The sequence below is a fragment of the Flavobacterium alkalisoli genome (genome assembly GCF_008000935.1).
Classification (GTDB): domain Bacteria; phylum Bacteroidota; class Bacteroidia; order Flavobacteriales; family Flavobacteriaceae; genus Flavobacterium; species Flavobacterium alkalisoli.
In genome coordinates this window covers 230,686-692,058 of sequence record NZ_CP042831.1, presented here as the reverse complement: position 1 = coordinate 692,058, position 461,373 = coordinate 230,686, and the positions used below count along the sequence as shown (strand labels likewise).

At 38.2% G+C, this 461,373-nt stretch carries 410 protein-coding genes, 8 tRNA genes and 2 pseudogenes (2 of these 420 cut by a window edge); 214 read left to right on the top strand and 206 right to left on the bottom strand.

Translation table 11 applies throughout. The annotated features are described in order from the left end of the window. On the bottom strand, positions 1-279 hold the 5' portion of the coding sequence (panD, locus tag FUA48_RS02930; RefSeq protein ID WP_129750368.1) for an aspartate 1-decarboxylase. Its footprint begins 72 nt before the window's first position; the window shows 279 of its 351 coding nt (coding positions 1-279); it begins with the start codon at positions 277-279; the stop codon falls past the left edge of the window. A 13-nt stretch (positions 280-292) separates the two neighbouring features. Continuing rightward, complete coding sequence (gene panC / locus FUA48_RS02925; protein WP_147582034.1) at positions 293-1,138, bottom strand: pantoate--beta-alanine ligase; 846 nt, start codon at positions 1,136-1,138, stop codon at positions 293-295. Positions 1,139-1,247: 109 nt separating this feature from the next. On the opposite strand from panC, the gene FUA48_RS02920 reads away from it, so the two are divergent. From FUA48_RS02920 to FUA48_RS02885, 8 genes are all read left to right on the top strand, one after another. After that, complete coding sequence (locus FUA48_RS02920) at positions 1,248-2,054, top strand: glycogen/starch synthase (RefSeq protein WP_147582033.1); 807 nt, start codon at positions 1,248-1,250, stop codon at positions 2,052-2,054. 22 nt (positions 2,055-2,076) lie between these two features. After that, entirely contained in the window at positions 2,077-3,687 is a 1,611-nt protein-coding gene (locus FUA48_RS02915; RefSeq protein ID WP_168196930.1) for a DUF4270 domain-containing protein, read from the top strand. Positions 3,688-3,708: 21 nt separating this feature from the next. Continuing rightward, positions 3,709-5,556: a glutamine--fructose-6-phosphate transaminase (isomerizing) gene (gene glmS / locus FUA48_RS02910; protein WP_147582031.1), complete on the top strand. Its 1,848-nt coding sequence runs from the start codon at positions 3,709-3,711 to the stop codon at positions 5,554-5,556. A 91-nt stretch (positions 5,557-5,647) separates the two neighbouring features. Next, complete coding sequence (locus FUA48_RS02905) at positions 5,648-5,980, top strand: hypothetical protein (protein WP_147582030.1); 333 nt, start codon at positions 5,648-5,650, stop codon at positions 5,978-5,980. Next, the gene (locus FUA48_RS02900) at positions 5,977-6,321 is read left to right on the top strand and encodes a hypothetical protein (protein WP_147582029.1); all 345 of its coding nucleotides are present in this window, start codon (positions 5,977-5,979) and stop codon (positions 6,319-6,321) included. The genes FUA48_RS02905 and FUA48_RS02900 overlap by 4 nt, the downstream gene beginning before the upstream one ends. 226 nt (positions 6,322-6,547) lie before the next feature. Next, positions 6,548-8,059: a F0F1 ATP synthase subunit beta gene (atpD, locus tag FUA48_RS02895; RefSeq protein WP_147582028.1), complete on the top strand. Its 1,512-nt coding sequence runs from the start codon at positions 6,548-6,550 to the stop codon at positions 8,057-8,059. A gap of 70 nt (positions 8,060-8,129) precedes the next feature. After that, entirely contained in the window at positions 8,130-8,414 is a 285-nt protein-coding gene (locus FUA48_RS02890) for a F0F1 ATP synthase subunit epsilon (protein WP_129750361.1), read from the top strand. A 65-nt stretch (positions 8,415-8,479) separates the two neighbouring features. Beyond that, positions 8,480-9,007, top strand: coding sequence for a hypothetical protein (locus FUA48_RS02885; RefSeq protein WP_147582027.1), 528 nt, complete (start codon positions 8,480-8,482; stop codon positions 9,005-9,007). Between the two features lie 319 nt (positions 9,008-9,326). On the opposite strand, the gene FUA48_RS02880 is transcribed toward FUA48_RS02885, so the two are convergent. The 4 genes from FUA48_RS02880 to FUA48_RS02865 are packed head-to-tail and all read right to left on the bottom strand — an operon-like array spanning position 9,327 to position 11,087. Next, a complete protein-coding gene (locus FUA48_RS02880) occupies positions 9,327-9,551 on the bottom strand; it encodes a helix-turn-helix domain-containing protein (RefSeq protein WP_147582026.1) in 225 nt (74 codons plus the stop codon). Positions 9,552-9,555: 4 nt separating this feature from the next. Next, entirely contained in the window at positions 9,556-10,098 is a 543-nt protein-coding gene (locus tag FUA48_RS02875) for a hypothetical protein (protein WP_147582025.1), read from the bottom strand. Positions 10,099-10,105: 7 nt separating this feature from the next. Next, positions 10,106-10,606, bottom strand: a complete 501-nt coding sequence (locus tag FUA48_RS02870; protein ID WP_147582024.1) for a DUF2975 domain-containing protein — start codon at positions 10,604-10,606, stop codon at positions 10,106-10,108. A gap of 4 nt (positions 10,607-10,610) precedes the next feature. Continuing rightward, positions 10,611-11,087, bottom strand: coding sequence for a DUF2975 domain-containing protein (locus tag FUA48_RS02865; protein WP_147582023.1), 477 nt, complete (start codon positions 11,085-11,087; stop codon positions 10,611-10,613). Between the two features lie 126 nt (positions 11,088-11,213). Between FUA48_RS02865 and FUA48_RS02860 the strand changes: the two genes are divergently transcribed. Further along, positions 11,214-12,365 (top strand): aminotransferase class I/II-fold pyridoxal phosphate-dependent enzyme, encoded by a 1,152-nt coding sequence (locus FUA48_RS02860; protein ID WP_147582022.1) that lies wholly within the window; start codon positions 11,214-11,216, stop codon positions 12,363-12,365. Here the strand turns inward: FUA48_RS02860 and FUA48_RS02855 are convergent. Then, positions 12,331-13,455, bottom strand: coding sequence for an AI-2E family transporter (locus FUA48_RS02855; RefSeq protein ID WP_147582021.1), 1,125 nt, complete (start codon positions 13,453-13,455; stop codon positions 12,331-12,333). The genes FUA48_RS02860 and FUA48_RS02855 overlap by 35 nt on opposite strands. 163 nt (positions 13,456-13,618) lie before the next feature. On the opposite strand from FUA48_RS02855, the gene FUA48_RS02850 reads away from it, so the two are divergent. The 5 genes from FUA48_RS02850 to FUA48_RS02830 are packed head-to-tail and all read left to right on the top strand — an operon-like array spanning position 13,619 to position 17,786. Further along, complete coding sequence (locus tag FUA48_RS02850) at positions 13,619-14,032, top strand: putative signal transducing protein (RefSeq protein ID WP_147582020.1); 414 nt, start codon at positions 13,619-13,621, stop codon at positions 14,030-14,032. Continuing rightward, a complete protein-coding gene (bioD, locus tag FUA48_RS02845) occupies positions 14,029-14,646 on the top strand; it encodes a dethiobiotin synthase (protein WP_147582019.1) in 618 nt (205 codons plus the stop codon). Before FUA48_RS02850 ends, bioD begins: the two co-directional genes overlap by 4 nt. Position 14,647: 1 nt before the next feature. Beyond that, a complete protein-coding gene (gene bioA / locus FUA48_RS02840; protein WP_147582018.1) occupies positions 14,648-15,940 on the top strand; it encodes an adenosylmethionine--8-amino-7-oxononanoate transaminase in 1,293 nt (430 codons plus the stop codon). Between the two features lie 30 nt (positions 15,941-15,970). After that, positions 15,971-16,573: an SET domain-containing protein gene (locus FUA48_RS02835; RefSeq protein ID WP_147582017.1), complete on the top strand. Its 603-nt coding sequence runs from the start codon at positions 15,971-15,973 to the stop codon at positions 16,571-16,573. A 52-nt stretch (positions 16,574-16,625) separates the two neighbouring features. Beyond that, on the top strand, positions 16,626-17,786 hold the full coding sequence (locus tag FUA48_RS02830; protein WP_147582016.1) for a beta-ketoacyl synthase N-terminal-like domain-containing protein: 1,161 nt from the start codon (positions 16,626-16,628) through the stop codon (positions 17,784-17,786). A gap of 797 nt (positions 17,787-18,583) precedes the next feature. On the opposite strand, the gene FUA48_RS02825 is transcribed toward FUA48_RS02830, so the two are convergent. The 10 genes from FUA48_RS02825 to FUA48_RS02780 all read right to left on the bottom strand — a co-directional run bounded on the left by FUA48_RS02825 (position 18,584) and on the right by FUA48_RS02780 (position 30,997). Beyond that, a complete protein-coding gene (locus tag FUA48_RS02825; protein ID WP_147582015.1) occupies positions 18,584-20,425 on the bottom strand; it encodes a LuxR C-terminal-related transcriptional regulator in 1,842 nt (613 codons plus the stop codon). 95 nt (positions 20,426-20,520) lie between these two features. Then, positions 20,521-20,988 (bottom strand): regulatory protein RecX, encoded by a 468-nt coding sequence (locus FUA48_RS02820; protein WP_147582014.1) that lies wholly within the window; start codon positions 20,986-20,988, stop codon positions 20,521-20,523. A gap of 59 nt (positions 20,989-21,047) precedes the next feature. Beyond that, positions 21,048-21,920: a cupin-like domain-containing protein gene (locus FUA48_RS02815; protein WP_147582013.1), complete on the bottom strand. Its 873-nt coding sequence runs from the start codon at positions 21,918-21,920 to the stop codon at positions 21,048-21,050. Positions 21,921-22,071: 151 nt separating this feature from the next. After that, positions 22,072-23,934, bottom strand: a complete 1,863-nt coding sequence (locus FUA48_RS02810; RefSeq protein WP_147582012.1) for an OmpA family protein — start codon at positions 23,932-23,934, stop codon at positions 22,072-22,074. 20 nt (positions 23,935-23,954) lie between these two features. Then, entirely contained in the window at positions 23,955-24,890 is a 936-nt protein-coding gene (locus tag FUA48_RS02805; RefSeq protein WP_147582011.1) for a PorP/SprF family type IX secretion system membrane protein, read from the bottom strand. Between the two features lie 267 nt (positions 24,891-25,157). Next, the gene (locus tag FUA48_RS02800; RefSeq protein WP_147582010.1) at positions 25,158-26,693 is read right to left on the bottom strand and encodes a tetratricopeptide repeat protein; all 1,536 of its coding nucleotides are present in this window, start codon (positions 26,691-26,693) and stop codon (positions 25,158-25,160) included. A 228-nt stretch (positions 26,694-26,921) separates the two neighbouring features. Next, positions 26,922-28,004, bottom strand: a complete 1,083-nt coding sequence (gene bioB / locus FUA48_RS02795) for a biotin synthase BioB (RefSeq protein ID WP_147582009.1) — start codon at positions 28,002-28,004, stop codon at positions 26,922-26,924. A gap of 72 nt (positions 28,005-28,076) precedes the next feature. Continuing rightward, complete coding sequence (locus tag FUA48_RS02790; protein WP_147582008.1) at positions 28,077-28,541, bottom strand: hypothetical protein; 465 nt, start codon at positions 28,539-28,541, stop codon at positions 28,077-28,079. 186 nt (positions 28,542-28,727) lie between these two features. After that, entirely contained in the window at positions 28,728-30,065 is a 1,338-nt protein-coding gene (locus tag FUA48_RS02785; protein WP_147582007.1) for an HTTM domain-containing protein, read from the bottom strand. Beyond that, positions 30,062-30,997, bottom strand: coding sequence for a bifunctional riboflavin kinase/FAD synthetase (locus FUA48_RS02780; RefSeq protein ID WP_147582006.1), 936 nt, complete (start codon positions 30,995-30,997; stop codon positions 30,062-30,064). The genes FUA48_RS02785 and FUA48_RS02780 overlap by 4 nt, the downstream gene beginning before the upstream one ends. A gap of 193 nt (positions 30,998-31,190) precedes the next feature. Here FUA48_RS02780 and FUA48_RS02775 point away from each other — a divergent pair, with 193 nt between their 5' ends. Beyond that, a complete protein-coding gene (locus FUA48_RS02775) occupies positions 31,191-33,452 on the top strand; it encodes a zinc-dependent metalloprotease (protein WP_147582005.1) in 2,262 nt (753 codons plus the stop codon). A gap of 44 nt (positions 33,453-33,496) precedes the next feature. Here the strand turns inward: FUA48_RS02775 and FUA48_RS02770 are convergent, their stop codons facing one another. From FUA48_RS02770 to FUA48_RS02755, 4 genes are all read right to left on the bottom strand, one after another. Continuing rightward, a complete protein-coding gene (locus FUA48_RS02770) occupies positions 33,497-33,991 on the bottom strand; it encodes a hypothetical protein (RefSeq protein WP_147582004.1) in 495 nt (164 codons plus the stop codon). Positions 33,992-34,068: 77 nt separating this feature from the next. After that, a complete protein-coding gene (gene pth / locus FUA48_RS02765) occupies positions 34,069-34,692 on the bottom strand; it encodes an aminoacyl-tRNA hydrolase (protein ID WP_147582003.1) in 624 nt (207 codons plus the stop codon). A 78-nt stretch (positions 34,693-34,770) separates the two neighbouring features. Continuing rightward, positions 34,771-35,376: a 50S ribosomal protein L25/general stress protein Ctc gene (locus FUA48_RS02760; protein WP_129752235.1), complete on the bottom strand. Its 606-nt coding sequence runs from the start codon at positions 35,374-35,376 to the stop codon at positions 34,771-34,773. A 26-nt stretch (positions 35,377-35,402) separates the two neighbouring features. Further along, positions 35,403-36,344: a ribose-phosphate pyrophosphokinase gene (locus FUA48_RS02755; RefSeq protein ID WP_147582002.1), complete on the bottom strand. Its 942-nt coding sequence runs from the start codon at positions 36,342-36,344 to the stop codon at positions 35,403-35,405. A 154-nt stretch (positions 36,345-36,498) separates the two neighbouring features. Between FUA48_RS02755 and FUA48_RS02750 the strand changes: the two genes are divergently transcribed. Beyond that, positions 36,499-36,578: transfer RNA gene (locus FUA48_RS02750), tRNA-Leu, on the top strand. A 298-nt stretch (positions 36,579-36,876) separates the two neighbouring features. Here the strand turns inward: FUA48_RS02750 and FUA48_RS02740 are convergent. The 4 genes from FUA48_RS02740 to FUA48_RS02725 all read right to left on the bottom strand — a co-directional run bounded on the left by FUA48_RS02740 (position 36,877) and on the right by FUA48_RS02725 (position 40,145). Beyond that, on the bottom strand, positions 36,877-37,503 hold the full coding sequence (locus FUA48_RS02740; protein WP_147582001.1) for a hypothetical protein: 627 nt from the start codon (positions 37,501-37,503) through the stop codon (positions 36,877-36,879). Positions 37,504-37,649: 146 nt separating this feature from the next. Beyond that, positions 37,650-38,105, bottom strand: coding sequence for a DUF4279 domain-containing protein (locus FUA48_RS02735; protein ID WP_147582000.1), 456 nt, complete (start codon positions 38,103-38,105; stop codon positions 37,650-37,652). Between the two features lie 329 nt (positions 38,106-38,434). Further along, positions 38,435-38,884, bottom strand: a complete 450-nt coding sequence (locus tag FUA48_RS02730) for a LexA family protein (protein ID WP_147581999.1) — start codon at positions 38,882-38,884, stop codon at positions 38,435-38,437. Next, positions 38,865-40,145 carry a Y-family DNA polymerase gene (locus FUA48_RS02725; protein WP_147581998.1) on the bottom strand — a complete coding sequence of 427 codons (1,281 nt, stop codon included), beginning with the start codon at positions 40,143-40,145 and terminating at the stop codon, positions 38,865-38,867. The genes FUA48_RS02730 and FUA48_RS02725 overlap by 20 nt, the downstream gene beginning before the upstream one ends. 143 nt (positions 40,146-40,288) lie before the next feature. On the opposite strand from FUA48_RS02725, the gene FUA48_RS02720 reads away from it, so the two are divergent. Further along, the gene (locus FUA48_RS02720; protein ID WP_147581997.1) at positions 40,289-41,041 is read left to right on the top strand and encodes an SDR family NAD(P)-dependent oxidoreductase; all 753 of its coding nucleotides are present in this window, start codon (positions 40,289-40,291) and stop codon (positions 41,039-41,041) included. A gap of 61 nt (positions 41,042-41,102) precedes the next feature. Here the strand turns inward: FUA48_RS02720 and FUA48_RS02715 are convergent, their stop codons facing one another. The 17 genes from FUA48_RS02715 to aspS form a co-directional block, all read right to left on the bottom strand. Beyond that, positions 41,103-42,473, bottom strand: coding sequence for an NADH-quinone oxidoreductase subunit N (locus tag FUA48_RS02715; protein ID WP_147581996.1), 1,371 nt, complete (start codon positions 42,471-42,473; stop codon positions 41,103-41,105). 12 nt (positions 42,474-42,485) lie between these two features. Beyond that, on the bottom strand, positions 42,486-43,928 hold the full coding sequence (locus tag FUA48_RS02710) for a complex I subunit 4 family protein (protein ID WP_147581995.1): 1,443 nt from the start codon (positions 43,926-43,928) through the stop codon (positions 42,486-42,488). Between the two features lie 10 nt (positions 43,929-43,938). Then, on the bottom strand, positions 43,939-45,822 hold the full coding sequence (gene nuoL / locus FUA48_RS02705) for an NADH-quinone oxidoreductase subunit L (RefSeq protein WP_147581994.1): 1,884 nt from the start codon (positions 45,820-45,822) through the stop codon (positions 43,939-43,941). Positions 45,823-45,828: 6 nt separating this feature from the next. After that, positions 45,829-46,149, bottom strand: coding sequence for an NADH-quinone oxidoreductase subunit NuoK (gene nuoK, locus FUA48_RS02700; RefSeq protein WP_129752227.1), 321 nt, complete (start codon positions 46,147-46,149; stop codon positions 45,829-45,831). A 1-nt stretch (position 46,150) separates the two neighbouring features. Continuing rightward, positions 46,151-46,657 (bottom strand): NADH-quinone oxidoreductase subunit J family protein, encoded by a 507-nt coding sequence (locus FUA48_RS02695; RefSeq protein ID WP_165357705.1) that lies wholly within the window; start codon positions 46,655-46,657, stop codon positions 46,151-46,153. Between the two features lies 1 nt (position 46,658). Then, complete coding sequence (locus FUA48_RS02690; protein ID WP_147581993.1) at positions 46,659-47,204, bottom strand: NuoI/complex I 23 kDa subunit family protein; 546 nt, start codon at positions 47,202-47,204, stop codon at positions 46,659-46,661. Positions 47,205-47,262: 58 nt separating this feature from the next. Beyond that, on the bottom strand, positions 47,263-48,294 hold the full coding sequence (gene nuoH, locus FUA48_RS02685; protein WP_129752224.1) for an NADH-quinone oxidoreductase subunit NuoH: 1,032 nt from the start codon (positions 48,292-48,294) through the stop codon (positions 47,263-47,265). A 2-nt stretch (positions 48,295-48,296) separates the two neighbouring features. Further along, positions 48,297-49,340 (bottom strand): 2Fe-2S iron-sulfur cluster-binding protein, encoded by a 1,044-nt coding sequence (locus tag FUA48_RS02680; protein WP_129752223.1) that lies wholly within the window; start codon positions 49,338-49,340, stop codon positions 48,297-48,299. Between the two features lie 98 nt (positions 49,341-49,438). Further along, positions 49,439-50,806, bottom strand: a complete 1,368-nt coding sequence (nuoF, locus tag FUA48_RS02675) for an NADH-quinone oxidoreductase subunit NuoF (RefSeq protein WP_147581992.1) — start codon at positions 50,804-50,806, stop codon at positions 49,439-49,441. 24 nt (positions 50,807-50,830) lie between these two features. Then, positions 50,831-51,355 carry an NADH-quinone oxidoreductase subunit NuoE family protein gene (locus FUA48_RS02670; RefSeq protein ID WP_129752221.1) on the bottom strand — a complete coding sequence of 175 codons (525 nt, stop codon included), beginning with the start codon at positions 51,353-51,355 and terminating at the stop codon, positions 50,831-50,833. A gap of 5 nt (positions 51,356-51,360) precedes the next feature. Next, the gene (locus tag FUA48_RS02665; RefSeq protein WP_147581991.1) at positions 51,361-52,596 is read right to left on the bottom strand and encodes an NADH-quinone oxidoreductase subunit D; all 1,236 of its coding nucleotides are present in this window, start codon (positions 52,594-52,596) and stop codon (positions 51,361-51,363) included. Positions 52,597-52,609: 13 nt separating this feature from the next. Then, positions 52,610-53,146 carry an NADH-quinone oxidoreductase subunit C gene (locus FUA48_RS02660; RefSeq protein WP_129752219.1) on the bottom strand — a complete coding sequence of 179 codons (537 nt, stop codon included), beginning with the start codon at positions 53,144-53,146 and terminating at the stop codon, positions 52,610-52,612. Positions 53,147-53,150: 4 nt separating this feature from the next. Beyond that, positions 53,151-53,702, bottom strand: coding sequence for an NADH-quinone oxidoreductase subunit B (locus FUA48_RS02655; RefSeq protein ID WP_129752218.1), 552 nt, complete (start codon positions 53,700-53,702; stop codon positions 53,151-53,153). A gap of 53 nt (positions 53,703-53,755) precedes the next feature. Beyond that, on the bottom strand, positions 53,756-54,121 hold the full coding sequence (locus tag FUA48_RS02650; protein WP_147581990.1) for an NADH-quinone oxidoreductase subunit A: 366 nt from the start codon (positions 54,119-54,121) through the stop codon (positions 53,756-53,758). Positions 54,122-54,410: 289 nt separating this feature from the next. Continuing rightward, positions 54,411-54,608 (bottom strand): cold-shock protein, encoded by a 198-nt coding sequence (locus FUA48_RS02645; protein ID WP_129752216.1) that lies wholly within the window; start codon positions 54,606-54,608, stop codon positions 54,411-54,413. Between the two features lie 124 nt (positions 54,609-54,732). Next, positions 54,733-55,416 (bottom strand): porin family protein, encoded by a 684-nt coding sequence (locus FUA48_RS02640; RefSeq protein WP_147581989.1) that lies wholly within the window; start codon positions 55,414-55,416, stop codon positions 54,733-54,735. Between the two features lie 2 nt (positions 55,417-55,418). After that, positions 55,419-57,164 carry an aspartate--tRNA ligase gene (aspS, locus tag FUA48_RS02635; RefSeq protein ID WP_147581988.1) on the bottom strand — a complete coding sequence of 582 codons (1,746 nt, stop codon included), beginning with the start codon at positions 57,162-57,164 and terminating at the stop codon, positions 55,419-55,421. Positions 57,165-57,542: 378 nt separating this feature from the next. On the opposite strand from aspS, the gene FUA48_RS02630 reads away from it, so the two are divergent. Beyond that, positions 57,543-57,896: a toxin-antitoxin system YwqK family antitoxin gene (locus FUA48_RS02630; RefSeq protein ID WP_147581987.1), complete on the top strand. Its 354-nt coding sequence runs from the start codon at positions 57,543-57,545 to the stop codon at positions 57,894-57,896. A 125-nt stretch (positions 57,897-58,021) separates the two neighbouring features. Here FUA48_RS02630 and FUA48_RS02625 read toward each other — a convergent pair whose 3' ends face one another. From FUA48_RS02625 to FUA48_RS02585, 10 genes are all read right to left on the bottom strand, one after another. Continuing rightward, the gene (locus FUA48_RS02625; protein WP_147581986.1) at positions 58,022-59,215 is read right to left on the bottom strand and encodes a PepSY-associated TM helix domain-containing protein; all 1,194 of its coding nucleotides are present in this window, start codon (positions 59,213-59,215) and stop codon (positions 58,022-58,024) included. A gap of 6 nt (positions 59,216-59,221) precedes the next feature. After that, positions 59,222-59,602 (bottom strand): DUF4198 domain-containing protein, encoded by a 381-nt coding sequence (locus FUA48_RS18625; RefSeq protein ID WP_317130702.1) that lies wholly within the window; start codon positions 59,600-59,602, stop codon positions 59,222-59,224. After that, positions 59,550-59,954 carry a hypothetical protein gene (locus tag FUA48_RS18620; RefSeq protein ID WP_317130701.1) on the bottom strand — a complete coding sequence of 135 codons (405 nt, stop codon included), beginning with the start codon at positions 59,952-59,954 and terminating at the stop codon, positions 59,550-59,552. Before FUA48_RS18620 ends, FUA48_RS18625 begins: the two co-directional genes overlap by 53 nt. Before the next feature lie 71 nt (positions 59,955-60,025). Continuing rightward, positions 60,026-62,473: a TonB-dependent receptor gene (locus tag FUA48_RS02615; RefSeq protein ID WP_205729428.1), complete on the bottom strand. Its 2,448-nt coding sequence runs from the start codon at positions 62,471-62,473 to the stop codon at positions 60,026-60,028. 2 nt (positions 62,474-62,475) lie between these two features. Continuing rightward, positions 62,476-62,706, bottom strand: coding sequence for a hypothetical protein (locus tag FUA48_RS02610; RefSeq protein ID WP_147581985.1), 231 nt, complete (start codon positions 62,704-62,706; stop codon positions 62,476-62,478). A gap of 37 nt (positions 62,707-62,743) precedes the next feature. After that, positions 62,744-66,193 carry an efflux RND transporter permease subunit gene (locus FUA48_RS02605; protein ID WP_147581984.1) on the bottom strand — a complete coding sequence of 1,150 codons (3,450 nt, stop codon included), beginning with the start codon at positions 66,191-66,193 and terminating at the stop codon, positions 62,744-62,746. Between the two features lie 23 nt (positions 66,194-66,216). Beyond that, the gene (locus FUA48_RS02600; protein ID WP_147581983.1) at positions 66,217-67,374 is read right to left on the bottom strand and encodes an efflux RND transporter periplasmic adaptor subunit; all 1,158 of its coding nucleotides are present in this window, start codon (positions 67,372-67,374) and stop codon (positions 66,217-66,219) included. Between the two features lie 21 nt (positions 67,375-67,395). Continuing rightward, positions 67,396-68,769, bottom strand: a complete 1,374-nt coding sequence (locus tag FUA48_RS02595; protein ID WP_240732530.1) for a TolC family protein — start codon at positions 68,767-68,769, stop codon at positions 67,396-67,398. Positions 68,770-68,798: 29 nt separating this feature from the next. After that, a complete protein-coding gene (locus FUA48_RS02590; RefSeq protein WP_147581982.1) occupies positions 68,799-69,392 on the bottom strand; it encodes a TetR/AcrR family transcriptional regulator in 594 nt (197 codons plus the stop codon). Positions 69,393-69,472: 80 nt separating this feature from the next. Beyond that, positions 69,473-70,072, bottom strand: coding sequence for a TetR/AcrR family transcriptional regulator (locus FUA48_RS02585; protein ID WP_147581981.1), 600 nt, complete (start codon positions 70,070-70,072; stop codon positions 69,473-69,475). Positions 70,073-70,215: 143 nt separating this feature from the next. On the opposite strand from FUA48_RS02585, the gene FUA48_RS02580 reads away from it, so the two are divergent. Beyond that, on the top strand, positions 70,216-71,190 hold the full coding sequence (locus tag FUA48_RS02580) for a polyprenyl synthetase family protein (RefSeq protein WP_147581980.1): 975 nt from the start codon (positions 70,216-70,218) through the stop codon (positions 71,188-71,190). After that, entirely contained in the window at positions 71,190-71,540 is a 351-nt protein-coding gene (locus FUA48_RS02575; RefSeq protein ID WP_129752206.1) for a hypothetical protein, read from the top strand. The genes FUA48_RS02580 and FUA48_RS02575 overlap by 1 nt, the downstream gene beginning before the upstream one ends. Before the next feature lie 25 nt (positions 71,541-71,565). Here FUA48_RS02575 and FUA48_RS02570 read toward each other — a convergent pair whose 3' ends face one another. Then, positions 71,566-71,904: a hypothetical protein gene (locus FUA48_RS02570; RefSeq protein ID WP_147581979.1), complete on the bottom strand. Its 339-nt coding sequence runs from the start codon at positions 71,902-71,904 to the stop codon at positions 71,566-71,568. Between the two features lie 37 nt (positions 71,905-71,941). Continuing rightward, positions 71,942-72,481, bottom strand: a complete 540-nt coding sequence (locus FUA48_RS02565) for a hypothetical protein (protein WP_147581978.1) — start codon at positions 72,479-72,481, stop codon at positions 71,942-71,944. 118 nt (positions 72,482-72,599) lie between these two features. On the opposite strand from FUA48_RS02565, the gene FUA48_RS02560 reads away from it, so the two are divergent. Further along, complete coding sequence (locus FUA48_RS02560) at positions 72,600-75,377, top strand: 2-oxoglutarate dehydrogenase E1 component (RefSeq protein WP_147581977.1); 2,778 nt, start codon at positions 72,600-72,602, stop codon at positions 75,375-75,377. A gap of 55 nt (positions 75,378-75,432) precedes the next feature. Next, positions 75,433-76,674: a 2-oxoglutarate dehydrogenase complex dihydrolipoyllysine-residue succinyltransferase gene (gene odhB, locus FUA48_RS02555; RefSeq protein ID WP_147581976.1), complete on the top strand. Its 1,242-nt coding sequence runs from the start codon at positions 75,433-75,435 to the stop codon at positions 76,672-76,674. A 68-nt stretch (positions 76,675-76,742) separates the two neighbouring features. Here odhB and FUA48_RS02550 read toward each other — a convergent pair whose 3' ends face one another. The 5 genes from FUA48_RS02550 to FUA48_RS02530 form a co-directional block, all read right to left on the bottom strand. Continuing rightward, positions 76,743-77,192, bottom strand: coding sequence for a hypothetical protein (locus FUA48_RS02550; RefSeq protein WP_147581975.1), 450 nt, complete (start codon positions 77,190-77,192; stop codon positions 76,743-76,745). A gap of 261 nt (positions 77,193-77,453) precedes the next feature. Further along, complete coding sequence (locus FUA48_RS02545) at positions 77,454-79,718, bottom strand: choice-of-anchor L domain-containing protein (RefSeq protein ID WP_168196929.1); 2,265 nt, start codon at positions 79,716-79,718, stop codon at positions 77,454-77,456. Positions 79,719-79,818: 100 nt separating this feature from the next. Further along, positions 79,819-81,138, bottom strand: coding sequence for a T9SS type A sorting domain-containing protein (locus FUA48_RS02540; protein ID WP_147581973.1), 1,320 nt, complete (start codon positions 81,136-81,138; stop codon positions 79,819-79,821). A gap of 278 nt (positions 81,139-81,416) precedes the next feature. After that, the gene (locus FUA48_RS02535) at positions 81,417-83,915 is read right to left on the bottom strand and encodes a choice-of-anchor L domain-containing protein (protein ID WP_147581972.1); all 2,499 of its coding nucleotides are present in this window, start codon (positions 83,913-83,915) and stop codon (positions 81,417-81,419) included. A gap of 121 nt (positions 83,916-84,036) precedes the next feature. After that, the gene (locus FUA48_RS02530; RefSeq protein ID WP_147581971.1) at positions 84,037-84,480 is read right to left on the bottom strand and encodes a retropepsin-like aspartic protease; all 444 of its coding nucleotides are present in this window, start codon (positions 84,478-84,480) and stop codon (positions 84,037-84,039) included. Positions 84,481-84,575: 95 nt separating this feature from the next. On the opposite strand from FUA48_RS02530, the gene FUA48_RS02525 reads away from it, so the two are divergent. From FUA48_RS02525 to FUA48_RS02510, 4 genes are all read left to right on the top strand, one after another. After that, on the top strand, positions 84,576-85,343 hold the full coding sequence (locus tag FUA48_RS02525; protein ID WP_147584945.1) for a TatD family hydrolase: 768 nt from the start codon (positions 84,576-84,578) through the stop codon (positions 85,341-85,343). 68 nt (positions 85,344-85,411) lie between these two features. Continuing rightward, positions 85,412-86,548: a 1-acyl-sn-glycerol-3-phosphate acyltransferase gene (locus FUA48_RS02520; protein WP_147581970.1), complete on the top strand. Its 1,137-nt coding sequence runs from the start codon at positions 85,412-85,414 to the stop codon at positions 86,546-86,548. Next, positions 86,538-87,569, top strand: coding sequence for an asparaginase (locus FUA48_RS02515; RefSeq protein ID WP_147581969.1), 1,032 nt, complete (start codon positions 86,538-86,540; stop codon positions 87,567-87,569). Before FUA48_RS02520 ends, FUA48_RS02515 begins: the two co-directional genes overlap by 11 nt. Positions 87,570-87,616: 47 nt before the next feature. After that, positions 87,617-87,704, top strand: a tRNA-Ser gene (locus FUA48_RS02510). 334 nt (positions 87,705-88,038) lie between these two features. Here FUA48_RS02510 and FUA48_RS02505 read toward each other — a convergent pair. Then, positions 88,039-88,401: a winged helix-turn-helix transcriptional regulator gene (locus tag FUA48_RS02505; protein ID WP_147581968.1), complete on the bottom strand. Its 363-nt coding sequence runs from the start codon at positions 88,399-88,401 to the stop codon at positions 88,039-88,041. A gap of 115 nt (positions 88,402-88,516) precedes the next feature. Here FUA48_RS02505 and FUA48_RS02500 point away from each other — a divergent pair, with 115 nt between their 5' ends. The 14 genes and pseudogenes from FUA48_RS02500 (at position 88,517) to FUA48_RS02440 (ending at position 96,934) form a co-directional block, all read left to right on the top strand. After that, positions 88,517-89,266: an SDR family oxidoreductase gene (locus FUA48_RS02500; protein ID WP_147581967.1), complete on the top strand. Its 750-nt coding sequence runs from the start codon at positions 88,517-88,519 to the stop codon at positions 89,264-89,266. Between the two features lie 287 nt (positions 89,267-89,553). Next, positions 89,554-90,216, top strand: coding sequence for a peroxiredoxin-like family protein (locus FUA48_RS02495; RefSeq protein WP_147581966.1), 663 nt, complete (start codon positions 89,554-89,556; stop codon positions 90,214-90,216). Positions 90,217-90,338: 122 nt separating this feature from the next. Beyond that, positions 90,339-90,431: pseudogene (locus FUA48_RS18685) on the top strand (DUF7737 domain-containing protein); the annotation flags it as partial. Between the two features lie 2 nt (positions 90,432-90,433). Next, positions 90,434-91,144, top strand: a complete 711-nt coding sequence (locus FUA48_RS02490) for a HesA/MoeB/ThiF family protein (protein WP_147581965.1) — start codon at positions 90,434-90,436, stop codon at positions 91,142-91,144. A gap of 214 nt (positions 91,145-91,358) precedes the next feature. Next, the gene (locus FUA48_RS02485) at positions 91,359-92,174 is read left to right on the top strand and encodes a sigma-70 family RNA polymerase sigma factor (protein ID WP_168196928.1); all 816 of its coding nucleotides are present in this window, start codon (positions 91,359-91,361) and stop codon (positions 92,172-92,174) included. A 62-nt stretch (positions 92,175-92,236) separates the two neighbouring features. Continuing rightward, positions 92,237-92,599: a hypothetical protein gene (locus tag FUA48_RS02480; RefSeq protein ID WP_147581963.1), complete on the top strand. Its 363-nt coding sequence runs from the start codon at positions 92,237-92,239 to the stop codon at positions 92,597-92,599. Between the two features lie 51 nt (positions 92,600-92,650). Further along, entirely contained in the window at positions 92,651-93,010 is a 360-nt protein-coding gene (locus tag FUA48_RS02475) for a nuclear transport factor 2 family protein (protein ID WP_147581962.1), read from the top strand. Positions 93,011-93,020: 10 nt separating this feature from the next. Next, positions 93,021-93,695, top strand: coding sequence for a hypothetical protein (locus FUA48_RS02470; RefSeq protein ID WP_240732528.1), 675 nt, complete (start codon positions 93,021-93,023; stop codon positions 93,693-93,695). Between the two features lie 21 nt (positions 93,696-93,716). Next, positions 93,717-93,944 carry a DUF2798 domain-containing protein gene (locus tag FUA48_RS18660; RefSeq protein ID WP_147581961.1) on the top strand — a complete coding sequence of 76 codons (228 nt, stop codon included), beginning with the start codon at positions 93,717-93,719 and terminating at the stop codon, positions 93,942-93,944. A gap of 79 nt (positions 93,945-94,023) precedes the next feature. Continuing rightward, positions 94,024-94,623 (top strand): hypothetical protein, encoded by a 600-nt coding sequence (locus FUA48_RS02460; RefSeq protein WP_147581960.1) that lies wholly within the window; start codon positions 94,024-94,026, stop codon positions 94,621-94,623. A 12-nt stretch (positions 94,624-94,635) separates the two neighbouring features. Next, entirely contained in the window at positions 94,636-95,016 is a 381-nt protein-coding gene (locus FUA48_RS02455) for a nuclear transport factor 2 family protein (protein ID WP_147581959.1), read from the top strand. 146 nt (positions 95,017-95,162) lie between these two features. Next, positions 95,163-95,789, top strand: a complete 627-nt coding sequence (locus tag FUA48_RS02450) for an FMN-dependent NADH-azoreductase (RefSeq protein ID WP_147581958.1) — start codon at positions 95,163-95,165, stop codon at positions 95,787-95,789. Positions 95,790-95,903: 114 nt separating this feature from the next. Next, entirely contained in the window at positions 95,904-96,278 is a 375-nt protein-coding gene (locus tag FUA48_RS02445) for an SRPBCC family protein (protein WP_205729427.1), read from the top strand. Between the two features lie 23 nt (positions 96,279-96,301). Then, positions 96,302-96,934, top strand: coding sequence for a LysE family translocator (locus tag FUA48_RS02440; RefSeq protein ID WP_147581956.1), 633 nt, complete (start codon positions 96,302-96,304; stop codon positions 96,932-96,934). A 219-nt stretch (positions 96,935-97,153) separates the two neighbouring features. Here FUA48_RS02440 and FUA48_RS02435 read toward each other — a convergent pair whose 3' ends face one another. Continuing rightward, positions 97,154-97,360, bottom strand: a complete 207-nt coding sequence (locus FUA48_RS02435) for a hypothetical protein (protein WP_147581955.1) — start codon at positions 97,358-97,360, stop codon at positions 97,154-97,156. Between the two features lie 466 nt (positions 97,361-97,826). Between FUA48_RS02435 and FUA48_RS02430 the strand changes: the two genes are divergently transcribed. The 4 genes from FUA48_RS02430 to FUA48_RS02415 all read left to right on the top strand — a co-directional run bounded on the left by FUA48_RS02430 (position 97,827) and on the right by FUA48_RS02415 (position 106,959). Continuing rightward, entirely contained in the window at positions 97,827-99,437 is a 1,611-nt protein-coding gene (locus tag FUA48_RS02430; RefSeq protein ID WP_147581954.1) for a T9SS type A sorting domain-containing protein, read from the top strand. Positions 99,438-99,442: 5 nt separating this feature from the next. Next, entirely contained in the window at positions 99,443-102,901 is a 3,459-nt protein-coding gene (locus FUA48_RS02425) for an RHS repeat domain-containing protein (protein WP_147581953.1), read from the top strand. A gap of 23 nt (positions 102,902-102,924) precedes the next feature. Beyond that, positions 102,925-106,365, top strand: a complete 3,441-nt coding sequence (locus FUA48_RS02420) for a DUF6443 domain-containing protein (RefSeq protein ID WP_147581952.1) — start codon at positions 102,925-102,927, stop codon at positions 106,363-106,365. A 114-nt stretch (positions 106,366-106,479) separates the two neighbouring features. Beyond that, positions 106,480-106,959: a hypothetical protein gene (locus FUA48_RS02415; RefSeq protein WP_147581951.1), complete on the top strand. Its 480-nt coding sequence runs from the start codon at positions 106,480-106,482 to the stop codon at positions 106,957-106,959. A 726-nt stretch (positions 106,960-107,685) separates the two neighbouring features. Here FUA48_RS02415 and FUA48_RS02410 read toward each other — a convergent pair. The 3 genes from FUA48_RS02410 to FUA48_RS02400 form a co-directional block, all read right to left on the bottom strand. After that, the gene (locus tag FUA48_RS02410) at positions 107,686-108,603 is read right to left on the bottom strand and encodes a helix-turn-helix domain-containing protein (RefSeq protein WP_147581950.1); all 918 of its coding nucleotides are present in this window, start codon (positions 108,601-108,603) and stop codon (positions 107,686-107,688) included. A gap of 20 nt (positions 108,604-108,623) precedes the next feature. Beyond that, positions 108,624-109,382, bottom strand: coding sequence for an SDR family oxidoreductase (locus tag FUA48_RS02405; protein ID WP_147581949.1), 759 nt, complete (start codon positions 109,380-109,382; stop codon positions 108,624-108,626). Between the two features lie 156 nt (positions 109,383-109,538). Beyond that, positions 109,539-110,486 carry a S41 family peptidase gene (locus FUA48_RS02400; RefSeq protein WP_147581948.1) on the bottom strand — a complete coding sequence of 316 codons (948 nt, stop codon included), beginning with the start codon at positions 110,484-110,486 and terminating at the stop codon, positions 109,539-109,541. 297 nt (positions 110,487-110,783) lie between these two features. On the opposite strand from FUA48_RS02400, the gene FUA48_RS02395 reads away from it, so the two are divergent. From FUA48_RS02395 to FUA48_RS02365, 7 genes are all read left to right on the top strand, one after another. Then, a complete protein-coding gene (locus FUA48_RS02395) occupies positions 110,784-110,987 on the top strand; it encodes a hypothetical protein (protein WP_147581947.1) in 204 nt (67 codons plus the stop codon). 48 nt (positions 110,988-111,035) lie between these two features. Continuing rightward, entirely contained in the window at positions 111,036-111,896 is an 861-nt protein-coding gene (locus tag FUA48_RS02390) for a TraB/GumN family protein (protein ID WP_147581946.1), read from the top strand. A gap of 7 nt (positions 111,897-111,903) precedes the next feature. Continuing rightward, on the top strand, positions 111,904-112,407 hold the full coding sequence (locus tag FUA48_RS02385) for an RNA polymerase sigma factor (protein WP_147581945.1): 504 nt from the start codon (positions 111,904-111,906) through the stop codon (positions 112,405-112,407). After that, positions 112,397-113,011 carry a hypothetical protein gene (locus FUA48_RS02380; protein WP_147581944.1) on the top strand — a complete coding sequence of 205 codons (615 nt, stop codon included), beginning with the start codon at positions 112,397-112,399 and terminating at the stop codon, positions 113,009-113,011. The genes FUA48_RS02385 and FUA48_RS02380 overlap by 11 nt, the downstream gene beginning before the upstream one ends. 112 nt (positions 113,012-113,123) lie before the next feature. Continuing rightward, positions 113,124-113,840, top strand: coding sequence for a YoaK family protein (locus tag FUA48_RS02375; RefSeq protein ID WP_147581943.1), 717 nt, complete (start codon positions 113,124-113,126; stop codon positions 113,838-113,840). A gap of 117 nt (positions 113,841-113,957) precedes the next feature. Continuing rightward, positions 113,958-114,797: an alpha/beta fold hydrolase gene (locus FUA48_RS02370; protein WP_147581942.1), complete on the top strand. Its 840-nt coding sequence runs from the start codon at positions 113,958-113,960 to the stop codon at positions 114,795-114,797. Positions 114,798-114,804: 7 nt separating this feature from the next. Then, positions 114,805-115,956 (top strand): alpha/beta hydrolase-fold protein, encoded by a 1,152-nt coding sequence (locus FUA48_RS02365; protein WP_147581941.1) that lies wholly within the window; start codon positions 114,805-114,807, stop codon positions 115,954-115,956. Between the two features lie 54 nt (positions 115,957-116,010). On the opposite strand, the gene FUA48_RS02360 is transcribed toward FUA48_RS02365, so the two are convergent. Then, entirely contained in the window at positions 116,011-118,155 is a 2,145-nt protein-coding gene (locus tag FUA48_RS02360) for a glycoside hydrolase family 97 protein (RefSeq protein ID WP_147581940.1), read from the bottom strand. A gap of 88 nt (positions 118,156-118,243) precedes the next feature. Next, positions 118,244-118,465: a YqaE/Pmp3 family membrane protein gene (locus FUA48_RS02355; protein ID WP_317125781.1), complete on the bottom strand. Its 222-nt coding sequence runs from the start codon at positions 118,463-118,465 to the stop codon at positions 118,244-118,246. Positions 118,466-118,579: 114 nt separating this feature from the next. On the opposite strand from FUA48_RS02355, the gene FUA48_RS02350 reads away from it, so the two are divergent. Further along, positions 118,580-119,461: a 3-keto-disaccharide hydrolase gene (locus FUA48_RS02350; RefSeq protein WP_147581939.1), complete on the top strand. Its 882-nt coding sequence runs from the start codon at positions 118,580-118,582 to the stop codon at positions 119,459-119,461. Here FUA48_RS02350 and FUA48_RS02345 read toward each other — a convergent pair. The 4 genes from FUA48_RS02345 to FUA48_RS02330 all read right to left on the bottom strand — a co-directional run bounded on the left by FUA48_RS02345 (position 119,449) and on the right by FUA48_RS02330 (position 123,938). Continuing rightward, positions 119,449-120,426 carry a sugar phosphate isomerase/epimerase family protein gene (locus FUA48_RS02345; protein ID WP_147581938.1) on the bottom strand — a complete coding sequence of 326 codons (978 nt, stop codon included), beginning with the start codon at positions 120,424-120,426 and terminating at the stop codon, positions 119,449-119,451. The two genes, FUA48_RS02350 and FUA48_RS02345, sit on opposite strands and share 13 nt — an antisense overlap. Positions 120,427-120,484: 58 nt before the next feature. Then, entirely contained in the window at positions 120,485-121,543 is a 1,059-nt protein-coding gene (locus tag FUA48_RS02340; RefSeq protein ID WP_147581937.1) for an Omp28-related outer membrane protein, read from the bottom strand. Positions 121,544-121,573: 30 nt separating this feature from the next. Then, positions 121,574-122,329, bottom strand: coding sequence for a T9SS type A sorting domain-containing protein (locus FUA48_RS02335; protein WP_147581936.1), 756 nt, complete (start codon positions 122,327-122,329; stop codon positions 121,574-121,576). Positions 122,330-122,432: 103 nt separating this feature from the next. Beyond that, a complete protein-coding gene (locus tag FUA48_RS02330) occupies positions 122,433-123,938 on the bottom strand; it encodes a T9SS type A sorting domain-containing protein (protein WP_147581935.1) in 1,506 nt (501 codons plus the stop codon). A gap of 312 nt (positions 123,939-124,250) precedes the next feature. Here FUA48_RS02330 and FUA48_RS02325 point away from each other — a divergent pair, with 312 nt between their 5' ends. Further along, positions 124,251-124,727 carry a TlpA family protein disulfide reductase gene (locus FUA48_RS02325; RefSeq protein ID WP_147581934.1) on the top strand — a complete coding sequence of 159 codons (477 nt, stop codon included), beginning with the start codon at positions 124,251-124,253 and terminating at the stop codon, positions 124,725-124,727. A 4-nt stretch (positions 124,728-124,731) separates the two neighbouring features. Further along, positions 124,732-126,435 carry a DUF6029 family protein gene (locus FUA48_RS02320; RefSeq protein WP_147581933.1) on the top strand — a complete coding sequence of 568 codons (1,704 nt, stop codon included), beginning with the start codon at positions 124,732-124,734 and terminating at the stop codon, positions 126,433-126,435. A 90-nt stretch (positions 126,436-126,525) separates the two neighbouring features. Here FUA48_RS02320 and FUA48_RS02315 read toward each other — a convergent pair whose 3' ends face one another. Further along, positions 126,526-126,840 (bottom strand): HPF/RaiA family ribosome-associated protein, encoded by a 315-nt coding sequence (locus FUA48_RS02315; RefSeq protein ID WP_147581932.1) that lies wholly within the window; start codon positions 126,838-126,840, stop codon positions 126,526-126,528. A 175-nt stretch (positions 126,841-127,015) separates the two neighbouring features. On the opposite strand from FUA48_RS02315, the gene FUA48_RS02310 reads away from it, so the two are divergent. From FUA48_RS02310 to FUA48_RS02285, 6 genes are all read left to right on the top strand, one after another. Next, positions 127,016-127,609: a TetR/AcrR family transcriptional regulator gene (locus FUA48_RS02310; protein ID WP_240732527.1), complete on the top strand. Its 594-nt coding sequence runs from the start codon at positions 127,016-127,018 to the stop codon at positions 127,607-127,609. Between the two features lie 49 nt (positions 127,610-127,658). Beyond that, complete coding sequence (locus tag FUA48_RS02305; protein ID WP_147581931.1) at positions 127,659-128,822, top strand: acetyl-CoA C-acyltransferase; 1,164 nt, start codon at positions 127,659-127,661, stop codon at positions 128,820-128,822. Position 128,823: 1 nt separating this feature from the next. After that, a complete protein-coding gene (locus FUA48_RS02300) occupies positions 128,824-129,255 on the top strand; it encodes a PaaI family thioesterase (RefSeq protein WP_147581930.1) in 432 nt (143 codons plus the stop codon). Between the two features lie 4 nt (positions 129,256-129,259). Then, on the top strand, positions 129,260-130,504 hold the full coding sequence (gene fabF / locus FUA48_RS02295; RefSeq protein ID WP_147581929.1) for a beta-ketoacyl-ACP synthase II: 1,245 nt from the start codon (positions 129,260-129,262) through the stop codon (positions 130,502-130,504). Positions 130,505-130,529: 25 nt separating this feature from the next. Then, complete coding sequence (locus FUA48_RS02290) at positions 130,530-131,267, top strand: SDR family oxidoreductase (RefSeq protein ID WP_147581928.1); 738 nt, start codon at positions 130,530-130,532, stop codon at positions 131,265-131,267. A gap of 149 nt (positions 131,268-131,416) precedes the next feature. After that, positions 131,417-132,487: a mechanosensitive ion channel family protein gene (locus FUA48_RS02285; RefSeq protein ID WP_147581927.1), complete on the top strand. Its 1,071-nt coding sequence runs from the start codon at positions 131,417-131,419 to the stop codon at positions 132,485-132,487. 28 nt (positions 132,488-132,515) lie between these two features. Here the strand turns inward: FUA48_RS02285 and FUA48_RS02280 are convergent, their stop codons facing one another. Beyond that, the gene (locus FUA48_RS02280) at positions 132,516-133,775 is read right to left on the bottom strand and encodes an aspartate kinase (protein ID WP_147581926.1); all 1,260 of its coding nucleotides are present in this window, start codon (positions 133,773-133,775) and stop codon (positions 132,516-132,518) included. Further along, a complete protein-coding gene (locus FUA48_RS02275; protein ID WP_147581925.1) occupies positions 133,772-134,245 on the bottom strand; it encodes a GNAT family N-acetyltransferase in 474 nt (157 codons plus the stop codon). The genes FUA48_RS02280 and FUA48_RS02275 overlap by 4 nt, the downstream gene beginning before the upstream one ends. Before the next feature lie 112 nt (positions 134,246-134,357). Between FUA48_RS02275 and fbp the strand changes: the two genes are divergently transcribed. Continuing rightward, positions 134,358-135,365, top strand: coding sequence for a class 1 fructose-bisphosphatase (gene fbp / locus FUA48_RS02270; protein ID WP_147581924.1), 1,008 nt, complete (start codon positions 134,358-134,360; stop codon positions 135,363-135,365). Between the two features lie 29 nt (positions 135,366-135,394). On the opposite strand, the gene FUA48_RS02265 is transcribed toward fbp, so the two are convergent. Beyond that, the gene (locus FUA48_RS02265) at positions 135,395-135,826 is read right to left on the bottom strand and encodes a tellurite resistance TerB family protein (protein WP_129752165.1); all 432 of its coding nucleotides are present in this window, start codon (positions 135,824-135,826) and stop codon (positions 135,395-135,397) included. 165 nt (positions 135,827-135,991) lie between these two features. Between FUA48_RS02265 and FUA48_RS02260 the strand changes: the two genes are divergently transcribed. Genes FUA48_RS02260 through FUA48_RS02250 form a run of 3 tightly spaced genes read left to right on the top strand, consistent with a single transcriptional unit; the run spans position 135,992 to position 138,697 of the window. Further along, positions 135,992-136,579, top strand: a complete 588-nt coding sequence (locus FUA48_RS02260) for a HupE/UreJ family protein (protein WP_147581923.1) — start codon at positions 135,992-135,994, stop codon at positions 136,577-136,579. 56 nt (positions 136,580-136,635) lie between these two features. Further along, a complete protein-coding gene (locus FUA48_RS02255) occupies positions 136,636-137,067 on the top strand; it encodes a deoxycytidylate deaminase (RefSeq protein ID WP_129752163.1) in 432 nt (143 codons plus the stop codon). 4 nt (positions 137,068-137,071) lie between these two features. Next, positions 137,072-138,697: a S41 family peptidase gene (locus tag FUA48_RS02250; protein WP_394349203.1), complete on the top strand. Its 1,626-nt coding sequence runs from the start codon at positions 137,072-137,074 to the stop codon at positions 138,695-138,697. Between the two features lie 48 nt (positions 138,698-138,745). On the opposite strand, the gene FUA48_RS02245 is transcribed toward FUA48_RS02250, so the two are convergent. From FUA48_RS02245 to FUA48_RS02235, 3 genes are all read right to left on the bottom strand, one after another. After that, positions 138,746-139,360, bottom strand: a complete 615-nt coding sequence (locus FUA48_RS02245; RefSeq protein WP_147581922.1) for an FAD-dependent oxidoreductase — start codon at positions 139,358-139,360, stop codon at positions 138,746-138,748. A 10-nt stretch (positions 139,361-139,370) separates the two neighbouring features. Continuing rightward, the gene (locus FUA48_RS02240; protein WP_147581921.1) at positions 139,371-139,568 is read right to left on the bottom strand and encodes a hypothetical protein; all 198 of its coding nucleotides are present in this window, start codon (positions 139,566-139,568) and stop codon (positions 139,371-139,373) included. 71 nt (positions 139,569-139,639) lie between these two features. Continuing rightward, positions 139,640-140,215: a MarC family protein gene (locus tag FUA48_RS02235; protein ID WP_147581920.1), complete on the bottom strand. Its 576-nt coding sequence runs from the start codon at positions 140,213-140,215 to the stop codon at positions 139,640-139,642. A 116-nt stretch (positions 140,216-140,331) separates the two neighbouring features. Here FUA48_RS02235 and FUA48_RS02230 point away from each other — a divergent pair, with 116 nt between their 5' ends. The 6 genes from FUA48_RS02230 (at position 140,332) to FUA48_RS02205 (ending at position 146,838) form a co-directional block, all read left to right on the top strand. Further along, on the top strand, positions 140,332-140,919 hold the full coding sequence (locus FUA48_RS02230; RefSeq protein WP_147581919.1) for a DUF3109 family protein: 588 nt from the start codon (positions 140,332-140,334) through the stop codon (positions 140,917-140,919). Positions 140,920-141,164: 245 nt separating this feature from the next. Beyond that, positions 141,165-142,145, top strand: a complete 981-nt coding sequence (locus tag FUA48_RS02225) for a ribonucleotide-diphosphate reductase subunit beta (protein ID WP_147581918.1) — start codon at positions 141,165-141,167, stop codon at positions 142,143-142,145. Positions 142,146-142,208: 63 nt separating this feature from the next. Continuing rightward, on the top strand, positions 142,209-144,611 hold the full coding sequence (locus FUA48_RS02220; protein WP_147581917.1) for a ribonucleoside-diphosphate reductase subunit alpha: 2,403 nt from the start codon (positions 142,209-142,211) through the stop codon (positions 144,609-144,611). Positions 144,612-144,696: 85 nt separating this feature from the next. Further along, positions 144,697-145,200 (top strand): RDD family protein, encoded by a 504-nt coding sequence (locus tag FUA48_RS02215; RefSeq protein ID WP_147581916.1) that lies wholly within the window; start codon positions 144,697-144,699, stop codon positions 145,198-145,200. A 30-nt stretch (positions 145,201-145,230) separates the two neighbouring features. Beyond that, entirely contained in the window at positions 145,231-145,455 is a 225-nt protein-coding gene (locus FUA48_RS02210) for a hypothetical protein (RefSeq protein ID WP_147581915.1), read from the top strand. 36 nt (positions 145,456-145,491) lie between these two features. Then, positions 145,492-146,838, top strand: coding sequence for a deoxyguanosinetriphosphate triphosphohydrolase (locus tag FUA48_RS02205; RefSeq protein WP_147584941.1), 1,347 nt, complete (start codon positions 145,492-145,494; stop codon positions 146,836-146,838). Here FUA48_RS02205 and FUA48_RS02200 read toward each other — a convergent pair whose 3' ends face one another. Continuing rightward, positions 146,839-147,786 (bottom strand): DUF3078 domain-containing protein, encoded by a 948-nt coding sequence (locus FUA48_RS02200; protein WP_147581914.1) that lies wholly within the window; start codon positions 147,784-147,786, stop codon positions 146,839-146,841. It abuts the gene before it with no gap. A 47-nt stretch (positions 147,787-147,833) separates the two neighbouring features. After that, positions 147,834-149,603, bottom strand: a complete 1,770-nt coding sequence (locus FUA48_RS02195) for a 1-deoxy-D-xylulose-5-phosphate synthase (RefSeq protein WP_147581913.1) — start codon at positions 149,601-149,603, stop codon at positions 147,834-147,836. Positions 149,604-149,681: 78 nt separating this feature from the next. Between FUA48_RS02195 and FUA48_RS02190 the strand changes: the two genes are divergently transcribed. From FUA48_RS02190 to pbpC, 3 genes are all read left to right on the top strand, one after another. After that, positions 149,682-150,125 (top strand): nucleoside deaminase, encoded by a 444-nt coding sequence (locus tag FUA48_RS02190; protein WP_147581912.1) that lies wholly within the window; start codon positions 149,682-149,684, stop codon positions 150,123-150,125. Between the two features lie 117 nt (positions 150,126-150,242). After that, positions 150,243-155,762: an alpha-2-macroglobulin family protein gene (locus FUA48_RS02185; protein ID WP_147581911.1), complete on the top strand. Its 5,520-nt coding sequence runs from the start codon at positions 150,243-150,245 to the stop codon at positions 155,760-155,762. After that, a complete protein-coding gene (pbpC, locus tag FUA48_RS02180; protein ID WP_147581910.1) occupies positions 155,735-158,101 on the top strand; it encodes a penicillin-binding protein 1C in 2,367 nt (788 codons plus the stop codon). Before FUA48_RS02185 ends, pbpC begins: the two co-directional genes overlap by 28 nt. 352 nt (positions 158,102-158,453) lie before the next feature. Here the strand turns inward: pbpC and FUA48_RS02175 are convergent, their stop codons facing one another. Next, complete coding sequence (locus FUA48_RS02175) at positions 158,454-159,038, bottom strand: hypothetical protein (protein WP_147581909.1); 585 nt, start codon at positions 159,036-159,038, stop codon at positions 158,454-158,456. Between the two features lie 185 nt (positions 159,039-159,223). On the opposite strand from FUA48_RS02175, the gene FUA48_RS02170 reads away from it, so the two are divergent. Beyond that, positions 159,224-160,096, top strand: coding sequence for an AraC family transcriptional regulator (locus FUA48_RS02170; RefSeq protein ID WP_147581908.1), 873 nt, complete (start codon positions 159,224-159,226; stop codon positions 160,094-160,096). Positions 160,097-160,155: 59 nt separating this feature from the next. Beyond that, positions 160,156-160,611 (top strand): gliding motility lipoprotein GldH family protein, encoded by a 456-nt coding sequence (locus tag FUA48_RS02165; protein WP_147581907.1) that lies wholly within the window; start codon positions 160,156-160,158, stop codon positions 160,609-160,611. Here FUA48_RS02165 and FUA48_RS02160 read toward each other — a convergent pair whose 3' ends face one another. The 6 genes from FUA48_RS02160 to FUA48_RS02135 all read right to left on the bottom strand — a co-directional run bounded on the left by FUA48_RS02160 (position 160,612) and on the right by FUA48_RS02135 (position 166,442). Continuing rightward, positions 160,612-161,166 (bottom strand): dihydrofolate reductase family protein, encoded by a 555-nt coding sequence (locus FUA48_RS02160; protein ID WP_147581906.1) that lies wholly within the window; start codon positions 161,164-161,166, stop codon positions 160,612-160,614. Between the two features lie 132 nt (positions 161,167-161,298). Then, positions 161,299-162,195: a helix-turn-helix domain-containing protein gene (locus FUA48_RS02155; protein WP_147581905.1), complete on the bottom strand. Its 897-nt coding sequence runs from the start codon at positions 162,193-162,195 to the stop codon at positions 161,299-161,301. A 69-nt stretch (positions 162,196-162,264) separates the two neighbouring features. Further along, on the bottom strand, positions 162,265-163,086 hold the full coding sequence (locus tag FUA48_RS02150) for an SDR family NAD(P)-dependent oxidoreductase (RefSeq protein ID WP_147581904.1): 822 nt from the start codon (positions 163,084-163,086) through the stop codon (positions 162,265-162,267). Positions 163,087-163,182: 96 nt separating this feature from the next. Further along, positions 163,183-164,112: a hypothetical protein gene (locus FUA48_RS02145; protein ID WP_147581903.1), complete on the bottom strand. Its 930-nt coding sequence runs from the start codon at positions 164,110-164,112 to the stop codon at positions 163,183-163,185. 96 nt (positions 164,113-164,208) lie between these two features. Further along, the gene (locus FUA48_RS02140) at positions 164,209-165,765 is read right to left on the bottom strand and encodes an Rne/Rng family ribonuclease (protein WP_240732526.1); all 1,557 of its coding nucleotides are present in this window, start codon (positions 165,763-165,765) and stop codon (positions 164,209-164,211) included. Between the two features lie 380 nt (positions 165,766-166,145). After that, positions 166,146-166,442 carry an HU family DNA-binding protein gene (locus tag FUA48_RS02135; protein ID WP_129752140.1) on the bottom strand — a complete coding sequence of 99 codons (297 nt, stop codon included), beginning with the start codon at positions 166,440-166,442 and terminating at the stop codon, positions 166,146-166,148. 147 nt (positions 166,443-166,589) lie between these two features. Here FUA48_RS02135 and mutY point away from each other — a divergent pair, with 147 nt between their 5' ends. From mutY to gldD, 4 genes are read left to right on the top strand one after another with little or no spacing between them, the layout of a single operon-like run. Beyond that, positions 166,590-167,627: an A/G-specific adenine glycosylase gene (mutY, locus tag FUA48_RS02130; protein WP_147584940.1), complete on the top strand. Its 1,038-nt coding sequence runs from the start codon at positions 166,590-166,592 to the stop codon at positions 167,625-167,627. 40 nt (positions 167,628-167,667) lie between these two features. Continuing rightward, entirely contained in the window at positions 167,668-168,141 is a 474-nt protein-coding gene (locus FUA48_RS02125; protein ID WP_147581901.1) for a single-stranded DNA-binding protein, read from the top strand. A gap of 23 nt (positions 168,142-168,164) precedes the next feature. Continuing rightward, positions 168,165-169,454, top strand: a complete 1,290-nt coding sequence (gene gldE / locus FUA48_RS02120) for a gliding motility-associated protein GldE (protein ID WP_147581900.1) — start codon at positions 168,165-168,167, stop codon at positions 169,452-169,454. A gap of 36 nt (positions 169,455-169,490) precedes the next feature. Continuing rightward, the gene (gene gldD, locus FUA48_RS02115) at positions 169,491-170,024 is read left to right on the top strand and encodes a gliding motility lipoprotein GldD (protein WP_394349206.1); all 534 of its coding nucleotides are present in this window, start codon (positions 169,491-169,493) and stop codon (positions 170,022-170,024) included. A gap of 46 nt (positions 170,025-170,070) precedes the next feature. Here the strand turns inward: gldD and FUA48_RS02110 are convergent, their stop codons facing one another. Continuing rightward, complete coding sequence (locus tag FUA48_RS02110) at positions 170,071-170,613, bottom strand: heavy-metal-associated domain-containing protein (RefSeq protein ID WP_147581898.1); 543 nt, start codon at positions 170,611-170,613, stop codon at positions 170,071-170,073. Positions 170,614-170,727: 114 nt separating this feature from the next. On the opposite strand from FUA48_RS02110, the gene FUA48_RS02105 reads away from it, so the two are divergent. After that, entirely contained in the window at positions 170,728-171,594 is an 867-nt protein-coding gene (locus FUA48_RS02105; protein ID WP_147581897.1) for a DMT family transporter, read from the top strand. Positions 171,595-171,658: 64 nt separating this feature from the next. Here FUA48_RS02105 and FUA48_RS02100 read toward each other — a convergent pair whose 3' ends face one another. Together FUA48_RS02100 and FUA48_RS02095 are read right to left on the bottom strand one after the other, a co-directional pair. Next, a complete protein-coding gene (locus FUA48_RS02100) occupies positions 171,659-173,701 on the bottom strand; it encodes an insulinase family protein (protein ID WP_147581896.1) in 2,043 nt (680 codons plus the stop codon). 14 nt (positions 173,702-173,715) lie between these two features. Beyond that, complete coding sequence (locus FUA48_RS02095; RefSeq protein WP_147581895.1) at positions 173,716-175,041, bottom strand: M16 family metallopeptidase; 1,326 nt, start codon at positions 175,039-175,041, stop codon at positions 173,716-173,718. 190 nt (positions 175,042-175,231) lie between these two features. Between FUA48_RS02095 and rplU the strand changes: the two genes are divergently transcribed. Further along, positions 175,232-175,591, top strand: a complete 360-nt coding sequence (gene rplU, locus FUA48_RS02090; RefSeq protein ID WP_035135157.1) for a 50S ribosomal protein L21 — start codon at positions 175,232-175,234, stop codon at positions 175,589-175,591. Between the two features lie 23 nt (positions 175,592-175,614). After that, positions 175,615-175,875 (top strand): 50S ribosomal protein L27, encoded by a 261-nt coding sequence (rpmA, locus tag FUA48_RS02085; protein ID WP_129752131.1) that lies wholly within the window; start codon positions 175,615-175,617, stop codon positions 175,873-175,875. A 49-nt stretch (positions 175,876-175,924) separates the two neighbouring features. Here the strand turns inward: rpmA and FUA48_RS02080 are convergent, their stop codons facing one another. The 4 genes from FUA48_RS02080 to FUA48_RS02065 form a co-directional block, all read right to left on the bottom strand. Then, a complete protein-coding gene (locus tag FUA48_RS02080; RefSeq protein ID WP_147581894.1) occupies positions 175,925-176,389 on the bottom strand; it encodes a hypothetical protein in 465 nt (154 codons plus the stop codon). A 101-nt stretch (positions 176,390-176,490) separates the two neighbouring features. Beyond that, complete coding sequence (locus tag FUA48_RS02075) at positions 176,491-176,844, bottom strand: hypothetical protein (protein WP_147581893.1); 354 nt, start codon at positions 176,842-176,844, stop codon at positions 176,491-176,493. A 39-nt stretch (positions 176,845-176,883) separates the two neighbouring features. Then, a complete protein-coding gene (aat, locus tag FUA48_RS02070; RefSeq protein WP_147581892.1) occupies positions 176,884-177,519 on the bottom strand; it encodes a leucyl/phenylalanyl-tRNA--protein transferase in 636 nt (211 codons plus the stop codon). A gap of 89 nt (positions 177,520-177,608) precedes the next feature. After that, a complete protein-coding gene (locus tag FUA48_RS02065; protein WP_147581891.1) occupies positions 177,609-179,321 on the bottom strand; it encodes a helix-turn-helix domain-containing protein in 1,713 nt (570 codons plus the stop codon). A 285-nt stretch (positions 179,322-179,606) separates the two neighbouring features. On the opposite strand from FUA48_RS02065, the gene FUA48_RS02060 reads away from it, so the two are divergent. Next, the gene (locus FUA48_RS02060) at positions 179,607-180,266 is read left to right on the top strand and encodes a hypothetical protein (protein WP_147581890.1); all 660 of its coding nucleotides are present in this window, start codon (positions 179,607-179,609) and stop codon (positions 180,264-180,266) included. Between the two features lie 265 nt (positions 180,267-180,531). Here FUA48_RS02060 and FUA48_RS02055 read toward each other — a convergent pair whose 3' ends face one another. Further along, on the bottom strand, positions 180,532-180,918 hold the full coding sequence (locus FUA48_RS02055) for a DUF3127 domain-containing protein (RefSeq protein ID WP_129752125.1): 387 nt from the start codon (positions 180,916-180,918) through the stop codon (positions 180,532-180,534). Between the two features lie 51 nt (positions 180,919-180,969). Beyond that, a complete protein-coding gene (locus FUA48_RS02050; RefSeq protein WP_147581889.1) occupies positions 180,970-181,848 on the bottom strand; it encodes a flavin reductase family protein in 879 nt (292 codons plus the stop codon). A 158-nt stretch (positions 181,849-182,006) separates the two neighbouring features. Here FUA48_RS02050 and FUA48_RS02045 point away from each other — a divergent pair, with 158 nt between their 5' ends. Continuing rightward, on the top strand, positions 182,007-183,158 hold the full coding sequence (locus FUA48_RS02045) for a sensor histidine kinase (RefSeq protein WP_147581888.1): 1,152 nt from the start codon (positions 182,007-182,009) through the stop codon (positions 183,156-183,158). A gap of 31 nt (positions 183,159-183,189) precedes the next feature. Here the strand turns inward: FUA48_RS02045 and FUA48_RS02040 are convergent, their stop codons facing one another. Both FUA48_RS02040 and greA read right to left on the bottom strand, forming a co-directional pair. Then, on the bottom strand, positions 183,190-183,579 hold the full coding sequence (locus tag FUA48_RS02040) for an HIT family protein (protein WP_147581887.1): 390 nt from the start codon (positions 183,577-183,579) through the stop codon (positions 183,190-183,192). Between the two features lie 18 nt (positions 183,580-183,597). Beyond that, positions 183,598-184,074: a transcription elongation factor GreA gene (gene greA / locus FUA48_RS02035; RefSeq protein ID WP_129752121.1), complete on the bottom strand. Its 477-nt coding sequence runs from the start codon at positions 184,072-184,074 to the stop codon at positions 183,598-183,600. A gap of 166 nt (positions 184,075-184,240) precedes the next feature. Between greA and FUA48_RS02030 the strand changes: the two genes are divergently transcribed. After that, positions 184,241-184,672 carry a Rieske (2Fe-2S) protein gene (locus FUA48_RS02030; RefSeq protein WP_147581886.1) on the top strand — a complete coding sequence of 144 codons (432 nt, stop codon included), beginning with the start codon at positions 184,241-184,243 and terminating at the stop codon, positions 184,670-184,672. After that, the gene (locus FUA48_RS02025) at positions 184,672-185,151 is read left to right on the top strand and encodes an SRPBCC family protein (protein WP_147581885.1); all 480 of its coding nucleotides are present in this window, start codon (positions 184,672-184,674) and stop codon (positions 185,149-185,151) included. The genes FUA48_RS02030 and FUA48_RS02025 overlap by 1 nt, the downstream gene beginning before the upstream one ends. Before the next feature lie 37 nt (positions 185,152-185,188). Here the strand turns inward: FUA48_RS02025 and FUA48_RS02020 are convergent, their stop codons facing one another. The 5 genes from FUA48_RS02020 to FUA48_RS02000 form a co-directional block, all read right to left on the bottom strand. After that, the gene (locus FUA48_RS02020; protein WP_147581884.1) at positions 185,189-187,396 is read right to left on the bottom strand and encodes a TonB-dependent receptor; all 2,208 of its coding nucleotides are present in this window, start codon (positions 187,394-187,396) and stop codon (positions 185,189-185,191) included. A 259-nt stretch (positions 187,397-187,655) separates the two neighbouring features. After that, positions 187,656-188,057: an alternative ribosome rescue aminoacyl-tRNA hydrolase ArfB gene (gene arfB, locus FUA48_RS02015; protein ID WP_147581883.1), complete on the bottom strand. Its 402-nt coding sequence runs from the start codon at positions 188,055-188,057 to the stop codon at positions 187,656-187,658. 2 nt (positions 188,058-188,059) lie between these two features. Continuing rightward, entirely contained in the window at positions 188,060-189,919 is a 1,860-nt protein-coding gene (locus tag FUA48_RS02010) for a DUF4301 family protein (RefSeq protein WP_147581882.1), read from the bottom strand. Then, positions 189,880-190,515 (bottom strand): nicotinamide riboside transporter PnuC, encoded by a 636-nt coding sequence (gene pnuC, locus FUA48_RS02005; RefSeq protein WP_147581881.1) that lies wholly within the window; start codon positions 190,513-190,515, stop codon positions 189,880-189,882. The genes FUA48_RS02010 and pnuC overlap by 40 nt, the downstream gene beginning before the upstream one ends. A gap of 2 nt (positions 190,516-190,517) precedes the next feature. Then, positions 190,518-191,153, bottom strand: coding sequence for a 4'-phosphopantetheinyl transferase family protein (locus tag FUA48_RS02000; RefSeq protein WP_147581880.1), 636 nt, complete (start codon positions 191,151-191,153; stop codon positions 190,518-190,520). Between the two features lie 155 nt (positions 191,154-191,308). Here FUA48_RS02000 and ahcY point away from each other — a divergent pair, with 155 nt between their 5' ends. Further along, positions 191,309-192,625, top strand: coding sequence for an adenosylhomocysteinase (ahcY, locus tag FUA48_RS01995; RefSeq protein WP_147581879.1), 1,317 nt, complete (start codon positions 191,309-191,311; stop codon positions 192,623-192,625). A gap of 89 nt (positions 192,626-192,714) precedes the next feature. Here ahcY and FUA48_RS01990 read toward each other — a convergent pair whose 3' ends face one another. From FUA48_RS01990 to FUA48_RS01980, 3 genes are all read right to left on the bottom strand, one after another. After that, a complete protein-coding gene (locus FUA48_RS01990) occupies positions 192,715-193,275 on the bottom strand; it encodes a DNA-3-methyladenine glycosylase I (protein WP_147581878.1) in 561 nt (186 codons plus the stop codon). A gap of 7 nt (positions 193,276-193,282) precedes the next feature. After that, positions 193,283-196,975, bottom strand: a complete 3,693-nt coding sequence (locus FUA48_RS01985; RefSeq protein ID WP_147581877.1) for a TraB/GumN family protein — start codon at positions 196,973-196,975, stop codon at positions 193,283-193,285. Positions 196,976-197,072: 97 nt separating this feature from the next. Beyond that, the gene (locus tag FUA48_RS01980) at positions 197,073-197,726 is read right to left on the bottom strand and encodes a queuosine precursor transporter (protein ID WP_147581876.1); all 654 of its coding nucleotides are present in this window, start codon (positions 197,724-197,726) and stop codon (positions 197,073-197,075) included. Positions 197,727-197,915: 189 nt separating this feature from the next. On the opposite strand from FUA48_RS01980, the gene ald reads away from it, so the two are divergent. Both ald and FUA48_RS01970 read left to right on the top strand, forming a co-directional pair. Next, on the top strand, positions 197,916-199,010 hold the full coding sequence (ald, locus tag FUA48_RS01975; protein WP_147581875.1) for an alanine dehydrogenase: 1,095 nt from the start codon (positions 197,916-197,918) through the stop codon (positions 199,008-199,010). 69 nt (positions 199,011-199,079) lie between these two features. Continuing rightward, positions 199,080-199,655 (top strand): hypothetical protein, encoded by a 576-nt coding sequence (locus tag FUA48_RS01970; protein ID WP_147581874.1) that lies wholly within the window; start codon positions 199,080-199,082, stop codon positions 199,653-199,655. A gap of 53 nt (positions 199,656-199,708) precedes the next feature. Here the strand turns inward: FUA48_RS01970 and FUA48_RS01965 are convergent, their stop codons facing one another. From FUA48_RS01965 to FUA48_RS01915, 11 genes are all read right to left on the bottom strand, one after another. Further along, the gene (locus FUA48_RS01965; RefSeq protein ID WP_147581873.1) at positions 199,709-200,302 is read right to left on the bottom strand and encodes a hypothetical protein; all 594 of its coding nucleotides are present in this window, start codon (positions 200,300-200,302) and stop codon (positions 199,709-199,711) included. A gap of 99 nt (positions 200,303-200,401) precedes the next feature. Further along, complete coding sequence (gene tsf, locus FUA48_RS01960; RefSeq protein WP_147581872.1) at positions 200,402-201,226, bottom strand: translation elongation factor Ts; 825 nt, start codon at positions 201,224-201,226, stop codon at positions 200,402-200,404. Positions 201,227-201,326: 100 nt separating this feature from the next. Continuing rightward, the gene (gene rpsB / locus FUA48_RS01955) at positions 201,327-202,085 is read right to left on the bottom strand and encodes a 30S ribosomal protein S2 (RefSeq protein WP_147581871.1); all 759 of its coding nucleotides are present in this window, start codon (positions 202,083-202,085) and stop codon (positions 201,327-201,329) included. Positions 202,086-202,250: 165 nt separating this feature from the next. Continuing rightward, positions 202,251-202,637: a 30S ribosomal protein S9 gene (rpsI, locus tag FUA48_RS01950; RefSeq protein WP_129752104.1), complete on the bottom strand. Its 387-nt coding sequence runs from the start codon at positions 202,635-202,637 to the stop codon at positions 202,251-202,253. Beyond that, positions 202,638-203,093: a 50S ribosomal protein L13 gene (gene rplM, locus FUA48_RS01945; RefSeq protein ID WP_147581870.1), complete on the bottom strand. Its 456-nt coding sequence runs from the start codon at positions 203,091-203,093 to the stop codon at positions 202,638-202,640. Positions 203,094-203,307: 214 nt separating this feature from the next. After that, the gene (locus FUA48_RS01940; protein ID WP_147581869.1) at positions 203,308-203,685 is read right to left on the bottom strand and encodes a hypothetical protein; all 378 of its coding nucleotides are present in this window, start codon (positions 203,683-203,685) and stop codon (positions 203,308-203,310) included. A gap of 32 nt (positions 203,686-203,717) precedes the next feature. After that, a complete protein-coding gene (locus FUA48_RS01935; protein ID WP_147581868.1) occupies positions 203,718-204,275 on the bottom strand; it encodes a hypothetical protein in 558 nt (185 codons plus the stop codon). A 134-nt stretch (positions 204,276-204,409) separates the two neighbouring features. Then, a complete protein-coding gene (locus FUA48_RS01930) occupies positions 204,410-207,277 on the bottom strand; it encodes an alpha-amylase family glycosyl hydrolase (protein WP_147581867.1) in 2,868 nt (955 codons plus the stop codon). A gap of 53 nt (positions 207,278-207,330) precedes the next feature. After that, positions 207,331-208,437 (bottom strand): SusE domain-containing protein, encoded by a 1,107-nt coding sequence (locus FUA48_RS01925; RefSeq protein WP_147581866.1) that lies wholly within the window; start codon positions 208,435-208,437, stop codon positions 207,331-207,333. 16 nt (positions 208,438-208,453) lie between these two features. Continuing rightward, a complete protein-coding gene (locus FUA48_RS01920) occupies positions 208,454-210,001 on the bottom strand; it encodes a RagB/SusD family nutrient uptake outer membrane protein (protein WP_147581865.1) in 1,548 nt (515 codons plus the stop codon). Positions 210,002-210,017: 16 nt separating this feature from the next. Beyond that, a complete protein-coding gene (locus FUA48_RS01915; RefSeq protein ID WP_168196927.1) occupies positions 210,018-213,095 on the bottom strand; it encodes a SusC/RagA family TonB-linked outer membrane protein in 3,078 nt (1,025 codons plus the stop codon). A gap of 227 nt (positions 213,096-213,322) precedes the next feature. Here FUA48_RS01915 and FUA48_RS01910 point away from each other — a divergent pair, with 227 nt between their 5' ends. The 9 genes from FUA48_RS01910 to FUA48_RS01870 all read left to right on the top strand — a co-directional run bounded on the left by FUA48_RS01910 (position 213,323) and on the right by FUA48_RS01870 (position 224,864). Then, positions 213,323-214,345 carry a LacI family DNA-binding transcriptional regulator gene (locus FUA48_RS01910; RefSeq protein ID WP_147581864.1) on the top strand — a complete coding sequence of 341 codons (1,023 nt, stop codon included), beginning with the start codon at positions 213,323-213,325 and terminating at the stop codon, positions 214,343-214,345. Between the two features lie 203 nt (positions 214,346-214,548). Further along, a complete protein-coding gene (locus FUA48_RS01905; RefSeq protein WP_147581863.1) occupies positions 214,549-215,901 on the top strand; it encodes an MFS transporter in 1,353 nt (450 codons plus the stop codon). Between the two features lie 12 nt (positions 215,902-215,913). Then, entirely contained in the window at positions 215,914-216,570 is a 657-nt protein-coding gene (gene pgmB / locus FUA48_RS01900) for a beta-phosphoglucomutase (protein WP_147581862.1), read from the top strand. 1 nt (position 216,571) lies between these two features. Further along, positions 216,572-218,881 carry a glycoside hydrolase family 65 protein gene (locus tag FUA48_RS01895; RefSeq protein ID WP_147581861.1) on the top strand — a complete coding sequence of 770 codons (2,310 nt, stop codon included), beginning with the start codon at positions 216,572-216,574 and terminating at the stop codon, positions 218,879-218,881. A 69-nt stretch (positions 218,882-218,950) separates the two neighbouring features. After that, positions 218,951-220,786 carry a glycoside hydrolase family 13 protein gene (locus tag FUA48_RS01890; protein WP_147581860.1) on the top strand — a complete coding sequence of 612 codons (1,836 nt, stop codon included), beginning with the start codon at positions 218,951-218,953 and terminating at the stop codon, positions 220,784-220,786. 5 nt (positions 220,787-220,791) lie between these two features. Next, positions 220,792-222,222 (top strand): alpha-amylase family glycosyl hydrolase, encoded by a 1,431-nt coding sequence (locus FUA48_RS01885; protein WP_147581859.1) that lies wholly within the window; start codon positions 220,792-220,794, stop codon positions 222,220-222,222. A gap of 89 nt (positions 222,223-222,311) precedes the next feature. Beyond that, entirely contained in the window at positions 222,312-222,998 is a 687-nt protein-coding gene (locus FUA48_RS01880) for a glycerophosphodiester phosphodiesterase (RefSeq protein WP_147581858.1), read from the top strand. After that, entirely contained in the window at positions 222,995-224,215 is a 1,221-nt protein-coding gene (locus FUA48_RS01875; protein WP_147581857.1) for a BaiN/RdsA family NAD(P)/FAD-dependent oxidoreductase, read from the top strand. The genes FUA48_RS01880 and FUA48_RS01875 overlap by 4 nt, the downstream gene beginning before the upstream one ends. Positions 224,216-224,276: 61 nt before the next feature. Beyond that, positions 224,277-224,864, top strand: coding sequence for a hypothetical protein (locus FUA48_RS01870; RefSeq protein ID WP_147581856.1), 588 nt, complete (start codon positions 224,277-224,279; stop codon positions 224,862-224,864). 84 nt (positions 224,865-224,948) lie between these two features. Here the strand turns inward: FUA48_RS01870 and FUA48_RS01865 are convergent, their stop codons facing one another. Then, positions 224,949-225,638 (bottom strand): DUF4397 domain-containing protein, encoded by a 690-nt coding sequence (locus FUA48_RS01865; protein ID WP_147581855.1) that lies wholly within the window; start codon positions 225,636-225,638, stop codon positions 224,949-224,951. A gap of 144 nt (positions 225,639-225,782) precedes the next feature. On the opposite strand from FUA48_RS01865, the gene FUA48_RS01860 reads away from it, so the two are divergent. From FUA48_RS01860 to FUA48_RS01850, 3 genes are all read left to right on the top strand, one after another. Next, a complete protein-coding gene (locus FUA48_RS01860; protein ID WP_394349199.1) occupies positions 225,783-226,469 on the top strand; it encodes an NUDIX hydrolase in 687 nt (228 codons plus the stop codon). A 66-nt stretch (positions 226,470-226,535) separates the two neighbouring features. After that, the gene (gene prs / locus FUA48_RS01855; protein WP_147581854.1) at positions 226,536-227,363 is read left to right on the top strand and encodes a ribose-phosphate diphosphokinase; all 828 of its coding nucleotides are present in this window, start codon (positions 226,536-226,538) and stop codon (positions 227,361-227,363) included. After that, a complete protein-coding gene (locus FUA48_RS01850) occupies positions 227,360-228,832 on the top strand; it encodes a nicotinate phosphoribosyltransferase (protein ID WP_147581853.1) in 1,473 nt (490 codons plus the stop codon). The genes prs and FUA48_RS01850 overlap by 4 nt, the downstream gene beginning before the upstream one ends. A 28-nt stretch (positions 228,833-228,860) precedes the next feature. On the opposite strand, the gene FUA48_RS01845 is transcribed toward FUA48_RS01850, so the two are convergent. After that, positions 228,861-229,337, bottom strand: coding sequence for a TspO/MBR family protein (locus tag FUA48_RS01845; RefSeq protein ID WP_147581852.1), 477 nt, complete (start codon positions 229,335-229,337; stop codon positions 228,861-228,863). 91 nt (positions 229,338-229,428) lie between these two features. Here FUA48_RS01845 and mvaD point away from each other — a divergent pair, with 91 nt between their 5' ends. From mvaD to FUA48_RS01820, 5 genes are all read left to right on the top strand, one after another. Further along, positions 229,429-230,514, top strand: a complete 1,086-nt coding sequence (gene mvaD / locus FUA48_RS01840; protein WP_147581851.1) for a diphosphomevalonate decarboxylase — start codon at positions 229,429-229,431, stop codon at positions 230,512-230,514. A 57-nt stretch (positions 230,515-230,571) separates the two neighbouring features. After that, positions 230,572-231,510: a mevalonate kinase family protein gene (locus FUA48_RS01835; RefSeq protein ID WP_147581850.1), complete on the top strand. Its 939-nt coding sequence runs from the start codon at positions 230,572-230,574 to the stop codon at positions 231,508-231,510. A gap of 562 nt (positions 231,511-232,072) precedes the next feature. Then, the gene (locus FUA48_RS01830; protein ID WP_147581849.1) at positions 232,073-232,993 is read left to right on the top strand and encodes a geranylgeranylglycerol-phosphate geranylgeranyltransferase; all 921 of its coding nucleotides are present in this window, start codon (positions 232,073-232,075) and stop codon (positions 232,991-232,993) included. 25 nt (positions 232,994-233,018) lie between these two features. Beyond that, the gene (locus FUA48_RS01825; RefSeq protein ID WP_147581848.1) at positions 233,019-233,930 is read left to right on the top strand and encodes a pseudouridine synthase; all 912 of its coding nucleotides are present in this window, start codon (positions 233,019-233,021) and stop codon (positions 233,928-233,930) included. 43 nt (positions 233,931-233,973) lie between these two features. Further along, positions 233,974-234,336, top strand: a complete 363-nt coding sequence (locus FUA48_RS01820; protein ID WP_147581847.1) for a nuclear transport factor 2 family protein — start codon at positions 233,974-233,976, stop codon at positions 234,334-234,336. Positions 234,337-234,380: 44 nt separating this feature from the next. Here the strand turns inward: FUA48_RS01820 and FUA48_RS01815 are convergent, their stop codons facing one another. Continuing rightward, positions 234,381-236,501 (bottom strand): M3 family metallopeptidase, encoded by a 2,121-nt coding sequence (locus FUA48_RS01815; protein WP_240732525.1) that lies wholly within the window; start codon positions 236,499-236,501, stop codon positions 234,381-234,383. Between the two features lie 207 nt (positions 236,502-236,708). Between FUA48_RS01815 and FUA48_RS01810 the strand changes: the two genes are divergently transcribed. Beyond that, positions 236,709-239,594 (top strand): AsmA family protein, encoded by a 2,886-nt coding sequence (locus FUA48_RS01810; RefSeq protein WP_147581845.1) that lies wholly within the window; start codon positions 236,709-236,711, stop codon positions 239,592-239,594. A gap of 31 nt (positions 239,595-239,625) precedes the next feature. Here FUA48_RS01810 and FUA48_RS01805 read toward each other — a convergent pair whose 3' ends face one another. Then, positions 239,626-240,525, bottom strand: coding sequence for a NifU family protein (locus tag FUA48_RS01805; RefSeq protein WP_147581844.1), 900 nt, complete (start codon positions 240,523-240,525; stop codon positions 239,626-239,628). Positions 240,526-240,808: 283 nt separating this feature from the next. Between FUA48_RS01805 and FUA48_RS01800 the strand changes: the two genes are divergently transcribed. The 10 genes from FUA48_RS01800 to FUA48_RS01755 all read left to right on the top strand — a co-directional run bounded on the left by FUA48_RS01800 (position 240,809) and on the right by FUA48_RS01755 (position 258,530). Next, on the top strand, positions 240,809-246,820 hold the full coding sequence (locus tag FUA48_RS01800; protein ID WP_147581843.1) for a choice-of-anchor L domain-containing protein: 6,012 nt from the start codon (positions 240,809-240,811) through the stop codon (positions 246,818-246,820). Beyond that, the gene (locus FUA48_RS01795) at positions 246,769-248,274 is read left to right on the top strand and encodes a hypothetical protein (protein WP_147581842.1); all 1,506 of its coding nucleotides are present in this window, start codon (positions 246,769-246,771) and stop codon (positions 248,272-248,274) included. Before FUA48_RS01800 ends, FUA48_RS01795 begins: the two co-directional genes overlap by 52 nt. Then, positions 248,268-248,999, top strand: coding sequence for a T9SS type B sorting domain-containing protein (locus FUA48_RS01790; RefSeq protein WP_147581841.1), 732 nt, complete (start codon positions 248,268-248,270; stop codon positions 248,997-248,999). The genes FUA48_RS01795 and FUA48_RS01790 overlap by 7 nt, the downstream gene beginning before the upstream one ends. A 180-nt stretch (positions 249,000-249,179) precedes the next feature. Further along, positions 249,180-250,400 (top strand): DUF4856 domain-containing protein, encoded by a 1,221-nt coding sequence (locus FUA48_RS01785; protein WP_147581840.1) that lies wholly within the window; start codon positions 249,180-249,182, stop codon positions 250,398-250,400. Between the two features lie 218 nt (positions 250,401-250,618). Then, entirely contained in the window at positions 250,619-253,087 is a 2,469-nt protein-coding gene (locus tag FUA48_RS01780; protein ID WP_147581839.1) for a hypothetical protein, read from the top strand. A 304-nt stretch (positions 253,088-253,391) separates the two neighbouring features. Continuing rightward, positions 253,392-254,006, top strand: a complete 615-nt coding sequence (locus FUA48_RS01775; RefSeq protein ID WP_147581838.1) for a hypothetical protein — start codon at positions 253,392-253,394, stop codon at positions 254,004-254,006. 110 nt (positions 254,007-254,116) lie between these two features. Next, positions 254,117-254,761 (top strand): hypothetical protein, encoded by a 645-nt coding sequence (locus FUA48_RS01770; RefSeq protein ID WP_147581837.1) that lies wholly within the window; start codon positions 254,117-254,119, stop codon positions 254,759-254,761. A gap of 47 nt (positions 254,762-254,808) precedes the next feature. Next, positions 254,809-256,740, top strand: coding sequence for a T9SS type B sorting domain-containing protein (locus FUA48_RS01765; protein ID WP_147581836.1), 1,932 nt, complete (start codon positions 254,809-254,811; stop codon positions 256,738-256,740). 209 nt (positions 256,741-256,949) lie between these two features. Continuing rightward, on the top strand, positions 256,950-257,945 hold the full coding sequence (locus tag FUA48_RS01760; RefSeq protein WP_147581835.1) for a PorP/SprF family type IX secretion system membrane protein: 996 nt from the start codon (positions 256,950-256,952) through the stop codon (positions 257,943-257,945). Positions 257,946-258,005: 60 nt separating this feature from the next. Then, a complete protein-coding gene (locus FUA48_RS01755) occupies positions 258,006-258,530 on the top strand; it encodes a gamma carbonic anhydrase family protein (RefSeq protein ID WP_147581834.1) in 525 nt (174 codons plus the stop codon). 2 nt (positions 258,531-258,532) lie between these two features. Here the strand turns inward: FUA48_RS01755 and murI are convergent, their stop codons facing one another. The 8 genes from murI to FUA48_RS01715 form a co-directional block, all read right to left on the bottom strand. Then, complete coding sequence (gene murI / locus FUA48_RS01750) at positions 258,533-259,315, bottom strand: glutamate racemase (protein WP_147581833.1); 783 nt, start codon at positions 259,313-259,315, stop codon at positions 258,533-258,535. Positions 259,316-259,380: 65 nt separating this feature from the next. Further along, entirely contained in the window at positions 259,381-259,890 is a 510-nt protein-coding gene (locus tag FUA48_RS01745) for an OmpH family outer membrane protein (RefSeq protein ID WP_147584937.1), read from the bottom strand. Positions 259,891-259,930: 40 nt separating this feature from the next. Next, complete coding sequence (locus FUA48_RS01740; RefSeq protein ID WP_147581832.1) at positions 259,931-260,998, bottom strand: OmpH family outer membrane protein; 1,068 nt, start codon at positions 260,996-260,998, stop codon at positions 259,931-259,933. 37 nt (positions 260,999-261,035) lie between these two features. Beyond that, positions 261,036-263,639, bottom strand: a complete 2,604-nt coding sequence (gene bamA / locus FUA48_RS01735) for an outer membrane protein assembly factor BamA (protein ID WP_147584936.1) — start codon at positions 263,637-263,639, stop codon at positions 261,036-261,038. Between the two features lie 7 nt (positions 263,640-263,646). Beyond that, entirely contained in the window at positions 263,647-264,387 is a 741-nt protein-coding gene (locus tag FUA48_RS01730) for an isoprenyl transferase (RefSeq protein WP_147581831.1), read from the bottom strand. A gap of 4 nt (positions 264,388-264,391) precedes the next feature. Continuing rightward, positions 264,392-265,075, bottom strand: coding sequence for a type IX secretion system protein PorG (gene porG / locus FUA48_RS01725; RefSeq protein WP_147581830.1), 684 nt, complete (start codon positions 265,073-265,075; stop codon positions 264,392-264,394). Positions 265,076-265,231: 156 nt separating this feature from the next. Next, complete coding sequence (locus FUA48_RS01720) at positions 265,232-266,113, bottom strand: NAD kinase (RefSeq protein ID WP_147581829.1); 882 nt, start codon at positions 266,111-266,113, stop codon at positions 265,232-265,234. 14 nt (positions 266,114-266,127) lie between these two features. Then, entirely contained in the window at positions 266,128-266,787 is a 660-nt protein-coding gene (locus tag FUA48_RS01715; protein WP_147581828.1) for a CBS domain-containing protein, read from the bottom strand. Positions 266,788-266,891: 104 nt separating this feature from the next. Between FUA48_RS01715 and FUA48_RS01710 the strand changes: the two genes are divergently transcribed. Next, positions 266,892-267,605, top strand: coding sequence for a pyridoxine 5'-phosphate synthase (locus FUA48_RS01710; RefSeq protein WP_147581827.1), 714 nt, complete (start codon positions 266,892-266,894; stop codon positions 267,603-267,605). Between the two features lie 2 nt (positions 267,606-267,607). Then, positions 267,608-268,375 carry an alpha/beta fold hydrolase gene (locus tag FUA48_RS01705; RefSeq protein WP_147581826.1) on the top strand — a complete coding sequence of 256 codons (768 nt, stop codon included), beginning with the start codon at positions 267,608-267,610 and terminating at the stop codon, positions 268,373-268,375. Positions 268,376-268,411: 36 nt separating this feature from the next. Here FUA48_RS01705 and FUA48_RS01700 read toward each other — a convergent pair whose 3' ends face one another. Further along, positions 268,412-269,974 carry an AsmA family protein gene (locus FUA48_RS01700; RefSeq protein WP_147581825.1) on the bottom strand — a complete coding sequence of 521 codons (1,563 nt, stop codon included), beginning with the start codon at positions 269,972-269,974 and terminating at the stop codon, positions 268,412-268,414. A 314-nt stretch (positions 269,975-270,288) separates the two neighbouring features. Here FUA48_RS01700 and FUA48_RS01695 point away from each other — a divergent pair, with 314 nt between their 5' ends. The 6 genes from FUA48_RS01695 to clpX all read left to right on the top strand — a co-directional run bounded on the left by FUA48_RS01695 (position 270,289) and on the right by clpX (position 277,071). Then, positions 270,289-271,533: an OmpP1/FadL family transporter gene (locus FUA48_RS01695; RefSeq protein WP_147581824.1), complete on the top strand. Its 1,245-nt coding sequence runs from the start codon at positions 270,289-270,291 to the stop codon at positions 271,531-271,533. An 11-nt stretch (positions 271,534-271,544) separates the two neighbouring features. Next, positions 271,545-273,116: a G-D-S-L family lipolytic protein gene (locus tag FUA48_RS01690; RefSeq protein WP_147581823.1), complete on the top strand. Its 1,572-nt coding sequence runs from the start codon at positions 271,545-271,547 to the stop codon at positions 273,114-273,116. Positions 273,117-273,201: 85 nt separating this feature from the next. Next, entirely contained in the window at positions 273,202-273,549 is a 348-nt protein-coding gene (locus FUA48_RS01685) for a phage holin family protein (protein WP_147581822.1), read from the top strand. A gap of 122 nt (positions 273,550-273,671) precedes the next feature. After that, complete coding sequence (gene tig, locus FUA48_RS01680) at positions 273,672-274,997, top strand: trigger factor (protein WP_147581821.1); 1,326 nt, start codon at positions 273,672-273,674, stop codon at positions 274,995-274,997. A gap of 89 nt (positions 274,998-275,086) precedes the next feature. Next, a complete protein-coding gene (clpP, locus tag FUA48_RS01675; protein ID WP_129752338.1) occupies positions 275,087-275,761 on the top strand; it encodes an ATP-dependent Clp endopeptidase proteolytic subunit ClpP in 675 nt (224 codons plus the stop codon). Positions 275,762-275,838: 77 nt separating this feature from the next. Then, positions 275,839-277,071 (top strand): ATP-dependent Clp protease ATP-binding subunit ClpX, encoded by a 1,233-nt coding sequence (gene clpX / locus FUA48_RS01670; protein ID WP_129752337.1) that lies wholly within the window; start codon positions 275,839-275,841, stop codon positions 277,069-277,071. Between the two features lie 43 nt (positions 277,072-277,114). Here clpX and FUA48_RS18315 read toward each other — a convergent pair whose 3' ends face one another. Then, positions 277,115-277,255, bottom strand: coding sequence for a hypothetical protein (locus FUA48_RS18315; protein WP_168196926.1), 141 nt, complete (start codon positions 277,253-277,255; stop codon positions 277,115-277,117). A 64-nt stretch (positions 277,256-277,319) separates the two neighbouring features. Then, positions 277,320-278,849, bottom strand: a complete 1,530-nt coding sequence (locus tag FUA48_RS01665) for a GH3 auxin-responsive promoter family protein (protein WP_147581820.1) — start codon at positions 278,847-278,849, stop codon at positions 277,320-277,322. A gap of 50 nt (positions 278,850-278,899) precedes the next feature. On the opposite strand from FUA48_RS01665, the gene FUA48_RS01660 reads away from it, so the two are divergent. After that, positions 278,900-279,694 carry a DUF2797 domain-containing protein gene (locus FUA48_RS01660; RefSeq protein WP_129752335.1) on the top strand — a complete coding sequence of 265 codons (795 nt, stop codon included), beginning with the start codon at positions 278,900-278,902 and terminating at the stop codon, positions 279,692-279,694. Positions 279,695-279,743: 49 nt separating this feature from the next. Here FUA48_RS01660 and FUA48_RS01655 read toward each other — a convergent pair whose 3' ends face one another. Continuing rightward, positions 279,744-282,431, bottom strand: a complete 2,688-nt coding sequence (locus FUA48_RS01655; protein ID WP_147581819.1) for an AsmA-like C-terminal region-containing protein — start codon at positions 282,429-282,431, stop codon at positions 279,744-279,746. Positions 282,432-282,482: 51 nt separating this feature from the next. Next, a complete protein-coding gene (sppA, locus tag FUA48_RS01650) occupies positions 282,483-284,255 on the bottom strand; it encodes a signal peptide peptidase SppA (RefSeq protein WP_147581818.1) in 1,773 nt (590 codons plus the stop codon). 166 nt (positions 284,256-284,421) lie between these two features. Here sppA and folK point away from each other — a divergent pair, with 166 nt between their 5' ends. Continuing rightward, positions 284,422-285,561 (top strand): 2-amino-4-hydroxy-6-hydroxymethyldihydropteridine diphosphokinase, encoded by a 1,140-nt coding sequence (gene folK / locus FUA48_RS01645; protein ID WP_147581817.1) that lies wholly within the window; start codon positions 284,422-284,424, stop codon positions 285,559-285,561. Here folK and FUA48_RS01640 read toward each other — a convergent pair. Beyond that, a complete protein-coding gene (locus FUA48_RS01640; RefSeq protein ID WP_147581816.1) occupies positions 285,550-287,631 on the bottom strand; it encodes an Ig-like domain-containing protein in 2,082 nt (693 codons plus the stop codon). The two genes, folK and FUA48_RS01640, sit on opposite strands and share 12 nt — an antisense overlap. Before the next feature lie 34 nt (positions 287,632-287,665). Further along, the gene (locus FUA48_RS01635) at positions 287,666-288,196 is read right to left on the bottom strand and encodes an RNA methyltransferase (protein WP_147581815.1); all 531 of its coding nucleotides are present in this window, start codon (positions 288,194-288,196) and stop codon (positions 287,666-287,668) included. A 138-nt stretch (positions 288,197-288,334) separates the two neighbouring features. On the opposite strand from FUA48_RS01635, the gene mutS reads away from it, so the two are divergent. The 6 genes from mutS to FUA48_RS01605 all read left to right on the top strand — a co-directional run bounded on the left by mutS (position 288,335) and on the right by FUA48_RS01605 (position 293,896). Continuing rightward, positions 288,335-290,941 carry a DNA mismatch repair protein MutS gene (mutS, locus tag FUA48_RS01630; protein WP_147581814.1) on the top strand — a complete coding sequence of 869 codons (2,607 nt, stop codon included), beginning with the start codon at positions 288,335-288,337 and terminating at the stop codon, positions 290,939-290,941. Between the two features lie 147 nt (positions 290,942-291,088). Continuing rightward, positions 291,089-291,161, top strand: a tRNA-Gly gene (locus FUA48_RS01625). A gap of 16 nt (positions 291,162-291,177) precedes the next feature. Then, positions 291,178-291,263 (top strand) — tRNA-Leu (locus FUA48_RS01620). Positions 291,264-291,409: 146 nt separating this feature from the next. Beyond that, a complete protein-coding gene (locus FUA48_RS01615) occupies positions 291,410-292,219 on the top strand; it encodes a hypothetical protein (protein ID WP_147581813.1) in 810 nt (269 codons plus the stop codon). Positions 292,220-292,245: 26 nt separating this feature from the next. Beyond that, a complete protein-coding gene (locus FUA48_RS01610; RefSeq protein WP_147581812.1) occupies positions 292,246-292,749 on the top strand; it encodes a TlpA family protein disulfide reductase in 504 nt (167 codons plus the stop codon). 232 nt (positions 292,750-292,981) lie between these two features. Further along, positions 292,982-293,896 (top strand): NPP1 family protein, encoded by a 915-nt coding sequence (locus FUA48_RS01605; RefSeq protein ID WP_147581811.1) that lies wholly within the window; start codon positions 292,982-292,984, stop codon positions 293,894-293,896. A 453-nt stretch (positions 293,897-294,349) separates the two neighbouring features. Here FUA48_RS01605 and FUA48_RS01600 read toward each other — a convergent pair whose 3' ends face one another. Both FUA48_RS01600 and FUA48_RS01595 read right to left on the bottom strand, forming a co-directional pair. Next, a complete protein-coding gene (locus FUA48_RS01600; RefSeq protein ID WP_147581810.1) occupies positions 294,350-294,556 on the bottom strand; it encodes a PG1828 family lipoprotein in 207 nt (68 codons plus the stop codon). A 230-nt stretch (positions 294,557-294,786) separates the two neighbouring features. Beyond that, positions 294,787-296,931 carry a S46 family peptidase gene (locus FUA48_RS01595; RefSeq protein WP_147581809.1) on the bottom strand — a complete coding sequence of 715 codons (2,145 nt, stop codon included), beginning with the start codon at positions 296,929-296,931 and terminating at the stop codon, positions 294,787-294,789. 117 nt (positions 296,932-297,048) lie between these two features. On the opposite strand from FUA48_RS01595, the gene FUA48_RS01590 reads away from it, so the two are divergent. Both FUA48_RS01590 and FUA48_RS01585 read left to right on the top strand, forming a co-directional pair. Continuing rightward, complete coding sequence (locus FUA48_RS01590) at positions 297,049-297,621, top strand: Crp/Fnr family transcriptional regulator (protein WP_147581808.1); 573 nt, start codon at positions 297,049-297,051, stop codon at positions 297,619-297,621. An 80-nt stretch (positions 297,622-297,701) separates the two neighbouring features. Beyond that, entirely contained in the window at positions 297,702-298,136 is a 435-nt protein-coding gene (locus FUA48_RS01585) for a carboxymuconolactone decarboxylase family protein (protein ID WP_147581807.1), read from the top strand. A gap of 105 nt (positions 298,137-298,241) precedes the next feature. Here the strand turns inward: FUA48_RS01585 and FUA48_RS01580 are convergent, their stop codons facing one another. Together FUA48_RS01580 and FUA48_RS01575 are read right to left on the bottom strand one after the other, a co-directional pair. Then, positions 298,242-298,694, bottom strand: a complete 453-nt coding sequence (locus FUA48_RS01580) for a GNAT family N-acetyltransferase (RefSeq protein ID WP_240732524.1) — start codon at positions 298,692-298,694, stop codon at positions 298,242-298,244. Further along, positions 298,694-299,923 carry a 3-deoxy-D-manno-octulosonic acid transferase gene (locus FUA48_RS01575; RefSeq protein WP_147581806.1) on the bottom strand — a complete coding sequence of 410 codons (1,230 nt, stop codon included), beginning with the start codon at positions 299,921-299,923 and terminating at the stop codon, positions 298,694-298,696. The genes FUA48_RS01580 and FUA48_RS01575 overlap by 1 nt, the downstream gene beginning before the upstream one ends. Before the next feature lie 100 nt (positions 299,924-300,023). Here FUA48_RS01575 and FUA48_RS01570 point away from each other — a divergent pair, with 100 nt between their 5' ends. After that, positions 300,024-301,154: a DegT/DnrJ/EryC1/StrS family aminotransferase gene (locus tag FUA48_RS01570; protein ID WP_147581805.1), complete on the top strand. Its 1,131-nt coding sequence runs from the start codon at positions 300,024-300,026 to the stop codon at positions 301,152-301,154. A 16-nt stretch (positions 301,155-301,170) separates the two neighbouring features. Next, positions 301,171-302,187, top strand: a complete 1,017-nt coding sequence (gene galE / locus FUA48_RS01565) for a UDP-glucose 4-epimerase GalE (RefSeq protein WP_147581804.1) — start codon at positions 301,171-301,173, stop codon at positions 302,185-302,187. A gap of 4 nt (positions 302,188-302,191) precedes the next feature. Here galE and FUA48_RS01560 read toward each other — a convergent pair whose 3' ends face one another. From FUA48_RS01560 to FUA48_RS01520, 8 genes are all read right to left on the bottom strand, one after another. Further along, positions 302,192-303,142, bottom strand: a complete 951-nt coding sequence (locus FUA48_RS01560) for a hypothetical protein (RefSeq protein ID WP_147581803.1) — start codon at positions 303,140-303,142, stop codon at positions 302,192-302,194. A 72-nt stretch (positions 303,143-303,214) separates the two neighbouring features. Further along, complete coding sequence (locus FUA48_RS01555) at positions 303,215-305,953, bottom strand: DEAD/DEAH box helicase family protein (RefSeq protein ID WP_147581802.1); 2,739 nt, start codon at positions 305,951-305,953, stop codon at positions 303,215-303,217. Beyond that, a complete protein-coding gene (locus tag FUA48_RS01550; protein WP_147581801.1) occupies positions 305,950-306,381 on the bottom strand; it encodes a PH domain-containing protein in 432 nt (143 codons plus the stop codon). Before FUA48_RS01550 ends, FUA48_RS01555 begins: the two co-directional genes overlap by 4 nt. Before the next feature lie 56 nt (positions 306,382-306,437). Beyond that, the gene (gene fabD / locus FUA48_RS01545) at positions 306,438-307,313 is read right to left on the bottom strand and encodes an ACP S-malonyltransferase (protein WP_147581800.1); all 876 of its coding nucleotides are present in this window, start codon (positions 307,311-307,313) and stop codon (positions 306,438-306,440) included. A 124-nt stretch (positions 307,314-307,437) separates the two neighbouring features. Next, positions 307,438-308,388, bottom strand: coding sequence for a bestrophin family protein (locus tag FUA48_RS01540; protein ID WP_147581799.1), 951 nt, complete (start codon positions 308,386-308,388; stop codon positions 307,438-307,440). 11 nt (positions 308,389-308,399) lie between these two features. Beyond that, positions 308,400-309,119 (bottom strand): hypothetical protein, encoded by a 720-nt coding sequence (locus tag FUA48_RS01535; RefSeq protein ID WP_240732523.1) that lies wholly within the window; start codon positions 309,117-309,119, stop codon positions 308,400-308,402. Positions 309,120-309,198: 79 nt separating this feature from the next. After that, on the bottom strand, positions 309,199-310,593 hold the full coding sequence (locus FUA48_RS01525) for a sensor histidine kinase (protein WP_147581796.1): 1,395 nt from the start codon (positions 310,591-310,593) through the stop codon (positions 309,199-309,201). Between the two features lie 4 nt (positions 310,594-310,597). Next, a complete protein-coding gene (locus FUA48_RS01520) occupies positions 310,598-311,272 on the bottom strand; it encodes a response regulator transcription factor (protein WP_147581795.1) in 675 nt (224 codons plus the stop codon). A gap of 189 nt (positions 311,273-311,461) precedes the next feature. On the opposite strand from FUA48_RS01520, the gene FUA48_RS01515 reads away from it, so the two are divergent. Then, positions 311,462-313,093, top strand: coding sequence for a hypothetical protein (locus FUA48_RS01515; protein ID WP_147581794.1), 1,632 nt, complete (start codon positions 311,462-311,464; stop codon positions 313,091-313,093). A 43-nt stretch (positions 313,094-313,136) separates the two neighbouring features. On the opposite strand, the gene purT is transcribed toward FUA48_RS01515, so the two are convergent. From purT to FUA48_RS01500, 3 genes are read right to left on the bottom strand one after another with little or no spacing between them, the layout of a single operon-like run. Further along, positions 313,137-314,303, bottom strand: coding sequence for a formate-dependent phosphoribosylglycinamide formyltransferase (gene purT / locus FUA48_RS01510; protein ID WP_147581793.1), 1,167 nt, complete (start codon positions 314,301-314,303; stop codon positions 313,137-313,139). 60 nt (positions 314,304-314,363) lie between these two features. Beyond that, entirely contained in the window at positions 314,364-315,548 is a 1,185-nt protein-coding gene (locus FUA48_RS01505; RefSeq protein WP_147581792.1) for a pyridoxal phosphate-dependent aminotransferase, read from the bottom strand. 30 nt (positions 315,549-315,578) lie between these two features. Then, on the bottom strand, positions 315,579-316,673 hold the full coding sequence (locus FUA48_RS01500) for a fatty acid desaturase family protein (RefSeq protein ID WP_147581791.1): 1,095 nt from the start codon (positions 316,671-316,673) through the stop codon (positions 315,579-315,581). A gap of 116 nt (positions 316,674-316,789) precedes the next feature. Between FUA48_RS01500 and rsmG the strand changes: the two genes are divergently transcribed. After that, positions 316,790-317,419 (top strand): 16S rRNA (guanine(527)-N(7))-methyltransferase RsmG, encoded by a 630-nt coding sequence (gene rsmG, locus FUA48_RS01495; protein ID WP_147581790.1) that lies wholly within the window; start codon positions 316,790-316,792, stop codon positions 317,417-317,419. Between the two features lie 40 nt (positions 317,420-317,459). On the opposite strand, the gene pruA is transcribed toward rsmG, so the two are convergent. The 3 genes from pruA to FUA48_RS01480 form a co-directional block, all read right to left on the bottom strand. Further along, positions 317,460-319,091: an L-glutamate gamma-semialdehyde dehydrogenase gene (pruA, locus tag FUA48_RS01490; protein ID WP_147581789.1), complete on the bottom strand. Its 1,632-nt coding sequence runs from the start codon at positions 319,089-319,091 to the stop codon at positions 317,460-317,462. A 112-nt stretch (positions 319,092-319,203) separates the two neighbouring features. Continuing rightward, complete coding sequence (gene apaG / locus FUA48_RS01485) at positions 319,204-319,590, bottom strand: Co2+/Mg2+ efflux protein ApaG (protein WP_129752305.1); 387 nt, start codon at positions 319,588-319,590, stop codon at positions 319,204-319,206. Positions 319,591-319,693: 103 nt separating this feature from the next. Beyond that, positions 319,694-320,965, bottom strand: a complete 1,272-nt coding sequence (locus tag FUA48_RS01480; protein WP_147581788.1) for a type IX secretion system plug protein — start codon at positions 320,963-320,965, stop codon at positions 319,694-319,696. Positions 320,966-321,142: 177 nt separating this feature from the next. Between FUA48_RS01480 and FUA48_RS01475 the strand changes: the two genes are divergently transcribed. Continuing rightward, positions 321,143-323,959, top strand: a complete 2,817-nt coding sequence (locus tag FUA48_RS01475) for a M16 family metallopeptidase (protein WP_147581787.1) — start codon at positions 321,143-321,145, stop codon at positions 323,957-323,959. Here FUA48_RS01475 and FUA48_RS01470 read toward each other — a convergent pair. Further along, the gene (locus FUA48_RS01470; RefSeq protein WP_147581786.1) at positions 323,956-324,723 is read right to left on the bottom strand and encodes a class I SAM-dependent methyltransferase; all 768 of its coding nucleotides are present in this window, start codon (positions 324,721-324,723) and stop codon (positions 323,956-323,958) included. The two genes, FUA48_RS01475 and FUA48_RS01470, sit on opposite strands and share 4 nt — an antisense overlap. After that, the gene (gene map / locus FUA48_RS01465; protein ID WP_147581785.1) at positions 324,723-325,541 is read right to left on the bottom strand and encodes a type I methionyl aminopeptidase; all 819 of its coding nucleotides are present in this window, start codon (positions 325,539-325,541) and stop codon (positions 324,723-324,725) included. Before map ends, FUA48_RS01470 begins: the two co-directional genes overlap by 1 nt. A gap of 128 nt (positions 325,542-325,669) precedes the next feature. On the opposite strand from map, the gene FUA48_RS01460 reads away from it, so the two are divergent. After that, positions 325,670-326,944, top strand: a complete 1,275-nt coding sequence (locus FUA48_RS01460) for an acetyl-CoA hydrolase/transferase family protein (RefSeq protein WP_147581784.1) — start codon at positions 325,670-325,672, stop codon at positions 326,942-326,944. 32 nt (positions 326,945-326,976) lie between these two features. On the opposite strand, the gene gpmI is transcribed toward FUA48_RS01460, so the two are convergent. Continuing rightward, complete coding sequence (gpmI, locus tag FUA48_RS01455; protein ID WP_147581783.1) at positions 326,977-328,497, bottom strand: 2,3-bisphosphoglycerate-independent phosphoglycerate mutase; 1,521 nt, start codon at positions 328,495-328,497, stop codon at positions 326,977-326,979. A 365-nt stretch (positions 328,498-328,862) separates the two neighbouring features. Between gpmI and FUA48_RS01450 the strand changes: the two genes are divergently transcribed. Continuing rightward, positions 328,863-329,582 carry a murein L,D-transpeptidase catalytic domain family protein gene (locus tag FUA48_RS01450; RefSeq protein WP_129752298.1) on the top strand — a complete coding sequence of 240 codons (720 nt, stop codon included), beginning with the start codon at positions 328,863-328,865 and terminating at the stop codon, positions 329,580-329,582. Here the strand turns inward: FUA48_RS01450 and FUA48_RS01445 are convergent. Next, positions 329,571-331,085 carry a L,D-transpeptidase family protein gene (locus tag FUA48_RS01445; protein ID WP_168196925.1) on the bottom strand — a complete coding sequence of 505 codons (1,515 nt, stop codon included), beginning with the start codon at positions 331,083-331,085 and terminating at the stop codon, positions 329,571-329,573. The two genes, FUA48_RS01450 and FUA48_RS01445, sit on opposite strands and share 12 nt — an antisense overlap. Positions 331,086-331,252: 167 nt before the next feature. Beyond that, on the bottom strand, positions 331,253-331,690 hold the full coding sequence (locus FUA48_RS01440) for a GNAT family N-acetyltransferase (protein WP_147581781.1): 438 nt from the start codon (positions 331,688-331,690) through the stop codon (positions 331,253-331,255). A gap of 128 nt (positions 331,691-331,818) precedes the next feature. On the opposite strand from FUA48_RS01440, the gene FUA48_RS01435 reads away from it, so the two are divergent. Then, positions 331,819-331,891: transfer RNA gene (locus FUA48_RS01435), tRNA-Gly, on the top strand. 43 nt (positions 331,892-331,934) lie between these two features. Here FUA48_RS01435 and pepE read toward each other — a convergent pair. Continuing rightward, on the bottom strand, positions 331,935-332,642 hold the full coding sequence (gene pepE / locus FUA48_RS01430; protein WP_147581780.1) for a dipeptidase PepE: 708 nt from the start codon (positions 332,640-332,642) through the stop codon (positions 331,935-331,937). Between the two features lie 110 nt (positions 332,643-332,752). On the opposite strand from pepE, the gene FUA48_RS01425 reads away from it, so the two are divergent. The 7 genes from FUA48_RS01425 to FUA48_RS01395 all read left to right on the top strand — a co-directional run bounded on the left by FUA48_RS01425 (position 332,753) and on the right by FUA48_RS01395 (position 338,944). Next, positions 332,753-333,565, top strand: coding sequence for a peptidase associated/transthyretin-like domain-containing protein (locus FUA48_RS01425; RefSeq protein WP_147581779.1), 813 nt, complete (start codon positions 332,753-332,755; stop codon positions 333,563-333,565). Next, positions 333,555-334,307 (top strand): hypothetical protein, encoded by a 753-nt coding sequence (locus tag FUA48_RS01420; protein ID WP_147581778.1) that lies wholly within the window; start codon positions 333,555-333,557, stop codon positions 334,305-334,307. Before FUA48_RS01425 ends, FUA48_RS01420 begins: the two co-directional genes overlap by 11 nt. A gap of 79 nt (positions 334,308-334,386) precedes the next feature. Then, positions 334,387-335,157 carry a peptidase associated/transthyretin-like domain-containing protein gene (locus tag FUA48_RS01415; RefSeq protein ID WP_147581777.1) on the top strand — a complete coding sequence of 257 codons (771 nt, stop codon included), beginning with the start codon at positions 334,387-334,389 and terminating at the stop codon, positions 335,155-335,157. 57 nt (positions 335,158-335,214) lie between these two features. Further along, a complete protein-coding gene (locus FUA48_RS01410; RefSeq protein WP_147581776.1) occupies positions 335,215-335,685 on the top strand; it encodes a DUF6702 family protein in 471 nt (156 codons plus the stop codon). A gap of 8 nt (positions 335,686-335,693) precedes the next feature. Then, positions 335,694-337,925, top strand: coding sequence for a M1 family metallopeptidase (locus tag FUA48_RS01405; RefSeq protein WP_147581775.1), 2,232 nt, complete (start codon positions 335,694-335,696; stop codon positions 337,923-337,925). 92 nt (positions 337,926-338,017) lie between these two features. Continuing rightward, a complete protein-coding gene (locus FUA48_RS01400; protein WP_147581774.1) occupies positions 338,018-338,329 on the top strand; it encodes a Sec-independent protein translocase subunit TatA/TatB in 312 nt (103 codons plus the stop codon). Beyond that, complete coding sequence (locus FUA48_RS01395) at positions 338,330-338,944, top strand: phosphatase PAP2 family protein (RefSeq protein ID WP_147581773.1); 615 nt, start codon at positions 338,330-338,332, stop codon at positions 338,942-338,944. Here the strand turns inward: FUA48_RS01395 and FUA48_RS01390 are convergent. Further along, positions 338,903-339,544: an O-methyltransferase gene (locus tag FUA48_RS01390; RefSeq protein WP_147581772.1), complete on the bottom strand. Its 642-nt coding sequence runs from the start codon at positions 339,542-339,544 to the stop codon at positions 338,903-338,905. The genes FUA48_RS01395 and FUA48_RS01390 overlap by 42 nt on opposite strands. Before the next feature lie 173 nt (positions 339,545-339,717). Between FUA48_RS01390 and FUA48_RS01385 the strand changes: the two genes are divergently transcribed. The 13 genes from FUA48_RS01385 (at position 339,718) to dnaG (ending at position 353,494) form a co-directional block, all read left to right on the top strand. Continuing rightward, a complete protein-coding gene (locus tag FUA48_RS01385) occupies positions 339,718-341,382 on the top strand; it encodes a T9SS type A sorting domain-containing protein (protein WP_147581771.1) in 1,665 nt (554 codons plus the stop codon). Positions 341,383-341,468: 86 nt separating this feature from the next. Further along, positions 341,469-342,521: a 23S rRNA (adenine(2503)-C(2))-methyltransferase RlmN gene (gene rlmN, locus FUA48_RS01380; protein ID WP_129752285.1), complete on the top strand. Its 1,053-nt coding sequence runs from the start codon at positions 341,469-341,471 to the stop codon at positions 342,519-342,521. Positions 342,522-342,611: 90 nt separating this feature from the next. Beyond that, positions 342,612-343,589, top strand: a complete 978-nt coding sequence (locus FUA48_RS01375) for a polyprenyl synthetase family protein (protein WP_147581770.1) — start codon at positions 342,612-342,614, stop codon at positions 343,587-343,589. A 148-nt stretch (positions 343,590-343,737) separates the two neighbouring features. After that, positions 343,738-344,298 (top strand): RNA polymerase sigma factor, encoded by a 561-nt coding sequence (locus FUA48_RS01370; RefSeq protein ID WP_147581769.1) that lies wholly within the window; start codon positions 343,738-343,740, stop codon positions 344,296-344,298. Continuing rightward, the gene (locus tag FUA48_RS01365) at positions 344,285-344,977 is read left to right on the top strand and encodes a hypothetical protein (protein WP_147581768.1); all 693 of its coding nucleotides are present in this window, start codon (positions 344,285-344,287) and stop codon (positions 344,975-344,977) included. Before FUA48_RS01370 ends, FUA48_RS01365 begins: the two co-directional genes overlap by 14 nt. Positions 344,978-345,009: 32 nt before the next feature. Beyond that, positions 345,010-346,047 carry a hypothetical protein gene (locus FUA48_RS01360; protein ID WP_147581767.1) on the top strand — a complete coding sequence of 346 codons (1,038 nt, stop codon included), beginning with the start codon at positions 345,010-345,012 and terminating at the stop codon, positions 346,045-346,047. A 192-nt stretch (positions 346,048-346,239) separates the two neighbouring features. Next, on the top strand, positions 346,240-346,554 hold the full coding sequence (locus tag FUA48_RS01355) for a hypothetical protein (RefSeq protein ID WP_147581766.1): 315 nt from the start codon (positions 346,240-346,242) through the stop codon (positions 346,552-346,554). A 662-nt stretch (positions 346,555-347,216) separates the two neighbouring features. After that, a complete protein-coding gene (locus FUA48_RS01350) occupies positions 347,217-347,870 on the top strand; it encodes a hypothetical protein (protein ID WP_147581765.1) in 654 nt (217 codons plus the stop codon). A gap of 86 nt (positions 347,871-347,956) precedes the next feature. Continuing rightward, the gene (locus FUA48_RS01345) at positions 347,957-348,727 is read left to right on the top strand and encodes a sensor histidine kinase (RefSeq protein ID WP_147581764.1); all 771 of its coding nucleotides are present in this window, start codon (positions 347,957-347,959) and stop codon (positions 348,725-348,727) included. Beyond that, positions 348,720-349,382 (top strand): response regulator, encoded by a 663-nt coding sequence (locus FUA48_RS01340; protein ID WP_147581763.1) that lies wholly within the window; start codon positions 348,720-348,722, stop codon positions 349,380-349,382. The genes FUA48_RS01345 and FUA48_RS01340 overlap by 8 nt, the downstream gene beginning before the upstream one ends. A 43-nt stretch (positions 349,383-349,425) precedes the next feature. Further along, the gene (locus tag FUA48_RS01335) at positions 349,426-349,923 is read left to right on the top strand and encodes a hypothetical protein (protein ID WP_147581762.1); all 498 of its coding nucleotides are present in this window, start codon (positions 349,426-349,428) and stop codon (positions 349,921-349,923) included. A gap of 95 nt (positions 349,924-350,018) precedes the next feature. Further along, complete coding sequence (locus tag FUA48_RS01330; protein ID WP_147581761.1) at positions 350,019-351,440, top strand: SDR family oxidoreductase; 1,422 nt, start codon at positions 350,019-350,021, stop codon at positions 351,438-351,440. Positions 351,441-351,514: 74 nt separating this feature from the next. Continuing rightward, positions 351,515-353,494, top strand: a complete 1,980-nt coding sequence (gene dnaG / locus FUA48_RS01325) for a DNA primase (RefSeq protein WP_147581760.1) — start codon at positions 351,515-351,517, stop codon at positions 353,492-353,494. Positions 353,495-353,610: 116 nt separating this feature from the next. Here the strand turns inward: dnaG and FUA48_RS01320 are convergent, their stop codons facing one another. Further along, positions 353,611-354,240: a response regulator transcription factor gene (locus FUA48_RS01320; protein ID WP_147581759.1), complete on the bottom strand. Its 630-nt coding sequence runs from the start codon at positions 354,238-354,240 to the stop codon at positions 353,611-353,613. Positions 354,241-354,326: 86 nt separating this feature from the next. Continuing rightward, on the bottom strand, positions 354,327-355,130 hold the full coding sequence (gene nadE / locus FUA48_RS01315) for an NAD(+) synthase (protein WP_147581758.1): 804 nt from the start codon (positions 355,128-355,130) through the stop codon (positions 354,327-354,329). Positions 355,131-355,226: 96 nt separating this feature from the next. Here nadE and gldB point away from each other — a divergent pair, with 96 nt between their 5' ends. The 3 genes from gldB to FUA48_RS01300 are packed head-to-tail and all read left to right on the top strand — an operon-like array spanning position 355,227 to position 357,027. After that, on the top strand, positions 355,227-356,189 hold the full coding sequence (gldB, locus tag FUA48_RS01310) for a gliding motility lipoprotein GldB (protein ID WP_147581757.1): 963 nt from the start codon (positions 355,227-355,229) through the stop codon (positions 356,187-356,189). Continuing rightward, on the top strand, positions 356,189-356,530 hold the full coding sequence (gldC, locus tag FUA48_RS01305) for a gliding motility protein GldC (protein ID WP_147581756.1): 342 nt from the start codon (positions 356,189-356,191) through the stop codon (positions 356,528-356,530). Before gldB ends, gldC begins: the two co-directional genes overlap by 1 nt. 32 nt (positions 356,531-356,562) lie before the next feature. After that, a complete protein-coding gene (locus tag FUA48_RS01300; RefSeq protein WP_147581755.1) occupies positions 356,563-357,027 on the top strand; it encodes a GNAT family N-acetyltransferase in 465 nt (154 codons plus the stop codon). Here FUA48_RS01300 and yihA read toward each other — a convergent pair whose 3' ends face one another. Together yihA and FUA48_RS01290 are read right to left on the bottom strand one after the other, a co-directional pair. Continuing rightward, complete coding sequence (yihA, locus tag FUA48_RS01295) at positions 357,028-357,648, bottom strand: ribosome biogenesis GTP-binding protein YihA/YsxC (RefSeq protein WP_147581754.1); 621 nt, start codon at positions 357,646-357,648, stop codon at positions 357,028-357,030. Positions 357,649-357,767: 119 nt separating this feature from the next. Continuing rightward, positions 357,768-358,529 carry an alpha/beta fold hydrolase gene (locus FUA48_RS01290; protein WP_147581753.1) on the bottom strand — a complete coding sequence of 254 codons (762 nt, stop codon included), beginning with the start codon at positions 358,527-358,529 and terminating at the stop codon, positions 357,768-357,770. Between the two features lie 405 nt (positions 358,530-358,934). Between FUA48_RS01290 and mraZ the strand changes: the two genes are divergently transcribed. The 19 genes and pseudogenes from mraZ to FUA48_RS01195 all read left to right on the top strand — a co-directional run bounded on the left by mraZ (position 358,935) and on the right by FUA48_RS01195 (position 384,978). Continuing rightward, positions 358,935-359,408: a division/cell wall cluster transcriptional repressor MraZ gene (mraZ, locus tag FUA48_RS01285; protein WP_147581752.1), complete on the top strand. Its 474-nt coding sequence runs from the start codon at positions 358,935-358,937 to the stop codon at positions 359,406-359,408. After that, positions 359,383-360,290, top strand: a pseudogene (gene rsmH, locus FUA48_RS01280) (16S rRNA (cytosine(1402)-N(4))-methyltransferase RsmH). Before mraZ ends, rsmH begins: the two are co-directional and overlap by 26 nt. A 3-nt stretch (positions 360,291-360,293) precedes the next feature. Then, positions 360,294-360,614, top strand: coding sequence for an FtsL-like putative cell division protein (locus FUA48_RS01275; protein WP_147581751.1), 321 nt, complete (start codon positions 360,294-360,296; stop codon positions 360,612-360,614). A gap of 16 nt (positions 360,615-360,630) precedes the next feature. Then, positions 360,631-362,640, top strand: a complete 2,010-nt coding sequence (locus tag FUA48_RS01270; protein WP_147581750.1) for a penicillin-binding protein — start codon at positions 360,631-360,633, stop codon at positions 362,638-362,640. Further along, the gene (locus FUA48_RS01265; RefSeq protein ID WP_168196924.1) at positions 362,637-364,100 is read left to right on the top strand and encodes a UDP-N-acetylmuramoyl-L-alanyl-D-glutamate--2,6-diaminopimelate ligase; all 1,464 of its coding nucleotides are present in this window, start codon (positions 362,637-362,639) and stop codon (positions 364,098-364,100) included. Before FUA48_RS01270 ends, FUA48_RS01265 begins: the two co-directional genes overlap by 4 nt. Positions 364,101-364,109: 9 nt before the next feature. After that, positions 364,110-365,336 carry a phospho-N-acetylmuramoyl-pentapeptide-transferase gene (gene mraY, locus FUA48_RS01260; RefSeq protein ID WP_147581748.1) on the top strand — a complete coding sequence of 409 codons (1,227 nt, stop codon included), beginning with the start codon at positions 364,110-364,112 and terminating at the stop codon, positions 365,334-365,336. 2 nt (positions 365,337-365,338) lie between these two features. Next, positions 365,339-366,670, top strand: a complete 1,332-nt coding sequence (gene murD / locus FUA48_RS01255; protein WP_147581747.1) for a UDP-N-acetylmuramoyl-L-alanine--D-glutamate ligase — start codon at positions 365,339-365,341, stop codon at positions 366,668-366,670. Between the two features lie 34 nt (positions 366,671-366,704). Continuing rightward, the gene (locus FUA48_RS01250) at positions 366,705-368,015 is read left to right on the top strand and encodes an FtsW/RodA/SpoVE family cell cycle protein (RefSeq protein WP_147581746.1); all 1,311 of its coding nucleotides are present in this window, start codon (positions 366,705-366,707) and stop codon (positions 368,013-368,015) included. A 34-nt stretch (positions 368,016-368,049) separates the two neighbouring features. After that, a complete protein-coding gene (gene murG / locus FUA48_RS01245; protein WP_147581745.1) occupies positions 368,050-369,141 on the top strand; it encodes an undecaprenyldiphospho-muramoylpentapeptide beta-N-acetylglucosaminyltransferase in 1,092 nt (363 codons plus the stop codon). A gap of 13 nt (positions 369,142-369,154) precedes the next feature. Next, positions 369,155-370,507: a UDP-N-acetylmuramate--L-alanine ligase gene (gene murC, locus FUA48_RS01240; RefSeq protein ID WP_147581744.1), complete on the top strand. Its 1,353-nt coding sequence runs from the start codon at positions 369,155-369,157 to the stop codon at positions 370,505-370,507. After that, positions 370,494-371,216 (top strand): cell division protein FtsQ/DivIB, encoded by a 723-nt coding sequence (locus FUA48_RS01235; protein ID WP_147581743.1) that lies wholly within the window; start codon positions 370,494-370,496, stop codon positions 371,214-371,216. The genes murC and FUA48_RS01235 overlap by 14 nt, the downstream gene beginning before the upstream one ends. A 3-nt stretch (positions 371,217-371,219) precedes the next feature. Continuing rightward, positions 371,220-372,602, top strand: a complete 1,383-nt coding sequence (gene ftsA / locus FUA48_RS01230; RefSeq protein ID WP_147581742.1) for a cell division protein FtsA — start codon at positions 371,220-371,222, stop codon at positions 372,600-372,602. A gap of 13 nt (positions 372,603-372,615) precedes the next feature. Then, positions 372,616-374,601 (top strand): cell division protein FtsZ, encoded by a 1,986-nt coding sequence (ftsZ, locus tag FUA48_RS01225; protein ID WP_147581741.1) that lies wholly within the window; start codon positions 372,616-372,618, stop codon positions 374,599-374,601. Between the two features lie 93 nt (positions 374,602-374,694). Further along, positions 374,695-375,144 (top strand): GatB/YqeY domain-containing protein, encoded by a 450-nt coding sequence (locus FUA48_RS01220; protein WP_147581740.1) that lies wholly within the window; start codon positions 374,695-374,697, stop codon positions 375,142-375,144. Positions 375,145-375,192: 48 nt separating this feature from the next. After that, a tRNA-Arg gene (locus tag FUA48_RS01215) sits at positions 375,193-375,266 on the top strand. Positions 375,267-375,685: 419 nt separating this feature from the next. Next, positions 375,686-381,100, top strand: a complete 5,415-nt coding sequence (locus FUA48_RS01210) for a choice-of-anchor L domain-containing protein (protein WP_147581739.1) — start codon at positions 375,686-375,688, stop codon at positions 381,098-381,100. Between the two features lie 88 nt (positions 381,101-381,188). Further along, positions 381,189-382,124: a PorP/SprF family type IX secretion system membrane protein gene (locus FUA48_RS01205; protein ID WP_147581738.1), complete on the top strand. Its 936-nt coding sequence runs from the start codon at positions 381,189-381,191 to the stop codon at positions 382,122-382,124. 20 nt (positions 382,125-382,144) lie between these two features. Then, the gene (locus FUA48_RS01200; RefSeq protein WP_147581737.1) at positions 382,145-384,022 is read left to right on the top strand and encodes an OmpA family protein; all 1,878 of its coding nucleotides are present in this window, start codon (positions 382,145-382,147) and stop codon (positions 384,020-384,022) included. 152 nt (positions 384,023-384,174) lie between these two features. Beyond that, on the top strand, positions 384,175-384,978 hold the full coding sequence (locus FUA48_RS01195; RefSeq protein WP_147581736.1) for a zinc-dependent peptidase: 804 nt from the start codon (positions 384,175-384,177) through the stop codon (positions 384,976-384,978). On the opposite strand, the gene FUA48_RS01190 is transcribed toward FUA48_RS01195, so the two are convergent. The 7 genes from FUA48_RS01190 to FUA48_RS01160 are packed head-to-tail and all read right to left on the bottom strand — an operon-like array spanning position 384,975 to position 388,477. Then, positions 384,975-385,475, bottom strand: a complete 501-nt coding sequence (locus FUA48_RS01190; protein WP_147581735.1) for a DinB family protein — start codon at positions 385,473-385,475, stop codon at positions 384,975-384,977. The two genes, FUA48_RS01195 and FUA48_RS01190, sit on opposite strands and share 4 nt — an antisense overlap. 11 nt (positions 385,476-385,486) lie before the next feature. Continuing rightward, a complete protein-coding gene (locus FUA48_RS01185) occupies positions 385,487-385,864 on the bottom strand; it encodes a VOC family protein (protein ID WP_147581734.1) in 378 nt (125 codons plus the stop codon). 48 nt (positions 385,865-385,912) lie between these two features. Further along, on the bottom strand, positions 385,913-386,335 hold the full coding sequence (locus FUA48_RS01180; RefSeq protein ID WP_147581733.1) for a VOC family protein: 423 nt from the start codon (positions 386,333-386,335) through the stop codon (positions 385,913-385,915). A 31-nt stretch (positions 386,336-386,366) separates the two neighbouring features. Next, positions 386,367-386,891, bottom strand: coding sequence for an SRPBCC family protein (locus tag FUA48_RS01175; protein WP_147581732.1), 525 nt, complete (start codon positions 386,889-386,891; stop codon positions 386,367-386,369). A 4-nt stretch (positions 386,892-386,895) separates the two neighbouring features. Beyond that, on the bottom strand, positions 386,896-387,426 hold the full coding sequence (locus FUA48_RS01170; protein WP_147581731.1) for an SRPBCC family protein: 531 nt from the start codon (positions 387,424-387,426) through the stop codon (positions 386,896-386,898). A gap of 28 nt (positions 387,427-387,454) precedes the next feature. Continuing rightward, entirely contained in the window at positions 387,455-388,009 is a 555-nt protein-coding gene (locus tag FUA48_RS01165) for a dihydrofolate reductase family protein (RefSeq protein WP_147581730.1), read from the bottom strand. Positions 388,010-388,051: 42 nt separating this feature from the next. Further along, on the bottom strand, positions 388,052-388,477 hold the full coding sequence (locus tag FUA48_RS01160) for a DoxX family protein (protein WP_147581729.1): 426 nt from the start codon (positions 388,475-388,477) through the stop codon (positions 388,052-388,054). A gap of 228 nt (positions 388,478-388,705) precedes the next feature. Here FUA48_RS01160 and FUA48_RS01155 point away from each other — a divergent pair, with 228 nt between their 5' ends. After that, complete coding sequence (locus FUA48_RS01155; protein ID WP_147581728.1) at positions 388,706-389,668, top strand: GlxA family transcriptional regulator; 963 nt, start codon at positions 388,706-388,708, stop codon at positions 389,666-389,668. 50 nt (positions 389,669-389,718) lie between these two features. On the opposite strand, the gene FUA48_RS01150 is transcribed toward FUA48_RS01155, so the two are convergent. The 6 genes from FUA48_RS01150 to FUA48_RS01125 form a co-directional block, all read right to left on the bottom strand. After that, the gene (locus FUA48_RS01150; RefSeq protein ID WP_147581727.1) at positions 389,719-391,161 is read right to left on the bottom strand and encodes a glycoside hydrolase family 30 protein; all 1,443 of its coding nucleotides are present in this window, start codon (positions 391,159-391,161) and stop codon (positions 389,719-389,721) included. Between the two features lie 29 nt (positions 391,162-391,190). Next, positions 391,191-391,853, bottom strand: coding sequence for a ribulose-phosphate 3-epimerase (rpe, locus tag FUA48_RS01145; protein ID WP_147581726.1), 663 nt, complete (start codon positions 391,851-391,853; stop codon positions 391,191-391,193). Positions 391,854-392,155: 302 nt separating this feature from the next. Continuing rightward, positions 392,156-393,019 carry a sigma-70 family RNA polymerase sigma factor gene (locus FUA48_RS01140; protein WP_020212501.1) on the bottom strand — a complete coding sequence of 288 codons (864 nt, stop codon included), beginning with the start codon at positions 393,017-393,019 and terminating at the stop codon, positions 392,156-392,158. Between the two features lie 76 nt (positions 393,020-393,095). Further along, positions 393,096-393,797: a hypothetical protein gene (locus FUA48_RS01135; protein WP_147581725.1), complete on the bottom strand. Its 702-nt coding sequence runs from the start codon at positions 393,795-393,797 to the stop codon at positions 393,096-393,098. 9 nt (positions 393,798-393,806) lie between these two features. Further along, a complete protein-coding gene (locus FUA48_RS01130; RefSeq protein ID WP_147581724.1) occupies positions 393,807-395,339 on the bottom strand; it encodes a helicase HerA-like domain-containing protein in 1,533 nt (510 codons plus the stop codon). A gap of 71 nt (positions 395,340-395,410) precedes the next feature. Then, a complete protein-coding gene (locus FUA48_RS01125; protein ID WP_147581723.1) occupies positions 395,411-396,367 on the bottom strand; it encodes a hypothetical protein in 957 nt (318 codons plus the stop codon). Between the two features lie 100 nt (positions 396,368-396,467). Between FUA48_RS01125 and FUA48_RS01120 the strand changes: the two genes are divergently transcribed. After that, positions 396,468-397,070, top strand: coding sequence for a CDP-alcohol phosphatidyltransferase family protein (locus FUA48_RS01120; RefSeq protein WP_147581722.1), 603 nt, complete (start codon positions 396,468-396,470; stop codon positions 397,068-397,070). A 176-nt stretch (positions 397,071-397,246) separates the two neighbouring features. On the opposite strand, the gene FUA48_RS01115 is transcribed toward FUA48_RS01120, so the two are convergent. Both FUA48_RS01115 and FUA48_RS01110 read right to left on the bottom strand, forming a co-directional pair. Further along, positions 397,247-397,645: a hypothetical protein gene (locus tag FUA48_RS01115; RefSeq protein WP_147581721.1), complete on the bottom strand. Its 399-nt coding sequence runs from the start codon at positions 397,643-397,645 to the stop codon at positions 397,247-397,249. A gap of 312 nt (positions 397,646-397,957) precedes the next feature. After that, positions 397,958-398,095, bottom strand: a complete 138-nt coding sequence (locus FUA48_RS01110; protein ID WP_147584934.1) for a DUF3817 domain-containing protein — start codon at positions 398,093-398,095, stop codon at positions 397,958-397,960. Between the two features lie 200 nt (positions 398,096-398,295). Here FUA48_RS01110 and FUA48_RS01105 point away from each other — a divergent pair, with 200 nt between their 5' ends. Next, complete coding sequence (locus FUA48_RS01105) at positions 398,296-399,015, top strand: hypothetical protein (protein ID WP_147581720.1); 720 nt, start codon at positions 398,296-398,298, stop codon at positions 399,013-399,015. A gap of 426 nt (positions 399,016-399,441) precedes the next feature. Here FUA48_RS01105 and FUA48_RS01100 read toward each other — a convergent pair whose 3' ends face one another. From FUA48_RS01100 to FUA48_RS01090, 3 genes are all read right to left on the bottom strand, one after another. Then, on the bottom strand, positions 399,442-401,682 hold the full coding sequence (locus tag FUA48_RS01100) for a polyribonucleotide nucleotidyltransferase (protein ID WP_147581719.1): 2,241 nt from the start codon (positions 401,680-401,682) through the stop codon (positions 399,442-399,444). Between the two features lie 148 nt (positions 401,683-401,830). Continuing rightward, the gene (gene rpsO, locus FUA48_RS01095) at positions 401,831-402,100 is read right to left on the bottom strand and encodes a 30S ribosomal protein S15 (protein ID WP_147581718.1); all 270 of its coding nucleotides are present in this window, start codon (positions 402,098-402,100) and stop codon (positions 401,831-401,833) included. Positions 402,101-402,231: 131 nt separating this feature from the next. Next, entirely contained in the window at positions 402,232-402,687 is a 456-nt protein-coding gene (locus tag FUA48_RS01090) for a GAF domain-containing protein (protein ID WP_147581717.1), read from the bottom strand. A 146-nt stretch (positions 402,688-402,833) separates the two neighbouring features. On the opposite strand from FUA48_RS01090, the gene FUA48_RS01085 reads away from it, so the two are divergent. The 4 genes from FUA48_RS01085 (at position 402,834) to FUA48_RS01070 (ending at position 407,361) form a co-directional block, all read left to right on the top strand. Then, positions 402,834-403,256, top strand: coding sequence for an HYC_CC_PP family protein (locus tag FUA48_RS01085; RefSeq protein WP_147581716.1), 423 nt, complete (start codon positions 402,834-402,836; stop codon positions 403,254-403,256). A 63-nt stretch (positions 403,257-403,319) separates the two neighbouring features. Next, positions 403,320-405,557 (top strand): TonB-dependent receptor, encoded by a 2,238-nt coding sequence (locus tag FUA48_RS01080; protein WP_147581715.1) that lies wholly within the window; start codon positions 403,320-403,322, stop codon positions 405,555-405,557. Positions 405,558-405,595: 38 nt separating this feature from the next. Further along, positions 405,596-405,946, top strand: coding sequence for a heavy-metal-associated domain-containing protein (locus FUA48_RS01075; protein ID WP_147581714.1), 351 nt, complete (start codon positions 405,596-405,598; stop codon positions 405,944-405,946). Between the two features lie 116 nt (positions 405,947-406,062). After that, entirely contained in the window at positions 406,063-407,361 is a 1,299-nt protein-coding gene (locus FUA48_RS01070; RefSeq protein ID WP_147581713.1) for a hypothetical protein, read from the top strand. Positions 407,362-407,399: 38 nt separating this feature from the next. On the opposite strand, the gene FUA48_RS01065 is transcribed toward FUA48_RS01070, so the two are convergent. The 10 genes from FUA48_RS01065 to FUA48_RS01020 all read right to left on the bottom strand — a co-directional run bounded on the left by FUA48_RS01065 (position 407,400) and on the right by FUA48_RS01020 (position 419,916). Beyond that, entirely contained in the window at positions 407,400-409,748 is a 2,349-nt protein-coding gene (locus FUA48_RS01065; RefSeq protein WP_147581712.1) for a hypothetical protein, read from the bottom strand. 44 nt (positions 409,749-409,792) lie between these two features. Next, a complete protein-coding gene (locus FUA48_RS01060; RefSeq protein ID WP_147581711.1) occupies positions 409,793-412,168 on the bottom strand; it encodes a hypothetical protein in 2,376 nt (791 codons plus the stop codon). 127 nt (positions 412,169-412,295) lie between these two features. Beyond that, positions 412,296-413,927, bottom strand: a complete 1,632-nt coding sequence (gene groL, locus FUA48_RS01055; RefSeq protein WP_147581710.1) for a chaperonin GroEL — start codon at positions 413,925-413,927, stop codon at positions 412,296-412,298. Between the two features lie 42 nt (positions 413,928-413,969). Then, entirely contained in the window at positions 413,970-414,245 is a 276-nt protein-coding gene (locus FUA48_RS01050) for a co-chaperone GroES (RefSeq protein WP_035135923.1), read from the bottom strand. A 147-nt stretch (positions 414,246-414,392) separates the two neighbouring features. Further along, positions 414,393-414,767: a preprotein translocase subunit SecG gene (secG, locus tag FUA48_RS01045; protein ID WP_147581709.1), complete on the bottom strand. Its 375-nt coding sequence runs from the start codon at positions 414,765-414,767 to the stop codon at positions 414,393-414,395. Beyond that, on the bottom strand, positions 414,760-415,782 hold the full coding sequence (locus tag FUA48_RS01040; protein WP_147581708.1) for a tetratricopeptide repeat protein: 1,023 nt from the start codon (positions 415,780-415,782) through the stop codon (positions 414,760-414,762). Before FUA48_RS01040 ends, secG begins: the two co-directional genes overlap by 8 nt. Before the next feature lie 22 nt (positions 415,783-415,804). Further along, a complete protein-coding gene (locus tag FUA48_RS01035) occupies positions 415,805-416,311 on the bottom strand; it encodes an LptE family protein (protein WP_147581707.1) in 507 nt (168 codons plus the stop codon). Between the two features lie 13 nt (positions 416,312-416,324). Next, entirely contained in the window at positions 416,325-417,611 is a 1,287-nt protein-coding gene (locus FUA48_RS01030; RefSeq protein ID WP_147581706.1) for a sigma-54 interaction domain-containing protein, read from the bottom strand. Positions 417,612-417,682: 71 nt separating this feature from the next. Beyond that, a complete protein-coding gene (gene miaB / locus FUA48_RS01025; protein ID WP_147581705.1) occupies positions 417,683-419,131 on the bottom strand; it encodes a tRNA (N6-isopentenyl adenosine(37)-C2)-methylthiotransferase MiaB in 1,449 nt (482 codons plus the stop codon). Positions 419,132-419,205: 74 nt separating this feature from the next. Next, positions 419,206-419,916: a hypothetical protein gene (locus FUA48_RS01020; RefSeq protein ID WP_147581704.1), complete on the bottom strand. Its 711-nt coding sequence runs from the start codon at positions 419,914-419,916 to the stop codon at positions 419,206-419,208. Between the two features lie 228 nt (positions 419,917-420,144). Here FUA48_RS01020 and topA point away from each other — a divergent pair, with 228 nt between their 5' ends. From topA to FUA48_RS00985, 7 genes are all read left to right on the top strand, one after another. After that, on the top strand, positions 420,145-422,640 hold the full coding sequence (gene topA / locus FUA48_RS01015) for a type I DNA topoisomerase (RefSeq protein ID WP_147581703.1): 2,496 nt from the start codon (positions 420,145-420,147) through the stop codon (positions 422,638-422,640). A 3-nt stretch (positions 422,641-422,643) separates the two neighbouring features. After that, a complete protein-coding gene (locus FUA48_RS01010) occupies positions 422,644-423,795 on the top strand; it encodes a formimidoylglutamase (protein WP_147581702.1) in 1,152 nt (383 codons plus the stop codon). Positions 423,796-423,957: 162 nt separating this feature from the next. Beyond that, entirely contained in the window at positions 423,958-425,337 is a 1,380-nt protein-coding gene (porK, locus tag FUA48_RS01005; RefSeq protein ID WP_147581701.1) for a T9SS ring complex lipoprotein PorK/GldK, read from the top strand. Between the two features lie 62 nt (positions 425,338-425,399). Further along, a complete protein-coding gene (gene porL, locus FUA48_RS01000) occupies positions 425,400-426,032 on the top strand; it encodes a type IX secretion system motor protein PorL/GldL (RefSeq protein WP_147581700.1) in 633 nt (210 codons plus the stop codon). Between the two features lie 59 nt (positions 426,033-426,091). Further along, positions 426,092-427,654, top strand: coding sequence for a type IX secretion system motor protein PorM/GldM (porM, locus tag FUA48_RS00995; protein WP_129751518.1), 1,563 nt, complete (start codon positions 426,092-426,094; stop codon positions 427,652-427,654). Between the two features lie 44 nt (positions 427,655-427,698). Continuing rightward, on the top strand, positions 427,699-428,625 hold the full coding sequence (gene porN / locus FUA48_RS00990; protein WP_129751519.1) for a type IX secretion system ring subunit PorN/GldN: 927 nt from the start codon (positions 427,699-427,701) through the stop codon (positions 428,623-428,625). 67 nt (positions 428,626-428,692) lie between these two features. Continuing rightward, on the top strand, positions 428,693-429,733 hold the full coding sequence (locus FUA48_RS00985) for an NAD(P)/FAD-dependent oxidoreductase (RefSeq protein ID WP_147581699.1): 1,041 nt from the start codon (positions 428,693-428,695) through the stop codon (positions 429,731-429,733). On the opposite strand, the gene FUA48_RS00980 is transcribed toward FUA48_RS00985, so the two are convergent. Continuing rightward, positions 429,723-430,115 (bottom strand): DUF983 domain-containing protein, encoded by a 393-nt coding sequence (locus FUA48_RS00980; RefSeq protein WP_147581698.1) that lies wholly within the window; start codon positions 430,113-430,115, stop codon positions 429,723-429,725. The two genes, FUA48_RS00985 and FUA48_RS00980, sit on opposite strands and share 11 nt — an antisense overlap. A 49-nt stretch (positions 430,116-430,164) precedes the next feature. Between FUA48_RS00980 and FUA48_RS00975 the strand changes: the two genes are divergently transcribed. Next, positions 430,165-432,075 carry an ABC-F family ATP-binding cassette domain-containing protein gene (locus FUA48_RS00975; RefSeq protein ID WP_147581697.1) on the top strand — a complete coding sequence of 637 codons (1,911 nt, stop codon included), beginning with the start codon at positions 430,165-430,167 and terminating at the stop codon, positions 432,073-432,075. 30 nt (positions 432,076-432,105) lie between these two features. Here FUA48_RS00975 and FUA48_RS00970 read toward each other — a convergent pair whose 3' ends face one another. Continuing rightward, positions 432,106-432,387, bottom strand: coding sequence for a hypothetical protein (locus FUA48_RS00970; RefSeq protein WP_147581696.1), 282 nt, complete (start codon positions 432,385-432,387; stop codon positions 432,106-432,108). Positions 432,388-432,466: 79 nt separating this feature from the next. Continuing rightward, on the bottom strand, positions 432,467-433,435 hold the full coding sequence (locus tag FUA48_RS00965; RefSeq protein ID WP_147581695.1) for an App1 family protein: 969 nt from the start codon (positions 433,433-433,435) through the stop codon (positions 432,467-432,469). A gap of 53 nt (positions 433,436-433,488) precedes the next feature. Here FUA48_RS00965 and FUA48_RS00960 point away from each other — a divergent pair, with 53 nt between their 5' ends. Then, the gene (locus FUA48_RS00960; RefSeq protein ID WP_240732521.1) at positions 433,489-434,391 is read left to right on the top strand and encodes a diacylglycerol/lipid kinase family protein; all 903 of its coding nucleotides are present in this window, start codon (positions 433,489-433,491) and stop codon (positions 434,389-434,391) included. Here FUA48_RS00960 and FUA48_RS00955 read toward each other — a convergent pair. The 3 genes from FUA48_RS00955 to FUA48_RS00945 all read right to left on the bottom strand — a co-directional run bounded on the left by FUA48_RS00955 (position 434,384) and on the right by FUA48_RS00945 (position 436,487). Beyond that, positions 434,384-435,529 carry a GNAT family N-acetyltransferase gene (locus FUA48_RS00955; RefSeq protein WP_147581694.1) on the bottom strand — a complete coding sequence of 382 codons (1,146 nt, stop codon included), beginning with the start codon at positions 435,527-435,529 and terminating at the stop codon, positions 434,384-434,386. The genes FUA48_RS00960 and FUA48_RS00955 overlap by 8 nt on opposite strands. 61 nt (positions 435,530-435,590) lie before the next feature. Next, positions 435,591-436,082, bottom strand: coding sequence for a DUF1761 domain-containing protein (locus FUA48_RS00950; RefSeq protein WP_147581693.1), 492 nt, complete (start codon positions 436,080-436,082; stop codon positions 435,591-435,593). An 81-nt stretch (positions 436,083-436,163) separates the two neighbouring features. After that, positions 436,164-436,487, bottom strand: coding sequence for a hypothetical protein (locus FUA48_RS00945; protein WP_147584932.1), 324 nt, complete (start codon positions 436,485-436,487; stop codon positions 436,164-436,166). A gap of 31 nt (positions 436,488-436,518) precedes the next feature. Between FUA48_RS00945 and FUA48_RS18310 the strand changes: the two genes are divergently transcribed. The 3 genes from FUA48_RS18310 to FUA48_RS00935 all read left to right on the top strand — a co-directional run bounded on the left by FUA48_RS18310 (position 436,519) and on the right by FUA48_RS00935 (position 439,394). Continuing rightward, complete coding sequence (locus FUA48_RS18310; RefSeq protein WP_168196923.1) at positions 436,519-436,695, top strand: DUF5522 domain-containing protein; 177 nt, start codon at positions 436,519-436,521, stop codon at positions 436,693-436,695. A 95-nt stretch (positions 436,696-436,790) separates the two neighbouring features. Further along, positions 436,791-438,779: a urocanate hydratase gene (locus tag FUA48_RS00940; RefSeq protein WP_147581692.1), complete on the top strand. Its 1,989-nt coding sequence runs from the start codon at positions 436,791-436,793 to the stop codon at positions 438,777-438,779. A gap of 54 nt (positions 438,780-438,833) precedes the next feature. Beyond that, positions 438,834-439,394, top strand: coding sequence for a DUF4136 domain-containing protein (locus FUA48_RS00935; protein WP_147581691.1), 561 nt, complete (start codon positions 438,834-438,836; stop codon positions 439,392-439,394). Positions 439,395-439,428: 34 nt separating this feature from the next. Here FUA48_RS00935 and FUA48_RS00930 read toward each other — a convergent pair whose 3' ends face one another. Continuing rightward, positions 439,429-440,541, bottom strand: coding sequence for a hypothetical protein (locus tag FUA48_RS00930; protein ID WP_147581690.1), 1,113 nt, complete (start codon positions 440,539-440,541; stop codon positions 439,429-439,431). A gap of 120 nt (positions 440,542-440,661) precedes the next feature. After that, positions 440,662-441,582, bottom strand: coding sequence for a hypothetical protein (locus FUA48_RS00925; protein ID WP_147581689.1), 921 nt, complete (start codon positions 441,580-441,582; stop codon positions 440,662-440,664). A 222-nt stretch (positions 441,583-441,804) separates the two neighbouring features. Here FUA48_RS00925 and FUA48_RS00920 point away from each other — a divergent pair, with 222 nt between their 5' ends. After that, positions 441,805-443,565 carry an aromatic amino acid hydroxylase gene (locus tag FUA48_RS00920; RefSeq protein ID WP_147581688.1) on the top strand — a complete coding sequence of 587 codons (1,761 nt, stop codon included), beginning with the start codon at positions 441,805-441,807 and terminating at the stop codon, positions 443,563-443,565. 29 nt (positions 443,566-443,594) lie between these two features. Here the strand turns inward: FUA48_RS00920 and FUA48_RS00915 are convergent, their stop codons facing one another. Both FUA48_RS00915 and alaS read right to left on the bottom strand, forming a co-directional pair. Beyond that, positions 443,595-444,548: a GSCFA domain-containing protein gene (locus FUA48_RS00915; protein WP_147581687.1), complete on the bottom strand. Its 954-nt coding sequence runs from the start codon at positions 444,546-444,548 to the stop codon at positions 443,595-443,597. Positions 444,549-444,554: 6 nt separating this feature from the next. Continuing rightward, positions 444,555-447,182, bottom strand: a complete 2,628-nt coding sequence (gene alaS / locus FUA48_RS00910) for an alanine--tRNA ligase (RefSeq protein ID WP_147581686.1) — start codon at positions 447,180-447,182, stop codon at positions 444,555-444,557. Positions 447,183-447,340: 158 nt separating this feature from the next. On the opposite strand from alaS, the gene FUA48_RS00905 reads away from it, so the two are divergent. The 5 genes from FUA48_RS00905 to FUA48_RS00885 are packed head-to-tail and all read left to right on the top strand — an operon-like array spanning position 447,341 to position 450,489. Further along, entirely contained in the window at positions 447,341-448,318 is a 978-nt protein-coding gene (locus tag FUA48_RS00905; RefSeq protein WP_147581685.1) for a peptidoglycan DD-metalloendopeptidase family protein, read from the top strand. Beyond that, positions 448,318-448,647 (top strand): MerR family transcriptional regulator, encoded by a 330-nt coding sequence (locus FUA48_RS00900; RefSeq protein ID WP_129751535.1) that lies wholly within the window; start codon positions 448,318-448,320, stop codon positions 448,645-448,647. The genes FUA48_RS00905 and FUA48_RS00900 overlap by 1 nt, the downstream gene beginning before the upstream one ends. A gap of 11 nt (positions 448,648-448,658) precedes the next feature. Next, a complete protein-coding gene (locus tag FUA48_RS00895; RefSeq protein WP_147581684.1) occupies positions 448,659-449,246 on the top strand; it encodes a LemA family protein in 588 nt (195 codons plus the stop codon). Between the two features lie 13 nt (positions 449,247-449,259). Beyond that, on the top strand, positions 449,260-449,697 hold the full coding sequence (locus FUA48_RS00890) for a TPM domain-containing protein (protein ID WP_147581683.1): 438 nt from the start codon (positions 449,260-449,262) through the stop codon (positions 449,695-449,697). Continuing rightward, on the top strand, positions 449,698-450,489 hold the full coding sequence (locus FUA48_RS00885; protein WP_240732519.1) for a TPM domain-containing protein: 792 nt from the start codon (positions 449,698-449,700) through the stop codon (positions 450,487-450,489). Between the two features lie 53 nt (positions 450,490-450,542). Here FUA48_RS00885 and FUA48_RS00880 read toward each other — a convergent pair whose 3' ends face one another. The 3 genes from FUA48_RS00880 to era all read right to left on the bottom strand — a co-directional run bounded on the left by FUA48_RS00880 (position 450,543) and on the right by era (position 455,759). Further along, entirely contained in the window at positions 450,543-453,368 is a 2,826-nt protein-coding gene (locus FUA48_RS00880) for an outer membrane beta-barrel protein (RefSeq protein WP_147581682.1), read from the bottom strand. Between the two features lie 88 nt (positions 453,369-453,456). Next, a complete protein-coding gene (gene der, locus FUA48_RS00875) occupies positions 453,457-454,767 on the bottom strand; it encodes a ribosome biogenesis GTPase Der (RefSeq protein WP_147581681.1) in 1,311 nt (436 codons plus the stop codon). A 107-nt stretch (positions 454,768-454,874) separates the two neighbouring features. Then, positions 454,875-455,759, bottom strand: a complete 885-nt coding sequence (gene era / locus FUA48_RS00870) for a GTPase Era (protein ID WP_147581680.1) — start codon at positions 455,757-455,759, stop codon at positions 454,875-454,877. A gap of 116 nt (positions 455,760-455,875) precedes the next feature. Between era and FUA48_RS00865 the strand changes: the two genes are divergently transcribed. After that, positions 455,876-455,948: transfer RNA gene (locus tag FUA48_RS00865), tRNA-Met, on the top strand. A gap of 133 nt (positions 455,949-456,081) precedes the next feature. Further along, positions 456,082-456,154: transfer RNA gene (locus FUA48_RS00860), tRNA-Met, on the top strand. Positions 456,155-456,251: 97 nt separating this feature from the next. Here FUA48_RS00860 and FUA48_RS00855 read toward each other — a convergent pair. Further along, entirely contained in the window at positions 456,252-456,680 is a 429-nt protein-coding gene (locus FUA48_RS00855) for a hypothetical protein (RefSeq protein WP_147581679.1), read from the bottom strand. Positions 456,681-456,934: 254 nt separating this feature from the next. Here FUA48_RS00855 and FUA48_RS00850 point away from each other — a divergent pair, with 254 nt between their 5' ends. Together FUA48_RS00850 and FUA48_RS00845 are read left to right on the top strand one after the other, a co-directional pair. Beyond that, positions 456,935-457,261 (top strand): YegP family protein, encoded by a 327-nt coding sequence (locus FUA48_RS00850; RefSeq protein WP_147581678.1) that lies wholly within the window; start codon positions 456,935-456,937, stop codon positions 457,259-457,261. A gap of 366 nt (positions 457,262-457,627) precedes the next feature. Next, positions 457,628-461,373: the 5' portion of a T9SS type B sorting domain-containing protein gene (locus FUA48_RS00845; RefSeq protein ID WP_205729426.1), read on the top strand. 2,245 nt of this gene lie beyond the right edge of the window; 3,746 of the gene's 5,991 nt are visible here — the first part of the coding sequence; the start codon lies at positions 457,628-457,630; its stop codon lies beyond the right edge, outside the window.

Here is a 461,373-nt window from a genome sequence, read left to right as displayed (position 1 = left end):
CATTATACCATACGATATGATGATAATGATATCACCTCTTTGTACTTTTCTGGCAGCAGGACCGTTAAGGGTAATTTCCCCACTGTTCCTGTTTCCTTTAATTACATAAGTTTCCAGTCTTTCGCCATTGTTTATGTTAACGATAGAAACTTTTTCTCCTTCAATAATATTAGCAGCTTCCATTAATGCTTCATCAACGGTTATGCTGCCTATGTAATTTAAATCGGCTCCTGTCACCGTAACACGGTGAATCTTGGATTTTACAACTTGAATTTGCATGGCGCAAAGGTAATCAATTTAATGAAATATTGTCTATCAGGCGAATATTACTTAAAAAAACAGCTATAAAGGCACGATATTTTTTATTTTCTTTAATGTTTGTGGGTATAAGGGTAGCTTCGTCCGCTATCTCAAAATACTCCAAATCAAACTCCGGATGTGCTTTAAAAATGCTTTTTACATATTCGGTTACGTAGTCAACGGTGTGTTTTTCAAATAATTGCCTTGCCTCGGTTAAGGTTTTGTAAATTAAGGCAGCTTTATTTTTGTCATCGTCGCTAAGGCGTTCGTTGCGAGAACTCATAGCCAGTCCGCTGGTTTCCCTTAAAATCGGGCAGCCCACAACATTAACCGGCATGGAATTTTTCTCTACCATTTTCTTTACTATCTGCAATTGCTGAAAGTCCTTTTCGCCAAAGTAAGCATTGTCAGGCTCTACAATTTCAAACAGTTTTTTTACAATGGTGCCTACCCCGTCAAAATGGCCCGGCCTGTGCTGGCCTTCCATTTGGTTTTCAAGTCCGTCAAAAGAAAAATGAGCAGAGGTTACCTCGTTATCATACATTTCTTTAACGGTTGGGGCAAATACTATTATGTTATCATTTACCGTTTTAATCTTATCAACATCGGCTTCCAATGTACGCGGATATTTTTCAAGATCTTCGGTATTGTTAAACTGGGTAGGGTTAACAAAAATACTGATAACAGTATAGTCGTTATTTTTTACAGACTCTTCCAATAACGAAAGATGGCCTTTGTGTAGGGCTCCCATTGTGGGTACAAAACCTATGGTGCTGTTAGTTTCCTTATGCTTTGCTAACAGTGCTTTTATATCGGTTTTGTTGTTGAAAATGAGCATTAATTTATAATTAAAGTTGGAAGCAAAATTAATATTTTAGTGATAAAATGCATAAAATTGTTTAATTTTGCGTGTTTTTTATACCCAATTTTAAAATTTAATATTTACGATGGAGGATAAGAGGATATTGTATGTATCATCTGAAGTAGTACCTTATTTGGCTGAGAATGAAGTTTCTTTAATGTCGTATGATGTGCCAAAAATGATAAATGACCAAGGCGGACAAATCAGGATTTTCATGCCTCGTTATGGTAACATAAACGAAAGAAGGCACCAGTTACATGAAGTAATCCGCTTATCAGGAATGAATCTTGTGGTTAATGATATGGATATGCCGCTAATTATTAAGGTGGCTTCTATACCAAAAGAGAGAATTCAGGTTTATTTTATAGATAACGATGAGTATTTTAAAAGAAAAGCAACCTTTGCTGATGAAGACGGAACATTGTATCCTGATAACGACGAAAGGTCTATTTTCTTTGCAAAAGGAGTGGTTGAGACCGTTAAAAAGCTTAACTGGGTTCCGGATATTATACACGTGCATGGCTGGATGGCAGCTATGCTGCCTGTGTATATGAAGCACTTCTATAAAGACGAAGCCCTTTTTGCCGATACTAAGATAGTTACTTCGGTTTACGGTCAGTCTTTTGACGGTACTCTTGATATGGAAATGATTAAAAAAGTGGCTTTTGACGATATTCCTGAAAGTGATATAGCATCTCTTGCAGAGCCTAATTATGAAAATATACTTAAAGTTGCCATAGCACATTCTGATGCTGTGATTGTTGCTTCTGAGAACGTTTCTGATGAAATGGTTAAATTTATTGAGGCGTCCGGAAAACCATTCCTTCCGTATGTGGAAAAAGATAAATTTGCAGAAACGTATACTAATTTCTATAAAAATCAGGTTTTATAGGAAACCTTATTAAAAAATGACTATGAAAAGCCGGATACTAAACAAATTTATTGTTGCTTTAAGTGCTGTTACCCTTATAACAATTGTTGCCTGTGATTATGATTATAATGAAATAGGCTCTGACCTGGTTCAGGGAGATATTCATCATAATGGTATAGAAAAATATACAGGCCATGCAATAGCTTATGATAAAGCCACGGGGCCGGTACAAACAAATAATATGCCTTTAAATACTTTAGGGGTATATAATAATCCTGCTTTTGGCAAGACAATATCACACTTTGTAAGTCAGGTACAACTGGCGAGTGTAAACCCAACACTTTCAACACCCGTTATAGATACGGTTTATCTTTATATTCCTTATTTCAGTGATTTGGAAGATACCGATAGTGATGGTGAGAGTACTTATACTTTAGATTCCATTTTTGGAAATGCTAATGCTAAAATTAAGCTTAGTGTTTATGAAAATGGTTTTTATTTAAGATCCAGCGACCCGGGTTCTGATGATAATGTGCAGAAGTACTATTCTAATGACAGGGCAATGGTGGAAGCTAATAAAGGAACAGTTCTTTTAAACAATAGTACTGATGTGTCTGAGAATGCAGAGTTTAAATTTAGTGCTGCAGAGATAGACCGTAAAGTAGATTTAGGCGGAGGTAACGTAAAAACAGTTGAGCGTAAGGCTCCGGGTATTTATCTTCAGTTAAATAAAGAATTCTTTCAGCAAAAATTATTCAGTGCGCCGGCAGGTAGTCTTGTAAACAATAATGTGTTTACAGATTATTTTAGAGGTTTGTATTTTAATGTTGAACAGATAGGTAACGATGGTGCTATGGCTATGCTTGACTTTAGCCAGGGTAAGATTGAGGTGTTTTATAATGATGATGAGCTTGATATTGATGGAGAGCCAACAGAAGACAGGATTGATAAGACAATGACACTTAATCTTACCGGTAATACCATTAACTTTTTTGATAACACGTACAACGATACGTTCCTTAATGCTATAAATACATCGGATGAAGTAGAAGGTGATGAACGTTTGTATGTAAAAGGAGGTGAAGGATCGTTAGCTTTTATTAATATCTTAGATCAGGCCGATCTTGACTTTTTAAAAGCAGATCCTGTTACAGGAGAGAGAGTTCTTATAAACGAGGCAAATCTTACTTTTTATATTGATAAAACTGCCATGACCGGTTCGGATGAGCCTTTAAGGCTTTATCTTTATGATGTGAAAAACAGAAGGCCTGTGTATGATTATTATATTGACCAGACTACAAATGCTGCTAATAATAAGTATAACAGGTATGTTTATGATGGTATCATTTCTTATGATGAAGATGACAGGGGCTTAAAATATAAAGTTCGTATTACACAGCATATTAATAATATAGTAAATAAAGATTCAACAAATTTTGTACTTGGATTAGCTGTTACCGAAAGTATCAACCAAATATCCAATGCAGCATTAAAAACACCTTTCACTTCAGGTACTACCGATGTTAAGTCGGCTCCTGTAGCTTCAGTAATCAGTACTTCGGGAACTGTTCTTTACGGAAGTAAGTCGGGGACAAATGTTCCTGAGGATAAAAGGCTTAAGCTGGAGATTTATTATACTAAGCCAACCCCATAATTAACAAAAAAATAAAATCTTATGTGTGGAATTGTAGGTTACATAGGGCACAAAGAAGCTTATCCTATTATTATTAAAGGTCTTAAAAGACTTGAATACAGAGGATATGATAGTGCAGGAGTTGTTCTGTATGACGGGAACGACCTGAAACTTTCTAAAACAAAAGGTAAAGTTTCAGATTTAGAAGAGAGAGCAAAGCAGGAAGGTACTTCTGTAGGAACGATAGGTATGGGGCATACACGTTGGGCTACTCACGGGGTGCCTAATGATGTGAATTCACATCCGCATTTTTCAAATTCGGGAGATCTTGTAATAATACATAACGGTATTATAGAGAACTATGAACCACTTAAAAAAGAACTTATAAAAAGAGGTTATATCTTTAAATCGGATACTGATACCGAAGTTTTGGTTAACCTTATTGAAGATGTGCAAAAACAGGATAACTTAAAGCTTGGTAAGGCGGTACAGGTGGCATTAAATCAGGTTGTAGGTGCTTATGCTATTGTGGTTTTTGATAAGAAAAAACCAAATGAGCTTGTTGCTGCACGATTAGGTAGCCCATTGGCTATAGGTGTGGGTAAAGATGAGTTCTTTATAGCATCAGATGCCTCTCCGTTTATTGAGTATACATCAAATGCCATTTATCTGGAAGATGAAGAAATGGCAATTGTAAGGTTGGACAAAGAGCTTAAGATAAGAAAAATAAAAGACGACTCTTTAGTAGATCCTTATATTCAGGAATTGCAAATGAACCTTGAGCAGATAGAGAAAAATGGTTATGACCATTTTATGCTTAAAGAAATTTATGAGCAGCCTAATGTAATTAAAGATACATACAGGGGTAGGCTTCATACGGATACAGGCCTTATTAAAATGGCAGGTATTGAAGATAATCTTCAGAAGTTTTTAAATGCCGACAGGATTCTTATTGTTGCTTGTGGTACTTCATGGCACGCGGGTCTTGTAGCAGAGTATATTTTTGAAGAATTTACCCGTATACCTGTAGAGGTGGAGTATGCGTCTGAATTTAGATACAGAAACCCTATTATCAATAAAAATGATGTGGTTATTGCCATATCGCAGTCGGGTGAAACAGCCGATACTTTAGCTGCTATTAAGCTAGCTAAGGAAAACGGAGCGTTTGTATTTGGTGTTTGTAATGTGGTAGGTTCGTCTATTTCGCGTGAAACCAATGCAGGTGCTTACACACACGCCGGCCCTGAAATTGGTGTGGCTTCTACAAAAGCATTTACTACACAAATTACGGTGTTAACGTTAATTGCTTTACGTTTGGCAAATGCTAAGGGCACATTAACTAAAACAGATTATTTCAGATACCTTCAGGAGATGGAGCTTATTCCTCAAAAAGTGGAAGAGGCACTTCAGACTAATGATGTAGCTAAAATGATAGCTTCTAAATATAAAGATGCTCCTAACTGTCTTTATTTAGGCAGGGGGTATAATTTCCCGGTAGCATTAGAAGGGGCTTTAAAGCTTAAAGAGATATCTTATATACATGCAGAGGGTTATCCTGCAGCAGAAATGAAACACGGGCCTATTGCGCTTATAGACGAGCAAATGCCGGTTGTTATTATTGCGCCTAAACAGGAGCACTACGATAAGATTGTAAGTAACATACAGGAGATTAAATCGCGTAGCGGTAAAATTATTGCTGTAGTTACTAAAGGAGATACTCAGGTAAAAGATCTGGCAGACTATGTTATAGAGATACCTGAAGTTTCTGATGCGCTTTCGCCACTGGTAACTACTATCCCGTTACAGTTGCTGTCATACCATATTGCGGTATTGAGAGAGTGTAACGTAGACCAGCCAAGAAATCTTGCAAAATCGGTTACGGTAGAGTAATCTTAAAAATAAATGAATTAATTTAGAGCCGCTGAGATTTCTTAGCGGCTTTTTTAGTATATAACTGTTTAACACCTTACTATCATTAAGTATGAAAAAATTTAATTTAATTATTATTTTACTGTTTGTTTCTTTTGTAGGCTTTGCCCAAAGTAAATTCATTGAAGTTGTTGTTAACGATACGGTGTCATTAGAGCCTGTTCGTTTTCAGGTCAATGTTGTTGCTGTTGAATACGATACTGTAGCATTTAGCGAAGATTACGATCCCCTTGTTCAGCAAGAGAACAATAAAAATATACTTCAGGGGATTAAAGCCAAGCTTGAAAAAATAAATATAAAGTTACTCCGCTGGACAATTCGAAGGCAAATATTTTTAGTGATAATTTCTGGAGCTCCGGTAAACAAGGGTGGACAGTTTTTGTGAATGGAAAAGAAGAACTGGATGCACTAAAGGAGGTATTCGACTCTGAAGAGCAGGTGGCTACAGATGTTGTTGTTTTAAGTTATGCTGATGAAGAGAAAGCAGAAGAGCACCTGATTAAAAAACTTATAGATAAAGCTAAGAAAAGAGCAAATGTAATAGCTTATAATTCTCAGTTAAAAGTAGGTTCTATAATTGAAGTTAGAGAAGAAGCCAATGGTTATTTTGGAGAGATGAATATAGGTGATGTCTACCTTCAGCTTGCAAGAAACAAGATGGGTATAGGTACAGATTATACAGGAAGTATAAATAAAACCTTTATTGTAAAATTTTCCATACAATAGTTTATAAGATTCTTTGTAATAAAAATACTTCTGATTAGGCTAAGAATTCAGCAACGGAACTTATGTTTAAAGGGGTTAAAGAGGTGTATTTTTAATAAACAGCTTTTTTATTGCAAAAAATGCAAAAAATAAATTGGATAATTTGTTTGGAAAAAACTATCTTTGCGCTCGGAAAAAAGAGGTTTTTTTACGAAACGTAAATAGCTGTTAAATAAATATATAAGCAATGTCTAAAGGAACAGGAAAAGTTGCACAGATTATCGGGCCGGTAGTAGATGTAGTGTTTAACACTCAAAATGCTGAGCTTCCAAAAATTTATGATTCATTAGAAATCACTAAAAAAGATGGTTCAAAATTAGTACTTGAGGTACAGTCTCACGTAGGTGAAGATACTGTTCGTACTATTTCTATGGACTCTACTGACGGATTAAGCAGAGGCCAGGAAGTTGTTGCAACAGGTAGCCCTATCCAGATGCCGATAGGCGGAGACATATATGGCCGTTTATTTAATGTTATTGGAGATGCTATTGATGGTCTTGGTAATTTACCAAAAGAAGGTGAAAATGGTTTACCTATTCACCGTCAGGCTCCAAAATTTGAAGATCTTTCAACTTCATCAGAAGTTTTATTTACAGGTATCAAAGTAATCGACCTTATCGAACCTTATGCAAAAGGTGGTAAAATTGGTCTTTTCGGTGGTGCGGGTGTAGGTAAAACGGTACTTATCCAGGAGTTGATTAACAATATTGCAAAAGGTCACGGTGGTCTTTCTGTATTCGCAGGAGTAGGTGAAAGAACACGTGAGGGTAACGACCTTCTTCGTGAGATGCTTGAGTCTGGTATTATTAAATACGGTGACGATTTCATGCACTCTATGGAGAACGGAGGTTGGGACCTTTCTAAAGTTGATAAAGCAGGTATGAGACAGTCTAAGGCTACATTTGTATTCGGACAGATGAATGAGCCACCTGGAGCACGTGCACGTGTTGCGCTTTCAGGTCTTACGATTGCTGAATACTTCCGTGATGGTGCGGGTGACGGACAAGGAAAAGATGTACTTTTCTTCGTAGATAACATCTTCCGTTTTACTCAGGCAGGTTCTGAGGTGTCTGCACTACTTGGTCGTATGCCATCTGCAGTAGGTTACCAGCCAACTCTTGCAACAGAGATGGGTGCTATGCAGGAGCGTATTACTTCAACTAAAAAAGGATCTATTACTTCAGTACAGGCGGTATATGTACCTGCGGATGACTTAACTGACCCGGCGCCGGCTACAACATTTGCCCACCTTGATGCTACAACAGTACTTTCACGTAAAATTGCTGAGCTTGGTATCTACCCAGCGGTAGATCCTCTTGATTCAACTTCAAGAATCCTTACTCCGCTAATCTTAGGTGATGAGCATTACAACTGTGCACAAAGAGTAAAAGAAATTCTACAGAAATACAAACAACTTCAGGACATCATCGCTATCCTTGGTATGGAAGAGCTTAGCGAGGAAGATAAACTATCAGTATCACGCGCTCGTCGTGTTCAGCGTTTCCTTTCTCAGCCATTCCACGTTGCTGAGCAGTTTACAGGTATCCCTGGGGTATTAGTAGATATTAAAGATACAATTAAAGGCTTTAACATGATTATTGATGGTGAGCTTGACCACTTACCGGAAGCTGCTTTCAACCTTAAAGGTACTATCGAAGACGTAATCGAGGCAGGTCAGAAAATGTTAAGCGAAGCATAATAAAAGTTAAGGGTTTCGGGTTTCACCTTATAAAAGGAAACACGCAGCCCTAAACTCAAAACTTTAAACTATGTTATTAGAAATAGTATCACCGGAAGGTCACTTATTTAAAGGCGAGGTTACTTCGGTAACTGTTCCCGGCATAAATGGTGAGTTCCAGATGTTAAACCACCACGCTAATATCGTTTCGATACTTGCTGCCGGTGACATAAAAATAGAAGTTCCTGATTTTAAGAGTAACAGCTCTTTTGGCGGGAAATTCGTAAAGTCTGATAAAGACCAGAAGTTTCTTTTACCTATCACTTCCGGCACACTGGAAATGAAAGACAATAAAGTGACTATCTTAGTAGACTAATTTAGTTTTAGATATAAAATAAAAGCCCTGTCATATCACAGGGCTTTTTTTATTATTATTGGTGTATGAATAGACCTGATGTTTTAATAATAGACAAAGAAGTTTTAAGAACAAGGCATAAAATCATTGCATTGATTTTTATGCTGACTACGGTCTTTTTTGCTGTTTACGGAACTATTGAGTATAATAAAGGGGAAGCTTTCAGGCAGTATTTTTCGTCCTATGCTTTTGCGTTTGTTGCCCTGTTTTTTGTGGTAGCGTTTTTAAGTACCATGTGTTTTAAAATAGATTTAAGGAAGAACAGGTTCAAGGAAGAGTATGCATTTGGTCCATTCAAATGGGGTAGGTGGAAATCATTTCCAAAAGGCGAACTTGATTATGTGTCGTTATTTAAGCAATTATACAGAGATGAAGAGGGTGATGGAAGTGTTAGTTACCACATAAATTTATGGTATAAAGACGAGACCTATTTTAATTTATATGTTTCTGACTATGACGTTTGTTTAGCACTTGCTACCTCTCTTGCTAAAAAGCTAAATATTTCCTTATATGACGCTACAGATCCTCAGGATAAGAAATGGGTTGAGTTATAGTTTTAAGAAAACACTGCGATAGCATGTATGACAAGTAAGACAAGGCCTATTATATGAGTCCACATCATTTTTCTATTTTCCTTAAGCCAACCAAAAAAGATAAATAAGGTGTGTATTACAAAATAAAACGGACCTGTTAGCATGGTCAACATAAATATATTAAAACCTTTCCATCCGGCTTTTCCGGTATAGAGAAAATATTCATCAATCCAGAGATGTCCATAAAACACATACATACTAATAAATATAGTGATGTATAAAGGGAATCGCTTTGGGAACAGGGCAGTTGCTAATATGGGTATGAGAAAAAGCAGATAGATCATAAATTATCCTGATTATCGTCTTCCACAAACTCCATAATATCTCCCGGCTGGCAGTCAAGTTCTTTGCAGATAGCTTCCAATGTGCTGAAACGAATAGCCTTTGCCTTTCCTGTTTTAAGTATGGAAAGGTTAGCGGTAGTTATGCCAACCTTATCTGCCAGTTCGTTAGAACGCATTTTCCGTTTGGCAAGCATAACGTCTAAATTAATGATAATAGGCATAGGCTTATATGGTTAATTCGTTTTCTTCCTGGATAAATTCTCCTTTTTCGGCCATATATGCCATTAAGTAAAGTAGTTTTCCGGCCAGGTAAATGCCTAAAAAGGGAAGTATCTGTTTAAAAAACATAGTGATATCGAAAAACACTACCACGCCTGTACAGCAATACAGTAAGTACTTTGTTTTGGCAAAAATAATGATTGATGCTCCGGCTTTTCTAAAATCTTCACCTTGGTCATTATAAAACATTTTGCCTGCTTTTATCTTAACAAGGCACCTGTAAAAATGTTTAATACCATAAATAAGGTAAATCAATAGGGCTCCGTACAGTACACCAAAAGTCGCCGCTACTCCTACTTCTTCATTTATTGTAAAATCGGGTACCTTAAAAGTTTGGGCTAAAAAAGATCTGGCAATGCCGTGGTCGTTTTTTATAAGTGCGAATAACCCCATTCCAATATTAAGTACAGCCATTATTGCTGCTACTGTTATTAAGATTCTTAGGGCGATAATAATAACGTTGATATGATGTATTATATATTTTTTCATGATGTGGTTATATAGTTAAATCATTTTCTTCTTTCTGTTTTTTAGCCATAAGGAAAACATCGCTAAGCACGATAAAAAAGAATCCCAGTCCGAGTGTAAAAAGTGAATCGCTAAACCCAATGCTTATTTTTATTGAACCGTCAACCAGGTTATAGTATAGCGAAGGCAAAATCCCTATAGTCCAGCTTAATAACAGGGCTTTACCCATTTGGTTAAAAGACAGTATCACTACTTCATCAAAAAAGCGTTTCTTTTTAAAAGACTCTAAAACCTTTTTAAAGAGATAAAGGGCATATACCGCTAAAGCATAACTTAAGTAAATAACAAGAAGTGAGATAATCAGTTCTGCGCCGTTAATAGTAGCAAACTCGTCTCCGTTTAGTTTAAACGGAATTCTTTCGGGCATTATAGCTGCCATTAATATAAATGGAAGTCCGAATATTGCCGGAATAACCGCAAGTACAAATAAGATATCGGTAATAGTCTTTAGAGTTGATAATCGTTTCATGCTGTTATATAGTTAAGTCGTTTTCATGTTTAATGGTAACTCCCGATTTGATAATGTCGGCTACAATAAAAATCCCTATTGCCACAATCAATGTAACGATATGGCCGCTGTTATTGTTAAGATAATCTAATAAATCATAATTAGCCTTAAAGGCATTATTGATTGTAGCAATTGTTATATCAGTCAATCCGAACAGAGCTAAAAAGATTGCTCCCAGTTTTAAATAGCCGGAACTTTTAGTGTTAAAAAAGCCTTGTTTAATAAATAAGTTTACCGAAAGCTGTAGGTATATCATGGCTGCAAAAAACAGTGCCCCGCTTAAGATTGTCGTGTAAGGTAAATAAGCAGGGAAGACTTTAGAATAATCAATTGTGGGAGTGTTATATAGTGAAATAAAAATATATACAGAAAAGCAAGTTGTTAAAAAGGCAAGAAGAATTAAACTTCTTAAAATCCAGTTTAATATTTGAATTTTTTTCATTGCAGGTAAAGTTGATTGGTTTGTTTGATGCAAATATAAATAAATTATCGAAAAACAATAATTAATTTTTGAAAAACAATGTTTTTATAAAATTGCTATAAGCATGGAGTTATGTATTTTTGGGATATGAAAAGCTTACCGAAATCCCTTATAGCCAAATTACAACAGCGTACTGAAGCAAATGCCTTGCGTAGTTTGCCTGTTGCTAACGGGTTGGTTGATTTTTCATCAAACGATTATTTAGGGTTCTCTCAGTCGGCAGAAATTTTTCAGCAGGCACACCAATATCTACTTGATGCTAATATTATTAGCAACGGTTCTACCGGATCGAGGCTAATAACAGGAAACCATAACCTTTATCAGGTGACTGAAGATTTTGTAGCACATTTTCATAACAGCCCATCGGCGCTTATATTTAATTCGGGGTATGATGCTAATGTGGGCTTTTTCTCCTGTGTACCACAAAAGGAAGATATAGTACTGTATGATGAGTACATACATGCTTCCATACGTGACGGGCTGCGTCTCAGCAATGCCAAAACCTTTAAGTTTCGACATAACGACCTTAGCCATTTAGAAAACCTTTTAAAAAGATATTCAGCAATAAAGGGAGAAGTATATGTTGTTACCGAATCGGTGTTCTCTATGGATGGCGACACTCCGGATTTGGTTAAATTGGTTGCTGTAGCTGAGGAATATAATAGCAGATTAGTAATTGATGAAGCGCATGCTTTAGGCGTATTTGGTAATAAAGGCGAAGGTTTAATACAGGAACTTAACCTACAGGACAGGGTTTTTGCCCGTATAATGACCTTTGGTAAGGGGTTGGGGGGCCATGGAGCCGCTGTTTTAGGAGCTGAAGAGCTAAGAACCTATCTGGTAAATTTTGCCCGAAGCTTTATTTATACCACGGCACTGCCGCCTCATTCGCTTGCGGTAATTCTCACATCTTATAAGCATCTGGAAAGTAACATTCAGGCAAAAAAGCAGCTTAGGGATATTATTACTTTTTTTAATGAGGAACTAGAGAGGCTGGCTTTTACTAACGTTTTTATTTTTAGTGAATCTGCCATACATTGTGCAATTATACCCGGTAACGACAGGGTAAAACAGATAGCCGAATATTTACAGCAAAACGGTTTTAATGTAAAGCCCATACTTTCTCCTACAGTACCTCATGGTCAGGAAAGGCTGCGTTTTTGCCTGCATAGCTTTACCACCCGAGAAAGCATTACCCGTTTCCTTAATCTGCTTCAGGAACATCTGGCTCAGTTTTAGCCTTTTTGTTCTTACGCGGACGTTTTTTGAACCAGTTGTTGTCTTCTTCTCCAAAAAGATAAGCATAGGGCTGGGTATCCGGACTCATTTCAAACAGTTTTTTAAGTATGGCAATGGTTGGTATTATAATAATCATACCTACAATGCCCCATATTGCCCCTCCTATAAGCAATCCTAAAAATGTAATCAATGCATTTAGGTTTACATTGCTTCCTGTAATTTTTGGCGTTAAAAAGGCGCCTTCCAGCATTTGAATAAAAGTAAAGGATACTATAACAGCTATAGGATAAAAAAGGCTGTCTTTAGTAATTAGGGCAAAAACAAATGGTAGGGTAGCACCTATCCACGGGCCCAGATAAGGGATAATATTAAGTATGCCGGCCAAAACTCCAAAAAATATAGCGTGTTCTATTCCCAGCGCAAAAAGCACTGCCGTATTTACCACAGCCAATATAAGCATTACTTTGCCGGCACCGGATATGTAGGCATACACAACTTTTCTTATGGAAGTCAGTTTATCTAATATTTCATCATTGTTCGATCTGCTGAAAACTTTAGCCACGAAAACAGCAAGGTGATCTCTGTAAATAAGTAGGAAAAATATATAAACCGGCAGCAGTATAATATCACCTATCATGGCTATGGTAGACCATAGTATTTGGGTAGGCGGAGCTTCCTCTGTCTGTACCATCTCAACGGCTTTTTTTATTTCAAAGCCATAGCGCATACCCAGGTCAAACCCAAAATGTTCTTCTGTCCATTTGTTGGCTTCAATTACAAAAGCATTTACCTCATTTTTAAGGCTTCCGCCCAAATCATCCATGAATCCCCTAACCTGAAGGTATATAAATAAAAGGAGTCCGGAAATTGTTATTATGAATAGCAACAGGCATATGGCCGCACTTACCGATCGCGGAATTTTACGTCTTTCCAGCCTGTTACAGGAAGATGTTAGCAACATGGCTATATAACCGGAAATAAGCAGCGGTACTAATATCTGCTTGGCAATTATCATAAAGAATACTATGATAATTATAAGCAGGAATATATATACTGCTTTTACATAGTTAGGCAATTTTGCGGTCGTCATATAAGTAAAGTCATGTTAAACTAATGAGGTAATTGTCAAAATTAACTAATATAATAGCTCTATATTGGTAATGTTTTATTAAAATTACTGTTGTATTTTAGTTAAAACCCTTAAAAAAAAGGACTGCTTCGACAGTGGACTGCTTATTTAATAAATTTGTGATATGGAAAACACTTTTGTAAAAGTTGCATCGTTTCAATATTCATCTGAAGCGATGATTATAAAAGGAAGGCTGGAAGCCGAAGGTATTGAGGTTTTCATGAAAGACAATAATACTATTGATACCGATCCATTGGTTAGTAATGCAATTGGTGGGGTAAAACTGTTAGTGCATCTTGATGATAAAGACAGGGCGACAGAGGTTTTACAGGATGTTAGCCGATATTCGCTTGATGATGAAGGTAAGCCTTTAACCTGTACAAAGTGTAACAGTCATGAAATTGAGCTGGGTACTACCATTAAGGATATAAAATCGCTTTTTGCATTCCTTTTCACTTTTATATCGGTAGTGCTTCCATTTTACACAAAATATAAATACCGCTGTAATAACTGCGGAAATGAATTTAATCTAGAATGAAACTATTTATTACAGGAATAGGAACTGATGTTGGTAAGACGATTGCATCGGCCATAGTGACGGAATCTATTAAAGCAGACTACTGGAAGCCTGTGCAGGCCGGAGATCTTGATAATTCCGACAGCCATAAGATTGAACGTTATATAACCAATAATAAAACAGTTATCCACCCTAACAGTTATAAGTTAAACACGCCGGCTAGTCCTCATCTGGCAGCGCAGTTAGATGATGTAACTATAGATCTTAAAAAAATAAAAGAACCGAAAACAAAAAACCACTTGGTAATAGAAGGGGCGGGAGGACTTTTGGTTCCTTTGAATGATACCGATTCCATAATCGATTTGATACAGCCGGATTATAAAGTAGTTGTAGTGTCAAGGCATTATCTGGGCAGTATAAACCATACACTGCTTTCTCTTGAAGTTTTAAAACAAAGAGGTATAGAAGTAGCAGGCATCATATTTAACGGTCCTGAAGTGCCTTCTACCGAAGAGGTGATTTTAAAACGTACCGGAATTAAAATGATAGGCCGTATAGAGGAGGAGCCTTATTTTGACAAAAATGTGGTGCTGCAGTATGCAGACGACTTTAGGGACAACCTGAATAATCTATAACATGAGTACAGTAAATATACCGGGACTTACCGAGAGGGACAGCAAACATCTTTGGCACCCCTATACACAACATAAAACAGCAGCAAAGCCTATTGGTATAGTAAAAGGAGAAGGAGCTTTGCTATGGGATGAAAACGGAAAACAATATATAGATGCCATCGCTTCGTGGTGGGTTAATCCTTACGGGCACAGCAATAAGTTTGTTGCCGATGCCATATACAGGCAGCTTACCTCTTTAGAGCATGTACTTTTTGGAGGATTTACACATGAGCCTGTAGTGTCGTTGTCAGAAAAACTTGTAGCCATATTACCGGACAACCAAAAGAAGCTGTTTTTTTCTGATAACGGTTCTACCGCTGTAGAAATAGCTGTTAAGGTAGCGCTGCAATACTATTATAATAAAGGGGAAAAGCGTACTAAGATGCTGGCTTTTGAGAACGCCTTTCATGGTGATACGTTTGCTGCAATGGCAGCGAGTGGTATTTCTTTCTTTACAGAGGCATTTAAAGGCTCTCTTATCGAGGTGGTACGCATTCCTGTACCAACTGCAGGTAATGAGGAAGAAAGCTTAAGGCAGCTAACCGAAATGGCGGCTACAGGAGAGTATGCCGGATTTATATTTGAACCATTAGTGCAGGGGGCTGCCGGAATGGTGATGTATGAGCCTGAAGCACTTGATAAGCTTATCAGTGTATGTAAAAAGTATGGTGTTTTTACCATTGCGGACGAAGTGATGACAGGATTTGGTAAAACAGGTAAGTATTTTGCCTGCGATTACCTTAACGAAAAGCCGGATATGATGTGCCTTTCAAAAGCATTAACGGCAGGTGCAATACCTATGGCAATAACCACCTTTACTCAGGAGCTTTTTGACGGTTTTTATGATGATGATGTAAATAAGGCTTTGTTTCACGGGCATACCTTTACGGCTAATCCTACAGGTTGTGCAGCAGCATTAGCCGGATTAGAATTGCTTCAGTCGGATGAAATGCAGGAGAACCTGGTAAGGATAAACAGAATGCACCATGCCTTTAAGGATGAGATTGAAAATCATCCAAGGGTTGCAAATGTTCGTGTGCTGGGGGTTATAGTAGCCTTTGAGATTAAGCGTGAAGGAAATGAAGATTATTACGGCGATTTTAGGAACAAGCTGTATGATTTCTTTATAGAGAACGGGGTGATACTTAGGCCTGTAGGTAATATTATTTACATACTTCCGCCTTATGTTATCAGCAATGAGTTGTTAGTAAATATTTATGATACCGTTAAGTTGGCGATTGAGAAAATAGCGTAAATTAGTTTAACTATTTAGCGCTATCTTTTTATGATACATCCTGATACCGAACTGCGCTTTATCAACAACATAGTGGGCTATGGGGTTGTAGCGAAAAAATTTATTCCAAAGGGTACTATAACATGGGTTCAGGATGACCTGGACAGTGTTTACACCACTGATGATATACAACGGATAAATCCTTTAATGCATAATTTTATCGAAACCTACTGCTTTGTTAACGGAAGGGGGGAGAAAGTGCTGTGTTGGGATATTGCCAAGTATGTAAACCACAGCTTTAATCCAAGTTGTATGTCTACTGCTTATGATTTTGAGATTGCCATAAGGGATATATATCCCGGAGAGCAACTTACGGATGATTATGGTTACCTTAACGTATCTGAACCCTTTGAGGCAGAAGATGAAGGTACTGTCAGAAAAGTGGTTTATCCCGATGATATTTTAAAATATCATGAACAATGGGACAAACAGATTTTAGATAATCTGCCGCATATTGGTTTGGTAGACCAGCCTTTACAAAAGTTTGTTTCACAACCCAATTGGGAAGAATTCAGTAAGGTGATAACAGGACAAAGCCTGCTTAGGTCGATAAAGACATGTTATTATACGCAAAACATATTAAACCGGGGCTAATCCTCGGTTTTTTTTATTGTTTGCCGTATTTTTGCTGGCAAATTCTAATATTTTGGCAATACCCGTTTCCATAACTTCCATAGCTTCTTTTTCTCCTTTGGGAAATACACCTCAAGAGGTATGGACAAGTTATCTTAAACCTGAAACTAAAATAAGTTTTAAATACTTAGGCAATAAAAATGTACCTGTAGCTGCACTTAATAATCAGTTGGAAAAACTGGTAGGTGAGTTGGCAGATTCCGATGCAAAATATCGTTATCTGGATAAATCTGTACTATATGCCATTTTAGCTTCAAGAAATGCCGCAAAGGCAGCCGGATGGAAAGAAGGTGATGTGTTTGGTATTAACATCGGGTCTTCCCGTGGTGCTACAGAGCTTTTTGAGAATCATTACAGTGAGTTTATCAATACCGGTAAAACAAGTGTACAGGCATCGCCCTCTACAACACTGGGTAATATATCTTCCTGGATAGCCCATGACCTTAAAAGTACCGGACCCGAAATATCACATTCCATAACCTGTTCAACGGCTTTACATGCACTTTTAAATGGTATAGCATGGTTAAGGGGTGGTATGTCTGATAAGTTTATGGTTGGTGGCAGCGAAGCGCCCTTAACACCGTTTACCATTGCGCAGATGCAGGCCATGAAGATTTATTCTTCCCAAAAGGTACAATATCCTTGTCGTTCATTGGATATGGATAAAGGGGTAAATACTATGGTGCTTGGCGAAGGTGCAGCCATAGCGTGCCTTGAACCCGGAAGAAAGCCTGATGCTTTAGCTTATATAGAAGGTATAGGGTATTCTACAGAGGTCTTAAAACATAGTGTTTCTATTTCTACTGATGCAGACTGTCTTCAAAAATCCATGCTTATGGCTTTGGAAGGTATAGATGTATCTGAGATTGATGCTGTAGTTATGCATGCTCCGGGGACCATTAAAGGAGATCTTTCAGAATATAATGCCATTAAAAAAGTATTTGGTAATCATTCACTCTTATTAACCAGTAACAAATGGAAGATAGGGCATACTTTTGGAGCTTCAGGATTACTTAGTCTTGAAATGGCAATCATGATGCTTAATCATGAAAAGTTTATAGGCGTTCCTTTTGTAGATAAAGAAAACTTTATACAGGATAAAAAACTTTCCAAAATTCTTGTAAATGCAGTAGGTTTTGGCGGTAATGCAGTTAGTATACTGATAACTAGATAAAATAAGAAACCCCTTACGAGAGTAGGGGGTTCCTTGCATCCAACTAAAAAATTACTAAACATTACGGGAACTAAAACCCATAATATGCTTGTTAAAATCAGCCAATCACTATTTAGCTGACTTGTGTTTTTTATAACCTAATTTGTAATTAAATTTTAAATGAAAATCAATATTTTAGATATTTATTAACATTTAAAATCGGGGCAAATATACTGATATATAATTATTTATGTATATGATGCTGAATTTTTGCTTAAATTTTAATTAACAAGTAGTTTATTTATAATGTAAATACTATTATTTGTGAATTGTTGTATTTTAAGCAGAAAATAGCCCAAAATGTAACAGAATAAACAGTGTAGTTTTTGTGGTTTAGGAAGTTTCGGTAGGTATTTTCGTCATAAAACAGCGGGGAATTTGATATTAAACGATTTTTCGTATGATTTTCTTTATTAAAACACCGATGATTTAGGGGGCTTTAAACCACCGGTGTTTATGCTTAATATAAAATGCGGGGGCATTACATTTTATAATGGGCAAATAGCACAAAGCATATTTAGTAATAAAGCAGGAAATGCAAATGGTTGAACGTATAAGCCAATTTACCGTTTGTCGGATTTAACAAATGTTTTGTCGACTTTGCTTTTACAAATCTAGTACATTCAATTCGATATTTTAACAAAATTTTAATAGACAAATTATAGACAAACTGTATTTTTTAAATATTTAAACGGTTGTTTTTTAGTAATTTATGTTATGTCTATGTTTTTAGGTTCAGGATTTATTAAGAATTCAGACTAAATTTCCATGATAAGCTTATCAAACTCCACATCTTCCTGAATATTCATCTTTTTCTTAATTCTGTACTTCTTGGTAATGACACTTTCGTGTGAAATCTGAAGCAATGAAGCAATTTCCTTATTTGACAGATTAAGTTTTAAAAGCGAACAAAATTCAAGGTCGTTTTTGGTGAGGTTTTCAAATTTGTCTGCTAAAATAGTATTGAACTCAGGGTGTACCTTATTAAATCGCGTTTCAAACTGTTTCCAGTAGTCTTTTTGTTTAACCAGGTGCTGGAGTTCTTTTCTTACTTCATTAACGGATGTAAGCGAATTGTTTTTGCATTTATCTATGATATTATTAATACTGTCCTGAATGTTTGCCATTCTTAATGCAGACGAGGTAAGCTCGCGTTGTTTTTCTTTTATGCGTTCTCTTTGGGCATCAAAAAATTCTTTATCATGTTGGGCCTGTTGCTCCAAAAGGTTTTTTTCTGCAGCTATTGTTTTCAGTTCCTCATTTTGTAGTTGGCTTTTAAGTCGTACAGCCCTTAATATAAATAGGATTAATGCAATTATGGCAAGACTTATTATAATACTAGCCCAAAATATAATCCTGTTTTTCTTGGCATTTTGTTCCAGTGCTTCATTTCGGTTTTCAAGGGCTATGTTCTTTTCACGCTGAAGTTCGTTTTGCAGTCTTCCCTGTACTTCATTTAAAGCGCTTTCTTTATCCATTATAGCTATGGAGTCTTTAAGTTTTACGGTTTCTACATAGTTTTCTGCAGCTTTTTTATAGTTCCCGGTTAAATTATAGGTGTCTGCCATTGCCTGAAGGAAATACATTTTATCTTCAATATTGGCATTTTTATAGGAATCTGTAGCAGTAACCTGTTCGACTATTTTAAGTGATTTATTTTTTTGTCCGTATCGGTTAAGGTGGTTAATATATTCCATTCCAATTCGGGTAACATAAGGAGAATTGACCAATAAAAGGTTATCTATGGCGTGCTGATAATCCTCCATTGCCTGTTTCTCATTTCCTTCACGTACTTCAATATGTCCTATTTTAGAATAGGCAACACCCATAACAGCGATATCATTATAGGTTTTAAGACCTTCAAGGCTTATTCTTAAATCATTTTTTGCTTCACTAAGTCTGTCAAGCTGTATAAGGCATTCTGCTCTGTTTAATAGAGTATAGTAATAATTTTTGAGGTCGCCACTTTTTTTGAACCCTTCTATACATTCGTTATAAAGGTCAAGGCCAAAGTTATAATTTCCTTTTGTAAGATAAATATTAGCAAGTTTTTGTTTAACAGGGTAAATTTCCACATCATTTTTAAGCCTTTTAAGAACTTCTATGGCTTTAAGGAGATACTTTATCGCGGTGTCATTGTCAAATTTTAAAGCATAATTTGATGCCATTTCACCATATATAATTGCCTTTGTTTTGTCTGACTGGTCGCCGGTTTTCAGCAAAACATTTAACTGTTTTATAGATTCATCATAATCGCCTTTGTTCCTTATGCATAAGGCGATATTAATAAGAGGTTTGGTCTGTCTTTTTTTGAAATCTTTTGAATAATCGGCAGATTTTTGAAAATAATGAATTGCCGAGTCAAAATCGGTCAGCATTATTTCACGGATGCCATAAAGATTATAAAGATCACTTATAATAGTATCGTGAACTTTTTTTCTTTTTGCTTCACGAAGGCCCTGCTTAATATAAGCTACAGCACTATCGGGTTTTGCAAAAACCAGCTGTCTGCCTGTTGTGTTAATTTCATTAAAGTTAAACTCTTGTCCGTAGCAAAAGGCCGTAAGTAGCAAGGTGGCCAAAAGAAGTTTTATTCTCATAGCACTAGGGGATTTTTACGTTATTTTATATTCGTGGGGACTGCTAAAATACTAAAAATATTTAACATTTATTTAAGAAAATGGGTAATCAGTTATTATTTACATAATTCTGATATTTTGTTATAAATAATATTGCTTTCAAAACCTTTTCTCATTAAAAAATCAAATATTTTTTTCTTTTTCTTCTGAATATCAGACTCCCTGATATTTTTCCATTGCTTTTCAGCTAGCTCATCGAAAGCTGAAAAATACTCATCATCGGGAATTTCCTTTAATGCGGCATCCAGATTATATCTAGAAATATTACGAAGTTTAAGCTCGTTTTTAATACGGATACGCCCCCATTTTTTAATGCGGAATTTACCTCTTGCAAAACTTTTGGCAAAACGTTCTTCGTTTAGGAAGTTATGTTCTATAAGATGGGCAATAATTACATCGCTCGCCTGCTGTATCATGTTCATGCCTTTTAGTTTCTGCTCAACTTCATCATGGCAGCGATCCTGATATGAACAGTAATGTTCCAGTTTTCGTTTTGCTTCTTCTACGGTATATGTTTTGTGCATAGGGCGTACTCTTTTATTAAAGGTATAAAAAATCCCATTCTTTCGAACAGGACTGTTTATTATTGGGTTATATTAAGTTTTTTATGGGTTCGCTTAACGGCTTCTTCATTTTTATAGTCAATCCATGCCTGGCCTTTATAGCGTCTCATTATATTATCAAAATGCCTCATTATAAAAATATTATAGACAGCTTTTGACAGGTTGCTGAATTTTCTTGGCAACGCCCTTAAGCTCATAGAGAATCCTGGCGTTATATATTTCATATAATGCCAATAGCCTTCGGGCATATAAAGCATTTCACCATGTTCTAAATTGGCCACCAGGCCTTCTGCGTGTTTTAATGCAGGCCATCTGTCAAGGTCCGGATTGTCAAAATCAATATCTTCTCTTGATATTAACGCGTGCGGAACCTTATATAGGTAAGGGGTTTGGTTTGGCGCAAAAAGAATGCATCTTTTTTTGCCGTGAAAATGGAAATGAAGAATATTAGAGTAATCTATATCATAGTGGATAAATACTTTTGAGTTTTCCCCTCCAAAAAACAGCATGGGTAGTTGCTTTATTAGCCTGATGCCTAAATCAGGCCATTTAAAGTCATTTTGGAGTGAAGGGACTTCCTTCATTAGGTTATATAGAAATATCCGATAGTTTGTAGGTTTAGATTGCATCAGGTCTATATAATCGGCCATTTTCATTTCGGCATGTGCCTGGTTAAATCCGTCTTTGTGGGATACCGGGCGATCGTCATATAGGGGTACAGTCTTATCTCCTGCAATATCTTTAATATAATTTAGCTTCCATTTTTCGTAGGCAGGCCAGTCCTGAGTTAGCTGCTCTATAACAAGTGGTTTTTGCTTTTTTACATAATTATTGTAAAAATCTTCTTTCGAGATGGTTTTTACACGTTCTATTTCTGTTAGGTGTAAAGGCATAGATAAAGGCGAAAGTTAATTCGTTACAAAATTACTAAAGCGTTACCAAACTGTAAAATTCGGTTACGTAAATTCGTTATAAAAAAAGGTTAAATAAATGCAAAAGCAGCCTCGAAGGGCTGCTTTTATATTGGTTGTTATATTAATCGTTTTACTTCTTAATTATAACAAATTCATTACGTCTGTTTATTGCGTGCTGTTCTTCTGTACAGTTGTCACCACAATTTACTTTTGGTTGCGATTCGCCATAACCTTTTCCTGAAATTCTTGCTCTTGAGATTCCCTGCGAAGCAACATATTGTACTACAGCCTTAGCTCTTTCGTCAGAAAGTTTTAGGTTGTACTCGTCGCTACCTCTGCTGTCAGTGTGTGCCTGAGCCTCAATAACCATATTAGGGTAAGATTTCATAACATCTACCAGTTTGTTAAGCTCTGAAGCTGCTTCCTGAGTAATATTGCTCTTGTCGTATTCAAAGTAAATTTCGTTTAATACTACCCTGTCGCCTACAATAAGATCCTGTAGCGGCTCAAGATCGGCCATTACATTAACTTTTCCTCCTTTTGTTTTACCAACAGGGAAGTTTTCTGTTTTATAGCCCTCGGCAGATGCCTGTATAGTGTATGGTGTATCACAATCTACTTCATAGCTTACAGTACCGTTGTCATCAGCAGTTCTTGTTTCAATTACATTGTTTCTGTCGTCAAGTATTGCAACTTTTCCTGCCGGTATAACTTTTCCTGTTTTAGAATCTCTAACCGTTACAATAGCCTGTACTCCGCAAATAGGGATAGCCATATACAAGTTGTCTGAACCTAAACGGTTACTGGCAAAGAAACCAACATTTTGAGCTGTATTAAAACTGAATGAAAAGTCGTCTTTAGCTGTATTGATAGGTTCACCAAGGTTAATAGCTTCGCCGTTATTAGCAAGGTCTATCATGTAAACATCATAACCTCCAAATCCTTTTCTTCCTTCAGAAGCAAAGAATAATTTATTGTCGGCAGTTATGTATGGGAAACTTTCCCTTCCTTCTGTATTAACTTTTGGTCCCAGATTTTCTGGTTTACCATAAGAGTTATCACCTTTAATCTCTACTTTCCAGATATCGGTTTCACCTAATGACCCCTGTCTGTTTGATGAGAAATATAAAGTTTTACCGTCTGCAGAGATAGATGGGTTAGCCGAAGACCAACGCTTATCGTTTACTGGTAATGCCTGAACATTACCCCATTTCCCGTTTTCTTTAGTGGCTTTAAACAGGTATAATAATCCTGTTTGCTGTCCTTTGTCTTTCTCAAACTTACCTTCTTTAAAGCTTTCGCTGGCAAAGTACATGGTGTTACCATCTGCTGTTACTGCTGCCGGGCCATCATGCCATTTACTGTTTATTTCACTTACAGGTGTAGGTTTGCTGAATTTTCCGTCACCCTGATAAGTAGCTACATACAGGTCAAGATAAGGTTCCTCGTTCCTTCCATAAGTCCTGCGCTCTGTATTTCGGGTACTTGTAAAGTAAAATGTGTTGTCGTCGTTTAATACAGCGCCAAAGTCGGTGTATTTTTTATCACTTATATCCAGATACTTCTCGTCAAAAAGCTTGGTTTGGCTTTTTAGTTTTGGTAAGTAATCAGGATCTTTCATGAAAATAATTGCCCTTTGATCATTAGGAACCATTTTAGAAAAGGTCATCATCTGCGCGTTGGCTTCCTCATACCTGCCTTCGGCCTTAAGCATCTGGGCATAGTGGTAATAAATCTCAGCATCCTGTTTGCTTTTAACAGCCTTTTCATACCATTTAATAGCTTCTTTACTATTAAACATGTTGTAGTAGCTCTCGGCAAGCTGTCTGTAAACATAAGGGTCTTTTTTACCCGAAAGTTTTAGATATTCCTGAGCCGCGTCTATGTATTCAAAACGGCTGTATAATTTATCTGCTTTTTCTGTCTCCTTATTTTGTGCCATGGCAAACTGTGCTGCCAGCATAAAACTTAAACTGATATATAGGTTCTTCATTTTTCTTGGTCGCTTTTAGGTTAGAAATAACGTGGTGAACGTGATACTTTCTTAGGGAAGTTCAGGTCGAATAACAGCATTACCTCATGCGAGGCTGGGGTAGTGATGTTAAGGTCGGAAACAATATGGTCATAGGCATAACCCAGCCTAAGGTTAGGGGTAATCCTGTAGTTGACCATACCACCAAAAGAGTCATCAAGCCTGTAGGTGGCCCCGATCTCAAAGCGCTCAAAGAACAGCGCATTCAGTGAACCGTCTATAGAAGGCGATACGTTGAAGGCTGATTTTAACATGAAAGAGGGTTTTAGCTTTACGTTATCCGATAACTGGAATACGTAACCCCCCGTTAGGAAGTAGTGCTGAACTTCCGATCCGAACTGAAGGTCAGTTCCGCTTTGGGTAAGGTCAAGGTGCTTGCTCTTAAGCATGTTCGGTACCGAGAAGGCCACATAGTACTTCTGGGTGTAGTAGAAGAATCCTGCACCTATGTTGAAATAGGTGTTGTTAACGTTCTCACTGAAGGCAGGGTCGCCCGGCGCCGGTACATATCCGTTACCGATATCACTGTAAAGCCCCACATCGTGGAACGTTGCTCCGGCCTTAAGGCCAAGGGCAAGGCGGTGCTCTCCCCCTAAGTTAAGGGTGTAGGAGAAGTCCGCATAGGTGTTGGTCTCCTTTACAGGACCAATCTGGTCGTTGATAACCGATAGGCCCAATCCCACATTCTTACCAACAGGACTGTGCCCTGAGAAGGTTGCCGTGGTTGGGGAATCCTGGATGTCAACCCACTGTTTGCGGTACAATAACCCAAAGGACAAGTTCTCCTTCGAGCCCGCATAGGCAGGGTTGATCACGTTCATGTTATACATGTACTGCGTATAGTGCGGGTCCTGCTGTGCAGAAACATCGGCAAGGCCACACAATGCCACAAGGGCAGCCAAGTAGATTTTCTTCATAAAAAATAGGTTTCTATGGTTATGTAATGGGGGGTTAACCCGAGTTAGTTCTATTTGGTATTTGAAATCTTAGCTTAAATCTGCCTGCCTTCACTTAAGCAAATGATAGCCTAAATTTGCTTTCAAACGCGTTAAAGATAGACATTTTTGCGATATTCGTACAGTATTGGCTATAAATATCAACATTTTAACAGCTTACATTGTTTAAGGTGTTATTTATTTAACAAAACGACTAAATTTTGTTGTGATGATTGGCTTAAAATGCTGTTATATAGTATATAAGTAGTCATAAAGCTGAGAGCTGTCAGAAAGTTCCAGCTTGGTTGCAATCCTTTCTTTTCTTTTTCTGCAGGCCTCAAGAGTAATGTTTAGCATAGATGCTATTTCTTTTGAGGTAAGGTTCATGTATAGATAGCAAATAAACCTTATGTCGTTTGAAGTTAGTGAGGGGTGTACTGTTTTAAGACGTGTTATATATCCCTGATTTACTTCCTCAAAATGGGTAATGAAATTTTCCCATTCATCATCTGACTTAAGGTGTTCCCTAAGCGTTTTTATGTGTTTAGTAAGCGAACTGTTTTTTGATAGTTCGGGTATTTTAGACAGGCTGGTAAGAATATCTTCTATAAGCACATTTCTGCCGGATAAATAAAGAGCCTTAGCCGTAAGCTTTCTGTTGCGCGATTCAATTTCATTTTTAAGACGCTCCTGTTCCAGTTTGGCCTTATTTTCTTTTTCCCTTATCTGTTTTTCCAGTACAAGGTTTTCATTTTTTTCCTTTTCCAGTTCCAGGGCAATAGCCTGTTCCTTTTGTTCGGCAATCAGTTTTTTCTGTTTTAGCTTAACCGACAGGTTGCGTAATAGTAATATTATTATGGTTACTACTGCCATTATCGCAGCTATAATGGTATAGAAAGTTTTTCTTTCGGTTTTTAGTTTTTCTTCATTTATGGCAATTTCATTCCTGTAGTTCTGTATCTCAAATTTTACCTTGTTGGTTTCTAAAAGCTTTCCGTTTTTTATATCGTTAAGTTCTGTTTCTGCCGATAAAACAGAGTCTTTATACTGTAATGCCTTATCGTAAAGCTTTAGCTTAGAGTAAATTTTTGATAGAAGCTCATAGGTTGTTTTTTTTGTCTCGGTATTAGGATTTTCTGCCAATATATTTTTCCCCGAAACGGCAGCCTCGTCATACTTCCCTTCTGCCAGGTAGCTTTTTGTGATTATGAACAAAAGTGAAATACCTATGTCGTTAAAGTCAAGGTTTTTTGAGGTAGCATACAGATTAAGGGCTTTCTCCCTTGCCTGCGTTGTATGGCCTGTTAGCAAATCATTCTCTGCCATTGTTATCTGGGCTAATACATAAAGGTTTGGATCGGCTTTCAGTAAAGGGATTGCTTCTATAATGTATTTTTTTGCTTCTTCGGGCCTGTTTGTTTCATTGGCTACACCACCCAAATTCATGGCATAAAGTCCAATCTTTATCTTGTCCTTGTTTTCTATGGCTATTTCATAGGCTTTTTTAAAGTATTCCTCTGCCTTTTCAAAGTTATTCTCTTTAGTGTATATAATGGCGATGTTGTTTAAAACAACCATTTCATGCTGTGGGTCCAGTTCCTTTACTGCAATGGTATAACTTTCCAGATAATAATTAAGGGCCTCGCCATAGTCCAACATGGTAAAGTAATTAGCGCCAATGTTATTTGTGGCTAAAAAAGCCTGCTCATACCAGTGGTTCTTTTCGGCAAGGTTTCTTGCCTGTGTAAGTAGTTCGAGTGACTTTACATGTTCTTTCTTCCACATATATTCCACACCTTTTTTGATAAGTGAATCACAATGTTGTATAGTATTTGCCCTTGCGGTTGATATAAAAAACAACGCAATTAAAAAGGAGAATACTATTTGAAGGCTTTTTTTGTGCACGGAAGAAAAGGGATGGATTTAATCAATCCAAATATAAACTATAATTTAATGCAAATAAAAAAGCTTTTCCCAATTTGAGAAAAGCTTTACTATATGTAGTTGTATTTTTTAAGCTTTACCTGAAGCTTTAAGGTTACGTTCAATTGAGTGACCAGGGCGCGTCCATTTTGGTTTTTCGCCAAGAGGGGCATATTCTGAATCGTGAGCTTCCACAGTTTGAGGCTGTGATTTTTTAGTGAAAGGCTTTTGCGGGATAAGTCCAAGCATTTCAAACATCTTCATGTCTTCGTTTACATCCGGGTTAGGGGTTGTAAGCAGTTTGTCTCCTGCAAAGATTGAGTTAGCTCCTGCAAAGAAACACATGGCCTGTCCTTCTCTCGACATTTGGGTTCTACCGGCAGAAAGTCTTACCTGAGTTTGTGGCATAACGATTCTGGTAGTAGCTACCATTCTTATCATTTCCCATATCTCTACAGGTTTTTCATTCTCCATTGGTGTACCTTCTACAGCTACAAGTGCGTTGATTGGAACTGATTCAGGTTGCGGACTTAATGAAGCAAGTGCTACAAGCATACCAGCCCTGTCTTCTACGCTTTCGCCCATTCCTATAATACCGCCACTACAAACAGTAACGTTAGTTTTTCTAACATTGTCTATTGTTTGTAGCCTGTCTTCATAACCACGTGTGGAAATTACTTCTTTGTAATATTCTTCGGATGTGTCAAGGTTGTGGTTGTAAGCATATAAACCGGCTTCGGCAAGGCGCTTAGCCTGATTTTCGGTAATCATACCCAGTGTACAACAAACTTCCATATCAAGTTTGTTTATGGTTCTTACCATTTCCAGTACCTGATCAAATTCAGGTCCGTCTTTTACGTTTCTCCATGCAGCACCCATACATACTCTTGAAGATCCGCTTGATTTAGCGCGCAGTGCCTGTGCTTTTACCTGCTGTACACTCATTAGGTCGTTGCCTTCTATATCAGTATGGTAACGGGCAGCCTGAGGGCAATATCCGCAGTCTTCAGGGCATCCTCCTGTTTTAATGGAAAGCAGGGTAGATACCTGTACTATATTAGGGTCATGGTATTGTCTGTGAACTGACGCTGCTTCATAAAGCAGGTCCATAAGCGGTTTATTATATAATGCTATTATTTCTTCCTTAGTCCAGTCGTGTCTCATTGTATTCATAACGGAATTTTAAAGTTGGCTCAAAAGTAGCAAATTCCGTTTTAACAACCGAAAAAACACTTTAAACTTTGCTTAGTTATGATTAAGGTCGTCTACCTTATTGATTTTTTCAACCTTATCTTTCCAAAACTGCATTAATGTGAATGATACTATAGCACTAGCCGCAAGACCTTCTATAAACAAGCCCATACAAAACTGGTAAAGCGATGGTGTACCTCCAAAAATATAGTTTTCTGCAAAGGTATGTATGTACTCTTCACCTCCTTTATATTCTGCATACGCAATAAAAGCAAATATGCTTATTACAAGACTGGTAAATGCCGTGAAGAAGGCAGAACTTAAGTTAGTAAAATATCCGTCAATATGATCGGCATAATCCTGCTTAATAGTTCGGTTTACACCATATATTACAAATACAAAATTTACAAGCCTTAGGTAAATCTTATCTCCTAAGCCAAACATTTCCATTAAAAGGAAAAATAGTGCAATACCGATAAAAATAATGATTCCGTTAATTATTATCCTCGAAACTTTCATAGCTGCTGTGTTTTATTCGTTAATAAATTATGTTACAGTTTTTTTGGCTGTTATTACTCCTTTTTGAGGGAAGTATGCTAGTCAAAGTCTATTGCGATTTATTCCGAAATTTAGCTATAAAAAGGCAAAAAAGTAAGAGAATTAATAAAATTTTAATACAAGAAGTATGACTCTTATAATTGAGGATTAAGGTTGTTTTTGAACGGATTCCATGTCTTCATAGAGTATTATCCATGGTGAATGGGAGAAATAATGCCACTCTGCCTCGCCCAAATCTACTGTAGAGTTGATAAGTTTTTTGAGAGGAGCTCCGTTTACTGCAGCTTCAGTTTGTGCATAAATAGCTACGTCAATCCCTTTTTGTGCCTGTTCTTTTTTAATACGTTGGGCAAATTGCCATATCATATCAGGTTTAGTGCACATACTGTTATATTGCTTACGGGTCATTTTTGTATGTACATTGTAAGGTATAGGTTTACCTGTTTTTTTGTCAACTACCTTGTAGGTTGTATATCCGTTACGGGTGCGAAGCATCATTCGCCAGCTAAGGCGGTGGCCCTCTTCAGTCCAAAATACATCGCCTTTTATCAAATGATGCCTTAGCGGTAAAGCTAGCTGTACTATTAAATAAGGTATAAAAAAATAATACAGTGTTGTTTTATAAGGACTGCCTTTTAGTGCGATTTCCTCAGTAATAACAGGTTTCTTTTTAAAGAAAATGCTTCTTATTTTTTCCGGAGGATAAAAGAATACTACAAAACTTAAGGCAAAAAACGGAAATATCCCTATTTGTAATGTTATGGAGTTGAAAAGGTGGAATATTAGTGAAGCGATAAAAGCCCAGGTCCTGGTTTTTTTAAACAGGAGCAATGGCACTACAAGCAAATCGAATGCTATACCTGCATAGGCAATAAAAAGGTAGAACCATTTTTGGGTAAAAATATCATGTAGTACAGGAATTGTAACCGAACGATCCAGCAGGTTTTTAGTAAACGTTCCGTCAAGCCATCCGGGGTAGAATTTTGCTATAGTAGCAAAAAAGTATACTATGGTTACCTGAGTTATCATAACCCACGAACACCATGCTGGCATTGTAAGGCTTTTGACAGAAGATTTTTGTTTAGCGTCTAGCGAGGCATAAGTATTGGCCGGCAAAAACCACATTATTATACAAACCAGTAAAAGAAGGTAGTAATGGTTGTTGTAAGATGTTTTTTGCATAAAATACACACCGGCCCAAAGTAGGGTGTAGGCACCTAATGTCCATCTGTATTTATAGCCTGCCATAACCAATAGGCCTAAAACACCCATAAGGCAAAAGTAAAAATACATTCCTATTCCCGGCAGAGGCTGTAACCAGTCAAGCCCAATATGTGAAAATGTAAATTCTACATCTATAAAATTTTCTTTTACCCATCCGGTTAAGATAGCACCAAAGGTTTCGCAGGCGAGCAGGAACCCGAAGAATATCCTGAAAACAATAAGAGGGGCATTGTCTATTTGCCGGAAAAGGTAATTTTTCATGACAGTTTTTGAGAAATATATTCCAGTGATATTTTCTGGTCTTCCATAAGCTGATCTTTCAGGTGGTTTACACTGGGGAATTTGATTTCGTCACGTATCCTGTAGTGTATGTTGACCCTTATTTCAGAATCATATATATCAGCATTAAAATTAAAGAAGTGTACTTCTATAGACTCTGCAACGCCTCCTACGGTAGGATTATTGCCTATATTCATCATCCCGAAAACTTTTTGTCCTTTAATTTCAGAAGAAACAACATAAACACCTTTTATGGGTATAAGCTTATAACTTTCGGTTATATGTATGTTTGCTGTTGGGAAACCTATGGTTCTGCCAAGTTGTTTACCTTTTACTACAGTTCCCGTTAAAAAGTAAGGATACCCTAAATACCTGTTTGCAGTTTCCAGATAACCGGCATTTAAGGCATTTCTTATTTTGGTTGAACTTACCGATACTTCGTTTATCTCAAGAGCCGATATTTGTTCTACCTCAAAATTGTAGTCTTTTCCAAAAATAATAAGATCATCTATATTGGCAGTCCTGTTACGTCCAAATCTATGATCATAGCCAATTATTATCTTTTGCACTTTAAGTTTATCAACCAGGATGACTTTTACAAATTCTTCGGCAGTTAGGCGTGAAAAAGAATGGTCAAACGGGTGGATAATCAGATTATCTATACCATACTCTTCCAGTAACATTGCCTTTTCTTTTATGGTGTTTAGTAACTTGATATCAGTGTTTTGCTGAAGCACCATACGCGGGTGAGGAAAAAATGTGAGTAATACATTTTCGCATCCCGCTTTTTTACTGCTCGAGGTTATTTTTTCCAGGATGCTTTTATGACCCTTATGCACACCGTCAAAAGTGCCCAGTGTTACAATGGTTCGTACATCGGTATTAAATTCCTGTATTGAATTGAAGATTTTCAAAGGCTAATAGAGTTATGATAAAGCAAATTTAATAAGAAGAGGGTATATTATAATAATGATGAAGATTTTATTTTAAAATATAGTTTTTTAGCGATGAAAATAAGAAATTAACATTTTTCTGAGGCTAAAAGTCTAATTTTTAGTAACATTAATCAGTATATTTGTCAGCTATGATAAATATACTACTATTACAATGACAAAAAAGCTATTAATTATTTTGATAGTTATCATGCAGTCTGCATGGGGCTATTCTCAATCAAATCTATGGAGTGAAACATCAGAAGAGCGTTTAGTATCTTATGAAAAAACAGATCGTGCTGATATGCCGGTTGAATATCAGTTGTACCATCTGAATTTTGAAGCGATGAAAAACGTACTTTCGTCTGCTCCGTCAAGAAAGAATTTTTCAGGTGAATCTCAGGTAATTGTCTCTTTTCCTAATCTTGAAGGGCAACTGGAAAGATTCAGGATTTATGAGGCATCAGTAATGCATCCTGATCTTGCTTCAAATCATCCTGAAATACAATCTTATGTTGGTAAAGGAATTGATAACCCTACATCTACAATTCGTTTCAGCACCACTATTTTTGGTTTACATACAATTACCTTTTCAACAAAGGGAACTTATTATATAGATACTTATACTAAGGATCTTCAAAATTATATCTTATATAAAAAATCTAGCCTTACAGGCGGAAGGTCTTTTGACTGTGAAACAGCTGAAGCGGATGATGCAGTTGAGTTTGGTCAGAAATTTAATGTAAAAAATACTCAGTCTAACGATGGTGTTTTAAGAACTTACAGGCTGGCAATGGCTTGTACTTACACTTATGCACAATACCACTTTACTGCGGCGGGAGCTGCCAGCGGTACAACAGCTGAGAAAAAGGCTGCTGTTTTAGCGGCTATGAATGTTACCATGACAAGAGTTAATGGTATTTATGAAAAAGATTTTGCCATAACTATGGAAATTATACCTAATAATGAGAGTGTAATTTTTGTTACTTCAGGTTCTAATCCTTTTTCTAACGAAAATGGAAGTACTTTGTTAAGTGAGGTGCAAAGTGTTATTGATGGGAATATTGGTTTTTCAAATTATGATATTGGCCACGTAGTAAGTACCGGTGGTGGAGGTATAGCACAATTAGGTTGTGTTTGCAGTAACAGTAAAGCGAGAGGTGTAACCGGTAGCTCTAATCCTGTAGGAGATTCTTATGATGTAGATTATGTTTGCCACGAAATGGGTCACCAGTTTTCGGCAAGACATACTTTTAATGCAAGTGGAGGAAATTCGGGTTCTTGTAACGGAAACCGTAGTGCTCAAACAGCAGTAGAGCCAGGTAGTGGTACTACTATTATGGGTTATGCCGGTATTTGTGCAAATGCCGACGTACAGGAAAATTCTGATGCATATTTTCATGCAGTAAGTATAGGAGAAGTATTTTCTTTTATAAGCTCAATAAACTGTGCAGAAGAGACAGATAATAATAATGCTGCTCCTGAAATAGGTTTTCAGGGGGGTACATATATACCTAGGGCAACAGCATTTGTTTTGACGGCTACTGCTACTGATGCTGATGGTGATGCACTTACCTACTGTTGGGAAGAGACCGATGCAAATGGTTCTATTGTGGTTGGGTCTCCATCGCCTTTATCCAATGATGCTCCAATGTTCAGGTCTTTAAGCCCGGTTGATGTTCCGGAAAGATATTTCCCTCCTCTTGAAGATGTTTTAGATAATAATCTTTCTCCTCAATGGCAGGTTATCCCTATCGTGGGAAGAACGCTTAACTTTGCTCTTACTGTAAGGGATAATGCGGTTCCAAATGGTGGACAAACAGCGAGGATTAATAAACAGATTGTTGTTTTAGGTGACATAGGGCCTTTTGCTGTAACTTCTCAGCATGGATTTACTGAGGTTTGGCAAACTAATACAACTGAAACAATAACATGGGATGTTGCAGGAACTGACCAGACTCCTATGTTTACTACAAATGTTGATATACTTCTTTCTACTGATGGTGGACAGACATTTGAGATGTTTATTGAAAATACACCAAATGACGGTATTGAAACTTTTACGGTACCAACTACTCTTCCTGAGTCTCAAAACTGCAGGGTAATGGTTAGAGCTGTAGACAATGTGTATTATGCTGTTAATAGTATTCCTTTTGCTATTGAATTGTTAGATAATGAAGAGTTTGGTCTTAATGGCTTTGCTTTATATCCTAATCCTAACAATGGTAACTTTACCATATCATTCACTTCTGCTACAGCAAATGATATTAATGTAGCTGTGTATGATATGAGAGGAAGACAGATTTTGTCAAACAACTATGCAAATACAGGAACTTTCTCTAGTGATATAAATTTACAGGGAGTACAATCCGGAATTTATCTTGTTTCTGTTCAGGATGGCAGCAGAAAAGAAGTTAAGAAGATAGTGGTTCAGTAATAATCACGATAAATAAAAGAGGCGCCTTATAAAGCGCCTCTTTTTTATTTTATATCTGCTATTATTGTCTTTGTCTTTTGGTTTTGGATAACGTCAGGTAGTGTTATAATAACTTTTCCGTCTTTATATTCTGCATAACCGTCTTTAACCTCACGGTAACCTGCGATATCTTTGCAGTAGCAAAATACCCCGAAAAGCATTTTAATTTCACTATCCCTGTTTAAAGAAGCTACATCACTTGTTGTTTCAATAATTACTTCTTCTCTGTAAAAATCATCCTGAGCCTGTTGGTTAGGTGTTTTGGTGTAGGTGTACTTTAAAATACTTTTGCCTTCCTGTGCCTGAGATTCATAATACAGTTTACCTGCCCCGTTTTGTTTGTACACAAGACTACTGTCTTTAAGCACTTCAAACAAACATGTTCCCTGAGTAGGGCAGTTGCTTTCAAGATTGTAGTTTCCTGATTTTAAAACCGTATTCTGGCTCCCGCAAGATGCTAATGCTGTTACAAATGCTATTGATAGGATAATTTTTTTCATACTGTGTTTTTTAATTGTAAAAACAAACTTTAAGCCAAATTACATATTAAAGATTAAAGCGGTAGCCTGTTTATAATTTATTTACCATTAAAAGTATTCATGGTATTGTTTAGTCCTGCCAAAGCAAATGACTTAATAGCTTCTGATGCCATGTCAAGTCTTTCCGGAAGTTTAGCTTTTTCTTCCTCGCTCCATTCGCCTAAAACATAGTCTACCTGCTGGCCTTTTTTAAACTCATCGCTTATGCCGAAACGAAAGCGTGCATACTCGTTAGAGTTAAGTAGCAGTTGAGTGTTTTTAAGTCCGTTATGGCCTCCGTCACTTCCTTTTGCCTTAATCCTTATGGTGCCAAAAGCAAGGTTTAGGTCATCGGTAACCACAAGCAGGTTTTCCTTCGGTATGTTCTCTTTTTCCAGCCAGTATTTTATGGCTTTACCGCTCAGGTTCATGTAGGTGTTAGGCTTTAAAAGGATAAGTGTCCTTCCTTTTATTTTTACTTCGGCAATAGCACCCAGTTTTGCTGTTTCAAATTGTACACCTTCCTGTTGTGCCAGTCGGTCTACTACTTTAAAGCCAATGTTGTGGCGTGTATTTACATATTCGGCACCTATATTGCCCAGGCCTGCTATAAGATATTTTTTCATGGGGTCGATACTCTCAGCTGTCTTGTTTTGTTTAAAGAGATTTGTAAGCCATTTCATGCTTCAAAAATAGGCAACTTTGCCTTAAATAAAAAAAGCGTCCCGTAAAGGACGCTTTCTGTATAATTGAAAAAGAAATTATTTTTTCTTCTTTCCTGCATCTTTTGCAGCTTTTGCAGCTTCCTGAGCAGCTTTCATAGCAGCACGTGAAATTCTTACCTGTGCAACAACAGTGTTGTCCGGGTGAAGTAATTTGAAGTTGTCTGCAGGTACCTCAGTAACATAAAGTTTGTTACCCATTTCAAGGTTTGTAATGTTAGCCTCAACAAAGTCAGGAAGGTTAGCAGGTAAAGCTCTAACTTTAAGTTTACGTTGGTTAAGACGTAAAACACCACCAGCCATAACACCTTTAGAGTTACCAACAACTTTTACAGGAACTTCCATAGTGATTTCTTTCTCAGCATTTAACTGATAGAAGTCAATGTGTAAAATTTTGTCAGATACCGGGTGAAACTGTATATCCTGTAGGATAGCGTTGTAAGTTTTACCGGCAAGTTCAATTACCACAGTGTGTACGTTTGGAGTGTAAACCAGGTTTTTAAATCCTTTTTCGTCTGCAGTAAAGTGTACTGGCTGATCTCCTCCGTATAACACGCAAGGAACCATTCCAGCATTACGTGCCGTACGCGTTGCCGCTTTACCCACGCTTTCTCTTTCAGATCCTTTGATCGTAATTGATTTCATTTTGAAATATATTAATTAATAAAAAATTACATTAAAAATTTACCGCTTATAGAGTTGTTGCTGTGTACTTTGTGCATTACATCAGCAAACAGGTCAGCACATGTTACTACACGTATTTTGCTGCTCTCTTTTTTAAGCGGAATACTATCTGTAACAATCAGCTCAAGAAGCTGAGAGTTTTCGATTTTCTCATAAGCATTACCCGATAGTATAGCGTGTGTACATATAGCTCTTACGCTTAATGCACCTCTTTCCATCATCATGTCGGCAGCTTTTGTAAGTGTACCTCCTGTGTCAACCATGTCGTCAACAAGGATAATGTTACGTCCTCTAACATCACCAATAACCTCCATAGTTTCGATAACGTTAGCCTCTTTTCTCTGTTTGTAGCAGATAACTACGTCAGATCCTAAGAATTTAGAGTATGCGTAAGCCCTTTTAGATCCACCCATGTCCGGAGACGCAATTGTTAGGTTTTCAAGGTTAAGACTCTTAACGTATGGTAAGAATATTGTAGAAGCAAACAGGTGGTCTACCGGTTTTTCGAAAAAGCCCTGAATCTGGTCTGCATGAAGATCCATGGTCATAATTCTTGTAGCACCTGCCGATTCAAGAAGCTTAGCAACAAGCTTAGCTCCTATGGGAACCCTTGGTTTGTCTTTTCTGTCCTGTCTTGCCCATCCAAAATAAGGTATTACTGCTGTAATGTGTCTTGCAGAAGCTCTTTTTGCAGCATCAATCATTAGCAATAATTCCATTAAGTTGTCTGAACTTGGGAATGTAGAGCATACAAGGAAAACGCGAAGTCCTCTTATAGACTCTTCGAATGATGGCTGAAACTCACCGTCACTGTATTGTGAAAAAGTAATTTTTCCTAATTCAGTTCCATAACTTTTAGCGATTTTTTCTGCCAGGTATTCACTGTTAGAACATGAAAATATCTTAGCTTCCGGCTCTACGTATGACATCTTAAATACTTGTTTTGTAGTTATTTAGTGTGTTGTTTCTCTAAACGAGGTGCAAATTTAGGAATTTAATTGAACTCTGGAAGTTTTTTTGGGTTATTTTTATCTTACATTGGAATAATTTTTTACATTTGCACCCACATTTACTGAGGAAAATGCCTGGATGGCGGAATTGGTAGACGCGCACGACTCAAACTCGTGTACTACGGTGTGTGGGTTCGATTCCCACTCCAGGTACAAAACCCATTAGCTTTTGCTGGTGGGTTTTTTATTTTTATACTGAAAATTTCTTCTTTTGCAGCTTATTAACCAAATCCTATTATTGTTTTCTAGTATAAGTTGTTTACAGGAGATAGCAAATACTTAGGCTACTTTCTTTATAACATAGGTCACTATGCCCCATACTATAAACTGATTGTTTTCGGTAATTTTTATGGGGGTATAGGCTTTATTTTTGGGAATCACCTGGAGTCAGTTAGTATCTGTTACCAGGTAGCCGCCTTACTCAAACCCATGTTGTAGTTCGGTTTGTTTTTTATTCGTCAAGATCATATTCATTTATGTCAAGTGAAACCGTACGCAATTCAGTTAAGATTTTGTCTAAAATTAATAACCTGTCCAAAAGTAAATTTTCATTTTCAAGATCTTGCTCTGTAAGGTTTATAAGTTGTCCCACTAGTAAATCTTCCCTAAAATTATATTCCTTTTTCAGTATTACTTTCAGGTTTTCATTTTTTGTAAAGTCAATTAATGGAATAATTTCAACTTTAAATTTTTTTAGGTCAGGGTCAATGATATTCAGTCTGTAGTAGTATTTGTCAACTTTACCCAAAAGGAATGTTTCAAGTTCATTTACGATACTTCCCATACCACAAAGTCGCCCATAAAAGTCAAGTTTTTTGAAAGCTGGTTTGTCAAATATTCTTTTTCTGTCAACAAGGTTATTGTAATTATGAAGCACCGAAGCAATTACCACTATTAATGAAAAACCAAAAGCATAAAGTGACGAGTATGGAACTCTTTGAATAATTGGCTGTAGAGCCCAGCCGTTATTAATAATTGTTGGTAAGAACGTGAATGGAAAAATAAGTAAAAAAGATATTGTTAGTCCACGTAGAAGAGTCTGTCTTTCGGCAATTATTATGTTTAGCAGGTCTTTCATTAAGATGATTCACAACAATCCCGTCGCTTGGTGAGATTAAGGGAGCTAGAGGTAGAGTATTTTCAGTTATTATTAAAGTTCATTAGAAGCTTAAATTCCAAATCCGAAGGTTAATCCGCTTGGAGTAAAACACGTGTTATATGGAGTTATTCTTCATCCATCTTATCCAAAAGTCCAATCGTATCTGTCTTATAAAGATCAAAGTCAACTTCTGTTCCTGTCTTTCCCAGAAAGTCAATTGTTCTTTTATTCAGTCCAAAGTATGGTGTTGATGAATCTGGATTTATGTCTATGTATATTACGAACTGAATTCTTGTTGATAACTGCAGTTTTTCCTTGAGTCGGTTAATTGCATCCACCTTACATTCGAAAATGCCAACAAGTTGTTCTAATGGAGTTTCTAAATCTATCTCGCTTCCTACCTCTATTTGATATTTCCATGAAGTGGATATTGGCACAGGATGTTTTTTTATCTTCACCGAGGTCGGTTCTATGCCCAATTCCGTAGTCACGAGATTTGTGTCAAAGACTTCCGCATAAAAGGAAAAATACAAGTAGTTGTTGCATTCTGTCCCAGCATATGTTAGTTTCTGGTATGCCATTTAATATATAAGTTATTATACAATAAGTTTTTTTTTGAGGGTTAGCCTGAACTTTTCGATTAAGCAATTTGCTCCTATTACGCTTATACTGTGTTGTCAATATTTTTTTCAATGTCTGATATTTCAGCATTGTTAAACCAAGTATTATTTTTTCACGAAACTATTCATTTTTATTTCGTGAAAGAACACCTGTAACCACATTTCGTTAAATTACGTCTAATATATTATTTTCGTATAAGTTAGATGCTACAAAAGTAAAGATTAATGGATTATGAAAGGATTATAAAAGCATTATCAGAAAGGTTTGTTTATGTAAGCTATGCAAATGGCTAAGCTACTTTCTTTATCACATAGGTCACTATGCCCCATACTACAAACTGATTGTTTTCGGTAATTTTTATTGGGGTATAAGCTTTATTTTCAGGCATTAGATACAGGCAATCAGTATCTGTTACCAGTCTTTTAACGGTGAATTCGCCATCTACCAGGCAAACGGCTATTTTTCCGTTTGAAGGCTCCATGCTGCGGTCTACAACCAGTATGTCGGCATTGTTTATGCCTGCATCTATCATAGAGTTACCCGATACCCTGATGTAAAAGGTACTTAACGGATTTTTACTGAGCTCCCTGTTAAGATCAATCTTGGTTTCCATAAAATCCTGTGCAGGAGACGGAAATCCCGCCGAAACTCCGTGTGATATATAGGGTAGGGGGCTTTTGCTTTCCATATCGGGAGCATATATATTAAGCGCCCTGTATTTATTGCTTGCTATCAACATTTATCTGTAGTATTTCATTAAAGTTTGTGGTATATCGGGGAGAGAGCATTTCCTGTTTCATATCCCAGGTTTTTTTTGCCTGCGATGCCAGTCTCAGTATCCTGTCGCCCATTTTGGTATTTATGTTGTCCATGGCTTTCATAAGCGCCATGTGTCTTGGGTTTTCGTCAATAAACAAATTAAATTGTCGTGTATTTTCCGGTATAAGGTCGGTTACTATAACCCCTGCCTTTTTAAATATTACCGATTCTGTTTCTGCCAGCATACTTTTTAAAAGTGTTACCGCCGCATTACTTATTGTAATACCAGATTGCGAAGCAAATGGCAGTAAGGCTGCCCTGCTGTAATAGTATTTTGGGTTATTCAGTTTGTGTTTATCGGCTACCAGTGTAACGATTATGGTATGACAACAGCTTTGCTGTTTTCTAAGCTTTTCGGCGGTAACCATTGCAAAAGTTGTAATGCGTTCCCGTAAAAGGTCAAAGTCCGATATCTGTTTCGGGAAAGTTCGTGTTGTAGCTATGCTCCTTCTCACTTCAGGAACCTGTCCGTCGCCTATAGCGGGTTTGCCCTCCAGTTCATATTTAATGCGTAGCCCGGTCACTCCCATTTCTTTTCTTATCCATGCCTCCAGATGAGGTTCGGTAAAGTCTAAGGCAGTATTTACTTTTTTTGCCTTTAGCTTTTTTACGGTTCGGTAGCCAATTCCCCATACATCTTCAATCTTTAGCCACTTTAACGCCTTAATTCGTTTTTCGTCGGTATCTATAACATAAACCCCTCCCGTTTTATCCTGAAATTTTTTGGCTATCCTTTTTGCGGCTTTAGACAGTGTTTTTGTAGGGGCAAACCCTACACAAATGGGCAAGCCAATCCATTTGGCTACGGTTTCGCGAATTTGCTGCCCGTAGTTGTTGTGGTTTTCAATAGTAATACCGTTAAAATCAAGAAAGGCCTCATCAATACTATACACTTCTACATTAGGGGTAAAAAGTTCCATTATTTTCATTACCCTTTCGCTAAGGTCTCCATATAAGGGATAGTTAGACGAAAACACCTTTACATTATGTTCCCTGAGTAAATCGCGTACTTTAAACTCGGGAGCTGCCATTGGTACACCCATTGCTTTTGCCTCTTCACTGCGCGATATAATACAGCCGTCGTTATTGGAAAGTACAACAACCGGCCTGTCCTGATACTTAGGCTGAAAGGCCCTTTCGCAGGATACATAAAAGTTATTACAGTCTATAAGGGCATACATAAAGCAAATGTATGAAAATAATCTTATATAAGAAAATAATCTTATAGTTTGAGTTGATGTTAAAGAAAGGATAAACTGCCCGTATAGTGGTGCTTTCCAGTGATTTGCTTCGTAAATTTATTGGACAATTAAAACATTATAATATGTCATTATTAAATAACAAAGTGGCTGTTGTTTCCGGAGGTGGATCCGGAATAGGACGAGCCATAGCAGAGACGTATGCACAGGAAGGTGCTAAAGTGGTAATAGCCGATATTAATGAGGCGCATGGAGAAGAAACTGTAAACCATATTAAGAAAGCCGGGGGAGAGGCTTTTTTTATTAAGGCCGATTCCTCTAAAGCTGAGGATAACAAGAAACTTGTTGAAGCAATAGTATCTAAATACGGCAGACTGGATATTGCATGCAATAATGCGGGTATAGGTGGTCCTGCTGCACCAACGGGAGAGTATGATATTGATGCCTGGGATAAGGTTATTGGCCTAAATCTTAGCGGTGTATTTTATGCCTGCCGTTATCAGATTGAACAGATGATGAAAAACGGAGGAGGAAGTATAGTCAATATTGCTTCTATTCACGGTACTGTAGCAGCACCAAACAGTCCTGCCTATACTGCTTCTAAGCACGGTGTTGTGGGGCTTACAAAAAATATCGCAGCAGAATACGGACAGAAAAATATACGTTGTAATGCCGTTGGCCCCGGATATATAGAAACGCCGTTACTTACTGACCATCTTAATAAGGAAATGATGGAAGCGGTTGCTGCAAAAAGTACGATGAACAGATTAGGAACACCACAGGAGATTGCCGATTTGGTTACTTTTCTTAGTTCTGATAAATCGTCATTCACTACCGGAAGCTATATAATTGCCGATGGAGGTTATACTGCAATATAAAATCAACGCATAAAACAAAAAAGCCCTTCAGTATGAAGGGCTTTTTTGTTGTTTTATTTTATTATAGATATTTTAAAACCAAATCAGGGTATATGCCCAGTGCAATGTTTAATAAAATAGCAATTACTGCTACCACACTGTAAGCAAAAGGTACAGTCTGTTTTTCTTCTGTACTGTCTTTTGTATACATTGCCAGTATTAGTTTAAAGTAGTAACCTACACTTATAATAGAGTTTACCACTGCAATTATTACGATTGCTACCTGTCCTGCTCTTAGCACTTCACCAAATAGGAAGAATTTTGCAAAGAATCCTGAGAAAATAGGGATACCAGCCATTGATAGAAGCGAACACGTTAATACGGCAGCCATTAATGGGTGGGTTTTTCCTAATCCGTTAAAATTGTATATTTCTTCGTTTCCTTTATTTCCGCAAACACTTAATACTACAGCAAAGGCAGCTATACCTGCCAGGCCGTAAGCGGCAGCGTAGTAAAACAGTACACCTGTGGTTGTAGGAGGGCTCAGGAAAACCATTAGCATAAAACCGGCATGTGAAATACCTGAAAACGCAAGCATACGTTTAACATTACTTTGTTTTAATGCCATAAGGTTACCTACAAACATAGATAGTGCCGATACAATTATGATAATAGTTACATAAGTACCCGGTACTTCGTGGTTAAGGCCTTTCATTAGCTTGAAAAATGCAGCCATTGCCGCTACTTTTGCAAGTGTACTCATGGTAGCTGTTGTAAGAGCAGGAGATCCTTCATATACATCCGGTGCCCAAAAATGGAAAGGTACAGCGGCTATTTTAAATAGTAAACCTATAGTAAGTAAAACGATACCGATAAAGAACCATCCGGGAATATTACCAGCGCTTACTGTATTGTAAATTGTATCTACATCAAAAGACCCTGTTGCACCATATATTAATGCAATTCCAAAAAGAATAACACCAGAAGCAAACGATCCCATAAGGAAGTATTTCATACCCGCCTCATTACTGCTTACATTTCTAGGCTCACTTGCAGCAAGTACATACAGGGAAATAGATAGGATTTCTATTCCAAGGAAGAACATGGCAAGGTTACCAAACGATACCATAGCAACAGCACCTGCAAGAAGGAATAGTTTTATGGCAACAAAATCTGATATTTTAGTTTTATGATTTTTATGAAATTCCGGGCTAAGGGCAACCAGGAAAGTAGTAAGCACGATAAACAGGGCAGAAAATATTCTTGAATAGTTATTCTCTACAATCATGTTATTGTAGTAAGTGTTTCCTACCAGGTTTAATTCTGTTACGTTAAGGCCCAATATAGCAAGCAATCCGATGATACTTACCGGGACAATGGCTTTTCTCAGATTGAAAATTTCAGCTATAAGGCATATAATCCCTAATCCTGCAATAGCTATTAATGTAGTCATTTCTTATCGGGCTTAATTAGATGTTTTTATATGTAATATTATATTCTCAAGTACAGGCGATACAAAGTTTACAATTGGTTTAGGGTATAAACCAAAGAACAACAGCACACCTATTATCAGCACAAATACAAAGCCTTCGCCAAAAGTTACATCGGCAAATACTTTTGTGTTTTGCTCTCCAAGCATAACCTGCTGGAACATTTTAAGCATGTAAAATGCACCTAGTATGATGGTAGTACCCCCCAGTATAGCAAACCATATATTAGTTTGCGCAAGGCTGTAAAGTACTTCAAACTCACCAACAAAGTTAAAGGTAGACGGTAGCGCTACAGAAGCAAGTACCAGTATCATGAACATAGAGGTAAATCGTGGGGTTTGTACCCTTATACCACCCATTTCACTTATTTCGGTTGTATTATATCTTCTTTGAATTATTTCTGCAGCATAAAAAAGTCCTACCACTACAAAACCGTGAGCTACCATTTGCAATACTGCACCTCTAAGACCATCAATTGTAAGTGTGTAAACACCGGCCGCAATAAGTCCAACGTGTGCAAGGGATGAATAGGCAAGAAGCTTTTTAAGATCCTGTTGTTTTAAAGCCAGTATAGAGCCATATATAACACCAGCAATACATAATGCGATTAGCGGATACATATATTCTTTTGCCGGAGCCGGAGCTATTGGCAACTGCCATCTTATAATACTGTAAATTGCCATTTTAAGCATAATACCCGATAAAAGCATAGTACCTGCTGTAGGTGCTTTTTGGTATACGTTTGCCTGCCATGTATGGAATGGTATAATAGGAATCTTAATAGCATAAGCAATAAAGAATGCAAAGAAGATCCAAAACTGCTCAGTACCGTTAAGTTGTAATCTTAAGAAAGTATAGTTTAGGAAAGATCCTGTTTTTTGGTACAGGTATACAAATGCCACAAGCATGAACAGTGAACCTGCAAAAGTGTAGATAAAGAATTTAACCACATCCTTTTTTCTTGCTTCGGCTTCACCACCACCCCATATAAGGGCAATAAAGTAAATTGGGATTAATGAAAGTTCCCAGAAAATATAGTATAAAAGTCCGTCACCGCTTAAAAAAGTTCCTGCCATAGCAAAAACCATAAGCATTATAAGACCGTAGAAAGACTTCGCCTTATTTTGTACTTTTTTAAATGTTGAAAGTATTATTATCGGAGCCAATGCTGTGGTAAGCAATACCATAGTAAGCGACAGCCCATCGGCCAGAAAGCTAAACTGGATGTTAGGTACTCTTATCCATGGGCGTGTATATCCCACTTCTACACCATTGCTTTGTAAGTAGCTTATGTATAATGTTAATCCGAAAGCTGCTAAGCTAAAAAATGCGGCAACTTTTGAAGCCAGTTTATCGCCTGCAAAATAAGTTGCTGCAGCTCCAATAAGTAAAGTGATAAGTATAATTAATACGTCCATCAGGTATGAATTATTTAGCTAAAAAAATATAAACGATTATTGAACATATACCCAGTACAAAAGCAAACAGGTAAAAACCAATGCTTCCGTTCTGTAGTGTTTTGCCTTCTGCACCTAATACGTTGGCAAGTTTTCCAAGACCAAAAATAAATCCTGAAATGGCCACTTCGGTAACATTCTTAAAGAAGCTGCCCAGTGCATAAATAGGTTTAACTATTAATGCAGTGTATATCTCGTCAACATAAAATTTATTGTAAAGTACTTTGGCAAAACCTGTAATCTCGCTGTCCTGACCCGGTACAGCAGACTGTTTGATATATTTAGCGTATGCTAATCCTATACCTATTAATGCACCTACTATAGCTACTGCCATTAGCATATACTCTGTAGTACCCATGTGGTGATGCTCAGCATGTCTTGTAATTACAGGAGCAAGGTATTCGTTTAACCAACTGTTACCCGGTAGACTTATTGCCCCACCTACAGCTGCTAATACAGCAAGCACGATAAGAGGGAAAGTTATAAGTCCCGGAGACTCGTGTAAGTGTTTCTTTTGCTCTTCAGTTCCCCTAAAGTCTTTGTAGAAAGTAAGGTATAACAAACGGAACATATAGAATGCTGTCATTATTGATGCTACAGACCCAATAACCCATAACGGTTTATTGTGGTGGAAAGCTGTCATCAAAATCTCATCTTTCGAGAAGAATCCTGCAAATGGAGGTAAACCTGAAATAGCAAGGGTAGAGATAAGGAAAGTAATAAAAGTAACTTTCATAACCTTACGAAGGCCACCCATGTAACGCATATCCTGCTCGCCGTGCATAGCGTGAATTACAGAACCTGAACCAAGGAATAAACATGCTTTAAAGAATGCGTGTGTTATTACGTGGAAAACAGCAATCTCATAAGCACCTAATCCTAAAGCAAGGAACATTAAACCAAGCTGAGATACGGTAGAGTAGGCAAGTACCTTCTTAATATCGTTTTGTACAAGTCCTATAGAAGCTGCAATAAGTGATGTTACAGCACCTACAATTGCAATAATGTTTTGTATTTCGGGAGCAAGATCAAATACATAGTTTAATCTTGTAATCATAAAGATACCTGCTGTTACCATCGTTGCAGCGTGGATAAGTGCCGAAACAGGTGTAGGTCCCGCCATCGCATCCGGTAACCATGTGTAAAGAGGAATTTGTGCACTCTTACCACAAGCACCTATAAATAAACAAAGTGCAGCAATTGATAACCATGTTGGGTCTATATGATGAGAACCTGTTTCTATAACAGTTCTGATATCTGTATAATCCAGTGAGTGGAATAAATAACCAATAATAAATATACCTATAAGGAAACCAAGGTCACCTATACGGTTCATGATAAATGCCTTTTTAGCCGCATCGTTGTAATCCTGATTTTTGTACCAGAAACCGATAAGCAGGTAAGAGCATAAACCAACACCTTCCCAACCAATAAACATAATCAGTAGGTTGTTACCCATTACAAGGGTAATCATAAAGAATACGAAAAGGTTTAGGTAAGCAAAGAATTTGTGGATGTTCTCGTCATCATGCATGTAGCTGATAGAGTATACGTGGATAAGTGTACCGATACCGGTAACAAACATTAGCCAAAGTAAAGAAAGCTGATCCAACTGAAATGCAAAGTGTACATCAAAGTTTGCCAGCTTCATCCATTGAAACAGGTCTACCATAACAGCCTCTTTTGTGCTGCTTACCTGTAAAAAGAAATAAAGCGTTACGGCAAATGATATAGCCACAGCAACTGTACCCCGTATGCCCGGCAGGTTACCGCTTGATTTTTTCCCTAGAAATATGTTAATCAAAAACCCAATAAAAGGGGCGAAAAGTAGTAGTAATGCCAACTTAGTATCCATTAGGCGTTATCCTTTTAATTTTTTTAAACTATCGATATCAATATTGTTCAGGTTCCTGTAAATAGCTACAAGAATAGCTAGTCCTACGGCAACCTCTGCTGCGGCAACGGCCATAGAGAAAAATACAAATACCTGTCCGGCAGCATCCTGATGGTAAGTAGAAAAAGCAACTAATAGCAGGTTAACTGCATTAAGCATAATTTCTATAGACATGAACATCACGATTGCATTCCTTCTGTAAAGAACCCCAAATGCCCCCACACAAAATAGCAGTGTAGAAAGATAAATGTAGTTCTCAATACCTATCTGTTGTAAAATATTTTCCATACTAGCTGTTTATGTGTTCTTTTTTAGACAATAATACGGCTCCAATCATAGATACAAGAAGTAATACCGAAGCAAACTCAAACGGAACCATGTACTCGTTTAATAATACCTGACCCAGTACTTTAATAGACTGGTAATCCTGTCCTGAAACCTTATACTCGTTTATTACCGGCTGTGCCTTAACAAAAGTTGCTAAAAGTACGAACGCCACAAGGCAGAAAGACAATACGGCTGCTATTCGCGTGAGTGCCGACTTGTTCTGTTCATCTTCCTTATTGAGGTTCATGAGCATTATGGTAAAGAGCATTAATATCATAATAGCTCCGGAGTAAACGATAATATGTACAATAGCTAAGAACTGCGCATTAAACATTAAGTAATGCCCTGCTATAGAGAAAAAGCAAAGTACAAGGTAAATAGCACTGTGAATAGGGTTTTTGCTAAGAATAGTCAAAAACGCTGTTGCTAGTGTAATGGCCGATAAAATATAAAATAATGTTGTTAACATATTAATTAGCCGTTTTCATTTGAGTGTTCTTAATAGCCATGTCAAGAGGCATAACCAGTTTATCTTTTCCGTAGATGAATTCTTCCCTGTCGCTGTCAGGTTTTACCATAACTCTCGACTTAGTAAGGTAAATAGCCTGTTTAGGGCACGCCTCTTCACACAGTCCGCAAAAAATACATCTAAGCATATTAATTTCATAGATAGATGCATATTTCTCTTCTCTGTAAAGGTGCATTTCATCCGGTTTCCTTTCTTCAGCTTTCATAGTGATAGCCTCTGCAGGACATGAAAGCGCACAAAGACCACAAGCTGTACAACGCTCTCTTCCTTCCTCATCACGCATAAGCATGTGCTGACCCCTGTATACCGGACTAAGCTCCCTGGTTTGTTCAGGGTACTTAATGGTTACTTTTCTTTTAAATAAATGTCGGATGGTGATAAATAATCCTTTTACTATCGCCACAAGATAAAGGCTTTCCCAAAAAGTCATCTTTTTGTTGGAAACCTCTTTTTTTCTACCCGATAATGATATGGTTTCTATTGACATTTTATATTTTTTTAATCCGTCCTTTACAGGAGGCATTCATTTAGATACTTTTCAAGGCTTACTGAGTAAGCAAAATAACAATCCCTGTAATTATAATATTAGCTATGGCAAGCGGAATAAGCATTTGCCATCCTAAACGCATTAACTGGTCATAACGGAATCTTGGTATTGTCCAACGCACCCACATATAGAAGAATATGAAGAAGCATATTTTAGCAAACAGTACCCCTATGCCTATTATGTTAGCAGCGTTTACACCCCAATTCTCTGTAGCCCATTCTATACCAGGGTAGTTGTAGCCACCAAAATAAAGTACGGCAAGAATAGTAGAGGAAATAAACATACTCGCATATTCTGCAAACAGGTAAAAGCCCATTTTCATTGACGAATATTCAGTATGGTAACCACCTATAAGCTCGGCCTCACACTCAGCAAGGTCAAACGGCGTACGGTTAGTTTCTGCAAACGAACATACTAGGAATATAAGGAAACCTACCGGTTGGTAGAATACGTTCCAGTTCATACCGGCCTGTTGAGCCGAAATCTCTCTCAAGCTAAGAGTTCCTGTCATCATGATAAGAGCGATGATAGCAAGACCCATGGCAACCTCATAAGAAATCATTTGGGAAGAAGCACGCATGGCACTCATTAGTGAGAATTTGTTGTTAGAAGCCCATCCTCCAATCATAATACCATAAACACCTACAGAAAGTACCCCGAAGATGTAAAGCATGGCAACATTGATATCGGTAGCCTGAAGGATAATGTCACGACCAAATAAATGAAGCTTATCTCCCCAAGGGATAACAGCACTCGTCATTAAAGCCGTACTCATTGAAATGGCAGGACCCGCAACGAATAGGAACTTGTTTGGTGTGTTAGGGAAAAACTCTTCTTTGGCAAATAGTTTTAAACCATCGGCCAAGGGTTGTAGTATACCACCTTTACCGGCACGGTTAGGGCCTATACGGTCCTGTAACCATGCAGCAACTTTCCTTTCGGCCAGTGTGGCATACATTGCCATAAGCATGGTAATGGCAAATATTACAACAATAAAAATGCTTTTTTCAATTATTATTGACTGTTCCATATCTATACGTTACCTTCTTTAAAAACCTTTACTTCGCCTTCTTTAAGAGGCACTGCCGGCATACTGATTTTCTTTCTGTCCTGATCCCTTCCTAGCAGTATGTTTTTCTCTGTATCAATCTTAACAGGCTCAATGTTTCTTGTGTAGTTGTTCTGGTTGATAACAGAATCTTTTTCAAACTTCCTAGGCCCTTCAATTACCCAGTCGTTTACATCTTTATGGTCAAAACGGCACTCGTTACAGATAAATTCTTCCACTTCGTGGTATTCATCTTTACGTGCAGTAACCCTTTGTATTTCGTTACCAAACATCCATAGGGTAGTTTTACCACAGCATTTATCACAGTTTCTGTGTGCATTGAACGGTTTGTTAAACCATACCCTTTGCTTAAAACGGAAAGTTTTATCAGTAAGTGCTCCTACAGGACAAACATCTATCATGTTTCCTGAGAACTCATTGTCTATAGCTTTTGAGATACAGGTAGAGATTTGAGAATGATCTCCTCGGTTTACCACACCGTGAACCCTGTTATCTGTAAGTTGGTCGGCAGTCATTACACAACGGTAGCAAAGTATACAACGGTTCATGTGAAGCTGTATCTTGTCACCAATGTTTTCCGGTTCAAACCTTCTTCTGTCTTCTATATAGCGTGTTTTAGCAGATCCGTGCTTAAAGCTAAGGTTCTGTAAATCACATTCACCTGCCTGGTCGCAAATAGGGCAGTCAAGCGGGTGGTTTATTAATAGGAATTCGGTAACCGATTTTCTGGCATCAAGCACTCTTTCAGATGAGATACTTTTTACCTCCATACCATCCATAACACCTGTTACACACGATGCCATTAGTTTTGGCATTGGTCTTGGGTCGGCTTCACTACCTTTAGAAACCTCTACTAAACAGCAACGGCATTTACCACCGCTACCTTTTAGTTTAGAGTAGTAGCACATTGCCGGCGGTACAGATTCGCCGCCTATCATTCTTGCAGCCTGCAGGATGGTGGTCCCCGGTTCTACATTTATTTCCTGACCGTCTATTGTTACTTTCATAATTATTAAGCCCCCTAAACCCCCAACGGGGGAACTCGGGTAATTAAATTTTACTTACGTTGTGCCTCTCTCCTCCCTTTGGGGAGGCCGGGAGGGGCCTATATTTCCTGCTTTGCTACCAGGTGTCTTACCTTATCAAAAGGCTCGGCAACAAAGTGATCTCTGTTCTTAACTTTTTCTGGGAAACGAACGTGATATTCAAACTCCTCCCTAAAGTGGCGTATAGCTGCCGCTACCGGCCATGCTGCTGCATCTCCAAGAGGGCAAATGGTATTGCCTTCAATTTTTCTCTGGATATCCCATAGCAGTTCAATATCTTCTTCACGGCCGTGGCCTGTTTCAATTCTGTGAAGTACTTTCTCCATCCATCCTGTACCTTCACGGCAAGGCGAACACTGTCCGCAGCTTTCGTGGTGGTAAAAACGGGAGAAGTTCCATGTGTTGCGAACGATACAGGTAGTGTCGTTATAAACGATAAAACCACCTGAACCAAGCATAGAGCCAGACTGGAATCCACCTTCGCTTAATGACTCATAAGACATTAAACGGTCACCTCCTTCTGCATTCTTATAAATAAGGTGAGCAGGAAGAATTGGCACTGATGAACCTCCCGGCACTAATGCTTTTAACGGCCTGTCGTCCATCATACCTCCAAGGTATTCGTCCGAGTTCATAAACTCATCTACGCTAAGGCCAAGTTCTATTTCGTATACACCAGGGTTTTTAATGTGACCTGAAGCAGAGATTAGTTTTGTTCCTGTAGATCTGCCAATACCTATTTTAGCATATTCTTCTCCGGTATTGTTTACAATCCAGGGTACTGCTGCAATAGATTCAACATTGTTTACCACTGTAGGGTTTGCCCATAAACCACTTACCGCAGGGAACGGTGGCTTAATTCTCGGGTTACCTCTTTTACCTTCAAGCGATTCTATAAGGGCAGTTTCCTCACCACATATATATGCTCCGGCACCACAGTGTACGTGCAGGTCAAGGTCGTAACCAGAACCTAATATATTTTTACCCAGCCATCCTGCAGCATAGGCTTCTTTAATTGCGTTTTCCAATATGCGGTACACCCACATATATTCTCCACGAATGTAGATGTAAGAAAGGTTACAGCCCAGTGCATAACTTGAAGTGATCATACCTTCAATAAGCAGGTGAGGGATATACTCCATAAGGAAACGGTCTTTAAAAGTTCCCGGCTCCGACTCATCCGCATTGCACACAAGGTGTCTTGGCTTTCCTGATTTTTTGTCAATAAAACTCCATTTCATACCGGTAGGGAAACCTGCCCCTCCGCGTCCTCTAAGTCCTGAAGTTTTAACTTCTTCCACAACTTCATCCGGAGTCATGCTTTTTATAGCTTTCTCTACAGAGCGGTACCCCCCGTTTTGGCGATACACTTCGTAGGTTTTAATACCCGGTATGTTTGCGTGTTCTAATAATATTTTTCTAGCCATTGTTACTTGGTATAATGGTCCTTATTAGTGTAAATTAACTTTGCCGTTCCTGCAATCCTCTATAATCTCATCTACTTTTTCTTTAGTAAGATGTTCTTTATAGTAATCTCCCAGCTGCATCATTGGTGCATAACCACAAGCGCCAAGGCACTCAACACCCACTACGGTAAACATACCGTCCGGAGTTGTTTCGCCCTCCTTAATGCCTAACTTTTCACAAGTGTAGTCCATAAGGTTTTCGGCACCGCGAATTGCACAGCAGGATGTTCTGCAAAATTCAAACATGTACTTGCCTATAGGCTTTTGATTAAACATGGTGTAAAACGAAACCACCTCATAAACCTCGATAGGTTTAATTTCCAGTATTTCGGCAACCTTGTCCTGAAGCTCTATGCTCAGCCAGTTATCGTGAGCATCCTGTACCTCGTGAAGTACCGGAAGCAAAGCCGATTTTTTCTTATCGGCAGGGTAGTGGCTTAATAATTCGTTGATGCGCTCCGTTAGTTTCGCATCTATATTTATAACCTGTTTTGCGTTTGAAATCTCCATAGTCATTAAGCGTCTAATTCGCCTGCAATTACATTGAGGCTTGATAGTGTTGCGATTGCATCAGAAAGCATTTGTCCTCTAACCATATCATTAAAGGCCTGGTAATATATAAAGCACGGCCTTCTGAAATGTAATCTGTATGGTGTACGGCTTCCGTCGGTAATAAGGTAGAAACCAAGTTCTCCGTTACCGCCTTCCACTGCGTGGTATACTTCAGTTTTTGGTACAGGCACTTCACCCATAACAATCTTAAAGTGGTATATAAGTGCCTCCATGTTGTTGTAAACATCTTCTTTAGGAGGCAGGTAGTAATCCGGTACATTAGCATGGTAAGGGCCTTCCGGAAGCTTCTCTAAAGCCTGACGGATAATGCTCAAACTTTCCCAGACTTCTGCATTACGCACACAGAACCTGTCGTATGTATCTCCTGATTTACCTACCGGTACATTAAATTCGAAATCTTCATAAGAGCTGTATGGTGTCATAACACGAACATCATAGTCAATGCCCGCAGCCCTTAGGTTAGGGCCTGTAAAACCATAGCTCATTGCTTTTTCTGCAGAAATAGGGCCTACATTAATGGTACGGTCCATAAAAATCCTGTTACGGGTAAGCAGGTTTTCAAATTCTGTCCAGATAGCAGGGAATTCCTCAAGGAATTCGTTTATCTTTCTGAAAGCGGCAGGACTCCAGTCTCTTTCAAATCCACCTATACGACCCATATTGGTTGTAAGGCGGGCACCGCAAATCTCTTCGTATATCTCGTATATTTTTTCCCTGTACTGGAAAACGTATAAGAAACCTGTAAGCGCACCGGTATCTACACCAAGTACCGAGTTACATATAATGTGGTCTGCAATACGTGCCAGCTCCATTATAATTACCCTAAGGTACTGTACTCTTTTAGGAACTTCTATATCAAGAGCCTTTTCCAGCGTCATCCACCATCCCATATTATTAATAGGAGCAGAGCAGTAGTTCATCCTGTCTGTTAGCGGAGTGATTTGGTAAAACGGCCTGTTTTCTGCAATTTTTTCAAATGCACGGTGAATGTACCCTACAGTACCTTCGCCATCCAGTATCCTTTCGCCATCCATTAACAGGATGTTTTGGAAAATACCGTGGGTAGCAGGGTGCGTAGGCCCAAGGTTAAGCACAGATAGTTCGCTGCCATCTTCATTGCGCCTTTCCTCAATCTGTTTGGCGTAGCGGTGTTCTGGTGGTAATAACAGGTCTGACATTTTATATCAAAAATTATTTCAGGTTATTATTAGCATTATCCGGAGTCCTACCAAAGAAACGGTCGTCCTTATCGGTACGGCCACCATCTTCAAGAGGGAACTCTTTTCTCATTGGGAACGATTCCATTTCGTCCATATTAAGTATCCTTTTAAGCTGCGGATGACCTTTAAATATAATGCCGTAAAAATCATACGTTTCACGCTCCTGCCAGTTAGCGCCTAAAAACAGGTTGGTAGCTGTTTCTATCTCAGGGTTGTCGCCGTTTAAGAAGCATTTAAACCTGATGCGCACGTTATCCATCCAGTTGTGCATGTGGTATACCACAGCAAACTGCCTCTCTTTTTCAGAGTCAGGGTAGTGCACGCCGCAAATGTCGGTTAGGAAGTTGAAGCGTAAAACGTCGTCTTCTTTTAGAAAACGCATTACCTCGTTCATGGAATCAGAGGCAACTTCAAAGGAAAATATATCTTTTTGCTGGATAAATCCGGTTACATTGTCACCAAATTTTGCTGTAAGCTTGTCCTGTATAACAGATGTTTCTAAAGCCATTACTTTATGAAATATTATAAGAAGCTAATAATTCTTTATACTCAGGAGAATTTCTTCTTCTAACTGATTCTGATTTAACGATTTCCTGAAGCTGCATTATGCCTTCAAGAATCTGCTCAGGCCTTGGCGGGCATCCCGGTACATAAACGTCTACCGGTATTACCTTATCAATACCCTGAAGTACAGAGTACGTGTCAAATATACCACCTGATGATGCGCAGGCACCTACAGCGATTACCCATCTTGGTTCGCTCATCTGCTCATAAACCTGACGAAGGATAGGGGCCATTTTCTTAGCAATGGTACCCATAACCAAAAGCATGTCTGCCTGACGAGGAGAGAAGCTCATACGCTCTGATCCGAAACGTGCCACATCATAGTGTGATGCCATGGTTGCCATGAACTCAATACCGCAGCATGATGTTGCAAACGGAAGAGGCCATAATGAGTTAGCACGGGCAAGACCCACTACTGAGTCAAGCTTTGTTGCAAAAAATCCGTTTCCTTCCACTCCTTCGGGAGCGTCTACTAATTTTATATCTGATGAATTGCTCATAGTAATTTAATTTTGATTATCAGGTAATTATGCCTCAAAAAGCATACCTAATACTATTCCCACTCCAGTCCTTTTTTCTTAATTACATAAAAGAAGCCTACAACTAGAAGCAGCATAAAGATGCCCATTTTGTAAAAGCCTTCAAATCCCATATCGCGGAAATTTACGGCCCACGGATACATGAAAATTACCTCTACATCAAATAATACAAATAGTATGGCAACTAAGAAGTATTTTACTGAGAAGGGTATACGCGCATTACCTACGGATTCTATACCACATTCAAAGTTTTTATCCTTGTTTACCGATTGCCTTTTTGGTCCTAAAAAGTTAGAAACAATAATGGTCGCAACCACAAAGCCCACGGCAAGCGCCATTTGCATAAATATAGGGAAATAGTCTACCTGATTTGTTTGCATAACTGGGTTAAATTATTAAATCAATTCACAAATATACATGTCCTGCCTGAACTATTTAAAGGATTTGCTCATTGATGAGTCCTATTGGCTTAATTTTTATTTAGAACTAATAAAAATAAAAACTATATTGTTTTCAATCAGAATATTGAATGTTTAAAAATAGATTTTAGATGTTAATTTATTCTTAAAAAAATATTTAAAAAAATGATTTTAAGTGTGTTATTAACAAAAAAAGCCGCTCTATAACAGAGCGGCTTAAGCCTAATAGGTAATCGATAATATTTTTATATTAGTCAATAGCTACTACCTGAGCAGCTACTTTACCTTTTCTTCCTTCTTCTTCTTCATAGCTTACTTTGTCACCTTCACGAAGATCCTCCGTTTTGATTCCTGTAGCATGAACGAAAATGTCTTTTCCTGTTTCGTCGTCTGTAATGAATCCGTAACCTTTAGACTCATTGAAAAATTTTACTTTGCCTGTGCGCATTGTGTAATAAAAAAATAATTAATAATGGGTCAAAGATAAACTTATTTATGACACCGCAAAGAAAAAATGTTAAAATTTTTTTATAATTATTATTTTACATTGAATTTATTATAAAATTTTAAACTTATAATTGGAAAGACCAGTTTACTATTAAATTAAAGGCATTAGTTTTTACCTTATTTTCATTTATATGTTTCATATCACTTATATCAGTGAGGCCATAATTGTGTCTTAATTCAACACTCAGAGCCTGAGTTTGAGATAATGCAAATTTTGTTCCTATACCCAGATTAATGCCAAAATCCATCGTTTTAAAATTGGCTTCGCTATCACCGTCAGTTGTTTTATCACCGTCAAGAGTATAACTGTCGTCAATAAATACAGATGCATATGGACCGGCATTAATAAATATTTTTTTACTCTCACCTATATAATACCTTATATCTAAAGGTATTGTAATATAATGTAAAGTACCTCTAAAAGTTATTTCGCCAGTTTGAAAAGCAGGGTCTACGATAGGATCGAAATTTCCTTGAAACCCGTCAAATACTATATCCTGTTTAAAGGTTTTTCGTTCGTAATTTATATTAGCTAAAATTGAAAACTGACGGCTAACCGGGTGTTCAAAAGATACACCTGCCATAAAGTTAAATGCATATTTGTTTTTGTCTGCAGCTTCATTTCCTCTTATGTTGGACAAAGTAGGACCTACGTTAAATCCTACAGAAGGTCTTTCTATATCATCACTTTGAGCTTTTACAGTTGTTGATATAAATGTAAAGCACAGTAAGAATAATAAGTTTTTCATGTTTATTTAAGCTGTATATGTAATTCTTTAAGCTGTGCATCATCAATAGTTGATGGTGCATCAATCATTACATCGCGGCCTGAATTGTTTTTAGGGAATGCAATAAAGTCACGTATTGTTTCCTGTCCGCCAAGTATAGCAACAAGCCTGTCAAAACCAAAAGCAAGTCCGCCATGAGGAGGTGCACCATACTGGAAAGCATCCATAAGGAAACCAAACTGTGCTTTAGCCTGCTCTTCGGTAAAACCAAGATATTTAAACATCAGTTGTTGTGTAGCTTTGTCATGTATTCTTATAGATCCGCCACCTATTTCATTTCCGTTAAGTACAAGGTCATAAGCGTTAGCCCTAACTTTAGCCGGTTCGGTTTCCAGTAACGGGATATCGTTTGGTTTTGGCGATGTGAACGGGTGGTGCATAGCGTGGAATCTTTCTGTTTCCTCATCCCATTCTAATAGAGGGAAGTCTACTACCCAAAGCGGAGCAAACTCTTCCGGTTTTCTTAAACCTAAACGGGTTGCAAGTTCCATACGTAAAGCACTTAGGCGAGTACGTGTTTTAAATTCATCGCCCGAAAGTACTAATATAAGGTCACCTTCTTTAGCGCCTGTAGCTTCGGCCCATTTTTTAAGATCTTCCTGGTCGTAGAATTTATCTACAGATGATTTATAGGTTCCGCCTTCTTCACATTTAACATATACCATTCCGCTGGCACCTACCTGAGGGCGTTTAACCCAGTCAATAAGTCCGTCTATTTCTTTTCTGGTATAAGCGGCACCGCCCGGTACGGCAATACCCACAACAAGTTCTGAACTGTTGAATACACCAAAATCCTTATGTTGGGCAACTTCGTTCAGTTCTCCAAATTCCATTCCAAAACGGATGTCCGGTTTGTCGTTACCATATTTTTTCATGGCTTCATCATAGGTCATTCTTGGGAATGCGCCTACTTCAATGCCTTTAAGTTCTTTTAATAAGTGGCGTGTTAAGCCTTCAAATATCTGGATAATATCTTCCTGCTCCACAAAAGCCATTTCGCAGTCTATCTGTGTAAATTCCGGCTGTCTGTCGGCTCTTAAATCCTCATCACGAAAACACTTAACGATCTGGAAGTATTTATCCATACCGCCTACCATAAGCAATTGCTTAAATGTTTGTGGTGATTGCGGAAGTGCATAGAACTGTCCTTCGTTCATTCTTGAAGGTACAACAAAGTCACGTGCTCCTTCCGGAGTAGATTTGATAAGAACCGGAGTTTCTACCTCGATAAAGCCTTGTCCTGAAAGGTAATTTCTAACCTCCATTGCCACTTTGTGACGGAAAAGAAGACTGTTTTTTACCGGGTTACGGCGTATATCCAGGTAACGGTATTTCATACGGATATCTTCACCACCGTCTGTTTCGTCTTCAATCGTAAACGGAGGGATTTGTGAAGCATTAAGTATAGTAAGCTCTTTTACCAGGATTTCTATTTCTCCTGTAGCCATGTTCGGGTTTTTAGACTCGCGCTCTATAACAGTACCTTTTACCTGTATAACAAATTCACGGCCTAATGTTGCAGCAAGTTCAAAAACTTCTTTTTGTGTTCTTGCCTCGTCAAATATTAACTGCGTAATGCCATAACGGTCTCTAAGGTCGGCCCATATAAGGAAACCTTTGTTACGCGTTTTTTGTACCCATCCTGCTAAAGTTACTTCCTGACTGATATGCGAAGCGTTAAGCTCTCCGCAATTATGACTTCTATACATTATCTCAATTAATTTTAGATGTGCAAATTTAGCAACAATTACCAATTATGCTCATACTTAGGCAGTCAAAATAAATTATTTTAGAAATATACCTTTATATATAAGGAGAGGATTTAATGTAATACATCAATATTGTAGGTTAAATCTTAAAATATTGAGTTTTTAATGTAAACTTAATGTTAAGTTAAAGAATTTTTTATGTAAAACAAAAAATCTCCGAAAGGCTTAGTATTTACTGGTGTTTCAGTGTAAATTGTACAATATGTGTATGTTAAATTTTATTTCAATGTTACCAAATTGTTAAGTCAATGTATATTTAGTGTAAAATAATTTTGTATATTCGTAGTAATAATAGTAAATATAAATACAAAACGAGATATGAAAAAGATAATTATTGCCGGATTGCTGTTATCAGCATGTTTTGTTACAGCACAAGAGACTCCAAAGCCAAAATATGAATTAGAAAGCCAAACTGTTAAAGCAACTTTTTATTATGATAACGGACAGGTTAAACAACAGGGTTATTATAATAAGGATGGTAAGCTTCACGGACAGTGGGTGGCTTATAATGCAGACGGAACCAAACAGGCGATAGGAGAGTATGTAAATGGAGAAAAAACAGGAAAATGGTTCTTTTGGACCGGGTCTATCCTTAACGAGGTAGATTATAATGACAGCAGGATCGCAGATATTAAGAAGTGGTCTAAAGAAGCTGTAGTTTTAAATAAGTAAGTCGTTAAAAAACTTATTTATTGAAAAAGGCTGTAAGGATTATACTTACAGCCTTTTTTTGTAAAAAATAGAATACACTAACTCAAGATACGGCTGTGGCCGTAAATTACTTTTTATATTGTTTGCTACTTAGAAACTGTAGGCTTTGTTTTTCCTACTTTTTTGTTTCTTCGTCCCCACCATATAAGGAAGCCAGTAACCGGTAGCATACCCGCTATAAAGCTGGCTATAAAGACAATTATCTTACCCGGAATGCCAAGTATGGCACCCACATGTATATCGTAGTTTGCCGTAATAAGTTTTTCACCAAAGTTCTTTTCGCTGTGGTTGCGCTTATGTAATAATTCACCGGTGTATTGGTCAAACATAAGCTGGTGGTATACATAATATTTACCCGGATATTGCTGTACATATACATCAATAACTCCTTTGTCTTCCACTGGTTTGCCTATACTGTAAGCATCGGCATCGCTATATTGTTTTTCGGTATAGGCACATGCTTTATCAAAAGCGATGTCTTTATCATTATTACTTATAACCGACTCTTTCTTTACGACCTCGGGAGGTGTTATGCTTTGCGAACCTGCCACATAAACGATTGCCTGAAACCAGGTAAATGCCCAAACCATTCCGGTAAAGGCAATTATAATCACTATGACAGAAATGTAAAAACCAAGGATGTTGTGAAGGTCATAGTTTTTCCTGCGCCACTGTGTAGAATCTTTCCACTGGAATTTAAAGCGCTGTTTGCGGGCTGCCTTATTTTTAGGCCACCATAGTATAATACCTGTAATAAGCATTATTACAAAAATAAAGGTACCCCAACCTACTATGGGCTGGCCAATCTCGGTTTTAAGTAAAAGGCTCCAGTGAAGCATCTTTACAATATTAAAGAAATCCATCTTCTCATTGTAAATGCCAAGTACTTTACCGGTATAAGGATCGGTATATACCTTATAATAGTATTCAACGGTATTAAAATACCATATGGATTCTGATTCAGGACTTGCCTTAAAGCAATGAAACTCCAGCGATTTTTCAGGGTTTTTATAAACGTGAACATCGTTTATCTGAATGCTGTCGCCAATTGCTTTTTGTGTTTGTTTCCATAGTGCACTTACAGGCAGACGGTTTTCCTTAACCTCAGGAACGTAAATCTCATCACTTCGCTGCCACTCTACAATTTCCTGACTGAATACATAAATGCATCCTGTTACGGCAAGGAACAAAACCATGAGGCCGGAGGTTAACCCCAGCCATAAGTGCATTTTACCTATCCAATGCTTAAAGCCTTTCTTTTTACCTTTCTTTTTGCTCATAAACTTTTATCCTAAAGGAATAGCATAAGTGGCACAATGCCATATAAACTGATATTCTTTACCGTTATAATTTCCCGGAATTTCTTCTTTTGTTGTTACCTCAAGAATATATTTTGTTTTCCAAGGGAATGTAAACTGTACCTGTCCGTTTTCATCTGTCCATACTTTTTTAGACCAAAGGTCTGAAATAAATACGGTCACTTCCTGTCCTTTTACAGGCTCACCTTTATAAAGCACTTTTAAGGTAGCTTGCCCTTTTTCTTTGTGCTCTTTTTTAGTAATGTCTACAATTGTTAGCCCTTCAGGGTTAATAGCCGCTGTCTGGGCAGGTTTGTTACCTACTTCTACCTTTGCTACAGAATGGTAATGTGTTTTTGAATATACCAAAGTCATACTGGGTATAGTCTATAACATCAATTTCATTATTATTTAGTACAACAGTGTAAGTACCGTTTGTTTTAGGGGTAAAGTAGCCTGTGTAAAAAGTTTCTCCCGGAGTTACCATAAGCTGTTGTTTTTCTCCGCTAGGGGAAACAACCCATACCGTAAACTTTTTCATTTTACCAAAGGCTTCCTCGTTTACTTTTTCGATTACATTATAAGTGTATTCGCCAAAATAAACTTTTACTTCCTGTTTTTGGTTTACTTTACCTGTTTGTGCGGTTTCAACCCACATAAAGTGTGCAAAAGACTTTGCAGAAACCATAAATAATAATAGTAATAAAACTGACTTTTTCATATTCTCTTTAAATTACGACATCCCTCCCGAAACCCGGAAGGGACTGCCTTATAGTTTATTTTAGTTTGCTCTTAGAAATTATACGTTACGTTTGCTGAGAAAATTCTTGGCTTTTGCGGACTGATTGTAGACCAGCCTTTATAATAATCCTTATTAGTAATGTTATCAACTTTTAATGTAATACTAAAAGCATCTACGCTATAGAAAGCTGAGGCATTTAGTACTGTATATTCCGGTAAGGTAAATGTACCACCAACGTTTCTGTTAAAGATTAGGTTTTTACTGGCATAGTTACCACCAAATCCAAGACCGAATCCGTTTAGTTTACCACCTTTAAATCTATAGCTTGCCCAAAGGTTTGCCAGGTTTCTGGGTCCTGCACTTTCAGGTCTTTTTCCTGCAAAATCATCTCCTTCGGCAGCTGTTTCCAGTAAACTGTCGTTATAGCTGTATCCTGCAATAATATTAAGACCATTTATGGGGCTTGCAGTAACACTCGCTTCAAGACCTCTGCTGTAACGCTCACCTCCTTGTGAATATTCATTAGGAGCTACCTGGATTACCGTATTGCTTACTTTAATATCATAGTAGCTTACCGTAGCAATAACCTTGTTGTTTAAAAGGTTAAATTTGGCACCTGTTTCAAACTGATTAGCCTGTTCAGGGTCAAAAGTAAATGTCTCATTACTTGTACCTGTTATAGGAGCAATGTTGTTAAATCCATTCATGTAGTTAGCAAAAACTGCTACTTTATCAAGAATAGGCTGGAAAACGATACCGAATTTAGGAGAAAATGCAGTTTGGTTATAATCATCGCTTGTAGTACTCAGGTCTCCTTTGTTTGCAAAACGGTCTACCCTTAAACTTACCATTGCTGATAGTGATGGCAGGAAGTTTATAACATTAGAAGCATAAGCACTATATGTTTCCTGGCTTGTTTTTGATGGGTTTATAGGGCTGTTTTCAAGAAGAGCATCAGTACCGGCCTGGGTAAGTATACCAGTGTCATCTGTAAATGTAGCCGGATCTGTATTACCTAATACAAGTTCGTTAAACTGCTGAAGGTTGTCACCAATATAAATCAAACCATTACCTACATAAGCACCACTGTTGTTAACTACATTTCGGTTAAAATAGTCAAGACCTACAACGATTCTGTTTCTGAATAAACCTCCGATTTCAAAATCACCAATGAAGTTTTGCTGTATATCTGTCCCGTAGGTTTCAGAATTTTGGTTGCTGATGTAACGGCTTAATACAACACCGTCTGTTACAGGTGTAAACCTTGTTGATTCATACAGGTAAGAGTAGTATCCCTGAGATTTTGCTGATGTTCTTGAGAATACTGTTTGAGAAGTCCATTGTTCAGACAGTTTGTAGTTCATTATCGCTTGGATGTTAAACGTAGGAGTCTCTATATAAAGGTCGTTACCTGTGTAAGAACGTTTGTTGTCATATTTAAACTCGTTCATGTCGTGTACCCTAAGTTCTGCACCCCTGTCTAAGAAAAGCATTGTCTGGTTAGTGCTTTTTCCATTAAAGAATTCTGTATTAACAAGGAAAGACAGTTTGTCGTTTACTTTATAAGATAATGAAGGAGCTACAAATAGCGATTTTTTAAACCCTGCATCCTGGAAACTGTTTTCTGTATGATAAGCAGCATTTAAACGGAAGAGAGCAGTTTTATCGTCGTTAAGCGGTGTGTTGATGTCTGCTGTAAATCTATTTAATCCATAAGTACCGGCAGTATAAGATATATTTCCGCCAAAGAAGTTATATGGCTTTTTAGTATTGATATTTATTAAACCTCCATAAGATACCAGAGAGCTACCGAATAAAGTTCCTGAAGGGCCCTTAATAACTTCGATACTTTCCATATTTGCAGGATCAGGGCTTCCGTTTGTGATAGATGGTAAACCATTAACCATTGTTGGCTGTACGGCAAAACCTCTTAATGAGAAGTAGCCTGCACCATCTCCGCCACGTCCTGTTGCTTCCCATAGTTTGTCTATACCGGGAGCATTTTTAAGGGCATCGTCAAAGTTTGTAACTACCTGTTCTTTTAATAGTTCTGATGTGATTACATTGTAAACCTGTGGGTTTTCAATATCTTTTAAAGGCATTTTAGAAACTACAGCACTTTTTGAGCGAGTAAACTTGTTTCCTTTACCGTCTATTACAATTTCATCAAGCTCTTCCTGGCTTTCTGCAAGGGTAAAGTTTTTTGAAATAGTTTGTCCGGCTGCCAGAGTAATGTTTTCTTCAACAGGCACGATACCTATTGCAGAAACACGAAGTACATAGTTACCCGGTTTTACATTTTTAATTTCGTAATTTCCCTGAGTGTTTGTAACCGATGAAAAAGCAGTTCCCTTAAGAACCACCGTAATGTTTTCGGCAGGTGTATTGCCGCTCAAGGTAATTGTACCGTTTATTTTGCCGCGTTCCTGTGCAGTTGCTACCGCTGTACAGATTAGCATAAGGCTAAACAGTGCTTTTTTTAGTATAGAGATATTCATTGTTAGATGGTGTTTATTTTATCGGCAACAAAATTATAAGGCAGTAAAATAGAAACCAAATTATTTTTAATTATTCTAAATAAAATTAAAAATGCTTTATTTAGATTAATTATAAGTAAAAAATTAGCCCTTTTTTTATCAGGATTTAAAAAATTATGAGTTTCTGTTTGTAAATCTTCAGCGTTTTCAGTTGTTTTTTGGATAGGGGAGGACAAAAAAAAGAGCCAATTCATACAAATTGGCCCTTTTAAGATAAATATATATAGAGTATTAATGGTGGACAGGTTGTTTTTTAAGCCTGATTTTTATTTTCTGAAGCATGAAGAACATAACCGGAACAATTACCAGGGTAAGGAAAGTGGCAAATATAAGTCCGTAGATTACGGTTTTTGCCAATGGACCCCAAAAGATTACGTTATCACCACCCAAATAAATCTTAGGATTGTACTCAATAAATAAATTAAAGAAGTCTATGTTAAGTCCTATTGCCAGAGGTACAAGCCCTAATACGGTTGTAATAGCCGTTAATAGTACCGGTCTTAAACGGCTGCGGCCACCTTCTACAATAAGATCCCTGTATTCCTCTTTTGTTAGCAGTTCATCTTTGTCCATTCCTTTTTCGGCCAGTTTACGGTCTATAAGGAGTTGGGTATAGTCAATAAGTACAATGGCGTTGTTTACCACAATACCTGCTAGCGATATAATACCCATCATGGTCATAATAATTACGAAGTCGTCGCCAAAGAATACCATACCAAAGAATACCCCTCCGAAACTCAATACTACCGACATCATAATAATAACAGGTTTTGATACCGAGTTAAACTGTGCCACAAGAATTAATACGATACCTCCTAAAGCAATTAAAAGTGCTTTTACAAGGAAGCCCATGTTTTTAGACTGTTCTTCCTGCTCTCCTGTAAAGGAGTAGGTAATTTCGCCCGGCATCTTATAGTCAGAAAGTTCTTTTTTAATTCTTTCTACGATAATGTTACCGTTATAACCTGTGGTTACGTTAGAGTATACTGTGATTACTCTTTTAAGGTTCTTTCTCTTGATCGTGTTAAAAGTAACTGAGTTTTCTGCCTCAGTAATAGCAGAGATAGGCACCTGTACCAGTTTACCTGTAGCCTGGTTCCTAAAGGTAATAGGCTGGTTGTACAGTATGTTGTTATCATTACGCTGGTCTTCTTCAAGCCTTACGTTAATTTCATAATCGTCTTTACCTTCTTTATAAGTAGAGATTTTTTCCCCGTAAACCGATCTTCTTAAAGTTTGGCCTACCTGGCCAGATGTAATACCTAACTGCCCGGCCTTGTCTATGTCCACCTGGATATCTACACCCGGCTTTTGTTTGTTTACATCTATTTTAAGCTCTTCTATGCCGGCAATATTTTTACCGTTTATAAAAGTTTTCATCTTTTCGGCTTCCGCAAGCATCTGGTTGTAGTCCTCTCCGGTAATCTCTATGTTGATAGGATAACCAGCCGGAGGTCCGTTCTGCTCTTTTTCCACTATAACCGATACACCGGCATAACCTTTAACTACTTCCCTTATCTCGTCCATTACGTCCTGGCTGTTTTTGCCTTTACGATATTTGAACTCGGTCATGGTAAGGGTTACCTTACCTCTGTGAGGCATGTCGTTTTCAGACCCGCCTTCGGTTTGTGGGTTACCTGCTCCCTGACCAACCTGTGCAATTGCACTTTCTACCATGTAGTTGCTGCCGTTTTCCACATACTTGTTGGCAATCTTGTATACTTTTTCCTCTATTATTTTCGTAAAGGCATCAGTCTTTTTAATATCGGTACCTTCTGGGAATTCTATGTAAACCATTATCTGGTTAGGCTGGTTTTCCGGGAAGAACAATACATTTGGCTGAGAAACATCTACAGCAATAAACGATGCGATTAGTATAAGGAAAGTTCCTACAAAGAATACTCTTGGCCAAAACCTTGAAAGTGCAAAATCCAGAAAGTTTTTGTATTTATTTTCAAGCCATACAAGACTGTTCCTTTGGAATTTGTCCATACGCTTAAGCAGGAAGTATTTGTAAATCCACATCATTATTACAAAGAACAACATTAGGTTACCCATACCTTTTAATGCACCGGATCCTGTTGCAAATCCGCCCATTAATGTAACAGCACCTATAATACCTATAATAAGGCTTAGTATTATCATTCTCTTTTTAGGCATTTCTTTTTCTTCCAGCCTCATAAAGTCGGAAGTAAGCATCGCGTTAATTACCAATGCCACAAACAGTGATGAACCTAATACAATAGATAACGTCATTGGGAAATAGATCATGAATTTACCCATAGTACCCGGCCATAAACCAAGAGGGAAGAAGGCCGCAAGGGTAGTTGCTGTAGAGGCGATAATAGGCCATGCAATTTCACCAATACCTTCTATGGCCGCTTTTTTGCGCGACATACCCTGACTCATGAGCGAGTATACGTTTTCCACAACCACAATACCATTATCCACAAGCATACCCAGACCCATTACCAGCGCAAAAAGCACCATGGTATTAAGCGTGATACCTAATGAGGCAAGTATCATGTATGACATGAACATTGATAACGGGATAGCGATACCTACGAATAAGGCATTACGTAAACCAAGGAAGAACATTAGTACCACAACCACCAGTACCACACCAAAGATGATGTTGTTTACAAGGTCGTCTACCTGAGCGATAGTTCTTGAAGACTGGTCGTTAGCATAAGTAATGTTAAGTCCTTTAGGGAAGTAGTTTGCCTGAGCTTTCTCGATAATTGCCTTAACACCGTCTACGGCTTCAACCATGTTTTTACCGCTTCGCTTTTTAATGTCAAGCATAACAACCGGCTTACCGTATTCACGGGCATAGGTTGTTCTTTCCTTTTCCTTAAAGGTTACGTTAGCAATGTCCCTAAGGTATACTTTACCGTCCTGGTGCTTAACAATGATGTTTTCAAGCTGTGCAGGGTCGTCTATTTCACCAATTACCCTTATGTTCTTTTTAATACCGTCGCGGGTTACACTACCACCTGATATGGTTTTGTTTTCAAACTTTACGGCATTAATAATGTCGTCAAAGCTAACCTGTGCAGCAGCCATTTTATAAATGTCTACCGCAATTTCAACCTCTTTATCTTCCGCACCGCGAATGGCAGCTTCCTTAATTTGCGGAAGCCTCTCAATACGGTCTTCAAGATATTCGGCAAACTCTTTTAATTTTTCTGAAGTAAAGTCACCGGTAAGGTTAACGTTTAGTATAGGGAACTCTTCTGCAATGTTAAGGTCAAAGGTGTTAGGCTCAACTTTAGCCCCCCCATCAAGGGTAGGCCATTCGGTATCTGCTTTAACCTTGTCTACTTTATCCTTAACCTTTTGCTTAGCATCTTCTACTGTAATATCCTCATCAAATTCCACTAAAATCATGGAATAGTCTTCCAGCGTATTTGAGGTAATTTTTGTTACCCCTGATATGTTGTTAAACTCATCCTCAAGTGGTTTTGTTATAAGCTTTTCAACATCCTCGGCCGAGTTGCCGGGGTTTATTGAGCTTACATATATCTTGGTCTCCTTAATTTCAGGGAAGCTTTCCCTTGGCATGGAATAGTAGGAGATAAGTCCACCCAAAAATATAATGGCCGTGATAACATATACTGTCATCTTGTTGTTTATGGCCCAGGTGGATATGCCGAAACTTTTCTCTATTTTTTTACTCATGTTGGCTGTATTATGAGTTATGCTTACTTAATAATTTCTACGGTTGAGCCGTCTTTAATACTCTTAGCTCCATCAGTAATGATTTCTTCTCCGGTAGTAATACCCGATTTGATCTCCACATAACCATCAGAAGTATAACCTGTTTTTACTTCCTGCTCAACAGCTTTTACTTCATCCTTGTCTGATTTGTCTACAGTATAAACCACAAGTCTTCCGCCTGCTTTTTGCTGTATGATGTTTTCAGGAAGCAATAGTGCTTTATCGGTTTTGTAATCTTCTATTTTAAGTACCGCAACCTGATTAGGGCGTAATAGGTTTTCAGGATTAGGAAGTGCTACCTCTATACCAAATGTTCTGTTATTAGGATTGATGTAGTTACCTATCTGACGTACTTTACCTTTGTAAGTTTTGCCTATTGCATTAAGGCGTACCTCTACAGGAGCACCAAGTTTAATCTGGCTTAGGTAAGTTTCAGGCACTGTAGCAGATACATACATATCACCAAGGTTTACTATCCTGAACAGTTCCTGGCCTGGGCTTACTACTTTACCTTTTTCGGTCATAACTTCGTCTATAGTACCGGAGAACGGAGCTCTAACTACAGTTTTGTTTAATTGCGACTGTAACTGAGCTACTACTTTTTGCTGGCTTTCTAATGATGTTTTTGCCTGTAGGTACTGTATTTCGCTACCTATTTTTTGATCCCAAAGTCTTTTCTGTCTGTCAAAAGTTGTTTGGGCTAAATCAAGTTGAGCCTGAGCCTGAGCAACCTGTGCGCTTACTCCGCCATCATCTATTCTTGCAAGAATCTGTCCTTTAGATACTCTTTGACCTGCTTTTACATTAAGCTGTTGCAGTATGCCCGAAAACTCAGGATATATAAGTATGTTTTGTTTAGTGTCTACATTACCCTGTATTTCTATAAAGTGGGTAAATGTAGTGTCCTTAACAGCTATAGTTTTAACCAATATCCTGCTTCTGTTAGGGTCAAGCGAATCGATTGCAGCATCAATTTTTGCAAGTTGTGCAGCAAGTGCTTCATAGTCGGCATGCACTTTTTCTCGTGCTTCCCTTATTTTATTGATGTCGTTAGATTCTACAACTTCATCAACGTTTAGTTTTTTCTCTCCGCATGAAAAAAGAAGGAGTGAAAACGCAGATATATATACTAATTTTTTCATCTTTTTAATTTTTAGGGTGTTTTATTGTGCGGTTAGTTTTTCAAGGGCTGCCCTTTTATCTATCACTTCGGTCATAGATTCTAAATAATCCTGCTGTGCAGCATAAAGCTGACGCTGAGCCTCTGTAAACTCAAAGCTGCTGGACAAACCTTCCTTAAACTTTATTTGTTGTTTGTTTTCTATACGCTCGGCTAATCTTAAGTTATTTTTAGATGTAAAGTATTCTTCTATACTGTACTCATATTCACTTTTAGCCTGCTGATATCTTAACTTAAGGTTTTGTTCAAGCTCTTCCTGTTGCGTTCTTGCCTGCTCTAAAGCTATTTTAGCCTGTTGCGTTCTTGCACTTCTTTGAAGGCTGCTGAAAATAGGCACATTAAGGCTAACACCTAAGTAAGAGTAATTAAGCCATTGCTGATTGCTCTGGAAAAAGTTGAAATCGTTATTAAAACCATTGTAACCAAAAGCCAGGTTTGTTGAAAGGGTAGGCAGTGCTTTGCTTTTTTCCTGTTTCATCAACAACTCTTGTTGAATCGTGTTGATTTTACCTAACTTATAGTCTATGTTTTGTTCTACGTTAAACTCTCCTGCAGCAATGCTAAGGTCCAGATTTTCCTCAGTTAGGCTTTCCAGTTTATCGGTAAGTACCAGTCCATCGTTAAGTTCTATACCTAATATTATCTTAAGCATGTTAAGCGAGATGTCGCTAAGCCTTACAGCGTTTTTAAGTGAACTGTCAATTTTTGCAAGTGTAATGGAAATCTGCTCTACATCTTCTTCTTCCGAAAGTCCGTTTTTGTAACTTTCGTTTGTTTCTGTGTAATTCTTTTGTAATGTAGCTTTGTTTTTTTCAAGAATAGCAACGCTTTCCTGTAGTAGCAACACATTTCCGTATGCATTAATTACCTGCTCTTTTACTTCGATGTCTGTTTTTTGCTTAGAGTTTTCGTAGTAGGCTAAATATACTTTAGCAGCTTTAAGGCCTACTATATAACTTCCGTCAAAAATAAGCTGGTTTAGTGTAGCCCTGGCATCAACAGAGTGTTTAGTGCCAAATGCCACTTCTACAAATTCTCCCGGGTTGCCGCCAAAGAATTCGGCCGGGACAACGTTTTTCTGTAACTCAAAATTGTACTGATAGTTACCGCTGGCACTAATTTGCGGCAAACCTGTAGCAATGGTTTCCCATTTTTTCTTGTTTGCTGCGGCGATATCTCTTTCAGAGTTTATAACCGTGCGGTTATACTCAAGGGCATGCTGTATGGCCTCATTAAGGGTGAAGGAGAAATTTTGTGTTTCATCCTGTGCCTGTAGGGCCGGTGCTGCTAAGAGAATCATTGCTGCAACAAAACATTTTAAGGTTTTGTTGTTAAAATAAGTGATGATTTTCCTCATACCTAACTGTGATTAATTGATTGATGTATTTATTTAAAAAGGGTATTCATTATTATTTCTTTACGCTCATCAATAATAGCGTCATAAGATTCGTCGCTTATCCCCATGTTTTCCTGAAGTAATGGCCTCATGGAAACCGGGAACGAAGTAAGCGATATCATATTAAGCAGAAACTGCTCAGGTCTCATTTTATGGATATTTCCTTTTTCCATTTCCAGTGCTATTTCCAGATAAAACTTATCAAGCATTCTGTTCATGGCTTCAGAATCTTTAAAACAGCTGCCCTGATTCATTTGGGTAACCATATAAATTTCCAGATAAGGATACTTTTTGGCCTGCTCAAAAAACAGGTCCAGGTATTTTTCTATCTTTTGATGAAAAGGCAGGTCAGAAAAAATGATTTGCTCTCCCATCTCCTTTTCTTTTGTCTGTGCATCCTCAAATACAATTTCAAAAAGATTGTCCCTTGATCTGAAATAGTAGTTTATTAATGTTCTGTTTACTCCGGCGGCATCTGCAATTTCCTGTGTAGTGGCTTTAAAACGGCCTTCACCAAAAAATATCTTTTTGGCAGTCTCTTTTATCAACTCTTCAGTATCTATATCCAGTTCTTGTGTTGACATTTTTGTTTAACTTTTATGTTTGACATTTTTGTTAACGCAAAAGTAGCGGGTTTGTAACAAATAAATATGTTAAAATTTTGTTAAGGAGTTTTAATAAGGTCTTCCAGTATTTTTACACCCTTTTGCGTAGCTATAGCTCTTAAATGATATTCTAAGAATTTTTGTGTAAGGTCGTATGCATTAAACTGGTCAGTTGGGAAAACGTCACCATCCTTAATACCAGTTAATCCGGTAAAGTACATTCTGGATATAAAGTTTATATCAATATCCGGTCTGTATAAACCGTGTTCTATGCCTTTGGCTAAATTTTCTATCATGCAGCCATTCATCTTTTCAAACTGTTTGGCGCGAAGGCATGAGAATATTTTTGGGAAAAACTTTTGCAGCTGATAAAACGGAGAGGCACTTTCGTTGTTTAACTGCTGCATCATAAAGCTACGGATGATAAAAATCTCCTCAATAGAGTTTTTACCCTGCTCCCTAATGTTGTCTATACCGCACGATACTGTTTGAAACAGATAGTCGGTACTTGCCTCTACCAAGTCGTTCTTATTGGCAAAGTGCTGGTATATCGTTTTTTTGGATATGCCCAGTTCGTTTGCAATATCGTCCATGGTAACACTCTTAAAGCCGTAGGCAAGAAACATTTCCATTGCTTTATTTAAAATAGTCTCTCTCATTAATCCTTTAAAATTGAGGCAAATGTATAAAGGAAACTTTTAATACCAAAAAAGTTTCCAAAGTTTTTACGTTATTTTTTTAGTGCAGAAAATAATGCTTGGTAAAAAAGCCTAAAGGATTTACTTTAGCAAAAAAAATATTCATGCAGCAAATAGGGCATTATCAGCAGGTAATTTCAGATTATTTCAATACACTTCAGGTAGTAAAAGATCCGGTAAATCTTTATGAGCCAGTAAAATATATTTTATCGTTAGGAGGTAAAAGAATGCGTCCGGTTTTAACGCTGATGTCTGCCGAAATATTTAATGCCGATTGCCGTGAAGCATTGCCTGCAGCAGTTGCGGTGGAGATTTTTCATAATTTCTCGCTGGTGCATGATGATATTATGGACGATGCCCCGCTTAGGCGTGGTAACGAGACCGTTCATGAAAAATGGAATATAAACACGGGAATACTTTCGGGAGATGCCATGCTTATAATGGCTTACCGTTATTTTGAGGAATATGAGCCGGAAACTTTCCGTTCGCTTGCTAAGCTTTTTAGCAAAACCGCGCTTGAGGTATGTGAGGGTCAGCAATGGGATGTGGATTTTGAGGAAAGGAATGATGTTACTATACCGGAGTACCTTAAAATGATAGAATACAAAACAGCAGTGCTTGTAGCGGCGGCCATGAAAATGGGTGGTATAGTGGCAAAAACTTCTGTTGAGAACTGCGACTTGATATATGATTTCGGGTTAAACCTAGGTATAGCTTTCCAGCTTCAGGACGATTACCTTGATGCTTTTGGCGACCCTGCAACGTTTGGTAAGCAGGTAGGGGGTGATATTATAGAAAACAAAAAAACATACCTGTACCTAAAAGCTCTTCAAAAAGCTGATGACATGAGCAGGGAACAATTAAAAGAATTATTTTCTATGCAACCGGAAGACAGTACCGAAAAAATTGAGCTTGTAAAAAATATTTTTACCACATCGGGTGCTGATGCCGAAACCAGAAGGGCTATAGAGGAGTACACACACAAAGCGTTTGATACTCTGGCCCAATTGGATATTGAAGAAAATAAGAAAGCCATGCTTAGGGCTTTTGGTGAAAACCTGATGCAACGTAAAGTATAATGTATATAGCGCCTGCAAATACCGATTTATTACTTTCTGAAGCCCAGAAAGAGCAGCTCTATGTTAAGTTGGTAGAGCAGGTAAATAAAGATTTTACACTGGCCAATGAGCCTGTAGATTTTGAAATTACCATTAGCCCCATAAATCTTAAAGTGGGGTTACATGAAAAAATATACCGACTTATCCAGCATAAGTTTGGGGAATATCTTAACCTCCTGTATATTATAGATGTTCCTGAAAAAGAAATAAAAAGCCTTAATGGTGGCGATTTAAGCGAACTGGCCGAGCAGGTGGCTTTCCTTATACTTAAAAGGGAATGGCAAAAGGTGTGGTTTAGGAACAGGTTTTAACCATATTTATTCTCTATTTTTCATATTATAATTTTAAGTTACCTTCTCTCCATTCAGATAAAAGAATTTTAGCATTAAAAGAATAATGAGGGATATTGAGTGCAATTGTATTTTCTAAAACGTCAATTGCTTTTTGGTTGTTTAAGGTTAATAAGTAGGCTGCAGCCCATCCTTTTATTCCCATACTATCACTGTCAAGAAATTGTTCCAAATGAGATAAACCATCAATGCTTTTTAGGAAATTGACAGCCTCCATTACGGCGTCAGCATGTATATTTCCTTTTTTAAACTCATATCTTTCGTTATAGTAAGCATGTAGTTCAGCTGCTTTTTCAAATTGTTGTAATGCAGAGTCTAAATCCATAATTTGAGGAGAGAAATTGGCATCTGTTTATTTTTCACTAAAAATAAACCCTTATAAAAGGCATCCAGGAGTCGCTGTAAACGTAGTCGTTGTCATCAAACAATACATTGTAGCGTATGCCTATGGTAACGTTTTGAGTACGGTAACCCGCTCCTAAAAACAGGGCTGTATTCCAAAAATCCCTGTCCTGATTACCGTAGATTTCTGTAAACCTGTCGTCAAAATCAAGGTTAACCCTAAGCTGTTCCAGTTCAGCAGAAAGCTGTATCTGTGGTATAGGGTTAAAAACGTTAATTACTGAGCCGCCATACATCCATGAATCATAAATATCCCTTTGTTGAATGTAGCTTCCCTGTAGCGATAAACCCACGCCGTAGTACTGGTTTACCTCATACAATGCTCCGGGAGCAATCATTACATCAGTGTAATTGTTGCCAAAGGATGCACCTATAGCACCGCCAAAGCGAACCTTACTCCAAAAATCACTATTATTCTGCGCGTTAGCAGAAAGAAAACACAGGCAGAAAGCGATTGCTGTGCCTGATTTTGTTAAAAAAGTGAAAATACCTGATTTCATGTTTGTAAGGGCTAAGAATTTATAATCATAAATATATGAAAAACACTGAAAGATTATTACAAATATTGTACTTTTGCATAAATTTTTTTAAACACACACAGGTCATAAAGACATTAGTATGGACAGGTTTTCCTTTTTAAACGCAGCACATACTGCTTTTTTTGCAGATTTATACGAGCAATATATAGAAAATCCGGATAGTGTAGAGCCAAGCTGGAGAAGCTTTTTCCAGGGTTTTGACTTTGCCAGTTCTGATTACGGTTCAGGTTTCTTTGAGGCCGTACCGCAACAAAACGGTGCCGTAGTGCCCGACTATTCAGGGGTTCCTGAAAAGGTACAAAAAGAGTTTAAAGTTCTTAACCTTATAGAAGGGTACAGGACAAGAGGACACCTTTTTACCAAAACCAATCCGGTTAGGGAGAGAAGGTCGTTTACTCCAACTTTAGACCTTGAGAACTTTGGCCTTTCAAACGCTGATTTAGATACGGTATTTGATGCAGCCAAAGAAATTAACATGCAGCCTTCTACACTTAGGCAAATTGTAGACCACCTTACAAAGGTGTACTGCCAGCATATAGGTGTAGAGTATATGTACATCCGTGATCCGGAAGTAAGAAAATGGATTCAGGACAGGCTTGATGTTAACGAAAATCAGCCTAACTTCTCTACAGAGGCTAAAAAACATATCCTTTTAAAACTTAATGAGGCAGTTTCTTTTGAGAACTTCCTGCATACAAAATATGTGGGTCAAAAACGTTTTTCTCTAGAAGGCGGTGAGTCGTTAATACCGGCGCTTGATGCTCTTGTTGAGGCTGCTGCCGAAAAAGGCGTAGAGCAGTTTGTAATGGGTATGGCACACAGGGGCCGCCTAAACGTACTTGCTAATATTTTTGGTAAGTCTACTTCAGATATTTTCAGTGAGTTTGACGGTAAGGATTATGATGACGACGCCCTGTTTGATGGTGACGTAAAATACCACCTTGGCCTAACTGCTGATAAGAAAACAAGAACAGGTAAAAATATTAATATAAACCTTGCTCCAAACCCTTCGCACCTTGAAACTGTAGGTGCGGTTATAGAAGGTATTGCAAGAGCAAAACAGGATAAGTATTACCCTGAGGATAACTCTAAGGTATTGCCTATAGCACTTCACGGAGATGCTGCCGTTGCAGGTCAGGGTATTGTGTATGAAATTGTACAGATGGCTAAGCTTGACGGTTACAAAACCGGAGGTACTATTCACCTTGTAATAAACAACCAGGTTGGTTTTACCACTAACTACCACGATGCGCGTTCGTCTACTTACTGTACCGATATTGCTAAGGTTACCCTTTCTCCGGTACTTCACGTAAATGCAGACGATGTTGAGGCAGTGGTACACGCAATGCTTTTTGCGCTTGATTATAGAATGACATTTGGCGGAGACGTATTTATCGACCTTTTGGGTTACAGAAAGTACGGGCACAACGAAGGTGATGAGCCTCGTTTCACACAGCCTAAACTTTATAAGATAATCGCTAAGCATAAAAACCCAAGAGATCTTTATGCTGCAGAGCTTTTACAAGCCGGCGTTATTGAAGAAGGTTATGTAAAAGAGCTTGAAACCGAATACAAAGCTGTTCTTGAAGAAAACCTTGAGGCATCAAGAAAGAAAGACCTTACCATAATCACTCCGTTTATGCAAAACGAGTGGGAAGGTTTCTCTCAGGCTTCAGAGGAGCAAATGCTTCAAAAAGTAAATACGGCATTCTCTAAAGAGATGCTTACAGATATTGCTAAGGTTATAACAGAGCTTCCGTCTGATAAGAAATTTATCAGTAAGATACAAAAGCTTATCAACGACCGTAAAACAATGTATTTTGATACAGATAAGCTTGACTGGGCTATGGGTGAGCTTTTAGCTTACGGATCGCTTATAACTGAGGGTTATGATGTTCGTCTTTCAGGACAGGATGTGGAAAGGGGTACTTTCTCTCACCGTCATGCTGTTGTTAAGGTAGAGGACTCTGAGGAAGAAGTAATACTTCTTAATTCATTAAAAGAGCAAAACGGTAAACTTCATATCTATAACTCATTGCTTTCTGAATATGGTGTTGTAGGTTTTGATTATGGTTATGCCCTTGCAAGCCCTAAAACATTAACCATTTGGGAAGCGCAGTTTGGTGATTTCTCAAACGGTGCACAAATTATGATTGACCAGTACATTTCTGCTGCTGAGGATAAATGGAACAACCAGAACGGACTTGTTATGTTGCTTCCTCACGGGTATGAAGGCCAGGGTGCGGAACACTCTTCTGCACGTATGGAGCGTTACCTGCAGCTATGTGCTAATCACAATATGTATATTGCTGACTGTACTACACCTGCTAACTTCTTCCACTTGTTAAGAAGACAGATGAAAACTACATTCAGAAAACCGCTTATCGTGTTTACTCCTAAGAGTTTACTGCGTCACCCTGCAGCGGTATCATCTGTAGATGAGCTTGCAGAAGGTACATTCCAGGAAGTGCTTGACGATCCAATCGCAGATCCTAAAAAAGTAAAAACACTTGTATTCTGTACAGGTAAGTTTTACTACGATCTTGTGGCAGAGAGAGAAAACCTGGGCCGTGACGATGTAGCCTTTGTAAGGCTGGAGCAGTTGTTCCCGTTACCGGTAGAACAGTTAAAAGCAGTTATTGCTAAATACTCTAATGCCGATGATTATGTATGGGCACAGGAAGAACCAAGAAACATGGGTGCTTACAGCTATATGCTAATGAACTTTACTGAGGTTAAATTCAGGGTAGCTTCATTAAAAGCATACAGTGCTCCTGCAGCAGGTAGTTACACACGTGCTAAAAAACGTCATGCCGCTGCTATAGCAATGGTTTTTGATAAAGATTTATTTAATTAATCGTATTTTTGATTTTCAATAGTTAACAACAACGCAAATATAAAATTATACTGACATGATTTTAGAAATGAAAGTTCCTTCGCCGGGGGAATCGATAACAGAAGTTGAGATTGCAACATGGCTGGTAAAAGACGGGGATTATGTAGAAAAGGACCAGGCTATTGCCGAAGTTGATTCAGATAAAGCAACACTAGAGCTACCTGCAGAAGCAAGTGGTATTATTACACTTAAAGCAGAAGAAGGAGACGCTGTGGCTGTAGGCCAGGTAGTTTGCCTTATAGATACTGGTGCTGCAAAACCGGAAGGTGCTGCTCCTGCTAAAGAGGAGAAAAAAGAAGAAGCTCCTAAAGCAGAAGAGAAAAAAGAAGAGCCTAAAAAAGAAGAGCCTAAAAAAGAAGCTCCTGCAGAGAAAACGTATGCTACAGGAACACCTTCTCCTGCAGCAAGAAAAATATTAGACGAGAAAAATATAGACCCTGCAACTGTATCCGGTACAGGTAAGGGTGGCAGAATAACTAAAGATGATGCGGTAAACGCTAAAGCTTCTATGGGTACTCCTACAGGTGGTAGCCGTGGTTCTGAGCGTACTAAACTGTCTATGCTTAGAAGAAAAGTGGCAGAGCGTCTTGTTTCGGCTAAAAACGAAACGGCTATGCTTACTACTTTCAACGAAGTAAACATGACGCCTATCAATAAAGTGCGTAACGAGTTTAAAGATGAGTTTAAAGCTAAACATGCCGGAGTAAGCCTGGGCTTTATGTCTTTCTTTACTAAAGCTGTTGTTAGAGCATTACAATTATATCCGGATGTAAACTCTATGATAGACGGAGATTACAAAATATCTTACGATTTCTGTGATATCTCTGTTGCAGTATCAGGTCCTAAAGGACTAATGGTACCTGTAGTGAGAAATGCAGAAGCATTAACTTTCCGTGGTGTTGAGGCAGAAATTAAGCGTCTTGCACTTCGTGCACGTGACGGGCAAATTACTGTAGACGATATGACAGGTGGTACATTTACTATTTCTAATGGTGGTGTATTCGGTAGTATGTTATCTACACCTATCATCAACCCTCCACAGTCTGGTATTCTTGGTATGCACAATATCATTGAGCGCCCTATTGCTGTAGATGGTAAAGTTGAGATTCACCCAATGATGTATGTGGCTCTTTCTTATGACCACAGAATCATCGACGGACGTGAGTCAGTAGGTTTCCTTGTAGCGGTTAAAGAAGGATTAGAAAATCCGGTAGAACTGCTTATGGACGGTAATGCAAGAAAAGCGTTAGAACTTTAATAACAAGTCAGTATAAAAGTAAAAAGCCCCACTGTTAAGTGGGGCTTTTTTATTTTAAAATAAAACGTTTAGTAATGAACGTCGAACTCTCCTTCGGTAATAGTTATGAATTCGTCATCATTAGCAAGATTGCTTCTAAAAGTTCCTGAGAAAGTTCCTTTAAGATGCCCGTCACTGTTAACGGAGACATTAGTTTGGTATTCCCCTTCATTGGCAACCATTACCTTGTTGGTAAGCTGATAAGCCATAAACTCAGGAGTTACATTTCCTGTAACACCCGGTGGTATTTCATAACGAAATACTCCTGTTTCTTCTGTATTAGATGAAGTAAGTGTAAGGATGTATTCATTTGGCTGTACTTCTGTTTCAAGTACAATACAAATAACATGTTCTTTTTGTGTGCCGTCAAGTTTAAATTTTACAATACCTCCCTGAGATGGTCCGTCGTCTTCTCCTGTGCAGGAACTAAAAGTGATTGCAAATAAGCTGAACAAAGCCAGCATAAGTGTTTTTTTCATGGTTAATGAGTTGTTTGGTTTGGGTGCACAATATACAGAAAAAAGTTTCAGGATATAAAAAATAAAACCCCACGTAAAGGTGTGGGGTTTTAAGTGCATAAAAAAACAATGGCAGTTTTTATATACGTATAATAGTAGCAGTTTGTTTATAAGCAGACAGATATGTGTTACCTATCTATTTATAAAGATGCATAAAGGTGTATAAATGGTTGGAATAATAAAAAAGCCCTGTATTACAGGGCTTTAGTTGTATATAAAACATTACTGTTTTTGTATACGTATGGTTTTTTGTTGTTCCTGAGAAGTAACCTTTACAAGGTAAATTCCGGTTTCAAGAGAGCTCATGTCAACTTGTGCTTCTGTAGTGCTAAAATCCTTAGCAAGTACTTTTTGACCTAATAGATTATAAGCTTCTACCTTGCTAATTTCATTAGCATTGCTTAATGTAAGTATATCGCTTACCGGGTTAGGGAAATAATTTAATCCTTTAAAAACAGAGCTTTCTATGTCAAGTGAGAAATGTACGGTAACGGCAAGCCTGTCTAAGCTTTCTAAACCGTTTATTGTTTGTGAAGCATAGTAAGTAGCACCGTCTACAAGTAAAGTAGATAGAGGTAGCGGAGTGTTACTGTTAGTATTCATAACTCCATCAGGAACTTCAATGCCACTATCATACCATTGTATGTTTTCGCCGGAAACTACAATATCTGCAAGTGTAGCGCCTTCGGTAAAAGTTTGCGAGCTTTCTCCATCCGGCTGGGGTACTATTTCTGTTGAGTCCAGTACACGTAGCTGGAAAGGCATTATTGCTACACATACGGAGGTAGGGGAGGCAATAATAGCATACAGCGTTTGCGGATTGGTAAGATTAGTATAAGGTAAATTAGGGTTTATATAGCCTTCCTCTCCATTAGGATCAGTTGAAAAAAATACATCATAAAGTTCATAATTGTTTTCATCCATAATTTCATTAGCCTTAGCTTGCAGGTCAAACTGCGCAAAACCATCAGTATTGTCTTCATATATTATGATGTCACTAACATCCATTGGGTTTAAGTTAACCTCACTTATGTAGTAGGCATAATTAAACATGCGCCCGCAAGTGCTTCCTTCTTCATAGGAAACAAATAATGAATATTGTCCCGGGGTGGTAGCAGTATAAGTAGTCTCGGTAGCATTTTCAATAGGTATACCGTCTACATACCACTGATAGGCATAAGGGCCTTCGAGATTAATGCTTAAAATGGTAGGTTCCTGAGGGCATATATTATCAAACGTGGTTGAACTTATCGCAATGTTTTCTGAATCCAGTTCAGAATAGTTAAACAGAGCTTTCTTTAAAAATACAGCAGAAGAAACCTGTACGTCTTCACCATCTGAAATAACAAGTTTTAAATGGTAGTTGTTTCCGGGTATAATACTTCCGGTTATATGTAATGGTATAGTAAGTCCATTAAAATTTGTTGGAGAGATTGATGAAGGAGACGGATTTTGGGGAATAAACTGACCAAAGAATTCTGCATTTTCAGATGTACATGCACTCATATATTGGTTATCCCTTATTGTTGCTATACAAATAGGGGTTGATTCTGTTCCCGGTACAATTGCTAGATTTACGGTTTCGTTATTTGCGGAATCTGTAAGTAAAAAAGCAATAGCATCATTATTCTCACATTGAAATGAACCATATTCATCTGAAGCAAAAATGATTTCAAAATCCAGTTTATCTGCACTGGCTACGAAATCAAACTCTAAAATGCTTGCGTTTTTAGATTCAAAAGTTATCCCTTCTTCCATAAGTGCGTTTTCAATATCTTCATCGCCAAGCCACTCTACGGGGTCTAATGCTCCGGCCATATTACTGTTAGGTCCGGGTACAAATTGTAAATCAGAGTTGGTTAATACTATACCTTCGTCAAAAGGGAATGAGGTTGCATTTCTGTTAAAGTAGCCTATTCCATTTAAATTATTTGCATTACCTGTGTATGAAGTTATATTAGAAACCGATACACATTGAGAATTGAAAAACACATCGGTTACCAATTGTTCGATTGTATATTGACTGTCAGAAACTAAAATAGGGGCATCATTTACGGTAAGGCATATATAGCTTTCAAAGCCGGAATTAAAATCAGAAGGAGCGTAACATCTTAATTTATATGTTTCTCCCGGAATAAGATCATGTAGTATTGTAATACCTTGTTGCTGTTCTGTGCAAATTTGCGTTAAGGAGTTACAATCTCCTCTGTAAAGTGAAAAGAAACCATCAGTCGGAACGTTTAGTTTTAGTTGTGTTTGATTTGTTCCCGGCGTAAACTGGAACCACATATCGCTATCGCTATTTGTTTCTACACAATTGTCAGGAACATCAGATAGCGTGTTTCCGTCAAAGAATATTAACGGAGTTGTATTGCAGAATATACTGTTGCTTATATTCAAAGAATATGCATTTTCACAAGTGTCATATTGCGCCTGAGAAAATAATGAGATAGGCCATAAGGCCAATAACAATAATTTTTTTTTCATGAGTGTGGTTGTTTGATGGGTAAAAATATAAATAAGTTTAATCTTATTAAAATAAAAAAAGCCCTGCATTACAATGCAGGGCTTGGTGTATATAAAAGTATTACTGTTTTTGTATACGTATGGTAGTTGTTATTTTTTCCTGAGATGTAACCTTTACAAGGTAAATTCCGGCTTCAAGAGAGCTTATGTCAACTTGTGCTTCTGTAGTGCTAAAATCTTTAGCAAGTACCTTTTGGCCTAACAGATTATAAGCTTCTACCTTACTAATTTCGTTAGCATTGCTTAATGTAAGTACATTACTTACCGGGTTAGGGTAGTAAGTCAGGTTTTTAAATGCCTGCTCCTGGTTTGATAGTGTAGTATACACTTTTACAGGTAAACGATAATAGCTTTCCGAGTCGTTTATGGTTTGCGTGGCATAATAAATGGCCTCATTAGCAAGCACTGTATTTGCAGGAAGAGGTGTCTCTTCATCATTTGTATCCATGGCATCATCGGTAGTAAAAATATCGTTTGCATACCATAAAATATTTTCACCTTCCACTTCTATATCAGCAAGTGTTTGACCTTCTGTAAAGTATTGTTCAGGCTCTCCTGTAGGTGCATTAGGTATGGTGATCTCAAATTCAAAAGTTAAGGTTCCACACCCGTTTAAGTCATATACATATCCTGTATGTGTTCCTAATTCCAAATCGGTAAAATAGTTCTCTGCCTGCATAGGCTCTTCATCAATACCGTAATTATATTCGCCATAACCATTTACAGGTATAACTATGTTTTGAGAATCTGAAAGTAATGTACCTTCTACCAACAAAGCAGCTGGTCCAGATATAGTAACATCGGCTCCCTCGGTTGTGCTGCAGCCGTTAACTGCATCTGTAACCATTACCTCATAATGGCCCTCTGTTGTAGCAGTATACGTACTCATGTTTGCGTCATCAATAATAACTCCATCTTTAAACCATGCAAATGTATAGTCCTGCATGTTAAGTGATGTATCTAAAGTATATCCATCAATAACTTCATCTGTGTTGTATTCTACACAAATGATACCGTCGCTAATACTAAAAACAGGTGCGTTTGCCACATTTATTGTAAAATATGCCACATCATAGTTTGATGAGTCTGCATTTTCGGTTAATCTTACATAGATAGTTTGTGCAGAAGATACCAGGTTGGTATAGCTTACCGGGTTTACTATGGCGTTAAGATTATAAACAGCATCCATTTCGGTTTCATGGTAGCTTACTGTATAGGCATTGCTGTCCAATCCGTTAAGTACCGGGTCGTTATTTAAGGTAAGGTTAAATGCTGTGAACGAGTCTAAATCATCATCACATGCCGATAAATCATTAGGAGTGCCCATATTTGGCTGAGCGTAAGCGATACTGCCCAATAATAATAGTAGTAATTTTTTCATGTTTTTGGTTGATTGGTTATTAATAAAGATGCTTAAAGCTAATGAATAGTTGTAAAACAAAAAAAGCCCTGTATTGCATTACAGGGCTGGTGTATATAAAAACATTACTGTTTTTGTATACGTATAGTAGTAGTTGTTAGTTTTTTCATGAGGTGTGACCTTTACCAATAATTTATAAAGACCTTGTTATTAGTATAGATGCGGTAGTGTATGCAGATGGTTGTAATGGCAATAAAAACCCCTACGTTTAGCGCAGAGATTTTTTAATATATGAGAAATTATTGTTTTTGTATTCGTATAATTTTTTGTTGTTCCTGTGAAGTAACTTTTATAAGATAAATTCCTGTTTCAAGGGGGCTCATGTCAAGCTGTACTTCTGTAGTGTTAAAATCCTTATCAATTACTTTTTGTCCCAACACATTATATGCCTCTATGTTGCTAATCTCGTTAATATTACTTAATGTAAGTATGCTGCTTACCGGGTTAGGGTAGTAGGTTAGGTTTTTAAAAGCCAGGTCTTCTATGCCTAAAATCTGGTGTGCTGTTACAGCAAATCTTTCAATGCTTTCTGTTCCGTCAATTGTTTGTGAGGCATAGTAAGTAACACCATCTTCAAGAGGAGTGTTCATTGGTAGTGGTGTGTCACCTGTTTCGGTTTCATACCATTGTATATTTTCACCTGTAACTTCAAGATCTGAAAGCGTTTCTCCTGCATAAAAGAACTGATCCATATCACCTGTTGGAGGAGGAACTGTTACATATACATTTTGTGAAGTAACGGAAAAACATCCTGTTTCGTTTTGTTCAACTCTTATCCAGATAGTCTCTCCATTAAAAGCTATATAAGTTTCGGGATTTTGTATTAACGGGCTTGCAGCATAAGCACTTGTTTCTGTATTATAAAAAGAGATGGTAAACTCTTCTGCGTTTAGCTCATTTAAAATTTCAGTATTGTTTATTGTAAGGTCAGCTAAACTACTATATACAATAATGTCTTGTGTTGTAACAATTTCAGGTGTAGGTATTACATGCAATTCAAATGTTGCAATAGCATAATTTGAAGGGTCATTGTTTTCGGTTAACCTTACGTATAGAGTTTGTGTGTAGGTTTCTGTATTGGTGTAATACAGGTTTTCTATTTGGTTTGTTTCATTAATGGCATCTCCATGAGTAAGGTAATAGTCTGAATAATAGTCTAAAGGATTCAGATTGTTGTATACAATGTCATTATTAGTTTCTAGGTTAAATGTTTCAAATCCGTCGGAGTATTGGTCACATTTTGCAAGATTATCAGCAGTAACTAAATGTACAGTAACAGCAAGCCTTTCTGTGCTCTCTAATTCTATAATTGTTTGTGAAGCATAATAAGTTTGCCCGTCAACTAACTCTGTAGATTCAGGTAATGCGGTTGTACTTGTGTCATCTGCATACCATTGTATATCTACTCCAGTTACATTTAAGTCGGCTAAAGTTTCACTTTGAGCATAAAGTTGTAAAGTGTTGCCGGTGGGAGGAATAATTGTAAGGTTATCTCCTACTGTGCCTAGGTTAAAATCTTCACCGTTTATAAAAATGGCAGAATCTAAAATATGATCTGCACGATCGCTTATAACAAATTTTATATGATAAGTATTGCCCGGTATAACGGTTGCTTGTGCTGTTATAGGTACTGTAAGACCATTAAAGTTTACCGGAACACCCGGTAAAATATTGTCGCCATCCAGGTTGTAGCTTGCAAAATATTCAGGATTTGCAGAAGCACAGCCTGAATTATAAGCATTATCTCTAATTGTTACACAACTTACAGGAATATCTGTGCCCGGGAGAGTTGCTATATTTATAGATTCTGCTTCTTCATTTCCGTCGGTAATATCGGTTAGGAATATAGCAAAAGCATCGCTGAAACTACACTGATAAATTCCGTATTCTTCTGATGCAAAAATAAATTCAAAACTGATGCTGTCTATAAGAGGAATAAAATCAAATTCAACTAATGATGCATCATGATAATTAGATCCGCTAGATGGTACAGTTTCACTCATGTAATTAGTTAGTTGATTATCTCCAAACCAGTTACCTCCCGATAAAAGGTTGCTATTTGGTCCGGGGATACCATTAAGACTACCTGTACATAAAACAAGCCCCTGAGAAAAGGGGAAGTTGCCGCCGTCGTTATTAAAATACCCAATTCCGTTAACACCTGCTGATTCGCCGGTTGAAAAGGTTATATTATCAATTAGTGAAGCAGTTTCAGAAGTTAAAAGTACCTGAGAAACTATTTCGTCTATTGTATACTCTAATTCTGAAACGGATAAAACATTAGGATATGTGGATACACAAATGCTAAAGTCCAGGGTTGAGCTTTCAGGACTCAAACTGTATACCCTGATTTTGTATGTTGTGCCAATTTCCAGTTCAGGGCAATTTAATGCCAGTTTATTATCAATACAATATATAGGGTTTAGCGGTGTTTCTGTTGTAGAACAGCCTTCATATACGGCAATACCTAATGATGTAAATGATGAATCTGTTAATAAACTAATGTAATGGTACTTGTTAGTAGCGGTAAATTCGTACCATACATCAGTAGTAGGTTCTTCAGTACAGTTTACAATGCCTGTTTGAAGGGTTGAGCCATTAAAAGTGCCTTCATGTGTTACAGTACATTCTGTAGAACCGTTTACTGTTAGCACAGTGGCAGTGCTACAGTTATCATTAGCTACCTGAGCAAAGAATGTAAAAGGTAATAGTAGTAAGGTGTGTAAAAAAATTTTCATGAAAAAGTATCGGTTTGATTGTATACTCGGTTATTTCTATAGATGCGACGAAGTTTGTAATTGGTTGTAACAATAAATTAATATCATGTAAGGTAATGATTTTAAGTTTATTAAGGCTGTATTATTTTGATTTTAAGTAAACACAATGGTTGTAATAATCAATTATTGCTTTGCCTTTCATTAAAATATCGGCGCCTAAAATACCCTGTACGGGCTTTGCTTTGTATTGTCTTAAGGCTTCGTTTACATGAGACATGTCAAAAATTACCAGGCCGAAATTCTTATCGGTCCACCGGCCAAGCTTTAGTGTGTTTTTTACCGATGTTTGGGTAATCATCCCTGTACCGCCGGCACCGGCTGCTTTTGTGTCGGAATCTTTGGCGAAAAGTTCAAAACGTTCTATGTCCTTAAAATCCACGCAGCTGTTAGAAGCGCCGGTATCTAATATAAAACTTCCTTCAACACCGTTTATTTTTCCTTTTACCAGTAGGTGCTGCGTTTTAGATATTTTAAATTTTATGCGTTTGTAGCCTTTTTCTTTTAATGTGAGGTGTATATTCTCCATGTTTTTTTGATTGCATCCCAAAAATACTTTAAAATATGATATTATTAAGGTAAAAACGCTAAGGCTTTGTAATTTTGCAACCCAAACTATTAATGATGATACTTACAGATACACATACCCATTTATACAGTGAAGAGTTTAGTGATGACCGCGACCAGATGATGCAAAGGGCTTTTGATGCCGGAGTGAAACGGTTGTTTGTTCCGTCAATAGATTCATCATATACTCAGGCGATGTATGAACTGGAGGCTAAGTATCCGGAGAATGTTTTCCTGATGATGGGGCTTCACCCCACTTATGTGAAGGAGAATTATGAAGAGGAGCTGGCACATGTAGAACGCGAACTTGCCAAACGTAAGTTTGCCGCTGTGGGTGAGATAGGCATCGATTTATACTGGGACAAGTCTACCCTAAAACAACAGCAATACGCCTTTAAGCATCAGATACAGTTGGCAAAACAATACAACCTGCCTATTAACATACATTGCAGGGATGCTTTTGATGAGGTTTTTGAAGTGCTTGAAAGTGAAAAGGGAGATGACTTATTTGGGATATTCCACTGCTTTACGGGTGATTTTGAGCAGGCACAAAAAGCAATATCATACAACATGAAACTTGGTATTGGTGGTGTGGCAACCTTTAAGAACGGTAAGATAGACCAGTTCTTAAACGAGATACCTTTAGAACATATAGTACTGGAAACCGATTCGCCTTATCTGGCACCTGTACCGCACAGGGGGAAAAGGAATGAGAGTAGCTATACGCTTTTGGTGGCTCAAAAACTGGCATTGATTTATAACCTTCCGGTAGAGGAAATAGCCCAAATTACAACACAAAATGCTGTAAATCTTTTCGGGATTTAACAAAGAATTCCCTTAAAATTGATAAATTTTTTGTTCATTTGTGAATTGTTTTAACCCTAGAGAAGTACATGTCGAAATTTGACCATATCAGGCCTTTTTATGATACAGAGGTGAATGACGCCATTAAAAGCGTAGTACATCACCCAATGATGAAAGCGCTTATGAGCTTTACCTTTCCTGATGTAGAAGAGTCTGTTTGGGTTGATCAACTGTTGAAGACCCACTCAAAAAGAGATTTTCAGATAAACTTTATCTATCAGGCAGTACAAAAAGTTCTGGAAAAAAGCTCAGAAGGCCTTACCACTTCGGGGTTCGAAAAACTGGAACCGCATACTCCGTATCTTTTTATTTCAAACCACAGGGATATTATCTTAGATACCTCACTAATTAATGTATCACTTTATGACCATGGACTGGTAATGACTGCCTCTGCCATAGGTGATAATCTGGTACAAAAAGCATTTTTACACGTTCTTTCAAGGCTTAACCGTAACTTTTTGGTACAGCGTGGCCTGTCGCCAAGGGAACTGCTGCAAAGCTCTAAGCTGATGTCTGAATACATTTGCCAGCTGCTTACGCGTGAAAACCGTTCGGTTTGGATAGCACAGCGTGAAGGACGTACAAAAGACGGTGATGATGCCACCCAGCAGGGGGTTTTAAAAATGCTTGCTATGGCATCTGACGAGGAAAACCTGATGGTTTATTTTAAAAAGCTTAAAATAGTGCCGGTTTCCATTTCTTATGAGTATGACCCTACCGATGCACTAAAAATGCCGCAGCTTATGGCTAAGGCTAACGATGAAATTTACATTAAAGAGAAAAATGAAGATTTCATGACGCTGTTAAGCGGTATTATGGGGCAGAAAAAAAGGATACACATACATGTAGGCGATATACTTACAAACGAGTTGGATGAGATAGCTGCCGAATTTGATAATCAGAACAAGCAGATACAGGCACTGGCGCAGGTAATAGACGATTCTATACTTACTACCTACAAGCTGTGGCCTACCAACTTTATAGCTTACGACCTGTTGCATGATACCACACGTTTTTCCAAGCACTATACCGAAAAGGAAAAGCTACTTTTTGAAAGACGCCTTGAAATGCGAATTGATAACGAGAACAAAGTTTTAAGGGACGGATTCCTGGCCATGTATGCCAATCCGGTGGTTAACAAAATGAAATACCAAAATGCAATCTAAACCTACTATCCTGCTTATATATACCGGGGGTACCATTGGTATGGTAAAGGATTTTGATACCGGTGTACTAAAGGCATTCAACTTTAAGAAACTATTACAAAGAATACCCGAGCTTAAGCAGCTTGACTGTAATATAGAAACGGTGTCTTTTGATACTCCTATAGACTCTTCTAACATGGATCCTGCCCAATGGGCTGTAATGGCAAAGATGATAGAAGAGCATTATGAAGATTTTGACGGCTTTGTAATCCTTCACGGGTCAGATACCATGTCTTACTCCGCTTCAGCGTTAAGCTTTATGCTGGAAGGTTTAAATAAACCTGTGGTGTTTACGGGCTCGCAACTACCGATAGGTGATTTGCGTACAGATGCCAAAGAAAACCTTATTACGGCTATCCAAATCGCTTCTTTAAGGCATAATAACCATCCCGGGGTAAGGGAAGTTTGCCTGTATTTTGAATACAAGCTTTACAGGGGTAACCGAACCACAAAAATAAGTGCCGAGCATTTTAATGCCTTTACGTCGCCTAACTATCCTGCACTGGCAGAATCGGGGGTGCATTTAAAGCTTAATAAAGAGCTGCTGCTTAGGGCAGACTCCGGTAAATATCTTAGTGTGCATTATGAGCTAGATGATAATGTGGTTATCATAAAAATGTTCCCGGGTATAAGCGAAAGGGTACTTTCTTCCATTCTTAATATCGCCGGACTTAAAGGTGTAGTATTGGAAACCTATGGTTCGGGTAATGCGCCAACGGAAGACTGGTTTATCAATATACTTAAGGAAGCCATAGACAAAGGCCTTCATGTGGTTAATGTAACACAGTGTTCGGGAGGTAGTGTTAACATGGGGCATTATGAAACCAGTACACAGCTTAAGGAGATAGGTGTTATATCGGGAGCCGATATTACTACTGAAGCCGCTATTACAAAACTGATGTACCTTTTGGGTAAGAAAGTTACTCCTGCCGATTTTAAAACGGCTTTTGAAACCTCCCTTTGCGGAGAATTGTCGCAATAATTTTTGATATCTGCTATTTAGTGCTATTTTTGCAGCCTCAATAATTTAGAGAGGTGGCCGAGTGGTCGAAGGCGCACGCCTGGAAAGTGTGTATGCTCCAAAAGGGCATCGAGGGTTCGAATCCCTTCCTCTCTGCTAAAATGGAATTTTTAGCTTTTAAAGTAAAGCTAATTTTTCAAAAAACGACGTAAAACCTGCATAATCAATAATTTGCAGGTTTTTTTTATTTTTGGACATTGCTTAAAATTTGAAAAAAGTGGATAAAAAACTGCCACAAAAACAAGGTTAACTTGTTGAATTATGTTAGAAAGCAGTCTTGGATTAATCTTCTTTTTGAAGAAATCCACAAAGAAAAATGAGAAGTATGTTTATTTAGGGATTACCTTTGACGGGATTCCTAAAGAGGATTCAGAAGACTGCTACTACCATGATATAGCAACAACAACTATTAAAGATGACTTGTGCAGGACTAGTTGTTTTCCTTCAAAATTGGTCTTATTTTATCCCCCCAGTCTGATAATTGGCCTAAAATAGGTGATAATATTTCACCCGCTTCACTTAAACTATATTCTACCTTCGGAGGTACAGTTTTATAGTCTTTTTTTACTATCAAGCCATCATCTTCAAGTTCTTTCAGGCGCTGGGTAAGCATTTTTTCTGAAATACCGGCAATTTCCCTTTTCATTAAACCGTATCGATTTACACCTATTTTAAGCATCCATAGGATATTAATCTTCCATCGTCCGGTTAAAAGAGTCATAGCATATGTAACTCCGCAATGTTCTGCAAGGGCCTGCTCATTTAAAAAATTAGTCGAATTTAACTTTCTCATAATCACTATTTATTATTTCGGCTAAAATACGAACCAAATTGTATGTACCAAACTTTTTGTGTGTAGAATAATCTTGGGATAGTTTTGTCTTCTTTTAAAATTAAAAATTATATAAATGGGAAAACTAAATAATAAAGTAGCACTAATTACAGGCGGTAATAGTGGTATTGGCTTAGCAACCGCTGAGCTTTTTGTAAGTGAAGGTGCAAAGGTGGCAATTACCGGCCGAGATGAGAATACGCTGAAAGATTCTGCCAGTAAAATAGGAAGCGATACATTGGCTATTAAAGCTGATGTGCTCAATCTTTCTTCTTTGGACCACGCATACCAACAAGTTGAAACTAAAATGGGTAAGATTGATGTCTTAGTTGTAAATGCGGGCATATTTAAAGGAGCACCGCTCGGAGATTTTTCTGAGGAGCTTTTTGATGAAATTGTCGACATAAATTTTAAGGGTACATTTTTTACTGTAAAGAAAGCGTTGCCGTATTTAAATGATGGGGCTTCAATAGTAATTACCGGTTCTGCTGCCGCTGAAGTTGGGGTTGAAAATGCATCTGTTTATTCGGCGAGTAAAGCAGCGGTGCGAGCATTAGCCCGCAACTTTTCAGCAGACCTTTTAAGTCGTAAAATAAGGGTAAATGTATTGTCTCCCGGTCACGTAGAAACACCTATACATGAAAGACTGGGGCTGTCTCCAGAGCAAATAAAGGGGTTACGCGAAGAATTGGCAAGCGGGGTGCCTGTAAAACGTGTTGGCACCGCAGAAGAGATGGCTAAGGGATATTTATTTTTGGCAAGCGATGATTCTTCTTTCGTTTTAGGAGCAGAAATAGTTATGGATGGTGGCTGGTCACAGCTCTAAGCGGGACACCTAATTTATTCGCTTTAAAAGAGATAAATATTTAATAACTCCAGGTATAAGCTTGTAACCGCAATAGTAATGAGATAAATGATTTGAGCCAGTCTATTCGTCAAATTGTTTTTAAGTTGGCTAAGAAACTTAAATTAATTTAAAAGGAGAGTTTGGTTACAAGTTTATTCATTGGGTATTGTCATAGATTCAAGATAATCTTAATCTATTTCATTTTAAAAGCTGGCAAATCACCGCACTTTGCCTTATCAATTTTACCTTAACTTAAATAAATTAAAATGAATACAGGAAAAAAAACCTATAAAGAAAACTTACAAGACTTGCGTGATGATTTAGCGGCGATGCTTCCCAAAGAAACACTTTCAATATTTGATAAGGATGCCGAGAACCTTCAACAGAACCACAAGTCCATTGTAAAGCTACAAGCAGGTGACAAAGCGCCGGACTTTTCACTTGTTAATGCAACGGGTAATATGATAACGCTATCAGAATTACTTGAAAAAGGAAAGGTTGTGCTAACATTCTACCGAGGCTCTTGGTGTCCGTACTGCAATTTACAGTTAGCTTATTACCAAAAATACTTGGACCAAATTCACGATTTAGGAGCAGAATTAGTTGCCATCTCTCCACAAACTCCTGATGAGTCATTAAATATAAAAGAGAAAAATGAACTTAATTTCGAGGTGTTAAGCGACAATGGAAATATTGTAGCAAGAAAATTTACAACCGTTTTTAGAAATGCAGATGAACCATTAAATACAATGAATGAACTCGGATTAGATTTTAACTCCCACTATTCTGACGACTCAAGAGAGTTACCAATTCCTGCAGTTTTTGTTATTGAAAAAGACTTAACCGTTTCTTTTGCAAAATCTATAGGTGGCGATTACAGAAATCGTGTAGAAGTTTCTGAAATCATAAACCATTTAAAATATAGATAAGATTTATTAGCGGCTTCCAAAATTGGAGTTCAACTACCATTTTTTATTTATATTTTTTACATATAATTATATTGTTTTCAAGTCAACTCATACGAATGTAAGTATGGCATTTTGAAGGTGATAGCGGCCTTTCAGTAATATTATCGAAGGCCTTTTTACTTGCAGCAGATGACAAGATCACAGACAGCACTATTACATCGCAGATAAACAGATAGTGATGAGATATCTACAGCAAAATCTGGTGAGTGAATTTGGTGTCGGTGGGCAAGCCAGGCTGAGTAAGGCAAAGATTCTTATCGTGGGGACAGGTGGTCTGGGTACCCCGGTTGCGACATATCTTGCCGCTATGGGAATAGGCACGCTGGGATTGGTCGATTTTGATATTATTCAGCAAACAAACCTTCACCGTCAGTTTGCTTTCACCCCTGAAGATATAGGTAAGCGTAAGACTGAAGTATTGTCGGCCAGACTTAGAAACCAAAATCCTGAAATAAAAATTATTTGCCACCAGGTTGAACTAACATCAGAAAATGCTACTGGTATTATCGGAGATTATGATTTAATTTGTGACTGCACCGATAATGTAGATACACGACTGTTGCTGGACAAAACCTGCAAGATTTTAAGTAAAAGCCTGCTCTACGGGGCAGTGAGGGGATGGGAAGGTTATGTAACAGTTTTGCACGGTAAATCCCGGATAGGTTTAAATGATGTTTTTAGCGAATCAGATCTAATTTTTGAATCACAAAACAATTGCAGTGTCTCAGGAATAATCAGTACGATATGTGGAATAATAGGATGCCAGCAAGCTAGTGAGGTTATAAAAATAATCCTGGGGATACAGTCCAATCTGGACGGGGCAATTTTTTGTTATGAGGGGCTCAGTAATACCTCACGCATTTTGCGTTTGAAAAAAACAGAAAATTAGCTATTTATGTCAAGTAAGTTAGAACCATTGAAGATGAGCTAATGTTTTACAATTACATAATTTGAACATGTTCTAACGAATGTTCTATTGATTCAGAAATACTCTAAATCATTATAAAAGGCTGTAAAGAAAAAAGGTTGAGTAGTCATGTCACGTTTTTCCTTATAGGATTGTCTATCTGAAAAATGTTGTAATGGAAGATTTGAAAATACTAATGAAAAATTTATTTCCTTATGCTTATAACATCTTGGGGAATATTGCTGACAGCCAGGATGTGATTCAGGATGTTTTGATAAAATTTAATGAAATAGAAACCACTTCAATTTCGAATCAGAATGCCTATTTAATAAAATCGGTTATTAACCAGGCGATAAACTTAAAAAAGAAAAGCGACCGGGAAAGAAGCCACAGAATTTCCCTTCCCGAACCAATTATAAACAATCACGGAGAGAGTAAAATTGAGATTGAAGAGATTCTCAGCTATTCGATGCTTGTTTTGCTGGATGTATTAAATACTAAAGAAAGGGCTGTTTTTCTACTAAAAGAAACATTTGATTATAATCATGAAGAAATTGCAAATGTTCTGGCTCTTTCTGTGGAGAATTCAAGACAACTACTAACAAGAGCCAAAAAGAAACTAAAACAAAACAGACCTAAACTTGCTATAATCTCTGCAAAGGAGACAGGTTATCTGGAGAAATATATAACTGCAATTCGTACGGGCGACGTTAAAACCTTAGAACAAATGCTTTCTGAGGAAGTACGTGTTCTTGCAGACGGTGGAACAAAAATAAATGTGGTAGCACAATTAACTTCGGGTATAGAAGAAACGTTGAAACTTATAACATATGTTTTTGAGTATTATCAAAAAGGGTTTGATATAAAGATCGACACGATTAATCATCAACCTGCATTACTGTTCTACGAAGGTTCACAGTTGATGAATTGCCAGATATTTGAATTAAATCAAAAAGGAAGAATCATAAATATTTTTTCAGTAGTTGACCCGGAGAAACTCATGCCTTTTTAATTATTGATTAGTTTATTGTCACGTTTCACAATGTGATTTTGTCTTATAAGAAAGTAAATAAGATGAACACATTGCCAAGAATTAATAGCAGCTTGCGTAAAGAAAATTATCTGCCGCAAAAAGCAGTGGATTTTGTTAAAGAAAAGAAGAAATGTGGCCCTGACGCAAAATTCATTGAACAGGATCTTGCCAAAAGTCTAATCCGGCATCCCAGTCATAAACCGGTAGAAGGTTTTTATGACCATCCTAATTCGTCTGATTTATCAGAACAGTCTGATATCTTAATTAAAGGATTACATCTGTATGATGAAATTCTTATCACCAAACCAACTAGCTCCTGCCTGCCATCTTCCCTGAAAGCCAGTTTGATTTCACAACTCAGTATTAAAAACACCAACTGTTTTTTAATTGATGGTACCTCCTAAAAGGTGCAATACGGAAACAAAGAGTAATAAACATTTTAAATACAACAACACATGGAAGAAATTAAAAAAGCCATCGAAACCTTCGTAAAAGGCGGCGATAAAAACGATACAATACTCCTTGACCAGATACTGCACCCGAACTATCAAAATATTCAGGAGGGATTCTTTGAAAAGTCCGGGATTTTTATCTTCTCAAAAGAACAATACATTGATTTGGTTAAAACTAAAAAATTCGGTGGTCACCCTCGGACAATAAAATATGAAAGTATTCATCAAATGGGAAATATTGCCATGTCAGAGACAGTACTGGAAAGCGCACAATTACTATTCAGATCGACAATAATCTGTGTACTTGAGAATGGTCAATGGCAGGTCATCACTAACATCCCTCAAATTGAGATGAAAAACTAAAACAGAATTAATGGAAAAGCTATTTAAGCAGTCTGCATTTGTCACTTTGTTGATCTCCCCTGTTATTTTAAGCGCTCAAACAGCCCCCGTTGAGCAAAAACAAGGTTCTCCTGTAATAATGGAGGTGTTGGCAGGCAATAATGGTTATGCATCGCAAATGATTATAAATAAAGAATTCCGTGATATTTCCCGATTAGGATTCTTTAGTGTTACCAATATTTCATCGAAATGGAGTGAAAAGTTATCTCAGGATGCCATGAATCAGGTAAACCTAAAGTTTGATGTGCTGAAAGGAGTAAGTGTCTTTGGAGGAGTTCATTATACCCCGGTAACCGGATTGCGCCCTACAACGGCATTGATGTATGCAAAGGTGTCCGAAATACTTGTATTTATGGTAAGCCCCCGATTGATCGGTTTTGATGAAGGCAGTATTATTGAAGGCTTTGCCATGGTGGAATACAAGCCCGCAATCAATGATGTATGGAGGGTTTATTCCAGAGCGCAGGGACTGTACGATCAAACCATTTCGGATGGGAGGCATGCCAGAAGCTATCTTATGCTAAGAGCCGGGCTAAGTTATAGGGACCTCAGTTTTGGTTTGGGGTCTAATTGGGATGCGTTTGGTCCGGAAAAAATTACGAAAGAAAACTACGGCGCGTTCTTATCCGTCAACATGTTTAACTAAAAAGATGAACTACCAATTTATATGAGATTTTTTCAAAAATATGAGTTTTACATTTTCAACTTTCTGGTTGCCTTCTTCATGACTGTTGTAATGGCTTTTGGCAATACGGCAATTACGGAAGGCTTTCACAACTATTTTTTGCAGCATTGGGTAAAGTCTACCGCAATAAGCCTCTGCATTAGTTATCCTGCAACCTTAATCATTGTACCACTAGCAAGCAAATTCATGAAAAAAATAAAAGCCAAATGATACATTGAACTAAATGGTTGCTTCAAAACGGATTAGAAACAACATTCATCATCAATTAAATTAAAGAGAAACCAAAATTATGCAGACAACATCAAAAACTTTTAAAATTCTGTTTTTTACACTTCTTGTATTTAACGTCATACTCTTGTCGGCTTTAAGCTTTATGCTGCTGAATGACAGGAGTGGATTTATGGACGCGGAGCGGATTAACATTAAAGACAAAACAGGAAAAAACAGAATCGTTATTTCTAATATGGATAATATTCCGCCTCCGATAATAAATGGTACAATTTACCAAAGGGCAGTCAGACCGGCAGGTCTTATTTTCTATGATAAAAATGGGGATGAGAGAGGAGGTTTGGCCATTACGGATAATGAAACCACCAATCTCAATGCACTATCGTTTGATTACCAAAACGCAGATGCAGTCGGCCTGTTGGTTCAGGACAATAAAAATGACAATTATTTTAAGGCAGGCTTGGTTATCAATGACAAAGATCTCTCAGGCAAACCTGGGCATAATACCAACAGGATTAATCTGATTACTGAAAATGGAAATGCCGCTTTGATTATGAATGATGCCAACGAAATACCCAGAATTATTTTACAGGTTGACAGCTTAGGAAACCCCTCTATCCAAATGTTCAATAGTAACGGAAGCCTTAACTGGAAACAATAAAACCATTAAAGTATGGATAAAATGAAGATTCAAAGAGCGGAGATCATTGAGGTGGAAAACACACTTTTTAGGGCCCAGCTTGCAGGTAATGCGGACATACTTGACCAACTTTTGCAAGATGGCCTCATTGCAGTTGCGCCGACAGGAGAAATTATAACCAAGAAAATGGATTTAGACTCCTATAAATCGAAGACTGTAGTTATAGAAGAGGCTTCCATTGAAATAAACGAGATTAAAATTACAGGCAATACCGCCCTTTCAATTGTAACGATGACCGCAAAAGGGAAAATGATGGGAACACCATTAGAGGGAAAGTTTAGATATTTTAGGGTTTGGCAACGTATTGAAGACAAATTAAAAGTGATTGGTGCCAGTTTTATGCAATTAGCGTAAAATAGTGTCAGCACACAATGCAATAAGTGCGATGTAGCTTTTTCTTTCCTCCGGAAGAAATGAATTCAAACAGCTGTAAAGTGTAGTTAATAGTACAGCTTTAGATAAGTGTGTAAAAACAAGAAAATGAATTTAAACTAAAATAAATGCGAAAAATATTAGTAATCAATTCAAGTACAAGGGCCGAAAATTCAAACAGTAGGGCACTTACGAAATTATTTGTAGAAACCTGGTCAAAAAAAAATCCTGAAGACACCTACAGCTATCGTGAAGTGGGTTTAACTCCCATTCCGCATATAACCAATGAATGGATTGGGGCGAGCTTTACCAAAGTGGAGAACAGGACGGAAGAAAATCAGAAACCTTTAGAACTTAGCAATGTACTTATAAAAGAATTAAAGGAAGCAGATATCTACATCATCGGTGTACCGATGTATAACTGGTCTATCCCTAGCGGTTTAAAATCATATATAGATCATATCATGCGGATAAACGAAACATGGAAATTCAGATCAGGAGAACCTGATGGAGATTATGTAGGATTATTGGAAAATAAAAAACTGTTCATTTTGTCAAGCAGAGGAGATAATGGCTATGCTGAAGGAGAACACAATGCACACATGAACTTCCAGACCAATTACCTGCAAACTATTTTTACTATTTTGGGCGTATGCGATATAGAGATCATTTCACTCGATAATGAAGAGTACGGAGGAGAATTATTTGTAAAATCGCAACAGGAGATATACGACAGAATTCTGAATGTAAAATAAGGCAGTCAGAACTATCTATAAAAAGAAGAGTTAAGCGTTAAATTAAAATATAAACAATCAGTTTAAAACATATAAAATGAAAAATATAGTACTTATCGGGCAATAAATCTTAGCGTGACTATAGATCAGCCGGTAAACCTGGTTTACGAATATATTTCAAATCCTAAGAATTTGCCAAGCTGGGCAAGTGGGTTGAGTGCTTCGATAAGAAAAGAAGCAGACTATTGGATATCTGAATCGCCTATGGGGTTGGTAAAAGTGAAATTCGTAGAAAAGAACATTTTCGGTATTTTAGATCATACGGTTATTTTACCCTCAGGAATTGAAGTTTATAACCCGATGAGGGTATTTCAAAATCATAACGGAAGTGAACTGCTCTTTACTGTTTATCAGTTACCTGATAGGAGTGATGAAAAATTTATGGAAGATTCTAAATTGGTGGAGAAAGATTTAAAAAAGTTAAAAGATTTACTGGAAGGTAAGCTTTAAATCAATACTGATGTACTACTATTATGATACCAATCCATGATTTATTATTATTTGGCGTAGCAGCACTCCTAATGGTTCTTTCACCCGGGCCCAATATGATTTATCTGATCTCGAGGTCATTATCGCAAGGGAAAAAGGCAGGAATTATTTCTTTATTCGGGGTGCTGTGTGGTTTCTTTTTCCATATCCTTATGGTTTCTTATGGACTTACGGCTATATTTTTTGCCATCCCTTATGCCTTTGTGGTGGTAAAGTTTCTGGGTGTTGGCTATCTTTTATTTCTGGCATATACTTCCATAACGTCCGGAAATAAAGTTTTTTATGCCAATAAAAAACTCAAAAAAGACAGGCCTTTCAAGCTATTTAATATTGGACTTATGACGAATGTTCTCAATCCCAAAATGGCACTGTTTTATCTCTCATTTTTTCCGCAGTTCATAAAACCCGAAAATGGTTCAGTTTTAAGTCAGAGCTTTCAGCTTGGAATCGTTCAGACCCTAATAAGTTTTGCCATAAACTTTCTGATTGTAATTTCAGCTGCAAAAATGGCAAAATGGTTTGCGGATAAACCCATTTGGTTAAGGGTACAAAAATGGTTTATGGCCTCCGTTTTAACCGGGCTGGCAGTTAAAATGCTGCTGACAAAATCAAAATGACCAAGGGTAACTGTTCTCTGAACGATTAGGGTAGTTGTTTAAGTATTAAAAAAAGCCTAAGCAATTGCCTGGGCTTTTAGCGAATAAATATTATTGAGTTGACAACACCTTACCTTTGTCGATAGCTTAAATAGGAAATAACTTTTCTTTTAGCTGATTTGATTTTGCTATTAACACCAGATTAACAAGGGTTTTGTAAACATAAAGATTTGTGAAATTTCAAAGGAGCTCTACTTCACTTTTATATCCCGGATGATAGGAAGGCGTATACTTGATAATCCTTAATTCCTGAAGTTCTTTTAAGTACTTATGGTAAGAAGGAAGTGTTTTAATGTGTGACAATGCCATGAGCTTCCTTCGGCTTACATTAATGGTCTTTGATTGTTTTTGTCTTGCGACTAAGGTTAGTATAAATTTCTTAAACAAAGATATATCTTATTTAAGAAATAAGGTAAAAAACTTTATTTGTGAGTTCCGTAATTAAGAATTTGTTCTGAAAACAAATTGTCGAAACTTTTCAAATCCTCCACTAAAAAGTTAGAATTTATTTCACTAGGGGGCTGATTCTTGCGGCATCTTTGACACTCATAGTTGACATGAGATATACTTTCATCAGTAAAGCACCTACTACCACCCAAAACTTATGTGACTAAAACATAGACAATTCTTTACTCTTTTAATAACCATTAAAATTCTGCTTACATGAGTTGATATTTGTTTAAAACTTAAAAATATAAGAATTGTTATTCTGTATAAATTATTTAATATTTAACATATAAACATCCGTTTGTGTGATTATTTGAGGAATGTTAAAATTTAAATTAGTTATTTTTTGATTTAACAATCCCTTTTGGAAAAGATAATTTTGCATCAAATTTTAACAAAATATTTAATGAAAAAAATGATGGTTTTGTGCTTACTGCTCTTAGGCAATTATACCTTACAGGCACAGGATGTCTTATGGGACAGGTCTTATGGAGGAAAGCAGGCAGATTATTTACTTGACGTCCAGCCAACAGCTGATTACGGATTTATTTTAGCAGGAAGCTCCTTATCCCTAAAAGGAGGTAATAAGGAAAAAGACAATCATGGGGATTTGGACTACTGGTTGTGGAAAATGAATGAAAATGGGGAACTCGACTGGCAAAAAGACTTTGGCGGAGAAGGAACCGACATTCTTTATAGTATTAAAAACACAAATGACGGAGGCTTTATTTTGGCAGGAACATCCACTTCAGGAATTTCAGAACATAAAAAAGATTCATGTCGGGGCAGGGAAGATATCTGGATTATAAAGCTTAATGCCAAAGGAGGTGAAGAATGGCAAAAAACCTATGGTGGTAATAATCAGGATTTGGTAAAATGCATTTCCCAAACTTCAGATGGCGGGTATATTGTTGGGGCTTCATCTACATCAGACATGAGTCTTAAAATAAAAAAAGGCGGTTCAGATTCTTATGGTAAATCGCAGGAATGTATTGGTGGCCTTGATTATTGGATTTTTAAATTGGATAAAAAAGGTAATATCAAGTGGCAAAGGACTCTTGGTGGTGATTATCTGGATATTATTGAGACTATCAGCGAAACAAAAGATGGAGGATATATCGTAGGAGGATATTCTAATTCACCCTCTTCGAGGGATAAAGGAGAAGAAAGTAAAGGAGAAGGTGATTATTGGGTTCTTAAACTTGATGTAGATGGGAATACAGAATGGGAAAAAGTGTTTGGAGGCGATGATGATGACCATTTATCCTGTATACTACCTATTAAAGATGACGGTTACCTCTTAGGTGGCTATTCAGCTTCTTCGAGCACTGGAAATAAAAATAAATCCAATAAAAAAGGAACGGATATATGGCTTATTAAAATTGATCAGGAAGGAGATATTTTATGGCAGGAAACATATGACATAGGAAAAACGGATATTCTACTATCATTACTTGAAAATAAAGATGGTACCTATCTATTAGGAGGCCATGCAAAAAGCGAAGTGTTTGGGTTGAAAAAATCAGATAAAAAAGAAATTAATGACTATGTAGCAATTAAAGTATCTTCTGACGGTGAGGAGTTATGGAAAAAAGCTATCGGTAGCAAGGGAGAAGACGTATTACAAAAACTCATTGAAACACGTGATGGCGGGTATATAATGGCTGGGACTTCAGATGGGGCTATTTCACGTGATAAGAATAGTGGCAATGGCAGTCACGATTTTTGGGTTGTTAAGTTTAAAGACAAAGACAAACGCGAAGAGAATAACAGACTTAAGATTGAAGCAATTCCTAATCCTGCAGTGCAATACACCAATATAATAGTTGGTTTCGACTTTAATACAGGTACATGCCGGGTATATGATCTTGCAGGCAGACAACTTCAGAGTTTTACAGTCAACAACAGAACGATTCCACTGGAAATGCAAAATTATCCGGAAGGAATATACATTGTTGAAGTGAGTACCGATACAGGAATCGAATCGGTTAAAGTAATGAAAGGAAAAAATAATTAAACAAAATGAAAAAATTATACTCGGCAATAATAATACTAATAACATTTGCCACATATTCTCAAGACATAACACAAGCGGTTACACTGCCGGATGTTGTGCCGCCTTCTCCAACAGTTGCTGCTTTAATGCATTTTGAAGAAGTTCCCGTTGATTTACATACAGGTCAGCCTGATATATCTTTGCCGCTATATTCCAAACCATTAAATAGTGAACTAAGCTTCTCTCTGGCACTAAAATATAGTTCCTTAGGCGTTAGGGTGAGTGAGCATTCCGGTTGGACCGGAACCAACTGGTCTTTAATTGCAGGTGGAGTTATTTCACGAACAATAAGGGGAGGAGCAGATGAATTAGATAAAGGCCCTGACGGAAACGGTAGTTATAAAATAAAAGGGGTTTATTACAATTCGGATTTTTGGAACTATGAAACTTTAACAGATCAGGAAAAAAGTGAGTTTAACTGGAGAGTTAATGGAACATCTCAGCATGTTTATGATACGCAGCCTGACTTGTATCAGTTTTCATTTATGGGTATGAGCGGTCGCTTCACTATAAACCCACAAACAAGACAACCCATACTTTTAAGTCAAGACCAGAAACTTAAAATAGACATTTATTTTGATTTAAATGATGTTAATGGAAATGGTAATACAAATGAAATTTTCAAGTTTGCAATAACTGATGCTAATGGTATTTGTTATGAATTTGGGAACTCTACTAATCCAGAACTGGCATGTGAAACAAGTCAAACCGCAGTTCAGACAACTCTGATTTCTCAAAAAAACTTTGGCTTTGATATGCCTCAGCCTCCAGTACCTGAAGAAACAGTATCTGCGTGGCACCTGACAAAAATTTCAACTACTAGAGACGATATGACAAGCACAACACTTGCATCTTTTACATATAATCAAAGTAACGAAATATATACAACTCCTTGGTCAGTAACTATCAATGAGCTTAAACCTGATTATGCTACTATGTATAATTTTCACTTACAGAACGTTACAAACGTAACTAATTATTTTAGACCTAGGCAGATAAATAAAATAATGACAGTTACAACTAACACACAAAAGCTTAAAGAAGTTATTTTTCAGGATAATACTAAGTTGGTATTTATACCAACAGCTCAGGGGAGTCATATAGAAAACGGAGGGTTCTATCTTGATAAAATTCAATTAAAACAGGGATCGACCGTAAAACGTACATTCTATTTAAATTATGAAAACCTGAGTAACAGGCTCTGGTTAATGAATGTAAATGTTGACAATACCCAAAATTATAGCTTTGAATATTACCAAAGGAACAATGTTGGGGCTTATGGAGATGAACCTAATGTTTGGGGCTTTACTAATGCTGATTATAGTTACGGAGATAATATTTATTTTAAGAGAGCATACGAATATGGGATTTTAAATAAAATTACTTATCCCACAGGAGGAGTGAAAAAATTCTATTATGAGCCAAATACATTTACTTATGAGGGTGCAGACAAAATTTTTGATTATAGTTCAAATCCGTTAAATTTAAATCCTCAATATTATTCCAATTATTTTCAGGCAACTCAACAAGGCTCTGTCTCTGGAGGTACAATTACACTTACACATGAACAGGAGATTAATGTTAGTGCTACTTCAAATTCAGAATATTTTTATGTTTACCTTAGTAATGGTAGTAATTCAGAAAATATAGCCCTTGCTTACTTACCTGGTAAAATTACTCTTCCCGCAGGTACTTATACAGTTTCCGTTGCTCCTTTTATAAGCCAAATTACAGCTCCATACCAAACTCAAAATTTAACAGTTAATATTACCTATGCAACACAAAAGCCTATTAACAGTGGTAGTTATTGCAGTTACCTATTGGGTGGCGGTACAAGAATAGGGAGTATTACTTTTGAAGATCCGCAAGATACAGGAGAGACAGTAAAAAAGAAAATTGTGTATGATTACGATTTTTATGAAAGTGATGATGTATTTCACTTTAACTTCTGGGAATCATCAGGAGCTGTTGATGCAAAAATGGGTAGTATGTATAAGGACTATTATGATTCTGATCCTCGATACCTATATACCAACACCTCAAATTCAACTGTAAATTTTTACAATATTAAATATCATGTAAGGACTAAAGAACCTAATGTTCAGCTAACAAAAGGAGGTTATGTAAGCTATGGAAAAGTGCGGGTTTATGAGGCTGAAACTGATCTTATAACGGGTAACTTACCAGCTCATGGTTATACAGAATACGAATATACTACTGCAAAAGATTTTCCAAGTCCTGAGAAAACATTTGAATACCCTTATCTATCTCCCCCCAATTTAGATTATAAAAGAGGTTTACTGGTTAAAAAATCAGTTTATGCAGTTGAAAACAATTTAGCGAAACTTGTTGAGCAAACAATTATCGATAAAGATACTGATTATGATTATATTGAAGGGGAAAATATAAAAAGTTTCGACCTTATTGCTCTTGAGTGCAAGCATAAAGTTTTTTATGATAAATATGTAAATTATGTTAACATATTTCCTGAGTACCCTATGATATGTCAATCGAGTTCTGAACCAGGTATATATAGCCCCTGCTTTACTTATGATAACTGTACTGAAGTTGCTCCTTTTATATTAAGCAGTCAACAGATCAGACCGGGAAGAGCAGAGTTAAAAAAAAGTACAACTACTTATTATCCTGACGGTAGTAGCAATGGTATTACTAAAACAACAACTTATACTTACAATCCGGAGAATTACCAGATAGCTTCTGAGGCTTATACAATTAACGAGGGATCTGTCCTTAATGAGTATAAAACGGTTTACGAATATCCTGTAGGAGGTTACACCAGCTCCCTTTTTGATTCATCAGATGTATCTGCAATCAATAAAATGGTTGTACTGAATATCATAAATAAACCCATTACAATTACCAGTTATAAAAATGGTTCTGTTCTGCAAAGAGTTATAAACAAGTACAAAGATTTTTCTAGCAATCAGGTTCTTTTAAGTGAAGTCGAAACACTTAAAAACGGTTCTGCTACAATTGGCGAAGACCGTATAATTTATACATCTTACGGGCCAAAAAACAATATTCAGGACGTATTTAAATACAACAGTTCTAATTCTGGCCATATTAGCTATATATGGGCTTATAATCACACTTTACCTGTTGCGAAAATTAATGGTATAGCTTATAGTTTAATAAATCCTGATAAAAGAGACGCTGTTGAAAATGCTAGTACTGAATCTGCTTTGAGAAATGCTTTACAGGACTTACAAAACAGTTATTTAACTGAAGAAATACAGATAAGTACTTTTTTAACCGACCCTGTGAAAGGAGTAATTGAGACCGTAGATCCAAGAGGCTATAAACTTAAATATACTTATGATATTTTAGGAAGGCTTACAAAGGTTAATGACGAAACAGGTAAAATTATTTCTGAATACGAATATAAATACAGAGGTATTTTTTAATAAAGCAGCATTAAAGAAATAAAATGAAAAAACTTATATATATATTTTTATTATTGCCCTTGATTGCCTTTTCACAAACTCAAGGTCAAAATTATATTAAAAAGCTAACATATAAAGAGGAAACAACAACCAGTGATGCCACTAAAGCAAGGGTTGAAGTAACTTACTATGATGGTATTGGAAGACCTATTCAACAGGTTGCCCATAAAATGTCAGGAACCGGGAAAGACCTCATTACCCATATGGAATATGATCCTTACGGAAGGACGGCTAAAGAATACCTGCCATATGAGTCTGCCAATTCCGCAATGGACTTTGACCCTACTGCGCTATCAAATGTTATTAGTTTTTATCAAACCACAGAATTTGAAAACACATCAAACCCATATAGTGAAACAATATATGATCATTCTCCTTTAAACAGGCCGGTTGAAAAAGGTGCGCCGGGAACAACCTGGCTGGCAGACCCCGATAGTGATACCGATCATACAGTAAAAATGGTGTATTCATTAAACACTTCTACAGATGCTGTAAAATACCTATATGCTACCGCCATATGGAGTTCAACATATCAGATTTACACTACCACTTACACTTCAAGCAGTACTTATCCTGCCAACCAGCTTTATAAAACAGTTACAAAAGATGAAAACTGGACAGCGGGTAACAATAACACTACGGTCGAGTTTACAAATATGAAGGGGCAGCTTGTGCTTAAAAGGAATTATGAAGGAGGTACCGCTCATGACACCTATTATGTTTACGACCAATATGGTAACCTTAGTTATGTATTGCCTCCATTAATGAACGGTTCATTTACTTATTTAACAAACTTAGGATATCAGTACAGATATGATAAAAGAAACAGGCTTGTTGAAAAAAAATTACCTGGAAAAGCCTGGGAATATATTGTGTATGATCCGGGAGATAGGGTTGTAGCCACAGGTCCTGCCTTATCGCCTTTTGGAGGTGATGAAACCCAAACGGGATGGAATTATACTATTTATACATCTCATGACAGGCCGGCAATTATAGCTTGGTTTCCGCAATCCGGTTTTAGCAGCACAATAAGAAAAAATCTTCAGGCGACGTACGACACTTATTTTCATAAAGCTGAAAGAGGAGCGGGGATGGTAGATAATATAGCAATAGATTACAGGCTAAGCCCGCAAATGATATCTTATCCGGGCCTTAAACTACTAAAAGTAAATTATTATGATAATTATACCTGGAATGGTGCTGTTGCCCCAACACAGGGTATGGTTGTGGAAAATCAGGCGGTTACTTTAAAGGTAAAATCATTACCTACCGGTAGCTGGACCAGGGCATTAGTTGGCGCTGCTGACACCTCCGGATCTATAACTTATATATATTATGATGAGAAAGGAAGGCCAATACTTTCCCGAACAAACAATTATTTAGGTGGCTATACACAAACGGATACCCAGCTGGATTATGACGGAACTCCCATCTCGACTTACACACGTCATAAAAGGGTAACTGGAGATACAGAGTTAACCGTAAGAGAAGATTTTACTTATACCGACCAGGATAGACTGTATACCCATACACATAAGATAAACAGTGGAACAGAAACTAGATTGGTCAGAAACAGCTATGATAAGCTGGGACGTTTGAATAAAAAAGAAGTTGGAGATTATGCAGGCGTTTCTTCACAGATTATAAATTATGATTACAATGTAAGGGGATGGTTAAAAGCCATAAATAACGTTGATAATCTGATTGGTAATTTACTTCAGCCAACTGATTTATTTGCTTTAAAGATAAATTATGACCAGGTTGAAAATGCCCCTAATTCCAACTTTAAACCTCTTTACAACGGTAACATCTCAGAGATATACTGGAGAACAAATACCGACAATGTTTTAAGAGAATACAGTTATCGTTATGATGATTTAAACCGACTTGAAGAAGCTGTTTATCAAAGGCCAAATCTAGCTGTTCCAACTACCAATGCCTATAATGAAAGTATTACGTATGATAAAAATGGTAATATCTTGCATTTAGACAGGTTTGGCGGTGTTGATACCTCAACGGGTGCCATACAAATAGATAATAACACTTATACCTACTATAGTGGCACAAACAGGCTTCGCAAAATAACTGATGTCACAAACAGCACACAGGGCTTTAAGGATGGTGCCAATGTAACCGATGAATATACATATGATAGTTTTGGAAATCTTTTAACCGATGCCAATAAAGGAATAACTTCTATTATTTATAATACAAACTACCTTCCTGTTGAAATTATGTTTAATAACGATACTTCAAAAAAAATAAATTACCTTTATGATGCTGATGGTGTTAAGCTTAAAAAAACAGTAACTGATGGTACAACTATAACCACTACCGATTATCTTTCTGGTTTTCAATATAAAAATGTGGTTTTAGAGAGTTTCCCTACGGCAGAAGGTTATATTGAGCATACTCTTTCCTCCGGTACAAGTACATATAAATATATCTATAATTATACCGATCATCTGGGTAATGTAAGGATGAAATATTATGGAGCAGCGGGTAGAGGAGGCATAACATCAATTACGAAAATCGAAGAAAGTCACTATTATCCTTTTGGGTTAAGGCATAATGGCTACAATGATTTAGAAACCAATAAGAATAAGTATAAGTACAACGGTAAGGAGCTGCAAGACGAGTTGGGGCTTAACATGTACGATTATGGAGCAAGGAATTATGACCCTGCAATAGGGAGATGGATGAATCTTGACCCGCTTGCTGAAAAATATGTATCTTTTTCACCTTATAATTACTGTATTAATAATCCTATAAGTTTTAAAGACCCAGATGGAAGAGATATAATTAATATTAAAGGAGGTGTTCAGTTCACAGGAATACATGCTGGGATTGCTTACAACATAATAAAGAATCAATTAAATAAGAAAGAAAAATTTAAAGGTGTACATTTTGTTACCGAAGGAGAGACACCAAATATTTATAGACATACTTTAAACGCTTTTATGCAAGGAAAACCATCTGTATTACATTATGACTCTGACAAAAAAGCTAAAGCTAGGAGAAGGTATCATGCAACAAAAGTTCTTCCTTCCCCTCCATCAGGTATGCAAAGAGATGAATACCCTTTTGCTTCAACAATTGAAGGAGGTTTAGGAGCTGCTGTGACTTATGTTCCAAGAGAAGAGAATAATAAACAAGGGCAAGATTTACAAAGACTATATAATACCCTTGAATCAGGTGATGCTTTTTTAGTCTTTCCTGTTCCAAAAGGTAAAGGAAGAGAGGCTCTACCCGACCCTGTTAGTAAACCTGTGCAATATACTGTGCCTGTGCCAAACCCAGACAGTTCATTTTATGATAGAGTGGGAGAAGCTACTGGTTTATCAGGAACGGCTCTTCTATTATATTTTATAGTATCAGAAACAACAAGGTTGGTTCCTGCCAGAAATTTAATTCCTGTACCTTAAGAATTCAAAATTTAACGTTTAAAAAAATAAAATATGCTATTAAAAACAATAAGATATTTAATTTTAACGTCTTGTATTTTATTAATTCAATGTAAATTATATAGAAAAGAAAATATGGAAAATAGATTTGAATTTTATACAGAATATAATCAATTTTTAATAACTAGCGATAATATAAAAGAACTACTATCAAATGAAGGTTCAGATGATGAAGGTTACGAAGATAGACTTCAATCCTATAAAAATTCTTTAATTGTCTATACTCAGTGTTATGGATATGTTAAAGGAGAGTTAGTTTTTATTGATACAGCGGTTAACAATATTGACTATGATTTATATGACCATATAGTTGAAGCTGGAATAAATGTTGAATCTGGTAAAATTCAGATTTTAGACTGTCCAAGTAGTTTAGTTGAGTATACAAAACATATTAAGCCAGGAAAATATAAAGTGCGCGTTTACTCAATAAATCTAGATAGTGTAAAAGAACGAGATTTAGCAAACAAAACAGACAATGATTATTATAAGATAGAAATTTGGCCTGATGATAATATGGAAAGAAGAGTTTTAAAACGCTATCACGATAAAAAATAAAAGCCATAATATCCTTAAACACATTATAAATCAGTAAATTCTAAATAATCAATAAAAAAGTAAGGCAACCTTCGGGTTGCTTTATTATTTTAAGACCTTTCTCAAAACCCAAATAATCCCAGCCACAACCATTACCACCAAAGCAATAGTTATTTGTAGTAAAGCAACAATTAAACCAAAAGCACTAACAGGTGAGGTGGTAGTACGGTTTTGATGGGATTTAATACCAGAGAGGATTTTGCTGGTGACAAGGTCGTATTTAAGCTGTGTTGATTAAATTTTGTAGATCGGCGGCTACTAGAAAGTTGGAATTTATTTCACTAGGGGCTACCTACATCCAATTTAAAATAGTAAAGGAACCAAGACAATAATCGAACTATAAATTTATATATAGTGGTTGTGACAAATACACGCCAGAGAGAAATCGTAGCAAAGTAAATCGATGATATATGGAGCCCAGCATTTATGCGAGTTTTACGGATGTAGCTTGACTCCGATCTTTTTGTGTATATTTGTGAGACTGAATTATAATGTATTTAAGTTCATAAGGTTGGACTTAAACTTGTTGCAGATTCATGGCAATTTGAAAATTTAAAATAGAAAAAAACAGCATTCATACGGGTTTACGGAGGCAGGTTCGAATCCTTTCCTCTCTGCTAAAACCTGTAAGTAATAAATTACAGGTTTTTTTATTTAACAAGGTTAAACAATTAGTATTATAAAGTTTTATTGATTAAAAACACTCCTAAACTTTAAAGGAGATATATTTGTTTTGTTCTTAAATAATTTTGAAAAGCTCTGACTGTGTTCGAATCCCAGTTCAAAAGCGATTTCCGAAACAGTTAATTCAGTTGTAGATAATTTTTCTTTTGCTTTTTCTATTAATTTCTCGTGAATATGCTGTTGTGTTGTTAACCCGGTTAGAGATTTTAATAAGTTGCTTAAATACATGGGAGATATATTGAGTGACTGTGCAATATATTGAACTGTAGGCAGACCATTTGAGTGTTCATTATCAAAATAATCTTCGATAGTTTTCTCTACGTTTTCTAAGATTTTATGATTAGAGGCTTTACGGGTTAAAAATTGCCTTTGATAGAAGCGGTCGGAGTAATTTAGTAAAGTTTCTATTTGAGAAATGATTATGCTTTGGCTAAACTTATCCAAATTAGTATTGTATTCCTGTTCAATGTTTTTAACAATAGTGGTAAGCGTTGTTTCTTCCTTTTCAGAAAGAAACAACGCTTCATTAACTGCATAATCAAAAAACTCATATCGGCTGATGCTTTTTGCCAGTAAGGTGCCCCATAAAAAATCGGGGTGTATCATTAACACCCAACCACTTTTAGCTGTGGCAATTTCTTCAATCTTTTCAATCCCGAAAACCTGGTTAGGGGCGATAAAAAACATCACGCCATCATCAAAATCGTAGTGATTTTGACCGTATTTAAATTTGGCACCAATACTTCGTTTTATGGAAATATGATAAAAATCAAACACAAAATTTTTGTGGTTTATCTCTTTGGAGCACTGAAAGGCTCCATAGTCAAATAAGCTGATTAAAGGATGTTGAGGTGAGGGCAAGCCTTTCATCCTGTGGAACTCAGCGATTGATTTGACTCTATGTACCGGATGTTGGCTCATTACTCAAAATTACAAAATAATTATATCATCATACCTCCGGATAGCTCAATTCGCTGTGCGTTAATCCACCCGGCTTCAGGAGAGCATAAAAAGGCAACTACACCGCCTATATCTTCGGGTTCGCCAACACGGCCTAATGCTGTAAGATTAGCTATTACAGCTCTTTTATTTTCATCTGATTTGTTTGAGCCTCCGCCAAAATCTGTGGCTATGGCACCAGGGGCAATAGTATTTGCCGTAATTTTTCTTGGGCCTAATTCTTTAGCCAGGCATCTGGTGTAGGTTTCTATAGCTCCTTTCATGCTGGCATAAGCCGATACATTAGGAAAAGAAACTCTTGTTAATCCTGATGAAATATTGATGACTCTTCCTCCATCATTTAGTAAAGGCAAAAGCTTTTGAGTTAAAAAATAGACACCTTTAAAATGAACATTCATCATGGCATCAAATGCTTCTTCAGAAGTTTCTGTAACAGAGCCATATACTCCTGTACCGGCGTTGTTAACTAAAAAATCAAAATTTGGTGATCCTTCATGGGCTTGCAGATGATCGCTTATTGTATCAACAAAAGTATCAAAGCTTTTAATTGCGCTCACATCTAATTGACAGGCTAAGGCCTTTTGACCTAATGATATCACTTCTGCTACTACCTTATCCGCCTCAGATTTATTACTATGATAGGTAAAAATAATATTATTCCCATTTTTGGCTAAATTGATGACCATATCCCTGCCTAAGCCACGGCTGCCACCGGTTACTATTGCAATTTTACTTGACATAACTTATTTGTTTAAAATTATTATGACAAAGTTCTTTATATCTTAATTTATGGGTGTAGTCAAAATATAGGTTGTTGTAGTCATTTCTATTGACTGTTGCTTGCCATTTGTGTTTATCTTTATATATCAATTTTAGGCGCTATGTCAAAAAAGCAATTATTTATTCATTTTATAAATCCATTCAATCCCTGCTTTTAATGTCTGGTCTTCTTCAACTTCAAAATCAGGAATTATACTTGAGCCATATTTTGTTTTTTTCCTGTCTGCAAATAGGGTTTCGGCCAGATTTATTGTAGAGCCATCCGACAATTCGTGTGAAATGCATCCGGTTGAAACCCCAAAAGTAGGCTTGCCAAATGATTTTGAATTTTCTCTGAATTTAAAAGCTACAGCAATTGCTTCGCCTGAACTTGCTGTTTGGCCATCGGTTAATACCGCTAAAAACGTATTACTTAAATCTTTTTTGAAATGAATATTTGTTTCAATAATAAGTTGGTCATCTATATAAGCTTTGCCTTCAATTAATTTCCAGGCCCTATATTTGTTATCAGCATCTGCAAAATAACCTAAAGTTCCATTTCCTATTAATGGTTCTATTGAAAGTAACATTGGCCACATATTACCTCCAAAATTACCTCTTAAGTCAAGTATCCATCCTTTAAGCTCTTTATTAGACTGCGCCTCTATTTTCTCTCTGATTTTTGCAATATAGACATCGTTATCGCTTTCTGTCCCGATGCAAAAAGGTATTCTGATGTATCCAATGTCTTCGGGAGTGACTTCATCAGATAACATTGGCAAAGGCTTGTTTTCTGAATCTGCTTCAGTTTCTGTCACGGGTTTAAAATAGCTATGACTATCATTAAGTTTTGATACAGCATAACTTATGGCAGGGTAGGTGTCCTGAATATTTTTTGCATCTCTTGCTTTTTGAAAAATATCAATTCTAAATTCATTCCAGTCAATTTCATTTCTGTTTACCGATTTTTGTTCGAGTAGGTTAATAGTTTCTGTTAGGTATTCAGATACTTCTTTGGGTATGGAATTTTGGGTTTGACAGCTTGTAAAAGCTAAAATTAGGAATATGTAATAAAAGATTTTCATTTGCTGTTGTCAGGTTATTGTTTTCGGATAGAGGATGGTTTTGTTTAGGAGATTCTAAAAGATCCTTTTTTTGACAGAATCCAAAGATAATCAATTCCTTTGCCCATAATGACTAAAGTAATCTGTATGATTAACACTTATGTTTTTGAAATTGTATTCAAATCTTTTCTCCTCTGAAGCTTTTAAATCCCTTATAAGTACAGAGTTTTTTTATTTTTTTACAGAAAAAAACATTTTTTCTGTAACGTTTCGCTATTCTCATTACTTACCCTACATAAACAGCTAATCGAAACAATTATGAAAAATCAGTTACATTCAGGATTAACACTAAAAAGTATAATAGATTATGTTTTGGTGTTTTTTGCAGCGGGAGGTATAAGCTATACATTAGTTAGCCATTTCGTTTTTGTAAAAGACTTCAATTTACTTCTTTTTCTTTTTTCTGTGATTTTCTTAATGAAAGGGCTAACGCCAACCGTTACAAACTATTTTAAGAAATAACAGGAGTTTAATCATCATTTTAATCAAAAAACTTAAATCAATAAAAGAATGAAAAAATTAATCAAATTAGCAGCGGCATTAGTAATAGTGTTTTTATCGGTAACAGTAAAGGCACAGGACAAATCGCAAAAATTAGAGAATTCCCTTTTATGGGAGATAACCGGGAACGGACTTAGTAAACCATCTTATTTGTATGGTACCATGCATATGATGTGTGAAGATGACTTTGTGGTTAAGGAAAAAGTGAAGAAAGCTCTTGAAAATACAGATAAGCTGGCTCTGGAGCTTGATTTTGATGATCCTGCCGAACTGATGGCTATGCAAAAGATGACTACTTCTGGAAAACCCCTTAGCGAAAGGTTAAGCAAAGAGGATTATGCTACCTTAAACAGCTTTTTACAGAAGGAAATTGGTACAGGGGCTAGCCAGTTTGAGAATTATACTCTGGTGGGCATTATGAGTGCGGTAATGTTTAAAAGCCTTAATTGCCCGCCAAAAATGTATGAGGTAGAGTTTATGCAGCAGGCAATGGCAAAGCACCAGGAAATACTTGGTCTTGAAAAAGTAGAGGTTCAGGTTACTGGGTTTCAGCAATCTTATACCGATAAGGAGTTTATAGAACAATTAAAGTATTATAATTCATCTTTTTTTGATGAAATGGTTGCCATATACAAAGAGGAAAATCTTAATGGTTTATATGAAATGGTTACTGATGAGAAGTTTATGGATACAAATGCAAAAACCATAATGCTTGATAACAGGAATAAAAACTGGGTAGTAAAAATGCCGGAGCTAATGAAGGCACAGCCAGTGTTTTTTGCTGTAGGTGCGGGTCATTTACCGGGAGAAAACGGTGTTATAAATTTATTGAGAAAAGCAGGCTATAGCGTGAAGCCAATACTGAAATAGTAGTATTTTGAAACAGAAGGAACAGGAATTTTTAGCAAAGGTCGAAAGCCATAAAGGAATTTTATATAAAGTTTCTAAAATGTATATGGATAATCCTCTCGATCAGCAGGATTTGTTCCAGGAAATTGTCTGTCAGCTATGGAAAGCCTACGATACCTTTAGGGGAGAAAGTCAGTTTTCAACCTGGATGTACAGGGTTGCCATTAATACATCCATTGTCTTTTTAAAAAAGGAAAAGAGAAAGGTTGATAAATATGATATGGTGCAAAAGGATGTTAAGGATGATGAAGGGGACTCAGGAGTTAAAGAGGATCAGTTAGAGCATTTTTACAGGGCGGTTCAAAAACTGGACAAAATAGATAAAGCCATTATTTTTTATCAGCTTGAAGGGTTTTCGCATAAGGAAATTGGAGAGAACCTTGGTATTTCTGAAGGGAATGCGAGAGTAAAGCTAAACAGGGCAAAAGAAAAATTAAAAGAAATTATTAAAAATCAGGGATATGGATTTTAACGATATACAATCAGCTTGGGATAACGAAAAGACAGATAATGTAGTGTTACCCGATAACTTAGAAAAAATACAGTCGGCAAATACGCCGTTGGATAAGATTAAAAAGAATTTAAAAAGGGAGTTTATCTATCAGGCACTGGCTATTGTGTTTTTAGCCTTTACACCGGTTATTTATGGGTTTCCTAAAGAAACATACATGTTGTTTTATCTTTTGTACAGCCTGTTTACAGCAGTTAGTATTTATTATCTGGTAAAATTGTTTTTGTTTTATAAACGGTTAAATGCCGTTGCTCTTAAAACCAAAGACAGCCTGTATGAAACTTATTTTGATATACGCCTTAATATGGAACTATATAAAACTTTTGGTTTTGCCCTAACACCTTTCCTTGTGTTGTTCTTAATAGGTTTTATGTACTATTCCTTTTATCAGGAATCAGGGGTAGATATGAATAATATAGACAACTCTTTTATAATAGTCATGTTTGTAACCATAGTAGGGTCGGTTTTAATGATGGGTGTAATGCTTGAACTATGGGTATATTATTACTATGGTAAATATGCAAGGGAGATAAGAAAGGTTATAGACGAATTAAAAGAAGAGTAATAATCGTGTTTTAGTGCTTAACTTTATAGGAATAGATAGAAACTTTATATGTAATGAATGTTAAAATAATGCTTTGAAAAGACTATTTTTATTCTGCAAAAATTAGAAATAAATGTTTCGTCATAAAGGTAAAAGAAGGTCGTATGGGCATAACCTCAGGTTAGCATCTGTTTTATCTTTTGTGGCTGGAATCGTAAACATAGTAGGACTATTATCGGTAAATGTCCTTACAACAAATGTAACAGGACATTTTGCTTTCTTTTCAAGGACTTTTGTGGGCGAAGAGTTTTCAAATGCGGTTATTTACCTTTGGTTTCTGTTAAGTTTTCTTGCCGGTGCTTTTTGTTGCAATCTTATAAGTGAGACTATTGTCCGCAAAAGAGAAAACCTTTCCTATGTTGTTCCTATTCTGCTTGAAATTATTCTTTTGGTTTTGGTGGCTACTTTGCATTTTAATCAGCCTAATGTCATAGCTTGTATTCTTCTGTTTGCGATGGGATTGCAAAATGCTTTGGTAACCAGGGTGTCACAATCAGTCGTAAGAACGACACACTTAACAGGGGTGTTTACAGACTTGGGTATCGAATTGTCTCAGCTATTGTTTTACAGAAAGACCAATGAGAACTTTGCCCTTAAAAAAAGTATTTATTTAAAAGTGGCTATTATAGTATGTTTCTTTGCCGGAGGGATAGTAGGTGGTTTTGTTTACTATTACTTAAAACTGAAAGTACTTTTTATAGCAAGTTCGGGTCTGGTATTAGCTTTGCTTTACGATTACATATTGCTCAAATTCTATCTTATTAAAAGGAAGGTACTACACAGGTACTAATGTAACTTTCATGTCTGTTATTCTTTTTGATGACCCGATTACCCCTTTTTATTGACCTGTTACCACCTCTTTTGTTAAAATAGAGAAAGTTACATTTGTTAAGAAAAAAAGAAGTGTATGAGTCGTATTACTTATTTATTAATTTTGATGGTATCGTTATTATTTACTAAAATGAGTTCACAAACCAATCAGGGACAATTTGCAACCGTTAACGGACTTGAAATGTATTATGAAATACACGGCAGTGGGACTCCGCTGGTGTTAATACACGGAGGCGGTTCTACCATTAATTCCACTTACGGTAATGTCTTGTCGCAATTTGCCAAAAAACATAAAGTAATAGCTGTGGAGCTTCAGGCACACGGACGGACTAAAGACAGGGGAGTGCCCCTTAGCTTTGAGCAGGATGCCGACGATGTAGCTGCACTGCTACAACAACTGGCCATTGCAAAAGCAGATATTATGGGCTTTAGTAACGGAGGGACTACTGCGTTGCAGATTGCCATACGCCATCCGGAAGTTGTAGATAAGCTGATATTATGTTCGGCGACTTATAGCAGGGCGGGCCTGGTTCCCGGTTTCTTTGAAGGGATGAAACAAGTAACTATAGAAATGATGCCTGCGCAATTAAAAGAAGCTTTTTTACAGGTAAATCCTGATAAGGCGGCATTACAGGTTTCCTTTAACAGGGATGTGGAACGTATGCTTAATTTTAAAGATATACCGGAAGAAAAGATTAAGGCTGTAAAAGCACCTGCCCTTGTTATTAATGCGGATAAGGATGTTATAGTAACCGAACACGCCCTGGAATTATCACGTTTATTGGCCGATGCACAGTTAACCGTTTTGCCGGGAGCACATGGTGAGTATATAGGCGAAATATGTTCGGCTAATCAGGATAGCAACGAACCAAAATTAACCGTTGAGCTGATAGAGGAATTTTTAGCCGATAAATAGGTAGCGTATGAGATTTATACTGATAGTATTTTTAGCACTGTTTTTTTCTATTCCCGGGTTTGGGCAACAAACGGACACACTTACATTCTACTCCGAAGCTTTTAAAGGGGAGAGGAGTATTTTTGTAAAAACCCCCGAACAGTATAAATACGGGTCTGAGTCAGTACGTTTACCGGTAATATATGTGCTGGACGGGCAACATGAATGGTTTGTTAACCCAGTGCTTAATGATATAGAATATTTACAGTATACACATGAGATGCCGCAGGCAATTATTGTGGTTATTCCTTTAACTGATCGTATACAGGAATGCGGAATAGATAGCCTTGAAGCGATATTGCCCCTTCATACTTTTATAACGGAAGAGATTAACGAGGAAATTAAACGCTACCATCCGGGCAACTACAGGGTGATAGTGGGGCATTCTTTTTCGGCTTCTTTTGCGTTGTATTCCTATTTGCATTCGCCGGAGTTTTATTCGGCAGTAATGGCTCATTCCCCTTATGACAGTTTTGAAAAGCTGGTTGCAGCAATGGATAAGAATGAGGAGATTGATAAATCGGATATTTTTATTTCCATAGGAAGCCCAACAGAGGTAAAGGATTACAATCACAGGGAAAAATATAATGAGCTAAAAGCGAAGTATCCGTCCTTTTTTAAGGCAGTAAACCTTTTTGAGGCCAATGATTCCACCCATAATGCTGTGCCTATAGCAGCATGCCCTTCATTTTTTACTAAAGTTTTCTTTAGTTTCAGTACGAGGTTTGCTTCTATAGCAAAAGTTGATATGGAATATAAGCTGGTAGAAAAACCCTTAACGGTAAAAGAGGAAGAGGAGAAGATGCTTAAGGCATCTATGCTTGGGGATTATTTTTATGCCCCAGAAATTGCAGAGATAAACGGTATGGCTTCGAGATACCTTGCCAGCGGATTTAACTATCACGCTATAAGGCTTCATGAAACGGGGATTAAATATTACCCCAACTATTATGAGTTTTATCTTTCGTTATATGAGCTACTGGAGCCTATAGATCTAAAAAGGGCAAGGCCTAACTTAGAGAAGGCAGAACTTCTGTTACAACAAATGGAACCCCGCACAGAGGATAACCTAAAATTACTACAGGAAATAAAAGAGATCCGTAACAGGAAAAGATGGTAATATAAAAAAGCCCTTTCAGACTGAAAGGGCTTTTTTATATATAAATGTATTTTATTACAGTTTGTCTAAACCTTTAGTTTCAGCTTTTGTAGCTTCAACTATACTAACGGCATAACCACCACCCGGTGCCACAAACTGAGACAGTTTTGATTTGTTGGTTACGATACCTTTATAGATAACATAAGCCTGTGGGTTGGTTTTGTAATGTGCGTTATTGGCGTCTGCATAAACAGTAGCTACATAGGTTTTTCCTTTGTCAAGGAAGTCAAGCTTAATGTTAGATGTACGTGCATCATATCCGCCTACACTACCCACAAACCAGTTGTTAGTGCCTTTTTCCTTACGGACAGCAGTAATGTACTGTCCGGGCTCGGCTTCAAGGTATTTGCTGTCATCCCACTCTACAGGAACATCTTTAATGAACTGGAATGCATCCAGAAACTGATTGTAATGTTCCGGCATGTCGGCAGCCATTTGTAACGGACTGTACATAGTAACATATAATGCAAGCTGATTTGCTATGGTGCTGTTTACATGTGAATTGTTGTTAGGGCTGAATTTGCTTATTTCCATTTCAAATATACCCGGAGTATAATCCATAGGGCCACCAATAAGGCGTGTAAAAGGAAGTAAGGTAACATGATTAGGCTTGCTTCCGCCAAATGCCTGATATTCTGTTCCCCTTGCCGATTCGTTACCAATAAGGTTAGGGTAGGTACGGCAAACACCTGTAGGCCTTACAGCCTCATGAGCATTTACCATTATTTTATACTCTGCTGCTTTTTCTATTGCATACTGATAGTGGTTTACTATCCACTGGCTGTAGTGGTTTTCGCCTCTTGGTAATATATCGCCCACATAACCGCTCTTTACGGCATCATAACCATTATCTTTCATGAATTTGTAGGCAGCATCCATGTGGCGCTCATAATTACGTACAGACGATGAGGTTTCATGGTGCATGATCATCTTTATACCTTTTGATTTGGCATAATCCCTTATTCCTTCTACATCAAAATCAGGATACGGAGTTACAAAATCAAAAACGTAGTCTTTAGAGTGGCCAAACCAGTCTTCCCAACCAACGTTCCATCCTTCTACAAGTACTGCATCAAAACCGTGTTTAGCGGCAAAGTCGATATATTCTTTTACGTGAGCTGTATTTGCTCCGTGTTTTCCGTTAGGTGTAGCTTTAGCATAATCAGTAACACCAAGCTGTACAGAAGGGAAATCATCTGTATAAGCCCAGCTACTTTTACCTGTAATCATTTCCCACCATACACCTATGTATTTTACAGGTTTGATCCATGAAGTATCGTCTATTTTACAAGGGTCGTTAAGGTTTAAAGTGATTTTAGATGCTAATATGTCGCGCGCATCATCACTAACAATTACAGTACGCCAAGGGGTGCTTCGAGGAGCCTGCATATGGCCTTTATCACCTTTAGAATCCGGAGTTAACCATGATTCAAAAGTCATGTTTTTGTCATTCAGGTTAAGGTGCATGCAGGAATAGTCTATAAGAGCTGCTTCATGCAGGTTGATGTAAATACCGTCTGCACTTTTCATCATAAGCGATGTTTGTACGCCTGTAGGAGAAAAAGAAGTTTGCGAAACATTAGCAGTAATCGATTTTTCCATCAGGCCCCTTATTTCGCTAAGCTTTGATGTTGTGTAGTCGTATTCCTGAGTATCATAATCTCCCGGAATCCAGTAAGCCGTATGGTCACCTGCCATTGCAAATTGTGTTCTTTCTTCTTTTATTACAAAGTACACAAGGTTTTTTTGCTGTGGGAACTCATACCTGAAACCAAGTCCGTCATCAAACAGTCTGAAGCGGATAACCATTTCCCTGTCGGTACCTTTTTGGTTAAGGGATACGGCAAGTTCGTTATAATGGTTTCTTATGGTTTTAACTTCACCCCAAACAGGAGTCCAGTTTTCGTCAAAAGCTGAGGTTTTTGTGTTGGTAACGGTAAAATCATTAAGTAATGATTTTTCATCTTTTTTAAGTTCAAATCCCAGTTTACTTGGTTTTATTACATCTTTTCCTTTGTAGGTTAGGGAATAAGAAGGGGTTCCGTCTTTTTCAAGAGAAAACTTAAGCGTAAAATTTCCGTTAGGAGATTTAAGTTCCTGTGCGTGGACACCAGCGATAGCTGCCAGGCAGAAACATAAGGCGAAAATTACTTTTTTCATTGTTTTTATTAATAGATGATAGTTAAAGAAATATATTGATCCCTGAGGTAAGGGGATAATATCGGTACAAAGATAAGCTTACGGTTACTTATCGTTTTGGCATCGCCGCTATAATTTTGCGTGTTCTTCTGTCGGCATACATCCTGTTTAAAGAGGTAAAGGCCCATATAAATGCAGGAAGCCACCCTATTATGGTTATCTGGAGTATAAGGCACACTATACCCGAGAGTATTTTACCCTGTAAAAACAGAGATAGCCACGGAAGAAAAAAAGCTATTACATAACGCATAATCAAAAAATATGAAGGCATAAAAATAATAGTTATAGCCGCTATTTGCAAATTAAGTATAACGATATGATTGTTTTGGCATAGATTATGTTGAAAATAAAAACTATATTTCGCGTTTTGTAAAACCTATCTTACATGTCTAGAGCTATTCTTACTACTGTTTACTTCTGTTTTTGCGCCATCTGTTTTTTAAGCTGCGATGAGCAGCAGGAGGGATGGATAAATCTTTTTGATAAGGATATGTCGCAATGGGAAAAATACCTGAGCTATAAGCACACAAATGAATATAACGGAAGCATTCCTGTAGGTACTAACGGCGATACCATACATCCTTTGGGTTATAATAATGACCCGGAAGGTGTATTTACTATGATTGAGGAAAATGGTGAACCTGTTTTAAGGGTTAGTGGAGAAAGATATGGCTGTGTATTTACCAAGCAGGAATTTCAAGACTATCATTTAAAGGTAAAAGTAAAGTGGGGCGATAAGAAATGGATTCCACGGGAAGATAAATTAAAGGATTCAGGCATATTATATCATTCTACAGGTGATGCAGGTAAAGATTACTGGAGAGCATGGATGCTTTCGCAGGAGTTTCAGATAATGGAAGGACATATGGGAGATTATTGGAATATAGCCAACTCTGCCATAGATATAAGAGCTTTTTTACCAGAAGGTATGATGAATGCTGTTGCAGGAAACAATCAGTCTTTTTTGCCTATGGGTACGGGTTCTCAATATGGAGGATTTTGCCTTAGAAGCGAAAATAATGAAAGCCCTAATGGAGAGTGGACAGAGCTTGAGCTTGTTTGTTATGGCGATAAAAGCCTGCATATAGTTAACGGAAAAGTAGTGATGGTACTGCAAAACTCGCGTTATATGGAAGATGGAGAAAGCTTTCCGCTTACAAAAGGAAAAATCCAGTTACAGAGCGAAGCTGCCGAAACGTATTTTAAGGATGTGAAAATTAAAAAGCTTAACGGGTTACCTGAAGGATATACTTCTTATTTCAACTGATTTGCGGCTTTAAGCAAAAGAGCTTTGGTTGCCAGGATTCCCTCTTCTTCGCTTAATCTGCTGCCTTCATATTCTACACCGATAAAACCATTATAGCCTGCTTCTTTTACAATTTTGAGCATTCTGTAATAGTCAATAGTTGTTTCATCTCCTTTCTCATTAAAATCATAGGATTTTGCACTAACACCATAAGCAAAAGGCATCATTTCCAGTGTTCCCTTATAGCGGTCGTATTCCTCTATACATGGAGCCCCCCATCGCTCGCCGTTTTCTCTTTTTACACAAAAGTTACCAAAGTCGGGTAACAGGCCACAGTTCCTTTTATTAATGGATCGTATTACCTTTATAAGTTTTTCTGCATCTGATGATAAGCCACCATGATTTTCCACTATAATATTAACGCCACTATTAGAAGCATAGCGTGAAAGCTGGCTTAGGCCATCGTAGGATACAGCCTGCCATTTATGAAAATCATGTTCCGTTCCGGTACCAAAAAGGTTTACCCTTATGGAGTGACATCCCAGTTCGGCAGCAGCGTCTACCCATTTGGAATGATTGGAAACAGCCAGCTCGCGTTCTTTTTTATCAGCGGCAGCAAGTTCACCTTCATTGTCTACCATTATCAATACATTTTTTATCCCCTGATCATTACTCCTAAGTTTTAGTTCTTTAATAAGTTTTTTCAGTGATGCTTTCTGGTTGTTTTCATCAAGTTGATAAAGCTGTGAAACATATTCTACGCCTTCAAAACCTAATTCTTTAGCCTTTTTGGCAAAGTCAAGGTTAGAAAGAGTTTTGGTTTCCAGGATGGCCTTATGCAGCGACCATTGTGCCAGTGATAATTTAAAGAAAGGTTTCTCTTCAGGATTTTCGAAGAGGCTGTATAGTGAAGGAATAATGTTTCCTGCCAGGCCTGTTGCTATTCCTGCTTTTCCGGTTGCTGATATAAAATGGCGTCGGTTCATGATAATTAAAATAAAAAAAAGCCTCCCATTTGGGAGGCTTTAAAAGTATAAAATATTTTTATATCTCTTCAAATTCCTGAGTTTCATCCGGTTTTGCACTTCTTACATTAATTGCATTACCATTAGCATCAACTACAAAAGCAACAAATTCCAGATTAGCAGCATTTTCTACATTAGCAGGTACAGCCACATTAAATGTTTTTGTGTATGTTTCACCTGTAGTAGTAACCCCGTTAATCGCTTCCCCTAAAAGAGGAGTGATACATTGTCTTAATACATGGTTGTGCTCAAAGTCTTCAATAACATCTACACCACCATAATAATCAGTATAATTATGTTGCTCGTAAATAAGTCCGTTTTCAAGGATGTATACAACCAGTTTAAGACCTTCAAAATCTTTGCTGAATTTAACGTTTACATCTAGAGCGATGTTACCGTTATTAACAGATGAAGTCATTGCAAGCCCAAGTTTAGGATTTTCTCCCTGTGTAAGTGCAATAGCCTGGTTTAGGTTATTAGGCTCAGGACTTTGCCATAAAGTCATTCTGTTCAGGTAACCTTTAGGGTATCCTGCAGTAGAAAGAAGCGCTTCTAGCTGTGATGTGTCATAATTATAAGGGTCATAATTAAGACTGTTAGGGTTAGAAGAAGGCCTGTGAATCGAAACAGCAACAGCTGTATGATTAGGTTCATCTGTTTGTGCTTTTACAAGCTCTATAGCATGTGCTACCCTTGGGCAGTATCCACACCATGTACCTGTGTAATCTTCAATAAGTACTCTTTTTACGAAGTTCGTTTCAGAGCCGTCGTGAAAATTAATGGTAACAGAGTTAGATTCAAGTCCTGCATAACTAGCCTTAACTTCATGTGTAGTATAAGTCTCAGATGTAAAAGTGTTTCCTTCAATAGGCTGATTGTCTACATAGATAGTTGAAGATTCTGTTATGTTTTCACCATTAGAATTTATAATGGTGAAAGTAATCAGTTCTCCGGCCTGTGTAGAAGATTTATCAGCAGTTAATGAAATAGAACCAATTGATTCCAGTACTGTGTAATCTGAAGTACAGCCTGCTACGATTAGCGCAATGAAAGTAAAAAATAAGAAGAAACGTTTCATTTTTATTTTAATAGTACAGTTTAAACTGTATTAGTTTTTAACAATTCTTACCTGAGAAGTTCTTTTGTCTTCTGTTGTAAAACGTGTAATGTATACACCTGAATTAAGAGCTGATAAGTCTACAGACTGTGCTCCTGTTTTTAGGTTAACAGTTTTAATAAGCTGGCCGTTTATAGCATAAACCTCCAGTGTAGTGTTAGCTGTAGTATTTAAATCAAAAGTGTTTTTTACTACAGTATTGTTGATGTTGATACCCATGTTTTGTAAAGAAGCAAAATCTTCAATACCCATTTGAGGCTCATATTTATACTGGAAAGATAAAAGAGCGTCGCCAACTTGGTTACCCTCCGCATCAACTTGTATGAATGACATGTTGTAAATAACTCCTGTACCATCATCACCCGGATAAGCGTTTATAAAATGATCACCTTCGTCATTTACTCCGCCTGGAGCAAGAGTAAGACCGCTGTTATCAGGGTTGTTTGGAGCAGCTGTGCCTTCAGAAACTGTATAGTAGCAGTATCCGCCAAAACAAAACTGTACTACACCGTCTTCGTTAGCTAAATTATCTCCGTTTTCAATAGAATCCATCTTAAGTTTAAGACTGATAGACTGGTTTGAAGTATTTTGTACCTGTAAGCGTAAATATCCTGCCTCAGCTCCTAATTCTTCATAAACAATAACATCTCCGTCATTAATTTGAGCATCATCGCTAAAAACAATTATAGATTGTGCCTGGGTTACAGCAGTAAGTAATAAAGCTGCTAAAACAATAATCTTTTTCATTTGGTTTATTTTTTTAAGAATGTGTGTTTTTTTAAGCAAAAAGGCTATCGGAAACGTAGCATTTCCGATAGCTTTTTTTGTAAGTTTAATAGTGTTATACTAATTATTTTATAACAACTTTCTCTACTCTTTCAGAGTTCTCACCATTTATTTTAGCAATGTAAAGACCTGTTTGAAGAGTGTTTAGGTTGATAGAATCACCATTATTGATGTTTTTAGCTGTAAATACAACTTTACCTTGTAAGTCTATAATTGTTACATCAACAGTTTCCTGTGTAGCAAAGTTTAAGATACCGCTTGTAGGGTTTGGATAGATAGCAAAGCTATCAGCAGCAAACTCTTCATTACCTAAAATGCCAGTTGTTTTAAAGTAAGCTGGCTCATAAAGCTGAACATAGTCACCATCATGCTCATAAATAATGTTAGTTAAGTCTGCAGGAGCACCAGAGTAAACTTTAAAGCCATAATTTGCAGGATTGCCAGCTTGATTTGGACCACTGTAGTCCATACCGTCACCATATGAATCATATACATAGAAATCATAGCAGTTGATGCCTTCAGGTAGAGTGATATCGTGTACCTGAGTTGTAAGTGCGAAAGGACCTCCACCAGCTGATGGTGCAGCATATTGCTGAATGTGAACAGCTTCACCGTTACTGTCTATTATAGCCCATAGTACATCTGCAGGATAGTAATCTAATTTAACTTCAACACGAATGTTGTTGAATGATTCTAAAGTTTCAGGGTTGTAAGCAACAGTAAATGAATCTGTTATTGTATATTCTTCGTCAGTACTATATGGAGCATTATTATTTACTTCAGTAAGTTCAGCTGTATAAGCTACACCTGCTGTAGTTAATGTCTGACCGTCAAACATTACTGTTTCTTCCTGTCCAGGAGCAATGTTTACATCAAAAGTTTGTGTTGCAACAACACTTCCTCCCTGTTTAAGGGCAACAGTTGCACTTGTAATGGTGCTTCCTAAGTTACCTATTGTTACAGGTACTCCTGCATCAGCATCACAAGTAAGTTTATTATATCCTTTTACTCTTGCAAAATCAGCAAGACCTTCTACAGTTGCATCACATACTGAGCTGATTTGAGATACTAATACATCAAGATCACCTCTGTTTATTGTAAATACTTTACCTGTATCTGGACAAATCATGAATACAGTTGGGTAAGCATTTATTTGGTAAGAGTTAGCTATCGAAGCATTATCGATAATAGGATATGGAGTTGTTCCTCCTTCTGTCCAGTCTCCCTGAGGAGGCCCTGCAGGTGAAGTACCGTTACCATAAATGTTTTCAAGTGGAGTACTTGCGTCTCCCTCTACGAATAATACTACAACCTCATCAGATCCGCCTGGTCCGTAAGTGTTGTATAAATCTGCTAGAGCATGAGATTGGTGAAAGCTCCAGCAAGGACCACACCAAGCAGCAGAGATATCCATAATAACGATTTTGCCCTCATTAAGGTATTCTGATAGTGTGTGTGTGCCTCCGTTAATGTCTGTGGCAGTAAAATCCGGCGCGGCTACATTATTAAGCTGAGCACTGGCAAACAGGCCGCTTAATAGAGTAACTCCTAAAAGTAAAGTTTTTTTCATGAATGATGGTAGTTTTAAGTTTGTGTTTCCACTTAATTGTCATTTAACAAAAAAATAATTTGGAAAATTTTTCCGAAAGTATACAAAAAATATTTACGGCAAAAAAAAAACAGCCAAAAAATGAACTTTGGCATCATTTTTAACAATATTAATAAAAAAAAGGTGTCAAAACTTTAATAATCAGTCTATTTCTCTACTAAATCGGTAGGGTTTTAGGTAATTTTTTAAGAAAAAAAGTTCTGATTACTGTTAAAAAATTTTTAATATTGCGACCTGACTGGAAAACTGTAAATTAATAAAAATCAAATCAGAATGAAAAAGATTCTAATGTTATTACTATTTCTTGGTTGTGCAGCTTATGCGCAAAAGGAGATGCCAAATGTGACTGTTAAATCGGCTGATAATAAAAGCTTTAACGTAAAAAACGATTTTTCTGAAAAAGATAAAATATATGTATTCTCTTTTTGGGCAACATGGTGTGCACCTTGTATTAAGGAGTTAGATGCTATAAATGAAAAATATGCGCAGTGGTCTAAAGAGCTTAATATGGAGGTTATTGCCATATCTGTAGACGATAGCCGTACACAAAAAAGGGTTAAACCATTACTTAACGGTAAAAAATGGCCTTACCAGGTTCTTTTAGATACTAATCAGGATTTAAAAAGAGCATTAGGTATAGTTAATGTTCCTTATACTGTTGTTGTAAAAAACAAAAAAGTAGTTTATGTACATAATGGTTACAGCCAGGGTGCAGAAGAGGAATTGTACAACCAGTTGAAGAAGTTGTAATCTGATGAGAAAAGTATTATTGCTGTTGTTGCCGTTATCTTTTAGTACATCTCTGTTTGCACAGGACGATACTGAAACTGAAACTGAAAAGAAAGATTACGGTAAAGTATATGGTAGTTTTGAGTCTAACTCTCAATGGTATCTTAATGATAAAGAGAGGAATCTTCAGCATCCTGAAGATCCATTTAGATCTAACAATTACCTATATGTAAATTATCAGTATAAAAAATGGACAGCAGGTATACAGGGTGAAGCCTATGAGCCTAATGCACTGCTTAATTATAACCCAGGTTTTAAAGGTACAAACGTAGGTACTTATTACTTAAGCTATAAGTCGGAAAAATTTGAAGCTACTGCCGGTTATTTTTATGAGCAGTTTGGTAGCGGATTACTTTTAAGAGCCTGGGAAGACCGTTCGTTAGGTATCAACACTGCGCTTCGTGGCGGAAGGATTGTTTACAGACCTAGTGATAATGTTAGGTTAACTGCCCTTTACGGTCAGCAACGAACAGGTTTTGACGTGTCTGACGGAAAGATTTACGGATTTGATTCTGATTTCAATCTTGACAAACTTCTTTCTTTTGAGGAATCTGACCTTTCCGTAGGGGTTAGCTATGTAGGTCGTTATGAGAAAACGTATATTCCTGATCCTAATTTTGACGAACTTACAAATGCTGTAGCGGGTAGGTTAAACTTTATTCACGGGTCTTTTTACCTTTCTACAGAGTATGACTATAAACAGAAAGATGCAGTACTAGATATCCAAAATAAGATAAACAATAATTTTATTAAATCTGGTAATGCTGTATTGCTTAACCTTGGTTATTCTGCAAACGGATTGGGTATTGATGCAACTCTTAGGAGGATGGAAAACATGAGTTTCCTTTCTGAAAGGGAACCAACAGTTGTAAATTCTGAGTCTACAAGTTTAAACTTTAATGATAGGGTGCTTAATTTTACGCCTGCTTTAACCAAGCAGCATCACTCTAATCTGGCTAATATCTATGTATATCAGGCACAGGCAAAAGTTGACTTTCAAAGCGATGCTATTATGAAAGCCGGAGAAACCGGAGGTCAGATAGATGTATTTTACGATTTTGCTCCTGAAAGTTTATTTGGAGGAAAATATGGTACTAACGTAGGTTTTAATGCTTCAAGTTGGTATAATCTTCCCGGAACTTACAGGCTTGTACCTTCTGAATACGATACTAAGTTCTTTGGTGTCGGTGAGAGGTATTATAGCGATATTAATTTAGAGGTGAAGAAAAAGCTTTCAGAAAGCTGGCATACAGGGTTCTATTATGTAAACCAATTCTACAATAAAGAATGGTTAGAGGGCGGTGAAAAGGTACATACTAACATAGTAGCTGCTGAGGCTACCTATAATTTTGATCCTTCAAAATCGATTCGTGTAGAAGGTGAGCACATGTGGGCCAATGCCGATTTTAAAAATTGGGTCGGTGGTACTGTAGAACTTAACCTTAACGATAAGTATTCCTTCTATGTATGGGATATTGTTAACTATGGGAACGATGATCCGGATAAAAGAAATAACTATTATAACTTTGGTGGTGCTTACCGTGTGGGGGCATCAAGGTTTGCTGTTAACTATGGTAGGCAGCGTGGTGGTCTTGTATGTGTGGGTGGTGTTTGCCGTTTTGTGCCGGAGAGTACAGGTTTCTCTTTTTCAATAAGTACAGCATTCTAAAATTACTATACTTTATATACTTATTTATATACTTAATTAAAAAGCCGCTTCAGTTACTGAGCGGCTTTTTTTATTCATTGAGCATTATTTTTAATGCGCTTTCATTTTATCAAAGGTTGTGTCTAACAGTTTCTTGATTTTGTCTAATGCACCGTCTATTGCTTTTTCAATAGTGTTAGCATGGTTGGTGGCAGCGACTGGCTGCATTCCGGCAATACGTGCTTCAATAGTACATTTTTTATCGGCATCGCCAGACTTGTGGCTGTTCTCGTCGCCTACATGAACTTCTATTCGGGTTACTTTGTCTTCAAAACGTTTAAGGGAGTTGGTAATTACTTCTCTAAAGTAAGTTTCCATTCTTTCATGTCCTTCAACATGGTTGTTTGTGTTTATCTGTATTTGCATAATTCTGAAATTTAAGGTTATTTCATTTTAAATATTTTTCCATCAAAAGACTGATGTACTATGCAATTTACGAAATAAAAGTAGATTGGCTGTTATCACATTTATTAAAAAAGATGTAAAAATATTTTGTAAATAATACCGATTGGTATAATTTTGTATTGTAGATTTTACACTAATGATGACTAAAGCAGAAAAGACAAGACAGTTTATAATTGAAAAAACGGCACCTATTTTTAACAGGAAGGGATATGCCGGAACTTCTCTTTCTGATATTACTGAGGCTACCGGATTAACCAAAGGAAGCATATACGGTAACTTTAAAAATAAGGACGAAGTGGCTATTGCTGCCTTTAATTATAATTTCGGATTGCTGTCTAAATGGATAAAGAAGAAAAGGGATAATGAGCCCGACCCGATTAAAAAACTAAAAATATATATTAGTGTTTTTTCAGACTTTACAGAGAACCCTGTATTGCGTTGGGGATGTCCTGTGCTTAATTCGGCAACAGAAGTAGATGATACACATGTAGACCTGCGTGATAATGTAGTTACTGCCATAAGAAAATGGCACGACAGTATTGTTAAGGTAATAAACGACGGTAAAAAAAGCGGTATTATTAAACCTGATGTTGATGCAACTGCTTTTGGGTGGGTACTTGTGGCACTTATAGAAGGAGGCGTTATGCTGGTTAAGGTTACCGGCAAAACAAATACGCTTAATGCAGCGATGGATCATGCCAAAAAAATAATTGATGAACTAGCGATATAAATTTTTTTATCCTAAAATATACCGATTGGTATAAAATTAAAATAAGATTATGAGAGATGTATTTATAGTGGCTGCAAAAAGAACCCCAATAGGCGGGTTTTTAGGTAGCCTTTCGGGTTTTACCGCAACGGAGTTAGGTAAAATTGCCATTGAGGGTATAATGAATGAAATAGAGTTTCCAAAAGACAAGGTAGACTCTGTGTATATGGGAAATGTGCTATCGGCAAATTTAGGTCAGTCTCCCGCAAGGCAGGCGGCAGTATTTGCCGGACTGCCGGTTGAGGCAGATGCCACAACGATAAACAAGGTATGTGCTTCGGGGCTAAAGGCTGTTATCACAGGAGCCCAACAAATACAGTTGGGGGCTGATAATTCGGTTGTGGCAGGAGGAATGGAAAGCATGAGTAATGTACCCCACTATATAACCCAGCGCAAGAGCACCAAACTTGGTAATACGGAAGTTATAGACGGTTTATTAAAAGATGGCCTGACCGATGTTTACAATGGCTTTCACATGGGGAACGCGGCAGAGATTTGTGCCAGGGAATACCATCTGTCAAGGGAAAATCAGGATGCTTATGCCTTACAGTCTTATGAAAAGGCCGCAACAGCATTTAGTCAGGGTAAGTTTAATAAGGAAATAATCCCGGTTACGGTTAATGGAACGACAATTTCGGCAGACGAGGATGTTTATAAACTTATTCCGGAAAAGGTAGCCAAACTAAAACCTGTTTTTGAAGAAGGAGGTACTATTACAGCTGCTAATGCCAGTAACCTTAATGACGGAGCTGCTGCCTTATTATTAGTTTCTGAAGAAATGGTAAAGGAGTATAACCTGAAACCACTGGCAAAGATTAAAGGTTATGCAGATGCTGCCCAGGCACCCGAATGGTTTACCACATCGCCGGCAATAGCTATTCCTAAAGCGTTAGAGCAGGCAGGACTTACCAAAGAGGATATTGATTATTATGAAATTAATGAAGCCTATGCTGCAGTAATACTGGCAAACAGTAAAATTCTGGATATAGATATGGATAAGATAAATGTTTATGGAGGTGGTGTGGCTATGGGACACCCTATAGGGGCATCGGGAGCAAGGATAGTGGTAACGCTTTTATCGGTACTTAAACAGGAAGGCGGTAAATATGGTGTTGCTGCAATTTGTAACGGAGGCGGAGGAGCTTCTGCATTAGTAATTGAAAATTTACAGTAATATGGAAAAGGCATCAGAATTCCTGAAACAGTTTTTAGGTAAAACAGTAGAGAACTCGCCATCGGCTTTTATGAATTGGTTAAATCCGGTTATGGTAGCTGTGCAGCCTGAAAGTCTCACTTTTCAGTATACGGTAAGAAAAGAAATGACCAATCCGTTCGGGATACTCCATGGTGGGGTAACGGCAGCTATGATAGATGATGCCATAGGGGCAACTTTTATAAGTATGGGCGAACCCTATTATCATATAACTGTAAATCTGGCTGTAGACTATTTTGCTTCGGCTCGAGAAGGGGATATTATTACAGCGACATCAACAGTGATAAAAAAAGGAAAGCAGATTGTAAATGCACAGTGTGAGATATGGAATGAAGACCATACCAAGCTCATAGCAAGAGGCTATACCAATCTGATAAAAACCGAAATAAAATAAGTGTATGAAAAAAGTAGCCATAACAGGACTTGGTGCCATTACCCCGTTGGGTAATTCGGTAGAAGAGTTCTGGCAGAATATAATAGCGGGTAAAAGTGGTGCGGGACCTATAACAAAGTTTGATGCCTCTAAGTTTAAAACGCAGTTTGCCTGTGAGGTTAAGAGTTTTAGCCCGGAAGATTATTTAGAGCGCAAGGAGATAAAGAAATACGATCTTTTTACCCAATATGCCATAGCTGCCACTGATGAAGCAATACAGGATGCAGGCTTGGATTTCGGAACAATGACACAGGAACAGCGATTTGATGTAGGTGTTATTTGGGCTTCGGGTAACGGCGGTATAGGTACGTTTGAGGAGCAGCTGGATGAGTTTCATAAAGGAGATGGTACCCCGCGTTTCAATCCGTTTTTTATCCCTAAGATGATTGTGGATATTGCAGCAGGGGTTATCTCTATACGTAATGGTTTACACGGACCTAATTATGCTACGGTTTCTGCCTGTGCCTCATCAAACACGGCGCTAATTGCTGCTTATGATGCCATTAGGCTGGGCAGGGCAAACATTATGATAGCGGGAGGTAGTGAAGCAGCTATAACTCCTGCTTCTATTGGTGGTTTTAATGCTTCTCAGGCACTTTCAAAACGAAATGATGATCCACAGGGAGCCTCAAGGCCTTTTGATGCAAACAGAGATGGGTTTGTTGCCGGAGAAGGTGCAGGCGCCCTTATATTGGAGGAATGGGAACATGCTGTTAGCCGTGGTGCAAAAATATATGCAGAACTTACCGGGGGCGGTATGGCTGCAGACGCTTATCATTTAACAGCTACCCCTGCCGATGGTATAGGTGCATTGCTGGGTATGCAAAAAGCCCTTAATGATGCAGGGCTTACACCCGATAAGATAGACTATATCAATACCCATGCTACATCTACTCCGTTAGGAGATATAAGTGAGCTTGTAGCGGTTAAAACGCTTTTTGGTAATCATACTCCGGCTATAAGTGCCACAAAATCCATGACGGGGCATTTACTGGGTGCTGCCGGCGCCATAGAAAGTATTATAAGTGTACTGGCTATACAAAATAATATTATCCCTCCTACAATCAATACACAAAACATTGACAGTGCAATCCCTTCGGGGCTCAATATAATTACACAGCAGGCCGTAAAAACCAAAGTGAATTATGTACTTAACAACACTTTTGGCTTTGGAGGGCATACAGCCAGTACCATTTTTAAGAAAGTTTAATTAATAATCCCAAATACTTTTATATATGAAAACAACAGGAAATACCATTTTAATAACCGGCGGGAGTGCCGGTATAGGTTTTGAAATTGCAAGACAGTTTGTACAGCAGGGCAACAAGGTGATAATTACAGGAAGAGATGCAGCAAGGCTTGAAAAAGCAAAAGCAGAATTAGGCAATGTAACCGCAATACAGTTTGATGTTACCAGTGCAGCTGATGTGGATGCTCTTACCGAAAGGATAAAAGCAGAATTCCCTGAGCTGAATATCCTTATCAATAATGCAGGTAGGGCACTTATACATAACCTGGCGGAATCAAGGTCGTATGATATAGCGGTGGACGAAATGACAACCAATTACTTTTCGGTACTTCGACTTACCGATAAACTTCTGCCATTGCTAAAAGAACAAAATGAGGCGGCTGTACTTAATGTATCTTCGGTAGTAGCTTATGTTCCAACACAACACCTGCCAACTTATGCGGCCTCAAAAGCCGCGCTTCATTCGTATACAACATCATTGCGTTTGGCCTTAACAGGAACTTCAGTTAAGGTGTTTGAGCTGATGCCTCCTCTAGTGAACACTGAACTTTCTAAAGAGATAGGGGGAGAGAATGGCATTGCTCCGTCAGTAGTGGCAGAGGATGTGCTGGATGCCATTGCAGGAAACAGGTATGAGATACGTACCGGGCAAACAGAAGATGTTTATCAATTAAGCCTTGCCAATCCGGCTGAGGCTCTAAAAGTTATGAATACGGTGGCTTAAAGCTTTCTGAATATTTAATTGTGCAAAGCCAACATTTTATGTGTTGGCTTTTGTTTTTCAGATAATTATGTTAATATAATCTTTAATAGATTCTATAAGCCTGCTTGTTTTTCTAACTTTATCCGTCAACTTTTAAAAATACACGCCCAATGAATTTTTCTAATCTTGACACTAACCTCATAAAATTTATTGCAATAAGTGTAGTAGGTTTGGTAATTGTCTTTACTATAGTTTTTTATGTACTAAAAAAGGTAGGTAAAAACCCTAAAAACATACTTCCTGTAAATTTTGCCCATCGCATAAAAATTCCGCTGGTTCTTTTTATAGCTGCGCTTGCCCTGCGAATAGGCGTAGCCAGTGATGTTTTTAACGAGAAAGCCTCTAAGGCAATAGCGCATATCGGGACACTATTGTTTATACTAAGTGTTACGTGGTTCCTAATAATTTTTGTGAAAGTGCTTAAGGCAAGCTTTGTAAAGAAGTATGACATCTCGGTGTCGGATAATCTTACCGCTCGCCGGGTATATACACAATTCTCCATACTGGAAAGGGTGGTGGTCTTTCTTATTATTGTATGTGCCATAGGAGTGGCACTTATGAGCTTTGAAAGCATACGGTCTATAGGGGTGAGTTTCCTGACCTCGGCAGGTATAGCAGGTATCATTATTGGTTTTTCGGCACAAAAAGCATTAGGGACATTATTGGCGGGTATTCAGATAGCGATTACCCAACCCATAAGGCTGGACGATGTGGTTATTGTAGAAGGCGAATGGGGCAGGATAGAGGAGATTACCTTAACCTATGTGGTAGTAAAGATTTGGGATAAACGCAGGCTGGTGGTGCCCACGCCTTATTTTATAGAAAAACCCTTCCAGAACTGGACACGGAACTCGGCAGAGATATTAGGGACTGTATTTATTTATACCGATTTTCAGGTGGAAGTAGATAAGTTACGAACAGAACTAACAAGGCTGTTGGAAGGTTCTGATTTATGGGACGGACAGGTAAATGTGCTTCAGGTTACCGATGCCCGCGAAAGGGTAATGGAAATAAGGGCGCTTATGAGTTCTAAAGATTCCTCCATTTCCTGGGATTTGAGGGTATATGTCAGGGAAAAGCTTATTGAATTTATACAGAAAAATTATCCGGACAGCCTCCCGAGAACCCGTATAGCACTAAAAGAAGAGCCTAAAGGAGTAGATACTAATAATGATGAATAAAAAAGCCCCTGAAAAGGGGCTTTTTATATTACTTAAGTTCTTTTGTAACGATTTGTAATGTTTCGCGGCTTAGCTGTCTTACTAAAACTTCTCTGTTTTTAGTAACTGCATCGGCCGATTTGTCGTTAAAGTGACGGATGGTATATAATGATACGTCATCATTGTAAGTCACTTTAAATTTCTTAGAAAGAATTGTTTTAAGCTCGTTAAAGTTGCCAAACTTGTCGTCTACACATACAGAGAAACTGATGGCAGAGTTCTGGATAAGGTGCACTTTCATTTTGTATTTATGCAGCAGGCTGAAAATCTCACTGATGTTTTCTTCCATAATAAAAGAGAAATCAAGAGAAGACAGCGATATAAGCAGCTGATCTTTCTTAACGATAAAGCACGATGTTTGCGGCTCTAAATCAGCGCCTTTGCTTACGCTTGTTCCCGGTAATAACGGGTTGATAAACGATTTTACATAAAGAGGGATTTCCTTTTTTTGTAACGGTTGCAGTGTTTTAGGGTGAATAACCGAAGCTCCGTAAAATGCCAGCTCAATAGCCTCACGGTATGAAATCTGATTGAGCAGGGTAGTGTTTTCAAAATACCTTGGGTCGGCATTAAGTACACCCGGAACGTCTTTCCATATCGTTACGCTTTCTGCATTAAGGCAGTAAGCAAATATAGCGGCACTGTAGTCAGATCCTTCCCTTCCCAGTGTGGTTGTAAAGCTGTTTTCGTCAGACCCTAAGAAACCCTGAGTAATGTTAAGCGTTTTCTTTTTAATTCCTTTTTTAATGTTTTGTTGTGTCTGTTCCCAGTCAACAACCGCGTCACGATAGGTGTTGTCGGTTTTAATAAGCTCCCTTACATCTACCCACTGGTTTTTAAGTCCGCTGTGGTTAAAGAAGTGGCTTACTATGGTAGTAGAGATAATCTCTCCCATACTAACAACCTGATCGTAAACAAAGTTGTAGTTAGGCGACTTATTATGCTCAAGAAAATATTCAAGATCTTTAAAAAGAGTATTCACAGCAGTAAAAACCGCATGGTTTTCGTCGTCAAAAAGGTCTAGAAGTATTTGGTTATGATACTTCTTCACTTCCTGAATAGATGCCTTCAGTTCGGCCGACTTGTCAAAATAGTTCCTGACAACAACCTCCATGGCGTTAGTGGTTTTACCCATGGCAGAAATAACAACAAGCACATCTTCATGCCCTACTTTCTGCAAAACATCATATACATTTTTAATGCCGTCAGCATCTTTTACCGACGCACCTCCAAATTTAAATACTCTCATAAATTAAGTGTAAACTTTGTAATTCCTTCTTCGTCCATCTGCACTGTTAGCCAGTCCTGAAAAACTGTTGCTCCGGATCGTTCATAAAAATCGATGGCATGCTGGTTCCAGTTTAAAACCGCCCATTCCACACGGCGAACGCCTTCCTGTTTGGCAAACTTTATAACTTCTTTATAAAGCGCACTTCCGGCACCCGTACCGCGATGATTTTCTTTTACGATAAGATCTTCCAGGTGTATGGTTTTTCCTTTCCAGGTAGAATAACGGTAATAAAACAGCGCCATGCCTATAATCTCGTTGTCTTTTTCGGCAACAAAGGTTTTAAACAGGGGGTTAGGGCCAAAGCCGTCTTTTACCAGTTCGTCAACAGTTACTACCACCGCATCAGGTTCCTTTTCAAATACTGCAAGTTCTTTTATAAGTTCCAGTGCGGCAGGCATGTCCTCTTTTTGTCCTTTTCGGATAACCATAAGCAAAATTTGAGGCAAAAATACATTCTATTTAGCTATCTTATAATAAATTATTATCATATCACAAAAATATCGATATTTGTGCCCTCAACACAACTACAACGTTATAGTAATGGAAGAACGCAACAAGACACTGGGGGAATTTATAATTGAAAAGCAGGAAGAATTCAAGTATTCTTCGGGCGAGCTGTCAAGACTTATTAACTCGATACGATTAGCTGCAAAAGTGGTTAATTATAAGGTAAATAAGGCAGGACTGGTAGATATTGTAGGTGCTTTTGGTGAACAGAATGTACAGGGTGAAGACCAGCAGAAGCTTGATGTTTATGCTAACGAAACTTTTATGCAGACGCTTGTAAACCGTGAAATTGTTTGCGGTATAGCCTCTGAAGAGAATGATGACTTTATAACAATTAAAGGTAAAGATGAATCTAATAATAACAAGTATGTGGTGCTTATGGACCCGCTTGACGGTTCATCTAACATAGATGTGAACGTATCGGTAGGTACAATCTTCTCGGTTTACAGAAGGGTAACGCCGGTAGGCACACCTGTAACCATAGAAGATTTCCTTCAGCCGGGGGTTAACCAGGTAGCTGCGGGCTATGTAATTTACGGTACATCTACCATGCTTGTTTATACTACAGGGCACGGGGTAAACGGATTTACCTTAAACCCTGCAATAGGTACTTTTTACCTTTCGCACCCTAATATGCAGTTTCCTAAAGACGGGAACATTTATTCAATAAACGAAGGAAACTATGTTCATTTCCCTCAGGGAGTGAAAGACTATATCAAATACTGCCAGACAGAAGAGGAAGACAGACCTTATACATCAAGGTACATTGGTAGTCTTGTGTCTGACATTCATCGCAATATGATTAAAGGCGGTATATATATTTACCCAACCAGTTCTAAGGCGCCTTCAGGGAAGTTGAGACTGCTGTATGAGTGCAACCCTATGGCTTATTTAGCAGAACAGGCCGGAGGCAAGGCTTCAGACGGGTTTAACAGGATAATGGAAATAAAGCCAACCGAACTGCATCAGCGAGTTCCGTTCTTTTGCGGAAGCTACAATATGGTGGAAAAGGCAGAAGAGTTTATGGCAAAATATAAGTAATAAAAAAAGCCCCGGTTTCGGGGCTTTTTTTATTTATTCATGTGTTGCATTTCGTAAAGGAAAGTGTCAAGATCTACATTAAGAACTAAAAGCGAAAGGGCCTTATCTACAATGTAGTGTACGTTACCCGGTGTAAAACCTAATGCAAGGGCAAAACGGGTAAGTATTTCTTTTTGTTTTGGTCCAAGTATATGGTCAGCATAAACCATTCTTGACAGGTCATACAAACGCTCCAGCCTGTGTACATGCAGGTAAGGAGGGTTGATAGGGTACTTTAACGGGTTAGCCATTATTTCCTGATATTCATCTTCTGAAATCTCCAGTTGTTTTGCAAGTTTATCAAGAAACGTTTTCTCTTCAGGACTTAGGTGTCCGTTCTCCATAGCTACTCTTACAATAGCCGAAAAGTGACCTTTATTCCTGTTTTTAAAGCCGCTATCAAATAAATCTGAAATTGACATAATTCTCTATGTATTATATATTTTGAGCAAATATAATTCTATATTTTATCTCCTTTAAAATTTTTTTAAAAGTTTTTGGCAATAATATGCCGTTATGGCGTTTTTGCAGTAAGGTATTTTATAAAAATTGATGTAAGTTTACGGCTTGCAAACACTAAAATTACTATGTCAGAATTTCAGTTATATTTTCAGCAGGGACTGTACCACGTGCTTGATATTTATGCATACGACCATATACTTTTTATCGTAGCACTAACCGTGCCATACGTATTTAAAGACTGGAAGAATGTGTTGCTGCTGGTAACATTGTTTACCATAGGGCACAGTATGTCGCTTATACTTTCGGTATACGATATTATCCATGTAAACGGAAAGCTTGTGGAATTCCTCATTCCGGTAACAATACTCATAACTGCTCTGTATAATATATTCAGGGCAAATAAGTCGGGTAAAAAGGACAGTGTAAACTTCCTTGCTTTTACCACTTTATTTTTCGGGATTATACACGGGCTTGGTTTTTCAAGCTATTTTAAAATGCTGGTAGCAAACAATCATGACGATAAACTGTTGCCCTTAATGGAGTTTGCCTTAGGTATAGAGGTGGCACAGGTTATTATTGTGCTAATAGTACTTATTCTTTCATGGGCGGTACAAACTTTTTTCCGTTTCTCGTTAAGAGACTGGATACTGGTTACCTGTTCGTTTGTGGCGGGAGTGGTTGTGCCTATGATAATTAACAACAGAATTTGGTAAGGATAGAATGCATAAAAAACGTCAAAAAAGCTTAAATTTGACTGTATGCTTTAAAGATGAAGGATAAAAAATTAAACAAATACGATAAGGCTTATTTAAGGATAGCCAGAGAGTGGGGCCAGCTGTCTTATTGTGAAAGAAAGAAAGTTGGTGCAATTATTGTAAAGGACAGGATGATAATATCAGACGGGTACAACGGTACACCATCGGGGTTTGAAAACTGCTGTGAAGATGAAGAAGGCCTTACTAAATGGTATGTACTGCATGCTGAGGCCAATGCTATTTTAAAAGTAGCACGTTCTACCCAGTCCTGTGAAGGGGCAACCTTATACATAACCATGTCGCCCTGTAAAGACTGTAGTAAACTTATACATCAGTCGGGTATAAAAAGGGTGGTTTATCAAAGCGGCTATAAAGACAATTCGGGTATCGATTTCCTGATAAGAGCAGGAGTTGAAGTCGTGCACATTCCCGATCTAGATTCATAATACTATGGAAAACGAAGAAAGAGACATGTACCCTCATAACAAAAGAGGTGGTTCGGTAAACAGGATTTACCTGCCTATTATTGTAGCCTCAGCATTGGCTGCAGGTGTGCTTATGGGTGGTTTTCTCAATTTTTCTTCGGGTAATGCAATGCTTGGTTCAGGATCCCATAAAAATAAGCTTAATAAGCTTATGGATTTTATTGAAAGCGAGTATGTGGATAATGTAAATACCGATTCTATAGTAGATCTTACCGTTAACAACATACTGGAACAACTTGACCCGCATTCGGTATATATAGACAAAAATGATATGGAGCAGGTGGCCCAAAGTATGAAGGGCGATTTTGTAGGTATCGGGGTGAACTTCTATATGTACAAAGATTCTGTAGCGGTTATTAAGCCAGTGCCAAACGGTCCGTCAGACAAGGCAGGTATCAAAGCGGGCGACCGTATTTTATTTGCAGGTAATGATAAACTGTTTGGGCGAAACCTGCCTAACGACAGCCTGTTCTCAAAACTTAAAGGGGAAGAGGGTTCCAAAATAGAGCTTACGGTATTCAGGAAAACAGATAATAAGAAATTCAAGATCAATGTAACCCGCGATATAGTTCCTATTAAAAGTGTAGATGCTTCGGTATTGCTGGATAATAAAACAGGTTATATAAAAATCAATCGTTTTGCCGAAACTACCTATAATGAATTTCATGACGCGCTGTTAAATCTTAAAGAAGAAGGGGCTAATTCGCTTATTATAGATTTAAGGGATAATGGCGGCGGATATCTTGAAATGGCAGTTAGTATAGCCGATGATTTATTGGCTAATGACTTACTGATTGTAAAGACCAAGAATAAAAAGAATCGTGAAGATTTAACTTTCGCCACTTCAAGAGGTGATTTTGAAAAAGGTAAAGTATATATACTGATTAACGAAAACAGTGCTTCTGCCAGCGAAATTCTTGCCGGTGCCATACAGGATAACGACAGGGGTAAAATTGTGGGCAGGCGTTCTTTTGGTAAAGGGCTTGTACAGCGCGAAATGCCACTAGGTGATGGTTCTGCCGTGAGGCTTACCGTGGCAAGGTATTATACACCATCAGGCCGTTCGATTCAGCGAAGCTATGCTGAAGGAGGAGATGCCTATTTTAATGATTTTTCCAAGCGTTATGAAAGCGGTGAGCTTTATGCTGCCGACAGTATTAAAATAGCTGATACCCTTAAATACAAAACCCTTAAAGGTCGTACTGTATATGGCGGTGGTGGTATTATACCTGATTTGTTTGTGCCTATGGAAGGCAAACATGGCGATGAAGGTGTTACAATGGTAATGCAGTCAGGCTTTGTTAGCTATTTTATTTTTGAGCAACTGGATAGGGAGAGAAAACAGTTTGAAGGGCTTTCTCAAAAAGAAGTCGTGGATAAGGTGCTTGCTACCGATAAATATTATACTGCCTTCTCGTCTTACCTATCTAATAACGGACTTGTGTTTAACCTGCAAAAGCACAAAGACAGGGTGAAACATTATCTTGCTGCCGAATTTGTAAGGCAGCTTATAGGAGAGGATGCCTACTACAAAATGGTGCTTAAAGAAGACAATATGGTAAAAGCCGTATTGACAGATGAGAAAGAATAATAATTAATTATTCTTTCATCTGCCTTATAATTTAATTCTGGATTTTTATTAGTGTTTAGGACGTGTACTGTCGTGGTGTTGCGACGGGATGCCGTTATTCCATAAGGTAAGGATATCTGTCCCTACAGATGCCCCGCTGCCCGCTGCAATAGATAGCTGGCTTCTCCATCCGGCAAGTGTTCCTGCTGCATAAATGCCTTCGGTAACCAAATGGTCATCGTTTTTAAGCTGTATCCTGTTTTTTTCAGGCATAGCCTTTTTATTTGGAATAACATAATCCATTAACCCTTCTATAGCAAAAGTATTGGCAGAGCCAATAGCAACAACTACGATTTTGGTTTGGTAAGTGTTTTTGTTAGTGGTAACCGTAAAGTCTCCGGCTGTACCTTCCACTTTCATTACTTTTTCGTTTTCAATCTGCTCCACTTCAGGATAAGCACTGTGCAGGTGTTCCAGGCTTTCAGCCATAAGATCTTTGCCCAGTTTTCCCTGAGGTATTCCGTATGCATTATTAAATAATGCGTCCTGTAATGCAGTTGATTTTTGGTGGGTAAAAATCCCTATCCTTTTGCCCTGAGCATAAGGTTTATTGTGTGCAGAGCCTAATATAAGAGCACAGGATACTCCTGAAACCCCTCCGCCAATAATTAAAACATCAAACATAAAAAACGGCTTAGTATCTGGTTTTTTCGTCAATGCTTCTTGCAATCTTGAAGATAATAAGTATGCACACGGCACATAGTGAAGCTACTATACCTATAAGTGCTACAAGGCTGTTTCCTTCAAACAGGTTACTAAAATCAAGTAGTGTTGCATTAAATATTATTAGGGCTAATGCGATAGCTATAAGTGTATAAATAAAAATTTTCATTCTTTAAATCTTAGATGCAAAAAAAGATTAATATATGTGATTATCAGGTTGTGAAAGTACTAAATATAAAACTAAGGGAACAATTGTTTAACATTAGCTGCAAATAATTTAACAGCTATGGCTAAGAGGATTACGCCAAAAACCTTACGTATAACGCCAAGTCCGTTTTCTCCTAAAAGCTTCTCTATTTTAGAGGAAGATTTTAAAACAACATATACTACCGTAACATTTATAAGTATGGCTATAATAATGTTTATCTTCTCATATTCTGCCCTAAGGGAAAGTATGGTAGTCATTGTTCCTGCACCTGCTATAAGCGGGAACGCAATAGGTACTATGGATGCGGTGCTAGGGTTATCCTCTTTATAGAGACGTATTCCCAGTATCATTTCCAAAGCAAGGAAGAAAAGTACAAACGAACCTGCCACGGCAAACGAACTGGCGTCTATGCCTATAAGTTTAAGGATTTCTTCTCCTACAAAAAGAAAGGCAATCATTATAACGGCGGCTACTATAGATGCTTTTTCCGATTGTATGTGTCCTATTTTAGCGCGCAGGTCTACTATAATAGGTACGCTCCCTATAATGTCTATTACAGCAAAAAGTACCATGCTGATTGTAAACATTTCTTTCCAGTCAAATCCCATTTAGCTTAGTTTTTAAGAATTAACAAAAGTATTAATAATAAAGAGATATATAGTTAAAATTTTTCAGGCACCATTTTAGGTGATAAACAAGGGTAAACTTTGACTATCTTTGCGGCATGTTTCAACTGGGTAAAACAATTGTCTCTGAAGACATATTAGAAAAAGAATTTGTGTGCAATTTATCGGCATGCAAAGGGGCTTGTTGTGTAGATGGTGATGCGGGCGCTCCCTTAAGTGAAGAGGAGACAAAAATACTTGAGGAAATTTATCCCAAGATAAAACCCTTTTTAAGAAAAGAAGGTATAGCAGCTATAGAGGCGCAGGGGACATGGGTACATGGTACTGACGGTGATCTTGAAACTCCGCTTATAGATAATAAGGACTGTGCTTATGTAATTTTTGATGGGCAAACTGCATTGTGCGGTATAGAGCAGGCATACAATCAGGGAATTGTAGACTGGAAAAAACCGGTTTCGTGCCATTTGTATCCGGTAAGGGTAAAAGACTTTACCGAGTTTGCGGCTGTAAATTACGATCGCTGGGATATATGTAATCCGGCATGTGCTTTAGGAAAAGAATTAGAGGTTCCTGTGTACAAATTTGTAAAGGAAGCGCTGATAAGAAAGTTTGGTGCTGACTGGTATGCGGAACTTGAAAATGTTGCCGAAGAGCTAAAACAGGAACCGGGTCAAAGAAGGCATTAATTCTTCCAAAAAGCCAAGTATATTGCGGTTTTTCCGCAAAAAATCCGTAACTTTATTTTTGTTCAAAATGTTCGTAATCAATAAGTTGCGAATAAGGTTTTTATTCTCTGTAAAAATCGGCGTTGTTAAAAACTATCGCTGATTGTGAATAAGTTTGGCTTTCATTTTTTAATTCAAATGCCAATCTTTGTAGAACCGCTTTACCAAAAAAATCATTTTTATAATTCCATATAAGTCAAAAAGATATGTCTGCAGTAGAACCAATTTTACAAGAAAACAAGAATCGATTTGTAATTTTTCCGATAAAACACCATGATATTTGGGACTGGTACAAAAAGATGGAGGCTAGTTTCTGGACGGCTGAAGAGATAGATTTACATCAGGATCTCACCGACTGGAACAATAAGCTTAGTGATGATGAGAAGTATTTTATCAAGCACATTTTGGCCTTCTTTGCAGCATCTGACGGTATTGTAAATGAAAATCTGGCGGAAAATTTTGTAAATGAAGTGCAGTATGCGGAAGCTAAGTTTTTCTATGGTTTCCAGATTATGATGGAAAACATTCATAGTGAGACTTACTCACTGCTTATTGATACATATGTAAAGGATGAAGCAGAAAAAGATGAGCTTTTTAATGCTATTGAGGTGTTTCCTGCTATTAAGAAAAAGGCACAATGGGCACTTAAGTGGATAGAATCTGATTCGTTTGCAGAAAGGCTTATTGCTTTTGCGGCGGTAGAAGGTATTTTCTTCTCTGGTGCTTTCTGTTCTATTTTCTGGCTTAAAAAGCGCGGTTTAATGCCCGGGCTTACCTTCTCTAACGAGCTTATCTCAAGAGATGAAGGAGTACACTGTGATTTTGCGGTACACCTGCACAACCACCATCTTGTAAACAAAGTGCCTAAAGACAGGATTAAAGAGATTATTATAGATGCCCTTAATATAGAAAGAGAGTTTGTTACCGAATCGCTTCCTGTAAGCCTTATAGGTATGAACGCTACTTTAATGACGCAGTACCTTGAGTTTGTTACCGACAGGCTTTTAGTAGAGCTTGGCTGTGAAAAACAGTTTAACTCAGGTAACCCGTTTGATTTTATGGATATGATTTCGCTTCAGGGTAAAACCAACTTCTTTGAGAAGAGAGTTTCTGAGTATCAGAAAGCAGGAGTACTGAATAAAGATAATAATGATACAGGAAAAATTAGTTTTGACGCTGATTTTTAATAAATATATACCCCAACCCCACGGGTGTCGTGACACCCGGTATTAACTTAAAATTGTTGCCTTATGAATGTAGTAAAAAGAGATGGCCGCAGAGAGCCGGTAATGTTTGACAAGATAACGGACAGAGTAAGAAAGTTATGCTATGAGCTTAATGACTTAGTAGATCCGGTAAAGGTGGCTATGCGTGTTATTGAAGGTTTATATGATGGTGTGTCTACATCTGAATTAGATAACCTTGCAGCAGAAACAGCTGCTTCTATGACAACAACGCATCCTGACTATGCACAATTAGCAGCGCGTATTGCGGTATCTAACCTGCATAAGAACACAACAAAATCCTTCTCGGAAACGATGCATGAAATGTATCACTATGTAAACCCGAGAACAGGCCAGGAATCTCCGCTTCTTTCTGATGAAGTATATGAGACAATCATGGCTAATGCAGAAGTTTTAGACTCAACAATTATTTATAACAGGGATTTTAACTACGATTATTTCGGATTTAAGACCCTGGAGCGTTCTTACCTGTTAAAAATTAACGGTAAGATTGTAGAAAGGCCTCAGCATATGCTTATGAGGGTATCTGTAGGTATACACCTTAACGATATCGAGGCTGCAATTGAAACGTATGAGCTAATGTCTAAAAAGTTCTTTACACATGCTACTCCTACGTTATTTAACTCCGGTACTCCAAAGCCGCAAATGTCTTCATGCTTCCTTTTAACAATGCGTGATGACAGTATAGACGGTATTTATGATACCCTTAAGCAAACTGCAAAAATATCGCAGTCTGCAGGAGGTATAGGTTTGTCTATCCATAATGTAAGAGCTACGGGTTCTTACATCCGCGGTACAAACGGTACTTCAAACGGTATTGTACCTATGCTTCGCGTATTTAACGATACTGCCCGTTATGTAGACCAAGGTGGTGGTAAACGTAAAGGTAGTTTTGCGGTATATATAGAAACATGGCATGCCGATATTTTCGATTTCCTTGATCTTAAAAAGAATCACGGTAAAGAGGAAATGCGTGCAAGAGATTTATTCTATGCTATGTGGACATCTGACCTTTTCATGAAACGTGTTGAGGAAGATGCAAAATGGACATTAATGTGCCCTAACGAATGCCCGGGACTTTATGATGTATACGGTGAAGAGTTTGAAAAAATGTATGAATCGTATGAGGCTGCCGGAAAAGGAAGAAAAACTATCAAGGCACGTGAGCTTTGGGAGAAAATCCTTGAATCACAAATTGAAACCGGTACGCCATACATGCTTTATAAAGATGCGGCTAACAGAAAGTCAAATCAAAAGAATCTTGGTACTATCCGTTCTTCAAACCTTTGTACAGAGATTATGGAGTATACAGCTCCGGATGAGGTTGCGGTTTGTAACCTTGCTTCTATCTCTTTGCCAATGTTTGTGGAAGAAGGTAAGTTTAACCACGATTACCTGTATGAAGTAACCAAGCGTGTAACACGTAACCTTAATAAGGTAATAGACAGGAACTACTATCCTGTACCTGAGGCAGAGAACTCTAACATGCGCCACCGTCCTGTAGGATTAGGTGTTCAGGGGCTTGCTGATGCATTTATCCTTATGCGCCTTCCGTTTACAAGCGATGAGGCTAAAAAGGTGAACCAGGAGATTTTTGAAACCATTTACTTTGCAGCAGTTACTGCTTCAATGGAAATGGCTAAAGAAGAAGGTCCTTACTCAACATTTGAAGGATCGCCTATTTCTCAGGGTGAATTCCAGTACAACCTTTGGGGCTTAAAAGATTCAGACTTAAGCGGCCGTTGGGACTGGACTTCTCTAAGAAAAGAAGTTATGGAGCATGGTGTAAGAAACTCGCTTTTAATGGCGCCGATGCCTACTGCTTCAACTTCTCAGATTTTAGGTAATAACGAAGCGTTTGAGCCATATACTTCTAACATCTATACAAGAAGGGTACTATCGGGTGAGTTTATCGTAGTAAACAAGCACCTTTTAGAAGACCTTGTACAGTTAGGTTTATGGAACGATGAGCTTAAGCAGGAAATAATGAGGGCAAACGGATCTATACAACATATAGATATTATTCCTCAACATATAAAAGAACTTTACAAAACGGTATGGGAGATGAGTATGAAAGACATCATCGATATGTCCCGCCAAAGAGGTTACTTTATAGACCAGTCGCAGTCGCTTAACCTGTTCATGGAAAATGCAACCTTTGCTAAACTTACTTCTATGCACTTCTATGCATGGAAGAGCGGACTTAAAACAGGTATGTACTACTTAAGGACTAAGAGTGCTGTGGATGCTATTAAGTTTACCCTTAATAATGAGAAAAAAGCACAGCCTGTTGCTGCGGTAGCAAATGCAGAGGGCGAGTCGGAAGCTATGTCGGTTACAGAATTCCAGGCGATGCTGGAGCGTTCCCGTAACGCAGAGCCGGATGACTGCGAAATGTGCGGTTCTTAATTTTAGAATAAACATAACCAATGATAAAAACAAGGAGCAGTAATGCTCCTTGTTTGATTAAACCAATCTTTATCAAACACACCTTATGAAAACCGTTGAAACTATTGAAGTTACTCATGAAATGCTTGCCAGTACAGGTAAGAGATTTGCCAATTATTTAATTGATGATATACTCCTTAGGTATCTTGTTTTTATAGTGATACTAACCATGGGAGAATTGCTTTATGATTTTGGATATGAGTCTTTGTATATGTGGGTTATTGAATTAAGTCAATGGGAGGAACTAGCGTTTATTAGTTTTTTTCTTTCTTCTTATTATGTAATTTTTGAAACATTTTCACAAAGAACCCTTGGGAAATACATTACGGGGACCATGGTGGTTATGGAAGATGGTTCTAAGCCAACTTTTAAAACTGTTTTTTTAAGGACATTATGCAGGCTGATACCTTTTGACGGCTTTTCTTTTTTAAAAGAAAAACCAAGAGGATGGCATGACAGGTTCGTAAAAACCTGTGTTGTAGATGTGAAGGTGTATAGCGCCGCACTTGAGCTTAAAAGAGCTTTTGAGGAAATAGGGATTGAACAGTAATTATTCAGAATAAACAATTAAATCAGATATATGTCAAAAGACAAAAAGGAAATCTACACGGGAATTATAGAAAAAGATGATGAAGGGAACTTTTTTTGCGGAGAGTACCTGTTAGATTATCAGCGTGTAACAGCCGGATTTAAGACCGGAGAAAAAATAACCATAAGATCGGTTATTGAAAATCCAAGCGATAAAAGTTATGATAAGTACCCTAAAAAGTCTAAAGATTTCTTTTTGTTTAATAATAAAAAATAAGGGACTTAAATCCCTTGATTAATTATGGCTACAAAAATGCAGTGGGAACAGTTACTGTCGCTAAAAAGACAGGGAGATACAAGCAAGCGTTTGCGTAAAGAGCAGGACGATACCCGTTTGGGTTTTGAGGTGGATTACGACCGTATAATATTCTCATCGGCTTTCAGGAGCCTGCAGGATAAAACACAGGTTATACCGCTTTCTAAAACCGACTTTGTGCATACACGCCTTACCCATAGCCTTGAGGTATCGGTTGTAGGCCGTTCTTTAGGAAGGCTAGTAGGAAAAAAAATTATAGAAAAGCATCCTTACCTTCAGGATGTACACGGTTATCAGATGAACGATTTTGGTGCCATAGTGGCTGCTGCTGCACTGGCTCACGATATAGGCAACCCGCCCTTTGGGCATTCGGGCGAGAAAGCTATTGGCGAGTATTTTAAAACCGGAAAAGGGCAACAGTATAAAAATGAGCTTACCGATAAGGAATGGCAGGATCTTATAGATTTTGAAGGGAATGCAAACGGATTTAACCTGTTAACGGCTTCAAGGCCGGGAATAGAAGGCGGACTAAGAATCTCTTATGCAACCCTTGGGGCGTTTATGAAGTACCCTAAAGAATCGCTTCCTAAAAAACCTACTGCTAATATTTCCGATAAGAAATATGGTTTCTTTCAGAGTGATAAGACCTTTTTTCAGGATGTGGCAAAAGAGTTAGGGCTTATTCCAAACAAAACAGGTGATGATATAGGTTTTGAGCGCCATCCACTGGCTTATTTAGTGGAGGCAGCCGATGATATATGTTACACCATTATTGATTTTGAAGATGGTATAAACCTGGGGCTTATTCAGGAAGAATATGCTTTGGAATATCTTATCAAGCTGGTAAAAAACAGCATTGATGTAGCAAAATACAATACGCTTACCACTAAAGAAGACCGTATAAGCTATCTGCGTGCTTTGGCCATAAGCAGCCTTATAAGCGATGCGGTTGACGTGTTTGTCGCAAATGAAGACAAAATACTTAATGGGGAATATCCTTATGCCTTAACCGATCAGGGCAAGTATACAGCCCAGATGAAAGATATTATAAACCTGAGTATTAAAAATATTTACCAGAGCCGTGAGGTGGTAGAAAAGGAGATTATTGGTTACCGTATTATCAATACACTTCTGGATACGTTCTGTACGGCTTATAACAATAAGTTTGAAGGTAAAGAAAGCAACTACGACAAGCTCGTATTAAAAATGCTGCCTGAAAGGTTTGTGACAGAAAAGATGAACCTTTATGACAGGTTACTGCACATTTGCCACTTTGTATCTACATTAACCGATGGTAAGGCATTACTGTTGTACAATACCATAACAGGTAATACTAAGGCTTAATTAAAAAGTATAGCTAAGGCCAACGCCCAGCATTTGCTTTAGCTGTATTTTTGGGCCCATTGTTACCACTTCACCATCTACCTCTTTAGTAGATTTAATATCGTTATCATAAATAAGCTGAGTGCCTATATTGGCTTTTACATATTCGTTTACGGTCATGTCCAGTTGTAACTGCCAGTCAACGTCTATGTTTCCGAACTTATTGATATAATCAGAGTAAAGGGATATACGCTGATCCATCATTATATTCTTAAATATCTGCCTCTTTAGCTGTCCGGTTAAAAGCACACCGACTTCGGTACGTGAGTTCTTGCCCGATCTTACAAGATTGCCTAAGTCATCATAAACTGCTTTATCAACACCAAATGCACCTTTGTTGGCAAGGGTTTGGTTTAGTACTAAAGTAGTTTTATTGGTTAGCGGAGACATATAAACCGTAAGGCCTAAATCTTTACGCTTGTATTCAGAACCAATACCCAGAAATATATAAGCAGGTGAAAAAGGGCCTGATATTTCGTCGTCAGTATTGGGGTAGGCATAACCGTTAGCAAATTGCGTGTTGAAGTTAAACTTGGCACTGTAGTACCAGTTTGATACAGTATCTTTCCTGTAACCAAAAGTAGAGGTTAGCTGAATTTTATCTTCAGTTTTACGTACTTCCTGACCTTCCTGACTGTTTAGACCATACCTAAGAATAAGCTCGTTAGCCCAGTTTACGTTTTTTCTTGTATAGTTTTTGTCAAACTCACCTTTTATAACTCCGGAGATAGCATTGTTACCACCCACACTCCAGTTAATGAAGGCAACCTGGTTAATGTCCAGTCCTACTTTATTGGTGTTTTCCCAATGGCTTATGGTATCCGGTAATGTTGTGGTTATGATAACCTGTGAAGTTGCTTTAGTGCTTATAATAATAAATAATACTGCAAGAACGGCTTTTATTCTCATTTTACTAAACGGTGTATTAAATAGATGCGATGCAAAAGTCGGTATTTTTAATAAGTTGAAAAAATATCTTTTAAGCTTTTAACGTCAATACCGCAGTAATGTTGTAGCTGGGCAATACTTCCGTGCTCTATAAATTCATCGGGAATGCCCAGTATAGTTATGTTTGTTGTGTAATTATGTGTGGTTGCAAAAGCAGAAATAATACTGCCAAATCCTCCTTTAACTGTCCCGTCTTCAACAGTAATTACAGTTTTGTATTTGTTTAGTATAGTACGTAATGTCTCCTCATCAACAGGTTTTACAAATCCAAAATGATAATGAGAAAACAAATCGGCTTTTTCAGTTTCAGCTAAAGCTTTGGTAACATTGTTGCCAATGGTTCCTGTGGTAAGTATCGCTACTTCACTACCTGTTTTAAGCTGTTTTGCCTTGCCAAACGGAATCTTTTCAAAAGGCAGCTGCCATTCGGTGCTTTCACCGCGGCCTCTCGGGTAACGTATGGCTATAGGATGGTCTAAGCCAAGCTGTACGGTATATAATATATTTCGTAATTCCCTCTCATTAAGCGGAGCAAAAATACTCAGGTTAGGAATACAGTTAAGATAAGCCAGATCGAAAACCCCGTGGTGCGTAGCACCGTCTTCACCTACCAAGCCTGCCCTGTCAAGACAAAATATAACCGGGAGATTTTGAAGGGCCACATCGTGTATTACCTGATCGTATGCCCTTTGCAGGAAGGTGGAGTAAATATTACAGTATACAATCATGCCCTGAGTAGCCATTCCTGCGGATAGCGTAACGGCATGCTGCTCGGCGATGCCCACATCAATTGCCCTTTCGGGAAAAGCCTCCATCATAAACTTCATGGAGCTGCCCGATGGCATGGCAGGGGTAATACCTATAATCTTATCATTCTTTTCGGCGAGTTCTACAAGGGTAAGCCCAAATACATCCTGGTATTTTGGTGGAAGGTTCTCATCGGCAATCTTAAGGATTTCTCCTGTAAGTTTATCAAACTTACCGGGAGCATGGTATTTTACCTGATCTTCCTCGGCCTGTTTAAGGCCTTTCCCTTTAGTTGTAATTATATGAAGGAACTTAGGGCCTTTTTTGTTTTTAAGGCGTTCCAATTCTTTAATCAGTCCGTTTAGGTCATGTCCGTCAACAGGTCCTGAATAGTCAAAATTCAGGGATTTGATCATATTGTTTTCCCGCGGATTTTTTCCGTCCTTAACCTGTGTAAGGTAATCTTTCAGTGCGCCTACACTTGGGTCTATGCCTATGGCATTGTCGTTAAGTATAACCAGCAGGTTTGCATCGGTAACTCCGGCATGATTAAGTCCTTCAAAAGCCATTCCTGAAGCTATTGAGGCATCCCCGATAACCGCAATGTGGTTTTTGTCGTCTTCTCCCTTCAACCGAGAAGCTATTGCCATACCTAACGCCGCAGAAATGGATGTCGAAGAGTGGCCTACACCAAAACTATCATAAATGCTTTCGCTTCTTTTCGGGAAACCGCTAATACCTCCCAACTGCCTGTTGGTATCAAAATTATCACGGCGTCCGGTAAGTATTTTATGTCCGTATGCCTGATGGCCTACGTCCCAAACCAGTAAATCGTCAGGAGTATTAAAAACATAATGCAGGGCAATGGTAAGCTCCACAACACCAAGGCTGGCGCCTAAGTGGCCTTCCTTAACCGATACGATATCAATAATAAAGTCACGCAGTTCTTTTGCCAGTTGCGGCAGCTGCTGTGGCTCCAGTTTACGTAAATCGCCGGGGGTTTGTATGTGTGAGAGTAAATTGCCTGACATTATAGCTTTTGAAAGGACAAATTTACAATATAGTTTCCTATTTTTGGGTTGGCAATACAAACAATTAGGCTAACCGTAATGATAGAAGACATTTTTACCGACGAGTATTTTATGAAAAAAGCACTGCAGGAAGCGCAGGAAGCTTTTGATAAAGGCGAAATACCGGTAGGTGCGGTTATAGTTGTTGATAATAAGGTTATTGCCAGAACCCATAACCTAACCGAACTTTTGCACGATGTTACCGCCCATGCCGAAATGCAGGCCATAACATCGGCAGCTAATTTTTTAGGAGGGAAATATCTTATAGGCTGTACGCTATATGTAACGCTTGAGCCCTGCCAGATGTGTGCGGGGGCATTATACTGGAGCCAGATATCAAAAATTGTTTTTGGGGCTGCTGATACACACAGGGGGTACAGAGTTATGGGAACAAAGCTTCATCCTAAAACTAAGGTGGTTAGCGGGGTTATGGAGAACGAATGCTCGGCTTTGGTCAAAGATTTTTTTAAAAGAAGAAGGTAGAAGCATAAAGGTATGATTGTCAGTAAATTTTTAATGTTTTTATTACAATAATTCCGACTTTTTTTAAGTTATTGCAGTACACAAATATCCATTCTTTAACATAAACCTTACCGGCCTATGAAACCCCTTAAACTGTTACTGTTTGTTGCAGCTATGGCATTGCTGCATTCATGCTCCAAAAAATCTGATGAAGATTTTGAATCCGATATCTCTCTTTATCGCGAATACATAACCAGTTTTACTTCGGGAATCATTTCAACGCACTCTGATATTAAGGTGGGGCTTGCCTTTGATAAAAAGGAATGGGAACTTAACAAAGAACTGGATGACGATTATTTTACCATATCACCTTCAGTTTCGGGAAAGGTAGTTTACATGCCGGGCAATATTATAACCTTTAAGCCTGAAAAACCTTTACAGCCGAATACGGAATACAGGGTTACACTTCACCTTTCTGAGTTTATAGACGTACCTAAAAACCTGCGTGATTTTAATTTTATAGTAAAAACACTGGAGCAGGATTTTATGGTTACCTCAAAAGACCTGCAATCATACAGTAAGGACTGGCAGTTTTTAAACTGTGAGCTCAAAACAAGTGATTTTATTGATGCCGAAACCGTGAAAAAACTGGTTAGGGCAGAACAGGACGGAAGGCAGCTTGCGGTACGCTTTGCTAAAACCATAGGTAACCAGACAGAGTTTCCTTTTGTGATAGATAGCATTCAGCGTCCGGAAGAGGATGCAGCAATAAAAATTATATGGAACGGTAAGCCTTATGGTATTGAGCGTGAAGGGTCGGAAGAGTTTATCATTCCCGGTAAGAACAACTTTAAGGTTATTAGTATTGATGTGGCTAACGGCGATACGCAGGCCATGTATATTAACTTTTCCGATCCGCTTAAAAAGAACCAGAATTTTGACGGACTTATATCGGTAGAAGGGGTACAGAACCTTAAATTCTCGGTAGACGGTAACCTGCTTAAGGTTTTCTTTTCGGAAGCATTAAACGGTAACCGACTGGTGGAGGTTTTTCAGGGTATAGAAAGCGTAGACGGTTATAAGACCAAGAAAACATATTCAACTAAAGTACTGTTTGAACAGCTTAAACCGGAAGTGAAGTTCTTAAAGAGCGGAACAATACTACCGGGGTCGAGCAATCTTAAAATAAACTTTCAGGCAGTGAACCTTAGTGCGGTAGATGTAAAGGTTTACAGGATTTTTGAAAACAACATAATGCAGTTCCTTCAAAGCAATGAGCTTGATGGAAGTTATATAAGAAATGTGGCCCTGCCGGTAGCCAAAAAGAACCTGGTGCTTAATACCGATAAGATGGCCGATTACAGCAAATGGAATTCGTATGCCATAGATCTTGCAACCATTATTAAGCCCGAAAGGGGAGCTATTTACAGGGTAGAAATAACCTATAAAAAAGCATACTCGCTGTACAAGTGTGATCCTAGCGAAACAAACGATGATGAAAGTAGCGATGAGGAAGAGGAAGACGATGAGTCAGACTACTATCCGGAGTATGATGAATATGGAGAGGAATATTATGATTACTATGACTATGATTACGACTGGAGGGAAAGAGAAAACCCTTGCAGCAAATCGTATTACTACAATAAGAAGATAGCTACTAACGTACTGGCCAGTGACCTGGGTGTAATTGCAAAAAGAGGCGAGGACAACAGTTACTATTTTGGCGTAAGCAGTATTATTACTACCGATGCGGTTTCGGGAGCCAATGTTGCGGTATATAATTACCAGCAACAGAAAATGGCAGAAGGTACAACCGGGGTAGACGGTTCTGTTACCCTGTCAACCGAAAGACCGGCATTCTTCGCGATAGTTAAAAAGGATGACAATACCACCTATGTGAAAATGGCTGATGGTAACTCACAATCGGTTAGTAATTTTGATGTAGATGGCACCAAGCTGCAAAAAGGGCTTAAGGGGTATATTTACGGGGAGCGTGGTGTATGGCGTCCGGGAGATACCCTGTTTATTGGGTTTATCCTTAACGATAAAGCGGCTAAACTGCCACCATCTCACCCTATCAAGCTAAAACTAAGCGATCCTAATGGTAAAGTAGTGTTTGAAGCAGTGCAGAACCATAACAATAAAAATCATTATAAATTTATTGTGCCTACACAGACTTCGGCACCAACAGGAAACTGGGAAGCTGTAGTGGCTGTTGGAGGAGCTAAATTCTATAAGAGTATTAAGGTAGAAACCATAAAGCCTAACCGATTAAAAATTAAAAATGGCTTTAATGGCAAAACCATTTATGCAACACAAAAAAACACAGCTAATGTTGATGTGGCATGGCTTCATGGGGCAGTAGCTAAAGACCTTAAACTGGAAATGCAGGCCAAGTTCCTGAATCAGAAAACAACCTTTAAAAATTATAACAATTTTGTGTTTGACGATCCAGCACAACGTTTCTCTACCGAAGAGGTAAATATCTTTACAGGAAAGACCGATGCCAACGGTTCGGCTACGGTAACGCTTCAGCCAAAATTAAAACTGCGTGCACCGGGTATGCTTAAGGCGGTGATAATGACCAAGGCCTATGAAAAAGGAGGCGACTTTAGTACCGATGTTATTAGTGCTACCTACTCACCATACAGTAGCTATGTAGGGGTAAAGCTGCCTGAAGGCAATAAGTATGGCATAGTAGAGAACGGTAAAAGTAACCGTATTAATGTGGTATCTGTAGATGAGAACGGTAAACCTAAGGCGTCAAGAAAACTTACAGCTAAGGTGTTTGAGGTGTCATGGAGCTGGTGGTGGGATGCCTCACACGGTAATATGTCGTCTTATAGTTCTGCACTTTCCAATACGCCATATTATGAAACCCAAATAATAACAGATGCTTCGGGTAAAGGAAACTTTAGCTTTGGTACCGATAAAAATCAGTGGGGCAGGTTCCTTGTAAGGGTTACTGATGATGAGAGCGGGCACTCTGCCGGAGGAACCGTATATATTGATTATCCTTACTGGTCTGGCAGAAGCAGAAACAACGGTGGAGACGAGGCAAAAATGCTTGTGTTTACAACAGATAAGGAGAAATACAGTGTAGGTGAAAAAGTAAAAGTATCATTTCCTTCAAGTGAAGGGGGAAGGGCATTGGTGTCTCTTGAAAACGGCTCTAAGGTACTTGAAACCTATTGGGTAAAAACGCAGAAAGGCGAAACCCAAATGGAAATTCCGGTAACGGCAAAAATGGCCCCTAATGTGTATGTAAATGTTACCATGTTACAGCCGCATGCCACTACTAAGAACGATTCGCCTATACGACTGTATGGTATAGTGCCTATTGAAGTGGTAGATAAAAGCACGTTATTACAGCCTCAGATAAACATGCCTGAAGTGCTGAAACCGGAACAGAAAGCTACAATAAAAGTTAGCGAGAAATCAGGGAAGGCCATGACCTATACCATTGCCATAGTAGATGAAGGTTTGCTTGATCTTACAAGGTTTAAAACGCCAAACGCGTGGGACAGTTTTTATGCAAAAGAAGCTCTGGGAGTAAAAACCTGGGATGTATATGATGATATAATTGGTGCTTACGGTGGTAAGGTAAACCAGATATTCAGTATTGGTGGTGATGCTGACCTGGGAGGAGGTAATGCCAAAAAAGCAAACCGATTTAAACCGGTGGTAATTTATTTGGGGCCGTTTAATCTGGCTAAGGGTGAAACCAAAGCACATAGTATTACACTGCCTAAATATGTAGGCTCCGTACGTACTATGGTCGTGGCTTCAAATAACGATCTTAATGCTTATGGCAATGCCGAAAAGGCAACACCTGTAAGGAGTCCGTTAATGTTGTTGGCTTCACTTCCAAGAAAAGTAACTCCGGGTGAGAAGGTAACCCTTCCGGTAACGGTATTTGCCATGGAAAACCATGTGAAGAATGTTACCGTTAAGGTAAAAACCAATAACGGCTTTATAATAGAAGGCTCTGCAAGCCAGACACTGTCGTTTAACAGGCCGGATGAAAAGATTGCCTACTTTGATTTAGAGGTAGGAAACCTTACCGGAATTGGTAAGGTTACGGTTGAGGCTTTCTCAGGTAATGAAAAGGCAAGCTATGATGTAGAGTTGGATATAACCAACCCTAACCCTGTAACCACAAACGTTAAGACACTGGTTATAGACCCTAAGAGCACAGCAACTATAGACTGGACTGCATTTGGTGTGCCGGGCAGTAATAAGGCTAAGCTTGAGGTATCGTCATTCCCGTCTATTGATTTTAATAAGAGGCTTGATTACCTTATCCAGTATCCTCACGGATGTTTGGAGCAAACCACATCAAGTGTGTTTCCTCAGCTGTACCTTGCGGATATAGCTGATATTGATGAAGCAAGAAAACAAAAAATACAGCGCAATGTAACCGCAGCCATAAACAGGCTGGCACAGTTTCAAACGGCAAGCGGCGGTTTTGTATACTGGCCGGGTAATTCAAATCCGGATGACTGGGGTTCAAGCTATGTAGGGCATTTTTATATTGAAGCCGAGAAAAAAGGATATAAGCTTCCTTTAAATGCAAAAGCCCAATGGTTGTCTTACCAAAAGAAAATGGCAAGACAATGGCGCTATGCAGAAGGTTACCATAATGATTTTGCACAGGCTTACAGATTGTATACACTGGCACTTGCAGGTTCACCTGACTTATCGTCTATGAACAGGTTGAGAGAAACGAGGGGGCTTGATAATGAATCGAAATTAAGACTGGCAGCAGCCTATGCACTTGCAGGGCAAAAGAATGTTGGGCAGTCATTGTTAAGTCAGAGTAGTATTAATTACAGCTACCATGACGGATACTATTACTATTATGGATCTGCAGAGCGCAACAAGGCTATGGCACTGGAAACACTTGTAATACTTAACCAAAAAGAAAAGGCATTTGAAATGGCTAATAAAATAGCCGAGTCAATGTCATCTAACATGTGGATGAGTACACAAACCACAGCTTACTGCCTGTATTCAATGTCTAAGTTTGCCAAAGCAAATGGTGGTAAGGGAATAGAATTACAATATACCAATGCCGGTAAAACCCAAAGTATAGCAACTGCCAAAACATTTGCAGACAGGGTGCTTACGGTGTCGGATAATAATTCGGTTACAATTAAGAATACTAAGGATGCTACCTTATACGCTAAAGTAGTATATAGTGGTATACTGCCTGTGGGCGAGGAGCAGACCGAACAAAAAGGACTCAGTACAAGAATAAGCTTTAAAGACAGGTCTGGTACTGTAATTAACCCTGCTTCGTTGACTCAGGGAACAGAGTTTGTAGCCGAAGTGTATATAACCAACCTGAAAGAGGAGAGGGTAGATAATGTGGCACTTACACAGATTATTCCTTCGGGATGGGAAATTGTAAATACAAGGTTTACCGATTTTGGCAACTTTGCAGAGAATCAGGTTGACTATACCGATATAAGGGATGACAGGACCAACTTCTATTTTACGCTGAAACCGCATGAGACCAAATCCTTCAGGATACTGCTTAATGCATCTTATCCGGGAAGTTACTACCTGCCGGGAGTACAGTGTGAAGCCATGTATGACAACTCTTATCTGGCACGAACCAAAGGACAATGGGTGAAAGTAGAAAAACAGCAATAATCAATTGGATTAAAAAGCGCAGGATAAAACTTGGAGTAAGTTTTATCCTGCTGCTTCTATACTATTTTTGCCTTCCCTCAACTCTTTTTAAAGAGCCTTATTCTACGGTTATAGAAAGTACCGAAGGCGATTTGTTGGCTGCCCGTATAGCAACGGACGGTCAATGGCGTTTTCCGGCGCAGGATAGTGTGCCCTATAAGTTTAAACAATGCATTGTTTATTTTGAAGACCAGCATTTTTACAGCCACCCCGGATTTAATCCGGTAGCGATTGTAAAGGCTGCAAGACAAAATCATAAGGCAGGGAGGGTAGTGAGAGGAGGAAGTACGCTTACCCAGCAGGTAATACGCCTTTCCAGGGGAGATGAAAAACGTACTTACTTCGAAAAATTTATAGAGATCATACTGGCTACCCGACTCGAGTTTAGATATAGTAAAGACGAGATACTTAACCTATATGCTGCACATGCCCCTTACGGAGGTAATGTAGTAGGGCTTGAAATGGCGTCCTGGCGCTACTTTGGCGTTCAGCCACATCAGCTTAGCTGGGCAGAGACCGCCACACTTGCAGTATTGCCTAATGCTCCCAGCCTTATCTATCCGGGTAGGAATCAGAAACAGCTTTTGGATAAACGTAACAGGCTCCTTAAAAAACTTAAAGATGAGGGTGTAATAGATAAGGAAACCTATGAGCTGTCTTTGCTGGAGGAGTTGCCTCAAAAACCATTTGACCTGCCTCAGTCGGCACAGCATCTGTTACAGAATATTGCTAAAACACACGAGGGGCAGCGTATAAAGACTACAGTAAATAATAACCTGCAGTCAAGGGTAAACCAGATAGCTGCAAGATATTATCAGGAATATAAACAGACAGAGGTTTATAACCTTGCTATACTGGTTGTGGATGTGCAAACCCGAAATGTTATGGCTTATGTGGGTAATTCCCCTACCGACATGGCACACCAAAAGGATGTGGATATAATACCTGCAGCGAGAAGTACGGGAAGTATACTTAAGCCTTTGCTGTTTGCCTCTATGCTTAATTCGGGAGAGTTATTGCCTAACACTTTAATACCAGATGTTCCTACGCAGATAGCGGGTTATAGCCCTAAGAATTATGATCTCACTTATGATGGTGCCGTTCCGGCGCAAAGGGCGCTTGCAAGGTCGTTAAATGTGCCTGCGGTATTGATGCTAAGGGATTATGGGGTATACCATTTTTATGAGCAGCTTCAAAAGTTTAAACTTTCGGATATTAAGGAGCATCCTAATCATTACGGGTTATCCCTTATTTTAGGAGGTGCGGAGTCTAACCTTTGGGATTTATGCCGTGCTTATGCCGGTATGAGCTCTACGCTCAATTATTTTACGACACATCAGGCAAAATACAGGCAAAATGAATTTGCCAATCTTAACTGGGACAGCAGCCTTAAAAATGACTTTGGTAAGGAAGTATATAACAAGCCCGTATTAGGAGCAGGGTCTATATGGCTTACCTATAATGCCATGAAGGAAGTTAACCGCCCTGAAGGGGATGAAGCCTGGAAGTTTTATGATTCGTCGCTGGAAATAGCATGGAAAACAGGAACCAGCTTTGGTAGCCGTGATGCCTGGGCTATAGGTACCAACTCAAGATATGTGGTAGGTGTGTGGGTTGGAAACGCATCGGGAGAAGGAAGGCCAACGCTTACAGGTGTAGGGAGTGCGGCCCCTGTGCTATTTGATGTATTTAACCTGCTGCCAAGGCAAAAATGGTTCGCTACTCCTTATGATGATCTGGAAGAGGTTGAGGTATGCAGCGCAAGCGGACATCTGGCAGGGCAGTTTTGCCCTACGGTTAAGCAATGGATCCCTTTAAGCGAGAAACAAACAGAAGCATGTCCGTATCATCGTTTGGTGCATCTTGATGTTTCAGAAAAATATCAGGTAAACAGCGGATGTGAGAGTGTGGATAATATGGTGACCAAGCCGTGGTTTGTGCTTCCTCCTGTAATGGAATGGTACTACCGCAGCAACCATCTGGATTATATAGCGTTGCCGCCTTTCCGGGAAGACTGTAAAGGGTCGTCGGGCAGTACTATGGATTTTATCTATCCTAAGGAAGACAGTAAAGTATATCTCACCAAAGATTTTAACGGCGAAATTCAGCCTGTTATATTCAAAGCGGCCCATACTGTGCCTAATGCAAAGCTGTTTTGGTATTTGGGGGATAAATATCTGGGAGAAACCCAAACGTTTCATGAAATGGCCGTAACGGCACAAACAGGAACTTATTATTTAACAATAACCGATGAGGAGGGTAATGAAATAAAAAGAAAGGTTGAATTTATAAACAAGTAATGATAATATCACAAAATCTAAAATCCATTAGTCAGAAGATTCTGCTTGCAGAATTTTTACTTTTTTTATTTCCGATAGCATTTCTTAAACCAAGCACTAATTATGCTTTTGCTATTTATTACCTTGTATGTTTTATAGCATCGGCGGTAATTAACTTAACCCTAATAATATTGCATGTTATTAAAGATAGAGGATATTATATATGGGTATGTTTATTGTTGTTTTTTCTGCCGCTTGCTTTGGCGGTTTTACAACTATTTCTTATTCTTTTAAGCAGTGGTGTAACCTGTTAAAAAGCAAAACAGCTCCCTGTAAAGGAAGCTGCCGCATTTATTCAGAACTAATTATGGGTTTATTTTGAAACTGTTTCAGAGAACATTTTGTCGTTGTAACTAATTACAAAAGTGAACTCTTTAGAGAATATTTTACTTGTGTTGAACTTCTTAGCAACGTTACCTTTTACAGTCTCGTTGTAAAGCTCTCCGTTGTGCTGATCGTATAGTGTAATGTTTACAGGGGTTTTTACATCACCAGGTACAGTTACAGTGATATAATCACCTTTTTTAGTGATAACCGGCTTATATGTTTCTTCGATAGCAGTTTTAGAGATTGTAGCTGTCTGGTTTACAACAGTAATTTCGTAACGTGCAACTTTAGCAGCTGTTTCTGCCTCAAGGTAATAGGTTCCTTCAGGGAAAGCCGAAAGGTCATAAGTCCTGTTAATAGCGTTAGGGCCCGATACCTGTTCGTTAAATAACAACTCTTCGTTAGTATTGTATATAGAGAAATTTACTGTTTCTGCATCAATAACAGAAAAACTTACTTTTTTTCCTGTTTCGTTAGTTACCTTCAGTGAAAAATCATATTCACCTGCACGTACACCGAACGTAGTTAATAAAACTGCTACGGCTAAACCAATTTTCGCAAAATTTTTCATAATTAAAAGTCTTAAGGTTCTACATCTTTTTCTATGATGCTAAATTAGTGTGTTTTAGTCCTGGCTATTACCACATAATTTTCATATTTATATGCTATATTAACTTTACTACAACGTTTTAGTGTTAATTTTGGTAAAAATGCATAATATTTAGGTAAATTTGCAAAGAGAAAAATGATGTTGACATGAAAACGCTTAAACCCACTTTTGAAGTTATAGAACCTCCCTTTGGGAGTTCGTTTTGTTATTCTAAATACATGCAGAATGAAAATAGTAAAGCACACGTTTGGCATTATCACCCCGAAATAGAACTGGTGTTTGTAAACGGGGGTTCAGGTAAGCGACAGATAGGCACACACCTTTCTTATTATACCGATGGTGATCTGATACTAATAGGGAGTAACCTGCCGCACTGCGGATTTACCGACACCACTACCGGAAACCGTAATGAAACCGTAATACAGATGAAGCCAGATTTTTTAGGGGAAGGTTTTTTAGAGATTCCGGAAATGAAGAATGTTCAGCATTTGTTTGACAGGGCAAGGGGAGGACTTGCTTTTGGCGAAGAGACCAAAAAGAAACTGGGCCATAAAATAGAGGCACTTAATGATAAACCTTACTTTGAAAGACTATTGGGGCTGCTTGAGGTACTTAACGAACTGGAAGACGCAGCCGATTATAAGGTTTTAAATGCACAGGGGCTGTCTATGGAAATGCAGGTTCAGGATAACGACAGGCTAAATACCATATTTAATTATGTAAAAGATCATTTTAAGGAACCTATTCCGTTAGATGAGGTAGCCGAGAGGGTGAGTATGACCGTGCCTTCTTTTTGCCGTTATTTTAAAAAGATAACCAATAAGACCTTTACCCGTTTTGTAAATGAATACCGTGTTGTACATGCTTCAAAACTGCTTGCCGAAAAACCTATTGGCATTACCGAGGTATGTTATGAAAGCGGGTTTAATAATTTCAGCCATTTTAATAAGGCATTCAAGGAGTTTACGGGCAAGAGTGCTTCGCAGTACCGCAAAGAGCTTAAATCGGTCATTAAATAAGTACGGTTTAAATAATTTGATTATATTGGTTAACCAATTATTAGTCAATACTAAGTCTTATGAAAAAACTACTGCTTCTTCTTCCTTTGTTGCTTTTAACTTCCTGCGCTAAATTTTCCCTATATAGTGAAAAAATCAACGATTTTCCTGATAACCGATGGGCAGCAGATGATGCAAAAACCTTTAGTTTTGAATTAACTGAAGATGTTGAAAAAGCAAAACTGGACTTGTTTTTTTCTTATGTTTTTGAACCGGGTTACGACAAAGTTCCTGTTAAGTTGTATATGATAAAAGAAGGGGAGGCACAGGTTACGATTCCTGAAGTCCTTCTTTTAAAGAATGAGGCAGGTGAGGATCTGGGTGATTGCCTGGGTGATGTTTGTGACCTGACACAAACTATAGCAACACAAAACTTTACTAAAGGTAAATATACAATAAAGGTAGTGCATGAAGTCAACGGACCTTATCTGCCTAATGTTATTGCTTTAGGAATAAGCCTTGAAACTACAGAGTAATTACAGAGGGACATAGCTTAACAGTATCACTCCGCTTTTAAATACTTTTGAATTGGTAAGCATCAGGTTTAAATTGTTGCTTATGCCGTTAAAAATGGGTGTGCCGTTACCTATGGCTACAGGGTCTATCATAATTTCATAACCATCTATAAGCCCGGCTTCGGCAAACTGTGTAACAATGCTGCCGCTGCCTAGTATGGTCATGTCTTTACCCGGCTGCTGTTTCAGTTTTTTTATTTCCTCAATTATATCACCGTTTATAATACGGGTGTTTTGCCACTCGGCTTTATCAAGTGACTTGGAAAATACTATCTTCTCGGCATTGTTCATTCCTGTAGCAACATCGGGCATACTTTCCATAGCCATTGGGGTAGGCCAAAAGGAAGCCATCATTTGGTAAGTAACCCTGCCAAATAAGAGCATATTATCCTGCTGAAGGCTGTCTACAGAAAAACCTTCCTCTTCACCGCCGTGCCTGTGCCAGCTTATGTCTTCATTTAATCCTTTATAGAAACCGTTAAGGGTAATAAAGTTGTACATGGTTAATTTTCTCATGGCTGTATGTTTTATTCAGATATTCAAAGTTCTGAAAATCAAATTAAAACGTAAGGAGGCAGCTGGGACAAAAAAAGGGGGTGTTTGGGTAAAAAATAAGCCGCTTTTAGCGGCTTTGTTATATGTAGACTATTAATTGAGTAACTGTTTACGGTATTCATTTGGTGTCAATCCTGCCTCTTTTTTAAAGAGCCTTGTAAAGTAAGGCGGATTTTCGAAACCAAGGTGATAAGCAATTTCTGCTACCGTGTTTTCCGATGCCTGGAGCATGTGCTTGGCTTCGGTTATAAGATGGATATGAATAAGGTCTATAGCCGTTTTTCCGGTTTCCTGCCTAAGCATGTCGCTTAAGTAGCGGGGAGAAAGGTTAAGGGAATCAGCCATAGTTTTAACCGTTGGCAGCCCGTTTTCCTTTAGTTGTCCGTCCTCAAAATAAGAGCTCAGCAGTTCATTGAATTTTGATATCGTTTTACCCGAAAGCTGGGTACGGTTTATAAACTGCCTTTTATAAAAGCGTTGCGAATATTTAAGTATGGAATCAATATGCGTTAAGATAATGTCCCGGCTATACTCGTCGGTAGTATTGTTGTACTCTGCCTGTATCCTGAAGAAAAGATCCCAGATTATCTGTTCTTCACGAGCGGAAAGATGCAATGCCTCATTAGCCTCATACTCAAAGAAGCCATATTTCTTTATTTCAGAATGCAGGCTGTGGCCATTAAGATAATCTTCGTGTATATAGATAATAAAACCGTTTTCTTCCAGTTCAATATTGTCCAGCTGTATAATCTGTCGGGGTTTAATAAATGATAACGAGCCATTATCATGATCATATTTTGTACGGCCATACAGTACCACTCCCGATTTCATTTTTTTGAACATTATTGCATAAAAATCGCTGGTAAACTCTTCCCTGATTAAAGAACAGGTATCTAAACCCTTACATTCTACTAAACTTAATAAAGGATTTTCGGGTGGCGGAAAACCGTTCTGTCGGTTAAATTCGCTCAGGCTTTTAAAATGTTTCATAACCTTTAAAGATAAACACCGGCACCCATTGCGGGTGCTAGTGTAAAGTTAGTAAAAAACAATGTGAAATTATTTTCCGTGAGCTGCAGATGCAACAGCATCCCACTCTTCCCATTCGTTAATACGCTGTTCATAGGTTTGTTTTGCCCATGGCAGCGCTACTTTGCCTAAAAACAGTCGAAGCGGTGGTGTTTGTGCGTCTACCAGTTTAAGTATTGCAGGTGTAGTAGCTTCCGGGATACCAAAAATATCGGTGTCGCTCATGTCTTCGTTAAATGCGGCTCTTACCTGGTCGTAAGCAGGTATTGTTTCTGATTGTTTAGCAGAGGTACCAGCCCATTCGGTAGCAAAACCATTTGGTTCTACTAATGTGATGTTGATTCCGAAATCTTTTACTTCGGCAGCTAAGGTTTCGCTAAGGCCTTCCACGGCAAATTTAGAAGCGTTGTAAATGCCTAAGTTAGGAAGGGTAGTAATACCAAGTACACTTGATACCTGAATGATGTGTCCGTGTCCCTGTGCTCTCATAACAGGAAGTGCTGCCTGAGTAACCCAAAGTAGTCCGAATACGTTGGTTTCAATCTGTTGGCGTGCATCTTCCTCGCTGGTTTCCTCAATAGTTCCAAACAATCCGTATCCGGCATTATTAATCACTACGTCTATTGTGCCAAAATGTTCTTTAGCCTGGTTTATTGCTGCAAAACTTTGTTCGCGGTTGTTTACGTCAAGTTGAAGTGTTAGCACAGCATCACCGTATTTTTCTTTCAGTCCGTTAAGCGATTGTGTATTTCTTGCTGTGGCAACCACTTTGTCACCACGGTTTAAAAAGGCCTCTGCCCAAAGGCGTCCAAATCCTCTTGAAGCACCTGTTATAAAAATTGTTTTGCTCATTGTTGTATCATTTAATATTGATGATACAAAGTTATGTAGGGCACCTACCTTAGGACTTATACAAAAGTGGGGGAGTATGATACATTTTGACGAGTATTAGATTGTTTGAATATTAGGTAGATATGCTTCAATATTTTTGGTTATTATATTCAAGTTTGTCAAATAGGAGTTAATGGCATTAAAATGCTTTTCTGTGACTTCTTCCATGTCACGATGTGCTGCAATCACTTGGTTTGCGATTTCATTCACTTCTATTGCGTTATAATCTTCAGGCATATGTTCATATGAAATTTTCGCCAATGGGATAATAAATTTTTTTGTTAATTCTTCACGTGATATAAGACTTCCGCCTGACATTATTTCTTCATCAGCTAAGGTTTTATTTATCAGAGATGTGTAGGATTTCATAAAATTATCATCGTCATTAAAGCTCCATTTTTTTATTCCCTGTTCAATTTTGACGTCTATATTTCTCTTATTGCATAACTCAAAATATTTTGTGTGTAAAAGCATTCTATATAGATAAAATTTTGATTCATGATAATTATATTTTTTAATATATGTTCTTAATTCATCTCTTAGAGATTTTCTAAAGTCATAAAGAGTGTAAAGATTTGTTAGTAATCGATTTGTTTTTTGGATAGATTCTGAGTTTTGAAGACCTTCTTTTTTGTATAAAAATTTCACATCAATAAATTGTAGAAAATCTACTTGTATATCAGGGTGAAACTTTAATGAGAAATTCTTTTGTTCAACATATTCTTCTAAATCCTTTATTTGAGATTTTATAGCTACATTTAGTTCGATTAAGCTATTTTCAAATAGATCTACTTCAGAATTAAGTAAGTCAAGGTTGTCCTTTTCCTTGTCTTTTTTTTCCTTTTTGTATATCCTTTCTGCTAAATAAAAAGCTAACAATATACTTGCGGCACTAACAATTATGTTGATGATTAAGGAAAACCAGTCGAACCAATTAGGAGAAGATTCATTAAACTCACCAAATTGAATGTTGAAAAAAGAATTCATAATAAAGAATATTAATACGTATATTATAAACTTAATAAAAATCTTAATAATAAAAACAAAAAAACCGCCAGGGTTTCCCAAGGCGGTTTTTGTTTGTTACTCTTTGATAGCGTTTCCTTTGCTGTCAAAAAATCTGTATTCTAAATACGTGTAAGCGTCACGCGGTATAATTTTCACCCATTTTTTATGTTCAAAAAACCATTTTGAACGTATTGATGGAAAACCTTTAGTAAGGTATGCAGCCACAAAAGGGTGTGCATTAAGCACTATCTTCTTGTGGTTTCTTATAATTCTTTCTAGGTCGGCCGTAATTCGGTCTATTACCAGTATAGGAGCTTCAATTTCTCCATTAACCCTGTTAGGGTCTTCTTCTCTGGTTTTAATGTTTACCTCTGGCCTGACGCGCTGTCTGGTAATTTGGATAAGTCCAAATTTACTAGGAGGCAGGATCTTGTGTTTCGCTTTATCGTCGCTCATTTCCTCTTTCAAAAAGTCGTAGAGGGTCTTTCGGTTCTCAGGGTTAGACATGTCTATAAAATCGACAACAATAATTCCACCCATATCCCTTAGCCTTAGTTGTCTTGCAATTTCTGCAGCAGCAATAAGGTTTACTTCAAGGGCTGTATCTTCCTGGCTTTGTGCCTTATTAGAACGGTTCCCGCTGTTAACGTCTATAACGTGAAGAGCTTCTGTGTGTTCTATAATAAGGTAGGCTCCCTTACTCATGGATACCGTTTTCCCGAAAGAGGTTTTAATCTGCCTTTCTATATTGTATTTCTCAAATAGGGGCAGTTCCTTAGACTGGTACAGCTTAACGATGTTAGCTTTTTGAGGGGCTATCTCCTGCAGATAGTCCTTTGTTTGGTAATACAAATCCTCATCATCCACATGAATACCGGTAAAGGTATCATTAAAAATATCCCTTAGCATTGATGAAACTTTATTTACTTCACCTAATACTTTAGAGGGATGATGGGCAGATGGGATGCGCTTGCACATGGCTGACCATTTATCGATCAGGTTTTGCAAGTCTTTATCCAGTTCGGCTACTTTTTTGCCTTCTGCTACTGTTCTCACAATAACACCAAAACCTTTTGGCCTGATAGACTGAACCAAACGTTTTAGTCTTTCTTTTTCATCTTTGGAATCAATTTTTTGAGAAATTGAGATCCTGTCAGAAAAAGGTACTAAAACAACATATCTTCCGGCCAGTGAAAGCTCTGAGCTTATTCTTGGGCCTTTTGTAGATATGGGCTCTTTTACTACCTGTACAAGAACCGACTGGTTGGCGCTCAAAACATCGGTAATGGCTCCGTCTTTGTCGATTTCTTTTTCAAAAGGAAAGTTTTTCAGGGAGAAATCTTTTATTTTACCTGCGCTTACAAGTTTTATGAATTTCAACAGGGAGGGCAAATTAGGCCCCAGGTCATGATAATGCAAAAAGGCATCTTTTTCAAAGCCTACGTTTACAAATGCGGCGTTAAGGCCGGCAACAGGTTTTCTTATTTTGGCTATAAATATATCGCCAACAGAAAACTTGTTTTTATCTTCCTGTTCCTTGTGTAATTCAATTAGTTTTCCATCTTTTAATAAGGCAAAATCTACGGCATCAGAACTGGATCGGATAATTAATTCCTTGTTCACACTGTACATTTTTATCCGCACATGGCAAAAATTTCAGGTTTTAGCTTTCAGGTTATATAACTTGAAGTTTGAAACATCGAAACCATTGCTCTATACAGATGGATTAAACAATAAATTTACAGGTATTGTGTACCCGGCGGTTTTTACAGACAATAATTTGCAGAAATAGTGTTTTTAATTGAGCCTTACAGGCTAGAGTGTTATTTCTTAGAGTCTTACAAAAACCTTTTTCAATGAACTTAAATCTTAAAAAAGAAAAAGTAGTATTAAACTACTTTTTCTTTTTGTGACGGTTAGCTCTCGCTCTCTTCTTACGTTTGTGAGTCGCTACCTTATGTCTTTTTCTTTTTTTACCACTTGGCATAGTGTTAAGGTTTTGTGATTAATAATTAGTTTACTTTGACTTCAGTATTTGTTTTTACTCCGTCAATGAATATTTTCGCAGGTTTAAATGCCGGAATGTTGTGTGCAGGAATTTTAATGGTAGTGTTTTTAGAAATGTTTCTACCAGTTTTCTCGGCACGGGTTTTAATAATAAAGCTACCAAAACCTCTTAGGTATACGTTATCACCCGTTTCTAAAGAGTTTTTTACTTCTTCCATAAAAGACTCAACTGTTGCCTGTACATCTCCTTTTTCTAGACCCAGTTTTTCCGAGATTTTCGCTACGATGTCTGCTTTCGTCATTTTTATTCTTATTTATAAGTATTTAAATATTTCTCTTGTGCATTTTTTTGAGTTTGCAAATATATGAATTAAAAAAACAATTATTCAACGTTAATGCATTAAAATTTAATAACATAAACTTTTACTTTTGTTGTCTAATAAGTAATGATGGTTTTTTATAAGTCTTTAATTCAGTGGTATTTACATAATAAAAGAGATTTGCCATGGCGAAAAACTCACAATCCGTATTTTATATGGCTGTCAGAAATTATGCTTCAGCAAACACGGGTTGCACAGGGGTTACCCTACTTTTTGAGCTTTCAGGAAGCTTTCCCTACCGTGTTTGACCTTGCCGATGCCCCTGAGGAAAAGGTGCTTAAGCTATGGCAGGGGTTGGGTTATTATTCCCGTGCACGCAACCTCCATGCTACCGCTAAACACGTGGCTTATAACTTAAACGGTAAGTTTCCTTCAAGCTATAAGGAGCTATTAAAACTAAAAGGAGTAGGCGATTATACTGCTGCTGCCATAGCTTCCATATCCTATAATGAACCTGTGCCCGTGGTAGACGGTAATGTGTACAGAGTATTGTCGCGCTATTTTGGTATTGAAACCGATATATCGTCTTCTGCTGCAAAGGCAGAGTTCAAAGAGCTGGCAGGTTCGCAATTACCAAAAGATAATGCTGCCGAATTCAATCAGGCAATGATGGAGTTTGGGGCTTTACAATGTGTTCCTAAAAGTCCTGATTGTGTAAACTGTATTTTTAATGTAAACTGTGTGGCTTATACTACCGGTAGGGTAGACAGCCTGCCTGTAAAACTTAAAAAAACAAAAGTGACCAACAGGTACTTTAATTATATGGTGGTTAAAGATGCATTAGGAAATACCATTGTGCAAAAACGAACAGCAAAAGGTATTTGGCATAATCTGTATGAGTTTCCGCTTTTGGAGACTGTAACGCCGGTGCCTGATAAGGAAGTTGTAAAACTTATTGAACAGTTTCCCGGTTTTGAATTTGAGGTAAAAAGCGTACATGCTATAATGCCCGAAGTTGTGCATAAGCTTTCACATCAGCACCTGCACATCCGTTTTTGGGAGGTGGTTACTAAAGATATTGTGGTTAATGGGCAGTCTTATAATAAGGTTAAGGCTTATCCGTATCCTATAGTGATCCATAATTTTATGGAGAAGCATTGGGAGTAACAATTAAATTTAGTATTTTTGAGTAAACACAGTAAAAGCCATGAACGGAACGTTAAATAAAGTAATGCTTATAGGACACTTGGGAGATGATGTAAAACTGCACTATTTTGAAGGAGGCAACTGCATTGGAAGGTTTCCTTTAGCGACCAATGAAGTGTATATTAATAAGCAGACTAACGAAAAGATAACTTCTACCGAATGGCACAACCTTGTGGTGAGGAACAAAGCTGCAGAAATTTGTGAAAAATACCTTACCAAAGGAGATAAGATTTATATAGAAGGCCGTATTAAGTCGCGCCAATGGCAGGCTGAAGACGGTACTACTAAATATACAACGGAAATTCAGGTTACCGAATTTACTTTCCTTACTACTAAAAAGGATATTGACGGTAGCGGTAGCACCACAGCACCTGCAAAGCAGCAAAACTATGGTAGTGCTGCCAGCGAACCAGCCAAAACACCGGATGCCGAACCACATAATGTACCTGCGCCGGATGATGACCTTCCGTTCTAATTGTTTAACTAATTTGTATAGCTTTGGATCCTGACCCCTCGAGTTACACGCTGTTAGATTATAACCTTATTATAGGTTTCGCAGGGATATTACTCCTATTAATCTGTTCTGCATACATTTCGGGAACAGAGGTAGCTATTTTCTCGCTTACTCCCAATGATCTTGATAAGATAAACGAAGAGAACCCTAAAAAAGGTAAGCTCATTAGTACACTATTGCAAAAGCCTAAAAAACTACTGGCTACGATAGTAATTACAAATAACATGTTTAACCTTGCCGTTATCATCCTTTTTTTCAGGCTGTCGGGCAATCTGTTTGCTAATGTTATTTCGCCGTTTCTAAGATTCGGACTCGAAATACTACTGGTTACCTTTTTTATATTATTGTTTGGAGAGGTGCTGCCTAAGCTGTATGCCTCTAGAAACAGCATCCGTTTTTCCAAAAGGATAGCTTTTCCGCTATATGTACTAAATATACTACTGTCGCCTTTAAGTGTGCCTATGCGTGAGGTTACACTGGCTCTAAACAAACGATTTGGTAATAAGAAGTCGAACTTTTCTGTAGACCAGCTTTCGCAGGCACTTGAACTTACCGATTATGGTGATGCTACCCAGGAAGAACAGAAGATACTGGAAGGGATAGTATCTTTTGGTAATACCGATGTTAAGCAGGTTATGTGTCCGCGTATCGATATTTTTGCTCTGGAAATTGAGGAAACCTTTCAGGAGATATTCCCTAAAATCCTTGATAAAGGGTTTTCCAGGATACCTGTGTATCGTGACAATATAGACCAGATTGAAGGGGTGTTGTTTATTAAAGACCTTATACCTCATATTGATAAGGAAGAATTTAACTGGCAGGAAATAATTAGGCCTCCGTTTTTTGTACCCGAAAATAAAAAGCTGGACAACCTGCTAAAGGAGTTTCAAACCATGAAAAACCACCTTGCTATCGTAGTAGATGAGTATGGAGGTACATCGGGGTTAATATCGCTGGAGGATATACTGGAGGAGATAGTAGGGGATATAAGCGATGAGTTTGACGACGAAGATATAATTTACTCTAAAATAGACGATAAAAACTACCTTTTTGACGGTAAAATAAGCCTTAAGGACTTTTACAGGGTTACCGATGTTGAGGAAGAGGAGTTTGAGGAAGCAAAGGGTGAAGCCGAAACACTTGGCGGCTTTATTTTAGAGATATCAGGAAATTTTCCTAAAAAAGGACAAAAAATTACTTTTAATGACAATATCTTTACCGTCGAATCTGTTGATAAGAGAAGGATAAAACAAATAAAGGTTACTTTACTATAAATGGACGCTATTAAAAGATTTTTTGGTTTTGGTATAATGGTTTCAATAGCTGCTTTTTCGGCAAGCTGCGGAGGCGATACAGTGCCTAAACCTGAGGCTTACCTGAGGCTGGATTACAACGAGGCCAACTATATGCTTTATAATAAGGATTGTGCTTTTGATTTTGCAGTAAACGATAGAGTTGTTGTTGAAGATAAGGGCAATTGCAACCTTACTCTCAGATACCCTAACATGAAGGCAAGTGTTTACCTTACTTACAAGCCTGTTAACGGTAATATTGAAAAATTGCTTAGGGATGCACAAAAACTGACTTATGAGCACGTTATTAAGGCTGATGGTATACAGGAACAGCCGTTTGCTATTCCCGAAAAGAAACTTTACGGAATGTTTTATCAGGTAGGAGGTGATGCGGCAACTAATGCTCAGTTTTATGTAACCGACAGTACGAATCATTTTGTTACGGGGTCTTTATATTTTTATGTAAAGCCTAATTACGACTCCCTTATGCCGGCAGCAAGTTATGTGAAAAACGATATGCGAACCCTTATGGAAAGCATACGATGGAAATAAAAAAAGGCAGCTATTAACTGCCTTTTTTGTTTATATGTTTTAAGAATTACATAGTTGTAGGTTTCTTAGTTTCAGAAGAGCATTTTTTAGCTCCGCCACAGCATGAGCTTCCTTCTTTTTTCTCTCCTGACGAACAAGATTTATCGTTTTTCTTGTCGGCTGCTTTTTTAGTTTTTTCTTTCTCCTGATCTACACCATAGTAAGCTTTGTCAGCCGAAGAGTGCACATCTGATACTTTGTAAGCGCCATTTGTATTTGGAATGTTTTCTACAGTAGAAACAAGTGTTTCAGGAGTTTGTTTTTCAGCGTCATAAGAAATTGTAGCTGTTTTGTTGTCAAAATCAACATTAGCATCCTCAACGCCTTCAAGAGCAGCAAGTTTACGTTCTATCATGGCTGCACATCCATCAGGACATACCATACCATCGATTTTAAAAGAAGTTGTTTCTACATTAGCAGCTGCTGTAGCATCTGTCATTGTAGTATCTGCAGATCCTTCAGGAGTCTCCATGTTTTCTTTCTTGTCATTACAGCTAACAAATAAAGCTGCTGTAAGTGCGAAGAATGCAATTTTTTTAATACTGTTCATAATATATAATATTGTGTAGTTAATAAACTCTGTTAAAAGAGTTTACAAAAATATGAAAAAACTGTTGTCAGGCAGTTTTAAATAGCGGAATTTTGGGCAAAATAATTTAAAAATATGCAGTCAAAAAACTTAAAATGGTATCTTTTAATAGTGTTAGCCTGTATTTGGGGCAGTTCTTTTATATTGATGAAGAGAGGTCTGGAAGGGCTTACGGCTTTCCAGATGGGTTCGCTGCGTATTATATTCTGTGCACTTTTCCTGTTAATAGTAGGTTTTAAAAGTCTTAAAACCATTCCGTTAGGTAAGTGGAAGTACATAGCTGCAACAGCATTAACAGGTACTTTTTTGCCTGTATACCTGTTTTCTATAGCACAAACGGAAATAAACAGTTCGGTTAGTGCCATCTTAAATTCTTTGGTGCCGCTTAATACGCTTGTTATCGGGGCGCTTGTGTTTGGGCTTCAGTTCCAGAGGAGGCAGTATTTTGGGGTGGTTATAGGTTTAATAGGAAGTATACTTTTAGTGTATAATGGTGCTGCAGACAATCCTGGACAAAACTATTATTTTGCTTTGTTTGTGGTGTTGGCTACCATTTGCTATGCTACAAACGTAAACCTGATAAAAAAATACCTTTCAGATCTTACTCCGCTAAGTATAACAGTAGGTAATTTTGTTGTAATGCTTGTGCCTGCCCTTATTATCCTATTTTGTTCAGGGTTTAGTGGTGTAATGATAAAGCCCGAGGCTCAAACCGCAATGATGTATATAGCCATACTGGGTATATTAGGTACCGGTATAGCAAATATTGTTTTCTTCAGGCTTATACAAATGTCGTCTCCTGTATTTGCATCTTCGGTTACTTATTTAATACCTATAGTAGCCTGTATTTGGGGCTTGTTGGATAATGAATCGCTTAGCTTAGCTCAGGGATTCGGAGCTTTGGTAATTTTAATAGGGGTTTATTTCTCTGCAAGGAAATAACAAATAAAACACATAAAAAAGGCTGCCAATCGGCAGCCTTTTTAGTATATAAAATCTTTAATGATTATTGGAAATCAGCATCGCTAACACCTTCGTTGATTTTAGCCTCAGAAACTGTTAACTCAATATCGATACCTACATTCATTGTAAGTTTGTAAGGAATCTTAACACCTTTTACATCTTTATAATCGCTGTAGTATGTAGTTTGTGTCATTTTCTGACCCATTTGCTCCATTTCTTTAGCTTCAGCAATTTTTAAACCTGTTTTTGTGTCAAAGTATAAAGTTGTATCGTCGTTTTTAACAGCATATGCATCAGTACCGTTAATAGTTTCGATACCTGTTAGGGTAACATTAGCATTGTTTACAAGGTTAAGCTCATCAAAAGGAACTGCACCTTTTCTCATTTCCTCCAGTTTTTCACCTTCAACAGCCATTTTCTGGCCTTGTTGTACCATGTAACCTTCTTTGTTGTTAACTACCTGTTTCATCATGCTCATGCCCATAGCAGTCATTTCTACAAACATTTTGTGGTCTGCAGTAGTTTTTACAGTAAGCTCAAGCGGAGTACCCTGTACTACACCGGAAGCTTTAGTGTAAAGTGTTTTTACACCTTTAACAGCTTTCTCACCACCAATAGCGTTAATGTAACCTTCTAAAACTGTTTTAGCTGTTACACCTGCTGGAACTGGTTTGTTAAGAACCGGTTTTTGTGTAGGGTTACCATACTTATCAAAATAGTTGATAGGAAGGTTTCTACTTTCAAGGCCCGGTAATACGTCTGCAGCTTTACCTACAATTACGATTCTTGCATTATCAGCCTTAAAGAATTTTTGAGCTGCATTTCTGATATCTTCAGGAGTTACTGCATTAATGTTCTTAATATAGTTCTCATAGAAATCGTCAGGAAGGTTTTGTGTTTCTGTTCTTAAAGCGTAGCTGGCAACAGTAGATGGTTTTTCAATCTGCATTACAAAGTTACCAATGTATTTAGCCTTAGCATTTTTAAGATCTTCTTCACTAACAAGGTCAGTTCTTATTCTCTTCATTTCGTTAAGAATCTCAACGATAGAGCTGTCAGTTACTGTGTTTCTTACAGAAGCTGTAGCACGGAAAGAAGATACACGTTTGTTAGCACCAAGTGAAGAGTATGAACCGTAAGTCCATCCGTGAGCCTCACGAAGGTTAAGGAATAGACGGCCTTCTCCACCACCACCAAGGATTTGGTTAGCAAGGATAGCAGCAAAGTATTCTTTGTCTGTCATCTTAAGATTAGAAACGTTTACAACTGAAATTTCAGACTGTACTGCGTTTGGCATATCAACAAAGTCGATTTGCGTGTACTGTACATCTTTAGGGTCAGTGTAAGTAATGTTTGGAGCTGTCCCAGCTGTCCAGTTTTCAAATAACTTCTTAACCTGTTTTTTAACGTCTTTTACTTTAACGTCACCAACAATTACAAGGTAGGCGTTACCCGGAACAAAGTATGTGTTGTAGTTTTCTACAACATCGTTTAATGTAACGTTGTTTAATGTTTCTTCGCTAACATACTCACCTGCAGGGTGGTTTTTACCGTAGATTAAAAGATCTGTAACTCTTGACGATACTGCAGAAACGCTTTTCTCGTCAGACTTAAGTCCTTCAATCATTTTAGCTTTTTGCTTATCAAACTCTTCCTGAGTAAATACAGGGTTAAGAGCACCGTCTGCCATTAACTCAAGAATTCTGTTAGAGTATTTAGAAAGTCCGCTTCCGGCAGCACCGCTGGCCCAGAAGTTAATGTTAGCACCTAAAAAGTCAATCTCTTCGTTAAATGCTTCTTTAGACATTTTTTTAGTACCGCTACCTATTACAGCACTTAGTAGGTCTGAAACACCTTTTTTGCTTCCTTCAGCATATGGAGCGTTGTCCATAGTAAGAGTGTAAGATACTCTGGGTAGTTTGTGGTTTTCCACAACTAGTACAGTTAAACCGTTTTTAAGTTTAAATGTTTCCGGCTTACCTACGTTTACAGTAGGCGACGGGCCCGCCTGGGGCATTGGTCTGTCTTGTGCCTGCATGGTAACTGTTAAAAACAAGCTGGCTAATATATATATTACTTTTTTCATGATGTTTTGTATGCTTAGTTTTGTGCTTTGTCTTTAGCTGGTACGTAATCAAGAATTAATCTTTGGTTAGGGTTTAGGTATTTTTTAGCCACATCCCTAATTTCTTCCCTTGTAATGCTTTGGTAAATACCGTTTTCAGTATTTATAAGGTTAACATCACCATAAAGCAGGTAGTAAGTAGCAAGGTTTTCTGCAACACCTTCAACGCTTGCATTGCTGTTTACATACTGGCTTTCAAACTGGTTTTTAAGCTTTTGCATTTCTTTTTCAGAAATAAGTTCAGTTTGTAGTTTTACGATTTCTTTATCAGCTTCAGCGATAAGTTCTTCCGATGTGTGGCCCTGCATTGGGATACCATATATAATATATGCACCGTAATCTTCCTGACTGTAGTTGAAAGCACCCATTTGAAGTGCCATTTTCTCCTCGTCTACAATTCTCTTGTACATTCTTGAACTTTTACCACCGCTAAGGATAGCAGAGATCATATCAAGTACTCTTGCTTCTCTTGTTTTCATAGAAGGAGTTCTGTATGCAGCAATTGCCATTGGCAGCTGGATATTAGGATCTTCGTATGTAGCGTGGATAGTTTTTGTGATAGGAGCTTCCTCAAAGTGCTGACGTGTAATAGGTGTACTTTTAGGTATAGGACTAAAGTATTTGTTTACCCACTCTTTAGTTTGAGCGATATCTAAATCACCGGCAATTACTAATACAGCATTGTTAGGGATATAGAATTTTTTGTTGAAAGCCTGGAACTCCTCTAGGGTAGCTGCATCCAGGTGGTCCATAGAACCGATAGTGGCCCAACGGTACGGGTGTACTGTGAAAAGGTTTCTTTTAACCTCTGCAAGAAGGTTACCATAAGGCTGGTTGTCTACACGTAGCCTTTTTTCCTCTTTTACTACTTCATTTTGAGTATCAACACCAATTTGGTTAATAACCGGGTGCATTAACCTTTCAGATTCCATCCAAATGGCAAGCTCAAGGTTGTTAGAAGGGAATACCTCATAGTAGTAAGTTCTGTCGTCAGAAGTATTGGCGTTATTGTTACCACCGTTTGCAGTAACTATTTTAAACCACTCTCCACGTGCAATATTTTCTGTACCTTCAAATAAAAGGTGCTCAAAGAAATGTGCAAATCCTGTTCTCTCAGGGTTCTCATCTTTAGAACCTACGTGATACATAACCGATGTAACGATAACAGGAGCCGATTTGTCCTGATGTAATATTACATGCAGACCATTATCCAGATCGTATTCCTCAAATGCTACTTTTTGGGCTGAAGCTACTCCGCCAAGCATCAGAAGTGAACCCAAAGCCATTAAAGATTTTTTCATAAAAATTAATAATTATTTTGATTTTGATAATTGGTACGCAATTTCGGTATTTTGTTACAATAAATTTTTATTTTTTTTCATTATTGATAATTAAGGGGTTAGCAGAGCGTATTTTTTACCATAACATGTTGTGTGATAAATATTAAGTCGTATATTTGCAAACTCAAAAAATTAATTAAACCATATTGTTATGTACGCAATCGTAGAGATAGCAGGGCAGCAATTTAAAGTTAGCAAAGACCAAAAGGTTTATGTTCACCGTCTTGAAGGTAAAGAAGGAGATGCAATTTCATTTGCAAAAGTTCTTTTACTTGATGACAACGGAACAGTAACCCTTGGCGCCCCGGCTATAGAAGGTGCTTCAGTTGAAGCCAAAGTGTTACAACACTTAAAAGGAGACAAAGTAATCGTTTTCAAAAAGAAAAGAAGAAAAGGTTACAAAGTGAAAAACGGTCACCGTCAATCTTTAACTCAAATTGTAATTTCTGGAATTACAGCTGGAGGTACTAAGAAGAAAGCGACTAAAAAAGCGGAAGCTACAGAAGAATAATTAACAATTAAAACCAAAACATCATGGCTCACAAGAAAGGTGTCGGTAGTTCGAAGAATGGTAGAGAATCAGAATCGAAACGTTTAGGCGTTAAGATATTTGGTGGCCAAGCTGCTATTGCTGGTAACATTATCGTAAGACAGAGAGGTTCTAAACACAACCCGGGTGAAAACGTTTACATGGGTAAAGATCATACTTTACATGCAAAAGTTGCTGGTGTTGTTAAGTTCCAAAAGAAAGCTAACAACAAATCTTTTGTTTCGATAGTTCCATTTGAAGCTTAAGAATTTGAAACAATACAAAAACCCACTCAATTGAGTGGGTTTTCTGTTTTTATACCATTTGGTTAATTAGTTTGTCCCATTTTCTGGCAATCATTAACTCATCTGCAAGCTGCATAGAAACATCAGCACTATAGAACTCTAAAAGTATGGCAGGTTCACTTTTAGTTTGAGGGAACAATGCCAGTTCCAGCTTTTCTATGCGCTCTGCCTTGTCCATACCGTCCAGCGGTAATACATTGCAGGCTCTTATTTCCTCAAGATCTACTTTTTTAATGTAATGCTCCTTATGGTTTCCTTTAAGGAAAAATAAAGTCTTATTGTCTTTATCTATACCTATTGCGGCATTAAGCCATATATCATGATAGCCTATTTTACACGACTCGTTTTCGGCAAAATCATAAAGTGCTTTTAGCGTTAGCTTATCTTTTTTCTTTCTGTTGTTACTTACTATTACTATTGGTATAATGCATACTAATACAAGGATGCCTCCTATTATTGTTGTTCCTAATTCCATTTTAAATTGTGTTTAATATATACATGTAGTTTGTGGCCTGGCAATAATTATTGCAAGCCTCCAGAATGTGCTAATACTATAGCATTTAAACGGAAAGGAATTTACCAGAAGTAATGAAAGGGGTAGATGATATCCGTTGTGTTGAAACGGATAAAGAAATTACCTGATTTAAGTATGTACTGTGCAAAAGTACTTGGTATAAAGCAGTCAATACCATACTCGTGAGTAATGCCGTAAACCGGATTACTGATTTTATTAGCGGCGGTTTCGGTAAACTTAGATTCGGAAACAGTATGAAGCGACGATTTGTACTCGCTTTTAATAAGATAAACCTCTTTAGACGATTTTAACGTGTTAGGTTTAAAATCAGGCATGTAGCAGCCAGTCACACCCGCGGCAAGCAGGTATAAGGCGGCAATTAATGCTAAACTGATTTTTTTAACCGTTTCTTTCACGGTGCAAAGATATTTTAAATTTGTGTAACCGACTATTATTTAGTGTTTTAAAATTTTAAGGAAGTCTTCGCGGTAAATTTCGCGTGCACCTAGAGTGGCTAAGTGGTCGTTGTAAACCTGACAGTCCAATAGGCGGTAGCCTGCAATTTCCAGCTGTTTTACCAGGGCTATAAAAGCTATCTTGCTGGCATTTGAAGCTTTAGAGAACATGCTTTCCCCGCAAAATATATGTCCCAGGTCTACACCATATAATCCCCCTACCAATTCATTATCCTGCCAAACTTCAACCGACTTTGCCTTGCCCAAATCATTAAGCCTGCAATAGGCCTCAATCATATCAGGTGTAATCCATGTTCCCGGCTGTCCGTCACGTTTAATGTTTCGGCAATTGGTTATCACTTCCCTAAAAGCGGTATTAAAGGTCACTTTAAAAATCCCGCGGTTAATAATGTTTCTCATACTTTTGGAAACCTTCAATTCGTTGGGAAAAAGTACCATTCTCTCAGGAGGAGACCACCATAAAATAGGCTCGTCGTCTTCAAACCACGGGAATATGCCGTTATGATAGGCAAGCATAAGCCTTTCGGGAGACAGGTCGCCGCCAATAGCCACAATGCCTTCGGGAGAGGCCTGTACAGCAGGAGGGAAGTATAAATCTCGGGAAAGGAAATACATATATTAATGCACTTATTATGAATGTTCAAATTTAAGCATTTGAACGGAGAGGTAAAAGCATTAAAGCTATGACTTAATAATATGTATACCTAAGCACTTAATAATGGAGCCGGTTCCTTTTCAAGTTGTTTTATAAAGTAGGATGGCTTAATGCCCGTTTGAGAAAAGAAAGCATCTGAAAAACTGCGCGGATTACTAAAGCCAAGTTCTTCTGCCAGTGCTTTTATGGTATAACGACGGTGAACCGAGCTGTTTTTTAACAGGGTTACGGCATGGTTTACCCTTAACTCATTTAAATAGGAATTAAAGTTTTTCCCTTTGTAATGATTAATAACCTTTGAAAGGTAAGAGGTATTGGTATTCAGGTCTTCTGCAAGAGCCGACTGGTTAATTCCTGCATTAAGAAACCCTTCCCTGTTTTCAAAGGCTTCGAGTCCGTTAAGTATTTTTACTATAATATCCTGATTGATGTCTAAATCATCTGTAGCTTCTTCAGTAACCTCAACAACTTCCTCTGGTTTAGTCTCTTTATTCTCTGTTTTAGCTATCAGTTCCTCATACTTGAGCTTGTAAACCTTTTGCTTTTTGTAGTTTCTGATAAGGAGTAAGCTTATTACCAGAATGACCAAACCACCAAAGCAATATACCGTATAGCTTATTATGGTATTTCGTTTAAGTGTTTTTTCAAGATTGTCTTTTGAAGCTATAAGGGCTGCGGTATCATACTCCTTGTAGATCGTAGATACCAGGTCTTTATAGTTTTTTTCCAGAATCTTATCGGCTTCGAGTAGTCGGTTGGTATATAAAAGCTGATTTTCAAGGTCTCCTTTTTCTTTGTAATAATTAATAAAGATCTCATAGGTTTCCCTTAAATCCAGGTTGGCATAATCATGCTCCTGTAAAATTGAATCTACTTTTTGCAGATAGGCAATGCCTTTTTCGTCGTTGTTGAGCTTTAAATAATCTTTGCCTAAATAAAAGTAATTGACTGCTACATTTACAAAATCTTCATTCCTGATTATTTCGGGTAACGAGGCTGAAAGAAGTTTAATAGATTTTTGGTAATTGTTTTTTTGGTATTGATTGATTCCTTCAGACTGAATAAAGTATGTATGTATCAGGCTGAGATCTTCCTCCTCGCTTTCCTTTATGCCTAATTCATTTATCTGAGAGCATACATCGTAGTTTTTTAATCTGAAATTACTGCGGCCCATAGAGCAAAGGGAGTGTAAATAACCTAACCTGTTATTATATCCTTCTTGCTGGCCATAAAAATTTTTACATTCTGTAAATAAATCCAAAGCTTCCTGATGATGGCCTAGGTATGATTTCATATTAGCAATACCGTATTTGATTTTGTATTGCGTATAAATGTCATTTTTTTCGGTAATATACTTATCTGCAATTAAATAACTACTTAATGATTTGTTGTAGTTTTTAAACCTGAAATATATAATAGCCTTATCAATATAAGATTTACCAATTAACACATCATCATTAAGTGATTGTGCAATTGTAAGTATGCTGTCAGAATATTTAAGTGCTTCTTCTTCGGGAAACTCTTTTAGAGTTTTTCGATATCCTACTATCAGGCGGTCTTTATTATTTTCTCTTTTGGCTTTTTCTATATAAGTGTTTAAGTAAACAAACAATTTAATGCTGTCATTTTTATATCTGTCAATTTCAGTAATAAGTTCCTCATAGGTCTTATTGGAAATCGAATCAGGTATCTGAAAACTTTTTTGGGCAGTTGAACAAAAACTTACAAGAAAAAAAAACAGGGTTAAGTAAGGCGTTTTCATTTTTTATCTGCCGTTTATTCTTTAAACAAAGGTTTTTATAGCTGGGAAAGGATTTAAAATTGATGCAATTTGAGCAAAAATACAATTTTAAAGAAGAAAAAGTGTTAAAAATTATTCTTTGATTATCAGTTGTTTATATGATTTTGCACTGCGGATTTATAAATCTGCACAACAACCTTTTGCCTACTTTTTTTACCTCACATAGTTTTGCCCTGTATCGATAGAGTAAAAAGTTTACTGCCCGGGTGAGTAAACAAAGAAAACAAATCTTAAAAACGTGATTAAATGAAAAGATTTTCTTTGTTTATGGTGGTTATAACAACGTTCTTAACATCATGTAGCACAGACGACACTTTAGTAAGTGAAAATTCGAGTAAAACATTCAGACAAAAAACTGAAAGTAATTATAATGAAATTGCCTCTTTGGCATTCAATGAAATTACAGACGAGTACATTTTGAGGTATGGCACTTCAGAAAAACCTGTTGAAAGCATAACAGAGTATATACTTGAGATTGCAAAATCAAACGGAACATTTATGGTTTTGCAAGGCAGTGAAAGTATTAATTGTAATTCGGGAGAAATAAATGATATTGTAAACTACTCGAGACTTTATGTGGAGGATTTACCATTAAGTGGAGAGGCATTAAACAATATTATTACCCTGTTTGATAAGCTTGATCAAAGAGTTGAAGAACCTAAAAGGCTTATAGGAGATTTTTCGGTAGCGGTGACTGAAAATCCAAATATAAGTGAGGCTGAAAAAAATATAATGCTGATGGCATCAAACCTGGCATTAGACAATAACGAAAAAGGAATAGGAGACGGACACGATGACGATTGGGGTACGTCTAGAAGTGTAATGGCAGCGAGTGTTTCCGGCGGAATGGAAAGCCCTGCAAAGGCAGTAATGAATGCTGTTGTGGTGACAGCACTTACTAATTAGTTTTAGTTTTGGAGAACAATAATCACCACGTTTTTAAGAACCCCTGTCGCCACACCGATACACCTGCGGCAGGGGATTAAAACGGGGTAATAAAAATCGGTTATGTTCATAATAATGTTTTTAAGTTTCCTTACCTCACACCTTGTAACCTTAGGGTCGGGGACTTAAAAACTACTTATTGGGTTGTTTCAAAAGGAGAAGTGTCTTTTTTTGAACAAAAAGCCCCGAACATTGTTCGGGGCTTTCATTTTTTATTCTGTTTTTATTAGAAAGGAAGATCGTCGTGGTCTTCTTCTTTGTAATTTGTTGCCGGCTCAAAAGAGTCATAAGAGTTTGGCATAGGCTGTTGCGGCATTTGTTGTGAAGGCGCAGCAGGCTGTAGCTTTTCTATTCTCCATGCCTGGATAGAGTTAAAGTATTTGGTTTCTCCCTGAGGGTTTACCCACTCTCTTCCTCTAAGATTAATGGAAATCCTTACAGGTTCGCCTACCGTATAGCTGTTAACCAGGTCACATTTATCCTGAGTAAATTCAACCAGTATGTGTTGCGGGTACTGCTCATCTGTTGTAACTACCACTTCTCTTTTTCTAAATCCGTTGCTTCCAAAAGATTTAGTTTCATCAATCATCTTAATTCTTCCTGTAACTTCCATAATACTGTTTTGTTATTGTTGTTTTCAACCGGCAGTGCCGGGCAATTATCATTATTTTCTTGTTGCAAGCAGTACTTTCCATGCGGTAAGTACCTCATTATTGTCAAGGTGTTCCTTGGCTTTCAGGTATTTTTTTGTTTCATCGTCGGCACTTAAAACAGCTTTCGTTTCAAATGAGCCTTCTACAAAGGTATCAATTTCTTCTTCAGTAGGCAAAGTCTCAACGTTACCAAGTTTGCCCAGGTCATTACCGTCAAAAACAGAGCTTTCTTTCACAAAATCAGGAATGGCATCTACACCTATTCCAAGAGTTGTAAGTGGTTTTTCTACTTCAAAAAGACCTGCATTGGCACGGCTGTACCAGTTTCCGCCCATACGTGAAACAAGGTCAATCTTGTTTTGGTCTACCGCTCCGTTCTCATCAAGTATGTTTTCATCAACGTGCAGTTTTACCACTTCACATATAATAAGGTTTCCGGCACCACCTCCGTCACCTAAAGAGATAATATCTTTTACCCTGCACTCAAACTGAACAGGTGATTCCTTAACACGGAAAGGCTTAACAATATCTGACGGAAGCATGGTTAACCCCGATTTGGTAAACTCATTTACTCCCTCGCCATACTCAGTGCTTGATAACGATGCCTGCTGAACTATAGCATAGTTAACCACGTTAATAACAACCTCCCTGTTAAGCTCTGCATTAATAAGCGTATGCTTTATAGTATTGTCCCTTACCCTGCGTGAAGGTGAGAAAACCAGTATTGGCGGGTTAGCGCTAAATACATTAAAAAAACTGAACGGAGACAGGTTTGGGGTTCCGTCTTTGTCTATTGTGCTGGCAAAAGCTATGGGTCTTGGGCCTATGGCTCCCTGTAAATAACCCTGTAGCTTTGCTGTAGGTATTTCTTTTGGATCTATACTAAGCATTGCGAAAAATTGTATTTATGCAAAGATAAATTTTCCTGCGTACTTAACCCAGTTTGCCAAACCCGATTTAATAACAAAATAATAAACGTAGTTTTTGGTCGTTATCAAAACCCACACTTATGCCATATTTACTATCTTTAAGCCACAAATAGTTGTATATGCAGTTTTCTAATAACAGAAGCTTTACCAGAGGGTTTATTATTCTGGCCTCTTTCCTTATAGTTGTACTTATTGTATGGAATACCTATTATCTTTTTCAGGTTTTTAAGGATGAGGAAAGAAATAAAGTGGAGCTGTGGGCAATGGGAACAAAGGCTATTAACGATCCCGGTTTGCAGGATACAGGCCTTGAACTAACGCTGCGTGTTATAAGGAGTAATAATACTATTCCTGTATTTAAAACCGATAAGCTTGATAATATTCTTGATAACAATAATATATCTCCTGATATATTAAAAGATTCCGTTAAGCTTCACAATTACTTTGAAGATATTAAAAAGCAAAATGAGCCGATAAAAATCATGATATCGGATAGCGAATATCAGTATATATATTACGGTAATTCACCTTTGCTAGATCAGCTTAAATATTATCCGGTGGCACTAATACTTATTATAGTATTGTTTGGGGCTTTGGTATTTAACTTTTACAGGGCTACAAAAATTGCCACCCAAAATAAGCTTTGGGCAGGTATGGCTAAAGAGACAGCCCACCAAATTGGTACGCCACTTTCTTCGTTATTAGGGTGGATTGAGATCATGAAAGTTGATAATGTGGATGAAACTACTGTAACTGAGGTAGAGAAAGATGTAAACCGGCTGCAGACTATTGCCGATCGTTTTTCTAAAATAGGCTCTGAACCGGTATTAGAACCGGTTGATATAGTAGCTGAAACTGAAAAGTCTTTCGAGTATTTAAGGTCACGCACTTCAAATCAGGTGGAGTTTTTGTACAATGGGCCTGATTACCCTATACCCGTTATGCTTAACAAAGAGCTGCACAGCTGGACAGTGGAAAATTTGGTTAAAAATGCGGTAGATGCCATGAAAGGTAAAGGTTCGTTGAAGCTTATTATTCAGGATATAGACGGCATTGTAAAGATACAGGTTACCGATACAGGTAAGGGTATCCCTAAAAATCAGTATAAAAAGGTATTTGAGCCCGGTTTTACCACAAAAAAGAGAGGGTGGGGTCTGGGACTATCATTAACTAAACGTATTGTGGAAGAATACCACAAGGGACGAATCAAAGTAAAACACTCCGAGGTTGGTGTAGGTACTACCATGCAGGCGAGTTACCATAAAGCATAAAAAAAAGGCACTTTAAAGTGCCTTTTTTATTTTATAGGTTAGCGTTTATATCTTTTGCTAACGCTTCAAATTCTTCTTTTTCAAGTTTAACCTTGTTTATAAAGCGCATTTCATCCATTTCATTAAGCGGAATAAGGTGGACGTGTACATGAGGCACTTCAAGGCCTACTACGGCAACTCCCACGCGTTTGCACGGTACAGTTTTTTCAAGTGCTTTAGCCACTTTTCTCGAAAACTTCATAAGTTCAAGATAGTGGTCTTCCTCCATGTCAAAAATTTTGTTTATTTCCTGTTTTGGTATGCAAAGCGTATGCCCTTTAGCATTTGGGTTTACATCCAGAAAAGCCAGGAATTTGTCGTTTTCGGCTACTTTGTATGCCGGGATTTCGCCATTTACAATTTTAGTGAATATGGAAGCCATAGTAACTGGTTTTACAGGTTAGTCTCTTGTAATTTCAAGGATTTCAAAATTAAGTGTCCCGTTAGGTACTTTAATTTCTGCAATTTCTCCCACTGATTTTCCTAAAAGGCCTTTACCTATAGGTGATGTAACCGATATTTTTCCTGTTTTAAGGTCGGCTTCACTTTCTGCTACCAGTGTATATTTCATTTCCATGCCGTTAGCCTGGTTCTTAATTTTTACTGTAGAAAGTACAAGTGCTTTAGACAGGTCAAGTTGTGACTCGTCTATAAGGCGTGCATTAGCAAGGAGCTCTTCCATTTTGGCAATCTTCATTTCAAGAAGTCCCTGTGCCTCTTTTGCTGCATCATATTCTGCATTTTCAGATAAGTCTCCTTTATCGCGTGCTTCGGCAATAGCCTGAGAAGCTCTTGGTCTTTCTATGGCTTTAAGATGATCAAGCTCATCTCTTAACTTTTTTAGTCCTTCTGCTGTGTAGTAAGATACTGTACTCATAACTTCATCGTTTATATAAATAGAAAAAATCCCATCAGGACGGGATTTCTTTATCGCAAAGATACTGTTTTTTTTATTACGTCAATTTTTAAATTCGCGCTATAGTGTTTGTCAAAGTTAAATAAATTAAATTTGTTTCATAATTATACAGTAAAAATTTATCAAAATGAGAAAATATTTGTTACTGCTGTTTGCAGTTGTCTTTTTATCATCATGTAGTAACGACGATTATAATAATAGCAACAAGTACCTGCCTAATTATGGTTTTTCTATAAACATAGACATGAATCTTCCTCTATACACACCTTTAATATACACTGGTAACCCTGTATATATAGGTCAGGCCGGTATAGGTATAAGAGGGATTATTGTTATGAATACCGGAGCGGGATATGCGGCCTATGAGGCGAGCTGTCCTAATCAGGAATTGAGTTCGTGTTCTACTCTGGATCTTAACGGTATTAATGCCGTTTGCCCATGTGATGATGTGGAGTACAGTCTTTTTACCGGACTTGCCAATAATGCAGATGTGCAATACCCTTTAAAACCTTACAGGGTAGAAATAATAAGCGAGAATGTTATTAAGGTTTATAATTAATGCCTGTAATTAAAATAGAAACTTATATTAATGCTCCTATAGAAGTGGTGTTTGATCTTTCCCGGAGTATTGATCTGCATAAAATTTCTACGGCACATACCTTTGAAGAAGTTATAGCCGGAAAAACATCCGGACTCATAGAAATGGATGAGACGGTGACCTGGAGAGCAAAGCATTTTGGGGTCTTTCAGGAGCTGACATCAAAAATAACATCTTTAGCGAGGCCTTATCAGTTTACAGATGAAATGGCAAGCGGTGCTTTTAAAAGCTTTAGGCACGACCATTTGTTTGAAGAAAGAGATGGTGTTGTAATTGTTACTGATGTTTTTGATTACAAGAGTCCGTTTGGTGTACTGGGCAGGTTTGCAGATTTCCTTTTTCTTAAGTCTTATATGAAAAGACTGCTTGAAAAGCGAAATGAGATACTAAGAGAATTTGCGGAAGACGATATTAAGTATAAAAAAATCCTGCCCTTTTAAAGGGCAGGATTTTTAGCATTAGTAAAATTATATAAACTTAAAATTTTAAAGTCGCACCTACCAGGAAGTTAATCCCTGCCTGAGGATAGTAGCCCGCGCCTTCTACAGTTGTAATTGTTCCCGGTACAGAGAAGTCATCATCATAAGTGTAGAAATATCCGTTAGACTCGTATTTAACATCAAGTATGTTATTTACAAGTCCGCTAAGCATAATAGATTTAAATATCTTATTGGTTTTAAATTCATAAGAAACATTTAAGTCGTTTATAAAGTAGCTGTCCAGTTTAGAGAAATCAGAGTCAATGTTACCCATATACTGCTCTCCTACATATTTTGAAAGTAAGGTAATTTGAAGGTTTTTAACCGGTAATCCGGTAAGGGCGTTAGCCGCAACCAGGTTAGGGGAGTAAGCAATGTTTGTATTTCCTAAGTTTTGAAGCTGCCCGTCTCTCTGGAAATAAAAATCGATATTCTTATTAGTACTTACCGATACGTTAGGGTGTAGTATTAAAAAGTCTGTCAGGAAAAATGTAGCATCCGCCTCAATACCTAAACGGTAACTGTCGCCACTGTTTGTATATACAGGTGCCCCTACATCGTTAAGTGCCCCTGTAAGTACCAACTGGTCTTTGTAACGCATGTAGTAACCATTAATGCTCATTCTTGTTTTAACGGTAGTGTATCTCCAGCCTAACTCAAAATCATTAAGGGTTTCCGGCTTAGAACTGCCATTTTCATAATCATCCCTTCTTGGTTCTCTATTAGCCCTTGCATAAGAAAAGTAAATGTTGTTTTGGTTGTTTAAGGTATAGGTAAGTCCCGCTTTTGGATTAAAGAAATTAAACAGGTCGTTTACAGGATCGGCAAGGACACCGTCTGCCTTATAGCGCACTCTTCTATATTGCATATCCCCAAAAAGATTTAGCTTTTGATTAAGTTGCCAGTTCGCTTTAGCAAATGCATTAAAATCGGTCTTTACTGCATTATCGTCATAATAACGGTCTCTTATTTCACTTTGTGAAGCATAGCGTGCCCATATTATTTCTCCAAAATGGTCGCCCTCATACCTGTTTAACGCACCACCAACAATAACATTTACGTTATCATTTTTGTAGTTTGCAGAGAAAGTAGTTCCGTAAAAATCGTTTTCAAGCCATCTTCTTCTAATAAGATCAGTAGAATTAATGGTCTCGCCACCTATAGTTATTTCGTTAAGTCCGTAATCTGCAAAGTCCTCATCCTGCCTATATTGTTCGTAATACCCTTTACCTATGGTGTAGTGAAGCGCAGCATTTGTACTCCAATTATCTGATATTTTTTCATTCCAGTGTAACTGATAGTGGTCCTGCTGGTAGTTGTCGGTCTCATTGTCGTAGAAACGGGTAACACCATTTTCGTCGGTGTATTCTCCGGCACTGTTATAAGTTCTGTCATTCTCAAGTTTGTCAGGGTCTTCAAGCCCGTTCCATGCCTGATATGTCTGCTCTTTACCGCCAAATACTAAAGCTTTGATCAGGGTAGTTTTACCTACATAAGTACCCTGTAAGAAATAAGATTTTAAATCGGAAAAAGCACGGTCTATGTATCCGTCAGATTCAATTTTTGAAAGTCGCCCGGCGATTTCAAAATGATCGTTCATAAGTCCGGTACTAAACTTTACCGTGTTTTTCATGGAGTTGAAGCTACCAACCGAAGTAGAAATCTCACCGCTTGATTTTTTAGAATAAGCATCGGTCAACAGGTTAAGGCTGGCGCCAAATGCACCTGCTCCGTTTGTAGATGTACCTACACCACGCTGTAACTGGATGTTCTCTGTAGAAGAAGCAAAATCTCCCATGTTAACCCAAAATGACCCCTGAGATTCGGCATCATTATAAGGGATACCATTTACAGTTACGTTAATACGGGTAGCATCTGACCCTCTTACTCGCATTGAGGTATAGCCTATACCTGCACCTGCATCGGTAGTAGTAACTACTGAAGGTAAAAAGTTTAATAATACAGGAATATCCTGCCCAAGGTTGCGCGGAGCAAGTTCTTCTTTAGATACGTTGGTGAAAGTAACGGGAGCTTTTTTGTCTACACGAACGGCAGATACAAGCACCTCGTCCATCTTGTAGTCAGAAGATTGTGTTTTAATACTGTCCTGCTCGGTTTTGTTTTCCTGGGCATGAGTACTTAAAGCAATTAAGCCTAAAGTGACAAGCCATGCTTTTTGGCTTTTAGAAATGAATAAAGTTTTCATTCGTAAAAAATGTGTTTTACGAATAAAAGGGGTAATTATTCTTTGTGTTAATAAAATGATGTAATGGTGGCAATACGGCGTGCACTCCGTTTAGTTGCCTTTCCCTTGGCAGCATTACCCGCCCAGGTTCTTTGGGTATAATCTCAGCCCTTAGTAGAGCACCCCTTTGAGACGGGGCAAAGGTATATATTTATTTTAAAAATATGTTTTTACGCTAAAATTATTTGAAGATTATATTTTGTGTCTGATTATGTGTGTGTTAGAAATCAAATCTGCGTCGGGATTGTTTTTTGTCTGCCTGTCGCCTTTTGTTTTCAAGTCGTTTTTTTATAACCGCTTTAGGTATTTTTGTTGCTACTCTTGGTTTGTCTTTTTGTAATGAGGCTTCTATAAGTTCTATGAAGCGCTTTGTGACCAATTGTTTGTTGCGTATCTGGCTGCGGTCTTCATCACAATGTAGAGACAAAATGCCTTCGCTGTTAAGCCTTGTGGCCAGTTTTTGAGAAACCAGTTCTTTTTCTTCGTTGTCTAATGCCTGCGAATTTAGCAGGTTAAAGCTAAGTATTACTTTAGAGGATACCTTGTTTACATTTTGTCCGCCTGCACCACTGCTTCTTACAGCTTTGTATTCTAATTCTGTAATTATTTTTTCCTTGTCCATTTTTATTGTGGCTGGTGAGATGGCTTTAAAAGGTCGTTTACTGTTTTTACAGGGTTAAAAGTGTCTAACGGAACTTCTACAAAAACTGTTATCCATCCTGCCATAGCGCCATTCCAAAGCCCCGGGAGTTCATAAGATTTTACATCATGCCCCATTCTGTTCTTAACAACTATAAAACCGGTATCAGGGTCAACAAAGTTCTTAAGGTCAAAATATTTTCCTTTGTAATTCTTTAGTCCGCATACCAGATCAACCGGATTAAAATGAGTAGCATTAGATAAGATTTCACTTTGCGAACTGTTGTTAAGGTCTATTTGTGAGCTCTCTACAATTTGTAGTGAAAGTTTTCCGTCTTTAGATTTTACCCAAAACGGCCCGCCACCCGGTTCGCCTTCGTTTTTAACCATTCCGCAAATGCGTATCGGCCTGTTGAGCAGTTCCTGAAGATATTGCATTTTATATTCGCAGGTATATTTATCTATATCTGCCGGAATATTCAAAAACAGCTCATTTCTGGCAAAATCAACAATGTTGTTAATCTCTTCTTTGGTAGAGTTGTCTTGCTCCAGTTTTTGTAAATAACCAAAAACCTTTTCCTGTAGCTCTAAAAGTATGCCTGCAAGTGCTTTTTTGTAAAGGGCAATAGCATCTACATTGTTGTGGCTTACATTGTCTATATTCTTAATGAAAACAACATCACTTTCAAGCCTGTTAAGGTTTTCAATAAGTGCGCCATGTCCGCCTGGCCTGAAAAGAAGTTCACCATTGCTTTCCCTAAATGGTTTGTTGTTCATGTCAACAGCTATGGTATCTGTTTCCTTGTGCTGGTATGAAAAATCAAACTCGATCTTTGTGCCTGATTCTTTTTCAATAGTTTCTTTTACTTCCTGAATGCTGTCTAAAAATCCGTCAAGGTGCTCTTCAGAAATAGTGAAGTGTACATGCGATTTACCGTTAGAGTCAGCATACGCAACACTTTCCTTTAAGTGTTCGTAAACAGGAGTGGCCGTAAAGCCTTCATACTGGTGAAAAGGTAATATGCCCTTTGGCTTATTGGCATAATTAAACTTTTCATCGGTAAGGAGTATTTTTATAAAATTATAATAACGCTGGTCTTTTGTCCAGTTGTTGTATTCAGGATTTTTTCTTGATTCCTCACGGGCATCATTAAAAAACGGGAACTTATCGGCACCTATTATAAATACCTTAAGCGCCTCATCTTTCTTTTTATTGATGTAAGCATTAACAGTGTCCTCAGTTGGGTCAAAATTTAGCAGGAACTCGTTTAAAAATTTAAACATTCTTGTTGCGGCTCCCGATGCGGGAACAAATTTTTTAAAACTGAGCTTATCCTTTTTGTTTTCAAAGAAGGAAGCATATTCCGCAGCTTCTTTTTTTGACAGGGGTTTAATACCGTCTTTAATTGTAGCAGGTCTCTCCAATACAATTTTAGAAATACCTTTTTTAAAAGTTTCAAGTTGCGACTTTATCTTGCTTATATCTATGCCGAGACTATAAATCTGGCTGAAATCTTTTAAAGTAAAACCATGCTTTATAGCCTTTTTTAGATTACTTACAGTACTTTCAATACTGTCAAAGTTCTCAATAGTGATATAAGGCGTAAGGTTTTTGTTAAATGTCTTTATAAGAGTATTGGTTGCCGGATTATCTTCCGGAGCTACTAATATTGCTATATCTCCGGCTATTAGATTAGAGAATCCTGAAGCATTGAATGTAAAGGTTACCTCCTCTTTTTCAAAAGAGTTCAGTTTTTCTTTCCACTCGTGTTTTTGTGCTACATTATCAGAATATATAATAACACTTATGCTGTCTGTATGTTGTTTTGTAATGTTTTCTTCCATGCTAAATAGCCAAATATGGCAACTATTGTTAAAAACAGATAGAGTATGCTGGATAAGGTATAGCCTTTTATAAAATAAAGCGGAATAGAAATAATATCAGCAATAATAAGGAAAATCCAGTTCTCTATTTTTCTTTTGGCTAAAAGCCACATGCCTATAAAACACAGGGCGGTAGTTAGATTATCTACATAGGCCCACCATTCGGTAAATTTGTCAAAATGTATGTATACGGCTGATACAAATATAACCGAAATCATAAATATACCTACACATGTTAAGCTATCTTTAGCATTCATTGAGGATATTTTAGTTATAGTATGGTGCTCACTGTCCTTTCGGCTCCATATATACCAGCCATATATACTCATTATAAAGTAGTATCCGTTAATTATAAGGTCGCCATATAATTCCCAATTGTATAAAAGGAAAACATAAATAATGATGCTTATTATCCCTGTAGGATAAACCCATATACTATTTCTGGCAGAAAAAACAACACTTAAGGCACCAAAAATAAAGCCCATAGCTTCAAGTATTATAAATAAGGTGTTGTAATCTTTATAGGGTCCAAAAAGGAAATCAAAAACCTCTGTCATGACTAGTTATTATCAATGCTGTAAACTAACGTAAAATCTTCTATTTCCTCAAAATAAAAAGGAAGATTACTGTTAATCTCTTCAAAATGGACTGTAGCTGTGCCCTTTAGATCTTCCATTTTAAAAGAATCCACATCAATATTCTGTTTGAAACTAAGGCCCTGGCGCGAAAACATTTTATATAAGGCTTCCTTAACACCCCAAATTACAATAAGCCTTCTTACATAATCCTCCGTGTTGTCCTGATCCAGATAACCAAACTCTTTTTCTACAAACTTGTCAGCTATCCTTATTACCTTTTCCCTGCGTATCTCCATATCGATGCCAATGCTTCGGTTGCTTATAATAATAGCCGAAAAACTATAGGAATGCGTAATCGAGATATTCTTTCCGTCAGTTAGGTGAGGCTTTCCGTCTTCGGTATAAAACAGGTCAAGGTCGCTGTAACCTGCTTCTGCAAGCAGTTTTCGTACGCTCATAAAGCCTTTGCGGTGCTGTTCGGATTTCATTCCCATAAGGCGTTGTTCACAAACATTTTTAAGGACAGTGCCTTCAGACAGTTCCTCGAGACTCTCTGTTATCTTCCAAACCAGTAACTTCGTGTCGTGGGCTATTTTATAAGACTTGTATAAAGGCATTTATGTGTTTTAAAGAGTTTAAGTTCATTTTGTTGCAAATCAAACAATTATAAGTGTTCAACGATTTTTAAAATATTCATAAAACTGTTTGTTTACAAAGGAAATCACTAAATTTGCAAAAATTTTTTTAGCTAAAATACAAATATACAATATTCATGAGTACGAAGACTGTGCCTTATGTGGCTTACAAAGTAAAAGATATTTCCCTTGCAGAATGGGGTAGGAAAGAGATTGAACTTGCTGAGGCAGAAATGCCGGGATTAATGGCTTTACGTGAAGAATATAAAAATGAGCAGCCTTTAAAAGGTGCGCGTATAGCAGGATGTCTTCACATGACTATACAAACAGCGGTTTTAATTGAAACACTTGTGGCTCTTGGTGCTGAGGTTACCTGGAGTTCTTGTAATATATTTTCTACTCAGGATCACGCTGCTGCTGCCATTGCTGCTGCAGGTATCCCTGTTTATGCTTGGAAAGGCTTAAACGAAGAGGAATTTGACTGGTGTATAGAGCAAACACTTTTCTTTGGTGAAGACCGCAAGCCTCTTAACATGATTCTTGATGATGGTGGTGACCTTACCAATATGGTATTTGACCGTTACCCTGAACTTACTAAAGATATTAAAGGTCTTTCTGAAGAGACTACAACAGGTGTGCACCGTTTATATGAGAGAATGAAAAACGGTACGCTTGTAATGCCGGCTATAAATGTGAACGACTCTGTTACCAAATCTAAATTTGATAACAAATACGGATGTAAGGAAAGTGCTGTTGATGCTGTTCGTCGTGCTACCGATGTTATGCTTGCAGGTAAAAGAGTGGTTGTGTGCGGATATGGTGACGTAGGTAAAGGTACTGCTGCTTCTTTCCGTGGTGCAGGTTCTATCGTAACTGTTACTGAAATTGACCCGATTTGTGCTCTACAGGCTGCAATGGACGGTTATGAAGTGAAAAAACTTGATACTGTAATTGGTAATGCTGATATCGTAATTACTACTACAGGTAACAAGGATATCGTTGTGGGACGTCATTTTGAGCAGTTAAAAGATAAAGCTATCGTTTGTAATATCGGTCACTTTGATAACGAGATCGATATGGCATGGTTAAACAAAAACCACGGTGCATCTAAAATTGAAATCAAACCTCAGGTTGATAAATATACTATTAGCGGTAAGGATGTTATCATTCTTGCAGAAGGACGTCTTGTAAACCTTGGTTGTGCTACAGGACACCCAAGCTTTGTTATGAGTAACTCTTTCACTAACCAGACTCTTGCTCAAATTGAGCTTTGGAAGAATAGTGAGAGCTACGAAAACAAAGTATATATGCTGCCTAAGCACCTTGATGAAAAAGTGGCATCACTTCACCTTGCTAAACTTGGTGTGGAGCTTGAAACACTTTCTAATGAGCAGGCTGCTTACATTGGTGTTGAGGTTGAAGGTCCATTTAAACCGGAATACTACAGATACTAATCAGATTTTTGGATTTTTAGATCCTTTGATTATTAGAAATATAAAAGTCCCGCCATGGCGGGACTTTTTTTATGCTTTTTGTCTATAGCTTAGTTTTTTGTCCAGCATTCGGCAATGTGATCATTAACCATTCCGGTGGCCTGCATGTTAGCATAAATAACGGTCGAGCCTACAAATTTAAACCCGCGTTTTTTCATATCCTTACTAATCTTGTCGGATAGCGGGGTAGTAGCAGGAACCTGAGATAAAGAGATAAATTTGTTGTCTATAGTTTTGCCGTCTGTAAAATCCCAATAGTATTTGGAGAAACTGCCAAACTCATCCTGTATCTTCATAAAGGCCTGTGCATTTGATATGGCTGCCAATACTTTTAGCCTGTTTCTTATAATGCCAGTATCCTGCAGCAAACTGTCTATTTTGTCCTGATTGTAAGAAGCAATTTTTTTATAATCGAAATCGTCAAACGCCTTTCTGAAATTCTCCCTTTTCCTAAGAATTGTAATCCAGCTTAACCCCGCCTGAAAAGTTTCCAGTAGTAGAAATTCAAATAGCTTTTGGTCATCATAAACCGGTTTTCCCCACTCCTCGTCGTGGTATTGCTCATATAATGCATCGCCTTTACACCATGCACATCTGTTTTTTTGTTCCATATTCTTTTTAATAGTCGTAGTCGTATTCGCTGTAAGGCATACGGTTGTAATCGTCTTCTTTTGTAAAGGAAGCTCTTGTTTTATCTCCGTTTAGTACAGAGTCAATCATTTCCTTCATGTTATTTTCCAGTTCATCCTCATCAATAATAACTTTTGAAGCCATTATTTTGTAGGCATCCGGATTAATGGTGCTGTCTTCCTGTAAGAAAGCGATACCTGTTATTTTATCAGGATTGTAGTCATAAGGATCCTTGTCTTCACTTATGTTTTGAATCTTAAAGAAATAAAACTCGGCTTTGTGACTGTAAACCGGAACAATCCTTTTTTCAATGAAAACCAGAGAATCTTCTTTACTCTTCATGTTTTTTAAGGAGAATAATGCCGATGAAGCCACTTCCTGATGGGAAATGTTTTTTATTAATCCGGGTTCTTTTTTATAAAGTCTGTTATAAGTTAAAAACAAAGTTTCTTTATCCTTTAAAAGCTCTGTAAGCTCGTTTTTGTCAACTATACCGTTGTCTATGTTAAGTTTAGATACAGCCAGATTAGCCTGTTTTATATTGGTTTTTTTAATGCTTTCAAAAAAGGCCATAACATCACTGTCACCTTTAAACGGATATAGTAATGTAATATAATCCAGAAGTTCTTTGGTTTCCGGAGCACCATTGTACTGTTCCTTCATTTCCTGCTTTGCCTTACGGCTTTTTACCCTTTTTAATTCCAGCTTAGCATTGGTAAGGATCATCTTTTTAAAGTTCTTAAGCTTTTTGGCCTTAACCGTTTCGCTGCTTAAAAGGGCAGAGGTAAAGTTAAGTATTGGCTCATGATACTCGTTAATGCTGTAAAACTGGAAGATATCCGGGAAGAGTACATTGCTGTTCTCCATATCGCTTTCAAAATATCTGAACAGTGATTTTATCTCATATCCGTTGTCTGATACCGGGAGGTCATATTCCATAAGCTCCAGTATCTTTTTATACCCTTCTTCTGAGTACTGATTGGTTAGTGCATTTAATACAGCAAACTGAATTATAGTGTTGGTGTTCTCCTTTTTGTATTGTTTTTCAAGAAAGGCAATAGCTCTTTTATCGTCCAGTTCGCCTATTTTTTCATACAGCTCGGTAAGGGCTTCGGTCTCGTCTTTTTTAAAGTCGAAAGTATTTATAAAGTTTTCCAGTACGGGTAAGTCTTCTTTTTCTACCGAAAGGTTTGAAACCGATTGTAGTGCTGAGTATCGGATACTGTCGTAACTGCTTTTGACATCTTCTATAAACAGGGAAACCTTATTTTTATTGATATCGTCGCTTTGCTTTTTGGTCAGCTGGAAAGAATTAAAAATCTTTTCAATATCAGCATCCTCGCCGTTATAGTCTTTACTTACTAAAGTCCTTATAAGATATCTTTGGTTATCACGGTTTATATAGGTGTACTTTAAAGCCTGTTCTGAATTCGAGTCAACAGCAATTGCATCCATACGATAGGTGTTGGTGCTTTCATCATGAGATGTCTTTTCATTCCTGATGGTTGTTTTGTGTTTTACCCCAGGATCTTTAGACAGAATAATATCCCAGGCAGTTTTATAATCACTGCCGGTTCCGTAGTATGCCCCACGGTTACTGTTTTTGTTCTTGTAGATGTCCTCAAGGGTATATGCCTTGTCTTCGTCTATTTCATCATCGCCAATTATCCTTTCCCTTAGTTTTGTCCAAAGGGTGTCTATAGGAGTAGCGTTTCTGTATTTATGATCCTGATGATACCACACGCTAACGGCTTGCCCTGACGGAAGTGTAAAGCTGTAATTGCTGTTTTTTATCTGGAATTCATTTACTTTATCATTGCCGTAACGCTGAGGTTTTTTGCTTACAAAGTCCAGTCGTTCATTTTGCAGCTTTGGTATATCAACCACAAAGCCCGAAATGGTGTCTTTAAACTCTCTGAATTCTGTTTGAGTTTTAGCAGGCTGGAAGTTAAATGAGCTGAAAAAACGTTTTGAGTTTTCTTCACTTGCTCCAACAGTACCCATAAGGTAATATTTAGCCCCGTTAAGGAACGTTTTAAGCTGTATGGTCTTGTTGCCTATTTTTGATGATGAGGTAAAGCTTAAAGGTGTTTTGGTGCTTTTTGTTTGGGTAGAGTCTATGTCAAACTGATTGTAGAACTCATACTGTATACGCTTTAGCTCGAAATCAGAGTTTTCAAGGGTTTGGTTATCACTAAGGGTGCGTTCAAGTATAAAATAGTGTGCGTTATCCTCGGGAGCATACGAAAACATCTCGATATCCGAAACGGTTTTAGATTCGGCTCTGTCTCCATAAACAATAGTATAGGTAGGAGCTTCAACACTAAAACCTCCCTTGTTTGGAGTAAAAGTATTCCAGCCTGAAGAGATAGGCTTAAGCTGTATCTTATTAAATACTTCCTCTTCAAATTTTCTGGTATAGTCCTCTTCACCTGCCATGCTTACCACAATAATTTCAAGCGGAGTGATATAGTATCTGTAATGTTGTGCGTTCCCTGTTTTGGTAACGTTCTTTATGTCGTAAACTTCATAACCGTCCTGTTTGTAGAATTTTTTATCCAGTATTTTGCCCGGAATATTCTCGTAAAACAAACTGTCTAACGATTTATGGTTAAAAGGCTTGTTGTCTTTTTTCAGGAAATCGAGTAAAGGTATGCGCTTTACATTAATAAACCCGCCATTTGCCAAATCGGGCGACTCCAGATTCTCTTCGTTTTCAATTACTGCTATATGCAGTGGCAGGCTTATTATTCCGTCTGGTGTAGTACGGTTTTTATAGGCAGGCTTAATAAAGTAAGACTCTATTTCCTGCTTTTTAGCTTTACCCTGTTCGGTATAACTATCAAATACAGGGTTAACGGTATAACCTTTTGCCCTAAGCATTTCTATAATGCCTTTTTTGCCCGGAAGGTGGGCTGCACCAACAGCTGCAAAAAGGCTTCCTTTGCGGGCAAGTGAGTCTATAGATTTTACCATTACCACATTCCTGTCGTATAGCAGGGCTTTAAGATAACCTTCAGGGGCCGATAATACGGTAAGCGAATCGATCATGTCAAGGTCTTTGTCTCTGTAAAAGTTTATCATGGCATCCTCATAGGCATTGTTCTTAAGGATTTTTTGCAGGGCAATCATATTCTCTTCCTTAGGCCTTGTGTCGCTTACATCAGCATTCATTATGTTGATTATGGAAGTCTTGGTATCTTCAAGCCCAACCGTCTTTTTGTTGTATTTTCTACCAGTCCTGTATATAAACATATCCAGGTAGGTTTCTTCCTGATATTCCTTTTGGTGTTCGTTTGTCCTGAACAGGAGATTATTCATTGTAAAGTTATTCATGTAGAATAACGGATACATTTCATCCTTAGTAAGGGGGGAAAGGTAAAACTGAGAATAGAACTTCTCGTTATTGTAACGATAGCTTCCCGGGTTGAGTGCGCCATACAGGTCTATCCATGTAGAAGGCTCACTTTCGTTGGCTACCATATCTGACTCCAGAAGGTGTTCAAAAAAAGCATCAGACAAATGGTAGGACACCTTGTCGCTCACGTGCATTGAACCATACAGGTATGACTTTTTAGCCAGTCCGTTACCCGATACCTCCCATAAAAGGCTTTGGTATTTTTTTTCCTGTGCAAAAGCAATGCAGGTAAATAGTAGTAATAGTAAAGCAGATTTTTTCAAGACAAATAAATTAAGTAGGTAGTGTTATATCAAATATAACGCTTAGTTTTTAAAAAACCTTGTGGGGTTATCCGCTTTTTTTCTTAGGTTCAGCAGCTTACTCTTTTTGAGGTTCCATGTATTTTCTTATCCACGCATGGCCTGCATAAATAAGAGGGGTAAGGGCAATGGCTATTACAAGCTTAACAAAGTAACCTGTAAATGCCGAAGCAATGTAAGTGGGGGTGTTTATCTTCCCTGTCATCCAAAAGGCAATACCTAATACAATAAAGCTGTCAAAAAGCTGAGAGATTACTGTAGACCCTGTTGTTCGCAGCCAGATCATCTTGTTTCCTGTCTTTTCCTTGAAGAAATGAAATACGGTTATATCTATAAGCTGAGATACTAAAAAAGCAGTTATACTTCCTACAATAATCCACATGCTTTGCCCGAAAACGGCATTAAACTGTTCATCGTTAACTGTGGGTAATCCTTTTGCCGAAGGAATCATAAGAGCAAAATAAAGGACTATAAAACAATAGGCAATAAGGCCTGCGGTAATGTAGGATAGCTTCTTTACACCTTCGCGGCCAAAGTACTCATTAATAAGGTCGGTAGTTAAAAACACCACAGGCCAGGGTAAAATACCTATGCTCATAACATAGGGGCCTATGTTAATTAGTTTACCTCCTATAAGCTCTGCTACAACGGCATTGGTTATAAAAATTCCGGCAAGTATAACGTAAATAGTGTCTTTTCTGGATTGAAACATGATAGTAAACGTAATGGGGATTTTATCAAAAGTAAGATTTTTATGTTAAAGTATATAATGTTGATAAACTGTGCTATATTTTCATGTTTTCAAGGGGTGTGTTTTAAAAATATGTTAATTATTTGAATTCAAACACATGAATTAAGGGGGTTGTTTGTTATATTTGGTTAATTTTTAAAGTTTAGTTGTATGAAAATAGGGGTTCCGAAGGAAATTAAAAATTTTGAGAGCCGTGTAGGAATTACACCGGCAGGCGTTTTTGAACTGGTTAACTGCGGCCATCAGGTATTTGTACAGGAAGGAGCAGGGGAAGGAAGTGGCTTCTCTGATGATGATTACCGGGATACAGGTGCCTTTTTGTTAGCCACCATCGAAGTTGTTTATGCCATGGCAGATATGATAGTGAAAGTTAAGGAACCCGTGGACTATGAATACAGCCTTGTTAAGAAAAACCAGGTTGTATTCACCTATTTTCACTTTGCTTCCAGCAGGGAGCTTACCGAAGCCATGATAGAAAGTAAAGCCGTTTGCATAGCTTATGAAACGGTTAGGGATGAAGACGGATTATTGCCGTTACTTACCCCAATGAGTGAAGTTGCCGGTAGGATGGCTATACAGCAAGGGGCCAAATACCTTGAAAAGCCCATAAAGGGCAGAGGAGTGCTTTTGGGCGGTGTACCGGGTGTGCCTCCCGGGAAGGTACTTGTGTTAGGTGCCGGAGTGGTTGGGGTGCAGGCCGCTAAGATGGCTGCCGGGCTTGGTGCCCACGTGACTATTTTAGATATTAATATGAAGCGTCTTCGTTATGTTAATGATATTATGCCAAACCATGTTGTTACTGAGTTTTCCAGTGTATATAATATAAAGCGGCATATTAAAAACCATGATCTTATAATTGGGGCTGTGCTTATACCGGGTGCTAAAGCGCCTAATTTAATAACACGCGATATGCTTAAGGAAATGCGTCCGGGAACTGTTATGGTAGATGTAGCTGTAGATCAGGGAGGCTGTTTTGAAACGACCATACCAACTACACATGATGACCCAACTTATGTGGTGGATGATATTGTGCATTATTGTGTAACTAATATGCCAGGTGCGGTACCTTATACCTCTACACTGGCATTAACAAATGTAACCTTGCCTTATGTTTTAAAGCTTGCAAATCTGGGATGGGAAAAAGCATGTGAGCTTAACCCTGACCTTGCAGCGGGACGAAGTATTGTAAAAGGTCAGGTTGTGGCTAAAGAGCTATTGGAAGTTTTTGAATTACCGTTTATTTAGTTTTTGTAAACATAAATTGCTTATATTTAGTGTTTTAAACTTTATTGTTAACCATAAACCGCCAGCCTTATGAAGAGATTATATTTAGTACTTCCGGTTTTTTTACTGTTTATAGCGTGCTCTGATGAGAACACAAAAGAAGTTAAAACAGCTATAAATAGTATGAATGTACATGTTGTTCATGATGATGATCCGCCAACGGGGCAAGGTGATATACCTCGCAGCAAACTCGTATACAAATCGTTTGACCAAAACAGCTTTACACTTGCCGAATTGTGTGATCGCTATAAAAGTGATATTGAGGTTACAGCACCCGATTATCATGATAACCTTAAGAATTTTTGGTTTAGTATAATGGGAGACAGGATAATTTCTGAAGGTAGTGATGAGGTGAAAAAATACTTTATTGAAGAACAATTGAGCCTAAAGAGCAATCTTCCTAATTTTGAAAGGTTTTATAAGTTGTTACTGGCGTCTCCGTTAACGGAGGAGGAAAGCCTTGTTGCTTCAAACACTTTTTATGAGATTAATGAAAAAGCCATAGCTGATTTACAGTGGAAAAGTGAAAAAGAAGAAATGGCTAAACGAAGGGAGTTGGTTTATACCAAACGAACCTATGAAATATTAATAAGAAGCAGTAAATAGTATAGTGTTACTGATAAAACAAAAAGCCAGAATCATATGATTCTGGCTTTTTGTTAATTTAATTTGATTTCTTTTTTTATTGGTGTAAAATTCTCATCATTTATATCCGGTTCATTTATATATACTTCCTCACCTTCTTTATAAATCAAGCTATTTATTTGTTCTAAAGAATAGTCCTCACAAGCTGTAGGGATAATAAAAGGCTCAATAATAGTTTTCCACTTGCCTTGTTTTAAAGTGTAGGTAGTCATGCTGTACAGGCATCCGTTCATCGGTGCGCTAAAAACAGATAATTCGTCTTTTTTGTCGTTATCTAAATCTCCTTCATTAATTAGTGTGGCCTCACAGCATCCAATATTAAGTTCAGGTATGCTGGGATTATTAAACCGGACTATGTATTCCGCTGATGTGCCGCCTTCTGCAGGATTACCTTCCTGTGTTTTGGTTTGAATCAGATAAGCTTTTATTTTTTCAGTTTCATTTAATACGGCTATTTCAAGAAAGGCTTCGGTAGAAGGCTCAGTTATTGCTGATTTATCCGAAATTTTGGATGTATTATCATGAGTTGCAGGCTCGGTCAATTGATTGTTTTCCTGTTTTCCGCAGGCTACGATAAGAAGAAGGGTAGTGGCTAGTATTCTTTTCATTATTGGGTGTTTTTGATAACTAAAGGTAAGATGTAAATGCAACAAAAAAAGCCCGAATCTATGATTCGGGCTTTTATATTGTTTATGTTATGCTTTTAATTAAGCAAGTGCAACTCTTTTGAAACCTGTTACAGTTAGAGAAGCGTCTACAGACTTAACATAACCGCTTACGCTTAGTTTGTTGTCTTTAATGTAGTCTTGGTTAACAAGAGTGTTATCTTTAAAGAAACGGCCCAGTTTACCTTTAGCGATGTTATCTAACATAGCTTCCGGTTTACCTTCCTGACGTAGTTGATCTTTAGCGATTTCGATTTCTTTCTCGATTACTTCAGCGTCAACACCTTCTTCGTTAAGAGCAATTGGAGCCATAGCAGCAGCCTGCATAGCAACGTTTCTAGCAGCTTCTTCACCACCTTCTACGTTAGCAGAAAGACTTACTAAAGTAGCGATTCTGTTACCAGCGTGGATATAAGATCCTACAAATGCACCTTCAAGTCTTTCAAAAGCACCGATCTCGATTTTCTCACCGATTACACCAGTTTGCTCAGTAAGTTTCTCTTCAACAGTAATTCCGTTGAAAGGAGCAGCAAGTAATTCTTCTTTAGTATTGTAGTTAAGTGCAAGATTAGCCATTTCGTTAGCCAGGTTAACGAAAGATTCGTTTTTAGCAACGAAGTCAGTCTCACAGTTAAGAGAGATAACAACACCTGCAGTTTTATCAGCATTAACAACAGCTATTACAGCACCTTCAGAAGACTCTCTGTCAGCTCTGTTAGCAGCAACTTTCTGTCCTTTTTTACGAAGGATTTCGATTGCTTTATCAAAATCTCCTTCAGCCTCAACAAGGGCTTTTTTACAGTCCATCATACCGGCACCTGTAGTTTGCCTTAATTTATTTACGTCAGCAGCAGTAATATTTGCCATTTTGATTTATTTTTAATAGTTAAAATTAAAAGTCGTTATGTTGATAATGGCTACAAAAGTAAACATATACCAGCACAACGACTTTATTGTAATGTTATTTTTATTCTTCAGTAGCAGTTGCTGGAGCTTCTGCTTTAGCAGCAGTTGCTTCCTGCTCATCTTTTTCAGACTTTCTGTCAGAAAGACCTTCAACGATAGCGCCAGTAACTAAAGATAAAATTTTGTCGATTGATTTTGAAGCATCATCGTTTGCAGGTATTACATAATCAACCTCTCTTGGGTCAGAGTTTGTATCTACCATTGCGAAAACCGGAATGTTTAATTTTTGCGCTTCTTTTACAGCGATGTGCTCAGCTTTAATATCTACTACAAACAGTGCAGCTGGTAATCTGGTCATGTCAGCAATTGAACCTAAGTTTTTCTCAAGTTTTGCACGTAGACGATCTACCTGTAAACGCTCTTTTTTAGATAGCGTGTTAAATGTACCATCTTTCTTCATTTTATCAATTGAAGCCATTTTCTTAACAGCTTTTCTGATAGTAACGAAGTTAGTTAGCATACCACCCGGCCATCTTTCAGTGATGAACGGCATGTTTGCTGCAGTTGCTTTTTCAGCAACAATATCTTTTGCCTGTTTTTTTGTGGCAACAAATAATACTTTTCTGCCTGATGCTGCGATTTTTTTAAGGGCTTCGTTAGCCTCTTCTATTTTAGCAGCAGTTTTATATAGGTTGATAATGTGAATACCATTACGCTCCATATAAATGTAAGGAGCCATGTTTGGATCCCATTTTCTAGTCATGTGTCCAAAGTGAACACCTGCTTCTAGTAAGTCTTTAACTTCTACTTTATTTGCCATTTTTGTAATAGTTTACGTTCTGTTGAGTAAGCAATGGATAAGTGGCGGTTTTTCCGGCCTTAGCCATTTAGATGCTAAACTAACTCCCTTGCGGGACAACAACACTTTGTTTTAAATTCAATAATAAAAAATGAACTGAATCGAAATAATTTCGACAACAGCATATTAACGTTTAGAGAACTGGAATCTTTTACGTGCTTTTTTCTGACCGAATTTCTTACGCTCAACCATTCTAGGATCCCTTGTTAATAAACCTTCCGGTTTAAGGATGCTTCTGTTTTCAGCGTCAACTTCGCACATTGCTCTTGCGATAGCCATTCTTACAGCTTCTGCCTGTCCTGTTATACCACCTCCGTATACGTTTACTTTTACGTCAAAGTTAGAAGCGTTCTCTGTCATTGCAAGAGGCTGCATTACTTTGTACTGTAAAGTAGCTGTAGGGAAATAAGTTTCTAAGTCTTTTTTGTTAACGGTGATTTTACCGTTACCTTCAGTAACGTAAACACGCGCAACAGCGGTTTTTCTTCTACCGATTTTGTGAATAGTAGCCATTTACTTTAGATCGTTTAAGTTAACGGTTTTAGGTTTTTGAGCGTCATGTTTGTGCTCAGAACCTACATATACATTTAAATTACGGAATAGCTCAGCACCTAATTTGTTTTTAGGTAGCATTCCTTTTACAGCTTTTTCTACTAATACTGCAGGGTTCTTAGCCATTACATTTTTAGCAGTTATGCTTCTTTGACCTCCAGGGTAACCAGTGTGGCGGATATAAGTTTTGTCCTCCATCTTGTTTCCTGTTAGATTGATTTTCTCTGCATTAATAACAATTACGTTATCTCCACAGTCCACGTGCGGTGTATAATTTGTTTTGTATTTACCTCTAAGAAGCATAGCAACTTTTGAAGCAAAACGGCCCAAATTATGACCTTCAGCGTCAACAATAATCCACTCTTTCTGAGCAGTAGCTTTGTTAGCTGAAACTGTCTTGTAGCTTAATGTGTTCACAATAAATTTATTTAATTAAACATTCCATCCCCAATAAAGGGGATGCAAAAGTACAATTATTTATTAGAAATTCAAATAGATGTAAAAATTATTCTTTTTGAGATAATTTTTTGAAGATGAGAGGGGTAAAGGTATGCTAATTCTTTAATTAGGCAAAGTTTGAAATTACTTATCTCTTTTTTCTTCAATGAGATAGCCCGGGATAGTTCAAATGTTATATTTTATGCTGATCCCGGTCAGGATAAGTGTCATAAAATTTATCATGTAACATCATTTCCTCCGGTTCAGGTTCTTCATCCTCAGCTATATCCTCAAGTTTAATGCCTGTCCATTCATCTGCAGGGTCTGTTACTCCGTCTATAAGACAGAAAATATCGAATACAACTGCAGCAGCTGTGTCGGCAGTTATTTTTTGCAAAGCACTTTTTAAAACAGGATTATTGCTGATTTTTTTCAGCTCTTCTTTTTCAGCTTCTGTAAGTTCACCACCCGGAGGGTAAGTAACATTTTCTGATAGCTCATTACTATAGCTGTTAATACTGTTATGTATTTCGAGCATTAATGAGTTTAGGTTTGAATCTGAAAGAGGCATGGTTTTAAATTTTTGCTAAAATAGAAAAAATACTAATCCAATGGTCTTAACGTATTGCTGTACACCAATACAAAAGGACTTTCTTTGTTGGAATTGTCTTTTTGAAGATAGATAAACTTGTGCTTTTTAGCCTGTTTACTGTCTATCATGATATCTTTTTTAGTAAGGTTTTCAAAAACCTTTACATCTTTTGTATTGTCTATGGTAAGTTTATCGGCATAGCCTGTTTTTACATTAGAGATAAGGTAACCGCTAAAAAGCCTTTTATCTTCAGATGTTACCACTATTTTTTCTCCCTTAAAGTTTTTAGTGAAGATAAGCAGTGAGTAATTGTCTTCGGTAGCTTTAGACTCTTCCAGTATTTTTTCTTTTTCCCTGTCGGATACCGAAAGAAAGTCGTCCCTGTACTGTATGTTGTAGTGAGCGCGGGAGCCTGATGTGGTTGTTGAAGATCTTTTTGTGGTAGTCCTTGAACGTGATGCAGTTGTTTTTTTTGATTTGTTGTTACTGCCAAACACATTGTTCACGGTGTCGCATTGTGTAAATAATAGTGCTGTTAAAAGCAAAAGAACGATTTTTTGTATTCTCATTTTCATTTTCATTTCAAATAGGAACGCAAAATTACCGCTCACATTTTGTTTTTCACATTTCTTTATGATTTATATAACAAAAAGCCCCCTGCTTGACCAGGAGGCTTTAAGAACTTAACTAAAACTTGCTCAAATTAATCTTTTATCATTTTAAAAGTATTCTTGTTGTTATAAGAGTCACTTACCTTAACAAGGTATAGTCCCTTTGCAAGTGTACTGATGTCATAAACATCATAAGCCTGCGATGCACCAAATGTTTTTACCAGTTGCCCGGTAATGTTATATATCTCAACACTGTTTACATCAGCAGTTAAAGTAAATTGCGTAGTTGCAGGGTTAGGGTATAGAACTATTTTTTGAGTTTCAAACTCACTATTACCCAGTTCTACCTGTTTGTTACCATATATCCTGAACTCACCGGCAGGAAGGTTTATAACACCGTTTACATCGGTAACCTCAATTTCCTCATTGTTCATTAAGTTATACCATGTACCTGTATAAGGGAAATCAGGATCTATGTTTTGAGCTGTAACATTAAAGTTAGAGATAACAACCACGTCTTTAAGGTCGGCACTTGTTAGTGCATCGTTCCAGATATGGATTTTAGGAGTAAGCGAATTGCCCGATGAAGGGGTTATCTGGTAATCGCCTTCAAAAACATCTTCCTGTTTTTTAAGGTAATTAAGTCTGCTCCATGTATAATATACTTTTTGACGTGTAATGTCGTTAATCCAGTCCTCTTCCCATTGCGGTTGCGGCTTGGTATCCAGTTTACAGTCGCCATCTGTACCGCCAGGTAGGTTTACTGTTCCGTTATTGCAGGTAAATATAGAGAGCTCATAACCCAGGTCGCCAAAATGCCATATCATTTTTGGTCCCGGTACAGGCAGCAATACTGCTCCAAGAGCCTCCATTCTTTTAAGTGCAATATTCAGGTCTTTTACATTGTGTGAAGCATTACTGCTGTTACCGTACTCTAGGTTTTTAAACATTAATCGTTCTTCGTCGTGGCTTTCGGCATAACCTACAAGTCTTTTACCTGTAAAACCACGGCTGTTGCTGCCTACTCTGTTTATGTTAGAGTTGTCGGCATAACCCATTGTAAGCTGGTTGTATTGGGCATTGAGAATACCCCACATCATTATACCCTTACCTTCGTCAATTTTGTAGTTAGCCCATTGCTGTTCTTCGGCATCTGTGCCTAAGTGTTCAAATATTGCATAATGGGTAGGATCAAGGCTCCATGAATAATCTACATATTCTTTAAGTACATCAACCCTGTCCTGCTGATAAGCATTGGTACAGGCTTCGTCGTTAGCTGTACAGTTTTGGGTAAAACCTTTTGTAAGGTCCCAACGGAAACCATCTATATGGAACTCTTCAACCCAGTGCTTAACAACCCTTTTTACATAATTTTTGGTTCTTGCCTGTTGATGGTTAAAATCGTTACCTACATTATAAGAGTGTTTTGCCTCTGTATTAAAATAAGGATTTTCGGTGCTTGGACCTCCCCAACCGTCGCCATCAGGGTCGTCCATCCACATTCTTACCATTGGGTTACGGCCAAAGGCATGGTTTAAGGCTACGTCAAGTATAACGGCAATACCGTTTTCATGGCAAAGGTCTATAAACTCTTTAAGTTTATTGGCAGGGCCATAAAACTTGTCGTTTGCAAGATGGAATGACGTGTTGTACCCCCAACTTTCGTTACCCTCAAACTCCATAACCGGCATAAGCTCTATGGCGTTTACATTTAGGTTTACAAAGTAGTCTATCCTGTCTATAAGATCCTGATAACTCATATCCGAATCAAAATCCCTAACAAGTATCTCATATATAATAAGGTCTTCTTTTTTAGGTTTTACAAAATCGGTTACCTGCCAGTCATATTCAGCCTGACCGGTTTGAAGTACTGTTACTTCGCGTTCCTGTCCTGCAGGATATGTTGGTAAATTAGGGTATTTAGAGGCAGGGATGTAAGGGTCATCATAAGGAGACAGTACTAAAGTAGAATAAGGATCGGCTGTTTTAACCAGGGCTGGAGAATTGGCGATAGGTGTTTCATCAACCACCCAATACTGGTAAGTGTAAACTTCACCGTCCGTTAACCCTGTAAGTTCCATCCAAAATTTACCCGAGTTTGTATCCTTTTTCATGGCATAGGCCGATGTAGGCTGCCAGTTATTAAAACTACCCGCTACATATACAAAGTCTTTATTTGGAGCGTCTAAAACCAATACGGCTTTAGTAGCATCAGTTTGGTTATAAGTAATACCGTCTTCATAATCCTCAGGCATAGCCTCTTCCAAACTACCCGGATTTACTATTGCCGAGAATGTTTTGCTAATAGAATTAGCACCTTGTATAACTACAAGTTCGTAGTTTCTGTTCGCGGTTATATTGTTGTCAGTATAATTATAAGAGCTTACATCTGCAGCAGTATTTATGCTAATACCGTTAGCAAACAATTCGTAATTGGCAGTACCACCTGTGTTAGTGGCTGCTATGCTAAAATTACTTCCCGAAGCAATAATAGTATTGCTGTTGTTTGCAGGAGTGGTAAGCGAAACCTGAAAGTTTCCTACCTGTAAAATAATGTCCTGTGATTTTTTATCGCCGTTAGCATCTTTCGCCTTTACTAAAAAGCCTATAGAGCCTATCCCGGTCCTGTTATAAAAAGTAGTAGGGACAAAGGTCATTGTATAGGTATCGGTACCTGAGTTGTATGTGAATTTGTTAGCTTCGTTTGAGCTTCCCCATGAACCATTGGTAGGGCAGTCCATAGAGTTTTCGTCATTAAGATCATAAGACCAGCCCCAAAGGTACAGGGCATTGCCTGTAACACCCCACGTAGCCTCGTTAACGCTTGAACCGTTAATGGTGATGGTGATAGACTCATCTTCATTAAAGGTAGTGGGCGAAACCGAATAGGTAACATTTTGCTGTTGGGCAAAACCTATTGAAGCGGTTAATAAAAGTAATAGTTGAGTAAATTTTTTCATGATGATAAAAAGATAAAAAGGGCTGTATTAAACAGCCCTTTTTTAAACAATTATTAAAGTCCGGATACAGTTGCAGTACCTGTAAAGTCTAAAGAAAAGTCGATGTTATAACTTCCTGCACTAACAGCAAAGTTAGGTGCGCCCGGGTTATAAGTTACCATTGGGTCACTGTTACCTACATTGAATTTCCATGCATCTCCTGCTATAAAGTTACCAGTATTAGAAGATCTGAATTTCATCTCACCCTCGGTAAGGGTTGCTGCAATGCTGTATGAGTTACTGTCAAAGTCATAAGTCATGGCAGTTTCACCATCCCAGCCGTTTGCTGTAGCACTACCTATAATACCCCAGTCCATTTTAACTGATTTGTACTCAAGGTTGTCAATGTCTACCCATACATAGTATAGTCCGTCACCATCAGTTTCAGCAACTTTAATATCGCTGCTTCCTCCTGAATTTTCAAGGTTACCATCCTGAGCACCACCTATAGTACCATAGTTTCCGTTGTCCCAGCTTCCTTGTTGTCCTATGAATTTAAATCCGTCTGCAGAACCAACTTTTACATAAGCTTCAAATACCAGGGTAGTACCGTCACCAATATATCTCATTGGTATTGCTGTAGTGTTATCCCAAGCGTTAAGGCCATAGTATGCCTGCGGAGCACCTACAAAAAACAGAACCGGATCCTGAGGCTCTATGTTTTCGTAAGGAGTAACATTAATAGTAATAGTGTTTGATGTCATGGCAAGGTCTGCATTGTCACCTAATGATGAAGTAACTCTTATATCAATGCTTCCTTCTTCAAAAGGTGTAAGGCCTAAACCAACTGCAACAGTATTAAGTTCTACCACACTCATACTGTAAACGTGAGTGCTTGTTGTACCTACTGTTTGTGGAGCTGCAAATTCAGTTCCTGAAACAGCCATTTCTATAGTGTAATCAATTTGTGTGTCAACACTGTATACGCTGTGGTCCCAAACCAGTGTAAGGGCAGGGTTGTCTGCCAGTTCCTGGGTAAGTTCTATGCTTGTGCCATCTTCCGGAGAAATAAGTACCGGGGCAGAGTCTGATTGAACAACTGTGATATCGTCATCACTTGAACAAGACATTATTGACATGAACAATAATGCAAGAACAGAAAAGCTGAATATTTTTTTCATCTTGATTTTTTTTTAATTAATAGCCTGGGTTTTGTGTTAGGTTAACGTTTGCCTGTAGGGCGCTTTGAGGAATAGGGAACAGCTTGTAGGTTGCCGGTATAGAGGCACCGTTTTGAGCATTTCCTTTCCATGGCCACAAGTAAGAACCACCTGTAAATTTACCGAAACGGATAAGGTCTGTCCTTCTGTGTCCTTCAAGGTTAAGCTCTCTTGCTCTCTCGTCTAGAATAAAGTCAAGATTAAGCTGAGCTGATGTTATTGCTGTAGCATGTGCTCTTTCTCTTACCTCATTCACATAGTCAAGCGCCTGAGTGTTAGAGCCGCCGCCACCTCTTAAAACACATTCTGCATACATAAGGTAAGCATCTGCCAGCCTGAACATAGGGAAATCTGTTCCTGAGAAACTTGTAGCTGTTGATGGTCCGTTAAAGTTTGTATTCCTAAACTTGATAGACGGATATCCGTCTGCCCAGATTTTATAATCGGTCATTTCATAGTTATGTCCTTCAGTCCAGAAAAGCTGAGCTCTGTCATCTGTGGTAGTGTCCAGGTCACCATAAAGTCCGTACCATGCTTTTGTAGCTCTGTGTCCTGTCCATGCATCGGTAGTGCCAAAGTCCATAATATTCATTGTCTCGGTACTTGTAGAACCGTTTACAATGTAAGTGGTATTACCAAAGCTCTGGCTCACTACAGGATCTGCAATCAGAGGGAAAATTATCTCTGTAGAAGTATCGTTGTCCCCTGAAAAGTTACTTACAAAGTTTGTTGCAAGTGTATAGCCTCCTTCATCAATAACTTTAGAGGTATAGGTTAAAGCATCGCTGTAACGAGCGTTACCTGTATAAACTTCGGCGTTAAGATATAGTTTTGCCAATAACATACGAACAGTAGCTTTATTAGCTCTTCCGTAACCATTATTGTCTGGAACAATATCTTCAATGGCTAAAAGTTCCTGTTCAACATAATCAAAAAGTTCAGTTCTTGAAGCTTCAGGAAGTGCAGATGTTTCTCCGTAGTTCTCTGTAGTTACAAGTACACCTTTACCAAAGCAGTCTATCATATAATAATAGGCAAGAGCCCTTATAAAACGTAGCTCACCTACAATTTGTGCTTCATTGTTTACCTCTACACCATCAAGAACTTTAATAATGTTTGTAGTTTGTGGAACAATGTAATATACACGATCATACAGGTATCTGAAAAACTTGTTGTTAGGATCCCAGTCTGAAGTTGTAGTTAACTGATCCAAACCATCATCACCCCAACGGTTTTTCATATTATCGGTAGTAAAGTCCTGTAGGTTGATAATGCTTCTCAAGAAAGCCGTTTCACCCGGGTCAGGACCCGATATATCAGAACTGCCTGGTCCGTTAGGTCCGGATAAGGCAAAAGTACCGTACATTTTAGAAAGGAGCCCTTCTATAGCATTAGGATCCTGTGCTAAAAGATTTTCTATAGACAATTCTACTTTAGGCTCTGTGTTAAGGTCATCCGTACAGGAAGAGAACATAAACAGCATGGCGCCTATACCCAGAATTATCTTTGTATTTAATTTTTTCATGTTCATAATAATTTTTTTAGAAATCAAAGTTTAAGCCTAAGCTGTATACTCTTGGACGAGGATAGAAATTATTATCAAGCGCATTGAAGTTTTCCGGATCCTGACCACTGTATTTTGTTATAAGGAATACGTTATTTACTGCAGCATAAAGCCTTAACGATCCTTGTCCGTCTTTTATAAGGTTATTAAAGCGGTAACCTAAAGTAAGGTTGTCACATCTAAGGAAACTTGCATTTTCAAGATAATAGTCAGATAATGGTATGTTACCCTGAATAGTTTCAAAACGAGGGTCGGCAGCACCATTGTAAAAATCAAGTACGTTGTTTAAACTGTTAGTGTTATTCGGTAAGGCTCTGTTTGTCCATCCGCCAACAAGTTTAACCGAGTTGTATACCTGTCCGTCTGCCTGTCCGTGGAAGCTTGCAGAAAAATCAAGGTTCTTATAAGTGAAGTTAGTGCTGAAACCATAAGTCCAGTTTGGTCTTAATGCTTCAAAATATCTGTCGTCGTTAGTAATAACACCATCGCCGTTTCTGTCTTTAAAAGCACCCACTATAGGGTTGCCATCGGTATCATAAAGTTGTTCAAATACCCATGCAGAGTATGGTTGCTCACCTACGCTGTGACGTGCAAGGCGTACACCTGTTTGTACCGGTAATCCAGACTCAGTAGCGTCAATCATCTGTACATCCTTAAGGTTTTTAACTTCCCCGATGTTGTAAGCAAAATTACCTGTTACATCCCAAGTGAAATCCTCTGTAACAATAGGTCTTATTGTTAAGCCAAGTTCAACCCCTTTGTTAGTCATAGACCCTACATTTTGAGTAATCTCATTTGTTAGGAATTGTCCGGGAGGTACAGAAGACTTAACTAGAAGATCGTCGGTATCTCTTTGGTAAACATCAACGCTACCTGAGATAAGGTCGTTTTTAAAGAAGGCAAAATCTAAACCAACGTTGTAAGTAGTAGTTGTTTCCCATGTAAGCTGGTCGTTAAAAGGATTAGCGCTATAAGTGTTTGTTCCAGGTAGGTACTGGCTGTTAGGGTCACCAGGGCTAAATATAGGAGAGCTTGGGTAGAAACCTGCAGTTCCTGTAATATCCTGTTGTCCTGTTTGTCCGTAACCTAAACGAAGTTTAAGGTTTTTAATAGTAGTATTGTCTTTAAGGAAGCTTTCATCAGTTATTCTCCATGCAAAGCCTGCTGCAGGGAAGTAACCCCAACGAAGGTCTTTTCTGAACAATGAAGAAGCATCTGCCCTTAATGTAAAAGTAAACAGATACTTGTCCATAAGGTCTACGTTTGCACGGCCAAAGAAAGATTCAAGAACCATTTTGTTGTAATACCTGTTAGTAGGATTTGCTTCATTTATTCTTTCTTCTCTTAAACCTGTATTGGTGTTGTACTGATAGATCGTTTTATATCCATCATTTACAAAACTCTGGTAAGAGTAACCTGCCTGAGCATCTATGCGTGTTAAAAAGCCCTGGAAGTTTTTAGTATAGGCAAGGTAAGAATCAAGGGTTTTGTTTGTAATGTGTTGTGTTTCCCTATAGTTTACACCTGGGTTAAATACGAAAGTATCGTTAACGTTGTCAAACTGATAAGTAGCAAAAGCATACTGTCCGTATTCTTCGGTAATTTTAGCTCTCGAGGCCTCAGCACCAAGGTTAACAACTGCTCTTAATTCAGGTAAGAAATGCATTTTATAATCAAACTGCACATTACCTAAAAATTTGTTTACCACTTCCGGCCTTCTTCTTTCCTGTAAAAGGTTTACAGGGTTATATTGTCCGTCAAAATCAAGAGGGTTTGCAGCTGTAGTGTTTTGGTAATAACCACCAAAGTTGTTTACATCACCGTCAGCATATACCGGTTTTGTAGGGTCCATATTAAGCGATCCGCCTATAGCACCACCTTCATCAATAGAGTTTTTGTCTATCCAGAAACCTTTAGCATTTACATCTACTTTTAAATGGTCGTCCAGGAAAGTAGGAGTAGCTTTAATGGTTGCTGTGTAACGCTCATAATCGTTGGTTTTTACAAGACCTTCGTTTTTAGTGTAACCAATTGAGCTTCTAAAAGGCACTTTTCCAAAAAGGTTTGCACTTGCACTAAAATTATGGTCTGTAGAAATAGACGTTCTTAAAATTTCATCCTGCCAGTTAGTGTCATAAATGTTTCGTCCTTCAATTTGAGGAGTACTTGGGTCATCTACAGCATCAGTAGTCGGGTCGTCTACACCAAGATAGTTGGTGAAGCCAGGGTGATATTCCTGAATGAAACGTACAAACGATGCGCTGTCCATTACATCAATACTTTGTGTAGCCTTACTAACAGCTACATAAGACGAGTAATTGAATTTAGGAGCACCTGAACTACCTTTTTTAGTTGTAATAATGATAACACCATTTGATGCTCTTGAACCATAAATTGCAGTTGCCGATGCATCTTTTAGTACTGTAAACGATTCAATATCATTTGGGTTAACAAGAGATAAAGGGTTGTTTACACCTGCCGGGTTAACATTGTCAATAGGTATACCATCAATAATAATAAGCGGGTTGTTGTTTGCTGAAAGCGAACTTCCTCCCCTTATCCTGATGTTTGGAGCCGAATCCGGTGCACCACCGGCATTGGTAATCCTTACACCCGGTGCCTTACCTACTATAAGCTGGTCTGAACTCATTACAGCTCCTTTGGTAAAGTCTTTAGATGATACGGTAGTTATAGCACCTGTAGCATCTTTTTTTGTTGTTGTACCGTAACCTATAACCACCACTTCCTCAAGTTGAGTGGTATCCTCCTGTAAGCTAACAGTTAAAGAGGATTGTCCGCTGTATTCAATAACCTGATCGGCATAACCGATAAAGCTGAATACAATGCGTTCGCCGTTGTTAATATTGGTGAGGGTAAACTTACCGTCAATATCGGTTGCGGTACCGTTTGTAGTACCCTCAACAATTACGTTTACGCCCGGGAGTGGCTCACCGGTTGCGCCATCACTAACAACCCCTGTTAAAGTGCTCTGAGCCAGCATGTTTAACGGGAGCAGTAGTAACAAAAGCAATAACTTTTTATACATTGTTCTCATTACAATTTGTTTGGGTTAATTTTGTGTTTTGTTTTTGCTTATAATTCACTTCGAATGTTAAAATTATGTAAAATCCTGACTCAAAAAAACGTTTTCGTATTTACAACCCACCGAAAACGTTTGCGTGTTGAAAACTTTTCTTAATTTACAATAATTGCGTGAGAATATTGCTACTAATAAAATTTAAGATTACCTTTATTTACGAAATGTTATTTTTTATCGATAAAATGAAAAGAAAAGTCACGCTAAAGCAAATTGCAAGAGAACTGGATGTATCTATTTCAACTGTCTCAAAATCACTAAGAAACAGCCCTGAAATAAGCGAGGATACAAGGCAAAAAGTTCAGGCATTTGCTAAACTATATAACTACAAGCCTAACAATATTGCATTAAGTCTTAAGAACAAGAGGACAAAAACAATTGGGATTATCATTCCCGAGATTGTACACCACTTTTTTGCCACTGTTATTAGCGGTATAGAGCAGGTAGCAAACGAAAATGGCTACAACGTAATTGTATGTCTTTCAGATGAGTCGTTTGATAAGGAGGTTATCAATATGGAGATGCTGGCAAATGGCAGTATAGACGGTTTCATTATGTCGCTTTCTAAAGAAACCCAGCTTAAAAAGGACTTTCACCACATAGTAGAGGTTATCAATCAGGGCATGCCTGTAGTTATGTTTGACAGGATTACTAACGATGTATTTTGCGATAAAGTAATAATAGACGATCAGATGGCAGCTTATGAGGCTGTAGATTATCTTATAAACAAAGGCTTTAAAAAGATAGCGCTTGTTACTACGGTAGACTATGTTAGTGTAGGTAAGCTAAGAACAGAGGGTTACCTTAAGGCACTTAGGGATCATAACATGCCAATACAGGAGGAGATGATCATTAAGATAGAGGATATAGAAAACTGTTCGGTTAAGATTGAGCGACTGCTGGATGAGCAAAAGCCCGATGCCATATTTGCGGTTAATGAGCTTTTTGCGGTAACAAGCATTAAGCTGGCAGCAAAAATGGGGGTTAATGTTCCTGAAGATCTTTCGGTTATAGGATTTACCGATGGTATCATTTCGCAGTTCTCTACACCTAGCATAACTACGGTTAGCCAAAACGGAATTAAAATGGGAGGCCGCGCAGCAAAAATGCTGATTGACCGACTTGAAATGGAGGAGGAAGACGAACATTACCGTACCGAAGTGATAGAAACTCACCTGGTTGAGCGAGAATCTACGCCAACGTTGTAGTTTTGTTTAATTGTTTGTAATTCAGTATTTTAAAAACTGTGTTTTTGAGCCTGCTCTAAAAAATTTAATATTTAAAAGCATATTATTAGATTAAAAATAATATATATTTGTCACTGATTATCAAAGCTTATACTTCACTTCGCAACAAAAAGTAAGTTTTGATAAGCCACGCGCTTATCGTATTATAAATTTAAATTACGATAATGGAAAAGCGTAGATTAGGTTTCCTGGAAATCTGGAACATGAGTTTCGGGTATCTTGGAATCCAAATGGGCTTTGCATTACAAAATGCAAATGCCAGCAGAATCCTTCAGATTTTTGGTGCCGATGTGCACAGCCTTTCCTGGTTTTGGATTATAGCCCCGTTAATGGGACTTATAGTGCAACCTATAATAGGGCATTACAGCGACAACACCTGGACACGTTTTGGCAGGAGAAAACCATTCTTTCTTGCGGGGGCATTGCTTGCTTCCATAGGATTGGTGCTAATGCCACAGGCCGATATTTTTATATCGCTTATGCCTGCCTTATGGGTAGGTGCCGGTTTCCTTATGATTATGGATGCCTCCTTTAACATTGCCATGGAGCCTTTTAGGGCACTGGTGGCAGATAACCTTAGGAGCGATCAGCGTACACTGGGTTTTAGTGTGCAAACCGCATTAATAGGTTTTGGAGCAGTAATCGGTTCTGTATTACCTTATGTAATAACCAAATGGTTTGGTATTTCTAATGAAAGGATAGGCGACAGTGTGCCTTTAAATCTTACACTTTCTTTTATTATTGGTGCGGTAATACTGGTAATAAGTATACTCGTTACTGTTTTAACAACTAAGGAGTATACGCCCGAAGAAATGGAAGCATTTGAAAAGGCTGCCGAACCTGAGGTAGAGGCTATAAAGCCAAAGCTAACGGATATCTTTAAGGATTTTGCTAAAATGCCTTTAACAATGCGTCAGCTAAGCTGGGTGCAGTTTTTCTCCTGGTTTGGCCTTTTTGGTATGTGGGTATTTACTACCCCTGCCATTGCACAGCATATTTATGGACTTTCCATTAACGATTCATCCAGCAACGAATATCAAAACGCAGGAGACTGGGTAGGTATTCTGTTTGGTGTGTATAATGCTGTATCTGCCATATTCGCTTTCTGTTTGCCTTTTATAGCTGCAAAACTAGGAAGGAAGCTTACACACTCAATATCACTTTTTATAGGTGGATTAGGTTTGCTTTCAATCTACATTATGCCAAATGAAGACTGGGTTGTAGTTTCTATGGTTGCCGTTGGTATTGCATGGGCAAGTATACTTTCTATGCCTTATGCCATACTTGCGGGCTCCATTTCTCCTAAAAAAATGGGAGTATACATGGGGATATTCAACTTCTTCATTGTTATACCGCAAATTGTAAATGCACTTATAGGTAGCCCTATTGTAAAATATGTTTACAACGGCAATGCTATTTATGCAATTATGACAAGTGGTGTAAGCTTTATTATCGCAGCCCTTCTTGTGTCGAGGGTTAAGGACGTTGATGACTTAAAATCAAAGGAAATACTATAACAGGAAAGATTAATGAAAACGAAAGCATTTATATTCGACCTTGACGGGGTTATTGTAGATACTGCAAAATACCACTATTTAGCGTGGCAAAAAATTGCTTCTCAGCTGGGAATCGATTTTACGCATGAACATAACGAACTGCTTAAAGGTGTAAGCCGTGTACGTTCCCTTGAAATTATTTTAGGATTAGGGAACATAGAGGCTTCACAGGAAGATAAGGATAAGTGGCTGGTGCAAAAAAACGAAGATTACCTTGGTTATATAACCAATATGAAAGAAGATGAGATTCTGGAAGGGGTAATAACAGTTCTTCAGTTTTTAAAAGCTAACGGCCAGCTTATAGCATTGGGCTCTGCAAGTAAAAATGCGAGGCCAATTTTAGAAAAGGTAAACATACTGCACTATTTTGATGTTATTGTAGACGGTAACGATGTTACCAATGCAAAACCCGATCCTGAAGTTTTTGTAAGGGCAGCAAAGCTGTTAGGCAAAACGGCATCGGAGTCTATTGTTTTTGAAGACTCTGTGGCGGGTATTCAGGCAGCAAATATTGCAGGAATGGTAAGTGTGGGTATTGGGCACAAGGATATTCTTAATGAGGCGCAATACAACTTTAACGATTTCACGGAAATCGACAACAATTTTTTACAAACCTTAGTAAACACATAAAATGAACCAGGATTATATAGTACCGGATAATTGGTCAATTATAGAAGAAGGATTTGATGCGGACAGGGTAAAATCTTCCGAGAGTTTATTTAGTATAGGTAACGGTGCCATGGGGCAACGTGCCAATTTTGAAGAACATTATTCAGGACATACGTTTCAGGGAAGCTATATTGCGGGCGTTTACTATCCGGACAAAACAAAAGTGGGATGGTGGAAAAACGGTTATCCCGAATATTTTGCCAAGGTTTTAAATGCACCAAACTGGATAGGTATTAATGTAGAGGTTAACGGTGAGCTGTTGGATTTAAATGCCTGTAAAGAGGTAAAGAACTTCAGGAGAGAACTTAACATGAAAGAGGGCTGGTACAACCGCTCATTTACGGCAGTGCTGCAAAATGGTGTAGAGGTATCAGTAAATGCAACAAGGTTCTTATCATTAGTTGAGGATGAACTTGGTGTTATAAAATATGAGGTAACTCCGGTTAACCAATCGGCACAAATTGTATTTAAACCTTATGTGGATGCAGGGGTAAAAAATGAGGATGCCAACTGGGAAGAAAAATTTTGGGAACCTTTGGACTCTCAATATTCAGGGAACGATGCCTTTGTAACGGCACGTACTTTTAAGACACATTTTACCGCGGCTACCTATATGCACAACAGTCTGTTGCTTAATGGTAACCCAACAACTGTAGCGACAGGAGATGTAGTGGCTACTAATGATAAAGTTCAGTTTAGTTATGCGCTACAGGCCAATGCAGGAGAAACAGCAGCGATTATAAAATTTGGTGGTTATACGGTATCGCTTAACCATGATGAGATAGCTCTTATTGATGCGGCCAAAACTGTAATTGCTAATGCCGTTAGCAAAGGGTATGATGCTTTGCTGGAAGAACAAAAACAGGCTTGGGCAGGTATTTGGGAAATGGCAGACATCACTATTGATGGTGATGTAAAGGCACAGCAGGGAATCCGTTTTAATATTTTCCAGTTAAACCAAACCTATTTAGGTAAGGATCCAAGGCTAAATATAGGGCCTAAAGGTTTTACGGGAGAAAAATACGGAGGTAGTACCTACTGGGATACCGAAGCTTACTGTATTCCGTTCTATATGGCTACTAAAGACCAGCAGGTGGCACGTAACCTGTTAACCTATCGTCATAATCAGTTAGGTAAGGCTATAGAAAATGCGCAAAAGTTAGGTTTTACCAATGGCGCTGCGCTATATCCTATGGTTACCATGAATGGTGAGGAGTGCCACAACGAGTGGGAAATTACTTTTGAGGAAATTCACCGTAACGGGGCTATTGCTTTTGCGATTTATAATTACTACCGCTTTACCGGAGATTACAGCTACATTCCTGAAAAAGGACTGGAAGTGCTTATTGGTATTGCACGTTTCTGGCATCAGAGAGCTACGTTCTCAACAGCTAAGAACAAGTATGTTATACTAGGGGTTACAGGTCCTAACGAGTATGAGAACAATGTAAACAATAACTTCTATACCAACTATATTGCACAATGGTGTATTAATTATGCCATAGAAAATATTATTAAGGTAAAAGAGGAGTTTACAGCAGACCATAATCGTATAATGGCGTTAACCAATCTTGGTGCTGAAGAGATAAGAGACTGGCAAAAGGTTGCCGATAACATGTACTTCCCTTATTCGGAAGAGCATGGGGTATACCTGCAACAGGATGGTTTCCTTGATAAGGAAATGGTAAGGGTAAGCGACCTTGACCGTTCGCAAAGGCCAATTAACCAAAAATGGTCTTGGGACAGGATTCTTCGTTCGCCGTATATCAAACAGGCAGACGTGCTACAAGGCTTCTATTTCTTTGAAGATCATTTTACTAGGGAAGATATGGAAAGGCATTTTGATTTCTATGAGCCGTTTACGGTACATGAGTCTTCACTTTCGCCATGTGTACACTCTATACAGGCAGCAGTACTGGGTAGGATGGAGCAGGCTTACACGTTTTATTTAAGGACGTCACGACTTGACCTTGACGATTATAACAAAGAGGTTAAAGAAGGGCTTCATATTACCAGTATGGCTGGTACTTGGATGAGTATTGTAGAAGGTTTTGGCGGCATGCGTGTTAAAAACGGGCAGCTGCATTTTGAACCGAGAATCCCTGAACAGTGGAAAGGATATTCATTCAAGATTAATTTCAGGAATCAGATTGTGAAGATATCGGTACATTCGGGTGAAACGCGATTTGACCTTGAAGGTGATAAAGAACTTACCGTATTTGTACACGGAAGAGAAGTAAAAGTTGAGCCTAATAAGGCTGTAACAATATAATTATTATATAGCCTGTAATATCCTTTGGGTATTGCAGGCTTTTTTATAATACCGCATCAAACGAAATACATGAAAAAAATATTTTACCTATTAGTCTTTAGCTGCACTTTTGCCTTTGCTCAGGCAGACAGGGTAGAGCCGCCTTTTTGGTGGAGTGGTATGCATAATCCTGAACTGCAGATTATGTTTTACGGAAAGAATATAGCGCAGTATCAACCTGTTTGTAACGGGGTGGTTATTAACAACGTAATAAAGACCGAAAATCCAAACTATGTTTTTGTGACTGTTGACACTAAAGGTGTTCCTGCCGGAGAGCTTGTTTTCGATTTTAAGAACAATAAGAACAAAACAGCTTTCACTCAGAAATATACACTTAAAAACAGAAGGGAAGGCTCGTCGCAAAGGGACAGTTTTGATTCTTCGGATGTAATTTACCTGTTAATGCCCGATCGTTTTGCAAACGGAAATCCTGATAACGATACCAGTAAAGCCCTAAATGAGAAAGGCGACAGGAGCCTGCCGGGTGGCCGTCATGGGGGAGATATAGAGGGAATAATAAAAAACCTTGATTACCTTGATGAGCTGGGTGCTACGGCTGTATGGAGCACACCACTTTGTGAGGATAACGATAAAGGTTATTCCTATCATGGTTACGGTCAAAGTGATGTGTATAAAATAGATGCAAGGTATGGTACCAATGAAGATTATGCGCGCCTTTCGGCAGAGCTGAAAAAGCGTGATATGAAACTTATCATGGATTATGTTACCAATCACTGGGGGGCTGAACACTGGATGTATAAGGATTTACCGACTTACAACTGGATTCATCAGTTTCCGGGGTATTCGCAATCCAATTACAGGATGACAACCCAGTTTGATCCTAATGCCTCACAAACCGATGCAAGGCAGTGTATGGACGGCTGGTTTGTGCCTTCAATGCCCGATTTAGATCAGTCGAACCCTTTAGTGCTTAACTATCTTACCCAAAATGCTATCTGGTGGATTGAGTATGCCGATTTAGATGGTTTCCGTGTGGATACTTATTCTTATAACGACAAGGAAGGCATTGCTAAATGGACAAAAGCCATTACCGATGAGTATCCTAACTTTAATATTGTTGGTGAGGTATGGATGCACGATCAGGCGCAAATGGCCTATTGGCAAAAGGACAGTAAGATTGCGGCTATACAAAGCTATAACTCTTACCTGCCAAGTGTAATGGACTTTACCCTGCACGATGCCATAGGCGGAGTGTTTAACGAAGACCAATCCGGCTGGGATGCGGGTATGCAAAGGGTATATGATAATTTTACGAACGACTTTTTATATCCTGATATCAACAACATCCTGGTATTTATGGAAAACCATGATACAGGCCGCTTTAATGAGATCTATAAAGGGGATATCAATAAATACAAAATGGCACTTACACTTATTGCTACCGTACGCGGTATTCCGCAAATTTACTACGGCAGTGAAATAGGTATGGCAGGAGATAAGGGGAAAGGTGATGCAGATATCCGCAGGGATTTCCCGGGTGGATGGGATGGCGACAGCAATAATGCCTTTACAAAATCAGGGCGTACTGCACAGCAGCAACAATTCTTTGACTTTACATCTAAACTTCTAAACTGGAGAAAAAATAAGGATGTTATCCATAACGGTAAAACCACACACTACCTGCCGGACAATAACGTATATGTATATTTTAGGTATAATACTAAGGAAAGTGTAATGGTAGTAATGAATAACAGCAATGAATCCAGGACTTTTGGTACAATTCGCTTTGCAGACAACATTAAAAATTACACAACAGGAACCGATGTACTAACCGGTAAAAAGGTAAATCTTGCTAACGAAATTAGCATGGAACCAAAATCGGTTATGGTACTGGAACTAAAATAAATGATATGAAGAAAACAATTCTTTTAGGGATTTTCCTTGCGGCTTTTATAAGCTGTAAAGAAGGGAACAAACAGGAAGAGGCTAAAGCAGAATCTGCGGCCCTTGCTCCGGTAAGTGATGCCATGATGGAGAATAGCGTTATTTATGAGGCTAATATCCGTAACTACTCTCCGGAAGGGACTTTTAACGCATTTACTAAAGATATTCCTGAACTTAAAAAGCTTGGGGTAAAGGTAATTTGGCTTATGCCTATTTATCCTATTTCCATGAAAAACAGGAAAACTACAGACGGGCGTATGGTAGAGGATATTAAAGACCCTGCTGAGCGTGCAAAGTATTTGGGTAGCTATTATGCTATCTCTGATTATACTGCCATAAACCCGGATTTAGGGACGCTGCAGGATTTCCAGAATCTGGTAAACACGGCTCATAACAATGGGATGTATGTAATACTGGACTGGGTAGCTAACCATACAGGTTGGGATCATAAATGGATTACCGAGCACCCTGAGTACTATCATAAAAATGCAAAAGGAGAGGTGACCGATCCGCTTAATCCTGAAACGGGAGAAAGCTGGGGTTGGACAGATGTAGCCCATTTAGACTATACAAGCAAAGCGCTGTATGAGCCGATGAAAAATGAGATGCTGTACTGGGTAAAAGAACAAAATGTTGATGGCTTCCGTTGTGATGTGGCAGATAACGTGCCTACTGAGTTTTGGCAGTTTGCAGTGCCTAAGCTAAATGAGGTTAAGCCTGTATTTATGCTTATGGAATCTAACAAACCATACCTGTTCAATGGTATTTTCGATATGGGGTATGGTTGGGAAGCACACCACTTAATGAATGACATTGCCCAGGGCAAAAAGAATGTATCCGACTGGGATGCCCTTATGGAAAAGCAGGCTAAGGAGTATAAAAAGGAAGATATATGGATGAACTTTACTTCCAATCATGATGAAAACTCTTGGAACGGTACTGAATATGAAAGAATGGGTGATGCTGCCGAACTTTTTGCTGCATTAACCTATACCATGCCGGGGATGCCGCTTATTTATACGGGTCAGGAATATGACTTTAACCGTCGTCTTAAATTTTTTGAAAAAGACGAGATTACCCATTCAAAAGGTAAGATGTTTAAGGTGTATGAAAAGTTAGGTGAGCTTAAAAACAGTAATGAAGCATTAAACGGAGGTAAACAGCCTGCTGACTATAACAGGATTACAACCTCAATGGATAAAAATATTCTTGCTTTCGCAAGAGAAAAAGATGGTGAAAAAGTAGTTTTTGTAGGTAATCTTACTAAGGAGCCGCAAAGCTTTACACTTCCTGTAGAGGGTAATTTTACCAATTATGTTACGGGAGAGAAAGTGCAGCTGGCTCCGGGTCAGGAACAAAAATTTGGTCCCTGGGAGTATTGGGTACTAACAAAATAATTTTTTCTCATAGATAGTTGTTAGGAGCACAGGCATTTTTGCCTGTGCTTTTTGTATATTTAGAAGTATCTTTACAAAAATATTCAGGTATGGCACAAATCCTTAAAATAGGCCACAGGGGATCAAAAGCCCATGTGCCTGAAAATACACTGGCTTCTTTTCAAAATGCACTTGATATGGGTGTAGATGGCTTAGAGCTTGATGTGCATGTTTGCAGTACGGGCGAACTGGTGGTAATACACGATTTTACGGTAGACAGGACTACAAACGGAACCGGAGAAGTGCACAAAATGACCCTGGCGGAACTGAAAGAACTGAAAGTGGAAGGAGGACATAAAATCCCTACACTGGAAGAAGTGCTGGAACTGGCAGGTAAAAAATGTTTTCTGAATATTGAATTGAAAGGCCGTCATACCGCAGCTCCTGTTTCAGCGCTTATGGAAAAGTATGTAGCCGAAAAAGGTTTTTCCTATAATGACTTTATAGTGTCCAGTTTTCAAAGGGAAGAGCTAATGATAATGTATAATAGTAACCCTGATATTCATTTAGGGGTGCTTTCTCAGGCCAGTGTTACCCAGGCATGGGAGTGGGCGCAGGAGTTTTCGGCAAAAGCCATACATCCGCATTTTTCCCTCCTTACCGAAAGCAATGTGAAAAAAGCACAGCAGGCAGGCTATAAGGTGTATACATGGACAGTAAATGACCCTGAAGATATAGAACGAATGAAATCGTATAATGTAGACGGAATTATGTCCGACTATCCTGAACGTTTATGAGTAAGAGTTTTGATGTAGTTATTGCCGGTGGGGGTGCTGCCGGATTTTTTACAGCTATAAATATAGCAGAAGCCAATCCTAAGCTTAAAATAGCCATACTGGAAAGAGGAAAGGAAGTACTCAGTAAAGTGCGTATTTCCGGTGGTGGCAGGTGTAATGTTACGCATGCGTGTTTTATACCTAATGACCTTGTTAAGTTTTACCCGAGAGGGGAAAGGGAACTTAAAGGTCCTTTTAACCGTTTTTGTTCGGGAGATACTATTGAGTGGTTTGAAAAACATGGTGTAGAACTTAAGATAGAAGAAGACGGAAGAATGTTCCCGGTTACCGACAGTTCCCAAACCATTATAGACTGTTTTATGGAAGCTACCAGGAAACAGGGAATACAGGTACTTACAGGAGAAAGCATTCAAACTATATACAAGGCAGAAGACTACTGGAAAATAGACACCCAAAAAGATACTTTTCTTGCTGCCAAGCTGGTAATGACAACCGGCAGCAATCCTAAAATGTGGGATATGATGCAGGAACTGGGTCATACTATAGTGCCGCCTGTTCCTTCGTTGTTTACTTTTAATATAAAAGATCTGCGTATAAAAGACCTTATGGGGGTGTCGGCACTGGCATCTGTTAAGGTAAAAGGTACTAAGCTAAATGCTACCGGCCCGTTGCTTATTACTCATTGGGGCATGAGTGGCCCGGGTATATTAAGGGTGTCGGCTTGGGGTGCCCGGGAACTGTTTGATAAAAACTATCAGTTTACATTACAAGTTAACTGGCTTAATGATATTGGCCATGAGGAGTGTGAAGAGGTACTCAGGGATTTAAAACAGGAACAGCCTAAAAAGACAGTGGCAAAATACTGTCCGTTCGATTTTCCTAACCGTTTATGGCAAAGCCTGGTCAATGCTGCCGGAATTTCACCGGAAGCACGTTGGGCCGACGTTTCCAAAACACAGCTACTGGCATTGGTAGGCCAATTGGTTAATGCCGAATTTAAGGTTAACGGAAAGAGCACCTTTAAGGAAGAGTTTGTAACAGCAGGTGGAATAGAACTTAAGGAAGTGAACTTTAAGACCATGGAAAGCAAGATGCAAAAGGACCTTTATTTTGCGGGTGAGATACTTAATATTGATGCAATAACCGGAGGATTTAACTTTCAAAATGCATGGACAGGGGGCTATATCGTGGCACACTCTGTTTTAGAGGATTTCTAATAATTTAACGCAACCATTATTCATTCGTAGCATCTAATTAAAAATCAATTAATTATTGGCTATGAAAAAATCATTTTTACTATTAGTTTTTGCAGCTTTGCTGATGTCATGTTCCGATACGGATACAGATCCTGTTAATGGGGGATCGGAAGGCAATAAAGTATTATTGTTAAAAGTAGACCTTTTAACTAATGCATTTGAAGGAGGTAAAGAACTTACTTTTCCTGATAACACTAATTTCACTATTTCAACTGATTTTAATCCTGCCGGAGATTTTGGCGATATTACCTTAAATTATGATGAGGTAAACATGCCTATTTTTGCCGGAGAGATTATATGGATGGGATTAGGGCAAATGACTTTTCCTGAATCTATGGATGCTTCAGGAGAATTTTCAACTATCCAAAACCCTGTTTCACAACCGGCTGAATCCCAATTCTCTTTAGTGTCTGTTGATGAGCCCGAAACTTCGCCTTTCCTGTCAGAAATAGACTATGATGCTATATGGGCAGCAGTAGATAATCTGGCAGCGGTAAAAGAATTTAGGGACAGTAATCCTGATGCTCAGGTAAATCTTTTCCTTTATACGCCAAGCGTAGGTATAGGTGATCCGGCTGACTGGGACTGGATTGTGATTTTAAAAAATTAATCTGCGTTGAGATATCTTTTTTGTGTGAAAAAGCCCCTCACTTGAGGGGCTTTTAATGTAGTTTAATATTGAGATGCTTGTTTGCTAATAGTTCCTCATTCTTTTGGTGCTAAAGGTATCTTCACTTCCTGCAGGAGGTGTTACATAACCTTTAGTGTATATGGTATATATCTTTCCGGCTGTAAAAACCATATCTACATCAGTGTATAGTGTAGTATCATTATCATCAGTATATGTAATGGTGTATGTTCCTGCCGGAATTTCCATAAAATCGGTAGCCTGCTTAAATTCCAGGGCTGTTGCAAGATCATCTGTTTCGGTAGCAATGTTAATCGCAGGTGCATCAGGAGAAAGGTTTATAAAACGAATTCCTGCATGATTTACAGCCGGATACTCCAACAAATCGTCATAGGCTATAAGTTCAATTGCATCAAGGTTATTTACTGCAAAAAGGGTAAAAAAGTCTCCCGCAGTTAGTGTTTTATCGAGAGTTGTAAGCTCGTGTCCGTCAGAATCCTGAATGCTGAAAGTACGGTCGCCCAAGTAAAAGTTATAATACCCGGCAGCATTTGTGTATTCAAGGGGATTTTGGTTTATATCATTCTGATCGGCATAAAAAAAGAGGCCGTCAGAATCGGGACTTGCATTGGCAATTATACCTAATGCTATGTTATTGCTTGGATAGTAGTAAGTGTAGTCATCATCAACATTACATGATCCTAACAACAGCAATGAGGCGGCAGCCATTATTGCTTTAAAAAATCTAATCTTCATAGTCTTCAAATTATATTAATCATCTCTTTATAAGATGAGGATTAAAACAGATGGTTGCGTTTTTTTAACTAACGGGAATATATTTTAACATCTTAGGCTTATCGGTTAAGTTTCTTTATTTTTGTGTATAATATACGCATAGTTATGAGCCAAAACATAAAAATAGCTGTAGATGCAGTAGTCTTCGGTTATCAGCAGGATACTTTATATGTGTTGTTAATACAGCAAAAATTTGACGGTCAGGAATCGTATTGGGCCTTACCGGGAGGTTTGGTTAAAGATAATGAATCGCTTATAAGTGCAGTTACCCGTGAACTTAAAGAGGAGACTAATGTAGATATAAATTTTATGGAGCAGCTCTATACCTTTGGTGATGATCTTAACAGGGATTCAAGAAACAGGGTAATATCCGTAGCTTATTTTGCATTAATTGATTCTTCTAAAACCAATATAAAAGCTGATACTGATGCCGATAAGGTACAATGGTTTCCTGTTAAAGATGTTCCTGCACTCGCTTTTGACCATAATCTTATACTGCAAAGAGCCATTGAAAGGCTTAAAGCCAAGCTTACCTATCAGCCTGTTGGTTTTGATTTACTTCCCAAAGAATTTTTGTTTTCTGATCTTGAAAATCTTTATTGTACTATTTTAGAAAAAGAAATTGACAGGCGAAATTTCAGAAAGAAAATCCTTAGTTTCGATATTGTAGAGGAAACCGACAGGTTTTCCGAAAAAAAAGCCGGTCGTCCGGCAAAGTTATTTCGTTTTAACAGTGCTAAATATAAGGCATTGGAAAAAGGAGGATTCCATTTTGAAATAAAATTTGCGTAAGAATTACACAAAATATTTTGTTGGTAAATTTTAATGCTATAAATTTGTGTAAAAATAACGCAAAGTATGATTCTTAATTTAGACAACACCTTTAGTCCGCTGGCGGGAAAAGAAATTAGCTTTAAGGCTTTTACCTTTTATGGCGGAGAACCACACATTAAAATTGAGCCCAATTTTGACGTTAATCAAACCGTAACCATTACCCATCGCATTAAATCGTTTAATGATTTAGGACAACTTACAGTTGCTGCCGATGCTTTAAAAAGAATTGGAGTAAGGAGTGTAAATCTTTTTATACCCTATTTTCCGGCAGCACGTCAGGACAGGTTAATGGTTGCAGGCGAACCCTTAACGGTAAAAATTTATGCCGATATTATCAATACCATGCAGTTTGATAAAGTTATGGTTTTTGACCCGCATTCTGATGTTACACCTGCACTTTTAAACAATTGTGAAGTGATTTCAAATCACGCCTATATAAAAGAAGTGATAAAAAGAATAGGTAATGATGTAAAACTGATTTCACCTGACGGGGGCGCACTTAAAAAAGTGTACAAGCTATCTGAATATCTTGGCGGTGCTGAGGTTGTGGAATGCAGTAAGAGCAGGGATGTAAAAACCGGAAGGTTATCTGGCTTTAAGGTGTATGAGGATGATTTGGCAGGAGCCGACTGCCTTATAGTAGATGATATTTGTGATGGTGGAGGTACTTTTACAGGGCTTGCACAGGCCTTAAAAGATAAAAACGCCGGAAGACTTTACCTAGCGGTAAGCCATGGTATTTTCAGTAAGGGTTTTGAGGTGTTTGGAGAATGGTTTACAACCATATTTACTACAGATTCCTTTACTGATATTAATAATCCAAATGTTGAACAAATAAAACTAAAGCTATGAATCCACTATTATTAACAGACGGATACAAAGTAGACCACAGAAGACAGTATCCTCAGGGTACAACAATGGTATATTCTAACTGGACACCAAGAAAATCCAGGATACAGGGTGTGGATGAGGTTGTGTTTTTTGGGTTACAGTATTTTATTAAAAAATATGTTATAGAAGATTTTAACCTTCATTTTTTTGGGAGACCAAAAGATGAGGTGGTTAAAAAATATGCCAGGAGGATAAATAATTATCTTGGTGATAATCAGGTAGGTACAGCTCATATAGAGGCATTACATGATTTGGGATATATCCCTATGGTTTTTAAGGCACTGCCTGAAGGCGCTTCAGTCCCGCTTAGGGTGCCTATGTTTACCATGTATAATACGCTTCCTGAGTTCTTTTGGTTAACCAATTATTTTGAAACTCTTCTTTCAGCTGTTGTATGGCTGCCTTGTAACTCGGCTACTATTGCGAGGGAATACAGAAAAATATTAGACAGGTATGCAGCGGAAACTTCTGTCGCGGAGGAATTTGTTAACTGGCAGGGGCATGACTTCTCTATGCGTGGCATGGGAGGGGTAGAAGCAGCTGTAACATCTGCAGCAGGGCATTTGTTAAGTTTTACGGGTACCGACACCATTCCGGCAATAGATTTTCTTGAAGAATATTATAATGCCGATTCTGATAAAGAGCTTATAGGAGGTTCGGTAGCTGCAACAGAGCATTCTGTTATGTGTATGGGTACTAATGAGGGCGAATATGAAACATTTAAAAGACTTATTTGTGAAGTATACCCTAAGGGTATAGTTTCTATAGTATCTGATACATGGGATTTATGGAAAGTGCTACAGGAGTATCTGCCAAGTCTTAAAAATGAGATAGAAAGTAGAGAAGGTAGAGTGGTTGTGAGGCCCGATAGTGGCGATCCTGCTGATATTTTGTGTGGTAATCCTGAAGGGAAAACCGAAGCAGAAAGGAAAGGAGTGGTAGAACTGTTATGGGATATTTTTGGAGGGGTTGTAAACCATAAGGGGTATAAAGAGCTTATTCCGCAAATAGGGGCTATTTATGGGGACAGTATAACCTTAGAAAGGGCTACTAATATTTGCGAAAGACTTAAACAGAAAGGTTTTGCTTCCACTAATGTGGTTTTAGGTATAGGCTCATTCACTTATCAGTATAATACAAGAGATACTTTTGGTTTTGCTATGAAAGCAACTTATGGTGATGTAAAAGGTGAGGGAAGAGAAATATTTAAAGATCCTGTAACTGATGACGGAACAAAAAAATCGGCTAAAGGACTTATGAAAATTGACCTTGTTAACGGCAGGTATATTTTAAGGGATCAGGTGAGTAGGGAGGAAGAAAAAACCGGAGAACTTAAGGAAGTTTTCAGGGATGGGAAATTGCTTAAAGAAAATACACTGGCAGAAATAAGAGAACGTGTAAAAAAGAAAGTTGCAGTTGATGCCATATAAAAAAAGCCCTTCATTTGAAGGGCTTTTTTTATCGGTTGAGCCACCAGATGGAGGCATTTAGTATTGTGGCAAAACTTACCCAAAGCATATAAGGTATAAACAGGTAGGTAGCTGTTTTGCTTACTTTGTTAAATTGTGCCATGGTTTCATATATAAAAAGCCACAGTAATATAATATCAAATAAACCCAGTAAAGGGTTTTTTAGTCCGAAAAAAAGATATGACCACAACAGGTTAAGTCCTAATTGTGAAAAAAAGAAAGTCATTCCCCTTTTTACCGAATCTTTATCAAGTGTTATTTTGTTCCATACAATTCCGGCGGCAATACCCATTATAATATAGAGTGTAGTCCATACTGGTGCAAACAGCCAGTTAGGCGGGTTAAAGCTTGGTTTTTCAAGTGTTGGGTACCATGTTTGTACACTTTCAACCGTTATTTTACTTCCTAAATATCCAATGGCAAGGCAAAGCAATACCATTCCAATTATCCTGAAAGCTTGTGTCATTGATTGATTTTAGTTTGGGGTTTTAACCAAAGTTAATAAAACAAAAATGTAATATTTCTATAAAAAACTATCTTTGTATAAATTTTAAGATATGCTGTCTGAAAAGGATTTTATTCCTAAACAATATACCTCTTTTGTGCAAACCGGTAGTTTTGAATGGAGCGCGCCCAGTAATATAGCACTTGTAAAGTACTGGGGTAAAAAAGAGAACCAGATTCCCGCTAACCCTTCGGTTAGTTTTACCCTTAACAACTGTAAGACCATAACCAAACTAGGTTTTGAGAAGAAAGAGAACAACGGAAGCTTTTCGTTCAACCTGCTTTTTGAAGGAAAACCCAAGCCGGATTTTCGTCCTAAGATTGAAAAATTCCTGCAAAGGGTAGAGGAGTATCTTCCTTTCTTAAAGGAATATCATTTCACTATTGATACACAAAACACATTTCCGCACAGTTCGGGTATAGCATCTTCGGCTTCGGGTATGGCGGCTTTGGCCATGAACTTTATGAGTCTGGAAAGATTGCTAAACCCTGATATGGATGATGCTTATTTTTACAACAAGGCTTCGTTTTTGGCGCGCTTAGGTTCCGGCAGTGCCTGTAGAAGTGTAAAAGGCAATGTTGTGGTTTGGGGCGAACATAAGGATTTTGAAGAGAGCTCAAATCTGTATGGGGTAACATTTCCGTATGTAATTCATGATAACTTTAAAAACTATCAGGATACCATTCTGTTGGTAGATAAGGGAGAGAAACAGGTTTCAAGTACTGTTGGTCATGACCTTATGCACGGTCACCCATTTGCGCAACAGCGTTTTGAGCAGGCACATGATAATCTTAGTAAGATTAAGGAAGCATTGGTAAGTGGTGATCTGGAAAGTTTCATCAGTATTACCGAAAGTGAGGCCTTGACGCTGCACAGTATGATGATGACATCTATGCCTTATTTTATACTGATGAAGCCTAATACGCTGGAAATCATTAACAGGGTATGGAAGTTTAGAAGGGAAACTACTATTCCTGTATGCTTTACGCTCGATGCAGGTGCTAATGTGCACGTGCTGTATCCTGAAAACGATAAAGTGAAAGTTTTGGAATTTATTAAGAATGAATTAGTTGCCTATTGTCAAAACAGTCAGTACATTTGTGACGAAATTGGTAATGGTGCACAACAGATAGCTTAAGGCAATAATTTAGGAAATCTGCGGTTTTTTAATTACCTTTAATAAAAATATATCCTGATGAAAGGACCTTTATTTTATTCTAAAATACTTCTGTTTGGAGAACATGGCATTAACAAGGGCTCCAAAGGATTAGCTATTCCGTATAACTTTTATAACGGAGGCTTAAGGTTAACAGATACCGATACCGAGCTTGCAAAAAAATCGAATGAAAAACTAAAAGGCTTTGTTGCTTATCTTGAAAAGATGCAGCAGGAAAATCCTGAACTGGTAACGTTTGATTTTGACAGCTTACATCGCAATGTAGAATCAGGAATGTATTTTGACTCCAGTATACCGCAGGGTTATGGTATAGGGAGTAGTGGTGCGCTTGTAGCGGCTATTTACGACCAGTATGCCAATAACAAAATCACGGTTCTGGAAAACCTTACACGTGAAAAGCTAATGCAGCTTAAACAGATTTTCAGTAAAATGGAATCTTATTTTCACGGAACAAGCTCTGGGCTTGACCCGCTTAACAGTTACCTGAGCCTGCCTATACTTATCAATTCTCACGATAATATTGAGGCTACCGGTATACCAATGCAAAACCTTGAAGGTAAGGGGGCAGTATTTTTACTGGACTCCGGTATCGTTAAGGAAACAGCACCTATGGTACAAATTTTTATGGAAAGCCTTAAGGATAAAGGTTTCCGTAATATGGTAAAAACCCAGTTCCTTAAATATACAGACGCCTGTATTGATAATTTCCTTCACGGGGATGTAAAATCACTTATCAATAACACTAAAGAACTTTCTAAAGTGGTGTTCAATAACTTTAAGCCTATGATTCCGGAAGGTTTCCATGAGTTATGGCAAAAAGGTATTGAATCAAACGATTACTATCTTAAGCTTTGTGGTTCGGGAGGCGGAGGTTATATCCTTGGCTTTACCGAAGATATAGATAAGGCTAAAAATGCTTTACAAGGACATAAGGTAGAGGTGGTTTATCAGTTTTAGGCTGTGGATTATTTCCTTTGGATATTCAACATTTTTTTCACGTCAGTTTTTACAGGGTTTAGTATTGTAATTCCTGTTTTTTTACTGTTGCCTTTTAAAAATGGACAGGCAAAGGAGTTTAGGGAGTTTTTTATAGATACCGCAATAAAACTGCTACGGTTAAGTGGTATAGCATATTTGTTTTTCTTTATGCTGGATACTTACATTTTATACACACAGCAGGGTGTTAATTTTCTGAATCATATTACAGGAGCTTACTGGCTTTATTATTGGTTTTCTCCATTAATGTATTTATTTCTTAGTCAACTTTTATGGATTAAGAAACTATCGTCTAAAAAAGGCGGGCTCATAATTTTTTCACTGCTTTTATTACTGTTGCCGTCGCAAAAGTTTCTGGTGTTCATGACAGCTTTTAATCGCGATTATCTGCCCTCTTCATGGAGTATGTATAGATCAGATATAGTGATAGAATTTGTTTTAAACATTATAGTTTTTATTTTTACTATTCTTACAATAACTTTACTTACAAATAAGTTAAGAACAAATATAAAAGCATAAACCTATGGCATCAAGGAAAACAAGATTAACACTGATGAAGATTCTCAGCTTGTTTTCCGTGGTGCGGGGCTATAACATTCCTGTTATCGCTTTAGCCCAATACCTTTCCGCTGTATTTATATTGGCTCCCGAACAGCGTGCCCTTGATGTTATACTGGATTTAGACCTTTTCCTTATAGTGCTGGCATCAACGCTCTCAATAGCATCGGGATATATTATCAATAATTTTTACGATGCCCAAAAGGATCTTATAAACCGCCCCAACAAATCAATGCTGGACAGGCTTGTAAGTCAGCAAACAAAACTAAAGGTTTATTTTGCCCTTAATTTACTGGCTACCCTTATTGCTTTTTTAGTTTCATGGAGGGCAGCTTTCTTCTTTGCAGGGTATATATTCCTTATATGGTTCTATTCGCATAAGCTTAAAAAGTATGCTATAATAGGTAACCTAACGGCAGCATTGCTGGCAGTATTGCCTTTCTTTGGTATACTTATGTACTTTAAGAATTTTTATCAGGTGATTTTTGCGCATGCTACATTCCTGTATCTGTTAATACTTACACGAGAGATTATAAAAGACCTTGAAAACATAAAAGGAGATTTGGTAGCCAATTACAAAACGATACCTGTTTTGTATGGTGAGAAAACAGCGAAGGGCCTGATCATGCTACTTACTTTCCTAACCATTATTCCCGTATTCTTTTTAATAGAAATATATGATGTGGGCTACATGGATATTTACTTTTATGGAGGGATGATAGTAATAGTATTCTTTCTTATTAAACTATGGAATGCCCATACTCAAAAAGATTATTTACTGCTGCATAATGTACTTAAGTTTCTTATTGTGGCAGGGGTATTTAGTATAGTACTTATAGATCCTGTTGTTTTAGTTCATGGCAGGAAGCTTTTATCGGCTATTTAATCTATCTTTGCAAAAAATAAATCAGATGAATAACAATAACAGGAGAGGCAATACATCCGGTAACGGAGGTAGTGACAGGAAGAGAACGGGCAGCAATACTTCACGTCCCGGCGGAAATAGTAAAAAACCATCATTTGATAAACCGGCATCTGGCGATAAAAAGCCTTATAGTAATAAACCTTACGAAAAGAAAACGGCTGCACCAAAACCTAAAACGGTTAAACAGTCGGATGAGCTTAGGCTTAATAAATATATAGCTAATTCAGGCATGTGCTCACGCAGGGATGCCGATCTTTATATCAGTTCAGGAAACGTAAAAGTGAACGGACAGGTTGTAACTGAGATGGGTTACAAAGTAAAGATTACCGATAAGGTTGAGTTTGACGGTGTTAAGATTATTCCTGAAAAAAAGGAATATATACTGCTTAACAAACCTAAAAACTTTGCTACATCCGGAGATGAGGGTAAAGACATGCGTAATGTTATGGAGCTTGTGCGTATGGCTACCAAAGCCAGTATACAGCCTATAGGAAGGATGGACAGAAATACCACAGGATTACTTATATTTACTAACGATACCGATATGGTACGTAAGTTCAATCAGCCAAACCAAAAGTCGTTCAAGATTTATCAGGTGTCTTTAGATAAAAATCTTAAGTTTGAAGACCTTGAAAAAATAAGCGGAGGTGTTACGCTTGACGGACACAGATTGTTTATAGATGAAATAAGCTATATAGACGATCAGCCAAAAACGGAAATAGGTCTTAAACTAAGAACGCCAAACGTAAAAGTGGTGAGGGCTATTTTTGAAAGCTTTAAGTATGATGTGCTGAAAGTGGATAGGGTATCTTTTGCTGGGCTAACCAAAAAGAATCTGCCAAGAGGTAACTGGAGGTTCTTGACAGAACAGGAGGTAATAAACCTTAAGAATATATAACCCCAATCCTGAAGTTTTGCTTCAGGATTTTTTGATAACACAAATGAGTAATAAAGAAGTAGAATTTATAGCGATTAAATGGCTGGAGGCTTTTAATGCCAAAAAGCTGGATAACCTTTTGGAACTGTATGATGATGCTGCCGAGCATTTCAGTCCGAAACTGAAAATAAGGAGGCCCGAAACCAACGGACTGGTAACCGGTAAAGCGGCTTTGCGTGACTGGTGGCAGGATGCTTTTGACAGGCTACCTACACTACACTATAAAGTTCGTACACTTACAGCCTGTGTAGATCGTGTTTTTATGGAATACCTTAGGATGGTAGAAGGAGAAGAGGATATGAATGTTGCAGAGGTACTTGAAATAAAAGACGGAAAGATTATAGCCTCAAGGGTATATCATGGCTAGTAAAGCATAATAAATAAAAATCCCGCCTCAGGCGGGATTTTTATTTATAGAGATGTCTCTTCTGTTTGTGGTTTTTGTACCGTTGCTTTTTTGCCGTCAAGCCCTCTTTTTCTTAGTAGTGGCTCAATAGACGGTTCAGCTCCCCTAAACTGTTTGTATAGTATCATAGGGTCGGCAGTACCTCCTCTTTCAAGTATATTGATTCGGAAAGATCTGGCTGTCTGTTCGTCAAATAGCGATGTGCTCTTAAAGGCTTCAAAAGCATCGGTGTCCAGTACGCCAGACCATATATAGCTATAATATCCAGCCGAATATCCACCATTAAAGATATGGTTAAAGTAAGTGCTTCTGTAACGAGGTATAATAGAACTTGGTAGTCCCAGTTTTTTCATTGAAGCCTCTTCAAACGGAACCACATTTTGTGTTAGTGGCTCGGTAAGTGTATGGTAATCCAAATCAAGGTAAGAAGCAGCTAAATATTCTACAGTAGCAAATCCCTGGTCAAAAGTTGAAGCTTTTTGTAGTTTTTCAATCAGTTCATCAGGTATTACCTCTCCGGTTTTATAATGCTTGGCATACATTTTAAGGACTTCCGGTTCTGCAGCCCAATTTTCCATTATTTGAGACGGTAGCTCAACAAAATCGGTGTATACACTGGTTCCCGAAAGGCTTTCGTATTTTACGTTAGACAGTAATCCGTGTAATGCATGTCCAAATTCGTGGAAGAAAGTAAGTGTTTCATCAAAAGTAAGCAGGGCAGGATTGTTGCCTGTAGGCTTAGAGAAATTACATACTATAGAAATGATTGGAGCTACACGCTTGCCACCTTCCATTTTTTCCTTACGGTAAGATGTCATCCATGCACCTCCTTTTTTAGAAGCACGCGGGTAAAAGTCCATATAAAGTATACCTATATGCATACCTGCCTCATCGGTAACTTCCCATGCGGTAACATCCTTATGGTATACCGGTACATTAGTAAGCTGCTTGTATTGCAGGCCATATAGTTTTTTAGTAACCGTAAAGATACCTTCGCGTACATTGTTAAGGCTAAAGTAAGGTTTCAGTTCCTGCTCATCCAGGTCATAGCGTTGCTTTCTTATCTTTTCGGTATAATATCTCCAGTCATAAGGCTGTACATTGTCATTGATGCCGTCAGCAACCATCATTTTTTTAATGTCGGCCTCCTCCTGCTTTGCTTTTTTAAGTGCAGGCTGCCATATTTCATCCAGCAGTTTGTATACGTTTTCAGGCGTTTTAGCCATTCTTTCCTCCAATATGTAAGCAGCATGGTTTTTGTAACCTAAAAGTTTTGCTTTTTCCATTCTAAGGTTGGCAAGCTGTACCACATTGCTGCGGTTGTCAAACTTGTCACCATTATCACTTCTTCTCTGATAAGCAGTCCATATCTTTTTTCTCAGTTCCCTGTCTTTGGCATATTGTAAGAACGGCATTACACTTGAGTTGTGTAATGTAAATACCCATTTTCCTTTTTTGCCTCTTGCTTCAGCCTCTTCTGCGGCAGCAGTAACAATCTCTTCCGGTAAACCTGCCAGTTGGGCTTTGTTTTCCACAACCAGTTCAAAGTTGTTGTTTTCGGCAAGCACATTGTCGCCAAACTTTAAAGAAAGCACAGATAGTTCTTCGTTTATCTTTCTTAAACGATCCTTGTCTTCGTCATTAAGGGCAGCACCATTTCTTTTAAAGGCTTTGTATTTGCTTTCAAGAAGTTTAGTTTCCTCTGCCGATAATTTTAATTCTATTTGGTTATCCCAAATGGTTTTTACCTTATTAAAAAGCTTTTCGTTAAGGTAAATGTTATCATTATTCTTAGACAGTTCTGGAGCTATTTCCTGTGCGATAGCCTGTAAGGTATCGTTTGTATTTGCTGAATTAAGGTTGTAAAAAACAGTGGTAATCCTTTTCAGTAGGTTCCCTGAATTCTCTAAAGCCTCGATTGTATTAGCAAAAGTTGCCTTGGCGCCGTTAGCGGTAATAGCTTCTATTTCATTTTGCTGTAGCTGTATAGCCTCCATTACTGCAGGCTTAAAATGATGGTTTTCTATCTCGTTAAATGGAGGAACCTCATAAGGAGTTTCATAAACGGCAAGAAGCGGATTGTTTTCTCCTATAGCTTCTGCTTTATTTTCTCTGTGACAGGACATAAATAGGCAAGTAGTTAAACTTAAAATAATCAGTGATTTTGAATTCATGAATTACATGTTTTTCTTGAAAGAAGTAAAGTTATTTTAATTTGGGTTAATTGACAACAAATATTAATAACAAGTTAAACTTTAGAAAAATATTAACAGGAAAGAACTTTGTGTCAGTAAATTACATAACTTTATTAGAGGATGTAAACAGAAAAAGGTATGAAAGTGCCTGTTAAAAAAATATTCATTACAGGTTTAAAGTGGCTGGGAGGTTTTATTGCCGGTGTCCTGCTGTTGCTATACCTTATCCCGCTGGTTTTTCCAGGTACCATTGCGCAGCAGGTAAAGAACTTTGCAAACAAAAGCCTTGACGGAGAACTGAATTTTACCGACTCTAAATTTTCATTCTTTACACATTTCCCTTCACTTACGGTATCATTAAATGACTTCTCTTTAAAGGGATCAGCCCCTTTTAGAAATGATACGCTTTTAAAAGCTGATGAAGTGGCGTTTGGCATCAATCTTAAGAGACTCATTTTTGACCACGAAATCAAGATCGATGAAGTATATGTGTCAGATGCTTTTATAGATGTAATGGTAAATGAAAAAGGTGAGGCTAATTATAATGTATATGTCTCTCAGGAAAAAACACCTGATACCATTGACTCTAATACCTCTTTAAGACTGGAACGTGTTGATTTTGAAAATTGCCATATAAGGTATAATGATAAGTCGGCCAGGATATTTACCGAGGCTTTCGGTTTTAATTATGTTGGGAAAGGTGATTTAAGCGAAGAAGTTTTTGATTTGCGGACGGATGCCCTTATAGATTCATTGGACTTCTTTTATGACGGGGTTCCTTATCTGGAAAAGAAAAGGGTACACGCCGATCTTATAACCCGAATCAATACAAACTCATTGTCTTTTGTACTAGAGAAGAACGAATTACGTATTAATCATTTCCCATTAGAGTTTACAGGATTTTTTACAATCCTTAAGAATGGATATGACATAGATATTAATGCGGTTTCAAAAAAACATAAGTTTAGTGAGCTTTTATCACTTTTACCGCCCGATTACAGTCAGTGGGAAAAAGATACCAAGATAAAGGGGCAAAGCGATTTTCAGTTTGTTTTTAAAGGCAGATATGATGCTGCCCGAAACAAACAGCCCGATTTAGGCTTTAATCTAAAGGTGACAGATGGTTTTATACATTATAAGGAATCGCCATTCCCGCTTACCGATTTTGACTTGGATGTTAGTGCATTAGTGCCGTCGCTTGATTTCAGGAAACTGGATTTAAAATTGAGAAAACTCGATTTTAAAGTTGCCGAAGATTTTTTTCATGCCGATGTGGTTTCCAAAAACTTTCCTGACATGGACCTTAAGGCTAACGTAAAGGGCTCGGTAAACCTTAAAACACTTAACAATACAATAGGGATTAATGCTTTTGATATAACAGGAACCCTTAAGGCAGATATAAAAGCAAGAGGTGTTTTTAATAAGGATAAGGGGCTTTTTCCAAAAACAAGCGGAGGCTTTAGCCTGCAAAACGGAGAGCTTAAAACAAAGTATTATCCTAATCCTATAACAGATATAAAACTGATTGCCTCGGTGCAGAACAACGAAGGTACTTTTGAGGATTTAAAAATTGCCGTTACCCCGGCATCATTTATTTTTGAAGATAACCCGGTCTATATAAATGCAACGCTTTCCAACTTTAATGATGTGGTGTATGATATACAGGCTAAGGGGGAACTTGATATTGCTAAGATTTATAAAGTATTTGCGGTAGAAGGTGTTGATATACACGGTTATGCCAAAGCCGACCTTTCTCTGCAGGGTAGGCAAAGTTATGCTGTAAACGGTCAATACAATAAGCTTAATAATAAAGGAACATTGCTGCTAAGGGATATTACTGCAGCTACAGAATATTTTCCTAAGGTATTTAATATAAGTGAGGGCAAATTTACTTTTGAGAATGAAAAGATGTGGTTCAATTCTTTTAGTGCTACTTACGGTAAGTCGGATTTTTCATTAAACGGTTATCTGTTTAATGCGGTAAACTACTTTTTTGATTCTAATACCACAATAAAAGGGAGCTTTACCAATAATTCACGAGTGATAAATGTTGAAGAATTTATGGCTTCACAAGGAGCTGCTGATAAAGAGGCAGATGAAAAAGTAGTGGTAGAGCAAAGTCCGCAACAGTCAGGTGTAGTGACTTTACCTCCAAATGTCGATTTAGAACTCAATGCAAATGCTAAAACAGTAGAGTATACAGGTATTGTTTTAAATGATCTTTCAGGCAGGGTTGCTATTAATAAAGGTAAGCTGGTACTTCAAAACGGTTCTTTTTCTGTTATAGGATGTAAGGTAGGTATTGATGCCGATTATGATGATGAGTCGCTCACCTCGGCCAGCTTTAAGCTGCATCTAAAGGCTAAAGACTTTGATGTGAAAAAGGCCTATGAGGAAATTCCGTTGTTTAGGGAACTGGCTTCATCGGCCGAGAATGCCGAAGGAATTATTTCTGCCGACTATACCGTAGAAGGCGATTTGAATGCTGAAATGGCTCCGGTTTATGAATCCTTAAAAGGGGGTGGTACTTTATGGGTACGCGATGTAAAGGTTTCGGGATATAAACTGTTTAATGTATTAAGCTCAAAAACCGGTAAGGAAGGGTTGAGCGATCCGCACCTTGAGGATATAGAAATCAAATCGACTATAAAGAACAGTATCATTACAATGGAGCCTTTTAAGTTTAAGGTTTCAGGTTTCAGGCCAAAAATAGAAGGGAAAACCAGTTTAAAAGGTGATCTTGATTTACGAATAAGGTTAGGCTTGCCGCCACTGGGTATTATTGGTGTGCCGGTAGTAGTAACGGGTAACCAGGATAATCCTAAAATTAAGATTTTCAGTAAAACGGGAGAGGAGATTCCGGAATCCCAATATAATGAAGAACTTAATCAGGTTGTGGATGAAGGCGGCAGGGAAGACGGAGGAGTTGTACAGCCTCAAGGCAATCCGGATGATACAGCTAAACCGGTAGAGGAGGTAAAGCCGGAAAATAAACAGGAATCTCCAGATACAGATAACAAATAAAAAAATCCCGGCTAAGCCGGGATTTTTATGATTAAGCGTTTAGTGCTTCTACTTTAATATCATGGTCGTTAAGCATGTCCTTCAGCATATTCTCAATACCGCTCTTAAGGGTAAATGTCGACGAAGGGCATCCGCTGCAGGCTCCCTGAAGAATAACCTTAACACGCTTCTCTTTTTCATCATACGAATCAAAAGCAATATTACCACCGTCTCCGGCTACTGCAGGTTTTACATACTCTTCCAGTATATTGATAATGCGTTGAGAGGTAGAGTCAAGAGAGTCAAAGTAAGCTTCCTGCTGTTTTTCGCTTTGTGGTGCCTTTTGTAATAATGACTCGTCTATTACTGTCTTGCCTTCTTCAATAAATACTTTAATAAACGAACGTATTTCGGCAGTTATCTCATCCCATTCTGTTACTGCATATTTAGTGATTGATACGTAATTCTCATCAATAAATACTTCCTTAACAAACGGAAACTTGAAAAGCTCTTTTGCTAACGGCGACGGAAGCGTTTCATCTATGTTCTTAAACTCAGCAGGTGTTTTAGTAAGCCTTTTGTTAGAAACAAACTTTAATACCGCAGGGTTAGGAGTGCTCTCTACATATACTGTAGAAGGTACTTTCTTTGTAGTTTCGGCTTCTTCTTTTAATATTTCACCGCCTTTGTTTACAAAATCTTCAATTTGAGAAGCTACATCATCCTGAACGTCTTCCCATTCAACAATTGAATACTTTTCGATAGCTATAAAGTTCCCCGATATATAAACCGTCTTTACAAACGGAAGGAAGAAAAGCTGCTTTGCTAGTGGTGAGCTGGCTGTTTCATCAATGTTTTTGTATTCGTAGTTGCCGTTTTTAGCTATAAAATCGCTGAACTCAAACTTTAGGATTGAAGGATTTTGCGTAGGCTGTATATTTATTTTTTCCATGTCTTACAGATATTTAGGTTGCAAAGGTACAAACAATTGCTAAAAAAATATTAATAAAGGGGTAGGGTAAATTACATTACAGTTGTTACAATGAAGTAGGATTATATTTATTTTAAGGGATATTAGAGTTAATAATTTTTGAAATTTTCATGAATTTTGTGATTTTTTGAAATTTAACTGCTAATATTTTATTGAATAATTATATTTGATTTTTTAATATCCTAACATTTTTTTAAGTGTTTATTAAATTGATTACTAACGGCTCATTAATAAAATTTGCTATATGATTAGATTACTACTAACAGCGTTTTTGTTTTTAACAACAATTACTACGTATGCGCAGTCTGATTTGGTCGTTTTTAGTACTAATCCCACTAATGAATATGAGGGGGGAGAACTACTAACGTTTACCATTATGGTAACAAACAACGGACCATCTCCGGCATCAAATGTAAATACGTATTATGCTATTCCTCCCGGACTCCTTCCTATTCCAAACGGAATTGTAAGGTTTTGGTGGACGGGGAGTAACGGTACATCAGGTACAAACGTACCTGTAAACAGTACTATTGCCACGCTTGGTGTAAACCAAACGGTGAGTTACACTATTAACATCCAGATACCAGGTACATTTACTGACCCTCTGCCAGATGCAATAGTGACTTACGATACTTTATCGGATATAGAGGTTGTTAATACAAACGGACAAACTAATTATATCCCTGGTACACAATCGGTATATACGGTAACGGTAACCAATAATGGTCCTGAAGATGCTGCAAACGTTGCAGTTAACAATCCTATTCCTGCTGGAATAACAAATTTCTCTTGGACGGGTGATAACGGTTCTTCAGGAACTAACGTTGCTATTAATGACGTTATCGCATCATTACCTGTAGGTACTACGGTAACTTATACTGTTACACTTGATGTTCCTGTAGGTTTTACAAATCCTATTGTGAGTACTGTTACTTATGATGGTGTAAACGATCCTACTCCTACATGTGATCAGTGTACGGATACAGATTATCCTTCTGTAGGTACAGATATCGTAATTGTAAATACTGATGGGCAGGAAGTTTATACTCCGGGCTCACCTTCTGTTTATACGATAACTGTTTCTAATAACGGTACTGTTGCTGCGGCTAACGTTAATGCGTTTTTCGCCGTTCCGGCATCTGTTACTAATGTAACTTGGACGGGAAGTAACGGTTCTTCAGGAACACAGGCCAACTTAACAAATAATATAGGTACATTAAACGTAGGACAAACAGTTACTTATACCCTTACTGTAGATGTTCCTGCCGGATTTACCGGTAATTTTGTTGTTAGTGCTTCGGCAACAACTTCAACTCCTGAAACTGACGGTACATGTGAGTTTTGTACCGATACGGATTATGAATCAGCTTCAGCTGACATAGTTGTAGTAAATACAAATAACCAAAATATATATACTGCAGGAACTACTTCTGTTTATACAGTAACTGTAACAAACAATGGTCCTACTGCAGCTGCAAACGTTCAGGTTGATAATGCTATTCCTGCAGGAATAACAAACTTCTCATGGGTAGGAGACAACGGTTCGTCAGGAGTTAATACAGCTTTGTCTGATCTTATTGCTTCACTTCCTGCAGGAGATGTAGTTACTTATACTATCACGCTTGATATTCCTGTAGGATATACGGGTTTACTAACAAGCGAAACTACTGTAACGAGCTCAACTCCGGATCCTGATCCGTCATGTGCTGCTTGTGTGGATACAGATAGTGATACTGCTTCTGCAGATTTAGTAGTGACTAAAACACTGGCATCAGGTTCTACTTATACAGCAGGAATGGATGCGGTATATACAATTACAATAGAAAACATGGGTCCTACAGAAGCACAAAACGTAGATGTTTCTGATATTATACCTGCGGGTATAGACCCAACTACAGTAACATGGTCCGGAAGCAACGGTACTTCTGGTACAGGTAACCTTACAGATAATATTGCTGCAATAGCAGTAGGTGAGGTTGTAACTTACCAGTTAGTGATGCCGGTACCAAGTAACTTTAACCAAACTGCAAATATTGTAAATGAGGTTCAGGTTACAAGTTCAACTCCGGATCCAAACCCGGCTTGTCCTGATTGTATACATACAGCTACTCCAAATCCGATGGCAAACCTTGTAACGGTTAAAACGAACGGGCAGAGTACTTATGTTGCCGGTACTCAAACTATTTATACCATTACGGTAACTAACCCAGGTCCTAGTGATGCTTACAATGTGATAGTACACGATACTAAACCTTATCAGATTATTTTAATGTCATGGGTAGGTAATGGTACTTCCGGTACAGGTACCATGCACAATATTATACCGGTATTGGCAGCAGGAGAGTCTATGACTTATGAGGTAAGTATAGAAATTCCGGATGACTATCATCAAACAGTAGGGCCGTTACAAAATCAGGTAATCGTAACCAGTGATACTACAGATCCAATTCCAGCCTGTACAAGCTGTACAGATATAGATCAGCCATCTTCAAATTTCGTTACTGTTACACAAAACAAATACACGGTTCAAGAACTTGTTAGGGATGTACTTATTGGTGTAGACTGTGTAGGTATAGAAAATATCACATGGAGTACAGGAACAAATTTTGGACTTACAGTTAATGGTATTGGTTACTTTGAGGGTAACAACTCTAGTTTCCCTATTCAGTCGGGTCTTATCCTTCAATCGGGGAATGCTCTTCAGGCAGGTGGGCCTAATACAAATGTGCCGCCGGGAGACGGTACGCTTTCCGGAGGAAACTGGGCAGGAGATGGTCAGTTGTTAACTTATATGCAGGGACTTGGTTTTGATGTTATCCAGTATAACGATGCCACCATTATAGAGTTTGATTTTACTCCAATTTCAAACCATATGAGTTTTGACTTCCTGTTTGCTTCTGAAGAATATGGAGTCTTCCAGTGTGCTTTCTCAGATGCATTTGCCTTTTTCCTTAACAATATATCAACGGGCGGTCCGGTAACTAACCTTGCGGTAATTCCGGGAACTACTACTCCTGTAGCAGTAACCTCGATTAGAAATAACCTTTATAATGGAGGATGTCCTTCGGCAAACGAAGCATTTTTTGCCCAGTATAATGGCAACGCTCCGGGTAATGCAGTTGCTCCTATCGACTTTAATGGCCAAACTGTTGTTATGACGGCAGAATCTGATGTTGAGCCGGGAGATGTTTATCATATCAAACTGGTTATTGCAGACAGGAACGATAATGCTTTAGATTCAGCTGTATTCCTTGAGGCGGGTAGTTTTAATATCGGTCAGCCGGTACTTCCGGAAGATTTGACTATAGCAAATGGTGGTGCCCTTTGTCCTGAAGATTTTTATGTGCTTAGTGCTGAAAATACAGAAGGAGCTTCTTTTACCTATCAGTGGGAAAAAGATGGAGAGCTTATATTGGATGAATTTGGTCAGCCTGTAACTACAGAAACTATAACGGTAACAGAACCTGGTATTTATACAATATTGGCATCTTTTGTTTCTAACCCTGATTGTCAGCTGGAAGATTCAATAAGAGTTGAGTTCCAGCCTAATATAGAATTTAATGATCCGGTAGATCTTACTCAGTGTGGAGATATAACAGCTCCTATGGTTTTTGATCTTACTCAAAATACAACAACAATAACACAAGGAAATACAGTTTTATATGATCTAATCTACTTCGAGTCTATGGAAGACCTTGAAGAAGGTAATCCTATATTTACTCCTTCTACTTATGAGGCTACTAATGGCCAGGAAATATTTGTAGCTCTTATTCCTTACCTTAACGGCTGTGTCATTACACGTAGCTTTACATTAAATATAATTGACTGCGAAGTTCCGCTTCCTGAGCTTGATCCTATCGCAATTTGTGAGCCTGCTCCATATGATGGTGAGGAAATATTTGATTTAACCATCTATGAAGATCAGATTGTAGAAGGTTTAACAGACCCTGCGCAATACACAATTACATATTACGAAAATGAAGCTGATGCTGATGCGGCAGTTCCGGTTCCTGGAACAGAAATCGCTGATCCTACAGCTTATTTAGGAGGACCTGATACTATTATTTATATAAGAGTACAAAATAATACTCTTGCAGAGGCTTATAATACAACTGAACTGGAGTTAATTGTTAACCCTCAGCCCGAAGTAGTATTGCCTGCAGGTCCTTATGAGGCTTGTGTGGATACTGGATATACGCTTCCTGCCCTTACCTTGGGGTCTTACTTTACAGGTACGCAGGGTACAGGGACTCAAATGAATCCTGGAGATGTTGTTTCTACATCACAAACAATATATGTTTATGTAATAACAGGTACAGCTCCTTATACATGTGATGACGAAGATAGTTTTGATGTAATCATCAATCCGCTTCCTGCTCCAGCAGCGCCGTTAACCGACTACGTATTATGTGACCAGACGGACTACATGACCCCTGACGGGATTGAGGAGTTTGACTTAACGAGTAAGGATTTGGAGGTAACCGGTGGCAACCCTGATTATGCGGTAAGCTACTATGAGACGGCTAATGATGCTGAGACGGCTACCAACCCTATCGTTAACCTGACAACTTATGCGAACCTTTCCAACCCTCAGATGATCTATGTAAGATTGGAGAACACGGTAACCACGTGTTATGATGTCTTTGATTTTGATTTGGTTGTAACCCCGCTTCCGATTTATGACAGCGCGCAGACGGACTTCCACGAGTGTGAGGAGGTACCGGGCCAGGCAGACTTTGACCTTCACAGCCATGATTCAGCCCTTGCTTCGGGAGTATCATCGGTAACGGTTAGTTACTATAGCAGCCAGATAGAGGCAGAGACAGGCGATGCTGCCACGCAGCTTCCTGATATCTATGTTGCCCCTGATATGGCCCAGATATGGGCAAGGTTACAGAGCAGTGTAACGGGCTGCTGGACGGCAGTTCAGATTACCCTTCATGTTGACCCTGCACCTATTGCCCCTGCACTGACAGCCCTTGAGGAATGTGCCTTTGACAATGACGGTTTTGAGAATTTCGACGTACAGTCGGTAATTGACTATATAGAATCACAGCTTACCGATGTTACGGTAACTGCGCACGAGACCATGGATGACGCGGAGTTTGGTACCAATGCCATTGACCCTGTTGACTATACCAATATCGAGGCGAACACCCAGACGCTTTACATCAGGGTATCTTCGGCCTTTACGGTTTGTTATGACATCGAGGAGCTTCAGCTGATTGTTCACCAGGCGCCTATCGCCACCGAACCGGCACCATATGCACTATGCGACAACGGTCCGGATGATACTGACGGTGAGGGTATCTTTGTACTTCCTTCAAGAGAGTCTGAGATACTTGGCGGATTGGACCCTGCACTGTACACGGTTGGCTATTTTGCGACCCTTGAGGCAGCACAGGCCAATACCCCTGCCATTGCGACCCCGGGCAGCTACACGGCTACCAATACCGATTCCCCTGTTTATGTAAGGGTAACGGACAATGCAACGGGCTGTTATGACATCGTGGAACTGGAGCTTATCGTCAACCCGCTACCTGTTGCTACCCAGCCTACACCATACACATTATGTGATGTGAACACTATAGGAGGGCAGCCTGACGAGGTTGAGGAGTTTGACCTTACCACTAAGATCCCTGAGATCATCGGGGTCCAGACGGGAATCAATGTTACCTTCCACCATACCCTTGCGGATGCTGATGCTAACATAAATGAAATACAGAACCCGCAGGCGTATACCAACCAGAGCAATGCCGAGGCGATCTATGTAAGGGTTACCTTTGAGGCTACGGGCTGCTACAGGATCGTATTGCTTGATATCAGGGTAGAGCCGCTACCGATAGTGGTTCCCCCTTCCCAGGAAGACCTTACCATGTGTGACCCAGACAGTGACGGCCATGCCCAGTTTGACCTTGATGCCCTTGTTGAGGATATGATCAACAACGGAGAGAACCTTTCTGTAACCTTCCACGAGACGGCACAGGATGCGGAACTGGGTATCAACGCCATCCCTAATACGGACAACTATACCAATACCAATGCCTATAACCAGACCATCTATGTAAGGGTGGAGAACACGGTAACGGGCTGTTATACGGCTACGGCCTATGCGCTTAACCTTATTGTTGTGGATACCCTCAGATTGATGCGGACCTTCAGGACATCACCCTTTGTGATACGGACAACAACGACCAGGATGCCATGGCAGCCGTGGACCTTACGGTTCAGGACAGCTACATACTGGAGCACTTAGGCAATGCGGACCCGTCGGATTATATCATCCATTACTTCAATAACCTTACGGCAGCCCAGAACGGCGCACCGAGGATTACCAACGCTGCGGGCTACACGGCCCAGGACGGAGAGGTTATCTATGTAAGGATTGAGGATGTTGCCACGGGCTGCTACAGCATCGAGAGCTTCACCATCCATATCAATATCCCGCTTGCCTTAACACGTCCGCCTGTACTTAGCGTATGTAACGAGGCCCTGCCGAATGATATGACCACGGAGTTTGACCTTACGGTAATGGAGAACACGATACTGGGCCCATTCGGGGTAGGCCTTGGCTACACGGTTAACTACTATGAGCCGGGGGCAACCACACCGATTGCCGACCCTACTGCTTATGTGAACACCTCCAACCCGATGACATTAACGGTAGAGGTTATCACCCTTGCAGGGTGTAAGAGCTACACTACCATGACCATAAAGGTACTTCCGTTACCTACACCGAATACGACCCCTGATGCCCTTGTGTTATGTGATGACAACAATGCGGGGGACGGCCAGGAGGAGTTTGACCTTACCCAGGCAGCAGCAGATATCATGGACAACGAGCCGAACCTTATCTTAAGCTACCACCTTACTTATGATGATGCGGACCAGGATATAAACGCCATAGCGGACCCTACGCAGTTTGTAAGCGGTACGGCTACCATCTATGTAAGGGTAGAGGCCAACACGGGCAACCCGAATGATGCTGTATGTTACCAGATCGTTGAGCTTGAGCTTATCGTTAACCCGCTGCCTGCATTGGGCGAGAACGGGGCGATCCCTGCCTATGCGATCTGTGAGCAGAACACCGATGGTTTTGCCACCTTTATACTAAGCAGCCACATCCCTGAGATACTGGGAGAGGATGCCGACCCGAACGATTACCTTGTAAGGTTCTACTTTGACCAGGCAGCCCTTGATGCGGGCACAGCACTGCCGAACCAGTACAACAACATAAGCACGCCACAGGATATCCTTGTATGGGTACAGCACATAGAGAGCGGCTGTACCACCACCGCACCGATGCAGCTCCTGGTGGAGGAGGCCGCAGTAGCCAACGCCCCTGCCGACCCATCGCTGTCTACCTGTGATGATGACGGTACAAACGACGGTATGCATGCCTTTGACCTTAGTGTCTTCGATGCGGAGATACTGGGAGCGCAGGACCCTGCGGACTACAGTGTTGCCTACTATGAGAGCTTTGAGGATGCAGATAATGCAACCAACCCTATAGCGGACCCTACGGTGTATGTGAACACCACTGCCGATGTTATGACCATCTATGCAAGGGTGACCAACACCTCGACCATCAGCGGTTGCCATGACATCACGGAGATCACCCTTATAGTGGAAAGATTGCCTGAGCCTGTGATCACCTCGGTGGACGGCAGTGATACGATCTGTGTGGACTACACTACCACGATGTGTTAAGGACAGTAACCCTGGACAGCGGCATCCCGAGCGGTATGGGCTACAGCTTTGTGTGGTACCTTGACGGAGTGGAACTGACCGATTATGACCCGGCATCTCCTACCTATGAGGCGATAGCCGAGGGTAACTATACTGTAGAGGTAACAGGCCCTGCACCACTGAACTGTATCTCTGATATCTCAGCAGCCTTCCAGGTTCAGAAGAGCGGCCCTGCCAGCCCTGTTGGTGTTGGTTATGAGGTGACCAACTACTTCAGCGACAACCAGGTTATCACGGTGTTTGTTGAAGGGTATGGAGAATACGAGTACAAGCTTGATGAGGACGGCATGTGGCAGAGCAGCAATGTATTTACCGATGTACCTGCAGGCACCCATACGGTATATGTAAGGGATGTTAGTACGGAGTTTGCGTGTGATGAGATTGCCATAGAGGGCGTAAGCCTTGTGGACTATCCGCATTACTTCACCCCTAACGGTGACGGTTACCACGATACCTGGAACATCATAGGGTTGAACCAGCCTGATGCTAAGGTGTACATTTTTGACCGTTACGGCAAGCTGATCAAGCAGATCAGTGCCACCGAAGAGAGTGAGGGCTGGGACGGTACCTACAACGGTACACCGCTACCTGCTACGGACTACTGGTTCACGGTAACCTACCGTGAGACGGTTAACGGCCAACCGGTTGTTAAGGAGTTCAAGGCACACTTCTCACTAAAGAGATAAGATAATAAATAAATGATAAAAAAGCCTGAGGAAACCACCTCAGGCTTTTTGTTTTAATAGAGGTTATTTAAATTCGGGAGCTACATTTTATTTAGATTATTTACAAATAATTGTTTTTTTATTGTTTTAAAGTTTTATTTTTGTGCCCGAAAAACAAACAATTAATTCAGAATAGAAAACATGAAATTAAGAACTATTTTATTTTCAGCTTTATCATTTACCGCCTTATCATTGGTGTCATGTTCAAGCGATGATGATAATGTAAGCGGGCCATCTTATAACGTACCTACAGAGTATGTGTTTGAAAGAAATGGAGAGTCTTCAGTAGATTTTACAGGACAGACACAAAGAATAAAAATGCTTTTAGAATTTGATGCTTATTCTAAAAATCAGGCGGGTTATCCTACTTTCGATTCAGAGAAAGTATCTAATATGTTCTCAAATACAAATAATCCTTTTTCTGAAGAAGATTTGAATGTTTCGGGAAAACAGTTAAGAAATAAAACAGCTGCATCTGCAGATTATTTTGCGACTAACTCTGTTGAAGCTAATGAAATAAAAATGACTTTTGATGCCTTATTTACTGAAATGGGTGAGGTAGCAGCTCAATATGAAACTACCGGTACACCTGGTGTAATGGGTTCTGTTGATGCAGGTAAAAGACTTGTAAATGGTAAGGGTTTGGAGATCAACCAGGCAATTATAAAAGGTTTAATGGGTGCATGTTTTATGGATCAGACACTTAACAACTACCTAAGCCAGACTGTACTTGATGAAACCAAATCGGCAAATGATGCAGGGACTTTAGAAGAAGGTAAGAATTACACTACCATGGAGCACAAATGGGATGAAGCTTATGGTTATGTGTTTGGATATACAACAACCAATACAGATGGTAGCACAAAGAGATATTTTTGGGAAAGCTATATGAATACTGTAAATGGTAATCCGTACTTTGAAGGTATATCAGATAATATTAAAAATGCATTTATTAAAGGTAGGGCAGCTATAATAAATAAAGACTATACTACCCGTAACGAACAGATAAGAATTATTAAAGAAAACCTTTCTGTAATTGGAGCGGTTAGAGCTGTATATTATTTAAATGAAGGAAAACAACTTCTTTCTGATGATAATGTAGTAACAATAAAAGCTTTCCATGCGCTGTCTGAAGGTTATGGTTTTATAGCCGGATTACGTTTTACTAATAATCCAAATACAAATGCTCCGTACTTTAACGGAACTGAAGTAAATACAATGTTGGAGAATCTATTAGCCGGAGAAAATGGTTTTTGGGATGCATCATATACAGTATCAGCTATAGATGATATAATGCTTCAAATATCTCAAAAATTCGGATTTACAATTGAACAAGCAATTACAGAAGGTGGAAGTCACTAAACTGTCATGTAAATATTAATAAGAAAAGCTGCAGCAATGCAGCTTTTCTTATTTTTAATTGGTAGGGTTTATCTTTTTTTAAATGTTTTTATCATAAAACTAAGGTCAAATTTTTAGAGAAATAGCAAATAGATTTATTTTCATCCTTTTTTTGTGTTAATCAGTATGAATATTTATTAATTTGGACCTTTTTATATACTAGCTAGTTAAAAATCCATATGATGGGAAGAATTACTTATATCTTTTGTGCACTTTTACTCTTATTGTTCAATTATAATTACGGTTATAACTTAAATGAAAAACGGCTCCCGCCACCTGTAAACGACGATTGTTCTGGGGCAACTACATTAACAGTCAATCCTACAGAAATTTGTGCAGCAGGGAGTACTGCCAGCTTTACGCAAGCTACAGTTTCTACACAGGGTACTACCTGTACGGCACTTAACAGTGCTGATATCTGGTATCAGTTTACGGCAACTTCTACATCACATACTATTGCGTTATCCAATTTTTCGGGCTCACCACAACCTATGGTTATCGTTGTGTATGAGGGAGACTGTACAGCACTTTCGCAACTATATTGTAGCCAGAATAATGTTGTAAACGCTTCAGGGCTTACTATAGGTGCTGTTTATAAGGTGAGGATTTATTTTAATACCGTAACGGCAAGTACCATAAACACTTTTCTTGTTTGTGTAACAACGCCGCCACCGCCATCAAATAATAATCAGACGGAGTGTTTGATAACGACTAATAATTACGACTTTGAATTGCCGGATTTGGTTTGGTCTAATTTTCCAACTTTTGTAAACCATAATGTGGTACAGGGATGGAGAACTACAGCTTCTGATGAGATGATTGAATTTTGGCAGCAGCCCAATTATGAGAATGTACCTGCCTATAGTGGTACACAGTTTATTGAGCTTAATGCCAATGTTGTTTCGGGAGTTTATCAGGATTATCAAACCCCTCAAGCAACTGTGTTTAATTACGGATTTGCACACAGAGGGCGTCAGGGTACAGATACCTGTCAGCTATTGGCCGGACCTCCCGGGGGGCCTTATGTAAACGTTGGTGCTCCTGTTTCAACAGGGAATACCGCATGGAGTTATAATACAGGGACATATACCGTACCTGTAGGGCAAACTGTTACCCGTTTTATACTACAGTCGGTATCGAGTGTTGGTGGTGCCAGTGTGGGTAACTTCCTTGATGCAATCAGCTTTACGGCAGATAATGGTATTATTACGTCAAATCCTTATTATATGGGTTGTGGTGATATTATTGCCGATTTAGAGGCTGCTGGAGTAGGAACATGGTCAGCTCATACTGATAACCCGTCTACAGTTACAATTTCAGACCCTTCTGCAAATAATGTTCAGATTTCAGGTTTCGGGCCTTCAGGTTCTTACTTCTTCGACTGGACTACCCAGTATTGTACAAGTACTATTGAAATATCCTTTACGGGGCCTTATCCGCAGGATCCGGTAATACCTAATATAACTTATTGCCAGAACCAAACGGCTGTACCTATTGATATACCTGTAGATCAACCTGGGTATACTATGATATATTACCTTAACAGTAATCAGTTGCCTGATGCTCCAACACCAGACACGTCAGTGATTGGTACAACAACCTACTATGTGCTTCAGGAGTCTGATCAGGGATGTCAGTCACCAGCTTATCCTTTAGTAGTAACAGTTAACCCGGCAGTTTCTCCTGTTACAGATTTTACTTTACCCGCAGCAGTATGTACAAGTGATGTTTCAGCTTCACCAACTCCTGAAACAGGGTTTACTACAGGAGGTATTTATACAGCACCTGCAGGCGTGACAATTGATCCTGATACCGGTGTAATTGATCTTTTAAACAGTACTCCGGGAACTTATGATATAACTTATACGGTGGCTGAAGATTTTGAAAACTGCCTCATTGAAGGTAGTAGTATGGCAACCATTACAATTAATGATGCGCCGCTGCTAATGCCTGCAACACCATTAGGGCTTTGTGATGATGCTTCTAATGATGGTATTGCGGAATTCAATCTGGCACCAGCCATTGCAGAGATGGAGAATGGTCAGCCTAATCTAACAGCTACAGTGCATTTATCTTTAACAGATGCGCAAAATAATATTAATCCGCAGTCACAGCCTTTATTTACCAATACAGTACCAAATTCGCAAACTATATATGTGAGGTTTGTTGAGGATGGAACAACAACTGATTGTTATACAATAGAAGAGGTGCAACTAATGGTTAATCCTTTACCCACCATATCATCTCCCATTACCGACTACGTATTATGTGATCAGACGGACTACATGACCCCTGACGGGATTGAGGAGTTTGACCTGACGAGTAAGGATTTGGAGGTAACCGGTGGTAACCCTGATTATGCGGTAAGCTACTATGAGACGGCTAATGATGCTGAGACGGCTACCAACCCTATCGTTAACCTGACAACTTATGCGAACCTTTCCAACCCTCAGATGATCTATGTAAGATTGGAGAACACGGTAACCACGTGTTATGATGTCTTTGATTTTGATTTGGTTGTAACCCCGCTTCCGATTTATGACAGCGCGCAGACGGACTTCCACGAGTGTGAGGAGGTACCGGGCCAGGCAGACTTTGACCTTCACAGCCATGATTCAGCCTGCTTGCTTCGGGAGTATCATCGGTAACGGTTAGTTACTATAGCAGCCAGATAGAGGCAGAGACAGGCGATGCTGCCACGCAGCTTCCTGATATCTATGTTGCCCCTGATATGGCCCAGAGATATGGGCAAGGTTACAGAGCAGTGTAACGGGCTGCTGGACGGCAGTTCAGATTACCCTTCATGTTGACCCTGCACCTATTGCCCCTGCACTGACAGCCCTTGAGGAATGTGCCTTTGACAATGACGGTTTTGAGAATTTCGACGTACAGTCGGTAATTGACTATATAGAATCACAGCTTACCGATGTTACGGTAACTGCGCACGAGACCATGGATGACGCGGAGTTTGGTACCAATGCCATTGACCCTGTTGACTATACCAATATCGAGGCGAACACCCAGACGCTTTACATCAGGGTATCTTCGGCCTTTACGGTTTGTTATGACATCGAGGAGCTTCAGCTGATTGTTCACCAGGCGCCTATCGCCACCGAACCGGCACCATATGCACTATGCGACAACGGTCCGGATGATACTGACGGTGAGGGTATCTTTGTACTTCCTTCAAGAGAGTCTGAGATACTTGGCGGATTGGACCCTGCACTGTACACGGTTGGCTATTTTGCGACCCTTGAGGCAGCACAGGCCAATACCCCTGCCATTGCGACCCCGGGCAGCTACACGGCTACCAATACCGATTCCCCTGTTTATGTAAGGGTAACGGACAATGCAACGGGCTGTTATGACATCGTGGAACTGGAGCTTATCGTCAACCCGCTACCTGTTGCTACCCAGCCTACACCATACACATTATGTGATGTGAACACTATAGGAGGGCAGCCTGACGAGGTTGAGGAGTTTGACCTTACCACTAAGATCCCTGAGATCATCGGGGTCCAGACGGGAATCAACGTAAACCTTCCACCATACATTGGCGGATGCTGATGCTAACGTAAATGAGATAGAGACCCCTGAGTCTTTATAGTAACCAGAGCAATGCCGAGGCGATCTATGTAAGGGTTACCATTGAGGCTACGGGCTGCTACAGGATCGTATTGCTTGATATCAGGGTAGAGCCGCTACCGATAGTGGTTCCCCCTTCCCAGGAAGACCTTACCATGTGTGACCCAGACAGTGACGGCCATGCCCAGTTTGACCTTGATGCCCTTGTTGAGGATATGATCAACAACGGAGAGAACCTTTCTGTAACCTTCCACGAGACGGCACAGGATGCGGAACTGGGTATCAACGCCATCCCTAATACGGACAACTATACCAATACCAATGCCTATAACCAGACCATCTATGTAAGGGTGGAGAACACGGTAACGGGCTGTTATACGGCTACGGCCTATGCGCTTAACCTTATTGTTGTGGATACGCCTCAGATCGATGCGGACCTTCAGGACATCACCCTTTGTGATACGGACAACAACGACCAGGATGCCATGGCAGCCGTGGACCTTACGGTTCAGGACAGCTACATACTGGAGCACTTAGGCAATGCGGACCCGTCGGATTATATCATCCATTACTTCAATAACCTTACGGCAGCCCAGAACGGCGCACCGAGGATTACCAACGCTGCGGGCTACACGGCCCAGGACGGAGAGGTTATCTATGTAAGGATTGAGGATGTTGCCACGGGCTGCTACAGCATCGAGAGCTTCACCATCCATATCAATATCCCGCTTGCCTAACACGTCCGCCTGTACTTAGCGTATGTAACGAGGCCCTGCCGAATGATATGACCACGGAGTTTGACCTTACGGTAATGGAGAACACGATACTGGGCCCATTCGGGGTAGGCCTTGGCTACACGGTTAACTACTATGAGCCGGGGGCAACCACACCGATTGCCGACCCTACTGCTTATGTGAACACCTCCAACCCGATGACATTAACGGTAGAGGTTATCACCCTTGCAGGGTGTAAGAGCTACACTACCATGACCATAAAGGTACTTCCGTTACCTACACCGAATACGACCCCTGATGCCCTTGTGTTATGTGATGACAACAATGCGGGGGACGGCCAGGAGGAGTTTGACCTTACCCAGGCAGCAGCAGATATCATGGACAACGAGCCGAACCTTATCTTAAGCTACCACCTTACTTATGATGATGCGGACCAGGATATAAACGCCATAGCGGACCCTACGCAGTTTGTAAGCGGTACGGCTACCATCTATGTAAGGGTAGAGGCCAACACGGGCAACCCGAATGATGCTGTATGTTACCAGATCGTTGAGCTTGAGCTTATCGTTAACCCGCTGCCTGCATTGGGCGAGAACGGGGCGATTCCTGCCTATGCGATCTGTGAGCAGAACACCGATGGTTTTGCCACCTTTATACTAAGCAGCCACATCCCTGAGATACTGGGAGAGGATGCCGACCCGAACGATTACCTTGTAAGGTTCTACTTTGATCAGGCAGCCCTTGATGCGGGCACAGCACTGCCGAACCAGTACAACAACATAAGCACGCCACAGGATATCCTTGTATGGGTACAGCACATAGAGAGCGGCTGTACCACCACCGCACCGATGCAGCTCCTGGTGGAGGAGGCCGCAGTAGCCAACGCCCCTGCCGACCCATCGCTGTCTACCTGTGATGATGACGGTACAAACGACGGTATGCATGCCTTTGACCTTAGTGTCTTCGATGCGGAGATACTGGGAGCGCAGGACCCTGCGGACTACAGTGTTGCCTACTATGAGAGCTTTGAGGATGCAGATAATGCAACCAACCCTATAGCGGACCCTACGGTGTATGTGAACACCACTGCCGATGTTATGACCATCTATGCAAGGGTGACCAACACCTCGACCATCAGCGGTTGCCATGACATCACGGAGATCACCCTTATAGTGGAAAGATTGCCTGAGCCTGTGATCACCTCGGTGGACGGCAGTGATACGATCTGTGTGGACTACACTACCGACGATGTGTTAAGGACAGTAACCCTGGACAGCGGCATCCCGAGCGGTATGGGCTACAGCTTTGTGTGGTACCTTGACGGAGTGGAACTGACCGATTATGACCCGGCATCTCCTACCTATGAGGCGATAGCCGAGGGTAACTATACTGTAGAGGTAACAGGCCCTGCACCACTGAACTGTATCTCTGATATCTCAGCAGCCTTCCAGGTTCAGAAGAGCGGCCCTGCCAGCCCTGTTGGTGTTGGTTATGAGGTGACCAACTACTTCAGCGACAACCAGGTTATCACGGTGTTTGTTGAAGGGTATGGAGAATATGAGTACAAGCTTGATGAGGACGGCATGTGGCAGAGCAGCAATGTATTTACCGATGTACCTGCAGGCACCCATACGGTATATGTAAGGGATGTTAGTACGGAGTTTGCGTGTGATGAGATTGCCATAGAGGGCGTAAGCCTTGTGGACTATCCGCATTACTTCACCCCTAACGGTGACGGTTACCACGATACCTGGAACATCATAGGGTTGAACCAGCCTGATGCTAAGGTGTACATCTTTGACCGTTACGGCAAGCTGATCAAGCAGATCAGTGCCACCGAAGAGAGTGAGGGCTGGGACGGTACCTTCAACGGTACGCCACTACCAGCTACGGACTACTGGTTCACGGTAACCTACCGTGAGACGGTTAACGGTATGCCGGTTGTTAAGGAGTTCAAGGCACACTTCTCACTGAAGAGATAGAAAGATTTAAATTAAAATATAAAAATGCTGCCATAAGTGGTAGCATTTTTATAATATTATTAAGTTATCATTACCAACCTAACGCAAAAATTTATATATTTGACCGCTATGGAAAAATTTAGTAAAATAAATTGACCTGTAGGACCGTTAATAAATATAAAACATCAATTAAAGTTAAAGCGCATTTCTCATTAAACGATAAGGTCGACATGAATTTTAAAAAGATTTATCTATTTTTTGGACTATTACTAACTCAGCTCTCTTTTTCGCAGGAAGGGATTGCGGTTTACTCAGATTACCTGTCAGATAACTATTACCTACTATATCCATCTATGGCAGGTGCGGCTAACTGTGCTAAATTAAGACTGACTGCACGTCAGCAATGGTTTGGCCAGGACGATGCTCCACAGTTACAAACATTAAGTTTTAATGGTAAGGTAGGAGAGCAGTCTGGTATTGGTATTATTGGTTTCAATGATAAGAATGGTTACCATTCTCAAACAGGAGCTAAATTAACTTATGCTCACCATATCCGTTTTTCAAGAGGTTATTATGACTTAAACCAGCTTTCATTTGGTATGAACGTTGGTCTTGTTCAAAGCCGCTTAGACGAGACTGAGTTTGAGCCAGATTTTGATCCTATTATTGATGGAGGTATGCAGCAAAAAGACTCTTACTTCAATATTGATATTGGAGCTTCATATCAGTTCCTTGAGTTTTATGCTCACTTTGTTGCTAAAAACGTTATTGCAAGCAAGAGAGATATTTATACAGATATTGAAAGTGATAACCTAAGAAAATACTTAATGAGTGTTGGATACGTTTTTGGAGATTCAGACCGTTTACAATGGGAGCCTTCATTAATGTTCCAAATGGTAGATGAAACAAAAGAGAAGTCTTTAGATGTTAACCTTAAAGTTTATAAAAATGTAGACTTTGGTAAAGTATGGGGAGGTTTATCTTACAGAAGATATCTTGATGGTGCACAATACATAGATGGTAATGGTGCTAAAGATCAAAACCTACAGTATTTTACTCCTATTATAGGTGTTAACTACAAACAATTTATGTTTGCCTATACTTATTCATACTTAACAGGTGATGTTAAGTTTGATAATGGAGGTTTCCACCAAATCACTTTAGGTCTTAACCTGTTTTGTGGTAGAGAGCCTTACAAGTGTAACTGTCCGGCCGTTAATAACTAGTTATAAATGCATTATTAATTCTGTCCCGATTTTTATCGGGACTTTTTTTTGGAATCTGTTATGGTAATTAAAGAAGTTAGAGGGAAGTATCCTCAAATTCCTGAGGATTGTTTTGTAGCCGAAAATGCTACGATTGTGGGAGATGTTTCTTTTGGTAAAGAATGCAGCGTATGGTTTAATGCTGTTATTAGGGGAGATGTACACTATATAAAAATAGGGGATATGGTAAACATACAGGATGGTGCGGTGATACACTGTACTTATCAAAAACATCCTACTGAAATAGGCAATAATGTATCTATTGGACACAATGCGATTGTGCATGGCTGTAAAGTACATGATAATGTACTTATAGGTATGGGGGCAATCGTTATGGATAATTGCGTTATACAAAGCAACTCGATTGTTGCGGCAGGTTCTGTTGTTACTCAGAATACCGTGGTAGAATCAGGGACTATTTATGCAGGTATACCGGCTAAAAAGGTAAAAGATATCAATGCTTCTGATTTTGCCGGTGAGATAGGTAGGATATCTAACAATTATGTGATGTATTCTTCCTGGTTTAAAGAAGAAAAAGGAGAGTAGGCTTAAAAGTCCTTTTCCTCAACTTCATATTTGTTTTCAAGAATATTAGTAAGTACAGCAGGATTGCTGTTTGTATAGAAAGTAGTATAACCTCTTTGAGACGAGGTGTTAAGTATGTCCTGATATATCAGGACATTTTTTGTTTGTTTAGCTACTGCTTCACCAGAATCGATTATTTTAACGCTCTGTGGGAGTATTTTTTTTATTTGCGGTATAAGATAAGGATAATGACTGCAACCAAGCACCAGATAGTCTATATTGGCTTTTATCATAGGTTCAAGATAGGTTTCCAGCAGCTCTTTCATCTCTGCCGATTCAAGAGAGCCTTCTTCAATAAGCTTTACAAGTCCGTGGCCTACCTGTTCAACAATCTTAATGTCTTTGTAGTTTAAAACGGCTTTATGGAAAAGTTCACTGTTTAAAGTTCCTTTTGTGGCAAGTATGCCTATTGTTTGTGTTTTAGTAAAGCTTGCAGCAGGTTTAATGGCAGGTTCTATCCCAATAAACGGGACATCGTATTTAGCCCTTAGTTCCTTAATGGCATTTGTTGTGGCAGTATTGCAGGCAACAACTATCATTTTGCAGTTTTGCTCAAGTAAAAACTCGGTGTTTTTACAGCTTAATTCCACGATTTCCTCTTTGGGTCGCATTCCATAAGGCGCATTTCTACTGTCGGCAAGATATATGGTATTTTCGTTAGGAAGGAGATTATGTATCTCTTTCCATATCGAGGTTCCGCCTACTCCTGAATCAAATAAGCCTATGGGGTTCGTGGTATTGTTCATAACAACAAATATAAAAAAAAACGACTCATATATGAGTCGTTTAAATATCTTGAAAATGATGGTTTTTAGAAACCTAATTCTTTTTTCACGTCAGCCATTAAATCTGGTCCGTCAGCAAGGATAACGCCACTTCCTGTAGAAGAGTCAAGAACATACTGATATCCTTTAGCTCTTGCTACTTTTTGGATAGCATTTTTAGATTTCTCAAGAATTGGCTTATAGATAGCTTCTTGTTTGTCCTGAAGTTCTTTTGTAGCTGTTTGCTGATATTCCTGAATTCTTTGTTGCATATCCTGTACTTCTTTAGCACGTGCCTCATTTACCGCATTTCCTGCAGTAGCCTCTTCATCACCATATTTTTGAATCTTTGCCTGAAACTCCTGTACCATCGTTTTGTACTGAGTATCATAGGTTTTGCTAATTTGCTCTAGTTGAGTGTTAGCTGCTTTCATCTCTGGCATAGCTGTCATTAATTCACTTACATTGATGTGTGCCACTTTAGCCTGAGCTGATACAGTTTGGCTAACTCCTATGAAAAGTGCTACAGCGATTAGTAAAGATTTTAATTGTTTCATCATTTAAGGTATTTGTATTAATTTTTGTTTTTATCTGTCGTTAATTTCCTTCACCTTCTGCAGGGGTAGTCTCATTTTGCTCCTGCGGTTGTTCTTCCTGAGTTTGCTGTGTATTTTTGTTGCGTTGTTCTTCGCGTGCTTTTTTTGCAGCTTCCCTTTGTTCAGCAAGTTGTTTTTTACGCTCTTCTATTTCTTTTTTGCGCTCTTCTATCTTACGCTCTCTTTCTTCTCTGGCAGCCTGTATGGCATCCTGTCTTTCAGTTTGGGCATCAGTTGTGGTGCTTTCTCCGGCAGGTCTTTCTCCAGTTGTTTCTGTTTCTCCGGAAGTATCCTCAGCAGTTTTGTCTGTCTGAGTGCCGTTTCTTTTAGCTTCTCTTTCTCTCTTTTGCTGCTCTTTTCTTTCTTCGTAAGCTCTTCTTTTTTCTTCCTGCGCCTTTCTTCTTTCTTCTAAAATTCTTTCTCTCTCTGCTTTTCTGTCTTCAAGCTTCTGTTGTTTTTCAGCATACGCAGGATCGATCTCAAGCTCTTCCTGCTTTTCCTGTTCTTCAAGCTGTTTAAGTTCTTTGTTGCTAAGTTTTTCCCTCTTTGCAGCTCTTGTCATTCTTCCTATAACAAAATCACTGATGTCATGTCTTTTAGCAGAGAAAAGCATTGTCATGTCTGATGACTTATCAAAAATGAAGTCATAGTTTCTTGATTCAGCAAGATCCTGAACGATATTAAAAACCTGATCCTGAATTGGCTTAACCAATACGGCTTTTTGAGTAATAAAGTCTCCGTTTGGTCCAAACCTTTTCTGTTGGTACTCTATAAGGTCTTTTTCTAAAAAGCTTATCTCTTCTTCTCTTTCTTCAATAAGCTCTTTGGTTAAAAGCGCTTTTTCGGTATCAAGATTTTGTTTAAGCTTATTTATTTCATTTTTCTTTACTTCCATTTCCTGCTTCCACTTTTGAGCTTTAATCTCAAGTTGGTTTTTTGCATCGGCATAGTCAGGTACTTTTTCAAGTATGTACTCCATGTCTATATAGGCAATTTTAAGCCCGCGTGACTGAGCTGTAGCCGTTGCAGCAGTAAATAATACCAGTAATACTAAAAAATGTTTTTTCATAACTTCTTTACATATTAGAAAATATCATGCCAATTTTTTAAAACTGTTGGCCAATGATAAAGTGTGTTTCCCATCCGTTCTTTTGTGTGGAGCCCGGAAGTGGGTCAAATCCATTACCAAAATCTATTCCTAACAATCCGAAGGCCGGCATAAATACCCTTAGACCGAAACCTGCCGAACGTTTTAGAGCAAAAGGATTGTATTGCTGGAAAGAGTCGTATGAATTACCTGCCTCTAAGAAGGTTAATACATATATTGACGCCTGTGGTTTAAGTGTAATAGGGTAACGAAGCTCTAATGAGAACTTGTTGTATACCGTACCACCGTTTATAGATGATAGTGCCTGGTTAGGGTAACCCCTAAGCTGTATTACTTCACGTCCGTCTAGCGAGTAGTTAGCTAAACCGTCACCACCCACAAAGAATCTTTCAAAAGGAACAACCCCTCTGTTCGAATTATAAGCACCAAGGAAACCGAATTCCCCTAATGTTCGAAGCACTAATTTACCATAAATTTTTGTATACCAATCGGCTTTCATCTTAATCTTATAATATTCAAGCCAATTAAATTTCTTCTGGTCTACCTTACTTCTGTCTGCAGCTGCAAGCGCAGGATCGTGAGTTACCTGATAAACCGGATTATCGTCTGTACCTATATTTTTAAGGTAGTTACCGTTACTGTCTCTTAGTTTATATTCATCCTGACTTCCTAAGTTAGCATAATCTATATTGTTGAATAAAGAGTATGGAAGTGTCATTTTAGCACTTACACTAACTATTGAACCCGAAGTAGGGAATATAGGAGATCCTCTACTGTCTCTTGTAACCTCGAGCGTGTAAGCTAAGTTACGTGAGCTACCGTTACCAAATGTAAACAGTCCTGTATTATAGTTGTTAAGGTTGTAGTACTGGAATGTCATGGCATGAGATATGGTTATCCTGTCATAAAAACCACTAAGCCTTTTTGCTAAACCTAATGTTACTGAACTAATAGTAAAGCTTTGGCTTCTGTCTACATCCCTTGTTTGGAAGTTGTACAGATACTGGTTACTGTGCGATAATGACGAGAATAACTGTATAGGTTTCTTACCACCCAGCCATGGCTCAGTAAACGATAAACTATAAGTTTGGAAATAAGTACTACCCTGCGCACGTAGCGACAGTTTTTGTCCGTCTCCCATAGGGATTGGTTTGTAGGCATCCTTATTGAAAATATTCCTTAATGAGAAGTTGTTGAATGAAAGGCCCAGTGTACCAATAAAACCGCCGCCGCCATAACCTCCCTGAAGTTCTATCTGGCTTGATCCTCTTTCTGTAACGTTCCATTCAATATCTACTGTTCCGGTTTCGGGAGAAGGGTTTTTAATGTCAGGCCTGATTGTTTCTGCATCAAAATATCCTAATGATCCCAGCTGCCTAACCGTACTAACTACGTCTTCTTTATTCCATTTTTGCCCTGGCCTTGTTAAAAGCTCACGGTATATAACTCGGTCGTTAGTTTTGTCGTTCCCTACAACAGTAATTTTGTTTAGGTAAGCAATAGGTCCTTCTACGATACGGATTTCAAAATCTATAGTGTCATTCTCTGTTCTAACCTCTACTGCATTGATGTTAGAGAACAGGTAACCATTGTTTTGGTATAGGTTGGTAAGGTCTTCACCGTCAGGTTTAGTTTGATCGGCTATCCTTTTTTGAAGAAGGATACCATCATAAACCTCGCCTTTTTTAATGCCTAATACCTGTTTTAAGTATTGGTTGGTATATACGGTGTTACCAATAAACTTAATGTCACCAAAGTAGTATTTGCGACCTTCTTCTATGGCAATGTTTATTGCTACAGTATTTTTCTTAGGGTTATAGATAACGGTATCGGAAGTAACACGTGCATCACGATAGCCTTTTTCTTTGTATTTATCTACAATGCTTCCTAAGTCTTCCTTGTATTTGTCTTTGATGTATTTAGAAGATTTAAAGATACGCAACGGGTTCATGAAGCTTTTTTGTTTAGTGTTCTTCATGGCGCTTCTCAGCTTACTGTCAGTAAGCATGGTGTTACCTTCAAATTTGATTTTGGAGACTTTTACTTTTTTGCCCCTGTCTATGTTAACTACCATTTTTACAGTATTTGCACTGTCAGGTATTACATTAATAGCAACTTTTGTATTGTAGTAACCGTCTTTTTTGTACTTATTCTCAATATAGTTTCTAGTATTGGTAATAAGGTTTTCGTTTACATATTTTCCTTTAGTAAGTTCAGTGTCCTTAATAAGAGTTTCTATTTTACTCTTTCTAAGTCCCTGCATTTTTACATCACTAAGTTTAGGGAGCTCATTTACATTAAGCTCAAGGTAAATACTGTCACCTTTAATTTCGGAGGCATAAAACTCAATATTGTTAAACAGTCCAAGTTTCCATAACTTTTTTATGGCATTACTTATTTCCTCACCGGGAACATTAATACGTTGCCCTTTTTCAAGGCCGGTAAATTGTACTACGGTTTGTTCGTTATAGGTAAGTTTTCCGGTTACGTCCACACCTGCCAGTATATACTGGCCCGGTTCAACCCTGTCCTGCGCTGCGGCAGTACCGGATAGAATACAAAATACTACTCCTAAAAATAATTTAATGCGTTTATAAAACATCACGCTGTTATTTAACTTGTTCACTGGTTTTTCCAAATCTACGTTCTCTTTTTTGGTAACTGATAATTGCGTTGTGCAGGTCTTTTTCACTAAAGTCCGGCCATAATACATCGGTAAAATAAAATTCTGCATATGCGCACTGCCATAACAGGAAGTTGCTTATTCTTTGTTCGCCGCTGGTTCTTATAACCAGGTCTACATCCGGCATGTCGTGCGTATACAGGTGTTGAGTAATTATTTCTTCATTTATATCTGTTACCGCTATCGCGTTTGTTTTTACTTTTTCACTTATCTGTTTAACAGCTGATATTATCTCTTCCCTGGAGCCGTAGCTAAGGGCAAGGGTAAGTACCATCTTGTTATTGTCTTTTGTTTTTTCTATAACCTCAAAAAGCTGGTTTCTGGCTTTTTCGGGAAGCAATTCGCTGTTGCCGATAGTGCTTAGCCTGATGTTGTTTTTTTGAAGTGTAGGAAGTTCCTTTTTCAAAGTGTTGATAAGGATTTTCATTAGGGTTTGAACTTCCAGTTTAGGCCTGTTCCAGTTCTCTGTAGAAAAGGTATACAGGGTAAGGTATTTTATACCAAGGTTGGTACAGTTTTCTATAGTTTGTTTTACTGATTTTGTCCCGCTTTCATGGCCAAAAGCCCTTAACATGCCACGTTGCTTTGCCCAACGGCCATTCCCGTCCATTATTATGGCAAGGTGAGTAGGTAGGTTTTCAGTATTTATAGTAGTTGATTTGTTCATGATATTAGTTAGGGCAGTAGCAAGGCTTTTCTCCAAAAGTATAAGTAAGGGTAAATCCGGTAAATACATACCAGTCTTCGCTTTCTAAGTTACCAAAGCGAAGGTTCTGGAAGGTATCGTCTTCCGGATAGCTGCCGTCTAAATTATCGGTAAATGTATATCGTGCGCCCACTTCTAAGCCTATTACAAAATTTGGTAATACATTCGTTTTTATACCTACTATCATCGGTATGGCAAATGAGCTGTTGTTTCCGTTATCATAGGTTCTCCCGTTGTTGATATACTGCTCATCATACCATGCATAGCTAAGCCCGCTGTATACATAAGGGGTTAGCTGAAACTCCGGTTCATGCAGGTTAAAATCGAAAAAATTAAATTCAAGGCCTAAAGATAACTCTTTTACTGTATTATCAAACGAATAGCCCCTTTGTTTTCTTCCGCTTGAGTCAGAATCCGCATCATTAGCAGATATCTTTGCGTAAGTAAATGAAGCCCTGTAAGAATGGCGGGTACTCCTGTTGTATTTATATAGTAAACCCACTGCAAGATCCTTCGGTGCTATATAGTTCGTAGGACCCACATCTCCAATGTAGTTGCTTCCTCCGGCAAAAATACCCACTTCATTAATCTGGGCTTCTGCTTTCAGTGAAAAAACAATTAAAAATAAAACAACAAAAACTCTACTCATTTTATCAAAATAGGTGCAAATATAATAATATAGATTTCTAAATCGCCTTAGTTAAGACTTTTTACAATCTATTAACCTGAATTTGGCAATCAGGCTCAGTCTACAAAACGACAGAAGGTGTAGTGTAGTATGTAATGAAGTCAAAAAAGTTATTTTTTAATTTCTTTTGTCTTCACCCCAAAGAAGTTTTTTGCGAAGCGTTTTTATGAATTTTTCTTCCGGAAATTCAACCATATTTATTTTGAAGCCTGTTTTCCTTATGGTTAACGGTGTTTCAATGTCTACAGTGAGTATTCTGGAGTCAAGGGAAATAAGATGTTGCGGTTCCCTTCCGCTCACTTTCAGTTCCAGTTCTGTATCATCCGGAATTACAAGCGGGCGTGCATTTAGGTTATGCGGTGCTATAGGTGTTATTACAAGGCTGTTTACCTCCGGGATAAGCAGCGGGCCTCCACAGCTTAATGAATATCCGGTGGAGCCCGTAGGGGTAGATATAATAAGTCCGTCTGCCCAGTAGGCATTAAGGTAGTCGCCGTTTAATTTTACCTCTATGGTTATCATTGAGGTGGTGTCTTTACGGCTTACGGTAATTTCGTTAAGTGCAAAGTCGAGCCCATCTTCTTTTTCCATTCCTTCATAGTCAAGGGAAAGAAGTGTTCTTGGTGAAATCTTGTATTTATTTTCAAAAATAAGCGGCAGCAGTGTCTCTATATCTTCCTGCTGTACGGTTGCTAAAAAGCCCAAACGCCCGGCATTGATACCAAGCACAGGTATGTTTTTATCGCGTACATAAGTAGCTGCCCTAAGCATGGTGCCGTCGCCGCCTATACTTATAAGCATATCAAAACGCCTGTCCAGCTCTTCATGATGGGTAAAAGTTGAAAATGATTTTTGTAAAAGCCCTTTTTCTGTAATGGCTTTATAAAAGTTTGCTTCAAAAACCACTTCGGTAGTATGTCCTTCAAAAACCGAGAACATCTTCTCGATTATGTCTTCGGTGTTGTCTTTGTAATACTGACCGTAAACAGCTATCCTCATATTCTTCACGCTTATTATATGTTCAGGTATTTGTCCAGGTAATCAGAACGGTCTTTTAATGTGTTAAGGTAGGCGTCTTCCTGATGTTCAGAAATAATTTCATAATTATACCTCCTGAATGTCTGGATTATTTCACTAAGCCCGCCCAGGCTTATTTTTAAGGTAATCTGTACTTTTTCAAGGTTAGCTTCAGATATGAACGATCCCAAAAGCCTGCCGTTGTTGCTTTCTACTATCTGCGCCACTTCGCTCATTGTGTAATCGGCAACTCCTTTTTCCACTACAAGTATGCCTCCGTCTTCTTTAAGGAAAGGGGTTTGATGGAAAAACTGTATTATATCTGTAATTTCATAATAGCCCAGGTACTTATTTTCGCTATCCAAAACAGGCATTATGTTGGTTTCGTTTTTGGCAAATACTTCAAGCACATCAAGCCAGATTGTTGTATCCCTAACAAAAAACCTGTCAAAAGTATAGCGCATGTCATTCATGGTTTTGTCTATTTCCATAAGGTCGATGTCTTCGCTGCCGGCACAACCTATATATACATCGTTTTCCAGTACAGGAAAATGTGAAAATGGGTATTCGGCAAAAAGATCCTGCGCATCTGCTACAGATTCAGTTGTGTTAAGGGGTTTTATTTTATTGTTGATAAAATCAGTTATATCAATCATGTTGGGGAAGTATCAGTTACTAGTGCAAAATAATCAAAAATAAGAATATTCTACCTTAATTTTACTTTGTATTTTTGTGTAAAATTCAAATAAACAGGGACAAAATGACAAAACTTAGTGTAAATATAAACAAAATAGCAACGTTAAGGAACTCAAGAGGCGGTAATGTGCCTGATTTGCTTAAAGTTGCTGCCGATGTTCAGAAATTTGGAGCACAAGGGGTTACCATTCACCCGAGGCCTGATGAAAGGCATATCCGTTATCAGGATGCAAGGGATTTGGTTCCTGTTGTTTATACAGAGTATAATATTGAGGGTAATCCTATAAAGAAATTTATGGATTTAGTGCTGGAAGTAAAGCCTACACAGGTCACACTGGTTCCTGATGCGGATGATGCCATAACATCTAATGCGGGTTGGGACACGATAAAGCATAAATCGTTTTTGCAGGAAGTGATTGCCGAGTTTAAGAGAAATGGCATTCGTACCTCCATTTTTGTTGATCCTGTACTCAACATGATTGAAGGGGCTAAAGAAACCGGTACAGACAGGATTGAACTTTATACCGAAGCATTTGCTCATGAATACGGATTAGGGAATGAAGCGGGTATTGCACCTTATGTGGCTTCAGCAAAACTTGCAAACGAGTTGGGTTTAGGTCTAAATGCCGGTCACGATCTTAGTCTTGATAATATTAAGTTCTTTAAAGATAACATTCCGGGGCTTCTGGAAGTTTCTATCGGGCATGCCCTTATTTCTGAATCACTTTATCTGGGTATTGAGAATGTAGTGAATATGTATCTTCAAAAACTTAAATAATAATGAGTTTATATTCAAGAATAGAAGGAAGCGGAAAGCCATTGCTTATAATTCACGGCTTTTTAGGAATGTCTGACAACTGGAAAACGCTTGGCGGGCAATATGCCGAAAGAGGGTTTGAAGTTCATGCCCTGGATATGAGAAACCATGGCAGAAGCTTGCAGTCAGATGAGTTTAATTATGATTTAATGGTGCAGGATCTTTATGACTACTGTAAAGAGCATAATCTTGAAAAGGTTGACATAATAGGCCATTCAATGGGAGGGAAGATAAGTATGTTCTTTGCTATGACGCATCCTGAAATGCTTGAGAAGTTAGTGGTTGCCGATATAGGGCCTAAATACTACAGGCCACATCATCAGGACATACTTGCCGGGCTTAATGCGATAGATTTTTCTGTAAAACCGAGCAGGAGTGATGTTGAGGAAATATTACAACAGTATATCCCTGACTTTGGTACCCGTCAATTCCTGATGAAAAACCTTTACTGGGTAGAGCAGGGACAACTGGCTTTCAGGTTTAATTTAAAAGTCCTTACCGAGAAAATAGATAATATCGGTACTGCATTGCCGGAAGGTACTGTATATGATGGGTCGGTTTTATTTTTAAGGGGTGACAGATCTGATTATATAAAAGATCAGGATTTTGAAACTATTCACAATCATTTTCCTAAAGCAATAATAAAAGATATTAAAAATTCAGGGCACTGGTTGCATGCCGAAAATCCAAAGGATTTTGTTGCAGAGACACTGGCGTTTCTTACTGCATAAATACAAAAGGCTGTTCAACTGAACAGCCTTTTGTATTTAATCTTTTTTAGTCATTATTTTAGGGAGTAATGTTTTTTTGAGGCCTTCCTGTAAAAAGCGCCATAAAAAGTTGAATACCGATTTACTTTTTTCTCTGTCAACACTTACATCGGCCTGTTTTAAGTCGCCGTCACTATCATTTTTGGCTAACAGGTTTCCAACAGCCGACATGAGTTTGTTTTCTTTCTTCCCATCCTTTTTGTAAAGTTTTACTTTTAGGTTTTCATACCTTATTGCAAAAGCACCATTTGATGTTTCCCGATTGCCGTTAAAGGTGAAATAAATCTGTTCCAGGTCACCTTGTGTGGTAAGATTCATAAGAGGCTTTGCTACGGGGTCTATCGTGCTGCTGTTTACATTTTGTAAATGTCCTTTTATGGTAAAGGAGTCACTTTGGTCCGGGATATTAAACGTCCAATGTACATTTAACGGTGACGATTTCATAAACAGGCAGCTTACGTCCAGCGAGGTGGTTGGGAACTCTTCTTTATGCAACGGGCTGTATATGTTGGCTACCGTAGCATTAAAATTTGAGAAGGACACCTTTGCCGGTTCCCTGTCGTAGCTTTGCTGTTCCTGATATTCAAGATAGGAGTCTTTCAGGTTTATTTTGTCAATCTGAAGGTCAAAATTCAGTTCCCTTAACATCTGGCTATACAGTTTTTTGGTGCTAAGATCGTCAGTTGGCATTTTTGGCCTGTAGATTACCGCATTTACCTTATTAAGGTTTATTTCAGGAGAATGCACAAAAAGAGTGTCGTTTACAAATCCCCAAACAGAATTTGGGACATGTATTTTTTCTACCGCTATTCGGTATTGGTCTTTTTCTTTAGGTATGGATTTAGCAAAAGCGATACGGCTAAGCTCCGGGGTCAGTTTAAAATTATTTACAATAGCAGAGGTGTCGCTTAATGTTATTTTTTGAGTCGTAATATGGTATTGGCTCCCTGCCTGATAATAGATGCTGTCGCAGTTAAACAAATAAGACGAGTATTTAACAGGCATATTGTTCTTTACTGTAGAACTGTCTACTTTTATTTTTTTTAGATTAATCTTTATGTTATAGGCTTGGAGTTTTATTTTATCTGTGGAGTCCAATAATGTGAATTTACCCTCTGTTAGGTCAATTGTTTCTGTAGATATAGTATTTTTAAAAGGCTTAACAAGTTTTCCTTTAACGTGATATTTGTTTTCTTCGGGGTAAAGAATGATTTCCGGTTTCTCTATAATGATATGCTGTACTTTTATTTTATCGTTTACAAGCAGTTGCCATAGGCTAAAACTCTCTATTTTTATCTTATCAATTTTTCCAAAAGCACCATTTTTCATTGGGGTTCCGGAAGTATCTTTAGGAGATAGTGCTGCATCCAGAACAGTTAGGTTTCCGCGCAGTAAGTCAATGTCAAGATCCCTGTAGCTGATGTTGTAAGGCATTTTTTCTTCCGATTGTAGTACAGAAGGTAGTTTTTGGGATATCCAGTAGCTTATTCCGTAATTGGCTATTATTAGGAGTAGTATTAAAACACCTGTTCCGATGAGTATTTTTTTTAAGAGGGACATAAGGCTGATTTGATTTTAACGGGTAAGGTACAGCGATTTAAATGATTCTTAAACTACTTTATGCTTTTGTTAATAGTATGGTGTCCTAATCTTTAGTTAACGAAGTTCTTAATAGTTAATTCTGGTTAATTTTATGTTATTTATTTAAAATATAGATTTTTTAACAATCATATTGTCAAAAAAAATATGTATTTTTTGTAAAATAAATTATTATGAATGCATAATATTTTTGTCTCAATCGTTGTATTTTTCATAAAATATCCTAAATTTGATATAAGCTATTTACAATATGAAAAACTAATACTTATTTAACCATGAGAAAACTATTATCTTTAACCCTAATGGCTTTAACGGCTTCCACGGCTTTTGCAGGTGGATACAGGGTTAGTCTTCAGGGGCAGAAACAGCTGGCTATGGGGCATACCGGTGTGGCTGTTATAAACAGTGCCGAGGTTTTGTTTTTTAACCCTTCGGGTATGGCATTCCTGGAAGACCGTTTTAATGCATCTATAGGGGGTAATGCCCTTTTTGCAAGAACAAAGTTCCAGAACAGGGAAAATAACTGGATGAATTCTACAGAGAATTTTGGAACACCTTTTAGTGCATATGTTTCTTATAGAGCTACCGACTGGCTTTCGGTAGGTTTAGCGGTTTATTCACCTTATGGTAGTGCTGTTGAATGGGATCAGGATTGGCAGGGTTCTCACCTGGTTAATAATATCGATCTTCAGGCTATTTACGTTCAGCCGTCTGTATCATTAAAAGTGAACGATTATTTTAGTGTAGGCGGTGGTCCTATATTTGTAACGGGTAGTGTTAACTTTAATAGAAACGTTAGCAGAAGCCTTACGGATGAAAACGGAAACAGGACAGATTTAACTATAGATGCCACTGGTGTAAATGCGTGGGGGTGGACAGCAGGGTTTACTTTAAAGCCAGTAGAGAAACTTACAATTGGTGCTAACTATCGTTCAGAAATTATAATGGAAGCTCGCGATGGTGATGCTACTTTCCATGATGTTCCTGCTTATCTTTCAGGTACATTAACCAATACAACTTTTGATGCAGATCTTCCTCTTCCTGCTGAACTTACCGTAGGTTTTTCTTATGAAGTAAATGATAAGCTTCTTTTTGCTTTTGATTATAACAGGGCTTTTTGGGATGCTTACAAATCGTTAGTGGTTGATTTCCATAATAGTGTTCCTACATCGGTTAACCCTAGAAATTATCAGGATTCAAACACATACAGAATAGGAGCTCAGTATATTGCTAACGATAAGTTCTCTTTCCGTGCGGGTTGGTACTTTGACGAGAGTCCGGTTCAGGATGGTTACTTTGCTCCTGAAACACCAAGAAATGATTCTATGGGATATACAGGTGGTTTAACATATAAGATAAACCCTAAACTGGGTGTAGACTTCTCATTCCTGTTCCTACACTTTGATGAAGTTGATAATTCATATGATTACTATCAGGAAGACGGACAGTATACTTCATTTGGAGGTACTTACAAAAGTGTTGTGTTTTCTCCGGGTATAGGTTTAAGTTATAGTTTCTAATAAAAATTGACATGAAAAATAAATTTATATACTTATCATTGCTTGCTGCGGGCCTTATTGCCTGTGAACCTGAATTTGATAATGAGGTAAGCAACAGTAGTTACAGTGCCGGAGATGCAGATTTTACATCTTATGTGGCAATAGGTAACTCTTTAACTGCAGGTTATATGGATGGTACTGTTTCCAGAGTGAGCCAGTCTTATTCTTTTCCTAACCTGTTATCACAGCAGTTTGCTGTAGTGGGTGGAGGTGCTTTTACACAACCGTCTTATGATGATGATATTAACAATGCGGGAGGTCTTTTGCTTGGTGGTAATCAGATAGCTGCTACAAGGCTTATTATTGATGCTACTGCCGGTGGTCCTGAGCCTCTTGCTGCTGCGTGTACTATTGAGGTGGGTAATCTTCAGGCTACAGCTTATAATAATATGGGTGTGCCGGGAGCAAAATCATTCCACTTACTTGCACCGGGATACGGTAATCTTGCAGGTGTTGCGTTAGGGCAGGCAAATCCTTATTTTGTGCGTCACGCAACTTCGCCGTCTACTACTGTAATGGCTGATGCAATGTCTAAAAATCCAACTTTCTTTACTAACTGGATAGGAAGTAACGATGTTCTTTCCTTTGCAACTTCAGGAGGTATTGGTGTAGACCAGACAGGTAATTTCGATCCCTCTACTTATGGGGCAAACGATATTACAGACCCTAATGTATTTGCCAGTGTGTATTCGGGAATTACAGATCTTCTTACTTCAGGAGGGGCAAAAGGAGTTGTGGCTACAGTTCCTAATGTAACGTCAATACCGTTTTTCACTACAGTGCCCTATAATCCTTTAACTACAAGTACTTTGGGTGGGGGTAATACTCAGGCAGGTGCTGCTGCAATGAACGAACTTAATGGTACTATATATGCGTTTTTAGATCAGGTGTTTACTGCGCTTGGTCAGCCGGATAGGATTAACCCATTGTCTGTTTTAGGTGCTAATCCGCTTTTAATTAAAGATGAGGCAGCCACTAATTTTAGTGCACAGATTACTGCAGCTGCGGGTGGTATTCCTCAATTTGCACCTTATGCAGCCTTTTTAGGGCAAACTTTTGGACAGGCAAGACAAGCGACTGCAAACGATCTTATATTGCTTACAACAAGAAGCGTTATAGGTACTGCTCCGGCAGGTATACCGGCTCCTTTTGATAAATTTGGGGTTACTTACCCGTTGCAGGATAATCACGTACTTACTGAGGCTGAAATAGAAATGGTTAATACTGCTACTTTAAGTTATAACCAAACGATTAAGGCTATTGCGGCTTCTAAAGGTCTTGCTGTGGCAGATATGAATGCAATTCTTAACCAGCTTGTAAGTGGTTTAAGAGTAGAGGATGGTCAGATTTATACAGCAGATTATTTTAGTACTTCTGCTCTAAATACTACTGTTTTCTCTCTTGACGGAGTACATCCTAATGCAAGGGGGTATGCTGCTATCGCAAATGAGATAATTAAAGTTATTAATGAGCATTATAATGCTAACCTTCCGCTAATAGTTCCCGGGTACTATCCTGGTGCTACTGTATTGCCAACAAACTAGTTAGGTTAGCCATAACATTTTCTTAAAAGCGCCGCATTTTAGCGGTGCTTTTTTTATATTTATGTCAGCAATAAAATTTTTTAACATGAGAACACTTATAAATATTTTCTTTACCACTGTTTTTGTTTTGTTGTTATCTCACCTGCTGCCGGGAGTTAGGGTAGACGGCTGGGGGTCGGCATTACTCGTGGCTTTGGTGTTAGGGTTGCTTAATATTTTTGTAAAGCCACTATTGGTTTTGTTTACGCTTCCTGCAACAATCTTTACTTTAGGGTTGTTCCTGCTGGTTATAAATGCTGTTATCATTTTACTTTGTGTAGAGCTGGTTCCCGGCTTTTATGTAGATGGCTTTTGGTACGCCCTGCTTTTTAGTCTTATACTATCATTTTGCCAGTCGCTGGTAACCAGACTTTCAGAAAAAGAGGCTTCCTGAAAATAAGCAGCAGTATTCTTTTTAAGGGTGTTGAAATACAATATTTTAAAAACTTGTATGGGTTGCAAAAAAAGTATATTTTTGCAACCCATAATTTTATGGTTTTTAAAATAATTTAGATAATGAATATTACAAGAGAGCAGGTAGATGCATTAAATGCTGTTGTAACAGTAGCTATTACAAAAGAGGACTACAAACCAAAGGTAGATAAAGTTTTACAGGATTACAGGAAAAATGCAAGCATTCCCGGATTCAGGAAAGGTGCTGTTCCAATGAGCCTGATACAAAAACAATATGGCAAAGCCATTCTTGTAGATGAGGTAAACAAATTACTTCAGTCTTCACTTAACGATTATCTTGTTGAGGAGAAACTGGATATATTAGGTAATCCGCTTCCTAAATTGACTGAAGATTTCAACTGGGATGCTGATGATTATGCCTTTGAATTTGAACTTGGTCTTGCTCCTGAATTCAAAATAGACCTTGCTGCAAAAAACAAACTTGTAAAATATATAATCAAGGCAGACGATACTATGCTTGAAGAGCAGCTTGAGCGTATTCAAAAACAATACGGTAAGCTTGTTTCTAAAGAAAAATCAGAAGAAGGTGATGATATCCGCGGTACGTTTACAAACGAGGAGAAAGGTATCAACAATACAGTAACTATTACTCCTTCTATCTTCAAAACTAAAACTACCGGAAAGAAATTTATCGGTAAAAAAGTAGGGGATGTTGTAACAGTTTCTACTAAAAACCTTTTTGATGACGATCACAAACTTATGGATTACCTTAAAGTAAGCCATGACGATGTACACGGTCTTGAAATTGATGTAGACTTCACTATCGAAGAAATAAATACTACTGAGAAAGCTGAGCTTAACCAGGAGCTTTTTGATAAGCTTTTTGGTGAAGGTGTTGTAACTTCTGTAGAGCAGTTAAAAGAAAAAATTAAGGAAGACGCAGAGCAGCAATTTGCTACTCAGGCAGACCAGAAATTCCTTAACGATGTAACTGAGTTCTTAATTGAGAACACTAAATTCGACCTTCCTGCTGAATTCCTTAAAAAATGGATACAGACTGTAGGTGAGAACCCGCTTACTGCAGAGCAGGCTGAAGAAGAGTATGCTAAATCTGAAAAAGGTTTACGTTACCAGTTAATTGAAGGTAAGGTTATTACTGAAAACAACCTGCAAATAACTTTTGACGATCTTAAGGCTTATACTTCAGATGTTATTAAAAAACAAATGGCACAATTCGGTCAGATGAACCCAACTGATGCTGATGTTGATAATATTGTTTCAAGAGTTCTTTCTAACAAAGACGAAGTAAAGAGATTATCTGAGCAGGTAATGAGCGAAAAAATGCTTAACCTTTTCAAAGAAAATGTTAAAGCAAAAGAGAAAGAAGTTACTTATCAGGACTTTATTAAGGAAATGTACGGAGAGTAATTTCTCGTAAAAAATAAGTATATTTGAGCGTCAGGATTTATATCCTGACGCTTTTTTTATTGTCGAATATTTTAAATCCAAAAATGACTATGAATTTCGGTAAAGAGTTTAAAAAATATGCTACAAAACATCATGGCATAAACAATCTATATTATGATAAATTAGTTAACCGTGTAACCCCAATGGGCATGACTCCGTATATTATGGAAGAGCGCCAGATGAATGTTGCCCAGCTTGACGTATTTTCACGTTTAATGATGGACAGGATTATCTTTTTAGGTACCGGTATAGACGACCAGATTGCAAATATTGTACAGGCTCAGTTATTATTCCTGGAAAGTACAGATGCTTCTAAGGATATTCAAATCTATATCAACTCTCCAGGAGGTAGCGTATATGCAGGTTTAGGTATGTATGATACCATGCAGTACATCAGGCCTGATGTAGCTACTATCTGTACAGGCATGGCAGCTTCTATGGGAGCAGTATTACTTTGCGCAGGTGCTGATGGTAAGCGTTCGGCACTTCCGCATTCAAGAATTATGATTCACCAACCGTCGGGAGGTGCACAGGGTGTCGCTACCGATATGGAGATCAATCTTCGTGAAATGTTAAAACTAAAAGAGGAGTTATATCATATAATAGCTAAGCATTCTAAACAGGATTATGACAAAGTTTACAAAGACAGTGAGCGTGATTACTGGATGAAAGCTACAGAGGCTAAAGAGTATGGTATGATAGACGAAGTGCTTGTTAGGGAGTAAAACAGAATAAAAATCGTATCTTTGCGTTTTATTTGGCCGGGGCAATGTCTCTGGCTATTAAAACCTTATAAAATTATATGGCTAAAGAAGTATTAGAATGTTCTTTTTGCGGCAGAAAAAAGCCTGAGACCAATTTACTTATTGCAGGGATCAATGCACACATTTGCGATCGCTGTATTGAGCAGGCTCACGGTATAGTGCTTGAAGAGCTGAGACAAAGCGGTTCTGCATCGCTTTCTGCTGAGCTTGAGCTTAAAAGACCAAAGGAAATAAGGGCATTTCTTGATCAGTATGTAATAGGGCAGGACCAAACTAAAAAAGTGCTGTCTGTAGCGGTATACAACCACTATAAAAGGCTGATGCAAAAGCAGGACGATGAGGGTGTTGAAATTGAAAAGAGTAACATTCTTATGGTTGGTCAAACCGGTACAGGTAAGACCCTTGTGGCTAAAACCATTGCCAGGATGCTTAATGTGCCTTTAACTATTGTAGATGCTACTGTTCTTACAGAGGCAGGTTATGTAGGAGAGGATGTGGAAAGTATACTTACCCGTTTACTTCAGGCGGCAGACTATGACGTTAAAAAAGCAGAAAAAGGAATTGTATTTATAGATGAGATAGATAAAATTGCCCGTAAGAGCGATAATCCGTCCATTACACGTGATGTTTCGGGAGAAGGGGTACAACAGGCACTATTAAAGCTGCTTGAGGGTACTGTGGTAAACGTTCCGCCTAAAGGGGGAAGGAAACACCCCGACCAGAAGTTTATCGAGGTAAATACACAGGATATCCTGTTTATTGCAGGAGGTGCTTTTGATGGTATTGACCGTGTAATATCTAAAAGGCTTAACAGGCAGGCTGTAGGTTACAGTACTTCCCGTAATGCCGATAATATTGATAACGACAACCTGTTGCAGTATATTATTCCTAAAGATGTAAAAGACTTTGGTCTTATACCTGAAATAATAGGAAGGCTGCCGGTTTTAACGCATATGGATCCTCTGGATAGGGAAACGCTTAGAGCTATCCTTACAGAGCCTAAAAATGCGCTTATCAAGCAGTACAGAAAGCTATTTGCTATGGATGAGGTGGAATTATCGGTAAGTGATGATGCCTTAGACTATATTGTAGACAAAGCCTTAGAATACAAGCTTGGTGCAAGGGGACTACGTTCACTTTGTGAAGCCATCCTTAACGAAGCGATGTATGAAATCCCGGGTTCTGATGAGAAAGAGCTGCATATCGATAAAGAGTATGTAGAACATCATCTTAATAAGACTTTATTAAAAAGACTTAAGGCAGCATCATAATGTTGCCTGATAAAAAAAAAGGCTGCCATTCGGCAGCCTTTTTTTATGCATCTTTTTTGATGTTAACCTGTTCTGTCGATTTTGTTGCCTCACACCATCTTTTACCGCATCCCAGTCTTTTTGGTCCGCATGATGTTAAAAGCAGTAAAGCAGCACCCAATAGTGGTAAATAAATCCTTTTCATAGCTTTTCAATTTTTACAAATATAAAAACTTGATATAAAAGGCTAATAATTTAACTGTTAATGTTTAAGCGGTTACGTCGGCAGGTTGCATGGCCTTAAGTTGTTCCATATAATGCCTTTCGTTAGAAAGCCTCGGGATTTTATGTTGACCTCCCAGTTTATCCTGGGCTTTAAGCCAGTCGTAAAATAACTTTGGCCTTGCCACATTTATTACCAGTGGGTTTAAGGTCATGTTGTTGTAACGCTTAGCTTCGTAGTCTGAGTTAAGTTCCTGTAATGATTTGTCAAGAACTTCAGTAAAATGTTCTATGTTTTCCGGGTGCTTGTCAAATTCTATAATCCATTCGTGTGCACCTTTTTCTTTGCCCTCCATAAAAATAGGGGCAACGGTGTAATCGCAAACATCGGCTCCTGTAAGTCTACAGGCTTTGGCTATTGCCCTGTCGGTATTTTCTACCATCAGTTCTTCCCCAAAAACGTTAATATGGTGTTTGGTGCGTCCGGTTATTTTTATTCTGTATGGGTTTAATGATGTAAAGCGAATAGTGTCGCCAATAAGGTAACGCCATAATCCCGAATTGGTAGTAATAAGTACAGCGTAGTTTTTATTAAGCTCAACATCTGCCAGTCGTACTGCTTTTTGGTTTGGTGAACCAAAACTATCCATAGGTATAAATTCATAGAAAATACCATAGTCAAGCATCAGTAAGAGCTCATCACTTTCATTGGTGTCCTGTATGGCAAAAAAGCCTTCAGAGGCATTGTATATTTCATAATACCTGAAATCGCTTTTAGGCAGTATCTTTTTGTATTGTTCGCGGTAAGGCTCAAAGCTAACGCCTCCGTGAAAATAAACTTCCACATTTGGCCATATCTCATGAAGGTTTCCTTTTCCGGTCTCCTCCAGTATCCTGTTCATTAAAACAAGCATCCACGAAGGGACACCTGCAAAGCTGGTAACGTTTTCGTTTACGGTTTCCTTTACAATTGCAGAAAGCTTGCTTTCCCATTCACTCATTAGCGATACCCTGTTGCTTGGGGTACTGCTGAATTCTGCCCACATAGGCATATTCTCTATAAGTATGGCAGAAAGGTCGCCAAAAAAAGTATTATTGTCCTCATACAGCTGTTTACTGCCTCCAAGTCTAAGGCTTTTTCCCGTAAACAGTTGGGCATCTTCATTATTGTTAAGATACAGGCAAAGCAAGTCTTTTGCGGCCTTATAATGGCAGTCTTCCAGTGCTTCGGCGCTAACGGGTATAAACTTGCTCTTTGCATTGGTGGTACCGCTGGATTTGGCAAACCATTTAATTTGCGACGACCAGATAACATTTTGTTCGCCACGGCGGGTCTGCTCTATAAGCGGCTCCAGATCTTCGTAGGTGGAAATAGGAATCCTTTCGGCAAAAGTAGCATAGCTTCTTACCGACGAAAAATCATATTTCCTGCCAAAAGAGGTGTTTTCGGCACTTCTCACAAGGCTGTGAAGCAGTTCCTCCTGAACCTCGTTAGGGTATTTAAGGAACAATTCTATCTGATGGATTCTCTTCTTCAAAATCCATGAAGCAACCGAATTGATAATCGCCAAAGCCATATTTTATAGTATCTTTATGCCATTTATGCCATAAAAATACTAAATTTTCCATGCAATACGAAGGAGTACTAACAAAAATGCAAACCGAACAGGGCACCCCGATACAGTATTATCTGGTGTTTGAGAATAGTTTTTTGAATATGAATCAGTTATTGGGCAGAGATCTTGAGATTAATTTTCAGGGATTTAAGTGTCTTAACTGTGGAAAAAAGAAGAAAATATACAGAACAGGTTTTTGTTACGACTGCTTTTACAGTATACCTGATGCAGGTGACTGGATTATGCGCCCTGAACTGAGTACTGCGCATTTGGGTATTGCCGACAGGGATTTGGAGTATGAAAAGAAAGTACAGCTACAGCCGCATATTGTATATCTGGCATCTGCCAGTGATATGAAGGTAGGGGTTACCCGTAAAACACAGGTGCCTACACGATGGATAGACCAGGGAGCATCGCAGGCTATTCCGCTCATAGAAGTGCCTAACCGTTATCTGGCGGGTATTACCGAGGTTGCTTTAAAAGACCATTTTTCGGATAAGATAAACTGGAAGAAAATGCTGCTTAATGATATTATGGAGATTGATCTTATTGGCAGAAGAAATGAGATGCATGCCTTATTACCGGATGAGGTAAAAGAATATTTTGAAACTACTCCAGAGAAACTTTATACTTTAGAGTATCCGGTATTGGAATACCCTAAAAAAATAAACAGCCTTAACCTTACCAAAACTCCTGCATACAGCGGTAAGCTTACAGGTATAAAAGGGCAGTATCTTATGTTTGAAGACGGTACAGTATTTAATGTAAGGTCTTATGAAGGTTTTGAAGTTATTATAAGTGTATAATACAGTTGCTATATAAATAAAAAGCCCCTGCTTAGCAGGGGCTTTTTTGTTATTCCTCTTTTTTCTTATCCTTTTTAAACAGGCCGTTAATTAAATCTTTACCGGCTTCTTTAGCTTTGTCTTCAGCGGTTTGCTGAGTCTGGTTATTGGTAGTGGTATTTGTTTTTGTCTGGTCGGTAGTTGTTGAGGTTTTATCCTCTTCTTTTTTATTACCGCCTAACAGGCCGCCAATAGTTTCTTTAAGCTTGTCTTCTCCTTCTTTTTTATATTTATCAGTCTGCTGCTTTACAAGTTGCTGTGTAAGGTCGGTCACTGCTTTAGAAACATCTGTACTTACTTTAGGGTTATCAAAACTACCCGTAATGTTAGCGTTTACAGGAACACTTATCTTACTTGCATCAGTACTGTTTAAAGAGCTAAGGAGTTTGTTAACGTCGCTTCCTAAGTATTTTGCAGGAACATCAAAAGCTACATTGTAGTTGATCGACTGGTCGAAACCATGCTGACCTCCCACCTGAACCGTAATGTCCTGGTATTTGATGTTAAACGGTTTGATGTTTACCTTACCGTTTTCAAAGCTTAAATATGTTTTTAGGTTGTCCAAGTTAACCTTACTAAGGTCTATAAATTTTAGGTTGTTGTCTAAAGCTGTAAGTAGTTTAGAGTTTTCCTCTTTAATGCTGGTATTCATTAACTGCCCAAGTAAATCACCTGTAAGACTGTTAAGGTCCGGAGTCATTTCTTTACTGTCAAGATTACCCGATACATTAATGGTAGAGTTTAGCTTACCTGTAAGTACATTTGCAATAGGTGCTATGGATTTAAGCATGTCTAGTTGCGTAAACGACTGGACAATATCTACAGCACTAAGCGTTAAGTCCATCTTGAAAGTAGGCGTTGCAGCTTTAGTTGAAACGTTTCCATTAAACCCTATTTTACCACCAAATATATCAGTGCTTACATTCTGTAATGCAACAGCCTCATCTTTAATTACCATTTTACCCGAAACGTTTTTCAGGTTAAGGTTATCATATACAACAGTATTTGCTCTTGCAGTAATTGTACAGTCAAGGAAAGCAGGTATTTTAACCGCTTCTGATGCTACGGCAGGCTTAGCTTCGGTTTTAGCTTCACCTTGTTCAGTTTTCGCTTTTGTTTCAGGAGCTTCAGGAGCCATGAAATCTGCCACCAACAGTTGGTTAGCGTTCATGTCAAAATTACCTTTAAGTGTCTGGTCTTTAAAAATGAATCCGTAGAAGTTGTCAAGCGTACCGGTAACAGCAATATCAGAACCTCCCGTTTTAGCCTTAAACTCGCTAAGGGTAATTCTGCTTGGGTTAAATTGTATACTTGCCTGGCTTATCGATACAGGTTTTGCCATTCCGTCTCCGGAATATGTAAATCCTGAAAGGCTCATGCTACCGTTGTTCTGCATTTTTTCATATTCGCTTTTTTCTACAGAAAGCATATCAAACTTGGTAGAAAGGTTGGCTTTTAAGATACCGGAAAGCGGAGTGTCAAGCTGAACAGGGTAAGCTTTGCTTACGTTAGCCAGGTTAATAGTTCCGTTAAGGTCTGCATCTACAAGAGCATTATCTACAATGTTTCTGATTGTAGCCTTAGCGTTAAATACATCCTGGTCTATCCTGAAAGATAGTTTGTCCAGATTAACATAAGTATCGTTTAAAACACCGGTTTCGTTAATGATCTTAGTGTCAATAACAATGTTGTCTACTGATTTAGGAAGATCAGGATATTTAAATGAAGCGTTGTTTGAAGCTATGGCTACATTAAATGTAGGGATGCTGTTTTCTCCGTTAAGTCCTTTCACTTTACCGTCAATAGTAAAGTCTCCTTCTGTTTTTACCGTGCTAAGGTTACCTGAATAAGCTTCCGGAACCAGGCCTAAGAAGTTTTTAAATGATGAGGTAGGCGTTTTAAAGGTAAGGTCTATTTGCTGGCCTTCCTCTTTAAGTGCTACGCTACCGTCAAACTCTAAAGGCAACTGATTGATAAATGCCTTGTTCTCTTTAAATGTATAAATGTTGTTCTCTAAGTCTATGCCTAATACCGCATCCAGTTTCAGTGCCACATCCCTCATGTAATTGGTTTTATCCATATCAAAGGAAAGTTTAGCTGTAGTATGGGTATCCAGGTCAAGTTTAGAAGCGGCAAAATTTCCTTTTCCGTCATGGTAAAGGCTGTCTATAACCAGCTTCATTTTAGAGCTTTCATCAAAATATTTAAGACGCAGGTTTTCTACGGCATAATCCTGAATGTTAAGTGCAAACGGTTTGCTTTCGCTGTCATCACCCGGTTTGTCTTCCTCATCTTTAAGGGCAATGTCAAAGTTGCCTATGCCGTCTTTATTGATAAGGATGTTTACCACGCCGTCTTTAGTAGAAAACGATTCAAGGTTCATGGGCTCGCCCTCACCTTTAAAAAGTTCTTTAACCGACATGGTAAGGTCTATATTATCCATATAAACCAATGTGTCGCCCTCAAACGGGGCTTTGTTAATAATGCTTAGTTTCTCAACTGAAACACTTGCCATAGGGAAGTTCTTAAAAAGGCTAAGGCTAACATCTTCAAAAGCTACCGTGGCATCAACCTGCTCATTGATGGTTTTAAGTACCAGCGACTTTATTTTTCCTTTAAAAAGGAATGGTGCACTCACCAGCGCAATAATAAGGATGAGCAGGATAATACCTGCCCATTTTAAAATTTTCTTGATCATAATTTTTTAGTTAGAGACCTTAAAAATACAAATAAAGATTTATAACGCTTATTATCGTATCGTTATTTCATAAGGAAGGATAACTTGATTGCCGCGTAGCTGATTTATCCTTCTTATACGCTCTAACATTATATAGTTTTCTTCTCCAATTTCTTCTTTAATCATGTCTTCTTTAGACTGCGCAAAAGGAAGTCCGCTTTTACCTGCAAGAAACTGATCAAAAGTCATTTCAAACTCAGGATAGTTTACTGTTTTGTAGCTTTCGGTCTTGCCTAGTTTAGCTGCATAGGCAATAGCGTCATCAAGACCGCCTATTTCGTCTACAAGTCCGTTTTTAACCGCTTCGGTACCTGCCCATACACGTCCCTGAGCAATAGAATCTACCTGTTCAAAAGACATGTTTCTTCCCTTAGCTACACGATTTACAAAAGTGGTGTAAATGTTTTCTACACTTTCTGTTATAATAGCTCTTGTTTCATCTTCAAGCGGAGTGAAAAGGCTGTACCCTGCCGAGTTATCATGAGTACTTACTTTTTCTGTATGTATGCCTAAATTGTTAGACAGCTGAGAAAGGTTAGGAAGCATTCCGAATACACCTATAGATCCTGTTATGGTGCCCGGTTCTGCAAATATCCTGTTAGCGCCGCAGGAAATGTAATATCCTCCTGATGCAGCATAGTTACCCATAGATACCACTACCGGTTTTACCTGTTTGGTAAGTTCAATCTCCCTCCATATAAGTTCAGAAGTAAGTGCGCTTCCTCCCGGAGAGTTAACCCTAAGTACCACTGCTTTTACGTCTTCGTTTTCACGAGCTTCTTTTAAGGCTTTTCTCATTGCGCCTTCAGCAATAATGGTAAGTGCTCCGTCTCCACTTCTAATCTCGCCCTGAGCATAAACTACGGCAATCTCGTCTTTAGCATCAGACAGCAGGTCTTTAATAGAATTTGCCTGAACGTAGTCAAGAATGCTTACCGAGTTATAGTCTTCGTCTTTTTCAACTTTTAATGCATGCTTAATACCGGCATGGAACTCATCTTCATAACCTATTTTATCAATAAGTTTTCTGTCTTTAGCCATTTCAGCAGTACGTGCCGAAAGGTTATTGGCAATACTGTTAAGGCTGTCTACAGGAATGTTCCTGCTTTTGGAAATATCATCAGCTACAGATGTCCATACAGAGTTAAGCAGTTCTGAAATCTGCTCCCTGTTAGCCTCACTCATAGAGTTGCTTAAAAACGGCTCTACGGCACTTTTGTATTTACCATGACGGATTACCTCCATCTTGATGCCTGTTTTTTCCTGAAAATCCTTGTAGAACATTACTTCAGAAGAAAGTCCTTTAAAGTCAAGGTCAGCGATAGGATTCATATAAATAGTATCGGCAACCGAGTTAAGGTAATAGTCAGACTGGCTGAAGTTGTCAGAATAAGCCACAATGAATTTACCCGAAGCTTTAAAGTCCTCAAGTTTATCCCTTAGTGCTTTGTTTTGTGCAATACCTAACCTTGAAGTACTGTTGGTTATGGTTATACCTTTAATTTTATCATCGGTTTTTGCAGCCTCGATAGCTTTAAGCACATCTATAAGACCATCATGTGGTGTGTCGTTTAGGAAAGATAATTTATCGTTATAAAATTTTCCTGCATAATCGTTTTGTACATCCTTAATGTCAAGTTCGATTACCGAATTATCCTTAACAGTAACTACATCGTCATTACTACCGCCTGCGGCAATAGCTATGATAATAAAGAAAAGGAATGAAAGTAAGCAGAATAAGAATAGGCCTGTAATGGTAGCCAGTACATTTTTTAAAAATTGCATAGTACAGATTTATTTATTGTCTTGTATATAAGTAGCACAATGTCCAAAAGTGTTACAGTGGTTAAAGATAGAATTTTATAAAAATATGCACAGACCCTAAATTAATTTGTTAACACAGGCTTTAAATATAATTTCCTTTAAAATTGTTTTAGTTAATTTGCAGCCTATGAAATTTCAAAATCGCGCCATATTATCCCTTGGAAGTAATCAGGGTGACAGACTGCAACACATACAGGACTGTATTAGTTATATACATAACCATATAGCTACAGTGGTACAGGTTTCCGGTCTGTATGAAACGCCTTCATGGGGTTTTGAAAGTGACGATTTTTATAATTGCGCTGTTTTGGTACACACCCATAAAACAGCTGTACAGCTTTTGCAGGAGCTACTTAAGGCCGAACTTGATGCAGGCAGGGTAAGGGGTGAAGGGCAGGGATATAGCGCCCGTGTTATTGATGTTGATATTATTGCGTTTAATAATGAGGTGGCCGCATTACCTGAATTAACCCTTCCGCATCCGCGAATGCAGGACAGGAATTTTGTGCTGTATCCGTTAAGGGATGTAATGCCGGAATGGGTGCATCCGGTGCTTAAAAAGGATATTGACCTTCTTATAGAAGAATCAGCCGATCATAGTGACTGTAAACTGGTTTCCCAATTGGAAAATCCTATAAAAAGCATACAGTTTACAGGAGCTAATTATATAGCTATTGAAGGAAATATAGGTGCTGGGAAGACTTCTCTTTCAGGAAGAATAGCCGAGGATTTTAACGCAAAAATTATTTTGGAGCGTTTTGCAGATAACCCATTCCTGCCTAAGTTTTATAAGGAGCCTTCACGATATGCTTTTCCGCTGGAGATGTCTTTTCTTGCCGACAGGCACCAGCAACTTTCAGACGATTTATCCCAATTGGATTTATTTAGTGATTTTGTGGTGTCCGACTATCACATTTTTAAATCGCTGATATTTGCCAAGGTAACCCTTACCGAAGATGAATACAGGTTGTACCATAAACTTTTTGATATTATAAACAGGGAAACGCCCAAGCCCGATTTATACGTTTATCTGTACCGAAAAACGGATGCCTTATTAGAGCAGATAAAAAAACGTGGGCGTACCTACGAACAGGATATTCAGCCGGAATACCTGGATAAGCTTAACAGCGGCTATATGGAGTATATCAAAACACAACAGGGGATGAATATCCTGCTGATTGATGTAGAGGGTAAAGATTTTGTAAATAATCAGGAAGATTATCTGGATATCCTAAACCAAATTCAAAACCATATCTTATCGAATTAATGCCACATGCCCTTTTATTTCAGGTAGTGACGGGTCTAACTGTATAACGTACCAGTAATCGCTGGAGGGCAGGTTGCGTCCGTTATAGGTGCCATCCCAATAACGGTTACGGCTGCTAAGCACTGTTATAATTTTGCCATAACGGTCAAAAATGCTGATTTTAGCAAGAGGATAAGTAGATAATCCTGCTATAGTAAATACATCGTTAACTGAATCGTTGTTAGGGGTAAAATATCTGGGGATAAGCAATACAAAAAAGGTTTGCGAGTCCATACCACATCCATTTTGCGATCGTGCATAAGCGGTATGCTGCCCTGCACTAAGATTATAAAACATATTTGATGTTTGATAATTTATCCCGTCAAGTGAATATTCGTAACTCGTAAAGTCGGTATCTTCCATTATTACAGTTGCTGTTGCCGAGTTTACCACAACATTGTCTATTACAGGTGCGGTAAGCATAACGGCTGTAAAAGTTTTACTGTCGCTGCATCCGGAACTGTTGGTTACTTCAAGGGTGTAGGTTCCTGCCTGACTTACGGTAATACTCGGAGTGGTTTCTCCGTTAGACCATAAATAAGTAACATTGCTAACATTAGCGTTTAGTGTTGCCTGGCTGCCTTCACAAAAAACAGCTTCCTCATCTTCTCCCGCGTCCGGAATAGTATTTACGGTAACCGTTACCGCTTCCCTCGAAGCAGACGGACATCCGTTACTAATGGCTTCGGCATAAAAAGTTGTGTCTGAATTTAAAACCGGTGTTGTAAAACTTGTTCCAGAACCTATCGCTGTACCACCAGTTGCAGCGCTATACCAGTTTACATTTCCTGCTGACGGCATTGCCTGTAGTGTTGCTGTTTCTTCACTACATATGGGGTCAGGCTGTGTTACTGTTACAGTTGGAATTGGGTTTATGGTTGCTGTTACTGCAGTTCTTGATGCAGTTGTACAGGTTTCATCGTGAGTTGATGCATAATAGGTAGTGGTAGTTGTTAGTATAGGCGTTGTAAAACTACTGCCTGTAGCTAACGGAGTTCCGCCGTTTGGATTTGCATACCAGTATATCAATGCAGTTCCGGCGGTGGCCTGCAGTATAACCGATCCTTCGCCGCAATTGCCTGCAGGTGTGGTTCCTGTAATTGTAGGGATGATTATTGTTGTACTCGCAGATATCTGTAATGCAGGGTCCCCGGGCATTCCTCCATATTCAACAATATATCCTTTAGGAACATAGTCTCCTGTGCTTCCGCTTACGGGCAGGTCGTTCCATGAACCTGCTATACCTACACCCGGTGCGGTGATGTGAGCATAATCTTCATCATTCTGGTTGTTGGGTTCTCCCGTGTTCCAAAAGGCAAAGTTTGGTGTTGAGCCGTTTACACCACCATTCCAAAATGTTGTGCCGGCTTCAGGGCCTGTCATCCATTTCCATACACCTTCAGTTTGCGAATCGCTTCCGCCTATCCAGCCTGTGCCTGTTGCCTGTTCGCCTACAAGCTGTGCTTCGTCTGAAGAAAGTATGGTGGCCAGGTATCCCTGTAATCCGTAGTAGGTACTTGCAGCAGCTGCATCTTTAGCGGCTGTCCAACTGATGCCTAATGATGGTACAAACTGATAATAATGACCTGTAGAGGGTAGATAGTTAGCCTGTCCTATAGTAATGGAAAAGGTTCTTGAGCCGCTTGGGTTAGCTGAGGTATTGTTATATACCACATTTTGTACTGCGGTTATCAAATCGTTATAAGGAACGCTTTGCCCGCCTACACCTTCTATGGTAAGCTTGCCTGAAGCAGTATTCCAGTTGCTTGTTATGTTTGGTATTGTAGTGTTTAGTGATAGTATGTCCTGTCCGTTTACATATCCTGATGATATCTGGATATATACAGCATTGGTTTCGGTGTCATCGGCATCGGTAATATTAAAATCGGTTACAATATTAATAGGCGTGCCGGGACAATAAATCTGGTTTCCGCTTGCGGTTAATACGGGAGGAGCATCCTGAGCATTTATAATTAATGATGCAAAACAGGACAATAAAAGAACTAGATGTTTAAATTTAAGGGACTTCATCCCGTAAAAGTAGGAAAAAAACGTTTTAGGGGTACTAATGTTGTAGTTTTTGAAAGATATCCCATACAACAATGCCTGTACTTACCGAAATGTTGAGGGAATGTTTAGTTCCTAATTGAGGAATTTCGATCGTTCCGTTGCAAAGTTGTACTGCTTTTTGTGATACACCTTTTACCTCATTACCAAAAACAAGTGCATATTTTTTGTTTTTTTCCGGAGCAAAGTCGTTTAGGAAAACTGAGTTTTCCACCTGTTCTATAGCCCATACTTCGGTGTCTTCACTTTTTAGTGAATTAATAACCTCAAGTACGTCTTTTTGGTATTCCCAGGTTACGGTATCGGTAGCGCCCAGTGCAGTTTTGTGGATTTCCTTATTAGGAGGTGTGGCGGTAATACCGCACAGGTATATTTTTTCTATAAGAAAAGCATCGCAGGTGCGAAAAACCGATCCGATGTTGTGCAGGCTTCTTATGTCATCAAGAATAATTATGATAGGAGTTTTTTCTGCTTTTTTAAAATCGTCAACACTTTTCCTGTCCAGTTCGCTGTTTGCCAGTTTTCTCATTTTTCTGCTTTAATATACGTGCTGCAAAAGTAAGCATATTATATTATTTAGTTATCCACCATTTGCTAACAGTGTACCCTAAGTTTTTTGGAATTTGATTAAATTCGCCCTTTAGTATAACCGGTAAATAACTTCACCTTGGCAACAAAAGAGAAAAAAGCAAAAGAAACCCCGTTAATGAAGCAATATAACAGCATTAAGGCAAAGTATCCTGATGCGTGCCTGTTGTTTCGTGTGGGTGATTTTTATGAAACTTTTGGTGAAGACGCCATTAGGGCAGCCGGTATTTTAGGAATTGTACTAACCAAAAGGGGTAACGGTAGTGAAACCGAAACGGCACTGGCCGGTTTTCCGCACCACTCATTAAATACCTATTTGCCTAAACTGGTGAAGGCGGGTCTTCGTGTGGCTATATGCGATCAGCTGGAAGATCCTAAAATGACTAAAACTATCGTGAAGCGCGGAGTTACCGAATTGGTTACACCGGGTGTTTCGATGAATGATGAGGTGCTTAGTGCTAAATCTAACAACTTCCTAGCGTCGGTATTTTTCGGCAAGAAAACACTGGGTGTTTCTTTCCTGGATGTTTCAACGGGAGAATTCCTTACCGCACAGGGTAATGAGGAATATATCGATAAACTTTTACAGAATTTCAGTCCGAGTGAGGTATTGGTTCCAAAACAGGATAAGGCTACTTTCAGGGGGGCTTTTGGGGAAGATTATCATACCTTTTATCTGGAAGACTGGGTATATAAAGAAGATTATGCTTTTGAAAGCCTTACCGGGCATTTTCAAACCAACTCGCTTAAAGGTTTTGGTATAGAGGAACTGCAGGAGGGGGTTATTGCTTCCGGAGCGGTACTATATTACCTTTCGGAAACACAGCATAACAAAGTACAGCATATTACCTCCATTCAGCGTATAGCAGAAGATGCTTATGTATGGATGGACCGTTTTACCATACGTAACCTTGAGCTTTACAACAGTACGAATCCTAATGCGGTGACCTTACTCGATGTTATAGACAGAACCCTGTCGCCAATGGGAGGAAGGCTTTTAAAGCGTTGGCTGGCATTACCGCTTAAGGATGCAAATAAGATACGCTCAAGACATGAGGTGGTTTCTTATCTTACCAATAATACCCAAGTGCTGCATAAAATACAGCAGCAGGTAAAACAGATTTCCGATTTAGAGAGGCTTATCTCTAAAATCGCGGCAGGTAAGGTAAGCCCTAGGGAAGTTAATTACCTTAACGACTCGCTTGATGCTGTTGTACCTATTAAGGAGCTGGCACTGAAAAGTGATAATGAAGCCCTTAAGGCTATAGGGGATAGCCTTCATAGTTGTGACCTGTTAAGGGAAAAAATTAAAGCTACGGTACATCCCGAAGCACCTGTGTCTATCAACAAGGGTAATGCTATTGCTAAAGGTGTACACCCTGAGCTTGATGAACTTAGAAGCATCGCTTTTTCAGGGAAAGAGTTTTTAGAGGCTATAGAAAAAAGAGAATCAGAACGTACGGGTATTTCTTCGCTTAAAATATCATTCAATAATGTATTTGGTTACTATATAGAGGTAAGGAATACACATAAGGATAAGGTTCCGGCAGAATGGATAAGGAAACAAACCCTTGTTAATGCCGAGCGTTATATTACCGAAGAGCTTAAAGAGTATGAGGCTAAAATATTAGGAGCCGAAGAAAAGATACACCAGCTGGAAACACAATTGTTTGAACAGCTTGTAGTGTGGATAGCAACTTATATTAAACCGGTACAGCTTAATGCTGCATTGGTGGCACAAATGGATTGTTTAACATCATTTGCGCAACTGGCAATAGAAAACAAATATGTTTGCCCGGAGATTGACGACAGCTTTGATCTAGAAATAAAAGAAGGCCGCCACCCGGTTATTGAAAAACAGCTTCCTGTTGATGTGCCTTATATAACAAACGATGTTTACCTGGACAGGGAAGGGCAGCAGATAATAATGATTACGGGTCCTAACATGTCGGGTAAGTCGGCAATATTAAGGCAAACAGCTCTTATAGTGCTATTAGCACAAATGGGTAGTTTTGTCCCTGCCGAAAGCGTTAGGATGGGTGTGGTAGACAAGATATTTACAAGGGTAGGTGCATCGGATAATATCTCTATGGGAGAATCAACCTTTATGGTAGAGATGAACGAAACAGCTTCTATTCTTAATAACCTGTCTGACAGAAGTCTTATTTTGCTGGATGAAATTGGCCGTGGTACAAGTACTTACGATGGTATTTCCATTGCATGGGCAATTGCCGAATTCCTGCACGAGCACCCTGCAAAACCAAAAACGCTTTTTGCTACCCATTACCACGAACTAAACGAAATGCAGGATATTTTTGAGCGCATCCAAAACTATAATGTTTCGGTAAAAGAGCTTAAGGATACGGTGTTGTTTATACGTAAACTGGTAAAAGGGGGGAGTGCACACAGTTTTGGTATTCATGTGGCAAAAATGGCGGGTATGCCGCAAACGGTAATTCAAAAAGCACAAAAGCTGCTTAAAAAACTGGAGAAAGATCATTCGGGTGAGGCGTTGTCTAACGGGAAAGCTTCTAAGGATGATGAACTACAGCTTAGTTTTTTTAATCTTGACGACCCGCTTTTAGAGGAAATAAAAGAGGAAATAGTTAATCTTGATATCAACACGCTTACTCCCGTAGAGGCGTTAATGAAGCTTAACGAGATTAAACGAATGCTGGCAAAATAGAACCTTAAAAAAAGTTTTATATTTAAGCTAAAGGTTATCAATAGGTTATATTTTTCGGTAAATTTTTTTTTAAAAAACACTTGTAGAATTGAATAAATGTGCTACATTTGCACCGCAATACACAAGCAAACAGCGGATATTGATAATGCGAAAATAGCTCAGTTGGTAGAGCGCAACCTTGCCAAGGTTGAGGTCGCGGGTTCGAACCCCGTTTTTCGCTCAAATACTACCAAAATGCTCGAGTGGTGGAATTGGTAGACACGCTGGACTTAAAATCCAGTGGGTAGTAATGCCCGTGCGGGTTCAAGTCCCGCCTTGAGTACTATAAAAGCCTGAACGAAAGTTCAGGCTTTTTTGTTTTTATTTCTTTCAGCTTCTTATGTAATCTCTGTTTAGATACTCCAAAATCTATGATAATCTGTATATAATAGTTTTTTCGTATAATTGTGTATCAAATCAGCACACCTTATGAAATATCTATTCAACAGAAATTTATTCTTCCTTTCCGGTCTTATCACAATCTTATTAAACTCATTTACTGCTAGTGCCCAATCGCAGCTTACTAAAGAAGAAACGAGAGAAGTGGTTAAAAAAATGTTTGAATCTTCAGAAAAGATTAATACGGTAGTCTATAAGATGAATTATCAAAGCAAAAGTTTAACACAAAAAGATACTCTTTGTACTATAGCTGTTTGTTCGTTATATATTGCTCCTAAAGATAGGCTAAAAGCTTACCATATTGTAGAAGAAACGTCTGCAGAAGGGAAGTTTTTTAGTTATATGAAGTATGATGGTAAAAGAACATTTAACGTTGACCGTTTAGTTGATTCTCTTGATGTTTATAAAGAACCTTATATAGATAAAGGTAAGAGAATGACACAGCAAATAGTACAAAGCTATAGTTATTTATTGTTAGGTGAGTATTTTGCCTTGAGGAAATCTTCGGGTAAAGATGACTCTCAGGGTGCAAATGTTTTGATTACAGAAGAGATGCTTAAAGATAAGGAGGTTTACTGTATTACGATTAATTTTAAGGACAATGAGGATGCAAGAGACAAGGTTAATAAGTTATATATCAATAAGTCAAATTATCTCCCGATAGGCGGTTATTTTTTTGCGCGATGGGAAAATATGGAAGAATATAATTATTATGAAATTGAATACCTGGCGATTAATCCGGAAATCTCTTTAGAAAAGTTTAAAGTTGATAAAAATCAAACTATAAACTTGGCTGAACGTTACAAAGTGTTTAAAGAAAAAATTAAAGACCAGGGGTAGATAAACTAATCATCATCTAAAGAACCATGACAAGAAAAAATTCTCTTATAATCATATTGAGTCTTTTTGTAACCATATTTAGCTTATTTACTGCCGGAGCTCAAACAAAAAAAGATATAAAACATATACCGGATTTGGAGCTAAACCTTAATAACAATGAAACGGTAAAATTAAGTGAATTCAAAGGGAAAGTAGTGTTGCTGGACTTTTGGTACAGATCCTGCAAATACTGTGTTAAGTCTATACCTGGATTAATTGAGTTGCAGGAAGAGTTTAAAGATGATCTGGTTATTATTGGAATTAATCATTTTGATGCTCAGGAAGATGTAAATGAATATATAGACTATAAAAAGATGAATTATTTGTCTACCTATAAAACCGGAGAAAAGATTTTTGAAGACTTTAGTGTAGATCTGTTTCCTACGGTTATTCTTTATGACAGGGAAGGGAAATTGATTAAAATTGAAAAGGGATATCATGAAGGAGGGGTAGATTCTTTGCGTAAAGCAATAAAAAAGGCATTGAAATAAAAGAACAATATATTATACATAAAGTCCCGCAATAGCGGGGCTTTTTTATTTTAGGGGTTAAGTTTCTGAAAAATAGTTTCTTAACTGCTTAACACTTTTTTAAAGATTTAAAAATACTTTATAGATGTTGAGTTAATCTTAATAGATGTTCTTTGTACTGCCGTGGTAAAAATCTTCTTTATAAAATATTGAATCAGATATAAATCTGAAAACCAACTAAAAATTTATAAAGATGAAAACCAATTTTTTAAAACTGCTGATGCTAATCGGCGTATTTATGTTTGTGCAGTGTTCAACTCCGGATGCAGAAGAAGCACAAAGCGTAACTTTTAATACTAAAGTTACAAATGTTCACCCTTTTTTAAATTGTGACTGTAGTGAGAGTCCTACTAAGGTGACGACCAATGCCGGTACCTGGGCAAATCAGTTTGCTCCGTTGGTAAAGTTTGATCGTGCAGCACCGGATTATCCTGCTTCTGTAGAGACTGTATGGGCCAGCTCTGCTGCCGGAGGTAAGGTATGTGGTGGCGAACTTGCACTAACTGATGCTACAGCGCCTACAGCACCTGTATTTCCTACTTATTATGATGTACAGCAGCATCCGTCTGATTCTGATAAGATATTTATAGAATACTGGTTTACTTACAAACGTCAGGAGCCTTGTGCTGCAGGACAGGGAGGTCATGATTATGACTGGGAGCATATCGTACTTCAGGTAAAGAAATCTACACAAAAAATCTTAACAGTAACATATTTTCAGCATGGTGGCTGGTATACAAAAGACTGGAGAAATAAAGCTGCAGGAACAAGAGTTGTGGGTTATGTAGGTAAAAAAGCACACGGAATGTATCATAACTCACGTTCTTCAAGCTTCTTTGGGTATGAGTGTACGTATTACGGAGATTACAGGAATCCTGCTGATGCCGGAGATGAATATGGTACATGGAACAACCTAGTAGCTATGTCTTGTGAAAAAACAGAATTCAACTTTAGCGGTAACTGGGGAGCTTCAGGTAAAGGTCCTTTATTCCGTACACGTGATTTCTGGAACTTTGCTGCCTGTAAAGGTACTGATGGGTTATTTGGTACAGATGGCTGTAGCCAGTGTGATTTTGGTAACAGTGTTACTATAGGAAGCATAAACTAAATAAAAGATTTATACTACGGCCTGATTCAATATTTTATACTTAAGCCGCCCTTTTGGGTGGCTTTTTTATTGCCTTTTTTACAATTAACAATTTGATAACCTAGTTTAATGGTATTTAAAAGGTATTGCGGGTACTTAATGTCAACAGGTTAAAGAAGATTATTTACCCACGGCCACTAATTAGCCTGAATAATAAATTAAAACAAAGAAAATAAAAAGGTAATATATATTGCCCTGCTGTTTATTGAGCAGGATAAGACAATATGTGTTTTGCAGTAAATAAAATATTTATGCTTTAATAAAATGGTATAGCTATTTGCAGATGGTTATGCTGTTTTCTTTTTTATTAAAGTAGTGTGTAATATCAAACTTGATTTTGATGTGTTTGTTTAAGTTTACTAAAAATGAAAAGCCCCGCATTGCGGGGCTTTTATGCTTTTCTTACTAATTATCTTAGTGAGCAGCCTCTTCAGTGTGAGCTTCTTCAACTGGAGCAGCAGCAGTATCAACAGTAGCTTCTGGAGCAACTTCTTCAGTAACTTCTGGAGTTACAACTTCTTCAGTTGTAGTTTCTGGTGCAACTTCTTCAGTTTTAGTTTCTTTACAAGAAACAAAAGAGATCATAGCGATAACTGCTAAGCTTAAAACAACTTTTTTCATCTTACTAAATTATAAAGGTTAATTATTAATTCGGAGCAAAGATATAAATTTTTTGACACCACAAAATAAATCTTGCTAAAATTTTTAAAAATCTTTTATTACTGAAAACCAACATATTAAATACATCGTTTTCGGTATTATTGCTAAGATTTGTCTATAGTGCCCTTAGAAATATTCCTAAAAATTATCTAAGGGCATAAACAAGCTTTTTGTAAGGTTAACCCGAACCCTTATTTTTTCTTATTTTTTACTATTTCCATCTCATCTATAAGGCGGGTACAACCTGCATATTTGTCAATAATAAACAATACATAACGCATGTCTACCATTATATTTCTGCATATAGAAGGGTCATAATAAATATCGCTCATGGTACCTTCCCATACACGGTCAAAATTTAATCCTATAAGGTTACCTCTTGCATCTATGGCAGGGCTGCCAGAGTTTCCTCCTGTTGTGTGGTTTGTACCGATAAAGCAAACCGGCATTTTTCCGTTGTCACCATATTGGCCATAATCTTTTTTGTTGTACAGGTCTATAAGTTTTTGAGGAACGTCAAACTCATAATCGCCTGGGACATATTTTTCCATAACACCGTCAAGATAGGTTACAGGCTCATAGTAAACCGCATCTCTTGGAGCGTATCCTTTTACTTTACCATAAGTTACCCTTAGCGTGCTGTTAGCATCAGGAAAGATTCTGGAATCTTTAGGGCTTAGCTCAAGAATACCTTTCATATAAGTGCGCTGTAAAGCCTCAATTTCTAAATTGATTTCTTCATACTTAGGGTTAACATAAGTAAGGAAAGAGTCAGACATTGCTTTTACTAGCTGGAAACCTTTATCGTTATTAAGTTTCTCTATAACCGATTTGGCATCACCGCTTAAAAGTTCCTGTAATCCTTCGTAGCTTGTTAGCTTAGATTCGCTGTAAATATTTTTAGTAAGTACTTTATAGTCGGCATTAATAAGTCCGGCCGGAACAAATTGTTGTGGTGATTTAGTTGCATACAGTTCAATAAGCTTCTCAAAAACCTTCTCGTCTACATTTTTATTAAAGTCTTTGTAAGTACCCTCAAGAGAAGCTATAGCGTTTCCTTTACGGTCGTTAAAAGCCTGCTCACCTCTCATGTTGTATACCTGCTCCAGTTGGTATAGTCTAAAGCCTACGGTAAGCAGTTCTGTATTTCTTAAAACCACTTCAAAAAAGTAATCCCTGCTTAAAGCATATGGGGCAATCTCGTTATATTTTGCTTCAAACTGGTTGAATAGGTTTCCGTATTCACCTTGTTTGCCCGCTTTGTTTGCTTCCTTAATAAAGTTTTTCTCGTAGTCTTTTTTAATGGCAACTGCATTGGTTTTTTCAAGCCCCTGCGATTCACCTATCCATTTTTTCCAATAGTTGGCAATACGTGCATATTTAGCTGCATACTGTATTTTAATGGCATTATCCCTTCTCATAAAGCTGTCGGTAACTTTAAGTGCAGCATCCCTCACTTCAATTTTAGCAGGGTTAAGGCTGGTTAAAATCTGCTCAACCGCTACAGAAGGAAGATATTCTGTAGTCCTGCCCGGATAACCAAATACAAGAGTGAAATCATCCTCTGCTATACCTCCTATAGATACAGGGAAGTAATGTTTTGGTTTGTAAGGAACGTTATCCTTAGAATAAGGAGCCGGACGGTTATTCTTGTCGGCATATATCCTGAAGATTGAAAAATCTCCCGTATGTCTTGGCCATACCCAGTTATCAGTATCAGAACCGAATTTACCTACAGATGAAGGCGGTGCGCCTACAAGGCGAACATCCGGATAAGATTCCACTACAAAAAGCATGTACTGGTTGCCTTCATAAAAAGTACGTATCCTATTTTCCTGCCATGATTCTTTAGGCAGGGTTTTGGTAAGATTGGTAATGTTTTCCTGTATTTTTTGCTGCTTCGCCTCTTCACTTGTTATAGAAGCTGTACCCTCAAGTACTTTTGTGGTAACGTCTTCTATCTTTACTATAAAGGTAACTTCCAGGTCGGCATTAGGAAGCTCTTCTTCCATAGACATCGCCCAAAAACCATCGGTAAGGTAATCGTGCTCTACTGTAGAGTGCGACTGGATTTCTCCATAACCACAATGGTGGTTGGTTAACAGAAGTCCCTGAGATGAGATAACCTCTGATGTACATCCGCCGTTAAATTGCGGAACGGCATCTTTAAGGCTGGAATGGTTAACATCATAAATGTCTGAAGCCGACATTTTCATGCCCAGGCTCTTCATTTCTTTTTCGTTCATTCCTTTAAGCAGGGATGGTATCCACATGCCTCCCTGTTGTGCATAGGCAGGGATTACCAGTAAAAGGACAAGCAGTCTTAAAAATTTCATAGTGTATTGTAAAAAAGTTTGTGCCCGCAAGTTACAATTTTTGCACAAAATAATGCTACAGGGCTTTTTGTTTGCCATTTGTGTTATATCTTTCAGTATTGTTAGTAATATTTTAAAATGTCACAAAAATTAATTGCCCATATAAAAAGATTTGTCCCGCTTACAGATGAGGAAGAGAAAATCCTGAAGGATTATGTGCAGACAGAAAAATATGGTAAAAAGGAGCATTTGCTCGATGCAGGGGAAGTGTGTTCTAAAAAATACTTTGTGGCAAACGGAATATTGAGAATGTATAATCTTAATGAGAAGGGAGTGGAACAGGTAATACATTTTGCCATTGAAGGCTGGTGGGTTACTGATTACTTTAGCTATAATAGCGGAAAGCCATCTAAGGTGAGCCTGCAGGCTGTTGAGGAAGCGGAAGTGGCTGTGATTGATGCATCGTTAGAAAATGAACTGTTGGCTAAAGTTCCTAAGCTGGAAAGCTACTTTAGGCAGGTGTTGGAGAGGGCTTATGCAGCCTCACTTATGCGGACACATTATATGTTTAATTTTTCTGCGGAAGATCGCTACCGTCATTTTGCAGCAACCTATCCCGATTTTGTACAGCGGGTTCCTCAATATCTTTTAGCATCTTATCTGGGTTTTACACCTGAATTTTTAAGTAAGGTAAGAGCTAAAAAGGAGTAAGTGTGCTTTCTTAATCTACATTAAGTTTTTTGTGATGCCTGTGTTTGAACTTTGTAATAACAAATTAAAACACAATTATCATGAAAACAAGAATGAAATTACTCGAAGTTGTGCCGGAAGCCTATAAAGCCATGTTTGGATTAGAAAAATACATAAACGGTACAGAATTATCTAAGACCCACAAGCATCTTATAAAAATAAGGGCATCACAAATTAATGGCTGTGCCTTTTGTATTAATATGCATACCGAAGAGGCTAGAAAAGACGGTGAAACCGAAAAGAGGATCTATACGCTTAATGCCTGGTGGGACACTAATTATTTTACTTCTGAAGAGAGGGCTTTGTTAGCCTTAACGGAAGAAGTAACCAGAATAACCGGAAAAGTATCTGATGAGACTTATGAAAATGCAGTAAATCTGTTAGGAGAAAAATATGTAGCCAATGCTATCATAGCTATAATGGCTATTAACGCATGGAACAGGATGTCTGTAACCACACACATGATGCCGGAATAATCCCCTACCTAATTTATTGTTCCATTCCGATTGCAGCGATAGCGGAACAGAGGAATCTATTTGTGAGATTTCTCCACTTCACTTCGTTGCGGTCGAAATGTAATATTATTTTTTTACTGTAAGCTTCATGAGCTTACGGTTATGTACTGTAAAGTCTTTAGACAGATAAAGCTTTTGGGCTATCATGTTATGGCCTTCAATTTCAAGGTAAATAACATTTATGGCCAAATCAAGTGCCTGATCGTGAATAAAATCTACCGTCTGTTTACCTATACCCTTACCGCGTCCTTTAGGGGAGATGTAAAGCTCATCTAAAAAAGCAATGCGCCCTTTGTATTCAAAGCTAAAAACAAAAGTGAGTATAACATATCCGGTAACAGTATCATTATCCAGAATTAACCAGCCCCTTCCTAAATCTTCATTTTCGATAAATTCTTTAAGAAGTGATTTTGAAACAACAGGGTCTATAGGATAATTATCTATGGCATAAAAATCCTGCATCATGGATACGGTACGGTCAATATCATTAGCCCGAATGGGCTTAAAAGTAATTGGCATCAGTTATTGATGTTGCTAATAATACGGTCTACAGCCCCACGGTTCATGTGAACAAAAGTGCCTGCAATATGACCTTTTTCATTCCTGAAATCATCATCATAAATAAGAGATGAAAGTGTTTCTTCCATTTCCTTTTTGTCCTTCACGGCAATGCATCCGCCCATGTGTATCATGGCTATGGCCTCGGGGAACTTCTGGTGATTTGGTCCTATAACGATAGGGATGCCAAATGCTGCGGGTTCCAGTATGTTATGAAGTCCTGATGTGCCAAAACCACCTCCTACATAAGCAAAATCAGCATAGCTGTATATCTTGCTCAATATCCCAATGGTGTCGGCGATAAATACCTCATATTCGGCCAGGTTCTTGCCTTCCTTTTCAGAAAACAACACTGTTTTTTTGGTAATGCTGTTTTTAAGCTGTTCAATCTGTTCTGCTTTAATGTTGTGCGGAGCTATTATAAATTTAGTGTTATTTGACGAGTTTATAAAATCAATAAACATACTTTCGTCTTTAGGCCATGAACTGCCCGCTACCATAGTGATTTTATTGTTTTTAAACTCTTCTATAAAAGGTAGTGTATTGTCACGTTCCAGTATTTCGCTAACCCTGTCAAAGCGTGTGTCTCCACTAATAGATACATTATGGAGGCCTATGCTTTGAAGAAGCTCCTTCGAGCTGTTATCCTGAACAAAAAATTGTGTAAATGCTTTTAATGCTTTACGGTAAAAACCACCATACCATTTAAAGAACACCTGTTTTTTTCTCATTAACCCCGAAATAAGGTAAGTAGGTGTGCCAGCTTTTTTAAGTTCCTTTAGGTAATTAGGCCAGTATTCATATTTAATAAAGAAGGCCATTTCAGGATGTACCACTTTTACAAACCTTTTCGCGTTGCCAGTGGTATCCAGAGGCAGGTAAACCACAACATCGGCAGTTTTTGTGTTTTTTCGTATCTCGTATCCTGAAGGCGAGAAGAACGTAAGTACGATTTTATGGTCAGGATATTGTTTTCTTATCTTTTCCATAACAGGAAGTCCCTGTTCATATTCACCCAACGATGCCGAATGGAACCAGATAGTTTTATCCTGTGGCTGTATATGCTGTTCCAGGGTATTAAAAACCGTTTTCCTGCCCTTAACGAAAAGACTGATCTTGTGGTTAAAAAGCGCAACGATTTTTAGTAGGAATCCGGTAAAAACGGTAAGCAGGTTGTACAGAAAAAACATAGTGAAAATATTGAGCTGCTAAATTAATACTTTATATTATTTTCATTGGCAGGCAGCCATTAAATTAGTAGTTTTGCTATGGCTTAAATTTAAAAGGCAAATGAAAAAAATACAGATGGTTGACCTTAAGGGTCAATATGATAAAATTAAAGATACAGTAAATAATTCTATTCAGGAAGTTTTAGATAATACAGCATATATAAACGGGCCTCAGGTTCATGAGTTCCAGAAAAATCTTGAAGAATACCTTGGTGTTAAGCACGTAATACCTTGTGCAAACGGTACTGATGCACTTCAGATTGCAATGATGGGACTTGGCCTTAAGCCGGGCGATGAGGTTATTACTGCCGACTTTACTTTTGCCGCTACCGTAGAGGTTATTGCATTACTGCAGTTAACTCCGGTACTGGTAGATGTTGAGCCGGATACTTTTAATATATCTATTGAGGCAATTCGCAACGCTATTACTCCTAAAACAAAAGCTATTGTTCCTGTACACCTTTTTGGGCAGGCAGCAAACATGGAGCAGATTATGGCTATAGCAAAAGAACATAACCTTTATGTAATTGAAGATAATGCTCAGGCTATAGGTGCTAACTATAAATACAGCGACGGTTCTAAAAAGAAAGTTGGTGTAATAGGCGATGTGGCTTCTACATCGTTCTTCCCGTCTAAAAACCTTGGTTGCTATGGCGACGGAGGTGCTATTTTTACAAATAACGATGAGCTTGCACATATAATAAGAGGTGTTGTTAACCACGGTATGTATGTGCGTTACCATCATGATGTGGTAGGTGTAAACTCAAGGCTTGACAGTGTGCAGGCTGCGGTTCTTAATGCTAAGCTTCCATTACTTGATTCTTATAACGAAGCAAGACAGGCAGCAGCAGAACGATATAATGCCGCTTTTGCAGGGCATGCCAATATTGTTACTCCGGTAACAAAAGGAGATAAAGACAGCCACGTATTCCATCAGTACACATTAAGGATTCTTAACGGAGACAGGGATGGTTTAATGAAACACCTGCAAAGTAAAGATATTCCATGTGCCATATATTACCCGATACCACTGCACAAGCAAAAAGCATATCTTGACGAAAGGTATAATGAGGCTGATTTTACCGTAACCAATCAACTGGTTAATGAGGTACTTTCTTTACCGATGCATACTGAGCTTGACGAAGAGCAAATTAAATTTATAACAGACAGTGTTTTAGAATATTTGACATAACAGCCAACAAATAAGAATGAAAATACTTGTAACAGGAGGCTTAGGCTTTATAGGTTCGCATACTGTAGTAGAACTCCAAAAGGAAGGTTTTGATGTAGTGGTTATTGATGATCTTTCCAACTCATCTGTTGATGTGCTTGAAGGTATTGAGGCCATAACCGGAAAAAAACCTGAGTTTGAACAAATAGACCTTAGGGAAAAGCAGGCAGTAAAAGACTTTTTTAAAAAGTATGCTGATGTTACAGGGATTATTCATTTTGCTGCTTCTAAAGCAGTTGGTGAAAGTGTTGAAAATCCTTTGCTGTATTATGAGAACAATATAGGTTCGCTGGTATATCTTTTACAGGAACTGCAAAAGAAAGCCGAGTCTTATTTTATTTTCAGTTCTTCATGTACGGTATACGGACAGGCAGAGAAAATGCCTATTACCGAAGAGGCTCCTATACAGGCAGCGATGTCGCCTTATGGTAATACCAAGCAAATAGGAGAAGAGATTATAAGGGATGTGGCAAAAGTAAGTGGTATAAATTCCATCCTGCTGCGTTATTTTAATCCTGTAGGTGCAGATCCTTCTGCTAATATTGGGGAGCTGCCATTAGGTGTTCCTTTAAACCTGGTTCCGTTTATTACCCAAACAGCCATTGGTATAAGAGAGCAGCTTTCGGTTTTTGGCAATGATTACCCAACGCCGGACGGAACCTGTGTAAGAGACTATATACATGTTGTGGATTTGGCAAAAGCACACGTTACGGCGTTACAACGTCTTATAGGTAAAAACAATCTGGAGAAGGTGGAAGTATTTAACCTTGGTACAGGCAAAGGAAACTCGGTTATTGAGGTTATTAATGCCTTTGAAAGGGTAACGGGGCAAAAATTAAATTATAAGATTGTAGGGCGCAGGGCAGGAGATGTTATTGAAGCCTATGCCGATACTACAAAAGCAAATAACGTTTTGGGCTGGAAAGCAGAGCTGTCACTTGATGATGCGCTGGCATCGGCCTGGAAATGGGAACGGAAAGTAAGGGGTAAATAACCCCTTATTTTTTTATCCTTATTTTCCATAAAATCTCAAAGCTTATGGTATGCTGGTATAGTAATTCGGTTTGAGGGTACACGCTTACCAGAGTAGGGTTATAAATAAATCCTACGTGAAAAGTTTTTCCAAAATCATAGTAAGCATTTAGAGATAACCCTATGTTTTTACTTTTTTCGTTTTTGTTCTTTTCATTAGTATAATTATCATCACCATAATTATAAAGCCATCTGTTGTCGGTGTAACTAAGTCCATATCCCAAACTAAAACGCTTTAGCTGATAATTATCCGTGAGGGTAGTATAGACGGAAGTAAAAGTCTCAACGTCGCCATCATTTGTTATGGGGACAGGGAAAGGTAGATCGAAGTTTGTAATTCCCCCTACGTTAAGTTTTACGAATTTATTGTTTTTGTAAAAATATTCTACACCTGTGCTGATACCAAAAAAACCAAGCCCTATTTGTATTCCTTCACCTTCGGGTTGAAAAAGAAATCCGTTTACATAGGGTATGGATATATCAATGTTGATGCTGTTTTTGTTCCAAGTGATATCTCGTTTTTTTCTTTGAGGCAACTTTATGGCCTTGCCAAGGGTGTCGTTAATGTCTAAAAAAAGTTCGTTACCATAATAGAAACCTTTTTGACTCACAACATCTACCAATAAACTTTCAGGATATAATGGGGTGACGATGAGGTTAAACGCATAGGCTTTAGATGTTAATCTGGACTTGGCTTTGTAAACCCGGCTAATAGTATCATAATTCAGGGTTATTTCAAGTGGTTTAATACTGCGTTTTACCTTAACCTCGGCAGGTGTTGTGTAAATGCTGTCATAAATCTTTACGGTCGCGTTTTGAGCATTGGTATTTACCTTTAACGGGTAGGTTCTTTTGTTTGTAATTGTTGCGCATGAGGTAAGGCTTAGTAATACTATTACGGCCAATAGCTTTTTCATAGTTGGTGTTTTGCTAATAAGATTAGCAATACTATAAAAGGTTGCGTTTCCTATTATTAAGGGATTGTTATTTTATCTCCATTTGTTACCTCTTTCCGGTTGAGGGTCTAATTGTGCGGATAATGATTTTAATCTTGACTTTAAAAGTATTCTTCGCCCCACAGGAGTCCTTGTATAGATCAACTCACAATCGCCAACAAATTTTTCCCATAAGGAGGCAAAGTGCTCTGCTGTTTTTTTGTTTCGGCCTATAATGTCAGGTACTGCATGGTAGTCCCTTTGGATAAGGAAGTTCTTTTTACTTTTTCTGATAATGATATAACGGGGACTGTCTACAGGTGCAACAATCTCCATAAGCGATTCTATAAAAATTGATTTTTCAAAAGAGGTGCCTCCCTGCAGATAGCAGTAAATATCTCCTTTACGGCCAACATCTGCTATCAGGCTAATCTTATATCGCGGAGTATGTATATGCCCTGCATGTACAAGAGTTTCAAAAAGGGCCCTTGCTATTTGTTTGATATCTTCGGTTATGTCGCGATAAGTAACATACATTCTAAAGGCTTTGTACGCCTGCCTTCCGTAAGCAAGAAATCCTACTCCACCAAAAACAGATATGGCGATAAATAATTCCTGCCAGCTTTTAATGTAACGTATTCCTTTTGCCAATCCCTGTAATGCATAAGATCCATAGGTCATTATTCCAAAAGTAATCTGGGCTATAAAATATCCTATGGTCTTATTGAAATAAAGGTCTTTAAGTTCCGGATAGGTTTTTTTGCTTTCCTTGTGCTCTTCCGGTACCAGAAAAGGTATTTTAATCTCTTCAACAAGACTGAATCCTTTTTTTATGGCATCTTCCCATCTTTTCCTTAAAAGATCTCTTTTTAAGGCGTTAGAAAACATCTCTTCATTTTTGTTTTCTATTACCTTGGGACGATGTAAATTTTTAGGAATGTCAAGTCGTGCTATACCATTTTCTATTCCTTCATCGTCTTTAAATGATACTCCTACAAAGCCTTTAAAACGCCTTCTGAGCATTTCGAGATCGGTACCGCCAAGAATGTCTGTAGGGTCAATACATACCAGATGCCATATGTTTCCGGTTTTTTGGTTATTGCCCCTTTGTGCCCTTATGGCTCTTCCCCTCATTTGGTTAGATAAAACAAAGGAGCCTACAAAGCTGGCCAATATAAGTGCGTTTATGCAGGGTGCATCCCAGCCTTCTCCTAAAAGTGATTTTGTGCCTACAAGAGCCTGTATCTCTCCTTCTTCAAAAACTTGGGTTATAATGGTTACAATGTCGTGTTTTAACTGTTCGTTTGGAGTGACTAAAAGGTAATTGTCATCAAAAGGAACTGCCGAACAGCTAATGTTCCTAATGTTGTATTTTTCTATTTTTTCTTTAAAAGAGCTATAAGCTGTTTTCGGGATAATAATAAGCGATCCTGTTAAAACTCCAATTTTAAGATTGTGCGGATTGCCGCGTCTTAATTTTTCAAAAGTTGGCATAACACCTACTTTATCCAACTCTTTGTTGTTTACAGATGCAGTTGTATAAAAGTCTTTACGTATAAAATCGCAAAGGATAACCAATCGTAAATCATCCTTAAGATTAGAAAACTCTAAATCGGTTATTTTTTTAATCCCGTCCAGTTTACTGATACTGGAAGTAAGATTTGCTGATATTTTTCGGTTAAGCTCAAATTTAATGCTCTTTCTTTCCATCATGCCATAGTGCCTGAGCATGTTGGCAAGCGATTCTTTATGTTCCTTAAGTTCTTCAAAATAGACTTTTTCCTTAAAAAGGTAAAAGTCAAGAAGTGCTTCCAGCCTCTCTTTATCCATTTTGGGGATCCTTCCTTTTTCATCGCCTATAACTTCAAAATGTTGTAAGGGGATTTCCTTTCCTATACTGTTAAGGAAAACAAGGATGTTGATGTATTCCTGAAAATTGTCATATATCCATTCCAGATTTTCAAACGGATTACTGTAAACAGGATGGCTTTCTAATGCAGCTATAAAAACTGTATCCGTATTAATTTTATCGGTAACCAGTTTTACTTTATCTCTAAACTTGTCTATACTTTCCTTTTCAGATTCTGACGGGAGGGTAAAATATACATAATCCTGATGCGGGCAAAGGTCATTTTCCTTTACCAGCTCAGGAACTGTAATCTCTGTGTCTACAGGGCCATTAAGTTCGGTATACCTGTGCCACTCGCCAGGACTTACATCATAAGGAGGGGTGGCGGTTAAGGCAACAATAACCGGGTCGAGTTGTTTTTTAATTTTGGTTAAGGTGTCCCACCATTCGTTCTTTAAATGGTGTGCTTCATCTATTACTATGGTCTTTACATTTTGTGTCTTTAGACCGTTAACTATTTTAGTAAGGTTTTCGTTTGTGCTTTTTTCTTCTTTGTAAGTTTCCTCTTCTTCCTCATTGTAATCCTCCTCTTTTTCCTGCCTGTTGTTACAGGCGGCATGCATACCCTGATAAGTACTTATAGTAAGGAATTTTGGGTTTTTAATATCCCTTGAAATCCAATCGGGGATAGTGTCTGTATCAAGAAACAATTCACAAAACCTTTGTATCCACTGGTTTCTTATGGCTATAGTAGGGGCAAGCACGAGTGTAGGCTGGTTAAGCCTTTTCATTACTTCAAGCCCCAGTATGGTTTTACCCGACCCAGGAGGTGCTATAACATGAAGATGCCTGTTGTATAAATGATCTTCCAGTTCATGAAGAACCCTTTCCTGGTATTTCCTCCAGGAGTATTTAAACTTGATGTTTTCGGGGAATGTATTCAAAGGTGTGGTGTTATTTTAATGCCGGGGTTTATTTTTAAAACAGCTTCTATAAAAGTGTCATTGGTTTCCGGGCTGATGTAAATATCGTCAAACTTATTATATTTTATAATGAGTCCCTTAGTTGCCAGTGCCGGTTTAAAGCCTACATACATGGTCTTACCTTTTACAATTTCATGTATGTTGTTTATCTCTATTTTACCATTAATAAAACCGCATTTGTAAATTATATGAGAAGGTGTGACTATGTAGTGTGTAGTAGCCATCCCGCCAAGAAAAACTAAAATTATAAGGCTGATGATATAAAGGGGAATAATGCTAAGTGAGAACCCTTCTTCCTGATAGCCCTGTGTGCAGGCAAAAATTATAATAGCCGCTGTAAAAGCGAATATTAGATAAGAGAAGATATTTTTTCGGCTTCTGAATTTCATGAAGCCTAAAATAAAAAATCCCCCGCAATTGCAGGGGATCAGTTGTATTTATTTTTTTATGCTGAAGCAGTCTCCGCTTCCTTGTTTATCTTCTTAACAAGACCTTGCAGTACATTACCCGGTCCAACCTCTGTAAACAGGGTAGCACCATCGGTAATCATGTTTTGTACACTTTGAGTCCATTTTACAGGAGCCGTAAGCTGTATAATAAGGTTTTGCTTAATTTCATCAGGATTACTTACTGCTGTAGCCGGTACATTTTGGTATACAGGGCAAACCGGAGCAGAGAAAACTGTTTTCTCAATAGCAGCGGCAAGTTCTTCTCTTGCAGGCTCCATCATAGGCGAGTGGAAAGCACCACCTACAGGCAGGATTAATGCTCTTTTTGCTCCTGCAGCTTTTAAAGCTTCACAAGCCCTTTCTACAGCCGAAGTTTCACCTGAAATAACAAGCTGACCCGGACAGTTGTAGTTTGCAGCCACAACAACACCTTCAGTCTGTTCGCAAATGTCTTCAACAATTTTATCTTCAAGACCTAATACGGCAGCCATTGTACTTGGAGTGATTTCACAGGCTTTTTGCATTGCCATGGCACGTTGCGATACCAGTTTAAGTCCGTCTTCAAAAGTAAGTGCCCCAGCTGCTACAAGTGCAGAAAATTCACCCAGAGAATGTCCGGCAACCATTTCCGGCTTAAAGCTGTCTCCTAAGGTTTTTGCCAAAATAACCGAATGTAAGAAAACGGCAGGCTGCGTTACTTTAGTTTCCTTAAGTTCCTCTGCAGTACCTTCAAACATGATGTCTGTAATACGGAAACCTAATATATCGTTGGCTTTTTCAAATAATTCCTTTGCCTGGGGAGAGTTTTCATAAAGCTCTTTACCCATTCCTGTAAACTGGGCACCCTGTCCCGGAAATACATATGCTTTCATTTTGTTCTCAGTTTAGTTTTGTTGCACAAAAATAGGATTTTTTCAGGACTATACTATACAATAAAAAAACCGCCCCGATGGAGGAGGGGGCGGCTCACGCTAACCTAACCAAACTTCTGCAAAATTACAGAACGAAATAGGGGTTCTTAACCGGTTGCAAATGATTAAGCTTCGGGCTTTGATCTAAAGACTCCTCACTAAACTCATCTCTATATTCATTTACCATTTGCAATAGGTTTTGCTCTATAGTGTTTGAAATTGCAATCATAGGTGTATCTGTAGGTCTGTTCTCAAACGGATCCTGCAGGTGTATAGCCATTTTTTCTATTAAGAAAAAAGCAGCACCAATTGTGGTAACAAGAGGTATTTGCAGCCATCCTAAAAGATCTGTAAGGCCAAACGGTAACAGGGTAAGGAACAGTACTAATGTAAAACGTATATACATACTGTATGTGGTAGGGAATACCGTATTTTTAATACGCTCACACTTACCCATACTGTCACACAGGCGACTTAGTGTATTGTCTATCTCTACCTGTTGGTATACGTTTATCCTTTCCTCGTTGTTCGCTTTTTTAAGCTCTTTGGCATGTAGTAATAACAATGCGTTAGGGACATGCTTGTGTTTCTTTACAAAGCGGTATTCCTCTTCGCTAAGCAGTGAACGTATAGGTTTAACGGCATCCTTACCTCTTAAGGACTGCCCCAGGCTGTAACACCAGGCCGCCTGCCTTTTGGCAAAACGTTCTTTAAAGTCATTTGCCTCAACAGAAAAATCCGGGTCTTTGTAAAATCCTATTACCTGTCTTATCAATGTTCTTGAGTCGTTAACGATAGCACCCCAAACAATACGGGCTTCCCACCAGCGGTCGTAAGCTTGATTGGATTTAAAGGCTAAAAGCAGCGATATAATAGTACCTACAATTGTAGGAACCGCAATAGGTATATCTATGGAAATGGCATGATAGTAGTGATGTACCAGCTCAAACCCTACAGTATACAATAGTATAAGGATAAGCTCGATTCTAATCTTACCCATTACATACTTCATCGGTATTTTTTTCTTTAACAGCATAATTTCTAATTTTATGTTGAAACTTCGGCATATACCGAAAGGACGGGTAAACCAAGGTTGTGATTTACGGGCTGTGCTTTTCGGCTCAAACTTCTTTTAGCTGATTTTCGGGCTTCAATAAGTATGTCAATATTATTTTTGGAAATGGTTTCCGTAATCTGGGCGGCCATCTCTTCAAGGCTTTCCTCAATTCTGGCCTGGCTCACTATTTTAAATGAAAACTGTTCGCTTACAATCTTCTGAACGTCATTAATACCAAGCTCTATTTTAGAATGTTCTAAATACAACGCTTTATTAAAATCATTTTCTTCAGGATTGTTGCTTAAATGAAGCAGCGGATATTTACTGTTTAACAGCAACTGTATACAATAGGAATGAAGGCTATTTTTCTCTGCCTTATAGGAAGGGGTAAGTATTACCAGGTCTGTAGCCAGGTATTCCATTAAGTTTTTTAATAAAGGTCCCGAAATACCATACTGATTATGTATTACTAATCTGCAATTGTGAGTATTAGCTACAGTTTCCCTGCATTTTTGAATGATTTCACTTTGGGCTGCCGTATACATAGGAGAAGTCTCCCTTAAAAATTGAGAGGCAGAATAAGTGTCGGGTATTTTTTGGAGTAACATAAGCACTATGCTGCAGTTTTTTCCCGTAGCATATTTAACTGCTGTTTTAACAGCGGTTAATGTATCATCTTCAATCGTTGTTGGGATTATAATGTTTTTCATAATGCATAAATCTTATAGTTTATACATACAAAACAACAGCCCTAATCTTAGAAGCGATTTAAAACAATATTAGAATTTCTTAAGAATTAAAATTAGAATTTTTAATGTTGGAGATTGTGAATACAATATTCACTACGGTACCTTTTCCTGGTTCAGACTGAATAATGAGCTCGCCGCCATGCATTCGGATAATTTTCATGGCCAATGGCAGCCCTAATCCGTAGCCTGCATACTTTAAGGCAGCCTTTTTACCCCTAAAAAAAGGTTCATAAAGATAAGGGATATCTTCCGGCGGGATACCGATACCGATATCGGTTATGCTTATGGTAATGGCTTCCTTGTCGGCCCTAAGACTCACGAATACCTCTTCGTTATCAGAATATTTTACCCCGTTTGTGATGATGTTACCAATGGCAAGCTCCAATAATGGCCTATTACAGGGTAATACCAATAGAGAATCATCTTCCGGAATGTTTTTAAGATTGATAGTAACCCTGTTTTGCGGATATATTTTATCAATATCACACTTAACATCCATAAGTATTTCATCAATGCGTGCAATATCCTGAACCTGTTTTTTACCGTCATATCCCGTTTGGGTAAGTTTTAATAAGCTTTCGGTAAGATTGCCCAGTCGGCTGGCCTGTTTATTAATGTTTTCTAATGTGGTTATATATTCTTCGGCTTCTCTTTCTTTTAATAATGCAATCTCTGTTTCGGCCATAATAGTAGTTATAGGCGTCTTCAGTTCATGGGAAGCATTATTAATAAAATTAGCCTGAATCTCAAAAGAGGTTTCCAGCCTGTCCAGCATATCATTAAAGGTACGGGTGAGATCGGCAATTTCGTCCGAGTCCTTTATGTCCGGCAGGCGGTTGTGCAGGTTAGAAGCGCTAATACGCTTAACTTCCTTATTAATACGCGAAACGGGATTAATAAACCTTGCAGCAAGAAATCGGCCGAAGAAATATGCTATTATTATAAAGGCAAGTCCGCCAAAAATAAGTATGCGGGTTATGTATATTAAACTGGTATTACCCCTTCTGTCGCGTGCGGTAACGATAACCATATAACGCTGTCCCGATTCGTTAAAAATCTGAGCATAATAGTATTGATGATCGCTATCTACAGTCCATCCCGATTGCTCCCTCATCACTTCGGCATAAAACTCTGGTGGAAGGTTAAGTTCAGTATTGTATTCAAAGGTGTTTTCTCCGTTTACCTTAAGTACAAAATCATTTTCGTTGATAAGCTCTTCGAGACCATTTGCCTTAAGGTTCTTGTAGTAAGCTGCCTTGACGGGGTCATGCTGGTAATGGATAGAAGCGACAATCTTTGCCCTGTCCTGAAGCCTTTTTAAAAAGTAGTACTGGTTATTTTGCTTAAAAAGAAAAAACACAACAAGGCATAGTGCCAGTGTGCTTACTCCCGAAAGAACGATGTATGTAACTGTAATTTTCTTTTTAATCTGCATTTGTTTAGGGCTTTAAAACATAACCAAGGCCTTTTATAGTATGTATCAGTTTAACCGAATAAGGCTTGTCAATCTTCTTTCTAAGGTAATTTATATATACATCAACAACATTGGTGTTCATGTCAAAATTTATGTTCCAAACGTTGTCCAGTATCTTTTCGCGGGATAAAGTAATTCCTGTATTCTTGGCCAGGTAGTACAAAAGCTTAAACTCTTTTGCGGTAAGTGCTATCAGTTCTCCTTCACGTTTTACTGTTTTTGCCCTTCTGTCAATTTCAAGGTTATCTATAGTAATAATCTCGACTGGTTTCTGTTCCTGTCCGGCTCTGCGGGCAAGTGCATTGATTCGGGCTTCAAGTTCGGTAAACTTAAAAGGCTTTGCCATATAATCATCGGCACCGGCATTAAGCCCGGTAACAATATTCTCGCTGCTTCCTAAAGCGGTAAGCATTAAAATAGGTACAAAATTACCTGCGTTTCTCAGTCTCCTGCATATTTCAATGCCGTTAATGTCCGGTAGCATAAGGTCTAATACCACAACATCAAAATGATTGTCGTTAATCATTTCCAGTGCGGTAGTACCATCCATGGCAGCGCTCACATCATAATTTTTTTCAGAGAGGCCTTTACGGATAACCGATAAAAGTTGAGGTTCATCTTCTACTATAAGCAGTTTCATATGTGCAAGGACATTTATACAAAAGTAAGAATTGAAATCTTAAATAATTGCAAATAACTTTTAATGAAGGATTTTTATCACATTTATAGTAGAATGGCTGTTGTATAAGCTAATACTGAATTATCTCCTGAAAAATGTAACGTTTTAAAGGTATGTGCTACTTATAAGGAAACAAACCAAATAACGATTATGAAAAGGACAGTCGCAGCAATATTTGTATTGCTAACAGGATTTTTAATTTTTTATCTGGCACTTCCGGTTATAAATTACAGGTTTACCGGATTTGCAGTTATACTTATATTCCTAATTCTTTTACTCAATTTACTTACCGCTAAAGCTTATACCACGAACAATAAGCTGAAGTTTAAATTTGGCAGCCTGCAAAAGATACTTTTCAGGATTGTACCAATACTTCTTATTTATGTTATTGTGTTGCCTTTTGTAACAAGTGCACCTATATTTTACAATCAGTCCTATAGGGAGCTGATAGGGGAGGTTAAAATAGGTAACGAGATGGCAAATCATATTGCGCCTATAGCTATTAATAAGGTAAGGGTAGTAGATGAAAAACTGGCATCATTGTTAGGGGAAAAAATAATAGGTTCAGATCCTGCATTAGGCAGTAAAAGCGAACTGGGAGAGTTTTTTATCCAAAAGGTGGGAGACGATTTATTTTGGGTAGCACCGCTATTGCATTCGGGATTTTTTAAATGGCTTAATAATACTGAGGGTACCGATGGTTATGTAATGGTGTCGGCTACAAATGAGCGTGATGTGAGATTGGTGCAGAATCTTGACGGAAAGGATATTAAAATTAAGTATCAGCCTGAGGCTTTCTTTGGGAGCAGGGTAGACAGACATGCTTATTTTAACGGATATGCTACTACAGGACTTACCGATTTTACTTTTGAAGTGGATGATGCAGGTAAACCGTTTTGGGTTGCTACAAAGTATAAAAAGAGGGTAGGTTTTTCAGGTAATGATGCTGATGGTGTGGTCGTAATTGATGCGCAGACAGGTGACTTGAAAGAGTATGGTATAGCTGATACCCCGGCGTGGATAGACAGGATACAGCCTATATCTTTTGTAATTGACCAACTTTCCGATTGGGGTGAGTATGTTCACGGTTACTGGAACTGGAGTAATGAAGATAAGCTTATGATTACCGAAGACCTTACTTTGGTTTATGGTAAAGACGGTCGCCCTTACTGGTACACGGGAGTGTCATCTGTAGGTAAGGATGAGTCGGCAGTAGGATTTGTGCTGGTAGATACCCGTACAAAGGAAACGACCTTCTATAAACAAAGCGGTGCAACGGAATATGCTGCGCAAAAATCGGCAGAAGGTAAGGTTCAGGAAAAACGTTACCACGCCTCATTGCCTGTTCCTTATACCATTAATGGTATACCAACTTATGTTATGACCTTAAAAGATGGTGGCGGACTGGTAAAAATGTATGCTATGGTTGCTATTGGCGATTATACGATAGTGGGAGTGGGCAATACCATGTCTGAAGCTCTTATGGCTTACAAGAATGTATATAATATGTCTGGTAACAGGATAAACCCAGATGCGGTTGATACCCGAACAAATCTTAGTACTACAGTGACGAGGATACAGAGTGATATTAAAAACGGTAACAGTTTTTATTACTTTACCGTTAATGGCAGTCCTAAAATATTTATAGCCTCGTCACAATTGTCTAATGAGCTTCCTGTGACAAAGGAAGGTGACAGTATAAGTATATCTTTTGATAATGATGTGGAAGATGTAATAAACGTTTCCACTTTTGATAATCTCAAGTTGGGAATTAAGAAATAAAAAAAGGCCGGGTTTACCCGGCCTTTTTTTATTGTTGTATTTTTTATGCGTTTACTTTTACTATTGCAGCCGCTGCAATAGCTTTTTCAACTATAGTTTCTACCGGAGTATCAGTATTATCATACGTCAATGCTACACCCATCCTGCGGTAAGGGCGTGATGTTGGTTTGCCAAATAACCTGAAATCGGTTTTAGGTAAAGCAGCAATCTTTTCCACTCCGTTAAAAGTAGGGTTGTTACTATTTTCTGAGGCTAGTATAACGGCGCTTGCACCGTTTCTTTCTAACGTGATTTCGGCTATTGGTAAGCTTAATATGGTTCTTAAGTGCAGTTCAAACTCATTAAAGTTTTGAGTCCCTGCCAGTGTTACCATACCTGTGTCGTGAGGTCTTGGTGATAGTTCAGAAAAGTAAACTCCTTCATCCGTAAGGAAAAACTCCACACCAAATATTCCTGCCCCGCCTAAAGCTTCGGTAACTTTGCGAGCCATATCCTGAGCTTCTGCAATATCCTTATCACTTACCCTTGCAGGCTGCCAGCTTTCCTGATAATCACCACGTTCCTGTCTGTGGCCTATTGGTGCACAAAACAGGGTAGGGTTGTTGTTTTGGGTAACAGTAAGTAATGTAATTTCTGAATGGAAGTTTACGAAAGCCTCAACAATAACTTCTACCACATCACCACGGGAACCTTCTACAGCATATTTCCATGCTTTTTCAATATCCTCCTGTGTTTTAATGGTAGACTGCCCTTTACCTGAAGAGGACATAAGTGGCTTTACCACACATGGCATACCTACTTCGCTTACCGCTTTCTCAAGCTCTTCGGCAGAGGTAGCATAACGGTAGTTAGCCGTACGCAGGCCAAGGTCTTTTGCTGCAAGGTCACGTATTGCTTTACGGTTCATGGTAAAGTTAGCTGCCTTTGCAGATGGCACTACAGTAATGCCCTGTTTTTCATAATCGTAAAAACGCTCTGTTCTTATCGCTTCAATTTCAGGAACTATAAAATCAGGATTGTGTTTTGCTACAACCGCATCAAGAGCAGCGCCGTCAAGCATATTGATAACCTCAAAACCATCGGCTACCTGCATGGCAGGAGCGCCTTCGTAGCTGTCTACAGCTATTACGGTCTGGCCAATACGCTGTGCTGCGATTACAAACTCTTTACCTAATTCTCCTGAACCTAATAAAAGTATTTTTTTCTGCATATTCCTTATAATGTACTATATAATCAAAAAGCCCTGCTTTAGGCAGGGCAGTATTTTGTATTAAGCAAGTGCTTCTTTAATTCTTCGTAAAGCTTCAATCAGTTGCTCTTCGCTTGTAGCATAAGAGAAACGGATACAGTTAGGGTTGCCAAATGCATCTCCTGTTACGGTAGCCACATTAGCATGCTCTAACAGGTACATAGAGAAATCGTCTGCATTTTTAATTTCCACTCCGTTTAATGTTTTACCAAAGTAGTAAGACACGTCAGGGAAAACATAAAATGCGCCTTCCGGTACGTTTAGTTTAAAGCCCGGAATTTCCTGAGCAAGGCCGATAACTAAATCCCTGCGCTTATGGAAAGCGTCAACCATGTATTTAATAGCAGAAGGATCGGCATCAACAGCAGCAATAGTAGCACGCTGAGCGATACTGTTAGCACCACTTGTTACCTGTCCCTGTATTTTTGTACATGCTTTGGCAATAAACTCAGGAGCGCCTATGTAGCCAATTCTCCATCCTGTCATGGCAAAAGCTTTTGCCACACCGTTTACGGTAATTGTTCTTTCCAGCATTCCCGGTATAGAACCTATACTGCAAAATGTACCTGAGTAGTTAATGTGCTCATAAATCTCATCAGATACAATGTATATGTTAGGGTATTTTTCTAATACTTTAGCGATAGCGGTAAGCTCCTCACGGCTGTAAACTGAACCACTTGGGTTACAGGGAGAGCTAAACCACATCATTTTTGTTTTAGGCGTAATAGCTGCCTCAAGCTGCTCTGCAGTCATTTTAAAATCAGTCTCTACCGAAGTAGGTACCTCAACCGGTACACCTCCTGATAGCTTAACAATCTCTACATAGCTTACCCAGTATGGGGCAGGTAGTAACACCTCATCACCATCATTAAGCATTACCTGTGCAATGTTGTAAAGTGATTGTTTTGCACCTGTTGAAACAACAATTTGAGACGGTGTATAATCAAGACCGTTATCTCTTTTAAACTTACGGCAAATAGCTTCTTTAAGCTCAACATAACCGTCTACCGGTGTATAAGCGCTGTAGTTTTCGTCAATGGCTTTTTTAGCCGCTTCTTTAATAAAATCCGGAGTATTAAAATCCGGTTCGCCAAGGCTAAGGCTTATAATATCTTTTCCCTGTGCTTTTAGCTCTCTGGCTTTTGCTGCCATAGCAAGCGTTTGTGAGGTAGACAGATTATTGATCCTGTCAGAAAGCTGATTCATCGTCGTACTGTGTTTAATTGACTTAAAATATTAATTTAATGCGGGTTTCATGCCCAGCTCTTTTAGATGCTTAAAGTGTGCCGCTATTGCGCTGCGCATGGTTTTAAACTCATGGTAAGGCAGGTTGTGCTCTTTAGCGGTTTGTTTTACGATTTTTGCAATAGCACCATAATGAATATGGCTTATGTTTGGAAAAATATGATGTTCTATCTGGTGGTTTAATCCTCCGGTAAACCAGTTTACAATTTTGTTTCTAGGAGCAAAATTGGCAGTTGTATAAAGCTGGTGTATTGCCCATGTGTTTTCTATCTCACCGTTCTCTCCCGGTATAGGGTTGTCGGTTTCTTCAACCACGTGTGCCAACTGGAAAACCACGCTTAAAATAAGTCCGGCAGTGTAGTGCATCACAAAAAAGCCTATAAGTACTTTCCACCATGTAATGCCTAAAATCATAGGGATGGCAAGCCATACCACAACATAAATAAGTTTTGTTACTACCAGTACTGTCCATTGTTTAACCGGACTCTGGAATTTACCATAAGAAAGCCCCTTTTTAATGTACCTTCTCATTTGTTTTATATCGGTTGTAATAGCCCAGTTAAAAGTAAGCAGTCCATAAAGGAAAATGGAGTAGTAATGCTGAAATTTGTGGAACCTTCTCCATGTTGCACTTTGTGAAAAACGTATTACCCTTCCGGCATCAAGATCTTCGTCGTGCCCGTGAATGTTAGTATACGTGTGGTGAAGCACATTGTGCTGTACCTGCCAGTTGTATACGTTTCCGGCAAGAATGTAAATACTGCCGCCCATAAAGTTATTTAACCACGATTTAGAAGAGTATGATCCATGGTTACCGTCGTGCATTACGTTCATGCCCACACCGGCCATACCTACTCCCATAACAATGGTTAAAAGGAACTGTGCCCAAACAGGCAGGTTAAGTGTCAGTATTAAAAAATAGGGAGCCAAAAACAGGGCAAACATTACGATTGCTTTTAGATGCAGCTGCCAGTTTCCGGTTTTTTTCAGGTTATTTTCTTTAAAGTAGTCGTTTACGCGTTTGTTTAGAGTCCTGAAAAATTTTATTGAGTCGTTTTTAGAAAAAACGGGAGTGTTGATATTCATGTATTTATATTTCAAATCTAGAAGCTTCAAAGGTAATTATTAATGAGTAGCAAAACGAAAAAAATGATGTAAAAATTAGCGCTTAAAATGCTTACTTTTGCCTAAAATTAAAATTGATGGAGGAGATTGTTAGATATTTTCCGGATCTGACCGAAAAGCAAAAAGAGCAATTCGCAAAACTGGAACAACTTTATACCGAATGGAATGCAAAAATTAATGTTATTTCCAGAAAGGATATCGAGTCACTGTATACTAAACATGTATTGCACTCGCTTGGTATTGCTAAAGTTATGAAGTTTAAGCCGGATGCCGATGTGATGGACGTAGGAACCGGAGGAGGATTTCCGGGAATACCGCTTGCAATACTTTTTCCTGAAACCAATTTCTATCTAATAGACGTAATTGCAAAAAAGATAAAAGTAGTTAACGAGGTAGCTGCCGGACTTGGACTTAAGAATGTAAAAGCCGAGCAAATGCGTGCTGAAAAGGTAAATAAGGAGTTTGACTTTATTGTGAGCCGCGCCGTTACCAATATGCCTGATTTTGTAAAGTGGGTTAGGGGTAAGGTGAAGAAAGACCAGAATCATGATTTGCCAAACGGGATTCTTTATCTAAAAGGAGGAGATCTTACAGAAGAGCTTTCTGTTTTCCAGAGAACTACGCTTTATGATCTTTCAGAGTTTTTTGATGATGAATTTTTTGAGACCAAAAAGGTAGTACACCTGGCAATGAAATATAAAGTATAAAAGAAAAAGGCTTCCGTTTCGGAAGCCTTTTTTTATGATGTTATCCTAAGAAAGGATATCTGTAATCTGTTGGCGGAACAAATGTTTCTTTAATTGTTCTTGGAGAAACCCAACGTAAAAGGTTAAGGATTGAACCCGCCTTGTCGTTAGTTCCTGATGCTCTTGCACCACCAAAAGGCTGTTGTCCTACAACTGCACCTGTTGGTTTGTCGTTTATGTAGAAGTTACCTGCGCAGTTTTCAAGCGCTTTTGTAGCCTGCTCTATAGCATAACGATCCTGACTGAAAATTGCTCCCGTTAAAGCGTATGGAGAAGTTTCATCTACAAGTTTAAGTGTCTCTTCCCATTTAGCATCCTCATAAACATATATTGTAAGTACCGGGCCAAAAAGCTCAGTGTGCATAGTCTCATATTGAGGGTTTGTAGTTACGATAACTGTTGGCTCAATAAAGTAACCTACAGATTTATCATACTTACCACCCGCAATAATTTCGGCTTCAGGAGAGTTTTTAGCTGCATCAATATATTTTGCAAGCTTATCAAAAGAACCTTCATGTATTACACAGGTAATGAAGTTGGAAAGATCTTCCGGAGAACCCATTTTCATTGAAGCGATATCAGCAACAAGCTGGTCTTTTACTGCCGGCCATATTGATTGAGGGATATAAGCTCTTGAAGCGGCAGAACATTTTTGTCCCTGGAACTCAAAAGCACCTCTTGAAAGGCCTGTTGCAACCTGCGCTGGTATAGATGAAGGGTGAGCAAGAACAAAGTCTTTACCTCCTGTTTCACCTACTATTCTTGGGTAGGTTTTGTAAATGCCTTTACCCATATTCTGACCTATTTTTGCCCAAATACCATTAAATACGGCTGTAGAACCGGTATAGTGTATTCCTGCAAAATCAGGGCTTTCTAAAAGTGTATCTGTAATCATAACAGGGTCACCGTGTACCATATTTATTACACCGTCAGGTAATCCTGCAAGTTTAAATACTTCCATAATTACATTAGCGCTGTAAACCTGAGCGGCACTTGGTTTCCATACCACTACGTTACCCATTAGGGCAGGAGAGGCAGGAAGGTTACCGGCAATAGCAGTAAAGTTAAACGGAGTGATGGCATAAATGAATCCTTCCAGCGGACGGTGCTCCATTCTGTTCCATATTCCTTCAGAAGATACAGGCTGTTCTGCATATATCTGTGTCATAAACTCTACATTAAAACGCAGGAAGTCAATAAATTCACAAGCAGCATCAATTTCTGCCTGATGAACCGTTTTAGCCTGGGCTATCATGGTAGCAGCATTTATTTTTGCACGGTAAGGTCCGGCTAAAAGCTCAGCTGCCTTAAGGAAGATAGAAGCTCTTTGTTCCCATGCCATTGATGCCCATTTTTTACGGGCTTCAAGTGCAGTTTCAATAGCTTTTACCACATGCTCTTTTTCTGCTTCATGGTAAGTACCTACTGTTTTTTTGTGGTCAAAAGGAGGGTTTATTGTTTTTGTTTTCCCTGTACGGATTTCTTCCGTACCTATATATAAAGGTACATCAACTGTAGTGTTGTAAAGTTCTTTAAAAGTGACCAGTACCTGCTCTCTTTCCGGTGTGCCGGGAGCATAAGATTTAACGGGTTCGTTAAAAGCCTCGGGTACGTTGTAAATTCCTTTTGGCATAATAATTTATAATTTAAGCAATTAAAAAATTTTTAGTAATGCAAATATACGGAAATAATCTGCTCTTTAATTGCAAAAAAATCACTGATAAACAGGTATGCCTGAAAATACTTTAATTAAGGGCAAAAGGAGCACTTAACCTGAAAGTAGGTATAATTACCCTGAAAGTTCGGGTAGAGGTAAAGTTAATCATATTGAAATAACCCCTCATAGCTCCAAAAGGAGAAGCCAAAAGACAGCCGGAGCTGTAAGTGTGTTTTTCGCCCGGTTTTAAAACAGGTTTTTTGCCTATTACACCTTCACCGTCTACAATTTCAATATCATTAAGGGAGTCGTAAATTTCCCAGTGGCGGGAATTTAACTGTACGGAATCTTTGCTTTGGTTTTCTATAGTTACCTCATAAGTAAAGGCAAAATGAATCTTGTAGTTTTTAAAGTAAGTGCCTTCAAAACTAGTAGAAACCGAAATCTTTATGCCTCTTGTTATTTGTGTTACCATATGTTGCATAACCAAATTGCCTAACAAAAATACGAATTAATTATTGTTTTAGATTTATTTAAGATATTAAATTATCAGAAAGAATTTTTTAACTAACTGATATTTAGTTTATAATATCTTCTGAATTGGCGTATCCGTAACCAATCACCCTATCATAACGTTCGTTGTTCTCTCTGTAGTATACTAAAATGTTATAATCGTTCTCGGTTTGGAAAAAATTACCGTCGGGAGCATTCTTACCGTCCACCTTTCCTTTAGCATTGGCAGCAATATACATATAGTTAGTAAAGCCCTGTTTTATCATTACGGCTTTTTCATATGTGCCCGTTTTTTCGTTATACTCCATTTTGTATTCATTTGTTTTGGCATAGTTATTAAACATACCGCCTATATAGATGTCTTCCTTTTCAAAGAAAGTAGGAGCTTCAAATTTAAAGAATATCCATGCATAGTCCGACTCCAAGGTGACATCAGTAACACTAAGGTTAATATTGTTAGGAACAAAGTTTCCGTTAATGTCCGGATAATAAGTGTAGGGCTTGTTAGCACGTGCCTCATTTGTATAAAGGATGTTGTTGTATATCTCACCGCTGGTTACTCTTGCAATATTGTTTACGGCATTCCGTATATCCTTATTGTCAAAATAGAGGTATTCATTACCGGCCCAAAATTGTGTTTCCTTGTCGTATCTGTAAATAAGGTCGTTGCCTATGGTGTATTGCGGCTTAATGTTGTATATGGCATTGTCAAACCTGCCGTTTTGAAAGATTCCCACCTTTACATTCTGTAACGGCATCTGGAAAATAAAGGAATTGGTCTTAATGGAAAAGTCCATATTGTGTGCTTCATCTCTTTCATTCATTCCCCTTGCTCTTTTTACCTGTAGGGGTACAGCCACCTTCTCTTCATATACTATAAAGCGCCTGGATAGTATAACTTCTCTGTCTTCGTTAAGTATGTTAAGTATGTAGTTTCCAGTTAGTCGTATTGAAGTAAACTTATTAGGGAAGGTTAATGTGTAATGCGAATAGATTTGCAGTGTATTAAACGAGTTTTGGTAAGTCTGTATACGCTGGCTGTCAAACCCTGTAAGATATTCATTAACTGTCAACTGAGACTTGGTCCAGTCGTAATTACAATGCGTAAGTGTATAGTAGTAGTTGGCCTCATTGCCAAAAAGATCATCAAACACAAACTGGAAATTGTCTCCTAACCTAAAGAAAGGATATACGTTTTCTCCGTTTTTCATAAATGAAGCCGTCTTAATGTTATAAGGAGGGGCTACTTCCTGAAGCACCTGCATTTGTGCTTTAGTTATATGTGGTAATTGTAAAAACAGAACTAGAAAAACAAGTCGTATATGTGCTTTAAGCATGTCTTAAATAATATTATTTAACGAACGTAAATATAGGCAAATATATTATATACAAGCAGATAAGAGAGGTTTAGGATTCTTAAAATTTATTTTAACACTCAGATACTTGCTATGAACGATAAGCAATAAATCGTTATTTTTAAAGTTAATAAAAAATCAAACCAACTATATAATTGTATGAAACAGATTAGATTATGGATGTTTCTGGTAGCTGCACCTTTACTTGCCTCAGCACAGGACATCAACCTTAAAGGGGATTCTCCTATTCCGTTTGATCCTGCCGTAAGAACAGGAAAACTTAAAAACGGACTTACCTATTACATTAGAAAGAACGCCAAGCCGGAAAACAAGGTAGATCTTAGGCTTGTTATAAATGCGGGTTCCATTCTGGAGGATGACGACCAGCAGGGGCTTGCCCACTTTATGGAGCATATGTGCTTTAACGGTACAAAGCATTTTCCTAAAAACGAACTTGTAGATTACCTGCAAAGTATCGGGGTTAAATTCGGGCAGCACCTTAATGCCTATACCAGCTTTGATGAAACGGTGTATTTCCTGCCAATACCTTCGGATGATCCTGAAAAGCTAGAAAAAGGATTCAGTATACTGGAAGACTGGGCGTTTAATGCCGTGCTTACTCCTGAAGAAATTGACAAGGAAAGGGGTGTTGTGCTGGAAGAGTACCGCCTTGGGCTTGGTGCAAATGACAGGATGAGAAAACGCTTTATGCCTAAAATTATGTATCAGTCGCATTATGCAAATCGTTTACCGATAGGTCAAAAAGAGATACTGGAGAATTTTACCTACGATAAGATTAAAAACTTCTATAAAGACTGGTACAGACCCGACCTGATGGCGGTTATTGTAGTAGGCGATATAGATATTGATGCTATGGAGAAGAAGATAAAAGATCATTTCTCTTCTTATAAGAATCCTAAAAAAGAGCGTCCCAGAAAAATATATGATGTGCCTAACCACGAACAAACATTCGTGTCTATAGAAACCGATAAGGAAGCTTCTAACTCAAGGGTACAGCTTATCTATAAAGATTATACAGATCCTAAGGTTATGGTAACGGTTAACGACATGAAGGATGATTTGGCAGAAGGCCTTTTCTCTACCATGCTTAATAACAGGCTTAACGAGTATACCAATAAACCTAACCCGCCATTTGTATATGGCTATACTTATCATGGTGAGACCTGGGCTAAAACAAAAGAAGCCTATCAGTCGTTTGCCATGACTCAGGAAGACAAGCAGCTTGATGCCCTAAAAGTTCTTGTTGAAGAGAATGAAAGGATTAAAAAGTTTGGTTTTACCCAAGGTGAATTGGAGAGAGCTAAAACAGAAATTGATGCTATGCTTGAAAGATCATATAACGACAGAGATAAAACACAATCGTCACGTTATGTAAGCGAATATCAGCAACACTTCTTAAGTAAAGAGCCTACTCCCGGTATTGAGTGGACTTTTAAAGCTTCTCAAAAACTAATGGAACAAATATCCTTAAAAGATATTAACGGATTAATTAATAATTACCTTAAGGATGATAACAGGGTGGTGGTTTTAACCGGCCCTGAAAAAGAAGGGCTGAAACACCCTACCGAAGCAGAAGTTCTTGCGGTACTTAATATGGATACCAGCAACCTTACAGCTTATGAAGATGAGCCTGTTGCTTCAAGCCTGTTGAGAAATGAGGTAAAACCCGGAAGTGTCGCAAAAAAAGAATTAAACGATAAGTTAGGGACTACTACACTTTATCTTTCTAACGGGGCAAAGGTTACATATAAAAAGACCGATTTTAAAAATGATGAGGTTTTAATGAGGGCTATTAGCTATGGTGGTTCTAACCTTATAAGTGTTGAGGATTACAGGAAAACCTATCTTGGTTTCGCAGGGGTTACTGAAGCCGGATTTTCAGGGCTGAATCAAAATGCCATAGATAAGTTTATGACAGGGAAGATAGTTAGAGTTAGTCCGTTTATTTCAGATAATTTTGAAATGATTTCAGGAATCTCTACACCTAAGGATATGGAATATATGTTCCAGATGATGTATGCATACTTTACGGATATAAATTATGACGAGGAAGCTTTTAATACTTATGTACAAAAGCAATCGGCATTTACAGCAAATATGCTTTCACAGCCGTCTTATTATTTCCGCCAGGAGTTTTATTCATTCTTAAGGAAGGATGATCCTAGATTTGTAGCTGTTATACCTGACGAGAAAATCTGGAAAAGTATAGACTACAAACTTTCGTATGATTTGTTTAAAGAACGCTTCTCTAATGCTGCCGATTTTGAATTCTTCTTTGTGGGTAATATAGATGATAAGACAATGGAAGAACTGGCGTCAAAATATTTAGCGTCATTGCCGGCTTCCGATAAAAAAGAGACAGCTCAGGATCCGGGAGATAAAAAAATAAAAGGGTCTCATAAAAAAGTGGTACATAAAGGCACTGATCCTAAAAGTAACGTAACCATTATGTATTATGGAGAAACCAAATACAATCCTGAGGAGGCATTGGCTTTAAATGCTTTAGGCGAAATACTTACTATTAAATTAGTAGAGGAACTAAGAGAAAAAGAAAGCGGAGTATATGGTATACGTGCAAGTGGCGGTATGGACAAGTTTCCGGAAGGTTATTTCAGATTTGATGTATCATTCCCTTGTGGTCCTGAAAATGCTGAGAAACTTACAGAATCTGCCCTGAGAGAGATACAGAAAATTGTAGATAACGGTCCTGAAGAAAAAGACCTTGCCAAATATAAGGAAGGTGAGCTTTTAGACTATAAAAAGAATATTAAGGAGAACAGGTACTGGTTAAGCTACCTTGGGTCGCAGTGGACGGATAACACAAGTCCTGAAAACATACTGACTGTTGAAGACAGGGTAAATGCTGTAACTGCAAAACAGGTACAGGATGTGGCAAAAAAATATCTTACTAAAGATAAGGTTATCGGGATGTTATTACCTGAAGAGACAAATTAATCCTTATAACATACAGGGATAACTTCTCCCTTTGCAAGACAAAATCGCTCCACATCAGCTGGGGTGATTTTTTTTGTGTAATCCTCTTCCACAACACGGAAACCTACACTTCTCAGTTTGTCAAAATAATCGCGCCCATAAACCCTTACGTGGTCATACTGTCCAAATATTCTGGCGCGTTCTTTAGGGTCGGTTATGGTGTTGTCTTCAAAAGTGGTTTCGCGTTTCAAATCCTGAGGTATCTGGAAAATACCCATTCCGCCCGGTTTCATAATGCGGTATAGTTCCTTCATGGCTTTAGTGTCATCAGGAATATGCTCTAAAACGTGGTTGCAAAGTATAAGGTCGTAGCTGTTGTCTTCAAACGGAAGGTTACAGATATCAGCCTTAACATCAGCCAGTGGAGAATTTAAATCGGTAGTAGTATAGTCGAGGTTTTTTTGTTTCCTGAAACGCTTATAAAAAGCCTGTTCAGGAGCAAAGTGCAATACCTTTTTAGGGGCTGTAAAAAAATTAGTCTCATTTTTAAGGTACAGCCATAAAAGACGATGTCTTTCCAACGAAAGTGTACCCGGTGCCAATACATTATTGCGCTGATGTCCGTATCCGTACGGCAAAAAGCTTTTAAAGCTTTTGCCGTCAATAGGATCGGTATAGGTATTACCTTTAAGTGCCAATGCCAACGCAGGCCTTGCAACATAACTAAGCCTGATAAGTATAGGCCTTGGTATGGTGTTGAGAACTAATTTAAACAGCTTTTTCATTATAGTACAAGAGGCACTTTTCTAAATTCATCCTCCTCGTTAGATTCTATGCCTAAAGCTTTGTATATATATGCAAAAGTAGAAAGCAGTTCCGGTTTACCGTCTACAAGGGCTACGTCGTGCTCAAAGTGTGCACTCGGTTTTCCGTCGGCAGTAACAATAGTCCAGCCGTCTTTAAGCTGCTTTACGTTTTTAGATTTCATATTAATCATAGGTTCTATGGCAACCACCATACCTTCTACAAATTTCTTACCGCGGCCTCTTTTGCCGTAGTTAGGCATTTGTGGGTCTTCGTGCATGGTTCTGCCAAGTCCGTGGCCTACAAGATCCCTCACTACACCATAACCGTGAGCTTCGGTATATCTTTGTATGGCACTACCTACGTCTTCCACACGATTACCCATTTTAAATTCCCTTATGCCAACATAAAGAGATTCTTTGGTTATTCTTAGAAGCTTACGTGTTTCTTCAGCTACATCACCTATTTCAAAAGTATAGGCATGATCTCCGTAAAACTCATTTTTAAGAGCACCACAGTCTACCGATACGATATCTCCTTCTTCAATAGGCCTATTTGTAGGAAGGCCGTGTACCACCTGTTCGTTAACACTGGTTAAAAGTGTTGAAGGGCAGTCGTAAAGGCCTTTAAAGCCAGGTACTGCGCCGTGATCACGAATAAATTCTTCGGCAAGCGTATCAAGGTGAAGGGTAGTTACACCCGGTTTTATTTCTGAAGCGATCATACCTAATGTTTTAGAAACAATAAGGGCACTTTCGCGCATCAATTCAATTTCTTCTCTGGTTTTTTGGATAATCATGTTCTAAAAAATTTTTCCGGGACAAAAGTACAACATTCTTGCGGATTATTTTTAATAGCTCCTGTAGCATGAGTTTTATCATGTTTTGTAACTTTATGGGAAGCTAATTTTGCATTAAAATTTTAGGTATGGCAAAATATGTATCTGCTCATGAAGCAGTAAAAGCAGTAAAGTCGGGAGACAGGATTTATGTACAGGCTGCAGCCGCTACGCCGGGCGTGTTAACAAAGGCACTGGCCGAAAGAGCAGCAGAACTGCGTAATGTAGAGGTATGCCATCTGCATACCGAAGGTGAGGCACCTTATGCCAACCCCGAACTAAAGGATAGTTTTTTTGTGAACTCATTTTTTATAGGTAAAAATGTAAGGCACACCATTGCAGCCGGAAACGGATCCTACACTCCGGTTTTTTTAAGTGAGTTGCCAAGGCTTTTCAGGAAGCAGGTATTACCGCTTGATGTGGTTTTTATACATGTAACCCCGCCCGACAGTCATGGCTATTGCTCGTTAGGAGTATCGGTAGAGGCTAGTATGGCAGCAATAGAGAATGCTAAAATTGTAATTGCGCAGGTTAACCCGAGAATGCCGCGCACTTTTGGAGATGGTATTATCCATGTTTCTGAAATTAACTATATGGTTGAAGCCGATGTGCCTATTCATGGTCATGATCCGGCTCCTATAAGTGAGCAGGAAGATAAGATAGGGGAGTATGTGGCCTCGCTTATTGATGACAGAAGCACGCTACAAATGGGTATTGGCTCCATCCCAAATGCGGCATTAAAAAAGCTGGTTAACCATAAAGACCTAGGCCTGCATACCGAAATGTTTTCGGATGGTGTTATAGACCTTATAGAAAGTAATGTAATAAACAGTAATTATAAAGGTGTTGCAAAAGGAAGGGCGTTGGCTACTTTTCTTATAGGTTCGCAAAGGCTGTACGATTTTGTGAATGATAACCCCTTTATTGAAATGCGCGAATCGTCTTTTGTAAACGATACATCTGTCATAAGGAGAAATCCTAAAATGGTTGCCATTAATTCTGCCATTGAGGTAGATGTTACCGGGCAGGTTAGTGCCGACTCAATAGGTTACAGAATGTATTCGGGAGTAGGCGGGCAGATGGATTTTATAAGAGGAGCCTCCTTGAGTGAAGGGGGAAGGGCTATTATTGCATTGCCTTCTGTTACTAAAAGAGGGGAAAGCAAAATTGTACCATGCCTAAGGCAAGGAGCCGGTGTTGTAACCACACGTTCTCATGTTCAGTATATAGTAACTGAATATGGTATAGCCGATTTATATGGTAAAACACTTACTCAAAGGGTTAAGGCACTTACCGATATTGCACACCCAGACCACAGGGAGGCTGTAGAGCGAAGTTATTACGAATCCTTTAGGAATATATAATAAATAACCCTGCCATTTGGCAGGGTTATTTATTAAGATACTAACGAATGTTGTGTCATGGCTTCCGGTTGCTGTATGCCCATCAGTTCACAAATGGTTGGGGCAATATCCCCTAAAATACCATCTTTAATGTGTTTCAGGTCTTTGTCTACTAAAATAATAGGCACCGGGTTGGTAGTATGTGCTGTGTTAGGGCTTCCGTCAGGATTAATCATGGTATCACAGTTACCGTGGTCGGCAATTATAATAGTAGTATAGTTGTTGTCAAGAGCAGCTTCCACCACCTGTTTTACGCAGGCATCCACAGCCTCGCATGCTCTTATGGCGGCTTCCATAACTCCGGTATGGCCTACCATGTCTCCATTAGCGAAGTTAAGGCAAACAAAATCTACCTCCTGTTTGTTCAATTCGGGAACTAAGTTTTCGGTAAGGCTGTAAGCGCTCATTTCCGGTTGCAGATCGTAAGTGGCAACTTTTGGTGAAGGACATAAAATTCTTGACTCTCCCTCAAAAGGTTCTTCGCGCCCTCCTGAGAAGAAGAAAGTAACGTGAGGGTACTTTTCGGTTTCGGCAATCCTTATTTGTTTCTTGCCGTTTTTGGCAACCACTTCACCTAATGTTTGGGTAAGGTTGTCCTTGTCGTATATTACATGAACGTTTTTGTAATTGTCATCATAATTAGTCATGGTAACATAATACAGGTTCATTTTGTGCATGTTCTGCTCGTGGAAGTCACTTTGTGTAAGCGCTTCTGTAAGCTGTCTTCCCCTGTCGGTTCTAAAGTTAAAGAAGATAACTACATCTCCTTCCTCAATTACAGCTACCGGGTTAGTTCCGTCAGTAGTCATAACTATAGGCTTGATGAATTCATCAGTAACTCCTTCATCATAACTTTGCTGTATGCTTTGTTCGGTATTGGTAGAAGGTATTCCTAAACCGTGTACCAGCAAATCGTAAGCCAGTTTAACCCTTTCCCAACGCCTGTCGCGGTCCATGGCATAATAGCGGCCTATTACAGAAGCCAGTTTTGTTGGAGTGTCTTTAATATAATTCTCAAGATCGGTAATAAAACCAAGTCCTGATTTAGGGTCTACATCACGGCCGTCTGTAAAAGCATGGATATAAGTATTGTTTACACCTGCATTTTTTGCAGCATCAACTAAGCCTTTAATATGGTCTATGTGTGAGTGTACACCACCGTTTGAAACAAGGCCTAAAAAGTGAACTTTCTTGTTGTTTTGCTTGGCATAGTTAAATGCGTCAACAAGAGGCTTTTCGGTATTAAGGGTTTTGTTTTGTACGGCAAGGTTAATCTTAGCAAGATCCTGGTACACTATGCGGCCTGCACCAAGATTCATGTGGCCTACTTCGCTGTTTCCCATCTGTCCTTCGGGTAGGCCAACGTTGAGTCCGTCTGTCCTAAGGGTTGCATTGGGGTATTTTGTGTATAAACTATCTATAAAAGGAGTGTTTGCATTGTCTATTGCAGATACTTTAGGGTCGGGAGATTTTCCCCATCCGTCAAGTATCATCAGGATTACTTTTTTGTTCATGACTTATTTTAATTTCTGCGGATTAAATAAAATTTGGTTAAAAGTACTATTTTCCATCCAAATTGCCATTTACCACAAAGCGGTTGTATGTTAAATTTGTGTATTTTTTCATAAAATTCATTTTATAATCGTTTTTGGCAAGGTACTTGTATAATATTAGGCGAATCGCAATAATTAACTTTTTATTATTAAAAATATAATAGATTTGTTGTTAAAACGTTATTGTGTGTGAGGGAGATAGTGATTTTTTTGGTCACTACAAATGAAAATGTTAAATAACTGATTTTAACAGTGTTGGGTTTTTTGTTTAGAAAACTTTAATTTATTTTAGCCGACCTGTTAGAAACGCAAAACTATTAATGAAGATGATTTACAACTTTTTTACGTCAATTTTATTTTTACTATCAGCTGTAACTTCACCTACTACCACTACTACCAAAAACATATCTAAACCGGAAGCTTTGCCAATGGTTGCAGAAACTGCTGCAATTGTAACTGCCGAGTCGGTTTATAATGAAATAGAGTCTAACTCTTTTTCAATGCCTGACTTTGAATCTTTTCAAACAGCATTTGAAGGGTTTAAACTACTTAAGCAACAGGGTAAGATTAAAAAAGACCTGCTAACGCTTATAGACTTTAGCAAGTCTTCCAATATTAAAAGACTTTGGGTTATAGATATGAGTACAAAAACTATTTTGTACAATACTCTTGTGGCTCACGGAAGAAACAGTGGTGATGAGTTTGCTACGGCTTTTTCCAATGCGGCTAACTCTAACAAAAGCAGCTTAGGTTTTTATGCTACCGGAGAACTTTACACCGGAAAGCACGGATCTTCTATGCGTCTTGATGGTCTTGAAAACGGCATTAACAGCAATGCAAGAAACAGAGCTGTTGTAATGCACGGTGCAGACTATGTAAGCGAAAGCTTTATTAAGCAACACAGAAGACTGGGTAGAAGCCTTGGTTGTCCTGCATTACCTAATGGTGTGACTAAAGAGATTATTAGTCTTATTCAGGGGAAATCGTGTCTTTTTATCTACTATCCGTCTAAAAAGTACACAGCCTCGTCTAAATTAATTTCTTAATTTATCGTAGAGCAATTTATCGAGATTATAAATATCGTTCCTAAACTGAAGGCCATTTTTGTCCATCCACGCTGTCCAGTATAGCTGGTGTACATTGTTGGTCTTTTTTAGGTAGATTTTTTCGGTATCGCCGGCTGCAATCATTTCGTTTATTTTATCCATATTCCAGTCGCTGTTTTCTTTGGTCAGGATTTTTTCTGCAAGTTCAAGCGGTTTGTGTACTCTTACGCATCCTGAACTCAATGCCCTGTATGATCTGCCAAACATTTCACGGTGATTGGTATCGTGCAGGTAAACCGAAAAGCGATTATTATAATTAAACTTAATGTTGCCCAGTGCATTACTGTTGCCCGATCCCTGTACATACCTGTAGTTTTTAGCCATTTCAGGCTTCCAGTCTTCAGGTAAAATTTCATTGCTGTCTTTGTCAAAAATGCGAAGGTTATTGTTTGTGAAATAGCTAACATCATCTGTAGCCTTTGGAGTAAGGTCTTTTTCCAGTATAGTAGGAGGTACTGTCCAGGTTGGGTTTACCACAAGGTAATTTATTTTTGAGTCCAGTACGGGGGTAGGCCTGTCCGGTCTTCCTACAACTACTTTATGGGTGGCTATGGTGTCATTGTTTTCAATAAAGGCAAGTCTGTAGTCAGGGATATTTATCAGTATGGCTTTTTCTCCAAAATCGTAAGCGAACCAACGCCAGCGTTCCAGATTAACCACTACCTGTTCTATGCGTTGCTGCCGGGTAGTATTTAATGCTTCGGCGGTCTTTTTGCCTACAGCACCATCGGGAAGGATGCCGTGCCGCTCCTGAAATTTTTTAACCGCTTCTATGGCTTTGGTGTCATAAACAGGGCTTATGGTGTCGCTCTGTTCAAGATCCCGCCAGTAGGCAAGCCTTTTTCGTACTAAGACAACCTGATCAAGGGAATCGTTTTCTTTTATAGATTCTTTTATGGTTACAGTTTGTAATGTACCGTCATCGGGCATGCTGTTTAGGTAAGCCAGGCATTTGCGTAAACCTTCGTAGGTTTTATGAGGAGGCCTGCAGCGGTCTATTATTTTATCCACTGTGTGGTTTTTAAGGGCTTCATTCAGCAATGGGCCTATATCCAGTTTTTTTTGCTCTAATGCCCAGTCAGGGTATAACGATGCTGCCGATATTTTTCCCTTAAATAAGTGTAGTGCCAGCTTATAAAACGACTGTGTTAGTAAAACGTCATACGCTGCGCTTTTTTCTTTGTTTAAATCTTTATTTTTTTCAAAAGCGGTAAGTGTATCGTAGTTATAGTCGTTAGGCTGCAGGCCATCCTGTTCGGCTGAGGCTATAGACAGTAACAGTGTCTTTCTGTCTTTTTCGTCTGTCCATAGGGCTTTATATTTTTTGTCTTTGTAAAATTCCCTTATATTTTTTGCCGAACTTTCTAAGTAAGTGCTGTCTATTGTAAAAGCAGTGTTGTTTGGGTGGATTTTAACCACTTCCTGAGCCTTGGCTACGGGCAAATTTTTTACAGTGTGAGGATCCTTTGCGCATCCTGACAGCAAAAAAAATAAGCCTGCAATGTAGACACGGGCTATCATGGGGTGATTGTTTGTAATAAAATTACAAAACAAAATCGAGATTACGATAACGTTTTAGTTAAATAATTGATGATTTAATTAAAAATCGACTATACCAGTTTAAACATAACGTAATGCGGCCCCACAGTTGGAATTTCAAACAATTCACCTGAAATAGTGTACCCTGCCTTGCTGTAAAAGCCAACAGCCACTTCGCGGGCATTAAACCATATCAGGTCTGTACCCTGTTGTTTTATGTAATTTTCTGCTGCCTCCAGTAGTAAGTCGCCCAGTCCTTTCTTTTGATGGGTAGGTAAAACAGCCATGCCGCGCAGCTGGTATTGATTAGCATTGGCAAAGTCTGGATGTGAAACCCTGAATACAGAGACTATACCAACAAGGTTATCTGAGTCGTAAACACCAAAATGTACGGTTTGCGGAAGATCGTCGCCATCAAATATACAGGAGTCAATATGTTTTCCCGGTCTTAAAACGGGCTGCCTTACAGCATAAGTTTGCTGAGAACTAATTTGTTTTACAGAATACATGAAATTTTTTTTCTGATAACAAATTAATAATAAATATTTTAAGTAATAATGCGGGCTGAGGAGAAAATTTTTTTAAAAAAAAGTTTGCAACTGTAAAATCTTATTACGTATATTTGCACCACAATAATGCGGAAGTAGCTCAGTTGGTAGAGCTCCAGCCTTCCAAGCTGGTTGTCGCGAGTTCGAGCCTCGTCTTCCGCTCAAAATCAAAACCCGAACTGAAAAGTTTGGGTTTTTTATTGCCTTATTTTAACCAGGATAAATCTGTCCCGGTTTCTATTTCCTCAGGTTCTGTATTCTGTCTGAAAAGGCGTGCCTGTAGGCTTCCTCTAAGTGTTATGATGTCTGCATTAACTTCAAGCCAGCTGCCTTCACGAAGGCCTAATACAGGCTGCGGATTAAACTGATGAAACTCCTTAATGCGGGTTTCGCGTGTTTCGCCCATGTGGGTTGAACCTGCAATGGGGTCTAAATAATGCGGATTGATATTAAAAGGAATCAGCCCTAATGTATCAAAGCTTGGCGGATAGATAATAGGCATGTCGTTAGTAGTCTCCATAGTAAGCCCGCAAATATTGCTTCCTGCGCTGGTGCCTAAATAAGGAGTGCCTTTTTCAACTACAGTCTTAATAGCATCCATTACCTTGTTTTGGTATAGTTGCGTTACTAAAAGGAAGGTATTTCCTCCTCCGGTAAAAATAGCTTCGGCATTTTGTACGGCCTCTACTGGGTTTTCAAATTCATGAATCCCTTTTACGTTTATATTGAGAGAACTGAAAAACTCAGCAGCCTTTTTGGTGTAGTCATCATGGCTTATGCCTCCCGGCCTGGCATAGGGTACAAAAAGCAGGGAACTACAGCTTTTAAAATGTTCTTTAAGTGTATCGGTTAGGTAATCAAGGTATCCGCCTCCGTGTAATGTGGAGGTGCTTGCAATAATTATTTTTTTCATTCGTTTATCAGTAAGTAAGAAAAGGTAAAGTTACAAAGATTTTCAAGCCTGCAAATTCTCAGGCAATCATATCCTTTTCTTTTATAATTGTCACCTATTTACCTATACCATTGAAAAATTTATTTTTTCTGTTTACAGTCTTGTTTATAGCTTCTCCTTCATTTGCTCAGGAAGAAGAAAGAAAACCCCTTAAAGGCAAGATAAAATCGCAGGCCGATGAGCTTGAAGGCATTTATGTTATCAACAAAAACAGCGAAGCTTCAGTAACAACACAGCCCGGAGGTTACTTTACCATTATGGCAAAGCCTAAGGACACACTTATATTTTCTGCCATACAGGTTAAGGACAGACGTGTGGTTGTTGAAAAAGAGGATATAGGCGAAAACCTGTTTTTTGTGGAGCTTGAACCTATGGTAAATATGCTGAATGAGGTGGTGATAGAAAACTACAATCATATAACCGCAGAGTCTTTAGGGATAGTGCCAAAGGGTCAAAAAAGATACACTCCTGCTGAGAGAAGGCTTTTTACTGCAAGTAATGGTATAGACGGTATAATAAATAGCCTAAACGGAAAGAAGAAAGCGCTTAAAAAAGGCATTGAGTATGAAAAGAAAGAAATGCTCATGGCTAAAATAAACTATATTTATGATACCGATGATATTATAAAGGAATTTAAGATTCCCGAAGAATATGTGGGTGGGTTTATATATTATATAGTGGAAGATAAGCATTTTGCCGATGCTATAAAAGCAAAGAATAATACAATGGCTAAATTCTTAATGAACGGACTTTCGGTTAAGTACCTTGGTCTGCTCAGGGAGGATGGTGTTATTGATAAAGATGGAAATCTTATTGAATCGGAACAAAAAACGGACAGTACTGCCGTAGCCAAACCAGATATAGCCACACCAAATGAAGATTAGATTTTTTATTGTCATTTTTCTTTTGACCCTCTCGGTTAATGCACAACAGCGAAAACCCATTAAAGGAAGGGTTGTTGCAGCCAGTATTCCCATTCCTAAAAGGGGAGTGGTAAATTTAAATTCTCGCGTTGAAACGAAGACAGATACACTGGGGAATTTTACCATAGAGGTAGCGGTGTCAGATACATTGGTTGTGGAGACAACCAATCCGTATACAGGAAGAATAATTATAAGGGAACAGGATTTTAACCAATTGCTTATTGTAGATTTAGGTACTTATGAGCTGGAAGAAGTAGTTATTAATAAGTATGAAAACCTGAATCCCGAAGCTATGGGTATTGTGCCGGAAGGACAAAAACAATATACCCCCGCAGAGAAGAAGCTATATACTGCAGGAGAAATAAAATCAGTATTTGATGTTTTAGGCATATTGGCAGGAAGTAAATCTTTTGATGCGGTTATAAACACGATAACAGGAAAAACAAAACGGCTTAAAAAAGAGGTTGTTACCGAAGGAAAGGAAACCGCTTTTGATATGGTATACGGCTTGTATACCGAAGAAGAGATGGAAACCAAACTGGGTATCCCTAAAGATTATACCGGAGGTTTTGTATTTTATGCCATTGAGGATAAAACGCTTGTTGATGCCTTAAGGGAAAAGAATGATCAGAAAGCAAAGTTCATTCTAAGCAATCTCGCTATAAAATACAGGGAAATACTTTTGGAAGAACTGCAGAAGTAAGTAATTTCTTAATACTCTTTAACGGTTAAATTTTGTATCTTTATGTAGTACCTCTCGGGTACAATAAAAAATATGCATTATGAAAAAGTTGTTGTTGGTTTTAGTTGTGTTATTTCCGGTTTTACTGTTTGCTCAGGAAGGGAGGAAATTACTGCGAGGTAAGGTAGTGGCCGATTCCCTTAAAGTCGAGTATATTACTGTACTTAACAAAAACACAAATATTAAGGCTATAACAAATGATAATGGGCTGTTTACCATTTATGCACAGCCTGCCGATACCCTTTATTTTTCGAGCTTAACGTTTAGGCCAGCAATGCTTATACTTGTTGAAGATCATTTTACCGATGAGAGGCTTACCATAAAACTGGATTTAGATGTTACAATGCTTGATGAGGTTATTATAACAACATTAACGGGTAATCTTGAGGAGGACAGTAAAGGTATAAAAACGCGTATTTATACATCTGATCTCGATGCTAAAAAATTGATGGAAGGTGTGGATGTAGTAGACAAAATTCCTGTGAATCCTGCTTTTCCAAGTGCAGAGCCGCGACTGCCGGGTATGGATTTTGTAAAAATATATGACATGATATTTAAGCCCAAAGGGCGTAAAAAAGATTATACAAAAGAGTATCTTGACGGTAAGACCTTTAGTGAGGTCGCTCAGGAAAAATTCACCTACTATTTCTTTACTGAAACCCTTAAACTAAAACATGAGGAAATAGGCCTTTTCCTTGCTTATTGTGATAATGGCGAAGAGTCGGCTAAACTGCTGGCTCCGGATAAGGAGTTTGAACTTACCGATTATCTTATTAAGAAAGGTGAAGAGTACCGCAATATGGAGAAATAAAATAAGTTTTATTACATTTGGAACGTGAAGGTTATAATACGATATACGTTCCTTTTTATGCTGGCAGCTGTACTAACATCAGCCGCTGTGCATAAATACTATGTGGCTGTTTTTATGATGGAGCAGGTTCCTGAAAAAAAAGAGCTGCAAATTACTGCCCGTATTTTTATTGATGATTTGGATAAGGTGCTTTCTGATAAGAATAAAAAGCAGTTTTTCCTGTGTACAAAAAAAGAAGTTGCCGATGCCGATAAATACATCAATCAGTATGTAACCGAAAAACTTCAGGTAAAAGTAAACGGTACCGTTAAACCTCTTAAAATACTTGGGCGTGAAACCGAAGATGATATACTTATACTGTATATCACTGCCGAAGCAAAAGGCAAAATAAAAACACTCGAGGTTAGAAACACAATGCTTTTTGACGCATATCCTGAGCAGCAAAATATCATAAATACCAAAATAGACGGTAACAAAAAAAGTCTTTTGCTTACTAATGATAACCCACAGGACATTTTACACTATTAATTAAGGACATGAAAAAACTAGCATATTTTTTAGCCGCACTAGCTTCTTTACCATTAACAGCACAGGAAAAGACCGAAAGGGAACAGGGTCATTATGATAATAACAGGTTTAGCCAAATGTACGATCTTATGGCTACACCAAATATGTTCCGTACGGCATCGGGTGCTCCGGGACCTGCTTATTACCAACAGCAGGCCGATTATAAAATGGATATAGAACTGGATGACAGGAATACTAAAATTTATGGTAACGAAACCATTACCTATCATAATAACTCTCCTGAAAATCTTGACTACTTGTGGGTGCAGCTGGATCAAAACAGAAGGTCTAGAACTTCACAGTCACCTCTTGTAGAAAACCAAAGGGTAAATAAGGCTTACCCGCCTGATAATTTTTCAAGAAACTTTATGGAGCAGGGATTTGATGGTGGTTTTAAAATAGAACATGTAAAAGATGCTAAAGGCAATCCGCTTAATTATATAGTGAACCAAACCATGATGAGGATAGATCTTCCGCAGCCGTTAAAATCGGGCGACAAGATTTCATTTTCCATTAAATGGTGGTATAATGTAAATAATTATAGGAAGATAGGAGGTCGTTCAGGTTATGAGCATTTTGATAAAGATGGTAATAATCTCTATGTAATTGCGCAGTTTTACCCGCGTATGGCTGTTTATAATGATGTGGAAGGCTGGCAGAACATGCAGTTTTGGGGCGGAGGAGAGTTTGCTCTTCCGTTTGGTAATTTTGAGGTAAACATTACTGTTCCTGCCGATCACGTTATGGAGGCTACAGGCGAACTTACAAACCGTAAGGATGTATTTACTGCCGAGCAGGTTAAACGTTATGAGCAGGCAACAAAGTCGTTTGACAATCCTGTGGTTATTGTAACACAGGCAGAGGCAGAGCAGGCGGAAAAAGGTTTTAGCGATAAAAAGAAAACCTGGAAGTTTAAGGCAGAAAACGTAAGGGATTTTGCTTTTTCAACCTCAAGGAAGTTTATCTACGATGCTATGGCGGTGCAGTTATCAGGTAAAACAGCTATGGCTGTTTCACTTTATCCTAAAGAAAGTAACCCGTTATGGGGAGACAGGTCTACAAGGGTAGTGGCACATACACTAAGAACGTATTCAAAATATACGTTTGATTATCCTTACCCTAAAGCGGTTTCTGTTTCGGCAGAAGACCAGGGAATGGAATATCCTATGATATGTTGGAATTACGGGCGTCCTGATGAAAATGGTTTTGTAAGTGAAAGGATTAAATATGGTATGACCAGTGTTATTATACACGAGGTAGGGCATAATTTTTTCCCCATGATAGTTAACTCTGATGAGCGCCAGTGGACGTGGATGGATGAAGGTCTTAATACCTTTTTGGAATACCTTACAGAGCAGGAGTTTGAAGAAGATTATCCTTCGTCCAGAGGGCCTGCGGCTAAAATTGTTCCTTACATGAGCGGTAATCAAAAATCTATAGCGCCAATTATGACGAATTCTGAATCGCTGTATCAGTTTGGTAACAATGCATACGCCAAACCGGCAACAGGATTAAATATACTTCGTGAAGTTGTTATGGGGCATGAGTTGTTTGACTATGCTTTTAAAACCTACGCAAACAGGTGGAAATTTAAACACCCTACACCAGAGGACTTTTTCAGGACTATGGAAGATGCTTCGGCAGTAGATCTTGACTGGTTTTGGAGAGGGTGGTTCTATTCTACAGATTATGTTGATTTAGGTATTCAGGATGTAAAGCAGTTTTATGTAACTGATGAAAGGCCTGCGGATATGGATGATTATTCTGTGAAAAGAGGTAGGTTTGGAAGAGATAAAGGTCCGTTTGTATACATGGTTTCAGAAAATGACGGGAAAGCTAAAAAAGCACAGGATATTAAACTTCTTTCTGATTATGTGAATGAGAATTTTACAGGAGCTGAACAGGCAGAATTAAAGCAGCCAAATTACTTTTATGAAGTGACCTTTAATAAGCCGGGTAATATGCTAATGCCTATACTGGTTGAGTTTACATACGAAGATGGCACTACAGAGAACTTTAATTTCCCGGTACAGATATGGCGTATGAACAACCAAACAGCTTCGCGTGTTTTTGCTGTGGAGAAAAAGGTTAAAAAGATTACGCTTGACCCTAAATTATTAACGGCAGATATTGATGTAAGCAATAATGTTTGGCCTAAAGAAGAGGTGAAATCTAAATTTGATGAATTAGAAGGGAGGTAATAGTTAAAATCGATTAAAAAAGGATAATTAAACATCTTTAGCAGAGCAAACAACGTAAATATAATTACATTTGTAATATAAAATCTGAAGTTATGTTTGGAATAGGAGGAGGAGAGCTTTTCTTTATCATAATGGTAGTACTTATGCTGTTTGGGTCTGACAGAATACCCGAAATAGCGCGTACTTTAGGTAAGGGAATGAAACAGCTTAAAAACGCCACCAACGAAATTAAGTCGGAGATTAATAAAAGTGCCGACGTGAATGATATAAAAAGAACATTTACTGATTTAGGTTCTGACGTAAACAGGACCGGTGGTAATATTACAACTGATATAAATCAGGAAATAAATAAAGTTAAAGAAGATATAGAAGATGCCTCCGGGCCTATAAAACGTATACGATAAATGCTTGAATGGCTCCTTGAACAGGATAAGAACCTTTTAGTTTATTTGAATTCGCTGGGTACAGAAACTTTCGATGGTTTCTGGCTTTTTATTACAAAACAATTCAACTGGATACCTGTTTTTGCGCTTATCCTATATCTTGCTTTTAAAAGGTTAGGGTGGAGACATGCTCTTTTAGTCGTTATACTTATATCCCTTTTAATAACACTTACCGATCAGACAACCAATCTGTTTAAAAACACGGTTCAAAGGCTTCGCCCGCTAAATAATCCTGAAATAGCGGGGTATGTAAGAGGCTTTAAGTACAGTACTTCCTTTAGTTTTTTCTCGGGTCATGCATCAAACTCAATGGCATGTGCCTTCTTTTTGTATCATGTATTAAGGCCTTATCTTAAATATATGGGCTTTATATTTTTATGGCCGCTTATATTTGCTTACAGCAGGATATATTTAGCACTGCATTATCCGGGTGATATACTTTCAGGTTTTGTATGGGGTATATTCACTGCCTCGTTAATGTTATTGCTTTACCGTTATTTAAGGGATAAATTGTTTCCTCAGCAAAAGGAAAATTTAGATAACCCTACTAACAGTGAGCCCATCTCTGATAGGTAATAACACGGTCTCTATCCTTGGGTCATCTTTAAGAATCTTATTATACTCCAATAGTACTTTAGTACTTTTGTCGTTAGGCTTAACAGGTTCTAATACCTTACCACTCCATAGCACGTTGTCAGAAAGGATAATACCTCCGTTATTCGTCATGGGTACTATCATATTAAAGTAATTGATATAGTTTTCCTTATCGGCATCAATAAATACAAGGTCAAACTTTTTGTTAAGCTCAGGTATTATATCAAGTGCACTCCCTAAATGTTGGTGTATCTGGTTTTTATAAGCAGAAAGGTCGAAGTATTTTCTTTGAAAATCCACAAGTTCCTCATTTACATCAATAGTGTCCAGCGCCCCGTCTTTTTGCAGGCCTTCAGCAAGGCATAATGTTGCATATCCCGTGTAGGTGCCTATCTCTAATATGTTTTTAGGATTTACCAGTTTTGAGATAAGGCTTAAAACCCTTCCCTGAAAATGGCCACTAAGCATTCTTGGCTGTAATATTTTCTGGTGAGTTTCCCTGTTAAGGGCTTTTAAAAGTTCGGGTTCATTTTCGCTGTGAAAAGCAGCATAATTTTCCAGTTCTTCTGATATAAAATGCATGGTGTTGTTTTTAGGATAATGCAAAAATAAGGAAAAAACAGTAGGTTTTTTTGTGAAGTATATATTGGGTTAAGCGGTAAATGTGTTGTTTTAACACGTTAAAATTATTATTTATGTTAAATAAATAATATTTATAGAGTACTTTTAGCGCCTTAAAACTGCAAAAATTAATTATGAAACAAATTTTTACTTTATTGCTTATCAGTGTATTTGCTTTAGGAAATGCTCAGCTAAGTAATGATGCTACCCCAAAAGGCTGGGAGTTTGACAATCTTGACGGCGTTGCGCCTATAGTTATGCCTTCTTTTGATCTTGCTAAAATTGAGCAGGAAGATTTAAGGAACCAGGGAAGAATGGATATCCCTTACAGATTTGGTTATGAGTTTGTGGTAGACTATAACATGGAAAACAGCGGACACTGGCAAACACTTGAAAACGGTGACCGTATATGGAGAATCCGTTTTTATTCTGAAGGTGCTAAAACCATGAACTTCCTGTTTAGTGATTTTTACATGCCGGAAGGAGCTTCTCTTTATCTTTACTGTAATGATAAAAAAGATGTTCTGGGAGCTTATGATTCTAAACAAAATAACCCTGAAAGGGTTTTAGGGACATGGCTAGTTAACGGAGAAGATATTTGGGTAGAATATTATGAGCCTGCAGCTCATAAAAATGAAGGTAAACTGGAGTTTTATAAACTTATACACGGATACAGAACAGCTGATGATATCTTAAAAGGAACAAATGACCTTAATGATTCAGGTAACTGTCATTATGATGTTAACTGTACAATGGGTAATGGTATAGATGATCTTAAGGATATTAATAAAAAGTCTGTTGCTAAAATTATTATAGGTGGTGGTTTATGTACAGGAGCACTTGTAAATAATGTTAACAACGACGGAACCCCTTATTTTTTAACAGCTAACCACTGTTATGAAAATGAATTTGGTACAGTTAATCCTAACCAATGGTCTTTCCGGTTCAACTGGATAAGCACAACAACTTCTTGTGCAACGACTTCAAACAGTGTAAGTAATTTTGACTATCATACTGTAAGTGGTGCTCAGTTAAAAGCACACCGTGCGGGTAGTGATTTTTGTTTGGTACAGTTAACAGGCCCTATTGATTCTACATGGGATTTGGTTTTTGCAGGATGGGACAGAAGTACTACAACTCCAACAAAATCTTTTGGTATACACCATCCTTCTGGAGATATAATGAAAGTATCTCTTGATACCGGTTCCCCTGTGTCAACTACAATTAATGCCGGAGGTATGGGTAATATTGATACATGGGAAGTATTAAGTTGGGAAAAAGGTGTTACTGAGGGAGGTTCATCAGGTTCTCCTTTATTTGATAACAACGGAAGAATAAGAGGTCAGCTTCTTGGAGGTAATTCTGAATGTGCTAACAATGGTAACAGTACCAATGGTAATGGTTTTGGTGATTATTATGGTAGGTTTAATGTGTCATGGAACACAGGTTCCTCTTCATCAAGCAGGCTAAGAGACTGGTTAGATCCTAATAATACTTCATCTACTACGCTGGATTATTATTCTCCGTTGCTTGGGGTGTCTGATGTTGTTAGCCCTGTAAATGAAATTAAAGTTTACCCTAACCCTTCAAGAGGTTTGTTTACGGTTTCATTAACTGACGAAGCTTCTGCACTTCAATATGAGGTTTACAATGTATTAGGTCAGGCGGTTCAGTCAGGAAAAATTGATAGTGCTAACAATACAATAGACATGACAGCAAAAGCTAACGGCGTTTATATTTTAAGGCTGACAGATGCTGCTGCAAACAAAACCCTTACACGTAAAATCGTGAAAGAATAATACAGATTGTATTATAAAAAATAAGTTTTTAGCCCTTAATTCGTTAAGGGCTAATTTTTTTAATTAATACTTGCTAACTTTGCGCCATGCAAACGCAAAAGAAAGATATAAGGGCGCTTACAAAGGAACAGTTACGTGATTTTTTTGTAGCCAATGGAGATAAGGCATTTCGCGGCAATCAGGTATATGAATGGCTGTGGAGTAAACGCGCACACAGTTTTGATGATATGACCAATGTGGCTAAGGCTACAAGGCAAATGCTGGAGGATAACTTTGTAATTAATCATATTCGTGTAGATCAAATGCAGAAGAGTAGCGACGGTACCGTTAAAAACGCCGTTCGCCTTCATGATGGTTTAGTGGTTGAATCGGTGCTTATACCTACCGAAACCAGGACTACTGCCTGTGTGTCCAGTCAGGTAGGATGTAGCCTGGACTGTAATTTTTGTGCTACTGCGAGACTTAAGCGTATGCGAAACCTTAACCCAGATGAGATTTATGATCAGGTTGCGGCTATTGATAACGAGAGCCGACTGTATCATGACAGGCCTTTATCTAACATCGTATTTATGGGTATGGGTGAGCCTCTAATGAACTATAATAACGTTATTAAGGCTATTGATAAAATTACCTCTCCCGAAGGTTTGGGCATGTCGCCAAAACGAATTACAGTTTCTACTTCGGGTATTCCTAAAATGATAAAAAAGCTTGCCGATGATGAGGTAAGGTTTAAACTTGCCGTTTCGCTGCACTCTGCGGTAGATGAGGTGAGGAGTAAGATTATGCCTTTTAGTGAAAATTTCCCTTTAAAGGAGTTAAGAGAGTCGCTGGAATACTGGTACAGCAAAACCAAAAGCCGTGTAACTTATGAATATGTGGTTTGGAAAGGCATAAACGATTCCAAACGCGATATAGATGCACTGGTTAAGTTTTGCAAATATGTACCGTGTAAAGTAAACCTTATTGAATACAATCCGATAGACGATGGTGAATTTCAGCAGGCACCACAACAGGCAATAGATGATTATATTGCCGCATTGGAAAAAAGCAACATTGTTGTAAAAGTAAGGCGAAGCCGTGGTAAAGATATAGATGCTGCCTGTGGGCAGCTGGCAAATAAAAACGAAGCCGCAGTGTAAACTGTGGTTTTTTTTAATTGTCTTATAAATTATTAAAGTTGCAATTATGTTGTTGGGTGTTAATTGTGTTTTGTTTACTTTTGATGTGCGATGAAAATCACCGAACAGATAAAGCAACCCATATTAAAGGAAATGGAACTTTTTGAGAAAAAGTTTCATGAATCCATGTCTTCTAAAGTTGCCCTGCTTAACAGGATAACATATTATATAGTTAACCGTAAGGGAAAACAAATGCGACCTATGTTTGTTTTTCTTACTGCTAAAATGATTAGTGACGGCAATGTAAACGAAAGGACATACAGGGGAGCTTCGGTAATTGAACTTATCCATACGGCAACACTGGTTCATGATGATGTTGTGGACGACAGTAATAAACGCCGTGGCTTTTTCTCTATTAATGCCTTATGGAAAAATAAGATTGCGGTTCTTGTAGGCGATTACCTGCTGTCTAAAGGTTTGTTATTATCAATAGATAATGGCGATTTTGATTTATTAAGGATAATTTCGGTGGCTGTTCGCGAAATGAGCGAAGGGGAGCTACTACAAATTGAAAAGGCACGCAGGCTTGATATTACCGAAGAGGTGTATTATGAAATTATCCGTCAAAAAACGGCTACCCTTATTGCAGCCTGCTGTTCGCTTGGGGCTTGTTCTGTAGATCCAGAAAGTGAGCATGTAGAGAAAATGAGAAAATTCGGGGAGCTTATAGGTATGGCTTTCCAAATAAAGGATGACCTTTTTGATTATACCGAAGATGCCATTGGTAAGCCTACCGGTATAGATATTAAGGAACAGAAAATGACTTTACCGCTTATATATGTTCTCAATACCTGTTCTAAGGAAGAGAAAAAGTGGCTCATAAACTCCATTAAAAACCATAATAAGGATAAAAAGCGTGTAAAGCAGGTTATCGCTTTTGTAAAGGAGCATAAAGGCCTTGATTATGCAGAGCAAAAAATGGCAGAATTCCAACAGGAAGCCTTAATGTTGCTTTCAGATTATCCTTCATCTCCTTACAAAGATGCACTTACCTTAATGGTTAACTACGTTATTGAAAGAAAAATATAATTTTAATGTATTGTTTTTCAGTTAATTGAAAAATAAATTAAAAATTTTTCTACCTTCATGCAACTATTTTGCAACGCTTCTCGTCTATGTTAATAGAAGTCGGTTAAATAACAACCACGCCTAAACAAACAACCAAATAACCAGAGCTTTGAAAGTAATTGCCTTACATCAGGAAGAAAAGGAAATTATCATGCAGGCAGTGCAAAACAACAGACATGCCCAGCATAAGATATATTCTAAGTATTCGCCCAAAATGCTGGGGGTGTGCAGGCAATATATAAAAGACCTGCAGCAGGCCGAAGATATTATGATAACGGCTTTTATGAAGGTTTTTACAAATCTTAAAAACTTTGAGCATAAAGGAAGTTTTGAAGGGTGGATAAGAAGGATAATGGTAAACGAATGTATTTCTTATTTAAGAGTACAGAAAAAAATAAGTTTTCTTGAAGATGAGTATTATGTTGAAAGTACGGCTGATACTATTGAGAGTCAGCTTTCGGCAGATGATATTCAATGCATGATTGATGCTTTGCCTGAAGGGTATAAAATGGTTTTTAACCTTTATGTGATAGAGGGCTACAAACATCAGGAAATAGCAAAAATGCTGGGGATTAATGAAGGCACTTCCAAGTCGCAGTTATCGCATGCAAGAAAGATGCTTCAGGAGAAGATTAACAAACAAAAAAATTATTCAAATGGAACCGAATAAGTGGGAAAAAGAGATAAAGGAAAAGCTGAATAAAAGAACAATTCAGCCAGGGGAGATGGCGTGGGACAGGCTGGATGCCATGCTTTCGGTTGCTGAGAAGAAGAAAACCCCAAAATACAGATGGATGTATGTGGCAGCAGGTTTTTTGGGTTTTATCCTTGCCGGGACGTTCTTTTTAAATCAGCAAAAAACAGAAGAGATAATTGATAATGGTACCAATACAGTTGTTGTTGCTCCGGAAACCAAAGAAAGCCTTAAAGAGTCTACCACTCTGATAAATACTAAGGAGCAGGAGTTTAAAGATGCTGGCGAAATTAGTAATACCACAGTAGCGAGTATAGAAAAAACAACTGTAAAAAAACATACAGGTACAAAAAAACAAGAGCCGGTAATAAATACACTTGCTCCTCAAAATACTACAATTACTGTTGTTGATGTAGTTAAGACAGAAATGCTTGCTGAAAACCTGAGTCCGGATCAGGAAGCAGAAGCGCTTTTAGCCGAAACAATGAACAACATGAGTGCCTCTCAGCAAACTAAAGTAAAAGTTAGTGCCAACTCTTTACTTTCGGAAGTTGAAGGTGAGCTTGAGAATAACTTTAGGAGTAAAGTATGGCAAACAGTAACTAAAAACTACAATGTTGTAAAAACTACTGTTGTAAACAGGAACAGAGAATAAAATCATAACACCAATACTAAAATAATTTAAACATGAAAACAATTACTTTTTATGTAATGGCATTACTATGCCTTATTGCCACCAAATTAAATGCGCAGACATTTGAGCGCAGGGCAAAAGATATATCTACCAGTATAGCAGATATTTCTAAAGAGGAGAAAGACTCTCTTAAAATTGAAGTAGAAGCTGTAAATATGCTGCTGGAAAAAGATGAGATAACAAAAGAGGAAGCAGATAAAAGGAAACTTGAACTTGCTGAAAAGAGGGCAAATAATATTGAAGCCCGTGTAGCGGTAGAAAAAGAAAAGCTTGATAAACTTGTTCAGGACAGGGTAGACGGTAATATAGAAGAAAGTTCTAGCACTTTTTCTATCAATTATAATAAGGGTAAAAATTCTGATTGTAAGAACGATACCATTCATAGCATTGATTTCAGGAGAACCACTTCTCAGTTTCTGTTTGCTTTAGGTGTAAACCGTATGATGGTAGACGGCAAAATGGACAATGATAACTTTAAATGGAGATCAGATTTCTATGAATGGGGTATTGTTTTTAACAGCCGTTTATTAAAAAATAATAATCTTTTACATGCCAAGTACGGACTTTCGTTACAATACAATAACCTAAGGCCGGATGACGATAAGATTTTTGTAACAAACGGAGATAAAACTGTACTTGCAGATAGCGGACTAAACATTGACGTAGCACGCCTTAGATATGTAAATCTTGTTATACCCGTACACCTGGAGTTTGATTTTACAAAGAAGAAAGTTGGCGACGTTCATACCTATTATCCTATATATGATAGCTTCAAGATAGGTATAGGTGGCTATGTAGGGGTAAACGTTAAAGAGAAGCAGATTCTTAAATATGAAGATGCTAACGGCCACCAGGTAAAAGACAGGTTAAGAGGTGAATACAATGTTAGCGATACTACTTATGGATTAAGTGCTTATGTAGGTTACGGACAGGTAAGTCTTTATGCAAAGTATGATTTGCAGCCAATTTTTGCTAATAATGATGTTGATCAAAACAATTTATCACTTGGCATAAGATTTGATATTAATTAAAAAATTAGGGTTAGTTTTGTACTTCAAAAAGGGTGTTTCCAATTTTAGGGACACCTTTTTTTATGCTTAACAATTTCGTAATGCGCTCAGGGTTACGTGTTTTCCACAATTGTAAAATGTATTTTTACGTAATTGCAATAATAAAAACCATTATTGTTAGTTTTGCATAGTAAATCTAAAATTTAAATAGTTATGCCAATTGACAGACACACCGGAGAATTTATCGACCTTAGCGAGGCAAAGATATTAGCCCATGATTTTCAAAACGATTTTCCGTCTTCACACAAATGTTATTATTTAGGAGCAGAGAAACTTCAGGAGCTTTTGGCTCAGGAAGGCTGTATGGGTATTCGTATTTATCGTGCATTAGATAAAACAAGAGGAGAAGAAACCCTTGTTTTAGTAGGAGTAAATGCAGAATGTAAAGACATGACCGATGGTAAAATCTTAGATAGAATGGTACCATGTCCAAGTATTTGTGATATTAATAGCCCTTTATCTCTTTAAATGATCTGAAAAATGGTAATGCAGGATTATATTATTTACGGAGCTTTCGCTATATCTGCATTACCATTATTTTTTTTAAGGTTTAGAAAAATAATTAAGTCTTATAAAATAGATTTACTTGCAATAAAGCCTTATCTGTGGCTACTCTTTTTAGGTAGCTTTTACGAATTGGTGTTTTCAATTCTATTAAAGATTGAAACCGCATATTGGTTTACAGCTTATACTTTGCTGGAATTTTTAATGTTGTGGTATTTTTTTAGCAGAATTCTTATTGGTAACTATAAAAGGTTTTTTTACATCTCCTTTCTTTTAGTACTGACAGCTTTTTTAATTACTTTATATTATTGGAGTATTGAATTTCATTCAAAACTCGAAGGTTATTTATATGTTCCTATATCATTATTTGTATTCGTATGTGTTTTTCTATATTATAAATTGCTTTTTAAGAAAACACACTTAGTGCCTATATGGAAAACCCCCGCTTTTTATTTTACAAATGGTCTTATGATTTATTTTTCTGTAGGTGTATTTGTTTCTCTGTTAATATATGATTTAAGAATAATAACAGGCCTTTTTAAAAAGTACTGGGTAATTTATATAATGGTTAGTTATATAATGCGCATAATGATGGTAATAGGGGTTTGGAAGGGGACCGGAAAAAAATGAATATAAAAGAGATACTTCCTTTAATCGGTACAATTTTGGCTTTTAGTCCATTGACAATAACTTTCTTTAGAAAAACTAATCCTTGTTTTAAGGACGAAATGCTAGCGATAAGGCCTTATTTGTGGTTAATATTTATAGGTGCTTTTTATGAGCTTATTTTTACGAGTTTTTTGAGAATTCCATCTGCATATTGGTTTACAGCATATACTTTCTTGGAGTTTTTAGCCCTCTGGTACTTTTTTAGGGAGTTATTAGGTTTAAGATATATGTACTTTTTTAAAGCAACTATGTTTATTGTAATAGTTGTTTTTTTGATTATACTATACTATTGGGAATATAATATTCATACGACTTTAGAGGCTTATCTTTTAGTGCCTATATTACTCTTTGTTTTTATTTCATCGTTTATTTGGTTTAAAGATTTGTTTAATAATGAGATGACTTCATTATTGATAATTCCGTCTTTTTATTTTATAAGCGGTTTGATAATCTATTTTTCCGGAGGGTTTTTTATCTCATTATTGTTTGATCAGTTAAAAATAATAACAGGTCTTTCTGAAACTAATTGGTTAGTTTTTGTTGGTGGACTTATTGTTATGTATATTATGATAATAATAGGTGTTTGGAAAGGAACTGAGAGAAAGCCGTAATTAAAATTGTGTTAAATACACGATTATTATTGTATTTTTGGGGTACAAAGCAATTATCTGCTTTGTAATGTTAGAATACACACACTATGAAGGGAACGGGGGAAGAAGTAGTATCTTTATTTTATATCGGTACAGCTATAATGCTGTTTTTAGCATTTGGGCTGTTGTTTATTGTTGTGACTTATCAAAGGCATTTCTTTAGGATGAAACGTAAGGAAGCCGAAAACATGCTTAAAGTAAGTCTTGAAAGTGAGAAAAATGAAAGGGCACGTATAGCCGCCGATCTTCATGATGGGGTGTCAGGCGATTTAAGTGCTATTAAAAACTACCTGAGTGTACTGGCAAAAAAAGAATCGGAAAACAAAGAGATTTTTGATGAGATTCGCGAAGGGGTAGATGCTGCCCTGCAGAATACGCGTGCCGTGTCGCATAATCTTATGCCGCCGCTATTAGAAACAGAAGGGCTTGTGCCCGCGCTTAAAGGTTATCTTGAAGGTATAGGGGCAAAAGCCCAAATTTATTTTGAGGTTACATCTAACGGAGCACTAGCATTACCGGCATCGGTAGCGTATCAGCTTTTTAGGGTGTTACAGGAGTTAACCACAAATATGGTTAAGTATGGCAACGTTTCTAAATGTGATATAAATATAGCTTTAAATAAAGAAGTCCTGGCTATTGATATAACAGATGACGGAACTCCGTTTAATTTTAAGGAGAACCTGATGAAGCCAAATGCCAGCGGACTTAAAAATATCAATTCACGCCTGCATGCTGTAGGCGGAATTATAGTTCAGGAAGAAGAAAGGCAAACGGGTAACCGTTTTACCATAACACTAAAAAATGTAAACAATGCTTAAGTTAGCTCTTGTAGACGATCATAAGCTTTTCAGGAAAAGCCTTGCAGCCCTTTTAGGTACTCTTGAGGGGGTTGAGGTGGTTTATGAAAGTGATAGCGGTAAAGACTTCCTTTCTTTCCTTAAAGAGAATAAGGATATTGATATTGCTCTTCTTGATATTCAGATGCCTGAAATGGATGGCTATACGCTTTGTGGAAAAGTACTTAATACTCACGATACCATTAAGATATTAATGATATCGCAACTATCAAGCAAAGAGACCATAAGGCACGTAATGCAAAGTGGTGCACATGGCTTTGTTACTAAAAATTCGGAGCCGGAACAGCTTGAGTTGGCAATCCGTAATTTAAATACTACCGGTTTTTATCTGGGTCCTGAATTAGGGTCGGTACTAAAAGATCTTATGTTGTTTCAGCAGGGAGGAAACGAACTGCAACCCGACAGTGATTTTTTAAGTGACAGGGAAAAGGAGGTTATTCGTCTTATCTGCCGGGGAAAAAGCTCTGCCGAAATAGCCGAAGAACTTTTTATCCATCAGCGCACTGTAGAAACCCATAGGCAGAGGATGATTAATAAAGTGGGAGCCAAGAACTTTATTGGTGTTATAGTGTTTGCCCTAAAGCACAATCTGCTGGATGTGGAAGATTTAAGTTAATTCATTGCTTTTTTATATCTTTAAATAACTAATCTATAGGTCTATGGGGCGTTTTAGGAGTAAAAGGTTTAGTTATTTTACAGGTTTGGGTGCAGTAGTATTACTGCTTCCGGCACTAGCTTATGCCTATATGTATAATGCGGATATGTTTAGTGATGACAGATGTCTAAATTTAGCAATGATAGATCCGAATCGTGAATATTGGCCATACCCTCTTCCTTTTGAGAGGAAGTATGCCACTTATATTATTGATGCTGATAAAGAAAGAAATAAAGATAAGTTTAAAGAAGCCAGAGAGTTAATTCATACATTAGCGAATACCAGTGATACAATTAATGGTGTAAGGTTTGATTTTGCTAAAGGGTCAAAATACAGTAATCTTATTAAAATGATTACTATCTGTCATGAAGAAGATATTGATTTTTTTATGCTTTTAGATAATTCTTTTTATGTGATTTCCGAGCTTTCTTCCTCAGAAATTAAAAAAGAGAAAGATTGGTTCAAAGAACGGTATTCTGGATATACTATGAGTTCGGAATAGGGCATACCTAATTGCTTTTTAGTAATTAAATAACAACTGTTTATAGGGTGTTTTTATAAAGTTGTAACTAACTTTATAAGAACTATTCTTACACCATGAAAATTCTTGTAACAGGCACAACAGGTTATATAGGTAAAAGGCTTATTCCGTTTTTGCTGGAAGCAGGCCATGAACTGGTGTGTTGTGTAAGAGATCTTAACAGAATTCCCGAACAGTTTAAAGATCAGGACTCCATAACATTTGTCGAAGTCGATTTTCTGGTTTATTCCACAGGTGTGAAAATTCCACAGGATATAGAGGTGGCCTATTACCTTATGCACTCTATGTCGGCTTCAGAAGATTTTGAAAAGCAGGAACTTGCCTGTGCCTATAACTTTATCAGTTATGTAAAGGATACTTCATTAAAACAGGTTATATATTTAAGCGGTATTGTAAACGAAGATGTGCTATCCAAACACCTGCGATCCAGAAAACAGGTAGAACAGGCGCTGGGCGGGGGTAAATATGCCTTAACCGCTTTCAGGGCAGGAATTATTGTAGGAAGTGGCAGCGCATCGTTCGAGATTATAAGGGATTTGGTTGAAAAACTTCCTGTCATGGTCACTCCTAAGTGGCTTAATACAAAAACACAGCCCATAGCCATAAGGGATGTGTTAAGTTACCTTTCTAAAGCTGCAGGAGATGAAAGGCTTTACAATAACAATTATGATATATATGGTCCCGAAATACTGACCTATAAAAAAATGCTTCTCATTTTTGCTGAAGTACGCCAACTTAAGCGCTATATCATCACCCTTCCGGTAATGACGCCTAAATTGTCATCCTATTGGTTGTACTTTGTTACCTCCACAACTTTTAAGCTGGCAGCATCTCTTGTGGATAGTATGAAAATAACCATTGTGGGCCGTTCTAATAATCTTGGTGAGATGTTGAATGTCCATCCCATAACATATAGGGAAGCAGTGGAGAAAGCTTTTCAGAAAATAGAGGAAGACGCTATACTTTCAAGTTGGAAAGACTCTATTGTAAGCGGGCGTTTTAGTGAAAAGATCTCTAAATACATTACCATTCCCAAATATGGTTGTTTTAAGGATATAAAATCACGCAAAGTTGATAATGAAGAAGAGGTGCTAAACAGGATATGGGCTTTAGGAGGTTATACGGGATGGTATTACGGAGACTTTTTATGGAAGGCCAGAGGGTTTCTTGATAAGATGTTTGGTGGTGTGGGACTGCGAAGGGGAAGGACCCATCCTTCTAAAATACAACCGGGCGATGCGCTCGATTTTTGGCGCGTACTTTTTGCCAACAGAGAAGAGAAACGTCTTTTACTCTATGCGGAGATGAAATTACCGGGTGAAGCCTGGCTGGAATTCAGGATAGAAAAGGGTAAGCTTTGGCAACGCGCTGTTTTTAGGCCTAAAGGTTTGTGGGGCAGGTTGTACTGGTATTCTGTGCTGCCTTTTCACTATTTCATTTTTAACGGAATGATAGACAGCTTGGTGGCGAAGGAATAATAAAGATATTTTATATCTTTAAGTTTGGTTACAATTCTTTGTAACTTTACACCCCTTTAATATTTGACCAAACCTTGATTTCACAAAGTACCATAGATACTGTATTTGAGACTGCTCGCCTTGAGGAGGTTATAGGTGATTTTATAAACCTAAAGCGTGCCGGTAGTAACTTTAAGGGACTTAGTCCTTTCAGTAATGAGAAGTCGCCTTCGTTTATGGTATCTCCGGTGAAGCAGATATGGAAGGATTTCAGCTCCGGTAAAGGAGGTAACGTAGTTGCTTTTTTAATGGAACACGAACACTTTTCGTATCCGGAAGCAATCCGTTATCTGGCAAAAAAATACAACATAGAAATCGAGGAAACTGAGCAGTCTCAGGAACAGAAGCAGGAAGCTAATGAAAGGGAGAGTATGTACCTGGTTTCTGAATTTGCGCAGAAATATTTTCAAAGTACACTATTAAATACAGATGAGGGGCAGGCTATAGGCTATTCTTACTTTAAGGAAAGAGGGTTTACATCTGAAACAATTAAAAAATTCGGATTGGGTTATTCCCCTGAAGAATGGGATGCATTTAGCAAAGAAGCCCTGGGTAAAGGGTATAAGCTGGAATATCTTGATAAAACCGGACTAACTATAGTTAGGGAAGACGGTAGGAATGTAGACAGATTCCGTGGACGCGTTATGTTTCCTATACAAAGTATGTCGGGCCGTGTTTTAGGTTTTGGTGGTCGTATTTTGACTAACGATAAAAAAGTAGCCAAATACCTTAACTCTCCGGAAAGTGATATTTACCATAAAAGCAAAGTGCTGTACGGTATTTATCATGCCAAACAATCTATAGCAAAACTGGATAACTGTTACCTTGTAGAAGGCTATACCGATGTTATACAGCTAAATCAGGCGGGTATAGAAAACGTTGTGGCTTCATCGGGAACTGCCTTAACGCCCGATCAGATACGCCTTATAAACAGGCTTACCAAAAACATTACCGTACTTTTTGACGGCGATGCTGCCGGTCTTAGGGCTTCGATAAGAGGTATAGATCTTATCCTTGAAGAAGGCATGAACGTTAAGGTGTGTACTTTTCCTGATGGGGAAGACCCTGATAGTTTTGCTAAGAAATCATCTTATGAGGAACTGACCGAATACCTAAGCAGTAACGCTAAAGACTTTATACAGTTCAAGGCTTCATTACTTATGGATGAAGCGCAAAACGATCCGGTAAAAAAAGCAGGCCTTATAAGGGATATAGTAACCAGTATTTCTAAAATACCAGATAGGATTCAGCGTGAGGTATACATACAGGAATGTTCCCGTATTATGGATATATCAGAGCAGGTGCTGGTAAGTACACTGGCTCAGTTAGTGCAAAAGGATATTACTGATGCCGGTAAAAAGCAAAAAGAAGAGCAAAAGGCAAAAGCAATGCAGCCTGTGGTTGAGGAAATGCCGGAAGTAAAACAAAGTGCAGACGATCTTTCGGGTATTGAATATGAAATTGTAAAAGCACTTCAGCTTTATGGCGATATGGAGTGTGAATTTAAGAACATATACACGAAGTTCGACGAGTACGGTGAAGAGGTCACTTTTACTGAAGTACAAGCCTGTAAAGTATATGAATGGATTTACTTGAACCTGCAGGAAGATGAAATTGAATTTACTCAACCTACCTTTAGTGCGCTTTTAAAGCAGATGATTGAGATATATCTTAATAAGGAAATCAAACAGGAAAACTTCATTAATAATTTCTCAGTTGATCTGCAGGGGCTGGTGTCAGATATTTATATGGAAGATGATAAATATCTCCTTAGCGGATGGGAAGATAAGCAGCAAATACCTGTTAAGATGAAGGATATGACTGTAGAGGAACACGTGACACAGATTATTTTTGATTTAAGGTCCCGACTTATCAAAAAACTGATTCATGAGCTTATGACGCAGGTAAGACCGGAACCTGAGGCAGACAACAGAGATGTTATGCAGGATATAATGGATTACACCGAACTTAACAGAAACGTACTTAAACGTATTGAACGAATACGTACCACATAGGTAATACAATATCAGGGCAGCTTTTAAGGTTGCCTTTTTTATTTCGGTATGTTATAAGGTGGTTTGTGGGTGGGTGTAGTGTTGTGGGTTCCTTTGTAAATATGTTTTAGTGGGGGTTAAACTATTTCCAGGGTTTTAGCTTTGTTTACTAAGTCTACTAAGTTAGTAACGTGCAGTTTTGTAAGCAGTCTTAGTTTGTAAGTGCTTATTGTTTTTTCGTTCAGGTCAAGCAGCTTTGCAATCTCTTTGTTCTTTTTTCCTTCGCTAAGATAACGCAGTACTTCAATTTCACGGGAAGATAGTTTTCTGTAGAGCCTTTCCGATTTTTTTCCTTTGTTGAGAAGCGCAAGATTTTTCTTTACCAGTTCGCTGAAAACAACTTCTCCCTTAACAACTCTTTTAATGGCATTTTCAAGGTCTTCCATCTTGGCATTTTTATGCACGTAGGCAGAAACACCGGCTTTTAGGGCATTAGGGGCATATATTTGCTCAGCAAGATTAGTAAAAATTATAATCTTGGTTTCGGGATAATCTTTTACGAGAGATTTTACCGAGCTTATACTCGTTAGTCCGTCTAACTCCAGGTCAATAATGGCGGCGTCAACAGTCTTCTTTTTTAATACATCCATGAGGCCGTCAAGATTGTTTACCACCCCTGCAAAGCTGATTTCCGGATTTTCGCTAAAGTACGCTTTCATTCCATAGTGTACTACAGGATGATTATCCGCTAAGCATAGTTTAATCATAATTGCTATTTTTTGAGTTAAAACCTACAGTAAAGTTAGCAATTAAAATCTTATTAAAATCTTAAAGTATTGTGAATGAAAGAATTTTATTTCAAATTTGGCGGAATTTCACAAACCGGTATTGGGTTCATTTTATGCTGGTTTATGGAATTGAGTCTTAAATAAATGTTAAAAACTTCTTTTTCCCTTCCTTCAAACTCGTCGTGCTTTCTTCCTTTTTCGGCCTCACGCATTGCCCATTCCAGTTCATCATAACTGGCTCCTAATTGGTCCTCGTCACTTCGGTCATCACCAAAGAGGCCATCGGTAGGTTTTGCAGTAATAATGCTTTGTGGAACCTGAAGGTATTTAGCAAGTTCACGTACTTCCGATTTCATTAAGTCAGCAATAGGGCTAAGGTCTACACCGCCATCACCATATTTGGTAAAAAAGCCTACGCCAAAGTCCTCAACCTTATTTCCTGTTCCTGCAATCAGCGCACTGTTTATACCTGCAAAGTAATAAAGGGTAGTCATCCTTAGTCGTGCCCTTGTGTTGGCAAGGGTTAAGTCCTGCAGGTACTGATTGTCGGTCTCAGGCACTTCCTTTCTAAAAGTTTCAAAAACCGGTGTGAGGTCGGCCTCTGCCGAAGATACATTATCAAAACGCTCCTTTAACTGCTGTATATGCTCCCTGCCACGGCTTACCTGGCTTTTTGCCTGATGTATGGGCATTTCTACGCATAGTGTAGGCAGGCCGGTTTGTGCACACAGTGTTGAGGTGACGGCTGAGTCTATACCACCGGATATTCCCACAACAAAACCCTTAACTTTTGCGTTAGCTGCATAGTCGCGCAGCCATTTTACAATATATTCGTTAACGGTTTCGGTTTTAAATTTATGGGTTGCCATGATTACTCAGTATTTGGTTTAGTAATGTATATTTGCACAAAAATAATTTATAAAAGTAAATAATCCCAAGCCGGGACTTTAATACAAAGACAAATTATGAAGAAATATTTCCTGTTTTTACTTTTTCCGTTGCTTTTTATTTCATGTAATGATAAAAATGAGGCCGAGGCTGCTATTGCCGGTATTGATGTGGGAGAGGTTAAGATAGTGCGATTTGACGATGTGTTTTACAACAGTAAGCCTGAAGATTTGCCAAAGCTGAAACAGGCTTATCCGTTCTTTTTTCCTCAAAATTACCCCGATTCTGTTTGGGTTAGTAATATGAACGATCCTTTTATGCGTCAGCTAAAAGAAGAAACCGATAAAGTTTATCCTAATATGGATGCTTTACAGGATGAAATGCATTCACTTTTTCAACACATGAAATATTATTTTCCTGAGGTAAATGTGCCGGAAGTATTTACCATAATATCTGACGATGAAAACCAAAGGGCTGTTTACTCGCCGGAAGTAGTGGCAATACCGATTAATCTTTATTTAGGCAAGGATAATAAATTATACGACGGCTTGCCAAGTTATCAGGTACAGACTTTTGAGCCTAACCAAATAGTACCGGATGTTGTGTCGTCTTTTGCTCCCGGATATATTGCAGCTCCAAAGGACAGGACATTCCTTTCTATTATTACATATTTCGGTAAGGAGCTTTACTTAAAGGATTTGTTGATTCCAAATGCTACAGATGCTGCAAAGATGGGATATACCGAAGAGCAGGAAGCATGGGCTGAAGAAAACGAGTCGGAGATATGGCGTTATTTTGTAGAGAACAAAGTTTTGTTTGATACTAATGCTAAACTTGCAGACCGTTTTGTGAATCCGGCTCCTTTTTCTAAGTTTTATCTGGAACTTGATAACGAATCGCCCGGCAGGCTTGGTGTGTGGATAGGCTGGCAGATTGTAAGGGCGTACATGGAAAATAATAAAGATGTAACTTTGCAGCAACTTTTGGAAACAGACGCCAAAACAATATTTGATAATTCTAAATACAAACCCAAAAAATAATGTCTAAGAATACACTTAAATCTGAAATAAAAATAAACGTAGAGCTTGATGAAAACAGGGTGCCAGAAACGCTGCACTGGACTGCACGTGACGGGGGTGTTGCTAATCAGGAGTCTAAAGCGATGATGCTTTCTGTATGGGACAGCAATAACCAGGAGAGCATGCGTATTGACCTTTGGACTAAAGATATGCCTGTTGATGAAATGAAGGTTTTCTTTCACCAGACTCTGGTATCTATGTCGCATACTTTTGAGCGCGCAACAGGAGATAAGAAAATGAGTGAAACCATGAGGGATTTCTGCGATTATTTTGCCGAAAAGCTGGAACTTAAAAAAGACTAATTATAGAGCGGCTTAGGCCGCTTTTTTTATTTATGTATACAATACGTTTATATAAGCAGGAAGATTGTAACGAGGTAGTTAGCCTTTTTTATAATACTGTACACTCGGTAAATAAAAAAGATTATACTCCGCAACAGCTCAAGGCATGGGCACCTGCCGTTTTAGATTTTGAGCGATGGAACAGGGTTCTTTCTCAAAACTATACCATTATCGTAGAAAAGGAAGGTGTTATTATGGGTTTTGGTGATATAGATGCCGCGGGGTACTTTGATCATCTTTTTGTGCATAAAGATTATCAGGGACAGGGTATTGCAACTTTTATCAAAGAGGAAATAGAAAAGTATGCCCTGGATGCCAAAATGCAAAGGATAACCGTAGCTGCATCAATAACAGCAAAACCTTTTTTTGAAAAGCATGGTTATGCCGTTATGAAAGAACAAAGGGTAGAGCGTGACGGACAGTTGCTAACCAATTATTTTATGGAAAAGCTACTGTAGTTATACAAAGTCACTGTTGTTGAAAATAGACTGGTTTACATCGTCTATATATTGTAATAATGTATCACGGCCTGTACCTTCGGTAGATGAGGTTACAAAATAATCAGGCATTTCTTCCCAGTTGTTTGCCAGTAGCTGTTTTCTGTATGCTGCTACATGCTGGTCTATTTTTACACGGCTTATCTTGTCGGCCTTGGTGAAAATAATACAGAAAGGTACTTGTGTTTCTCCCAGGTAATTGATGAATTCAAGATCTATCTTTTGTGCTTCAAGCCGTATGTCTACAAGTACAAACGCACAAACCAGCTGTTCGCGCTGTTCAAAATATTCGGTAATGAATTTCTGAAAAATCTGTTTTGTTTTCTTGGATACTTTAGCGTAACCATATCCGGGTAAATCCACTAAAAACCAGTTGCTGTTTATTTTAAAATGGTTTATTAGCTGTGTTTTTCCGGGCTTACCTGAAGTCTTTGCCAAATTCTTGTTGTTGGTAAGCATGTTTATCAGTGATGATTTCCCAACATTAGACCTTCCTATAAAAGCATATTCAGGAAGGGGTTCTTTAGGGCATTTGCTTACATCGGAGTTACTGATAACAAATTCGGCAGTATCTATCTTCATCTTTAAAATTTTTTAGCCACGAATTACACAAAACTTCACAAATTTAAATATAAATAAGTGAACGGGTGTAATTCGTGGCTTATATTAAGTCCGGACTGGCCGGTCATTATCTTGTTTACTTAAATAGAGGCTTTTTTAAGCCATTCGTGCATTAGCCTGTTAAACTCATCCGGGTGCTCCATCATAGCAGCGTGTCCGCATTTGTCTATCCAGTATAGCTCAGAGTTTGGTAATAATGAATGGAACTCTTCTGCAACCTCCGGAGGTGTAACCTTGTCATTCTTTCCCCAGATAATGCAGGTAGGTACGTGCATCTTAGGTAAGTCGGCAGCCATATTGTGCCTAATGGCGCTTTTGGCAATGGTTAATGTCTTTATCAGCTTAAGCCTGTCGTTTGCCGTTTGGAAAACCTCATCTACAATTTCTTTAGTGGCAACCGCAGGGTCGTAAAATACATCTTCGGCTTTCTTCTTAATATAATCGTAGTCGCCTCTTCTTGGGTAACTGTCGCCCATAGCACTTTCATAAAGGCCTGAGCTTCCTGTTATAATAAGGCCAAGCATTTTTTCAGGATACATTTTGGTATGGTAAAGTGCAATGTGGCCTCCTAAAGAGTTGCCCAGCAATATTACCCTTTCAAATCCCATAAATGTAATAAAGTCCTTTACCCATTTTGCAAAGGCTTTTACATTGGTCTTTAAAATGCTTTGTGTGTATATGGGTAATTCAGGAATAACAACTTTGTAGCCTTCTTTAGGGAAGTATTTTGCAACACCGTCAAAATTACTAAGGCCTCCCATAAGTCCGTGTAGTATAATGATAGGGGTGCCTTCACCGGCTTCAAAATAACTGTATTTACCTTCTTTCTTGGTGGTATGCATGTTAGATTTGTAACAATTTCAAATATGCACAAATATATAATATTATAGGTAATATATGCGACTAATTTTTTGCTATGCGGGCATATTTTATATGCAGGCTTTTGTTTGTGCTATTTTTACTACATAACCACTTGATTTTGAATTGAAAATGTTAAAAACTTATTCTTTTTTCAGGTTTTTAAATTTTTTCATTCTGAATGTTAAGTTATCTTAAAAAATTAAAATATTCTCATCATATTTTTCTAAAATCTAAAATTTATTTAAACATTAGAAATCAGCTTACTGACTTAATTCTCCCGTGGTGGTGGTAAAGTGGGTAAAACTTATTAACAAAGTGGTAGAAAGTGGTAATAAGTGGTAAATATTTCCATATATTTGCTATAAAACAATCCAAAACGTAACTGCTTGAATACCATTGTAGGGACATATGAATGTAAGGTAGATTCGAAGGGGAGGCTGATGATTCCTGCTCCTTTGAAGAAGCAACTGCATGCCGGTCTTGAAGATGGTTTTGTTTTAAAACGTTCGGTTTTTCAGCCATGTCTTGAATTGTACCCGATGGAAGAGTGGAATAAAATGATGCAGAAAATAAATAAGCTGAATCGTTTTGTGAAGAAGAATAACGATTTTATCAGAAGGTTTACTGCCGGAGTTAAGGTTGTGGAGATAGATGCTGCCGGAAGGCTATTGATATCAAAAGACCTTGTTGCTTTTGCGGGTATCGATAAGGAGATTGTTCTTTCTTCGGCGGTTAACATTGTGGAGATTTGGGACAAAGATAAGTATGAAAAATCAATAGACGATACGGCTCTTGATTTTGCTGATCTTGCAGAAGAAGTAATGGGGAATTTAAATGATGATGACGATGGAATATCATAATCCGGTTTTGCTTAAAGAAACTGTGGACGGACTCGACATAAAACCGGACGGAGTGTATGTGGATGTCACCTTTGGTGGCGGCGGGCACTCCAGGGAAATAATGAGGAGGCTTGGCCCGAACGGAAAGCTGTTTGCTTTTGATCAGGACGAGGATGCTCAGGCTAATATAATAAAGGATGACAGGTTTACGCTGATTCCCGAAAACTTCAGATTCTTAAAAAGATACCTGAGGTTTTATGGTATTAAGGAGGTAGATGGTGTTCTTGGCGATTTTGGGGTTTCTTCTCATCAGTTTGATGTGGCAGAGCGTGGATTTTCTACCCGCTTTGATGCCGGACTGGATATGAGGATGAATCAGAAAGGAGCGGTAAGTGCCTATAATGTGGTGAATGAATATGATGCAGCAGCTGAGAAAAATGTTCTTTGAGTATGGTGAGCTTAAAAACGGAGGTGCTTTGGCAAGTACTATAGTGAATGCCAGAAAGGAAAATCCGATAAAAAGTACCGATGAACTTAAAAAAGGTATTAGGTCGATTTTTGCCGGCTCATAAAAGTAATAAGATACTTGCGCAAATCTATCAGGCTATACGTATTGAGGTGAACGAGGAGATAGATGTGTTAAAGGAATTTTTAGAGCAAACCTTAGAGGTGCTTAAGCCGGGTGGGAGACTGAGTGTGATTTCATACCACTCGCTGGAAGACAGGTTGGTTAAGCGCTTTATAAGAAACGGAATGTTTGAGGGAGAGCCTGAGCGCGATATGTTCGGGAACTTTGAAGTTCCTTTTAAGGCAATAGGGAAGCTTATAGTGCCTACGGAGGAAGAAATTGAAGTAAATAACAGAGCAAGAAGTGCAAAGCTGAGGATAGCAGAAAAAGTATAAGGTATGAAAGGCGGGGTATATAGTTTATTAAAAGCGAAATATCTGGTAGATGAAGGGTCTATGAAAAACTGGCTCTTTATAGTGTACCTCATTTTGGTGGCTATGCTTATGATTGCAAACGGACACAGTTATATACAAAAACTGTACAGGATTGCTGATCTGAAAGATGAGGTTAAAGAGCTGCGTTCGGAATTTGTAGATATGCGCTCGGAGCTGATGGAATTGAAAATGGAATCCACAGTTTCTAAAAAAATGGAATTGAGAGGGATTTACCCGTCATCGGTTCCGCCAAAGAAAATAAAGGTTTATAAAACGGAAGAGTAATACAACAACAAAGGAGATGGGTAATAAAGACAAACATATCTCTTACAGAATATACCTGGTAGCCTTCGCAATTTTTGTGATGGCTATTCTTGTAGTTGTAAAGCTTACCAATATACAGTGGGTAGAAGGGGAATATTACCGTGAACTGGCTAAAGAGCGTACAGTTAGGGAAATTACCATACCGGCAAACAGGGGTAATGTATATTCGTCTGACGGAAGTCTTTTGGCGACATCCATACCTAATTATGATATAAGGTTTGATGCGTTGGCGCCTAAGCTTACTGATTTTAATGAAAATATTCGTCCGTTGGCAGATTCCCTTTCGGTAATGTTCGGGAACTCGTCTTCTTTCTATTATGAGAAGCTAAAAAGGGCGCGTAATAATAAAAACAGGTATCTGTTTATTGCAAAAGGTCTTAGCTATACAGAGTATATGCGCCTTAAAAGCTTTCCACTTTTTAATAAGGGGGCTTATAAGGGAGGTATTATTACCGAGCAACGTACTATTAGGGAGCATCCTATAGGAAAGATTGCAAAAAGGACTATTGGATATGACAGGCTGGATCATCATGGTAATGAACGTGAAGTAGGTATAGAAGGTGCTTTTGCAGAATATCTTGATGGTAAGGATGGGAGGCAGATGATGCAGAAGATTGCAAAAAGCCAGTGGAAGCCAATAAGTGATGAGAATGAGATAGAGCCCATAGACGGTTGTGATATTGTATCTACAATAGATGTGTATATACAGGATATAGCACACCACGCACTGCTTAAGCAGTTAGAGTACTATGAGGCAGATCACGGTTGTGTGGTGGTAATGGAAACAAAAACCGGTTATGTTAGGGCGATTTCTAACTTAGGTAGGGCTAATGATGGTTCTTACTACGAAACAGTTAACTATGCAGTGGGCGAATCGCAAGAGCCGGGCTCTACATTTAAGCTTGCAGGTTTGATTTCGCTTCTTGAAGATAAAAAAGTAGATACCAGCCAGGTGTATGATACCCACGACGGTGTAGTAACCTATTATAAAAGAAAAGTACGTGACTCCCATAAAGGTGGTTATGGCAAAATAACGCTGGCTAGAGGATTTGAGTTGTCGTCTAATACAGTAATGGCGCAGGCTATTTATGATAATTATAAAGATAATCCGCAACAGTTTGTAGATCACCTTAACAGCTTTGGGTTAAACAAAAGGCTTGGGGTATGCATTAAGGGTGAGGGCAGGCCAAAAATACCACAACCTGGAGATAAGTCCTGGTCGGGATTATCGCTTCCCTGGATGGCATTTGGTTATGAAGTGTCTATGACGCCATTACAAACACTAGCTCTTTATAATGCAGTAGCTAATGATGGCGAAATGGTAAGGCCACTTTTTGTTCAGGAAATAAAAGAATGGAACAAGACCATTAAAAAGTTTGATAAAGAAGTAATAAATCCTAAGATATGTTCTCAGGAGACAATAGATAAGGTAAAAGCGGTTCTTGAAAATGTGGTAAAAAAGGGTACGGGTTCAAAACTGTATTCAAAAGATTTTTCCATGGCAGGAAAAACAGGTACCGCACAGGTAAACTACGGTAAGGGTAAGGGTAGAGATGACGGAATGTATTATTCATCATCATTTGCAGGTTATTTCCCTGCAGACAACCCTAAATATTCCTGCATAGTGATAATACACAGGCCAAGTATCAATAAAGGGTATTATGGAGCCGACGTATCTGGGCCGGTATTTAAAAGGATAGCACAAAAGATATTTACCGATGTGCCTTCTACAAACCAGATTGATAACCTTGACAGGCAGGTTAAGAAACAGGAAGATTTGTATGCGTCTTATTATACTAAGGCACAAAAAGAATATAAGTCAATACCTAATACACTTGGTATGAGTGGTATGGATGCTGTGGCACTTTTAGGTAATATGGGGCTTAAGGTTCAGGTAATTGGCACAGGAAGAGTAAAAAAACAATCGGTGGCTCCGGGACAGCCTTATGTTAAAGATCAAACCATAATACTGGAATTATCGTCGTGATGGTATTAAAAGACATATTATACAAAACCTCTATTGAAGCCGTAAAGGGTTCTACGGATATTTCTGTAAACAAAATAGAGTTCGACTCCCGCCTGGTAGGCAAGGGAGATGTTTTTGTAGCCATAAAAGGAACAGTTTCAGACGGTCATGAATACATAGACAAGGCAATAAGCCAGGGAGCTGTGGCAATAGTTTGCGAAGAGATTCCTGATGAGCTTATAGGAAATGTTACTTATGTGTTGGTTAAAAAAGCCAACAAGGCACTGGCTTTTATGGCAGCTAATTATTATGGTAATCCGTCGCATAATGTTAAGCTGGTAGGTATTACCGGTACTAATGGTAAAACCACTATTGCAACATTACTGTATCAGCTGTTTAAAAAAGCAGGCTATAAAGCCGGATTGCTTTCTACAGTTAAAATACTGGTTGACGATAAAGAATATAAGGCGACACATACCACTCCTGATTCCCTTACCATAAACAGGTATTTAAAGGAAATGGAGGAAGCGGGTGTTGAGTACTGTTTTATGGAAGTGAGCTCACACGGTATTCATCAAAAGAGAACTGAGGGGCTTGAATTTGTTGGGGGAATTTTTACAAACCTGTCTCACGATCATCTTGACTATCACAGTTCGTTTAGCGAATACAGGGATGTTAAGAAATCCTTTTTTGACAAGCTTCCTAAATCGGCTTTTGCACTTACTAATATAGACGACAAGAACGGCTTAGTAATGCTGCAGAATACGGTAGCCAAAAAGCTTACCTATGCCTTAAAAACCTATGCAGATTACAGGGCACAGATACTGGAAAGCCAGTTTACAGGATTGTTGCTTAAAATAAATGAGCAGGAAGTATGGGTTAAGCTTATTGGGACATTTAATGCTTATAACCTTTTGGCAATTTATGCTGCTGCCATCAACTTAGGGCTTGAGGAAATAGAAGTGCTTCGCCTTATGAGTGAGTTGGAAAGTGTATCGGGTAGATTCCAGTTTGTGGTATCCGATTCTAAAATAACAGCTATTGTAGATTATGCCCATACACCTGATGCGCTTGAAAATGTTCTAAAAACGATTGAAGATATAAGAACCCGTAACGAACAGCTTATAACTGTTGTGGGTTGCGGAGGTGATAGAGATAAAATGAAGCGTCCGGTAATGGCAAATATAGCTTCGGCAATGAGTGACAAAGCCATTTTTACTTCGGACAACCCGAGGAGTGAAGTGCCGGAAGCGATTATCGAGGATATGGAAAAAGGCGTAGAGCCTCATAATTATAAAAAGACCCTGGCGGTTGTAGACAGGAAACAGGCTATAAAAATTGCCTGTCAGCTTGCCAACCCCAACGACATCATTCTTATAGCGGGAAAAGGCCATGAAACCTATCAGGAGATAAATGGCGTTCGTCATGATTTTGATGATATGAAAACAGTAAAGGAAATTTTAAAAGAACTAAACAAATAAGCGATAAGTATGCTATACTATTTATTTGACTATTTAGATAAACATCTTAATGTGCCGGGAGCAGGGGTATTTCAGTATATCACTTTCCGTTCTGGTATGGCAGTTATACTGTCGTTGCTTATCTCTACTGTTTTTGGTAAAAAGATTATCAATTTCCTAAGGAAGCAGCAAATAGGTGAAACTGTTCGCGAGCTTGGCCTTGAGGGGCAGGCACAAAAAGCAGGTACACCAACAATGGGGGGGCTTATCATTATCATGGCTACTCTTATTCCTGTAATCCTTTTGGCAAAGCTTGACAATATTTATGTAATGCTGCTTATAGTTACCACGCTTTGGATGGGAACTATCGGTTTTATTGACGATTATATTAAAATATTTAAGAAAGATAAGGAAGGTCTTAAAGGAAGGTTTAAAGTTGTTGGTCAGGTAGGTCTTGGTCTTATCGTGGGTTATATACTTTATTTCCACCCGGCAGTAACTGTAAGGACAGATACTTCTAAAGTAAATATTTACAGTACAGAACAAATGGCTTCTAATGCAGGGCCTCATGAAGAGAAATCTACAGCGACTACCATTCCGTTCTTTAAAAATAATGAGTTTGATTACGCCGAGATCCTTGCATGGACAGGCGATAACTATAGAAACTATGCATGGCTGATTTTTATTCCTGTAGTGATATTCATCATTACGGCAGTATCTAACGGAGCTAATCTTACCGATGGAATAGACGGGCTCGCGGCAGGTACATCGGCTATTGCGGTACTCACCCTCGGGATATTTGCATTCGTTTCGGGTAATATCATTTTTTCCAACTACCTCAATATAATGTACATCCCCAACTCGGGAGAGATGACGGTGTTTATCTCGGCCTTTGTGGGGGCGCTTATCGGTTTTCTTTGGTACAATACCTATCCGGCATCGGTATTTATGGGAGATACGGGAAGCCTTACCATAGGCGGTATAATAGCAGTTTTGGCTATTGCAGTTAGAAAAGAGCTGCTTATACCGGTTTTATGCGGAATATTTTTAGCGGAAAACCTGTCGGTAGTACTGCAGGTGGGCTACTTTAAATACACGAAGAAAAAATATGGGGAGGGCAGGCGTATATTCCTGATGTCGCCACTTCACCATCATTACCAGAAGAAGGGATATCATGAAAGCAAGATTGTAGCGCGCTTCTGGATTGTAGGGATACTATTGGCAATATTCTCACTGGTTTCACTAAAACTTAGGTAAGTATGAGGTTAGTAGTATTAGGAGGCGGAGAAAGCGGTGTAGGTACCGCAATCTTAGGAAAGAAAAAAGGATATGATGTATTTGTGTCTGATTTCGGAAAGATTAAAAACAACTATAAAGAAGTTCTTGCACTTAATAAACTGGAATGGGAAGAGGAAAAGCATACTGAGGAGCTTATCCTTAATGCCGATGTAGTAATGAAAAGCCCCGGTATACCGGATAAGTCGCCAATAGTAAAGCTGCTTAAAAAGAAAGGTATTCCTGTAATATCAGAAATTGAGTTTGCTGCGAAATATATCGATTTGCAAACTGTAGGTATAACAGGAAGTAACGGGAAGACCACTACAACAATGCTAACCCATTACCTGCTTAAACAAGGAGGATTAAATATGGGGCTTGCCGGAAATGTAGGTAAAAGTTTTGCCTGGCAGGTTGCAGAGAACAAACATGAAGGCTATGTGCTTGAACTAAGCAGTTTCCAGCTGGACGGGATAGAAACATACAGTCCCAATATAGCGGTAATAACAAACATAAGCCCGGATCATTTAGACAGGTACGATTATAATTTTGACCTGTATATAGAGGCAAAGTTCAGGATTACCATGAACCAGACTAAGGATGACTTCCTTATTTATGACGCCGATGACGAGGAGATTAAAAAGTGGCTTGATAAGAATAAGATAAAAGCCAAAAAAATACCTTTTTCACTTACAAAAGAAGTTAAAGGGGGAGTATATGTAAAAGAGAATAAGATTATTTCAACCATCAATAAAGAAGAATTTACCATGCCGATAAACGAATTATCATTAGAAGGAAAGCACAATGTAAAAAATGCTATGGCAGCAACTGCAGTAGCACAGCTGATGCGTATCAGGAAAGATACGATTAGGGAGAGCCTTTCCAACTTTCAGGGTGTTGAGCACCGTTTGGAGAAAGTACTTAAAATACAAAACGTACAGTATATAAACGACTCCAAAGCGACCAATACCAATGCAACGTTTTTTGCGCTGGACAGTATGACCACACCAACAGTTTGGATTGTGGGTGGTGTTGATAAAGGTAACGATTATGATGAGCTTATGCAGTTAGTAAGAGAAAAGGTAAAAGCTATTGTATGTCTTGGTGTGGATAATCAGAAAATAATGAACGCCTTCAGTAATGTGGTAGACGTGATGGTTGAGACCACAAGTATGACAGAGGCGGTAAAGATTGCGCAAAGCCTGGCAGAAAAAGGAGATACAGTATTGCTTTCTCCGGCATGTGCAAGTTTTGATCTTTTTGAGAATTATGAAGAGCGCGGAAAACTGTTTAAGGCGGCCGTGCAGAATTTATAAAACCTGCCTTTTGTAAAGGCAAAAACAAAGAGTAATGAGAGATTTAATCAATAGCCTTAAAGGAGATAAAGGAATCTGGTCGTTTGTAGTACTACTGGCCCTTATATCGTTCATGCCGGTTTTCAGCGCAAGTGCAAACCTTGTGTATGTAATCGGTAAGGGATCTACCATAGGTTATCTGGTTAAGCATTTGGTGCACATCTTTATAGGCTTTGCGCTTATTTATTTTGTTCACAAAGTGCCTTATCATTACTACAGGGGGTTATCCCAGATAGGATTGCCTATAGTAGGCCTCCTGCTGGTGTATACCTTTTTTCAGGGTACGGTTATAGACGGTGCTAATGCAAGCCGCTGGATAAAAGTACCTTTTATTGGGGTTACCTTTCAAACATCAGCACTGGCATTTATAGTGCTAATGGTGTATGTGGCGAGGTACCTGGCTAAGATTGAGGATAAGGAAATAACCTTTAAATCATCGTTCATTGAATTGTGGATTCCGGTATTTATAGTGCTTGCGTTAATACTTCCGGCTAACTTCTCTACCACGGCTCTTATATTCAGCATGGTTTGTATGCTGGTATTTGTGGGGAGGTATCCGTTAAGGTATCTGGGCACTATAATCGGTATGGGTGTAGCTATGCTGGTATTCTTTGTTGTTTTTGCAAAGGCTTTTCCTAACGCAATGCCTAACAGGGTTGATACCTGGATTTCGAGGGTTGACAGCTTCTTTTCAGATAAACCTAATGAAGACGATTACCAGATAGAGAAAGCAAAAATTGCAATCGCTACAGGAAAGATTAACGGATTAGGTCCCGGTAAGAGTGTACAGAAAAACTTCCTGCCGCAGTCATCTTCCGATTTTATCTTCGCGATTATCGTTGAAGAGTACGGATTGATAGGGGGGATAGGAGTATTGTTTCTGTATTTAATGCTGTTTTTTAGGTTTCTGGTGTCGGCACATAAAGCCAAGACACTTTTTGGTAAGCTGCTCATTGTGGGGTTAGGTTTTCCTATCATATTTCAGGCACTTATCAATATGGGAGTCGCTGTTGAGCTGCTTCCGGTAACAGGGCAAACCTTACCGCTTATCAGTAGCGGTGGTAGTTCCATCTGGATGACATGTATTGCTGTGGGCATTATTTTGAGCGTAACCAAGAAAGATGAAGAAATAGAGCAGGAGAGGCTGGAGAAAGAAGAACGTGAAGAAGCCCTGCAACGAATGATAGACAAGCATCTGGAAGAAGAAGGCAGGGAGAGAGAAGAAGAGGAAGGACAAACATCGGCCGCTTTTTCTATAGAGGATGAAACGAAAAACCCAATGCATGCAGTAATGGGTAAACCATAAATAAGATATCAAAGATTAAAAATAATAAATAGCAATGGCAGTAAAGAGATTCATATTGAGTGGAGGTGGCACAGGAGGGCATATCTATCCTGCCATTGCTATTGCCAATGAGCTTAAATTCCGTTTTCCTGATTGTGAGATACTTTTTGTAGGAGCAAAGGATAAGATGGAAATGCAAAAGGTGCCACAGGCGGGCTACAAAATAAAAGGATTATGGATAGCAGGTATACAGAGAAAGTTAACGCTGGATAATGCACTGTTGCCTGTAAAAATGATTAACAGCCTGTTTAAGGCAAGAAAGATAGTAAGGCAGTTTAAGCCTGATGTGGTAATAGGGACAGGTGGTTTTGCCAGCGGACCTTTACTAAAGGCAGCGTCGTTTTTAGGAGTGCCAACGGTAATACAGGAGCAAAACTCCTTTCCGGGTATAACGAACAAGTGGCTGTCTAAAAAAGCAGATGCTATTTGTGTGGCTTACGATAATCTGGATAGGTTTTTTCCTGCTTCAAAAATTGTGTTTACAGGAAATCCTGTAAGACAGGATTTGATAAACGTAAGCGGGAAGCGAGATGAAGCTGTGGCTCATTTTGGTTTGAATCCTAACAAAAAAACATTGCTTGTTTTGGGAGGAAGCCTTGGGTCAAGGAGAATTAACCAGCTTATTGCAAAAGAGCTGGCATGGCTTTTAGCTCAGGATGTACAGATAATATGGCAGTGTGGTAAACTGTATTATGAAGAATACAGGCATTATGGAGATGATAAGCAGGTTCAGGTACTGTCATTTATAGACAGGATGGATCTTGTATATGCAGCAGCCGATGTGGTTATATCACGTTCAGGGGCATCGTCGGTTTCAGAGCTTTGTATAGTAGGTAAACCAGTGTTGTTTATACCATCGCCTAATGTGGCAGAAGACCATCAGACGAAAAACGCACAGGCAATTGTGGATAAGGATGGTGCGCTGCTCTTAAAAGAAGTACAATTGGATACACAGTTCCAAAATGTGTTCGCTGATTTGATAACCAATGAAGGAAAGCAGCAAAAACTGAGTGAGAATATTAAAAAGCTGGCAAAGGCAAATGCCACAAATGATATAGTAGAAGAAATTATAAAACTGATTAAGTAGGGCTTAAGCATATATGGATTTAAACCAGATACATAACGTTTATTTTATAGGCATAGGAGGCATAGGTATGAGTGCTCTGGCCCGCTATTTTAAATCTATAGGTAAAAATGTGGCAGGGTACGACCGTACTTCTACACATCTTACCGATGAGCTTAAGCAAAACGGAATACGTGTTCATTTTGAAGACAGTATTGCGCTTATAGATCTGCCGTTCCTTAATAAAAACAATACGCTTGTAGTGGTAACACCTGCGGTGCCTAAGGAGCATTTTCAGTGGAATTACTTCCTTAAAAACGGATTTGTAGTTAAAAAAAGAGCAGAAGTACTGGGTATAATCACTAAAGGTACTTATTGTTTTGCCGTGGCGGGTACGCACGGTAAAACAACTACATCAAGTATACTGGGGCATATACTGTATCAGAGCAAAGTAGATGTAACTGCATTTTTAGGAGGTATTGTTGAGAATTATAATTCTAATATAGTAGGTGAAGGAAAAACCGTAACTGTAGCTGAGGCTGATGAGTTTGACCGTTCGTTTTTACACCTGCATCCTGATGTAGCCTGTGTAACCTCTATGGATGCCGACCATTTGGATATTTATGGAGACAGTTCGGCTATTGAGGCATCGTTTACAGAGTTTGCCGATAAGGTTAAGGATAAAAAGAAACTATTTATAACTAAAGGTCTGCCTCTTGAAGGTGTGACTGTAGGTGCCGAAAACGGTAGTGATTACAATGCGGTAAACATAAGAATTGAAAACGGATGGTATGTTTTTGATGCCGAAACACCGCAGGGTAAAATAGAGGAAATAAAATTTGCGCTTCCGGGCAGGCATAATCTAACCAATGCGCTAATGGCGCTGGCTATGGCTAAAACCTATGGTGTGTCTGACGATAATATCAAGTCGGCATTGGAAACTTTTAAAGGGGTAAAAAGAAGGTTTTCTTACCAGATTAAAAAAGACAACCTGGTTTATATTGATGACTATGCGCATCACCCAACAGAAATTGATGCCGTGCATCAGGCGGTATCAGAACTGTATCCTGATAAGAAAGTGCTGGCTGTGTTTCAACCCCATCTTTTTAGCAGGACGAGGGATTTTATAGACGGATTTGCACGAAGCCTTTCGGCTTTTGATAATATAGTGTTGCTGGATATTTATCCGGCAAGGGAACTGCCTATTGAAGGAGTAACTTCAAAATGGCTTTTGGATAAAATAGATAATCCGAATAAGAAACTGATTTCAAAAAAGGACCTGATTCCGTTTTTGAAAATGACAGATGCTTCTGTAATTGTTACAATAGGAGCAGGAGATATAGGGGAGATGATTCCTGATATAAAAAAGGTACTTGATGAAAAGAATTAACTGGGATAATATAAGGCTTTTTGTAATCGCTGTGGTGGTTATTTTCCTTTATTCCTTTTCTGCAAAAAGGAACGTAAGCAGATATTTTGTGTCTGCCGATGTTGAATTTGCGGATAATGAGGAGTTTATTACCCTTGATAAAGTTAATAAGTTGTTGATACAAAATTTTAACAGTGTAACGAGCATAACGAAAGATAAATTAGATTTGAATAGCGTGGAGAAAAGACTCGAGTCAAATCCTATGATTGATGATGCAGAGGTATTCGCTACGGTAGACGGCAAGCTAAAGGCAATTGTTAAGCAAAGAGTACCGGTTGCAAGAATTTTTGAAGGAGGAGAGTCGTATTACATTGATTACAAAGGAAGTGAAATGCCGCTATCCGAAAATTCAACAGCTAGGGTTTTGTTAGTAAACGGAGCCCTTAACGGCGTTGATAAAACTAAGCTTTACTCGTTAGTAAAATATATTTATGACGACGATTTTTTAAGAAAGAATATCATCGGGATTGAGATTACCCCTACGGGATCGCTAAAAATGATGAGCCGAAATTATAGTTATGTGATACTTTTCGGGAAGATGGTAAATGTAGAGAAGAAGTTTAATAATTATAAGGCATTTTTTCAAAATGCAGTAAGGGATACATTGATAGAGAATTACAAAACGATAAATCTGAAATTTACACAACAGGTTGTGTGCGCCAAAAAATAGGATATGGAAAAAGAAAGCATTGCAGTAGGTTTAGATATCGGGACAACAAAGATTGTTGCCATGATAGGCAAGAAAAATGAGTACGGGAAACTTGAAATTTTAGGTGTTGGTAAATCCAAAAGCCTTGGTGTAGCCAGAGGAGTTGTTAATAATATTACACAAACTATCCAGTCGATACAGCAGGCGGTTCAGGAAGCCGAAGCTGATTCAGGATACAAAATACATGATGTGGTGGTAGGTATTGCCGGCCAGCACATTCGCAGCATCCAGCACAGCGATTACATAAGCAGGAGCAATCCTGAAGAAGTGATTGGGGATGCAGATATTGATCTTTTAATTAATCAGGTGCACAAACTGGCTATGCTGCCGGGTGAAGAAATTATCCACGTATTGCCTCAGGAATTTAAAATTGACGGGCAAACTGAGATAAAAGAGCCTATAGGTATGTATGGCGGCAGGCTTGAGGCCAGCTTCCATGTAGTGGTAGGGCAGGCTTCATCTATCAGGAATGTGGGCCGATGCATTAAGAGCTCAGGACTTGATCTTTCGGGCTTAACGTTAGAGCCGCTTGCTTCGGCAGATGCGGTACTTAGTCAGGAAGAGAAAGAGGCAGGTGTAGCACTTATTGATATAGGAGGTGGTACAACAGACCTTGCCATATTTAAAGACGGTATTATTCGCCATACAGCGGTAGTGCCTTTTGGAGGAAACGTAATAACAGAAGATATAAAAGAAGGCTGCTCTATTATAGAAAAACAGGCAGAGCTGCTTAAGGTGAAATTTGGTTCGGCATGGCCGGGTGAAAACAAGGATAACGAAATTGTTTCCATTCCAGGGTTACGAGGCAGGGAACCTAAAGAGATTTCGCTTAAAAACCTTTCTAAAATTATCCATGCCAGAGTAGTGGAAATTATAGAGCAGGTATTTGCAGAGATTAAAGCTTACGGTCATGAAGATCCGCGCAAAAAACTGATAGCAGGTATAGTGCTAACAGGAGGTGGATCTCAGCTTAAGCATATAAAACAGCTTGTAGAGTACATTACCGGGATGGATACCAGAATAGGTTACCCTAACGAGCACCTTGCCGGAAACTCTGATGAGGAAATATCAAGTCCGCTTTATGCAACAGCAGTAGGTCTTGTTATGAACAGCATCAGGAACAACACAAGGAGTGCAACACCTATAAATGAGGTAAGGCAACCGGAGCCGGTAAGGCATCAGCCAGTTTATACAGAGGTTAGAGCTGCAGAAGCGGTTGAAGAACTTGAAGAAGTAGCTGTAGAAAAAGAAAAGAGTATTGATGACTCTACCGAGAAAAAGGTTAAGAGGTCATTTTTTGATAAATATATAGATAGGATTAAAGAATTTTTAGATAACGCAGAGTAAAACCCGATTGATTATGATGAGCAATGAAGAATTTGGAAGTATTTCGTTTGATTTACCAAAAAACCAATCAAACGTAATCAAGGTAATTGGTGTAGGCGGTGGCGGTAGCAACGCTATTAACCACATGTTTAAGCAGGGAATCAAGGGAGTAGATTTTGTAGTATGTAATACTGACTCACAGGCGCTTCAAAACAGTCCGGTGCCAAACAAGATACAGTTAGGAGTTAGTCTTACCGAAGGTCTTGGGGCGGGAGCAAATCCCGAAGTTGGACAACAGTCTGCTTTAGAGAGCATTGAGGAAATCGAAAAAATGCTGGATACAAATACCAAGATGGTATTTATCACGGCAGGTATGGGCGGTGGTACCGGTACAGGTGCTGCTCCTGTAATTGCTAAACTGGCAAAAGAAAGAGACGTGCTTACTGTGGGTATTGTAACCATACCTTTTCAGTTTGAGGGTAAAGTACGCTCTGAACAGGCCCTTCAGGGTGTGGAAAGGTTAAGAAAGCAGGTTGACTCTTTAATCGTTATCAATAATAATAAATTAAGGGAAGTGTATGGTAACCTTGGCTTTAAAGCCGGTTTCTCTAAAGCTGACGAAGTATTAGCGACAGCTTCAAGAGGTATTGCAGAGGTTATTACACATCACTATACTCAGAATATTGACCTTAAGGATGCTAAAACAGTATTGGCAAACAGTGGTACCGCTATAATGGGGTCGGCAGTGGCAACAGGCGAAAGCCGTGCTAAAGATGCTATTGTTGATGCATTGGATTCACCACTTCTTAATGATAATAAGATTACAGGTGCTAAAAACGTATTATTACTAATCGTTTCGGGTACTAACGAAATTACTATTGATGAGATAGGTGAAATTAACGACCATATCCAGTCGGAAGCAGGATTTAATGCTAATATCATTATGGGTGTTGGTGAAGATGAAACTTTAGGTGAAGCTATTGCGGTTACAATTATTGCTACGGGCTTTAATGTTGAGCAACAAAACGAGATTGTTAATACTGAGCCTAAAAAGATTATCCATGCACTTGAAGAAGAGCAAAAACTGGTAAGCGACTTAAGTCAGAAATCAGTGATCTCTTCATTTGATTTTGCTTCACCAGCTAAAGAAGAGCCAAAACCTGAAGTTAAGGCAGATATTCCTGTAGAGGAAGAGAAAGTTGTGTTTACGCTTGAAGAAGAAGTAGAAGAGGAGATACAACAGCCGGTTGCAGAAACAAAGATTGAGGCAGAAGCCGGACTTATCCCTACTACTGATTATATAAACAATCTTGATGTGTTTTTTGAGATAGTTTCTCCGGTTAAGGAAGAGCCTAAAAAGTTTGAACCTGAGATTTTTGAGCCGGTAATTAAAGATGTTAGAGAAATTGAGGTTATAGATCCGGAGTTTGTTATCGCTCCTAAAGAAGAACAGATAAGTTTTTCTTTTGATCTTACAACTGATAATGTAAAAAGAGAAGAAAGAACATTATTTTCTCTTGATGAAGGGGCTAAAGATATAAAGGTTAAGGATGCTGTACAGGTTGTGCCTATGACAGAGCTTAACGAAACTGGTGTTGTAAGATATTCGTTGGAAGAGTATCTTGAAAAAGAAAATGAGCTTTTATCTTCTAAGCCGGTTGCCAAGGTAGAAGAGCCGGTAGATGAAGAGCTAAACATTACGTTTAAGAAATCGGAAGAGCCGGTTAAGGCTGAAACAAATCAGGCTGATATCTCTCCGGTTGAAATGACTATAGATGAGACCTTAAGGTTAAGGGCAGAAGAGCGCAGAAGAAAAATGAAGGAGTTTAACTATAAATTCCACAACAGCTCTTCAAGGATAGATGAAATTGAAAAAGAGCCTGCTTATAAAAGGATGGGAATAGATCTTAATGCATCTAAGCCTGATAACAGCAAATCACGCTTTTCATTAGGAACAGACAGTAACGACGATTTACAGTTACGATCTAACAATTCTTTCCTGCATGACAATGTAGATTAAACTAACCCAAATGTGATCCTTTAACCCGAAAGCGCTTTATACTTTCGGGTTAATTTTTTTATATTCGCATTCATATTTTAAAAATCTGTACTTATGAGTTTACAAACGCAAATCATGGACGCCATGAAAACAGCCATGAAGGCAAAAGATACAGTAACCCTTGAGGCGCTACGTGCTGTTAAATCGGCATTATTACTGGCTCAGACTGAAAGTGGTGCTAAAGAAGAGTTAGCAGAGGAAGAAGAGATAAAGCTGCTTCAAAAACTTGTTAAGCAAAGAAAAGACAGTGCTGCTATTTATACAGAACAGGGTAGGGAAGACCTTGCTGCTCCAGAAATTGAGCAGGCTGCAGTTATAGAGAAATTCCTTCCTGCTCAGTTAAGCGAAGAAGAGGTGGAAGCTAAAGTTAAGCAGATAATTGAGGCTAACGGTTTCTCCGGTATGGGTGATATGGGTAAAACCATGGGTGTTGCTTCAAAAGAGCTTGCCGGTAGTGCAGATGGTAAAACAATCTCTGCAGTAGTTAAAAGACTTTTAGCATAAAAATAATTAGAGTTTATCAGATTTTAGAAAATCTGATGAACTTTAAGAGGCCGCGTAGTTCAACTGGATAGAATATCAGATTTCGGCTCTGAGGGTTGGGGGTTCGAACCCCTCCGCGGTCACGAAAAAGCGCCATAAGTAAACTTTACTTATAGCGCTTTTTTTATGTTGTCTTGCATTAATAAGCTTTTATTGCAGGATTTTTCTTTCCTTGATTAATTCTTTCTTTAACTATCAAAAATCATGAATAATGTAATTAATTAGGTCTATGTTCATGATATTTTAAATATTATTTAATACTTAAAAAGCCATAATGATAAGTGTGTATTGTTTTATTTTTAGTTAAAGTGTAAAAAAAACCTAGCTTTTAAGAATAATGTATATTGATTGTTTTGAATTTTAAGCTTGTATTAAAAATATAACATACGGATGTAATTTTGTTTTTTTTAACAAAAAAATTAAAATATAAATAACGTTAAGTTTTTCTGATTCATATTTTTAGTATTTTCGAAATGTTAAACAAACTGCTAAAATATTTAATATGAAAAGAATTACCCTATTACTTTTCATGCTCTTTAGTGCATTTTGCGGATATTCGCAGCTTGCACAGGAAGGGTTTGAAGGTACATGGCCCCCTACTGGATGGGCGGTCTACAACAACGGATCAGGTATGCTTAAAACCTGGGTCCAATCGCCAGGTGGGATTGCGCTTCCGTTCCCTGCTTATGATGGAACTTATTCTGCCGTGGTGGATAAAGAAAACGTTCCTGATACAAACCCAGCTCCTCAGGACTGGTTGGTAACTCCGGAATTTACAGTTCCTGCAAATCCTCAGTTACGATTTTTCTCCCGTTTAGGTATACCTGGAGATCAGGGTAGTCTTTACCGTATAATGGTGACGACTGATCCTGATGCTTCTGATTTAGCTGCTTATACTCAGGTAATGGAGTGGGAAGAAGGTGATATTAACCCTACACAAACGGAGTATATGGAGATAATACTTCCTTTAGATGGTTTGACGGCGGGTACAACTGTACGTCTTGCTTTCGTTTTGGTGGGTGACGATGGTGACCGTTGGTTAATTGATAATGTTTCGGTATCAGAGCAGTGTATTGCACCGGAAAACCTTTTAGCTGAGAATGCAACATTAGATACAGCTCATTTAACATGGGATGCAGCTGGTGCTACACAGTGGGAGGTTGAAGTTCTTCCGGTTTCTGAGCCATCTACAGGCTCTGGTGTTACTGTTACAGGTACGGCAGAATATGATCCTGCACTTCTTGAAGATACAGATTACAAATTTTTTGTAAAAGCTGTTTGTGAAGAAGGTGTAAACGAAAGTGAATGGGCTGGTCCTTACTATTTTAGTACGGTAGGCTTAGGAGATACATGTAATGCTCCATTAGAAATTACCGCACTTCCTTTTTCAACCACTGATAATACATCAAACTATGGAGATGATTATAGTGGTACTCCCGGTTTAACCTGTGTAGATTGGGAATGGCAGGAGTATCTTAACGGAGATGACGTTGTTTATTCTTACACGGCAGCTGCTGATGGTACTATTAGTGTAGAATTTTATGATGCAGTATCTGATGCTGCTATATTTATCTATGATTCATGTGATGATATAGGTGTTAACTGTCTTGATGGCGGTATATTCCCTTGGGATGAGACGCCTGTAGAAATTCCTCTTTTCCCTGTTACTGCAGGTACTACTTATTACTTTGTTATTTCAAGTTGGGGTCCATGGCCTCAGGCAACTCCTTATACATTAGTAATTCAGGAAGTTCACTGTGAAAAACCTGTAGGGTTACCAACAACAAGTATTGGTCTTACTACTGCAGATTTATCATGGACAAATCCAAGTGGCGCTACTTCATGGGAGTATGTAGTTCAGGCTCCGGGTTCTGGTGTGCCAACTGGTGCAGGTGAAACCGCAGACAGTAATACAAACTTTACAGTAGATGATTTAACTCAGGCTACTCCTTATGAATATTATGTAAGGGCAGACTGTGGTGATGGTACTTTTAGTGCCTGGGCAGGACCATACTACTTTAATACAATGGTTTGTGAAGTTGCAGATCAGTGTACACTAACATTTACATTAACTTCTCAGTGGGGAGGTTTTGATGATAATACCATGAACGTTTCTCAAAATGGAGTTGTGCTTGCTGTACTTGGACCAGATTTTACTTGGGAAGATGGTACAGGGCCTGTGGAAGTTGAAGTTCAGGTATGTAACGGTATCCCTGTAGATCTATTCTGGAATGCAGGTGGATGGAGTAACCAGGTTGGTGTTTCAATAACAAACTCGTTTAATCAGGTTATGTATGAAAAACCAATAGGTACAGGTTCATCAGGAACACTACTTTATTCTGGTATGGTAGATTGTGATAATCCACTTTGTATACCTCCTACAAGCCTTACTACTTCTAATGAAACTATGACTACGGCTGACCTAAGTTGGTTAGGTACAGATCCAGGTCAGTGGGAATACTATATCGTTGAGGCTGGTGAGCCTGCTCCTACAGATGCTACAGATGGTGAACCTACAGATACTAACCCTGTAACTGCTGATGGTTTAGAGCCGGCAACAAACTATGAGTATTATGTAAGATACGTTTGTTCAGATACTGAAAACAGTGCCTGGGCAGGTCCTTATGCATTTAATACTGAAGTATGTGATGAATCTGAAAAATGTTTATTCACATTTGAAATGACCAGCCAAGGAGGCTGGGGTTGGGAACAAAATACAATGCTAATATCTCAGGGAGGTGTTCCTATAGCTACTCTTGCTCCTGATTTCTGGGGTTTTTCAGATACAGTACAAATACCATTATGTCCGGATGTAGATATTGAGGTATTCTGGAATGAAGGAGGATGGACTCCTGATGATAAAGGTCTTGTAATATATAGTCCTTTTGCAGAGGATGTTTATACAATGGAGCCGGGTACACAAACACAGGGAACTGTTGTTATTGCTGGTCCGGTATCATGTGATCCGCCACCATGCCCTAAACCGCAAAACTTAACAGCTACAGACCTACAGCTTAATTCGGCTTTGTTGGGTTGGGATGAAATGGGTTCTGCAGATACTTGGGAGATTTGGGTTTTACCATACGGATCTCCGGCACCAACAGAACCGGGAGAAGTTACAAATGATAATCCTTATTTAGCAGATGGACTTACTTCTGGTACTCCATATGTATTCTATGTAAGAGCTAATTGTGGAGAGGAAGATGGCTATAGTACATGGTCAGGGCCTTATGTATTTACAACAGCTATTTCGAACGATTTTTGTGATGGAGCAGTTTCTGTACCTGTAAATCCGGGTATTGATTGTGATGAGATAACTTCAGGAACACTAACAGGTGCTACTTCTTCAGGACAAATGGCTAGCTGTAACTGGCAGGCTCCAACATATGATGTTTGGTATTCATTTGTTGCAACTGAAGCTACACATTCAGTATCACTTACTAATATGAATGGTGGTTTCTTTAATATGAGTGTGTATGAAGGAGCTGACTGTGCTTCATTAACAGATATCTATTGTAATTGGGATACAGCAACAACTATATCTGGTCTTACTCCGGGAGAAACATATTATATTCAGGTATTTGCTGATTGGTTAGATAATCCGGCAGCACCAACTTCTTTTGATTTATGTGTGGTAACTCCTGCTTCAATTGTGGCAGATAATACAACTTATTCTGTAGAAGAACTTGTAACTGAAGTACTAATCACTTCAGAGTGTGCTTCGGTAAGTAATATTACATGGTCTACTGGTACTTCAAATGATTGGGGTGGTCAAAACGGTATTGCCATGTTTGAAAAGGGTATGTCGGCTTTCCCAATGCAAAAAGGTGTAATCCTGGCAACAGGTAATGCAATGAGTGCTCCGGGACCTAATACCAATACATTAAGTGAAGGTTTCTGGCCTGGTGATGATGATTTATTAAATTATATTACAGAATCAGGAATTGATCCAAACTTAAACATCTATAATGATGCTACTGTGTTGGAATTTGATTTCGTTCCTCTTACAAACCATATCAGCTTCCCGTTTGTTTTTGCTTCTGAAGAGTATGGAATATATCAGTGTGATTTCTCTGATGCATTTGCATTCTTCCTAACGGATATTACAGATGGTGGAGAAACTGAAAATTTAGCTGTTATACCTGGAACGGATATACCGGTTTCAGTTGTGACTATTAGAAATTCACTATATAATGATTTCTGTGGTTCTGCTAACGAAGAGTATTTTGATGCTTATTATGACTTAGGAGACATGTCTGCTGCTATTAATTATAATGGTAATACAGTACAAATGGCTGCTCAGGCAGATGTTGTAATGGGTAATACATATCACATTAAGCTGGTTATTGCAGACAGAAATGATACGGCGATGGATTCAGCGGTATTTATTGGTCCATTTGATATTGGTCAGATTAATCTTGGAGATGACTTAATTGTTGAGAATGGTACTGCATTATGTGAGGGTGGAGAGTATGTGTTAGATTCTAACATAAATCCTGATGATTATGAAATAACCTGGACTCATACTGATGCGAATGGTGTAGTTACAGAGCTTGAAGGAACAGGTTCTACAGTTGTTGTTACAGAACCAGGTACTTATACTATTAGTGCTACATACTTATCGTCAACCTGTATAGGTAATGACTCTGTACTAATTGAGTATTTCCCTTCAGTTAATGATGCTGTAGATTTGTTTGCTTGTGACAGTTCAGGATTCGATACTTTTGATTTATCTCAAAATGATGCAGTAATCCTGGCAGGTTTCAATGCTGCAGATTATCAAGTTACATATTACCTTACTGAAGAGGATGCTATGGCTCAAACTAATGCTGTAGATATGATGTTTACAAACACTGTTCAGTTCGGTCAGCCATTATTTGCAAGAGTTGAAGGTCTTGTTACCGGATGTGTTGCTGTAAAACCGTTTAATGTTGTTGTTGAAGATAATCCACCAACGTTTACAGTAACTGACAGTTTCTCAATTTGTGAAGGTGCTTCAGGTACTATAACAGTAACTCCTATTGATTTTGATCCTGCTGATGTTGAATTTAGCTGGACACTAGATGGTGAAGGGCTTCCTGATTCAGGAGCGAGCATTATAGCTACAGAAGGTGGTATCTATGAGGTTACCGTAAACAATAACGGATGTGTTAATACAGAGGCTATTGAGGTAACAGTTGTACCTATGCCGGTTGCAGATGTAATGGAAGACTTTACTTCATGTGGGGCATATACCTTACCGGCACTTAGCGATAACAATGCTTATTATACAGGTCCTGGAGCTACAGGCGAAATGCTTGCAGTAGGTACTGAAATAGCTATTGGTCAGACTATTTATATTTATGCAAGCACAGCAGCTGATTTTGGTGACTGTTCAGATGAAAACAGCTTTACTGTAACTGTTGTTCCGGCTCCTGAATTTGAGGTTACCGGAGACTGTATAAATAATGAGTTTGTACTACAGGTTAACTTCCTTGACGAAATGTATAATGAAGGTAACGTAACATTTGAATGGACAGATGCTAACGGTGCTCCTGTTTCATCTGATTCGTCTGTTGTTGCAACAATGGCCGGTGTTTATCAGGTTACTGTAATTCCTTCAGAGTATGAAGAAAGTTGTCCTTTCTTAGGTGAGTTTGAAGTTGAAAATCCTAACTGTCTAATTCCTCGTGGTATCTCGCCAAATAATGATGATATGAACGATGCATTTGATCTTACAGGATTCAACGTTTCTAAACTAAGCATCTTTAACCGTTATGGTCAGGAGGTTTATAGTAAAACCGATTATACTAACGAGTGGTATGGACTTGATAAACACGGAAAAGAACTTCCTACAGGAACATACTTCTATTCTATGGAGCGTGCTAATGGCGATAATAGAACAGGTTGGGTTTACATTAACCGTGAGGTAAACTAATAAACTAATATAAGGAATTTAAGACTCAGGAACCCTTTTTTAAAGGGCTCCTGGTCCTTCCTTTGCCTAACAAAAAGAAAACACACACATGAGAAAAATATACCTTGCCGCTTTGGTGGCATTGTGTGGCCTTGCTGATGTTTCTGCACAGCAGGACCCGCACTATACGCAGTACATGTATAACATGAACGTGATCAACCCTGCCTATGCGGGCTCGAAGGAGAATTTGTCCTTTGGGTTATTGTACCGCAAACAGTGGGTTGACATCCAGGATTCCCCAACCACGGCAACCTTCTCGGGCAGCAGTCCTGTTGGTAAGAATGTGGGATTGGGCCTATCTGTAATCAACGACCAGATTGGTCCTGTAAAGGAGACCAACACCTATGCGGACTTCTCCTACACCCTTAACTTAGGTGGAGAGCACCGCCTTGCCCTTGGCCTTAAGGCCGGAGCAACGTTCCACGATGTGGGGCTATACAGTGACATCGGTAACGGATATGTACCGGCGCCGGGCGACCCTGCCTTCAGTGAGAACGTTAACAACACCTATTTCAACATAGGTGCAGGATTCTTCTACTACACCCAGAAGTACTATGTGGCCTTCTCGGTACCGAACATGCTTAAGAGCAAGCACCTTGACCTTACCCAAAGCGGAACTGACCTTCAGTTCGGATCGGAAGTTCAGCACTACTTCCTAACGGGGGGTTACGTATTCCAGTTATCGGATAACGTAAAGCTAAAACCCTCTTTCATGTTAAAATCAGCCTTCAACGTATCGCCTTCTATAGACGGTTCACTGAATGCGCTGTTCTTTGAGCGCTTTGAGATCGGGGCCACCTACAGGCTTGATGACTCTTTTGGTGGTATGGTCAACTACAGGATTACCCCTAACCTTAGGCTGGGTTATGCCTATGACCATATTGTTTCCGACCTTAACATCACTACCCCAGCCTCGCATGAGGTAATGCTGTTATTCGATTTGAACTTCCCTAAGAAAGTATCACGTTCACCACGTTATTTCTAACCTAAAAGCGACCAAGAAAAATGAAGAACCTATATATCAGTTTAAGTTTTATGCTGGCAGCACAGTTTGCCATGGCACAGAGCAGGGAAACCGAGAAGGCGGACAAGCTGTATGCCAGGATGGAATATGTTGATGCCGCCAATGAATATATGAAGCTATCAGGCAAGAGCGACCCTTATGTTTACAGGCAGCTGGCCGAGAGCTACTACAATGTCTTTAACAGCAAGGAGGCGGTAAAATGGTATGCCAAGGCTACCGAGAGCCAGCAGGAAGCTGAGATCTATTACCACTATGCCCAGATGCTTAAGGCCGAAGGCAGGTATGAGGAGGCTAATGCGCAGATGCGTAAGTTTGCCCAGTTAAAGCCGAATGACGAGAGGTCTGTGGCCTTTATGAAAGACCCTGACTACCTTCCGAAATTAAGGAACCAGACAAGATTGTTTGATGAGAAGAAGCTGGACATCAACGATGAGAAGTACAGCTCCTTTGGTGCGGTACTTACCGATGACAACAACTTCTACTTCACCAGCGCAAGAAATACGGCAAGGAAGACCTACGGGGCTAACGAACAGCCGTTCCTTGATATGTACATGGCTACCTATAATGCCGACGGTACCCTTAGTGAGCCGACCCCTATTGCCGATGTGAACAGCAAATGGCACGACGGCCCTGCAGCGGTAAGCGCAGACGGTAACACGATGTATTTCTCCAGCGAGAGCTTTAAGGAGAGCAAACAGTTTGAGAGGGATAAGGACAACAACCTTAAACTGGGCCAGGTATACCTTTACAAGGCTACCAAGGCTGACGGCAAATGGGGTAACATCCAGCCGCTTCCTTTCAACGAGAAGACCTACTCAACAGGTAACCCTGCCATCAGTGCAGACGGCAAGACGCTTTACTTTGTTTCGAACCGTCCGGGAGGCCAGGGCGGCAACGATATCTGGAAGGTGGAGGTTAAGGGCAACAACACCTATGGTGAGCCACAGAACCTTGGGGATAAGATCAACACCCCAGCCAATGACAATTTCCCATACATCACCTCAGAGGGCAAGCTGTACTTCTCCTCAGACGGAAGGAAAGGCTTTGGAGCACTGGACGTGTTTGTGGTGGACCTGAAGAAAGGAACAGAAGTAATGAACGTTGGCTTACCAATCAACTCAGGACAGGATGACTTTGCCTTCAGTTTCAATGACCGGAAGAACATCGGTTTCTTCAGCAGTAACAGGACAGGTGTTGACCAGCTTTACAGCGCAACGCCAATCTGTGGCGTTGAGGCTATTGTAATGGTAAGGGATGCCAACACGGGCAAACCACTGGCAAGCGCCAGGGTATCGATCCTTGATGAGAGGAACAATGTTATTGAGACCAGAACGGCAGATGCAGGAGGTAAGGTGGTTTACAATGTTGATTGTGACAGGGCCTATACCATCCAGGCAAGCATGACGGGTTATGAGCAGAACAGCTTCCCGATTGCCAAAACCCATGGTGGTGAGGTGAACGTTATGGCTGACCTGAAACCGATCGAGGAGATCGTGAAAGAAGTTGTAGTGGAACTTAACGACATCTTCTTTGAATTTGATAAGAGTAACATCACCAAAGAGGCAGCCTTTGAGTTAGACAAACTGGTAGAGGTTATGAACAATAACAAGGAAATGACGATCATGGTTAAGGCACACACCGATAACCGTGGTAGTGACCAGTACAACATGAACCTGTCGAACAGGAGGGCAAAATCTACCGTTCAGTATGTCATCTCCAAAGGCATTGCCAAGGAGCGCATCTCAGGACAGGGTTATGGTGAGAGCCAGCCGCTTGTTGACTGTAAAGACAAATGTACAGAGGAAGAGCATGCTAAGAACAGACGCTCTGAGTTCCTTATTGTAAATAATAAAGCTTAATATTAAGATTTATAAGGCATAATAATATTGTTTATGTTTGAGCCCTGCTATCCTCGTTGGCCTTTATTGTGCCCTTCGTAGGATAGCAGTTTTTTTATGGCTGTTTGAATTGAAAAATATCTTATTTTGCGGCAACTAATAAACCTACACCTTTGGAAATAATTGTCCTGCTTTTTTGCTTTACATTTTTTATCTTTTTTGTTTTTAGAGTTATTATAGAGCCTACTTACATAATGGTTTTTAATAAGCCTATGTATGTGCATCTGTACCTTTTTCCTAAGGAAATAAGTCCGGGGCATAAATCTATACTGGAAAAAGAGTTTCGTTTTTACAGCAACCTTCCTTTAACTAAAAAGAAATACTTCAGGCACCGTGTGCAGTCTTTTATAGAAAATTACCAGTTTGTGGGAAGGGAAGGACTTGTGGTGACCGAAGAAATGAAAGTAAAAATAGCGGCGATCTCAGTAATGCTCACTTTCGGTATGCGCAACTATTTGTCTGATCTTTTTGAAACGATACTTATTTATCCGGATATTTTTTTATCACCTTCATCAGATGAATACCATAAAGGAGAGTTTAATCCGGCAGCAGGCGTAGTGGTGTTTTCCTGGAAACACTTTATAGAGGGGATTGAGTATGATAATGATAACCTGAATCTGGGCCTTCATGAATTTGCCCATGTGTTGCATCTTGATTCGCTGAAAAGAAGAAGAATTGGGTCTTCGTCTGTAATATACACCGATATGTTTGATAAGATAATGGAGTATATAGATAAACCCCAAAACAGGGGACAATTAATGAAAGCCGAGTATTTCAGATTATATGCTTATACCAACCAATATGAGTTTATAGCAGTAATTTTAGAATACTTTTTTGAGACACCTAAAGTGTTTAGGCAAAAGCTTCCTGAGCTATATTTCATGGTTGAGAAAATGATTAACTTTAAACAGGATTAGATCATTTTTTTGATGTTTTGTATCTGGCGGTTATGGCGTGTTGTATGATATGCTAAAAAATGTACCATTTCAAGCTTCGTGTAACCTTCAAAGGGGTGCCCTTGTGGTAAAGGTGCTATCTCATCAAGATCTACATTTTTTGCAGCTTCCGTGATTTTTGTCTTTACTTCTTTTAATGAACCAATAAGTTCCTCTTTATCATAAATTTTATCTTCCGGTAAAATAAAATCGGGAGATTTAAATTTAAGGGAATAGTCGAGAAAGATTTTTTTTAGTTCGTCTATATTCTCATCCGGTTTTCTGTCTGCCTTTTTAGTAGGAGTATAAAACAGTCCGTCTATTCCTGTTTCTGATTTCAGTAAATGACAACCTACCTGTGCCGCTGTCCAACTGTCTTTAAAAGGAACAGTATTGATGTCAGCCTGGCTGAAGGAGTCGAGTAATTGTGTTGTTTCGGTAAGAATGTTTTCTAATTGATTGATGATTTCTGTTTTCATGATTTCTTTTTTTATTCCTGTAATACTGATAATATATTTCCCGCCGGGTCTTTAAACCAGGCTATGTAAGGCCCGTCACCTCTAAAGATGTTATCTTCGTCGGTTTTAAAATTTTCAAAGTCGTAGCTTTCAAATTTTACCCCTTTGGTTTTTAATTCTTCTACAGTTGCTTCAACATCCTTTACAGGGAAATTAAGAACTGTAAACGTTGCGGGTTCATGATTGGGTTTTGGGTAAAGGATAATAGGATTATTGCCTTTTATATGGAGTTCCAGTAGCCCCATTACTCCGTCGCGGGCATCGAGACCTAATGTTTCCCTGTAAAACGATTTGGCTTTAGGTATGTCGTTTACGGAATAACCGCTAAATGCTCTGGTATCTTTAAACATGGCTTTTTAAAATTAAAAAGCCGGATAAACATTATCCGACTTTAATTATTATACGTTTCTTGTATCAAAGTTTATCATCCACTGTACACCAAATTTATCAGTCAGCATGCCGTAGTAGGCACCCCAAAACATATCGTCCATAGGCATTCCTATTTTACCGCCCATTGCAAGTCCGTCAAAAAGTCTTTTAGCTTCTTCACGGCTTTCCGCATCAATGGTTATTGAACTGTTTGTGCCAAATTTTACCTGCTCCATAGATTTAGGAACATCGGTACCCATAAGAATACTGTTGCCCATAGGAAGAGCCACGTGCATAATGCCGTTTTTTTCTGTTTCAGGCATGCTTTCACATCCGGGAGTTTCGCCAAAACGCATGATTGTGGCAAACTCACCGCCAAATACCGATTTATAGAAGTTAAAAGCCTCTTCGGTATTGCCGTTAAAATTTAAATAGGGGTTAACTGCTTTCATAATTAAAATAAGTTAGTGATTTGATTGTGATTTATTTTTCCAAAATTCTTTTTAACAGGTTAAGGCTTTCCTGTATGTTTTTACCAAGAACTCCACCCATAACCAGGTTCATTATGTTTCTTGGGTAAGAAGTTTTTCCATACATGCCCCATTTTACTTTTGTGCTGTGTTCAGATTCTGCTTCTGTACTCATATAAGCGTGACCGATTGATGCAAAAGGCCTAATGAAACGAAGTTCCATTGTAATGCGTTCGCCATCGGTAATACCTGTTATTTCCTGTTCACCCGCTCCTGCATTTTTATTCCCGTCCCATGCATATATAAAGCCTACATTCCCGTCGGTTCCCCTGAAATCTTTTTCCATATCAGGATCAAGCATGGTCCATTTGTTATAGTTATCCTGGTTTTTTATATACTTAAGATAATCAAACACTTCATGCTTGGGCATGTTTATTATTACCTCTCGTTCTATGTGATAATCCTTTTTTACAAAAAGAGCCATTATGAACGGAAGAGCAAACAATATTGCTATTATAATCAGTATAGTATTTAACATGGTCTTATTTTTCTAAGTTCGACTTCATGTTCTCCAAACTTGTCTGAAGATTATTACCTACGGTACTTTCAGTAAACAGATTCATGAAGTTCATAGGGTAGTTGCTGTGTCCCGACATTACCCATGTTACCGTGGTGGCATTGTCACCTACAGGTGTGGTTGTCATATAAGCCTTTGCCTCTCCTTCAAATGGTTCTATAAAATGAAGGTCCATGTCAAGACGCTCGTTTTCGTTTATTTTGGTTATCTCAATTTTGCCTTTCCCTACATTTTCGTTGCCGCTCCAGCCGTATACAAAACCTTCGGTGGCATCGGTTCCCGTATATTCATTTTTAAGGTTCGGATCTGCCAGACACCAGGCATTGTAGTCGTTTTGATTTTTAAGATGTTTGATATAATCAAACACCTCCGGTTCAGGTTTGTTAATTGTAACCTGTTTCTCAACACTGTAATTTTTTTTGATAAAAATTGCCATGATAAACGGAATGGCTAGCAGCACCAGAATAATGATGATGATTCTTTTTAGGATTTTCATAGTTCAGATATTTGGTTTAATTGTTTGTTTACTTTGTATAATGCAATACTGTTATACCGCAGGCAAAAGATTTTGATTCGAGTAGTTTAAGGTTTTGCCTGTTGTCAAGTTCTTCAAAAATGGGCATTCCTTTACCCAGTATTGTAGGGTTTACAAAAAGATAGAATTCATCTATAAGCCCTTCTTTTATAAGGGATGATACAAAAGTACCTCCTCCATATGCTATAATATCTTTGCCGTTTCCTTCCTTCAGTTTTTTAATGTCGGTTATAAGGTTATGGGCTAAAGAAGCATTATTCCATGGATTTTCTTTAATTGTATTGGTAAAGACCACCTTAGGGGTTTCATGCAGCTTTCTTGCATCTTCTATAGTAGCCGGGTCGTTGTACTGGCCTTCCCAGTAGCCTATAAAACCTTCGGCAAGTTTTCTTCCCAATACAATACAGTCTACCGATTCGGTAAGATTGGTAACATAGTTTTTAATTTCTTCATCCCAGTTCCAAATCATCCAGTCCATTTCTCCGTTAGGGCCTGCAATGTATCCGTCTACAGACATTTGTACCTGCAATTTTAATTTTCTCATAGCAATTTTTTTTGATTTTAATTTGATTGATGATTGATATTGTTATTCTTCACTCTTGTCTGATGATTTTCCAAAAAGTACGGCATCGGCCGAGTATTTACCGCTTCCCAGAATAAAAATTACAAGACAAAGCAGCATATATACAAACGCGATAGCCTTAACGTCAAAACTGTCGTTAGCATGAGCTATAAAGTAAGCCACTATCATAGTTATAAATACCGGGATGATGGCAAAACGCGTAAGCAGCCCTATAAGCACAAGGAAACCGCATACCAGTTCGGCAAAAATTACAAGGTTAAAAGACAGTTTTGCACCAATGCCTATTATGTCCTGAAACAATGGGGCGATGGCTTCGTAGTTTGCAGCTTTCATGAAGCCGTAATAAACGAACATACCGCCAAAGATTAACCTTAACAAAAGGATTGCTAAATCAGTGTTTAGCGATTGCACTTTAATTAGATCTTTCATCTTAATTGGTTTTATGGATTAATATCATAAATATATGAATATTAGTTTTTTGCGTTTTACGAAAACGTTATAATAGTTTGTGCTATTTTTGAGGGATATTTTTTCCCTTTTATTGTTCAATACAAAGTTAAGTGATGGTTTCTTTGGGTATGGAACGCTAAGAAGTCATTAAGAGGGGGCATTTAGGACAAAAAAGGTATATTTACTATTATATATGATTTTTAGATTATGCAATTAGGTATTTTACTAACAAAAGACCACAGACTTTTAAGTGTTGCGGCAATACTGGATGTATTTGAATCTGTAAACCGCTTTTATACTGAAGAGAATAAAAAAGAACCCTTTACTATAGAGCTGCTGTATATGCCGGGACACGAAACACAATATCCCGGTTATGTTACAAAAGCAACAGATCATGAAACGTATTATGATATTATACTTATCCCTTCGTTCAGGCAGGGATGGATGCCTAACTCACCCGACCCAAATTTTAGCTGGATTCCTTGGTTGCAGCACCAGTATAGGGAAGGGGCAGCAGTGGCCAGCTTTTGTACGGGAGCTTTTTTGCTGGGCGCAACAGGACTGCTGGATAATAAACCGGCTACAACCCATATAAATGCCGGAGGAGCTTTTGCAAGGGCATTCCCTAAAGTCATTTTGCAATCGGAAGCGGTGGTTACCGAAAAAGATAGGGTATATACTAGCGGAGGTGCCACAAACAGCTTTCATTTAATGATGCTGCTCCTTGAAGTGTATTGTAGCCGCAAAGTAGCTGTAAAAGCTGCAAAAGTATTCTCGGTAGATATGGACCGTAACAGACAGACCTATTTTGGTACATTCTCGCCTGCGGAAGATCATGGCGACGATTTGGTTAAACTGGCTCAGGAAGAGATAAGAAAGAACTTTAGTAAAGGAAATACAATAGAAGAGATTATTACAGATTTACCCGCAAGCAGGAGGAATCTTGTAAGGCGCTTTAAGCAGGTGACGGGTATTACACCTATAGAGTACCTTCAAAAGACACGTATTGAAGCCGCTAAGCAGTTATTGGAGCAATCCAGGCAAAGTATTGTGGAGGTAATGTATGAGTCAGGCTATAATGACCTTAAAACATTCCGGTCACTGTTTAAAAAGACAGTGGGTATGACGCCAAAAATGTACAGGGATAAATTTAGCGGACAGATGGTATAAATAAAAAAAGCCTCCTTTTTAGGGAGGCTTTTTTATAGAAAGTTTTCGGTTTAGAAAACAAGTGTCTGTATAGAGTGTGATGCACTTTCCACTTCTACTGCCTGACCGTTTATCCAAACAAAGTAGTTTACTTTTTCTTCACCACGGTTCATTACAATTACTACGGTTTTTCCGTCAGGGTTAAGGAAAGCGGTAGACTCAAGAGCACTACGGCTTGTTGAGCAGGCAATTCTTTTAGCTCCTTTCTGAACGAACTTCGAGAAATGACCTATGTAGTAATACTCATTGGTAAACATAAGCTCGCCTGTTTTAGTATTGGCATGTATAGGTGCAAAACAAAGGTTCATAACATGGTTAGGGCCACCTGTTTCATCAAGAAGAATATTCCAGTCGGTCCATGCTGTTGTACCGCTGTTAAAGTCATTGATAAGGTTGTGTCCGTATAACTCACCCAATTTCCAGTCATAAACGTTCTCCAGTTTAAACTGTTCTTTACAACCTTCTGTAAAGATAAGATTAGTGTTAGGGAAGGTTTCGTGTACCAGTTTCAGGTTGTTGAACATTTGAGAACCACCATTCCATGTTTCGTACCAGTGGTAACCTATACCCCAAAGGTATTTTGCAGCTTCCGGGTCGTTAAGAACTGTTGCAGCTCTTTGGAATAACATATCACGGTTATGATCCCATGCAATGATTTTTTTATCGGCATAACCGGCTTTGTGCATTGTAGGGCCTAAATAATTTTTAAGGAAATCACGCTCCTCCTCACCAGTGTAAATGCACGATTCCCATTTTTGGGTTGCCATTGGCTCATTTTGAATGGTGATACCCCAAACAGGAATACCTTCTTTCTCATAAGCAGCAATAAACTTGGTGTAGTAAGTAGCCCAGCTCTGATAGAATTCAGGTAGTAATTTACCACCCTTTAGCATACTTCCGTTGCTTTTCATGAAAGCAGGAGGACTCCAAGGCGATGCATAAAGTGTAAGCTCGCCACCTGCAGCCTCAATTGCTTTTTTAATAAGCGGAATACGGTACTTTTTATCGTGGCTAATGTCAAAAGACTTTAATTCTTTGTCGCCTTCCTTTACATAGGTATAGCTTTCGCTAGCAAAGTCACAACTGTGAATGGTAGTACGGGCAAGGTTGTACCCAATGCCTTTTTCTTTGTCGTAATAGGCTTCAAGAAACTGTTTTTGTCTGTCTTTTGGCAGTTTTGCAAATACCTCGGCAGAAGCGTCAGTAATAGCTCCCCCAAATCCCATTACACTTTGAAAAGTGTGGGTAGGGTCTACAAATACTGATACTTCCGTTTCAAGCGGCTGTTTCTTTTCCGTAAAAGAAAGGGTGCCGTTAGCCGGAGTTATCCTTTGGTTTGTTTCTTTAACGGTGTTATAAACCGTTACTTTTTTTCCTGTAGTAGTATAGGGCTTGTTTTGAGCAAACGCTGCCACTCCCGATACCATCAGGACGGTTAATAGATACTTTCTCATAGATGCGGTTTTGAGATTAGTGTATTAAATTAAAAAGATGTAAGCTTTTTCAGGTCGGCGATAGTTTGCGTAGGACTATCCGACTTAAATACAAAGTTTCCGGCAACAAGTACATCGGCACCGGCCTCAACAAGCAGCCTAGCATTTTTGTCATTCACACCACCGTCTACTTCAATAAGGGTAGGGGCATTGTGCTTAACAATAATTTCTTTAAGCTGTTTTATCTTGCTGTATGTGTTTTCTATGAAAGATTGTCCGCCAAAACCAGGGTTAACGCTCATCATACAAACTACGTCGGTATCTTTTATCACGTCTTCTAAAAGAGCCACGTTAGTGTGAGGGTTAACAGCAATACCGGCTTTCATTCCTTCAGCTTTTATAGCCTGCAGGGTACGGTGCAGGTGTGTGCATGCTTCATAATGAACGGTAAGGTTTGTAGCGCCCAGTGCAGCAAAAGTTTTAATGTACTGATCAGGGTTTACAATCATAAGGTGCACATCTATGGTTTTTTTTGCGTGGCGTGTAATAGCCTCTAAAACCGGCATACCAAAAGAGATGTTAGGTACAAAAACGCCGTCCATAATATCAATGTGGAACCAGTCGGCCTCACTATTGTTAATCATCTCGATATCGCGTTGCAGGTTGGCAAAATCTGCCGAAAGCACAGATGGTGCAATTAATGTATTTTTCATTATTGTTTGTGTATGAATTTTTGCAAAGATAAGTGCAAAGTTTTAATTACGGGAATGTTAACCCTCGTAAAGCCGTGTTATTGTGAACTTTTATCAAATTTACAACGATTTAAGTTAAAGGCATAAATAAAAAAAAACTCCGGTAATCAGCCGGAGTTCAATCATCAATCAAAAAACGAACAGTTATTGAACTGTAAGTGTCTTAAATATTTTTATGTCGCAATGTTTCTTATTTGGACAGCCAAAATACAAATTTAATCTAAAAAAGCGAATTTTGGAAGTTCTTTTTTGGCTTTTGCGATTTATCCTAAGTAAGTCTTAAGAATTTTACTTCTTGAAGTATGTTTTAATCTTCGGATTGCTTTTTCCTTAATCTGGCGTACACGCTCACGGGTAAGGTCAAAAGTTTCACCTATTTCTTCAAGTGTCATAGGGTGCTGATCACCCAAACCAAAGTAAAGGCGTACCACATCTGCCTCACGCGGAGTAAGGGTTTCAAGAGCCCTTTCAATCTCTGTGCGAAGTGATTCGTGGATAAGCTCACGGTCAGGATTTGGAGATTCTCCCGAACGAAGTACGTCGTATAGGTTAGAGTCTTCACCTTCAACAAGCGGTGCATCCATTGATAAGTGACGTCCTGAGTTTTTCATGCTCTCTTTAACGTCGTTAACAGTCATGTCCAGTTCTTTTGCAATTTCTTCTGCAGAAGGGGCACGCTCATTGCTCTGCTCAAGCAAAGCATACATTTTGTTAATCTTATTTATGGAACCAATCTTGTTTAGTGGTAAACGAACAATACGTGACTGTTCTGCCAGTGCCTGAAGAATTGACTGGCGAATCCACCATACGGCATAGGAAATGAATTTAAAACCACGCGTTTCGTCAAAACGCTGCGCAGCCTTAATAAGTCCTAAATTTCCTTCGTTAATCAGATCGGGAAGTGTTAATCCCTGGTTTTGATATTGTTTTGCTACCGATACAACGAAACGCAGGTTGGCCTTGGTAAGTTTTTCAAGGGCTCTCTGGTCTCCGGCTTTAATTCGTTGTGCTAACTCTACCTCCTCATCCGCAGTAATCAAATCTACTTTTCCAATCTCCTGAAGGTACTTGTCTAATGAAGCAGTTTCCCTGTTGGTAACCTGCTTGGTAATTTTAAGCTGTCTCATCTAAAATCTTCCTCTGAGTTATATGTTCAGATAGTTATACGTAGCGAGTTGCAAAAAAGTTACAGAAAATTGAAAATTATTTTACGCTCATGTATTTTACTCCCATTATATCACACCATTCTTTGATTTCCAGAGGCTTCCATTCGGGGTTTTTGTAAATGCTATAGATGTATTTATACTGTTTGTAGGATAGAAATATTAATCTGCCGTCATTTCCGCCACTCACAGGATAAAGCCTGTCTTCTTTTTGTTGTTTTGATAGTTGATCGTTAATAATATCAACTAATCTTTGTGTCGCTTCACCCCAACCATAATCTTTAAAGTTTTTAAAAATAGTATACTTCTGATTGTTTATCGTAATAGAGTGGTTTAGCCATTCGTTTTCGGTATCCCATTCTTCCTGATGCTCTGTAACGGTTATTTCCAAACCGATTTTTTGAAAAGTTGGTTGTAGTTCCGAGAGTATTTCTGTAAAACCACCCTGTTCAAATAATGTTTCACCATCACAAAAATAATATCTGTAATCTAAAGGCGCACCGCTTTCCTCATCCCACAAAGTTACAAGTTCATTGTTTGGGTTGAAAGATGTTATCAATTCCTGTTTAAGAGAGTCTTTGTCTTTCTTGTCGGCATATTTAAAGTAGCCAAGCTCATCCAGTTTTTCAACAAATTTTTTTCCATCCGATAGATTGATTTTAGCAGAAGGTCTGTTGAATAATGCTCTTGCGATAAATGAGGCTATAAGAAGGACTGATAATGTAATTAAAGTTGTTTTCATTTTTAAACTCTACTTAAACATCTTATTCAATACCCCAAAAACACCTCTTATAAAAGTAGCGCTGGTAACCGTTTTTATAATCTGTTTTTCAATAGTGCTTCCTGTAGATGATGTGCGTGTTGTAGTTTTTTTGCTATCGGTTTTTTCTTCGGCTTTGCGTTCCGCTTCCTGCTGTTGCTGTGCAGTTATTCCCTCAATCTTTTTGGTAAGTATCTCACAGGCGCTTTCACGGTCTATTTCCTGTGCATATTTTTTAACCAGCCTGGAGCTGTTGTTTATTTCGCTTATTTCTGGTTCGGTTAAAATATCCATACGGCTCATAGGAGCACGAAGCATGGTTGCTGCAAGCGGGGTAGGAATACCTTTTTCATTCAGTGCGGTAATCAAAGCTTCACCGGTACCCAGTTGGGTAATTACTTCATCAGTTTTATAGAATTCAGATATAGGATAGTTTTCTGCCGTTAGTTTTATGGCTTTACGGTCGGTAGCGGTAAAGGCGCGTAGTGCATGCTGTACTTTTAAACCTAACTGACTCAATACACCGTTTGGTACATCGGTAGGGTTTTGAGTTACAAAAAACAGGCCTACTCCTTTAGAGCGTATCAGTTTTACTATAGTTTCAATCTGGTCTAACAATGTTTTGCTTGCCTCATCAAAAATAAGGTGTGCCTCATCTATAAAGATAACCAGTTCGGGCCTGTCGGCATCTCCTTTTTCCGGCATCTGGTTGTATATTTCAGCCAGTAAAGACAGCATAAAGGTAGAGAAGAGTTTTGGCTTGTCCTGAATATCAGTAAGCCTCATAATGTTTACATAGCCTTTGCCCTCGTCGTTAATACGCATAAGGTCGTCTATCTCAAAAGAGAGTTCGCCAAAAAACAGGTTGGCATCCTGCTGTTCCAGTTCTATTATCCTGCGCAGCATAGCTCCTGTAGAGGAGGTAGATATCCTGCCGTATTCTCTTTCTATTTCATCCTTACCTTCATCGGTAATGTACTGTAGTACTTTTTTTATATCCTTAAGGTCCAGCAGAGGCATGTTGTTATCGTCGCAATATTTAAATATTACGCTCATAATGCCTGTTTGTGTATCGTTAAGGTCTAATACCCTTGAGAATAATACCGGGCCAAATTCTGATACCGTAGAGCGAAGCCTTACACCATCTTGTTTAGAGAGGCCCATTAGCTCTACAGGAAAGCCTTTGGCTTCGTAAGGCAGGCCAATCTTAGCATGCCTCTCTGTAATAAAACTTTTTTCTTCGCCCGGCTTGGCAATACCGCTAAGGTCACCTTTTATATCCATCATCAATACCGGAATACCGTTGTCTGAAAGGTGTTCTGCCAGTATTTGCAGCGTTTTTGTTTTTCCCGTACCTGTAGCGCCTGCAATCAGGCCATGCCTGTTTAAGGTTTTAAGCGGAACGTTAACGTAAGCACCTTCTACAGGCTCGCCGTTAAGCATGGCTGTACCCAGTGTTATTTTGTCTCCTTTAGTAGTATATCCTTTTATTATGGTGTCCAGAAATTGAGCTGTATCTGCCATTGGTATTAGTTTGTATTTGCGAATCCTAATTTCGGGTATTAATTTTTATCTGGCAATAGTGTTTGATAAACTTAGAAATTAAAATCCAGTTCACTGTTCATTTTTTGCAGATAGAAATCTATTTTTTGATGCATACGGTTAAAGAACAGTTTCCTGTCCCTTGTGCCAGACTGATTAAGTGATTTCGAGTTCCTTATCTGATGACTGAAATACTCTTCCGCATTACGGCATGTGTCCGGATCTACCGTTATAAAATACCCAAGCATGGTATAAGGTACAAAAAGAGATTTTTGTTTTACAGACGATAAAAGCACATTATTATTTAGTAATAACAACTCGTTATAATACAGATGATAGCCCGAATCGTTTTTGGAACATTTTTGTTCGGCTTCAGTAAGTATGGCTTTCAGGTCCTCACATATCAATGTTGCGCTGGACAGGGAAAGCAGCCCTGACTGAAAAAAATAAAATATCTGTTGTATGGTGCTGTTAATGGTTGTGTCATTCCATATCTCATTTACCTGAACACTTTTATATACCTCGTTGAGTTTATTGCTGTGTTCAAGGAGCGAACTGTTTACCGTAAAGTTTTCAAAACTTTCGTGTTGTTTGCCATTAAGAAGGTTTAGCCATACATATAACTTGAATTTAGATAACACGGTTCCGCTAATGGTGTGAAATAAAGGGATGTCTTTTGCGGAATAGTACATTATGGTGTCAGTGAGTTTTTTGTAAGCTTCGAGTTTTTGCGCTGATTCCCGGAAATAACCAGTAAGGTCTTCCATTGTTTTTATTTCGGAAGTCTTTTCAACTATTACCTTATCAGAACCTCCAAAAAGCAAGTCCATGGAAAGGGAGTAGTGATGGCAGAGTGCTATGGTTTCCTCTATGGTAAATTTACTCTTTTGGGATATCCTCCTGTGTGCGGCATCATAGCTGATGTTTAAAATACCGGCAACTTCATCTATCAGTGATGATGATTTACTTTGTTTCCGTATGGTTTTTAATAGCTTCTCCTGATTGTTCATTTTGTGAAAATCGCAAAAAAGATTTGATATTTAATTTATTACTGCAAACCTAATTGCAATATACACAATAGTTTTGATTTGAACTTTAAATCAGCTTACTATGAAAAATGTACCACTTTTATTAATCGGATTTCGGTTTCTGCTTGCTCCAGTAATGATTGTGCTGGCTTACGCCTACGGAGATGAAGCCAGGCTTTCGATAGTTGTTTTGTTGCTGTTAGGGATACTGTCGGATATATTCGACGGAATAATAGCGAGAAGTACAGGTGTCTCAAACGAGAAATTGAGAAGAATGGATAGTCAGACCGATTTGCTTTTCTGGCTTTCTGCCGGATGGTGTGCCTGGGTACTTAATCCGGTACTTGTACAGCATAATAAATATGCCGTAATTATGATATTTGTTATGGAGGGGCTTACTTATGTATTCAGTATCATAAAGTTTGGGAAGGAGACCTGTACCCATGCTTTTCTTTCAAAATTGTGGGGTATAACACTGTTTATTGCTTTTGTGGGTATAATTGGTTTCGGCTTCGCGGGCTGGACTTTTACCCTGGCTGTAGCTTTTGCCTTAATTTCCCATTTGGATGTTTATCTTATTATCCTGTTTTTGCCGCAATGGACGCACGATGTACCCAGTTGCTATCATGCATGGCAAATCAGGAAGGGGAAAGATATTAAAAGAAACAGGCTTTTTAACGGATAGTATAATGCTTATTTTGCTATGCAGGTTATGGCAACACTCCCTGTTTTATCTCGATGCCTGTTATTTTCTTGCTAGGGTAATGTATTGGCTCAGTTTAAAAGTATAAGCGTGGAAGTACATATTGGGTTTACTATAGAGGCTCTAAAATCCGATTGTTTGTAACGGTTATTTAATCTTTAATGGCATTTTGGGACTATAAGTTTTTCCATTTTTTCAGGGTTATAAACGTAATCGTCATTATATTCTATGTATACCCAATTGTTATTATGCATGGATAAAAAGCCAGGTATATCTTTAAAGGTTGGTTTTACTTCTCCTTCCCAGTTAAATGAGACGCTTTCATTGATGGGGAAAGTTTTAAGCTGAGTCCATTTGTTATTGCAAAATGTGTAAATGCGTGCCGTATTTAGATTACTGTAATCGGGTAAGTCAGTAACAAATATTATTTCATCTTTTAGGTCTTTATTATTGTCGCCAATGTTTATTAAGCAATACAGGCCTATTGAATTACCGATTTCCAAGGTGTCAGTTCTTTTGTTTTCTAGATAGAGTTTTGTGTTGATGTTGTTTTTCAAAATATATTCTACTGTTTTTTCCCACTCTTCATGTGCAGGGATTTTGGAGATAGTGTTTCCATTAGCATCAGTAACTATTTGAATAATTTTATCAGTATTGCCATCACCATCAAAATCACCTTCTATGAAAAGGTTTTCTAGTACTATATAGTCTTTTCCAGTCTTTTTCTGTTGATGTGCATGAAAATAAGGTAAGTGTTATGATAATAGAAATAATGTTTTTCATGATGAAAATATTTACAAGCTAAAATATTAATTTTTAGGCTATGTAAAATGTAAAGCCCTGCTATTTAGCAGGGCTTTTTTTAAAAGTTATAATTCGATTTTTTTGAGGATCGTTTTATCAATATAAAATGTGCCAAACGGAATTATACAGGCAAGAAGCACTTTCCACGTGGTAACTTTAAACTCCCATTTTTGTTCTACACCAACACTTATGGTGTTAAAAATAAATAAATAATCATTTAATTATATTTCTAAAAATCAAAGATTTAATATTCTGTATTAATTCTTTGATTTTTAGAAATAAAGAGGTGCTCCTTGTTTATTTATTAAATTGTTGAAGAAAAAATTTTTTTTTTTTTCTTCTTTTTCTTTTTATTTGCGGTGATCGATCACACCTTAAATCCTTAATTTATAATTTTAATTTTATGAATGTATTATCATTTTTTAGAAAATCAATTTTTACAGGGCCTTTAGCCTTTATTCTTTTATTGTCTTCTTGTTCTCAAAATGGAGTGACAGAGGAAGAAAATGTTAAATTCAGCACTGAGTTTACATTTAAAAATTCTCAAAATAATAACCTTCAATTTAGTCTCTTAGATTACTATGATTATATTCAGTATGGTTATTTGCGTATTGATGGGCAGATAGTCAGATTTGCTATGGATACAAGAGGAGGTTTAAACTATAATGAAGTAAATAAGCTTGATACTAATAACTTTGTTGTTAAAGGTGTAAATGGTAACAATCTGGATATGTATGTTACTTTAAATCAAGATTTAGGTTCTAATTCTACAAATATTATTACTGAAATTGATGGTGAAACTTATGACGTAGCAATAGATGGATTAGTTGATGCTGATCAAGTTTTGAGAGAGATAGGTTCTGGAGGCTTTAATTCTTCTTCAGAAGTAGTCCCTCTAGGCTGTCCTCCGTGTGTGGTTGTGGTAGTAGCTATTGTTATAGGTGGAGCATATTGTGCATACAAGCAATCACAGGCTTCAGATAGTTGTTTAGCTGCTTATCAGTCATGTGTACAATCGGGTGCAACATGTAGTTATTCATTCCAATCTTCAACATGTGGCGGGTCGTGTAATATAACATCTTCTGGGCCTGCAAATCTTTCTGTTGTTGCTCCTCGTAATTAAAAAAAAAGTATTATATTTATACTATAATTTAAATAGTAATATTATGAAAAACTGGTCTGAAAAAACATTTAATGATTTTTTTTGTGTTTTGTTAGGTGTTGCTTTTCTTGTTTTTTTAGCCTTTGCTAAATAATAAGTAATTTATGTTATAAATAATTTAAACTATAAATAATTTAAACCTGGTTCCTTACTGAGCCAGGTTTTTTTAATGAGCTTTAATGAATATTTATTGTAGTCTTTTATGAATTCAGGCTATTAATTCTTAGGATTCTTTTTAAGTCAAGATGTAGAAAAAAATGATTTAATAGTGTAGTTTATACTTTTAAGTTTATAGTTCTTGATATTAAATATGTGTTAAACGAATCTAGAGTAAATAAAAAACCCTGCTTTAAAGCAGGGTTTTTATGAATTAACCTTATATGAAAATTAAGCTTCTTTATTACCGCCGTTATCATTATTTTTAGGTCCTTTATTATCCCTGTTAGGTCGAGGTCCTCTGTTGTCTCTCGGTGGACGGTTTTCGTCTCTTGGAGGACGGTTCTCATCTCTTGGAGGTCTTGGTAATAAAGCTTTTCTTGAAACTTTCTCTTTTCTTGTTTTAGGGTCGATGCCGATGTATTTCACCTCAAACACGTCACCCATATTTACAACGTCTGATACGTTTTCTGTACGTTCCCAAGCAAGCTCAGATACGTGTAGAAGTACTTCGTTACCCGGAGCCTGAGTATATTCTACTACAGCACCAAAGTCAAGCATCTTAACAACTTTTACTTCATATGTTTCACCAACCTGTGGTTTGAATATGATAGAGTCAATTTTGTTAAGTACAGCCTGCATTCCGTCTGGATCAGTACCAAGAATTTCAACTTCACCCTGCTCGTCAACCTCGTTAATAACGATAGTTGTTCCTGTAGCTTTTTGAAGTTCCTGAATAACTTTTCCGCCAGGACCGATAAGAGCACCAATAAATGCACCAGGTATAGTAACCTTAACGATTTTAGGAGCGTGTTTCTTAACGGTTTCTCTTGGTTGCTCAATAACTTCAACAAGTTTACCAAGGATATGTAGACGGCCTTCGCGAGCCTGCTCAAGAGCCTGCTCCATGATTTCGTAGTTAAGGCCTTCAATCTTGATGTCCATCTGGCAGGCAGTAATACCATCTGCAGTACCGGTAACTTTAAAGTCCATATCACCTAAGTGATCTTCGTCACCAAGGATATCAGATAATACAGCCCATCTTCCTGTTTTGTCGTCTGAGATTAATCCCATTGCAATACCTGAAACCGGTTTTTTAATCTGTACACCTGCATCCATAAGCGCAAGAGTACCTGCACATACTGTAGCCATAGAAGATGAACCGTTAGATTCTAATACTTCAGATACTACACGTACTGTATATGGATTCTCGGCAGGAATCATGTTTTTAAGTGCACGTTGTGCAAGGTTACCGTGACCAACCTCTCTTCTTGAAGTTCCTCTTAGTGGTTTAGCTTCACCTGTAGAGAAAGGAGGGAAGTTGTAGTGAAGATAGAATCTTTCTTCACCTTGTTCAGACGGTAAGTCTATAACGTTAGCTTCACGAGATGTACCTAGGGTAACTGTAGCCAGTGCCTGAGTTTCACCTCTTGTGAATATTGAAGAACCGTGAACTGAAGGAAGATAATCAACCTCACACCAAATAGGGCGTATTTCGTTTGTTTTTCTTCCGTCAAGGCGTAGTCCTAAATCAAGGATAACGTTTCTTACGGCTTCTTTTTGTGACTTGTAGATGTATTTGCTAATCATGTCAGCGTGCTCAACAAGTTCCTCTTCTGTAAAGGCAGCAAGGATTTCTTCTTTAATTACTGAGAATTTCTCAGAACGCTCATGCTTAGCAGAACTTTCTTTAGCTACAGCAAAATACTTATCGTATGAAAGGTCGTATACTTTTTTCTCGATATCAGCATCATTAGCCTCACCTTCATATTCTCTGATTTCTTTACCTATCGCAGCTCTCATTTTTTCCTGAGCAGCAATCTGAAGTTTAATGGCATCGTGAGCGAATTTGATTGCCTCAACCATTTCTTTTTCAGATATCTCTTTCATTTCACCTTCAACCATAGCGATAGAGTCGCTTGAAGCGCCAATCATCATATCGATGTCAGATTGTGCTAACTGCTCTTTGCTTGGGTTAATGATGAATTTGCCATCGACACGTGCAACACGTACTTCAGAAATAAGTGTGTGGAATGGTACGTCTGAAACTGCAAGTGCAGCAGAAGCTGCTAAACCTGCAAGTGCATCAGGCATTACGTTTTCGTCGTGAGACATAAGTTGGATCATTACCTGCGTTTCTGCATGGTAATCATCAGGGAAAAGCGGACGAAGTACACGGTCTACTAACCTCATGGTTAATACCTCTGCATCACTTGGTCTTGCTTCACGTTTAAAAAATCCGCCCGGAAAACGGCCCGCGGCCGCAAATTTTTCACGGTAATCTACCGTAAGTGGTAAAAAGTCGATGCCCGGAGCGGCAGTCTTTGCGGAAACCACAGTAGCAAGCAGCATGGCGTTACCCATTTGTACGACTACAGAGCCGTCTGCCTGTTTTGCAAGTTTTCCTGTTTCGATCGAGATGCTTCTTCCATCTCCCAGATCGATAATTTCTCTTGTTACGTTTGGAATCATAAATCCATTTCTTTGATTAAACAATGGGTGTTGTTTAGTTGTGTAGTTGTTGTGTGTAGTTGTCTAAAACCCAATGAAAAACCAAAACTTTTTTTATGCAAAATATGTAAAACAAAAAGAGGCGCGCAGGCACCTCTTTTCATCTCGATTATTTTCTGATGTTTAATTCTTTGATAATCTCACGATATCTGTTGATATCTTTTTTCTTAAGGTAGTCAAGAAGACTTCTTCTTTTACCTACCAGCTTAACTAGTGAACGCTCTGTATTATAATCGTGACGATTCTTTTTTAAGTGCTCAGTTAAGTGGTTAATTCTAAATGTAAATAACGCGATCTGTCCTTCAGCTGTTCCAGTGTCAGTAGCAGATTTGCCGTGTTTTGTAAAGATTTGCTCTTTTACTTCTTTAGTCAAGTACATGCCAATATTGTTTAAATAATTTTTATGTAACGGGCCTTTCCCGATTGGCTGCAAAGGTAATCAATAATTTTTTACCCGCAAGGCTTTGTGGTAGAAGTTTCTAAGTAGCTTGTGTGCTAAGTCTTAATGACTTAAAAAAGTTTAGCTACCTGTTCGTTTACAAATTCGAGGAAACGCTCATCCAACTCGCTAAAAGCATCCAGTACGTTAGAGTCTATATCTATCTGGCCTATGTTCTTACCGTCAACAAAAAGAGGTACAACCACTTCCGACTTTACGGTGATGCTGCAGGCAATATAATTGTCCTGTGTAGTTACATCGGGCACAACAAAGTTTTTGTTAGATACTGCTACCTGTCCGCATATACCTTTTCCAAAAGGAATAACTGTATGGTCGGTAGGTTCTCCGGCATAAGGCCCTAATAAAAGTTCTTCCTTATCTCCGTTTCTAAAGTAAAAGCCAACCCAGTCGTAATAATCTATATTGTCTTTTAAAAGATGGCAAACCTGTAACAGCTTTTCATCCCTTAATGTATAGTCATGATGTAATATGTCGATAACCTTAGGTTTTAATTCTTCAAATGTCATAGTGTATAATCTTTTGTACAAAATTATCTATTAAAGCATTTTGACTTATGTTTTTTTGTGTTAAAAAATATAAAATTCCCACATTTTGTGTTTTAGTAGTGTAGAAACTAATTCACTAAAAATAAAATGTATAAATTTGTGGCATCATGAATTTTAAAAGGCACATAAGTATACTTTTGGCATCACTCCTGTTAGTTGCTAACATGGGGTTTGCCCTTAATGTACATTATTGCCACGGTGAGATTGCTTCAATTTCTTTAGCATATAAGGTTGATGACTCCTGCAAGGCCATGGCCAAAAAGCAGGATAAGGGCTGTTGTGCAATGAAAGCCGAACCGGCAAAAAAATGCTGCAAGAACGACCTTGTAAAAATTCAGGATAAAAGCGATAATATACTTGTAAAGTCACTTCAGCTTGATTTAGGTGCTTTTTATGCTACAGAACAATGGCAGCCAATACAGTATTTTTATAACGAACCTCTTGTACAGGAGGTAAACACTTCATTTTATTGTGAGGCAAATGCGCCTCCGCTCTTTAAGTTATACTGTCAATATATTTTATACGCCTGATTTTAATGTTTTTATTCATTTCCATTATGGGAAACAGACAGCTATTAACATTAAAATTTTTTTATGCGTTATATATTATTTTTCATAATAATGATAGGTGCCTATACTATACAGGCACAGGACAAATTAAGCGGTAAGGTTCTCGATGAGAATAAGCAGCCGCTTCCCGGGGCGAGTATTTACTGGCTAAATACAACCATAGGTGCGTCTACACAGGCAGACGGTACTTTTGAACTTCCTTATGATCCCGATTATAAAAAGCTTGTAATAAGCTTTATAGGTTATACTACAGATACTATTGCTGTAGATTCTCCGAAATTTATAACTCATTCCCTAAAGCTTTCAGGAGGGGATAAGCTTGATAATGTAGTTATTGATAAAACCCGAAGAAGCCTTAAAAGATCTAACGCCGAGGCAGCCAATGTGGTTAATATGGGGTCTGCTGAGCTTTTAAAAGCTGCCTGTTGTAATATTGCCGAGAGCTTTGAAACCAACCCTTCTATAGATGTTAACTTCTCTGATGCCTTAACGGGTAACAGGCAAATAAAAATGCTTGGACTTACAAGCCCTTACCTATTGATTTCTGAAGAGAATATACCTGCTGTAAGGGGAGCATCCCAGGCTTATGGCCTTTCGTTTATTCCGGGAACGTGGGTAGAAAGTATCCAGATAACAAAGGGTGCAGGTCCGGTTATAAACGGTTATGAGAGTATATCGGGACAGATAAACTATGAGCTTTTAAAACCTGCAACGGATATTCCTTTCTTTTTAAATGCTTACGGTTCTCAGGGTGGCCGCTTCGAACTTAATACCCACTTTAATAAAAAGGTATCGGACAAATGGAGTACAAGCCTTTTTGTTCATGGTAATACACGTGTGTCTAAAAACGACATGAATGATGACGGTTTTTTAGACAATCCGCTGGCAAAGCAGATAAATGTGATGAACCGCTGGCAGTATAATAATCCGGAAACAGGATGGGTTAGCTTTATCAATCTCCGTTACATGAGGGATGAAAAGCAAACCGGAGAAATTGATTTTGATCCGGATACTGATAAGTTCACTACAAATCACTGGGGCTCTGAAATTAATACCGATAAGCTGGATATCTCTGCCAAACTTGGCTATGTATTCCCTGATATGCCATACCAGAGTATAGGTTTACAAACCGCCTTTAACTGGCACAATCAGGATTCCTATTTTGGTTTTAACCAATATGATATCGACCAAAAGAGTTTCTATTCTAACCTTATATTCAGTTCTATTATAAGCAATACTCTTAATAAGTTTTCTACGGGACTTAACTTTACCTATGATAATTACGGAGAGTTTGTAAATACCATAGATTATAGCAGGATTGATAATAGCGTGGGGGCATTTTTTGAATATACTTATGATAATACCCGAAACTTTAGCCTTGTGGCGGGAGGGCGTATAGATGCTCACAATCGTTTAGGTGTTTTCCTTACGCCAAGAATGCATCTTAAATACAATCCGTGGGAAAAGGCCACCGTAAGGGCTTCTTTTGGTCGTGGTAAGCGAGCTGCTAATATTTTTGCAGAAAATCAGGCTTTGTTTGGAAGTTCGAGGGTAATGAGTATTTTAAATAGCGGCGGTAAAATTTACGGACTTGATCCTGAAATTGCATGGAACTATGGTGCAAGCTTTGTACAGGGATTCTCGCTGTTTAACAGAAATGCCGAATTTGTAGTGGATTTCTACAGAACCGATTTTCAAAACCAGGCGGTTGTAGACCTTTTTGCAAGTCCGCAGCAGGTACTGTTTTATAACCTTGACGGAAAGTCTTATGCCAACAGTCTTCAGGTAGAACTTAATTATGAGATAACCCGTCATTTTAATGTACGTACAGCTTATAAATACTACGACATCAAAACAGATTACCTTTCAGGTACTGAGGATAAGCCTTTGCAGGCAAAGCACAGGTTTTTTGCCAACTTAGCCTATGAGACCCATATTGTGGAAGGTGGTAAGCAATGGAAGTTTGACTTTACATACAACTGGATGGGGAAACAGCGTTTACCTTATACAGGCAGTAACCCGGCAGAATATCAAATGGGAGATTATTCTCCTTCATTCTCTTTGATGAACGCTCAGGTAACAAGAACTTTTTCAAGTGTATTTGAGGTGTATGTAGGAGGGGAGAATATAGGTAATTACAGGCAAAATAAAGCTATTATAGGGGCAGACGATCCTTTTGGCCAGTATTTTGATACGTCTATTGTATATGCGCCTGTTTTTGGGCAGATGTATTATGCAGGGCTTCGATTTAAAATAAAATAACAAAATTGTATATATTTAAAATTCAAAAGAATAAAAAGATGAAAAAACTAATCATGGTATTGCTTGTTACCCTTTTCGGGATGGCAGTACAGGCACAGGATAAAGAAGTTAAAAAGAGTAAAAATGCTAAATATGAAGTTGCCGTAAACGGTAATTGTGATATGTGCAAGAAGCGTATAGAAAAGGCTGCATTTAGCGTTAAAGGTGTTAAGTCGGCAGAATGGCATGCAGACCATCAGGACCTTCATCTTATTATTGACGAGAACAAATGCTCAGTAGACGACGTTTGTAAGGCAGTAGCTCAGGCCGGTCATGATACCGAAAAGGTTAAGGCTACAGAAGAAGATTATAATAAGCTCCATACGTGCTGTATGTATGAAAGATTATAAATGACAGAATCCCGAAGCAATTCGGGATTTTTTTTGTTGTAATGGTTCCTTTTTATTGTTGCATACGGCAACATTGTGTAATTTGCAGATAACTTATTTAACCAAAAAATCACCGAATGAAAAAGCTTAAATATGCATTGGCCTTTTTAGGGCTAACAGCTATTATTTTGCCTCAACAGTTAGAGGCACAGGACTTTTTTAAAGACAGAAAGCTATATCTTAACGAAGACGGCAGTAATTATGTGAAGTTTACTTTTATGACCCAAGCCTGGTTAAGATCTATAGATTATAATCCGGGGAGTACCATAAATGGTGTCCAGAAAGATAAGGGTACTGATATAGGTATACGCCGTTATCGTATCCAGATGTACGGTCAGTTAACAGACAGGGTATTTGCTTACAGTCAGTTTGGTGAAAATAATTTTAATACAATTTCTGAAAGGAAACTGGGCTTTTTTGTTCATGATGCCTATGGTGAATATGCGATAGATAAAAAAGCATTGTCATTAGGTGTGGGGCTTTCAGGGTGGAGTGGATTATCACGTTTTTCATCACCTTCAGTAGGTTCGATATTAGGAATAGATGCTCCTTTATTTTTACAGACTACTAATGATGTAAACGACCAGTTTTTAAGAAAACTTTCGGTGTTTGCCAAAGGTAAAATAGGTAAGCTTGATTATCGTTTACAAATGGCTGACCCATTGGAGGTAAACAACTCACCGGCTGTTCAAAACAGGACTACTTTTTCTATGGATCCTGCCGAGATGCAGTGGAACGGATATTTTCAATATCAGTTTCTGTATCAGGAGTCTAATATGACGCCTTATATGGTAGGAACCTATCAGGGAAAGAAAAGGGTATTTAATATAGGTGCCGGGTTTATCTATCAAAAAGATGCTATGTGGATGCTTACAGATACAGATGATATAGAGAAAAGCAATATGGTACATTTTGCCGGAGATGTGTTTTATGATGCACCAATAGGAGCCAACGGTCAGGCAGTAAGTTTTTATGGTAATGTAACCAGTTATGACTTCGGGAAGAATTATACCCGCAACGGAGGTCCTATGAATCCGACAAACGGAATCAATAACCCCGCGATGCTTAACGGGGGAGGTAACAGTTTCCCTATGTATGGTACAGGTACAGTAATATATGCTCAGGCTGGATATAAGTTTAAGGATAACCTTATAGGTAAAACTACCCTTATGCCTTATGTGTCTTTACAGCATGCCAATTATGACAGGCTTAATGATGCCATGAACTTTTTTGATGCCGGTGTTAACTGGCTTTTAGACGGTAATGTGGCAAAACTTACGGTTGCTTATCAAAACTGGCCGGTATATACTACTGATGGTAATAAAACAGGATCTGAAGGTGGTGTTATAGCCCAGCTTCAGGTGTTGTTTAACTAATAAAAAAGGCTGGGTATATACTCAGCCTTTTTTATTTGCTATAAATTAATTGTTTTTACTTCCGAAATTATTTTGCCTTCAGGTGTAACCCCTTTAATAATTATCTTAACTTCACCTTTGTATATTAGCTGAATACTAAAATTAAATTTTCCGTTCTCATCACTTATTATTGTAGGTAGCCAATGAATCAATCCGTAATTACGGAAACCTATTCCGTTGTAACCGGATGTATATGTTGTATTTTTAAAAGGACTTATCTTTTCAAATCCATCTTCAACTGTATAATTAAATAAAGGCCTCTCCTTGGTCTCGTTAAATGGCTGTTTTTTACGGTATATTTTTATAATTCCTATTCTGTTTTGTACAGTTGGTGCAGACATATGTTTATTAATGTAAAACTCATCTACTTCGCTGGTAAGTATATCCCTTAATATATCCAGTTTCATAAGGCGGAAATTGTCAAGATATACATCGGGAGAGCTTTTCATACCGTTAATGGTATTTCCCCATCGGCCATAAACAGCCACGGCACTATCCGGCCGGTTTCTTACTTCATATCCTTCGTAGCGTATCAAATCCAGGACAGTAGGGAAGCCTACGCTTTCTGCCTTGGTAATTTTATATCCCCTTAACTGACCATTGCCTAGTGTATTGGCATATTGCAGCTTTTCTCTTTTTGTTTCAATAACAACCTCTTTAAGTCTTATTGTTTCTTTTTCTATATCAGGAAAATCATCAGGAGAGCTAACATTGCCGGAACTATAGCAAGTACTATCTTCAGGAATATATTCTTTGTTATACTTTGAAGTATTGTTCAATGTGTTTACATATAATTTTGGAGTTATACTCTTACCATTTTCCAAGAGCTCAAAATTAAGTTTGCAGGAATCGGCTAATATTAGGTTGTCAAAATAAAACTCGTTTTTATTTATGACTTCAGTTTTTTCTTCTATCAGCGCATCATATGAGGTAAGTCTTACTATATAGCTCTTTCCTTCTTTTAAGTTTTGATTAATAACACCTTTTATTTTTAAGCCAATATCAAAAGAGTATTTTTCTTTTGGAGGGTTTTGTTTTATACTTTGCCATTTATACTTACTCTTGCTGCAAAGTAAATATTGATCCAGATTTTCATTAGGTTTAGTATCGTTATTAAAATACTCAAAAGTATTTATGTCGTAATAGTTTTGAATATAAGGAGATAACATAAAGTCATTAAGTATACTATTATTGCTAAGGCTTTTAGTTTGCGAAGGAAGCACGGTAATACTTAAATTGGCATTTGCCGCAGTTTCACCGGAAAATAATATATCACCATTTTCTTTTCCGGATTGTGTAATTTTTACAGGAGTGCTATTTTCAAAATCTTTATATAAGAGCCGTTGGGCCACTTCGTTTAAATTACTGTCTAGTATTCTTATTGTGTTTAGTCCGCTAAATAAGTAATCATCAATTATAACCAGTTCCTGATCTGTTATATTATCGGTAAACTTAGTTTCAAGTATAAAGGCATTTTCGTCTTTATGGATTAATATATAAATAGGACTGTTTTGTATTTCATTATAGGTGTTTTTGTTTGTTTTTAATTCAAGTAAAGTCTTGTTGGAATTTGCCTTGTTAGTTAGTTTTAGTGTTATACCCTTTTCTTGTGCTTCAGGTAAGGCTACCGTATAAGTTTTATCAGAAAGAATTACACTCAATGAGTCTGTCGACTTTTCTTCAAGAGCATAATATTCAAACTTACCGAATCCGTTTTTATCCAGTGGTATGGTTTGTATTGTTTCATTGTTATTGTACAGCAAAACTTCGGTAATAGGTAGTGGCTGGTTTTTGCAGCCTTTTACAGAAACACCCAGCGTGTTGGTTTTGTTTTTAAGAAAAACGCCTCCTTCAGGATATACATTTATTTTAACTTCTGTATCATTAGCAGTGCTCTTGCCCGGACTGTTAGGGTTAATTACCTCAATTTTATAAATAGCAGATTGATCTTCGCTAAAATTATTCATCCAGTTTGTGTAAAACTGTAAATAATAAATACCTGAATTAAGATTTTCCGGAAGCTCGAAACTACCTTCAAAGCTTCCCGCACTACCATACAGCAATTTTGACACTAAAGTTTCATTCTCAGAATTTTTAAGGAGTGCAAAAATATTTGTGGTAGAAAAAAAAGGGGTGTTTTTTTTACTATAGTAAATATACCCTTTAAACCAAATATTTTCATTTGCTATAAAAATACTTTTGTTTAGATGTACATGTATATTTTCCCTCTCAAGGGAATAATAATTTTTTACGACTGATACTATTTCCTGAATTTTATTTTCTTGTCCATAAGTAATATGGAATGATAAGAAACAGGTAAGCGATATTAATGATAGAAGTTTTTTCATAATTGAGAATAAAAAAAGGCATCATGATACTGATGCCTTTTATATTATAGATTAATAGTTTTTACTTCTGAGATTATTTTTCCGTTTGCTCCAAATCCTTCTATAAGTACTTTAACCTGTCCGAAATAAAGCTTAGGGATGCTAAAGCTGAATTCTCCGGTTTCATCTGTCATGATGTTTGGATGCCAGTCTATGATACCAAAGTTTTCAAAACCTTTATCATCATAAGTTGAGGTGTATTCAGAATTTTTGAAAGGTTCAACTCTGTCAAAACCGTCTTTTAGCAGGAAACTTAAATCGGCAGTTGGTTTATTTCTGTATGAAAAGTCTTTTTTCATGTAAATTTTAATAATACCCATTTCATTGTCTACTCCGGGAACAGGTGCATGCGCATTGATGTAAAATTCGTCTACATCTTCAGTATAGACCATATCAAGAACATCAAAAGACATTAAATATACATTGTCTACATAAACCCTTGGCTTGGTTTTTTGTCCGTTTATGGTAGTCGCTGTACGCCCTGTTATACTAACCTCTCCATTTTTGTTAGATACATCAAAACCATGGTAACGAATCATATCCAGTATATAGAAATAACTTTTAGTGTCTCCTTCGGTTATTTTATATCCTCTTAAAAGCCCGTTTCCTGCCACAGTACCATATTTCAGCTTGTTAGATTTTCCTTCAATTTTAACCTCTTCCAGCATAACTGTTTTTGTTATGTATTTTGGTAGTTCAAAATCAGCAAGATCTGTGTTGTCACCACTATAATCTATACAGGAAACTTTAGCAGGAGTAAAAGGTTTGTTGAATTTCCTGTTGTTGTTTAAAACTTCCGGTTTTAGTAAAATGTCTTTAGGCTGTTCTCCTCTTTTTAGTAAAGTAAATCTAAGTTTACAGGAATCAGGTACAACAAGATGCTTTAAATTAAATTCATTCTTTTCATTTAAGCCTATTCTTTCATCAAGCATGCCGGTGTATGAGCTTACTTTTAATCTGTAACCGTTTCCTTTTAGTTTTTGGTTTACTGTTCCTTTTATATTAATACCTATGTCAAAAGTGTAGTTTTCTTTTGGAGGATTGTTAAGAATGTTATTCCATAAGTATTTACTGCTTTTGTTTATGAGGTAAAGATCCATTTCAAACTTATTAGATCTGGATATGCTGTTAAGGTATTCTCTGGCTATCGTTTTAGGATGTCCTTCAATGTAGGGAGACAACAGTAACTCGCCATAAATATCCTCTTTTGCAGTTAAGCTTTTTGTATCTGCCGGTAAGACTGAGATACTAAGGTTCATATACGGATTATTGACTTTTCCTTTAAACTCTATAGTTCCGTTGTCATCACTTATCTTGTTAAGCTGCGAACTTACAACCGTATCAGGATAAATATATATTAAGCGTTCTGCAATCTGATTTAAATTATCATCAATAAGCCTTACGGTGTTAACCCCTGTAAATAGTTCTTTGTTTTCCAGCTGTGCAGTTAGTTCCAGCTTGTTGTCGTTAAAAACAAGTTCTACTATATAGGTTTTGTCATCCTTTTGTACCGTTAGGTATAATGGCTTGTTCTCAATTTTTTTGTAAGTAAAGCTGTTTGTCCTCAGTTTAATAAAGGTCTTGTCGGCCATTGTATAACTGTTGGCTTCCATGGTTATGCCTTCTGCCTGAAGCGGAGGTAATACCTGTTCGTGAGTAGTACCGTTTATGGTGGCAACTACTTTAAGGTTGTTTTTGTTACTGGCAACAATATCAAATTTGCCATACCCAAGGTCGTTTAATGAAATCTTTTTAATTGTTTCCCCTTTTTCATTTACTACAGAAACTTCTTTCACATTAAGAGGAGTGTTGTCACATCCTGTTACATGTACGCCTATATTGTTGTGACAATCGTTAAGTAAAACGCCACTTTCCGGTTTAAGCTCTATTGTAACTTCTGCTTCAGCATTTTTACTTAAAGAATTAGGAATTCCTGTACTTGGATTAATTATGGTAACGTCGTATACAGAGGATTCGTCTTCAGTAAAGTTATTCATCCAGTTAGTATAGAACTGAACATAGTATTTACCCGATTTATAGTTGCTGTTAAGTTTAAAGCCTCCCGAAAAATTACCCAGGTTACCGCACAAAAGTTTGCTCTCAAGAATATTTCCGTCAGAATCTATAAGGTTGGCAAAAATATTAACGCAGGAGTAGAAAGGGATGCCCAGTTTTTTATGGTATACATATCCTTTAAACCATATTTTTTCATTGGAGAGAAATACATTTTTGTCAAAATGCACATAAATGTTTTCACGTTCCAGAAAAAAATAATCTTCTATGGCTTTGCTTATTTGCTGCTTTTTGTCCTGCTGGGCAAAAGCTACAAGGCTAAAAGCCAGGAGAAAGACAGTTAAAATAGTTTTTGTTGTTTTTTTCATAGCAAGGTGTGTATTGTTAGATTGTTTTTTTGCGAATATATACTTTTTTAAAAAGTTTTAAAAAGCATTAAAGCTAAAAAAGGAGCTCTTTTGAGCTCCTTTTTATAACGTTATGGTTAAGATGTTATTACATCATACCAGGCATTCCGCCTCCCATTGGCATTCCGCCTCCGGCATTTTCTTCTTTAATATCTATTAAAGCACACTCTGTTGTAAGAATCATACCAGCTACTGAAGCTGCATTTTCAAGAGCAACACGTGTTACTTTTTTAGGGTCTATGATACCTGCAGAAAGCATATCTACATACTCGTCGGTTTTAGCGTTGTAACCAAAGTCATTATTTCCTTCGGCAACTTTAGCAACCACTACCGATCCTTCAAGACCTGCGTTTTCTACAATTGTTCTAAGAGGAGCCTCTACAGCGCGCGAAACAATTTGTATACCTGTAGCTTCGTCTCCGTTTTCAGCGTTAATGTTAGCAAGTACTTTTTTAGCTCTTAGTAAAGCTACACCACCACCTGCTACGATACCTTCTTCAACAGCAGCTCTTGTTGCATGTAATGCATCGTCAACTCTGTCTTTTTTCTCTTTCATTTCTACTTCAGATGCTGCACCTACATAAAGTACTGCCACACCACCTGCTAATTTAGCAAGACGTTCCTGAAGTTTCTCTCTGTCGTAATCAGAAGTTGTAGACTCCATTTGTGCTTTAATCTGGTTAACACGATTTTTAATGTTTTCCGCATCACCTGCACCGTTTACGATAGTAGTATTGTCTTTGTCGATAGTTACTTTTTCACAAGTACCTAGCATATCAAGAGTAGCGTTTTCAAGCGTATAACCTCTTTCTTCTGCAATTACGGTACCTCCTGTTAGGATGGCGATATCTTCAAGAAGTGCTTTTCTTCTGTCTCCAAAGCCAGGAGCTTTAACAGCAGCAATTTTAAGCGCACCTCTAAGTTTGTTTACTACAAGAGTAGCAAGTGCTTCGCCATCTACATCTTCAGCAATGATAAGAAGTGGTTTTCCTGATTGTGCCACTGGCTCAAGTACAGGAAGCAGGTCTTTCATTGAAGAAACTTTTTTGTCATATAGTAAAATGTATGGCCTTTCAAGTTCAGCCTCCATTTTTTCAGAATTTGTTACAAAGTAAGCAGAAAGGTAACCTCTGTCAAACTGCATACCTTCTACAACGTCTACATAAGTATCAGTACCTTTAGCTTCCTCTACAGTAATAACACCTTCTTTACCTACTTTGCCAAATGCAGTTGCGATAAGTTCGCCAATTGCATCGTCATTATTTGCAGATATTGAAGCTACCTGTTTTATTTTGTCTGTAGAAGTTCCTACTTCTTTAGTTTGTTCTGCAAGGTTATTTACAATAGCTTCAACAGCTTTGTCTATACCTCTTTTAAGATCCATAGGGTTAGCACCTGCAGCTACGTTTTTAAGACCTTCTTTTACGATTGCCTGAGCTAGTACAGTTGCGGTTGTAGTACCGTCACCTGCTAAATCGTTAGTTTTAGAAGCAACTTCCTTAACCATTTGTGCTCCCATGTTTTCAAGAGCGTCTTCAAGCTCTACTTCTTTAGCTACAGATACACCATCTTTAGTAACTGTTGGTCCGCCAAATGATTTGCTTATAATTACATTACGTCCTTTAGGGCCTAATGTTACTTTTACTGCGTTTGCTAATGCATCCACACCACGTTTTAAACCGTCGCGTGCCTCTATATCAAATTTTATCTCTTTTGCCATGGTTGTATTTCGTTATATGTTTTTTTTAAATATTAAACTGAATTAGATTACTGCAAAAATTTCCTCCTCTTTCATGATAAGGTAATCCTTACCTTCAAATTTCAATTCTGTACCGGCATATTTACCATATAAAACAGTATCTCCAACTTTTACTGTCATGTCGTGGTCTTTAGTTCCGTTACCTACGGCTACTACAATACCTTTTTGAGGTTTTTCTTTAGCAGTGTCAGGGATAAAGATTCCCGAAGCTGTTTGAGTTTCTGCAGCCACAGGCTCAATAAGAACTCGATCTGAAAGTGGTTTAATGTTTAAAGCCATATGATTTAATATTTGTTATTAATGTTTAAAAATTCAACGTATTGATTTTTTCAGAAATTGTGCCAATACATGAAACTGACAAATTTTTACCAATAAAAAATGCCAGCACTGACAGGCTGGCATTTTTTATAGAATATTGTAATATTATTATTCTTGAGCGCCTTCTTCTGCAGGAGCAGGAGTTGCCGTATTGGCAGGAGCTTCAGGAGTTGCATTTTCTGTTGCCGGAACTGTAGTAGCTGCCGGTGCAGGTAAAGTAGACTCGTCTATAAGACTGTCCTGAGTTGCTGAGTTGCTGCCAAAGCTTAATGTTGATAATAAAATTAATATAACAAGAGCAGTAGCAAGTGTCCATGTACTTTTGTCAAGGAAATCTGTTGTCTTTTGTACACCACCCATCATTTGAGTTCCTCCAAGTGAAGATGATAATCCTCCTCCTTTAGGATTTTGTACCATAATTACCACAACCAAAAGGAAACTTACTATTACTATAAGTACCAGGAAAATTGAAAAATCAAACATTGTTATTAGTATTATTATTTTGTTGTAAAATCTTTATATCCGATATACGGTCTGCAAAGAAAACACTTTTTTCCGGATATTTCAAAATTAAAATTTCATAAGCCTGAATTGCTTTCTGATATTTTTTCTGTTCAAGGTATACACGTGCAAGTGTCTCCGTCATAAGTAATGAGCTGTCACGACTGCTTCTTTCAATGTTTGCAGGGGGTGGAGCTATGCCTTTAGTCGGTATTATCTTTGGGCTCGACTCAATAAATTTATCAATAAGTTCCAGTTTTTTGCTTAAAGAATCGTCGTTGTTATCTGTAGTTTCCTCAATAACTTCATCTTTTTTATCTTCAATTATATTCTCGCTAGGCTCAATTTCGGACTCAGTTTCTGCTTCCTGTGTTTCTTCTCTTTTTATTGGAGTTAATTTAGAAAGCTGTAACCATTCCTGGAAAGAGTGTTTTTCAGAATTGTCAAAATCAAGAGGTTTGCCTATTTCAAGCTTTTCTTCGGTTTCAGTTCTTGCAGGTTCCGTAAAAATGTCATCTGTTTCTTTTTCTTCTTCTTTTTCAGAAGGAGTAAAAACAGGGGAAGCAACAATTACAGGAACTTCTTCTTCCTTTTGGTTTTCTTCGGCTTCTTCTATAGTTTGTTTTATAGAGCGTTCCAGTCTGTCAGCAGGAGAAATTACTGGTTGTTCGGGTTTTGGTGTAACCGTTTCTGTTTCTTTAACGGTTATTTCCTCAATAGCCTTTTCTTTTTCCTGTAGATAATCTTTCTGGATGCTTTGGAAATTCTCCGAAGTTATAAAGTCAAATAAAACAGAACGATCGTTAGTATGGGCTGCAGTTTTTTTGAGCTCCATATTGTATCGAAAGCTATCCTGATTGTAAAGCCCTTTTAAATGAATGGCACGCGCACTTTGCAGAAACGGGAATTCATATAAAATGCTTTCCAGTTCCATAGTTTGCCTGTCGGTTATACTATAAGGCTTATTTAGCAGGTATGTATAGTCTTTTGTGTTCAATTCTGTTTTACTCTAATCTCAATTACCATTTAGCCAGCGACTCGTTAAAGATGTCCTGGGTTATCCTTTCAAAAATTTCATCTAAAGCTGCATTTAGTACCGATCCTGTAGGAAGGGCATCACCACTATAATCATAGAAAAAACTGAAAGGCTTTTCAAAATCGTCGTCTTCGTTATTCTTATTTGTAAACCTTACATTTATAGTAATACTAAGCCTGTTTTGAGCTGCACGCTGATCGGCAGTAGCTGTCATGGGCGATATGCGATATTGTGTAATCTCACCTTCATAAACAAGGTCACCACCTGCATTAGTTAGGGTAAGGTTAGTCTGATTTTGTATCAGATCCTGTAGTCTTCTGGTAAAAGTCAGTTCAATACCCGGTTCAACAACTTCAGCATTATTCTGAAAATAATTTACCTGAAAAGTCTTGGCATTTATGCTGCCAGATCTTCCTGTAAAGTTATAATACTTGCAGCCGTGCAGGGTTAGGGCTAAAATAAAAACCAGTAATATTTTAAAATATCTCATTATCCTTTTATGATTAAAGGTCGTATTGTTTAATTTTTCTGTAAAGTGTCCTTTCGGATATACCAAGTTCATCGGCTGCTGCCTTACGTTTACCTTTGTTGCGTTCCAGGGCTTTTTTAATCAGTTCAATTTCTTTTTCATCCAGCCTTAAGGTTTCTTCCTCTTCAACGGTTTCGGCAAAAAGGTAGTTATCATCATCATCGTCTTCATCATCAAGGTGATGTTCAATAACCGGTTCGGCATGAGTGATTTTCGGACTTGGGATAACTGCTGAAGGCCTGTCTTCAAAACTGTGTCCGTTTTCCTCGGCAGGATTTCCGTATATTCTTTGTATTAATCCTTTATTCGATTCCTGAACCTTACTTGTGTTGCCGTTTTGCATAAGCTCCATAGTAAGTTTTTTGAGGTCATTAAGGTCGCTTTTCATATCAAAAAGCACTTTGTATAAAATTTCCCTTTCGTTACTAAAGTCACTTTCAGGTTTTTTATCGCGCACTACGGCTGGCAGGTTTGTACCTTCTTCCGGTAAATAAGAGCGAAGCGTGGCTAGAGATATTTCCCTAGTTGTTTCCAGTACCGATATTTGTTCGGCGATATTTCTAAGTTGCCTGATGTTTCCGCTCCAGCGATATCGTAACAATAACTGTACCGCATCATCATCAAGCTTTATAGGAGGCATTTTGTATTTGTGTGCAAAATCGGAAGAAAATTTCCTGAACAGAAGGTGAATGTCATCCTTGCGCTCGCGTAGGGGAGGGAGCATAATTTCAACCGTGCTTAAACGGTAATAAAGGTCTTCCCTGAATTTTCCTTTTTCAATGGCTTCAAACATATTAACGTTTGTTGCTGCCACGATACGCACATTTGTTTTTTGAACCTGAGATGAACCTACTTTTATAAACTCGCCGTTTTCCAGTACACGCAGTAACCTGACCTGTGTGGTAAGCGGCAATTCGCCTACTTCATCAAGGAAAATGGTTCCTCCGTCGGCTACTTCAAAATAACCCTCACGGGTTGAGGTAGCTCCGGTAAAGGCGCCTTTCTCATGACCAAAAAGCTCACTGTCTATAGTTCCTTCAGGTATTGCACCGCAGTTTACGGCAATATATTTTCCATGCTTTCTGTGCGACAGGGCATGAATAATTCTTGGCATATTTTCTTTACCAACACCACTCTCACCGGTAATAAGTACCGAAATATCGGTAGGGGCTACCTGTATGGCTTTTTCTATGGCGCGGTTAAGCTTAGGGTCGTTCCCTATAATCTCAAATCGTTGTTTTATGGCTTGTACGTTTTCCATCTTTGTTGTTTGCCACTAATTGAACAAATTATTTGATAATTAATAATTGCCGATAAAATTTATGGCTTTAACTACTGCATCTCGCTGTAACCTACTGCATCACCAATTAATGTTGCAGACGTACAGTCTGTAATTTTTACGTTTACAAAATCACCGGGCTTGTATTTTCCTTCTTTAGGGAATACTACCATGGTGTTTTGTGAGTTACGGCCGCTCCAGTGTTCGTTAGATCTTTTAGATTCTTTTTCTATAAGTACTTCTACAGTTTGGCCTATAAAACGCTGTGTTCTTTCAAGGGCCATTTTTTGCTGCAGGTTAATGATTTCCGTTAGTCGGCGGTTTTTAACTTCTGCAGGTATATCATCTTCCAGTTTTCTTGCGGCTAATGTTCCCGGACGCTCAGAATAAGCAAACATAAACCCGAAGTCGTACTTACAGTGTTCCATTAAGCTTAGCGTGTCCTGATGGTCTTCTTCGGTCTCAGTTGGGAAACCGGCTATCATATCCTGTGAAAGTGAAATTTCAGGTATAATGCGGTATATATTATCTACAAGTTCCATGTATTCCTCACGGGTATGCTGACGATTCATTGCTTCAAGTACACGTGTGCTTCCGCTTTGTACAGGCAGGTGAATGTATTTACATATATTGTGGTGTTTAGCCATTACTTCAATTACCTCAAGGTGCATGTCCTGTGGGTTTGAAGTGCTGAAACGGAAACGCATTTTAGGGAAGGTTCTTGCAACCATATCTAAAAGCTGAGCAAAGTCTACCGCAGTAGCCTTTTGCATTTCGCTGGCTTTTTCAAAATCTTTCTTAAGTCCGCCGCCGTACCATAGGTAACTGTCTACGTTTTGACCAAGAAGAGTAACTTCTTTAAAGCCTTTTTCATATAACGAAGTAATCTCTTCCATGATGCTTTGCGGATCACGGCTTCTTTCGCGGCCACGTGTAAACGGTACTACACAAAAAGTACACATATTATCACAACCGCGTGTTATGGAAACAAAAGCAGTTACACCATTACTGTTAAGGCGAACAGGTGCAATATCACCATAGGTTTCCTCTTTAGACAGGATAACGTTTATGGCATCGCGTCCTTCGTCAACCTCTTTTAAAAGATTAGGCAGGTCTTTATAGGCATCAGGGCCTACAACCATATCTACAATTTTTTCTTCCTCCAGGAATTTGCTTTTAAGGCGTTCGGCCATACATCCAAGCACACCTACCTTCATCCCGGGGTTTATTTTTTTTATAGCGTTGTACTGATCAAGTCTTTTACGCACAGTTTGCTCTGCCTTATCACGAATGGAGCAGGTATTAACCAATACCAAATCGGCCTCCTCAAGGTTTTGAGTGGTGTTATAACCTTCATTGGCAAGAATAGATGCAACAATCTCACTGTCAGAAAAATTCATCTGGCAGCCATAGCTTTCAATAAAGAGTTTTTTGCTGTTTCCGTCTTTCTGCTCTAAAACAAGGCTTTGCCCCTGTTTGTTCTCTTCAATAATCTTTTCCATAAATTCGCTACTGTAGTGCTTTTTTGAATTGGCAAAGATACTATTTAATTTGTAAAATATGACAAGTTGGCATATTAGTCTTTGCCTAAATTTACTTTGCGGTATAACTGGCCTATGCTATGTATGGATTTTAATAAAAATGTGAGGCTAAACAGTATAAATAAGACAATTAAAGGGAATGATGATTGTAAAAAGATACTGCCCAACATAAAAGCGGCGCCTGAGGCTATCATCCTGCTTTTGTAATCATAAAGGAGGATTTTATGGTTTTCAATCTGTATTGCTAATAAGGAGAAGAAGCTGGCCAGGCCTATCATGAAAATAATATCCTGATACGGATTATTTTGCTCTACCACGCTCATAACCGTTAATCCTGCCGATAGTAAGAATCCTAAAAACAAAGAGCCCTTGTCTACTTCTGTTTTATGTATCCATTTATGTGCATTCGCATAAAAACTTAAACTGAAATCTTCAAACTCTTCCTGAGTTACAAATTTTCCGGTGAGGCATTTTCTTTTAAGGGTGTCAAAATATTTAATAGGGAAGCGATCCCTAAAATCCATAAATAATATAAGGTGTAGATTTTCCCCTTGTGGAATTGTAATGACCGATTTGTAGAAATCAAGTTTTATAATAACCTGTTTGCTGTCGTCAGGAATTTCAATTTCAGGCTCTTCACCATGCATTATTTTAGTAAGAAGTCTCTTTTTATCATCATAAACTTTAATTTTTCTTATATGTGCCCAATTATAGGGTAATAAAAGTTTAAGGTTGAGTTTTCTCATAGCTTATTTTTTAACAGATTGTTTGTGTAAAGACTTAAAGATAATAAAGTTAAGCTTTTTAAACAACACAAATATTGTGATGCCGGCAGTATGAGGTGTTTTAGCTTTTTTTAGAAACAATTATGTTGCTTTTATGATATTTTTTGGATGTAAAAACGTGAATTTGAAACCTTCAAAATTCAATATTTAAAAAAATCCTATACTTTTGCGACACAAAGGAGAGCAAATATGGCAAAGAATTTAGTGATTGTTGAGTCGCCTGCAAAGGCAAAAACCATTGAAAAATTTTTAGGAAAAGACTACCAGGTGGAGTCGAGTTATGGACACATAGCCGATTTACCATCTAAAGAGATAGGGGTAGATGTTGAGAATGGCTTTAAGCCAAAATATGAAGTTTCTTCCGACAAAAGGGCTTTGGTAAAAAAACTCAGGGATCTTTCTAAATCTGCAGAGACAGTTTGGCTGGCAAGTGATGAGGACCGTGAAGGGGAGGCTATTGCATGGCACTTGGCGGAAGAACTGAAACTTGACAAAAACAAAACCAAGCGTATTGTTTTTCATGAAATTACCAAAACAGCGATACAAAAGGCTATCGAAAACCCAAGAGGTATTAATTATGACCTTGTAAATGCACAGCAGGCAAGAAGGGTGCTTGACCGATTAGTAGGTTATGAACTTTCTCCGGTACTTTGGAAAAAAGTAAAAAGCGGTTTATCTGCCGGTCGTGTACAATCGGTTTCGGTACGTTTAATTGTTGAGCGTGAAAGAGAGATACAAAACTTTAAGGCAGAGGGTTCTTACTCAATAACTGCCGAGTTTGTAAACGAGGCAGGAAAAGCATTTAAGGCAAGACTACCTAAAAACTTTAATACAAAACAGGAAGCGCAGGATTTCCTTAATAAAAATATAGGTTCTATATATAAGGTGTCGGATTTGGAAACAAAACCGGCAAAAAAATCACCAGCGGCACCGTTTACTACATCTACACTACAGCAGGAAGCGGCAAGAAAGCTGTATTTTCCGGTAGGTGTTACCATGATGCTGGCACAGCGCCTGTATGAGGCCGGACTTATTACTTATATGAGAACGGATAGTGTTAACCTTTCTCAGGAAGCAATGACAGCTGCCGAGGCAGAAATTACAAAATCATACGGTAAGGAATTCAGTAGGCCCAGAAACTACGCTACAAAAAGTAAAGGTGCGCAGGAGGCTCACGAGGCTATACGTCCTACAGATATGGCCCGTCATACGGTTAGTTTAGACAGGGATCAGGCAAGGCTTTATGATTTGATATGGAAAAGAACCGTGGCTTCTCAAATGAGTGATGCACAGCTTGAACGTACCAATGTTAGGATAGATGCTAATAATCATAAAGAAGTTTTTGCAGCATCAGGAGAGGTGTTGCTGTTTGAAGGTTTCTTAAAAGTATACCTTGAAGGAAATGATGATGAGGATGTAGAACAGGAGGGTATGCTGCCTGCATTACGACTAAACGAAAAACTGACTAATAATTATATTACGGCAACCGAACGTTTTTCAAGACCGCCTGCCCGTTATACAGAAGCGGCTTTGGTTAAGAAACTAGAAGAACTTGGTATTGGTCGTCCGTCAACTTATGCGCCTACCATTTCTACCATTATCAGCAGAAATTATGTTGAAAAAGGAAGTTTTGAAGGGCAGGAAAGAAAATATGCACAGCTTACCTTAAAAGAAGGTTCTGTTGCAGAACAGCAGCTTAAAGAAAATTTCGGTTCAGATAAAGGTAAGTTAGTGCCTACCGATATAGGGATGATTGTAAATGATTTCCTTGTAAGTCATTTCGAAACTATTCTTGATTATAACTTTACCGCTAAAGTAGAGCAGGATTTTGACGAAATTGCTTCGGGTAATGAAGACTGGACCAAAATGATGAATGATTTTTATAGTCATTTTCATCCAACGGTTAAGGATGTTGAGAAGAATGCAGACAGGGAGTCCGGTGAGCGTATTCTTGGTGTTCATCCTGAATCAGGGAAACAGGTAAGTGTGCGTTTGGGTAAATTTGGTCCGATGGCTCAAATTGGCGATGCAGAAGATGAAGAGAAACAGTTTGCAAGCCTTTTACCGGAACAGAATATTGGTAATATTACTCTTGAAGAAGCTTTAGGCTTATTCATGCTGCCTAAATCACTTGGTACTTATAAAGGAGAAGAGGTTGAGGTAAATAATGGCCGTTTTGGTCCTTACGTTCGATTTGGAAAAACATTTATTTCGTTACCAAAAGGTATGGATCCTATGGATGTGACTTTTGATGTTGCGGGAAAACTGATAGCGGAAAAAGAACAGGCTGATGCTCCTATAGGTACTTATAAGAACGAACCGGTTCAAAAAGGAGTAGGGCGTTTCGGGCCGTTTATTAAATGGAACGGAATGTTTATCAATGTGAACAAAAAGTATAATTTTGATAACCTTTCTCAGGCTGATATAACAGAGCTTATAGAGGATAAGCTGCAAAAGGATAAAGACAAGGTTATACATAACTGGGAAGACGAAGGTATAAAAGTAGAGAAAGCCCGTTGGGGGAGATCGGTTATACTTAAAGGAAAAACCAAAATTGAGCTTAATAAAGATGTTGATGCCTCTAAGCTTACGCTTGAGCAGGTTAAGGCAATGATTGAAGAAAAAGCTCCTGCTAAAAAAACTGCAGCTAAAAAGAAAACAACAGCAAAAACAAAAAAGAAATAAAATATGGTATTTGATTTTTTAGAACCTGTAGAGATAGAATTACTGGAGTTTGTAAGTGAGCTTCCTGTACAGTCTCTGGGCAGGAAAATCAGTATCCATACAACTGAAGTCTTTCCTGATCTTGATAAGGCGGCTATAGCGCTTATAGGGGTTTTAGAAAACAGGGGGGTAGACGAGAGAAAAGAGCATGTGTCTCTGGATCATGTAAGAAGGCAGTTTTACAGCCTTTTTCCGGGTAACTGGGATATGAATATAGTTGATTTAGGTGATGTTGCTGCAGGTGATACTCCGGAAGATACTTACTATGTAGTAAAAAATCTGGTAGACGAACTTGTAAAAAAAAGAATAATTCCTGTTGTTGTAGGAGGGTCTCAGGACTTAACTTATGCGTTATACAGGGGGTATGACAAGCTTGAACAGATGGTGAATTTAGTGTCTATTGACAGTAAATTTGATTTTGGTACTGAAAATGAGGGCTTAACGGCTTCGTCCTATCTGACTAAAATAATCGTAGAAGAACCCAATAATCTTTTTAATTTTAGTAATATTGGATATCAAACCTATTATAACTCGCAAGAAGAAATAGATTTGATTGAAAAATTGTATTTTGACGCTTACAGATTAGGTGAGATTTGTAATAATTCTACCATAGCCGAACCTGTTTTTAGAGATGCTGATATAGTTTCTGTTGATATGACAGCAGTAAAATCGAGCGATTCGGGGAATTATGTTAAATTTATCCCAAATGGTTTTGATGGAAAAGAAATTTGTATTTTAGCACGCTACGCAGGGATAAGTGATAAGGTAACTTCGTTTGGAGTGTTTAATCACAATAATTCCAGGCAGGAGTCCGTTTTAATAGCTCAGGTACTTTGGTATTTTATTGAAGGGTATCATTACAGATCTAATGAGTATCCTTTTGGAAGTAAAGAACAGTACCTTAAATATATAGTTCCCCTGGAAGATGAGGAGTTGATTTTTTATAAGAGCGACAGGACAGACAGGTGGTGGATTGAGATACCCCATGTGTCTCATGTTAACAATAAATTAAAGAGAAATACGTTGTTACCTTGTACGCATGAAGATTATATGGGAGCGTGTAACAATGAGATTCCTGAAAGGTGGTGGAAGGCTCAGAGAAAAAACATTATTTAGCAGTAATGTTATAAAATAACTGAGAATTCTCTATATTTTCTTAAAGTTATCGGGAGATTACTTTTTGTTTAGGTTTTTTTAATAAAAAAATTGTTTTTTTGAAAATAAATAAATAGGTTTACGCCCTTAAAAAATAGAATTACATTAATAACCCAATTTTATATGAAGAAGTTCATTGCATTAACAGCAACTTTATCATTTTTAATTAGCTGTGGTTCTAGCGACCGCGGAGAGCTAGTAGGTGTTAGAGGAAAAAAGTGGAGGCCTGAAAAGCCGTATGGTATGACTTTGGTTCCTGGAGGTGCTTACATTATGGGTAAATCGGACGACGATTTGGCTAATGTACAGGATGCTCCTACTAAGACTGTAACTGTTCGTTCGTTTTACATGGATGAAACAGAGATTACCAATAGTGAATACCGTCAGTTTGTAGAATGGGTTAAAGATTCTACTATCAGAACAAGACTTGCTATTTTGGCAGAAGAAATGGGTCAGACACCTGGTAGTGGTGGTATTGGCGAGTATGCGTTTTTAGATCAGTCTACAGAAGAGAAATCTCCTTACGATCAGTATATGTATGATAATTATTATAGCATGGGTACTGATGATGATCCGTTTGCTGGTAGAAAACTTAACCATAAAGTTAAGCTTATCGACGATCCGCAAAAATACCCAGATGAGTATTATGTGGAAGTTATGGACTCTATGTACCTGCCGGCTTCTGAATCATACAATGGTTTAAGGACTATTGATGTATCTAAGCTTGTGTTTGCTTATTCGTGGATGGATATTCAGGCTGCAGCAAAAGATAAGTCTAAAAACTCAAGGTCTAAAAGAAGTAAATATCTTATAAAAGAGAAGGTAGAGGTTTATCCTGATACTACGGTATGGATTAAAGACTTTGCTTATTCTTATAATGAGCCGATGCATAATGATTATTTCTGGCATCAGGCTTACGGAGAGTATCCTGTAGTGGGTGTTACCTGGGAACAGGCAAAAGCATTTTGTGCTTGGAGAACGCTTAACAAGAATGCTTACCAAAAAGATAAAGGAAGACAGTTTGTAAACTCTTTCCGTTTACCTACAGAGGCTGAATGGGAGTATGCTGCAAGAGGTGGTCTTGAGTCTGCTACATTCCCTTGGGGTGGTCCTTATGCTAAAGGTGACAGAGGGTGTTTCCTTGCTAACTTTAAGCCTAACAGAGGTGACTACGCTGCAGACGGTGCACTTTACACTGTAGAAGCTAAATCTTACGATCCAAACGATTATAATCTTTACAATATGGCTGGTAACGTTTCTGAGTGGACAGACTCTTCATACGATGCTTCATCTTATGAGTATGTATCTACAATGAACCCTAACGTAACAGATCACCAAAACCAACGTAAAGTAATCCGTGGAGGATCATGGAAGGATGTTGCTTACTTCCTTCAGGTTAGTACAAGAGATTATGAGTATGCGGATTCTGCAAGAAGCTTTATCGGTTTCAGAACAGTACAGGATTACATGGGTACTCAGAATACTTCAAATACTATGAACTAAGAACCAATTTTGATAACTTGAATATTTATTGATTAACTTAACTAAAAACTAAAAATTATTTTATTATGGCACTACCTAAAAAAGTTATGAATTTCGCCTATGGTATGGGGGCGGCAGTTGTAATCATCGGAGCACTTTTCAAATTAATGCACTGGCCAGGAGCTTCTGAGATGCTTATTGTTGGTTTAAGTACTGAGGCGTTAATTTTTGGTTTGTCAGCTTTCGATCCGGTAGATAAAGAACTTGACTGGTCGTTAGTTTACCCGGAATTAGCTGGTGGAGAAGCTAAGAAAAAAGACAAAAAAGAAGATCCGAAAGATGCTCAGGGATTACTTTCTCAAAAACTTGATAACCTGTTAAAAGAAGCTAAAATTGACGGAGAGTTAATGTCTAGCTTAGGTAACAGCATCAGAAACTTCGAATCAGCTGCTAAAGGAATTTCTCCAACAGTAGATTCAATTGCTTCTCAAAAGAAATACAGCGAAGAAATGTCTATGGCTGCTGCTCAAATGGAGTCTTTAAACAGTCTTTATAAAGTTCAGTTAGAGAGCGCTTCTCGTAACGCTGAAGCTAACAAAGAGATTGCTGATAACGCAGCTCAGCTAAAACAACAAATGCAGACAATGACTCAAAACATTGCTTCATTAAACAATGTTTATGGCGGAATGCTTTCTGCTATGGGTAACAGAGGCTAATTGACTGATTAGTTTTATTTAAATATTTTTTAACCAAAAAACAAGAAACTAATTAGAAAATGGCAGGAGGAAAATTAACCCCAAGGCAGAAGATGATTAACCTGATGTACCTGGTTTTCATCGCTATGTTGGCATTGAACATGTCAAAAGAGGTACTATCCGCTTTTGGTTTGATGAACGAAAAATTTGAGGACGTAAATGCGTTCTCTAAAGATTATAACAATACACTTTATGCTGACTTACAGTCTAAAGCAAAAGAAAATGCATCTCAGTATGCTGAGCCTTTTGAGAAAGCGAAAAAAGTTAAGCCTGTAACGGATGCTTTTTATGCTTACATCGAATCTCTTAAGAATGATGTTACTTCTTCTTTCGAAAGAGAGAATGGTAAATTGCCTTATGAAGCAATGGATAAAGGTGATATGATTGATGAGAAATGGTTTGATGGTGACGGTTATTCTAAAAAAGGACAGGAAATTATTGCTACAATTGAAAAATATAAAAGCGATCTTGTTTCTATCTTAGGAAAAAGCACTGAGTATAAAATCATTGTTCAGGATATCAACCGTAAATTTGATTTAGGTGATGTAACAGATGGTGAAGGTGTTAAGAAAAAATATCTTGATTATCATTATAAAGGTTTCCCGGCAATCGCATCTTTAACAAAGCTTACTGCTATGCAGAATGATGTTAAGAAAACTGAGCAGGATATCTATAATGCTTTAGTAGGTAACACTACGGCTGCTATTGCATCGATGAATAACTATCAGGCAATGGTTGTTACTGAAAAATCAGCCTTCTTTGCTGGTGAGCCAGTTAAAGGTACTATAGTGCTTGGTCGTTATGACGAATCGACTGTTCCTACATCTGTAGAACTTAATGGAAGTCAGGTTGACTTAAATAAAGCTTTAAAAGGTGGTCAGGTTAATTTTGAATTTGGTGCAGGTAACATAGGTGAACATGAAATAGGCGGTAAATTTACATTTGTTGAGAATGGTAAGCCAGTTGAAATTCCTATTAAAGGTAATTATGTAGTGGTTCCTAAACCAAACTCAGCTACAATTTCTGCTGATAAAATGAACTCTGTTTACCGTGGTGTCGAAAACCCAATGACAATTTCATTTGCAGGTATTCCTGACAGTGATGTAACTGCATCTGCACCAGGTCTTAAAAAAGTTGGAAATGGTAAGTATGTTTGGAGTTTAAACGGTGTTTCGGGTAGAGAGGCTACTGTAAAGGTTAGTGGTAAATTACCTGGAGGACAAGTGGTAAGTGATAGTAAGAAATTTAATATTAGAGAGATTCCTGCTCCAAGTCCTAAACTAAGAGGTAAAGTAGGTTCAGCTAAAGGTAATAAAAATGACCTTTCTAACTCTACTATTGATATTGATTTCTCTGATTTCGTGTTTGATATTAAAACTAACATCAAGCAGTTTGAGGTTTATGTGCCAGGTAGCCCAGCAATCATTTGTCAAGGTAACAAGTTTAATGCTCAGGCTTTAAGTGCTATTTCTAAATCTTCTAGAGGTGATCAGGTTATCATCACTAATATAAAATATGATATTATTGGAGCTGCGGGTTATACTCCTAAGCCTTCTACAGCATTTAACTGGGAAGTACAATAATATTTTTAAAAGAACGTTTTTCTTTTACAGTTTAAAATTAAAATATGAATAGTAAAAAAATTTTATTAGCGGCTCTTTTTATGTTAGGTACTGGTTCTGCTTTTGCTCAATCTAACGTACTTAATGCAAAAACTCCGGATGAGATAGGTAAGAAAACCGAAGCGGAAATGGTTGCAGATAATGATAATCCACTTCCTTACGGTTACGTAGGTGATAGGGATATCTTATTCAGCAAAAGGGTTTGGGAAGTGATTGATCTTGATGAGAGAATCAATTTCCCGTTATATTTCCCTATTGAAGATAACCTGGGCGACAATAGAAAATCACTATTCCATGTTTTAACTACGGCTATTAAAAACGGAGAGTTAACAGAGGTATATGGTGATTCATATTTCAGAGATAAAATTACTCCTGAAAATCTTGAACAGCTTTTTAGTTATAAAGAACTTAATAGTTTCGGTATTGAAACAATGAACCAGTACATGGGGCAAACAGAAGATGAACTTAAAGCGAAAGGTATTTTAACTGCCGAGCATTTTGATACGTCTGAAGTTACTGCTGCCGATGTAACTAAATATATGATTGAAGGTTACTGGTACTTTGACAAGAGGCAAGGTGAGTTGAAATACAGATTAATAGGTATTTGTCCTATGGCGGTTGACGCTCTTACTAAAATGAGGATGGGTGAAACTGCAGATCCAATTCAATTATTTTGGGTATACTTCCCTGCAGCAAGAGATATCCTGCACAAAGAAGATGCATTCAACCCAAGAAACTCTGCAATGCCTATCACTTTTGATCACTTGTTAAACTCACGTCGTTTCTCTGCTACAATTGTAAAAGTTGAAAACGAATATGGTGACAGACTTATTGAAGACTATTTAAAAGATAATTCACAAATGCAGCTTCTTGAAGCTGAAAGACTCAAAGAGGTTATTCGTAACTTCGAACAGGATATGTGGAATTACTAATAGATAGTTCACTATACAACATGAAAAACTCTTACTTTTTTAAGTAAGAGTTTTTTATTTTTACATCATGAAAGATTATATAATAGTTGGTGCCGGTATTGCCGGAGTGAGTTTTGCCGAAACAGCCTTTTTAAACCGTAAATCGTTTACGGTTATAAGTGATAAGTCGCAAAATTCGAGTTATGTTGCGGCAGGGTTATATAATCCGGTTATACTTAAAAGATTTAGTATGCCTCTTGATGCTAAAGAACATCTTGAATACATAAAACCGTTTTATAAAAATATTGAAGAAAGACTCAATGTAAAGTTTGATATAAGTCTGCCTATATATCGCAAGTTTGTATCAGCGGAGGAACAGAATAACTGGTTTGAAGCAGCGGATAAGCCTGCTTTGTCACCTTTTCTTTCTACTTCAGTTGTTCATACTAAATATTTCGGTATAGATTCTCCGTTTGGTTATGGTAAAGTGTTGCATACAGGGTATGTGGATACAGACGTGTTTTTAGATTCATACCATAAGTACCTGGATTCTGATAACCATTTGATAAAGGATACATTTAATCATACCGATTTACAGATAAATACTGACTTTGTAGAGTATAAAGGATTAAAGGCAAGGCATATTATTTTTTCGGAGGGTTTTGGACTTCATGCCAATCCTTATTTTATGAATTTACCTCTTGATGGTACCAAAGGTGAACTGCTTGTTATTAAAGCTCCCGATTTAAAGTTAGATGTAGCTATTAATGCCAGTATTTTTATTTTACCGATAGGTAACGACACATATAGGGTTGGTGCCACTTATGAATGGTATGATAAAACAGCCGAGCCTACGGAAGCAGGAAAGAAAGAATTGATAGAAAAGCTTGATGAACTTATTTCGTGTGATTATGAAATACTGGATCACTTGGCAGGAATAAGGCCAACTGTAAAGGACAGAAAGCCTTTAATAGGTACGCATGAGGTTTATAAGAGAGTACATCTCTTAAATGGATTGGGTACACGTGGTGTTATTTTGGGTCCGCCTATGGCAAAAGCTTTATTTGATTCAATAGAAAATGATATTCCTATTGATAAAAGTGTGAGTATTCACAGGTTTAAGCGCTAGTGTCGTTTCGCCAGTCTTTTTTATAGCTTATGAAAAAGTTAATCCAGATGTTTCGTGAAAGACGCATGATTATAGGCATAAATACAACCAATGTTGCGATTATAGCAAAAAATGCTGTTTTAAGTTCTGAGCCTATAAATACATAGCTGATAATAAAAGCGGCAACACTAAAGGCAACGCCAAGGGCATAGCTAACATACATAGCTCCGTAAAAAAACGAAGGCTCTATTTTATAATGTAATCCGCAGTGGCTGCATTTCTCGTTCATCTTATAAATATTAAGCAAATTGAAAGGATTTTTGTCCTTATACATACTTTCTTCCTGACAACGAGGACAGGTTCCTGTTAAAATGCTATATAGTTTCGATCCTTTTTTTAACATTTGCAAAAAATTTGATTTTCACAAATTTACAATTAATAAAAACAGAATAATGCTTAACATACATAATTTGTCGGTTTCTTTTGGAGGTACTTATTTATTTGAAGAAGTAACCTTCAGGTTGGGTGCCGGAGACAGAGTGGGACTTGTGGGTAAGAACGGTGCCGGTAAATCGACTATGCTTAAAATACTTTCGGGGGATATACCTCCTGATTCAGGCGTTATAGCAACAGAAAAAGAGGTAAAGTTAGGCTTTCTTAGACAGGATATTGATTTTGTGCAGGGAAGGACTGTACTTGATGAAGCTTATCAGGCTTTTGAAGAAATTAAGAGGGTAGAGTTTAAAATTGATGAAATTAACCATCAGTTGGCTACCAGAACAGATTATGAGAGTGAAGAGTATTCTAAACTTATAGAAGACCTTAGTGATCATACTCATCATTATGAAATACTTGGTGGCTATAATTATGTAGGGGAAACAGAGAAAATTCTTTTAGGGCTTGGTTTTAAAAGGGAAGACTTTGATAAGCTAACAGATACCTTTTCAGGAGGATGGAGAATGAGGATAGAGCTTGCAAAGCTATTACTGCAGTCTAATGATGTATTGCTTCTGGATGAGCCTACCAACCACCTTGATATTGAGAGTATCATTTGGCTGGAACAGTTTTTAAGGAATTATCCGGGAGTAGTAGTGATAGTATCACACGATAAAATGTTCCTGGATAATGTAACGAACAGGACGATTGAAATTTCTCTTGGTAAGATTTACGATTTTAACAAGCCTTATACACAATACCTGACTCTTAGGGAAGAGATTAGGGAAAAGCAACTGGCTACCCAAAAGAATCAGGAAAAAATGATCGAGAATACCGAAAAGCTTATTGAAAAGTTCAGGGCGAAGGCATCTAAGGCATCAATGGCGCAATCTTTAATAAAGAAACTGGATAAGATTGACAGAATTGAGGTGGATGAAGATGATAATTCGGTTATGAACATTTCATTCCCGGTGTCAGTCACTCCGGGACGTGTGGTAGTGGAAGCAGAAGATGTTACCAAGAAATATGGTGAAAAGACCATTTTGAAAGATATAAACCTGCTAATTGAAAGAGGAAGCAAGATTGCTTTTGTGGGGCAGAACGGTCAGGGTAAATCTACGCTTATAAAGGCAATAGTAAACGAGTTTGAATATAGTGGTACCATTAAATTAGGACACAATGTACAGCTGGGTTATTTTGCGCAAAATCAGGCAGAGTACCTTGATGGTGAAATTACCCTGCTGGAAACTATGGAAAATGCAGCTACAGATACTAACCGATCTAAAGTTAGGGATATGCTGGGTGCGTTTTTATTCAGGGGAGATGATGTAGAGAAGAAAGTAAAAGTACTTTCGGGAGGAGAGAGAAACAGGCTTGCGCTTTGTAAAATGCTTTTACAGCCCATTAACGTGCTTGTAATGGACGAACCTACCAATCACCTTGATATTAAATCTAAGAACGTTTTAAAGGCAGCTCTGCAAAAATTTGAGGGTACTTTACTGTTGGTATCTCACGACAGGGACTTCCTTCAGGGAATGGCAAATACTGTTTATGAGTTTAAAGACCAAAAGATAAAAGAGTACTTGGGTGACATTAACTTCTATCTTGAACAGCGTAATATGGAAAATATGCGTGAGGTGGAGAAAAAAGATGTTGTAAAGAAAACAGTGGCTCCAAAAGAGAGTAAGCAGGTTTCTTATGAAGATCAGAAGAAGAATAAGGCACTGCAAAACAAACTAAGTAAAATAGAGAGCCAGATACAGCAGTTGGAAATTAATATCCAAAAAGACGATAAGCGACTGGAAACGGATTATGAAAAGCTGATGGCTGATGCTTCGTTCTTTGAGGCTTATGAGAAAAAGAAAAAAGAACTGGATACTTTAATGGCAGACTGGGAACTGGTTCAGGAAGAAATAGAGAATTCATAAAAAAAAAACCTGCATTTGCAGGGCTTTTTTTTACTCTTTGGTTTTTATCTCAACTTCAGAATCTTTACCTGAAACAGATACCTTACTCTCACTGTCACCATTTTTATTCTCATAGTTTACTCCGTCTTTGCTGATGCTGATTGAAGTTCCGTCAGGATCTTCCTCAGCCGGAGCAGCTGTTGTTGGTGTTGGAGTTGCCGGTGGTGCCGGATTTTCTACCGGTTCCGGAGTTGGGGGTGCTTCTTGTTTGTCTTTGCATGAGGCAGCAAAAAGCATTGCTAAGACCCCTGCTGTAATCATTAATCTTTTCATAATCACTTAGGTTTTAAAAAGGTTAAAGAGTAAAGGTAGGACTTAAAGTGTTAAAAAAGAGGTAAAGCAAACTTAAAGTTTACTGAATAAGACCAATGCTTTTAGAGTGTTTTATGGCTTCATTACTGTCTTTAAAGTAGCAAGTGGCTATCCCAAGTGACTCAATGTTTTTTAGAACTTTGATAGTTTTTTCTTTCTTGTGAGACGATGTTTGCCTTATATAAACAGCTTTAACCGTTACCGGGAAAATCTTGCATACATTCTCGTATAGATAAGGATCATGCTGTGAATCATCTCCTAAAAGGGTGTAATGCAAATGAGGATAAAACTCAAGTATGTGTTTAATCTTGTCAAATTTATGCCCGTGGTTGCCGCGTCCGGTAACAAAAAAGTCCATCAGGCTGGTTTTAATGTCCTTTAAAAGTAATACTCCTCTTGGCAACTCATGTATTTCGGTAAATTTTACAATAAACTTATACAGGTTCCATTCGCTGCTCGACACATAAAAGAAAGCATTTTTTTCTCCTTTATTATTACGGCCAGCAGTACTTAATGCCTGATAATGCGGAACAACACCTTCAAATATCTTTCGATCATTAATGTTTTTCCATAAAAGAATGTAGAGCTTTTTAAACATGTTTCGGGTGTGGGAGATAAGGAAAGTATCATCAATATCTGATATAAAGCCTAAATTACCTTCGTAAGGCCTTATAAAGGTGCCTTTTTCTTTTATCTCTTCACCGTTATAGTGGGTGCTTACATAATAATCGGTCCATCCGTATCCGGTTTCTTCCTGTAGTGGGATGCAAAATTTAAAATAACCGTCATCAAGGGCTTTAGTATGTATTTTACGTCCGTTATGTTCAAGATATACATCAGTATTAGGTATGGTTTTTACCCGAAACATCTTAATGATGGATCTTGCATTCTTAAAACGTTTTTTTTCAAATTCATAATTGTTGGCACTGCTGGGTTTAAATACGTGGCCAAACACGATAAGCTCTCCTTCATTGGCATAGCCTCGATACAATCTTAATATTGGTTTCATTAAAAATTATGATTTTGGTAAGAAGGTTTGTAGTCCTAATTTAATTAAATTTAATGAAAAAAGGAAACATGAGTAGTCAAAAGGAATTTTTGATTGTAGTTAACCCAATTGCGGGTGGTAATGATAAGACAGATCTTTTAGAAGCTGTGCGAGAATATGCCGACAAGGAAAACATATCTCTTATTGAATATGAAACTACAGGGGAGAATGATGAGGAAGAGATAAAAAAGCTTTATACGAAGCATAAGCCTGAAAGGGTACTGGTAGCGGGAGGTGATGGTTCTGTAAAGATGATAGCTGAAGCCATAGGGCATGAAGATGTAGTTATAGGGGTGTTGCCGGCTGGTTCTGCAAACGGACTTTCTGTTGACCTGAATCTACCAAGTGATGTTAGCCAAAACCTTGAAATAGCTTTTCATGGCAATTTTATGCAGATGGATATGGTTAACATTAACGGCAAGAAAAGTCTCCATCTTAGTGATATTGGGGTTAATGCTGAACTGATAAGAAATTATGAGGGAAGTAATATAAGGGGTAAACTGGGTTATGTGCTTCAGGCTTTTAATACATTAACCGAACTTCAGGATCCTTTTCATGCCATTATAGAGGCAAACGGTAATACACTGGAAACAGAGGCAAGAATGATTGTTATAGCCAACACCAAACGTTATGGCACCGGAGTTACCATAAACCCAATAGGGAAAATGGATGACGGAAAATTTGAAATAGTGATACTAAAGAGCCTTGATCTTATTTTTATAACTAAGGTGCTTGCCGGGAAAATGCCTATTGAAAGCAATAAAGATGTTGAGATTATTTCGACAGAAGATGCCCTAATAACTACTGATGTGCCTGTTTGTTTTCAGATTGATGGCGAGTTTTGCGGAGAGATTGACCGACTGGATATAAAGATACTGCACAAGCAGATGAAAATAGCTGTGCCTAAAACTACTTAAACGGATTACGCTGTTTCCATTCTATTTTTGGATCGAAATAAGGGAAGAGCCTGCTCATAAAAGTATTTACCAAGGCATTACTGTGCTTAATGATCCCGAATACTTCTTCGGGTCTGGCACCTACAGAGCTTTTTATTTCCATGGCAGAACGGGCAAAAATAACATGTTTAAAGTCCTTTTTTACGGCATAAGCCACCATGTCGTAGAGCATATTAAGATATAGCATCTTTTCTTTTTGTACGCTTTCATCATAGCCTAAAAAATAGGTGTCCATATCATGATTATTCTTTACCAAAGTGCTAAAACCAACTAATTGATCATTTAAAAAATATCCGTAAAAGCGGAAATTCTCTTTTAGCTGTTGCTTTAAGGTATGGAAATGCCCTTTTGGTAAAAAGAAAGTATTGAAAGGAGCATTTGAGGCTACTGTAAGATAAAGTTCATGAATACGTTCTTCATGCTTTAGGATGTCTTCTTCTGTCAGTTTTCTTTTTTCTACGCCTTCAGCTTTTTTACGTGCCCGGTTGTACTGTGTGCGGTATTTAGTGTTAAGTGCAGTGAGATAGTCTTCAATATCTTTCCATTCAGGGTGAATATGAAAAATCATATTGGGCTGGGTGCAAAACCTGTAATAGTTTTTAAACCCGGCAGTTTTAAAATCAGGGAACTCTGTTTGATTAAAATCCTTAACCGAGACCAGATTTATATGAACACACTTCTTCAGGTATTCTTTCTTTAGTTTCTTCAGGGTTTTTCTAAAGAGTGCCAGTGCCTCATTCTCAGTAATGGTATTGGCAAGCAGGTAAGCGTTTTGTCCGGTAAGCTTATTGTTGCCGAGGATAAGGGTATGAGAAGAGAACTTTTTAAAAATATAATCCTTAAGGCTAAACTTCTTTTTTATTTCTTCTCCAAAAGTATTTATACGACTAAGGTTAATATACTGTACTACGCCAATGCCACATAGGATACTGTTTTTATAGAGCGCAACAAAATGGCATTCCATATTAGCGGGTGAGGAGCTTTCCAATACCTGCATATAGCTTTTGGACAGGAAAATATTTTTAACGGCAATGGTATCCCACTCCTGAGGAAGGGATGCAGCCGACGTAAATATTTTATAAGAAAGTTTAGGGCTCAAAGTAATGGTAAAGAAAAGAAAAATCTCCCGAAGGAGATTTTTAATTGCTATATATTTTTAATTATGCAGGCCATGCACAAAGTATACCTCCTATAATGGTAAAGCATACAATCCAATAGCCTCCGTTAATCAGGATGTATTTAGCACTTTTTCTTTCAAAAAGGGCATTAGTACCTGTGACAGGAAGAGCAAGTAAAAGCCCGGCCATAAAACCATGAAGCGCACCATGCTTAAATGTCCTGAAAGCATCACCATAGTCGGTCATAAATGCTTTGTAAGATGGTTTTGCTGTTTCAAAAAACTCAGGTCCGCCTACCATTCCTGATGGTCCAAACTGATGGATAACAAGAAACTGAAGAATAAATGAAATCAGGAACGCAAAAAGGATAGCCATTCCAAAAATCTTAAACATATTTGCTCCTTTTGCTTTTTCTTCGGTCATGCCTGTTTCTTTCATCCAGGCAGTACCAAAAACTTTAGGATTGTACCAAATAAAACCCACTACCATTGTAGATAGTGCAGCAACTAAAATTGCAAGCCAGTTAAAGTTCATAATTATTTGTTTTAGTGTTTGTGGTAGTAAATGTATAATTTATTGGCTTATAAAATATCAATTTGCTAATAATTTTGCTTTTTAGTAATAAGAAATGAATTTAAATATCGTTCTGTTTCTTAGGTAATTAGGGTTGGATTCGTTGCTGTAGGCTTCCCGTTCAAAGCTAATGTTGCGATAGGCAGTTTTATGATTTCTGTAATAGGCTAATCGTATAAAAAATTCAATAAGATACCACAGGTAAAAAGGCAGGATTAAAAGTTCTGCCTGTTGCCTTAAATGAATTTTTTCATGATTAAGCAGCACAGCATTTTCTTTATACTCTTTTTTGCGAAGTATTATAAAAGGGAATAAAGCCATTGCGGTATAACCCTTACGTATTAAATATTTAGATACAATTACTATCATTAAATGTAAAGTTCATAAATTTGCGCGCATGAGCTGGCAAAATTCTGAAAATAAATTAAAAGAAGGTGAAGATTATTATCTTTCGCCGGAAGGCTATAAGGTTTTTACAGAAAAATTTCATTTAAAGAGAGGGTATTGCTGTAAAAGCGGTTGCCGCCACTGCCCGTATGGGTACGATAAGAAAACAGGAACATTTAAGAAGTAAGTATTCAGTATACACTAAGTAGTTGGCAGTAAGCTAACCGTGTATTTTGAATATAAAAACTGAACACTAATAACTGAACACTGAATACTAAGATTATGACATTCAAGGAACAGATAAAGGAAGGGATTCCTTCGGTTTTACCACAGGCTAAACCCTATGATCCATCTATAAACCATGCGCCAAAACGTAAAGAGATATTAACAGCGGAAGAAAAAAAGCTGGCATTACGTAATGCACTTCGTTATTTTGAGCCACAGCACCATGCTGAACTGATTAAGGAATTTACAGAAGAGCTTGAAAAATACGGACGTATATATATGTATCGCCTGCGTCCTGACTATAAAATGTACGCAAGGCCAATATCAGAATATCCGGGTAAATCAGAGCAGGCAAAAGCCATTATGCTAATGATACAAAATAACCTTGATTATGCTGTAGCACAGCATCCGCACGAACTTATTACTTATGGTGGTAATGGTGCTGTTTTCCAAAACTGGGCACAGTACAGGTTAACCATGAAGTACCTTAGTGAAATGACCGAAGAGCAAACGCTTGTTATGTATTCCGGGCATCCTATGGGGTTATTTCCGTCTCATAAAGAGGCCCCAAGGGTAGTGGTTACAAACGGTATGATGATCCCTAACTATTCTAAGCCGGATGACTGGGAAAAATTCAACGCGCTTGGCGTTACCCAATACGGTCAAATGACAGCAGGTAGTTATATGTATATCGGTCCGCAGGGAATTGTACATGGTACTACCATTACAGTTATGAACGGCGGAAGAAAAATCTCTAAGAATGGAGAAGGCCTTGAAGGAAAAGTATTCGTAACATCTGGTCTTGGAGGTATGAGTGGTGCTCAGCCAAAGGCAGGTAACATTGCAGGCTGTATTACCGTTTGTGCAGAGGTTAACCCTAAAGCGGTACATACACGTCATTCTCAGGGATGGGTAGATGAAGTTGTTACCGATACTGATGCTCTTGTAAAAAGAGTTCTTGAGGCAAAAGCTAATAAAGAAGTGGTTTCTATTGCTTATCAGGGTAATGTGGTTGATGTGTGGGAGAAATTTGATGAAGCTAATATCTATATAGATTTAGGTAGTGACCAAACTTCGCTTCACAATCCGTGGGCCGGTGGTTATTACCCGGCAGGAATAAGTTTTGAGGAATCTAACAGGCTAATGGCTGAAGAACCTGAAACCTTTAAGCAAAAGGTTCAGGAAACACTAAGAAGGCATGCAGCTGCTGTTAATAAGCATACTGCAAAAGGAACCTATTTCTTTGACTATGGTAACGCTTTCCTTTTAGAGGCATCGCGTGCAGGAGCCGATATTATGGCTCCAAACGGTATTGACTTCAGATACCCTAGCTACGTTCAGGATATTATGGGGCCTATGTGTTTTGATTACGGATTTGGTCCTTTCCGTTGGGTATGTGCTTCGGGTAATCCTGAAGATCTTGCCAAGACCGATGCGATTGCATTAAATGTATTAGAAGAAATGTCTAAAGCTGCTCCTGCTGAAATAAAACAGCAGATGCAGGACAATATAAAATGGATAAAAGGAGCGCAGGAGAATAAGCTTGTAGTAGGTTCTCAGGCACGTATCCTTTATGCTGATGCAGAAGGAAGGATTAAAATAGCTGAGGCTTTTAACCAGGCAATTGCCAGGGGAGAAATAGGTTATGTGGTACTGGGACGTGATCATCACGATGTATCGGGTACCGATTCTCCTTACCGTGAAACATCTAATATTTATGACGGTTCCCGCTTTACAGCTGATATGGCTATACATAATGTAATAGGCGACAGCTTTAGGGGAGCTACCTGGGTGAGTATCCACAACGGTGGAGGCGTAGGCTGGGGAGAGGTTATAAATGGCGGATTTGGTATGGTTCTTGATGGTTCTAAAGATGCGTCAAGACGCTTAGAATCAATGCTTTTCTGGGATGTTAATAATGGTATTTCACGTAGAAGCTGGGCAAGAAATGAAGAGGCTGTTTTTGCAATAAAAAGAGCTATGGAGGTGCAGCCTTTACTAAAAGTTACATTGCCAAATATGGTAGACGACGCATTGTTGAGCTAATAACCCAAAGGGTTATTGGTTTATCTTTAAAATGAACTCTTAACTCATTGGATTATGAAAACAATAAAATTGCTATCGTTACTATTTGTCTTAGTCCTTGCGGGTTCGTGTAATGCTGTTAGGGTGGCTGCCGATTATGATGATGCTACCGATTTTACAACTTACAGGACTTATGCCTATTTTCAGCCCGGAATTGATAAGGTTGATATATCAGACTTAGACAAGAAAAGGATTCTTCGTGCATTGGATGAGGAATTTGCCGCTAAAGGTTTTACCAAAAGCGAAAACCCCGATGTTCTTGTAAACTTTTTTACTAAAGCCCGTAAAGAAGTAAACGTAAACCAGTTTTATGGAGGCTGGGGTTACGGCTGGGGCTGGGGAGGATATTATGGCTGGGGTTACCCTGGTTATTGGGGAGGTAATTATACCTCTGTTAGTACCTCTACCGAAGGGACGCTTTATATAGACCTTATAGACGGTAAAAGTAAAGAACTGGTTTGGCAGGGGGTAGGTACAGGAGTTTTAACTCTTGACCGTGACAAAAAAGAAGAACGAATTAAGGAATTTGTTTCAAACATACTGGCACAGTTCCCGCCACAAAAAAATAAGAAATAAAAAAAAGCCGCTCATTGAGCGGCTTTTTAGTTTTTTATTTTAAATAAGTTTTTGATTTTATTCTCTGTAATATTTGAGATTTAGATACTTTAATAACCTGTTTTGAAGAATTACTGTTTCTTCCTGCAGTTTGTGAAGCGTTTAAAAAGCCCCAGTTACCGTTAAATGTCCCTTCTACAGTAGTTCCGTTGTTTAGTTCTAAGGAGTAGTTATAATTAATAAACTGTTCCTCTACTGTTTCTGCCAGAGTTATACTGTTTATAGTTAGGTTAAGGCTTGAAATCTCGTCTGTTATTTCAAGTTCATTAGTGGTGTCAAATATAATTGAAGCATCTTTTGTTCCGGGATTTTGCTCGCCAAAAGTGATAGTTTGAGGAGTTGGGAAATCTAATGTAGTTTCGTTGGTTTGTAAAGATGTAAATATGATGTCTGACTCATTTATTACTTCAGCTTCCTCGCCTTCTCCTGTGCTGGAGTAAGAAGCCAATACCCAGTAGTTAACACCAGCGTCGGTTCCGAAATAAATTAGCACATTATTTGTCGTTTGATATTCTGTACCATTAACAGTAAAGATGTTTTCTGTTTGGGGAGCATCTGTTACAGTTACGTTTATTGCTACAGTAAGTTCACCTAAAGTAGCTACTATTACATATTCGCCTGAAATTTCCGGAGTCCAGGGGCTGGTTATGGGAGTATCGTTTGCAGTTAGGGTTGCGCCTGTTACAACAGCGTTATCCTGATCGGTTACTGTAAAAGTAACAGCAGTGCCAGCTTCAACAGATTCTGCACTTGCAGTAAGGTTGATAGCTGTTACCGTATTGCCTTGTTCATTAACCGTTACGGTTAATTCATCGGTTAATTGACCATAAGTTGCCTTAATGGTGTAAGTACCTATGGCTTCAGGAGTCCATGGGCTGGTAATTGCAGTTTGGTTTGCAGTTAATGTAGCATCGGTTACTGTGTTGCCATTTTGGTCTTTTACAGTAAAAGTGAAAGAGCCTTCTCCAAGAACGATGCTTTCTGTACTGGAAGTAAGGTCAATAGCGGTTACCTCATTTCCTGAATTGTTTCCTGAATCATCATCGTTACTACACGATGTAAAAGCTGCGGTTGCAGCAAGCGCTAAAAAGCAAATAATTTTTTTCATAACAATAATTAATATTTAGTTAATATTAAATTTTGCTTTACAATTTATATGCCAAAATTTTTAGATTATTACTAATAAAAAAACCCGCCAAGAGGCGGGTTTTATATTAAATAAGAAAAATTATTTTCTTAAGTTTTGAGATTTTGCAACTGTTGTATTTTTAATGCTAATACCTCTTCCTTGGTTAGTGCCATCATACATGCCAGTTTCACCACTATATTCACCATTAATTACAGTGCCATTAGTTAGTGTGATTGTGTAAGTAGCTTCAAGATTAGAAGAACCTCCTTCAGTTTCAGCAAACTGTAAAGCTGTTATGTTTAGAGTAATATCAGAGATAGCCGCAGCTCTTTCAGTTGCGTCAGTAGGTAATAATGCTTCAGAGTTAGCAATAATCCAAGCGTCTAATATGTTATTGTCTAAAGTAAACTCGCCAGTAGTTGGGTTTGTAATTGTAAATGTAGGCTCACCAGCTTCGTTTTCTCCAGTTGGTGTAATTGGAAATTGTAAAGTAATGTATAGGTCGTTTGGAAAAGTTGCTTCTTCTCCTGTTCCTACAACTAAATAAGGATTAAAGTCCCATACAATTACATATTCCCCTTCTGTTTCAGCAGCATATATACCTCTGTATGCAAAAGCACCAACGTTAGTTTCATAGTTTGTGTCATCTATTACAAATGAATCGCTAGCAACAGGAGTTGTGTCTTCTTCTGTTACAGTAACAGTAACAGATGAAGTAAGCTCACCTAAAGTAGCAACTACAGTATATTCACCTGCAGTTTCAGCAGTCCATGGGCTAGTTATAGCATTACCATTAGCAGTTAAAGTAGCATTTGTCACAGCATCACCATCCTGATCAACTACAGTGAAAGTAACAGCAGTACCAAGATCAACAGATGTTGCACTTGCAGAAAGTGTAATAGCTGTTACTTCGTTTCCTGTTCCTGGGTTTTCACCGTTGTTTCCTGAATCGTCATCACTGCTACATGATGTAAAAGCCGCAGTTGCAGCTACAGCTAAAAAGCAAAAAAGTTTTTTCATAATGAAAATTTAAAAATTAATTAATGTTAAGGGTCGTAAAAGTAAAAATAAAACTGAGAATAGAGGGCTTTATTGCAAAAGGGTAGTGTTAAAATTTAAATTTTGTTCGAATTCCTTTAAAAAGGGAGCTAATTTTCAGGCTTTAACAATTGATTCTGTTTGTGTGATTAAAATTAATTGAGAATTTCGTAATTTTACCTCAATTACTAAGACTACTTAACTATGAATGCTACAATAGAAAGCAATCCGTTGATAGAGAGGCTGCCTAAGCACCTTAAACAGTTTATAAAGCCGCAGGATTATGAGGAATATACACCTATAAATCAGGCGGTGTGGCGCTATGTTATGCGCAAAAATGTAGATTACCTTAGTAAAGTGGCACATAGCTCTTATTTAGAAGGGCTTAAAAAAACAGGTATAGAGATAAACAACATACCAAGCATGTATGGTATGAACAGGATATTAAAGGAAATAGGATGGGCAGCCGTTGCTGTAGACGGATTTATTCCGCCTAATGCCTTTATGGAATTCCAGGCCTATAATGTACTTGTAATAGCTTCAGATATCCGTCAGTTAGAGCATATTGAATACACTCCTGCGCCAGATATTATACATGAAGGAGCCGGTCATGCGCCTATTATTGCAAACCCTGAATATGCAGAATATTTAAGAAGGTTTGGCGAAATAGGTTGTAAAGCCATATCATCAGCCAGAGATTATGAAATATATGAGGCAATACGCTTACTTTCTATATTAAAAGAAGCTGAAGGTACGCCTCAGGATGAAATTGAAGCTGCCGAGAAGAGGGTTGATGAATTGCAAAATGATATGGGTGAGCTTAGTGAAATGGCACTTATAAGAAATCTTCACTGGTGGACAGTTGAGTACGGACTTATAGGTACTGTGGAAGATCCTAAGATATATGGTGCCGGATTACTTTCTTCAATAGGGGAAAGCGCATGGTGTATGACAGATAATGTAAAGAAACTATCATATGATATTAATGCTGCATACCAAAGTTTTGATATCACTAAGCCACAACCACAACTTTTTGTAACGCCGGATTTTGCACATCTTAGCCTAGTGCTTGAAGAATTTGCAAATAAAATGGCATTACGTACAGGTGGACTTTCCGGTATTCAAAAATTAATTAATTCAAACGCATTAGGTACTATAGAGTTAAGTACAGGAGTACAAATATCAGGTGTATTCACAAATGTAATTGAAAGTGAAGGCAAACCGGTATATATTCAGGCAACGGGAGGTACAGCCCTTGCCTATAGGGAAAAAGAACTTGTAGGTCATGGTACATCTTACCATGCAGAAGGTTTTGGTAGCCCTATTGGTAAGCTTAAGGGTATTAACCTTGCTATTGAGGATATGAGTCCGCGTGACCTTAAAGCTTATGGTGTATATGAAGGGGAAAGAGTTACCCTTGAATTTGAAGGAGACATAACCGTTAGCGGAGAAATAATTACCGGTACAAGAAACATACAGGGTAAAATTATTCTGATAAGCTTTAAAGATTGTACTGTAACCAATGGGGATAAAGTGTTGTTCCAGCCGGAATGGGGTACTTATGATATGGCTGTGGGTAAAAAAGTAGTTTCTGCTTATTCAGGCCCGGCCGATGTAAACAGCTTTGACCTTATAACACACGTTCCTTCAAGCAAAACTATAAAAGCTAAAAAATCGGCCCAAAGGGAAGAACTGGAAGGACTGTATCAAAATATAAGAAATATCAGAGATGGTGTTGCTAATACTATTAGTATTGAAGATACATTTAAGAAGCTTAAGGAAAACCATTCTAACGACTGGTTATTATCGGTAGAAATTACTGAGCTCCTTAACCAAAACAAACAACAGGAGTTACTTAATGAAGTGCTGTTGCATCTTGATGAGGTTAAAAAGAAACGTCCGGAAATAGCTCATTTAATTGAGGGCGGACTTGAACTTATATTTGAAAAAGAAAAAATATCCTAACAACTAAAAGAGCGCTTTAAGCGCTCTTTTTATTTAAATATAATATGCGGGTATTTATCTTTTAAGGATTTTGCCTTTTGTTCCAGTTTTAAAAGAAAGTTTTTATGCTGTTCCGATTCAGGATTAAATGAGCGGTGATGCATTCCCTTTTGTACAGTATCTACTTCTTTCATGGTCGTAAAGGCTTCGAGTGTAATGTGGCTTTCTGCAAAACGTTCCCATATATAGTCTATGGCTACCTGGTTAGGGTGTATCATATCTTCGGCATAAAAGCGATAATCCCTAAGTTCGTCCATCATTATTTCATACGAAGGAAAGTAAGCCAGGTTTTCTTTTACCTCTGCTATAGTTTCATGTACTGAACTTATAAGGTTTGATTTACTCCATTGGTTTTCACTAAACCCATCTTTAATATGCCTTACAGGGGAAACAGTAAAAATTATATTTACAGAAGGGTTAATGTTTTTTACGCTATTGATAATACCTGATAATGCTTCTTTGATCGAAGTGGTATTTAATAGCTCTTTTGAAAATTCTTTTTGAGGAACCTTGTGGCAATTGGCCACAAGCTCATTTTTTTGATTGTAGCGATATACCCATGCCGTGCCTAAAGTTACAATAAGGTGAGAGGCTGTTTTAAGCTTGCTAAGCGTATTTTTAGTTGCGTTGCTAAGGTTTGCCAGTAATTCTTCTTTATCTGTGCTGCTAAGGTCTGAATGGGCGTCAAAGCAATGCCAGCGTTCGTTATGATAAAAGATGTCGGTCTCAGTAAATTCTTTATCAGCTAAAGAATAGTCAATAAACTTTTTAAGGGCAACAGGATGAAACAGTATGCCAAAAGGATTAATGGTGTTTTGAAATTTAAAGTAATTAAATTTCTCTCCCATATTTACTGCAAAACAAGAACCCAAAGACACTATCTCAGAATCATAACTAATTGGATTGTTACTTTTTGAAACAGGTATTTGGGTTCTGAATTGCATGTTTTATTATTTTATAAAATCTGCTGCTGCTGCCAGGGCATCATTTATACCGTTTACGTTTTTACCACCTGCAGTAGCAAAGAACGGCTGTCCGCCACCGCCGCCCTGGATATGTTTACCCAGTTCGCGTACTACCTGTCCTGCGTTAAGGCCTTTTTCTGCTACAAGCTCTTTAGATATATAGCAGGTTAACATTGGTTTGTCGTCCTGCGCTGTAGCAAGTACAATAAACAGGTTAGTACCAAGGTTGCCTAATTCATAAACAAGGTCTTTAGCACCTGCAGGATCAAGATCTACCTGTTTAGCTAAAAACTTAACCCCGTTTAGTTCCTGTATCTCGGCAGCAAGTTCACCTTTAAGATTTTTTGCTTTGTCTTTCAATAGGGCTTCAATCTGCTTTTTAAGCTTGGTGTTCTCGTCCTGTAATGAAGATACGGCTTTGAGGGTATCCTGCGGGTTTTTAAGTGCAGTCTTAATTTCGTTAAGTACATTTTCCTGAGAAGCGAAATGCTCTTTTACTGCCTCGTTAGTAATAGCCTCAATACGACGTATACCAGCAGCAACTGCGCCTTCGCTAACAATTTTAAAATACCATATATCGGCAGTATTCTTTACGTGTATACCCCCGCAAAGCTCCATACTTTCACCAAATTTAATAGCACGTACATTATCGCCGTATTTTTCGCCGAATAATGCCATTGCGCCTTCTTCTATTGCCTGTTGGAACGGTATGCTTCTTCTCTCAATTAACGGCAGGTGTTCCTGTATTCTTGCGTTTACAAAATCTTCTACTTCTTTAAGTTCTTCGTCAGTTACCTTAGAGAAGTGAGAAAAGTCAAAACGAAGATAATTAGGGCTTACCAACGATCCTTTTTGCTCAACATGTGTACCTAATACACTTCTTAATGCCTGATGAAGCAGGTGAGTGGCAGAGTGGTTACTTGCAGACTCATTTCTAAGCTTTTCATCAACAACGGCAGTATAAGTACCGTTTACATTTTCAGGAAGCTTTTTAGTGATATGAAGAATAAGGTTGTTTTCTTTTTTGGTATCTATAACCTCAATGGTCTCGTTTGCAGAAACAAGCTTTCCTTTATCGCCTACCTGTCCACCGCCTTCAGGGTAGAAAGGAGTGTCGCTTAATACAATCTGATAAATTATTCCGTCTTTTTTAGAGTCAACCTTACGGTAACGGGTAATTTTAACCTCGTTTTCCAGTTGGTCGTACCCCACAAAAGTTTCGGTATTGCCCTGAGTAAGAATAGTCCAGTCGGCAGTCGAAACTTCCGATGCCGCTCTCGATCTTGCTTTTTGTTCCTGCATAGCCGCTTCAAAACCGGCTTCGTCAAGATTGTATCCTTTTTCTCTTAAGATAAGAGCAGTTAAGTCGATAGGGAAACCAAAAGTGTCATAAAGCTCAAATGCCTTTTGTCCTGAAACCGTTTTACCCTCGGTAGAAGCAATTACGTTTTCAAGTAACTGTAGTCCCTGGTCAAGTGTTCTAAGGAAAGAGGTTTCTTCTTCACGGATTACATTTTGAACCAGTGTTTTCTGAGTTTTGATTTCAGGGAAGAATTCGCCCATCTGATTGCTTAATGTATCAACAAGCTCAAATATGAACGGCTCTTTTTTATCAAGGAAAGTAAATCCGTAACGGATTGCCCTTCTTAATATCCTTCTTATAACATATCCTGCTCCATTGTTAGATGGCAGCTGTCCGTCAGCAATGGCAAAGGCCACAGCCCTAACGTGGTCTGCAATAACACGAATGGCAATATTTAATTTGTCTTCGTCTTCGTTAGAAGCTTTTATAGTGTATTTTTTACCTGTAAGGCTTTCAATTTTTTGTATAAGCGGAGTAAACACATCTGTATCATAGTTAGACTGAACTCCCTGTAAAACCATACAAAGACGCTCAAAGCCCATACCTGTATCAACGTGCTGTGCAGGTAGTTTTTCAAGAGAGCCGTCTGCCTTACGGTTAAACTCCATGAATACGTTATTCCATATCTCTACAACCTGTGGGTGATCTGCATTAACAAGGTCACGGCCGGATTTCTCTGCTTTCTCTTCAGCAGAACGGATGTCAACGTGAATCTCGCTGCAAGGCCCGCAAGGACCCTGGTCGCCCATTTCCCAGAAGTTGTCTTTTTTACTCCCCATAAGGATTCGGTCTTCCGATATAAGTTCTTTCCATATATCATAAGCCTCCTGATCCATAGGAAGGTTATCTTCTTTGTTACCTTCAAACACGGTAACATAAAGGATGTCTTTGTCTATTTTATAAACTTCCGTTAGCAATTCCCAGGCCCAGTGTATCGCTTCTTTTTTAAAGTAATCGCCAAAGCTCCAGTTACCAAGCATTTCAAACATTGTATGGTGGTAGGTGTCTATACCTACTTCTTCAAGGTCATTGTGCTTACCCGAAACGCGAAGACATTTTTGGGTATCGGCTATCCTTTTGCTTTTAGGAGTGCCGTTACCTAAAAAGAATTCCTTAAACTGTGCCATACCCGAATTGTTGAACATTAGGGTAGGGTCGTCTTTAGTAACGATAGGTGCAGAAGGAACTATTAGGTGGCCCCTGTCTTTAAAAAAATCTAAAAATTGCTTCCTGATATCCTGAGATTTCATGCCTTTATGAAAATGTTTATGTTTTTATAATTAAAAAAAAGGATGGTTGGCTTAAAAAAACCACTGCAAAACCGTAACATTTGCTAAATTTGTTCGTTTATCACATTACCGATTTTACAACCTTTATTGTAAGGTGCAAAAATAGAATAAATTAGAACATGGCGAAGGTAAAATATTATTACGACACAGAAAATCTGGCGTATCGTAAAATTAAGCCCAAAAAAGGCAAAAGTCTGGGTGTAGTGGCACTTTTTATGGTGTCGTCTGCACTTTTTGGTTTTTTATCATTTGTGGTGCTTTTAAATACACCTTTTTTTGAAACTCCTAAAGATAAGCTTCAGGCCAGGGAGATTGAAAACCTTAAAGTTAATTATGAGATTTTAAATAAGCGTATGGAAGAAGCCAATGAGGTTCTTGCAGCGATAGAAGAGAGAGATAACAACCTGTATCGTGCTTACTTTAATACATCTCCTATTCCTGATGAGCAGCGTAAAGCGGGCTTTGGTGGAGTAAACCGTTATAAAGAACTGGAAGGGTTTAACAATACTAAACTGGTAAGAAATACTACAGAACGCCTTGATGTATTGTCTAAAGAGCTTGTTGTGCAGTCTAAATCGCTTGATGAAATTGCCAAACTGGCTAAAGATAAGCAGCAGCTGCTGGCAGCAATCCCGGCAATACAGCCTGTAAAGAATGAAGACCTGCGCCACATGGCATCCGGTTTTGGTTACAGGAGCGACCCGTTTACTAAAATCAGGAAGTTTCATGCCGGTATGGACTTTTCGGCAAAAACCGGAACTCCTATCTATGCTACCGGAGACGGTGTGGTACAACGTGCCGATAACAGGGCTACAGGTTATGGTAACCATATTGTAATTAAGCACGGCTTTGGTTATGAAACCCTTTATGCGCACTTAAGCAAATACAATGTAAAGGTGGGGCAAAAGGTAAAAAGGGGAGATGTAATAGGCTTTGTGGGTAGCACAGGCCGATCTGAAGCGCCACACCTTCACTATGAGGTGCATAAGGGCGGTGAGGTTATTAACCCTATCAACTTCTATTACGGAAACATTTCTGCACAGGAGTACATTTTAATTTCTAAATTAGCTAATCAGGAAAACCAATCGCTTGACTAATGCATCTAGACCTGCCTGAAAAAAGATATTATACTATTGGCGAACTCGCCACAGCTTTTGATGTAAATACATCCCTAATTCGTTTTTGGGATAAGGAATTTGATATCCTTAAACCAAAAAAGAATGCAAAGGGTAACAGGATGTTTACTCCGGAGGATGTTAAAAACCTTCAACTTATCTATCATTTGGTAAAAGAAAGAGGCTTTACCCTGGAGGGTGCAAAAGTGCACTTAAAGGAAGGCCAGAAAAAAACTCTGGATAAGTTTGAGATAATTCGTAAATTGGAGGCTATTAAAACAAGTTTATTAAACATTAAAAACGAACTTTAAAACAAACGCAAATGAAAAAGTGGATTATTGCTATTGTGGTACTTGCAATTCTGGGTATTTGGGTTGCTTCATCTTATAATGGATTAGTATCTGTAAGAGCTAATGCAAAAACGACGTGGGCTAATGTAGAGAGTAGCTATCAAAGAAGAAATGACCTTATTGGTAATCTTGTTAAAACAGTACAGGGTGCAGCAGATTTTGAAAGAAGCACATTGACTGAAGTAGTTGAAGCACGTGCTAAAGCTACAGCGGTTACTATAGACCCTGCTAATATTACACCGGAACAATTAGCACAGTTTCAACAGGCTCAAAACGGAGTATCGGGAGCTTTATCAAGGCTACTGGTTTCTGTTGAGCGTTATCCTGAGTTAAAAGCGAACCAAAATTTCCTTGCTTTACAGTCTCAGCTTGAAGGCACAGAAAACAGAATTAATGTAGCCAGAGACAGATACAATGAAGCGGTAAACACTTATGATGTTAAAAAACACCGTTTTCCTGCAGTAATTTTTGCCAATATGTTTGGCTTTGAGGATATGCCGAGATTTAAATCGGATGAAGGAGCGGAAAAGGCACCGGATGTTGAATTTAACTTTAAATAAGAAAATAGAAAAGATGTCTGTAACCGAAGAATTTTTAACTCCGGAAGAAGAAAAAGAAATTGTTGAAGCAATTGTTTTAGCAGAAAAGAACACTTCAGGAGAAATCAGGGTACATATCGAAAATCATTCAGAAAAACCTCCACTCGAAAGAGCTCAGGAGGTTTTTTATCAATTAGGCATGGAGGCTACTGCCGCTCGTAACGGAGTTTTATTTTACGTAGGGGTTAGCGATCATACCTTCGCCATAATAGGCGATGAGGGTATTGATAAGGTGGTTGAGGATGATTTTTGGAACAGTACTAAGGATTTAGTTATTTCTAACTTTAAAGAAAAAAAATATAAAGATGGTTTGGTAAAAGGGATATTAAAGGCAGGAGAACGCTTAAAAAGCTATTTTCCTTATGCTTCTGATGATGAAAACGAACTGTCTAATGAAATTTCAAAAAGCTAAATGAAATATTTAATTAAAAATATAATGCTCTTTAGCTTACTGCTTTTAAGCAGTATTGTTTTAGGGCAAACAGTTACAATACCTGAAAAACCCAGTTTTCAAACCAGTTATTATGAGTTTAATACCCAGCTTTTAAGTGCATCTGAAAAACAGGCTATAGAACAGAAATTAATCAACTATGCCGATACTACTTCTACACAAATAGTTGTTGTAGTTGTTAATACAACAGGAGGCGAAGCTCCATGGAAGTATGCTTTTGATATAGCTGATAAATGGGGTATTGGTCAAAAAGGTAAAGATAATGGTGTGTTGTTACTTATCGCTAAAGATGACAGAAATATGTTCATTCAAACCGGTATGGGTACTCAGCACTTGCTTACGGATGCTGTAACAAAAACTATTATAGATAATGAAATAACACCCGAGTTTAAAAAAGGTAATTTTTTTACCGGTATAGATAAGGGAACTACTGCGATAATGCAGGTAATGAAAGGGGAGTACAAAGGAGAACGTAAAAGCGGAAAGAAGGGAAGTGGTGCCGGAGTAGTTTTCTTTTTTATTATCCTTTTTATAATAATAATCTCTATCCTTTCAAGAAGAGGTGGTGGAGGCCGTGGTAACCGTATGGGCGGGCCGAGTCTTGCCGATATCATAATTCTAAGTAGCCTTGGTCGCGGCGGAGGCGGAGGCGGCTTTGGAGGCGGAAGTTCCGGAGGTGGTTTTGGCGGCGGCTTCGGAGGTGGCTTTGGCGGCGGCGGCTTTAATGGCGGCGGTGCCGGAGGAAGTTGGTAATAAAATATATAAGATAAAAAAGAGGCTGCAATTGCAGCCTCTTTTTGTAATATTTAGAATCGTATCATTCGTGTTCCGCCTTTCTTTTCCTTAGCTCCAAACTTGCTAAGCTTGTAGGTTAGAGAGAACATTAAATAACGTTTTAGAACCGTATTTTGCTGTTCGTAAATACCTGTAGCGGTAATGCTTCTTGAGTTGCCTAAGTTTTGGTTTAGTATATCATATACTTTTACCTTAAATAAAAGCTTGTCCTGATAAAAATTATATCCTAAACTGGTGTTCCACAAAAAGAAATCCTTTTTGAATCCGCTGCCTAAATTAGAGTTATAGGTGTAACCAAAGTCGTTACCAAAAACTATGTGTTTAGGCCAGTAGCTGGTAGTTTGAAGGTTTAGATTATGAACTACATTAGAAGCCTCGTTTATCGAGTAGTTCTTGTATTTGGTTTCGTTATAATTAAGCTCATAAGAAGGAGTAATGGTTAATAATTCACCATACTCATAGGTAAGACTAAACCTTGGGCTAAACCTTAAATTTTCAGCCTCATAAAGCTGTTGATTGGTAAATCCTTTATTCAAATCGAAATTTACACTAAGCCCTGCATTTACTCTAAAGGTATGCGCGTCTTTTTTATACTGTTTGTTATAATAACTTCCTAAATACATGTCATAAGTGCCCGATATATTGGTGTAGCTTGTGCTTTGTTTCGCATTTTCATCTATCTCAGTAAACGAAGCAATATTGTCTTTATAAAAAGTTAGTCCTGAATAGAAACCATATCCTGAACGTGTGCTGAAATCGTAATTCCTGAAATTTAAATAGAATTGATTTGACTGACTGGGATTAAGATCAGGGTTACCAATAGAGGTATAAAGTGCATTACTTAAATCTTCTACAGGGAGTACCTGCTGCGCACTAGGAAAGTTTGCATTGTAATAGTAATATAATGACAGGTATTTTGATTTGTCAAACTTATACCTGAAATATGCATCCATATCAGGCAAAAGGTAGGTTTTATTTAAGCTATAATCAGTCCCCAGATAACTTGAAAAATTTTTAAACTGAGTAATGGCTGTTCCTCCGCTGAATCTCATCGAATATTTTTCCTTTTCTAACTCAATACCTGCTCCGGGGGTTACAGTATTGGTTCTTGAACTAACATAGTTTGTGATTAGATCATTTGCAAGAGTATAGTCTCCTGTAGCATCATCATAATCAAAACCTTTTCTGTTTTGAACAGATAGTTCTGATTCATAACTAAAGTTGGTTGTTAATTTTAAAGAATCGGTAACAGGCTCTGTAAAATAAACTCCTGCTGAGTAGTTGTCCAGAGAGGTTTTACTGTATCGTACCTGATTTCTTATATCTGCCGGAGTGTCGGGATTACCATCGCCGTCTTCGTCTCCATAAAAGTTGGTAACAGAGTTGTTAAAGTTACTTCCGTCATCTCTGTTGTTTGTATTGCTAAAAGATACACCAAAACCGCGTCCTTTTCTTCTTAAAGACTTATAATACTCCAGTTCACTTTCAAAGCTGTTGTTGTCATTTTCAGAGTAATAATCACCACTACTTTCGTTAAGTAAAATATCATCCTGGTTTCGGGTAGACTGACTGCTGTAATTGTTTGATTTTGAATTTGCCTTAACAAACTTAGGACTAAAGTTTATTGTTGAGGTTGAATCAGGCTTAATCTCGAATTCCGATTTGATGCTGTGCGCATATTTATCACTTTTAGTGCTAGATATTGATTCGCGTATATTTCTCCTGTCTGTAGTATCATTAGGGTCGCTATTGGTAAGAAGGGTTTCTAACCGGGTTTTGTTGTCATTATCGGTACTTGCGCTGTTATAAAAATAGCTTGTGGTATTATCAAAATCTTTAGCCCATTCGTCGGAATAATTAACTCCAAACAGGTCAGATCTTGTTATACCGCTACCGCCGCCAAACATCATTCCGTTTATATATACGCCTCCGTTATCCATTGCATATACAGACACATTTCTTCCGCCTCCCATGTTATCAAATATCTCGTCCATAGAAAAGCCGCTGGAGTTGATATTATTAGAAGAGGCTAAGAGGCTTATCCTTAATTTGTCTTTAAAATAATTGCCTATTGCACTGGTTTCATAACGGTCGTTAGTGCCATATCCGGCCATGAACTTGCCAAAGAGGCCTTTATTCTTGTCTTCGTCTATTGTAAGGTTAATGCTGGCGTTATCACCACTGGCTTTTTCTCCTGATACCTCTTCTTTTTTAGTTTTGGTATCGGTAACCTGCACCTTGTTAATCATATCGGCAGGGAGGTTTTGCAGGGCTATTTGTCCGTCTTTGTCAAAAAAGGGTTTGCCGTTAACAAGAATCTGGTTTACTTCTTTACCATTTACGGTTATTTTACCATCTGAACCAACAACTACTCCCGGTAATTGTTCCAATAAGGTTTTTACATTGGAGTCTGGCCGTACTTTAAAAGAAGCGGCATTAAATTCAAGAGTGTCCGATTTGATTCTTACAGGAGGCACTTCGCCTTCAATTACAACTTCAGAAAGTTCGGTAGATTGGTCTTCCAGTACGATTTTGCCGAAATCAATATCCTGTGTGAGGGATTCGTACTGTTTTGAATAATTGGCCAGGCCAACAAATGAGATTTTAAGGTTGACAGGATTATCTACCTGCCTGATTTTCATTTCCCAGTTCCCACTTTTGTTTGTAATTGTATAGTCAACGAGAGTGGAATCTTTAACCGAGGTAAGGTATACAGTGGCCGACTCGAGGGGGTAATCGGTATTGTCTGTAACAACTCCTTTGAGGGTTATACTTTGACTGAAACAAAATGTAGAGAACATTAAAAATAAAAAGAGGAGTAAGGAACTCTTTTTCATAGCAACAAAAAAAATTAGCTGGTTAGTAAGGTTTTGACTTAATAAACAGCTAATTAATTGTTTTAGTATGTTAAATGCAAGAAAATCTTTATTTCTGACGGAAATAAATATCTATCGGAACACCCGAAAAATCGAAATTCTCACGTAACTTATTCTCTATGTATCGTTTATATGGTTCTTTAACATATTGTGGTAAATTACAGAAAAACACAAACTGAGGCGTAGGTGTAGGTAACTGCATACAGAACTTAATCTTAACATATTTACCTTTTAACGCCGGTGGCGGATAGTTTTCTATAATTGGCAACATCAATTCGTTAAGTTTAGAAGTAGCTATACGCTGTTTTCTGTTTTCAAAAACCTGTACAGCTGTTTCAAGTGCTTTAAGTAAACGCTGTTTTGTTAATGCTGAAACGAAAAGAATAGGCACATCGGTAAACGGCTGAAGCTCTTCGCGTATTTTTTTCTCATAGTCACGGGTACTCATAGTGTCTTTCTCTACAAGGTCCCATTTGTTTACAAGAATTACCACCCCTTTACGGTTTTTCTCTGCAAGCCAGAAAATACTCTGATCCTGTCCTTCAAAACCACGGGTAGCATCAATCATCAGGATACATATATCACTGTGCTCAATAGCCCTAACCGAACGCATTACCGAGTAAAACTCAAGGTCTTCCTTAACCTTAGCCTTACGGCGTATACCTGCAGTATCTACCAGGTTGAATTCAAAACCAAAACGGTTGTATGTTGTATCAATGGCATCGCGGGTAGTACCGGCAATATCAGTAACTATATATCTGTCTTCGCCAATAAGAGCGTTAATGAAAGATGATTTACCGGCATTAGGTCGTCCAACTACAGCAAAACGGGGTAAGGCTTCTACATTCTCATCTTTTTCTTCCGGTTCCGGTAATAAATCAGCAAGGGCGTCTAAAAGTTCTCCTGTGCCCGAACCGCTCATACCAGCAATGGTATAATACTCTCCAAGCCCAAGATTATAGAACTCATAAGCGTCTTTTTCGCGCATGGCATTATCTACCTTATTAACGGCAAGAAGTATAGGTTTGGTAATTTTTCTAAGAAGTTTGGCAACCTCTTCGTCCATTGGAGTTATACCTTCCTCAACATCAACAACAAATATAATAACATCGGCCTCGTCGATAGCCAGTTCTACCTGACGGCGTATCTCGCCTTCAAAGATATCGTCTGATCCTTTTATGTAACCACCGGTATCAATAACAGAAAACTCTTTTCCATTCCATTCGCTCTTTCCGTAATTTCTGTCGCGCGTAACGCCACTCACAGAGTCTACAATGGCTTCTCTGCGCTGTATCAGTCGGTTAAAAAAAGTAGACTTACCTACATTTGGCCTTCCTACTATGGCTACGATATTATTCATCCCGTTGTTTTAAATTTTTTGCAAAAGTACACTAATAAGTTGTAAAGTCACAAAGTTAAAAGTTGTAAAGTTTTTGCAGCCCTAACTTTGTATGCCTTAAATGGTTTCTATTTTTGATTATAACCGAAACGCCTTAGCTGGAAAGAGTTTGATCGCCAGTTTTTGTTGACCTTTACAAACATCTCCAGGTGTATTTGCTTACCAAAGAATTTTTCAAGGTCTTCCCTTGCCTGAATGCCTACTTTTTTAATGGCTGCTCCCTTATGGCCTATAATGATACCTTTTTGGGTATCGCGCTCTACCATAATAAGGGCTTTTATCCTTATAATATCATCATCTTCTAAAAATTCCTCTGTTTCAATCTCAACGGCATACGGAATTTCCTTATCGTAATTAAGAAGGATTTTTTCACGGATGGTCTCGTTTACAAAAAATCGCTCCGGTTTATCGGTAAGTGCGTCTTTAGGGTAATATGGAGGAGATGCAGGAAGTAATTCTAAAATACGGTTGAATACTTCGGCAACATTAAAGTTCTTTAGTGCAGAAATAGGATATATTTCGGCATTAGGTACTTTTTCTTTCCAAAGTGCTACCTGCTCTTCCAGTTGTTCCTGAGAAGACTTGTCTATTTTGTTGAGTAATAGCAGTACCGGGATTTTAGCATGGATGATTTTATTAAAGAAGGCTTCGTCCTTTAATTCTTTTTCTCCAATCTCTACCATGTATATAAGTACATCGGCATCCTCAAAGGCCGATTTTACAAAATCCATCATGGATGTTTGCAGCTCATAGGCCGGTTTTATGATACCCGGGGTATCTGATAGTACTACCTGAAAATCCTCTCCGTTTACAATACCCAGTATACGGTGTCTTGTGGTTTGTGCTTTAGAAGTTATAATAGAAAGGCGTTCGCCTACAAAGGCGTTCATTAAGGTAGATTTGCCCACATTTGGGTTACCTATAATATTTACAAAGCCTGCTTTATGTGACATATAAAAAAAGTTATGCTGCAAAGGTAGTCATATCAGCGCAATAGAAGAAATAAAAAGATTTTTGTGTGTTTTTCTTGTAGTTCTGTATAATGGTTGTATATTTGCACTCGAAACATCGCGGGATAGAGCAGTAGGCAGCTCGTCGGGCTCATAACCCGAAGGTCACAGGTTCGAGTCCTGTTCCCGCTACTAAGTAAAAGGCTTCACAAATGTGAAGCCTTTTTTGTTTTTTTTGAGATGTGTTAAAATATTAGAAAAGGTAATTAAATTAGATATGGCGAGGTATTTCAATAATAATGTTGTATATTTGCACCCGAAACATCGCGGGATAGAGCAGTAGGCAGCTCGTCGGGCTCATAACCCGAAGGTCACAGGTTCGAGTCCTGTTCCCGCTACTAAGTAAAAGGCTTCACATTTGTGAAGCCTTTTTTGTTTATACTTGTATAATTAATAAGTAAAAAAGAAAGCCACTCATTTGAGTGGCTTTCTTTTTTATTGTTGTAAAGGTAGTGTTTTGTCATAAACTCCTAATTCCTGAGTCATTATGCCGTTTTCCCAAAGTGTAAGGTGTATAAGGTTTTGCTCTTTCATGTAGTCGCTAAACCTTAGTTCGGTAGTATCAGAAAGGTAAATTATCATCCAACAGTCTCCGTTTACAAATACCCTGTAATCTATAAGATCAAGGTTGTACATATCCTTTATCCATACCTTATTGTCTGATATGGTAATAACAACGGGTTCTTTGCCTGTTGTTGGGGCGCCAGTGTGGAGAGTATATTCTCCTTTCAACTGAATTGGGACTGCCTGATTTACTACTGAAGCTTCGGTTTCGTTTGAAGATTGGTTAATTTCGTCAGTCTCGCAAGATGTTACAAATAAGGCAACTAGCCCTATCAGTAATGATAAAGTTAATTTTTTCATGGGGTGTGGGGTTTTAACTTTACAAAGTTAATGTTTATTTAATATTTAAATAAACTGCGGCTCATTTATTTAATATTTTTATATATTAATCAAAAAATTAACTAATTGGCATTCATCTTACTATCAGCTGATTAAGAATTTTATGGTTAATTAGCTGTTTTGTTGTTTTGTTTACAAACTCTATTAACAATAATTTAAGGTTTATTTTGTAGTGTATTGTTAAATTTGATAGAAATCGAAAAACCAATTTAACTATGGGAAAATTTGTAAGAAAAACAGCAAAAAATGGAGATTTTTATTTTAATCTGAAAGCCGGTAACGGCGAAATTATCTTAACAAGTGAGATGTATAAAAGTAAAGCGTCTTGTGATAACGGAATCTCTTCTGTAAAAGAAAACGCTCCAAAAGACGAAAAATATGTGAAGGAGACAGCTGCAAACGGTAAGCACTATTTTAATCTGAAGGCCGGTAACGGACAGGTAATAGGTAGCAGCCAAATGTATGAGAGCACCTCGGGAAGGGATAATGGTATTGAATCGGTTAAAAAAAACGCTCCTGATGCTGAAGTTATAGACGAATAAATATTAAAAAATATATGTATTAAAAGCAGTGTTATTAATTCAAATAACACTGCTTTTTTATTTATTTTTTAAATAAACTAACAGGGTATAAAATTTATCCTGTTAAAAATTTGTTAACAATATTGTTAACTGTAAAATGTTAAAAAAGTTAAAAAATAAATTAAAAATATTCTTTTTACAGCTATTTTCTACCCCATTTTACTTCAAAAAAAAGATGCGATTTTTATCGATAAAAAACACATATAAAACCAAAAGGTGTTATTTGTCGTATTTAATGAGTGTTTTGTCGATTTGTTTTTTTGATAAGAATTTGTTTACATAGGTTTATTATTGAAAGTTGAAATTCGCCAAAACATCAACTATAGGATGCACGACCTTTTTGTTAGAAAATATCTATTATTCTACTATTTAGTAGTTTGTGTAGGGTTTGTTACTTGCGGTTACTCGCAAATAACAATCTCTACACCCAGTGTAGGATTTACTCAGGCCTGTGCATCTGCCAGTTCTGGTGGCTTCAATTTCTCCTTTTCATTTTTCCCAGCTGCAAACCTTGGCCCTACAAATCAGTTTATTGTAGAGCTTTCAAGTCCAACAGGAGATTTTACCTCTCCAACTATATTAACCACACTAACTAATACAACATCGCCGGTATCAGGCAGCTTTGTGTTTCCTTCTAATACTTACGGAGATGCTTACAGGATTAGGGTAAGAAGTACAAATCCGATAAAAATCAGTGCTCCAAGTGTAGCCTTTTCGGCTTATTATGCTGTACATAATCAGCCTTTTTCTGTAAATGGCAATATAAGCACTGTGAATTTATGCGGAGGCGGTAGCCAGGTGTTACAAATTGATAATACTGGAACGCCGGCTTCACCATTATATTATCCTCAGTTAACTTATATCTGGTATAAAGATTATGTGGAAATACCGGGAGAGACAGGTAGTAGTATTACAGTTTCTCAAGCGGGTTCTTATTACGTTATTGTAGATTACGGGCCGTGTGTCATGAATTCCTATTCAAATATAATTCAGGTCAACGCACAATCAATACTCTATCCAACTATTGAATCGGCCGGCAATGAAACAACAATTTGTCCTTCCAGTAACATTTTGCTCACGAGCGTCCTCCAGCAGCCAGGTTATACATATAAATGGTACAAAGACAATGTCTTAATACCCGGAGCAACCTCTGCTACATACGCTGCCACACAGGGCGGTGTTTATCATTTAGTATTAACAAGTAACGGTTGTAGCTTCGACTCAAATTCCATTACACTAAATACCACCGATTTTACTTTAGATATAGATCCGGCAGTCCCTACATCAATTATCCCGGGAGAAACCTTAACACTAACGGCTATAACAGATGCAATTTCGCCAAATATAGCATGGTATAAGGATAACGTATTAATTTCGGGGGCAAACGGGCTTACTTTAAATGTTAACCAACCGGGTAACTACAAAGTAGTAGTAACACAGCCTACCCCTTGTAATATAGTTAAAGAAGCTACAGTAAGTATAGTATATCCTACCGGTTTTGATTTACTTATACAAACATCGCCTTCTTACACATCATGTAGCAGTGCTACGGTAGATCTTTCTATTTTCCAGTTTGATGCTACGGTTTTAAGCGGTATTGTTAATCTTATAGGTAATACTTTAGGATACAGCTATCAGTGGTATAAAGATGGTGTGGCCGTATCAGGAGGTATAGGTACGGGCTTAACATTAAATAGCCCTACTTTAAATGGTAGTTATGAATTAAGAATAACCATTCCGGGTTATGGTGTAATAGTTTCTAATGCTCTTACTATTAATTTAAGTGCTCCTACGCCGGTAATTTCAGGAAGCTCTATTTTATGTGATAGTGGTTCGGTAACATTAACTTCAAATGTAACATCTTCCAGTTATACTTATCAGTGGTATAAAGATGCTGTAGTGATACCTGGAGCAACTACTTATAATTACACAGCGACTGCCGAAGGTAATTATTATATGACTGTTACAGCAGGAGTTTGTGTGCAGCAGTCAAACACAATTAGTGTGGTTCAGGATGAAATAACAATAAACAGTAGCACTCCTGCATTGGATTTGATACTGCCTGGTGAAACAAAACCATTAACTATTACTACTGATGCCAACGGGCCTCAGTATTCATGGACCAGAGATGGTGTTCCTGTTGCAGGTACTACAGCTACGCTCAATGCGACACAGGACGGTCAATATGTAGTAACGGTAACACAAACAGTAGGCTGTCCGGAAACTGCTCAGTATACTTTTGTACTTGAATACCCAACAGGATTTAATGTAACTATAGCTCCTCAGGCAGGCTACCTTGCCTGTACCAGCACAAGTGCAACTCTTGAAATAACAAATTTTATAGCCACAACATCATTAGGTAATATGCCTATGACCGATTTGGGTTATGCATATCAGTGGTTTAAGAACGGTGTTGCAGTAGCAGGTGCTACCTCCCCAACACTTAATATAACCAGTGCAGCTGAAAACGGTAATTACTACCTACAGATTACCATGCCAGATTTTGCTCCTGTTGTGTCTAATACGGTTAATATAAACCTTGCGGTTCAATCGGTAACCATAAGTGGTACCACTACAATTTGTCCGGGAGGAAACACCTTATTATCATCCAGTTTAACTGCGCCAACTTATAGCTTCCAGTGGTATAAAGACGGAGTTTCTATACTTGGAGCAACTTCATCGACTTATTCGGCAAATGCAAATGGTAACTACTACATAACAGTAGGTAATGGTACCTGTAACATGCAGTCGAACACATTAGTTATTACAACCGAAACAGTAACGATAAACAGTAGTACTCCAACACTTGATTTGATATTGCCTGGAGAAACAAAACCATTAACTGTTACTACAGATGCCAATGGGCCTCAGTACTCATGGACCAGGGATGGCGTTGCTATTGCTGGCACTACCTCAACAATCAACGCTACCCAGGATGGTGAGTATGTTGTAACAGTTACACAAACAGTAGGCTGTGCTGCTACAGCACAATATACTTTTGTGCTTGAGTATCCAACAGGCTTTGATGTTACTATAGCTGCTCAGGCAGGTTATTTAGCATGTACCAGCACAACTGCTACGCTCGATATAACAAACTTTATTGCCATAACACCATCAGGAAATGTACCAATGACCGATTTGGGTTATGCATATCAATGGTTTAAGGATGGTGTTGCGGTGGCAGGAGCTACCACGCCAAGTTTAACCATAACAAGTGCTGCACAAAACGGTAACTATTATTTACAGATAACACTTCCGGACTTTGCACCTATTGTGTCAAATACAGTTAATATAAACCTTGCGGTACAAACGGTAACCATAAGTGGTACTACTACAATTTGTTCAGGAAGTTCTACTGTACTTTCATCCAGTTTAACAGCGCCAACTTATAGCTTCCAGTGGTACAAGGACGGTGTTGCAATACCCGGAGCTACAACTTCAACTTATTCTGCAAATGCTGAAGGTGATTACTACATAACAGTGGGTAACGGTACCTGTAACATGCAGTCTAACACTTTAACTATAACAACTGCGGTTGTAAATATAAACAGTAGTACTCCAACACTGGATTTAATACTACCGGGACAAACAAAACCTTTAACTGTTACTACAGATGCCAATGGGCCTCAGTACTCATGGACCAGGGATGGCGTTGCTATTGCAGGCACTACTTCAACAATCAACGCTACCCAGGATGGTGAGTATGTTGTAACAGTAACACAAACAGTAGGCTGTGCTGCAACAGCACAGTACACTTTTGTGCTTGAGTATCCAACAGGTTTTGATGTTACCATAGCTCCTCAGGCAGGTTATTTAGCATGTACCAGTACAAGTGCTACGCTGGATATAACAAACTTTATTGCCATAACACCATCAGGAAATGTACCAATGACCGATTTGGGTTATGCTTATCAGTGGTTTAAGGATGGTGTTGCAGTGGCAGGCGCTACTACGCCAAGCTTAACCATAACAAGTGCTGCACAAAACGGTAACTATTATTTACAGATAACACTTCCGGACTTTGCACCTGTTGTGTCAAATACGGTTAATATAAACCTTGCGGTACAAACGGT

What these genes read in the sequence shown, in the direction of transcription:
- panC (WP_147582034.1), bottom strand. Translation starts at nt 1,138, where the DNA reads ATGCTCATTTTCAACAACAAAACCGATATAAAAGCACTGTTAGCAAAG.
- FUA48_RS02920 (WP_147582033.1), top strand. Translation starts at nt 1,248, where the DNA reads ATGGAGGATAAGAGGATATTGTATGTATCATCTGAAGTAGTACCTTAT.
- FUA48_RS02915 (WP_168196930.1), top strand. Translation starts at nt 2,077, where the DNA reads ATGAAAAGCCGGATACTAAACAAATTTATTGTTGCTTTAAGTGCTGTT.
- glmS (WP_147582031.1), top strand. Translation starts at nt 3,709, where the DNA reads ATGTGTGGAATTGTAGGTTACATAGGGCACAAAGAAGCTTATCCTATT.
- FUA48_RS02905 (WP_147582030.1), top strand. Translation starts at nt 5,648, where the DNA reads ATGAAAAAATTTAATTTAATTATTATTTTACTGTTTGTTTCTTTTGTA.
- atpD (WP_147582028.1), top strand. Translation starts at nt 6,548, where the DNA reads ATGTCTAAAGGAACAGGAAAAGTTGCACAGATTATCGGGCCGGTAGTA.
- FUA48_RS02890 (WP_129750361.1), top strand. Translation starts at nt 8,130, where the DNA reads ATGTTATTAGAAATAGTATCACCGGAAGGTCACTTATTTAAAGGCGAG.
- FUA48_RS02885 (WP_147582027.1), top strand. Translation starts at nt 8,480, where the DNA reads ATGAATAGACCTGATGTTTTAATAATAGACAAAGAAGTTTTAAGAACA.
- FUA48_RS02880 (WP_147582026.1), bottom strand. Translation starts at nt 9,551, where the DNA reads ATGCCTATTATCATTAATTTAGACGTTATGCTTGCCAAACGGAAAATG.
- FUA48_RS02875 (WP_147582025.1), bottom strand. Translation starts at nt 10,098, where the DNA reads ATGAAAAAATATATAATACATCATATCAACGTTATTATTATCGCCCTA.
- FUA48_RS02870 (WP_147582024.1), bottom strand. Translation starts at nt 10,606, where the DNA reads ATGAAACGATTATCAACTCTAAAGACTATTACCGATATCTTATTTGTA.
- FUA48_RS02865 (WP_147582023.1), bottom strand. Translation starts at nt 11,087, where the DNA reads ATGAAAAAAATTCAAATATTAAACTGGATTTTAAGAAGTTTAATTCTT.
- FUA48_RS02860 (WP_147582022.1), top strand. Translation starts at nt 11,214, where the DNA reads ATGAAAAGCTTACCGAAATCCCTTATAGCCAAATTACAACAGCGTACT.
- FUA48_RS02855 (WP_147582021.1), bottom strand. Translation starts at nt 13,455, where the DNA reads ATGACGACCGCAAAATTGCCTAACTATGTAAAAGCAGTATATATATTC.
- FUA48_RS02850 (WP_147582020.1), top strand. Translation starts at nt 13,619, where the DNA reads ATGGAAAACACTTTTGTAAAAGTTGCATCGTTTCAATATTCATCTGAA.
- bioD (WP_147582019.1), top strand. Translation starts at nt 14,029, where the DNA reads ATGAAACTATTTATTACAGGAATAGGAACTGATGTTGGTAAGACGATT.
- bioA (WP_147582018.1), top strand. Translation starts at nt 14,648, where the DNA reads ATGAGTACAGTAAATATACCGGGACTTACCGAGAGGGACAGCAAACAT.
- FUA48_RS02835 (WP_147582017.1), top strand. Translation starts at nt 15,971, where the DNA reads ATGATACATCCTGATACCGAACTGCGCTTTATCAACAACATAGTGGGC.
- FUA48_RS02825 (WP_147582015.1), bottom strand. Translation starts at nt 20,425, where the DNA reads ATGAGAATAAAACTTCTTTTGGCCACCTTGCTACTTACGGCCTTTTGC.
- FUA48_RS02820 (WP_147582014.1), bottom strand. Translation starts at nt 20,988, where the DNA reads ATGCACAAAACATATACCGTAGAAGAAGCAAAACGAAAACTGGAACAT.
- FUA48_RS02815 (WP_147582013.1), bottom strand. Translation starts at nt 21,920, where the DNA reads ATGCCTTTACACCTAACAGAAATAGAACGTGTAAAAACCATCTCGAAA.
- FUA48_RS02810 (WP_147582012.1), bottom strand. Translation starts at nt 23,934, where the DNA reads ATGAAGAACCTATATATCAGTTTAAGTTTTATGCTGGCAGCACAGTTT.
- FUA48_RS02805 (WP_147582011.1), bottom strand. Translation starts at nt 24,890, where the DNA reads ATGAAGAAAATCTACTTGGCTGCCCTTGTGGCATTGTGTGGCCTTGCC.
- FUA48_RS02800 (WP_147582010.1), bottom strand. Translation starts at nt 26,693, where the DNA reads ATGTGGAAGAAAGAACATGTAAAGTCACTCGAACTACTTACACAGGCA.
- bioB (WP_147582009.1), bottom strand. Translation starts at nt 28,004, where the DNA reads ATGAATACAATGAGACACGACTGGACTAAGGAAGAAATAATAGCATTA.
- FUA48_RS02790 (WP_147582008.1), bottom strand. Translation starts at nt 28,541, where the DNA reads ATGAAAGTTTCGAGGATAATAATTAACGGAATCATTATTTTTATCGGT.
- FUA48_RS02785 (WP_147582007.1), bottom strand. Translation starts at nt 30,065, where the DNA reads ATGAAAAATTACCTTTTCCGGCAAATAGACAATGCCCCTCTTATTGTT.
- FUA48_RS02775 (WP_147582005.1), top strand. Translation starts at nt 31,191, where the DNA reads ATGACAAAAAAGCTATTAATTATTTTGATAGTTATCATGCAGTCTGCA.
- FUA48_RS02770 (WP_147582004.1), bottom strand. Translation starts at nt 33,991, where the DNA reads ATGAAAAAAATTATCCTATCAATAGCATTTGTAACAGCATTAGCATCT.
- pth (WP_147582003.1), bottom strand. Translation starts at nt 34,692, where the DNA reads ATGAAATGGCTTACAAATCTCTTTAAACAAAACAAGACAGCTGAGAGT.
- FUA48_RS02760 (WP_129752235.1), bottom strand. Translation starts at nt 35,376, where the DNA reads ATGAAATCAATTACGATCAAAGGATCTGAAAGAGAAAGCGTGGGTAAA.
- FUA48_RS02755 (WP_147582002.1), bottom strand. Translation starts at nt 36,344, where the DNA reads ATGTCATACGTAGAGCCGGAAGCTAAGATATTTTCATGTTCTAACAGT.
- FUA48_RS02740 (WP_147582001.1), bottom strand. Translation starts at nt 37,503, where the DNA reads ATGAAAGACCTGCTAAACATAATAATTGCCGAAAGACAGACTCTTCTA.
- FUA48_RS02735 (WP_147582000.1), bottom strand. Translation starts at nt 38,105, where the DNA reads ATGGCATACCAGAAACTAACATATGCTGGGACAGAATGCAACAACTAC.
- FUA48_RS02730 (WP_147581999.1), bottom strand. Translation starts at nt 38,884, where the DNA reads ATGTTGATAGCAAGCAATAAATACAGGGCGCTTAATATATATGCTCCC.
- FUA48_RS02725 (WP_147581998.1), bottom strand. Translation starts at nt 40,145, where the DNA reads ATGTATGCCCTTATAGACTGTAATAACTTTTATGTATCCTGCGAAAGG.
- FUA48_RS02720 (WP_147581997.1), top strand. Translation starts at nt 40,289, where the DNA reads ATGTCATTATTAAATAACAAAGTGGCTGTTGTTTCCGGAGGTGGATCC.
- FUA48_RS02715 (WP_147581996.1), bottom strand. Translation starts at nt 42,473, where the DNA reads ATGACTACATTAATAGCTATTGCAGGATTAGGGATTATATGCCTTATA.
- FUA48_RS02710 (WP_147581995.1), bottom strand. Translation starts at nt 43,928, where the DNA reads ATGGACGTATTAATTATACTTATCACTTTACTTATTGGAGCTGCAGCA.
- nuoL (WP_147581994.1), bottom strand. Translation starts at nt 45,822, where the DNA reads ATGGATACTAAGTTGGCATTACTACTACTTTTCGCCCCTTTTATTGGG.
- nuoK (WP_129752227.1), bottom strand. Translation starts at nt 46,149, where the DNA reads ATGGAAAATATTTTACAACAGATAGGTATTGAGAACTACATTTATCTT.
- FUA48_RS02695 (WP_165357705.1), bottom strand. Translation starts at nt 46,657, where the DNA reads ATGTTAACAACATTATTTTATATTTTATCGGCCATTACACTAGCAACA.
- FUA48_RS02690 (WP_147581993.1), bottom strand. Translation starts at nt 47,204, where the DNA reads ATGTCAATAGAAACCATATCATTATCGGGTAGAAAAAAAGAGGTTTCC.
- nuoH (WP_129752224.1), bottom strand. Translation starts at nt 48,294, where the DNA reads ATGGAACAGTCAATAATAATTGAAAAAAGCATTTTTATTGTTGTAATA.
- FUA48_RS02680 (WP_129752223.1), bottom strand. Translation starts at nt 49,340, where the DNA reads ATGAAAGTAACAATAGACGGTCAGGAAATAAATGTAGAACCGGGGACC.
- nuoF (WP_147581992.1), bottom strand. Translation starts at nt 50,806, where the DNA reads ATGGCTAGAAAAATATTATTAGAACACGCAAACATACCGGGTATTAAA.
- FUA48_RS02670 (WP_129752221.1), bottom strand. Translation starts at nt 51,355, where the DNA reads ATGGAGATTTCAAACGCAAAACAGGTTATAAATATAGATGCGAAACTA.
- FUA48_RS02665 (WP_147581991.1), bottom strand. Translation starts at nt 52,596, where the DNA reads ATGTCAGACCTGTTATTACCACCAGAACACCGCTACGCCAAACAGATT.
- FUA48_RS02660 (WP_129752219.1), bottom strand. Translation starts at nt 53,146, where the DNA reads ATGGCTTTAGAAACATCTGTTATACAGGACAAGCTTACAGCAAAATTT.
- FUA48_RS02655 (WP_129752218.1), bottom strand. Translation starts at nt 53,702, where the DNA reads ATGAGCAATTCATCAGATATAAAATTAGTAGACGCTCCCGAAGGAGTG.
- FUA48_RS02650 (WP_147581990.1), bottom strand. Translation starts at nt 54,121, where the DNA reads ATGCAAACAAATCAGGTAGACTATTTCCCTATATTTATGCAAATGGCG.
- FUA48_RS02645 (WP_129752216.1), bottom strand. Translation starts at nt 54,608, where the DNA reads ATGCGCACAGGCAAAGTAAAATTTTTCAATGAGTCTAAAGGTTACGGA.
- FUA48_RS02640 (WP_147581989.1), bottom strand. Translation starts at nt 55,416, where the DNA reads ATGAAAAACTTATTATTCTTACTGTGCTTTACATTTATATCAACAACT.
- aspS (WP_147581988.1), bottom strand. Translation starts at nt 57,164, where the DNA reads ATGTATAGAAGTCATAATTGCGGAGAGCTTAACGCTTCGCATATCAGT.
- FUA48_RS02630 (WP_147581987.1), top strand. Translation starts at nt 57,543, where the DNA reads ATGAAAAAGATAATTATTGCCGGATTGCTGTTATCAGCATGTTTTGTT.
- FUA48_RS02625 (WP_147581986.1), bottom strand. Translation starts at nt 59,215, where the DNA reads ATGAGCAAAAAGAAAGGTAAAAAGAAAGGCTTTAAGCATTGGATAGGT.
- FUA48_RS18620 (WP_317130701.1), bottom strand. Translation starts at nt 59,954, where the DNA reads ATGAAAAAGTCAGTTTTATTACTATTATTATTTATGGTTTCTGCAAAG.
- FUA48_RS02615 (WP_205729428.1), bottom strand. Translation starts at nt 62,473, where the DNA reads ATGAATATCTCTATACTAAAAAAAGCACTGTTTAGCCTTATGCTAATC.
- FUA48_RS02610 (WP_147581985.1), bottom strand. Translation starts at nt 62,706, where the DNA reads ATGAATTGGCTCTTTTTTTTGTCCTCCCCTATCCAAAAAACAACTGAA.
- FUA48_RS02605 (WP_147581984.1), bottom strand. Translation starts at nt 66,193, where the DNA reads ATGAGTAAAAAAATAGAGAAAAGTTTCGGCATATCCACCTGGGCCATA.
- FUA48_RS02600 (WP_147581983.1), bottom strand. Translation starts at nt 67,374, where the DNA reads ATGAAAAAATTAGTATATATATCTGCGTTTTCACTCCTTCTTTTTTCA.
- FUA48_RS02595 (WP_240732530.1), bottom strand. Translation starts at nt 68,769, where the DNA reads ATGAGGAAAATCATCACTTATTTTAACAACAAAACCTTAAAATGTTTT.
- FUA48_RS02590 (WP_147581982.1), bottom strand. Translation starts at nt 69,392, where the DNA reads ATGTCAACACAAGAACTGGATATAGATACTGAAGAGTTGATAAAAGAG.
- FUA48_RS02585 (WP_147581981.1), bottom strand. Translation starts at nt 70,072, where the DNA reads ATGAGAGAGACTATTTTAAATAAAGCAATGGAAATGTTTCTTGCCTAC.
- FUA48_RS02580 (WP_147581980.1), top strand. Translation starts at nt 70,216, where the DNA reads ATGCAGCAAATAGGGCATTATCAGCAGGTAATTTCAGATTATTTCAAT.
- FUA48_RS02575 (WP_129752206.1), top strand. Translation starts at nt 71,190, where the DNA reads ATGTATATAGCGCCTGCAAATACCGATTTATTACTTTCTGAAGCCCAG.
- FUA48_RS02570 (WP_147581979.1), bottom strand. Translation starts at nt 71,904, where the DNA reads ATGGATTTAGACTCTGCATTACAACAATTTGAAAAAGCAGCTGAACTA.
- FUA48_RS02565 (WP_147581978.1), bottom strand. Translation starts at nt 72,481, where the DNA reads ATGAAATCAGGTATTTTCACTTTTTTAACAAAATCAGGCACAGCAATC.
- FUA48_RS02560 (WP_147581977.1), top strand. Translation starts at nt 72,600, where the DNA reads ATGGACAGGTTTTCCTTTTTAAACGCAGCACATACTGCTTTTTTTGCA.
- odhB (WP_147581976.1), top strand. Translation starts at nt 75,433, where the DNA reads ATGATTTTAGAAATGAAAGTTCCTTCGCCGGGGGAATCGATAACAGAA.
- FUA48_RS02550 (WP_147581975.1), bottom strand. Translation starts at nt 77,192, where the DNA reads ATGAAAAAAACACTTATGCTGGCTTTGTTCAGCTTATTTGCAATCACT.
- FUA48_RS02545 (WP_168196929.1), bottom strand. Translation starts at nt 79,718, where the DNA reads ATGAAAAAAAAATTATTGTTATTGGCCTTATGGCCTATCTCATTATTT.
- FUA48_RS02540 (WP_147581973.1), bottom strand. Translation starts at nt 81,138, where the DNA reads ATGAAAAAATTACTACTATTATTATTGGGCAGTATCGCTTACGCTCAG.
- FUA48_RS02535 (WP_147581972.1), bottom strand. Translation starts at nt 83,915, where the DNA reads ATGAAAATTTTTTTACACACCTTACTACTATTACCTTTTACATTCTTT.
- FUA48_RS02530 (WP_147581971.1), bottom strand. Translation starts at nt 84,480, where the DNA reads ATGGAGAATATACACCTCACATTAAAAGAAAAAGGCTACAAACGCATA.
- FUA48_RS02525 (WP_147584945.1), top strand. Translation starts at nt 84,576, where the DNA reads ATGATACTTACAGATACACATACCCATTTATACAGTGAAGAGTTTAGT.
- FUA48_RS02520 (WP_147581970.1), top strand. Translation starts at nt 85,412, where the DNA reads ATGTCGAAATTTGACCATATCAGGCCTTTTTATGATACAGAGGTGAAT.
- FUA48_RS02515 (WP_147581969.1), top strand. Translation starts at nt 86,538, where the DNA reads ATGCAATCTAAACCTACTATCCTGCTTATATATACCGGGGGTACCATT.
- FUA48_RS02505 (WP_147581968.1), bottom strand. Translation starts at nt 88,401, where the DNA reads ATGAGAAAGTTAAATTCGACTAATTTTTTAAATGAGCAGGCCCTTGCA.
- FUA48_RS02500 (WP_147581967.1), top strand. Translation starts at nt 88,517, where the DNA reads ATGGGAAAACTAAATAATAAAGTAGCACTAATTACAGGCGGTAATAGT.
- FUA48_RS02495 (WP_147581966.1), top strand. Translation starts at nt 89,554, where the DNA reads ATGAATACAGGAAAAAAAACCTATAAAGAAAACTTACAAGACTTGCGT.
- FUA48_RS02490 (WP_147581965.1), top strand. Translation starts at nt 90,434, where the DNA reads ATGAGATATCTACAGCAAAATCTGGTGAGTGAATTTGGTGTCGGTGGG.
- FUA48_RS02485 (WP_168196928.1), top strand. Translation starts at nt 91,359, where the DNA reads ATGAAAAATTTATTTCCTTATGCTTATAACATCTTGGGGAATATTGCT.
- FUA48_RS02480 (WP_147581963.1), top strand. Translation starts at nt 92,237, where the DNA reads ATGAACACATTGCCAAGAATTAATAGCAGCTTGCGTAAAGAAAATTAT.
- FUA48_RS02475 (WP_147581962.1), top strand. Translation starts at nt 92,651, where the DNA reads ATGGAAGAAATTAAAAAAGCCATCGAAACCTTCGTAAAAGGCGGCGAT.
- FUA48_RS02470 (WP_240732528.1), top strand. Translation starts at nt 93,021, where the DNA reads ATGGAAAAGCTATTTAAGCAGTCTGCATTTGTCACTTTGTTGATCTCC.
- FUA48_RS18660 (WP_147581961.1), top strand. Translation starts at nt 93,717, where the DNA reads ATGAGATTTTTTCAAAAATATGAGTTTTACATTTTCAACTTTCTGGTT.
- FUA48_RS02460 (WP_147581960.1), top strand. Translation starts at nt 94,024, where the DNA reads ATGCAGACAACATCAAAAACTTTTAAAATTCTGTTTTTTACACTTCTT.
- FUA48_RS02455 (WP_147581959.1), top strand. Translation starts at nt 94,636, where the DNA reads ATGGATAAAATGAAGATTCAAAGAGCGGAGATCATTGAGGTGGAAAAC.
- FUA48_RS02450 (WP_147581958.1), top strand. Translation starts at nt 95,163, where the DNA reads ATGCGAAAAATATTAGTAATCAATTCAAGTACAAGGGCCGAAAATTCA.
- FUA48_RS02440 (WP_147581956.1), top strand. Translation starts at nt 96,302, where the DNA reads ATGATACCAATCCATGATTTATTATTATTTGGCGTAGCAGCACTCCTA.
- FUA48_RS02430 (WP_147581954.1), top strand. Translation starts at nt 97,827, where the DNA reads ATGAAAAAAATGATGGTTTTGTGCTTACTGCTCTTAGGCAATTATACC.
- FUA48_RS02425 (WP_147581953.1), top strand. Translation starts at nt 99,443, where the DNA reads ATGAAAAAATTATACTCGGCAATAATAATACTAATAACATTTGCCACA.
- FUA48_RS02420 (WP_147581952.1), top strand. Translation starts at nt 102,925, where the DNA reads ATGAAAAAACTTATATATATATTTTTATTATTGCCCTTGATTGCCTTT.
- FUA48_RS02415 (WP_147581951.1), top strand. Translation starts at nt 106,480, where the DNA reads ATGGAAAATAGATTTGAATTTTATACAGAATATAATCAATTTTTAATA.
- FUA48_RS02410 (WP_147581950.1), bottom strand. Translation starts at nt 108,603, where the DNA reads ATGAGCCAACATCCGGTACATAGAGTCAAATCAATCGCTGAGTTCCAC.
- FUA48_RS02405 (WP_147581949.1), bottom strand. Translation starts at nt 109,382, where the DNA reads ATGTCAAGTAAAATTGCAATAGTAACCGGTGGCAGCCGTGGCTTAGGC.
- FUA48_RS02400 (WP_147581948.1), bottom strand. Translation starts at nt 110,486, where the DNA reads ATGAAAATCTTTTATTACATATTCCTAATTTTAGCTTTTACAAGCTGT.
- FUA48_RS02395 (WP_147581947.1), top strand. Translation starts at nt 110,784, where the DNA reads ATGAAAAATCAGTTACATTCAGGATTAACACTAAAAAGTATAATAGAT.
- FUA48_RS02390 (WP_147581946.1), top strand. Translation starts at nt 111,036, where the DNA reads ATGAAAAAATTAATCAAATTAGCAGCGGCATTAGTAATAGTGTTTTTA.
- FUA48_RS02380 (WP_147581944.1), top strand. Translation starts at nt 112,397, where the DNA reads ATGGATTTTAACGATATACAATCAGCTTGGGATAACGAAAAGACAGAT.
- FUA48_RS02375 (WP_147581943.1), top strand. Translation starts at nt 113,124, where the DNA reads ATGTTTCGTCATAAAGGTAAAAGAAGGTCGTATGGGCATAACCTCAGG.
- FUA48_RS02370 (WP_147581942.1), top strand. Translation starts at nt 113,958, where the DNA reads ATGAGTCGTATTACTTATTTATTAATTTTGATGGTATCGTTATTATTT.
- FUA48_RS02365 (WP_147581941.1), top strand. Translation starts at nt 114,805, where the DNA reads ATGAGATTTATACTGATAGTATTTTTAGCACTGTTTTTTTCTATTCCC.
- FUA48_RS02360 (WP_147581940.1), bottom strand. Translation starts at nt 118,155, where the DNA reads ATGAAAAAAGTAATTTTCGCCTTATGTTTCTGCCTGGCAGCTATCGCT.
- FUA48_RS02355 (WP_317125781.1), bottom strand. Translation starts at nt 118,465, where the DNA reads ATGCCTTCATATTTTTTGATTATGCGTTATGTAATAGCTTTTTTTCTT.
- FUA48_RS02350 (WP_147581939.1), top strand. Translation starts at nt 118,580, where the DNA reads ATGTCTAGAGCTATTCTTACTACTGTTTACTTCTGTTTTTGCGCCATC.
- FUA48_RS02345 (WP_147581938.1), bottom strand. Translation starts at nt 120,426, where the DNA reads ATGAACCGACGCCATTTTATATCAGCAACCGGAAAAGCAGGAATAGCA.
- FUA48_RS02340 (WP_147581937.1), bottom strand. Translation starts at nt 121,543, where the DNA reads ATGAAACGTTTCTTCTTATTTTTTACTTTCATTGCGCTAATCGTAGCA.
- FUA48_RS02335 (WP_147581936.1), bottom strand. Translation starts at nt 122,329, where the DNA reads ATGAAAAAGATTATTGTTTTAGCAGCTTTATTACTTACTGCTGTAACC.
- FUA48_RS02330 (WP_147581935.1), bottom strand. Translation starts at nt 123,938, where the DNA reads ATGAAAAAAACTTTACTTTTAGGAGTTACTCTATTAAGCGGCCTGTTT.
- FUA48_RS02325 (WP_147581934.1), top strand. Translation starts at nt 124,251, where the DNA reads ATGAAAAAGATTCTAATGTTATTACTATTTCTTGGTTGTGCAGCTTAT.
- FUA48_RS02320 (WP_147581933.1), top strand. Translation starts at nt 124,732, where the DNA reads ATGAGAAAAGTATTATTGCTGTTGTTGCCGTTATCTTTTAGTACATCT.
- FUA48_RS02315 (WP_147581932.1), bottom strand. Translation starts at nt 126,840, where the DNA reads ATGCAAATACAGATAAACACAAACAACCATGTTGAAGGACATGAAAGA.
- FUA48_RS02310 (WP_240732527.1), top strand. Translation starts at nt 127,016, where the DNA reads ATGATGACTAAAGCAGAAAAGACAAGACAGTTTATAATTGAAAAAACG.
- FUA48_RS02305 (WP_147581931.1), top strand. Translation starts at nt 127,659, where the DNA reads ATGAGAGATGTATTTATAGTGGCTGCAAAAAGAACCCCAATAGGCGGG.
- FUA48_RS02300 (WP_147581930.1), top strand. Translation starts at nt 128,824, where the DNA reads ATGGAAAAGGCATCAGAATTCCTGAAACAGTTTTTAGGTAAAACAGTA.
- fabF (WP_147581929.1), top strand. Translation starts at nt 129,260, where the DNA reads ATGAAAAAAGTAGCCATAACAGGACTTGGTGCCATTACCCCGTTGGGT.
- FUA48_RS02290 (WP_147581928.1), top strand. Translation starts at nt 130,530, where the DNA reads ATGAAAACAACAGGAAATACCATTTTAATAACCGGCGGGAGTGCCGGT.
- FUA48_RS02285 (WP_147581927.1), top strand. Translation starts at nt 131,417, where the DNA reads ATGAATTTTTCTAATCTTGACACTAACCTCATAAAATTTATTGCAATA.
- FUA48_RS02280 (WP_147581926.1), bottom strand. Translation starts at nt 133,775, where the DNA reads ATGAGAGTATTTAAATTTGGAGGTGCGTCGGTAAAAGATGCTGACGGC.
- FUA48_RS02275 (WP_147581925.1), bottom strand. Translation starts at nt 134,245, where the DNA reads ATGGTTATCCGAAAAGGACAAAAAGAGGACATGCCTGCCGCACTGGAA.
- fbp (WP_147581924.1), top strand. Translation starts at nt 134,358, where the DNA reads ATGGAAGAACGCAACAAGACACTGGGGGAATTTATAATTGAAAAGCAG.
- FUA48_RS02265 (WP_129752165.1), bottom strand. Translation starts at nt 135,826, where the DNA reads ATGTCAATTTCAGATTTATTTGATAGCGGCTTTAAAAACAGGAATAAA.
- FUA48_RS02260 (WP_147581923.1), top strand. Translation starts at nt 135,992, where the DNA reads ATGTCAGAATTTCAGTTATATTTTCAGCAGGGACTGTACCACGTGCTT.
- FUA48_RS02255 (WP_129752163.1), top strand. Translation starts at nt 136,636, where the DNA reads ATGAAGGATAAAAAATTAAACAAATACGATAAGGCTTATTTAAGGATA.
- FUA48_RS02250 (WP_394349203.1), top strand. Translation starts at nt 137,072, where the DNA reads ATGGAAAACGAAGAAAGAGACATGTACCCTCATAACAAAAGAGGTGGT.
- FUA48_RS02245 (WP_147581922.1), bottom strand. Translation starts at nt 139,360, where the DNA reads ATGTTTGATGTTTTAATTATTGGCGGAGGGGTTTCAGGAGTATCCTGT.
- FUA48_RS02240 (WP_147581921.1), bottom strand. Translation starts at nt 139,568, where the DNA reads ATGAAAATTTTTATTTATACACTTATAGCTATCGCATTAGCCCTAATA.
- FUA48_RS02235 (WP_147581920.1), bottom strand. Translation starts at nt 140,215, where the DNA reads ATGGGATTTGACTGGAAAGAAATGTTTACAATCAGCATGGTACTTTTT.
- FUA48_RS02230 (WP_147581919.1), top strand. Translation starts at nt 140,332, where the DNA reads ATGTTTCAACTGGGTAAAACAATTGTCTCTGAAGACATATTAGAAAAA.
- FUA48_RS02225 (WP_147581918.1), top strand. Translation starts at nt 141,165, where the DNA reads ATGTCTGCAGTAGAACCAATTTTACAAGAAAACAAGAATCGATTTGTA.
- FUA48_RS02220 (WP_147581917.1), top strand. Translation starts at nt 142,209, where the DNA reads ATGAATGTAGTAAAAAGAGATGGCCGCAGAGAGCCGGTAATGTTTGAC.
- FUA48_RS02215 (WP_147581916.1), top strand. Translation starts at nt 144,697, where the DNA reads ATGAAAACCGTTGAAACTATTGAAGTTACTCATGAAATGCTTGCCAGT.
- FUA48_RS02210 (WP_147581915.1), top strand. Translation starts at nt 145,231, where the DNA reads ATGTCAAAAGACAAAAAGGAAATCTACACGGGAATTATAGAAAAAGAT.
- FUA48_RS02205 (WP_147584941.1), top strand. Translation starts at nt 145,492, where the DNA reads ATGCAGTGGGAACAGTTACTGTCGCTAAAAAGACAGGGAGATACAAGC.
- FUA48_RS02200 (WP_147581914.1), bottom strand. Translation starts at nt 147,786, where the DNA reads ATGAGAATAAAAGCCGTTCTTGCAGTATTATTTATTATTATAAGCACT.
- FUA48_RS02195 (WP_147581913.1), bottom strand. Translation starts at nt 149,603, where the DNA reads ATGTCAGGCAATTTACTCTCACACATACAAACCCCCGGCGATTTACGT.
- FUA48_RS02190 (WP_147581912.1), top strand. Translation starts at nt 149,682, where the DNA reads ATGATAGAAGACATTTTTACCGACGAGTATTTTATGAAAAAAGCACTG.
- FUA48_RS02185 (WP_147581911.1), top strand. Translation starts at nt 150,243, where the DNA reads ATGAAACCCCTTAAACTGTTACTGTTTGTTGCAGCTATGGCATTGCTG.
- pbpC (WP_147581910.1), top strand. Translation starts at nt 155,735, where the DNA reads ATGGGTGAAAGTAGAAAAACAGCAATAATCAATTGGATTAAAAAGCGC.
- FUA48_RS02175 (WP_147581909.1), bottom strand. Translation starts at nt 159,038, where the DNA reads ATGAAAAATTTTGCGAAAATTGGTTTAGCCGTAGCAGTTTTATTAACT.
- FUA48_RS02170 (WP_147581908.1), top strand. Translation starts at nt 159,224, where the DNA reads ATGAAAACGCTTAAACCCACTTTTGAAGTTATAGAACCTCCCTTTGGG.
- FUA48_RS02165 (WP_147581907.1), top strand. Translation starts at nt 160,156, where the DNA reads ATGAAAAAACTACTGCTTCTTCTTCCTTTGTTGCTTTTAACTTCCTGC.
- FUA48_RS02160 (WP_147581906.1), bottom strand. Translation starts at nt 161,166, where the DNA reads ATGAGAAAATTAACCATGTACAACTTTATTACCCTTAACGGTTTCTAT.
- FUA48_RS02155 (WP_147581905.1), bottom strand. Translation starts at nt 162,195, where the DNA reads ATGAAACATTTTAAAAGCCTGAGCGAATTTAACCGACAGAACGGTTTT.
- FUA48_RS02150 (WP_147581904.1), bottom strand. Translation starts at nt 163,086, where the DNA reads ATGAGCAAAACAATTTTTATAACAGGTGCTTCAAGAGGATTTGGACGC.
- FUA48_RS02145 (WP_147581903.1), bottom strand. Translation starts at nt 164,112, where the DNA reads ATGAATTCTTTTTTCAACATTCAATTTGGTGAGTTTAATGAATCTTCT.
- FUA48_RS02140 (WP_240732526.1), bottom strand. Translation starts at nt 165,765, where the DNA reads ATGTACAGTGTGAACAAGGAATTAATTATCCGATCCAGTTCTGATGCC.
- FUA48_RS02135 (WP_129752140.1), bottom strand. Translation starts at nt 166,442, where the DNA reads ATGACGAAAGCAGACATCGTAGCGAAAATCTCGGAAAAACTGGGTCTA.
- mutY (WP_147584940.1), top strand. Translation starts at nt 166,590, where the DNA reads ATGGTTTTTTATAAGTCTTTAATTCAGTGGTATTTACATAATAAAAGA.
- FUA48_RS02125 (WP_147581901.1), top strand. Translation starts at nt 167,668, where the DNA reads ATGAACGGAACGTTAAATAAAGTAATGCTTATAGGACACTTGGGAGAT.
- gldD (WP_394349206.1), top strand. Translation starts at nt 169,491, where the DNA reads ATGGTTTCAATAGCTGCTTTTTCGGCAAGCTGCGGAGGCGATACAGTG.
- FUA48_RS02110 (WP_147581898.1), bottom strand. Translation starts at nt 170,613, where the DNA reads ATGAACAGTATTAAAAAAATTGCATTCTTCGCACTTACAGCAGCTTTA.
- FUA48_RS02105 (WP_147581897.1), top strand. Translation starts at nt 170,728, where the DNA reads ATGCAGTCAAAAAACTTAAAATGGTATCTTTTAATAGTGTTAGCCTGT.
- FUA48_RS02100 (WP_147581896.1), bottom strand. Translation starts at nt 173,701, where the DNA reads ATGAAAAAAGTAATATATATATTAGCCAGCTTGTTTTTAACAGTTACC.
- FUA48_RS02095 (WP_147581895.1), bottom strand. Translation starts at nt 175,041, where the DNA reads ATGAAAAAATCTTTAATGGCTTTGGGTTCACTTCTGATGCTTGGCGGA.
- rplU (WP_035135157.1), top strand. Translation starts at nt 175,232, where the DNA reads ATGTACGCAATCGTAGAGATAGCAGGGCAGCAATTTAAAGTTAGCAAA.
- rpmA (WP_129752131.1), top strand. Translation starts at nt 175,615, where the DNA reads ATGGCTCACAAGAAAGGTGTCGGTAGTTCGAAGAATGGTAGAGAATCA.
- FUA48_RS02080 (WP_147581894.1), bottom strand. Translation starts at nt 176,389, where the DNA reads ATGGAATTAGGAACAACAATAATAGGAGGCATCCTTGTATTAGTATGC.
- aat (WP_147581892.1), bottom strand. Translation starts at nt 177,519, where the DNA reads ATGTATTTCCTTTCCCGAGATTTATACTTCCCTCCTGCTGTACAGGCC.
- FUA48_RS02065 (WP_147581891.1), bottom strand. Translation starts at nt 179,321, where the DNA reads ATGAAAACGCCTTACTTAACCCTGTTTTTTTTTCTTGTAAGTTTTTGT.
- FUA48_RS02060 (WP_147581890.1), top strand. Translation starts at nt 179,607, where the DNA reads ATGAAAAGATTTTCTTTGTTTATGGTGGTTATAACAACGTTCTTAACA.
- FUA48_RS02055 (WP_129752125.1), bottom strand. Translation starts at nt 180,918, where the DNA reads ATGGAAGTTACAGGAAGAATTAAGATGATTGATGAAACTAAATCTTTT.
- FUA48_RS02050 (WP_147581889.1), bottom strand. Translation starts at nt 181,848, where the DNA reads ATGCTTAGTATAGATCCAAAAGAAATACCTACAGCAAAGCTACAGGGT.
- FUA48_RS02045 (WP_147581888.1), top strand. Translation starts at nt 182,007, where the DNA reads ATGCAGTTTTCTAATAACAGAAGCTTTACCAGAGGGTTTATTATTCTG.
- FUA48_RS02040 (WP_147581887.1), bottom strand. Translation starts at nt 183,579, where the DNA reads ATGGCTTCCATATTCACTAAAATTGTAAATGGCGAAATCCCGGCATAC.
- greA (WP_129752121.1), bottom strand. Translation starts at nt 184,074, where the DNA reads ATGAGTACAGTATCTTACTACACAGCAGAAGGACTAAAAAAGTTAAGA.
- FUA48_RS02030 (WP_147581886.1), top strand. Translation starts at nt 184,241, where the DNA reads ATGAGAAAATATTTGTTACTGCTGTTTGCAGTTGTCTTTTTATCATCA.
- FUA48_RS02025 (WP_147581885.1), top strand. Translation starts at nt 184,672, where the DNA reads ATGCCTGTAATTAAAATAGAAACTTATATTAATGCTCCTATAGAAGTG.
- FUA48_RS02020 (WP_147581884.1), bottom strand. Translation starts at nt 187,396, where the DNA reads ATGAAAACTTTATTCATTTCTAAAAGCCAAAAAGCATGGCTTGTCACT.
- arfB (WP_147581883.1), bottom strand. Translation starts at nt 188,057, where the DNA reads ATGGACAAGGAAAAAATAATTACAGAATTAGAATACAAAGCTGTAAGA.
- FUA48_RS02010 (WP_147581882.1), bottom strand. Translation starts at nt 189,919, where the DNA reads ATGGAAGAAAACATTACAAAACAACATACAGACAGCATAAGTGTTATT.
- pnuC (WP_147581881.1), bottom strand. Translation starts at nt 190,515, where the DNA reads ATGACAGAGGTTTTTGATTTCCTTTTTGGACCCTATAAAGATTACAAC.
- FUA48_RS02000 (WP_147581880.1), bottom strand. Translation starts at nt 191,153, where the DNA reads ATGCCTTTATACAAGTCTTATAAAATAGCCCACGACACGAAGTTACTG.
- ahcY (WP_147581879.1), top strand. Translation starts at nt 191,309, where the DNA reads ATGAGTACGAAGACTGTGCCTTATGTGGCTTACAAAGTAAAAGATATT.
- FUA48_RS01990 (WP_147581878.1), bottom strand. Translation starts at nt 193,275, where the DNA reads ATGGAACAAAAAAACAGATGTGCATGGTGTAAAGGCGATGCATTATAT.
- FUA48_RS01980 (WP_147581876.1), bottom strand. Translation starts at nt 197,726, where the DNA reads ATGTTTCAATCCAGAAAAGACACTATTTACGTTATACTTGCCGGAATT.
- ald (WP_147581875.1), top strand. Translation starts at nt 197,916, where the DNA reads ATGAAAATAGGGGTTCCGAAGGAAATTAAAAATTTTGAGAGCCGTGTA.
- FUA48_RS01970 (WP_147581874.1), top strand. Translation starts at nt 199,080, where the DNA reads ATGAAGAGATTATATTTAGTACTTCCGGTTTTTTTACTGTTTATAGCG.
- FUA48_RS01965 (WP_147581873.1), bottom strand. Translation starts at nt 200,302, where the DNA reads ATGAAAAGAATACTAGCCACTACCCTTCTTCTTATCGTAGCCTGCGGA.
- tsf (WP_147581872.1), bottom strand. Translation starts at nt 201,226, where the DNA reads ATGGCAAATATTACTGCTGCTGACGTAAATAAATTAAGGCAAACTACA.
- rpsB (WP_147581871.1), bottom strand. Translation starts at nt 202,085, where the DNA reads ATGGCAAATAAAGTAGAAGTTAAAGACTTACTAGAAGCAGGTGTTCAC.
- rpsI (WP_129752104.1), bottom strand. Translation starts at nt 202,637, where the DNA reads ATGGCTACTATTCACAAAATCGGTAGAAGAAAAACCGCTGTTGCGCGT.
- FUA48_RS01940 (WP_147581869.1), bottom strand. Translation starts at nt 203,685, where the DNA reads ATGCCTCTTTCAGATTCAAACCTAAACTCATTAATGCTCGAAATACAT.
- FUA48_RS01935 (WP_147581868.1), bottom strand. Translation starts at nt 204,275, where the DNA reads ATGAGAATACAAAAAATCGTTCTTTTGCTTTTAACAGCACTATTATTT.
- FUA48_RS01930 (WP_147581867.1), bottom strand. Translation starts at nt 207,277, where the DNA reads ATGAAAAAATTTACTCAACTATTACTTTTATTAACCGCTTCAATAGGT.
- FUA48_RS01925 (WP_147581866.1), bottom strand. Translation starts at nt 208,437, where the DNA reads ATGAAAAAAATATTCAGCTTTTCTGTTCTTGCATTATTGTTCATGTCA.
- FUA48_RS01920 (WP_147581865.1), bottom strand. Translation starts at nt 210,001, where the DNA reads ATGAAAAAATTAAATACAAAGATAATTCTGGGTATAGGCGCCATGCTG.
- FUA48_RS01915 (WP_168196927.1), bottom strand. Translation starts at nt 213,095, where the DNA reads ATGAGAACAATGTATAAAAAGTTATTGCTTTTGTTACTACTGCTCCCG.
- FUA48_RS01910 (WP_147581864.1), top strand. Translation starts at nt 213,323, where the DNA reads ATGAAAAGAAAAGTCACGCTAAAGCAAATTGCAAGAGAACTGGATGTA.
- FUA48_RS01905 (WP_147581863.1), top strand. Translation starts at nt 214,549, where the DNA reads ATGGAAAAGCGTAGATTAGGTTTCCTGGAAATCTGGAACATGAGTTTC.
- pgmB (WP_147581862.1), top strand. Translation starts at nt 215,914, where the DNA reads ATGAAAACGAAAGCATTTATATTCGACCTTGACGGGGTTATTGTAGAT.
- FUA48_RS01895 (WP_147581861.1), top strand. Translation starts at nt 216,572, where the DNA reads ATGAACCAGGATTATATAGTACCGGATAATTGGTCAATTATAGAAGAA.
- FUA48_RS01890 (WP_147581860.1), top strand. Translation starts at nt 218,951, where the DNA reads ATGAAAAAAATATTTTACCTATTAGTCTTTAGCTGCACTTTTGCCTTT.
- FUA48_RS01885 (WP_147581859.1), top strand. Translation starts at nt 220,792, where the DNA reads ATGAAGAAAACAATTCTTTTAGGGATTTTCCTTGCGGCTTTTATAAGC.
- FUA48_RS01880 (WP_147581858.1), top strand. Translation starts at nt 222,312, where the DNA reads ATGGCACAAATCCTTAAAATAGGCCACAGGGGATCAAAAGCCCATGTG.
- FUA48_RS01875 (WP_147581857.1), top strand. Translation starts at nt 222,995, where the DNA reads ATGAGTAAGAGTTTTGATGTAGTTATTGCCGGTGGGGGTGCTGCCGGA.
- FUA48_RS01870 (WP_147581856.1), top strand. Translation starts at nt 224,277, where the DNA reads ATGAAAAAATCATTTTTACTATTAGTTTTTGCAGCTTTGCTGATGTCA.
- FUA48_RS01865 (WP_147581855.1), bottom strand. Translation starts at nt 225,638, where the DNA reads ATGAAGATTAGATTTTTTAAAGCAATAATGGCTGCCGCCTCATTGCTG.
- FUA48_RS01860 (WP_394349199.1), top strand. Translation starts at nt 225,783, where the DNA reads ATGAGCCAAAACATAAAAATAGCTGTAGATGCAGTAGTCTTCGGTTAT.
- prs (WP_147581854.1), top strand. Translation starts at nt 226,536, where the DNA reads ATGATTCTTAATTTAGACAACACCTTTAGTCCGCTGGCGGGAAAAGAA.
- FUA48_RS01850 (WP_147581853.1), top strand. Translation starts at nt 227,360, where the DNA reads ATGAATCCACTATTATTAACAGACGGATACAAAGTAGACCACAGAAGA.
- FUA48_RS01845 (WP_147581852.1), bottom strand. Translation starts at nt 229,337, where the DNA reads ATGACACAAGCTTTCAGGATAATTGGAATGGTATTGCTTTGCCTTGCC.
- mvaD (WP_147581851.1), top strand. Translation starts at nt 229,429, where the DNA reads ATGCTGTCTGAAAAGGATTTTATTCCTAAACAATATACCTCTTTTGTG.
- FUA48_RS01835 (WP_147581850.1), top strand. Translation starts at nt 230,572, where the DNA reads ATGAAAGGACCTTTATTTTATTCTAAAATACTTCTGTTTGGAGAACAT.
- FUA48_RS01830 (WP_147581849.1), top strand. Translation starts at nt 232,073, where the DNA reads ATGGCATCAAGGAAAACAAGATTAACACTGATGAAGATTCTCAGCTTG.
- FUA48_RS01825 (WP_147581848.1), top strand. Translation starts at nt 233,019, where the DNA reads ATGAATAACAATAACAGGAGAGGCAATACATCCGGTAACGGAGGTAGT.
- FUA48_RS01820 (WP_147581847.1), top strand. Translation starts at nt 233,974, where the DNA reads ATGAGTAATAAAGAAGTAGAATTTATAGCGATTAAATGGCTGGAGGCT.
- FUA48_RS01815 (WP_240732525.1), bottom strand. Translation starts at nt 236,501, where the DNA reads ATGTCCTGTCACAGAGAAAATAAAGCAGAAGCTATAGGAGAAAACAAT.
- FUA48_RS01810 (WP_147581845.1), top strand. Translation starts at nt 236,709, where the DNA reads ATGAAAGTGCCTGTTAAAAAAATATTCATTACAGGTTTAAAGTGGCTG.
- FUA48_RS01805 (WP_147581844.1), bottom strand. Translation starts at nt 240,525, where the DNA reads ATGGAAAAAATAAATATACAGCCTACGCAAAATCCTTCAATCCTAAAG.
- FUA48_RS01800 (WP_147581843.1), top strand. Translation starts at nt 240,809, where the DNA reads ATGATTAGATTACTACTAACAGCGTTTTTGTTTTTAACAACAATTACT.
- FUA48_RS01795 (WP_147581842.1), top strand. Translation starts at nt 246,769, where the DNA reads ATGGCAGCCGTGGACCTTACGGTTCAGGACAGCTACATACTGGAGCAC.
- FUA48_RS01785 (WP_147581840.1), top strand. Translation starts at nt 249,180, where the DNA reads ATGAAATTAAGAACTATTTTATTTTCAGCTTTATCATTTACCGCCTTA.
- FUA48_RS01780 (WP_147581839.1), top strand. Translation starts at nt 250,619, where the DNA reads ATGATGGGAAGAATTACTTATATCTTTTGTGCACTTTTACTCTTATTG.
- FUA48_RS01775 (WP_147581838.1), top strand. Translation starts at nt 253,392, where the DNA reads ATGGATGACGCGGAGTTTGGTACCAATGCCATTGACCCTGTTGACTAT.
- FUA48_RS01765 (WP_147581836.1), top strand. Translation starts at nt 254,809, where the DNA reads ATGACCACGGAGTTTGACCTTACGGTAATGGAGAACACGATACTGGGC.
- FUA48_RS01760 (WP_147581835.1), top strand. Translation starts at nt 256,950, where the DNA reads ATGAATTTTAAAAAGATTTATCTATTTTTTGGACTATTACTAACTCAG.
- FUA48_RS01755 (WP_147581834.1), top strand. Translation starts at nt 258,006, where the DNA reads ATGGTAATTAAAGAAGTTAGAGGGAAGTATCCTCAAATTCCTGAGGAT.
- murI (WP_147581833.1), bottom strand. Translation starts at nt 259,315, where the DNA reads ATGAACAATACCACGAACCCCATAGGCTTATTTGATTCAGGAGTAGGC.
- FUA48_RS01745 (WP_147584937.1), bottom strand. Translation starts at nt 259,890, where the DNA reads ATGAAACAATTAAAATCTTTACTAATCGCTGTAGCACTTTTCATAGGA.
- FUA48_RS01740 (WP_147581832.1), bottom strand. Translation starts at nt 260,998, where the DNA reads ATGAAAAAACATTTTTTAGTATTACTGGTATTATTTACTGCTGCAACG.
- bamA (WP_147584936.1), bottom strand. Translation starts at nt 263,639, where the DNA reads ATGTTTTATAAACGCATTAAATTATTTTTAGGAGTAGTATTTTGTATT.
- FUA48_RS01730 (WP_147581831.1), bottom strand. Translation starts at nt 264,387, where the DNA reads ATGAACAAATCAACTACTATAAATACTGAAAACCTACCTACTCACCTT.
- porG (WP_147581830.1), bottom strand. Translation starts at nt 265,075, where the DNA reads ATGAGTAGAGTTTTTGTTGTTTTATTTTTAATTGTTTTTTCACTGAAA.
- FUA48_RS01720 (WP_147581829.1), bottom strand. Translation starts at nt 266,113, where the DNA reads ATGAGGATAGCTGTTTACGGTCAGTATTACAAAGACAACACCGAAGAC.
- FUA48_RS01715 (WP_147581828.1), bottom strand. Translation starts at nt 266,787, where the DNA reads ATGATTGATATAACTGATTTTATCAACAATAAAATAAAACCCCTTAAC.
- FUA48_RS01710 (WP_147581827.1), top strand. Translation starts at nt 266,892, where the DNA reads ATGACAAAACTTAGTGTAAATATAAACAAAATAGCAACGTTAAGGAAC.
- FUA48_RS01705 (WP_147581826.1), top strand. Translation starts at nt 267,608, where the DNA reads ATGAGTTTATATTCAAGAATAGAAGGAAGCGGAAAGCCATTGCTTATA.
- FUA48_RS01700 (WP_147581825.1), bottom strand. Translation starts at nt 269,974, where the DNA reads ATGTCCCTCTTAAAAAAAATACTCATCGGAACAGGTGTTTTAATACTA.
- FUA48_RS01695 (WP_147581824.1), top strand. Translation starts at nt 270,289, where the DNA reads ATGAGAAAACTATTATCTTTAACCCTAATGGCTTTAACGGCTTCCACG.
- FUA48_RS01690 (WP_147581823.1), top strand. Translation starts at nt 271,545, where the DNA reads ATGAAAAATAAATTTATATACTTATCATTGCTTGCTGCGGGCCTTATT.
- FUA48_RS01685 (WP_147581822.1), top strand. Translation starts at nt 273,202, where the DNA reads ATGAGAACACTTATAAATATTTTCTTTACCACTGTTTTTGTTTTGTTG.
- tig (WP_147581821.1), top strand. Translation starts at nt 273,672, where the DNA reads ATGAATATTACAAGAGAGCAGGTAGATGCATTAAATGCTGTTGTAACA.
- clpP (WP_129752338.1), top strand. Translation starts at nt 275,087, where the DNA reads ATGAATTTCGGTAAAGAGTTTAAAAAATATGCTACAAAACATCATGGC.
- clpX (WP_129752337.1), top strand. Translation starts at nt 275,839, where the DNA reads ATGGCTAAAGAAGTATTAGAATGTTCTTTTTGCGGCAGAAAAAAGCCT.
- FUA48_RS18315 (WP_168196926.1), bottom strand. Translation starts at nt 277,255, where the DNA reads ATGAAAAGGATTTATTTACCACTATTGGGTGCTGCTTTACTGCTTTTA.
- FUA48_RS01665 (WP_147581820.1), bottom strand. Translation starts at nt 278,849, where the DNA reads ATGGCTTTGGCGATTATCAATTCGGTTGCTTCATGGATTTTGAAGAAG.
- FUA48_RS01660 (WP_129752335.1), top strand. Translation starts at nt 278,900, where the DNA reads ATGCAATACGAAGGAGTACTAACAAAAATGCAAACCGAACAGGGCACC.
- FUA48_RS01655 (WP_147581819.1), bottom strand. Translation starts at nt 282,431, where the DNA reads ATGATCAAGAAAATTTTAAAATGGGCAGGTATTATCCTGCTCATCCTT.
- sppA (WP_147581818.1), bottom strand. Translation starts at nt 284,255, where the DNA reads ATGCAATTTTTAAAAAATGTACTGGCTACCATTACAGGCCTATTCTTA.
- folK (WP_147581817.1), top strand. Translation starts at nt 284,422, where the DNA reads ATGAAATTTCAAAATCGCGCCATATTATCCCTTGGAAGTAATCAGGGT.
- FUA48_RS01640 (WP_147581816.1), bottom strand. Translation starts at nt 287,631, where the DNA reads ATGAAGTCCCTTAAATTTAAACATCTAGTTCTTTTATTGTCCTGTTTT.
- FUA48_RS01635 (WP_147581815.1), bottom strand. Translation starts at nt 288,196, where the DNA reads ATGAGAAAACTGGCAAACAGCGAACTGGACAGGAAAAGTGTTGACGAT.
- FUA48_RS01615 (WP_147581813.1), top strand. Translation starts at nt 291,410, where the DNA reads ATGAAATATCTATTCAACAGAAATTTATTCTTCCTTTCCGGTCTTATC.
- FUA48_RS01610 (WP_147581812.1), top strand. Translation starts at nt 292,246, where the DNA reads ATGACAAGAAAAAATTCTCTTATAATCATATTGAGTCTTTTTGTAACC.
- FUA48_RS01605 (WP_147581811.1), top strand. Translation starts at nt 292,982, where the DNA reads ATGAAAACCAATTTTTTAAAACTGCTGATGCTAATCGGCGTATTTATG.
- FUA48_RS01600 (WP_147581810.1), bottom strand. Translation starts at nt 294,556, where the DNA reads ATGAAAAAAGTTGTTTTAAGCTTAGCAGTTATCGCTATGATCTCTTTT.
- FUA48_RS01595 (WP_147581809.1), bottom strand. Translation starts at nt 296,931, where the DNA reads ATGAAATTTTTAAGACTGCTTGTCCTTTTACTGGTAATCCCTGCCTAT.
- FUA48_RS01590 (WP_147581808.1), top strand. Translation starts at nt 297,049, where the DNA reads ATGTCACAAAAATTAATTGCCCATATAAAAAGATTTGTCCCGCTTACA.
- FUA48_RS01585 (WP_147581807.1), top strand. Translation starts at nt 297,702, where the DNA reads ATGAAAACAAGAATGAAATTACTCGAAGTTGTGCCGGAAGCCTATAAA.
- FUA48_RS01580 (WP_240732524.1), bottom strand. Translation starts at nt 298,694, where the DNA reads ATGCCAATTACTTTTAAGCCCATTCGGGCTAATGATATTGACCGTACC.
- FUA48_RS01575 (WP_147581806.1), bottom strand. Translation starts at nt 299,923, where the DNA reads ATGTTTTTTCTGTACAACCTGCTTACCGTTTTTACCGGATTCCTACTA.
- FUA48_RS01570 (WP_147581805.1), top strand. Translation starts at nt 300,024, where the DNA reads ATGAAAAAAATACAGATGGTTGACCTTAAGGGTCAATATGATAAAATT.
- galE (WP_147581804.1), top strand. Translation starts at nt 301,171, where the DNA reads ATGAAAATACTTGTAACAGGAGGCTTAGGCTTTATAGGTTCGCATACT.
- FUA48_RS01560 (WP_147581803.1), bottom strand. Translation starts at nt 303,142, where the DNA reads ATGAAAAAGCTATTGGCCGTAATAGTATTACTAAGCCTTACCTCATGC.
- FUA48_RS01550 (WP_147581801.1), bottom strand. Translation starts at nt 306,381, where the DNA reads ATGAAATTCAGAAGCCGAAAAAATATCTTCTCTTATCTAATATTCGCT.
- fabD (WP_147581800.1), bottom strand. Translation starts at nt 307,313, where the DNA reads ATGAAAGCATATGTATTTCCGGGACAGGGTGCCCAGTTTACAGGAATG.
- FUA48_RS01540 (WP_147581799.1), bottom strand. Translation starts at nt 308,388, where the DNA reads ATGCTGTTAAAGAAAAAAATACCGATGAAGTATGTAATGGGTAAGATT.
- FUA48_RS01535 (WP_240732523.1), bottom strand. Translation starts at nt 309,119, where the DNA reads ATGAAAAACATTATAATCCCAACAACGATTGAAGATGATACATTAACC.
- FUA48_RS01525 (WP_147581796.1), bottom strand. Translation starts at nt 310,593, where the DNA reads ATGCAGATTAAAAAGAAAATTACAGTTACATACATCGTTCTTTCGGGA.
- FUA48_RS01520 (WP_147581795.1), bottom strand. Translation starts at nt 311,272, where the DNA reads ATGAAACTGCTTATAGTAGAAGATGAACCTCAACTTTTATCGGTTATC.
- FUA48_RS01515 (WP_147581794.1), top strand. Translation starts at nt 311,462, where the DNA reads ATGAAAAGGACAGTCGCAGCAATATTTGTATTGCTAACAGGATTTTTA.
- purT (WP_147581793.1), bottom strand. Translation starts at nt 314,303, where the DNA reads ATGCAGAAAAAAATACTTTTATTAGGTTCAGGAGAATTAGGTAAAGAG.
- FUA48_RS01505 (WP_147581792.1), bottom strand. Translation starts at nt 315,548, where the DNA reads ATGAATCAGCTTTCTGACAGGATCAATAATCTGTCTACCTCACAAACG.
- FUA48_RS01500 (WP_147581791.1), bottom strand. Translation starts at nt 316,673, where the DNA reads ATGAATATCAACACTCCCGTTTTTTCTAAAAACGACTCAATAAAATTT.
- rsmG (WP_147581790.1), top strand. Translation starts at nt 316,790, where the DNA reads ATGGAGGAGATTGTTAGATATTTTCCGGATCTGACCGAAAAGCAAAAA.
- pruA (WP_147581789.1), bottom strand. Translation starts at nt 319,091, where the DNA reads ATGCCAAAAGGAATTTACAACGTACCCGAGGCTTTTAACGAACCCGTT.
- apaG (WP_129752305.1), bottom strand. Translation starts at nt 319,590, where the DNA reads ATGGTAACACAAATAACAAGAGGCATAAAGATTTCGGTTTCTACTAGT.
- FUA48_RS01480 (WP_147581788.1), bottom strand. Translation starts at nt 320,965, where the DNA reads ATGCTTAAAGCACATATACGACTTGTTTTTCTAGTTCTGTTTTTACAA.
- FUA48_RS01475 (WP_147581787.1), top strand. Translation starts at nt 321,143, where the DNA reads ATGAAACAGATTAGATTATGGATGTTTCTGGTAGCTGCACCTTTACTT.
- FUA48_RS01470 (WP_147581786.1), bottom strand. Translation starts at nt 324,723, where the DNA reads ATGAAAAAGCTGTTTAAATTAGTTCTCAACACCATACCAAGGCCTATA.
- map (WP_147581785.1), bottom strand. Translation starts at nt 325,541, where the DNA reads ATGATTATCCAAAAAACCAGAGAAGAAATTGAATTGATGCGCGAAAGT.
- FUA48_RS01460 (WP_147581784.1), top strand. Translation starts at nt 325,670, where the DNA reads ATGGCAAAATATGTATCTGCTCATGAAGCAGTAAAAGCAGTAAAGTCG.
- gpmI (WP_147581783.1), bottom strand. Translation starts at nt 328,497, where the DNA reads ATGAACAAAAAAGTAATCCTGATGATACTTGACGGATGGGGAAAATCT.
- FUA48_RS01450 (WP_129752298.1), top strand. Translation starts at nt 328,863, where the DNA reads ATGATTTACAACTTTTTTACGTCAATTTTATTTTTACTATCAGCTGTA.
- FUA48_RS01440 (WP_147581781.1), bottom strand. Translation starts at nt 331,690, where the DNA reads ATGTATTCTGTAAAACAAATTAGTTCTCAGCAAACTTATGCTGTAAGG.
- pepE (WP_147581780.1), bottom strand. Translation starts at nt 332,642, where the DNA reads ATGAAAAAAATAATTATTGCAAGCACCTCCACATTACACGGAGGCGGA.
- FUA48_RS01420 (WP_147581778.1), top strand. Translation starts at nt 333,555, where the DNA reads ATGAAGATTAGATTTTTTATTGTCATTTTTCTTTTGACCCTCTCGGTT.
- FUA48_RS01415 (WP_147581777.1), top strand. Translation starts at nt 334,387, where the DNA reads ATGAAAAAGTTGTTGTTGGTTTTAGTTGTGTTATTTCCGGTTTTACTG.
- FUA48_RS01410 (WP_147581776.1), top strand. Translation starts at nt 335,215, where the DNA reads ATGCTGGCAGCTGTACTAACATCAGCCGCTGTGCATAAATACTATGTG.
- FUA48_RS01405 (WP_147581775.1), top strand. Translation starts at nt 335,694, where the DNA reads ATGAAAAAACTAGCATATTTTTTAGCCGCACTAGCTTCTTTACCATTA.
- FUA48_RS01400 (WP_147581774.1), top strand. Translation starts at nt 338,018, where the DNA reads ATGTTTGGAATAGGAGGAGGAGAGCTTTTCTTTATCATAATGGTAGTA.
- FUA48_RS01395 (WP_147581773.1), top strand. Translation starts at nt 338,330, where the DNA reads ATGCTTGAATGGCTCCTTGAACAGGATAAGAACCTTTTAGTTTATTTG.
- FUA48_RS01390 (WP_147581772.1), bottom strand. Translation starts at nt 339,544, where the DNA reads ATGCATTTTATATCAGAAGAACTGGAAAATTATGCTGCTTTTCACAGC.
- FUA48_RS01385 (WP_147581771.1), top strand. Translation starts at nt 339,718, where the DNA reads ATGAAACAAATTTTTACTTTATTGCTTATCAGTGTATTTGCTTTAGGA.
- rlmN (WP_129752285.1), top strand. Translation starts at nt 341,469, where the DNA reads ATGCAAACGCAAAAGAAAGATATAAGGGCGCTTACAAAGGAACAGTTA.
- FUA48_RS01375 (WP_147581770.1), top strand. Translation starts at nt 342,612, where the DNA reads ATGAAAATCACCGAACAGATAAAGCAACCCATATTAAAGGAAATGGAA.
- FUA48_RS01365 (WP_147581768.1), top strand. Translation starts at nt 344,285, where the DNA reads ATGGAACCGAATAAGTGGGAAAAAGAGATAAAGGAAAAGCTGAATAAA.
- FUA48_RS01360 (WP_147581767.1), top strand. Translation starts at nt 345,010, where the DNA reads ATGAAAACAATTACTTTTTATGTAATGGCATTACTATGCCTTATTGCC.
- FUA48_RS01355 (WP_147581766.1), top strand. Translation starts at nt 346,240, where the DNA reads ATGCCAATTGACAGACACACCGGAGAATTTATCGACCTTAGCGAGGCA.
- FUA48_RS01350 (WP_147581765.1), top strand. Translation starts at nt 347,217, where the DNA reads ATGAATATAAAAGAGATACTTCCTTTAATCGGTACAATTTTGGCTTTT.
- FUA48_RS01345 (WP_147581764.1), top strand. Translation starts at nt 347,957, where the DNA reads ATGAAGGGAACGGGGGAAGAAGTAGTATCTTTATTTTATATCGGTACA.
- FUA48_RS01340 (WP_147581763.1), top strand. Translation starts at nt 348,720, where the DNA reads ATGCTTAAGTTAGCTCTTGTAGACGATCATAAGCTTTTCAGGAAAAGC.
- FUA48_RS01335 (WP_147581762.1), top strand. Translation starts at nt 349,426, where the DNA reads ATGGGGCGTTTTAGGAGTAAAAGGTTTAGTTATTTTACAGGTTTGGGT.
- FUA48_RS01330 (WP_147581761.1), top strand. Translation starts at nt 350,019, where the DNA reads ATGAAAATTCTTGTAACAGGCACAACAGGTTATATAGGTAAAAGGCTT.
- FUA48_RS01320 (WP_147581759.1), bottom strand. Translation starts at nt 354,240, where the DNA reads ATGATTAAACTATGCTTAGCGGATAATCATCCTGTAGTACACTATGGA.
- nadE (WP_147581758.1), bottom strand. Translation starts at nt 355,130, where the DNA reads ATGGCAACCCATAAATTTAAAACCGAAACCGTTAACGAATATATTGTA.
- gldB (WP_147581757.1), top strand. Translation starts at nt 355,227, where the DNA reads ATGAAGAAATATTTCCTGTTTTTACTTTTTCCGTTGCTTTTTATTTCA.
- gldC (WP_147581756.1), top strand. Translation starts at nt 356,189, where the DNA reads ATGTCTAAGAATACACTTAAATCTGAAATAAAAATAAACGTAGAGCTT.
- FUA48_RS01300 (WP_147581755.1), top strand. Translation starts at nt 356,563, where the DNA reads ATGTATACAATACGTTTATATAAGCAGGAAGATTGTAACGAGGTAGTT.
- yihA (WP_147581754.1), bottom strand. Translation starts at nt 357,648, where the DNA reads ATGAAGATAGATACTGCCGAATTTGTTATCAGTAACTCCGATGTAAGC.
- FUA48_RS01290 (WP_147581753.1), bottom strand. Translation starts at nt 358,529, where the DNA reads ATGCATACCACCAAGAAAGAAGGTAAATACAGTTATTTTGAAGCCGGT.
- FUA48_RS01275 (WP_147581751.1), top strand. Translation starts at nt 360,294, where the DNA reads ATGAAAGGCGGGGTATATAGTTTATTAAAAGCGAAATATCTGGTAGAT.
- FUA48_RS01270 (WP_147581750.1), top strand. Translation starts at nt 360,631, where the DNA reads ATGGGTAATAAAGACAAACATATCTCTTACAGAATATACCTGGTAGCC.
- mraY (WP_147581748.1), top strand. Translation starts at nt 364,110, where the DNA reads ATGCTATACTATTTATTTGACTATTTAGATAAACATCTTAATGTGCCG.
- murD (WP_147581747.1), top strand. Translation starts at nt 365,339, where the DNA reads ATGAGGTTAGTAGTATTAGGAGGCGGAGAAAGCGGTGTAGGTACCGCA.
- FUA48_RS01250 (WP_147581746.1), top strand. Translation starts at nt 366,705, where the DNA reads ATGAGAGATTTAATCAATAGCCTTAAAGGAGATAAAGGAATCTGGTCG.
- murG (WP_147581745.1), top strand. Translation starts at nt 368,050, where the DNA reads ATGGCAGTAAAGAGATTCATATTGAGTGGAGGTGGCACAGGAGGGCAT.
- murC (WP_147581744.1), top strand. Translation starts at nt 369,155, where the DNA reads ATGGATTTAAACCAGATACATAACGTTTATTTTATAGGCATAGGAGGC.
- FUA48_RS01235 (WP_147581743.1), top strand. Translation starts at nt 370,494, where the DNA reads ATGAAAAGAATTAACTGGGATAATATAAGGCTTTTTGTAATCGCTGTG.
- ftsA (WP_147581742.1), top strand. Translation starts at nt 371,220, where the DNA reads ATGGAAAAAGAAAGCATTGCAGTAGGTTTAGATATCGGGACAACAAAG.
- ftsZ (WP_147581741.1), top strand. Translation starts at nt 372,616, where the DNA reads ATGATGAGCAATGAAGAATTTGGAAGTATTTCGTTTGATTTACCAAAA.
- FUA48_RS01220 (WP_147581740.1), top strand. Translation starts at nt 374,695, where the DNA reads ATGAGTTTACAAACGCAAATCATGGACGCCATGAAAACAGCCATGAAG.
- FUA48_RS01210 (WP_147581739.1), top strand. Translation starts at nt 375,686, where the DNA reads ATGAAAAGAATTACCCTATTACTTTTCATGCTCTTTAGTGCATTTTGC.
- FUA48_RS01205 (WP_147581738.1), top strand. Translation starts at nt 381,189, where the DNA reads ATGAGAAAAATATACCTTGCCGCTTTGGTGGCATTGTGTGGCCTTGCT.
- FUA48_RS01200 (WP_147581737.1), top strand. Translation starts at nt 382,145, where the DNA reads ATGAAGAACCTATATATCAGTTTAAGTTTTATGCTGGCAGCACAGTTT.
- FUA48_RS01190 (WP_147581735.1), bottom strand. Translation starts at nt 385,475, where the DNA reads ATGAAAACAGAAATCATCAATCAATTAGAAAACATTCTTACCGAAACA.
- FUA48_RS01185 (WP_147581734.1), bottom strand. Translation starts at nt 385,864, where the DNA reads ATGTTTAAAGATACCAGAGCATTTAGCGGTTATTCCGTAAACGACATA.
- FUA48_RS01180 (WP_147581733.1), bottom strand. Translation starts at nt 386,335, where the DNA reads ATGAAAGCAGTTAACCCCTATTTAAATTTTAACGGCAATACCGAAGAG.
- FUA48_RS01175 (WP_147581732.1), bottom strand. Translation starts at nt 386,891, where the DNA reads ATGTTAAATACTATACTGATTATAATAGCAATATTGTTTGCTCTTCCG.
- FUA48_RS01170 (WP_147581731.1), bottom strand. Translation starts at nt 387,426, where the DNA reads ATGAAAATCCTAAAAAGAATCATCATCATTATTCTGGTGCTGCTAGCC.
- FUA48_RS01165 (WP_147581730.1), bottom strand. Translation starts at nt 388,009, where the DNA reads ATGAGAAAATTAAAATTGCAGGTACAAATGTCTGTAGACGGATACATT.
- FUA48_RS01160 (WP_147581729.1), bottom strand. Translation starts at nt 388,477, where the DNA reads ATGAAAGATCTAATTAAAGTGCAATCGCTAAACACTGATTTAGCAATC.
- FUA48_RS01155 (WP_147581728.1), top strand. Translation starts at nt 388,706, where the DNA reads ATGCAATTAGGTATTTTACTAACAAAAGACCACAGACTTTTAAGTGTT.
- FUA48_RS01150 (WP_147581727.1), bottom strand. Translation starts at nt 391,161, where the DNA reads ATGAGAAAGTATCTATTAACCGTCCTGATGGTATCGGGAGTGGCAGCG.
- rpe (WP_147581726.1), bottom strand. Translation starts at nt 391,853, where the DNA reads ATGAAAAATACATTAATTGCACCATCTGTGCTTTCGGCAGATTTTGCC.
- FUA48_RS01140 (WP_020212501.1), bottom strand. Translation starts at nt 393,019, where the DNA reads ATGAGACAGCTTAAAATTACCAAGCAGGTTACCAACAGGGAAACTGCT.
- FUA48_RS01135 (WP_147581725.1), bottom strand. Translation starts at nt 393,797, where the DNA reads ATGAAAACAACTTTAATTACATTATCAGTCCTTCTTATAGCCTCATTT.
- FUA48_RS01130 (WP_147581724.1), bottom strand. Translation starts at nt 395,339, where the DNA reads ATGGCAGATACAGCTCAATTTCTGGACACCATAATAAAAGGATATACT.
- FUA48_RS01125 (WP_147581723.1), bottom strand. Translation starts at nt 396,367, where the DNA reads ATGAACAATCAGGAGAAGCTATTAAAAACCATACGGAAACAAAGTAAA.
- FUA48_RS01120 (WP_147581722.1), top strand. Translation starts at nt 396,468, where the DNA reads ATGAAAAATGTACCACTTTTATTAATCGGATTTCGGTTTCTGCTTGCT.
- FUA48_RS01105 (WP_147581720.1), top strand. Translation starts at nt 398,296, where the DNA reads ATGAATGTATTATCATTTTTTAGAAAATCAATTTTTACAGGGCCTTTA.
- FUA48_RS01100 (WP_147581719.1), bottom strand. Translation starts at nt 401,682, where the DNA reads ATGATTCCAAACGTAACAAGAGAAATTATCGATCTGGGAGATGGAAGA.
- rpsO (WP_147581718.1), bottom strand. Translation starts at nt 402,100, where the DNA reads ATGTACTTGACTAAAGAAGTAAAAGAGCAAATCTTTACAAAACACGGC.
- FUA48_RS01090 (WP_147581717.1), bottom strand. Translation starts at nt 402,687, where the DNA reads ATGACATTTGAAGAATTAAAACCTAAGGTTATCGACATATTACATCAT.
- FUA48_RS01085 (WP_147581716.1), top strand. Translation starts at nt 402,834, where the DNA reads ATGAATTTTAAAAGGCACATAAGTATACTTTTGGCATCACTCCTGTTA.
- FUA48_RS01080 (WP_147581715.1), top strand. Translation starts at nt 403,320, where the DNA reads ATGCGTTATATATTATTTTTCATAATAATGATAGGTGCCTATACTATA.
- FUA48_RS01075 (WP_147581714.1), top strand. Translation starts at nt 405,596, where the DNA reads ATGAAAAAACTAATCATGGTATTGCTTGTTACCCTTTTCGGGATGGCA.
- FUA48_RS01070 (WP_147581713.1), top strand. Translation starts at nt 406,063, where the DNA reads ATGAAAAAGCTTAAATATGCATTGGCCTTTTTAGGGCTAACAGCTATT.
- FUA48_RS01065 (WP_147581712.1), bottom strand. Translation starts at nt 409,748, where the DNA reads ATGAAAAAACTTCTATCATTAATATCGCTTACCTGTTTCTTATCATTC.
- FUA48_RS01060 (WP_147581711.1), bottom strand. Translation starts at nt 412,168, where the DNA reads ATGAAAAAAACAACAAAAACTATTTTAACTGTCTTTCTCCTGGCTTTT.
- groL (WP_147581710.1), bottom strand. Translation starts at nt 413,927, where the DNA reads ATGGCAAAAGAGATAAAATTTGATATAGAGGCACGCGACGGTTTAAAA.
- FUA48_RS01050 (WP_035135923.1), bottom strand. Translation starts at nt 414,245, where the DNA reads ATGGCTTTAAACATTAAACCACTTTCAGATCGAGTTCTTATTGAGCCT.
- secG (WP_147581709.1), bottom strand. Translation starts at nt 414,767, where the DNA reads ATGTTTGATTTTTCAATTTTCCTGGTACTTATAGTAATAGTAAGTTTC.
- FUA48_RS01035 (WP_147581707.1), bottom strand. Translation starts at nt 416,311, where the DNA reads ATGAGATATTTTAAAATATTACTGGTTTTTATTTTAGCCCTAACCCTG.
- FUA48_RS01030 (WP_147581706.1), bottom strand. Translation starts at nt 417,611, where the DNA reads ATGGAAAACGTACAAGCCATAAAACAACGATTTGAGATTATAGGGAAC.
- miaB (WP_147581705.1), bottom strand. Translation starts at nt 419,131, where the DNA reads ATGGAAAAGATTATTGAAGAGAACAAACAGGGGCAAAGCCTTGTTTTA.
- FUA48_RS01020 (WP_147581704.1), bottom strand. Translation starts at nt 419,916, where the DNA reads ATGAGAAAACTCAACCTTAAACTTTTATTACCCTATAATTGGGCACAT.
- topA (WP_147581703.1), top strand. Translation starts at nt 420,145, where the DNA reads ATGGCAAAGAATTTAGTGATTGTTGAGTCGCCTGCAAAGGCAAAAACC.
- FUA48_RS01010 (WP_147581702.1), top strand. Translation starts at nt 422,644, where the DNA reads ATGGTATTTGATTTTTTAGAACCTGTAGAGATAGAATTACTGGAGTTT.
- porK (WP_147581701.1), top strand. Translation starts at nt 423,958, where the DNA reads ATGAAGAAGTTCATTGCATTAACAGCAACTTTATCATTTTTAATTAGC.
- porM (WP_129751518.1), top strand. Translation starts at nt 426,092, where the DNA reads ATGGCAGGAGGAAAATTAACCCCAAGGCAGAAGATGATTAACCTGATG.
- porN (WP_129751519.1), top strand. Translation starts at nt 427,699, where the DNA reads ATGAATAGTAAAAAAATTTTATTAGCGGCTCTTTTTATGTTAGGTACT.
- FUA48_RS00985 (WP_147581699.1), top strand. Translation starts at nt 428,693, where the DNA reads ATGAAAGATTATATAATAGTTGGTGCCGGTATTGCCGGAGTGAGTTTT.
- FUA48_RS00980 (WP_147581698.1), bottom strand. Translation starts at nt 430,115, where the DNA reads ATGTTAAAAAAAGGATCGAAACTATATAGCATTTTAACAGGAACCTGT.
- FUA48_RS00975 (WP_147581697.1), top strand. Translation starts at nt 430,165, where the DNA reads ATGCTTAACATACATAATTTGTCGGTTTCTTTTGGAGGTACTTATTTA.
- FUA48_RS00970 (WP_147581696.1), bottom strand. Translation starts at nt 432,387, where the DNA reads ATGAAAAGATTAATGATTACAGCAGGGGTCTTAGCAATGCTTTTTGCT.
- FUA48_RS00965 (WP_147581695.1), bottom strand. Translation starts at nt 433,435, where the DNA reads ATGAAACCAATATTAAGATTGTATCGAGGCTATGCCAATGAAGGAGAG.
- FUA48_RS00960 (WP_240732521.1), top strand. Translation starts at nt 433,489, where the DNA reads ATGAAAAAAGGAAACATGAGTAGTCAAAAGGAATTTTTGATTGTAGTT.
- FUA48_RS00950 (WP_147581693.1), bottom strand. Translation starts at nt 436,082, where the DNA reads ATGAACTTTAACTGGCTTGCAATTTTAGTTGCTGCACTATCTACAATG.
- FUA48_RS18310 (WP_168196923.1), top strand. Translation starts at nt 436,519, where the DNA reads ATGAGCTGGCAAAATTCTGAAAATAAATTAAAAGAAGGTGAAGATTAT.
- FUA48_RS00940 (WP_147581692.1), top strand. Translation starts at nt 436,791, where the DNA reads ATGACATTCAAGGAACAGATAAAGGAAGGGATTCCTTCGGTTTTACCA.
- FUA48_RS00935 (WP_147581691.1), top strand. Translation starts at nt 438,834, where the DNA reads ATGAAAACAATAAAATTGCTATCGTTACTATTTGTCTTAGTCCTTGCG.
- FUA48_RS00930 (WP_147581690.1), bottom strand. Translation starts at nt 440,541, where the DNA reads ATGAAAAAAATTATTTGCTTTTTAGCGCTTGCTGCAACCGCAGCTTTT.
- FUA48_RS00925 (WP_147581689.1), bottom strand. Translation starts at nt 441,582, where the DNA reads ATGAAAAAACTTTTTTGCTTTTTAGCTGTAGCTGCAACTGCGGCTTTT.
- FUA48_RS00920 (WP_147581688.1), top strand. Translation starts at nt 441,805, where the DNA reads ATGAATGCTACAATAGAAAGCAATCCGTTGATAGAGAGGCTGCCTAAG.
- FUA48_RS00915 (WP_147581687.1), bottom strand. Translation starts at nt 444,548, where the DNA reads ATGCAATTCAGAACCCAAATACCTGTTTCAAAAAGTAACAATCCAATT.
- alaS (WP_147581686.1), bottom strand. Translation starts at nt 447,182, where the DNA reads ATGAAATCTCAGGATATCAGGAAGCAATTTTTAGATTTTTTTAAAGAC.
- FUA48_RS00905 (WP_147581685.1), top strand. Translation starts at nt 447,341, where the DNA reads ATGGCGAAGGTAAAATATTATTACGACACAGAAAATCTGGCGTATCGT.
- FUA48_RS00900 (WP_129751535.1), top strand. Translation starts at nt 448,318, where the DNA reads ATGCATCTAGACCTGCCTGAAAAAAGATATTATACTATTGGCGAACTC.
- FUA48_RS00895 (WP_147581684.1), top strand. Translation starts at nt 448,659, where the DNA reads ATGAAAAAGTGGATTATTGCTATTGTGGTACTTGCAATTCTGGGTATT.
- FUA48_RS00890 (WP_147581683.1), top strand. Translation starts at nt 449,260, where the DNA reads ATGTCTGTAACCGAAGAATTTTTAACTCCGGAAGAAGAAAAAGAAATT.
- FUA48_RS00885 (WP_240732519.1), top strand. Translation starts at nt 449,698, where the DNA reads ATGAAATATTTAATTAAAAATATAATGCTCTTTAGCTTACTGCTTTTA.
- FUA48_RS00880 (WP_147581682.1), bottom strand. Translation starts at nt 453,368, where the DNA reads ATGAAAAAGAGTTCCTTACTCCTCTTTTTATTTTTAATGTTCTCTACA.
- der (WP_147581681.1), bottom strand. Translation starts at nt 454,767, where the DNA reads ATGAATAATATCGTAGCCATAGTAGGAAGGCCAAATGTAGGTAAGTCT.
- era (WP_147581680.1), bottom strand. Translation starts at nt 455,759, where the DNA reads ATGTCACATAAAGCAGGCTTTGTAAATATTATAGGTAACCCAAATGTG.
- FUA48_RS00855 (WP_147581679.1), bottom strand. Translation starts at nt 456,680, where the DNA reads ATGAAAAAATTAACTTTATCATTACTGATAGGGCTAGTTGCCTTATTT.
- FUA48_RS00850 (WP_147581678.1), top strand. Translation starts at nt 456,935, where the DNA reads ATGGGAAAATTTGTAAGAAAAACAGCAAAAAATGGAGATTTTTATTTT.